We start from the raw sequence: 355831 nt of genomic DNA, 5'->3' as shown, positions 1-355831 counted from the left end.
GCCAGTGCGCGAGCTGGTTGGCACGCTTGTTGAACTCGGCGTAGGTCAGGCTCTCGTGCTCGCCGATCACCGCGATGCGGTCCGGGGTACGGGCGACCTGGGCCTCGAACGCGTCGGGCAGCGTGGTCGCCGCGACCGGGCGGGCGGTGTCGTTGACCCGCCGCACCAGCCGGTCGCGTTCGTCCTCGCCCAGCACGTCGATCGAACTGAGCGGGGCCCCAGGCGCTGCGGCCACCTGCTCCAGCACCCGCACGAACCGCGCGACGATGTCGGCCGCCGCGTCCTGATCCAGCAGGTCCTTCTGGTACTGCAGGACCAGTTGAAGCTGCGGATCGGCTGCGGCGGCCAGGATGACCGGGTAGTGCGAGCCCGCGAACGGGCGCAGCCCGGTGATGGCGACACCTGCTGAGGAGTTGGCCTCGCCGATGGCTTCCCGGTCGATGGGGTACGACTCGAACACGACCATCGTGTCGAACAGTGCGCTCAGCCCGGTCGCCTGCTGGATCTCCGCCAGGCTGTGCTGGTGATGGTCGAGCAGGGCCGCCTGCCGGTCCTGCAACGCGGTGAGCAGGTCGGCGAAGGTGTCCTGCCCCTCGCAACGCACCCGGACAGGGATGGTGTTGATGAACAGGCCGACCATGTCGTCGACGTGCTTCACGGCAGGCGGGCGCCCGGACACGGTGGCTCCGAAGACGATGTCGGAGTTCCCGGTGAGATGGGCGAGGAGAACGGCCCAGGCACCCTGCACCAGGGTGTTGAGCGTGACGCCGAGCTCCGCGGCCCGGCGGGACAGGTCCTGCTTGCGCTCGAATACCACTTCGATGTTGCCGATGCCCGCGGAATCGTGCCGGGTTCCCGCGTGCGGCACGAGCAGGGTCGGTTCCTGGACACCGTCGAGTTCGGCCGCCCAGACGCGCGCGGATTCCTCGTGGTCGTGGTGGGTGAGCCAGGTCAGGAAGTCGCCGTAGTCACGGGTGGCAGGCAGCGCGGAAGCGTCGTTGTCGGCCGCGTAGAGCAGCAGCAGGTCGCGCATGAGCAGAGGCGTGGACCAGCCGTCGAACAGCACGTGATGGGCGGTCAGTACGAGTTCGGCCCGGTCGGGTTCGAGGACGGCCAGGGCCAGCCGGATCAGGGGTGGGGTGTCCGTGTCGAAGTAGGTGGTCCGGTCCCGGTCGAGGAATCGCTCGAACTCCTCGGCGCGCTCCGGCTCTTCGGCCGCGGTCAGGTCGAGGTACTGCCACGGCAGAGCCACCGACTCCGGTAGGACCTGTACGAGATCGCCGTCCGCCCGGTCGACGAACGCGGCCCGCAGGGCGGGGTGACGGTCCAGGAGTGCCTGTCCGGCCCGGCGCATCCGTTCCGGGTCGACCTCGCCGGACAGGTGGAACACCAACTGCATGTGGTACGCGTCGAAGGAGGATCCGGCCAGCATCGCGTGGAACAGCAGCCCGGACTGTGCGGGGGTGGCCGGCCATACCTGGGCGAGCTTGCCGAAGCGGGCCTCCCAGGTGTCGATCTCGTGTTGGGCCACCGTGACCAGGGGTGCGTCGCCGGGGGTCAGGCCGCCGGCGCCGTCGGTGGTGGCGTGCCGGGCCAGGGCGGTCAGTGCCTGGACCCACAGTGCCGCCAGTTCACCGACCTCTTCGCGGGTGAGGACGCCGGTGGGGAAGCCGAAGTAGGCGGTCAGTTCGTCGCCGTCGCCGATGTCGGTGGCCACCGCGTTGATCTCCAGCGCCGACAGCACCTCCATGTCCGCGTCGGGCGCGGCGATCAGGTCGGTGTGCGTGGTGTCCGGGGCCCAGCCCAGGCCGCGCAGTTCCTCGGGGATGTCCGAACCGGAGCTCTTGCCGAGGTAGTTGAACCCGATCTGCGGTCGGCGTGCCGTGGCCAGTACGGCGGCGGTGTCGGGGTTGAGGTGGGCCAGGAGTCCGTGTCCCAGGCCGGCGTCCGGTATCGCCCGCAGTTGTTCCTTGACGGCCTTGACCGCTTTCCCGGCGGCCGCGCCGCCCGCGAACGCCTCCGCCAGGTCGATACCGGCGACGTCCAGACGGACCGGGTACATGGCGGTGAACCAGCCGAGCGTGCCGGACAGGTCCGCGCCGGGCGCCAGGTGCTCTTCACGGCCGTGCCCCTCCAACCGCACCAGCGCAGAGGACGCGGAGATGCCGCGTGCCTGACGCCAGCGCGCCAGGGCCAGGGCGAGTCCGGCCAGCAGACCGTCGTCGACTCCGCCGCGGAAGAGGGCGGGCACCGTGTCGAGCAGGGTCTTGGTGACATCGGCCGGGACACGGACGCGCACCGTGTCCACGGTGGCGGCCACATCGCGTGTGCCGTCCAACTCCCTTGCTCCCAGGGTCGGTTCGTCACCGTCCAGAATCCGCTGCCACACGGCCAGCTCGGCGACCCGCTCTGGGCGGGCGGCCTCCTCGGCCAGAGCGTGCGTCCAACGGCGCAGCGAGGTGCCCACGCCTGCCCGTTCGGGCCGGGGCTTGTCCTTGACCTCCTGCCAGGCGGCCACCAGGTCGGGCACCAGGATCCGCCACGACACCCCGTCGACGACCAGGTGGTGCAGCACGATCAGCAGCCGACCGGTATCCGTGCCCGTGTCGGGGGTAAGCCATACGAACTGGGCCATCACGCCCGCGTCCGGGTCGAGACGGCCGGCCGCCGCGTCCAGTTCGGCCTGCACATCAGCGCCGGACAAGGCGACCTCGCGCACCAGCACGGCGGCGTCCACGCTGCCCGCCTCCCGCATCCGCAGGCCCGGCCGTACCCGGTCGAGCCGGGAACGCAGCACGTCGTGCCGGTCCAGGACGGCTTGCAGCATGGCGGTCAGCCCCGCGCGGTCGATGCCCTCGGGCAGGGTCAGCAGCGCGGACATGCAGAACCGGCCGATGCCGCCGCCCAGGGCGAGGACGTGGGCCGCGGTCGGCGGCAGCGGGGCCCAGCCCACGCCGCCGCCCGGCAGCTCGGCCAGGGTCACCCGCTCCTCGTCGGCCCGGCCCTCGACCAGCTCGGCGAGCCGGGCGACGGTGCGGTGCTCGAAGATCTCCCGGGTGGTGACGACGACGCCGCGGGTCTTGGCGCGTGCCACCACCTGGATGGAGCGGATGCTGTCGCCGCCACCCGCGAAGAAGTCGTCGTCGACGCCCACCCGCCCGGCGCCCAGGACGTCGGCGTACACCTCCGCCAGCACCCGCTCCGTCCCGCTGCGCGGCGCCTGGTACTTGACGCCGGTGAACTGCGGCTCGGGCAGCGCGGCCCGGTCCAGTTTGCCGTTGGCGGTCAGCGGCAGCCGCTCGAGGACCACCAGCTGGGTGGGCACCATGTAGTCGGGCAGCCGCTTGGCCACGAACCGCCGCAGATCCGCCACCGAAACGCCGGCGTCCAGGTCGAAGTCGCCGTCCCCGGCACCGCCGTCCACCGGCACCACGTAACCGACGAGCCGCTTGCTGCCGGAGGTGTCCTCGCACACGGTGACGACGGCCTGGGCGACGGCGGGGTGCTGGGCCAGGACGGTCTCGATCTCGGTGGGTTCGACGCGGATGCCGTTGACCTTGACCTGGTCGTCGGCGCGTCCGGCGTACCTGAGCCGGCCCTCGGCGTCCCACCGAGCCAGGTCGCCGGTGCGGTACATGCGCGTGCCGGGCGGGCCGAAGGGGCAGGCCACGAAGCGTTCCGCGGTGGCGGCGCCGTTGCGGTGGTAGCCGCGGGCGACCGGGCCCGCCACGTACAGCTCGCCGATCACACCCGGTGCGACCGGGGCGAGTCCGGGTCCCAGGACGTGGACGCGCATGTTGGCCAGCGGAGTGCCGACGGGGATCGCACCGGTCCCGGCCCACTCCTGCGGGACCGTGAAGGCCGAGGCGTAGAAGCTCTCGGTCTGGCCGTAGGCGTTGACGACGCGGGTGCCGGGCAGGGCTTGCCGCACTCTGTGAACCAGGTCGCCGGCCAACGCCTCACCGGCGAACACGACGGTTTCGACGTCGAGCCGGAGGCTGTGGGCGTCGTCGGTGCCGAGCTGGTCGAGCAGTGCGGCGAAGACGGTCGGTACGGCGCTGATGGTGGTGCCCGACCAGGCGTCGCGTTCGGCGAGTTCGAGGACGTCGCGGACGATCTCCACGCTCGCTCCGCAGGTCAGTGCGGTGAAGATCTCGAACACGGAGACGTCGAAGTTCACCGAGGTCGCGGCGAGCATCCGTGAGCCGGCCCCGACGTGGGTGCGCCGGGCCAGGTCCCGTACGCCGTTGACCACGGCGGCGTGGGTGACGGCGACGCCCTTGGGGGTGCCGGTCGAGCCGGAGGTGAACATCACGTACGCCAGATGGTCGGGTCCGACGCCGGCCGTGGAGGCGTCGACGACGGGGCCGTCCAGATCCAGGTCGAGGTCCAGGTCGTCGAGGTGCAGCAGCGGGGCGCGGCAGCCGGCCACGGTGTGCGCGGTGTCATGGTCGGTGAGCACCAGGGCCGGGCGGGCGGTGTCCAGCAGGAGGCCGACGCGTGCGGAGGGGAAGGCGGGGTCGACCGGGAGGCAGGCGCCGCCGGCCTTGAGGACGGCGAGGAGCGCGACGGCCAGGTCGGCCGAGCGGGGCAGCGCCACGGCCACCAACACGTCGGGTCCCACGCCGTGCTCGCGCAGCACCGCGGCCAGCCGGCCCGCGCGGGCCTCCAGCAGCCCGTACGACAGTGATGTACGTCCGGACACGACGGCGGTGGTGTGCGGGGCCCGCGCCGACCGGGCGGCGACCAACTCCGGCACCGTCGCCGCCGGGACCGGTGCGCTCGTCTCGTTCAGCCGGGCGAGCCGGTCCCGCTCGGCCTCGGTGAGCACGTCCACCCCGCCGAGGCGTGTCCCGGGAGCGGCGACCACCTGCCGCAACACCCGCACATAGCGGTCCACAAGGCTCTCGGCCGTCGCGTGGTCGAACAGTTCCGTCGCGTACTCCAGGCGCCCGTACGCCTTCCCGGAGGGGTCCGGGACGATGTTGAGGAACAGGTCGAACTTCGCGGTCTCGGTGCCCGGCCAGACAAGGGTGCCCCGCAGCCCCGGCATCTCGATCTCCGGCCACACGAACTGCCAGGCCAGCATCACCTGGAACAGCGGCTGGTAGGCGGTGGTGCGCTCCGGGTCGAGGAGTTCCACCAGGTGCTCGAAGGGAACGTCCTGGTTGTCGTAGGCGCCGAGCGCCCGCTCCCGTACCTGGTCCAGCAGATCGCCGAACGACGGGTTGTGCGACAGGTCGACGCGCAGCACCCAGGTGTTGGCGAAGAACCCGATCAGGTCTTCCAGCTGCTCGTCGGGGCGCCCCTCGATCGGGCTGCCGATGGTGAGGTCGTTGCCGGCGCCGAGGTGGTGCAGCAGCACCGCGAGCGCGGCCTGGGCGACCATCGGTGCCGTGGCGCCGTGCTCCGCCGCCAGCTTCCGCACCCCGGACAACAGCTCGGGTTCCAGCTCGAACATGACCTCGGCGCCACGGTGACCGGCCGAACCGGGCCGCGGCCGGTCCAGCGGCAGCTGCATCGGCTGCGGTGCTCCGGCCAGTTCGCGGCGCCAGTGCTCCAGCTGCTCCGCGGCCACGCTGTCCGGGTCGTCCTCGTCGCCCAGCATCTGCCGCTGCCACACCGTGTAGTCCCGGTACTGCACCGGCAGCGGAGCCCAGTCCGGCGCGTCGCCCCGCCCGCGAGCCACGTACGCCGACAGCAGGTCCCGCACGAAGGGCGCCATCGACGCCCCGTCCGCCGCGACATGGTGGAACACGAACACCACCACGTGTTCCCGCGGAGAGACACGGAGCACGGTGGTCCGCAGGGGCAGATCCCTGTCCAGCTCGAACCCCGCGGCCACGACCTCGCGCATCGCGTCGTCCACCGCGTCCGCGGCCACGTCGGCCACCCGGAACGGCGGCACCGCCTCCTCGACCGGCAGGATCCGCTGCTCGGGGACACCGTCCTCGTTCTCGACGAGCAGGGTGCGCAGGCTCTCGTGCCGGGTGGCGACGTCCGTCACCGCCGCGGCCAGGGCCTTGGTGTCCAGCGGCCCGTCCAGGCGCAGCACGAACGGGATGTTGTACGTCGCGGACGGCCCCTCCAGACGGTGCAGGAACCACAGCCGGCGCTGAGCGAAGGACAACGGGATCATCGGCTACTCCTCAACGTTCATCTGTCGCGGCTGGAGTCGGTTCGACCTGGCCGATTCATCGATCCGTCGGACTCGTTGCGCATGCGGCCGACCAGCGGGGTGACCAACCGAGAATGCCCAGGGCGGGAGGGAAAACGAAGTCCGTACGGCTCTTTACCTGTCGGTCGACTCGGCGAACTGTCCGCAGCGGCAGGTGAATTGACTTACCGATCGATCCACTGCAACGGGAGAAGCCAGAGGCGCCGCAGGGAGTCCCGCGGCGCCGTGACGTGTCCCGTCGACGGGACAGCGATGGAACGATCCAGACGTCCCCGGAGCGGAGTTGCCTGCCTGCGACGACGACCGACCGCCGCAGACAGGCAGGCAGGCAGGCAGGCAGGCGACTCGACCCGGCCCGCGGCCCAACAGGTCTAACAGGTCTTGCGCACGTAACCGCTGCTGCCCGCCGGTTTGACGTCCACGTCTCGCTGGACGATGCTCAGCGTGCTGCCCCATCCGTTGCAGGCCTTCGACCTGCCGGAGTTGGTGTACTCGATCACTATCACGTTGTTTCCGAAGGCGCTGGTGTAGTCGCCGCACTCGTCGTACTGGCCGCACTCCTCGGCCACGGCGAAGTCCAGGCCGTTGGCGGTGTGGTTGCCTGCCAGCTCGGGAGTGTTCTTCTGGCCGATGGCCAGGTTGTCCGCGTGGGCGCGGGCGGAGAGCAGCTTGATGAACGCCTGCGCGTTGCCGGCCGTCAGGCGATTCCCGGACCGGGTGTAGCTGTCGTAGTTGTCGGGCTCGATCGCCTGGAAGCCCTTGGTCCCGCAGCTGTCGATCAGGCTTCCGATCTTGCCGGCGATCCGCTGCCGCTTGGCGCCGGTGCCGATGTCGAGGAAGGCCTCGCCCCAGTCCTCGTCGTAGACGACCTTGCCGGACGCGTCGCGCAGCAGCAGGTCGGAGTCCCACTCGTTCTCGGCACCCGGCTGCGCCTGGAAGGCGTTGACGTAGCAGATGTTGTACAGGCCTGCCGCCGGGGAGGCGGCGTTGTCCCGCGTGACGACCTTCACCCCGGCCGGCGGGGTGTAGGCACCGCCGATCTGATAGTCGAAGCCGACGTGTGTGGGCGGCAGGGGCACGGACGCGGCCTGCGCGGTGGCCGCCGGGGCGACCAGAGCGCCGACCAGCGCCGCCGCTCCGACGACGGTGCCCACGAGCTTGCGGGAAGGGGGGCTGAAACGGCTCATGTGGATGAGCTCCCGGAGGGAGAGGGCACGTCCCCGCCTCGGACGCGTGAGGACGTCCTGGCGACTTGGGCCGGGCTCGTGGCGCGAGGCCTGCATACCGGCTGGGCGTGTCTCTGAACCGGAGCACGGCTCCGGTGCTGTCCGGGAGTAAAGCGACCGCCTGTAAAGATGTCAACGCCGGGAGACCATCAGCCACTCGTACGGCCGGGGACGCACGGGGCGTCGCCCGGCCGTCCCGGATCACAGGGCGTCGGCGTCCAGGGAGACGTCGGGGGCGATGTGGGTGCCGAGGACCTCGCGGTAGAGGGCGACTTCGGCCAGCAGGGAGCGGCGGACACTGTCGGCGCGGCGGAAGCCGTGTCCCTCGCCGTCGAAGAGCAGGAAGCGGTGCCACACTCCGCGTTCGGCCAGGTTGTCCACGATGCACGTGGCCTGGTCGGGGCGGCAGATGAAATCGTCCGCGCCCTGCAACATCACCAGCGGCACGGTGATGCGGTCGGCGTTCGCCGCGGGTGAGATCTTGTCGAACAGAGCCCGGTCCTGCGGGAGTTCGCCGACGAGGGTGTCCACGTAGCGGGACTCGAAGTCGTGGGTCTGCTCGGCCCGCCATCGTGCCGGGTCGCTGATCGGGTAGAGGACCGTGCCCGCGCAGAAGACGTCGGTGTGGACCAGACAGGCCAGGGTGGTCCAGCCGCCGGCCGAGCCGCCACGTACCGCCGTACGGGCGGGATCCGCCAGGCCCTCGGCGGCCAGGGCGCGGGCGACGGTGACGCAGTCGTCGACGTCCACCGCTCCCCACTGGCCGCGCAGCCGGTCGCGGTAGGCCCTGCCGTAGCCGGTGGAGCCGCCGTAGTCGACGTCCGCGACGGTGAAGCCGCGGCTGGTGAAGAAGGAGTACTCCAGGTCGGCGGTGACGCCGGTGGAACTCGTCGGACCGCCGTGGACCTGTACCAGCAGGGGCGGCCGTTCGCCCTCGGGTGCGGTGGCGGTGGGGTGGGTGGGCCGGTGCAGCACGAAGTGCACGGGTCGGCCCTGCGCGTCGTGGACGGTACGGCGTTCGGGCCGGGGCTGCCAAGGGGCCAGCGGGTCCTCGGACTTGGGCCTGGTGCGTCGGGCCGGGCCGGAGCCGGGGGCCAGGGGCACCGACAGCAGGGCCGAGCCGAGGGCCGGGTCGGCGGCGCGGACCAGGATCCGTTCGCCGTCCGACCAGAGGTCGCCCGCGAAGCCGCTCCAGCCGTCGGCGAGTTCGGTCAGTTCGCCGCTCTCGGGTGACCAACGGGACAGCCGTTGCGGGCCGTTGCCGTGCGGCAGCACCACGCCGTACGGCGTCACGGCGAACCAGCTCGCGCCGACACGCCAGATGGGGCCGGCGCAATCCTCCTGGAGGGGAAGGACGTTGGTGACCGCGGTGGGCGTCGACCGGTCGGTGGCCAGGTCGACGCGGTGCAGGTTCCACCAGCCGTCCGGGTCCGCCAGGGCGTAGAGGGTGTCGGGGCCCGCCCATGCGGCCTGGGAGACGGAGACCTCGGTGCCGTCGTGGCTGCCGCCGAGTAGCCGGACGGGCTCGCCCGCGACGCCGTCGTGCAGCTCCGCGACCATCAACTCCGAGCTGTCCCACGGCATATGGGGGTGGTCCCAGCCGATCCAGGCGAGCCGCCCGCCGTCCGGGGAGAGCCGGTGCCCGCAGAGGAAGTGGTGCGAGCGGGCCACCACGCGCAGCGCGCCGGGGTCGTCGGCGGCGGCACCGGACAGCGGTACGGCGACGATCTCGCGCACGGTGCGGAGTGCCGGGTCGGCGTCGTGCGGTCCGGTGGCGGCGCGGGTGGTCTCCCGCACGCACCACACCTCGGTCCCGTCCGGGCCGGTCACCGGGTCGGCCCAGCAGGTCTCCCGGTCGGGCTGGTCGGCCGGGGTGAGCGGCACGGGCACCGGGAACGCGTTGTCCTCGGCGACCCCGAGGCGGGGCACCTCGGCGCGGTACAGGCGCTGGTCACGGTGGTCGGTGAAGACCAGCAGGTGGCCGCCTGTGGCCGGGTCCGCGGCGCGTACCCAGTACGGCTTGCCGCCGTAGCCGAGGGAGCGGTTGCGCACGGAGACGCCGGGGGCGAGCACCGGGACGGGCTCCTCGTGGCCGGGGGCGTTGCGCAGCAGCCGTACGGTCGCGGTGGCCGGGTCGGAGGCGCACCACCAGTTCTCCTCGCCGGCCCCGGAGGGCCAGGAGGTGGATCCGGAGGCGTCGGCGACCGCTTCGGCGGTGATCGGGGACGGCCAGGTGCCGTAGGGCAGGTGAGGCGCGGTGGACATGGGGTGACTCCGAGTACGGGAGGAGAGCGAGTTGGGCGGTGGGCTGCCGTGGGCTGGGCTGAGCTGTGTGGGTGCGGGGGCTGTGGGTGCGGGTCACCGGCCCCGGGGAGAAGCCCCCTTGGGGGAAGCCTGGGGAGCGACTGCCCCCGGGGGCAGTCCCCGAAGGCAGTCCCCGAAGGCAGTCCCCGAAGGCAGTCCCCGAAGGCAGTCCCCGAGGGCAGTCCCGGAAGGGGACAGTCCCTGGGAGCAGTCCCGGGGGCAGTCCCGGGGGGCAGTCCTTGGGGGCAGTCCCCGGGAGAAAGCCCCCTGGAGGGAAGCGCCCGGGGCCGGTGTGCCGGTTCGGCGGCGCCTGCGGGGAGCCGTGCACGCGTGCCGCGTGAGCGACAGGTGCGCACGGCTCCGGCCGGAGGGCGCCCGGGGCCGGAGAGCCCCGCCGGGGTCACCCGGCGGTCAGCCGCACCGGCTCGCCGTGGGCGTCGCGGCGGCGCAGGTCCTCCGGGGTCTCCCGGCGGACCATGAGGCGGGCCCGGCCGTCGCGTACGGCGACGACGGCGGGCCGGAGCTGGGCGTTGTAGTTGCTGGCCATGGCGTGGTGGTAGGCGCCGGTGGCGGGGACCGCGAGGAGGTCCCCGGCGGCGATGTCCTCCGGCAGGGCGATGTCGGGCACGACCACGTCCCCGCTCTCGCAGTGGCGGCCGACGACCACGGCGTGCACCGGCTCGCCCTCGGCGGGGCGGTTGGCGGTCCACGCGGTGTAACGGGCGAGGTAGAGGGAGGGGCGCAGGGCGTCGCTCATGCCGCCGTCGACGGAGACGAACCGGCGGCGCAGCCCGTCCTTGACGGCGCCGACGCGGTAGAGCGTCACCCCGGCGGTGCCGATCATCGACCGGCCGGGCTCGACGGCGAGCCGTACCGGTGAGCCGGGCAGCACCCGTTCCAGGCCGGCGCGCAGGGCGGCCGTGAACGCGGCCGGGTCCAGGCGGGGCTGGCCCGGCAGGTAGGGGATGCCGGCGCCGCCGCCGAGGTCGATCTCCGCGACCGTGATGCCGTGCCGCTCGGCGAGCAGGGCGACGAAGGCGGCGACCCGTTCGGCGGCGAGCGTCAGCCCCTCGGTGGCGGTGATCTGCGAGCCGATGTGGGAGTGCACGCCCGCGAGCCGCAGCGAGGGGCGCGCCGCGACGGCGAGCACGGCCCGCTCGGCGTGGCCGCCGCGCACCGGGAAGCCGAACTTGACGTCGTCGCCGCCGGTGGCCATGTAGTCGTGGGTCTCGGCGGCGACGCCGGGGGCGATCCGGACGTAGACGTCCTGGACCCGGCCGGCCGCCGCGGCGGCGCGCGCGAGCCGGTCGATCTCCTCCAGGCAGTCGACGACCACGACGCCGACGCCGTGGGCGACGGCGGCCTCCAGTTCGGGTACGGACTTGTTGTTGCCGTGGAAGACGATCCGGGCGGCGTCGAAGCCGGTGTCCACGGCGAGCCGGAGCTCGCCGCCGCTGCACACGTCCAGGTGCAGCCCCTCGGAGTCGACCCAGCGGACCATCTCCGCGCACAGGAACGCCTTGGAGGCGTAGTGCACCCGGTCCGCGCCGGACTCGCGCCACAGCCGGGCCCGGTGGCGGAAGTCGGCCTCGTCGACCACGTACAGCGCGGTGCCGCAGGCGTCGGCCAGGTCGTCCAGGGCGACCCCGCCCACGTGCAGCCGGCCCTCGACGGTGCGGGCGGTCAGCGGCCACACCTCGGGGGCCGTCTCGGGTGAGGCGGCCGCGGCCAGTCCGTCGGGCAGCGGGGTCCCCGCGCGGGGTGCGGGCAGGGAGGGAGCGGTGGACACGGGGCTACTCCTCGGTGAGGACGACCAGCATCAGCAGGTCGTCGCTGGGGTCGGTGAAGTGGTGTTCGTCGGTGGCGGCGAAGTGGCAGCTGTCGGCGCGGCGCAGCAGCCGTACGACGCCGCCCACCGACACCCGGCAGGAGCCGGCGAGGACGAGCGCGAACTCCTCGCCGGGGTGGGCTGTCGGGTGGTCGTGGTCGCCGAGGTCGGCGTGGAGCAGCCGGGCTCCGATCCGGCTCGCGCCGGGGGCCGTGAGGTCCCAGATGCCGTGGTGCCCGTCGGCCTGGGCGAGCAGCGGTGCCGGGGCGAAGCGCGGCGGGAAGGCCGGGGCGGCCGCGCCGGTGACCGGGCCGGTTCCGCCGAGGAGTTCGGCGGGGGTGGCTCCGAGGGCGTCGGCGATCTGGCCGAGGGTGCGGACCGTGGGGTTGGCGGCGCCGGACTCCATCTGCGAGACGTAGGCCGGTGAGACGCCGGCCCGGGTGGCCACCGCGCTCAGCGTGAGCCCTGCGGCGCGGCGGACACGGGCGACGGAGGCGGCGAGCACGTCGCCGGTGTCCGCGCTGTCGGGCGGCGCGCCCCGACCGGTGTCCGTGGGGTCGGTCCTTCCCGCCCTGCCGCCCGATTCGTCGTCGGGCTGTACGGAATCGTCCGTGGCGCGACGCGAGTTCTGCTGCGAGGTGGGGGGATCGGCCGAAAAGTTTTCCGCGCCGGTGGCTCTTGACGAGGTCATGCGGCGACAGTAAGACTCACGCATCGCTTAGATCAAGCAATCTGACGCCGCTGTTTAACTGTCAGCAGAGATGCCGTTCAGCAGCCGGACCCACGGGTGTGGGCCGCCCTGAACAGGAGGGGTGAGCAGTGACCGGACCGCTGGCGCCGACGCCGACCCTCGAGTTGTTGCGTGCGGCCGCCGTGCTGTGCGGCCCCGCCGCGCAGCGCCTGTTCGAAGTGCTGGCGGAGGACTACCCGGCCTCGCTGGAGCGGCGCCCCGGTCAGCTGCTGCGGGCGGCCGACGCGAGCGCCGCGGACCTCGACGGACTACTGGCGGCGGCCGGGGTCGCCTCCACCGACGACCTGCGTCTGCTGGCGGCCCGGGAGAGCGGCCTGCGCCTGGCCGAGCCGGATCTGCGGTTCACCAGCCGCGATCCGGAGTCCGAGCCGCGGGAGCGGTCGGCGCTGCGCCGGATGATCACCGCGGAGGAGGGCAACCTCCGTCGCACGCTGGCCGATCTCCAGGCCAACGGCGCTCTGGAGCTGGCGGCCGCGGCCCTGTTGCGGGCGCGGCGGCGGTGGGTGCTCGGCGACCTGAAGTCGGCCGGGTACGCGTCACTGCTGACCAGCGACCTCACCAGCAGCATGCGGGACGTGTTCCTCGTGCAGCCGGCGACGGGCGCGACGGTCAACGCGATCAGCGACGCGCACGCGGACGACGTCCTGGTCGTGTTCAGCTTCCGCAACTACAGCCGGCTGACGGTGGACGTGGCCCGGGAGTTCCACGCGCTGGGCGCCTCGGTGATCGCGTTGACCGACAGCTACACCAGTCCGGTGTGTTCCTTCGCCACGCACGTCCTGGCGGTGGACACCCGCAGCGAGTCTCCGCACCACTCGCCGACGGCGGTGGCGGCGGCGGCCCATGTGCTGGCGGCGCTGGCCGCCGCGGGTGCCAAGGGGGCGGCCCGGCGCAGCCGGCGCCGGGCGGAGCTCTTCCGCTCCCTGGGCAGCTACGGCCTGGGACAGACGCCGTCCGTCGCGGCCGCGGGCGAGGCGGAGGGCGCGCCGGATCTCCCGGGACCCGTCGCCGGACTTCCCGGCACCGGTCTTCCCGTCGCCGGCCTTCCCGGCGCCCGCGCCACGGACCCGTCCGGCTTACCCTCCGTACCCGAGGAAGAGCCCCCGCCCGCGCGGTGAATGCCTCCTCCCTCCCCCGTCCCGCCTGTTCCCCGTTTCCGCGAGTCCGTCTCGCTGAGCCATCGACGGCAGAGGCCCCGTCCTCGCGTCCTGCCGCCGGGAAAGCAAGTGGTTCCTCTTCATGAACGACCCCTCTCTCCGTCACGACGGCGGCACTCTCTCCCCCGCCGAGGACGCCGCACTGATCTCCGAAGTCACCGAGCTGTGCGCCCGGTTGATCCGTTTCGACACCAGCAACTACGGCGGCGGCGACTCCCGCGGTGAGCGGGAGGCGGCCGAGTGGACCGCCGGACTGCTCGCCGAGTCCGGCTACGAGCCGGTCGTGCTGGAATCGGCGCCGGGCCGGGCCAGCACCGTGGTCCGCATCCCCGGCGAGGACCGCGAGGCCCCGGCCCTGCTGGTCCACGGCCACCTCGACGTGGTTCCGGCCGAGCCCGCCGACTGGAGCTTCGACCCGTTCTGCGGGGAGATACGCGACGGCGTGATCCTCGGCCGCGGGGCGCTGGACATGAAGGACATGGACGCGATGATGCTCGCGGCCGCCCGGTCCTGGGCGCGCCGCGGGGTGAGGCCGGCGCGTGACATCGTGATGGCGTTCGTCGCGGACGAGGAGGACACCGGCGAGCTGGGGGCGGGCTTCCTCGTCGACCGGCACGCGGACCTCTTCGAGGGCGTGACCACCGCGATCGGCGAGTCCGGCGGCTACTCGGTCCATCTGCCGGACGCCTCCCGGCTCTACCCGATCGCCGTCGGCGAGCGCGGCAGCGCCTGGATGGACCTGACGGCGCGCGGCGCGGCGGGCCACGGCTCCCGGCCGGGCACGGACAACGCCGTCGCCACCCTGGCGGCCACCCTCGCAGCGCTGGCGGCGCACCGCTGGCCGGTGCGGATCGTGCCTCCGGTGGCCGCGCTGCTGGAGGGGCTCTCCGCCCGTCTGGGCGTCACGGTCGACCCGGCGGACCCCGCGTCGCTCGCGCAGCTGGGCGAGGCGGCCAAGCTGGTCGAGGCCACCGTCGCCAACACGCTCAACCCGACCATGATGAAGGCGGGTTACAAGCACAACGTCATTCCGAGCGAGGCGACGGCCGGCGTGGACGGCCGGATCCTGCCGAGCGCGGAGGAGGACTTCTTCGCGACCGTGGACGCCCTGCTCGGCGAGAAGGTCTCGCGGTCCTTCCACAGTTTCGCCGCGCCGGTCTCCGCGGACCACACCTCGGCCGAGTTCGAGGAGATGGCGGCGGCGCTGCGCCGCGCCGATCCCGAGGCGCTGGTGCTTCCGTTCATCATGTCGGGCGGCACCGACGCCAAGGCGTTCGCCCGACTGGGCATCCAGTGCTACGGGTTCGGTCCCGGCCTGACCCCGCCCGGCTTCGACGCGTGGCGGTATGTGCACGGCGTCGACGAGCAGGTCCTCGTCAGCAGCCTGGAGTTCGGCGTACGGGTGCTGGAGGACTTCCTGCGCACCGGCACCGGGTCCCGGAAGGCGGAGCGATGACCGCCTCGCACCTCCGCTGAACCCCGCGCGGGCCCGCCGCGGAGCCACGAACCAACCCCTCCCCCGCCCACCAGAGCCCCACCGTCCCGCCGTACGCATGCACCCATGCATGCATGGACCAATGCATGAACCAATGCACCCACCAATGCATGGACCAATAAGTGCAACATGCACCCACCGTCGCGCCGTACGGCCCGCCCCGGGTCCGCGGCGCAGCGGCCTCGTCCCACCTCCCGTCCCTTCGCGGCCCCGTGCCGCCGGCACCACAGGAGAAGTCCACGATGACCAAGCCCGCCCCCGCGCACAGAATCGGCCGCAAGGCCGCCGCGCTGGCCACGTCACTGCTGCTCGGTACCGCCGCAGGCCTCACCCTCGCGCCGGCCGCCGTGGCCGACGACGGCGGCAGCACGCTCCGGATGCCGATCACCGGCATCGGCATCGACTCCCTGAACCCGTTCCTGGCCTACTTCGCGGGCAGCCTGGACGTGTTCGCCGGCATCTACCCGGCGCTGGACACGGTGGAGCAGGACGGCACCGTCAAGCCGTACCTGGCGGACTCCTGGACGACCTCCAGCGACAAGCTCACCTGGACCTTCAAGATCCACAAGGGTCTGAAGTGGAGCGACGGCAAGCCGATCACGGCCGAGGACGCCGCCTGGACGTTCAACCTGATCATGAGCAACTCCACGGCGGCCACCGCCAACGGCTCCCTGGTGAGCAACTTCGCGTCGGTCACCGCGCCGGACGCCACCACGCTGATCGTGAAGACCAAGAAGCCGCAGGCCACCATGCTGTCGGTCAGCATCCCGGTGTCGGGCATCCCGATCGTGCCGAAGCACGTCTGGGAATCCCACGTGAAGGACCTGAAGAACTACAAGAACGACAGCTTCCCGATCGTCGGCTACGGCCCGTGGACGCTGACGGACTACAAGCCCGAGCAGTACGCCAAGTTCGACGCGAACAAGGACTTCGTGCTCGGCGCGCCCAAGTACGACCACATGATCGAGCAGTCGTTCAAGAACACGGACGCCGCGGTGGCGGCCCTGCGCTCGGGGCAGTTGGACTACGTCAGCGGTCTCAACCCCACCCAGTACCAGGCGCTCAAGGGTCAGTCCGGCATCAAGGCCTACGAGCAGGTCGGCAACCGCTGGAGCGGCATCGAGGTCAACGGCGGCGCCCGCACCCGCGACGGCAAGAAGATCGGCACCGGTCACCCGGCGCTCGGCGACGTCAAGGTGCGTGAGGCGCTGGCCCTCGCCATCGACCGGGCGACCATCGTGAAGAAGGTCCGCAACGGCCTGGCGGAGGTCGGTGGCAGCTATCTGCCGCAGTCCCTGCCGCAGTACGCGTGGCAGCCCTCCGACTCGGAGAAGTTCGGCTACGACCCGGCCAAGGCCAACTCCGTGCTGGACGAGGCGGGTTACAAGAAGGGCTCGGACGGTGTCCGGGTCGACCCGAAGTCGAAGCGCAAGCTGGAGTTCCGCCTGGGCATCCACTCCGACGACGACGGCGACGCCAAGGTGTCCACGTACCTCGCGGGCTGGTTCAAGGAGATCGGCGTCAAGGTCGGCATCCAGTCGATGAGTTCCTCCAAGCTCAACGCCGACCTGGCCAAGGGCGACTGGGACATCCTGATGGACTCCTGGTCGACCGGTCCCGACCCGACGTACCTGCTGGGCATCCAGACCTGCTCGGCGCTGCCCGACAGCAAGGGCGAGGGCGGCAGCACGGACTCGTTCTTCTGCGACAAGGACTACGACGACCTGTTCCTGCGTCAGCAGAGCGCCTTCGACGACGAGGAGCGGGCGGATCTGCTGCGGCAGATGCAGGCCATCCTGTACAAGGCCAACGAGAACATCATGATCTACAACGCCAGTGGTCTCGCCGCGTACCGCACCGACCGCGTGGGCGGCATCGTGGCCGGCAAGGCGAACTCCGCCGGCGCCTACCCCGCGCAGGTCTCCTTCGAGCAGTACCTGAACGCGACCCCCGCCAAGGCCTCGTCCTCCTCCTCGGGCGGCAGCTCCGGCACGCTGATCGGCGCTTCGGCGGCCGCGGTGGTCGTCCTGGCCGCGGGCGGCGTGTTCATGGCCCGCCGCCGCTCCTCCTCCGACGACCGCGAGTAGACCGTGGCCGACACCATCGACGCCACCGGCGTCACGGCCGCGCCCGCCGCATCGAGCGGCGGGCGCCGGCCCGGCTCCGGATTCGCGCGCTACCTGGTCACGAAGCTGGTGGCCGCGGCCGTCAGCTTCCTGGCCACCCTCGTCATCGGCTTCGTCCTGTTCAGCCTGATGCCGGCCGACCCGGTGCAGTCCATCACCCGCGGCCGGCCGACCAGCGACGCGCAGATGGCTCAGCTGCGCCATCAGCTCGGCCTGGACCAGTCGGTGCCCGAACGGTTCCTCCACTTCGTCACCGACACCCTGACCGGTCACCTCGGAGAATCCTGGGAGTTCCAGCAGCCGGTCAGCTCCCTCATCGGCGACCGGCTGTGGCCGACCCTGCTGCTGATGGGCACCGCCACCGTCATCTCGGTGGTGCTCGGCCTCTGGCTCGGCATCAGGTCCGGCTGGCGGCACGGGAGCTGGCTGGACCGCATCGCCACCGGCGCCTCCCTGACGCTGTGGTCGGTGCCGACCTTCTGGCTGGGCATGATCCTGCTGATCACCTTCAGCGTCGGCATCGGCCCGGTCCCCGGCTTCCTGCCCGCGGGCGGGATGAGCGACCCGGCGATCACCGGCGGCCTGGACCACGTCCTCGACGTGGCCGAACACCTCGTCCTGCCCTGTCTGACCATGGTCCTGGTGATCTTCGCCCAGTACGTCGCCGTCATGCGCTCGTCGATCATCGACGAGCTGGGCAGCCCGTACCTGCTCACCGCACGGGCCAAGGGGCTGCGTGACGACGACGTACGGCGCAGGCACGCGGTGCCCAACGCGCTGCTGCCCTCGGTCACGATGATCTTCATGCACCTGGGCACGGTGCTCGGCGGTGCCATCACCGTGGAGACCGTCTACTCCTGGCCAGGTCTCGGCCAGCTCAGCTACCAGGCCCTGAAGGTGCCCGATCTGCCGCTGCTCCAGGGCACGTTCATCGTCTTCAGCGCGTCGGTGATCCTCATGAACCTCCTCGCCGACGTGATCTACCGCTTCCTCGACCCCCGGGTGCGTGCCCAGTGACCCACCACGAACCCCTCACCGAGGCCGTCTCCCCGCCGCGGGCGGGAGCCGACCCCGCGCCGCCGGTCGCACCGGCCGCGCCGACACCGCGCCGCGACGGATTCGCCGGTTTCGTACGCTCCTTCGTCCGCATCCGCTCCGGCGTGGCCGGCCTCACCATCCTGGTCGTGTTCGGCCTGCTGGCCGTGTGCGCGCCGCTGTTCATCTCGGGTGACGACCTCGACGTCATCAAGGTGGACGGCCCCTCGCTGCACTCCCCCACCGACGGCTATCCGCTCGGCACCGACCAGGAGGGACGTTCCATCCTGCTGCTGGTCATCTGGGGAGCCCGCTCCTCGCTGTCCATCGGTCTGATGGCCACGGTCCTGACGGTGGTGCTCGGCAGCGCGGTCGGCCTGGTCGCCGGGCACTACGGCGGCTGGATCGGCAAGGCGCTGATGCACCTCACCGACTGGTTCATCGCGCTGCCCAGCCTGCCGCTGGCCATCTCGCTGTCGGCGGTGATCGGGCAGGGCACCGCGTCCATCACCATCGCCATCGCGGTGACCAGCTGGTCGTCCACGGCCCGGCTGGTACGGGCGCAGACCCTCGCGGTGGAGGCCAAGCCGTTCATCGAACGGGCCAGGGCGCTGGGCGCGGGCGGGCCGCAGGTGATGCTGCGGCACGTCCTGCCGAACGTCACCCCGCTGATCCTGGTCTCCTCCACGCTGACGGTGGCCTCGGCGATCCTGTCCGAGGCGACCCTGACCTTCCTCGGTCTGGGCGACCCGACCGGCATCTCCTGGGGCGCGATGCTCAACTCGGCGCTGAGCGGCGGCGCCGTCACCGCCGGCGCCTGGTGGTACCTGTACCCGCCGGGCATCGCCATCCTGATCGTCGTCCTCGGCTTCACCCTGACCGGCCGCGCCGTGGAGACCCTTCTCAACCCGAGGTCGGTGAAGACACGTTGAACGCGATGCTGGAGGTCAGGGACCTCAAGGTCACGTATCACAGTGGCGGGCGCACGGTGCCCGCCGTGCGCGGGGTGGACCTCACCCTGGACGCCGGGCAGACGCTCGGCCTGGCCGGCGAGTCCGGCTCGGGCAAGTCCACCCTGGCGATGAGCCTGCTGCGGCTGCTGCCGGCCGCCGCCGAGGTCACCGGACAGGTGCTGTACCAGGGCGAGGACCTGCTCACCGCGAACTGGAGCCGGATGCGCGCGGTGCGCTGGGCGGAGGCCTCCGTGGTCTTCCAGGGCGCGATGACCGCCCTCAACCCGGTGCACACCATCGGCGACCAGCTCGTCGAGCCGATCCTGCTGCACGGTCGCAGGGCCGGCGAGGAGGGCGGCCGGATCACCGAGAAGCAGGCCCGCGCCCGCGCGGCCGAGCTGCTGGAGTCGGTGGGCGTCCCGGCGCGGCGGATGCGCAGCTATCCGCACGAGTTCTCCGGCGGGCAGCGCCAGCGCGTCATGATCGCGATGGCGCTGGCCTGCCGCCCGAACCTGATCATCGCGGACGAGCCCACCACGGCGCTGGACGTGATGGTGCAGGCCCAGATCCTGGACCTGCTGTCGGACCTGGTGCGCGACGAGGGCATCGGCGTCATCATGATCAGCCACGATCTGTCCGTCCTCGGCCAGATGTGCGACCGGCTGGCGGTGATGTACGCCGGCGAGCTGGTGGAGTCCGGCCCCTCCCGGCAGCTCCTGGACGACCCGGAGCACCCCTACACCCGGGCGCTGTCCCGCGCCTTCCCCACCATCGGCGACCCCGCCTCCCGCAGGGCGCCGGCCGGCCTGCCCGGCGACCCGCCCGACCCGGCCGCCCTCGGCCCCGGCTGCCCGTTCGCGGCGCGCTGCCCCGACGTGCACGAGGTCTGCGACAGCACCCCCGTCGAGCTGTGGCCGTCCGGTCCCGGACGACAGTCGGCGTGCCTGCGGGTGCTGCCCGGTTTCCCGAACCTCTCCACGGCCCCGCCCGTGCCCGAACCGTCCGCGGAAGGAGCCCGCTCATGACCGTCACCACCACGGGCACGGTCACCGGACCCGACGCGGCCACGGCGCCCGCGCTGGAGGTCCGCGACCTGCACATCACCTATCCGCCCCGGGCGGGCCGCGGCCCCGCCCGCGCGGTGGACGGCGTCGACCTCCAGCTGGGCCGCGGCGAGATCCTCGCCCTGATCGGCGAGTCCGGATGCGGCAAGTCCACCCTGGCCCGCGCCCTGACCGGACTGGTCAAGCCCACATCGGGCGAGGTGCTGTGCGACGGCGCGCCGCTGCGCTACACCAGCGCCGCGCTCAAGGCGCACCGCCGCAAGGTCCAGTTCGTCCTCCAGGACCCCGGCGGCGCCCTGAACCCGCGGCAGAACGTGTTCGACGCGGTCGCCGAGGGTCCCCGGCTGCACCGGATGAAGGACGGCCTCGAACAGCGCGTGCACACCGCCCTGTCCAAGGCCGGGCTGCGCCCTCCGGAGCAGTTCCTGTCCCGCTTCCCGCACGAGATGTCCGGCGGGCAGCAGCAACGCGTGGTGATCGCGGGCGCGCTGGCGCTGGAGCCCTCGGTGATCGTGGCCGACGAACCGGTGGCCTCGCTGGACGCCTCCGTACGCGGCGAGATCCTCAAGCTCGTCCTCGACCTGCGCCGCGACCTCGGCCTGTCCTCCCTGGTGGTCAGTCACGACCTGGGTCTTGCCTGGAACATCGCCGACCGGGTGGCGGTGATGTACCTGGGCCGGATCGTCGAGGTGGGCACCGTGGAGGAGGTCCTGCTCGCGCCCAAGCACCCGTACACCAAGGCGCTGCTGTCGGTGGTGTCCGCGGAGGGCGGGCGCGGTGAGCGGCGGCCCCGGCTGCTCCAGGGCGAACCGCCGGACCCGACGGACGTGCCCGGGGGCTGCCGGTTCCATCCGCGCTGCCCTGCGTGGGCGGGCCTCGACCCCGCGGGCCGCGCGGAGGCGGGCTGTGACCGGCGGACCCTGCCGGTCCTTCCGGCGCAGGCGCCGGTCGGCGGCCGGGCCGCGTGTCACCTCGCGAGCGCCTCGTGAACGCGACGGCGACACCGAGGTGCGCGGCCGGTGCCCGGACGGCTCCGCCACTGGTCGTACGTGACGTGGACGGCCCGCTGGAGATGGCCGACTGCGTCGCGCTGTACGAGCGGGTCATGGGCCTGCGCCCCGGCGACGGCAGCCTCAACCCGCGCCTGCTGACCGCCCTTCAGGACAACAGCGGCCTGGTCGTCGGCGCCTATCTCGGCGAGGCGCTGGTGGGATTCACCTACAGCTTCCTCGCCCGCGAACGCGGCACCGACGGACAGGGACCGCGCCTGTACCAGTACTCGCAGCTGGCCGTGGTGGCGCACGAACGCCAGGGCCTCGGCATCGGACGGCTGCTCAAGCTCGGCCAGCGCGACCGCTGCCTCGCGGAGGGGACGACGCTGATCCGCTGGGCGTACGACCCGATGCAGACCCGCAACGCCCACTTCAACCTGGACGTACTCGGCGCGGGCGTGGACGCGTTCAAGCCCGCGATGTACGGCGCCTCGGGCTTCGGCGCCGCCACCGGCGAGTCCACCGACCGCTTCATCGTCTCCTGGCACCTGGACGCCCCGGCGCGGCCCGCCACGCCCGCTCCCGGTCCGCCGCCGGGCGGCTGGAGCGTCGGCCGGGTGTACGACGACGGCGACGACCGGATCGTGGTCCTGCCCGACGACTGGCACCGGCTGCGCGCCGAGGCCGGCCCGGAGCACGCCGCCCGGCTGCGCGGCCGCCTCACGCCCACCTTCGCCCGGCTGCTCGCCGACCGCACGGCCGTCTCCTGCGTACGGCTGCCGGGCGGGCTCGCCGCGTACCGCTTCATCCCCCGTGCCGCCGCACCCGGCACGCCCCCTCGCCCCTGACCGGGGCCCCGCACGGTAGGACGACCCCGCATGACCGTCACCCTTGCCGAGATCGAGCTGGCGCTGGTCCGGCTCGATCTCGTCCACTCCTTCGAGACCAGTTCGCACCGCAAGTCGTACCTGGAGCACATCGTCGTCCGCGCGACCGCCGAGGACGGCAGCGTCGGCTGGGGCGAGTGCGCCTCGCCGACCGACCCGTACTACTGCGACGAGTCCACCTGGAGCTGCTGGCAGGTGCTCGGCGAGTACCTCGCCCCGATGCTGCTCGGCCGGCCCTGGGACCGCCCCGAGGACGCGGCCCGGCTCACCGCCAAGGTGAGCGGCAACCACTTCGCCCGCGCCGGCCTCGACATGGCCTGCTGGGACCTGTACGGGAAGCGGCGCGGTGAGCCCCTGGCCGACCTGCTCGGCGCCGGCGCCGACGCGGTGCCCGCCGGGGTCAGCCTCGGCATCGAGCCGACCATCGACGCGCTGCTCGTGCAGGTCTCCCGGCACGTCGCCGACGGCTACCGCCGTATCAAGCTGAAGATCCGCCCAGGCTGGGACCTCGAACCGGTCCGCGCCGTCCAGGACGCCTTCCCCGGCGTCGCCCTCCAGGTGGACGCCAACACCGCCTACCGGCCCGAACAGGAGCCCGTACTGGCGGAGTTGGACGGCCGCGGCCTGCTGATGATCGAGCAGCCGTACGCCGCCTCCGACCTGCTCTCCCACGCCCGGCTCGCCGCCCGCCTGGACACCCCGGTGTGCCTGGACGAGTCGGTCACCACCCCGGACGTGCTGCGCACCGCGCTGCACCTGGGCGCGGCCGACGTCGTCAACATCAAGGTGTCCCGGCTCGGCGGGCTCGGCCCGTCGAAGACGGTGCACGACCTGTGTCTGGACGCCGGGGTGCCGGTGTGGTGCGGTGGCATGCACGAGTTCGGCATCGGCCGGGCCGCCAACCTGGCCCTCGCCGGGCTGCCCGGCTTCACCCTGCCCTCGGACGTCTCCGGCTCCGACAAGTACTACCGGCGGGACATCGTCACGCCGCCGATCCGCGCCGTGGACGGCATGGTCACCGTGCCCCGCTCCCGGCCCGGCATCGGCCTCGACGTGGACCTCGGCCAACTGGCCCGGCACACCATGCGCACCTGGACCATCCGTCCCCGCGCCCGTCTCACCACCCCTGAGGGGAAGGCAGCATGAAGGTCCTGATCTCCGCCGACATGGAAGGCGTCACCGGCGTCACCTTCCCCGACGACTGCGAGCCCGGCCACGCCCGCTGGGAGTACAACCGGCGGTTCCTCACCGCCGACGTCAACGCCGCGATCGCCGGTTTCGCCGCGGCCGGCGCCACCGAGATCCTCGTCAACGAGGCCCACGCCGACCAGCGCAACCTGCTCCTCGACCGGCTCGACACACGGGCCACGCTGCTGATCGGCACGCACAAGCCGCTCGGCATGATGGAGGGCGTCGACCGCTCCCCCGACGCGGTCGCCTTCGTCGGCTACCACACCGGCGCCGGTCAGCCGGGCGTGCTCGCCCACACCTATCTGCCCAACACCATCACCGCGGTGCGGATCAACGGCGAACCGGCCTCCGAGGGCCGGATGAACGCGCTGCTCGCCGACGAGTACGGCGTCCCGGTGGTCCTGGTCACCGGCGACGACCTGTGCTGCGAGGACGCCCGCGGCTGGGCACCGCACGCCGCCCACGCCGTGGTCAAGACCTGCGTGGACCGCTACTCCGCGATCTGCCTGCCGCCCGAGGTGAGCGCCGCCCGGATCACCGAGGCCGCCCGCGAAGGCCTCGCGGCCCTGCCCGCCCCCACCGGTCCGCTCGCCCCGCCCGCCGGGGGCTACACCTACGAGGTGTCCTTCGACGCCGCCCACCTGGCGCCCGCCGCCAGTTACATCCCCGGGGTCGTCCAGACCGACCCGCTGACCGTGCGGTTCACGCTGCCGACGATGTACGAGGCGATCCGCTGCTTCCGCGCGCTGACCCGGGTCGTCACCTCGGCCGTGGAGAACTGCTATGGCTGAGCCCGCCGAACTCCTCGCCCTGGCCCGCACGTTCGGCGACACGGTGCTGGAACGCTGGGAACGCCTGGTCGCGTTGGAGACCCCGTCCGGCGACGCGGACCGCGCGGCCGTGTTCGGCAGGGAACTGGCCACGGGCCTCGCCGCCACCGCCGACCGCGTCGAACAGCCGCCGGGACCGGGCGGCGACCACCTGGTGGCGTACTGGAACGGGCGCGGGACGGACGACGGCTCCCGCCCCGGACATACGCTGCTCGTGGCCCACAGCGACACCGTCTTCCCGGCCGGGACGGTCGCCCGGCGCCCCTTCACCCTCGCCGAGGACGGCGACACGGTCACCGGCCCCGGGGTCTTCGACATGAAGGGCTCCCTGGTGGCCGTCGAACTGGCCATGGACCTGCTGTCCCGTACGGGCACCACGCCCAGGCGTCCGGTACGACTCCTGGTGGTCAACGACGAGGAGATCGGCAGCCCCGACGGCAGCCGCCTCGTGGCCCGGCACGCCGAGGGCGCCCACGCGGTACTCGGTCTCGAACCGCCCCTGCCCGGCGGCGCGCTGAAGATCGGCCGACGCGGGGTGGCCCGGGTGCGGCTGAGCGTGCGCGGGGTCAGCGCCCACGCCGGCCTCGACGCCGCGCTCGGCGTCTCCGCGATCGACGAACTCGTGGACCAGCTGGCGGGGTTGCGGGCGACGGCCGCCGCCCTCCCCGACGCCGCGCTGAACGTCGGCACGATCACCGGCGGTACCCGCGCCAACGTGGTCGCCGACCACGCGGAGGCGGAGATCGGCCTGCGTTATGCCACCGCCGAGACCGAACGGGCCCTGCTGTCCGCCCTGTCGGAACCGACTCCGGTGCGGCAGCGGGCCGTCCTGTCCGCCGAGACGCTGTCCCACCGCCCGGCCTGGGCGATGGACCCGGCCAACCCCCTGGCGGCCGAACTGACCGCGCTCGCCTTCGCCTTGGGCCTGGACCTGCCCCTCGGCTCCTCCGGTGGCGCGGGTGACACCAACCTCACCGGCGCGCTCGGCATCCCGACGGTCGACGGTCTGGGCCCTGCGGGCGCCGGCGCCCACGGCGAGGACGAACACGCCTCGCTGTCCTCCCTGCTGGAGCGGGCGGCGCTCATCGCCGCGTTCCTGGAAACCCACTGACCCCTGCATCGGCCCGTCGCCCACCCTCACTCCCCAAGGATCCCCATGCCCACCCTGCCCTCCGAGGGGCTCGTCCGCCCCGCCGCACCCAAGCCCGGCGACCGTGTCGCCGTCATCGCCGCCAGCGGACCGACCGACCAGGAGAACCTGGAGACCGGCCTGGAGTCGCTGCGCGGACTCGGCCTCCAGCCCGAGGTGTTCGCCTCCGCGCGGGCGACCGGCGAATACCTCGCCGGAGACGACGCGCTGCGCGCCCGCGACCTGACCACCGCCCTCACCGACCCGGCGTTCACGGCCGTCTTCTGCGCGAACGGCGGCTACGGCGCCCAGCGCACCCTGGAACTGGTCGACTGGGACGCCATCGGCACGCCCACCCCGCGCACCGTCATCGGATTCTCCGACGTCACGGCGCTGCTTGAGGCGGTGGCGGTGAAGCTGGGCTGGACGGGCCTGTTCGGACCGATGCCCGCCATCCGCGGCTTCCACCCCGGCCGCGCCGACTTCGACGGGCTCGCCGCACTGCTCACCGACCCGGCGTCGGTCAAGGAACTGCGCTTCCCCGGCTCCCGCCCCCTGGTCGGCGGCACCGCGGAGGGCGTCACCCTGGGCGGCACGGTCACCCTGCTCGCCTGCTCCCTGGGCACCGACACCTCGCTGTCCGCGCGCGGCGGCATCGTCCTGCTGGAGGACGTGGACGAGGAGACCTTCCGGCTCGACCGGTTCCTCACCCAGCTGCGCCGCGCCGGATACTTCGACGGCGCGGCCGGCATCGTCTGCGGCACCTTCACCGACTGCGGCACACGCGAGCGCGTCGAGGAACTCCTGCACGACCGCCTCGGCGACCTCGGCATCCCGGTCCTCGTCGGCGCGGACATCGGCCACGGCGTGCCCCAGCAGACGTTCCCCATCGGCACCCGGGCCAGGCTCGACGCCGACGCGGGCGTCCTCACGTTCCTGGATCCCGTACTCACCTGAGCCGCGGTGAGAACCACCTCCGCGGGAACGCCGCGCGCCTGAGCGCAGACCTCGTCCCGGCGCGCGGCCCCTGCCGTTTCGGCGGTGCGCCTGGATGTCACGGTTGGCGGGAGGAACCGGCAGAAGTCAGGCGCAGGGCCAGTTCCGACTGTCTGTCACCTCGCGGGCGATGTGACGCCACTGCTTTTCCCCGCCGGGCAGGAGCCAGGCCCAAGTCGGCTGTTCCGTGGTGTTCAAGCCGTGAAGGAGGCGGACGAGTCGCGGGCCGGCGGTGGCGGAGCCGTCCGGGACGGCGGGGCCGTGGACAGCGCGGAGTTCGGCGAAGCGTGCCAGTTCGTCCTCGTAGACGCCCACGGCTTCCTGCGTGCGCGTGGCCAGGTCATCGCGCGGGACCGTGCGGTGCAGCTGCAGCAGTGGAGGCTCGACGGATTCGGCGACCGCCGCGGCGAACCGCGCGTGACCGTCCAGGATCAGATGGCAGTCCAGGCCACTGACCCACCACAACAGGACGGGCGGGAGTGTCCCTTCACGGGCCTGCTTGCGGTACGCCTTGACCCGGCTGTCGTCGGCATCGGGCATCGGCCGCAGTGGCAGGACCTCCCACGAATGAGCATGGAGGAACCAGTCGATGTAGCCGTCCGGATGGCCGTCGACGATCATCGAGCCCCAGTACTCGGCGTGCGAGACATCGGCGTGGCGCCAGCGCCGGAGCGGGCTCTCGCACGAGAGCAGCCACCGGCCCTCGTGCAACGGGCTGCCCGGCGAGTCGATGAGGTACTGCGCAAAGCGGTGGGCCCACCGTTGCGGGCTGCCCGCCAGGGCGCGGCCCTCATCGGCACGCAACGGCGGGACGAAGGAGCGGTACCCGTCGGCGCGCCAGAAGTCCACGCCCCCGTGGTGCTCTTCGACGACGGCGAGCAACACGGGCCGCGACAGCTGGGAGACCAGCAGTCGCGCACCGGCAGTGAACACGCACAGCCCCGGTCGGCTGCGGTCCTGTACGTCCAGGGAAAGACCCGCCCACGTACCGTCGCCCCCTGTGACATCGCTGCGCCGCATGCCGAGAGCGTAGACGGCCGCTGCCGGGACCCCGATGGCGTTGTGTCCGTCGGACACGGCCCGCACACTCCACGAACCAGTGATCCTGGCCGACGACACGCGCGGTACTCGTCGAAGCTCCTCACGCCGTCGGCACCGGACCGACTGAGGCGACGAGCGGCCCCGGCCGCTTTCAGGGCTCTGGCCGCGGTTCCGTGAACCCTCGGGATCAGCGCAAAGCGATCACGAACCGTTCCCCACGACGAGCTGGTGAAGCTCGGCAGCGGAGGCGGTGGTGAGGCGGTAGATGCCCTGGAGGCTGACCGAACGGACCAGCCTGCCGTCGTCGACGTACCTGAGCGTGCGTTCACCCCGGCGAGAAGTGAAGGTCAGGCGTTCCAGGAGATCCGCGGGGACGACGGTGCCGAATGTGAGCGGGGAGCCCGGCGGTCCGAGTATCACCTCGGTGACGCAGCCCGACTTCAGAGGCTTCCAGTCCAGAAGCTTCGCGTAGTCGTCATCGTGGAGTTCCGCCCCTGCATTCTCGTAGGGGATGATCCGTGCCACCTCCATGACGCCCAGCACATGGAGACGGGTGCGGAAGGCCCGGACGGGACAGATCCTGTCACCAGGTTGAACACCCGCTCGTTCGAAGCTCGGCAGCGACTGGTGCGGACCGCCGAACAGCATCGTGAGACGCCGGCCCGCGTAGCCGGATCGATCGAGTTCCCGGCACAGATCAGTGGTCCACAAGGTGGTGTAGGAGTTCGACACGGCAGAACTGTAGAGCGGCACACTGACAGTCACCGACCTGGACGACTTCCCGTATTCACAGACTCATGGGCGAGTCAGGATCCATGGCCCACTCCAAGCTCCAGCTCCATGCGCCATGTGCCATGTGCCATGAGGCGGTGAGCACTGCTGCAACTGCGGCAAACCCATGCGTTTCGCAGCCTGTCGAGGGTATATCGCCAGGGATGACGGCAGGCGGCGATTCACGTGGAGGGGGATTCCGGGTTCCGAGATCCTCCCGCCTCGGGGGGGCGATGAGGTGAGGAGACTTCTGCGCGGCTCACGGACATGGACGGCCAGGACCGTGGTTTGTACGGCTGCGCTCGGCGCCGCCGTTCCCGCCGTGCTCGCGGCAGCGGAGATCACCTGGTGGTGGCTCTTGGTCCCGGGCGCGATGACCGCGGCGATCGCAGGAGCTTTCATGCCCACACTTCTCACCGACTTCCAGCGGAGACGGGAGCGGGCCGAGGAACATGACCTCGCGCTGGTCCAGGGGTGCCTGGTGTTGCCCGGAGGGCACCTGCCCCTGGTACGAGAGGTGTCAGATCCGATCCTGCTCGGCGTACATCCGGCAAGGGACGCCGATGAGCCGGCTTCTCGTGCGGACCCGGCTGTCGGTCACCAAGTCCGCGTGAGCCGTCATCGCGTACCGCCCTACGTGCCGCGTGACGTACACACTCGTGTCGTGGAGTCGCTGGCGGCCGGCGGCTTCGTCCTCTTGATAGGAGAGTCCACCGCGGGCAAGTCGCGCCTGGCGTACGAGGCCATGCGTACCGCACTTCCCGACCACGTTCTCATCGCGCCCTTGCACCGACCGGCCTTGCCCGCCGCTGTCGCCCGGGCCTCCCGACTGCCTCGATGCGTTCTGTGGCTGGACGGCATGGAGCGCTTCCTCGGCCCTGACGGGTTGACGCGGTCAAGCATCAGTCGTTTGACCACCGGTGACGGCCATCACCGAGTCGTTGTCGGCACCCTCCGATCGGCGGAGATGACGCGGTACACCGATACGGGGACGGCGGATTCCGCGGAACTCTCCGAAGCGAGTGAAACCCTTGAACAAGCGGTGCAGCTTCGACTGGCGCGACTGTTCACGTCGAACGAGCTCCGGAGGGCACGGACCCGGGCATGGGACACCCGCATCGCCGATGCCCTCAACTGCGCTGGAAACTACGGGCTGGCCGAGTACCTGGCCGCGGGACCGGAACTGCTGGGCGACTGGCTCGACGCGTGGGACGTGGCCAATCATCCACGGGCGGCGGCGCTCGTCACAGCGGCGGTCGACTGCCGGCGCGCCGGTCTCACCCGCCCACTCCCCCGGTCGCTCCTGGAGAGTCTGCACGAGGCCTACCTGCGCGAACGAGGTGGCTCACGCCTGCGCCCGGAAACGCCCGAGGAGGCTTGGTCCTGGGCCACCCGGCAACGCCGCGCCACAACCGCCCTGCTCGTCCCCGCTGGTGGCCCGGGCGTGACCGACGGGCCCGTCGACGTTTTCGACTACCTGGTCGACGCCGGCCAGAAGCGTGCCACCCCGGAGACGCAGGTACCCGAACGCGTCTTCTCCGCGGCGTTGCCCCTGGCGGACGCGAGCGAAGCCGTACGCCTAGCCTCGACCGCCCACGAGTACGGGCTGTACGCCATAGGGGCACAGGCTTACGGCCGCGCCCTTCAGGAATACAGGGACCACCTCGGAGCACTGCACCCCAAGACCCTGACCAGCCAAAGCAGTCTCGCCGTCATGCTGCGCCAGCTGGGGCGCCTTTCGGAGGCCGAACAGTGTGCCCGAACGGCCGTTGAAGCCATGGCCGACGTCTTTGGCGCCGATCATCCCGAAACCCTGACAGCCGGCAACTACCACGCCGCGTGCCTCTTCGATCTGGGCCGGCTGGAGGAGGCCGAAGCCGGGCATCGAACGGTGCTCGCGACTCGGACGCTGGTACTGGGCCCCGAGCACCCGCACACTCTCTCCAGTCGCAATGATCTGGCTCTGGTCCTCTGCGAGATGGGTCGCCTGCGAGAAGCCGAGGCCCAGCATCGCGTCGCGCTCGACACCCGCACCCGCCTCTTGGGGCCGGAGCATCCCGACACCCTCAGCAGCCGCAGCAGCTTCGCCGGACTGCTGCGCCGGCTCGGGCGTTTCGTCGAAGCCGAGCAGGAACACGCTTCCGTCCTGGAGGCTCGTCGGCGCACTTTGGGTGACGAGCATCCGAAAACCCTGACGAGCCGGGCCAACCGCGCTTCCCTGCTGCGCAGACTCGGGAGTCCGGCCGAAGCCGAGCACGAGCACACTGCGGTCCTGGAAGTCCGCCGGCGCACACTCGGCGATGAACACCCCAGAACCCTGACGAGCAGGAACAATCTGGCTCTGGTCTTTCAGGACCTCGGACGCCTGGAAGCAGCGGAACGGGAGCACCGCGTCATCCTGCGGGCGCGCGTTCGCGTACTCGGACCCGATCACCCCAAGACGAAGGTCAGCCGGCGGAATCTGGCCAGGGTCCTGAGAGAGCTGGAACGTGAGGACGACTCCGACGACGTGTGAGACGCCCTTGCCCAGAGCAGCCGGAACTGCGCGGGCGAGCTACGTACGCCGCCGGGACCGCGTCGTCGGCGCCTGGACGGTCGGCTACTCGCCGGTGGCGCCGTCGATGCCCTCGCGGAGGAGATCCGCATGGCCGACGTGACGGGCGTACTCCTCGATCACGTGCTCAAGGACGAACCGCACATCGGTGTCTCCGAATTCCGGGTTAGGCACGATGCGCGCGATGTCGACGGTCACCTCCGCGAATATCCGCCGCGACTCCTCGCACGCCTTGAGGTAGTCCTCGTAGACGTCCCTGGCCGGCGTAGCGTCCGACTCGTCGTACCACTCTCCGCCATCAGCGGTGACGTAGGTCCGATAGGGAAAGAAGCGAGGCGTCGTGCCGGCCAGCGTCCGCTGGAACCAGGCACGCTCGACCCCCTGCAGATGACGCATGAGCCCCAGCAGGGTCAACGCCGACGACCGCACAGGACGCAGCCGCAGTTGTTCGTCCGAGAGGCCCTCGCACTTCCACAAGAAGGTCGCTCGGTGGTAGTCGAGATTCGAGGCGATCACCTCCAGCCACGGGCCCGATACCGCGCGCTCGGGCCGGATGATCCTCTGGACCACGATGTCGCTCACGCTGGAGTCTCCTCACCGGTCATCGAACTCGGTCGAGTTCGGTCGAGTTCGCACGTGCCCACGGCCCGAGAACGGGCGGCGCCTCGGCCGGCGCCTCACGAGCACGTCCGCCCGAGAAGACCTCTCTTCGTGTCGGAACTCATCGCTCGATGCGCCCCGGGAGCGGCCCTCCACGGCCGCGAGTCACAGGGTGGCCTGACGCGACCCGGCGAACCTGTGCGGTCACGGCACTAGCCGAGCTTTCGCAGCACCTCGGCGATGGTGGTCCGGTACGTCCGCAGCGCCCGCAGTCCGGCGTCGTAGCGGTCGCGGTGCCGTGCGATGTCCACGGCCTGCTTCTGCGCCCGTACGGTGTGCCAGAGTTCGGCCGTGTGGTGGCGGCGCTTGCAGGTGACGTCCGCGACGGCGGTGGAACGCTCCCGCCGCGTATGCCGGGTATTGCCGTCACCGTCCCGCTGCCAGTCGGTGTCCGTGTACGCCGCGACGGGGTCGGGATAGCGCGTGAATCCTTGTTCTGCCACGCAGTGGGACCACACGTCCCAGGCCGCGCGGAGGCGCGGGTCGCGCTTGACCGCCTTGTCGACCTCGATCGCCCGTGCAGTCGCGTAGAGCCAGTCCCGCTCGAGGTCGATGCCGCGCATCAGCCGCCGGTTCGCCTCGACGCCGCAGGCGGGGAAGTCCGCATACTCGGCGTCGGTCATCCGGCGGCCCTTCGGCCGGAGGGCCAGGGGCTTTGCCGGGTCCCAGCCGTAGCCCCAGCGGCGGGCGGTGGCGAGATCCAGGGCGCCGTAGTCGGTGCTGACCGCGGTGACGACGGCGGGGTCGCTGGGGTAGCGGGGGTCGAGCGGGAAGTCCGCGTAGCCGCGTTCCGCCATGCACTGACGGACCAGCAACGCCGATGCCCGCTGCGATCGTTGGTAGTCCTGCGGCGTGTAGTCGTAGCGGTCGGCGGGCAGGGGGCCGAGGTCCGACGCCGTACGGATGACCTTCGGCCCGCCCGGACCGGAGAAACAGACCGCCGCCAGCACCGCCACGGCACTCAGCCGCCACCCCCGCTTCGTCATGTGAAGAGATGCTAGCCAGCGGTGTGCGGCGGTCGGCCGTGCCCCCCACCCCCCGCCAACTCAGCTACGCACGCCAGGACTTCAAGCGACGGAAAGCCCGATCAGGCGACACCTGCCGCAGTGGGGCCGCCACGCGTCTCCACAGGTCATCCGGCACAAGGTCGGCAGGAGCATCGGATCCTGCCGACGCGGCTCCCGAGTGCCGGGCCCCACAGCATCAGGCGGTCACAGAGCGCGACTCAAGGACGTATGAACCGCCCTCCGAGGACAGGGCCACGGAGATCGGTTCCTCCAAGTCGAGGTCCGTCGCACAGCCTTGACTGCATTGGTCCGGTCCAATAGCGTCGCCCCCGCACAGAACTCCACACGGCTCAACACCCGCCGGCCGTCACCTGCGCTGACGGTGTCTCCGCCGGTCAAGGGACGAAAGCCCAACCGCCCGCTGCGGACTGCCTGTTCACGGCAGCCCAGGCGCCGGGCCTCGCCTGTTCGTCGCCATCCAGATCCTCAAGTGCGCCCGTCCTGCGCACCGTTGGCGGAAATCACGGGGCGGCGTAGCGGACAGACACCATCACGCCTTTTCCTCGGAGGTCCGACATATGCGATTATCCTCTGCGAGACCACGGCGCCGCGGATGGAAGAGAGCGCTGACCCTGATTCCCGTCGTCGTGGTGACGATGGCGGCCACCGTCACCGGGACGCCGAACGCCGAAGCGGCAGTGCCCCCGACGCCGTCGGGCTTCACCCTCACCTGGAGCGACGACTTCAACGGCGCGTCCGGCACCGGCATCGACCAGAGCCTGTGGAAGTACGACACCGGGCCGGGCAGCAATTTCGGCACCGGTGAGATCGAGACCATGACCAACAGCACCTCGAACGTCTATTACGACGGCCAGGGGCATCTGGTGCTCCAAGCGCTGCATTCCGGTTCCGACCCGCGGGGCGGATGGACCTCCGGTCGCGTGGAGACCCAGTCGGCGTCCTTCGGCGCCCCGGCCGGCGGAGTCGTACGTATCGAGTCCGTCCTCCAGCAGCCCAACGTCACCACCGCCAACGGGGCGGGCTACTGGCCGGCGTTCTGGATGCTCGGCGCGCCGCTGCGCGACGGTGTGACCTGGCCGAAGTCCGGCGAGATCGACATCATGGAGGACATCAACGGCCGCAGCTCCGTTTTCAGCACCCTCCACTGCGGCGTGAACCCGGGCGGACCGTGCAACGAGTCGACCGGCATCGGCTCGGGTGAACGCGCCTGTGCCGGCTGTCAGACCGGCTTCCACGACTACGCGGCGGAGATCGACCGCTCGGTGTCGCCGGAGCAGATCAGGTTCTACCTCGACGGGAACAACTTCTTCACCGTCAGCGCCAACCAGGTGGACGCGACGGCCTGGTCCGACGCGGTCGACCACCCCTTCTTCATCATCTACGACCTGGCGATCGGCGGCGGCTTCCCGGACGCCTTCGGCGGGGGCCCGAACGCGTCGACGGTCTCCGGCGGCAAGCTGGTCGTCGACTCCGTGGCCGTCTACAACAAGGGACCCGGCTCCGGGGGTGGCGGCGGCGGTTCGTCGACCGGCCAGACGATCACCGGACCGGGCGGCAAGTGTGTCGATGTGGCGGGTGACGACACCGGCGGCGACGGCACCGCGGTGCAACTGTGGGACTGCCAGCAGACGGCCAGGGACCAGCACTGGACCTGGAGCGGCCAGACCCTCCAGACCCTCGGCAAATGCCTGGACATCGCCGGCGGCAACAGCGCCGCGGGGACGAAGTTGCAGCTCGCCACGTGCAACAGCGGCGGCTACCAGGCATGGGTGCGGCAGACCGACGGTTCGCTGAGGAACCCGGCCAGCGGTCGGTGCATCGACTCGCCGTCGGGCGCCACCGCGAACGGCACACGCCTCCAGATCTGGGACTGCAACAGCTCCGGCGCCCAGAACTTCGCCATCGGTACCCCGATCTACGGACCGGGCGGCAAGTGCGTGGACGTGGCGGGTGACGACACCGGCGGCGACGGCACCGCGGTCCAGCTGTGGGACTGCCAGCAAGCGACCTCCCTCGACCAGAAGTGGACGTGGAGCGGTCAGACCCTGCGCACGCTGGGCAAGTGCCTGGACATCGCCGGTGGCGTCAACGCGGCAGGCACAAAGCTCCAGTTGGCCGGCTGCAACGGCGGTGCCTACCAGAACTGGGTCGCCAACTCCGACGGCTCGATGTCCAACCCGGCCACCGGCCGGTGCATCGACTCGCCGTCGGGCGCCACCGCGAACGGCACACGCCTCCAGATCTGGGACTGCAACAGCTCCGACGCCCAGAAGTTCACCCTGGCATGAGAGGGAGGAGGCTCACTGCCCCGGCAGAAGCCTCCTCCTTCCCGTCCCGGACGGTGCTGTCCGTCCGGGACGGGAGGACGTCGCGTCCCGCTCCGTCCGCGTGCCACCGCGACATCCTGGCCGTCGAACGCAAGGAACGCGCCCCCCTCGTAAGCGCAGCGTGGGCTGCCTGCCCGGTGTTCCGCGCGGTCGCTACATGCCGTAGCCCAGCTCCTCAGCCCCGATGTGCCAGAAGGAGTTCTCATCGGCAACAGCTGCGGCGTCAAGCACCCTGAAGCGTTCCAGCAACGCTTCAGTGAGCGCGTCACCGGCCTGCTCGACCAGGTCTACGGTCTCGTCCTCGCTCAGGCCGTCACCGGGCCACTCGTACGCGTCGGCCTCAGCAGTGGCCTCCTCATAGGCGCGGTTGAAGGCGACGAACGCCTCCACGCTGGAGTTCACCAGCCGGGGAACATCACCCTCCGGCAGAAACCACAGCGAGCCGTCGTCACGCTGCAGGACCAGCGCGCTCAACCCCGGGTCGACCGCGACCAGGGCATACCGCACACCGCCGACCGTACGTTCCGCAAAAGGGGAGGCCTGCCACACCCCGTGGTACGGACAGCAATCGCATCCGGCCAAGAGTGCGGCGACTTCGGCATCGTTCATCCCGAGAACATAGCCCGCACCGCCGACACTTCACCAAGCCGGTGAACCTGTGCGGTCACAGCCCTAGCCGGCCCGGCAGTTCAGCACCGGCGTACCGGCGCCACCCGGCGTCGCGCCGAACCCGAAGCCGGTGGAGGCGCCGGCCGCGATGGCGCCGTTGTGGCCGGCGTTGCTCGCGGTCACCGTCCTGCCCACCTGGCTGTAGGAGGCGTTCCACATCGCGGAGATGGTCTGGCCGCCCGGCCACTCCCACGTGACCTGCCACGACCTGGTCGCCGAGGAGCCCGTGTTGGTGACCGTGATGTCGGCGTTGAAGCCACTGCCCCAGTCGCTGCTCACCTTGTAGGTGGCGCTGCATCCGCTGGAGCCGCCCCCGGTGCCGGCGGTCGTCGCGGTGACCGGCGCGGACGCCGCGGAGGTGTTGCCGGCCGCGTCGCGAGCCCGCACGGTGTATTCGTAGCGGGTCCCCGCGGTGAGGCCCGTGTCGGTGAAGGACGTGCCGGTGGCCTCACCGGCCTTGGCGGTGCCACGGTAGACGTCGTAACCGGTCACCCCGGTGTCGTCGGCGGAGGCCTTCCACGACAGGGACACACTCGACGTGGTGGTGCCGGTCACGGCCAGTCCGGCCGGTGTCGAGGGCGCGGTCGTGTCTCCACCTCCCCCGCCTCCGGTGAAGCCCGGGGCCTTGATGGATGCCAGGTAGCCGTCCTTCACCGTGTCCACGGTCTGCCAGTCGTCCTTGAGGATGCCTCCCGTGTCGCCGGAGTTCGGATTCCACGACCAGAAGGTCCAGTTGAAGCTGTCGGCCCCGTACGTGTTCGTGGGGCGCAGGTAGTCGACGAGCGCCGCGAGCCACTTCTGGTCGACCGTCGACTGCAGGGTGGTGCCGAACTCGCCGAGCCAGACGGGGGCGATGTTCTGTTTGAAGATGTAGCCCCAGTACTTGTCCCAGACGGCCGGCATGTTCGCCGGGAACGACGGGTCGCTGAACCACGGTTGCTGCGCGACGCTGGTGGCGTAGTCGTGGGCCGAGTAGACCAGGCGGTCGGCGACACTCAGCCGCACCGGCGCGGTGGCGACCCCGGCGAGGTTGCCGCCCCACCAGGTGCTCTGACCGTTCACCGTCTGAACGCCCTCGACGAAGATCAGCAGGCTGGGGTTGACGGACAGGACCGCGTTCCCGGCCCGCTCTGCCGCGAGCCGCCAGTCGGTGCTCATGTCGCCACAGCCCCAACAGGCGGGATCGTGCGGCTCGTTGTGCAGGTCGATGCCGATCACGGCGGTGTTGCCCTGGTAGCGCCCCGCCAGGGCCTTGAGGTCGGCGATCCAGGTCGCCTCGGGGACGGCGGAGGTGTACCAGAGCGCCGACTGGGCCGAGGAGTCGGGCCGATGACGGTCGAGTACGACCTTGAGGCCGATGGCGCCCGCGTAGCCGACGATCTTGTCCATCACCTGGAGCGAGTTGAGACCTTGCAGGTCGGAGTTCAGACCGTTGGCGTACGTGATGCCGTTGGGCTGGGTGCCCTTGAAGATGTCGTCGCTGTAGGGCAGGCGGATGGTGTTGTAGCCCAGGGACTTCATCTGGTCGGCCATCGACTTGTAGTCGCGCGACCAGAGGCCGTGCGCGACGTAGTTGGACGTCTCGAACCCGAACCAGTTGACGCCCGCCATGCGCACCGGCTGGTTCTGCGCGTCGAGGATCCGGCGGCCCTCGGTGTGCCAGTATCCGGCGCCGGACGCGGCTGCCGCGGGCGACGGCGACGAGGGAGCGACGGCCGCTTGCGCGGGCACCACCACCGTGAACGGAACGAGAGCCGCGAGGGCCGCGGTGAGGAGTGCGACCAGGGTGCGCCGGACGCGAAATGAGGGTGGGTGACGCATGGTGGGGGGGGGTCCTCTCCGGGTGGGAGCGCTCCCATTCTTGGGCGCGCGTCTCCGGGCGGGCAGGCGGATGGGCGTCCGGCATGACGGCTCCCGCGGACCGACAGGAGTGTCCCGCTCCCGACGGCCGGCTCGTCGAAGCCGGACTGCGCACATGGAAGCCACTAAGCGTGTTCGCGTCAATACCCCACGCGCCGATCGTGTCCCTCGGCGGAGTCGCCGACCGCGGGCACGCTCCGTTCGGACCGCGCCCGCACACCCCTGCGGCCACGCGGGGCGCACCCCCGCTTTCCGGATTCCCCGCGGGCCGCTTCCCGGATCTCCCGCACCTTCGCGCCCGCCGCAACCCGGGCGTGCATCCGTGCAGCCCGCGAGCAACCCACCCCACGGAGCCGATAAGTGACGGAACGTCAGCAGGGGATCTTTCGCACGAGTGTTGACATCGACAGGCCGAACGCCGCACCTTGGGAGCGCTCCCACCTTCAGCCCCATGTCCCCGCCGTCACATCAGTGACCGGGCACCGTCCACGCGCACCGGCAAGACGCCGGGTCCACGTCCGGACGACGCCGCGGCGCGCTCATGTTCGGCGGCCCTCCGGCTCCAGCTTGCGCGACGCACGCGGTCGCACCTTCGTCATGCCTGAACGCAACGCCCGTCCGGCGGAGTTCCGTCCGGTGTGCCCGAGCCGCGGCACACCGGAGGCCGCCAGCGCACCCGCACGCCGACCGTACCCGCCTGCTCTCCCCAGGAGATGGCCGATGCCTTCCCGTAGACCCGACTCCACCGTGCGCCGAGGCGGACCGAAGCGGACCGCCGCTCTGGCCGTCGGTGCCCTTCTCGGAGCCCTGACCGTCGCCGCCCTTCCGACCACCGCGACCGCGGCCGCCAAACTCGACAATCCCTACGTCGGCGCGAAGGCCTACGTGAACCCCGACTGGTCTGCCAAGGCCGCGGCCGAGCCGGGCGGTTCGGCCATCTCCGACCAGCCCACCTTCGTCTGGCTGGACCGGATGGCCGCGATCCAGGGCACCGCCGACGCCCGTGGTCTGAAGGCACACCTCGACGCGGCCAAGGCGCAGGGCGCCAACCTCGTCCAGCTGGTCATCTACGACCTGCCGGGCCGGGACTGCGCGGCCCTCGCCTCCAACGGCGAACTCGGCCCCGACGACCTGGCCACGTACCAGAGTGATTACATCGACCCGATCGCGGCGATCCTCGCCGACCCGGCCTACGCGAGCCTGCGGATAGTCAACCTCATCGAGCCCGACTCGCTGCCCAACCTCGTGACCAACGCGGGCGGCACCGCCGGCTCCACGCCCCAGTGCGCCACCATGAAGGCGAACGGCAACTACGAGAAGGGCGTCGGTTACGCCCTCCACAAGCTCGGCGCTCTGCCCAACGCCTACAACTACATCGACGCCGGCCACCACGGCTGGCTCGGCTGGGACAGCAACCTCACGCCGTCGGCCCAGGAGTTCAAGAAGGCCGCCACCACCAACGGCGCCACCGTGAACGACGTGACGGGCTTCATCGTCAACACCGCCAACTACTCCGCCACCAAAGAGCCGTACGTGAAGGTGACGGACACGGTCAACGGGCAGACGGTGCGCCAGTCGAAGTGGATCGACTGGAACCAGTACAACGACGAGAGTTCGTACGCGCAGGGCCTGCGCACCGCGCTCGTCGCCCAGGGCTTCGACGCCGGCATCGGCATGCTCATCGACACCTCGCGCAACGGCTGGGGCGGTTCGGCCCGGCCGACCGGTCCCGGACCGACGACCAGCGTCGACGCCTACGTGGACGGCGGTCGCATCGACCGGCGCATCCACGCCGGAAACTGGTGCAACCAGAGCGGGGCGGGTCTCGGCGAGCGCCCGGCGACCGCACCCGACACAGGAATCGACGCCTACGTGTGGGCCAAGCCGCCGGGCGAGTCCGACGGGGCCAGCCAGGCCGTCGACAACGACGAGGGCAAGGGCTTCGACCGGATGTGCGACCCCACGTACACCGGGAACGGGCGCAACGGGAACAACCTCACCGGAGCACTGCCCAACTCCCCGCTCGCCGGGCACTGGTTCTCCACCCAGTTCCGTCAACTGCTCGCCAACGCCAACCCGCCCTTGAGCGGATCGGGTGGCGGCGGTGACACGCAGGCCCCGACCGTTCCCGGCGGTCTCGCGGTCAGCTCCACGACGAGCAACAGCGCCACCCTGAGCTGGAGCGCGTCCACGGACAACACCGCGGTCACCGGATACGACGTCTACCGCGACGGCACCAAGGTCGGCAGCGCCACCACCACGTCCTACACCGACAGCGGGCTCGCCGCCTCCACCACCTACACGTACACCGTCAAGGCCAAGGACGCGGCCGGAAACGTCTCGGCCTCGTCCACCGCGGTGTCCGCCACCACCAAGGCCTCGAGCGGAGGAGGAGGCACTCCGGGCCTCAAGGCGCAGTACAAGAACAACGACTCCTCCACCGGTGACAACGGGATCAGGCCCGGTCTCAAGCTCGTCAACGGCGGTTCCGGCGCCGTCGATCTGTCCAAGGTGACCATCCGCTACTGGTTCACCGGGGAGTCCTCCTCCGCCGGCTACCAGACGTTCTGCGACTGGGCGCAGCTCGGCTGCTCCACGGTGAAGACCTCGGTGAGCACCGTTTCCCCGAGCCGCACGGGCGCGGACCACTACCTGGAGGTGGGCTTCACCTCCGGTTCGCTGGCGGCCGGAGCGGACAGCGGTGATCTGCAGCTGCGCATGGCCAAGTCGGACTGGTCGAACTTCGACGAGTCGAACGACTACAGCCGGGGCGCCGGCACCTCCTACGCGGACGCGGCGAAGGTGACCGTGTACGTGTCGGGCACCCTCGTCTGGGGCACCGAGCCGTAGAGCGGGCGGAACGGACAAGGGCCGGGGCGGTGACGCTCCGGCCCCGCGCCGTCCGTGCAGAACGCCGCCGCTCTTCCGTCCGGGCGCAGCGCGGCGGTGCTGTCGCCGACGACCAGTTGCGCGACCTGCGCCTTCTCGGCTTGCCGAAGATCGTTCCCCGTGTACGTGGTGATCGCTCCCCGAGGCCGGGCCTCTCCCCCACCGCCAGACAGCGAGAGACGGCCGGCATGGTCTGCACTTCGTCGATCATGAGTGGCGTGCACCCCGGATCGCAACAAACCACCCACAGGCGACATCTCAATGCCCCTGTCCTCAGGGGCCGGCCAAAGCCTTGTTGACCGCGCCGAGGAAATCTTCGAGATCCTTGTGGGTAGAGCCCCGAACCGCCCTTCCGTGAGCCGGCATGGTGGCCGCACGCATAGCCACCCCTCGAACTATGTTGCCCCACCACATGCGCCCCCGAACTGCATCTTCCTACCGTGTGCCGACACGTACCCGTCCCCACCGCACACGAGGAAGTGGCGCACATGGCCTCCGCAGCATCCGCTCCCCCGACACCCGCCAACCTGAAGCGCATCGTCGCCGCCAGTCTCATCGGCACCACCATCGAGTGGTACGACAACTCATCCGATCGGAGCTAGGACCTGCGATTTTGTCTCGTCTGCGGCCTCGAAGTCAGCACCGAACCAGCACGGGTACGTGGCCTGCTCCCTGATGACGTGCGACCCAGCGCGCTCGTGAGCCAAGAGACCGTGTTTCAGGACCAAGCACCTTCTCGCTCTCCGTGGTCACCTTCATCTGCGTCATAGGGTTGAAGAGCAGGTAGCGGCGATCGTCGGGGCCGGCGGAGCGGAAGTAGTGGACAGCACGGTCGCTGAACGACTTCATGCCGACGAGCCTGACGTACGCGTCGGTCAGCTCGCGCCGCATGTGCGGGAAACCGGTGACGGAACGGCCGTAGAGGATGCGGTTGTGGGCGTGGGTGACGGCGTCGTACATCGCGTGCTCGCAGATACCGATCGAGGCGGTGCACAGGTTGAACTTCGAGGAGTCGACGACGTTCTTGACCAGGTGGTAGGCCGGGTGACGGCTGTCGGCGGCGAAGAAGACATAGCCGTCGGGCCCCTCGATGTCGGTGCGGTGGCCGAAGACGGAGACGAGTGCGACGGCGTTGTCGCTCTGCCAGACCGGACCGAGGCCGGGGATCGTGACCTGCCAGGCGTACCAGTGGTCCAGGCCGTAGAAGCCCAGGATCTCGTTGAGCGCGGCAATCCGGGCGGTGTCCCGCCGCTTGCCCGGTTTCCCCCTCCCCCGCAACGGACGACGGCGTCAGAAAGGTGGCGAACAGGTTCTCCTTCGCTGCGAAGGCGAGGAAGTCACCGAGCCACGCGCGGGTCCGGCAGTCCTCGATCAGCCGCTCCGGACGCGACACTGACACGCATGGTTCAACACCACCGGCACCCCAAAAGCGACGGCATTGGAGCGGATGACCCGGGGGTGGTGTCACCGGTCCCGAGAGGCGCCGTCGGAGACGCTGATGAGCCAGAGGTCCGGCTACCGCCCCGCCCGAGCGCAATGCCCGGCATCCCTCGGGCGGCAGGTCTGCATAACGTGGGGGCGGCCTGATCACGCTTCTCCTGTGCGCGCCTCTCCAGCGAACTCGGACCGGCCATCACCGTCGGCGCCGGCGCCCGGTGGTCCCGCGGCGGTCGTCGCATCCTGGCGGGCGTCCCCGGCAAGGTGGTGAGCACAGCCCCACGCGATGCGGCGTTCCCTCATGGTCAGCGTTCACCACGCGATCCACTGGTGTGGGCGAAGCGACCCCCGGTGTTATTCAATGAGGTGTGCGGTCAGGGATCTCGGTGCCCCGACGCACGGGTCCGAGTGCAGCCCCGGCGCTGCGCCGGGGATTGCTGAGGGAGCCGCATGGACTCCACACCCTCCCCCTCGTCCTCTTCGCCGTTTCACCAGGTCAGCAGTGCCCTCGGGCGCTACATCCCGCGCGGCGGAGCGGCAGCGGCGGCCGGTCCTGCGAACGCGCGGGGCGACCACGCCACCCGCCAACGCGTACCCGACAACCCGGCAGCCGACCGTCAGGATCAGATTCTCGGCGTGATCAGCCTGGACCGGGATCTGAGAATCACCGGCTGCAATCTGGACGCCCCCGTATTCGCGGGTCTGGACGCCGTGGCCGGGAGTCCCTTCGCCGATCTCCTGCCCGCCGGGGACGTACCGACGGTCACACGGCGGTTGCGGCAGGTCCTGGAGATCGGTGAGGCGCACGTCGCCCGGATCCAGCGCCTGCGGCGCGGCGACGGGTCGGAGCTGGTGGTCTCGCTGAGCATCCTGCCCGCCGCGGCGCCTCAGGAGGGCTTGACCGTCTCCGTGATCGCCATGGCCAGGAGGCTGCACCTGTACGCCGCCGAGACCGCGATCGGCACCTCGCTGGACATCGGCGAGACCGCGCAGTCGCTGGCGGAGTCCCTGCTGGCCTGGGGAGACGTGGCCGCCGTCGACCTCGACTTCGCCGTGTGGACGGGCGAGGGAGTCACCGAGCACGCGCAGGGGCGCATCCGGCTGCGGCGGGCAGCCCTGGTGCCGGACCGGGCGTGGCCCGAGGGTTACGTGACTCCGGGCGGCGATCTTCCGAGCGACGCGAGTCGCCTGCTGGCACAGGCGGTACGGCGGGACGATGCCCCGCAGCCCATCGTCATACCCGACCGGCAGGCGGTCGAGCGGCTGCTCGGCAGTCAGCGAGTGATCCGTGCCCTGGTGCCCGGTGACCGGTCGGCGAGTGTGGCGTGCGTACCGCTGGTCCTGGACGGCACGCCACCCGTCGTGCTGGGCCTGGCGGAGGTCTGGCGGCGGGCGGACCGCCCCTTCCAGGACAGCGAGTTGTTCGACCTGCAGGAACTGGTGGCCAGGACCGCCCATCACGTCGACCTGGCCCGTCAACACCAGCGCGAGCACACGCAGGTGCTGGCGTTGCAGCGCCGACTGCTGCCCCGGACCGGCGGCCACACCATTGAGATCGCCAGCGTCTACCAGCCCGCCACCCCCGACAGCGCGGGCGTCGGCGGCGACTGGGTGAACAGCTTTCCTCTCCCGGACGGCCGTACCGCGCTGGTGGTCGGTGACGTCGTCGGGCACGGCCTGGGAGCCGCGGCAACCATGGGCCAGCTGAGCATGGAGGCCCGCGCGCTGCTGTCCGCGGGGCTGGCACCCGACGAGGTGCTGGAGCACCTGGACGAGACCGTGACGCTGCTGGACGACGCGGAGTCCGGGCTGGCGGCCGGCTACAGCGCCCTCGGCTCCACCTGCTGCATCGCCCTTTACGACCCGGTCAGCCACCACGTGGCGCTCTCCAGCGCGGGCCACCTCCCTCCGGTCCTGGTGCTTCCGAACGGGGACGCGGGCCCGCTCGCGGTCCGCCCTCATCCCGGCCTGGGCGCCGAGTTCGCGCTGCGGGAGCCGTTCGACGTGCACACGTTCGGCGTGCCCCCGGGTTCCCTGCTCGCCTTCTACACCGACGGCCTGGTGGAGGATCCGGCCCTGTCGATCGACGAGGGCATCAGCAAGCTGGCGGATGCCGTGTCCACGGTGCACCCCTGGGACGCCCTGCAGCAGGCCGCACGGCACGTCGTCTCCGTACTGGCGCCCGTGCGCCGGCGCGACGACGTGACCCTGCTGCTCGCGCGCATGATCGGCTACCGCAAGGGGGACACCGCGACCTGGCGGCTACCCGCTCGCGACGACGCGCCCGCACGTGCCCGCGCGCACGTCTCCGCACTGCTGCGGCAATGGAACACCAGGAGCGACACCCAGGACGACGTGCCGCTGCTGGTCAGCGAGCTGGTCACGAACGCGGTGCGCTTTGCCACCGGTCCCGTCACGATACGACTGATCAGGGCCGGTGGTGGTCACGGCCTGCTGTGCGAGGTGGGCGACACCGGCAACGGCAGGCCGCGTCTGAGCAGGGGCGGCCTCCTCGACGACGGCGGGCGTGGCCTGCACATCGTGCACCGGCTCACCACCCGGTGGGGGGTGCGGTGGACGGACACCGGCAAGGTGGTCTGGGCGGAAGTCGCAAGATGACGCGGCTGCCGAGCGGGGCGCTGCCGGGCGTACGCGAGCGCGGCGAGGGCAGGGGCGGCGTGCGCGTCAGCCGGCGCCACCGACGGTACGGAAGGCGCCCTCAGCGGTACCGGTGGCGTGACCGGTGATGCGGGCGGCCCGTTCGCCGCTACGGGTGGCGCGGGCTCGCGCTACAGCCACTCCCCTTCCAGGGCGGTGGCGGTGAGGCCCGGTGCCGCCGCGTACAGGACGGCGCGACTGCCCGGCTTCTGTCCGGCGTCGTGCGCCCGCCTCAGGATGTCGAACACGGCGGCGCCTCCGCGGTTGCCGCTGGTGTAACTGTCCCGGCTGTAGTCCAGCAGCCCGGACGGCCACGCGTCGGGCATCGTCTGCTCCATGTACTCCAGCACCCGGGTCCCGCCGGGGTGCGCGAGCAGCACGTCGGGGTGCCAGGAGTCGGGGGCGTCCTGGTAACGGACGCGCAGCCACTCCCACATCGCGGTGACCGTCTCCTGTACGGCGCGCGGCCCGCGCCGGTCCATCACGAAGTGGGTGCCGTCCGCCCGTGTTTCCAGGCAGTGCAGGTCTTGGGTGTCGGGCACGGTGTGGTGCCAGGCCGCGTCCAGCCGCAGCACGGACTCGCGCCTCGGGCGGCCCGTGACCACCGCGGCGACCGCGGTGTCCGCGAACAGCAACCGGACGATCAGGGACTCGAGGGTGTCGTCCGCGGGCTGGTAGGTCGTGCTCAGCGCTTCCGCGATCACGACCAGGACCACTCGATCGGGGTCCGCGGCCACGAGATCGGCCGCCAGGGCCAGGGAGCGGGTCCCCGCGACACAGGCCCACTGCGTGGCCGGCAGCAGCATCACGTCGTTGCGGAGCGCAAGTCTGTTGGCCAGGGCGATGTCCAGACCGGGCAGCGCCGGGGTGGTGGAGTGACTGGTGATCAGGCAGTCGATGTCCGCGGCGTCCAGCCCGGCGATCTGCAGGGCCCCGCGCGCCGCACGCTCCCCGTAGGACTGCACGGCCTCCCAGGCCGGCGCGGTGCGCTCCTGGACGGTCTGCGGTGCGGGTATCGCCTCGAGGGCGGCGATCACGCGGTCCACGTCCTGCCGGGTGAACCCGTCGCGTGCCAGCGCCTCTTGGGCGGTCCCGATGCCGACAGCCTGCAGGCCGCTGCCGTCGCCGGGCGCGACGGCGGTCTCCAGCGGCAGCATCCACCCGCGGGTCTCGATGCCCGTACTGGCCGCGATGCCGTCGATCCGCGGGGCCCACGCCGCATGCGGGTGCCGGTCGCGCACCTCCGCCACGATCTGGCTGGTCTCCACGGCGTGCTCGCCGTGTATCACGGCAGGAGGGCAGAGGTAAGCGGCCATGATGGGCACCTTTCCAGGGGAACAAGGAGGAACGTCACGAGGGCTGCGTCATGGGCCGCTTCGGAACTTCGCGCCCATGCCGACGGGCTCCACTTCGGGAGTCGCTGTCCAGGTCGAGCATGGACACGAAAGGGACATTTACGCTGTGACTAAGGCAACTTGGGCGGCTTTGAAGGGCGTGATACGGCACACACCGCTGAAACAGAGGGGCCCTCAGAGCGGGTCCACAGGTCTTACCTGACTCACCGCCAGTCGGAGGGGCGCCTGGTCCGGGCGCGCACCGCCGGCGGGCTGGTGTCGGCGCCCGCCGTGACGGTCCCGCGGAGGCGGCCCTGCCGGAGACCACCCGGCCGATGACGCGACACGGCATCGAACGACTCCCGGTGGCCGACGAAAAGGACCGGCTCGTCGGCATCGTCACCCGCCGCGACCCGCTCCAGGTCTTCCTGCGCTCCGCCGAGGAGATCTGGCAGGCCGTGCGACGTGAGGTGTTCGCCGACGCGCTCCGGCTCAGCCCCCAGATCTCCGAAGTCGCCGTCCACGACGGTGCGGTCACGCTCACCGGGCAGCTGGAAAGCGGCACAGCGCCGCCGCCGCGTGGGTCCGACGCGCCCGCTGGACGGTGTCGTCGACGTCGTGAACGACCTCACCTGCCGCTTCGACGACAGGCACACACAAGCCACGGACCGACCGAGCACGGAATGGCCGACCGTCGCGTCGGCCGCGAATCGCCCCGCGCCGCGTCAAGTTGCCCGATCTCCCGGTACGGGTCACCGCCGAACCAGGCCCAGGTCCTCGGCACGGCCCGCATCAGCGACGTGGCCATCACCGTGGACCAGAGTCAACCGGCCCCGGTGGGTCGACGTGACCGGACGCTGCAGTTGACGCGGACCGACCCGGCACGTTCCTGGCGCGCCTGCGAGATCGCCCGGGGGATCGGCTTGGACGACGCACGCGGACTGCGTGCCGAACTCGGCCGGTGGGTCCACGAGGGCATCCTTCGCAGGATCGCCCGCGGCGTCTACGCGCTTGACGACGAGTGAAATCGTCCGGTTGCCTGCACGACCCCGTCTCCGGGGCGTAGACAACCGTGAACTCGCCTTGGCTACGCGGCCTTGGAAGTACCCCGACGAGTTGCGTGAGCGAGCCGTCCGCGAGGTGAGGACCCCAGGCCGCCCCGTCTCGCACGCCGTCCAGGACCTGGGCATCCACAAGAAGGCCCTGGGCAATGGGTCCGCCAGGCCGAGGCCGACCAGGGCGAACGGCCCGATCCGCTGACCACTGCAGAGAGTCAACTGCTGCGAGGCCGCTGCAGTGGCCTCGCCGACCCCCAAAGCGCGGCCCCGCTCCCGGCGGCCGTCATGCCAGCTCCAGGACGAGCTTGCCGACGTTCTCGCCACGGAAGAGCATCTGCAGCGTCTCGGGGAAGTCGTCCACGCTCCCTCTCACGACGTGTTCCTTGACCTTGATGCGGCCGTCGGCGATCCAGGCGGAGATGTCCTGCGCGGCCTGCGGGTAGCGCTTGGCATAGTCGAAGACGACGAATCCCTCCATCCGGGCGCGGCGCACCAGCAGTGTCAGGTAGTTCGAGGGACCCTTGACCGGGGTGGCGTTGTTGTACTGACTGATCGCACCGCAGACCACGACGCGCGCGTGCATCGCCAGCCGGGTCAGTGCAGCGTCGAGGACGTCGCCGCCCACGTTGTCGAAGTAGACGTCGATGCCGTCGGGGGCGTGCCGGCGCAGCGCCTTCCTGACGTCGTCGGCGCGGTAGTCGATCGCCGCGTCGAATCCCAGTTCGTCGGTGAGCAACGCGCACTTCTCCGGCCCACCGGCGATGCCGACCACCCGGCAGCCCTTGGCCTTCGCGATCTGACCCGCGATGGAACCGACCGCGCCGGCCGCCCCCGACACCACGACGGTCTCGCCGTCCTTCAACACCCCGACGTCCAGCAGGCCGAAATAGGCGGTCATGCCGGGCATGCCCAGCGCACCCAGATACGTCGAGGGCGGCGCGAGGGAGGTGTCGATCTTCATGGCGCCCTTGCCGTCGGAGACCACGTGCTCCTGGACGCCGAACATTCCGACCACGTGATCACCCGGCTGGAAGTCGGGGTGGTTGGAGGCGGTGACCTCGATGACCGATCCGGCGCGCATCACCTCACCGATGGCCACCGGCGGCAGGTAGGAGGGACGGTCGTCCAGCCAGCCCCGCATCGCCGGGTCCAGGGAGATGACGCGCGTGCGGCCCGCGAACCGGCCCGGGCCCGGTTCCTCGACGGGCCCCGCGCAGTGCTCCCAGCCATCGGGGTGCACCTCGCCCACGGGGCGGGCTGACAGACGGATCTGGCGGTTGGTCGCGGACATCGCGCCTCCTGTCGTTGCGGCTCCCCTTGACCATACCGACCAGTAGGTACGCCGGTGACCGTGACATGCGCCACAGACTTCCCCGCCCGGCGGGCACCTACGGTTCGCGAGCCGTCGACCGACAGCGCCGGCCGGATGTCACGTCGAGCCCAAAACGTGACGCCCCACGGACTGTCCGGCGTACCAACCAGTCGGTATCGTGCGCCGCCACGCCTCCCCCCAGCCCTCCACGGAACCGAGCCGAGCCGGAAGGCCACGCGATGACATATCCCCATGACCAGCGGTACCCGCAGCAGGAATGGCCGCAGCCGCGGACCGAGCCGTACGGCCGTGCCCCTGGGTACGAGTCGTACGGGCGGGATCCGGGGCAGGAGCCCTCCCCGTCCGGATACGCCGACGCCGCGTACGACTGGTACGGGCAAGCCGCCCGGCAGGAACCGCACGCGCACGAGACACATAGGCACAGCGCCGACCTCGCCGCCCTTCGCTCGGCCTACCGCGTGCTCCGCCGGGTCTCCACGATCACCGCACTCGGCTCCTTCGTGGTGTACGTGCTGCTGTCCTGCTACGCACCGGAACTGATGGGGGCCAGGATCACCGGCGAGCTGAGCCTGGGCATAGCCCTGGGGATCCTTCAGCTCGTCGTCACCTTCGCGGCGGTCTTCTCGTACGAGCGCAGCGCACAACGCTCGGTGGACCCGTTGGCCCGCGTCGTCAGGGAGCGGGCGGCCGACCGACCCGCGGGGGTGGCGAGATGACCGACTTCGACTCCGGGTCGCAGGCCACCGTCCTCGTCCTCTTCACCGCCCTGGTCACCGTCACGCTGCTGATGTGCGTGATGACGGGACCGGACCGCGACGACCTGACGAACTTCTACACCGGCTACCTTTCGCTCACCCCGTTCAAGAACGGCCTGGCCATCGCGGGCGACTACATCTCCGCGGCCACGGTGCTGAGTACCAGCGGCATCATCGCGCTCGCCGGATACGACGGCTATGTCCTCACGGTCAGCACCGCCTTGTCCCTGGTGCTGCTGATGTTCCTGCTGGCCGAACCTCTGCGCAACGCCGGCAGGTTCACCATGGGCGACGTCCTGGCCCGCACCATACCCGGGCGGGCCGTGCGCATCGCTTCCTGCGTCGTGACGCTTTCGGCGACCCTGCCCTTCCTTGTCGTCCAGCTCTCCGGGGCCGGGTCGCTGCTCACCTTCATCCTGGACATCCCGCACGGGGCGGGCGCCAGGACGGCGTGCATCGTCATCGTCGGCAGCCTGATGATCATTTACGCGGCGCTCGGCGGTATGCGGGGAACCGCGCTCCTTCAGATGATCAAGATCGTCATCCTGCTCGGCACCAGCGTCGTCGTCGCCGCCCTGGTCCTGAACCGCTTCGGCTGGAATCCCGGAGACCTGCTCAGGGCCGCCCAGCACGGCAGCGGCACGGGCCCAGCCTTCCTTCGACAGGGCCTTCAGTTGGGCACCTCGGCCGGCGACCGGCTGGACTTCGTCGGTCTCCAGATCACCGTGGTCCTCGGCGTGGCCTGCCTTCCCCACATCACCATGCGTCTGTTCTCCGCGCAGGACGTGCCGGCCGTGCGTCGCTCCATGTCGTGGGCCGTCGGCACGGTCACCACCTTCTGCCTGCTCGTGATCATCTTGGGTACGGGTGCGGCAGCCCTGGTGGGATCGCGGTCCATCATCGCGGCCGACCCGCACGGCAGGACGTCGGTGCTCATGCTGTCGCAGGTGCTCGGCGGGGCCCCCGCCTCCGCGGGCGCGACGATTCTCTACTCGGCCGTGGCGGGAATGGTGTTCATCACCCTGCTGTCCTCGGTCGCGGGGATGACCCTGGCCGCGGCCTCGTCGCTCGCCCACGACCTGTTCGCCCATGCGGCGCGGCAGGGACGGGCGGAGCCGCGTACGGAGATGACGGTGGCGGCGTGGACGAGCGTGGCCGTGGGAACCGTGGCCATCGGGCTCGCCACCCTGGTCCAGAGCTGGGACGTCGGCGTGCTGACCACTCTGGCCGTCTGCATCGGGGCATCCGCGGTGGCTCCCGCGCTGACCTACTCCCTGTTCTGGAGAGGATTCACGCGCACCGGCCTGCTAGCCACCCTCTATGGCGGCGCGGCCTGCGCGCTGGTGCTGATGGTCTTCTCCAAGGCCGTCTCGGGCACGCCGTCCGCCGTCTTCCCGAACGCCGACTTCCACTGGTTCCCGATGCAGTCCACCGGACTGGTCTCCATCCCGTTCGGTTACCTGGCGGGCTGGCTGGGCAGCCGTCTGGACCACCGGCGCCGCGCCGCCGACAGCCGGGAGAGCCGGCTGCTGTACGAGGAGAGCGAGGAACGTCTGCTCGCCGCAGCCGAATGACCGAGGTGGCGGGGGCGGACCGGGCAGGCGGCCTCGCTCCCGCCGCCGCAGTCCGCCCAGGGCCCCGCGCGGAGCCCCATGACAGCCGTATGCCTGCACGCGCGCCGATGTGTGAGTCGACAGCAACGGCCTGCGACGGTCAGGTGAGCGTGCCGGCCAGTGATTGCTCGGTCCACACCGTTTTGCCTTCGCGGGTGTAGCGAGTACCCCAGCGTTCGGCCATCTGGGCCACCAGGAACAGGCCGCGCCCGCCCTCGTCGGTGGTACGGGCGCGGCGCAGGTGTGGTGCGGTGTGGCTGGTGTCGCTGACCTCGCACACCAGGAACCGTTCACGGATCAGCCGCAGGGTCGCAGGACCACTGGCGTACCGGTAGGCGTTGGTGACCAGTTCGCTGGCGATCAACTCGGTGCTGAACGCCAAGTGCTCCAGGCCCCATTCGGTCAGCTTGGCCGAGGTCAACGCCCGGGCCCGGGCGGCGCCGGCAGGCTCCAGCGTCAGCTGCCAGGAGGCGACATCCTCCGGTGGCAGCATGCGGGTGCGCGCGATCAGCAACGCGATGTCGTCGCTGGGGTGTGCGGGCACGAGCGAGTCGACCACGGCTTGGCATGTCCGTTCCAGCTCGTCCGCAGGGCGGGTGAGCGCTGCGCACAGCTTGCTCAGGCCGATGTCCGCGTCGATGTCGCGTTCGCCGATGATTCCGTTGGTGTACAGGCACAGCAGGCTTCCCGCGGCCAGGTCGATCTCCCGGGCCTCGAACGGCAGGCCGCCCAGGCCGAGAGGTGGGCCTGCGGGCAGATCGAGCAGCGCCACGTGTCCATCCGGACCGGTCACCACCGGAGGCGGGTGGCCCGCGCGGGCCACGGAGCACCGCCGGGAGACAGGGTCGTACACGGCGTACAGGCAGGTGGCGCCGACGACCTGCTCGCCCACGGGCCGTTCGCCGAACGCTTCCTGTTCGGCCGCCAGCAAGGTGACCAGGTCGTCCAGGCGCGAGAGGACCTCGTCCGGTTCCAGGTCGAGGCTGGCGAGCGTGTGTACGGCGGTGCGCAGCCGGCCCATCGTGGCAGCGGCGTGGATGCCGCGTCCCACCACGTCGCCGACGACGAGCGCGACCCGAGCCCCGGACAGCGGAATGACGTCGAACCAGTCGCCGCCCAGGCCCGGGGCCGCGCTGGCCGGCAGGTACCGCAGGGCCACCTCGACGGCCGACTGGTCCGGGACCGTCCGGGGCAGAAGGCTGCTCTGCAGGGTGAAGGCGGTCTGTTGCTGCTGGGTGAAGCGCCGGGCGTTGTCGATGGCGACGGCGGCGCGCGAGCCGAGTTCCTGGGCGAGGGTGAGGTCGTCCGCCTCGAAGGGATCGGGGCGGACCGACCGCCACAGCGTCAGCACACCCAGCACCAGGCCACGTGCGGCGAGAGGTACCACGATCAGCGAGTGGGCGCCCGGGTCCGGGGCGTGGGCGTCCTGGCGGCTTTCGGTCGAGACGGAGTCGGACGACAGAACCGGTTCCAGGACGGGCCGCCCCTCGGCCAGGCATCTCGACTGCGGGGTGTCGGGTGCGAACTCCACCGGCACGCCCTGGCCGTGGGGCGGGCCGGGTTGCTGAGTTCCGATGCCGCAGACCCCCACTCGAACCACAGGTCCCGCCAGTGCCCGAGCCGGCTCCTCACCGCATGTGACCGACTCGAGCAGGTCCACCGACGCGTGGTCGGCGAGGTGCGGCACCATCACCTCGGCGAGTTCCCGGGCGGTCTCCGCCACGTCGAGCGTGGTTCCGATACGACTGCCGGCCTGGTCGAGGAGCGCGAGCCGACGCCGGGCCCGGTGGCGTCCGGTGATGTCCTCGATCATCTCGGCCACGCCCAGGACGCGGCCGGAGCGATCCTCCATCCGGAAGGCCGAGACCAAGGCGACCCGCTCTCGTACCGGATCCGATTCGAGGCGAGCGAACTGCTCGGAGTAGATCAACGGTCTGCCGGTCTCCATCACCTGACGCACACGGTCCACGGCCTTGCGCGCGTCGTCGGGAAGGAGCATGTAGCCGGTCGGCAGACCTCGAAAATCTGCCGCCGGGACGCCGGTGAAGCGTTCGACGGCCCGGTTGACCCGGAGAACTTTCAGGTCGGGGCCGTGGACGACCAGGCCGATCGGACACTGGCGGTACAACCCGTCGAGAATCGCGCGGTCCCTCTGCCAGGCCAGGACGTCGGCCGCAGGTGCCCCGGCGACAAGCCACTCACGGACCCGGTCGTCGCGGGAGAACGTCTGGGCCCTGAGCCCCATTTCCACAAGCCGGCCGTCGCGGTGCCGCACTTTGAGCAACCCGAACCAGCCGTCGGCTCTCCGGCAACTCGCCGCGGCCTCCCTCAGGGCCGGCAGATCACGCGGATCGACGAGGACCTCGAAGGCCTGACGACCGATCACGGCTGCGCCCGGATGGCCGAGCAGCTCCTCGGCCCGCCGGTTCCACCCGACCACGGCACCCCGGTCGTCGAGCACCGCCAGGGCGGCGAGGGGCGGGGCGAACGGATCGTCGTAGCTTCCGCTGAGCTCCGTCATCCGCATCTCCACAGTCGGCTGACCCGCTGATACGCCTAAGCCTAGTGAACCCGGTGGGGCCGCGCGCGCGCCGACCGCGGCCGGTGCGGGTCATCACGGCAGGCCCGCCGGTCCGCTGTCAGCGGCCCGCGGACACCCAGCCTGATGCGGCTCCTGCGCGTCCGCTGGACAGCGAGCCTCCTCCACGGCCGACGGCCCGATCCGGCGCCGCGTGCCCGGCGGGCATCGGGTCGTCCGCGTACCGGCAGGCACGCACGGCTCCGGGCCCCTGGGACGGGGCGGGGGCGGTCCCCGGGCGTCAGGGCATCGACGCGGACCGCCCCCGCCGGCTCACTTCGCCACCGGACCGAACTCCTTGCGGGTGTCGACCGGCTCGCCGAACAGCTGCCACCGCTCGCCCTTGAACCGCATCAGCTGCATCGTCTCCAGCGGGAAGGCGTCACCATGGCCGGTGGACATGGTGACCCCGGGCAGGAGCATGCCCACCTTCACGTCCTTCAGGCTGCGCACCGCGTCCCGCAGTCCTTCCCTGGTCGGACACTTCATCGCGTCCAGGGCCTGGTGCAGGCTGGAGGCGGCGGCCCAGCCGTAGGCGTTGAACTGGTTGGCCGGGTCGGCGTCGGGTGCGTACTTGTGGAGCGCGTCCTTGTACGCCTTCATCTCGGGGTCGGCGGCCCACTGCGGGTCGGCGGGGTCCTTGAAATAGGTGGCCGAGACCACGCCTTGGACGTTCTTGAACCCGACCGGCTTGAGCACGGCGGCGGACGAGGCCACGTTGTTCACGATGTGCAGCGGGTTCCACTTGGTGTTCTTGGCGTCGGCGGCGAGGGCCTGGCTGCCGAACTTGGGGGTGGTGACATCCAGCAGCACGTCCGCCTCGGAGCGTGCGAGGCTCGCCATCTGTGCCGACACGGAGGGGTCCGTGACCTCGTAGCTCTCCTCGGCGACCACCTTGACGCCGCTGCCGGCGACGGCCTTCTTGAACCCGCCGAGCAGGTCCTTGCCGAAGTCGTCGTTCTGGTAGAGGACCGCGACCTTGGCCTCGGGCCTCGCGTCCTCGAGGTACTTGGCGTACACGCGTGCCTCGGCCACGTAGTTGGGCTGCCAGCCGATGGTCCAGGGGTGCTGGTCGCCCGTGCCCCAGGCGGAGGCGCCCGTGGCGACGAAGGGCTGCGGCACCTTCTGCTTGTTGAGGTAGTCCCACACGGCTGCCGTGGACGGGGTGCCCAGGGTCTGGAACACCGCGAAGACCTTTTCCTGCTCGACGAGTCTGCGGGCCTCCTCGACCGCCTTGGGCGGCTGGTAGCCGTCGTCGCGGACGACGAACTCGACCTTGCGGCCGTCTATGCCGCCCTTGTCGTTGACGTGACTGAAGTAGGCGGCCACGCCCTTGCTGATCGTGCCGTACGCGGAGGCAGGTCCCGACAGCGGGTAGATCCCACCCAGCTTGATGGTCTTGTCGGTGATGCCGGTGGTCTGCTGGCCCTTGCACGCGCCACCGGCGGTGGTGTCCTGGGCGTCCTGACCTCGCTGGCTGCTGCAGGCGGTCGCGGTGAGCAGTGCGGCGGTCGCGGCCGCGGCCGCCCGCAGAACGGTCGTCTTGCGCATGTGGTTCATTCCTTTTCCGTGCGGGGCGGTGCGCCCACGGGTTCGGCGTCGACAACTGCGGGGTCCGCAGGAGCGTGGGTCTCGGAGGGTCCGGACAGGGCCTGGGACTCCGGCTCCGCATCGGGCGCGGATTCGGCCTCCGGCGTCCGGTCGAGGGCAGCGGTGGCGCGAGGCGGGCGACGGGCGACCGCGCCCAGGACACGGCCCGGCAGACCGGCCAGTCCCGTCGGGGCCACGAACATCACCGTGATGATCAGCAGGCCGAACACCACTCCTGGCGCCGCCTCGCTGACGTCCTGGGACACGCTCGGCACGTACATCACGAACGCCGCCCCCAACAGGGGTCCGTACAGCGAGCCGAGACCCCCGACCACCAGGCCGGCCAGCAGCGTGATGGACAGAACGAAGCTGAAGGAGTCGGGCGAGACGAACCCGATCACCCAGGTGTACAGACACCCGGCGACACCCGCGAACATCGCGCTCCACGCGAAGGCGAGGGTCTTGTGCAGCGACAACCGCACGCCCATGACCTCGGCGGCGCTCTCGTTGTCCCGCACGGCCAGCAGTGCCCGGCCGACCCGGGACCGCAGCAGGTTGCGGGCGAGCAGCAGGGCCACCGCGGTGACGGAGAGGACGACGAAGTACATCCACTGGTCCTCGGCCAGCCCGCTCCACGCCGGCGGCCGCAGCTTGTTCACGGTCAGCCCCATGGAGCCGCCCGTCACCGGTTCGAGCCGCTTGAGCAGGGGCGGCAGGAACACCGCGAACGAGAGGGTGACCAGGGCCAGGTACAGCCCGCGCAGTCGCAGCGCGGGCACGCCGAACCCGAGGCCCAGCAGGAAGCATCCGGCGGCCGCGGCCGGCAGCGTGGCCAGGTGGCCGGTGTCGTACCGGTCGAGCATGACCGCCGCCGTGTAGGCGCCCGCCGCGAAGAACGCGCCGTGTCCGAGCGAGATCTGCCCGCCGAAGCCGGTCAACAGGTTCAGGCCGGACAGCGCCACGGCGTACACGAGCACCATGGTGAGCTGGAAGACCTGGAAGGGGGCGAAGTAGAACGGTGCGCCGACGGTGACCGCCGCCGCGACGAGGACGGTGAGCGTGGGCCGCAGCCACCGGACCCGGTCGGTGCCGAGTGACGCTGTGATGGTGCTCATGCGCGCTCCACCGCCGCCCGTCCGAAGAGGCCCTGGGGCCGCACCAGCAGCACCGCCAGAATGATCACGAGGGGGACGCCCACCTTCAGATCGGCGCCGATCACGTCCACGTACGCCCCGGTCAAGGTCTCGGCGACACCCACGAACAGGCCGCCGACGACCGCGCCGACCGGGCTGTCGAAGCCCCCGAGGGTGGCCGCGGCGAACGCGTAGATCAGCACCCCGCCCATCATGTTGGGCTCCAGGAACAGCACCGGGGCGACGAGCACGCCCGACACCGCGCCGACCGTCGCGGCCAGGCCCCAGCCGAGCATCAGCACCCGGCCCACCCGGATGCCGGACAACCGGGCGGAGGCCGGATTACAGGCGACCGCCCGCATCACCAGACCGATGGATGTGTGCTGGAACAGCAGATACAGCAGGCCCATCACGACGGCCACCACACCGATGATCCCGAGCGTCGACCAGTCCATGCGCACACCGGTCAGGTCGAGTCCGCCGTCGGGGAAGGGCTGCGGGAAGTCCTTCACGGTGAACGACCAGATCAGGCCGGCCAGCGCGTTGACGAAGATGAACAGGCCGACCGTGACGATGACCACCGTCAGCTCGGGCGCGCCCTGTACGGGGCGGATGACGATCCGCTCGAGCAGCATGCCGCCGGCGAAGGACACCGCGAGGGTGGCCGGCAGTGCCAGCCAGTACGGCATCCCGGACGCCACCAGCTGCCAGGCGACGTACGTCGAGAGCATGGCCAGCTCGCCCTGCGCGAAGTTGACGATCCCCGTGAACCGGTGGATCAGTACCAGGGCCAGGGCCAGGCTGGCGTACACGGCGCCGGAGCCCAGTCCTTCCACCACTTGTTGAAGCAGATCGGTCACGGCGCTCACCCGGCCTTTTGGGAGAGGACGGAGACCCCGAGGTACACCTCGGCGACCTGCCCGTCCTCGCGGATCTGTGCGGCCGGTCCGGACAGCACCAGGCGGCCGGCCTCCAGTACGTGGGCCCTGTGCGCGATATCCAGCGCGAGCTGGGCGTTCTGCTCGACGACGACCACGGTGGTGCGTTCCTCCTCGTTGACGGCACGGACGATCTCGAACAGCTCGCGGGTGACCAGCGGCGCGAGCCCCAGGGACGGCTCGTCCAGGAGCAGCAGCGAGGGCCGCAGCATCAGCGCCCTGCCGACGGCGAGCATCTGCTGCTCGCCGCCGCTGAGGCTGCCGGCGGCCTGCCGCGACCGCTGGCGCAGCTTGGGGAAGTAGTCGTAGATCCGTTCCAGGTCGGCCACCACGGCCGCACGCTCGGTGCGGCCCCGCCGCCGCGGGCCGGTGCGCAGGTGGGCGCCGATGCGCAGGTTCTCCTCGACGGTCAGGTCGTTGAAGGTGCCCCGGCCCTCGGGCACATGCGCCACGCCGAGCCTGGCGGCCTGCTCGGGCGAGCGGCCCAGGAGTTCCGTGCCGTTCAGGGTGACCGAGCCGCGGCCGCGGACCATGCCGCACAGCGCCCGCAGCGTCGTGGTCTTGCCCGCGCCGTTGGGTCCGAGGATCGCGCACACCTCACCGCGGGCGACGGAGAAGTCGAGGCCCTGCAGCACGCGGGCCTGGCCGTATCCGGCGTGCAGGTCGGAGACCTTCAGGAAGTCCGGCTCCGCACCCGCCGCGGACTCGGTGCCGCCGGTGGTGGGCTCGCTCACGCGGCCACCCCCAGGTACGCCTCGACGACCGCCGGGTCGCGCTGGATCTCCTCCGGCGTGCCCTCGGCGATCTTGCGGCCGAAGTCGAGGCAGACCACCTTGTCGCACAGGCCCATCACGAAGGCCATGTGGTGTTCGACCACCACGAGCGTGAGGTCGAACTCCTGGCGCACCGAGCGGACCAGATCCGCGAATTGGTCCACCTCGCCGTGGCTGAGCCCGTTGACGGGTTCGTCGAGCAACAGCAGCCGGGGCCGTACCGCGAGCGCCCGGGCGAGTTCGACGCGTTTGAGCGTGCCGAACGGCAGTCCGGAGGCGGGATGGTCGGCGACGTCCGCCAGGCCGAGCCGCAGTAGCAGGTCGTCCGCCTGGTCACGTAGTGCCCTCTCCTCCCGCCGGACGCGGGGCAGCCGGAGCGCCGCGGCGAGGTGTCCGGTGCGCCCCCGGCTGTGGGCGCCGACCATGACGTTCTCCCGGACCGTGAGCTGCGGGAACAGGCCCAGGTTCTGGAAGGTGCGGGCGATGCCGCGCCCCGCCACGGCGTGCGGGGGGAGGGCGAGCAGGTCCTCGTCCTCGAACCGCACGTCTCCCCCGTCGGGAGTGCAGCGCCTGGTGAGGCAGTTGAACAAGGTGGTCTTGCCGGCTCCGTTCGGCCCGATGAGCCCTACGGCGGTACCCGGCTCGACGGTGAAAGCGACACCGTCCAATGCCGTGATCCCGCCGAAGCGCACGGTGATGTCTTCGACCGCGAGCATGAGTGACGCCCCTTCCGAGGTGCTGGGGGGTGGGCGAGCGTCACAGTAGGTGGGGGCGTTGCAGGCGCACATTGGGTGTGAGCACCCAACTTCTCGGTCGCCGAACTGTGCGCCGCGCACAGGTGCCGGGAGATGTCTCGCGCTGAGCCTGTTGACGAAGCACGAGGAGGGCAGCGACGATCGGCCCATGCCTCGCGGTCCTGCACTGGGCACTCCCCGACTCTCCGAACCGCTCCGCCTGGAGCGGCGGCGGATCCTGCACGCCGTCCACGACCGGGTCGAGGAGGTGGCGGAGACCGCCGTCGAGGTGATGCGCGCGGAGATCCCGTCGTACGCGCTGCAGGACGAACGGTTCTTCGGCGACGTACGGGACCAGGTGCTCGAGCACTACCGGATGCAGTTGGCGGCACTTGCCGGCGATCGCGACATCGCCCCCGAGGACCTGGTCTTCAGCCGCGCGGCAGCGATGCGCCGAGCACGCGCGGGGTTCGCCCTGGAGGACTGGATCAGTGCCTTCCGGGTCGGCCGGCAGGTGCTGTGGGACGCGCTGCTGGACTGCGCGGGCACGTCCGCCGGGGCCCAGCAGGCCGCGCTGTCCCTCGTCACCCCGCTGATGCGGTACGTCGACTACGCCAGCACCCATGCCGCGCAGGCCTACGTCGAGTACCAGCAGCACGTGGTGGCGGACGCGGACCGGGAGCGCCGCGATCTCCTGGACCAGCTCCTGGCCGGGGTGGCACCGACACGCGGTCCGCTGATGGCCGCGGCTCAGGCGTACGGCGTCGGACCGCGCTCGCCGATGATGGCGGTCGTGGCGGTGTGCGTCGGCGACACCCGCACCGGCGACCCGACCTCGGCCGAGAACGGGTATGCCGCCAGCGCGTCGATCAGCGTCGCCGGGCCCTGGGCCGGCAGAACGCTGGTCGTCGTGCGGCACGGCGAGGTGGTGGCCGTGCCCGTGGTCCGGGCCGGCATGGACGCGGAGGACATCTGCGCCCACTTCGAGACCGTGCAGCGGCGGCTCGCGCGGGCCGGGACCATGCTCTCCATGGGAATCAGTACGGTCGCCCAGGGCGCAGGTGAACTTCCGCGTGCCTACCAGGAGGCGCGGGCCGCCCTCGACCTGGTGCCGGACGGGGGCGGGGTGGCGGCGCTGCCACGGCTGTCCCCGTTCGACTACCTGGCGCTGCGCGCCGACGACCTCGCACGCCAACTGGTCGATCCCCGGGTGCGGTCGATGCTGGAGGAGGACCGCAGACGTGGCGACACGCTGGCCGCCACCATACGGGCCTTCGCGGAGGCGGACCTCAACCTGCGGCTGGCCGCCGAGCGCTTGCGGGTGCACCACAACACGGCGCACTACCGGTTGCGCCGGATCGAGGAACGCAGCGGCCGCAATCCGCGCCGGATCGCCGACCTCCTGGAACTACTGGTCGCCCTCGCCATCCGCGACGGGGCCGAGGAAAGCGGGGATTGCGAGTGAGCGGCATCGGGGAATCTGCCGGGCCCGAGACGGCACGTCAGCTGCCGGGCGGGCAGGGGGACACGGGCCTGCCCGAGGAAGCCGCCGGGCAGGACGGAAGCCTCCGGCGCACGCTGCTCGACGCCGCGCTGGAGGTGTTCGCCGAGCGCGGTTACACCGACGCCGGTCTCACCGAGATCGCGGCGCGCTGCGGCATCCCGGTCGGCAGCCTCTTCCAGCACTACGGCGGAAAGCGAGGGCTGTATCTCGCCCTGTGGGAAGAGTTCCGGGAGGAGCAGGAGCGTCGAACCGCGGCCACACTGACCGCCGAGCGCAACCGCGGCGTGGAGGACCCCGTCGCCCTCTTCGTGGCGGGAGCCAGGGCCTACCTGGAGGGTGCCTGGGACAACCGGAGGCTCGGCAGACTCCTCGTGGAGGACGACGGCCCCGCGGGCTTCGACGCGCTGCGCCGCCAGTGGGACCGCGCATGGGTACGGCGCAACGCCCGGCTCCTGGAGGTCGACGAGCGGCGACGCGCCGGCCGGGTCAGGGTCAGCGTGCTGACCACCGTCATCGGAGGAACGGCGCGCGAGCTGGGCGACTGCGGGGACGAGACGGAAGCCCGCGAGATCGTGGACGAGGTGTGCGGCATCCTGATCCATCTGTCGGCGCCGCCCGGCTGAAACGCCCGGCACCGGGCGGAGGCGACAGGACCGGCCCCGGCCCGACGACGCCTCACTCCCCGGACAACCCGCGCCGAGCGCCGCCATCGACCTCGCCCGCCGCCTCCACGCCGATGACCTCCTCACCGAGCTGCCTCGGGGCAACAGCGGTCACGAGGGTGCACGCCTCGGCGTCGATCGCGACGCCGTCCAGGCCAGGACCTGTCCGGCCGGTCAAGTTGCAGGAAAGGGACGGCGCCCGTCCAGTGCTGCGTCCGCGGCGTGATCGGCCGGCCAGGTCCTAGACACCGGTGTCGGCTCCCTGTCTGAACGGGAGCGCGTCACCGAGGAGTTGGCCGCCGTCGATCACCATCGTCTCGCCGGTGATCCAACTCGCGGCGTCCGAGACGAGAAAGGCGACCGCCGAGGCGATGTCGGCCGGCTCCCCTATGCGCCCGAGCGCCGTCGCGGCGGACAGGGCCTGCTCATGGTCCTTCCACAGAGCCTCGGCCAGCTTCGTGCGCACCACACCCGGCGCCACCGCGTTGACGCGGACCTTGGGCGAGAGTTCCAGGGCCAGTTGCTTCGTGAGGTGGATCAGTGCGGCCTTCGACGCGTTGTACAACCCGATGTTCGCCTCGAGGGTCATGCCGCCGACCGAGGCGGTGTTGACGACGGCGCCGCCGTGCTCGCCCATCCAGGCCCGCACGGCCAGCCCCGTCCACAGGACAGGAGCCCACACGTTCACGTCGAAGGTCTTGGCGAACCGGACGTGGTCCTGGTCGATGACGGGTCCGAAGGCCGGGTTGGTCCCCGCGTTGTTGACGAGGATGTCGAGGCTTCCGAAGCGCTCGAGCGTCAGATCGACGCAGCGCCGGGCCGCTTCTTCGTCGACCGCGTGCACACCGACGCCGATCGCCGTGCCCCCGACCTGGGCCGCGGCGGCGTCCGCCGCCTCCTGGGACCGGGAGGTGAGGACGACGTTTCCGCCGGCGGCGGCGATGGTCTGGGCGATCGCCAACCCGATACCGCGGGAGGCGCCCGTGATGACGGCGGTACGACCGCTGAGGTCCAGCCCTGCCATTTCAGTTCACCCCTGCCCTGTGGCCGCCGGGGATGTCCGTGCCGCTCGCCGCCATGGTGGCCCCGTCGCGGTACCGCCGCAGTTCCTGCCTGGCGATGGCCCGCTTGTGGACCTCGTCGGGACCGTCCGCCAGCCGCAGTGTCCGCAGCTGCGCGTACATCATCGCCAACGGGAAGTCCTCGGTGACTCCGGCTGCTCCATGCACCTGGATCGCACGGTCGATGATCTTCAAAGCGATGTTCGGGGCGGCCACCTTGATGGCCGCGATCTCGGTGCGCGCTTCCTTGTTCCCGACCGTGTCCATCAGATACGCGGCCTTGAGCGTGAGCAGCCGGATCATCTCGATGTCGATGCGCGCTTCCGCGATCCAGTCCTGGATGTTGGACCGTTCGGCGACCGGACTGCCGAAGGTCACCCGCGACTGCGCGCGCCGGCACATCAGCTCCAGCGCCCGCTCGGCCGCGCCGATGGCCCGCATGCAGTGGTGGATACGACCGGGCCCGAGCCGGGCCTGGCTGATCGCGAAACCCTCGCCCTCGCCCTTGAGGAGGTCCTTGGCCGGCACCCGTACGTCGGCGAAGTCGATTTCGGCGTGCCCCTCACGGTCCTGGTAGCCGAACACCGGCAGGCCGCGCATCACCGTGATCCCGGGGGCGTCGATGGGGACGACCATCATCGACTGCTGCCGGTGCGGAGCGGCGCCGGGGTCCGTCTTCCCCATGACGATGAGCACCTTGCAGTTACGGTGCAGGGCATTGGAGGCGAACCACTTGCGGCCGTTGAGCACGTACTCGTCGCCGTCGCGCTCCATCCGCAACTCGATGTTGGTGGCGTCGGAGCTGGCGACACGCGGCTCGGTCATCGCGAAGGCCGAGGCCATCGTGCCGTCGAGCAGGGGCTTGAGGTACTTCTCCTTGTGCTCGTCGCTGCCGAACAGCGTGAGCACCTCCATGTTCCCGGTGTCGGGAGCGTTGCAGTTGCACGCCTCGGGGGCGATGTGACTGCGCCCCATGATCTCCGCCAGCGGCGCGTACTCGAGGTTCGTCAGCCCGGGGCCCCACTCCGGGTGCGGGTGAAACAGGTTCCAGAGACCGCGCCTTCGCGCCTCCGCCTTGAGTTCCTCGATGATCGGCGGGTGGAAGTGCGGGTCACCCGACGCACGCATCTGCACGTGGTACACCGCCTCAGCGGGGTAGACGTGTGCATCCATGAACTCGAGCAGATCCGCCTGGTACTTCTTGGCGCGATCCCGTATCTCGAACAGGGACATCTGAGCTCCTGACGGGTTGGCGTGCGAAGCCGGGGCACGGCCGAGAGCCGGCGTGACCATGCTCTTGTCGAACTTTATAATTGAATCTGACGTCAAGTTCAACAGTGGAGCGCGGTGACGCGCGCAGAAGACCGCCCACCTCCCGCGGAGGGGACCACAAAGGGAGCCGAGAAATAAGAAGCACCCGGCAGTACCGGGTGCGGTGGGCCAAGCGGTCCAGGTTGCCGAGGTCAGCGGTGGCCGGGGAACCGCAGGGCGTTCGCCCAGAGACGGGTGACCGTGGACACGAGCTCCTCGAAGTCCACCGGTGCACCTTCTTCTTGCCGTTCGCCGACCACGAAGGCGTTGTAGGCCAGGACGCTGACCATGCCCGACAGGGCACGGGAGGCCATCATCGGATCGACCCCGCGGTCTGCGACATCCCGCGCCTGCAGGTCGGCGATGCCGCGGGCATTGCGGCGGATGAACGCGTCAGCGCGCCGGCTCCGGAACTCGCGGAACTCCGGCTCCACTTGTGCGACCTGCTCAAGAAGGGCCATCAGCTTCGCGTTCCGCTTGTACGCCTCGAGATACGCGCGGTTGCTCGCCTCGAGTACCGCATAGGGATCGTCGGCACCCTGCACCCGGCCCATGCCGGGGTGCATCATGTCCTCCTGCGCCTCCAGGAGGACGGCGGCGAGCACCTCCTCCTTGTTGGCGAAGTAGGTGTAAAAGGATCCCGCCGCACATTGAGCTTCTCTGGTGATGTCGGTCAGGCGAGTGTCGAGGTAGCCGTCCCGTTCGAACACCTTCCGCGCGGCCTTCACCAATGCGGCCCGTGTCCGCGCTCCGCGCTTCGTCGTCGGCGGCTCGCGAAGGTTCGAGAGGGGCGCCATGGGAGGTGCGTACTCGCCGTCGATCTCCTCGGGCGCAGTGGTGTCCATTCCAGAAACGGTACTTGAATCCGACGCCATAGTCACAAACGTGAGCCTGATCCCTGGCGCCGCGCAGCGCAATGCTGTCGACAGCGACGGCGCACGGCGGCACACAGGATCGACATCGCTGATCGTGGACGGTGCCTGCCGAGGATGCGAGCAGACGGCCGTGCGGGTCTCACCCCCGCCGAATCGGCGATCAGGCGGTGATCCCGAAGCGTTCGGCGAGTTGGCGGCGAGTGTCGGCGGCGCTGGTGTGCAGTACGCCCCCGATTCCGATCCGTGCCGCTCCGTCGAGGTTCTGCTGCAGATCGTCGATCATGACCGCCTCTTCGGGGTCGATGCCCAGCCGTTCACACGCGATCGCGTAGATCCGCCGGGAGGGCTTGCGGATCCCGACCTCCGCGGAGATCACGACCGCGTCGGCGACGGCGGAGAGGTCGACGCCGTCGTAGGTTCCGGTGCCGAACGAATTGGACACGAGCGCGACGGGACGGCCGGCGGCTCGAAGATCACCGAGCAGCGCGAGCATGTCCTGGTCGATCGACATGCCCGCCTGCATCCGGGCCGTGAGCCCCTCGGCCGGTACGTCCGCGCCGTGGACGCGGAGGCGTTCGGCGAATCCCCGCTCGAAGCCCCCGGCGTCGAGACGGCCGCACTCGTGATCGGCCAGGAGGGTGCGTGATCGCTGGTCCCGGGCGAGGAGGTCGAGCGGCAGGCGCGGGTCGCCGCCCAGCGAGGCGCCGAAGGCGGTGAATGCCCGCAGCACACTGGAGGTGATGACCCCACCGAAGTCCACCAGGACCGCGGTTCGGGGTTTTGCCGCCGACTTCGACACGGTATCCACGTCTCTCCTCACGATCGACCTGCTGCCGCGCGATCCGACGGCAGCCACGTTCTCCAGCGGGGACGGGGATCTCAGACGACCTCGAACAGTCCGGCTGCACCCATTCCGCCGCCGACACACATCGAGATCACCACATACCGAACACCCCTGCGCTTCCCCTCGACGAGGGCGTGCCCCACCAGCCGGGCACCGGTCATTCCGTACGGATGACCGACCGAGATGGCGCCGCCGTCGACGTTGAACCGCTCCGGATCGATGTGCAGCTCGTCCCGGCAGTACAACGCCTGGGAGGCGAACGCCTCGTTGAGTTCCCACAGACCGATGTCGTCGATGGTGAGGTTGTGCTGCTTCAGCAGTTTCGGAATGGCGAACACCGGGCCGATGCCCATCTCGTCCGGGCCGCATCCGGCAACGGTCATACCCCGGTAGACACCGAGCGGTTCCAGTCCGCGGCGTTCGGCCTCCCTCGACTCCATCAGCACCGAGGCCGAAGCCCCGTCCGACAACTGCGAGGAGTTGCCCGCCGTCACGCTGGAACGCGCGCTCACCCGACCGTCGGGCAGCACCGGGGCCAACCCGGCCAGGCCTTCGAGCGTCGTCGACGCGCGGTTGCCCTCGTCCCGGACCAGGGTGAACTCCTCGTCCCGCACCTCCCCGGACTGCTTGTCGAGAACCTTCTTGGTGCTGGTGAGCGCGACGATCTCCCGGTCGAACCGGCCGGCCTCCTGCGCCGCCGCGGTGCGCTGCTGTGACACCAGCGCGAACTCGTCCTGACGTTCCCGGCTCACGCCGTAGCGTTCGGCGACGATCTCCGCCGTCTGCAACATCGGCATGTAGATGCTCGGCTTGTGCTCGACCAGCCAGGGATCCGTCATGCGGTGGGTGTTCATGTGGTCGTTCTGCACCAGGGAGATCGACTCGACACCGCCGCCGACAGCGACCTGCATGCCGTCCGTGACAATCTGCTTGGCGGCCGTCGCCACGGCCATCAGGCCCGACGAGCACTGCCGGTCGATCGTCATCCCCGACACGGCGTCCGGAAGTCCGGCACGGAGAGCAGCCTGACGCGCGACATTGAAACCCGAGGCCCCCTGCTGCACGGCGCAACCGAAGATCACATCCTCGACCTCGCCTCCCTCGAGCCCGGCGCGTCGCACCGCGTGGGAAAGGGCATGAGCGGCAAGCTCCTGCGCCTGGGTGTCGTTGAACGCGCCGCGGTAGGCCTTTCCGATCGGCGTCCGTGCCGTCGAAACGATCACTGCTTCCCTCATGTCGCCTCCTGTTTCCTGTTGGTCCGGTTCATCCGGTTCATCCGTGGGCTTCGAGGCCGGGATTCCGAGCGCCGCGCTCCGGGCCCGAATGCCCGCCGGGGCACCGAACGCCAACTGCCGTGCGGAGATGGCTCATCGACCGTCTCCTCGAGCGGCCTTTGGCGTGAGCCATGGCCGCAGCAGCGACAGGGAGCCGACCTTCCGATCGTTATAGTTGAATTCGGCGTCATGTTCAACAGCAGGCAGGTCTTGACAGTCACCCCTCACCTGATGGTTACCGACCAGTCGGTATGAAGAGGTGGATCGTGCCCCGCCGAGCCTCTCCACGAGGGCGAGCGTGTTGGACGCGATCGTGGCCGCGCGCCCGAAGGCCGCCCAGTGCTGCTGCACGGCTCCCCGCAGACGGGGCTGTTCCGGCAACGACAGATCGCGGCTTCGGCCGCGCGGCTACCGGATGGTGGCACCCGACCTGCACATGGCCCTCGCCTCACCGCGACGCACCACCCGGGGAATGCCGCGCATCGCGGAGGCCGAGCACGGCGTCGGGCCGGGGCGACTTGAAGGCCGACCGCCCGTCACCTTCCCGCGCTCACGGTCTCGGTCGCCGAGATGCCCACTACGCTGCGGCAGGTGGCCGGCGGGGCCGTCGCCCGCCCGGTGACCGTTGCGCCCGACCCTGCCATCGAGGCCATCGTGGCCTCGTGACCCGCGGTCTTCGACAACGCACGCGCCGCCCTCGGTCCGGAGCCCGACCCGAGCTTCCTGTCGCCCGTACAGGACTGCCTCTCAGATCACCCCGACGCAGTGCCGGGGTGGACGGATCCGGGCAGAGCGGTCGACCAGCATCGGGCCCCGGCCGGCTCCCAACCGCACGCCGCGTCGGAAGAGGGCGTGACGGTCCGCATGATCGCCGAAACCGTCGGCCGCCGCCTGAACGTCCCGGCCGTGAGCATCCCGACCGAGCGGGCAGTGGGCCGGGATGAATACGGGGACCACTGTGCAAGCAGCGTGGTCAGTTCCTCGGTGGCGGAGACCTGCCACACGCGTACTGCGCAGCGGCTGCGGGCCGATCGGTCCCCGATGCCCGAGTCCACGGGAGCGTGGTCAGCACCGGAGCTTAACCGTGCCGGCTGGGAGCGGCGGAGGGAGCTCGGGGCAGAGAGGAAGGGGATCCGGAGGCCGCTGGAGGTCACCGTTCGTCGACCTCCCCGGCCCTGAACGGCAGCCCGCCCAGGCTGGGCGGCGGGCCGGCGGACAGGTCGACGGAGCCACCCGTGCATCCGGAGCGGTCACCACCGGCGGCGGGTGACCGACGCGGGCCCCTGGGTGCCCAGCGGGCCGGTGGGCGGCGGTGCCGGGCCCACTCGACCCGCGCGGCGGCGGGCGACCGAGGCAGCTCAGCCCAGCAGCTCAGCGCTGCCGGCGGGTTCGCGCCGCTCTTGCCCGTTGATGCGGTGCCGTTCGATGGACGAGCGCCGGTACACCTCCTGCCGCACCCGCTGAATCTCGCCGATGGGCCGGTGGTCCTCGCGTGAACGCCACGGCGTGATCGACGTGGCGTCGGCGGCCGCCAGGTTGTCGTCCCCGCCGATAGCCTGGCGCGGGAGATCCACCCGGGCGACCGTCACCCAGGGGGACAGGTCCTCGGGCCACTTGACGGACGTGTTGTCCACCGGCATACGGGTCAGATCGGTGTTGAGCTGGACCTGGAGCTCGAAGGAGTGGTCTCGCTCCGCGGCCTCGGCCACCAGGGTGCGGCGGAATGCCTCATTGTCCGCGCGCACGTCCACGATCTGCTGCGTGATGGAGGCCAGGGACGCGGCGGTCGGCACGGTACGGATCTTGGCGATATGGTCGCCGTACCGGAAGGCACCCATGCTGTTGTAGCTGTACGACAGCAGGTTCCTGCGCGGGACGCCGGTGAACGACAGCATGGCGAGCAGTTCGTCCCACAGCCAGCTGTCGGGATCGGTGAGCGTCCGCCGGCGGGTCAGGAACTCCGCCATCCAGGTCTTGCGGCGGGCCGGGTCCACGAGGGCCTCGGGCAATTCGGCGAACAAATCCTCGATCACCATGTAGTCGTAGGCCGTGTTCGCGAAGAAGACATCGTTGTTGATCAGGTTGAGGTCGAAGGTGCCGCTGTCTCGTTCGTCGTCCAGCAGCGAGGGGCCGGCGACTCCGAACAGCTTGATGCCCATTCCGCAAGCCGCGCCCAGCTGGTGGTCGGGACGGTCGTGGCCCAAGCCGTTCGAGTAGCGGACGACGGCGTCGTACGCGGTCGGCCGCGCGAAGATTCCCTGCCCGTAGAAGCCAGGATTGTCACCAACCGTGACCGTGGCCTTGAGGAGGCCGTAGGTCTTGCCGTGGGCCGTGCGGACAGCGCGGCCGACGGTCTCGCGCTCGACCGAGGCGCGAGTACGACGCGCCACCTGGGCGATGACTGCTTCCATCTCCTCTTGGTAGGAAGGGCGTTCGATGGGCCGGTAGTCCTCGTAGCGAACAGGATTCATTGTGCCGCCTCCCTCTCGTGGTGTACTGCGCACAGACGCTAGTGCGCAATTTAATTGTGCACAACATAACTGTGGGCGATCACACGTTCCCAGCACCGCATCGTCGGTGCCGGCTACTCGTCGGTGCCCAGTGCGTGGGATGCGGCTCAGAGGGACGACGGACAGAAATGAACGGCTCCCACAAGCAGTCCAGTCACTACCTGGTCTGTCCGGCCAAGGTCCGCCGGCGCATCGAGCACGACTACCGCGAACTCAACGCGGCCTGGGCCCGGACCACTTCGAAAGCCGGTCCTGGCCGGCCGGCGCCACCACGTCACCCTCGTGACCGCCGCCCACGTCTTCCTCACCGAACAGCGCCTCACCCCAAAAGCACCCGGACCGGTCTCACCCTCCACCAAGTCCTCGACACCCTCCGAGACGTTCCGAGCTGCTGGACCGGTGTCTGCGCCACCTGCCACCAAGCCGCCCTGCCGGCCTGGTGTGCCGCGCGCCGAGCGGCCGCCGCACCCCCATGACCGCTGGAAGCGCGAGACCCACCTCTTCACGGCGCACTGGGGGCAACCAATCACCGTTCAGAATTGCCGATGTTCGCGTCCTCGTCGCCGGCGTCCGGGCCGGTGAGGGTGACGCCATCGCCACCGTTGATCTCCTGGCCACAGTCCCAGTGCCGCACGTCGTTGACGGCAGACGGGTGCGTGGTTGTGGCCTCTGTCGGCGTCGGCGAGCCCTCTGCCGATCAGGCGGATGCCGTGCGCGGACCAGGTGGAGGTTTCTGTGCTGGGGAGCCCTGCCAGTGTTTCGGCCACCGGCTTCCCCTTTGCTGCTCGGTGAGCCACTAACTGGTAGAAGAGGCGCTGATGCTGATGGAAGGACTGACGGAAGGACTGGTGGAGGAACTGGCGGAGGGCCTCGCGGAAGGGGTTGCCGTCTGCGAGGGCGAGCTGGGGCGGCGGCCGCTGGAGGCTCGGGGGGTCGGCTTCGCCTTCACCGGTGGCGGCGCACTGGTGGTGGCGGGAGGCCGAGAGACCGGTGACGTGCTGCGAGTCGCCGTTGGCAGAGGACGCCGAATCCCGTCACCGTTTCGATCCCGGACGCCCTTTCGGGCCGGGTGCGTGGTCACACGCTCCGGTGAAGCCTGCGAATCGGGAACGCGGACCCCGGGCTCTTCGGGGGACGGCTGTTCTGGGATCGAGGCTGCTCGTGGGGCCGTCGACTGGGGAAACACCGATGCGGTGGCCAGGCCTCCGAGAAGGGTGAAGGCGGCTGCGGCAAGAGACCGGACGGCATACTTCTTCAGCCGTGCCGGACGGTCGTACCGGTCAGCCGACAGGTCTTGCGAGGCAGTCGGCGACCCGGGAAGGGGCGACCCGGAGGAGCTCGGTCCCCTACTCGAGCGGACCTCCGGCATCGCGGCCTCGACGGTCGGAGCACCGCCTCTCCGATCGCTCAGCTGTGCCATGCCGGGGTCGTATGCCCCACACTCTGGGCAGGTAACGGCGCCGTTGAGCGTGCGGCTGCACGGGATGCAGTAGTCCATGAAGCGACCGTCCTCAGTGCTTGAGTTGACGGGAGCAAAGGTGCACCCGACCCGGGCAGCAGTCAGCGGTGGGGAGACGCCGCTTGGTTTGTTTCGGACCGCTCTTTGACATGTACGAACCTCACTTACGGTCTACAGGTGGGTCACCGGTTACTGGGGTCAACGGGGCGCATCGAATGAGCGCTCACCCGTAGGCTGAAAAGTGGGATATGTAACTCTGCTGGAAGGGACGTTGATGACCGGGACGGCGCGGCAGCTTCCGCGTACGAGCCGAACGGTTGCGGCTCGGTCCGGGCCGAGTGCTGCTCACTTCCCACGGCTCGACGTTCCCTGGGCGCGTTTTCTTCGCTCCTGCGATGTCCTGGGGCAAAGTGGTCAGGCTGAGGAGAGTCCCACGGGCAGCAGCAACCGCACTGTGCCCACAGCCGGTCGTCTCGGCGGCCGCCGAGTCTGCTCCCACCTTCGAGACCTGCCAGGCCACGGGAGGGCAACCAGAATTGAGCACTTACCGGCATGGAGGTGAGGCGCGCCAGACTGCCGGGGCCGACGCGGCGACAGCGGTCGCATCAGCGCCGGCGCTGCGGAACACCACCCTGATCACGCAGCACACGGCCAGGTTGTGAGCACCCGGGTCAGGGGGTCGGACCGCGCAGCCGCACGGCCCGGCACCTTCCGGCCATCCAGCGGTGCCGGTCGAGGGGCAATTTTTCAGGGGCAGTTGACCGCCGGATCCCCTGCGCCACGGTTACAGGTGTCGAAGCCGAGGCCGCCGTCGAGGGTGTCGTTGCCGGCATTGCCGTTGATCGTGTAGTTGCCGGCCAGTCTGGAAATGGTGTCGTTGCCGGGTCCCTTGGAGTGCGGTCGCCGGACGGTGCGACGGTGTCCCTGATGCTTTGCCGGTCTGCCCAACGGTGATGCTGTTGCCCCGCCCCACTCCGGAAGTGACGGTGATGGTGGTGCCGGTCTTGTTCACCAGCGTGGCGAGAATCCCTGCCGGCCGTGCTGCGGCGGATGCGTCCGTGAGGTACAGAGTGAAACCGCACACCGTGGCCAGAAGCGCGACGGTGCGATGGACCCTCCTTCTCAAAACCTGCCCCCGCACTGGGAAGCCGCGTTGAAGGTGGGTCGACCATGCGCACCGGTTACGAGCACGGCTTCCGGGTGATCACTCTGACCGACTGCGTCGCCGCCACCCCGTAGGAGGAGCAGGACAACGCCATCGCCTACGACTTCTCGATGTTCTCGCTGTCGATGGCCTCTGCCGACGTCATCGCCGCCCTGTAGCCCCGCGGTCGCCCGCCCCAGCGGCTTGGCCGGCCAGAGGCACTCCTTCGGCTTCGATCGCCCCGCCGTCGGCCGCCCTGGTTGTATTGCCCTGTGAGGTTGGGGACGCGGCTGGCGGGTGGTTGGCCTTTCAGCGCGGTGTGTGCCGCGGTGGTGATTGCAGGTGTGCAGCCACTGCGGGTAGGCGCCGCGTCGTTCGGTCTCCGTGCGACAGGGGCGAGCGTAGGCCCATTCGTCCAGCAGGGTGCGGTTGAAGCGCTCGACCTTCCCGTTCGTCTGCGGCCGGTAGGGGCGGGTTCGCTTGTGGGTGATCCCGGCTGCGGCGAGGGCATCGCGCCAGTCGCGTGAGCGGTAGCAGGAGCCGTTGTCGGTCAGCACCCGCTGGACGGTGATCCCGACCTGGGCGAAGAACGTCTCGGCCCGGTCCCAGAAGGCGGTTGCGGTTTCCTTCTTCTCGTCGGTGAGGATCTCGCTGTAGGCGAGGCGGGAGTGATCGTCGACGGCGTTGTGCAGGTAGCTGTAGCCCATGCCGGAGCGGGTCTTGCGGCCGGCCTGGCGGCCCAGGGTCTTGTGGCCGCCGCCGTCGGGGATGTTGCCGAGCTTCTCGATGTCCACGTGCACCAACTCGCCCGGCGCGGACCGTTCGTAGCGTCGGATCACCCGTTCGGTGGCGCGGTCGACATGAGTGAGACGGGCCGGCTTGTAGCGGGCCAGGACCCGGTGCACGGTGAACGGGTTCAATCGCAGCAGGTAGGCGATGCGGGCCGGTCCCCAGCGGCGCAGGACACGGACCTTGATGATCCGCCGCTCGGTGCGGGTCGGGGTCCGGCTCGGGCTGCGATGCGGTCTGGACGAGCGGTCGCTCATGCCCGCCGCGCCGAGCTTGCGGTAGCGGGTCCGCCCATCGCTGGGCCGTGGTCGGCGAGACCTGGAAGCGTTCGGCGGCCCTGCGCAGGGTCCAGCCGTCCTCGACCACGCAGCGGGCCAGACGCAGACGGCCGGTCTCGGTCAGAGGTGCATTACGGTGGGGCACAAGGGCCTTTCTGTCGGTGTAGACGTCGCAATCCACACCGAACCGGAAGGCCCTCACCCGTCCACAACCTCCCGAGACGGAACACCTAGCACGCAACGACTCTGAGCCGATCAACCCCAGATGCCCGAGTTCAACGGAGCATAGTCAGCACCAAGTCAGCACGGGACAGGTGAAGACGGGTGATGACATGGGCTTTTAGTCAGCACCGAACCAGCACGGGAGTCAGCACCGCACCGCCAAATCGCCCCGAACTACGCGTCCCGGACGGCGCTCTTTTCGACCACCTTCGAGCCCCCGAACCGCCCGTCCGCGAACCGGCATGGTGGCCGCACGCATAGCCACCCCTCGAACTATGTTGCCCCACCACATGTGCCCCCGAACTGCATCTTCCTACCGTGTGCCGACACGTACCCGTCCCCACCGCACACGAGGAAGTGGCGCACATGGCCTCCGCAGCATCCGCTCCCCCGACACCCGCCAACCTGAAGCGCATCGTCGCCGCCAGTCTCATCGGCACCACCATCGAGTGGTACGACTTCTTCCTCTACGGCTCGGCCGCCGCCCTGGTCTTCAACAAGCTGTTCTTCCCCGACTCCGACCCGCTGGTCGGCACGCTGCTCTCCTTCCTGACGTACGCCGTCGGATTCGCGGCCCGGCCTCTGGGCGCGCTCGTCTTCGGACACTACGGCGACCGGCTCGGCCGCAAGCGGCTGCTGGTACTGAGTCTGCTGCTGATGGGCGGGGCGACCTTCACCATCGGTCTGCTGCCCACGCACGCGACCGTCGGTGCGGCGGCCCCCGTCCTGCTCACCGCACTGCGTCTGGTGCAGGGCTTCGCGCTGGGCGGCGAATGGGGCGGTGCGGTCCTGCTGGTGTCCGAGCACGGCGACGCGAAGCGGCGGGGGTTCTGGGCGTCGTGGCCGCAGACCGGAGCTCCCGCGGGCCAGCTCCTGGCGACGGGCGTCCTGTCACTGCTCACCGCCACGCAGTCGGACGCCACCTTCCTTTCCTGGGGCTGGCGCGTCCCGTTCCTCCTCTCCGGTGTGCTGGTCGTCGTCGGTTTGTGGATTCGTCTGTCTGTCGATGAATCGCCGGTGTTCAAGGAGGCGCTGGCGCGGTCCGAGGCCCGCAAGGCGGCCGGAGCGGACGAGCCGGAGAAGCCTCCGCTGGTCTCCGTCCTGCGCCACCACTGGCGTGACGTGCTCGTCGCGATGGGCGCCCGCATGGCCGAGAACATCAGCTACTACGTGATCACCGCCTTCATCCTCGTGTACGCCACCACCTCCGCCGGCGTCTCCCGGCAGACCGCGCTCAACGCCGTTCTCATCGCCTCGGCCGTGCACTTCGCCGTCATCCCGGCCTGGGGCGCCCTCTCCGACCGCATCGGCCGCCGCCCCGTCTATCTGCTCGGCGCCGCGGGTGTCGGCCTCTGGATGTTCCCGTTCTTCTCCCTCATCGACACCGGCGGCTTCGCGAACCTGATCCTCGCCGTCACCGTCGGCCTGGTCCTCCACGGCGCCATGTACGCGCCCCAGGCCGCGTTCTTCTCCGAGATGTTCGCGACCCGGATGCGCTACTCCGGTGCCTCCATCGGGGCTCAGTTCGCCTCCGTGGCGGCGGGCGCGCCCGCACCTCTCATCGCGACGGCCCTGCTCTCCTCGTACGACAGTTCCGCTCCCGTCTCCCTGTATGTGATCGGGGCGGTTCTGCTGACCCTGATCGCCGTGGGCTTCGCGAAGGAGACCCGCGACCGCGACCTGTCCGCCGTCGAGGACGTGACCGGCGATCAGCCGGCCCCGGTCGCGCCGGCGGACGCCCGTACGGTCTGACCGCTCGCCCGCGCTCCCCGATCCCCGTACGCGATGACGTGTGCGGGGATCAGCGCGGTCCGTGCGACGACAACCGGTGCAGTCGCAGAGCGAGCTGGATCTCCAATATGCGGGCCGGGCTCTGCCAGTCCTCCCCGAGCAGGCGCCCCACCCGCTCCAGCCGCTGCGCCACGGTGTTCACATGCACATGCAGAGCGTCCTTCGTGCGTGCCGGGCTCATACCGCTGGCGAAGTAGGCATCGAGGGTGCGCAGCAGGTCGGTACCGCGCCGTTCGTCGTAGTCGACCACTCCGCCGATCGTCCGGCCGACGAACCCGGAGATGTCCCGGTCCCCGGCGAGCAGCAGTCCGAGAAAGCCGAAGTCCTCGGCGGCCGCCCCGTCGCCGGCCCGGCCGAGCAGACGCAGCGCCTCCAGGCAGCGCTGCCCCTCGGTGTAAGCCGCGGCCACCGCTTCGGGGTACGTCGCGAGCCGGTCCAGGGGTGCGGAGGCACCCACGGTCACCGCCTCCTGAACGGCGGTGCCCAGCTCCTTGGCGGTGCGGCGGGCCAGAGTCGTCGCCGTGTCGCCCGGCCCGAGCGGGAGCAGCAGGACGGTGCCGCCGTCGCGGGCGGCGGCCAGTCCATGGCGGGTGGCGGCGAGATGGGACGCGGCCGACCACAGCCGTCTGCGCGCACCCGCCTCCTGGCCGGCGTCGGCGGCCACGACGTCGAGCCGGGCCGCCAGCACGACATGGGGACCGTCCAGATCGGCGTGCAGTCGCGCCGCCCGCTCCCGCAGCAGCCCCGGATCGCGGTCCCGGGTGTCCAGCAGGTCGTCCAGCAGCTCGCCGCGCACCCGCTGTTCGGCCTCGGAGGCCGAGCGTCTGGCGAGCAGGAGCAGTGACGTGACCATCGCGGCGCGCTCCAGGGTGCGCTGGTCGACGGGGTCGAGGCCAGGGTGCCCGCGCAGCACGAGCGCGCCGAGCAGTTCGCCTCCCGCCGCCACCGCGGCGACCCAGTCGTCGCCGTGCCGTACGGCGTGGCCGTCGGCGCGGGCCGCTTCCACCGCCATGGACGGTGTGCCGCCCGGCTCGGTGAACTCGACCGTGCCGTCCAGGACTTCGGACACCGCGGCGGCGACGTCGTGGACTCCCCCACCGCGCAGCACGAGTTCGGCCAGCCGGTCGTGCACGTCCGAGGCGCGTTCGATCACCGCGCTGCGGTCCCGGATGATCTCGTTGGCCCGGCCGAGGCGTTCCAGGGCGGAGCGTGTCTCCGTGAGCGCGTTCGCCGAGTCGATGGCCGCCGCGGCCAGGGCCGCGAAGGAGCCGAGCAGGGCGATCTGTTCCCGGTCGAAGACCCGTGCCCTGCGGTCCGCCGCGAACAGCACGCCGATGACCTGGGGCCCGATCATCAGCGGCACCCCGAGGATCGCGACGAGCCCCTCGTCCTGTACGCCCGCGTCGATGGTCCGGGTGTGCTGGAAACGATCGTCCTTGAAGTAGTCGTCGGTGACGTACGGGCGGGCGGTCTGTGCGACGAGTCCGCCGAGGCCCTCTCCCATGCCGAGCCGCAGCTGCTGGAAGCGCGCGGCGACCGAGCCCTCGGTGACCCGCATGTAGGTGTCGCCCCTGGCCGCGTCGTTCAGGCTGAGATACGCGATGTCCGTGCCCAGCAGCGACCGGGCCCGCTGCACGATCGCCCGCAGTACGGCGTCGAGGTCACGCAGGCCCGCGAGGTCGTGCGCGGTCTCGAAGAGCGCTGAGAGTTCGGCCTCGCGGCGGCGCCGTCCCTCTATCTCCGTGCGCACGCGCAGAGCGAGCAGTTTGGCCTGTTCGAGCGCGGCGACGCGCCCGTCGGGCAGACCCTCGGCGCGGGCGAGCAGCACGGGCTGCTCATAGGCGTCGGCGGTCGCTCCCCGGGCCAGGAGTTCCAGGAACGGCGCTTCCGCGCTGTCGGCGGAGCGCTCGGCTGATGACAGGTGATCGCGAGACATGGCAACAGGATCGCGCAGATGCGGGTCGGCGCCCCGGCCCTGTGGACAACTATCCGCAGGGCAACGCCTCGGCCCTGTGGACAACTCGTCCCCAGCGCGGGTGCGGCACGGTTCGGGCGGGGCCGGCCCGGGCTCAGTGCGCGGTCCAGCCCCCGTCCAGCGCCAGCGACGTTCCGGTCATGAAAGCCGCCTGCGGACCGCAGAGATAGGCCACCGCCTCAGCCACCTCCTCCGGCTCGATGAGCCGCTTGACCGCGCTGTCCCGCAACAGGACCTCGGTCAGGACGCGCTCTCGCGGGATGCCGTGCGTACGCGCCTGATCCGCCAGTTGTTTCTCGACGAGTGCGGTGCGCACATATGCGGGGTTCACACAGTTCGAGGTGACTCCGTGGGGGGCGCCTTCGAGGGCCGCGGTCTTCGAGAGCCCCTCGAGTCCGTGCTTCGCGGCGACGTACGCCGATTTGAACGCCGAGGCGCGCAGTCCGTGGACCGAGGAGACGTTGACGATGCGGCCCCAGCCCTGCCCGTACATGTGAGGCAGTGACCCGCGGATGAGCCGGAACGGCGCCTCCAGCATGACGGTCAGTACCGTGTGGAACACGTCGGGCGGGAATTCCTCGATGGGGCGGACCATTTGCAGACCGGCGTTGTTCACGAGGACATCGGTGCCGGCCGCGGCCTGCTCCGCCGCGTCGAGGTCGGTGAGGTCGAGGACGTGCGGCTCGATCGTGCCGGCCAGGCGGTGGGTCCGCCCGGCCAGGGTTTCCAGGCCTTCGGCGTCCCGGTCGACCGCTCTCACCTTGGCTCCGGCGGCGGCGAGCCGCAGCGCGCAGGCGCGGCCGATGCCGCTCGCGGCGCCGGTGACGAGGGCGGTGCGGCCACCGAGGTCGAGTGCGAAGGCGTGGGGGCCCGGGAGGGCGCTGGGCGCGGTCATGCCTCGACCCTAGGCAGCGCCCCGGCCCCCACCCATGTGGTCAGCACACACACTTCACCCTCAGGTCATGGACTCGAACCATGTGGGTTCGTCAAGCAGCGCCTGCTTGATCCGGATGAGGGCGTCGTCCTGCAGCTTCGGCAGGGCGTCCACCGCGAACCAGCCCACCTGGAGCGACTCGTCGTCGTTGACGCGGGCTTCCCCGCCGATGGCGCGGCACCGGAAGGTGGTGTCCATGAACTGGCAGACGTCGCCGTTGGTGTAGGTCACCCGCTCCCCGGCCGCGACCATGACGACGCGCTCGACCTCGACGCGCACCGCCGTCTCCTCGTACACCTCGCGCACCGCGCAGACCGCGGGCTGCTCCCCCGGCTCCGGAATGCCGGAGATGAGCGCCCACCTGTGGTTGTCGGAACGCTGGCCGAGCAGAACACGGCCTTCGTCGTCGAAGACCACGGTGGTGACCCCGGGGAGCCAGAGGAGCTGGTGGCCCGCGAAGGCCCGGATCTCGCGGATGAAGTCGGGAGTAGGCATGTCCCCGACCCTATCCGCGCGATTTCGCCCGCTTCCGCGCGGGCACGGGGACCCGCTCTAAAGGGTGTTCCGCCGCGATCGGACCACCGTCGTGGCGGCCCAGCCGAGGCCGCCCGCCGCGACGAGCACCAGGACCAGTTCCGGGACGATGCCGAGCTTCGTGGCGGGGGTCTCGGAGGAACGCAGCGGAACCTTCTGGACCAGCGAGTCGGCGACGAACATGCCGGTCCTCTGGGTGATCTTCCCGTCGGGCATGATCACGGCGCTGACACCGCTCGTCACGGGCACCGTGACGGTACGGCTGTGCTCGACGGCGCGGATGCGGGACATGGCGAGCTGCTGGTAGGTCATCTCGCTGCGGTCGAAGGTCGCGTTGTTGCTGGGCACCGAGATGATCTGCGCGCCGTCGGTGACGGTGCTGCGCACGGCCCAGTCGAACGCCGCCTCGTAACAGGTGACGAGTCCGATACCGGTGCCGTCCATCTTGAACACACCCGGCTCGGTGCCGCGGCTGAAGTCCTGGCGGACCATGCTCGTCCAGTCCTTGTTGATGGCCCCGAGCAGCGGACGCAGCGGAAGGTACTCGCCGAACGGCTGGACCTGCCGCTTGTCGTACGTGTCCACCGGACCCTTGTCCGGGTCCCACAGGATCTGCTCGTTGTAGAGCTTGCCGCTCCGCTCGACGACCGCGCCGACGGAGACGGGGGCGCCGATCGCCTTGGCCGCCTGGTCGATCACGTAGCGGGCGTCCGCGTTGGCGAACGGGTCGATGTCGGAGGAGTTCTCCGGCCACAGCACCAGGTCGGGCCTGGGCTTCTTGCCCGCCTTGACCTCGGCGGCCAGGCGTTCGGTCTCCCGCACGTGGTGGTCGAGGACGGCGCGCCGCTGTGCGTTGAAGTCGAGTCCCGCGCGCGGGACGTTGCCCTGGATGACCGCGACCGTCGCGGTGCCGTCCTCGGCCTTGTCGCTGACGAGCATCCGCGCGGCGAGCGCTCCGACGACGGGAACGGCGACGGCGAGCAGCGCCACCACGGCCGCGCCTCGGCGCAGAACGCCGGTGTCGCGCCGTTCGACGGCGAGACGGACGATCTCGTACAGCCCGAAGCCGCACAGGACGACGGCGAAGCCGAGCACCGGAGTGCCACCGACCGCGGCGAGCGGCAGGAACACGCCGTCGGCCTGGCCGAACGCGATCTTCCCCCAGGGGAAGCCGCCGAAGGGCGCACGCGCGCGTGCCGCCTCCCCGGCGATCCACAGGGCCGCCGCCCACAGCGGCCATCCGGGCAGCCGGGAGACGAAGGTGATCCCCGCGCCGACCAGTGCGACGTAGACCGCCTCCACGGCGACGAGCGCGAGCCAGGGACCGGAGCCGACCTCGACGCCGGTCCAGACCAGCAGCGGCAGCAGGAATCCGAGGCCGAACAGGTAGCCGAGGCCGAGTCCGGCCTTCCAGGAGCGACCGCGCAGGATCCAGCCGAAGACCGCGAAGGCCGGCAGGGCGAGCCACCACAGGGTCCGTGGCGGGAAGCTGACGTACAGCAGCACTCCGGAGAGCGCCGCGGCGGCGGCCGGGACGAGGCGACGCACCAGGGCTGACCCGCGCGGGGCGGGCACGGCCTGGGGTTCGAGCTGTTCCGGCTCGTCTACGGTGGTTGCGGTGGCGGTCACTCGGGGAGTGTACGGCGCCTGACCAGGGCGCGGACAGCTCGGCCCGCGCGGTCCCACCCCTCGCCGGGTCGCCCCGCACGGACCTGCCGCAACGTTCCTGCACAACCGGTCCCCAAACCGGCGCATCACCCGTTACGGTGTGGCCGAGCCTCTGACGTGCGGCCTGATGCGGTGACGGCGCCCGGGGCCGGGCAGAGTCGGGGGGCGACGGGAGTGGGTTCCGGGGGGACGACGTCCACGGCCGAAGCGGTGGCCACGGGCGAAAGACGCAACGCTTCGGACGTCGCCGGCATGATCGTGCTCGCGGCCTGCGCCGCCTGGTCGCTGATCACGGCGGCGGCTCACGAGGGCCGGCCCGAGGGCATGCTCCTCGCGGTGCTCGCCGTGGCGGCGGGCTATGCCGCGGGACGGATCTCCGGGGCGCTCCTGCCGGTGGCGGCCCCCGGTGCCGCGGCGGCGGCCGGACTCGGCCTCGCGATCGCCACGCCCGGCCCGCAGATCAGCCTCCAGCTCGGCCACACCGGTGCCACGGCCGCGCTGCTCACCCTCTCCTGCGGTGCCGCGTGCTGCGCGGCCTGGGCCGCGCGCCCGCCCGCCCTGCGGCTCGCGCTGCGTCTGTCGGCCGCCGGGACCGCGGTGACGGCGGCACTCCTCGGTTCCACCACCGCGGTCGTCATGTGCACCGGGGTCCTGCTGTGTTCGCTGGCCACCGCCCGGGTACGCCGCCGGGCCCTCGGCCTGACGGGGTTCGCGGCCGCCGCGGCCCTGGTGACCGGGGCGACCTGGGCGATCGGCGAGGACGCGCTGCCGGGCGGACTGACCGCCTCCCTGGAGGGCCAGCTCACCGAGCACCGCGTCCTGCTGTGGCACGACGCCCTGCGCATGGCCCGTGCCGATCCCGAGCTGGGGGTCGGGCCCGGCCGCTACGGAGAGCTCAGCCCCACGGTGGCCCAGTCCCTGCTGCCCGACGGCAAACCCCACTCCGCACCCCTCCAGCAGGCCGCCGAACAGGGTCTTACCGGAGTGGTCCTGCTCGCGGTGGCGTTCTGCTGGGTCCTGTACGCGCTTCTGCGTTCGCCGCGCACCACGCCGATCGCGCTGACGGCGGGCGCGGCCCTGACGGCGGTGGCCGCGATCGCGTCGATCGGCAACGCCCTGAGCTTCATGACGGTGACCGCGGGTGCGGGACTGCTGGCCGGGTTCGCGACCGCACGGCCGCTCACCCCCGGGGAGCCGGACACCGTCCGTGTCCCGGCCCGGCACCCCGGCGGTCACCTCGGTACGTGAACGGCATCCCGGCGGTCGCCTCGGTACGTGAGCGACGGCAGGGCCGCCGTCCGTCAGCGCGGGGCGCGGGTCGGGTCCGGGCGCAGACGGCCGCGGATGATCCGGACGGCCGCCTCGGCGTTGTCCACGGTGATCGTGAACGTATGGCCGTCGCCCAGGCGCAGCACCACGCCCTCGCCCCGCCGGACGACGACGGCGGTTCCCTGCTCGGGCCGCCAGCGATACCCCCAGCCGCCCCACTGACGCGGGGTGACCTGGGGTGCGAAGTCGGCGCCGACGACCGTGGAGAGCGGGATGCGACGGCGCGGCAGCCCCATGTGGCCGCAGCGCACCTCCAGACAGTCCTCGTCCACCCGCACGGCGACGTGCACGAAGGCGAGCGTGCCGAAGAGGATGAGCAGTCCGGCGGCGATGCATCCGACGACGGACATGACCAGCGGTGCGGCTCCCGACGTCCAGCCGGACGTCACGGCCAGCTCGATCCCGAGAGCCAGACAGGCCACGCCGCCCAGGGCGGGCAGCCACTGGACGCGGTTCCTCGCACGCCCGGTCCAGATCGCCGGGTGCGGGGAGGTTTCGCCGTGGGGGTGGTCCCTCATGCCCATGAGACTACTCAGATTCCGCTGCGCGGGCACCGGGTCGCGGAGCGTCACTCCGCCGGGTGGGCGAGAATCCCACCGAGGGTGTCCCCTCGGTCGCCTGACGTGCCCGTGGAGCGGATGCGAGCCCCGTCGCTCAGCGTGCGGAGCCGACCGCAGACAGGATGCGGCCTTCCTCGTAGGTGAGCGCCGTGGCGGGCAGCGCCCCCTCGCGTCCGCCCAGAAGCACCGTGACCGTGGAGTCGGCGGGGGCTCCGGGGTCCGGAAGCTCGCCGATCCGGCGCAGTGCCTGGGCGGCGACCGCTTCGGCGGAACCGTGCAGGACGAGCGGCGGGCGGCCGGGACGCTGCACGGCGGCGCGGATGCGCTCGGCGACGAGCTCGTAGTGGGTGCATCCCAGGACGACGGCCGTGACGTCCTCGGGAGTGTGCGCGGCGGCGGCCTCGATCGCCGCGTCGATGGCCGCCTGATCGGCGTACTCGACGGCGTCCGCGAGCCCGGGACAGGCCACCTCGGTGACCGCCACTCCGTCGGCGAACTCCTTGATCAGGCCCCGCTGGTACGGGCTGCCCGTGGTGGCCGGCGTGGCCCAGATCGCGACGGGTCCGCCGCCCGCGGCGGCCGGCTTGATGGCCGGGACGGTGCCGATGACGGGCACCTCCGGCTCGAGACGGGCGCGCAGGGCCGGCAGGGAACGTACGGAAGCGGTGTTGCAGGCGACGATCAGGGCGTCGGGCCGGTGCAGCGCGGCGGCCTCGGCCACGGCGAGGGCAAGCGCGGTGACGCCTTCCGGCGTGCGGGGTCCCCAGGGCATGCTGCCGGGGTCGGAGGAGAGGACGAGATCGGCGTCGGGCCGCAGTCGACGCACCGCGGCGGCAGCAGCGAGCAGTCCGATTCCGGAGTCCATGAGCGCGATCTTCACCCGGTCACCATAGACGATCCGTCTTTACGGGCGACCTCGGTGGGGCAGACTGCGGCGGGTGAGCGCCCTCGTGTGGATCGCCGTCGGATCACTGGCAGCGTGGCTGTGGCTGCTGCTCTGCCAGGGCTTCTTCTGGCGTACGGACGTACGACTGCCCGTCTGCCGTGAGCCGTCGGACTGGCCTGTCGTCTGCGTCGTGGTACCGGCCCGGGACGAGGCCGCCGTCCTGCCCGAGAGCCTTCCCTCGCTCCTGGCCCAGGACTATCCGGGGCGGGCCGAGATCTTCCTCGTCGACGACGGCAGTTCGGACGGCACGGGTGAGCTGGCCCGCGAACTGGCGCGCCGACACGGCGGGCTGCCGCTCACCGTCGGCTCACCGGGAGAACCTCCGGCGGGCTGGACGGGCAAGCTCTGGGCCGTACGCCACGGCATCGGCCTCGCCCGCGCGCGGGAACCCGAATTCCTCCTGCTGACCGACGCGGACATCGCGCACACCCCGGACAGCCTGCGGCTCCTGGTGGCGGCGGCCCGCACAGGCGGCTTCGATCTCGTCTCGCAGATGGCACGGCTGCGGGTGGAGAGCCTCTGGGAACGGCTCGTCGTGCCCGCCTTCGTCTACTTCTTCGCGCAGCTCTACCCGTTCCGCCGGATCGCCGTGGAGGGCTCACGAACGGCGGCCGCGGCGGGCGGATGCGTCCTGCTGCGCGCGGACACCGCCGAGCGGGCGCGGATCCCGGACGCGATCCGGGACGCCGTCATCGACGACGTGGCGCTCGCCCGCGCCGTCAAGCGGGGTGGCGGCCGCATCTGGCTGGGGCTGGCCGAGCGGGTGGACAGCGTGCGTCCCTATCCGCGACTGCGGGACCTGTGGCGCATGGTCTCGCGCAGCGCGTACGCGCAACTGCGGCACAGTCCGGCGCTGCTCGCCGGGACGGTCGCCGGGCTCGCCCTGGTGTACCTGGCGCCGCCGGTCGCCCTCGTGGCGGGCCTGGCCGCGGGAAGCGCGTGGGCGGCCTCCGCCGGGGGGCTGGCCTGGCTGGTGATGACGGCGACCTATGTACCGATGCTCCGCTACTACCGGCAGCCCTTGGCGCTCGCTCCCCTGCTGCCGGTCACCGCGTTCCTCTATCTCCTGATGACGGTCGACTCCGCGGTGCAGCACTACAGGGGACGCGGCGCGGCCTGGAAGGGCCGCACCTACGCACGTCCCGGCACCGCCCTCGACGAGAGCTGAGAGACGGAGCGTGCGGGTGGCCGTTGCTTCCGTTTCGGTCTCCCGCCGGGCGGGGGGAACACCTCCCGCCCGGCGTACACGTCATCTCCTGCCGGGCGGACGGGTCATTTCCTGCCGGGCGTCCAGTTCATGCCCCAGCCGTAGACCTGGTCGACGGTGCGCTGCGGACTCACCCCGCGCGCGGGGATCAGGTACCGGGCCTCGCGCTGGACGAGCAGGTCGGCGCCGTTGCCGGTGATGAGGGCGAGCGCGCAGACCGTGGAGGGCACCGTGCACTCGTCCAGCGAGAAGTCGATGGGCGCTCCGTTCTGCGGCTGCAGGGTGACCGTGGCATGCAGATCGGCGAAGGAACGCGCGCCTTCGTAGATGGTCACGAAGATGAGGATGCGCCGGAAACTCTGCTTGTGATCGAGGTTGATGGTGAGGTTCTCTCCACTGGCCACGGCCCCGGTGCGGTCGTCCCCGTCGAGATGGATGAACGGCGGCTGGTGCAGTGCCCCGAAGGCGTTGCCGAGTGCCTGTACGACTCCCTTGCGGCCGTCGGACAGTTCGTACAGCGCGCACAGGTCGAGGTCGAGGTCCGCGTGCATGGCGACGGCCCGGCCGCGTTTGCTGCCCCACCCCGAGAACTGCTTGCGCACTTCCCAGTTGAGGTTCACACGCATGGAACCGGTCGTACCCCCCTGTTTGGAGAGTGAGACGGAGGGCGCCTCCTTGGTCAGCGTCACCTTGGAGAGACGGACGGGCGCCGGAGGGGCCGCGGGCGGCTGCGGGGCTATGGGGGGCGGCACGGTGACCGGCGGGGCGACCGGCGGGGGCACGGTGACCGGCGGCGCCACGGGGGGCGGGGGCCCCTGCACAAGGGTGGCGGGCCCCTGCGGCGCGGCGGCGGGCGGCGCCGCCCGCTGCGGCTCGTCCACGGTGATCCCGTAGTCGGTGGCCAGCCCTTCGAGGCCGCTTCCGTAGCCCTGGCCGACGGCACGGAACTTCCAGGCGCCCTGGCGCCGGTAGAACTCGCCCAGCACGAAGGCGGTCTCCACGGTCGCGTCGGTGCTGTCGAAGCGGGCGATCTCGGTGCCCTGCGGTGCGTCGAGCACCCGGACGGACAGGCCGGGAACGCGTCCGAAGGAGCCGCCGTCCGCGGACGCGGCCAGGACCACCGTCTCGACGACGGGTTCCACGCGCGCGAGGTCGACGAGCAGCGCGTCGGTCACCTGGCCGCCGTCGTTCCGCTTGCCCTCGTGGCGCACGGCGCCGGAGGAGTGCGCCGGCTGGTTGTAGAAGACGAAGTCGCCGTCCGAACGAACCTTTCCGGCCACCAGCAGAAGGGCGGACGCATCGACGTCGGGCACCCCTTGTCCTGAACGCCACCCCAATTCCACCCTGAGTGCGCTCGTCGGGACAGGAACATTAGATCCCTTAGGCATTGACATGTACGCCCCCATCACGTGTCTCCGCGCCGGTGCGAGTCCCGAACGGACCGCCGGCTCCGTTCCCGCCAAACCTAATCCCCAGGTCCACCCGCACCCATGACTTGCGCAGGAAGATCCTGGTCAACCGCCGGTAACCCGTCCGAGGCTGGGCCTTTACACGATCTCAACCATCTTTGACGTCCTTTTTTGCCAAGTTCGCTCGCATTGGGGATCCCACGTCACCACGGACACCGAAAAACAACCCTCTTATCGGTCTCCCCAACCAGCACATCGTGGGCTTAACTTATGTGCCATGACCTCCCCCCGCTCCACCTATGGCGGCGGTTACTACTCCGCCTTCCCTGACACCCCGATCTACGACTCCCTCGTCGCCGAGCGGGGTACCCCTCAGATCGCCCCGATCCGGGTCCCTTCCGCCTACGACCCGGGCATGAGCAACAACCTCCCGGCACTGCCGTCCGCGCTCCCCGCGCTGCCGGCCGGCCCGTCCTCCTACGGCTACCAGCCCGCCCAGCAGCCCTCTCCGCTGCAGCAGGCTCCCGCGCCGTACATCCCGCAGCAGGCCGGCGCGCCTCGGGGCTATCCCAGCCCCCAGCCGCAGCAGCCCCGCCCGATGGCGGCCGGCACGGGCTTCGAGGCGATGCGCCCCGCGGCTCCCCGCCCCGCCCCCGCTCCGTACCAGGACCCGTACAACGGTCAGCAGTACCGCGGGTACTGACACCCTCGAACCGCATTGTCGGTACTCCCTGGCACCATGGCGGTCATGGGGAACGCGGTACTGCACTCGATTCACGTCCATCCGGTCAAAGCCTTCCGGAGCACATCGCTCCAGGAGGCCGAGGTCGAGCCCTGGGGGCTGGCCGGAGATCGACGCTGGATCCTGATCGACGACGGGGGAAAGGTCGTCACGCAACGCGAGCAGCCGCGTCTGGCGCTGGCCGCCGCCGAGATACTCTCCGGCGGCGGCCTGCGCCTGTCCGCCGAGAACCGCGAGCCCGTGACGGTTCCCGTGCCCGAACCCGTCGGTACGACCACGGTGGAGATCTTCGGCGACAAGGTGGAAGCCGTCCTCGCCGGCACGTCCGCGCACGACTGGTGCAGCGCGTATCTGGGCACCGACGTGCGCCTCGCCCACATGGACGATCCGGCCGCCCGCCGACCCGTCGACCCGGACTTCGCGCTGCCGGGCGAGACCGTCAGCTTCGCCGACGGCTATCCGCTGCTGGTCACCACCCTCGGATCGCTGGACGCGCTCAATTCCCTGATCGCACAGGGCGACCGGGCCGAGGAGGGCCCGTTGCCGATGAGCCGTTTCCGGCCGAACGTCGTCGTCTCCGGAACCGAGGCCTGGGCCGAGGACGACTGGTCGAGGATCGCCATCGGCGAGGTCACCTTCCGGGTCACCAAGATGTGCGGCCGTTGCGTCGTCACCACGACCGACCAGGACACCGCCCGACGCGGCAAGGAGCCCCTGCGCACCCTCGCCCGGCACCGGCGCTTCGCCGGAAAGCTGGTGTTCGGACAGAACCTGGTGCCCGAGAACCGCGGCTCGCTGCGGGTCGGCGACCCGGTCACGGTCCTCGCGTAGCCCGCCCGATGACATTCCGCCAGAGCCGGGCCGACGGGAACCCTACGGCCGGGCGGGATCGTTGAGTCCGCGTGAGATGTTCCTGAAGGGCCCTGGGGGAGGGTGATGTCGGCCTCTCTTCCGGGCATCGTGCGTGAACGGCTCCGCTGCTGGTGATGACGGAGGCGGAAGGGGGTGCGGGACGGTGCGCGCGATCATCGGTCTCTGGCGCTGGCGGCGCAATCCGCTGCGCCGTACGACAGATCTCGTGGAGGCCTGGCTGGCCCTGGCCGCGCTCCTGCTCGTCCTGTTCGCGGCACCCCTGGCAGGAGCGGCCGTCGGGGTCTCGGTGCAGGAGACACTGCAGAAGGCCGTACGGGACCAGCGCAAGGACCGGCACCATGTGGCGGCCGTCGTCGTCAGGAAGCTGTCCCGGGGCCCGCTGGCCCCCGACCCCGAGACCCCGTCGGGGCGGGACGCGCGCAGCCGGGTCGTGGCCGACTGGACCGCGCCCGACGGCACCCCGCGGCGCGGCACCGTGATCGCCGACCTCAAGTCACCGCTCCCAGGGGACCGGTTCGCGATCTGGACCGACCGGCACGGCCGAATAACGGGCCGCCCCCTGGACACCGCCACCGCGACCGCGCACTCGGCTCTGGCCGGCTTCGGCGCGGCGGTGCTGGCGGCCGGACTCCTCGAGGGCGGCAGACGGTTGATCCTGTGGCACATGATCCGCCGGCGTCACACCCGATGGGACCGGGCCTGGGCCAAGGCGGGTCCTGACTGGGGCAAGGCAGACACCGGCAGCTGACGGCCTTCCCTCTCCGGTCAACCGGGCACCCCCGCGCACGCTACGGTGGACCGGCCGAACCGATCGGCACCGTCGTGAGAGGCTGTCCGGCAGGGGCCGGGTCCCGACCGACGGGGCATCAGCACGACCTCGCAGGACCCGCGTACGACGAGGTGGGGGCACAACAGCGCCATGGCACAGGGCACGGTCCAGGTGACGCACACCGGAACCTCGCGGTGGCGGCGCCGCACGGGTGAGTACGCATCGCTGGCCGCCGCCCTGGAAGCCGCGGCCGACGGTGATGTGCTGACCGTCGCTCCCGGCACCTACCGGGAGAACCTCGTGGTGGAGCGCGCGGTGACGCTGCGCGGCCCCGAGGGTTCCCCCGGCTCCGTGCGCATCGCCCCGGTCGACGGCGTGGCCCTGACCGTACGCGCCTCGGCCGTCGTCCAGGACCTGCACGTCGAGGGCCAGGACTCGGCCTCGCCCGCGCTGCTCGTCGAGGACGGCACGCCGGAACTGCTGGACATACGGGTCGTCACGCGCTCCGCGGCCGGGATCGAGGTCCGCGGGGGCGCCAGGCCCACCGTGCGCCGTTGCACCGTCGACAACCCGGCGGGCGTCGGCATCGCCGTACTGGACGGCGGCGGCGGGGTGTTCGAGGAGTGCGAGGTCGTGGCGGCCGGTCAGTCGGGGGTCGTGGTCCGCGGGGGCGCGCGTCCCCGCCTCGAGCGCTGCCGGGTTCACCACACTTCCGGTCCTGGGCTGTCGGCGACCGGCGAGAACTCCTCGCTGGAGGCGGTGGGTTGCGAGGTGTACGAGGTCAAGGGCTCCGGTGTGCAGATCACCGCCCGGGCCACGGCCCACCTCACCGACTGCGATGTGCACCGGACGACCGCGGACGGCGTCACCCTGGACACCGACGCCGTGCTCACGCTCGCCGACTGCCGCATCCACGACATCCCGGAGAACGCGGTCGATCTGCGCTCGCGCTCGGTGCTCACCCTGACCCGTACGAGCGTGCGGCAGTTCGGGCGCAACGGCCTGTCGGTCTGGGACCCGGGCACCCGCGTGGACGCCAACCAGTGCGAGATCTTCGACAGCACGGGCGACTACCCCGCGGTGTGGGTGAGCGACGGGGCGACCGCCATACTGGACTCGTGCCGGGTGCACGACGTGCCGGACGCGCTGTTCGTCCTCGACCGGGGTTCACGCGCGGACGTCGTCGACTGCGACATCTCCCAGGTGCGCAACACCGCAGTGTCGGTGAGCGACGGAGCGACCGCGCAGCTCGACGACTGCCGCATCCGGGACGCCGCCACCGGAGCCTGGTTCCGCGACCACGGCAGCGGCGGCACGCTGTCCAGCTGCATCATCGACAGCACGCAGACCGGCGTGATCGTCACCAAGGGCGCCGATCCGGCCTTCGATCGCTGCACGGTCACCTCCCCCGCCGAGGCGGGCTTCTATGTCTCGGCGGACGGCCGGGGCAGCTTCACGAACTGCCGGGTGGCGGACAGCGGGGGCTACGGCTTCCACGTGATCGACGGCTGCCGGTCGACCCTGCGCAAGTGCCGGACGGAGCGATGCGCGCGCGGGGGCTACGAATTCGCCGACGCGGGCTCGGCTCCCGGCTCGGGTCCCGTCGTCGAGGACTGCGCGAGTGATGAGAGCGCGTCGCTGCGCACCCCGGCGCACGAGGCGGCGGTCGAGACCTCGGCCTCGTCCGTAAGTCTGCTGGGGACGATCCCCGGTCAGCGCAGCACCGAGCGGGAACCCGTCGTCACCGGCGCGGAACCCGCCCGGCCGGCCCGCGGACCGAAGATCGTCCTCGGTGAACTCGACACGCTGGTGGGCCTGGACAACGTCAAACGCGAGGTGCGGGCCCTCACCGACATGATCGAGGTGGGCCGCCGCCGGCAGCAGGCGGGTCTCAAGGCGGCGTCCGCGCGGCGCCATCTCGTCTTCACCGGCTCCCCCGGCACCGGCAAGACGACCGTCGCCCGGCTGTACGGCGAGATCCTGGCCTCGCTGGGTGTGCTGGAGAAGGGTCATCTCGTCGAGGTGTCCCGGGTGGACCTGGTCGGTGAGCACATCGGGTCGACCGCGATCCGCACCCAGGAGGCGTTCGACCGGGCGCGCGGCGGTGTGCTGTTCATCGACGAGGCGTACGCGCTGTCCCCGGAGGACTCGGGCCGCGACTTCGGGCGCGAGGCCATCGACACGCTGGTGAAGCTGATGGAGGACCACCGGGAGGCGGTGGTGGTGATCGTCGCCGGGTACACCGCGGAGATGGAGCGGTTCCTGTCGGTCAACCCCGGGGTGGCGTCCCGCTTCTCACGGACGATCACCTTCAACGACTACATCCCCACCGAACTGCTGCGAATCGTCGAGCAGCAGGCCGAGGAGCACGAGTACCGGCTGGGTCCGGGCGCGCCCGAGGCGGTCCTGAAGTACTTCACCTCCGTCCCGAGAGGGCCCGCCTTCGGCAACGGCCGCACGGCGCGGCAGACGTTCGAGGCGATGGTGGAACGGCATGCGGGCCGGGTCGCCAAGCTGACCGAGCCGAGCACGGACGACCTGACCCTGCTCTACGCGGAGGACCTGCCGGAGCTGCCCTGAGCGCCCGGGGCCTGCCCGGCACATCCCGTCCGCCAGGCGAACGGGGATTGTCAGACAGGCCCTAGCGCGGTCGCTGGCCCGGTACCTCGGGCAGCAGCCGCTCCAGCAGGAGTTCACGCTCGACGGCGAAGACCGGGTCCGCCTGGTAGTCGGAGTGGCCGAGAACCGGCGCGGGCAGCGGCTGGCGGTCGGTGCGCCCGTAGGCGAGCGGGTCCTTCAAGGGCTCGTGGTCGACTTCGGGACCGCAGTCGCCGGGCAGCCTGACGGGTCCGCCGATCGGATCGGTGCGACGGTACAGGTTGCGCCAGCAGGCGACCTCGCGGTGCAGCGACGCCAGCGCGGCGGGGCCGAAGTGGGCCGGGAACCAGCGTCCGTACAGGCGCTCCAGCGGTGAGCCGTAGGTGAGGAGCGCGACCTTCCCGCGCACCGAGGGCTTGAGCTGCCAGGCCGCTGCGGCCGCCAGCACACTGCCCTGGGAGTGTCCGGAGAGCACGAGCCGTCCGCCGGTCGCCCGGGTCCAGGTGGCCATCCGCCAGGTGAGGTCCGGCACCGCGCGCTCGGCGTAGCAGGGCGGCGCGAAGGGGTGGGCCGCGCGCGGCCAGAAGGTGCCGACGTCCCAGAGGATGCCGATGGTGCGGCGCGCGGCGGGGTCCTTGTAGGCACGGCGGCCCCAGGTGACGAACAGGATGAAGCCGAGGCCGATCAGCCAGGAGCCCAGGGCCTGCGCGGTCTCGGCCGCGCCGTGAACGAACGCGTTCGCCCCGCGCGCCGCCTCGCTGGGGGCGTCACCGGTGGCGAGGGCCCCGGCGAGGGCACAGGCTCCGAGCAGCAGGGTCACGGACGAGAGGACTCCGACGATGAGCGGCGCGCGGTCGGTGAGCGCGGCCATCGCGCGGGTGCTCGCGATACGACGGGTGCGGGCGGAGTCCTTGGGCTCGCCCGCGTACTCGCGCTCGACGGCGGTCATCTCATGGCGGCGCAGCTGCCAGGTGCGGCGGGCGAGCCAGCCGGTGAGGGCGAGCAGGACAAGGAGCAGCGGCGGGATCACGGAGGCCTGCCAGGTCAGCAGGACGGGCGGGCCGGGGATCGAGTGACGGGTGCCGTCGAGCCAGTCGGCGACCCGCTGGGACACTCCTCCGGACATCACGCCGCCGAGCGCGCAGCCGAGCATGGCGACGGCGGGTCCCGCGAAGCCGCGCATCGCGGTGCGCGGGCCGGGGGTGCCGTCCGCCGTCCCGGGCGCGTCGAGGACCTGAGGGGTCGTGCCGTACAGAATGCGGGCGACCACGCACAGTGCGATCACGAGCAGGCCCTGCAAGAGGGTGAGGCCGCCGAACGTGGCGTCGCCCGGCAGACGCCCCGCCGAGTGCCAGTGGGGCCGCGACCAGCCGGCGTACACCAGTGTGAGGGCGAGGAGGGCGACCGCGCCGAGCGGCAGCCGGCGCACGAGCGCCAGGTCGCGTCCGTGGTCGATCCGGTTCTCGCTGCGGCCGCGACGGCAGACCACCCACAGCACAACGACCCCGCCCGCGACGAGCGTTGCGTTCAGGAGCACGCCCAGCGTTTCCAGCAGGGGGGACCCGCCCGGCGCGTGGTCGTGACGGGCGGCCGGGGAGCCCACGGCGGCGGCGACGGTCAGGAATCCCGCGGCGGCGTGCGCGGCGCGCAGCCGGGCCACCAGGCGGCGCCCGTACCAGAAGCCGGGGCGGCCGAGTCCGGTGCCGTCGGTCTCCTCGTCGGTCTCGGCCGCGCGGGCCATCGGCTGCTGCGACTCGTACGCGCTCCAGGTGCGGTGGGACAGGTACCACAGGAGTGTGGTGAGCGCCGCGGGCACCAGTCCGGCCAGGGCGAGGCGGCGGCCCGGCAGGCTCCACCAGCCGGCGTCGGGCCCGTCCGGGGAGAGGAATCCGAGCCAGGAGTGGTTGCGCACACACGCACGGGTGCCCGCGCACTGCCAGGCGGCCAGGTCGAGGGCGACCTCGCAGGCGGCGGCGACCAGCAGGACCGTGAGCGTGAGACCGGCGAGACGGACGAGCAGCCCGTACAGGCGCGCCGTCCGCCCGTGACCGTGCGAGGCCGGGCGCATCCAGTGCGCGAGGTTGACCACCATGAAGGGCAGGAGGAGGAGCCACAGGGCGCGGGCTCCGTTGCCGGACGTGAGGTTGCACCATACGTACGCCTCGCGCACCGGCCCGCCGCGGTGGTCACCGGGGCGTTCCTCGGCGTCGGTGTCGTCGGCGCGCCGGAAGACGGCCGCGGTCGCGTCGCCGGTGATCCGGACCGTCCGCGGATCGTTCAGCATCTCCTCCGGCGTGGTGCCGCCGACTCCGTGGACCAGGAGTTCCAGGGCGCTGCCGGCCGCTTCGGGCCGTTGTGCGGGGCTTCCGGGCTCCCCGCCGACGGCATGTTCCCGTGCACGTTCCACTGTTCCGCACTTCCCCGTGCCACACGTGTCTCAGGTGTCATGTGCAGGCACAAGACTCTCGCGCTCCGGGCCTCCTGCGCACCCGAAGGCACGGAATCTCCCCGATACGTGTGAATACGGCGGCACAGGAGGGGCACAGCGGGCGCACGGGCAGTGGCGCGACCGAGGGTGTCCCGTGCGAGGATGGGTCGTCCTCCAGACCTCGGGCAAGGAGAATGTCCACGTGGGAGCGGGTTCGGGCGGAGTGTCGGGCAGGCAGCGACGAAAGGACCGGAGCGGTCGTGAGTGAGAATCAGAACCTCCTCGCGGAGCAGCGTCGCGCTCTGATCCTCGACGAGGTGCGCCGCCGCGGTGGCGTCCGCGTGAACGAGCTGACGCGAAGACTCGGTGTCTCCGACATGACGGTCCGCCGTGACCTCGACGCGCTGGCCCGTCAGGGTGTCGTCGAGAAGGTGCACGGCGGCGCGGTGCCGGTGGTCGAGGCGAGCACGCACGAACCGGGTTTCGAGGCCAAGTCGGGTCTGGAGCTGACCGCCAAGGAGGACATCGCGCGCACCGCGGCCGAGTTGGTCGCACCGGGCTCGGCGATCGCCCTCTCCGGTGGTACGACGACGTACGCCCTGGCTCATCACCTGGTGGACGTCCCGGACCTGACCGTGGTCACCAACTCGGTACGTGTGGCTGACGTGTTCCACTCGGCGCAGCGCACCTCGGGCCAGCGTCAGGGCGCCGCGACCGTCGTTCTCACCGGCGGGGTGCGCACGCCGTCCGACTCGCTCGTCGGACCGGTGGCCGATCAGGCCATCGCGGCCCTGCACTTCGACGTCCTCTTCCTCGGTGTGCACGGCATATCGGCCGAGGCCGGGCTGTCGACGCCGAACCTCGCGGAGGCGGAGACCAACCGGCGGCTCGTGCAGTCCGCGCGACGCGTCGTCGTGGTGGCGGACCACACCAAGTGGGGCACGGTGGGCCTCAGTTCGTTCGCCACGCTCGACCAGGTCGACACGCTGGTGACCGACGCCGGGATGCCCGCCGCGGCCCGCGCGGAGATCTCGGACCACCTGCGCCTGGTGGTGGCCGGTGAACCCGAGGACGATACAGACATCTGACGGCCCGCCAGCTATGGTGACGCTGCCCCGGGGGGCGGCCGAGCGGGCCGTGACAGGTGTTTTCCGCGCGCATGGAGACCGAGACCGGAACCCTGTTCCGGTGAGGGGGTTCGTTCATGGCACGTCGACTGCGCCCGGTGGGAACCGACTTCGTCGAGACCGCTCCGCTGCGTCTGGTGTTCGCGCGGGAGGTCGCCGCCCCTCCCGAGGCCGTCTTCTCCGCGCTCGCCGAGGACGTGTCCGGCTGGAGCGAGTGGTTCTCGGCGGTGACCCTCGTCCGGCCCACCGCCGACGGCGCCGGGCGCGAGGTACTGCTCCGCGGCGGAACGCGCTTCGAGGAGACCGTCCTGGCCAGCCGGGGTCCCGAGGTGTACACGTACCGGGCGGACGTCACGAACGCGCCGGGGCTGCGCGCTCTGGCCGAGGAGTGGCGGCTGACGCCCGCAGGCACGGGGACGCGCGTGCAATGGACCTTCGCCGCCGACGGAACGGTCTTGTTCCGGGCGGCACTCACCGTGGGGCGGAGCGGCCTGGGTCGTGCCTTCCGCGGCGCGGTGACGGCGCTGGACCGGCGACTGGCGTCGGCACCGGCCTGAGCAGGGCGAGAGCGGCGGCCGCGGTCTCGGCGGAGATCAGCGGGTCGATGCCGATGACCCCCGTGCCGCCCTCGACCGGCGTCATGTTCGACAGGTCCGGCCCGGAGCTCCCTCCGCGGACCGGCTGGAGCCGGTCACCGACGCGCGGTCGCCGCCGGGCAGGAGGTCACGCACGCGCTCGGGCCCCGGCGCCGCCGGCCGGGTGAACCGGGCCCGGACTACCGCCCGTCGAGGGCCTTGTCGAGGGTGAGGGTCGCGTCGATGAGGGCGAGATGGGTGAACGCCTGTGGGAAATTGCCGAGTTGGCGTCCCGTCGGGTCGACCTCCTCCGAGTACAGGCCCAGATGGTTGGCGTACCCCATCATCTTCTCGTACACCAGTCGCGCCTGGTCCGTCCGCCCCGCCCGGACGAGGGCGTCGACGTACATGAACGTGCACAGCGAGAAGGTGCCCTCCGAGCCGCGCAGGCCGTCGGGCGACGCCTCCGGGTCGTAGCGGTAGACGAGGCTGTCGCTGACCAGTTTCCGCTCGATGGCGTCCAGGCTCGAGGCCCAGATCGGGTCCTCGGGGCTGAGAAACCCGACCGTGGACATACGCAGCAGCGAGGAGTCCAGTACGTCGCTGCCGTAGTGCTGGACGAAGGCCTGCTGTTCCTCGCTCCATCCCTTGGCCATGACCTGGTCGTAGACGGCGTCCCGCTCGGTCTGCCACCGTCCGTACGCGGACGGCCAGCCCTTCGACTCGGCGAGGCGCAGGGCGCGGTCGAACGCCACCCATGACATGACCCGGCCGTAGGTGAAGTCCTGGCGGCCTCCGCGGGTCTCCCAGATCCCCTCCTCCGGCTGGTCCCAGTGGTCGGCCAGCCAGTCCAGGTTCTCCCGCATGGAGGTCCATCCCGCGTGCCCGATCTGGAATCCGCGCCGGTGCGCGAAGTACATGCTGTCCAGCGCCTCGCCGTAGATGTCCAGTTGGAGCTGTGTCGCGGCGCCGTTGCCGATCCGTACCGGCGCGGAGCCCGCGTAGCCCTCCCAGTGGCCGAGGACCTGCTCCTCCAGGTCGGACGATCCGTCGACCTTGTACATGACGTTGAGCGGGCCCGTGGTCCCGCTCTCGCCGGCCCGCTCCTTGACCCGGTCGCTCAGCCAGGCGATGAACGCCCGGGCCTCTTCGGTGAAGCCCAGCCCCAGCAGGGCGTACACGGAGAAGGAGGCGTCACGGATCCAGGTGAAGCGGTAGTCCCAGTTGCGTTCGCCGCCCAGTTGCTCCGGGAGCGCCGCGGTCGGCGCGGCCACCAGGGCGCCGCTGGGTGCGAAGGTCATGAGCTTGAGCGTGATCGCGGAACGCTCCACCGTCTCGCGCCAGCGCCCGGTGTAGCGGGACTGCGCCAGCCACGAGCGCCAGAACGCCACGGTCTGGTCGAAGAGCCGTTGGTACGCGTCCAGGCGGATCTCGGTCGGCGGATCCTCGGCGCCCATCTCCAGCACCAGCCCGCGCTGTTGACCTGCCCGCAGCGTCACCGACAGGCGCAGGGCGCCGTCCTGGTCCGTGAGAACGTCGAGAAGCCGCTCGTCCTCCGGTTCACGGATGGGGTGCATGGTGAGTTCGGTGCCGTCCTCCGCGGCGAAGACCGCTCCGTGCCCGGTGATCTGCGCCTCGTGCTTCGCGCGTCCGTAGTCGAACCGCGGGGCGATCTCCACCTCGAACGTCATGCTGCCGCGCACACAGCGGATCAGACGCACCAGACGGTGACGGGAGGTGACCGTCGTACCGGTCACCGGCATGAAGTCGACCACCTCGCCGGCGCCCGCCTCGGTCATGAACCGTGTCACCAGGATCGCCGTGCCGGGCAGGTACAACTGCTTGGTCGCATGGGTCGGATGCACCGGCCGGACCGTGCAGTGACCGCCCTTCTCCTTGTCCAGCAGCGCCCCGAAGACACTGGGCGAGTCGAACCGCGGGGAGCAGAACCAGTCGACCGTGCCCTCGGTGGTCACCAGCGCCGCGGTCTGCAGATCGCCGATGAGACCGTGGTTCTCGATCAGTGGATAGCCGTCCATCACAGCGCCCCTTCCGGTTGTCAAAGGTGTTCGTCGTCGTCGGTGGTCTTGCGGTTCCGGTTGGCCATTTCCTCCCAGAAGGCGTGCAACTCCCTGACGGGGACGCTGACCCATGGCGCGGTGTGCCGGCTGACGGCCGGCAGATGCCAGCGGAAGCGGCTGTGCAGGAGCGCCTGTTGCTGCCGGCAGAACAGCTCCGCCACCTCCGCCTGCGCGTTTCCGGCCTTGGGGGGATAGGGGCACAGGCGGAACTCGCACGGGGACGTGCAGGTGGTGCGGGATTCGCCCTTGTCGGCCCGGCCGATGCTGCGTTCGGGGTGGAGCAGGCTGCGGTCGTGGGTGAGGCAGTGCGGGAGGCCGGGCTTGTTCGAGAGCTTCAGACGTTCCTCGATGTCGTCCGGGCTCCCGTCGCCCTCGGTGAGGTTGCGCAGGACCATGACGTCGGCGAGAAGGCGCTGCGCCCGAGGGTGCAGGCTGCTCCAGCCGACGGACGGGGAGATCCACAGGTTGTGCTTGCGGTAGCGGTCCGGATCGGCAGGGGTGGATCCGACGTTGTCGCTGACCTCGTTCTCGTCGATCCAGATGAACCGCTCGGGGTGTCCCGTCTCCAGGGCCAGGGTCACCAGATCGCCGGCTTCGGCGATGAACGGGTGGAGGACCTTCTCGCCGTGGCGCTGGTACGCGGCGCCGATGTGAGCCGGGGTCTTCTCGTGTGCGCTGCCGGCCATCGCGAGCCACCGGGTGACCGACCTTATGGGCTCCACGGGGCCACTGGACGCCGCGTCGTCGTCCTTCGTGAGGCTGGTGGCCGGTGACGCGGAACGGCTCCGCCGGTTCGCCGCGCCGGACCCGGGGGTGCCTCCGATGGTGTCGGGAAGCTCCCACAGGCACAGTGCCTGAAGCAGGCTCAGTTGCGCGTACCAGTAGCGACTGCAGGTGAGCGTCTTCTCCGCCTGCTTCACCAGGTAGGCCCGGGTCTCCTCGTAGGCCTCCGGATGCCGTCTCCTGCGGTTCGCCGCGTTCTTGAAGCCCTGGGCCAGAGCGTTCTCCAGAGAGAGCGGCATGAGCGGACTCTGCTGCCCGGTCTGGGCGGTCAGGTTGCGCAACCAGATGTTCAGCCGCTCCTTGGCCTCGTCACGGTACTTCTCGGAGACGGACCCGACGGCCATGGGAACGAGCCAGGCCCGGAGGCTGAAGTGGCGCCACCACGTGGTCCGGCTCTGCTCGTACTCCCTCACCATCCAGTCGTGCTCCCGCTGCCGCTTTTCCGCCGCCTCCGGGCCGGCGGCGGGGTCCGGATCCTCTTCGTTGAGCCACGCGGTGTAGTCCCGGTCGAGTTTCTGCTTGGCGTCACGGATCTTTCCCAGGTACTGGGATATGGGATCGGATCCGAGAGGGAATTCCGTGCGCAGTTCCTGGAAGGCCGCGTCGCCACCGGCGGCGATCTGATGGGCGATCGCTATCCGGACGGCATGAGAGGGCTCGTGCGTGCCGATCCGGAAGAGGTGCTTGTAGGGAAGCGTCGGGCGCGCGGGATCCTGTCCTGGACATTCCGAGTGGGGACGACTCGGAATGTTGCGACGGTCCCGTTCACGCAGAGCGGATCCGAAGTTCCGTACCAGCCTCAGCTTCGCACTCTCGATGGTCCGCTGATCGCCTCTGATATCGAGGCCCGCCCATTGCTCATCGAGCTCATGGGCCAGCTTGTCCTGTATCGGCACCGGATCCACACAGTCTATTTCCAGGGCCGCGGCGTACAGGTCGAAGTACTTCGCGTCGTGCCGGGCCGCGGCGGCGTTGCTGAGCAGCTCGGCCGGTTTCGGCGACGTCGCGTGACGGTTCCTGGCACGAGCGGCTCGCTGCACGGCGGCCGACCGGGGAGTGAGCGGAGCTGCCCGGTGACGCGAGAGCAGCACCAGGGCGATGAGCAGTTCCCGCGACGGACCCGGGCTGTGAAGCGCCGGTTCGACGACCGCTGCGATCTTGTCGTCCGGTACTTCCCTCAGCAGGCGATAACCCATGTACGCCTGGAGGATGCTGTGCGGGAAACGAACCTTGTTCTTGCGGCCGTACACCAGTCCCAGGAGTTGTCCGTTGGCGGTGTGTCTCGCCAACTCGGTCCGGCACTCGTTGGGGTAGTCCAACGTGTTGAGCCAGTGTGCCGACCCGCCGATCTTCCGGCACATCACACTCCAGATCTCGTCGCGTTGCGCCGCGGAAATGGCGAGGCGGGTTCCATACTGCTGGGCGGTGTCCGGGGATTCCTGGTGATTCTCCTGAGATTGCGCGCGGCGCCGAAGGTCGTTCGCGTGCGCGCTGACGAAATCGTCGAACGTGACCTCGATGCTGTCCTGCAAAAGTCCCAGGCAGGCCATGGCCGAAACGACCCACATGGTCTCCCGGCGTTCCTCGCGGCCCATCACCAGATCGTCGAATATGCGACCGTCCTCGATGGCCTGCCGATAGGTGTTGAGGAATCCGAGCCTGAGAGTGGAGCAGTCGTTGCTCCGGGTGTCCAGGCGGTCCTTCTCGTCGCGGAGGGTGAGGTGGTCCAGCAGCCCGCACTGCTGCAGCAGGCGGGCGATCCGCAGATAGATCGGTGATTCCACGACCTTGGCGGTCTCCACCACCCAGTCGAGGCGGCGCTCGTCCAGCTCGCCCGGTTGCCGTACCAGGTATTCCAGGGCCGCTTCCTCGCTCAGCGGTTCCATGTCGGCGATCGCCGCCCGGGTGCCCTCCAGCGGGGTGTGCGGGCGCGAGGCGATGACCAGGGGCAGCTTCTGGCGGTCCGCTCGCTCTATCGCCCGTCGGATGATGTTGTCGCGGTCCTCCTGGTACTTCTCGTCGAGAAGGGCCTCTTCCAGGCCGTCGGCGATCACGACGACCTTGCCGTCGAGCCTGAGCTGCCGCCACGTCTTGTCGATGTTGCTGCCGGCGAGCACTCCCTGGTCCGCCTCTTCCGCGAAGCGGCGCCGTGCCATTTCCTCGAAGTCGAGCTCCCCGTCGCCTTTCATGTCGCGCAGACTGATCGGTACGGGAACGGCGGACTGCTGCGCGAGCATCCGAGTGAGTTCCACCAGAACGGCCGTTTTGCCGACGCCCACACCCCCGACGAGCAGATAAGGCTTTCGGGTCTTTCGGTTACGGAGTGTCTGGGCGATCACCTGGGACAGTTCACGGCGCCCGACGATCCGGTTGCCGAGGGTTCCGGCCGTGGAGACCAGCTCATGCGGACGCGTACGCGCCTTGTCGATGAGCGGCTTCTTGGTCTTGTGGTACCAGTAGAGAAGGAAGAACGTCAATATCAGGGAACCCGTGAGGACAGGGCCGGCGATGTGGTTGACGGCGTCGAACCACGGGGATTCCAGCACGTTACGGAACTGCGATTCGTTGTGCTCCTGGAAATCATAAACGGCCACTCCCACCCAAATGAAAAGCAGCGCCGTCCCGACGAGAGCGTACGCGCGCAGCAGGGGTCCGAGCGAAAACAACCCGGGGCGCCAACTGCGAGCCGCGGCGATACTCCTGTGCGCCTCCCTCTTCGTCCTGAAGGTGCGCCATTCCTTGCGCGTCGCCCCTGAGAACCGGGACCACCATCGCCTCGGGTACAGCGTGTACCAGGGGGCGTCGTGCGGCCGTTCCTTGCCTTCCGGACGGCGGATCACCTTGGTGGGCATGAGGCCGTTCCCTCCGCGCTGCACTTCACTGACGGGACGTCATACGAGCGCCGGGTGTGGACACAGGGAAACCAGCGAGCTGTACTCGTGGCACCACGCATCACAAGCGTGTTCTCCGCCCCGCACCGCCACAGCGCGATATCGCCGCCCCGCGTCGGGGTCGCCCGCCCCGCGAACGCCGGGGTCGTCTGTCCCGCGAACGCCGAGGCCGTCTGCCCCGCGAATATTCCGCTGGCACGCAGGCCTTCATTTCCATGAAAGCACTGGTGGGGAAGATCGCAACACGACCGCCGGTCGGCCGCGGGCGGCCTCCCGCGCAACCGGGGAGACAGGCGGGGACCGCCTCCGGACCGGAGTGCGGCCGACCCGTGAACCGGCGGTGCCCGGCTTTTGCCGTGATGCCGCGCGAGGAGGCCTTCTCCCAGGGCAGGGCGTGCAGTTGGGTCGCGAGAGCCGGCCGATCGGCCTTGACCGTCCGCCGGGTGGCGAACGCGGCGGACATCCACCAGGCGGGCGAAGCAGGCGTGTTGGGCGTGCCGGACGTGCGGCCGTCCATGGTGACCCACCGCGGCGTTCAGGAAATTGTGCGCGGAAAAGGTTTCCTGAGGCTCCTTCAGGTTTCTCTCGCCCGGGGCGCTACGCGAGGCAGGAGCCCCTGGCACATGCGGCGATCTTGAGGCTTCGCGCGTATCGTTGCTGACGCGACAGTGGCTTGTGCGCCCCGTCAGCAGCAGCGACACCAACGCGCAGCTCGACCATCGAAGTTGCCATGAACAATCTGCGCTCTCTTGCGCCGTTCATCGGCTCGCTCGCGCAGAGTCCCCACACCTACCCGTGGCGGCAGCCCATGGACGCACTCGGCGTCCACGGCGATCCTCGGTCGCCGACGACGTTTCCCAGGTGTCCCGCCACGCACGTTCGGGCCGAGGCTTTGTGACCGCGGCCGACCGACTCGAACCCCCGGCCGCCACACCGGTCCCGGCTGCGCCTGGCAGTGGAGGAGTGACTGTCCCATGTACGCGAAGTTTCCCAAGGGGGCGGCGAACCGCACCGACCCCGGGGCGGCGGCCGAGGTCCTCTACGACGCCGTCATCGTCGGCGGCGGGATTTCCGGCGCCCTTGTCGCCCTGCGGCTGAGCGAAGCCGGCAAGAAGGTGCTGCTGCTCGAAGCGGGCCCGGCCGAAGACCTCACCCTGAGGGGCTACGAGCGCTACCTCGACCGGTTCTACTCGGCCGTCAGCAAGGACAACCAGGCCCCCTACCCGGCCGTCGCCAACGCCCCGATGCCCCGCGGCACCGACGTACGGCGCATCACCCCGGGCGCGCCCGACGCCTCGGCCTACCTGGTCCAGAGCGGGCCCTTCGCCACCGACACCACCTACACGCGGGTCCTCGGCGGCACCACCATGCACTGGGAGGGCAAGGCGCTGCGGATGCTGCCCGAGGACTTCCGGATGCGGACGCTCTACGGCGAGGGGGCGGACTGGCCGCTCGCCTACGAGGACCTCGCCCCGTTCTACAACGAGGCCGAACGCGAGATCGGCGTCTCCGCCGACGTGGAGGACCAGGCCTACCTCGGGATCACCTTCGACAAGGACTACGTCTTCCCCATGAAAGGGCTGCCCCTGTCCTACCTGGACCGGACGGTCGCCAGGGACCTGGACGGGATGCCGGTCGAACTCGACGGGGAGCACAGAGAGCTGCGGGTCCGGCCGTTCCCCCAGGGCCGGAACGGGATACCGAACCCGGCCTACGACGGCGGGCAGGGCTATGTGCCGCGAGGGGCGGTGAGCGCGTACCAGGTCGAGGTCGGCGAGCGGTGCCAGGGCAACAACAACTGCGTGCCCATCTGCCCGGTGCAGGCCAAGTACAACGCCGGCAAGACCCTGGCTCTGGCCCTCCAGAGCGGGCGGGTCGACCTGGTGGCGCAGGCGGTGGCCCACAAGGTGCACGTCGACGAGCGCACGCACCGGGTGACCGAGATCGAGTACCGCCGCTACGACCGGCCCGACAGTCCCGGCTTCACGACGATGAGAGCCCGCGGCAGGCTGTTCGTCCTGGCCGCCAACGCGGTGGAGAACCCCCGGCTGATGCTGGCCTCCGGTCTGCGGGGTTCGAGCGGCCTGATGGGGCGGAACTTCATGGACCACGCCTATCTGCTCGCGTGGGCGCTGCTGCCGGAGGTGGCCGGCACCTTCCGCGGCACGATCTGCACGGGCGGCATCGCCGACCTGCGCGGGGGCAGCTTCCGCAGCCGCCAGGCGGCGTTCACCGTCGACATCCACAACGACGGCTGGGGCTGGGCGCGGGGTGCGCCGATGACGGACCTGATCGGCCTGGTGGACTCCGGTGGCCGCTACGGCGAATCCCTCCGCCAGGGCCTGGTGGACCGCGTGTCCCGTCAGCTGCAGCTCGCGTTCATGGTCGAGGTCCCCGCCGACCCGGGCAACCGGGTCACCGTGAGCCCGGACTTCACGGACAAGCTGGGAAACATGCGGCCCGTTCTCACGTACAACGTCCCCGAGTACACGATGCGGGGCGTGGCGTACGCCCGGCAGCTCTCGAAGCGGATCTTCGCCCGTCTGGGGGCCGAGGACCATACCGCGTACGACCCGAACTTCTGGGGCTACGCCGTCCACGACGGCGAGGGGTACGAGATCCGCGGGGGCAACCACCTCGCCGGCACCCACGTGATGGGCCGCGAGCCGTCGACCTCGGTGGTCGACGCGGATCAGCGGTGCTGGGATCACGAGAACCTCTACATGGTCGGCGGGGGAAGCATGCCCACCGTGGGCACCTCGAACGTGACGCTCACGCTCGCCGCCCTGTGCCTGCGCAGCGTCCGGGCCATGCTGGCCCAGCTCGACTCCGAGACCGCACCGGTCGACGTGGCCCTCGACCGGCGCCAGGCGGCACCGACCTCGGGGGAGGCGGCCTCATGATCGCGCCCACCATCGAGAACCGTGACGACCTGCTCAGCTATCTGAACGTGGCGATGTCGCTCGAGCACGCGACCATCCCGCCGTACCTGACCGCGTACTACTCCATACACTCCAGCACCAACTCCGACGCCGCCCACATCATCCGGGTGACCGCGGTGGAGGAGATGCTGCACCTGACCCTCGTCGCCAACGTCCTGAACGCCGTCGGCGGGGAGCCCGACCTGACCCGTCCCGGCTTCGTGCCGTCCTATCCGGCCCATCTGCCGGACGGGGAGGACGACTTCACCGTCGACCTGCGGCCCTTCTCCCCCGAGGCGGTGGAGACCTTCTGCATGATCGAGCGGCCGGGCAAGGCCCCCAGCGCCGACTCGCGGCTGGTGAGGACATCGAACAGCAGGGCCCGGTTCCTGGTCTCCAGCCCCACGGCCGAGGAGGTCCGCTTCTACAGCATCGGTGAGTTCTATGCGGAGATCATCGATGGGCTCGAAAAGGTGGCGGTCAACGATCCCGCGCTGTTCCGCGGGGATCCGGCCCGTCAGGTCGGGCCCGAGTACTTCTACTCCGGCGGCGGGGAGGTGACCGTCGTCTCCGACCTGGAATCGGCGCAGCAGGCGCTCCGCTTCATCTCCGGCCAGGGCGAGGGCCTCGACTCCGGCATCCACGACGAGGAGGGGGAGCTGGCCCACTACTACCGGTTCCGGCAACTGCAGCTCGGGCGCTACTACCAGGTGGGCGACCACCCCGACGCGCCTACGGGGCCTTCGCTGAGCATCTCCTGGGACGACGTGTACAAGGTGAAGGTGAGCGTCCGGCTGGCCGACTACCCGCCGGGATCGGAACTCGCCCGTGTCGCCCGGGACTTCAACGCCGACTACGCGGCCTTCCTCGCCCTGCTCACGGAGGCGTTCAACGGACGGCCGGCCCTCTTGCGGGAGGGCGTCTGCGAGATGTTCCGCCTGCGCGACGGGTTCAACCGGCTGGTGTGCAACCCCCTGCCGGGCAGCGGCGGCCTGCACGCCGGTCCCACCTTCGAGATTCCGGCCGCGGCCGGACCCGACCCGCAGGCCCTGCCCGGTGCCGGCGGGACAACCCGGACGGTGACGCGATGACCGCCCCGTCGTTCGAGAAGTTCCTCTTCCTGTCGGTCGACCTCACCGCCTTCGAGGAGACCGATCTGCTCGGCACCGGCATGGCCCACAAGTACCTGGCGAAAGTGCGGGCCGCTTGCGGCGACGAGGTCGTCACCGCCCTCCTGGAGGCCCACAGGGCGGCCCGGGACGACGCGGCCGGAGACGCCGGGAGCCATGCCCGGAGCCCGCTCGACCGGGACCTGTTCGACCGGGCGCTGCGCCACCGGATCTTCGGCGACGAACGGCTCGGCCCGGTGGCCCGCAACGTGATCAAGCTCTGGTACGCGGGGACGTGGTACGCGCTGCCCGCCGAGTGGACCGACCGCTACGGGGCCCGGCCGGCGGCGGAGACCTCCACGGTCACCGCCGCGGCGTACCAGGAGGGGCTGCTGTGGCGGGCCATCGGGGCCAATCCCCCAGGTGCCAAGGCACCCGGATACGGCTCCTGGGCTCAGCCGCCCCGCATCGCGGAGCGCTACCTGAAAGGGGCGACGAGATGACGGACACCCTTCACCGTCTCAGCCCGGACAGGGTGAAGCTCGGCGTCTGCTGCACCCTGTGGTGGAACGACGACTTCCCCGCCATCGACGCCGGCATCTCCTTCGGCCAGGCCGTGAGCGACATGGCGCTCGCCGGCTTCCAGGGCTGCAGCATCGGGCACAAGTACCCCTCGGACGCCGACGAGCTCAAGGCCGCCCTCGATCTCCGCGGTCTGAGTGTGTCCGAGCCCTGGACGAGCACGTACTTCACGATCGGCAGGATGCGGGAGAAGACGGTCGCCGCCTTCGAGGAGACACTGGCCCATATCAAGGCCCTGGACGGGACCGAGCTGGTCGTGGCCGAGTTCGGCTCCTCGTCGCACCTGCTTCCCGTGGACGTGTTCGCCAACCGCCCCGTCTTCACCGACTCCCAATGGGACTCCTTGACCTCGGGCCTGGACGAGCTCGGCAGGATCGCCGCCTCGGCCGGGCTGAAGCTCAGCTATCACCATCACATGGGCACCGGCGTCATGACCCGGGCCGACGTCGACCGGCTGATGGCCTCGACCGATCCGGAACTGGTCCATCTGCTGCTCGACACCGGCCACATGGCCTTCGCCGGCGACGATCCGCTGGACCTGGCCCGGACCTACGCCGACCGCATCGGCCACGTCCACCTGAAGAGCGTCCGGCCCGAGGTCGTGAGCCTGGTGCGGGAGGAGGGCCTGTCGTTCCAGGAGGCCATCCAGCGCGGCGTCTTCACCGTGCCCGGAGACGGCGGGATCGACTTCCGGCCCATCCTCGAAGCGCTGGCCGCCGCCCACTACCGGGGGTGGCTGGTCGTGGAGGCGGAGCAGGACCCGAACAAGGCCGTGCCGCTCGAGTACGCCAAGAAGGCCCGTGCCTACCTCGCCGACATCCTGGGCTGGTGACCATGAACACGAAACCCGGACGAGACGTCTTCTTCAGCTTCTTCATGTTCACGGCTGACCTGCGGCCGGAGGACACGGGATACAGCCGGGTACTGGTCGATCACCTGAAGGTCCTGACCGACATGGGCTACGACGGCTTCGACGTGCACATCGCCGCTCAGCCCACGAGTGTCGATCACAAGCTCGAGGTCGACCGTTACGCGGGCCTCAAGAAGGTGTTCGAGCGGGCAGGGCTCGGGGAGGCGAAGTTCACCACCAACGTCGGGACCACGCGCACCTTCGACCCGACCTCTCCCTATGAGGAACAGCGCGGGCAGGCCCTGTCCTACCTCAAGTCACGCGTCGACATCACACGCGTCCTGGGCGGCGACTCGATCATGTCCGGGCCGTTCATCTACCCCTACGGGGTCTTTCCGGTCACGGACACCGACGAGCCGATCTGGAGCGACGCCCTGCAGGACTGGATGAAGCCGCGTTATGACGCGGCGCGTTCCGTCTTCGAGGAGCTGCTGGAGTACGCCGCGGCGCGCGAGGTGCGGCTCGCCGTCGAGCCCGTCAAGAGCTGGGAGACGCCGCCGCCCAACATGGTCTCGGAGGTGCTGGACTTCCTCGAGGGTCTCGACCACCCGCAGGGCGGCGTGACGATCGACACGGCGCAGGTCGTGATGGAGAGCCAGGGTCCGTCGGTCCTCAAGGAGAACGTCGCGAGAGCGACACGGCAGGACCGGCTCTACTACGTCCACATCTCCGCACCCGACCGGGGAGCGGTGAAGGACAGCTGGGTCCCGTGGGACGTCCTCTCGCGCGAGATCGAGCCGGTGTACCGCGGGCCGTACCTGATCGAGGTGTTCAACGCGATTCCGCCCTTCGACAGTTCCATGCGCATGGCACGCCGGCGTTTCTGGCGGCCCGGCGAGGACGACCCGGTGCCCGGCAGGGACAGCGCCTACGACGTCGCGCGGGCCGCGCTGGAGGAGCTGCGAGAGAAGACCGCCTAACCGAGGAAAGGGGACTCCCGTGCCGGTTCAGGTGTCGGATCCCATCACCATGGTCGTGAAGCAGACGGGCGACGTCCGTATTCACACCTTCGTCGCGTCCTTCACGGGCAGCAACATCGCGAACGCCACGCATGTCATCGAAACCAAGAACCAGCTCGTTCTCGTCGACTCGCAGTTCCTCTCCCCCTACGCGAGAGCCTTCAGGGAGTACGCGGACAGCCTGGGCAAGCCGATCGAAAGGCTGTACATCTCCCACAGGCACCCCGACCACTGGTTCGGCCTCGGGACCGCGTTCGCCGACGTCACGGTCCACGCGCTGTCCGAGACCATGACGTTCATCCACGATCATGGTGAGGACTCGCGAAGCGACCACTGGAAACTCGGTGACCTCGCCCCGGAGCGCATCGTGGTTCCGGAACAAGTGGCCAGTGCCGGCGAAGACAAGATCGACGGGGTCAGGTACGTCTTCGACCGGGTGACGGACACCGAGATCGACTACCACCTCACCATCAGGCTTCCTGATCTGGGCGTGTACTTCACTCAGGACCTGGTCTACAGCGGCACCCATCTGTACCTGACGAAACACATGGACCACTGGATCCGGGTACTGCGCGAAATGCTGCTGTCGGACTACGAGTCGTTCCTGCCGGGCCACGGTCTCCCGGCCGACAAGAACGAAGTCGCCCGCAACATCGAGTACCTCTCCGCCGCTCGGCAGGCGATCGGTGACGGGCTGACAGGCGACGCCTTCAAGAGCTTCATGCTGCAGCGGTATCCGGAGCGCAGGTGCCCCGGGATCTTCGACATCTACATGCCCCGACTGTTCGGCGGCGCGAGCGACTACTGACCACGGAGGTGCCTCGACCATGACCGAGAGCTGCACTGTAGGACAGTACTTGGTGGACCGGCTCCGCCAGCTGGGGCTGGAGCACCTGTTCGCCATCGCGGGAGACTACTCGATCGAATGGCTGAACCGGTACGTCGCGCCGAGCGGCACGAAAATCATCGAGGAAGTCAATGAGGTGAACGCCGGTTACGCGGCGGACGGATACGCGAGACTGAGGGGAATCGGCGCACTCTGTGTCACCTACTCCGCGGGCGCGCTGTGCGCCGTGAACGCGGTCGCCGGCGCCTACGTCGAGAAGGTGCCCCTCGTCCTCATCAACGGAACACCGAGCGTCAAGAAGACCATCACCTTCGAACAGACCGGCTTCAGCGCGCATCACTTCATCAGCGGACGGGAAACGGACCTCCAGTCGTTCGAGCACCTGACGGTGGCAGCCGTACGGATCGACAATCCGGACCTCGCGCCGACGCTGATCGACTACGCGCTGACCCGGTGCATCAGCGAACGGCGCCCGATCTACATCGAACTGCTCCAGGACATGGTCGACTTGGAGTGCGAGCCGCCGGAAGGCGTTCTGAAGCCGGTCAGGGTCCTGTCGGACGAGACCAGCCTGGAACAGTCGGTCGCCCGGATCCGCGCACGGCTCGAAAGCGCCGAGAACCCTCTCGTCTGGCTCGGCGTGGAGATCGACCGTCTCGGCCTTCAGGACAAGGCCATGCGTCTGATCCAGCAGCTCAACGTCCCGTTCGTCACGGAACTTCTCAGCAAGGCCGTCCTCTCCGAGGACGACGCGCTGTTCGTCGGCGTGCTCGACGGCCAGGCGTCGTCGAAGGTCGTGACGGATCTGGCCGACACGTCCGACTTCGTCCTGGCGCTCGGGGTGTGGCTGACGGACATCAACTCCTTGGGCTGGGACCCGGACTACGCCAAGACCGCGTTCGCGTCGTTCGACGCGGTCAAGTTCGGAACCTATTTCGGCGGGCAGGTCGCGCTGGAGCACCTGATCGACGGCATCCTGGCGGAGGAGATCGCGCCCAAGGAACGGAAACTGCCGGAAATCCCGGCTCGCAGCGCGCCGACCGTGGAAAAGGCCGAGGTCATCACGTACCAGGGGTTCTACGACTACATCCAGCAGTACGTCGACAGGAACACCATCGTGGGTGCCGACGCGAGCATGAACTACTTCGGGAGCCTGCTGCTCGACGTGCCCGGCCCGGGAGGGTTCATCGTCCAGTCGTCCTACTCCTCGATCGGCTACAGCGCGCCGGCCGCGACGGGTATCTGCCTGGCGAAGGGTCCCGACCAAAGGGTCATGGTCTTCTCGGGTGACGGCGGCTTCCAGATGACGGCCCAATGCCTCTCGACCCAGACCCGGCTGGGACTCGATCCGATCATCTTCGTCATCGACAACGGCGTCTACGCCGTGGAGCAGTGGCTCGCCGACGCGGCGGTGTTCCACTCCGACGAACCGTTCTACAAGCCCTGCGAACTGCACCGGTGGAACTACAGCATGCTGGCACAGGTCTTCGGTTGCCGGGGCTGGGAAGTCGGCACGTACGGCGAGCTGGAGGACGCCGTGACGGATGCGCTGGGGAACTCGACCGGTCCGTCCATCGTCCAGGTCCGCGTGCCCGAGAAGACGATCCCCGACAATGCGAACTGGAAGGCCCGGTAGCGGGACGGGTGCTCCTTGCTCCGGAGCGCGACGAGGGCGCACTGGGCCTGTCCGGTCGATCACGGTGGACGCTGGCCGAGGAAGCCGGTCACGACCGGCCGGACCGTATCCAGCGGATGCTGAACCGGATCGAGTGGGACGCCGATGAAGTTCTCGATGACGTGCGTGGCTACGTGGTCGAGAGCCTCGGTGATCCCGAGGCGGTCCTGGTCGTGGACGACACCGGCTTCCTGAAGAGGGGCGTGCGTTCGGCCAGGGTGCAGCGCCAGTACTTCGGCACCGCCGGACGCACCGAGAACTGCCAGGTCGGTGTCTTCCTCGCCTATGCCACCGGCCGGGGCCAGACCCTTGATCGACCGCCGCTTGTATCTGCCCACATCCTGGACGGACGACCGGGAACGATGCCGTCGGGCCGGCATCGACGACACGGTCGCCTTCGAGACGAAAGTGGCCATGGCCAAGGCGATGGTCCGGAAGGCCATCGCTGAGAAGATCCCGTTCAAGTGGGTGACGACGGACGCCGCTCACAGCTTCAGCAAGGGCTGGCCGTTCGAACTCGAGCAGGCGGACGTCTTCCACGTCATGGCCACCACGAGGCACGACACCGTCGTCACCCGCTGGGCACTCGACCATCCCGTCCATGACCTGTTCCCCGGTCTGCGGCGGCAGAAGTGGAAACGCCGTTCCTGCGGCGCCGGCGCCCACGGTCGGCGGATCTACGACTGGGCCCGCGTCGAGGTCCGTCCCCGGCACCGTGAGAACCGTCGGCACTGGGTTCTCGCCCGCCGCAGCGTCAGCCGGCCCGAGGAGATCTCCTACTACATCGCCTACTGCCCCGCCGACACCACACTCGCCGAGTTGATCCGTATGGCGAGCAGCAGGTGGGCGGTCGAGGAGTGCTTCCAGAGCGCGAAGCAGGAATGCGGCCTGGACGACTACCAGGTCCGCCGCTACCCCGGCCGGCACCGCCACATGACCCTCGCCATGGCCGCCCACGCCTGCCTGACCGTCCTGCGCGCCCGCCAGCTGGACACCGACAAAGCAGAAACGGATCCTCCCCACTCATCCCCTACAGCCTCGCCGAGATCCGACGACTGCCCCCCGCCTCACCGACCGCCGCCCACCCCGGTCGACCCCATCATGCACTGGTCGACATGACGCCGCAGGTGGCAACACCAGGCCCGCCTCAGCCACTACAGACAACGGGGCCGCAGCCCGTGAAAGCTGCCCAGCAATCAGGACAAGAACCGTTGCAGTAGCTCTGATTGCCGGGCTGTCTTCAAGGGGTGAGCCGCATTCCCACGCGCCCGCGCAGCGGAATGCTCATCCGGCCCGCCGACGGCCCGCACGCCTGGCCGCCTGGGTTGGGAGGGGACACGCTCCGGAGCTGTCGGCCGCTCCGGTGCTGGGGCGGGCGGGCGCCCCGGGTCAGGGTGCCGGGAAGGCGAGGGGCACGCCGTAGCGCTTCTCGGCGTGGTGGAGGGCCGGGACGAGGGCGGAGCGCAGGTTACGGATCTCCTCGGCGTGGTCGGTGAGGAAGCGTTCCCGCAGCTGTCGGCGGGCCGGTTCGCGGATGGCCTCGACGGGGCGCATGCAGGTCGCGTAGGCGTGGCCGAGTCCGCTGTTCACGCGGGAGAGGTCGGCGGCGGGGGCGTTCATCAGGCGGCGGTCGGCGAGCGCGAAGAAGGCCTTCTGGTCAGCGACGGCGTAGCCCTGTTCGGTGAGGCAGCCGGGCAGGTCGCGCAGGGCCCGGGCTGCGGCGGAGTCCCGTTTCGCAGCGGTGGCCAGGGCACCGAACCACGCTTGCTGCAGGGGCTGGTAGACCTTCGTCACCTGTTCGGCGGCGGTCGTCCCCGCCGCGCGGCAGCGGCGGATCTCGGCGGGGCCGCCGGTCCGGGCCGGGGCGGGCTCTGTCGCGACGGCGGGGACCTCGGAGCTGCGCCCGAATCCGTGCCGGCCGAGGAAGTCGAGGTCGGGCATGTCACCGAACGGGATGTACGCGAGAGGGACCTCCTCGGTCAGGTGGAATCCGTTCTCGCGGGCGCACTCGGCGGCGGCGGTCCGGGCCACCTGTTGCCCGAAGACGTTCAGGCCCTGGGTCCACCGGGTCTCGGCACCGGTCGCGGGCAGGGCCATGCGTACCGGGTCCTCCGGCAGGGAGTGGGTGAGGCGTCCGGGTGCCTCCGGGGCGGGGTGCTGCCCGCCGGGCGCGCCGACGGCCGTGCTGCACGCGGCGGTGAGCAGCGCGGCGGCAGCGGCGGCTGTGCGCGCGAGGGTCCTGCGGGTCACGTCCGTCCTTCCTGGGACCGGCCCGGGGCGCCGCCGGCCGTCGTGCGCCGGCGGCACCCCGGGAACTCGGGGCGAGGTCAGTGGGTGATCGTGACGGTGTCGCCGCCGCCGTACCAACTCGCCACGGTGAACGGGGTGTTGTCGCCGACGTCGGTGCACAGCCAGTAGTCGTCGTCGTCGATGCTGTGGTAGCCGTCCTGGGCGTAGACGTACCCGGCGGAGCAGGTGAACCAGGTGCCGTTGGAGCGGCGCAGGCGGCCCGCGTAGTAGTCGAAGATGGCGGACGTGCTGTTGTAGGAGTAGGTCAGGTTGAGGTCGCCGCAGGTGCTGCTGGCGGACTTGTTGCGGATCGTGCCGACTCCATCGCGTGAGCCGGTGGTCAGCGACGAGCCGACGCAGGCCTGCGGGGCGGCGGACGCGACGGGGGCGAGGGCCACACCGGTCGCGGCGGTGACGAGCGCGAGTGCTCCGGCTGCGAAGGTCCGGTTGATGCCAGGCCTCTTCAGCATGTCTGTCTCCCCTGATTCGGTCGTGGTCGGGCTGTCGGCGTTCGCCGGCCCGAGTGGTGCCGCGGGAACAGTCGCATCGCGGGTCCCGCTTGCACCACGACCTTCGAGCACGGTCGAAAGTGGTGTGCCAGGCGGTGGAATGCCCTATTCCAGCGGTGCTGTGGCGACGGCTGGGGTCCCTGAGGCAGCGGATGCCGCCCTGGACTGTCGGGGAAGTGCTTGCCCTTGACCGGATGTCGCCGCGAAGGGCCCCGGCGCGGGCCTGCGGAGCATCGTCGCCCCGAGGGGAGTGAGGATGTGCAGGACGGTGTTCTGCACGCGTCGGCTCGTGATGAGTCCGGCGTCGCGCAGGACTGTCGTGTGGTGCGTGGCCGTGGCGGGAGACACGCCCAGGGTGCGGGCGAGCTCCGAGGTCGTCGCGCCGAGGGCGAGCGCGCGCAGCGCGGTGGCCCGGGTTCTGCCCAGCAGGGCACGCAGGGCGACATCTGGACGGGCGGGTTCGGGGACCCGGGCGCCGTGCACGGGGTAGGCCAGAACCGGCCGCAAGGTGTCGTCGGCCAGGGACATCGGTAACTGCCAGCAGAAATAGGAGGGCACCAAGCGCAGCCCGCGCCCGTCGAGGCGCAGATCGCGGTCCTCGATGTAGTCGACGTGCAGCACTGGTGGGAGCCAGCGCATGGCGGGCGAGAGGCCGGAGAGCAGCCTGCCGACGCCGCTGTCGAGGGTCGAGCGGGCGAGCAGGCCGCGCTCGCCGACGAGCGACTCGCACATGCGGTCGTAGTGGGGTGCGATGACGGCTTCGTGGTAGGCCCGCAGGACCCGGACCAGTTCGTCCCGGCTGTCGCGTTCCGCCAGCCTGGGCACCCAGTCGGGGGCGCCGCTGATCCGGGCCAGCAGGTCCATCTCGTGGGTGACGCGGGCGGGAGGGGTGTCGAGGATCGCGGTGAGCCCCCGCTCCAGTCCGTCCGCGGACTCGGGCGGGGTGAGGAAGTCGGGCAGGTAGGCGGCCCTGGGCAGCACCGGGGTGAGCAGCCGGCGCACGGCGGCGCCGAGCCGGGTCCCGGCGAGTGTGGCGCGGGTGCTCCGGTGCCAGTCGGCGTAGGCCCAGCGGCCCTGCGAGGTCTGGAGTCTCTGGAGGCTGAAGGTGATCTCCCACAGAGGGTCGGGTGTGCTCGCCACCTGGATGCGGGTCAGGTCTTCGGGCGTGAAGTGGATACGCAGCAAGAACGGTCTCCCCGATTCGGTAGTCGTCCTGCTCGAGCTGCCGGTCGGTCCTGTGGCTCCGCGTCCCAGGGCAGCAGGCGCAGGAGCAGCCCGGAGCCGCGCCGTCACGGGGACTGCGCGGGTACCGGCTGCCTCTTCCCTCTGTCACTGCGGACACGTCACTGTCGCCCAGGCGGAGACAGGAAGCCGGGGTCAAGGGCTGAGCGCGGCCCGCGCAGGGGCATGAACTTCGAGGAACCGACCTGTCCGACCCGGCTCCTCGGTTTCCCCCTCCGTATCAGAACCCCACGGGCTTGGATCCCTTCCGAGAGTCCCCGGATCCCGCCGAGAAGTTCTGACGCCAAGTAGGACCCGCTGGGCTGGAGAACGGTTGCGCGACAGCTCGAGATCCTTTCGCGATGTCGACGTGCCCGGTGACTCCATTCGGCCACGCGGCATCGCCACCAGGTACGACAAAACCGCCACCTCCTACGAGGCAGCGGTCAGTCTCGCGTCATTCCTGCTCTGGGCAAGATCAGTTTGAAGACGGACCCTAGGGACCCGTCCGGGGTCAGGCCGGCCAGACGCCCGTCTCCAGCAGGGAGTTGATCGCCGTCATGTACGGCGCGATGTCCAGGCCCTGTTCGGCCAGCCACGCGTCCGAGTAGTACTTGTCGAGATAGCGGTCGCCGGGGTCGCACAGCAGCGTGACCACGCTCCCCCTGCGCCCCTCGGCCACCATCTCGGCGACGATCTTCAGGGCGCTCCACAGGCCGGTGCCGGTCGAGCCGCCCGCCTTACGGCCGATGACCTGCTCCAGCGCGCGGACGGCGGCGACGCTCGCCGCGTCAGGCACCTTCATCATGCGGTCGATCGCCCCGGGCACGAAGCTCGGCTCGACGCGCGGTCTGCCGATGCCCTCGATGCGCGAGCCGCGGTCGCAGGTGACGTCCGCGTCGCCGGTGGTCCAGCCCTCGAAGAAACAGGAGTTGTCCGGGTCGGCGACACAGATGCGGGTGTCCGCCTGCATGTAGTGGACGTAGCGGGCGAGGGTCGCCGAGGTGCCGCCGGTGCCGGCCGTGGCGACGATCCACGCGGGTTCCGGGAACCGCTCAAGGGCCAGTTGGCGGAAAATGGATTCGGCGATGTTGTTGTTCCCGCGCCAGTCCGTGGCCCTTTCCGCATAGGTGAACTGGTCCATGTAATGACCGCCGGTCTCGGCCGCGAGGGCGAGGGACTCGGCGTAGATCTTGCGCGAGTCGTCCACGAAGTGGCACTGCCCGCCGTGGAACTCGATCAGCCGGCATTTCTCGGCACTCGTCGTGCGCGGCATGACCGCGATGAAGGGCACACCGACGAGGCCCGCGAAATAGGCCTCGGACACGGCCGTCGAGCCGCTGGACGCCTCGATCACCGGGCGGCCGGGGCGGATCCAGCCGTTGCACAGGCCGTACAGGAAGAGCGAGCGGGCCAGACGGTGCTTGAGGCTGCCCGTGGGGTGGGTCGACTCGTCCTTCAGGTACAGGTCGACACCCCACTCCTCGGGGAGCGGGAAGCGCAGCAGATGGGTGTCCGCCGAGCGGTTCGCATCCGCTTGGACTTTTCGCACGGCTTCTTTGAGCCAGCTCCGGTACTCCGGGTCGCTGCGGTCGACATCGAGGGTCTCACCGGTCCGGATCGGCTGGGGAGTGCTCACGGGAAGGCTCCTGACGTGTGGCGCCGACACCGCTTCAACTGGTCGGACACCTCGATCATAAGCACCTTCCGCACGCTCCTCACCTGCATAAACACACCTTTGAGCGGCCCAAAGCCGCCCCTGGGGGGACGCCGGGAATCCGGATCCGGGGATCAGGGAACCCGGCTCCAGGGGGCGCATCCCGGCCTTTGCTCCCGTCACCCCCACCACCTCGCCATACGCACTGGTGCTCGGCGCGACCTGCGGGCAGACTGCACCGCGCGGGGCGGTCGCCCCCGACGTGGATGCACACTGGGTCACGACAGGGCACAGCCGGAGCGCACAAGGGGGCGGAGCATCATGGCGGAGCCGGAGTTCACGGCCACGGGCGTGCGGATCGGGAAGAGGCTGCGTTCGCTCACCCGGGCCGGACAGGTCCGGATCAGCGGCGGCAGGCTGGAACTGCTCACCAGCTACGGCAGCGAGATCGACAGCGCGCCGGTGCAGGCGGTGCGCGCCTCCAAACCCTGGTTCGCTCACGAGGACCGGGCGTTGGCGGATGTCAACGGCACGCGTTACTCGCTCACGCTCGGCGAGCACGATCCGGCACCCGGCCGGCCGGGGCCCCCGTCGGCGCGCCGCTTCATCGAGGCGGTCCGCAAGGCGGCGGGACGCAGCCGCTGAGGTGCGCCGACCGTTCCGGCCCCTCGTCCTGAAGCACCGCGAGTTGCGGGACCGTGGCCCCTGAGTCACTCTGATGTCACATCACTCTGGGTTCACCGGCGATAACGCTGCGAACCAGCCCGCCGGTCGTCACAGCAGGCGGCCGTTCAACTCAGCCACTCTGCTGGATCCGATCTCCGCCTTCTTCCGGACCTCAATTCGGGGAGTCGCAGCCGTGATCAGCCAGCCAAGCAGGCATTGCACGGTGGAGCTCCAAGCCCTGCCGTCGCGGATCGGCCAGGTCCGCAGAATCGTCTCTGCACAGTTGCGTTACTGGCATCTGGACCCCTTGATAGACCGGGCCGCGCTCGGCGTGACCGAGCTGTTGTCGAATGTCCACCGGCACGCCCAGCCGGACAAACTCTGCACCGTGGAGATCGAGCTGCTGCTCGACCGGCTCACGGTCTCGGTGCACGACCACGACCCCCGGCTTCCCGTGATACGCGAAGCCGACCCCGGCTCCACCTGCGGACGCGGCCTCGCCATGGTCGCGGCGGTCAGCGAGAGCTGGGGTGTGCGCCCCGACGGCGAGTCGGGCAAGGTCGTGTGGTTCACACTTCCGGCGTCCACCCCCGTGGTGACGGCTTCGTTGCGTCCGCCGTACGAGACCACCGCCGAGGTCACGCTCCGGCACACCGTCGACGTGCTCAGGCCGGAACACGCTCCCGCCCGGTCGGCCGTTGCCGGCTGACCGGGCGGTGACCCCCCGCCCGTACGCCGCTTGTTCACCGGCGTCGTACGGCACCGGGTGGCTCACTCCGTGGCGATGGCCCGCAGCACGTCGAGGCGGGCCGCCCGCCGTGCCGGACGCAGTCCCGCGAGGGCCCCGGCCGCGAGACCCACCAGCGCCACCACCGCGAGACGCAACGGCGGGACCGCGAAGGCGAAGGCGCTGTCCGACGCTCCGTCGGAGGCCTCGACCAGCACCCAGCCGAGGAAGGCGCCGAGGGCGAGCCCGCCCGCCGTGCCGAAGGCGGCGACGAGGACCGACTCCCAGCGGACCATGGCGCGCAGCTGCGCCCGGGTCTGTCCGACGGCCCGCAGCAGACCGAGTTCCCGGGTGCGCTCGTGGACCGCGAGCGTGAGGGTGTTGGCGATGCCGAGCAGCGCGATGAGCACCGCGAGGGCGAGCAGGGCGTAGACCAGGGTCAGCATCATGTCGATGCCGGCCGCCGAGGACCGCGCGTACTCGTCCCGGGTCTGCACCTCGGGGTTGCCGTACCGCTCGGCGACCGTCTCCACCGCGGCCTTGCCCTCCGCCGGGCTCACGCCGTCCTCGAACGAGACGGCGACGACCGTGTCGGCGTCCTGGGTGCGGTGCGGGGCCCAGGCGGCGCGGGTGATGACGTAGTCGCCCGCCAGTTCCGACCGGCCGTAGACGGCACGGACGGTGAAGTCGGCCTTCTGCCCGTCGGTGAAGGCGAGCCGGGCCGTGTCGCCGGTCACCAGGTGCTGCTTGTCGGCCTCCGTACGGGTGATGGCGATGCCGTCGGTGCCGAGGCCGTTCAGGGAGCCCTGTATGCGGCCGAGGTCGAAGACCTTGCCGAGCGTGACCGGGTCGGTGACCGTCAGCGCACGGCCCTGCCCGTTGACCTCGGCGACCCCCTTGCCCAGTCCCACGGCGTACTCGACCGCCGGCTGACGCGCGAGGGCCGGGGCCAGTTTCGGGCTGAGACCGCTGCCGCCCGCTCCGAACGACGGTGTGCTGACGGCGACGTCACCGGCGAAGGAACGCGAGACCGTCTGGTCCATGGTGGCCTTGAGCGAGGCGCCGAAGACCGTGAACAGCGAGACGACGGCGACGCCGATCATCAGGGCGCCCGCGGTGGCGGCGGTCCGCCTGGGACTGCGCAGCGCGTTGCGCCGGGCGAGCCCGCCGGTGACGCCGCGCAGCCTGTCGAGGGGCGCGCCGAGGACCCGTACGGCGGCCGAGGACGCGACCGGACCGAGGACGACGAAGGCGGCGAGGGCCAGTACGGCGCCGAGTCCGGCGAGCCACAGCGACGGGGTCAGCAGGACACCGGTCAGGGTGACGCCCACCGCCAGGGCGACCAGTCCCCCGCCCGCCGTCGCCCGTACCCGCGAGGCACCGGACTCGTCGACCGCGGTCTCCCGCAGGGCGGCGAGCGGAGCGGTGCGTCCCGCACGGACGGCGGGCAGCAGGGCCGAGCCGAGACAGACGACGACGCCGACACCCAGGGGCAGCAGCATGGACAGGCCGCTGATCACCAGGCCCCCCTCGGGGAAGGGGAATCCGATGGCCGGGAAGAGGGCCTGGAGTCCGGCCGCGATCCCGATGCCACCGGCGATCCCCACCGCCGAGGCGGCCACGGCGACGACGCTCGCCTCGGCCAGGGTCGACGCCGTGACCTGCCTGCGCGAGGCGCCGAGGGCGCGCAGCAGCGCGTTCTCACGGGTGCGCTGGGCGACGACGATCGCGAAGGTGTTGTGGATGGAGAAGGTCGCCACCAGGAGCGCGATGCCGGAGAAGACGAGCAGGAGCGTGGTGAAGAGGGTGAGGAACTGACTGGAGATCATGTCGGTGTTCTCCCGCGCGGACTCCTGTCCCGTGATGGCCTCGACCCCCTTCGGGAGTACGGGAGCCAGAGCGGAGACGAGCTCGTCCTGACCGACCCCGGGACCGGCCCGCACCCGGATGCCGGCGGCCTCGCCGGGCCTCGCGGTCAGGTACTTCTCCGCGTCGGCCTGGGTCATCCCGGTGAAGGTCACCTGGGCCATGCCGTCCTCGCCGCCGAAGGTCGCGAGGCCCACGATCGTGACCCGGACGGGGTCGGGCGTGCGCAGGACCGTCGTGTCGCCGATCTTCAGGTGGCCCTTCTCGGCGGCCCCCCGGTTGACGACGACCTCACCGGACTCGGAGGGGGCGCGGCCTTCGGCGAGCCGGTACGCGTTGAGCTTCGGGTCGTCGATCCAGTTGCCCGCGAGGGTGGGCGGGCCCTGTCCGCCGACGGGTTTCCGGTCGGAGCCGACGAGCTGGCCCGCGCCCTGGATGTCGGGCGCCGCGGCCGCGACTCCCGGGACGTGCTCGATCGTCCTGACCAGATCGGTGCCGACGGGCGCGCGGACGCCCTGGCTCTCCCCCGGGGTGGTGATGACGCCGGCGCTGCGGACGACGGCGTCGGTGCCCTTGGTCGCGTCGCCGAACATCGTGTCGAACCCGGCGCGCAGGGTGTCGCCCATGACGAGGGTGCCGGCCAGGAAGGCGACGCCGAGGAACACGGCGAAGAACGTCCCGGCGAAGCGGCGTCCGTGGCCGCGCAGCGACGACAGGCTGAGGCGCAGTGCGGCGTTCATACGGCCGCGCCTTTGCTGTCGAAGGCCTTCATGCGGTCGAGGACCTTGTCGGCCGTCGGGTTCTCCATCCGGTCCACGAGGCGTCCGTCGGCGAGGAAGACCACCTCGTCGGCGTGCGCGGCGGCGACCGGGTCGTGGGTGACCATGACGACCGTACGGTCCATCCGGCGCACCGCCCGGCCGAGGAGGCCGAGGACTTCCTGGCCGGAGCGGGAGTCGAGGTTGCCGGTGGGTTCGTCGGCGAAGACGACGTCGGGTTCTCCGGCGAACGCCCGTGCCACGGCGACGCGTTGCTGCTGTCCGCCGGACAGTTCGCTCGGCCGGTGGTGGAGCCGGTCGCGCAGACCGACGACGTCGACGAGGGCGTCGGTCCAGGCGCGGGAGCCCTTGGTCCCGGCGAGGTCCATGGGCAGGGCGATGTTCTCGGCGACCGTGAGCGTCGGAATCAGGTTGAACGCCTGGAAGACGAAGCCGATGCGGTCCCGGCGCAGCAGGGTCAGACGGCGGTCGTCGAGGGTGCCGAGCTCGGTGCCGCCGATGTACGCGGCTCCCGAGGTGAGGGTGTCGAGACCGGCCGCGCAGTGCATGAGGGTGGACTTGCCCGAGCCAGAGGGTCCCATGATCGCGGTGAAGCGGCCGGCCGGAAAGCCCACACTCACCCCGTCGAGGGCCCGGACGGCGGTGTCGCCGCTGCCGTAGACCTTCACGGCGTCGACGACACGTGCCGCGTCCGGGCGGGCGGTCGCGGTGGTCATGCCGCACCGCCCTTGCCCGTACGTCCGAACTGCTCGTCCAGGACGGACAGCCGGCGCCAGTACTCGTCCTCGTCGATCTCTCCGGAGGCGAAGCGGCGGCCGAGCACGGCGATCGGCGAGTCACCCACCGGCAGGGACCCGCCGGGGCCGAAGCCGCCCGTCGCCCGCCAGGGGCCGCGGCGTCCGCGCCAGGCGGTGCGCCGCAGCACGGTCACGACGCCGATCACGACGGCCGCCCAGATCAGCGGGAAGAACAGGATCCACGGGCCGGGGCCGCCGTCCCAGTTCGCCAGGGTCTGCATCTCGAGTCATCTCCTCGGTGGAACCACGCGTCTGCGCGGGATCTCTTGGTGATGTCTCGAGACTCGCCCCGGCAGGGGGGTCAAGTCGTCGTACGGCCAGCGGCCGTGCGCCTACCTCCGCGGGAGTACGCCGGGCGCCCCGGGCTGCTTCCCGCAGCGGCTCGCTCGTTCGGCGGCGGCCCGGGGCTGCCGTACCGCCGGCCGCGGCCTCGCCGTCCCCCGGTGCTCCCGAGGGTCAGACGGGCAGCGCCTTCAGCGGATCGTCCAGGACCGGCTGCCAGGCCAACTCGGCCGCTCCGACCAGGCTGTTGTGGTCCAGGGTGCAGGCGAGGATCGGTACCCCGCCGCTGCGTCCCCACAGGCTGCGGTCGGCGACGACGGCGCGCAGCCGGTCCGGGTCGGCGTCCAGCAGGGCGCGGTGCAGTCCGCCGAGGATGATGCGGTCCGGGTTGAGGATGCTGATGAGACCCGCCAGGCCGAGGCCGAGGCGGTCGATCAGCGCCTCGATGGCCGTACGGACGGACGGATCGTGGCTCTCGTCGCGGATCAGCTCGTTGGACTGCTGGAGCAGCGACACCTCGGGGCCGGGGGCCCGGCCGGCCGCGGTGAGGAAGGCCAGCGGGTCGGCCTCGACGTCGAGACAGCCGCGGCTTCCGCAGTGGCAGGGGCGGCCCTCGGGATTGACGGTGAGGTGGCCGACTTCGAGGGCGAGCCCCGAACTGCCGGTGTGCAGACGCCCGTCGAGCACCAGGGCACCGCCGACGCCACGGTGTCCGGTGGCCACGCACAGCAGGTCGCGGGCGCCTCGCCCCGCTCCGTGCCGGTGCTCGGCGAGGGCGGCGAGGTTGACGTCGTTGGCGGCGAACGCCGGCCCCTCGATCCCGGCCGCGCGCACCCGCTCCGCGAAGATCTCCCGGACGGGGGCCCCGGCGGGCCAGGCCAGGTGCAGCGGATTGAGCGCGAGCCCTTCGGGTTCGGTGACGGCCGACGGTACGGCGAGCCCTGCGCCCACACAGCGGCGCCCGGTCTCGCGGAGCAGTTCGGCGCCCGCGTCGACGACCGAGCCGAGCACCTTCGCCGGATCGGCGTCGACGGTCTCGCAACCGGGCGCGGTCGCGACGATCCGGCCGCCGAGGCCGACCAGGGCGGCCCGGAACCCGTCGGCGTGCACCTGCGCGGCCAGCGCGACGGGCCCGTCGTCGGCGACCTCCAGCCGGTGCGAGGGCCGCCCCTGCGAACCCGCGGCGGCACCGGGCCGCGCGTCGACGCGGATGAGCCCCAACGCCTCCAGCTCCGCGGCCACCGCGCCCGCGGTCGCCCGGGTGACTCCCAGTTCGGCGGTGAGCACGGCACGCGTCGGCGCGCGCCCGGTGTGCACAAGTTCCAGCGCCGGTCCGAGCGCTCCGCGCCCCCGGTCGAGCCGTGTCCGCGTGCTGCCATCCCCCGCCGTCCGGGGGCCCGCCTTGCCGTTCATGAGGGCGAGTCTCCCATGATCCGCTCCCGCGGGGCCCGTCCGGTCGCGGCCGCCGCCGCGCGACCGTGACGGCGGCCGCCGCCCGTGGCCCCCGGACGATTCGCCCGTCGCCCGTCGCACGGCGGACGGGAATCGCCGGACAGGCCCTATCGCGTGGGCTCCGGCGGGAAGCCGCCGGCGCGGAGCGTGAGGTTCAACCGCCCGGTCAGTCCCAACTCGGGGGGCGCCGTGCCCGCGTGCACCTTCGGCACTCCGTGGTACGCGAGCCGTGACGGGCCGCCGAACACGAAGAGGTCGCCGCTGCGCAGCTCGATGTCGGTGTACGGCCGTGTCCGGGACTCCGTGTTGCCGAACCGGAAGACACAGGTGTCGCCCAGGCTCAGCGACACGACCGGGGCGTCGCACGATTCGTCGCTGTCGCGGTGCATGCCCATACGGGCTTCGGCGTCGTAGAAATTGATCAGCGCGATGTCGTACACGGCGGACGGATCCGAGCCGAGGGCGTCGACGCCCAGGGTGTCCGTGACCGCCTCGCGGGCCAGGTCGCCGAGCCGGTCGGGGAAGGGCTTCACCGGCGAACCGTCACCGTCGACCACCGTCCTCGCGTAGCCGTACGGGTACCAGTGCCGGCCCAGGCAGACCTGGCGTGCGGTCATCGTGCCTCCGCCGGGCGTACGGACCGTGCGCAGGCCCGCAGGGGGCCGGGCCCAGCCGCGGCAGGCCTCCACCATCAGGCGCTGGCTTCGGGCGTCCAGCCAGTCCGGAAGGTGCACGGCGCCCGGCGCGATCTCCGTCCTGCCGCGCGGGAACAGCTCCGCGTCCATCGACATGCCCCCATCCTCGCGCACCTCAGGCACCCCGGGTCGCATAGCCTTGACCCACGATGAACGACCGGATGACGACACCCTGGGGCGAGTACGAACTCGCCCGCTTCCCCGAGGACCCGCGCGACCGGCTGCGGGCCTGGGACGCCGCCGACACCTATCTGCTGCGGCACCTCGCGGAGAGCGGCACCCCGCTGACGGGTTCGGTCGTGATCGTCGGCGACCGCTGGGGCGCCCTCACCACGGCGCTGTCCGAGCGACGGCCGACGCAGATCACCGACTCCCACCTGGCGCGGGAGGCGACCCGCTCCAATCTGGCGCGGGCCGGTGCCGAGGAGTCCTCGGTCCGGCTCCTCACGACGCTGGACCCGCCTCCCGGGCGGATCGACGTGCTGCTCGTACGGGTGCCGAAGAGTCTCGCCCTGCTGGAGGACCAGCTGCACCGGCTGGCACCCGGCGTGCACGAGGGAACGGTGGTGATCGGCACGGGGATGGTCAAGGAGATCCACACCTCGACGCTGCACCTCTTCGAGCGGATCCTCGGTCCGACCCGCACGTCGCTGGCCGAGAAGAAGGCCCGCCTGATCTTCTGCACCCCGCTCCAGGGGATCGCCCGGAGGGCCAACCCCTGGCCGTACAGCTATCTGCTGCCCGACGACGTCGGCCCGGTCTCCGGCCGTACGGTCGTCAACCACGCGGGAGTCTTCTGCGCCGACCGCCTCGACATCGGCACCCGCTTCTTCCTCGGGCATCTGCCGCGCAGCCGGGGCGCCGAGCGGGTCGTGGACCTGGGCTGCGGCAACGGCGTGGTCGGTACGGCCATGGCGCTCGCCAATCCCGAGGCCGAGGTGCTGTTCGCCGACGAGTCGTTCCAGGCGGTGGCCTCGGCGGAGGCGACGTACCGGGCGAACGCTGACGGAAAGGCCGAGTTCCTCGTCGCTGACGGGCTGGAGGGAGTGCCTTCCGGGAGTGTCGACCTCGTCCTGAACAATCCCCCGTTCCACTCCCACCAGGCGATGACGGACACGACCGCCTGGCGGATGTTCTCGGACGCCCGGCGCGCGCTGCGGCCGGGTGGCGAGCTGTGGGTGATCGGGAATCGCCATCTCGGCTACCACCTGAAGCTGCGCCGCCTCTTCGGCAACAGTGAACTGGTCGCGGGTGACGCCAAGTTCGTGATTCTCCGGGCCGTGAAGAAGGACGCCGGGCGATAGGGCTCGTCCGAGGCCGTCCGACCAGGGCGGGGCTGTCCCGGGGGACGCCCGCGCTCGACCCCGCGGACAGAATCCGCTCACTTTTTGATCACCTCTGGACACCTGCGCCTACAACCGTAAAGTGATGCCGATCACCAATGACAACTGGGGGAATCATGTCGCGCCGCGCTGTCGTCATCGGCGGGAGCGTGGCCGGCATGCTCGCCGCCGCGGCCCTCTTCCGGTCCATGGACGAAGTGATCGTCCTGGAGCGCGAGGAACTGCCCGACAGACCGTCCCCGCGCAAGCGGATCCCCCAGGCACGGCACGCCCACGTCCTGCTGCCCAGCGGACGTGACGCCATCCAGGAACTGCTTCCGGTGGCGAACGTGCACCGGCGCCTGCTCGCCGCGGGAGCGCGCGAGCAGCCCATGACCGACATACTGGGTTTTGGCCCGCAGGGCTGGCAGCGACGCTGGCCGACCGTGACCGACGACCTCCTGCTCACCTGCTGCAGCCGTGACCTGCTCGACTGGACCCTGCGTGACGCGGTCCTGAGCACCACTCCCGTCGTCGTCCGCCGTGCCGAGGCACTGTCCCTGGTGGGAACGGCGGAACGCGTCACCGGTGTACGGGTCCTCTCCGAAGGCCTCGAGGAGGAACTGCGCGCCGATCTCGTCGTCGACGCGAGCGGACGGGGTTCACGTGTCGAGCACTGGCTCGAGGGGCTCGGCGTGACGGACATACCCACCGACGAGGTCGACTCGGGGCTCGTCTGCGCCAGCCGGGTCTTCCGCGTCCCGTGGGGCGCGGAGGACTTCCCGCTGACCCAGGTCGAGGCGGACCCGACGGATTCCCGGCCGGGGCGCTCGGGGACTCTGGTGCCGATCGAGGACGGCCGCTGGCTGGTCACGCTCGCGGGCACCCGCGGCGGCGAACCCACCGCCGACCCCGAGTACTTCACCGACTTCGCCCTCCGCCTGCGCCACTCTCTCATCGGCCGGCTCGTCTCCGTCGCCGAGCCGCTCGGCGAGGTGTTCCTCAGCCGCAGCACCCGCAACAGACGCCGTGACTTCGAGAAGGCCGTGATGCCCGAGGGCCTGATCGTGCTCGGGGACGCCGTCGCCACCTTCAACCCCGTGTACGCGCAGGGCATGTCCGTCGCGGCCCTGGGTGCCCAGGCGCTGAGCCGGCAGCTGCGGCAGACCGACGTCACCGCCCCGGGCTTCGCCCGCGACGTCCAGCGGGCGGCCGCCAAGTCCGTCTCGGCCGCCTACACGATGAGCACGTCCCAGGACCAGTGGTTCCCGGAGGTCGTCGGCAGGGCTCCGAGCCTCGCGGACCGGCTCCTCAGCCAGTACATGGGCCGGATGGCACGTGTGGCGACCACCTCGTACTCCGTGTCCGCGGCCAAGTGCAAGGTCGCGACGCTCCAGGCCGACACGAGCAGTCTGCTGCACACCGAGCTGCTGATGGCCACGTTGAAGGGCCCCGTCATGGAGCCGTTGACCGGGCCTCCGCTGACCGCCGAGGAGAGCGCCTTCCTCGACTCCGTGGGCCCGCTCGCCGTGTGACAGCGGGTGCCGTGCGGGCGCTGGTCCGACCGGACCCGCGCTCCCGGCCTCCGTCCTGCCGTCGTACGAGCACCCGGAGTGCCCGGAGTGCCCGCCGCGTCGGGCGTGGTCAGGACAGCTGTCGCACCGCGGTCCTCCGGGACTGGACCGCGGCGTCGACGATCGGCGTGCGCACCGCCTTGGACAGGCTCAGCAAGGACGGCTGACCCGTGTCCAGCGACCGCGAACCGCCCTCCGGCCGTCGTACGCGCGCGCTGACCGAGACCACCACGTCGACGTCGCCGACCGAGATGCCGATGGTGCCGGTCTCCGCCATGGGGGCCGGCGTCTCGGCCAGAGCGGCCACGGCGACCATCGCGGCCATCCCGATCACCTCGGCCTCCGCCGCCGAGAACCCGGCGGCCAGCGCGTCCCGGCAGGCACGGCTGCGCACCTGGTCGTCGAGCTGCCCGGCAAGCCGTTTGAGGCCGTCACGGATGGCGGTTTCCCGTGTGGTGAGCCGCAGTTCGACGTCGCCGATCATCCGCCACGACAGCGCGGTGACACAGCGCCGGCGGCTGGTCGGTCCCGCCAGCAGACGGAACAGCGGACGCAACCGCACGAACGCGACGGCCGAGTCGATGCGCGGGCCGACGAGGGGAAGGATGTAGCCGGCCGAGGCCAGACAGGAACCGACGGCCACCAGCGGTGCGACGCTGGTGCTGAGGCTGTCCCAGCGGTGCCCGAGCCAATGAGCGCTCAGCGCCACGGACTTGACGATGCCGTAGGCGCTGGTGAACAGCCAGCCCAGCACGAGCAGGGCGAGCGAGCCCCGGGTCCAGCGTTTCACCTTCCGTATCCAGCTCCAGCACAACAGGGTCGTCGTCACCGCGGCCACCATGTGCGCCACCAGATACAGCACGATCATCTCCCGGATGAACGGCGTCGAGGCGTAGTAGGTGTCGAAGTCGGCCCGGCGTTCGACCGGCGCGTCGCCCAGCGAGAACAGCACGCCCTCGGCGGCGATCACTCCCAGATAGCTGAACAGCCAGGCCCGGGCGGTGCGCCGGACCTGGGCGGGGTCGTTGCCCCGCCAGTGCACGATGAGGATGAGGGAGGCCGCGCCGAAGGCGGTCACCGCGCCGTACGTCAGCGGCGCCGCGATGTTCGGAATGCCCGTGAGGCTGTTGACGAGAATGACGGTGGGCGGCGCACCGAGCACGAAACAGAGTCCCGACAGCAGGATGACGGCGCAGAACGACCGCTTGAGCGGGTCTCTGCGATGGCGGCGCAGGTCGGGCAACTGGGCGGCGAGTCCCATCCAGAGGACGGCCGCGGCCAGGTAGTAGATCAGTCCGTTCACATCGGGCCCAGAGGTGCGCGTGGGCCGAGTTCCCGGTGCGCGCCGGGGGACGGGCACGGCCCCCGGCGCGAGCCGGAGTGCCGACCGGTTCCGGACAGCGACTCGTTCACCGGGGCGTACACCCCGTCGTCGCGCGCCGACACACGGATACCAGCCAGAAGTTGACCGCTCAAGGCCTTCTCCGTCCTGCGCCCGGCCCGGTGCCGGCCCTGCCCCGAAAACACCGCGAACCCCTGCTCCCCGCGTCCATGGGGCCTACGGACGCGTGCCCGAGTGACCTCCGGGGCGAAGCTTCACCCGCGAGCGTACCGTGCCCTTTCGGCCTCCTCATGGTGGTTCACCCTAGCCACCTTGTCACCCGCTCGAACTGCCGTCGGTGCAAAAGCACATACGTGGAAACCGGCTTCCACGCGACCCGGTACCCGCCGGGCGACCGCCTTGGGGCGCATATCCGGCCGTAGCGGCACCTGGACGGCTCACCCCCGCAGCACACCGATGAGCCCCGCCACCGTCCGCGCCATCGCCTCCCGTCCCACGCCCAGGTACTTCCGCGAGTCCACGGCGTCGGGGCTGGCCGTGAGGAACTCCCGGATGGCGCCCGTCATCGCGATGTTCAGCGCGGTACCGACGTTGACCTTGGCGATACCGCCTCGGACGGCCGCGCGGAGCTCCGCGTCGGGCACCCCGGAGGAACCGTGCAGGACGAGGGGGACGCCGAGCGAGGCCGCCAGGCGCTTGAGCAGGTCGTGGTCGAGTGCCGCGGTCCGGGTGGTCATCGCGTGCGAGCTGCCGATCGCCACGGCCAGCGCGTCCACACCGGAGTCGGCCACGAAGGCGCGGGCCTCCCCCGGGTCGGTACGGGCACCGGGCGCGTGCGCGTCCCGCGGGGACTCACCGTTCTTGCCGCCGATCTCTCCCAACTCCGCCTCGATCCACAGGCCTTGGGCGTGCGCCCAGTCGGCGGCGGCCCGGGTCGCGGCGAGGTTCTCCTCGTAGGACAGGCGCGAGGCGTCGTACATGACGGAGCTGAACCCGGCTTCGGGCGCCTGGCGCAGCAGTTCGTCGCTCCGCACGTGGTCGAGGTGCAACGCGACGGGCACGGAAGCCCGTTCGGCGGCGGCGGTAGCGGCACGGGCCAGCGGGAGCAGTCGTCCCTGACGGAACTTGACCGCGTTCTCGCTGACTTGGAGGACGACGGGCGCGCCGGCCGATTCCGCCCCCGCTATGACGGCTTCTACGTGTTCCAGTGTGATGACGTTGAACGCGGCGACGGCGGTCCGGGCCTCGGCGGTCCGGGCGACCAGCTCACCGGTTGCGGCGAGGGGCACAACTCCTCCTGCTCCATGGGGGATCGAGCCGGTTCCGCGGCTTCGGCGGCGTGAGCGGCGTCGGCGTCGGCGTCGGGTTCAGAGGTGCAGCGACCTCAGCGGCTTCAGCGACTCAGCGGCTTCAGCGACTCAGTGGCTTCAGTGGCTTCAGTGGCTTCAGTGGCTTCAGTGGCTTCAGTGGCTTCAGTGGCTTCAGTGGCTTCAGTGGCCGAGAATCACCGAGCGGGTGAGGTGGCGGGGCCGGTCGGGGTCGAGGCCGCGCGCCGCGGCGACGGCGACGGCGAGGCGTTGGGCGCGGACGAGTTCGGCGAGCGGGTCGAGGCCGCCGTCCACCCACAGCCCGCCGGTCTCCCGGACCTGTTCGGCCAGTCCCTCGGGTGCTTCGCCGAGCATCCAGGTGGCGGTGCCGTGGGTCGTGATGCTGATGGGGCCGTGCCGGTACTCCATCGCGGGGTAGGCCTCGGTCCAGGCGAGAGAGGCCTCCCGCATCTTGAGCCCGGCCTCGTTGGCGAGCCCGACGGTCCAGCCGCGGCCGAGGAAGGTGAACTGCGAGCAGTCGACGAGCCCTTCGGGCAGCGGGGTGCCGAGCGCGGTGCGCGCGTCCGCGACGACGGTCTCGCCGTGCAGGCCGAGATGGGCGCGGAGCAGGGTGAGCGCGGTCGTCGCGAAACGCGTCTGCACGACGGAGCGCTCGTCGGCGAAGTCGAGCACGACGACGTCGTCCGCGGACTTCATCACGGGCGTGTGCGGATCGGCGGTGACCGCGGTCGTACGCGTGTGTCCGCGCAGTCGCCCGAGAAGGTCGAGCACTTCGGTGGTCGTCCCGGAGCGTGTCAGGGCGACGACGCGATCGTACGAGCGGCCCGCGGGGAACTCCGAGGCGGCGAAGGCGTCCGTCTCCCCCTGCCCGGACTCCTCACGGAGCGCGGCCGCGGCCTGTGCCATGAAGAACGAGGTGCCGCACCCCACGATCGCGACGCGTTCCCCCGCCGTCGGCAGCGCGGCTTCGTGCGTTGCCGCCTCGTCGGCGGCGCGGATCCAGCACTCGGGCTGGCTGCTCAGCTCTTCCTCGACATGCGTCATGCCGTACCCCTCCCGCTGATGCTTGTTTCTGCAAGATATAGCGAGGTTTCGAGCACAATCAAGCATTTGAACGTGCTGGGGGTGCGTTAAGGTCGCGAAGGACCGAGGAATGGAGGGCGCTGATGTCGCGGGACGCCCGGTGGAAGGCACTGCTGGAACTGCTCGTGGAGCGGGGCCGCCTGGACGTCGAGGAGGCCGCGGCACGGCTGGAGGTCTCGGCGGCGACGATCCGGCGCGACTTCGACCAGCTCGCCGAGCAGCAGATGCTCGTGCGCACCCGGGGCGGAGCGGTCGTGCACGGCGTCTCCTACGAACTCCCCCTGCGCTACAAGACCGCCCGGCACGCCTCGGAGAAGCAGCGCATCGCGAAGGCGGTGGCGGACCTCGTCGCCCCCGGCGAGGCGGTGGGCCTCACCGGCGGCACCACGACGACCGAAGTGGCCCGCGCTCTCGCCGTACGCCCGGACCTGGCGTCGGGCTCCCCCGCGCTGACCGTGGTCACGAACGCGCTGAACATCGCGAACGAGCTCGCCGTGCGCCCCCAGTTCAAGATCGTGGTGACCGGCGGGGTCGCCCGGCCTCAGTCGTACGAGCTGATCGGGCCGTTGGCGGACGGCGTCCTCGAACAGATCACCCTGGACGTCGCCGTGCTCGGCGTGGTCGCGTTCGACGCCACGCACGGTGCCGCCGCCCACGACGAGGCGGAGGCGGCGATCAACCGACTCCTGTGCGAGCGGGCCGAACGCGTGATCGTCGCCGCCGACTCCAGCAAACTGGGGCAGCGCGCGTTCGCCCGTATCTGCGCGGCCGAGTCGGTGGACACACTCGTCACGGACGCGGCGGCCGGGCCCGAGATGATCGGACGGTTCGAGGACGCCGGGCTCGAGGTCAGGGCCGTATGACCCTCCGGCACCTCTTCCTGCCGGTCACCCGCGCCTGAACCGACGGCGCACGCGCCTCTGGAGGGCCGGAAGGGTCGGAACCCCCTGCCCTGGAGGCCTGGCGGACGCCCACCTCCCCACAAGTGGACACCGCATGAACATCAAAAGGAGGGTCCGGTTACCATATGAGCGCCACCTAGCTCGAAAGATGATTCCTGTGACTGTCAACGACGACGCGTTCACCAACTGGAAGACCCGCGAAGAGATCGCGGAGTCGATGATCCCCATCATCGGGAGGCTTCACCGGGAGCAGGACGTCACCGTCCTCCTGCACAGCCGCTCCCTGGTGAACAAGTCGGTGGTGAGCATCCTCAAGACCCACCGCTTCGCCCGGCAGATCGCCGGCGAGGAGCTCTCGGTCACCGACACGCTGCCGTTCCTCCAGACGCTCACCACGCTCGATCTCGGCCCGTCCCAGATCGACATCGGCATGCTGGCCGCGACGTACCGGGCCGACGACCGCGGCCTGTCCGTCGAGGAGTTCACCGCCGAGGCGGTCTCCGGCGCCACCGGCGAGAACAAGATCGAGCGCCGCGAGGGACGCGACGTCGTCCTCTACGGTTTCGGCCGCATCGGCCGCCTCATCGCCCGCCTGCTGATCGAGAAGACCGGCTCCGGCAACGGCCTTCGCCTGCGCGCCATCGTCGTGCGCCAGGGCGGCGACCAGGACATCGTCAAGCGCGCCTCGCTGCTGCGCCGCGACTCCATCCACGGCCAGTTCCAGGGCACGATCACCGTCGACGAGGCGAACAGCACGATCATCGCCAACGGCAACGAGATCAAGGTCATCTACGCCAACGCCCCGTCCGAGATCGACTACACGGCGTACGGCATCAAGGACGCCATCCTCGTCGACAACACCGGCAAGTGGCGTGACCGCGAGGGCCTCTCGAACCACCTGCGCCCCGGGATCGACAAGGTCGTCCTCACCGCTCCGGGCAAGGGCGACGTCCCCAACATCGTGCACGGCGTCAACCACGACACGATCAAGCCGGACGAGCAGATCCTGTCCTGCGCCTCCTGCACCACCAACGCGATCGTGCCGCCGCTGAAGGCGATGGCCGAGGAGTACGGCGTTCTGCGCGGCCACGTGGAGACCGTCCACTCGTTCACCAACGACCAGAACCTGCTGGACAATTACCACAGCTCCGACCGCCGGGGCCGCTCCGCGCCGCTGAACATGGTCATCACGGAGACGGGTGCCGCCTCCGCGGTCGCCAAGGCGCTGCCCGACCTCAAGGCGCCCATCACCGGAAGCTCGATCCGTGTCCCGGTGCCGGACGTCTCGATCGCGATCCTCAGCCTGCGCCTGGGCCGCGCGACCACCCGCGAGGAAGTCCTCGACTACCTCCGCAACGTCTCGCTGACCTCCCCGCTCAAGCGCCAGATCGACTTCATCAGCGCCCCCGACGCGGTGTCCAGCGACTTCATCGGCTCGCGCCACGCCTCGATCGTCGACGCCGGCGCCACCAAGGTCGAGGACGACAACGCGATCCTCTACCTCTGGTACGACAACGAGTTCGGCTACTCCTGCCAGGTCATCCGCGTCGTCCAGCACGTCTCCGGCGTGGAGTACCCGACGTTCCCGGCTCCGGCGGCCTGAGCCGCCGATCCGCCCAGAGGTTCCCGTCGGGTCGGCGAGGGACGCCCGGGCTTTCACGGCTCGCGCTCGACCAGCGCGGCCCATAGGGCCGCGACCCGCTGAGGGCCGCCATCCGTGTTCCGGGTGGCGGCCCTCAGCGGCGCGGCGACGGGGTCAGGGACAGATCCAGCAGTAGAGGCGGGCATCCCGCGGGACCGCTCGGCCGGCGAGCTCGGACAGCCGTTCCAGGAAGCCGGCGAGATCCCCTGGATCAGCCGGGTGGCGGAAGGTGCCCTCGGTGCTCGACCAGTCGGAGGCGACGTCGCGCAAGGAAGTGGCTTCACAGGTCGCGAGCGCGTCCCCCAACAGACCTAGACCATGGTCAAGAGGTGATCCGTGGGGCTGTAGTCGATCTTCCAGTCCGCACAGACCCCGCAGGATCCGTCCTCGACGCACCGCAAGCCCACAGTCACCCAGCGGACCGATCCGTCACCGCCGAGCGAGAACGCGACCGCGGCCTCGAACTCCTCGCTCCCGCAGGGGCAGCCGGCGGCACCGGGCTCGTCGTCCTCCCAGGACTCCTCGTTCCAGTACTCCTCGCTGTCCGCGATGAACGCACGACTGCCGCAGCCAGAACACTCCCGTTCCGCTCCGGAGGCATTCGCCGACACGGAGAACACCCGGCCGCCGCACCCCTGGCAGACGGAAGGAGCAATCCTCACCGGGCGGCCGTCAACAGCCTCCCGCAAGAACGCCGCGAGCTCGGCGGGGACACCTTCGCCAACCTGATCATCAGCATGCACAGTCGCATCGTTCCAGACGCCCCGAACGCACACCCGACCAGCCGACCAGCCGACCAAAGAGCGACGGGGAATCCCGTCCCACCGGACCCCGGTCGCCCCTCGTTCGCGTGACATCCATCCTGCGCGGCATCCCTCCTGCGCGACGCCGGCCACTGAGCACCGGCCGCCGCGGGGGCGCCCCACGCACCCCTCGCCCGACCCGCGCCCGCCGCACCGTTCCACGCCTGTCCGAACGGGGCTCGACCGGGGCCGGAGCGGGGCTCGGCGGAGGTCCGAGCGGGGCTCCACCCCGCTCCCACCAGCACCTTCGTACGGCGGCGCCTCTCGCGTCCCGCCCCCGACGCCCCCTTGCCCCGAGCGTGGCAGCCGTCTAACGTGAGTTTGTGCCACAAATAAACAAAATGGTTCCGCACAGCGTCGTGCCGGATCGCTCCCTCACCCGACTCCGCGTGATCATCACCGCCTTCTTCGCCCTCGACGGCTTCGTGTTCGCCGGCTGGGTCGTCCGGATCCCCGCCATCAAGCACCAGACCGGCGCTTCCGCCGGCGCTCTCGGCCTCGCGCTCCTCGGCGTCTCCGCCGGTGCCGTGATCACCATGATGCTCACGGGGCGGCTGTGCCGACGGTTCGGCAGTCACCAGGTGACCGTGGTCTGCGGGGTGCTGCTGTCCCTGAGCATCGTCCTGCCCCCGCTCGCCGGCTCGGTACCGGTTCTCGGACTGTTCCTGCTGGTCTTCGGCGTCGGCTACGGCGGCATCAACGTCGCCATGAACAGCGCGGCCGTCGATCTCGTGGCAGCGCTGCGACGCCCCGTGATGCCGAGTTTCCACGCGGCCTACAGCCTGGGCGGCATGCTCGGAGCGGGCCTCGGCGGGCTGGTCGCCGGATATCTGTCACCGACACGCCACCTGCTCGGCATCGCCGTCATCGGCCTCCTCGCGACCGGCGTCGCGGGACGCGCGCTGCTTCGTGAGGACGCCCCGGTGTCACCGGATCGCCCACGGGGTGACGCCCCCGAGGGCCGACGCCCCCTCGTCGGATCCCGCACCCGTGGCCTGGTGGTGGTCTTCGGGCTGATCGCCCTGTGCACCTCGTACGGCGAGGGCGCGCTCGCGGACTGGGGCGCGCTCCATCTCCAGCAGGACCTGGCCACACACCCGGGGACAGCCGCCGCCGGATACTCGTGCTTCGCCCTCGCCATGACGGTCGGCCGGCTGAGCGGGACGGCACTGCTCGAACGGCTGGGCCGGACCCGCACCTTGGTCATGGGCGGCACGACGGCCGCGCTCGGCATGCTGCTCGGTTCCCTCGCGCCTTCCGTCTGGCTGGCTCTCGTCGGCTTCGCCGTCACCGGGCTCGGCCTCGCCAACAACTTCCCCGTGGCGGTCGACAGGGCCGGCGCGCTCGCCGGAGCGAGCGGGGTCGCGGTCGCGTCCACCCTCGGGTACGGGGGCCTGCTGCTCGGGCCACCCGCGATCGGGTTCATGGCCGACTGGTACTCCCTGCCGACGGCACTCACGAGCGTGGCGGCGCTGGCGGCCGTGGCCGCCCTGATCGGATTCGCGACGCGCCGGGCCGCGGTGGGCTGACAGGGGACAGCGTGGGCTGACGGGGGGACAGCGGTGGGGGTGAGGAGCGGCCGGCCCGAACTCGGCCCCTCTCCCTCGCACTTCGACCTCACGCTTCGGCCTCGCACTCCGCGTGCCCGGCCCGCGTCGGGCACAATTCCCGGCATGGAGATTCGGGAGTTCGTGGAAACCCTGGACAGGGAGGGCCGGTCGCTGGCCGCGGCCGCGGAGAAGGCGGGCGTCGACGCCGAGGTCGCGACCTGCGCGGGCTGGCGGGTAAGGGATCTGGTGCGGCACACGGGCATGGTCCACCGCTGGGCCACCGCGTTCGTCGCCGAGGAGCACACCTCGTACCACCCCGACGGCGGTCTGCCGGATCTGGACCACGACGAACTGCTCACCTGGTTCCGCGACGGGCACGCCCGGCTCGTGGACACCCTGGCCGGCGCCTCGCCGGACGTGCGGTGCTGGAGCTTCCTGCCGGCACCCTCGCCGCTGGCCTTCTGGGCACGCCGTCAGGCGCACGAGACCACGGTGCACCGGGTCGACGCCGAGTCGGCGCTCGGCGTCGAACCCAGCGCCGTCCCGCCGGACTTCGCGGTCGACGGGATCGACGAGTTGCTGCTCGGATTCCACGCGCGGGACAGGAGCAAGGTCCGGACCGAGGAGCCCCGTGTCCTGCGCGTGCGCGCCACGGACCGCCCGGACGCCGTGTGGACCGTACGCCTGTCGTCCGGAGCGCCGCTCGGTGAACGCGGCGGTCACGCGGGTCCGGACACCGACGAGAACACGGACGTGGACTGCGAGTTGGCGGGACCGGCCGCGGGGCTCTACCTGGCCCTGTGGAACCGCGCGCCTTTCCCGGGCGTGACGGGCGACGCCTCGCTCGCCACCCTGTGGCGGGAGAAGTCCGCCATCACCTGGAGCTGAGGACACGACCGGCCGGCCGGTCCGTCAACCCGGTCGACCGCAGGACGGCGCCGGGCCGCCCGCCAGCATCCGGGACAGGACCGCACGCTGCAACGGCAGTACCTCGCCGTGCAGTTCGCGCCCCTTCGGCGTGAGGCACACGCGTACACCCCGCCGGTCCTCGGCGCACATCCCGCGCGTCACGAGACCGTCCTTCTCCAGGCGCCCGATCAGCCGGGACAGGGCGCTCTGGCTGAGGTGGACGCGCTCGGAGATCTCCTGGACCCGGAAGCTGGGGCCGCCGTCCGCCGCGGTGCCCGCCACCAGCAGGTCCAGGACCTCGAAGTCACTGGCTCCCAGGCCATGGGGATGCAGCTCGCGATCGAGCTCGCACAGGGTACGGGCGTGCACCGTCAGGATGTCGCGCCACTGGTCCACGAGCCCTCGCTCGGCATTCTCGGCCGCCATGCACGCACCGTAGCAAAGAATCAAATTTGTTGCATCAGAATTAAATGCGCTTGCAATCAATGCATGTGCATGTACTGTCGGCGGCATGACCTCTCCGCTCACCCACCCCGTGCCGGGACGCTGGACCCCCCGGCTGTGGGGCACCTTGCTCGTGCTCTGCGCCGCGATGTTCCTGGACGCGCTGGACGTGTCGATGGTCGGCGTGGCACTGCCGTCCATCGGCTCCGAACTCGACCTCTCCACCTCGACCCTCCAATGGGTCGTCAGCGGCTACATCCTGGGATACGGCGGGCTGCTCCTCCTCGGCGGACGCGCCGCCGACCTGCTGGGCCGCCGCCAGGTCTTCCTGGTGGCCCTCGCGGTGTTCGCGCTCGCCTCGGTGCTCGGCGGACTCGTCGACTCCGGCCCGCTGCTGATCGCCAGCCGTTTCATCAAGGGTCTGAGCGCCGCGTTCACCGCACCCGCGGGCCTGTCGATCATCACCACGACGTTCGCCGAGGGTCCGCTGCGCAACCGCGCGCTCTCGATCTACACCACCTGCGCGGCCACCGGATTCTCCATGGGCCTGGTCCTGTCCGGTCTGCTCACCGAGGCGAGCTGGCGTCTGACCATGCTGCTGCCCGCGCCCATCGCCGTCGCCGCCCTGTTCGCGGGCCTGAAGCTCATCCCGCGCAGTGAGCGCGAGAAGAACCACGGTGGTTACGACATCCCCGGCGCCGTCGTCGGTACCACCTCGATGCTCCTGCTCGTCTTCACCGTCGTCCAGGCGCCCGAAGCCGGCTGGGGATCGGCCCGGACCCTGCTGTCCTTCCTCGCCGTCGCCGTGCTGCTCAGCGTCTTCACCGCCATCGAGCGACGGAGCCCGAGCCCGCTGATCCGGCTCGGCGTGCTGCGCTCCGGCAGCCAGATCCGGGCCCAGCTCGGCGCGATGGCGTTCTTCGGCTCGTACGTCGGCTTCCAGTTCCTGGTCACGCTGTACATGCAGTCGCTGCTCGGCTGGTCGGCCCTGCACACCGCGCTCGCCTTCCTGCCGGCCGGCGCGCTGGTGGCGCTGTCCTCGACCAAGGTCGGGGCCGTCGTCGACCGGTTCGGCACACCGCGGCTCATCGCGGCGGGCTTCGCCCTGATGGTCACCGGGTACGCGCTCTTCCTGCGTGTCGATCTCGACCCGGTCTACGCGACGCTCATCCTGCCGACCATGCTGCTCATCGGCGCCGCGTGCGCCCTCGTCTTCCCGTCGCTCAACATCCAGGCCACCAACGGCGTCGACGACCACGAGCAGGGCATGGTCTCGGGCCTGCTCAACACCTCCGTACAGGTCGGCGGCGCGATCTTCCTCGCGGTCGTGACCGCCGTCGTCACCGCGAACTCCTCCGAGGGGTCCTCGCCCCAGGACGTCCTCGACAGCTACCGGACCGGCCTGATGGTGGTGACCGGCATCGCCCTGGCGGGACTGCTGATCACACTGCCCGGCCTGCGCGCCCGGCGGCCGCGGGAGTCCGTCGTCGTCGCCCGGTCCGAACGGGCCGACCAGGTCGGCCCGTCCGACCCGACGAGCCCGTCCAGCCAGCCCGTTCGCTCCGACCGGTCCGGCCGGACGGTGGGCGAGCCGGGGGCGGAGCGGGTCGGCGTCCACGATCGGTGAACACCTCCGACGTGTGCCCGGCGGGGCCTTGCCCCGCCGGGCACACGGCTGTCGACCCGATCGTTCCTCAGCCCAGCCAGCCGGGCCGCACCAGCCCCGACTCGTAGGCGAGCACCACCAGTTGGGCGCGGTCGCGTGCCCCGAGTTTCACCATCGTCCGGCTGACGTGGGTCTTGGCCGTGAGCGGGCTGACGACCAGGCGGCGGGCGATCTCGTCGTTCGAGAGCCCGATGCCGACCAGCGCCATCACCTCCCTTTCCCGCTCGGTGAGTTCGGCCAGGGTCGCGGCCGACTCCGGCTCCTTCGAGCGCGCCGCGAACTCGGAGATCAGCCGGCGCGTCACCCCGGGCGAGAGCAGGGCGTCGCCCTCGACCACCGCCCGTACCGCGCGCAGCAGTTCCTCGGGCTCGGTGTCCTTGACCAGAAAGCCGGAAGCACCGGAGCGGATGGCCTCGAAGACGTACTCGTCCAGCTCGAAGGTGGTGAGCATGACCACCTTCACGTCCCCGAGAGCCGCGTCGCCGGTGATCCTGCGCGTGGCGGCGAGGCCGTCCAGCACGGGCATCCGGATGTCCATCAGGACGACGTCCGGGCGCAGTTCACGCACCGCGCCCACCGCCGCCTCCCCGTCGGCGGCCTCCCCGGCCACCTCGATGTCCGGCTGCGCGTCGAGCAGCGCCCTGAAACCGGCTCTGACCAATGACTGATCGTCGGCGAGCAGTACGCGGATCACCGGTTCTCCTCCTTGGCCTTCCACGGCAGTACGGCCAGCACCCGGAACCCTCCGTCGTCACGCGGACCGGCCTCGATCGTGCCACCCAGCGCGGCCGCCCGCTCGCGCATGCCCGCGAGCCCGTTCCCGCTTCCGCCCGCGTCCGCGCCGGTGGCCGGACCGTCGTCGTCGATCCGCAGCCGCAGCACACCCCGCTCGTGATCGAACCGCACCCGTGCCCGGCGCGACCCCGAATGCCGTACGACATTGGTGAGTGCTTCCTGGACGATGCGGAACGCGGCGAGGTCCGTACCGGGCGCCGGGGCCGGAACCTCACCCTCGATCTCGACCGTGAGACCGGCGCTCGCGGCCTGCTCGACCAGTTCGGGAAGCCGGTCGAGCCCGGGAGCGGGCGCGCGCGGTGCCTCCCCCGGTGTCCTCAGGGTGTCGAGCACCTGCCGGACCTCGCCGAGTGCCTCCTTGCTGGCCGCCTTGATGGTGGTGAGCGCCGTGCGCGCCTGTTCGGGGTCGGAGTCGAGGAGTGCCAGGCCGACGCCCGCCTGGACGTTGATCACCGAGATGCTGTGCGCCAGCACGTCGTGCAGTTCGCGGGCGATCCGCAGCCGTTCCTCGTCGGCGCGCCGCCGGGCGGCCTGCGCGCGCTCGGCCCGCTCACGGCTCCACTGCTCACGGCGCACCCGCACCAGTTCCGACAGGGCCACCACCGCCACGACCCAGGTGGCGATGCCGATCTCCTGCATCCAGGACGGAGGGTGGTCGCCCGTCGGGGGCAGCCGGCGGTACAGCCAGTGGGCGACCAGGAGGTGCCCCGCCCACAGCAGGCCGAGCGCCGTCCAGGCCGCTCTGCGGTGCCCGGCGACCACGGCGCCGAAGCAGCCCACCGCGACGGGGAGGAAGACCGGCCCGTAGGGATAGCCCGCGGCCACATAGACCAGGGCCACCGCCGCCGTGCCGAACACGACGAACACGGGGTGGCGCTGTCGCCAGAGCAGCAGGCCGGAGCCCACCAGCAGGAGCGTCCGGGAGAAGGCGTCCAGCGCGAGCCGGTCGCCGTGCTGGGCGTGGGCCGCGAAGGTGGATCCGATGAGCACGAAGGCGGTCAGCAGCAGCGTGGAACGCCACGGCCATCGCGCGCGGCGCCCCTCGTCGTCCCAGCGGTCCCGCCCGTGCGGCCCGTGCCACCATCGCGACGGACCGCCCCACGCCGGTGCCGCGGGTGTGTGCTGCTCTTCCATGGCCGTCACGCTAGACGGCCGACCGCGGCGGCGGCGTCCACCGGGCGAGGTGATCACCCGTACTCCCCACGGAGTACGACGCCGTCGAGGCCCGGCTGCGCCGAGGGCGGCCTGCCACGCCGAAGGCGACGGCCCGGACCACAGCGAGGCCGACCCGGCCTCCGTCGAGGGCGGCCCGGCCGGCACCTACGGCGGCCCCGCAACGTCGAAGAAGGCCCCTCTACGCCGAAGGCGGCCCGGCGGCGGTCCCGCCCGGCTCCGGGTACACCAGCCCCACCTCGTGAGCGAGCCGTTCCACGGCGTGGCGGAAGAACGGCTCGCGGTCCTCCACGACCCGGTTGAACTGGCCGAACAGTTCGAACCCGATCAGCCCGTAGAGCTGCGCCCACGAGGCCACCAGCGCCACCACCACCTCGGCCGGCAGATCGGGCGCGAGGTCGGCGGCCATCCGCCGCGCCTCGGCCTTCAGTCCGACGGGCAGCGGCGTACGGGCCACACCCTTGCCCCGGTACGCGTCCCGGACGACCCCGATCAGGAGCAGGCCGACCCGGGAGGCGGACGGAACGGTCTCCTGCGGTGCGACGTACCCGGGGACGGGCGAGCCGTAGATGAGCGCGTACTCGTGCGGATGCTCCAGCGCCCAGCGTCGCGCCGCCGTGCACACGGCGATCCAGCGCTCCCGGGAGCCGGCGGCGGCCACCTCGGCGTGCGCCGACTCGGCCGCCTCGCCCAGGGAATCGTAGGCGTCGATGATGAGCGCGGTCAGCAGGTCGTCCCGGCTGGGGAAGTACCGGTAGAGCGCGGAGGAGACCATCCCCAGCTCGCGGGCGACGGCCCGCAGGGAGAGTTTGGCGGCGCCCTCGGCGGCGAGCTGTCTGCGCGCCTCGTCCTTGATGGCCGCCGTGACCTCGATCCTGGCTCGGGCACGTGCCCCTCGCGCGGTACTCATACGGTGCAGTGTCCCATGTTTTCAGAGCAGTGCACACAAACGAGAGCAGCGATCCGAAAGTGGATCGATGCTCCACTTCATGATCGGCAGCAACAAACGAGAGCAGCGAACAAAAACGAGAGCACTGCTCTTGCATTGGATCACCGATCCGATGCAGACTCTTCTCAAGCGAGAGCGGTGCTCACAAAACAGATCGGCGCTCTCAACACACGCCCCGAGAGGTAACCGTGTCCACACACGTCCAGAAGCCCGGCTGGTTCACCGTCAACGTCTTCAACCGTGCCGTGGCCTGGATCACCAGGCGCGGACTCAGTGTCTGGGGCTCACGCGTCCTGGCCGTCCGGGGCCGCAAGAGCGGCGAATGGCGGACGACCCCGGTCAATCTGCTCATCGTGGACGGTGAGCAGTACCTCGTCGCACCCCGCGGCCATGTCCAGTGGACGCACAACATGCGGGCGGCCGGCGGAGGCGAGCTGCGCCTCGGCAAGAAGGTCGACACCTTCACCGCCGTGGAGGTGACCGACGACGACAAGGTGTCGCTGCTGCGCGCCTACCTCAAGCGCTGGAAGGCCGAGGTCGGCGTCTTCTTCGGCGGCGTCGGCCCCGACTCGCCGGACGAGGAACTGCGGCGCATCGCCCCCGACCACCCGGTCTTCCGGATCACGGTCACGAGCTGACACCGCCACGCCCTCAGGACCTGTCCGACGATGCCCTTCGGCTTCGCGATGCCCTTCGGCTTCGCGATGCCCTTCGGGCGACGACGGGAATCGTCGGACGGGGCCTTGGGCTAGTGCCGCGGCAGGCAACGTTCGCCCCGTCGCGACGCCCGGCACGCTCCCCCAAGCTCTCCGAGCAGGGGGCACCCCCACTCGCCGCACCGGCCGAAAGCCCAAGTACGTCCAGTACGAGGACTTCCGGCCGGCACACCGAGAGCACGCACCGGACGTCGCTCCTTGACGGGCAAACGTTGCCTGCCGCGGCACTAGTCCCCGGCTCCTTCAGCCGCCTGGGGCCGGCGGTCGAGGGCCGTCAGGGCCCGCCCGACCGTCGGGTGGGTCCGGATGATCTCCCCGAGCGTGGTGGAGCCCCGGGTGATCCCGGTGAAGGCCTTCCACACCGGGCGCAGGCCGGTGAGCCCCGCGTGGAACATGCCGGGGCGGCGCTCGAAGGCGCCGAGCAGGCGCTTGCCGACGCTCATCTCGACACCGAGCCCCGCCTTGATCGCGAAGGCGTAGTTCAGTGCCTGCCGCCGCGCGTCCACGGCGTCGTGCGACTCGGCGATCCGTACCGCCCACTCGCCCGCGAGCCGACCGGAGCGCAGCGCGAACGAGATGCCCTCACGGGTCCAGGGTTCGAGCAGTCCCGCCGCGTCGCCGCAGACGAGCACCCGGCCCCGCGACAGCGGCGAGTCGTCGGCTCGGCACCGCGTCAAGTGGCCCGAGGAGATGGACGGTTCGAAGCCGGCCAGGCCGAGCCGGGCGATGAAGTCCTCCAAGTACCTCTTGGTGGCGGCGCCTTCACCGCGCGCGGAGATCACGCCGACGGTGAGCGTGTCCCCCTTGGGGAAGACCCATCCGTAACTCCCGGGCATGGGGCCCCAGTCGATCAGGACGCGCCCCCGCCAGTCCTCGGCGACCGTCTCCGGCACCGGGATCTCGGCCTCCAGGCCGAGATCGACCTGGTCGAGCTTCACGCCGACGTGCGCTCCTATCCGGCTGGCGCTGCCGTCGGCACCCACCACCGCCCGCGCCAGGACGGTCTCGCCGCCCTGAAGGACCACGGCCACGGTGCGCCGGTCCGGCACCGCCGAACCGTGCTGCTCGACGCGGGAGACCGTGGCACCCGTACGCAGCTCGGCACCCGCCTTCTGCGCGAACTCGACGAGCTGCTGGTCGAACTCCGGACGGTTGATCAGCCCGAACAGCATGTGCCGGGACCGCCTGGTGCGGGCGAACCGGCCGTCCATCGAGAAGGTGACCGCGTGCACCCGGTCCCTGAACGGCAGCTCGAAGCCGGGGGGCAGCGCGTCGCGCGAGGGGCCGATGATGCCGCCGCCGCATGTTTTGTAGCGGGGCAGTTCGGCTTTCTCCAGCAGCAGGACGCTGCGTCCCGCGACCGCTGCCGCGTAGGCGGCCGACGCACCCGCCGGCCCTCCACCGACGACCACGACGTCCCACACCCGCTGTTCGTCGTCCGCCGTACGCCGCTCGTCGTCCGCCGAAGAGTTCTCGCTGCTCACGTTGGTCTACTGCTCCCAGTCCAGCCGTTGCCGCACCTGTCCCCCGCATCCTACGGCGGGCGTCGCCGCAGGCCGCTGTGGGAGGATCGGCAACGGATGCGTCCTGTACACCAGTCCGCATCACTCGATCATCTGTACACAGAAGTACAACGTCGCACCTACAAGGAGCGTGCCCATGTCGTCGAATCCGGTCGCCGAGACCGTCGCCTCGCTCATGCCCCGGGCGAAGGCGGAACTCACCGAGCTGGTGGCTTTCAAGTCGGTGGCGGACTTCGACCAGTATCCGAGGAGCGAGAGCGAGGGCGCCGCGAACTGGATCGTCGAGGCGCTGCGCTCCGAGGGCTTCCAGGACGTGGCACTGCTCGACACCCCGGACGGCACGCAGTCGGTGTACGGCTACCTGCCGGGCCCCGAGGGCGCGAAGACGGTCCTGCTGTACGCGCACTACGACGTGCAGCCGCCGCTGGACGAAGCGGCCTGGACGACGCCTCCGTTCGAGCTGGTGGAGCGCGACGGCCGCTGGTACGGACGCGGCAGCGCCGACTGCAAGGGCGGTGTCGTCATGCATCTGCTGGCGCTGCGCGCCCTGAAGGCGAACGGCGGCGTCCCGGTGCACGTCAAGGTCATCGTCGAGGGTTCGGAGGAGCAGGGCACCGGCGGTCTGGAGCGGTACGCCGAGGAGCACCCGGAGCTGCTGACCGCCGACACCATCGTCATCGGCGACGCCGGCAACTTCCGGGCGGGCCTGCCGACGGTCACCGCGACCCTGCGCGGCATGACCCTCGTACGGGTGCAGGTGGACACCCTCGAGGGGAACCTGCACTCGGGCCAGTTCGGGGGTGCGGCGCCCGACGCGCTGGCCGCGCTGATCCGCGTCCTGGACTCGCTGCGGGCGAAGGACGGTTCGACGACCGTGGACGGTCTGGCGGGCGAGGCCGCGTGGGACGGGCTTCAGTACGAGGAGCAGGCGTTCCGTGAGGACGCCAAGGTGCTCGACGGGGTGGAACTCATCGGCTCCGGCACGGTCGCCGACCGCGTCTGGGCGCGTCCGGCCGTCACGGTGCTCGGGATCGACTGCCCGCCGGTCGTCGGCGCGACCCCGTCGGTGCAGGCGGGCGCCCGTGCGCTGATCAGCCTGCGGGTGCCGCCGGGCATGGACGCGGTCGAGGCGACGAAGCTGCTGGAGGCGCACATCGAGGCGCACACGCCGTGGGGCGCGCGGGTGAGCACCGAGCGGATCGGACAGGGCCAGGCGTTCCGCGCCGACACGTCCAGCCCCGCGTACGCGTCGATGGCCGAGGCCATGGCGGTCGCCTACCCGGGCCAGGAGATGCAGTCGGCGGGCATGGGCGGCTCGATCCCGCTGTGCAACACGCTGGCCTCGCTGTACCCGGAGACGGAGATCCTGCTCATCGGCCTGAGCGAGCCGGAGGCGCAGATCCACGCGGTGAACGAGAGCGTCTCGCCGGACGAGCTGGAGCGTCTGTCGGTCGCCGAGGCGCTGTTCCTGCGGAACTACGCGGCGAGCTGATCGTCCCCGGACGAGGCAAGGGCCCTCGTCGGCGTGCGAGGGCCCTTGCCCTGTCCGGTCGTTCACCGCGAGAGCTCCCATGAAGGACCCATGGGTCACCTCGGCGAAAATCGGCCCGGTGGAGGTCACCTCGGCGGAAGTCGGCTCGGCGTCCGTCGACGGGACCGACGGGACCGACGGGGTCATGCCGATGAAAGCCGCGGTACGGAAGCTACGGTGCGGGAAGCCGTCGCACCGGCGGTACGGGCCGGTGTCAGCCGAGCGGCACACCGGCCTCCAGGTACAGCGCCGCGCCGCGCTCACGGGCCCGCAGAGCCCAGCGGAGCCGTTCGTAGCGCACGGGCGGCAGCAGGTCGGCCGCCTCCTGCTCGGTGACGAAGCGCCAGCCACGGAGTTCCGGTCCCGGTAGCAGGAGCCCCCGGACGGCCTGTTCGTCGAGGTGTCCGCCGTCGAACAGGAGCCGCAGACCGCCGTAACCGGGCGGTGCGGGCGATTCCCAGTCGACGACGAGCAGCGTGGGCACCTCGTCGAGGGTGATGCCGGTCTCCTCGGTGACCTCGCGCATGCCCGCGCGGGCGGGGGCCTCCCCGGCCTCGACGACCCCGCCGGGGAACTCCCATCCCGCCTTGTAGGTGGGGTCGACGAGCAGGACCCGGTCGTTCTCGTCGAAGAGGAGCACTCCGGCGGCGACCGTCTCGGCGGTGGGTTCGGGAGTCTGCACGATGTCGCACACGGGTGCCTGCCCGGTGCGTACGGCCTCGGCGACGCGCAGGGCGGTGTCGTACGGGGTGAGCGTGCTGGTGTCGACGGGGTGGGCGTCGGCCGTCAGCCAGGGGAGCGCGGCCCGGTAGGGCTCGATGTGGTCGTAGGACCACTGGCGCACCCGCATCTCTCCGTCGGGCAGGTCCGGAGGCACCTCCCGCCCGGCTATTCGCTCCCGCAGGATCGTTTCCGCCGGGGCGAGAAGCACATGGCGTACGGGAATCCGGCGCGCGGCGAGCCCGCCGAAGATCTCGTCGCGGTACTCCTGGCGCAGCAGGGTCATGGGGACGACGAGGACGCCGCCGAGCTCGGAGAGCAGGGCGGCCGCGGTGTCGACCACGAGCCGGCGCCAGATCGGCAGGTCCTGGTAGTCGCCGACCTCGGCGAGGTGCTTGGCCGGGAGCAACTGCGTGAGTGTGCCCCCGATGACCTCGGGGTCGAAGAGCGTGCTGTTCGGGATCAGCTCGATCAGTTCCCGTGCGGTGGTGGTCTTCCCCGCACCGAACGCACCGTTGATCCAGACGATCACGATTCCCCCTCTTCTGCTGGACCCCTGAGGCTTGCCCGCTCCACCCTGCCACGGAAACCAGCCGCTGATGAGGGCGCCGGCAAGGCGACGCCGGTGCCCCCGTGACGGGGACACCGGCGTGACGCGGCGGTCCTTCAGCCGTTCTGGTCGCCGAGGGTGCCCTCGGCGACCGCCAGGCCGTCGGTACCGGCGGTGTGATCGACCGAGCTGAGCGTGTCGTTGGCGTTCAGATCGCTCAGGGTGTCCACGCTCAGGGCGTGGGACGGGGTGATCGCCGCGACGACGAACCCGGTGGCGAGGGAGGCGATGGCGAGCATGCTGCGCTTCTTCATGCCCGGTTCAACTACGAAGGCCGGACGGAGTCACGGTGCACCGGCCACGTTCATCCGGACATCTCCACCGCGAACCGTGCCCGGGCACCACCAGATCAGACCCGAGCCAAACCCGACACCTCCAGGTCGGATCCGAGCCCAACCCGACTCCTCCCGCTCACGCCCGAGCCCAACCCGACACCACCAGGTCACGCCCCACCCCACCGGATCAGACGCGGGCCGCAGCCCGAGGCCACCGCACCACACGCACGCGTGACAGGCCCGAGGCCGCCGCACCACAGGCGTGACGAGCTCAAGGCCACCGGATCAGACGCGTGACAGGCCCGACCCCACCGGATCAGACGCGGGCCGCAGCCGAGCGCGACCTGCGGGTGAGCGCGGCCGCGGCCGCGCCGACCAGCCCGGCGTCGGTGCCCATCAGCGCGGGCGTCACGGTCAGCCGCTGGACGAAGGACAGCGTCGCGTAGTCGGCCAGGGCCCGGCGCAGCGGTGCGAGGAGCACGTCGCCCGCCTTGCCCACTCCCCCGCCGATCACGGCGATGTCGATCTCGACCAGGGTCGCGGTCGCCGCGATGCCCGCGGCGAGAGCCTTCGCGGCCCGCTCGAAGGAGGCCACGGCGACCGGGTCACCGGCGCGGGCCGCTTCGGCGACCGCCGCGGCCGAGGTGTCGCCGTCGGGACCGGGCTGCCAGCCCGCCTCCAGCGCACGGCGGGCGATGTTCGGGCCGCTGGCGATGCGCTCGACGCAGCCCCTGGAGCCGCAGGGGCAGGGATCGCCGTCCAGGTCGACACTGATGTGCCCGATGTGGCCCGCGTTTCCGGTGGGGCCCGCGTGGAGCTGCCCGTTCAGGACGAGCCCGCCGCCCACGCCGGTGGACACCACCATGCACAGGGCGTTGTCGTGGCCGCGGGCGGCGCCCTGCCAGTGTTCGGCCGCGGTGATCGCGACGCCGTCGCCGATCAGCTCGACGGGCAGTCCGCCGGCGGCCTCGGAGGCCCGCTCGACCAGCGGGTAGCCCCTCCAGCCGGGGACGTTGACGGGGCTCACCGTGCCCGCGGAGGCGTCCACCGGCCCGGCGCTGCCGATGCCCAGGGCTCCGGCCCCGCTCCACAGCGGGGAGACCGCGAGCTCACCGATGACGTCCTCGACGGCGCGCATCACGGTGTCGCCGTCCTCCTTGGCCGGCGTCGGGCGCTGCGCGCGCAGGAGAATCCGGCCGTGGCCGTCCACCAGCGCTCCGGCGATCTTGGTGCCGCCGATGTCGAGCGCGGCCACGAGGTCGGTGTGCATCAGTTTCAGGTCTCCCATGGGGTGTCGTGACGGGCCCGCCGCGCCGCGGGTCCGGGGTCTCCGGCCGGGAAGGGTTCAGGATCGGGCCCCGTCGTACGCCGCGCGGGGTGCGCCGACGGACCACGGGGACCGTGCGCCCTGGGGAAGACGCAGGCCGGAGATTGCGGTGGACAGTGTCTCCCGCATCTGACAACGTTGTCCAGGCTCTATGCTCGACGCCACATCCTCATACAACCCCATGGACCTACGCATCCCCGTGGACGACAGGACAGGACAGCACATCGTGGCCGAGACCACCCGCCGATCCGAGAACCGCTACGGAAACCGTCCGACCATGAAGGACGTGGCGGCGCGTGCCGGAGTCGGCCTCAAGACGGTCTCCCGCGTGGTCAACAGCGAGCCCGGGGTCACCCCGGACACGGAGCGGCGCGTCCAGGAGGCCATCGAGGCGCTGGGCTTCCGCCGCAACGACAGCGCCCGGGTGCTGCGCAAGGGCCGTACCGCGAGCATCGGGCTGGTCCTGGAGGACCTCGCGGACCCGTTCTACGGGCCGCTGAGCCGCGCGGTCGAGGAGGTGGCCCGGGCGCACGGAGCCCTGCTGATCAACGGTTCCAGCGCGGAGGACCCGGACCGCGAGCAGGAGCTGGTCCTCGCGCTGTGCGCGCGCCGTGTGGACGGGCTGGTCGTGATCCCGGCGGGCGACGACCACCGCTATCTGGAGCCGGAGATAAAGGCGGGCGTGGCCACGGTCTTCGTGGACCGCCCGGCCGGGCGGATCGACGCCGACGTCGTCCTGTCGGACAGCTTCGGCGGCGCCCGGGACGGTGTCGCCCACCTGATCGCCCACGGCCACCGCCGGATCGGCTTCATCGGTGACATGCCCCGCATCCACACCGCCGCCGAGCGGCTGCGCGGTTACCGGGCCGCGATGGAGGACGCCGGGATACCGGTCGAGGACGACTGGATGTCCCTGGGTGTCACCGATCCGCAGCGGGTGCGCAAGGCGGCCGAGGACATGCTGTCCGGCCCCTCCCCCGTCACCGCGGTCTTCGCGGGCAACAACCGGGTCACCGTGACCGTCGTCCGGGTCATCGCCGAGCGCGGCCGCCCCGTCGCCCTCGTCGGATTCGACGACATCGAGCTCGCCGACCTCCTGGAGCCCGGGGTCACCGTCGTCGCCCAGGACGCCGCCGCCCTGGGCCGCACCGCCGCCGAGCGCCTGTTCCGCCAGCTCGACGGCGGCCTCATCGCCCCGGAACGCATCGAACTCCCGACCCGCCTGATCACCCGCGGCTCGGGGGAACTGCCGCCGGCGCGTTGAGCGACGGCTTCCGGCCGAACGGGGGACGGACCCGCCCGCTCGGGCCCGGGGAACCCCGCCCGCTCGGCCCGGGGAGTGCCTGAGCCCCACGCGCGTTTCCGGGAACCCCAACGGCGGGACGAGTCACCGGCCAGGGCGTGTCGTTACCGGCCCGGCGCGGTCGGATCCCCCCGACGCGGCCGGGCGAACCCCTCCAGCTCGTGTCGGGTCAGGCCCGACTCGCGGGTCACCTCCGTCGGCGTCAGGGCGCCGCAGTCCAGGCCGCGGAGGAGGTAGCCGCTGAGGGCCTTGGCCGTGGCGGGTTCGTCCATGACGTCGCCGGAGGCGTGGCCGGCGTAGCGGGAGAGGCGGGCCGCGGCCTGTTCGAAGCCTTCGCGGTAGAAGGCGAAGACGGCCGCGTAGCGGGTCGGGATGTGGGCGGGGTGCATGTCCCAGCCCTGGTAGTAGGCGCGGGCCAGGGCGCGGCGGGTGAGGCCGTAGTGCAGGCGCCAGGCGTCGTGGACCTTCTCGGTGGGGCCGACGGGCAGGACGTTGGTGGAGCCGTCCGAGAGGCGTACGCCGGTGCCGGCGGCCGCGACCTGCATGATCGCCTTGGCGTGGTCGGCGGCCGGGTGGTCGCTCGACTGGTAGGCGGCGGAGACGCCGAGGCAGGCGCTGTAGTCGAAGGTGCCGTAGTGCAGTCCGGTGGCGCGGCCCTCCGCGGCCTGGATCATGCGGGCGACGGTGGCCGTGCCGTCCGTGGCGAGGATGGCCTGGCTGGTCTCGATCTGGATCTCGAAGCCGATCCGGCCGGGTGCCAGACCGCGGGCCTTCTCGAACTCCTCCAGGAGCCTGACCATCGCGGTGACCTGCCGCGCGTACGTCACCTTGGGCAGGGTGAGGACGAGCCCCTCGGGCAGGCCGCCCGCCTCCATCAGGCCCGTCAGGAAGATGTCGAGGGTGCGGATGCCCCGGTCGCGGACCGGCGCCTCCATGCATTTCATGCGGATGCCCATGTACGGGGCCGCGGTGCCGTTCTCGTACGCCTCGGCGATCAGCCGGGCCGCGCGGGCCGCCGTCGCGTCCTCCTCGGCGTCCGGGCGCGGGCCGTAGCCGTCCTCGAAGTCGACGCGCAGGTCCTCGACGGGTTCGCGCTCCAGCTTGGCGCGTACGCGGTCGTACACGGGCCCGGCGAGTTCGCCGGTGAGGCCGAGGACGGCGGCGAAGGAGGCGGCGTCGGGGGCGTGTTCGTCGAGGGCGGCGAGGGCGCGGTCGCCCCAGGCTCGGACGGTGTCGGCGGCGAACGCGTCTCCGGGGACGTACACGGTATGGACGGGCTGACGGGTGCCGGGGTCTCCTGGATAGCGGCGCTCCAGCTCGGCGTCGACGGGGGCGAGGGAGGCGCCGACCGCTTCGGTGACGGCGCCCGGGAGGGTCGTCGCCACCTTCTCCTGCTGACCCTGACCCATCCGGCACCCTCCTGTTTTCCGCAGTACGGAATCAACAATCCGTTGAATGAAGTTATCCGGCGGGCTTCCCGCGGGTCAACACCTTCTTGGACCGCGGGACACGCCGCGGCCCCGCCACGTTCACTCCCGTCCCGGTCTCCCGGGACAGAATCCCGTCCCGGCCGCCCGGGACAGACGTTCCCGGTTCCTTCTTCCCCTCCCGTGGTGCGCGCCCCATCCTGACTCGCGAGCGAAGGAGCACACGTGCCCGACTCCAGCAGAGTGACCAGACGCACGGGGCTCAGAAACGCGGTGGCCGCCGCCGTCGCCCTGCCCCTGCTCACCACCGCACGGGCCTCCGCCACCCGACGCCCCCGTCCCCGTCTCGACGTCATGACCTACAACCTGCGCTTCGCGAGCGCCGTGGAGCCCAACAGCTGGGCGGTGCGCCGTCCGGTGATGCGTGAGCTGCTGCGCCGTACGCGGCCTCACGTCATCGGCACCCAGGAAGGCCTCTACCAGCAGCTGCTCGACATCGAGGCCGACCTCGCGCCGCACTACGAGTGGATCGGCACCGGCAGGGAGGGCGGCAGCGGCGACGAGTCCATGGCGCTCTTCTACGACACCCGGCGTCTGGCCCCGCTGGAGCACGACACGTTCTGGCTCTCCGACACTCCCCGGGTGATCGGCTCGAACACCTGGGGCGCCGCGCTCCCCCGCATCGCCACCTGGGTGCGCTTCCGCGACCTGGCGGACGGCGGACGGCGGTTCCACGTCCTCAACACCCACCTGGACCACGCGAGCCAGTACGCGCGGGTACGGGCCGCCGCTCTCGTCGCCGAGCGGATCGCGGAGTTCGATCCGTCCCTGCCGTGCCTGGTGACCGGCGACTTCAACGCGGCGGCGCACCGGAACGAGGTCTACGACATCCTGCTGGGCGCCGGGCTCACCGACACCTGGGACACGGCCGCCGGGCGGAGCAGGCTCTACGCGACCTTCCACGGCTACGCGCCGCTGACGCCGGACGGCGACCGCATCGACTGGATCCTCGCGGGCCCCGGCGTCGAGGTGCACCGGGCGTCGATCGACACCTTCTCGCTGCACGGCCAGTTCCCGAGCGACCATCTGCCGGTACGGGCCTCGCTGACCCTGGGATGAGATGAAGGGGGCCGGTGGCGGGACGCTCCCGGGATGCGCGAAGGCCCCCGCGACCGGTGCGGTCGCGGGGGCCTTCGTCAGCGCTGCGGGGATCAGCCCTTGCGGGTGTTGATCTCCTCGGTGAGCTGGGGGACGACGTCGAAGAGGTCGCCGACCACTCCGTAGTCGACCAGGTCGAAGATCGGCGCCTCGGCGTCCTTGTTGATCGCCACGATCGTCTTCGAGGTCTGCATGCCGGCGCGGTGCTGGATGGCGCCGGAGATGCCGGAGGCGATGTAGAGCTGCGGCGAGACGGACTTGCCGGTCTGGCCCACCTGGTTGGTGTGCGGGTACCAGCCGGCGTCGACCGCGGCACGCGAGGCACCCACGGCGGCACCGAGCGAGTCGGCGAGGTTCTCGATGACCGAGAAGTTCTCGGCGCCGTTGACGCCACGGCCGCCGGAGACGACGATCGCGGCCTCGGTCAGCTCGGGGCGGCCGGTCGAGGCGCGCGGGGTGCGGGCGGTGACCTTGGTGCCGGTGGCCTTGTCGGAGAAGGTGACCGCGAGGGCCTCGACGGCGCCGGCGGCCGGGGCGGCCTCCACGGCGGCCGAGTTCGGCTTGACCGTGATGACCGGGGTGCCCTTGGAGACACGGGACTTGGTGGTGAAGGAGGCGGCGAACGCGGACTGCGTGGCCACCGGACCCTCGTCACCGGCCTCCAGGTCGGTGGCGTCGGTGATGATGCCCGAGCCGATGCGGACCGCGAGGCGGGCCGCGATCTCCTTGCCCTCGGCGGAGGACGGGACGAGCACGGCGGCCGGGGAGACGGCGTCGTACGCGGCCTGGAGAGCGTCCACCTTCGGCACGACGAGGTAGTCGGCGTACTCGGCGGCGTCGTGCGTGAGGACCTTCACCGCGCCGTGCTCGGCGAGCGCGGCGGCGGTGTTCTCGGCACCGGAGCCGAGGGCGACGGCGACGGGCTCGCCGATACGGCGGGCCAGCGTCAGCAGTTCGAGGGTGGGCTTGCGGACGGCACCGTCCACGTGGTCGACGTAGACGAGAACTTCAGCCATGGGAATGCACTCCTGCGGATTGCGAAGTCTGAGGGGCGGTAAGCGGGGTGGCCGTGATCACTGCGCCGGGCCGGGGACAGAGCCCCGGACCCTCGGCGACTAGATGAACTTCTGGCCCGCGAGGAACTCAGCGAGCTGCTTGCCGCCCTCGCCCTCGTCCTTGACGATCGTTCCGGCGGTGCGCGCCGGACGCTCGGTGGCCGACTCGACCTTGGTCCAGGCACCCTCGAGACCGACCTCGTCCGCCTCGATCTCCAGGTCTTCCAGGTCCCAGGACTGAACCGGCTTCTTCTTGGCGGCCATGATGCCCTTGAAGGACGGGTAACGCGCCTCGCCCGACTGGTCGGTCACCGACACGACCGCGGGCAGGGAGGCCTCCAGCTGCTCGGAGGCGGTGTCGCCGTCACGGCGGCCCTTGACCACGCCGTCCTCGACCGAGACCTCGGAGAGCAGCGTGACCTGCGGGACACCCAGGCGCTCGGCCAGCAGCGCCGGGACGATGCCCGCGGTGCCGTCCGTGGACGCCATGCCCGAGATGACCAGGTCGAAGCCGGCCTTCTCGATCGCCTTGGCCAGCACCAGCGAGGTGCCCACGGCGTCGGTGCCGTGCAGGTCGTCGTCCTCGACGTGGATGGCCTTGTCGGCACCCATGGACAGCGCCTTGCGCAGCGCGTCCTTCGCGTCCTCGGGGCCGACGGTCAGCACGGTGATCTCCGCGTCGTCCGCGTCATCGGCGATCTGCAGCGCCTGCTCGACGGCGTACTCGTCGAGCTCGGACAGCAGGCCGTCCACGTCGTCACGGTCGACGGTCAGGTCATCGGCGAAGTGCCGGTCGCCGGTGGCGTCGGGCACGTACTTCACAGTGACAACGATCCTCAAGCTCACGCCGGCTCTCCTACTGCATCGTCATTTCTGGGCTGCCTTCTTTCAGGCAGCATAGGCGCCTGAAGCGGCCGATCCCGGTCGGGGCGGCCCGCGCTCCGAACGAAATATTACTCACCAGTACACCCACTGGGCGCACACTAAGCAAGCGCTTTGGACTGTGACCTTCGCAACGCTGTGTAACCGGCGAGTAGAACCGGCGAGTAGCAAATCCACTGCCCCCGGCCTGCGGGTTCAGTCGCGCAGGCCGTTGAACCGGCCCTGGTGGTACAGGAGAGGGCCGCCCGCGCCCGAGTGATCGCCCAGCACTACCTCCGCCAGGACGATGCGGTGGTCGCCCGCCGGTACCCGGGCCACGACACGGCACACCAGCCAGGCGAGGACGTCGTCGAGCACGGGAACTTCCTCGGGCCCCTTACGCCAACGGGTGGGCGCACCGAACCGGTCGGCGCCACTGCGGGCGAAGGTGGCGGCCAGCTCCCGCTGGTGTTCGCCGAGCACATGCACGCCGACATGGTCGGCCTCGGATATCGCGGGCCAGCTGGAGGCGCCGGTGCCGATGCCGAACGAGACGACCGGGGGCTCGGCCGAGACCGAGGTGAGCGAGGTGGCGGTGAAACCGACGGGACCGCGGGCGCCCGGGGCGGTGATCACGGCCACACCGGCCGCGTGCCGCCGGAACACGGAGCGCAGCAGATCCGGTGAGGCGGGCCGTGGGGTGCCGAGGCCGGGTGTGGCCGTCATGGAGCTGTCCTTCTGCGAGAGCCGACGTGAGGTTCCGGCCGCGCGGGCGGAACCGGGGGCGGGAGACGGTCCTTGACCGGTCAACAGCCCGGACCGCGCGCGCCCGCGGCGCGGGACGGGTCCATGCGGGCGAACTCGGGAAGAAGGTTGTGCGGTGACATACGGTCAGGCTGACGAGAGGCGGCGGGCGCAGTCAAGGGCGTACCGGCATGTGGGAGATGGCTCACCATGATCGCCGCCGGTCAGACGGCCTCGCCGAGCGCCGCGACGACGTCCGCCTTGCGCGGCTGTCCCGTCGCCCGCCGCACGATCCGCCCGCCGGCGTCGAGCACGAGCACGGTGGGTGTCTTGAGGATGCCGAGATCGCGTACGAGGTCCAGGTGGCCCTCGGCGTCGATCTCCACGTGCGACACGCCGGGGACCATGCCGGCCACCTCGCCCAGCACCCGCCGGGTGGCCCGGCAGGGGGCACAGAAGGCGCTGGAGAACTGCACGAGCGTGGCCCGTTCCCCGAGTGCCTGACCCAGCTCCGCCGCGCCGAGCCGCTTTCCGCCGTCGCGCCCGCTCACCCGCACCCTCCCGCTCCGCCACCGGTGCAGCACTCCGTAGACGCTCGCCGCCGCGAGCACGACCAGGCACACCACGAGTCCGCTCATCACATGCACAAGCATTCACGAGACCGCAAAGATTCCCGGGCCCGGGGGCGCCCTGCGTGCGGAATGCTTGATTCATGGACATCGATGCGAGAGGGCCGCGTTTCGGCGCGGCGGTGACAACCGTCGTACTGGCGGTCACGCTGATCACGGGGAGCGTCTGGCTGCTGGCCTGGCAGACGCTGGCGTTCGCCCTGGGCGCGGCGGGCGGCGTGACGCGCTCGCCGTACGGCTGGGTCTTCAGGAAGGCCGTGCGGCCGCGGCTCGGCCCGCCGACGGAGTTCGAGCCGCCGGAGCCCCCGCGGTTCGCGCAGGCGGTGGGCCTCGCCTTCGCGGTGGTGGGCCTGATCGGCTGGACCGCGGGGCCCGCCTGGCTGGGTTCGGCGGCAACCGCGTGCGCCCTCGGCGCGGCGTTTCTCAATGCCGCGTTCGGGTACTGCCTCGGGTGTGAGATGTACCTGGTCGTACGACGCGTGACGGTACGAGCAAAGTAAAGGTGAGTTAAAACCCCGAGGTGGATCAAGGGGCGACGTGACGAGGATCTCGCCGTTCCACGGCACCAGGGCTGGCCACCCGTCCGTTCTTCGGGCACGATCTGCGCATTGCCGTAAACCTACGGCAGCGTAACTTTCCCGCCGGGAGACCCCTTCCCAGGCAGAGAGAAGGGTCCACCCCGTCCATGGCAGAGCTTGTCTACCGTCCCGTCGTCGGCCTCGCCCAAACGCTCTTCAAGGCGTGGGACCTCAAGATCGACTGCAAGGGATCGGAGAACATTCCGCGCTCGGGCGGCGCCGTGCTGGTCAGCAACCACATCAGCTATCTGGACTTCATCTTCGACGGCCTGGCCGCCCTGCCGCAGAAGCGCCTGGTGCGTTTCATGGCGAAGGAGTCGGTCTTCCGGCACAAGATCTCCGGTCCGCTGATGCGGGGCATGAAGCACATTCCCGTGGACCGCGCCCAGGGCGAGACGGCGTACCAGCACGCGCTGGATTCGCTGCGTTCCGGTGAGATCGTCGGCGTCTTCCCCGAGGCGACCATCTCGCAGTCGTTCACGCTGAAGAGCTTCAAGTCCGGTGCCGCGCGCATGGCCCAGGAGGCCGGCGTCCCCCTCATCCCCGTGGCCCTGTGGGGCACGCAGCGACTGTGGACCAAGGGTCACCCGCGCAACTTCAAGCGCAGCCACACCCCGATCACCATCCGGGTCGGCGAGCCGGTGGAGGCCCCGAAGGACCAGTACGCGGGCGCCATCACCCGGCGGCTGCGCGAGCGGGTCCAGGAGCTGCTCGAATCGGCCCAGCGCGCCTATCCCGTACGCCCCAAGGGGCCGGACGACACCTGGTGGATGCCCGCCCACCTCGGCGGCACCGCGCCGACCCCGGAAGAGGTGCGCGCGGCCGAGGCCCGCTGACCCCTTCCCTTCACCGCGAGGGACGCTTCCCCCCGCCTCACAGCGCGAGGGGAAGCGTCCGGAGCAGTGCCTCCCTGTCCGGGGCGGCCTTCATGGCGCCGATGACGGCGGGGTGCGGTTCGGCGTACAACCCCGGGTAGTCCTGCTCGCCGAGGTCCGGGTCGGGCGTGAAGGCGAGCCGTTCGCCGTCGAGCGAGAACCGGGCGTCCACTCCGGGCTTGTTGCCCCGGGGGTCCTGCCGGTGCCAGGCGCCGTCGAGACGTACGGCGACGAGACCGTGCAGCACCTCGAACCTCTGGTAGCAGAACGCGGTGGGGATGTCCTCGGCCCGCAGGAGCGCGGCCAGCGCGTGCGCCTTGGCATGGCAGATGCCGGTGCGCTGCTCCAGGACGTCGGAGGCGCGCCAGGTGACCCTCGGGTCACCGGAATCGATCGAGTGCGGGATGGTGTCCCGCACGAACTCGAACGCCGACCGCGCATAGGCATACGAGTCGACGGATTCCTTGGCGAGCCGTGCGGCCGCCTCACGGACGAGTGGATGATGATGGTCGACCACCTCGTCGGCGGCCAGATAAGCGGACAGGTCGCTTGTCTCCTGGATCAGCTCCATGCCCGTAGAGCATAGGAATGCGACCACCCGAGAGTCAATGACTTTTCGGATGGCCGCATATCTATGCACTCTGTTCGGTGCCGGCCCCGCTACTGCTGGGCCATCTCCTCCTTGAGCGCCGCCACGAAACCGTCGACGTCGTCCTCGGTCGTGTCGAAGGCGCACATCCAGCGGACGTCGCCCGCGCTCTCGTCCCAGAAGTAGAAGCGGTAGCGCTTCTGGAGCCGCAGGCTGACGTCGCGCGGGAGCCGGGCGAAGACCGCGTTGGCCTGGACCGGGTAGAGGATCTCCACTCCGTGCACGGCGCGGACGCCCTCGGCGAGGCGCTGGGCCATCTCGTTGGCGTGCCGGGCGTTGCGCAGCCACAGGTCCTTGGCCAGCAGCGCCTCCAGCTGCACCGACACGAAGCGCATCTTCGAGGCGAGCTGCATGGACAGCTTGCGCAGGTGCTTCATGTGGCTGACGGCGTCCTGGTTGAGGACGACGACCGCCTCGCCGAACAGCGCGCCGTTCTTGGTGCCGCCCAGCGACAGGATGTCGACGCCGACCGCGTTGGTGAACGTCCGCATCGGGACGTCCAGGGAGGCGGCGGCGTTGGATATCCGGGACCCGTCCAGGTGCACCTTCATGCCGTGCGCGTGGGCGTGGTCGCAGATCGCGCGGATCTCGCCGGGCGTGTAGAGCGTGCCCAGTTCGGTGTTCTGGGTGATCGAGACGACCTGCGGCATCGCACGGTGCTCGTCGTCCCAGCCGAACGCCTGCCGGTCGATCAGTTCGGGCGTGAGCTTGCCGTCGGGCGTGGGCACCGTGAGCAGCTTGAGGCCGCCCATGCGCTCGGGGGCGCCGCCCTCGTCGACGTTGATGTGCGCGCTCTCGGCGCAGATCACCGCGCCCCAGCGGTCGGTGACCGCCTGGAGCGCGACGACGTTCGCGCCGGTGCCGTTGAAGACCGGGAAGGCCTCCGCTCCGGCACCGAAGTGACTGCGGATGATCCCCTGGAGGTTCTCCGTGTACGCGTCCTCGCCGTACGCGACCTGGTGCCCGCCGTTGGCCAGGGCCAGGGCGGCGAGCACCTCGGGGTGGGTCCCCGCGTAGTTGTCACTGGCGAAACCGCGGACGGCCGGGTCGTGATGACGGCGGGCGTCGGTCTTCGGAGGGTTCACGGCTTCTCGGTCAGCCACAGGCGCTTTCCGTTCACTTCGGCGGCGGGCTTGTCCCAGACGCCGACGATGGCCTCGGCCAGTTCCGTGACGTCCGTGAAGCCCGCGAACTTCGCGTTCGGCCGCTCGGCGCGCATCGCGTCGTGCACCAACGCCTTCACCACCAGGATGGCAGCGGCGGACGTCGCGCCCTGCGCGCCCTCGGCGATGCCGGCCTTGCGGAAGTAGTCCCCCATGGCCAGGGTCCACGCCTCGGCGGCGGCCTTGGCCGCGGAGTAGGCGGCGTTGCCCGCGGTGGGGTTGCTCGCGCCGGCGGCGCTGATCAGCACGTACCGGCCGCGGTCGCTGGCCTGCAGCGCCTCGTGGAAGGCGAGCGTGGTGTGCTGCACCGTGCGGATCAGCAGGAGTTCGAGCAGGTCCCAGTCGTCGAGAACCGTCTTGGTGAAGGTCTCGCTGCCGCGCCAGCCGCCGACGAGGTGGACGAGCCCGTCCACCCGGCCGAAGTCCTTCTGGATGCGCGCGGCCCAGTCGCGGGTCGACTGGAGGTCCAGCAGGTCGACGGTGTCACCGACGACGGTGGAGCCGCCGTGCGCGTAACGGGCCGCGTCCACGGCCTCCGCCAGCCGCTCCGGGTCGTTGTCCGCGCCGATCACGGTCGCGCCCGCCTCGGCGAGCCTGAGCAGCGCCGCACGGCCGGCGGGTCCACCCGCACCCGCCACCGCGATCACCGCACCGCTGAGAGCCCCGTTCCCCATGGTCTTCGCCTCCTGAGCAATGTTCTCGCTACCGCGGTCGGTCACGCGGCGACCCGCTCGGAGCCGGCCGCGGTGATGCCCTTGGTGGAGGCGATCACGTTCTTCAGCTTCTTGGAGAGCGCCTCATAGAACATGCTCAGGGGAAACTCGTCCGGAAGCACGTCGTCCACGAGCTTGCGCGGCGGCTGCGACAGGTCGAGCGCGTCCGGACCCTTGGCCCAGCGGGAGCCCGGGTGCGGGGCGAGGTAGGTGGAGACCAGCTCGTAGGCCTTGAACCAGTGGACGAGCTTGGGGCGGTCGATGCCGGCCCGGTAGAGGTCCTCGATCTCGGAGCACAGCTGGTTGGTGACCTGCGGGGCGCGCTGCCAGTCGATGTGCAGCTTGTTGTCGGTCCAGCGGACGACGTCGTGCTTGTGCAGGTAGGCGAAGAGGAGCTGGCCGCCGAGACCGTCGTAGTTGCGGACGCGGTCGCCGGTGAGCGGGAAGCGGAACATCCGGTCGAAGAGCACCGCGTACTGCACGTCGCGGCCGTGCTCGTTGCCCTCGGACTCCAGCTTCACGGCCTCCTTGAAGGCGGTGAGGTCACAGCGCAGCTCCTCCAGGCCGTACATCCAGAACGGCTGGCGCTGCTTGATCATGAAGGGGTCGAACGGCAGGTCGCCGTGGCTGTGGGTGCGGTCGTGGACCATGTCCCAGAGCACGAAGGCCTTCTCGCAGCGCTCCTGGTCGTGGACCATGGCGGCGATGTCCTCGGGCAGTTCGAGGCCCAGGGTGTCCACGGCGGCGTCGGTGACGGCACGGAAGCGGGCGGCCTCGCGGTCGCAGAAGATGCCGCCCCAGGTGAAGCGCTCGGGCGCCTCGCGCACGGCGATCGTCTCGGGGAAGAGGACGGCGGAGTTGGTGTCGTACCCCGCGGTGAAGTCCTCGAAGGTGATGCCGCAGAACAGCGGGTTGTCGTAGCGGGTGGCCTCCAGCTCGGCGAGCCACTCGGGCCACACCATGCGCAGCACGACCGCTTCGAAGTTGCGGTCCAGGTTGCCGTTCTGGGTGTACATCGGGAAGACGACCAGGTGCTGGAGGCCGTCCTCACGCTTCGCGGCGGGCTGGAAGGCCAGCAGCGAGTCGAGGAAGTCGGGCACCTGGAAGCCGCTGTCGGCCCAGCGGCGCAGGTCCTTCACGAGCGCCTCGTGGTAGGCGACGTCGTGGGGCACCAGCGGGGAGAGCTCGTCTATCGCCTCCGTCGCACGGCGCACGACGGTTTCGACGTCGGCGGCGGCGGGGGCGCCGTCCGCCTCGAAGTCGATGGAGCCGTCCTTGGACTGCCAGGGCCGGATCTGCTCCACGGCAGCCTTGAGCACGGGCCACGCCGGGTGCTCCACCACCCTGGCCACGGGAGGAACCCGCTCCTCCGAACCCACCTGCACAAGAACTTCCGTCATGTCCCATCCTCCACAGGAAAACCTCGCGTATGGACACCGTATGTATCCGAGGTTCCGTTACGCAAGTGGGAACCCGGGAGATTATCCTGCGCACCCCCCGCCTTCACCGCACTTTTTCCTGCCTGACACTCTCGATGCGAGACATGCACCACAGCGTCCCGTCGGCCGGCGGCTGTCGCCGCCCGGTCCTCCGCCTGCCCTCACCCCGGCGGCGCACGCGTGGCCCTCGTCACGAAGGGGACCGCGGGGTCGCTTCGCGCGTCCGCACCCCCGGTACGGCGCCCGGGGGCGGCACTCACCGCGCCGTGTGAATCCGACACTCCCATTGGACGGCGTAGGAACGGGTACACAGCACAGCCAGGCCATTAGGCTGCGGCCTGGCGCGTGGCCGCCCCGCCGGAACCACGCGCGCGCCGAGCCGCCGTCGACGGAAGCGAGTCGAATCTTGAACTTCCTCACCATCGGTCATCGCGGAGTGATGGGTGTCGAGCCCGAGAACACCCTCCGCTCCTTCACCGCCGCCCAGAACGCGGGCCTCGACCTCATCGAACTCGATCTCCATCTGAGCAAGGACGGCGCCCTCGTCGTCATGCACGACGCCGACGTGGACCGTACGACCGACGGCTCGGGGCCCATCGCCGACAAGACGCTCGCGGAGCTGCGCGCGCTGGACGCGGGACACGGCGAGCGCGTCCCCGTCTTCGAGGAGGTCCTGGAAGCGGTCAGGACGCCGTTGCAGGCCGAGATCAAGGACGTGGCGGCGGCCAGGGCTCTGGCCGAGGTGATGCACCGCAAGGACCTGGTCGGACGGGTCGAGGTGTCGTCCTTCCACGACGAGGCGATCGCCGAGACCGCCCGGCTGGTGCCGGGGGTCCGTACCGCGCTGATCGCCAGCCGCTACGGCACCGACGTGGTGGACCGCGCCGTCGAGGCCGGCGCCGCGACCGTCTGCCTCAACATCCGCAGGCTGAGCCTGGAGGTCGTCGAACACGCCCGCAAGGCCGACCTGAAGATCATCGGCTGGGTGGTGAACACCCAGGACCACCTCCGGCTGGTACGCGCTCTGGAGCTGGACGGCGCCACGACCGACTACCCCGAGATCAAGCGCACGGGCCGCTTCACGGCGTAGCCCGACGAAGCGCGCTGCGCCGTCCGCGGCGACACGCACGGGCCGTTCGGCGAGGACGCGCCGAACGGCCCGGCCGACGGCGGGTGCCTTCCCACCGAGGCCCGGGCCGGTCCGGACAGGTCCTAGACGAGCGGCTTGACCAGCAGTTCGAAGCGCAGGTCGTCGCGCTGGGGGACACCGAAGCGCTCGTCGCCGTACGGGAAGGGCGTCATCCGGCCCGTACGGCGGTAACCGCGCCGCTCGTACCAGGCGATGAGGTCCTCGCGTACGGAGATCACGGTCATGTGCATCTCCGTGGCGCCCCACACCTCGCGGACCGTCCGCTCCGCCTCGGCGATGATCACCTTGCCGAGCCCGCCGCCCTGGAACGCGGGGCTGACCGCGAACATGCCGAAGTAGGCGTGGTCACCGCGGTGCTCGAGCTGGCAGCAGGCGACGAGCGCGCCGTCCCGCTCCACGGCCAGGAGCCGGCTGTCGGGTGCCTCGACGATGGCGCGGACGGCGTCGGCGTCGGTCCGCTGGCCTTCGAGGATGTCCGCCTCCGTGGTCCAGCCGGCCCGGCTGGAGTCACCTCGGTACGCCGACTCGACCAGCGCGACCAGCGCGTCCACATCGCTGTCGACGGCGTCGCGGAAGGTCAGTCCGGTGGCGGCGGCGGTTTCCATGGCAGCGGTTCTCCGATCGGTGGCGCGGCGGGGCACGCCCGAGCGTAACGCTCCCCCGGGACCTGTCGGGCAGGCCCTAGGCTCCGTGCGCATGGTGCATGTACTGAGCAGCCGGACCCTTCTGCGTCCGACCGACCCGGAACGTTCGCGTGGCTTCTACGGTGAACAGCTCGGCCTCGCCGTCTACCGCGAGTTCGGCACGGGGCCCGAGCGCGGGACCGTGTACTTCCTCGGCGGCGGTTTCCTGGAAGTCGCCGGACGCTCCGAGGCGCCGCCCTCCCCGGCGCTCAAACTGTGGCTCCAGGTCGCGGACATGACGGCGGCCCACGAGGAGCTGACGGCCGCCGGAGTCGAGGTGGTGCGCGGGCCCGTACGGGAGCCGTGGGGGCTCATCGAGATGTGGATCGCGGACCCCGACGGGACCGAGATCGTGATCGTCGAGATCCCGGCCGACCATCCCCTGCGCTACCGGCCCTGAAGCCCCCGGGGCGGTGTGTCCGGATGGCCGGTGCTCCACCGCAGGCTTAGCGTGCTGAGGGGGCACGCTGCGGAAGGAACGTCATGAAGCTCGACAGGCCGGTGCCCGGCGGACCCTGCTGGACGGAGCTCGGTACCGACGACCTGGAGGGCGCCAAGCGCTTCTACGCCGATCTGTTCGGCTGGCGCCCGGAGACGGACCCGCGTCAGGAGGCGGGCGGGTACACCGTCGCGTACCTGGGGGACGCGGCCGTCGCGGCGATCACCCCGATCTACCAGGAGTCGCAGCCCGTCGCCTGGAACGTGTCGTTCGCCGCCACCGACGTGGACGCGACCGCGGCGGCCGTGCAGGCCGCCGGCGGAACCCTCGCCCTGACCCCGATGGACGTGCTGGACGTGGGCCGCTTCGCGGTCGCCTTCGACCCGGGCGGCGCCGTGTTCCAGATGCGGCAGGCGCGGGCCTTCCCCGGTGCGGGGCTGTTCAACGCGCCCGGCGCGCTCGGCTGGGTGGAACTCCTGACCCGGGCCCCGGACCGGGTGACCGAGTTCTACACGACGGTGTTCGGCTGGACCGTGAGGCCCTCGGAGCACTACCCGCAGTGGGGCGTCGACGGCGCCGACTTCGGCGGCATGGTCACGATGGACGAGAACTTCGCGCACGAGGTGCCCTCGCACTGGCTGCCCTACTTCGCCGTCGAGGACGTGGACGCCACGGCGAACGCGGTCCTCATGGCGGACGGCCACCTGCTGATGGAGCCCGTCTCCCAGCCGGGCGGCCACCGCCGCCTGGCCGTCGCCCGGGACAGACAGGGCGCGGCCTTCGGCATCTACTCGGAGGGCGCGAAGGGCTGACCCCGGCCGGGCCGACGATCCCCCCGGTCGGTGTCAGGCGCGCGGCAGTCTCAGCCGGCCCTCCAACTGCCCGAGCAACTCGCCCAGGAGAACCGCGAGTTCACGCTGGCGTTCCCGCTCGATGCCGGACAGGACCCCGGTCTCGTAGGCGAGTTGGTCGGGAAGGACGGAGTCGACCAGGTCCCGTCCGGCATCGGTCAGCCGGACGTGTGCGACACGGCGGTCACGGGTGTCGCCGCGCCGCTCGACGAGGCCGCGTTCGGTCAGCTGCTTGAGCCGCTTGGTGACGGCGGCACCCGAGGAGAAGGTCTCGCGGGCGATGTCGCTGGGGGTCAGCTCGTGCCCGGTGCGGCGCAGCGTCCCGAGCACGTCGAACTCGGGGCGGGTGAGCCCGGCCCGGCGCAGCGGCGCGTCCTCGGCCTGCTGGAGCAGCGCGGCACAGCGGTTGACCCGCCCGATCACCTCCATGGGCCCGGTGTCGAGATCGGGCCGCACGTTCCCCCATTGGCGGACGACGGCCGCCACCGTGTCGGCCACCACCTTGTCGCCGGGCGCCGGCGTCGGATCACCGTCCGGCGTCGGGTCGCCGTCCGCCGCTCTCCGCCCGTCCGCTGTCGTCATGCCTGTGCGCCCTCCCGGCAGTGCAGTCCCTGGCGTCGTACCGTCGCGGCGAGCGTACGGTGTCCGGCCTGTTCGGCCCGCATCACCCGCTCCTCCGGCAGGGCGCGCCTCCGCCATTCGCCCGACGCGGTGTCCGCGGCGGAGCGCAGGTGCACGACGGCGGCGGACAGACCGCGGCGGGCCGACTCCAGGGCGCCGGGTTCGGGCCGCTTCTCGGCGAGCAGTCCGGCGGCGTGTTCCTGGGCCCGCCCCACCGCGGCGAGCGCCTCCTCGATCCGGTCGACGGCCCGCCGGTCGGTCACGGCGACGGCCGCGAGGAAGCCGACGAGCGCTCCCACGAGGGTGTCCAGGACCCGGTCGGTCATCAGCTCCCCGGGTTGCTGGGCGTGCGCGAACTCGGTGATCAGCAGGGCCATGGGGGTCACGCAGACGCTGCCGAGCCAGTAGTTGCGGCCGATCAGCGCCTCGGCACCGAAGTTCAGGGCGAGGCAGCACAGGACGAGGGCCGCCCGGCCGGCGTGGGCGAGCGGGAGGAGGACGGCGAAGGCCGCGACGCCGACGAGGTTGCCGGTCACACGCTGGACGCCGCGGCTCCAGGTCAGGGTGACGTTGGCCTGGTAGAGGGAGGCGGCGGTGACCAGGGCCCAGTAGGGGCGGCCGACGCCGAGCGCGAGCGAGGCGTATCCGGCGAGGGCGCAGCCGAGCGCGGTGCGCAGGGCGACGGGGGCGAGCGGGCCGAGCCGGGCGAACAGGGGCGGTTCCCCGAAAGCGAGGGCGGCCTCGACGCCGAGGAGTTCGTCCGCGGCGTCGCCGAGTCCGTCGGGGCGCGGGACGGGTCCGGTGCCGGACAGTTCGCGGGCCCAGCCGCGCAGCCGTTCGGGGTCCGTGTCGGCGGGTGCGGCGAGCGCGACCTCGGCCCGTACGACGAGCCGTTCGAGAGCGCGCCGGGGCGCGGAACGGGCTCCCGTGGACAGCAGCGACTGCCAGGCGGTGTGCACGGCGGCGGCCGCGGCCGCGCGGGCACGGGCGTCGTCCGGGGTCCCGACGGACACGGCGGCGGCCTTCAGCGCGTGCGCGGTGGCACGCCGTTCCGGGCCGTGCGGGCGTACGAGCCCGGGGGCCATGCCGACGATCCAGGCCCAGACTCCCGCCGCCGCGCCCAGCGCGAGGTGGCCGGGCACCTGGCCGAGGCTCTGCGGCGCGAACAGGGACGCCGAGGAGATGAAGGCGAGGACGACATGCCCCGGCGGGCCGATGCGCGTGGCGTCGCACAGGGCCTTCTGAGCGGCGGCCAGCAGCGCGCCGACGGTGACCAGCACGACGGCGTTCGTGGTGAGCGAGGCCGTGACGAGCGCGACGCCGAGTCCGCCGAGCATTCCGGCGACCACCCGGGCGAGGGCTCCTGCCCGTGCGGCGTACGGGCGGCTGTGGGCGTAGAGCGCGCAGAGGGACCCCGCCATGGTGTACATCGCCAGGTCCAGCCGGCCGAGCGCCAGCAGCGTCAGATTCGGCGGGGCGACCGCGACGACGACGCTCAGGGCGGGCTTGAACCAGATGTCGGAGGGCCTGCCGAGGCGCAGCACGCCGGCCAGCGGAAGCCGCCGGGCGCGCGGGGGACGGAGGGGGGTCGCACTGCTCATGACGATAACCTTAACAGGTGTTTTATCTGTAAAATAGTTTCTCGAAGCGGCTCCCACCTGCGGTGCACTCCCGCACGCTCCCCCGTGTACAACCCTGCGCTCGTATGCGCACCGGCTGCCCGGGGCATGCCCTGACCGACTGTCCGATGTCCGGCACCGCTGCCCGGCACCCTCCGCCTCGGCATCGCGTGTCCCGCGTCGCGCGTCGCGCGTCCGACATCGTCTTGCGGGGAGGTACGCGGGTGCACGGACCGGCTTCACCCGGCTGGCTGCTCGTCGCGCTGTGCGCGGCGACGGGGGCCTACTGCCTGCTGCGCATGCGCAGCCCCGTCGAGGAACAGCGCCGCACCGCGGGCGGCGAGGCGCTCATGGGGTTCGGCATGGCCGCGATGGCCGTACCGGCGGCCGCGGTGACGCCGCCCCGCTGGGCCTGGCTCGCCTGCGCGGCCGTCTTCGGCGTCGCCGCGCTGCGCGCGCTGTGGACGGCCCGCGGCGGCGGACACCATCTGCACCATCTGATGGGCACCCTCGCGATGGTCTACATGGCCGCGGTGATGACCACCGCCCCGGCCCACCACGTCCACGGCGGCACCGGCGCCCCCGTCCTCACCGGAGTGCTCCTGCTGTACTTCACCGGCTACGTACTCCGCTCGGGCGTCCGTCTCCTGCCGGCGGCCGCCACGTCGGGCCCGACGGCACGCGTCGCCGGCTGGGGCGACCGCCCCGAACTCTCCCAGGCCTGCCGCCTGTCGATGGGGATCGCGATGCTGGCGATGCTGGTCACGCTCTGACGCCGGTCACGCTCCGGCTTCCGGAGGCCCGGGGCCGCGCCCCTGACGCGCGGCCACGCTCCGAGGCCGGGGGTGCCCGGGAGGGAGCCCGGGCGCGGTACGAACCCGTGGCGTACGTCACTTGGGGTCGCTGACCGTATCCAGCGGCGGGCCCCGCTCATAGGCTTCGGCCATGATGGTCCCCGCGGCACTGTTGCTGCTCGGCGCCCTTGCCTCCGTGGTCGCTCCGCGACTGCTCGCACGGGCCGACTGGCCGGACCGGGAACCCGTGGTCGCCCTGTGGGTGTGGCAGTGCGTGGTGGCGGCCGTCCTGCTGTGCTGCGCCCTGTCGATGACGCTGAGCGCGTCCGCCGCCTGGGTGGCCGTGCGCGGCCATGTCTTCGGCGGCGCACCGGCGTCGGTCGTCGACGCCTACGCCCCGGGCGCCGGAGGTCCCTGGGCCGCCGTCACGGCCGTGGCACTCGCGTGCGGCGGCGCCTGGACCGCGGCGATGCTGGCGCGCGAGATCGTACGGGCGCGGCTGCGCCGTCGGCAGAGCCGGTCCGAACTCCAGGTGCGGGCACCGCTGTTGCCCGGCGAGGAGTCCGGCGCGGATCGTCTGGTGGTACTGGAGGGAGAGCGCCCCGACGCCTGGTGGCTGCCCGGCACGGCTCCCCAACTGGTGATCACCACCGCCGCGTTGCGCCGCCTCAAGGGACGTCAGCTCGATGCCGTACTGGCCCATGAGCAGGGACACGCGCGGGCCCGGCACGACTGGCTGCTGCACTGTTCGGCCGCGCTGGCCAACGGGTTCCCGCAGGTTCCCGTGTTCGCCGCGTTCCGCGACGAGATGCACCGGCTGGTCGAACTCGCCGCCGACGACGTGGCGTCACGTCGCTTCGGCCGGCTCACGATCGCTCTCGCCCTGGTCGAACTCAACGAGGACCGGGGCGTGTTCGGACCCGGACAGGCCCCGGGCGCCCATGTCCCCCAGCGCGTGGACCGCCTCCTCACCCCCCGGGACCGCCTCACGGCAGCCCGTCGGCTGCGGCTGACGGCGGCAGCCGCGCTGGTGCCGGTGGTCCCGGTCCTCGTGGCGTTCGTACCGGGCCTGCGAGCACTGGGTTAGGCCGGCCCCGTCAGTCCCGCCAAGGCGTTGGCCCGGTCGGCGGCACCTCGGACTCCCGTGCGGGGTTCGCCGGACCGGGGCTCCTTGACCACCGCGGGATACCCCGCGAAAGATCTCCCGCATGACCTTCGACGGTGTGCTCTTCGACTTCTCCGGGACCCTCTTCCGCGTCGAGAACACGGAATCATGGCTGCGCGCGGTGCTCGCGGAGACCGGTCACCCGCTCCCGGAGCCGGAGTTGGCCGAGAAGGCGCGCGCCCTGGAGGCGACGGGCGCGCTCGCGGGCGGAGCCCGTCCGGCGCGGCCGGTGCCGGATCACCTCGTCGACCTGTGGAAGAACCGCGACCGCGGTGCCGAGCAGCACAGAGCGGCGTTCACCGGTCTGTCCCGGCAGGTGTCGCTGCCCGATCCCGCTCTGCACGACGCGCTGTACGAGCGCCAGATGCGGCCCGCCGCCTGGAAGCCCTACCCCGATGCCGCCGAGGTGCTCGGCGCGCTCCGCGAGCGGGGTCTCGCCGTCGGGGTGGTCAGCAACATCGGCTGGGACCTGCGGCCCGTCTTCCGCGAACACGGCCTCGACCCGTTCGTCGGAACCTATGTCCTGTCGTACGAGCACGGCGTCCAGAAACCGGACCCGCGGCTCTTCGCGACCGCCTGCGCCGAACTCGGCATCGCCCCGGAGGACACCCTGATGGTCGGCGACGACCGCACGGCGGACGGCGGTGCGGCGGCCCTGGGCTGCGCCTTGTACTTCGTCGACCACCTGCCGGCGACGGACCGCCCGGACGGACTGCGGCCGGTGCTCGACCTGGTGGACACGGACTGACGTGCCGGCGCCACGGGCTCCGGACACCCGCCGGCCCGGACGGGCTTCGCCAGGCTGATGGCTTCTGGTCCCAGGCGGGCCGATGTGGTCAAGTTTTGGCCAACACGGGCCAAACGCCTCGCAATTCGGGATCCATGGCTAGGTTGGCGCCCCCGTCATACAGTCCCGAGGTCCGTAATGAAGACAGCGCTCTGGATCCTCCTCGCCGGCTTCCTCACCTGTGTCACCGCCGCCGGTCTCCTCAACACGGTTCGCAGCGACGACAGGGAGACCCTCGTCGGCAATGTGCTGCTGAGCCTGTCGGTCGGCTGGTACATGGTCACCAACTGGCGACGCGCCTACCGCTCCGCGCACCGGCGCCCGCGTCAGGGCGTCTTGAGCGAGACGCCCGAGACCGGGAACCACGGTCCATGAAGCCCGCGGACGGCCGCGGAGCGGACAGCACTCCACCGGCGCCCGCTGCCGCACGTCCGACCTGAGGCGATCCCCCGCGTCGCCCCAGGTCGGCGGCAGCCCGGAACCGACCCGCGAAGGGCCTGGATCCGAACGCGTTGAGTATAGTTGGCTGGCAGCCAGTCAACGCAGGAGTTACAGCATGTCCCCGCGAAGCGCCTCGGTCAATGAAGAGTTGCGGCGGCGTTCCCGGGAACGTCTGCTGCAAGCCGCGGTCGAGCTGGTGAGCGAGCGTGGTTACGACGCCACGACGCTCGGGGACATCGCGGATCGCGCGGGATCGGCGCGCGGACTCGTCTCGTACTACTTTCCCGGCAAACGCCAGCTCCTCCAGTCCGCGGTGCACCGGCTGATGCATCGCACCCTGGAGGAAGCCCTCGAACGCGAACCGCGCAGCGAGGACGGCCGGGAGCGGATGGCGCGGGTCATCGACGCGATCCTGGGCCTGACCCGGGATCAGCCGGTGCTGATGCGGCAGCACATGGCCGGGCTGCTCCAGGCCGAGGGTTTCGTCCAGTGCCCCGAACAGGTGCGGCTGTCCGAACTGCTCGGGGACACCGTGGCACGCTACGGGTCGCAGCAGGTCTCGGCCGACTACCCGATGCTGCGCGCCCTGCTCATGGGCGCGGTCTACGCGGCGCTGGTGCCGGGTGTGCCGATGAGGGTCCCGGTGCTGCGGGCCGAACTCTTCAAGCGCTACCGGCTGGACTGGGAGATGGGGGTGCCGCCGGACGCCGAGGCGTCGGACGGCCCCCGCGAGACGGATCTGTCCCGCTTCTTCGCGACCGATCCGGAACCCGGGGCCGATCCGTCCAGGTAGCCGGCCGCGGGGCGCCGAGCGCGGTGCGCCGCCGGGTCCGGACGCCGGGCTCGCGCGAGGGAAGCACGAGCGGGCGTCCGGTCCGGGGTCAGCGGCGGGCGTGCCGAGGTGTCAGGAACCCCGCGTCCCGCGCCCCGGCGATCAGCCTGAGGGACTTGCGGCGGCTGTGGCCGGTGGCGTCCATGACGGCGAGCACGGGGTCCGCGCCCTCCTTCTGGGCCGCCCGGTACTCCTCCGCCACCAGCAGACGGCCCTCGGCGCCGCGCGGCCAGGCGGGGCGGGCGCGCCGGGCCTGGCTCTCCCGGTCCTGGTCGCGGCCGAAGCCGAGGCGGCTGCCGCACGCCTCGGACAGCGGTTCCTCGATCCACTCGGCGACCACGGCGAGGTCGTCCAGCGAGAGGGGCGGCTCGGCTCGTACGTCCTCGATCGACAGGGCCTCCTCCGACAGCACGGCGAGCAGATCGACCCGGGCACCGTCGGTGAAGGCCAGCCGGACGTTGAACCAGGACGTGACGCCCGACGCGGACTCCCGCACTTCCCAGGCGGGCCACACGGACACGTCGCCGTCCGCGCGGCAGCGGTCGGACAGATTGAGGAACGATGCGTCTAGCACGAACGGAACGTAACCGCATCATCACATTCGCTACGAACGGACACGCGCGCGACCGGCACGCTCCGCACCCTGTCAGCGGAGCACCGGGTGGTGCGATCCTGGGAGCACCAGCGATGTCCTGTCAGCGATCTTCCTGATCCCTCGGGTAAGGAGTTCCGCAGTGCTGCGTGTCGCCGTCGTCGGTTCGGGGCCCAGTGGGGTCTACAGCGCACAGGGTCTTGTCCAGCGGAGCGGACCTCCCGACGTCCGCGTCGATGTCCTGGACCGGTTGCCCTGCCCGTACGGGCTGGTGCGCTACGGCGTGGCGCCCGACCACGAGAAGATCAAGTCGCTCCAGAACAATCTGCGGACCGTCCTGGAGGACGAGCGGGTGCGCTTCCTCGGCGGCGTCGAGGTGGGACCCGGCGGAGTGCCGGTGGCGCGGCTGCGGGAGCTGTACCACGCGGTCGTGTACTGCGTCGGCGCCTCCACCGACCGGCGTCTCGGCGTGCCCGGCGAGGATCTGCCCGGCAGCTGGTCGGCGACCGAGTTCGTCTCCTGGTACAGCGCGCACCCCGACTCCGCGGCCGGAGCGTTCGTGGCCGGCGCACGCTCGGCCGTCGTCATCGGTGTCGGGAACGTCGCCGTCGACGTGACCCGGATCCTCGCCCGCACCGCGCCCGAGCTGAGCCCCACCGACATACCGCAGGCGGCGCTCGGCGCACTGGCCGCCAGCGAGGTCACCGAGATCAGCATGGTCGGGCGGCGCGGACCGTCGCAGGCCCGCTTCACCACGAAGGAACTGCGCGAGCTCGGCGGCCTGCCGGAGGCGGACATCAGCGTGGACGAGGCGGAGCTGGCGCTCGATCCGGCCTACCTCGATCCGTCGGGGCTGCCCGCCGCGCAGCGCCGCAACGTGGAGGTCCTCCGGGGCTGGGCGGCGGCCGCGCCGCGGGGCCGGCCGCGTCTCATCCGCCCGCGGTTCTTCCTGCGGCCCGTCGAACTCCTCCCTGACGGCGGCCGGGTGGGCGCGGTGCGTTTCGAGCGGACGGTGCCGGACGGGGCGGGCGGGGTGACGGGGACCGGCCGGTTCGAGGAGATCGAGGCCCAGTTGGTGCTGCGTTCGGTGGGTTATCGCGGGGTGCCGCTGGACGGACTGCCGTTCGACGCCGACCGCGGCACGGTCCCGCAGCGGGCGGGACGGGTCCTGCGGGACGGCGCCGTCTCGCCGGGCGAGTACGTGGCGGGCTGGATCAAGCGGGGCCCGACCGGTGTCATCGGGACCAATCGCCCGTGCGCCAAGGAGACGGTGACCTCCCTGCTGGAGGACGCCCCCGGCCTCGTGAAGCGAGAGGCCGTCGATGATCCGCTCGCGGCGCTGCGGGCCGAGGGGACACGGCCGGTCGAATGGGCCGGATGGCAGGCGATCGAGCGAGCCGAGGCGGAACTGGGAGCACGGCTGGGCCGCGAGGTGGTCAAGCTCCCCGACTGGGACGCACTCTGGACGGCGGCCCGGGCGGACGGGTTCTGACGCGGCCCGGGCGGACGGGTTCTGACGCGGCCCGGGCGGACGCCTCCCGGCGGCTCGCCGTGCGGCCGACTCCCGACAGCAGCGTGTACGGCCGACTCCCGACGACGACCGCACGGACGGCGGCGCCTCACGACCGCGGACGCACGCGCCTTCACGAGGACGGGAACGGCCGGGTTCCGACCGCCGTCGCGGGGCGTGACGCGCCCCGGCGACGGGCGGGGACCGCGGGGCACGGCCTCAGCCGCACCCCGCGCCTTCACCGTCCGCGCCGGCCCGAGGCCCGTCGGCGGCGTGTCCGTCGGCGGCGTGTCCGTCGGCAACGTGTCCGTCGGCCTCAGGTACTCGTGAGGATGACGAGTCGCTGCGTCGCCCGGGTCATCGCGACATAGCGGTCGACCGTGCCTTCCACGCCCGTGCCGAACTTCTCCGGGTCGACGAGGACGACCAGATCGAATTCGAGCCCCTTCGACAACTCCGGTGTCAGCGAACGGATCCGGGAGGTCGCCCGGAACGTGGGATCGCCGATGACGCAGGCGGTCCCCTCCGCATGTCCGAGCAGCCAGGTGTCGAGCACCGACTCCAGGTCCGCGACGGAGCCGTGGACCACGGGGATGCCGGAACTGCGCACGGAGGTGGGCACGTTGGCGTCCGGCAGCGCGGTCCGGATGACGGACTCGGCCTCCGTCATGACCTCTTCCGGCGTCCGGTAGTTGATGGTCAGCGAGGCCACGTCGATCCGGTCGAGTCCGACCCGCCCGAGCCGTTCCTGCCAGGACTCGGCGAAACCGTGCCTGGCCTGGGCGCGGTCCCCGACGATGGTGAAACTCCGGGAAGGGCAGCGCAGGAGCAGCATCTGCCATTCCGCGTCGGTCAGTTCCTGGGCCTCGTCGACGACGATGTGCGCGAACGGCCCGGCGAGCAGGTCCGGTTCGGCGACGGGCAGTCCGCCCTCGTCGACCAGACTGTCCCGCAGGTCCTGTCCGCGCAGCATCGTGACCGCGCCCTCGCCGTCGTCGTCGGCGGCGAGCACGTTGTCGATGACGCCTGACATGCGCTCGCGTTCCGCGGCCATGGAAGCCTCGTGGCGGCGCCTTCGCAGGGACGTCTCCGGGTCGCCGAGCCGCTGCCGTGCCGCGTCCAGGACGGGCAGGTCGGACACCGTCCAGGCCTGGGCGTCGGGACGCTGGAGTCTGCGGACGTCGTCGGGGCCGAGCCACGGGGCGCACAACCGCAGGTAGGCGGGTACGGACCACAGGTCCGCGACCAGGTCGGCCGCGTCGAGCAGTGGCCACGCGCGGTCGAGGGTGCCGACGAGTTCCTGGTCGTGCAGCAGCGACCTGCGCAGCAGTTCGGGCGGAACGCCGTCGTCGTGCTTGTCCGTCAGGATCGCGAGCAGCGCCTCCCGGACCTGGTCGCGCGCCTCGTTGTGCGGAGTGCCCGGTTCCGCCGCCTCGAACGCCTCGGCCCAGTCGTCGGCGCTCAGCCGGACGTCGGCCCACGGGGTCGTGACCGTCATCCCCCGGGCAGGCGGCTCCTCGTAGAACCTGACGGCCGTCTCGATCGCCTTCACCATGTCCGCGGACGACTTCAGGAGGGCCACGTCCGGGTCGGACTCGACCGTCGCTCCGGGCCCCTCGGCGACGAGGTCGCGCAGGGTGCAGGTCTGTACGCCCTCTTCTCCGAGGCTGGGCAGCACGTCGGCGACGTAGGCCAGATAGGGCTGGTGCGGACCGACGAACAGCACGCCGCCGCGTCGGTGGCCGAGCCGGGGGTCGGAGTAGAGGAGGTAGGCGGAACGGTGCAGTGCGACGACCGTCTTGCCCGTGCCCGGACCGCCGTCGACGACGAGAGCGCCGCGCGATCCCGCGCGGATGACGGCGTCCTGGTCGGCCTGGATGGTGGCGAGCACGTCCCTCATCCGCGCCGACCGGCTGCCGCCGAGGCCGGCGATGAAGGCGGACTGGTCGTCGAGCGCGGCGTGCCGCTCCAGCCCGTCGGCGGTGAACACCTCGTCCCAGTAGTCACTGATCCGGCCGCCGGTCCAGCGGTACCTGCGTCGGCTCGTCAGGCCCATCGGCCGGGCGTGGGTCGCGGCGAAGAACGGCTCGGCGGCGGGAGAGCGCCAGTCGGTGAGCAGCCGGCGGCCCTCGCTGTCGGTGAGGCCGAGACGTCCGATGTACAGGGGTCCGGAGCCGTCCGCGGCGACGATGTGGCCGAGGCACAGGTCGAGCCCGAAGCGGCGCAGCGCGCGGAGCCGGCCGGTCAGCCGGTGGATCTCCAGGTCTCGTTCCATCGCCTCGCGGCCGAGGCCGCCGGGCGCCCTGCGCTCGGCGTCGAGGCGGTCGGACAGTTCGGCGATCGCGCGGTCGAGACTTTCCGCGACGGCCGCGAAGTGCCGCTCGTCCGCGGCGATCAGTGCCGGGTCCGCCTTGGCGGAGAGCCGGTCGGGAAGGCGGAACGCGCCGGTGGTCAGAGGGCTCATGTCAACTTTCCGCAGGTCCTGGCTTCGGCCAGTGATTCTGCGGGACGACGGGGGCCTTGCCGCAAGCCCCCCGGTGCGCTATAAGTTGAGAGTGGCAAGGGATGGATTTCCCCCTTGCCCTTTCTTGTTGCCCGGAACCCGGAAGCCCCGGAAGCGGCTCCGTGAGGTGCCGGAAGCGGCGCCGCGAGGGCATCGGAGGCGGGCTCCGCGAGGCGTCACGGCGCCGGGCGCGCGGCCTGTCGTGCGGCGGCTTCCAGGACACGGCCGAGGAGTCCGGGGAAGAGTGCGTCGAGGTCGTCCGTCCGCAGGCCGTTGAGCTTCGCCGTCCCGCGGTAGACCTGACGGACGACCCCGCTCTCACGGAGCACCCGGAAGTGGTGCGTCGTCGTGGACTTGGTGACCGGCAGGACGAAGTCCGAGCAGGAGAGTTCACGGCCTTCGGCGGCGAGCTCACGGACGATCCGGAGCCGCATGGGGTCGGACAGCGCGTGCAGCACCGACTCCAGCCGGATCTCCTCACGTGCGGGATGCGGCAGATCACGGCCGCTCGGGGCGGTGGCGGCGGTCGTCACGGCGGCTCCACTTCGTCCGGGGACCTCGGTCTTCGCCCCGTCACCTTCGGCATCGTCCGGCGACTTCACCCGACACCGCCATTGTACGAGAGGCGTCGTAGTTTGACACTCGCCGTACTACGAGGCTTATCGTACGAGGCATACACCGGTCCCGCCACGAATGGAGTCGGTCGTGAGCGCTCTCTTCGAGCCCTGCGTCCTGCGCGAAGTCACCATCCCCAACCGGGTGTGGATGCCCCCGATGTGCCAGTACTCGGCCGCGCCCGAGGGCCCCTCGGCGGGCGCCCCGCACGACTGGCACTTCGCCCACTACGCGGCCCGCGCCACCGGAGGGACGGGGCTGGTCATCGTCGAGGCGACCGCCGTCTCGCCCGAGGGCCGGATCTCCCCGTACGACCTGGGCATCTGGAACGACACCCAGGTCGAGGCCTTCCGTCGCATCACGCGCTTCCTCTCCGCGCAGGGAACGGTGCCGGCCGTGCAGCTCGGCCACGGCGGCCGCAAGGCCTCGACCGACCGCCCCTGGAAGGGCGGCGCCCCCGTCGGCCCGGACGCCTACGGCTGGCGGGCGCTCGCCCCCAGCGCGGTCGCGTTCGACGAGAGGCACCCGGTTCCCGACGAGCTGACGGTCGACGGGATCCGGGAGATCGTGGGCCAGTTCGCCGAGGCGGCACGCCGCGCCCTGGCGGCCGGCTTCGAGATCGTCGAGATCCACGGCGCCCACGGCTACCTCATCAACGAGTTCCTCTCCCCGCACTCCAACCACCGCACCGACGCGTACGGCGGCTCGTACGAGAACCGCACCCGGTTCGCCCTCGAAGTCGTCGACGCCGTACGGGAGATCTGGCCGCAGGACAAGCCGCTCTTCTTCCGCGTCTCCGCGACCGACTGGCTGGAGGACGCGGGCTGGAGCGCGGACGACACCGTCCGCTTCGCCGCCGAACTGCACGAGCACGGTGTGGACCTGCTCGACGTCTCCACGGGAGGGAACGCCTCCGGCGTGCGCATTCCCGTCGGACCCGGCTATCAAGTCCCGTTCGCCGCACGGGTGAAGAGGGAGACCCCGCTGGCCGTCGCCGCCGTCGGTCTCATCACCGGGGTGGAGCAGGCCGAGAAGATCGTCGCCAACGGGGAGGCCGACGCGGTGCTGCTGGGAAGGGAGTTGCTGCGCAACCCGTCCTTCGCCCGGCTCGCGGCACGCGAACTCGGGGCCGAGGTCCACGTGCCCGATCAGTACCACCGGTCCGTGTAGGCGCCGTCCGGCACAAAAACGGCGGGGCGGGGTCCGGTGCGGAGACGGTGGGGGCGGGGTACGGCCTTCGTCGAGGGTGGTCGCCGTGCCGCGCCACCGCCCGTACCGAAGGCCGGACCCCTCCCCCGCCCGGTCAGGCGGCGCTCGGCACGGCCCTGCCGGCCGCCCCCTCGGCCGTCACCTCCGCCTCCGCTTCGGCGAGCAGCGCGATCAGGGTCGCGCGGGCACGTGCCACGCGGGAGCGGACCGTTCCCACAGGACAGCCGCTGACCAGGGCGGCGTCCGCGTAGGGCAGACCCATCATCTGGGTGAGGACGAACGCCTCGCGCCGCTCGCCCGGAAGCGCGGCCAGGAGTTCGAGCAGGGCGACGCCGTCGTCGAAGCCCGGCAGGCCGGTCGGCTGCGCGTGCTCCACCGCGGTCTGCCAGTCCGCGGCGCCGGTCGACCGCGGCCGGACGGCGGCATACCGCAGGCTGTCGATCACCGCCCGGCGGGCGATGGACAGCAGCCAGGTCCGCGCCGACGAGCGCCCCTCGAACCGGTGCAGACTGCCCAGCGCCCGCAGGAACGTGTCCTGGGCGAGGTCTTCGGCGGCCTGTGGATCGGCGGACAGATGGGCGACATAGCGCACGACATCGCGGTGCAGCGCGCGGACGAAGCGCTCGACGGCGACCGGGTCACCGGCGCGGGCGGCCAGTGCCCAGGCGGTCGCCGACTCGTCGGCCGACACCGCTCGGCCGACTTCGTTCCGCCTCTCGTGTCCGGGGCGGGAAACAGGCAGGGCAGGAGTGATCACCAGGTGTCCTTCTCGGGTCATCCGTGATCCGGACGGGCGCGAGGCCCATGGGTCCGGTGGTGGGGTGCGGCCGTACAGGAGGTACGACCGGTGCCCGAAGCGCACAGGTGGCGCTTCGGGGAGCGGGCTGTCTCAGGCGACAGCGGTCCCCACCGGCGGACCCCGGGAAGTGATCGCGTGAACGAGAAGGAGAAGGCGCGGGACGCGGTCCGACGAGCGTCGGCGCACCCGGAGCGTCGGCCTGTACGGCGGCACCGGAAGGGCGAGCAACAGCCGCAGGGGCGCGGCCAGTCGGCCGGCCACCGCCCGCAGGACACGGAACGCGGCGCGCTCACCGTGCGCGAGCCAGAGGCCGCACAGCAGCGCCGCGAGCAGGTGGGCGGCGAACATGCCGAACGACGAGGGCGAGCCCGCGTCGGCTCCCCAGGGGAACAGATGCGTCATGGCCCCTGAACCCATGGTCCCGGCATCCGTGTTCAGGGAACCCATGGAGCCCATGCCCATGGACCCGATACCCATGACGTCCATCGAGCTCATGTCCATCGAGCCCATGGCGTCCATCGACATGCCGTCCATGGCGTCCATGGCGCCCCTGCCGGATCGAGCCGGTCCGGCACCCGAGCCCGTACCCGCGTCCGCGGCGAACGCGAGGGACTGGGCCATCGAGAACGCGCCGTGGAGGGCGCCCTGGGCGAGCACCACGACGGACACGACGAACGGAAGCCCGCGCTCACGGCCGGCCAGGCACCAGCCCGCTCCGGCCGTCCCCGTTCCCGCGCCCGCCAGCGCCCACCAGGCCACCGGGGAGCCGGACATCATCACGTGACCGAGGGCGGCGAGCACCACACAGACGGCCGCGAACATCACGGCCCGCAGCACGCGCGTACACCACCCGGCAGTCATGACGGCCTCATCCTCGCATCCGGGGCCCGGACGTCATGAACGGGTACGGAAATCCGCGGGCGCGGGACGGGTGGCGCACCCGTGATCCGGATCACGCGGTCCCGGCGCCCCTGCCCCGCATGGCGGCCGTCGTCCGGGGTAGTCGCCGCAGCACCGTGGAAGCACGGCCAGGACAGCGAGACCCTACGTACTGTAGGGTCCCGGCGGTGAGCGTCGTACGGCAGGGGGAGCCCGTGAAGGACCGCGACACCGGGCGCGCGGCACGCGGGCCGGCGTCCGTGCTGGCACTGCTCGTGCCGAGCCTCGGGATCGCCGCGCTGGGCGTCTACCACCTGTGCGGCTTCGACGTGCACGCCCTGCACGGCCGCCCGCACCTCGGCGACGGACTGACCATGGCCGGGGTGATCGCGGCCCTGGTCTCGGCGGGCGCGGCGCTCGGTGACCTCCTGTGGCGGGCGACCACGCGCGACCGCCCGCACCGCGACGACGGAAAGCCGCGTCCGGACGGACCGTTCGGAACTTCCGGCGGCGACCGGGGCGTCTCGCACCACCGCTGAGGAAACCGCGACGGGCGCCGTCGAGAGGGACGAGCGCCATGGACACCCGGCTCACCCCTGCCCACGCCAGCTCACGCCCCGGCGCCGGCCCTCCTCCGCCGGCACCAGTTCTCCTCCGCCGAACCAACTCTCCCCGCCGAGACCGGTTCCCCTGCCGAGACCGAACTCTTCCCCGCCGACACCGGCTCGACCGCCGTCAAGACCGAGCCGCGGCCCGCCGGTGCCGTTCCTCGCCCACGGCCGGAGTCCGCCGTTCCGCGTCCACGGCCGACGGACGTCGTTCTGCGCCCACGGCCGGAGTCCGTCGTTCCGCGTCCGCGGCCGGACCGTGCCCGCCGTCGGCGCGGAACGACGTCCGCCGGGCAGGCCCGGCGCGAACCCGCTCCCCGCATTCTCAACACCTCCTTACCTCTTCACCCCGTCTCCGACTGGCCACGACCTCTCTCTTCCCTACAAGATGTAGTGTCCCGGCCTCTGTCCCCACCGGTTCTCCCGGCCTCTCCCCAAGGTGATGCTCCACGGTGTCCGTACAACAGTCAGCGCTCATCCCGGAACAGCGGAACGCGAGCCCGCGCCGCGGGGCCCGGCCCGGACGAGCAGGGGAAGGAATCCGGCCACGAGCCGCCGCGTTCACGGTCTGGTACCTGCGACTGCTCGCCGTCCTCAACATCGTCGCCGTGGTCTCACTGCCCTTCCGCGAAGAGGTGCACGAACACAACGGAGGCGAGTTCTTCACGCCCTATCTGGCCACCGCCGGGCTGATCTCGGCGGCGCTGGCCCTGTTTCTCGCGCTCGTGATGCGGCGCCGCAAACGAGCCGCCTGGATCTTCAACCTGCTGCTCGCCGGACCGCTCCTGGCGCTCTACGCCGTGGCGCTGACCCAGGAGCGCTACCGACAGCACGTCTTCAACTGGATCTCGGCCCTGCTCACCGCCCTGTTCGTCCTCGCCCTCCTCCTGGGGCGCAAGGAGTTCCAGGCCGTCGGGGACCGCTCGAATCCGCGTCTCGCGCTGGCCGTCGGCGCGGGCGGTCTGCTCGTCAGCGCCACCCTCGGCACCCTGCTCGTCAGCGCCACCAACCGCGTCACGGGAACACCGCTGGGCGACCGGATCGCGTACACCCTGCTGCGTGGCATCAGCGTCGGCCCGCTCGCCGACCGGTTCGACAGCGTCGTCGCCCCCCGCTGGGTCGACATCCTCGTCAACGCCTTGGTGGCCGCCACGTTCCTGCTGGTGCTCTACGCGTGCTTCCGTTCGCCGCGCGGTCTCGAACTCCTCGGCGAGGAGGACGAGACCAGGCTGCGAGCCCTGCTGGCCCGGCACGGGGAACGCGACTCGCTCGGCTACTTCGCGCTGCGCCGCGACAAGGCCGTCATCTGGTCCCCGAGCGGCAAGGCGGCCATCGCGTACGGCGTCGGCGGCGGCGTGACTCTCGCCTCCGGCGACCCCATCGGCGACCCGGAGGCCTGGCCCGGCGCGATCGAGGCGTGGCTGCGGGAGGCACGGCGGCACGCGTGGACACCCGCCGTGATGGGCGCCGGCGAGGAGGCCGGGACCGTCTACGCCCGGCACGGCCTGGACGCCCTGGAGCTCGGCGACGAAGCCATCGTGGACCGGTCCGACTTCACCCTGGAGGGACGCGCCATGCGGGGCGTCCGACAGGCGCACAAGCGGATCCGGCGCGCCGGTCACACGGTCCGCGTACGACGGCACGAGGACATCCCCGAAGCCGAGATGGCCGCTGTGACCGACAAGGCGGACCAGTGGCGTGACGGGTCCGCCGAACGCGGCTTCTCCATGGCGCTCGGCCGATTGGGAGACCCCGCCGACGGACGGTGCCTGATGCTGGAGTGCCAGGACAGCGAAGGCGAGCCCCGGGCCGTGCTGAGCTTCGTGCCGTGGGGCGAGCGGGGGCTCTCACTGGACCTGATGCGCCGCGACCGGAACTCCGACAACGGGCTCATGGAGTTCATGGTGATCGAACTGCTGCTACGTGCCGAGGAGTTCGGCGTCGAGCGGATCTCCCTGAACTTCGCGATGTTCCGGTCCGTCTTCGAACGCGGCACCCGGCTGGGCGCGGGACCCGTGCTGCGGCTGTGGTGTTCGGTGCTGACGTTCCTCTCGCGCTGGTGGCAGCTCGAATCGCTCTACCGGGCCAACGCCAAGTACCGGCCGGTCTGGGAGCCCCGCTATCTCCTGTTCGAGAAGAGTGCCGACCTTCCCCGTATCGGCATCGCGGCGGCCCGCGCGGAGGGCTTCCTCGCCCCGCCGGCCCTGCCCCGGTTCGCCTCCCGGCGCCCGGCGCACCCGGCCCCGCGGCCCCCCGAACCGCCCCTGGCGGCGTCCTCGGCCGGTTCCGGCCGCCCCCTGTAGTCCGCACCCAGTCCACACCGCGCGACCAGGCGACCGTCGGAAAACGGCCGTTCACTCCGTAGTTGGCCGGACCGACGCCATCGACGGGACGGCTCCCGGGCGTCACTGTCAGTGCCGTGGTGCACACTCACGATCAATGGCCGTACGCCTGGGGAGGACACCGTGTTCAGGGGGATCGACGAGGTCGACTGGGCCTCGATGGAGCATGCCTACGGAAGCGCCGCGGACGTGCCGGAGCTGCTGCGGGGACTCGCCTCGCCGCTCCCCCAGGACCGGGAGACCGCGCTCGACGGGATGTACGGAGCCGTGCACCACCAGGGCGATGTGTACGACTCGACGCTCGCGTCCATCCCCTTCCTCTTCGCGCTCGCCGGACACCCCGGGCTTCCCGACCGGGGCGGAATCGTGGAGCTGCTCGCCAGCATCGGGGGATCGGACGACGGGGAGGTCCCCGGGGACGCCTTCGGGGGCGGCGACGACGGGGCCGGAGGCGGACAGGACGCGGAGGACCCCGAGAACGACAATTACGCGATGGCGCAGGCGGCGGTCCGGGCGGGTGCCTCTGTCTTCCTCGGCCTCGTCACGGACGCGGACCCGGAGGTGCGCCGCGCCGCGCCGTCGGCGCTCGTACGCTTCCACGACGAACCGCCGCACGTCCTGGGCCTGTTGAGCGAGCGGCTGCGGGACGAACAGGAGGACGGTGTCCGGCTGGCACTGGTCGAGAGCCTGGGGCTCCTCGCCCGGCTGCACAGCGGTTCCACGGCCGCCGCGGTGGGCTGTCTGGTGTCGCTGTGCGGCTCGCCGCACGACCCGGGACTGCGGCTCGCGGCGCTCGGACAGCTCGCCTCGTGCGCCCCCGACCGGCTGCCCGCCGACCTCGTCCCCACCGTCGTCGCACTGCTCCACACCAGGTCACAGCGGATCCGGCCGACCGCGGAGCCCGTCCGGACGTCCACCGACACCCTCATCGGCAGTCTGCGCCGTATGCGCCCCGCGGACGAGGAGGGCGCTCAGCTCCTCCGGACGCTCCACAAGGCGCTCGGCGCCCGCACCACGGACCGGATCGCCCTCCTCGAGGGACAGTTGAGCAGCCGGAACACGGCCGACCGGTGCAACGCCGTGTGGATGTCGGCGGGGCTGTTCCGTGAATGGCGGGCCGCGTACGAGGAGCCGGTCGCGCTGATCGGAGAGCAACTCGGTTCGGACGAGGAGCGGTTGCGCTGCGCCGCGGTGTCCGTCCTGGAGTTCCTGTTCACTCTGGCGGCTCCGGCGGCCGACCGGCTCGCCGCCCTCGTGGAGTCGGGCACGGACTCCCGGACGCGAAGCACGGCGACGCTGGACCGCCCCCTGAAAGCCCTCGCCCGCTGCGGGGACGGGCGAGCGGTGCCGGCCCTCGCCGAGGTGCTGCGCCACCCGGTCGTGCCGAACGAGACAGGTGACACGATCGGACATCTGGGCCCGGCTGCGGCGCCCCTTGCTCCGCTGCTGCGCGAGCGGCTGGCCGAGGTCCCGCTCGACTCCCCGGACACCTACGACCGCGCCGCGCCGCTGCTCCACGGTCTCGGCACACTGCGGTACGCCGCGGCCGTACCGGAAGTGCTGCGGCTGCTGCACGGCACACCACGCGAACTGCGGCTCCGGGACGCTCTGGTGAAGGCGCTGGCCAGGACGCTCGGCGCGTTCGGTCCGCGGGCGCGTGAGGCCGTACCGGCGCTGCGGGACCTGCTGACGGGCGAGAACGCCGTGGCGGCGGCCGACGCGCTCCGGTCCGTGGAGGGGGACGCGGAGACCGTCCTTCCGGTGCTGCTCGGGGCGCTGGCCCCGGAGCGGGACCCGGGGAGCCGCCGGGCGGCGGCCGAGGCTCTCGGCCGTACGGGGGCGGCGGCCGCGCCCGCGCTCCCCGGACTGCGCCGTCTGACGGACTCCGCCGGAGTGTGGGAGCGGACGGCCGCCGCCTGCGCCCTGTGGGACATCGCCGGAGATCCGGAACCGGTCCTGCCGGTTTTCCGTGAAGCCTGGCGCCAAAACCCTTACACCCGGGGCAGCATCGCCGCGTGCCTCGTCCGGATGGGCGTCGCGGGCGTGCCCGTCCACGACCTTGTCCGTACGGAACTGGCCTCGCCCCGGCGGCACCGGGCCCGCTCCGGCGGTCACGGCAGCCACGACGTGCTCGATGACGAACTGCTCCTGCGGGCCTGCCGAACGGCGCTGGAGGCCGCGTGACGAGACCGCGGACCCGGAGATCCGCGGGCCCGGGGATCCGCGGGCCCGGGGATCCGCGGGGTGGTGTCGGCACGGGGTGCCGAGGGTGAAGCGGCCGACGCCGGGGATCCGTGGCAGCGGAGCCGGCACGGCCCGCCGAGGGCGACGAAGCCGCGGCCCGGGTGCCTGCGGCAGAGAGGCGGGGTCGCGCTCGGACCACAGTCGCCGGTCGCGGTCGCGGCCGAGGGGCAGGGGTGCCGGGGCGTGACGCGGGCGAGCGGCCCGAGCCGACGCCGGCTCAGCTCGTCATCCGGCCCCACAGCGGTCCGATCCGGTCCCACTCCTCGTCCCATCGGTCCATGCGCCGGCGTTCCAGGCGGCCGCCGAGAAGACGGCCGGCGGCGAAGGGGACGCCCGCCACGCCCGCGCCCGCGAAGACGCCGATCAGCCAGGCCCGCAGCCGGGCCACCTCCCCCGTGGTGGGCTGGTTGACGAGGCGCCCGTCGGGATCGGTCCACACCAGGACCGGGGTGTCCGCCGACGTGCCCGCCGCGACCCGTACCTGGCCGGAGCGAAGGGTGCCGTCCGGCGCCGTCCAGCGGACCTTCGTCCACACGACGCGACCGGTGAGCCCGTTCGTGCCCGCGTCCGGCGCGTCCTCGACGAGCCGAGCGGGGACGGTGCGCGACTCGGCGCGGTCCCGCGCGAGGCTGTTCTCCACGGCGTCGACGGTCACCAGGCCCGAGACCACACCGCCGAGCACCGTGAACACCCAGGCGGCGAGCATGATCCAGGCCTCCAGGACATCGCTTCGCCGCCGCAGCGGGTTGCGCCGCCACCGCCACAGCCAGACCCTCGGACCACGGAACGCCGCCATCAAGGGCATCCTCCTCACGACCGCACGGACACACCACATCCCCCTCCCATACGCGCGCGCTCCGCGCGATGCTCACTCCCCGTGCCCGCCGGCTCGTCGGGCACGGGAGCCCGCGGGCGACGGCACGGCGTGCCGGCGGCCGGGGGACTTCCCCGCGAGCGGCCCGGAGAGCAGCACCGCGCACCCTTGCCGTCCGCCGACACGGCACGTCCGACCTGCGAAAACGCCAGGCCGAAGGGTGACTGTCGGTGCCGGGGTGCAGACTGGCCGATAGCGCAGACACCGACGTCGCGGAGGTGGCCGGTCATGGCCGACGTACTGCTCACGGTAGGCACCCGCAAGGGTCTCTTCATCGGGCGACGGCGCGACGGCGCCTGGGAGTTCGACGAGAGTCCGTACTTCAACGCGCAGGCCGTGTACTCGGTCGCGATCGACTCGCGGGGCGGGAGGCCGCGGCTGCTGGTCGGCGGGGACAGCGCCCACTGGGGCCCGTCCGTGTTCCACTCCGACGACCTGGGCCGTACGTGGACCGAACCCGAGCGCCCCGCGGTCAAGTTCCCCAAGGAGACGGGCGCCTCGCTGGAGCGGGTGTGGCAGTTGCATCCGGCGGCCGCCGAACCGGGCGTCGTGTACGCGGGGACGGAACCGGCCGCGCTGTACCGCTCGGAGGACCGGGGCGAGTCCTTCGAACTCGTCCGCCCCCTGTGGGAGCACCCCACCCGCTCGAAGTGGGTCCCCGGAGGTGGCGGCGAGGGGCTGCACACCATCCTCACCGACGAACGCGACGCGCGGGCCGTGACGGTGGCCGTGTCCACGGCCGGGGTCTTCCGCACCGCCGACGGCGGCGCGAGCTGGGAACCCGCCAACTCCGGTGTCTCCGCCGTGTTCCTGCCGGATCCGAACCCCGAGTTCGGCCAGTGCGTGCACAAGGTCGCGCGCGACGCGGCGAACCCGGACCGGCTCTATCTCCAGAACCACTGGGGGGTGTACCGCAGCGACGACGGGGCCGGGCAGTGGACCGACATCGGCGCGGACCTGCCGTCCACCTTCGGATTCGCGGTGGCGGCGCATCCGCACCGCGGGGACACGGCCTACGTCTTCCCGATCAACGCCGACGCGGACCGGGTCCCGGCCGACCGTCGGTGCCGGGTCTTCCGTACGGACGACGCCGGCAGGACCTGGGAGCCGCTGACCGCGGGACTCCCTTCCGAGGACCACTACGGCACGGTGCTGCGCGACGCGCTGTGCACGGACGACGCGGACCCGGCGGGCGTGTACTTCGGCAACCGCAACGGCGAGGTGTACGCGTCCGCGGACGACGGCGACAGCTGGCGGCAGCTCGCCTCGCATCTCCCGGACGTCCTCTGCGTCCGCGCGGCGGTCATGGCCTGAGCGTGGTCGCCCGGGGACTCCAACGGCCTTCGGCGGCAGGCGTCTTGTGCCCGGGGATGACCGATTCGGCAACGAATCGGTCATCCCCGGACGCGGAACGGCCACCAGTTTGATCTCGGCCATGTGTACGGCAGTAGGGTGACGCCCGTGGCACCACGACCGTTGCATGAGATCGTCGAACCGGGCTGGGCGAAAGCCCTCGAACCCGTCGCCGGACGGATCGCCCAGATGGGCGACTTCCTGCGCGCGGAGATAGCCGCGGGACGCACCTACGTACCGTCCGGGGCGAATGTCCTCCGGGCCTTCCAGCAGCCCTTCGACGAGGTACGCGTCCTCATCGTCGGGCAGGACCCCTATCCGACCCCGGGACACGCGGTCGGCCTGTCGTTCTCGGTGGCCCCGGACGTACGTCCGCTGCCGCCCAGCCTGATCAACATCTTCACCGAGCTGAAGAACGACCTCGGGGCGCCCGAGCCGTCCACCGGTGACCTCACCCCCTGGACGAAGCAGGGCGTGCTGTTGCTCAACAAGACGCTCACCACGGCACCCCGCAGGTCCGCCGTGCACCAGGGCAAGGGCTGGGAGGACGTCACGGAACAGGCGATCCGGGCACTGGCCGCCCGCGGCCGGCCGCTGGTGTCGATCCTGTGGGGTCGCCCCGCGCGCAATCTGCGCCCCCTGCTCGGCAGTCTTCCGGCGGTCGAGTCCGCGCACCCCTCCCCCAGGTCGGCCGACGGCGGCTTCTTCGGTTCGCGCCCCTTCAGCCGCGCCAACGACCTGCTGGCGAGGCAAGGAGCGGAGCCGGTGGACTGGCGCCTGCCGTGACATCCGACGGAGTGCACGGCGGGCGGCGGGGCGGGCCGGGCCCTGCCGTGGTGCTGGCCGTGGACTCCGGAGGCTCGGGACTGCGCGTGGCTCTCGCCGCGCACGCGGTGCCGGGCGATGACCGCTCTCCGGTACGCCGAGGAGCCCCCGCGCACCCTCACCCGGCCCCGCTCGCCGCCCCGCTGACCTCGAGGGAGCCGGTCCGTACCGGGCCCCGCGGGATCTCGGCCGGCCATCTGCTGGAGCAACTGCTGCCGATGGCGCGGCGGTTGATGGCCGAAGCGGGCGCCGAACGGCTCGGGGCCGTCGCCGTCGGCGCGGCCGGCCTGGCCACGCTCGGCGACGAACTGCGGGACGAGCTCCCGGCCGCCCTGGCGCGTGAACTGGGAGTACGGCGGCTCGCCCTGGCCGCCGACGCCGTGACCGCGTACACGGGCGCCCTGGGCGTCCGGACGGGTGTCGTGATCGCGGCGGGCACCGGAATGATCGCGGTCGGCACCGATCTCACGTCGTGGCGCAGGGCAGACGGGTGGGGACATCTGCTCGGCGACTGCGGCGGCGGCGCGTGGATCGGCCGCGCGGGCCTGGAGGCGGCTCTGCGCGCCTTCGACGGCCGCCCGGACGGTTCGGCCCCGCTGCTGGCACGGGCCGAGGAGATGTTCGGGCCGATGCCGGAACTGCCCGGTCTGCTGTATCCGCGCACCGACCGGGCCGCCGTGCTCGCCTCCTTCGCCCCCGAGGTGGCCGACCTCTGCGGGCGCGATCCCGTGTCCTCGCGCATCCTGCAGACCGCCGCGCGGCACATGGCCGAGTCGGCCGCCGCGGTGTGCCCCGCCGACGGTGAGCCCCATCTCGCGCTCACCGGGGGCGTGTTCAACGCGGGTGCCGCGATCCTCGGCCCCCTGACCGAGGAATTGGGCGTACGGCTGCCGCACGCCTGGCGCGTACCGGCCATGGGCGACCCGCTCGACGGCGCGCTGCGGATCGCGGCCGACCTGGCGGACGACCGGCTCGCACTGCCCCCGGACGACCGCATGTTGTACGTGGTGACCGAAAAGCCGTACGGGGAAATCTATGGCTCGAACTCTCCATAGGACCGACAAGCCGACGCCTACCGATCACTTCCGACTCGTACGTAACTCATCAGACAAAAGCGGACGGATACCGCTCACCTGCACCCTCCCCGAACAGGGGAACCCGAGAAACCAGTAACATGCGGCGCCATGAGCTCCCCCACTGGGCCCGCGTCCGGCCTGCCAGTACGAATGCCGCGACCCCGCCAAGCCGGGCGGCACCGCCGTCCGGAACCCCTGGCGGCTCCTGAGGGCGCGCCCGCGCTCGTCCTCGCGGTGCCGGGCACCCCCAGCGCCGCCACGCGCAGCCTCGCCGAGGAGGTCGTGAGCATCGCCCGCTCCGAGCTCCCCGGCCTCGATGCCCGCATCGGTTACCTGGACGGGAACGACGAGTTCCCCACGCTGCAGTCCGTGCTGACCCACGCCGCCGAGGAGCGCACCGCGCGCTTCGAGCAGGCCCGCGCCGCCGGTTCCGACGTCTCCGCGCCCGACAGCCCCGTCGGCATCGTGGTGCCGCTGCTCGCCGGTCCTGACGGCGCCCTGCTGCGCCGGATCCGCCAGGCGGTCATGGAAAGCCGTGTCGCGGCCGAGCTGACCGATGTCCTCGGTCCGCACCCGCTGCTCGCCGAGGCGCTGCACGTGCGCCTCTCCGAGGCCGGTCTGGCCCGCGCCGACCGCGCCCGGCTGTTCACCGTGGCGACCGCCGCGGACGGCATCGTGCTCGCCACCGTCGGCGGCGAGGACGCGGTGCAGGCGGCCGGGATCACCGGCATGCTGCTCGCCGCGCGGCTCGCCGTGCCGGTCATGGCGGCGGCGCTCGACGAAGAGGGCTCCATCGCGGCCATCGCCGAGCAGCTGCGCGGCTCCGGTTCGCAGCAGCTCGCGCTCGCCCCGTACCTGATCGGTCCGGAGCTCGACGCGGGTCTGCTCGACGCGGCCGCCAAGGAGGCCGGCTGCAGCGCCGCCGAGGCCCTCGGCCCGTACCCGGCGATCGGCAAGCTCGCGCTCTCCCAGTACACCTCGGCGCTGGGCATCGCGCCGCCGCAGACCCAGGGAGCGCCGGCCTTCTAGTCGGCCGCCGCACACCCGCACCACCCGTACCGCCCGCACATCGAAAGGGCCCGCTCCTGAATCAGGAGGGGCCCTTTCCCGTTGGCGCGGGGCGTACCCGGCAGCCCCTCCGGGGCACGGGCCGGGCCGGCCGGGCGCGCCCCGGAGGGTGCCCGGGCCGGCAGCGGCCGGCCTGGTCAGCCGAAGATCACACAGGACGCGGCGGGGGCCCGGACGGAGCCACCGCGGCGCGGAACGCCGGTGTCCGGTTCGACGGTGAACCAGGTCACGTCGCCGGAGCGCTCGTTGGCCGCGTAGAGGAAGCGCCCCGAGGAGTCGAGGGCCAGCGCACGGGGCCAGACGCCGCCGCAGGGCACCTCGGCGACGAGCGTGAGCCCCTCGCCCCCCGCGTCGACGCCGAGCACGGAGACACTGTCCCGCCCGCGGACGGCGGCCCAGACGAAGCGGCCGTCGGGCGAGACGACGATGCCCGAGGGGTACGCGTCGCCGTCCGGAACGCCGGAGAGGAGCGGCGTCTCGCCGACGGGCCGCAGCGAGCCCTCCGCGGCGTCCCAGCGGCAGACGGTGACGGTCGGAGCGAGTTCGTTGAGGACGTACGCGTGCTCGCCCCGCGGATGGAAAGCGAGGTGGCGCGGCCCGGAGCCGGGGCGCAGGGAGATCTCGCGGTGCAGGGTGAGCGTTCCGCCGTCGAGGGCGCACACCCGGACCGAGTCCGTGCCGAGGTCCACGCTGACCGCCCAGCGGCCGGTGGGGTCGGGCTGCACGTGGTGGGCGTGCGCTCCCTGCTGTCGCTGCGTGTGCGGACCGGAACCGGTGTGCCGCAGCACGCTGGAAGCGGTGGGCGCCAGTCCGCCGCCGGAGCGGACGGGTACCGCGCTGACGCTGCCCGAGCCGTAGTCCGCGGTCAGGACGTGTCCGTCGAAGACACTGAGGTGGGTGGGGCCGCTGCCGCCGGTCCGGGTCGGCGGACCGGTCAGTTCCGGCTTGTCGCCGTGCGCCCGGAAGGCGGCCACCGCGCCCTCGGCGGTCTCGCTGACCGCGTACAGGACGTCGTGCGCGGGCGCGAACGCGAGATACGAAGGGTCGGGTACGTCGTCGACGGCGCTCAGCACGGTCAGCGCCCCGGTGTCCGGGTCCACGGCCGCCGTGAGGACACCGAGGCCTCCCGCCGACGTGAACGACCCGATGAACGCCCGCTGCCGCCGTCTGCCGCCGTACGCCACTTCTGTCCCCTCTCGGTCCCGCGTCGTCGGGGCGACGGTAGCAGTCACGGCGCTGCGGTCTAGACCAAAGCGGGCCGACCGGCCGACGGAGACGACGGGGGTGCGCGGAGCCCGCGAGACGGCCACCACGGGCGTCCTCGGCGCGCACCGGAGGTTCGGGTGCCGGAGACCGCCGCGAGGCCGTCCAGCGGGCACCCACGCCCTCTCTGTGGATCTTGAGGACGCCCGTGGCCCGCGGGGCTTCACGGCGTCGGTGCCCACAGAGGAAAAAACGGCCCCCTGGGACGCCGGAGGGCGTCCCAGGGGGCCGAGGAAGGGCCTGAAGGCGTCAGGCGCCGACGAGCCGCGAGCGTCGCGGTCCGCGCAGCGGTGTCGCCATCGCGACGAGCGCCCGCTCCAGTCCGTGCAGGTGCACGAGCGCCTGCTCGGCTCCGGGGTGGTGGCCGGGGACGCCGTGGTGGGCTGCCGAAGCGCCCCCCGGTACGGCGCCGACCAGGGACTCCATCGCGGTCTCGACCCGTCGGCAGGCCGCCGTGAGGCGGGCGTCGTGCGAGGCGTCCGGATCGGCGGCGACAGCGGCGAGACCTCGTACCTCGCGGGCGCAGTCGTCCAGCAGGGCGAGGATCGCGCGGGCCCGCTCCTTGCGCTGCCGCATCGGGTTGAGCGGGTGCACCAGGGGTGCGAGAGCCATCCGCACCCGCCCCAGGAGTGCTTCGAGCTCCCCCGCGAGCGGTGCGGGGTCGGCCCGGTCGTCACCCGCGAGCCGCCGGGCGGCCGCCGAGGTACAGCCGTGCACGGCGCGCAGGGCGCGCTCGATCCAGCGGTCGGTGACCGTGTGCGTGGTGATCGGCAGGACGAGTGCCACCGCGAGCGCGGCACCGAGCGCGCCGACACCGGTCTCGGCGAGCCGGAGGCCCAGCAGTCCCGGATGCAGGACGCCGAGCAACCCGTAGAGCAGGCCCGCCATGACGGTCACGAAGAACATCATCCAGCTGTACGAGGGCGCGGCCGTGTAGAAGATCCCGAAGACGCTCACCGCGACGAGGACGGCCGTGGGCGCGGGCGCGCCGTGCAGCGGTACGGCGACCAGGAGCCCGGCCCCGATTCCGACGAACGTACCGACCACGCGCCGGAAGCCGCGGACCAGCGTCTCACCGCGCGAGGCCGTGTTGACGAAGATCCACCACGCGGTGCCGACGGCCCAGTACCAGCGGTCGTGCGAGAGGAACTGGCCCGCGGCGAGCGCGAAGGCGCAGGCCGCGGTCGCCTGGAAGGCCTGACGGGTGGCGGGGCGCGCCAGCCCCCGCCCCTCCAGCGGCGGCGGCGCGGCCGGCGGGGGGCTGCGCCGTTCGATGCACCAGGCGCCGAACCGCACGGCCGAGGACGCCGCGAGCGACAGGGCGACGGCGGCGTACAGCTGCGGGAGCTGGCCGGGCACGGCGTGCAGGAACTGGGTCGTGAAGAACATCATGAACGCGAAGATGCCGAGCGCGTGCCCGCGCGGGCCGAAGCGGCGGGCGTACACCCCGGCGAAGACCACGGCGAGCCAGATCGTGTCCCGCAGCATCGGCGCCCCGTGCAGGGAGGTCGCCACCGCGAGGACCGGGAAACCGGCCACGGGGAGCAGCGCGGTGGTGCCGGCCTGGCCGCGTACGGTCGGGTCACCGACCGTGAACATCGCGAGGAGCGCCGCGAGCCCGCCGGCGATCGAGGCGGGGAGCGAGAGTCCGGCCGACTGGCACAGCGTGACCGCGAGGCCGATCCCGAGTACCGCCCGGATCGAGACCCGCAGCCGGAACAGTCCCGGATCCGGCGCCATGAACATCTTCTTCACCTTCGGCGTCCCGCCCCCACTTCTCAGTTCAACACAGGCTTCGGCATGCGCGGCGCACATGCGAAAGGCGCCGCGGGTCCGGTACGGCGTCCTTGCCGTCCGGCGCTGCGCAGCGCCATCGATACGGACAAGGTACGCGGCAGCCCGGAACTGGCTCAACCGGCTCGATTCGGACTGGGCCATTGGTACAGTCGAAGGAGAACATCGTCGGCCGCGAGGAGACCAACGGACCATGCCCGTGGACGAGCTCGACACCCGCATCCTGCGGCTGCTCCTGGAGCAGCCGCGCACCAGCGTCCGTGAATACGCCCGCGTCCTCGGTGTCGCCCGCGGCACGCTCCAGGCCCGCCTCGACCGGCTGGAGCGGGACGGGGTGATCACCGGGACCGGCCCCTCGCTGTCCCCCGCGGCCCTCGGCCATCCCGTGCTCGCGTTCGTGCACATCGAGGTCACGCAGGGCCATCTGGACGACGTGGGCGACGCGCTCGCCGCCGTACCGGAGATCATCGAGGCGTTCTCGATCACCGGCGGCGGCGATCTGATCACCCGGGTCGCGGCGCGCGACAACGCCCACCTGGAGGATGTGATCCAGGCCCTGATCAGCCTCCCGGGCGTGGTCCGCACCCGGACCGAGGTGGCACTGCGCGAACGGGTCCCGCACCGGCTGCTGCCACTGGTGGAGTCGATCGGCCGGGCGGCACAGGGCTGACCGCGCCGCGGCTGGATCACCGCCGGTCCCGCCGAGGGCGGACCGCTCCCGGTCGTCATCGCGGGCGGATCACTCCGGCACCTCACCCCGGGCCGATCACGCCCGCGCATCACCGCGGTGGGATCGCTCCCGGGCATCCTTGGCCTCATGAGCACCCTCGAGGGCACTTCGGTCATCTTCGATCTTGACGGAACGCTCGTGGACAGCGAGCCGAACTACTTCGAGGCCGGGCGCCGGACCCTCGCCGGACAGGGTGTCACCGACTTCACCTGGGCCGAGCACGAGAAGTACATCGGCATCAGCACCCAGGAGACGCTCGCGCTCTGGAAGGAGCGCTACGGTCTGACGGCCCCGCTCGAAAGCCTGCTCGCCGAGAAGAACCGCCGCTACCTGGAACTGGCCCGCGCCTCCACCCGTGTGTACCCGGAGATGCGGGCGTTCGTGGAACTGCTGGCCGCGGCCGGCGTCCCGATGGCGGTCGCCTCCGGCTCCTCGCCCGAGGCCATCGAGGCGATCCTGGCCGGCACGGGCCTGGACTCCCGGCTCACGACCGTCGTGTCGGCGGACGAGGTGCCGCACGGCAAGCCCGCCCCGGACGTGTTCCTCGAAGCGGCGCGCCGACTGGGTGCCGCCCCGGCGGACTGTGTGGTGCTGGAGGACGCCGTGCCGGGCGCCGTCGCCGCGCACGCGGCCGGTATGCGCTGCATCGCCGTCCCCTGTCTCCCGGCGCAGGCCGGCGATCCCGCCTTCGCGCGGGCCGATCTGCTCGTGCGCGGCGGCCAGGCCGAGTTCACGGCGCGGGCCGCGTACGACTGGCTGGCGAGCGGGGCCCCGCGTTCCTGAACCGGAACCCGTCGTCGGCCATTTCGGAAGTCTCCGGCCGGAATTCCGCCGGGTGCGCCAGAATGCCGGTCGGCGAGAGGTTCCGGACACCGCGCGGAGCGCTTCGGCCACCGCGGGGGCGGGCCGGCCGCTTCGACAGGCGCTGGGCACACGGTTGTCCGCGATCGCCCGCCTCGTGCCGGCCGTCCCCTCGCCGGGGGCGGTCCGGCCGTGTCACCGGGAGAGATCCGGCCGTCGTTCCGGAAGGAGTAGGCGTGCACCCCGACAAGGACGCACCCGCGGGCTCGGGGGCGCCGGAAGATCAGGGCGGACCGCTGCGTTCGGACGCGCGACGCAATCGCGAGCGCATCCTGGCCGTGGCCCTGGCGGAGCTGACCCGCTCCGCCGACACGCCGCTGAGCGCGATAGCCAGGAAGGCGGGGGTCGGTCAGGGGACCTTCTACCGCAACTTCCACCATCGCGAGGCCCTCATCCTGGAGATCCACCGCCACGAGGTGCGGCAGGTGACCGACGCGGCGGCACACCTGCTCGCCACCCGGCCGCCGGACCGGGCACTGCGGGAGTGGACGGACCGTCTCGCACGGTTCGCCATGGCCAAGGCGGGCCTGGCCGAAGCACTGCGGACGACCACCGGCACACCTCGGGGCGTCCTCACGAGGCTCGACCACAAGCCCCTGAGCTCGGCCGTGGCACTCCTGCTGCGGACCAACGAGGAAGCGGGCACCATCCGGCCCGGTGTGACCGCCGACGACTTCCTGCTCGCCGTCGCCGGACTCTGGCAGCTCGACCGGCACGGGGACTGGCAGGCGCACGCCCGCCGGCTGCTGGACCTGGTGACGGACGGCCTGCGCGTCGGCGCGCCCGGACCGGGCGGGCCCGCGCGGAAGGACTGAACCCACCGCTCGCCCACGGAGGCCGGCCGTACCGCCCGTCACCGCACCCGGGCCCGACCCCGGCGCCGGCCCCGGCGGGCCTGGAAGGCGACCAGGTCAGCGGCGGACCAGCCGGACGTGCGTCGCGGCCGGCGATCCGGCCAGCTCGGCCACCCGGTACCCGTCGATCCCGTCCCCGAGGTCGTCGAACAGGCGCTCTCCCCGGCCCAGGAGCCGTGGGACGACGGCTTTCCGGAAAGTCCCCCGCCCGTGCTCGACGCGCCCCCTCCGTCAACGAGCCGCCGAAGGGGGCGGCAGGCGCAGTTCGGCGAGGTCCGGGGGGATCGGGGTGTCGGGGCGGAAGAACGGGGCGGGTTCACCGTCGGCGGCCGTGGCCGGTGCGTCGGTGAGGCGGAAGCGGTCGCGCAGCCGGCCGTAGAAGTCGGTGGGGTGCAGACGGATCAGACGCACCCGCTGCGGAGCCCGGAAGACCCCGATCCAGTCACCGGGGTCGAGCACCCCGCGCAGCTGGCCGTCGATGCTGACGGCGGCCTGGCCCGAGTGGGGCAGCACCCGCAGGGCGACGGGCTCGTCCGGCGCGGCGACGACGCTGCGGTTGAAGGTCATGTGGGGTGCGATGGGAGTGAAGACGACCGCGTCCATGTGCGGGGAGAGCACGGGACCGCCGGCGGCGAAGCTGTAGGCGGTCGATCCGGTGGGGGTGGCGACGGCGAAGGCGTCCGCCGAGTAGGAGGCCAGCCGCTGTCCGGCGAGATAGACGCCGACGCTGACCTGACGGTCCCGGGCCAGCTTCTCCAGGACGACGTCGTTCAGGGCCGCGACGTCCAGTGCCACCCCCCAGCCGTCGCCCTCCGTCGTATCGGCTCTGACCTGCGGCGGCGGCAGGGCGGGCCCCCGCCCGTAGCAGAGCACGGACTCCATCGATCCGGGGACCTCCAGGACCCGGGAGGCACGCAGGGTCAGCGTCATCCGTTCCTCGACGATGGCCTTCCCCTCGTGGACCGCTTGCAGCGCCCGCGTGACGTCGGCCGCCGGCACCTCGGTGAGGAACCCGACCTTGCCGAGGTCGACCCCCAGCACGTTCGCACCGCTCTTGACGGCGATCCGGGCGCCGCGCAGGAAGGTGCCGTCGCCACCGAGCGTGACGACGAGGTCCGGGTTGCCGGCCGCCTCCGCTTCCTCACGTCCGCCGCGACGCCGCTGGTCCTTGGCCCAGACGTCGATCTCGGTGCACCGGATTCCTCGCGCGTCGCACCAGTCGTGCACGGCGCGGGCGGCATCTCGGGCCGCCGTCCGCCCCTGGTGGACGACCAGGCCGACACGGTGCACGGACACAGCGACCTCCAGGTCCACGTGGGGCATGACTCGATCCTTCCACGAATACGATATTTCGGTACGGACAAACAAACAGCCGGACAGACAGGAAGACGGCGGGCAGACGGACCGTCCGGCCGCACCGGGCACCCCCGCGGAGTCGCCGGACCGAGGGGAGCCGCCGTGCGGGCGCCACTTCGCGAGCGGGAGGAGCGAGGGGACACCGGTCCCCGCCGCCCGCGCCACGGCCGCACGATCCGGCACCGAAGAGCGGGACGCGCGCATGCCTCAGAGCCTCAACTCCGCGCAGAGAACGCCGACTTCGCCATGTCACGTACTACAGGCAGGAGTTGGCGCCAGAAGCCGCATCGGGTTCACCCGTTTCCTCCGGACGGATTCCAGCCGTATCGACGTCATCGGGTGCGGCGACTCGCTTCCGTTCGCGGCGCGTTCGGGCGCTGTCAGCGGCGGAGCAGAGGGCAGGGGGACGGTTCCGCGGGCCGAACATTTTTGGACACTTGGGCATCCCGCCGAACACTGAACGACTATCGTCTCGAATTGACGTCTCCTGAGCGACCTACATGGCTCGGAGACCCCGTCATGGCCGTTTTCATCCGCATCACGGACCACTTCGACAGCCCCCCATGAAAGGTTCCTTTCGTGATCAACAGCAATCCCGGGACTGATTACGAGAGCATCCTGCTCGACCGCGAGGGCCAGGCCGAAGCGTTCGACGCCATCGGTGACCGCTACGACGAGGCCTTTCCGCACAAGGAAGGCCAGGTCACCGCGGGCGAGTGGCTGATCGGATCACTGGGCGAGGGGGCGCGGGTCCTGGATCTCGGCTGCGGCACGGGCGTACCGACCGCGCGCCAGCTGACGGACGCCGGGTTCGAGGTCGTGGGGGTCGACCTGTCCGGCACCATGGTGAAGCTCGCGAGCGCCTACGTCCCCGACGCGACGTTCCACCAGCTGGACCTGGCCGACCTGCGCCCGGGCGGACCGCGCGACCTCGGCCGCTTCGACGCCGTCGCCGCCTTCTTCTCGCTGCTGATGCTGCCGCGCGCGGAGATTCCCCTCGCTCTGCAGACCGTCCGTCATCTGCTGGTGCCCGGCGGCCGGTTCGTCCTGTCCATGGTCGAGGCCGATGTGGACGACTTCGCGATCCCGTTCCTCGGGAACACGATCAGGGTCTCCGGCTATCTGCGGGAGGACCTGCACAGGGTCATCGAGGAAGCGGGCTTCGAGATCGTCAAGGAGACCTCGTACACGTACGCCCCCGCGGTGACCGATGTCCCGCCCGAGGAACAGGTCTTCCTGTGCTGCCGGCGGTGCGACTGAGGAGGCGGAGCCCGAGCCGCGGACCCGCGTCACCCACCGGACGGGACAGAACGCGTGACCGAGCATCACACCCACCACGAGGGCACCGCCCCGGCACAGGGCCTGCTCCCACCTGCCGTGGCGGCGGACGGCGGCCCGCCGCAGACCGACCGCCTCCGGTATCTCGACGTGGCGACGCGGCGGATCGCCCGCGGGATGGACCTCGACGAGACGCTGCGGGAACTGCGGCAGGCGGCCGTACCGGCGTTCGCGGACGCGGTCTTCATCCACCTCGACGATCCGCTGCCGGTGGGCAGGGAGCGGTCGACGGCTCCCGTCGTACTCCGCCTGCACAGCGCCGAACGGGCGCTGCCGGCGCCGCCGCACGCCGACACGGCCCCGCAGGCCGGTTCGGCCCCGCCTCCCCCGCCGTTCCCCGAGGTCGCCGAGCGCGTGGATCCGGCCGGCGGTGGCCGGCTCGCGGAGCTGCTGCGGGACGGGCGTCCCGCGTTCGGTGACGCGCCGGGCAACGCGCCCGCCGTCGCCGAACTGCTCGCCGCGGGGACCGACCCACGGTGCACCCTGCCGCCGGGCCACCGTCTGATCATCGCGCCGCTGCGCGGCAGCCATCACGTCATGGGCACGGTCGTCCTGTTCCGGGGCGCCGGACGCCCGGACTTCACCAGCGACGATCTGCTCGTCGCCTCGCAGCTGGCCACGCACACCGCACTCGGGGTCCAGAAGGCGGTGATGTACGGCCACGAGGCCGCCGTGGCGGACACCCTCCAGCACACCATGCTCCCGTCGTCGCTGCCCGAACCCACCGGGATCCGGCTGGCCAGCCGCTACCTGCCCGCCTCGAAGACCGCCCAGGTGGGCGGCGACTGGTACGACGCGATCCCGCTTCCCGGCAACCGCGTCGCACTGATCGTCGGCGACGTCATGGGCCACTCCATGACCTCCGCCGCGATCATGGGTCAGCTGCGCACCATCGTGCAGACCCTGGCCGGTCTCGACCTGCCGCCCGACGAGGTCCTGCACCATCTCGACGAGCAGGCCCAACGGCTGGGCAGCGACCACATCGCGACCTGCCTCTACGCGATCTACGACCCGATCTCGCACCGCCTGCTGATGGCGAACGCCGGCCACCCGCCCGCGGTACTGCTCCACGAGGACGGCCGGGCCGAGGTGCTGGGCGTTCCTCCCGGTGCCCCGATCGGCGTCGGCGGTGTCGTCTTCGAGTCGGTGGAGATGGCCGCGCCCACCGGGGCGACCCTGGTGCTGTACACCGACGGACTCGTCGAGTCCCGCGACACGGACATCGGAAGCGGCGTCGAGGCACTGCGGATCCGTCTCCAGAGCACCGCCCAGGGACTCGCCTCGCTGGAAGTGCTCTGCGACCACGTGCTGGGAACCCTGGGCCCGGGGTCCCGCGACGACGACATCGCCCTGCTCGCCGCCCGGTTCGACGGCTTCCCGCCGGACAGCGTCGGTTACTGGTACCTGGCTCCCCACCCGATGACCGCGGGCCAGGCACGCCGGCTGACCCGCAGGGCCCTGCGCCGCTGGGGTCTCGAGTCCCTGGTCGACCCGACGGAACTCATGGTCAGCGAGATCGTGACGAACGCCGTGCGGTTCGCCTCGCGGCCCCTCTCGCTGCGGCTGCTGCGCACCGACGTGCTCCGCTGCGAGGTGACCGACGACTCGCCCCAGGTGCCCAGGATGCGGCAGGCCGGCTTCGGGGACGAGAGCGGTCGCGGCCTGTTCCTGGTCAATCAACTCGCCCTGCGCTGGGGCGCGACACGCCTGAGCAGCGGCAAGGTCGTCTGGTTCGAGCAGAAGATCCCGGCGAAGTAGCGGCCGCTCCGGTCCCATTCGGCCGATTCCTGATCGACGGTTCCGGGGCATGCATACCCGGCCAGGGTATCGTGGCGGTCCTAGGGCCTGCCGTCTGGATCATGCCGCGGGACGCGGGGCCTGATCCAGACGGCAGGCCCTAGCTCGCAGGAAGTGCGGACGCCCCTGATGACGGTACGAAGGTTGCCCTGGGCCGGGTTCGACGGCGCCGCCCGCCGGGTTCGCGGCCCGGCCGTCACACCGTGCCCCGTGGCCGCCGTACCGCTCCGTCACGACATCCCCGGCACGACCGCCGGCGCGATGCGGCCGACTCCACCGCACCCCCTGCCGGGACCGGTCGCCCGGTTTGCCGTTCCTCTCCCCGTAGCGCACATAGGCCACGTCCCCACGGCCCTCCGCGTCGCCTGACGCCGTCCGTCCAGCCGTGTGGACCGTCCCGAAACGCCTGTCGCGCATCGAGAAGAGGTCTCTTCGTGAACAGCATCAACCGTCGCACCGTCCTCGCGGGCCTGGGAGCGGCAGGTACCGGCCTGCTCGCCGCCTGCGGCAAGGACGCCCCCGACACGCCCTCCCTCCTCAGTCCCACCGGATCCCAGGTCGCCCGCGCGGAGAAGAAGCGCGGCGCCACGGGCCGGGTCGTGAGCGTCAACGTGACCTCCGCGCCCTCCACGCTCGACCTGGGCGGCGGCGTGCTGGCCAAGTCCTGGGCCTTCAGCGGCCAGGTTCCCGGCAAGGAGATCCGCATCTCCGCCGGCGACACGCTCTCCGCCGAGCTGTCCAACCAGCTGCCCGGTGCCACCACGACGTCCCTCCACTGGCACGGCATCTCGCTGCGCAGCGACATGGACGGCGTTCCGCCGGTCACGCAGGACCCGGTGCGGGCGGGCTCCAACTTCACGTACCGCTTCGTCGCCGACAAACCCGGCACGTACTTCTTCCACCCGCACGTGGGTGTCCAGGTCGACCGCGCCCTGTACGCGCCGCTGATCATCGAGGATCCCAGGGAGCCGCTGTCGTACGACGACGAGTGGGTCGTCGTCCTCGACGACTGGCTTGACGGCGTGACCGGGACGCCCGACGACGTCTTCGCCGAGCTCAGCCATCACATGTCCGGCATGGACATGAACAGCACGGAATCGAGCCGGGCGACGTCCTCACGGCCCCCGTCCATGTCCACGCCCACGTCCCCGTCCATGTCCATGTCCGCGTCCACCCCCGGGCTCCCGTCCGCGTCCTCCGGCGACGGCCCGTCGACACGGTTCAGGCTCACCGGCACCGCCAGTCCGCTGCTCGGCCGTGACGCCGGGGACGTGAGTTACCCGTACCACCTGATCAACGGACGCGTGTCGACCGACCCGGCCGTCTACAACGGCGCCCCCGGCAGGCGGGTCCGCCTCAGGATCGTCAACGCGGGCGCGGACACCGCGTACCGTGTGGCGCTCGGCGGCCACAAACTGACCGTCACCCACACCGACGGCTTCCCCGTCGAGCACGAGGAGGTCGACACCCTGCTGGTCGCCATGGGCGAGCGGTACGACGTACTGGTCACCCTCGACGACGGCGTCTTCCCGCTCGTCGCACTCGCCGAGGGCAAGGACGTCACCGGCATGGCCCTCGTGCGGACCGGATCGGGAGGCCTGCCGGATCCGGCCGTGCGACCGAAGGAACTGGACGGCCGCACGGTGGCCGCCGGGCAGCTGCGCGCGAGCGACGGCGTACGGCTGGAGGCGAAGGATCCCGACCAGGTTGTGCGCGTCAAGCTCACCGGCAGCATGGGCGCGTACGACTGGGCCATCAACGGCAAGCGGTTCGACATGGCCGACCCGACCGCGAACCCGCTGCTGGTCCAGGAGGGCCAACGGGTCCGGCTCGACTTCGTCAACGCCACGAACATGTGGCACCCGATGCACCTGCACGGCCACACGTACCAGATCGGTGACACCGGACCGCGCAAGGACACCACCATCGTGCTGCCCAGGTCGAAGGTGTCCGTCCTCTTCGACGCCGACAACCCCGGGCAGTGGATGCTGCACTGCCACAACGCCTACCACAGTGAGGCCGGGATGATGGCGCTCGTGGCCTACGGGGCCTGAATCCACGGAGCCGTCGGCATGTGGCCGTTGCCGGGACGCGACGCCGACGGCATTCGCTCTCCTGGTCCCACGGGTCACCGGGCACTCCCCGGTGACTTGTACACCGTGGCTCCGGCAACAGCCCCGCCCAGGCGTCAGGCGTCAGGTGTCAGGTGTCAGCGAATTCCGCGGGCTTCAACAAAGCTGCCGGATCCTGTCGAAATCACCTGCGGCCGCGGACGTTTCTGGCAAGATCCGTCCATGCACACCAAGGGGGACGGATTTCGCGCCTGGGTGACCGGACTGGACGACCGCACTCTCCGAGAACTGCTCATGATTCCGGGCATGTTGGCGCACATTCCGGGGATCGCGACCGCCTTGAACGGGCAGCCGCCACGTCTGAGGCGCCGCGAGATCCTGGCCGCTCGTACCTGGCTGAGCCGCACCAGCGCAGGCGGCCTCGCGGCGATCGTGCAGCACGCGACGGACTGGACGCTGTTCCGCCTGGAGCGGTGTTACGGACATCCGGCGAAAGAGCTGTCGGCACCCGCCGCGGAGCATCTGCGAGAGGTGCTGCGCGAGGTCGATTCCGTGCTCGCGCAGATAACGCTGTACGGCCTCTCCGACAGTCCCGTCGCCGACGGCGGCTCGGTCGGGGACCACTGGGACGACCTGTGGGCGGCCGCGTCGACCGCCGGGGCACCTTGCAGGTGCGAGCGGGGCGAAGGAGCGTGCCGCCCGGCTGCCGGGACCGAGGACGGATCCGGCGCCGCCGAGGAGACCACCGAGCCGGATGCCACACCCGCGGGAAGGGGCGAGTCGTTGACCCTGGAGATCACCGACGAGCAACTGCTCGCGTCGCGCCAGGCACTGAGCGAGCGGTCCGCGGAACTGGGCGGGGTGCTGGAGGAGACACTGCGACGGGTCCGGGCGGGGCAGGGCGTTCCCGGCCCGCTGGCCGTGCGGTTGGAGGAATGGCGGCGGGTTCGGTCCAGGATCGCGGACAGGCTCGCCGTCAACGGCCGGGAGTGGTCCGGGGAAGCGGGTTTCGCCGAACTCGACGAGATCGCGCAGGAGTTGCGGGACGCCGCGACAGAACGTGCCGAGGAACTGCGCGGGCTGAACGAGGACCGCGAGAACCTTCTGGCCCTGCTGGAGAGGACCGCGTCCGACGCACCTCACCGCATACCGCTGCAACAGTCGCTGACCGCGCTGGAGACGCGCATCGGCGAACTCGCTGCGGCAGGGACCCGTGCCGCCCTTCCGCCGGACCCCGCTCTGCCCGCCGCGATACCCGAACAGGCAAGGGCCACCGATCCGGGCGAGGGACCCAGGCCGACGACGGAACCGGCTGCGGATCCCACAGCGGAGCGGGACCACACTCCTGACGCGGTACCGGAACCCACGGTCGAGAGCACCCAGATCGTGCTGCCGACCGACCCCTCGGACGCGGACTCGGACGCGGAGGCGCACTCGGACTCGCGGCCGGAGCCCGGAGCGGTCCCGGATACGGTGCCGGCCGCCGCCCGATCGCCGCAGACCGACCCGGCCACGGCATCCGCGCCGGTGCGGCCCGCGGAGGAATCCGTCCCGGCCCCGGAGGTGAAGGCCGGCCCCGTGTCCGGGGCGGCGAACGTTCCCGAGCCGGTTGTCACGAACCGAACCAGCCCGCTCGCGGCAGGGGCGCAGGCCCCGCTGCCGGAACGGACCGGCCCCGAAGCCTCCGGCGCCCCGGTGACCGCGGACGGCCCCGACCTCGATCCGGCGGCCACGGCAAGGTCGTCCTTCCTGCCCTGGAAGCCGCTGACGACACCCGGCGACGGCGAAGCCGCGGTGGCCCGGCTGATCGGCCAGGGCCGTTTCCAGGAGGCCTACTGGACGACGCTGGGCTCGGCCGAGCTCCCGCACCGCACCGCCTGCCTCGCCTTCGCCGAGGCCGCCTTCGCCTGTGGTGACGAGGGGGAAGCCGTGGCCGTGATGACCGGTTTCGACCCGGAGATCCGTCTGCTCCAGGCCGACCGGCCCGCTCTGGTGCTCGCCGCCGTGGCCTCGCTGCGAGCCGGTCTGCTGGCCGGCTGGCCCAACGACCTCCTGATCCAGACGGACCTCGCTTCCACCGTGCCCGGAAACTGGGGCAAGCTCCTCGAGCGGGCCGTCCACGCACTGCGCCGCTACCACCGCCTCGACCTGACCGCGACCCGCCTGACCACCGACAACATGGTGGGACTCACCGCGGACCAGCTCGCCTCCGAGGCCGCCGCGCTGCGTGACGCGCTACGGCGCCAGCGCATCGGCTACACCCGCGCGACCCAGGTCAGAACCCGGCTGATCGGCTCGGACCAGCCCTTGGGGAAGGCCCTGGACGGAATCAGCGACTGGGCGAACGGCACTGCCGGAGCGGCCGCCCTCGACCAGATCTGGGAGCTCTTCCGCAAGCGTGGCTCCGCGGAACGCATGATCGAGGAGGCCGACGCCGAGATCCGCACGCCCAAGCAGGCCAAGGAACCGATCGAGGCCGCCGCCAAACGGGCTCTCCTGCGCAGCATCGAGCAGGTGTCCGACCTGTTGTCCCGCGCCCGGGCGCTGGCCGCCCCGGCCGTCGACGAACGGGTGGACAGCACGACCGGCCTCCGCCACGCCTTGGACCAGGTACGTCACGAAGCGCCCCCGCCGGGCGTCGAAGGAGCGGCTCTGCTGCGGCTGCGCACCTGGCTGCTCGAGGGCGACCGGTCACCCGGCACCGCGGTCCCGGCACGTGACCCCGACGCCGTGCGGGTGACGGACCAGCCTCGGACGGAGGCCCTCCTGGCGGCGCCGGAACTCCCGCGGTCGGCCGAAGGGACTCCCCTGCCCGACGAGGAGGGCTTCGGGAAGGCGATGCTCACGCTGCTGGAGCCGGTCGACGTGCGCGCGGTCCTGCGGAACTACCTCGAACGGGGCGACCTGCATCTCGCCGACGCCCTGGTCTCGTCGCTGGAACAGGACCTCGTCCCCGCCGTCCCGGAGGGCCTCGAGGCCGTTCCTCGCGACTGGCGGCAGTTGCGCGACCCCGAGTGGACGCGCTGGAGCGCCGTTCACCGCAAGGCGCACGCCACAGCGAGCGCGCTCCTGGCCGAACTGCGCACCCAGCAGCTCGACATGCAGACGGAGCGAGAACTCGTCGGCCGCCTCGAAGAACTGCGCCGGCCCGCCCCCGAGGGCGCGTTCGGCCGCGCCTGCGTCGGCATCGGCGTCCTCGAGGGCGAGATGCGGGCGATGGTCCAGCAGTACGTGGAGCGCCTCCGCGAAAGCCTCACGGCGTTGAACCCCCCGGCCGAGGAACTGCAGCGCCTCACCTCGCGGCTCGACGCCGGGGACACGGTCACCGCCGAGGAGTGCCTGGCCCTGCTGCGGGAGGGCAAACCCCTCCCCGACTGGAGCACCACGGACTCGGGGGCGGAGCTGGAACGCTTCACCGCCGGCATCGAGCTGACCGTCGGGCGCAAAGCCGGCTCCCAGGGCTACTCCGCCCGGCCCTGGGCCGACCACTACCTGGACGGGGAGCCCCTCACCGAGGGCGCTCGGAGCGGACTGGACTCCTGGGAAGCGCTGTGCCGCCCCGCCACCCGGGGCTCGGAGTGGCAGCGTCACATCCCGTCGGTCCTTCGCGTGCTCGGGCTGGAATGCCCCCAGACACCTGTCCGGGACCAGCGGCACGAGGTGCGCGGTGTCCTGCGGCTCAGCGCCCGAGCGCGGGCGAGCGAAACGGCTCCCGGTTACGTGGCCGCCCTGGGGTCGGCCGCGTCCTCGTACACGATCCTCGTGGTCTCCGACGAACAGCGCGGCCGCAGCCCGTTGGAACTGCTGGACAGCAGTGACTCCGGGGCGTGCCTGATCCTCTACCTGTACCCGCTCGGGCTGAACGGGCGCCGGGAGATGGCGGCACGCGCGCGCACCGCCTCCTCCCAGCAGGCGCTCGTCGTGGATCCCGCCGTGTTCGGCTGGGTCGCGGCGCGCTCCCCGAGATCCTTCAGGGCCACCCAGCGGGTGACCCTGCCCTGGACGGCGTACAACCCGTACACGCCCTTCGTGGCCGGGCTCGTCCCGCCGGAGATCTTCTACGGCCGGCAGGAGGAGATCGCCGCCGTCACCGACCCGCTCGGCGCTCTGTTCCTCTACGGCGGACGCCAGTTGGGCAAGTCCGCTCTCCTGCGCAAGGTGCAGGCGTCGTTTCCCGGCACCCCCGGCCACAAGGCCATCTACGTCGACCTCAAAGCGCGTGGAGTGGGTGAGGCCGAGCCGGCGGAACGCATCTGGGCCGTGCTCGAGGACGAGTTGAAGCGCGTGGGTGTGCTGAGCGGGTCCGTGGATTCCGGCCACACCCCGGACGCGATGCTCGACAGGGTGGAGCGCTGGCTGGAGGAGAGCCACGACAGGCGGGTGCTGGTGCTCGCCGACGAGGCCGACGCCTTTCTGACCGCGGACTCCAAGGCCGTACGCGGGCGGGGCGGGGACGCCACCTTCTCCAACGTGCTCCGGCTCAAGGGGCTGATGGACCGCACCGACCGTCGCTTCAAGATCGTCTTTGCGGGTCTGCACCAGGTCCAGCGCTTCAGCCATCTCTCCAATGTGCCCCTGACACACGGTGGCCCCGATGTACTGATCAGCACACTGAAACCGGCCGAGGCGCAGCGCTTGGTCGTCGAGCCGATGGCGGCCTTCGGGTACCGCTTCGAACGGCCCGAGCTGGTCTGGCGGGTGCTCGCGGCGACGAACTACCAGGCGTGCCTGGTCCAGATCTTCTGCGAGCGCCTCGTCGCCACCCTCCGCGGGAAGTCCCTGGCCTCGGCGAAGTGGCCGATCACGGTCACGGACGAGGACGTCCGGTCCGTGACCGGATCCGCGCAGGTCCACCGGCACATCGCCGAACGGCTGCGCATCACCATCAACCTCGAGGACCGCTACCGGGTCCTCGCCCTGGTGATCGCGTTGCGCAGTCAGGAGGACCGCTATCGCGGCGGCTACGACGCCGACGAGCTGCTGAGGGCGGCCAAGGAGCGCTGGCGGGAAGGGTTCAGTTCGCTCACCGCGAGCGACGTACGGATCTACCTGGACGAGATGGTCGGCCTGGGCCTGCTCATCCAGCTGGCCGACGCGCGCCTGTACGCCGTCCGCAGCCCGAACGTCGTCAGCATGCTGGGGACCAGAGAGGACCTCGAACTCGAGCTGCGCCAAACCGAGTTCGACCTCCCTTACGACTACAACCCGCGCTTCTCGAGGCGCTTCGTCGGGCCGGACCGCGAGGGCATCGCCCGCTACAGCCCCCTGACGGAACATCAGCTTCACCAGGTGACGGCGCCCGGGGTGGCCGCGGTGTGCCTGACCCGGGCCCACGGTCCCGCGCTCGTGAAGGGCGCGGTGAAGTCGTACTCCACCGCGCGCGGACTGGAGTTCCGGGAGGCGGCGCCCGGAGCCGTGCCCCAGTCCCTGACGAAGGACGCGGAGGGACGACCGTTCCTGATCCTGGCCGACGTCCGGGGGCGCGGGGCCGCCGAGGCCGCCGACTGGGCACAGGCCCTGCACGCCCACACCTCCTTGCCGGAGGGGGGAGTGCCCCATCGGACAGCCGTCCTGCTGGTGGACCCGGCCGAACTCGGCGAGAAGGACGACCTCATCACCTGCGTGGTACGTCCCGAACGCTGGACCGCGGACAGTCTCCGCGCCTGGCCCGAGTGTCCGTTCGACACCCCGGACAAACGGCGGCGGGTCATCGAACTCACCGGTGGCTGGCCCCACCTGCTGGAACGGACGGTGCACCGCATCACCCGGGAGGGCTCCACGCTGGAAGCGGCCTTGGAGGACGCCCGGTACTTCATCGGGCAGCGTGACTTCGCCCGTGGGCACCTGGAGCGGGTGGGAATCGAGACCCCCCTGACAGAGATGCTGACCGAGTGGAGCCAGTACGTGGAACCGGGCGAGGGGTGCGCCTATGCCGACATCGCGGCGGTCACCGGGATGCGGATCGAGGAGGTCGGATCGCTCGTCGGCCGGCTGCTCGAACACGGCGTGCTGGACGACGGTCCGGAGGGCTGCTCGCTGGACAGGATCACTTTCCGGGCGCTCCAGGTCCTGTCGGAGTCGTCGTGACCCTCGTGTCGCACGCTCCTTCCCGGGACCTGGTGACCACCCTGCCCGGGGTGCGGTTGTGGATGCGACGGCTGCTGGGCGACCTCCGGTCGGGAAGGAGCTGCCTCTGCCTGTTCCCCCAGGCCCGGTCGACCGGTGTACCGCCTGTCGCCGAAGCCCTGCTGGACGAACTGCTCCACGAACTGGCGGACTTCGTCCTCGTCCCCGGACCCGGCGACGGGGTGGCACCCGTCGGTCTCGGCCCGGCCCCACCGCCTCCCGTGCCCGCGGAACCCTGGGGCGGGACGGACCCGATCCTGGACTACGACGACGGGCTGTCCGCCTTCTCGGCCGTAACGACGAAGAACTCGACGGTCGCACAGGCTCGCCCGGCCTCGGCGCAGGACAGCCTGCGGGAGGAACCCGGCCTCCACACCCTGGCGGACCGGATCGTCAAAGAACTCGGCGACTCGGCCTCCGGCACGGGCCCGGAGCACACGGGAATCGACGGACTCCTCGAACGCCTCACCACCGCTCCGGGCCACCCCGACGGGACCCGGGTGATCGTGGTGCGTGGTTGGCAGGAACCGGCTCCGACCGCGGCGACCGACCTGCTGCGGCGGCTGTCCGCCACGGTCAAGGCGGCCGGCCTGCCTCCGGGAAGCCGCCCGCGGTTGCTGGTGCTGGCCACGTCGCACGGGCTGCCCGTGGAACTGCCGGAGCAGACAGCACGCGAGGACATCGGCGTGCACTGGTGGTGGGGTGCCCTCGGCCGGCTGGACACCGCCACAGTGGTCGCCATGGCCCGGCCCCGCCCGTCCGGTCCGGCCGCCCGGCACCAACTCCTCGAAGCGGTGGCGCAGGCCACCGTGGTCGAAGTGTGCGGGCCTTTCCTCGATCTGGCCGAGCGGCTGGCGGTGGAGTGGGACGGACTCCCCGACGGCCTCCCCTCGCAGTTGCTGCGGCTCACGGCCGGACCAGCACCTGACCGGGTCCCCGTACCCGGCCCTCGGGGGACGGAGCCGACCACGGCCCTGCTCCATCCGAACGCCGCACTGCGCCCCGAATGGAACCTGGGCACGCTCGACAGGTGGGACGGGCGGCTGCGCCGCCGTCCCGACGGCGGGAGCGATCACGAGCACAGCGTGCGCACCCGTATCTGGCTGGCGCAGAATCACGCCCTGCTGCCCCTGCTGGACGAGGCCCGTGAGCAGTTCGCCGAGGTGATCGGGATCCGGTCACGCGTCTCCGGGAGCGAACTCGCCGCTCTCTACGGCCGGCCGGCCGAAATGGAACTCGGTGCGATGTGGCGGGCGCATCTTCAGGGTCACGTGCGGCTCACCCAGCCGGAGGCCAACCGGCTGCGGACCCTGTGGCTGTCCCGCAACAAGCTCGCCCACCGCGACGTGCTCGACGACACAGCCCTGAACGCGCTCGTGCGCGTCCTGTGCTCCTGAGGTCGCGGCAACCTGCCGACCCGCCCGGGTGACGAGCGCCGCGGCCACAGCCGTCGGGGACGGCCGCTCAGCCCAGGAAACTCAGCCGCACCTGGCGATTCGGGTTGTCCCGGTTGGTGTCCACCAGGCACACCGACTGCCATGTCCCCAGCTCCAGAGCCCCGTCCACCACCGGCAGGGTGGCGTGCGGCGGGACGATGGCGGGGAGGACGTGGTCGCGGCCGTGCCCGGGACTGCCGTGACGGTGCTGCCAGCGGTCGTCCGCGGGAAGCAGGGAGTGCAGCACGGTGAGGAGGTCGTCGTCACTGCCCGCGCCGGTCTCGATGATGGCGATTCCGGCGGTGGCGTGCGGGACGAAGACGTTCAGGAGGCCGTCACGGCCCGCCGCGACCTCGCGGAGGAAGGCCTCGCAGTCGCGGGTGAGGTCGACGACCGTCTCCGACGAACCGGAGGAGATGTTCAGGACCTGCGTGGTGAAGGCATCGGACATGCCTCAATCCTCTCCCATACGGGGGCTCCCGGCTTGCGGCTACGGCGCTCGGCGCGGGGCGTGGACGATCGACCGCCGACCGCAGACCGCAGACCGCAGACCGCCAGCGGCTCACGGCGCGCGGCACGAAGCACGAAGCACGCGGTGCGGTTCGTTCGTCAGCACGCGGTGCGGTTCGTTCGTCAGGTGGCTCACAGCGAGGTGCCCGACGGGAAGATCCCGGACCCCGGTCCGGTTCGTAGAAGCGTGGACAACACCGGGGTGAGCACGCGTGAGGTCGAAGTGGTCGTCGTCGGGGCCGGTCAGGCCGGTCTGGCGGCCGCCTACCACCTGCGGCGCACGGGCTTCGAGCCCGGGCGTGACTTCGTCGTGCTCGACCACGCGCCCCACCCGGGCGGAGCCTGGCAGTTCCGCTGGCCGTCGCTGACGTACGGCAAGGTGCACGGGATGCACTCCCTGCCCGGCATGGACCTGACGGACGCGGACCCGGACCGCCCCTCCTCCGAGGTCATCTCGACGTACTTCGCCGCCTACGAGCGCGCCTTCGACCTGCGGGTGCAAAGGCCGGTCGACGTCAGGACCGTCAGGGAGGGGACCAGCGGCCGGCTGCTCGTGGAAGCCGGCGACCGTACGTGGTCGACGCGGGCGCTGATCAACGCGACGGGTACCTGGGACCGCCCGTTCTGGCCTCGCTATCCGGGCCAGGAGACCTTCCGCGGGCGGCAGTTGCACACGGCGCGGTATCCGGGCCCCGAGTGGTTCGCCGGGCGGCGCGTGGTCGTCGTGGGCGGTGGCGCCTCCGGGACCCAGCATCTGATGGAGATCGCCGCCCACGCGGCCGGGACCACCTGGGTCACCCGGCGTCCCCCGGTCTTCCGCGAGGGCCCCTTCACCGAGGAGTTCGGGCGGGCCGCCGTCGCTCTCGTCGAGGAGCGGGTCCGGCAGGGGCTGCCGCCACGGAGCGTGGTCTCGGTCACCGGGCTGCCGCTGAACGACGCGATCCGCCAAGCGCTGGCCGAGGGCGTGCTGGACCGGCGGCCGATGTTCGACCGGATCACCCCGGACGGTGTGGAGTGGGCGGACGGTACGCGCGTGGACGCGGACGTGATCCTTTGGGCGACCGGTTTCCGGGCGGCCATCGATCATCTGGCGCCGCTGCGGCTGCGCGAGCGGGGTGGCGGCATCCGGATCGAGGGAACGCGCGCGGTCGCCGACCCGCGCATCCACCTGGTCGGCTACGGGCCCTCCGCGAGCACCATCGGCGCCAACCGGGCCGGCCGGGCGGCCGTACGGGACATCAGGCAGTTGCTGGCGAACGCGCCGGTCGCCGTGTGATGCCCCGTACGCCTGTCAGTTGGTGGGAATGGCCGTGGGAGTCACCGTGGGGGTACCCGCGGAGGTGCCCGCGGGTGTGACCGAGGACGTGACCGCGGGAGAAGCCACGGGAGGGACTGCGGCAGAGGTCTCGGGCGTGACCGCCGGAGAAGCCGGGGACGTGACCGCGGGAGAGGCCGCCTGAGGGAGCCGGGACGAGGCGGGCGCGGTGGGCGAGGCGGGCGCGGTGGGCGAGGCGGCCGTGGGGGACGCGCTCTTGTGGTGCCGTCGGTTGAACTCGGCCACGTTGCGCTGGTGTTCCTCGTAGTCGGCCGTGAAACGCGTGTCGCCCGGCTTGACCGTGACGAAGTACAGCCAGTCGCCCGGCGGCGGGTTGACCGCGGCGCGCATCGCCTCCTCGCCGGGGTTGGCGATCGGCGTGGGCGGCAGGCCCATGCGCCGGTACGAGTTGTACGGGCTGTTGAGCCTGGTGTCCGCCTCACTGGTGTTCAGCGTGGAACGGTTCAGCGCGTAGTTGATGGTCGAGTCCATCTGCAACGGCATACCGCGCTGCAGACGGTTGTAGATGACCCTGGCCACCTTGCCCATGTCCGTCGCGGTCGCCGCCTCCGCCTGCACGATGCTCGCGACGGTGACCGCCTGATAGACGTTCATCGTGTTGCGCTGCGCGCCGGCGGCGATCGGCGCCCCGTTGAACCTCTTGTTCGCGGTGTCGACCATGAACGTCAGCAGGGACTCCGGAGTCGCCTTGTCGCCGATCGGATAGGTCGCCGGGAAGAGATAGCCCTCGGGGTTGCCCCTGGCGTCGTTCGGAAGTTTGAGGCGGGCTTTCGCCAGGGACTTCTTGGTGGTTCCCGCGGGAACCCGGAGAGCCTTGTCGACGGCCGCGTAGACCTGTCCGGAGCGCCAGCCCTCCGGAACGACGAACGACGTCGGGCGGGCGTCGTCGTCTCCCATGCTCAGCAGCGGCACCGCCACGGCGGTGGCCGCCACGACGGCGCCGGTCGCGATGAGGGCGACCCGGCCCCGGCGCGTCAGTCGAATCGTGCTCCGTGGCGGAGTGTTCATCTGCATAACGGGCACGGTAACGCGCTATCGCCAACAAACCCGGCATATCGTCATCTTGTCGGCGTCAGTTGGGCGTCCCGGTGGACGAGAGCGGCATAGTGCCCCTCCCCCGCCAGCAACTCCTCGTGCGTGCCCCGCTCGACCGCGCGGCCCGAGTCGAGGACGACGATCTGGTCGGCGCCGCGGATCGTGGACAGCCGGTGCGCGATGGTGAGCGTGGTGCGGTTGGCCGACAGGGCGTCGATGGCCTCCTGGACGGCATGCTCCGTGCGGGTGTCCAGGGCGCTGGTCGCCTCGTCGAGGACGAGCACGGGCGGATCACGCAGGATCGTGCGGGCGATGGCGAGGCGCTGCTTCTCGCCTCCGGAGAACCGGTGACCGCGTTCACCGACGACCGTGTCGTACCCGTCGGGCAGCGACGCTATGTGGTCGTGGATCTGGGCCGCCCGCGCCGCCGCGTGCAGTTCCTCGTCGGTGGCGTCCGGCTTGGCGAAGCGCAGGTTCTCGGCGACCGAGGCGTGGAAGAGGTACGTCTCCTGGGAGACGACGCCGACCGCGCGCGCGAGGGTGTCGAAGTCCAGGTCCCGGACGTCGATCCCGTCGAGGGTGACCCGCCCGCCCGTGACGTCGTACAGCCGGGGCACCAGATAGCTGAGCGTCGACTTTCCGGAACCGGTCGGACCGACGACGGCGAGGCTGCCGCCGGCCGGGACGGTGATGTCGATGCCGTCGAGGACCGGGGTGCCCTTGTCGTCGTAGCGGAACTCGACGTCCTCGAAGCGGATCTCGCCCTTGACCTGGTCGAGGTGGACGGGGTTCTCGGGCTCGGTGATGTCGATGGGCAGGTCGAGGTACTCGAAGATGCGCTGGAACAGCGCGAGCGAGGTCTGGATCTGCACACCGGTGGAGAGCAGGCTGACCGTCGGCCGGAACAGGCCCTGCTGGAGCGAGACGAAGGCGACGAGCGTGCCGATCGATATCGAGGGGCCGCCGAGTTGGAGGGCGACGCCCGCGGTCCAGTAGATGACGGCGGGCATGGCGGCCATGACGATGCCGATGACGGACATGCGCCAGCGTCCCGCCATGTTCGACCTCACCTCGAGGTCGACGAGGCCCTCGGACTCCTCCGCGAACGACTTCGTCAGCGAGTCGGCCCGGCCCATGGTGCGCCCGAGCAGGATGCCGCTGACGGAGAGCGATTCGGTGACGGTGGCGGCCATCGCCGCCATCTGCTTCTGACGCTGGGTGGTGATCTTCTTGCGTTCGTCGCCGACGCGGCGGCTGATCCACACGAACGCCGGCAGCAGGAGCAGGGAGACGAGGGTCAGGCGCCAGTCCAGGGCCACCATCGCGACGATCGTGGCGACCACACTGGTGAGATTGGAGACCAGCGAGGTGGCGGTGGACGTGACGGTCGCCTGCATGCCGCCGATGTCGTTGGCGATGCGTGACTGGACCTCGCCCGTGCGCGTCCTGGTGAAGAAGGCGAGCGACATGCGCTGGAGGCGGCCGTAGACCGCCGTGCGCAGGTCGTGCATCACGCGCTGGCCGACGGTCGTGGAGATCAGCGTCTGCAGGACGCCGAAGACACCGCCCAGGACGGCGCTCGCGATCATGCCGAGCGCGAGCAGGGTCAGCAGACCCGTACGCCCTTGAGGGATCGCGGTGTCCAGGATCGCCTTCAGCAGGAAGGGCGTGGCGACGCCCACGAGGGACGCGGCGCCGACCAGCAGGCCGACGATCGCGAGGCGGCCCCGGTAGGGCCGGAAGAGACTCAGGATGCGGCGCACCTGCCGTGGCTGTTGGCTGTCGGCGGGTGGCGGGCTCCAGGCGGACAGTTCGGGGCGCAATGGACTCCTAGGAAAACGGGACGACAGGGACATCGATGAGGATCCGACGACTGACGGACCCTAGCTCATTGTTACCTATACTCACAATGAACGGCATCCTGATATTGTTCCCGCATGACCACCCCCGATGCCGACGGCCTGCTCGCCGAGCAGCTGCTGCGTCTGACGCGCCGCGTGCACCGCATCCAGAAGCGCCATCTGGAGCAGCGCGAGCTGGGCATCACCCCCGCCCAGTCCCGGCTCCTGCGCACCCTCGCGCACTACGCCTCACCTCCCCGCATGGCCGATCTCGCGGAGCGCCTCGAAGTGGTGCCGCGTGCCGTGACCACGCTGGTCGACGGCCTGGAGGCGAGCGGCAAGGTGCGCCGGGCACCCGATCCCACCAATCGCCGGGTGATCCGTATCGAGGTCACGGACGAGGGGCGCAAGGCGCTGCGCGAGCTGCGCGCCGCGCGCCGCGGCGCCGCGGAGGAGATCCTGGCTCCATTGACGGACGAGCAGCGCGAGGTGCTCGGCGGGTTGCTGGACACGCTGGTGGACGGCATGCCGAGGGTGAACCAGGTGGAACACCGGTGCTGAGCCGGCTCGGGGCGGCGCGTCACCACTGAGGCGACCCGGCATACCGCCTGCGGCCGCCGCGAGCGTGTGAGGAGTGGTCCGCTGTGCCTCTGCTGGAGCCCGACCCCGACACACTGCGTCCCGGAGCGCGCCCCGACGCACCGGCGGCCGACCGGGTCCCGGAGGACCGGGCCGGCGGGACTCCCGAGCCGCTGCGCGGCGACCTGACCGCCCTGCTCGGCGCGGACAAGGTACTGACCGGGATCTCCGACCTCGTGCGCTACGCGTCCGACGCCAGCCCCTACCGCTTCGTACCGCGGGTCGTCGTGGTCCCCGAGGACGTCGACGACGTCTCGGCGGTGCTCTCGTACGCCCACGGCAAGGGCCGCGAGGTGGTGTTCCGCGCGGCCGGGACCTCGCTCAACGGACAGGCGCAGGGCGAGGACATCCTCGTCGACGTCCGTCGGCACTGGACGGGCGTCGAGGTCCTCGACGGCGGAGCGCGGGTCCGGATCGCTCCGGGCACGACCGTCGCCCGCGTCAACGCCGCGCTCGCCCGGCACGGGCGCGTGCTCGGCCCCGATCCGGCGAGCGCGGTCGCCTGCACGGTCGGTGGCGTGGTCGCGAACAACGCCTCCGGCATGACGGCGGGAACCACCCGCAACTCCTACGTCACCCTCGCCTCGCTCACGTTCGTCCTGCCGTCCGGCACGGTCGTGGACACGGCCGAACCGGACGCCGACGAGCGGCTGGCGCGGGCGGAACCGGGCCTGTGCGCCGGACTCATGGAGCTCAAGGCGGAGATCGAGGCGGACGCCGGGCTGGTCGACCGGATCCGCGCCAAGTACACGATCAAGAACACCAACGGCTACCGTCTGGACGCCTTCCTGGACGGCTCGACACCCGTCGGGATCCTGCGCGGTCTGATGGTCGGATCGCAGGGCACCTTCGGCTTCATCTCGGAGGTCGTCTTCGACACCCTGCCGCTGGACCGCAGGGTGTCCGCCGCGCTGCTCTTCTTCGGCTCGCTGCCCGCCGCGGCCGCCGCCGTGCCCCTGTTCACCGCGGCGGGCGCCTCGGCCGTCGAGCTGATGGACGGCAACACCCTGCGTGCCTCGGTGGCCGTCGAGGGGGTGCCCGGGGACTGGGCCGGTCTTCCGGGTCCGACGACCGCTCTGCTCGTCGAGTTCCGCGCCCCGGACGAGGCCACGCAGGAGGAGTACGAGGAGCGGGCCCGCGCGGTGCTGGAGGGGATTCCCCTGGTGTCGCCCGTTCCCTCGGTGACGAACGCCCTCACCCGGGACCAGCGGACCGTCGCCGGGTACTGGAAGGCCCGCAAGGCGTTCGTGACGGCGGTCGGCGGAGCGCGTCCCTCCGGTACGACGCTGATCACGGAGGACTTCGCGGTACCGCCCGAACGGCTCGCCGAGGCCTGCGACGCGCTGCTGGAACTCCAGACCCGGCACGGCTTCGACGCCGCCGTCGCGGGCCATGCCGCCCACGGCAATCTGCATTTCCTGCTGGCTTTCGACGCGTCCAGGCCCGCCGACGTGGAGCGGTACGCCGCGTTCATGGACGCGTTCTGCCGGCTCACGGTGGAACGCTTCGACGGCTCGCTCAAGGCCGAACACGCCACGGGGCGCAACATCGCGCCCTTCCTGGAGCTCGAATGGGGCCCCGGGGCGACGGAGCTGATGTGGCGCACCAAACGGCTGGTCGATCCGGACGGCGTGCTCGCACCGCGCGTCGTGCTCGACCGGGATCCGCGTGCGCACGTACGGGGCCTGAAGACGATCCCGCGCATCGAGGCGATCGCCGACCCGTGCATCGAGTGCGGCTTCTGCGAACCGACCTGCCCCAGCCAGGACGTGACGACGACACCGCGCCAACGGATCGTGCTGCGCCGCGAGATGACGCGCCAGCCCGACGGCTCCCCGGTCGAGAACGCACTCCTGGAGGCGTACGGGTACGACGCCGTGGACACCTGCGCGGGCGACTCGACCTGCAAGCTGGCCTGCCCGGTCGGCATCGACACGGGCGCGCTGATGAAGACGTTCCGGCACGCCCGGCACACTCCGCGCGAGGAGAAGGCGGCCGCGCTGGCCGCGCGGCACTTCCGTGTGCTCGAAGCCTCCGCGCGGCTGGCGGTCGCCGTCGCGGACCGGATCGGCGACCGGCGGGTGAACACCGTGACGCGAGCGGTCCGCAGGGCCGTACGCCCCGATCTCGTGCCCGAGTGGCTGCCGCGGATGCCCGGAGCCGCCCCCTCCGCCATGCCCCGCACCACGCGCGTGGGGGCCGTCGCCGTCTACTACCCGGCCTGTGTCAACCGCGTCTTCGGCGGGCCGGGGGACATGTCGCTCGCGCGGGCCGTCGTCGCGGTCTCCGCGCGCGCGGGAAAGCCGGTGTGGATTCCGGACGACGTCCGGGGAACGTGCTGCGCGACGATCTGGCACTCCAAGGGGTACGACGCGGGCAACGCCGTGATGGCCAACCGTGTCGTCGAGGCGGCCTGGGGCTGGACCGCCGGCGGCAGACTGCCGCTCGTCGTGGACGCCTCGTCGTGCACGCTCGGCATCGCGCGCGAGGTCGTACCGTATCTGACTCCCGACAACCGGGAGCTGCACGCCGAGCTGCTGGTCGTCGACTCACCGGTGTGGGCGGCGGAGGAACTCCTCCCCCACCTCACCGTACGGCGCACCCTGGGCTCCGCGGTCCTCCACCCGACCTGCTCCATGCGGCACTTGGGCGACGAGGCGCAACTGCGCGCCGTGGCCGAGGCGTGTGCGGACGAGGTGGTGGTGCCCGACGACGCCGGGTGCTGCGCCTTCGCGGGCGACCGCGGCATGCTCCACAGGGAACTGACCGAGTCGGCCACCCGGGACGAGGCGGCGTTCGTGACCTCCCGCGACTTCGACGCGCATCTGTCGGCCAATCGCATGTGCGAGGTGGGCATGGACCACGCGACGGGACGCGGCTACCACTCCGCGCTCCTGGCGCTGGAGCACGCGACCCGCCCCGGCACCGGACGGGCCGACCGGTCCGCATGACCCGGCCGACCCGCGTCCGTTCCTCGCCCTGGACGGCCGGGCTCGCCACCCCCGCCGTCGGGCCCGTCGCCCGTTCTCAGCAGCGGGCGCGGTCCTGCGTGAGCGTCCCTTGCACGGTGACCAGGGAGCGGTCGTAGCAGCCGGCCGAACCGTGGCGCCGGTAGCGCTCGTTCGTCGTGGCGACCGCGTGACGCCGGTCGCGCGGCACGCCGACCGTGTACGTGGCGTCGCCCGTGTAGGTGTCGTCGAGCCGTGACCACGTGGTGGGCCGGCCGCCCGACTCCTCGGCCACGAAGGCCCGGTCGCCGAGCGTCAGCACGGTCCGCAGCCGGTCGTCCGCGCCGAGGGTCGTCGTGCCGTCCATCGTGTACGCGCGCCGGGTGCGCGTCGTCGTGGCGGGTCCGCGTCCGTCGACGGTCACCACCTCGTCGTCGGTCCACGTCGCCTCGAGGCCGTCCGTGTTCTCGCCCTCGGTCCAGCGGTGCGTGGAGTTGTTCGCGAGGGTGCGGCTGACCGTCGTCACCACTCTGCCGTGCGAGGTGTCGAGGTACCCGGCGACCGTCAGCCGGTGCCGTCCCGCGGTGTCCACGCGGTGCTCCGGACCGGGTGTGTACGTCGAGGAGTCGGCGAGACCGCCCGCCTCGGCCCGCAGGAGCGCACCGCTCACATGGTCGCGCCGGGCGTCCTGCCGGACCAGCACGTTGACGGGCAGGCTCCAGCCCGGCCGCCCCTCGGGAACGCCTACGACGGAGACGTCGATCCGGTGCGGACGCCCGTCGTTGAGCAGTCCGGCGAACGGGGTCAGGTCGTACTCGATGGGCTTGACGGCGAAGGCGCGGGGCGCCGGAATCACGTACCAGAGGAAGGGATTGGACCAGCCGCCGGTCCACACGGTCGGGAACGGTTCGGCGATACCGGCGAGTCGGCCGTCGACCTCGATCCGCACCTCGCGGTAGGGGCCGTTGCCCGCCTTGCAGGAATACGGCGCCGTGTCCGGGACCGTCAGATACCAGACCTCCTCACAGCCGCCGCCGGACCCGGTCGCGTACACCTCGGCGATCACGCGCTCGCTGTTGCGCGGGGTCGTCAGGGTGCCGTCCTGGAGAGTCAGGACACGGTCGGGGGTCACGGCGGGCCTGCCCGCGTAGAACGTCAGCGTGGCCTTGACGTCGAGAACCCCGGTGTACGTGTCGTCGACGACGTTCCCGATCAGCATCTCGACGTCGTGGCTCCGCCGGAACGTGTCGCTGTAGCGCGTCACATCCGTCTCGACGGACCACTCGATCCCGTCGGGCGACGGCTCCGGGGTGGACGTACGGAGAATCTCGACCCCGCCGACGTGCAGATAGCCGAGACGGTCGAACTGACGCCCCTCGACCTTGCCTTCGAGCTGGAGCACGACCTCGCTCCAGCGGTCGCCGCAGCCCGACGGCGGGGTGTACGTGCCCGTGTAGGGCGTGAAGTCACGGAACTTCGCCTCGGCGAGCGTCACTTCGCAGGACGGCCCGGACGGCCTGGCGACGGGCGGGGCGGCGGTGACGGGGTCGTGCCAGTCGCTGCCGAACTCGGCGGGCACGTCGGACGATCGGGCGACGGGCACGGTGGAGGCCGCGGACGCGCGAGCCGCGACGGACGCGGTGGCCGCCGGAGCCGGGCCCGCCCCGAGGAGGGCGCTCGCCACGAGGATCGCTCCGGCGAACATGGACATGATGACCGGTCTACTCATGTGCGGTGTTCTACGGGGCGGCCGAGCCGGCCGCAATGGCGCACCGGCGCCCCTCGGCCACCCCGCCCGGGGCCCCAGCGGCACGGCCGGGGGCGTGCCGGACCGCTAAGCCTTCAGGTTCGCTTTGTCCCCCATCACCACCACGGGGTGTTCTTCCGGGTCGAGTGTGCGCAGGAGGTACTCCATGCCCTCCTTGGGCAGACTCACGCACGCCGACGTGCCGCCGCCGTGGTCCATGTGCAGCCAGATGCCGCCGCCCTTGTCATCGCCCCAGGGCCGGGTCGGATCGTCCGGAGGATTGCCCTCGACGCGGTTGTAGTCGATGGCGATGACGTAGTCGAAGTCGTGCCAGTACGACTCGGGCCAGTCGTGGGGAGCCTGGTACGTCTCCGACTGCGTGTACGGCAACCGGGCACCCGGGTCGTCGAGCACGCCACCGGCGTCGCTGAGCGTGAACACACCGACGGGGCTGCGCTTGTCGTCCTCGTGATGGTCGGTGGTCCAGCCCTTCGTCCCGTTGTGCGCCGCCCAGCTACGCGTCTTCTCCCAGGCCGTACCGGACTTCGCGTACAGCACGGCCGTGGAGTCCGCGGAGTCCTCGCCCTCGCCGTACACCGCCAGCACCTGGCCCGAGTCGGAGGGGATCCGCCGCTGGAGCCGGTCGCCCACGCCGGGGATGCGTGTCGGGTCGACCGCGGGCGCACTCGTACGAGCGACCGCGCCGGGGGCTCCCGCGTGGCCCTTCGCCCCGCTGCCGCTGCCGCTTCCGCCCTCCACTCCGCCGCAGGCCGTGAGAGTGACCGCGACGGCTCCGCAGACCATGGCCGCGAGCCCCGTGCGCATCGCGCCGTTCTTTCGCATGCCGCCCATCCTCGCACCACTTATCGGGCGAATCGCCCTTCCCTCCCGTTCCGGCCAGTCGCGGTCGCCGCGGTCCGGTTCCTTGCTGCGAGGCGGAAAACCGTTTGCTTTCGACCACGCTCCGACGCGAACCTTTCACGGTTTGCTGTCGGCCCCGGCCGGACGGCTGCCGAAATCCGGAGCACTCCCCATCGCCTGACACGAGCCACTGGGACGTCATGCAGATCCAAGACCTTCCGTATCCCGACCCGGGTGTGCCCGACGCGCGCTCAGGTCCCCGATTCCTGTGGTGGCTCGGGCGTAATCAGCTCGGCGGACAGTTCAAGGCCCTGGCCTGGGGTCTGCTGCACTTTCTGGCCGTCTCCACGCTGCCGTTCTGCGTCGGTCTGGCCGTCCAGTCCGTCGTCGACCACTCCGGCACCCGGCTCGCTCTGACCGGCGCGCTGATGGCGGCGTGCGGCGCGTGCATCGCCCTCGGCGAACTCATGCTCCACCGCACCGCGGTCACCAACTGGATCACCGCGGCCGCGCGCGTCCAGCAACTGCTGGCCCGCAGAACCGCACTGCTGGGCTCCGCGCTCACGCGGCGCGTCGCGGCCGGCGAGGTGGTCGCGGTCTCCACCGGCGACGTCGAGAAGATCGGCTGGTTCGTGGAGAGCGTGTCGCGGTTCTCGGCCGCCGCCCTGACGGTCGTGGTGGTCTGTGTGTCCCTGGTCGTCTACCAGCCGGCCCTGGGTGTGATCGTCGCCGTGGGCGTGCCCGTGCTGGCGGTGGCCGTGCTGCCGCTGCTGCCCCGCGCCACCCGGCGCGCCGACTTCCAGCGGGAGAAGGCGGGCCGCGCGACCGAACTGGCCTCCGACACCGTGGCGGGCCTGCGGGTACTGCGCGGCATCGGCGGCGAGGAGCTCTTCCTCGACCGCTACCGCCGCGCCTCCCAGGAGGTCCGCCGGGCGGCCGTGCGCAGCGCGCGCATGTGGTCGGCGATCTCGGCGATCCAGGTGCTGCTGCCCGGCCTGCTGATGATCGCCGTCGTCTGGCGCGGTGTGCAGTTGGCCCGGGACGGCCGGATCGAGGTCGGTGAACTGGTCACCGTGTACAGCGCCGTCATGCTTCTCACGTACCCGTTGCGACATTTCGAGGAGATCGCGATGGCCTACTCCTTCTCGCGTCCGTCGGCCCGGCGAGCCGCCCGGGTGCTGTCTCTGGAACGGGCCATGGACAGCGGCGGCTCACGCGCCGCCGAGGTGCCGGGCGGCGATCTGTACGACCCGGTGACCGGTCTGCTCGCTCCCGAGGGCAGGTTCACGGCCGTGGTGTGCGGGGACCCGGACGCGGCGGGACTGCTGGCCGAGCGGCTCGGCGGCCACGCTTCCCAGCAAGGTGAGACGGCTCGCGCCGAGGGCGGGCCGAGAAACGCCTCGGTGGTCCTCGGGGGCGTTCCGCTGGACGAGTTGCCCCTGGAGTGCGCCCGCACCGCCGTCCTCGTCCAGGACAAGGATCCTGTGCTGCTGTCGGGCTCCCTGCGCGAGCTGCTCGATGTGCCCGCCTCGGGTCTCGTGAGCGCCGAGGCAGCCCTGTCCGCGGCCCAGTGCGGAGACGTGCTGGACGCGCTCGCCCAGGGATCGCTCGACACCGAGGATCCGATGGACGCCCGCGTCACGGAACGCGGCCGCTCCCTGTCCGGGGGCCAGCGCCAGCGGCTCGCACTGGCCCGGTCCCTGATCACGGACCCGGAGGTACTCGTCCTGGACGAGCCGACGTCCGCGGTCGACTCACACACCGAGGCCCGGATCGCCGACGGAGTGCGCTCCCTGCGCGCCGGGCGCACGACCGTGGTCTTCACCTCCTCACCGCTGCTCCTGGACCACGCGCACCGGGTCGTTCTCATCCACGAGGGCGAGGTCGTCGCGGTCGGCGTGCACCGCGAACTGGTGCACAGCGAGCCGCGATACCGGGCCGTGGTGACTCGCGAGACCGAGGAGGAGGCCGCCGCGGAAGCCGCGGACCGGACCGCTCTCGGCGCGGTGACCGTGGACGACGAGGCCGTTCTCGACGGCGTACTGGAAGAGATCGAGGAGACCGCATGATCGGCGTGGCGCCACCCGCGTACGACCCGGCCGCCCCGACGACGGCGAACACGTTGCCCGTCGGCGCGCCCGCGACCGTACGGGCCTACGTGACCGAGCTGTTCCGACGGCACCGCAGGGCCTTCCTGCTCCTGGTCGCCGTCAACACCGTGGCCGTCGTGGCCTCGATGGCCGGGCCCTATCTGCTGGGCTCGGTCGTCGAACGCGTCTCGGAGCACGCGGACGACCTCCATCTGGAGACCACCTCCGCCTTCTTCGTCGTCGCGCTCGTCGTCCAGGCCGTGTTCGTCCGGCAGGTGCGGCTGCGGGGTGCCATGCTCGGCGAGCGGATGCTGGCAGACCTGCGCGAGGACTTCCTCGTACGGTCGGTCGGTCTGCCGCCCGGCGTCCTGGAACGGGCCGGGACGGGCGACCTGCTGTCCCGCATCACCACCGACATCGACCGGCTCGCCAACGCGATGCGCGAGGCCGTCCCACAGCTGGCCATCGGTGTCGTGTGGGCGGCACTGCTGCTCGGCGGACTCGCCGTGACCGCCCCCGTACTCGCTCCCGCCGTCCTGGTCGCCGTTCCGGTGCTGGTGATGGGCTGCCGCTGGTACTTCAAGCGGGCGCCCGCCGGCTACCGCTCGGAGGCGGCCGGCTACGCCGCCGTCGCCGCCGTCCTCGCCGAGACCGTGGACGCCGGGCGCACGATCGAGGTGCACCGCCTGGACAGGAGCCGCATCGAGCTGTCGGACCGCCGGGTCCGGGAATGGACGGCGTGGGAGCGCTACACGCTCTGGCTGCGGTCGGTTCTCTTCCCGGTCGTCAACATCACGCATGTCACGGTGCTCTGCTCGGTCCTGATGATCGGCGGGTGGCTCGCCCTCCAGGGCTGGATCGGGGTGGGGCAGCTGACGACGGGTGCGCTGATCGCCCAGATGCTCGTCGACCCGGTGGGACTGATCCTGCGCTGGTACGACGAGCTCCAGGTCGCCCAGGTCTCGCTGGCGCGGCTGGTCGGTGTCCGGGACATCGAGCCGGACGCGGGCGACCCGGCCGTGAGGCCGGAGGGACGCGACGTGCACGCGGACCGGGTGCACTTCGGCTACCGCGAGGGCGTGGACGTACTGCGGGAGGTCTCCCTGGCGGTCGCGCCCGGCACCCGGCTCGCCCTGGTCGGTCCGTCCGGCGCGGGGAAGTCCACCCTGGGCAGGCTGCTCGCCGGGATCTACGCACCCCGGGACGGCCGCGTCACCCTCGGCGGCGCCGAGCTGTCCCGGATGCCCGCGGAGGAGGTCCGCGCGCACGTGGCCCTGGTCAACCAGGAGCACCATGTGTTCGTGGGCTCCCTGCGCGACAACCTGCTGCTCGCCGTTCCCCCCTCCCGGCAGCATCAGGACGACGAGCAGGAACAGGGGCAGGGGCAGGGGCAGGCTCCGGCTGCTGCGAGCGCCGGTCCTGGCGCTGGCGCTGGTCCTGGTCTTGGCGCTGGCGCTGGCGCTGGCGCTGAGGCTGGGGCTGGCGCTGGTGCCGAGGCTCCGGGCGATGGCGCCGCTTCCGTGGACGCCCGGCTGTGGGCGGCTCTCGGCGCGGTCGACGCGACCGGCTGGGCGCGGGCGCTGGACGACGGTCTGGACACCGAGGTCGGCTCGGGCGGGTTCGCGCTCACGCCGGCCCAGGCCCAGCAGATCGCGCTGGCCCGGCTGGTCCTGGCCGACCCGCACACCCTGGTCCTGGACGAAGCGACCTCGCTCCTGGACCCGCGGGCGGCCCGCCATCTGGAACGCTCGCTGGCCCGTGTCCTCGACGGCCGTACCGTCGTCGCCATCGCCCACCGCCTCCACACCGCTCACGACGCGGACGTCATCGCCGTGGTCGAGAACGGCCGCATCAGCGAACTCGGCAGCCACGAACAACTGGTCGCGGCGGACGGCGCGTACGCGGCGCTGTGGAGGTCCTGGCACGGGTGAGCGGGATGCCCGGCCGGGGCCACCGGCCCGCGAGCCGGGTGCGGGACGGGACCACCTGCCCGCGACGCGTGGGGCGGGTGCCGGCCAGGGCTGCCAGGGCTGCCGGGCCAAGCGACCGGCGTCGCACCGGTCCGTTCCCACCTTCACCGTGTACGGGCCCGCTCCGGCGCGGGGCCCGGCCGTGCCTCCGTTTCCCCCGCTCGCCGGGAGCGGGGGCACGACCGTCCCCCGCGTGCCCCGCGAGGGGCCCGGCGGGCGGGCGTCGGCCCTCGCGACGGTGCTGGTCGGCCCCTGTGGCGTTGCGCGGTGCCGAAGGGGGGTGGAAGGCTGGACGTGGGCACCCGCTCGGGGGACTCCCGCGGACCAACCGGTTCGCGGGGAGCGACGACTGTGTCCTCGGGTCCGCGCGCCCGCCGTCGAACACGGCGGCTCCGGTCCCGTCCGCACCCCCTGGAGGTACCCGTGGACAGCGCCGACGGATGGGGAGACGACGTCTACCAGCCCGACGGATCCGAGGTACAGGACGACGCGGGGCTGCTCGACGCCGAGGACACACTGGTGACGGACGGCGTGAGCGACCCCCTGGACCGCGGCTGGTCCCCGCCGGAGCGGCCGTGGGCCGTGGAGCACCGTGGGGTGACCGCCTCGGAACGCCGGGCGGGCGAGACCCTGGACGAGCGCCTCGCCGACGAGCTGCCCGACATCGCCGGATCCGACGGAGACGGCATCGGCGACTGCGAGGGCACCGACGGAGAGCCCCTCGACAACGAGGTGGGTGCCCTGCGCTCCGGCCGGCTGGTGGCCCCGAACGAAGGCGCGCACGAGGACGAGGAGAGCGGGCTCATCGCCACGGACATCGGCATCGACGGCGCCGCGGCCTCGGCGGAGGAAGCCGCGATGCACATCGTCGACGAGGACGCCGTGTCCGGCTGACCGGCACGCGTCCCGCTTCTCCCAGAAGGAGTCGCCATGCAGCAGGACAAGCAGCCCGACTACCGCCCCGTGGTGTTCCGTGACCGCGTCGCCGGATACGCGTTCCTCACGCGCTCCACCGCCACGAGCGACCGGACCATCGACTGGGACGACGGCGAGACCTACCCGGTCGTGGACGTCGAGATCTCCTCGGAGAGTCATCCCTTCTACACGGGCAAGGCCCGCACGGTGGACTCCGAGGGCCGCGTCGCCCAGTTCGAGCGGCGTTTCGGAGGCGGGGACCAGGGGTCCGGCACAGGGGACGACGGCTGACCGCGACGGGCGCCCCGCGTCGAGCCATGGGCGCCGGTACGGCCACGAAGGAGTCGCGCGACGGTGGTGCGATCCGGGAGGCTCCGGACTCAGATGTAGTTCAGCGCGGCCGCGCAGCCCACGGCGCCCAGCACCATGAACACCGGCGTCAGCACCTTGAGCTCGACCCAGCTGCCCGCGCGGAAGCGCATCGCCTTGGGCGGGCCTATCGGGTACCAGCGCTTGCGGCCGATCGGGATGGGCCAGAGGACCGGGCAGCCGGACACCGTCAGCGCGTCCCCGATGTCGTGCACCAGGGCACCGAGAACGACCGGCAGTCCGAGCCAGAGGTACTCCTGGCCCGGCGCCGTGAACAGCCAGTCCGAGCCGTTGCCCGACTTGTCCAGAGTCTGCGCGAGGATCCACGAGCTCGTCGCGGCGAGCAGCCAGACCAGGACGTTGCTGCTCGAACCGCGGGCGGCCCGCCACAGCAGACCCTCGATGGCGAGCACCATGTGCACGAAGAGGATGCCGAGGACAGCCCAGCGACCGCAGGTGATCGCCAGCACCGCCGTGCCCGATCCGATCGCCACCGCCCACACCCAGGTGTGCGTCAGCGTGCGGTGACCGCCGCTGCGCCGGGGGTCGCCCGGCTTTCGGGTCCCCTTGTAGGCGGCGTAGGAGAGCTTGTCGACGATCTCGCACAGCCTTCGTGACACCGGTCCGAAGGCATTGGAGATCGTGGCGGCCTTGTGGTCCAGGTCCGGGGCGAGAGCGGCGCCCGCGCAGATCAGGGCGCCGACAAGCAGGACCGGCCAGGGCATGGCATGGCCGGCCGCGGCTGCCGCCGCTCCGACGCCGAGCCAGGCCGCTGCCCCCGACAGTGAGTGTGCTGGTCCCATCATGGCCGTTCCCCGCCCCATTCCTCTTGCAACGCTGTCCAGTTGCCCGTGCACGCTGACGCGTCACCGGCGCCACAGCGTAGCGGTCGTGATCTTTGCCCGAACATCCGATTCCCCCATCACGTGCATCGACAGGCAAGATGGGGGCGTGACCCTTATCGATCAGCTGCCGCAGACCGCAGACCCCGACGCCCTCTACGAAGCCTTCGAGTCGTGGGCCGGGGAACGCGGTCTCACCCTCTACCCCCATCAGGAGGAGGCGTTGATCGAGGTTGTCTCGGGTGCGAACGTGATCGTCTCGACGCCTACCGGCTCCGGCAAGAGCATGATCGCCGCGGGCGCGCACTTCGCCGCGCTCGCCCGGGACGAGGTCACCTTCTACACGGCGCCGATCAAGGCGCTCGTCTCGGAGAAGTTCTTCGAGCTCTGCAAGATGTTCGGCACCGAGAACGTCGGCATGCTCACCGGCGACGCCTCCGTGAACGCCGACGCTCCGGTCATCTGCTGCACCGCCGAGGTCCTCGCGTCCATCGCGCTGAGGGACGGCAAAAACGCCGATGTCGGTCAGGTCGTCATGGACGAGTTCCACTTCTACGCCGAGGGCGACCGGGGCTGGGCCTGGCAGATCCCGATCCTGGAACTTCCGCAGGCGCAGTTCATCCTGATGTCGGCGACCCTCGGCGACGTCTCGATGTTCGAGAAGGACCTCACGCGCCGCACCGGCCGGCCCACGGCCGTGGTCCGCTCGGCGACCCGGCCCGTCCCGCTCTCCTACGAGTACGTGCTCACTCCGCTGACGGAGACCCTCACCGAACTGCTCGCCACCAAGCAGGCCCCGGTCTACATCGTGCACTTCACCCAGGCCCAGGCCGTGGAACGGGCGCAGGCGCTGATGAGCATCAACATGTGCACGCGTGAGGAGAAGGACCGGATCGCCGAGCTCATCGGCAACTTCCGGTTCACCACCAAGTTCGGCCAGAACCTCTCCCGCTACGTACGCCACGGCATCGGTGTGCACCACGCCGGCATGCTGCCCAAGTACCGGCGGCTGGTGGAGAAGCTGGCCCAGGCCGGTCTCCTGAAGGTCATCTGCGGCACGGACACGCTCGGTGTCGGCGTCAACGTCCCCATCCGTACGGTGCTGTTCACCGCGCTCACGAAGTACGACGGCACTCGGGTGCGCACGCTGCGCGCCCGCGAGTTCCACCAGATCGCGGGCCGGGCCGGACGCGCCGGCTTCGACACGGCGGGCTACGTCGTCGCTCAGGCGCCGGAGCACGTCATCGAGAACGAGAAGTCGCTCGCCAAGGCGGGCGACGACCCGAAGAAGCGCCGCAAGGTGGTGCGCAAGAAGGCTCCCGAGGGCTTCGTGGGCTGGACGGACAACACCTTCGAGAAGCTGATCGCCTCCGATCCCGAGCCGCTGACCTCGCGCTTCCGCGTGACGCACACGATGCTGCTCTCGGTGATCGCACGGCCCGGCAACGCCTTCGAGGCGATGCGGCATCTGCTGGAGGACAACCACGAGCCGCGCAAGCAGCAGCTGCGGCACATCCGCCGGGCCATCGCGATCTACCGCTCGCTGCTCGACGGCGGCGTCGTGGAGAAGCTCGACGAGCCCGACCCGACGGGCCGCGTCGTGCGGCTCACCGTCGATCTCCAGCAGGACTTCGCGCTGAACCAGCCCCTGTCGACGTTCGCGCTCGCGGCCTTCGACCTGCTGGACCCCGACTCCCCGTCGTACGCCCTCGACATGGTGTCCGTCGTGGAGTCCACGCTGGACGAACCGCGGCAGATCCTCGCGGCCCAGCAGAACAAGGCCCGTGGCGAGGCCGTGGCCGCGATGAAGTCCGACGGCGTGGAGTACGAGGAGCGCATGGAGCGGCTCCAGGACGTGACGTACCCCAAGCCGCTGGAGGAGCTGCTCTTCCACGCGTACAACACCTACCGCAAGAGCCATCCGTGGGTCGGCGACCACCCGCTGTCGCCGAAGTCCGTCATCCGTGACATGTACGAACGGGCCATGTCCTTCACGGAGTTCGTCTCCTTCTACGAGCTCGCCCGCACCGAGGGCATCGTCCTGCGCTACCTGGCCAGCGCCTACAAGGCCCTCGAGCACACCATCCCGGACGACCTCAAGTCCGAGGACCTGGAGGACCTGATCGCCTGGCTGGGCGAGATGGTGCGACAGGTCGACTCCAGCCTGCTCGACGAGTGGGAACAGCTCGCCAACCCCGAGGTGATGACGGCCGAGGAGGCTCAGGAGAAGGCCGACCAGGTCAAGCCGGTCACCTCGAACGCCCGAGCCTTCCGTGTCCTCGTCCGCAACGCGATGTTCCGCAGGGTCGAGCTGGCCGCTCTGGACAACGTCGACGAACTCGGCGAGATGGACGGCGACTCCGGATGGGACGCCGACGCGTGGGGCGAGGCCATGGACAAGTACTGGGACGAGTACGAGGACCTCGGTACCGGTCCCGACGCGCGTGGCCCCAAGCTGCTCTCGATCGTGGAGGAGCCGCAGAACGGTCTGTGGCGTGTCCGTCAGACCTTCGCGGACCCGAACGGCGACCACGACTGGGGCATCAGCGCGGAGGTCGACCTCACGGCCTCGGACGCCGAGGGCCGTGCCATCGTCAAGGTCACCGATGTCGGACAGCTGTGAGCACAGGAGAATCCCACCGATGACGAACCCGGCCGAGAGGCTCGTCGACCTGCTCGACCTGGAGCAGATCGAGGTCAACATCTTCCGCGGCCGCAGCCCGCAGGAGTCGCTGCAGCGGGTCTTCGGCGGCCAGGTCGCGGGCCAGGCGCTGGTCGCCGCCGGCCGGACCACGGAGGGCGACCGGCCGGTGCACTCGCTGCACGCGTACTTCCTGCGTCCGGGCCGGCCCGGCGTCCCGATCGTGTACCAGGTCGAACGGGTGCGGGACGGACGGTCGTTCACCACACGGCGCGTCACCGCCGTGCAGCAGGGCCGCACGATCTTCAATCTGACCGCCTCCTTTCACAAGCCCGAGGAAGGGAGCTTCGAGCACCAGCTGCCGCCGGCCCGCGAGGTGCCGGATCCCGAGTCCCTGCCGACGGTGACGCAGGAGATCAAGGAGCATCTGGGTGCTCTGCCCGAAGCGCTGGAACGCATGGCGCGGCGCCAGCCGTTCGACATCCGCTATGTGGACCGGCTGCGCTGGACTCCCGAGGAGACCAAGGACGCCGAGCCGCGCAGCGCCGTATGGATGCGTGCTGTCGGGCCACTGGGTGACGACCCGCTCGTGCACACCTGTGCTCTCACCTACGCGAGCGACATGACTCTGCTGGACGCCGTCCGCATCCCGGTGGAGCCGCTGTGGGGACCGCGCGGTTTCGACATGGCGTCGCTGGACCACGCCATGTGGTTCCACCGGCCGTTCCGCGCGGACGAGTGGTTCCTGTACGACCAGGAGTCACCGATCGCGACGGGCGGCCGTGGTCTGGCCCGCGGGCGCATCTACGACCTCGAAGGACGCCTGCTCGTCTCGGTCGTGCAGGAGGGACTGTTCAGGGCGCTGTAGGCGGACTCGTCCGGGCTCCTTCGGCGCAGCCAGGCGAGCAGCCTCCGCGACCGCGCGGACTCCGGCGGCGTCAGTGAGGCGTCCGTTGCCCTGAGACGCTCTCGCACGGCGCGCGGAGCACCGGTCGCGGTCGGTGAGGGCCGGGCGGCGATCGGTGGAACTCCGGCTGGCCGGCTTGGCGACGACGCGCGCGCCGGAGCCGGCGCCGGGACGGTCGAGGGGCCCGGTGTCGGGCGGGGAACGAGGCGGTCTTCCCTGGCCTCCAGAACGCTCTGCCCCAGGTCGGCCCTCAGCCAGCCGATCTCGTCCGGGTCGTCCGCCGTCGTGATGCGTTCGGTGATCAGCGCTCCGGGCGAGTCCGGTGCGGCCTGTGAAACAGGCGCGGGCCGAAGGCGGTTGAGATGGGCGCGCTCGTAGGGATCCTTGACGACCTCGGCCACGTGGACGGGGTCGAGCAGGGACGCCACCACCGCGGCACGGGCCCAGGGGTTCTGTGTCTGCCTCAGCAGGAACCCCAGGTGGCGGCCACGCCAGTTGCGGGGACGAAGGTCCAGCCCTTCGCTCAGCTGGTCCCGAAGGGCTTCCGGTGTCCGGCCGCTCAGGAGCGGCGCGTTGTGCTCGTCGGTCGCGAACCGCCCCAGTTCCTCGGCGAGGTAGAGCCAGACGACCACCCTGTAGCGGTTGAGGTAGAACTTGACCGGCACCACCAGTCCCAGGCGTGCGAGGCGGGTGAAGCGGGCGTTCGTCACGCCCACGAGGGCGGCGCCCTCCGTGGTGCCGACGGCCTTGACCCGCTCGCGCAGCGCCTCCGGGAACCCGGATTCGGCTCGCACTCGGTCGATCTCCGCGCGTGTGATCCGGCGTCCCCCGCCTCCCTCGTCGGGAACCGAGCGCACACAGCCGAGGTTCAGGGCCAGGTCGAACTCGCCTCGCCTGAGCTCCAGTTCCCGTGCGGCCCGGCTGAGCGAGAGGGTGGCGGACTGTGTGACGGTGGTCCCGGACATGACGGTCTCCCCTGAGGTGTGGGAGGCTCGCGCCGGTGTGCGCTCGCCTCGGGAAAAACCGTATCCGGCTTGTCGGACATCGTGGCGAGCCTGTGGAAAACCTCAGCCACGGCGCGGTATCCGCAGGTCAGAGGTCCGAAACGGGCTTGTCTTCCGGCTGTCGAGCGTCCACGCGAAGGTGTTCGCCGACGCGGTTCACCAGCAACGTCATCTCGTAGGCGACCTGGCCGATGTCCGCCTCCGCCCCGCTGAGGACGGACAGACAGCTCCCCGTGCCGGCCGCGGTGACGAAGAGCACCGCGTCGTCGAACTCGACCATCGTCTGCCGTACCCGCCCGGCGCCGAAATGGCGGCCGGAGCCCTTGGCCAGGCTGTGCAGTCCCGACGAGACCGCGGCGAGGTGTTCGGCGTCCTCGCGTCGGAGTCCTGTGCTCGCGCCCGTCACCAGCCCGTCGTTGGACAGCACCAGCGCATGCCGAACGTGCTCGACGCGCTCGGTGAGGTCGTCCAGCAACCAGCCGAGTCCCGTGTTCTGTTCCATGGTCCGGTCTCCCCGTGTGGTGTTCCCCCCTGGCCGGAGGATTCGACCAGCAAGCCTTCCCCACTGCCGCCGTCCGGGCAAGGCGGATGGGTGGCATGGCAGAGAAGATGGCCGACGAGCGGACGTGAGCGGTGGCGCCGCACGGCGGCCGCGCGATGGTTCAGCGGGCAGCCGCGCGGTGGTGTCGTGGCGCCGGGCGGGGCCGACCCGGCCGGCGGGCAGCCTCAGCTGACGGACTCGAGCAGGCGGGCGGTGTGCACTCTCCCCGCGTATTCGACGAGCCGGATCAGCACCTCCTTCCCGGATTCCCGGTCGCGGGCGTCGCAGAGGACGACCGGCGTACCTCGGTCGAGGTCGAGGGCACGGGAGACGTCCTCGGTGCCGTACGTGCGGGCCTCCGGGAAGCAGTTGACCGCCACCACGAAGGGAATCCGGCGGTGCTCGAAGTAGTCCACCGCCGGGAAACAGTCCTCGAGCCGTCGGGTGTCGGCGAGGACGACAGCACCCAGAGCGCCCGTCGACAGTTCGTCCCACAGGAACCAGAAGCGGTCCTGGCCGGGTGTTCCGAAGAGATAGAGCGAGAGACCGGACCGGATGGTGATGCGTCCGAAGTCCATGGCCACGGTCGTGGTGATCTTCTGGCCCACGCCGCCGGTGTCGTCGACGGACCGGCCGGCCTCGCTCAGCAGTTCCTCGGTACGCAGCGGCCGGATCTCACTGACCGCGCCCACCAGGGTGGTCTTCCCGACGCCGAACCCGCCGGCGACCAGTATCTTCAGCGCCATGGCGGTCGGGTCGCCACCCGTGGCGTCGGAGTGCTCGGAGACCATGGATCACTTCTCTCGGGAGTGCCGGCGACCGCCGGCATCGGTGCGTGTGGTATGGGTGGACGAAGCCAGCATCATGACAACTACGACTCCATCGGGCAGGCTTGGACCGCACATTGCCCCTTGCGACCGGAACACGTCCGTTCCGTGCCCAGGAGTGAGCGCGAAGGGCCGTTGTACCGACCGATGTTCATCGTCTAAAGCGCTCTCAGCCCCTCGATCACCTCGCGGAGGATTCGTTCGTCGGGCAGGTGCGCGGGCGGCACCGGCCGACTGACGATGACGCAGCCGCGTTCCAGGAGGTCGCCCAGAAGTACCCTGACGACGCCCACGGGAAGACCGGTGCCCGCGGCCAGTTCGGCGACCGACAGGGTCTCCGTACGGCACAGTTCGACCAGGGTCCGGTGTTCCGGGCCGAGAGAGCCGTCCCCATCGGCTCCCGGCGCTTCCCTGTCGAGCGTGACCAGGGCGATCAGATCGAAATGCGTCCCGGCGGGACCGGCTTTGGTGCGCCCGCCCGTCACGGCGTAGGGGCGGACGAGTGGGCCCGCCTCCTGGTCGTACCACTGGCTGCCCGGCAACGGCGGGGTGCCCGGTGCGTCCTCGGTCATCTGTACAGGCCGTCCTCGGTCATCCTGCCGCGGGCGGCTGTGCGCCGACCCGGGGCGGGGCGTGGAGATGCTCGCCGACACGCTTGACCAGAAGCGCCATCTCGTACGCCACGAGTCCGATGTCGGCGGTGGCGGTGGTCAGGACGGCGAGACACGAACCGTCCCCGGCCGCGGCCACGAACAGGAAGCCCTCGTCCATCTCCACCATCGTCTGGCGCACCCCGCCCGCGCCGAAGTGGCGGCCGGCTCCCTTGGCCAGGCTGTGGAATCCGGAGGCGACGGCCGCGAGGTGTTCGGCGTCCTCGCGCCGCAGGGCGGTGGACGCGCCCACCGCCAGTCCGTCGTTCGACAGCACGACGGCGTGCCGTACTTCGGTCACACGCAGCGCCATGTCGTCCAGCAGCCAGTCGAGTTCGCCGGACCGCTGGGCGCCGCCCGTGCTCGGGTTCTGGATCATGAGGGGTCTCCTTCGCTGCTGTCGCCGCCCGCTTCGGGGCCGGCGGTTGCTCCGACGCCGGGGGACCGGCCGCCGCCGCGTGCCCATCCGGCCCGGTACGCGGCCATGCGGGCCCGTACGAGTTCGGGTGTGCGCTCGTCGTCCTCCGGGGACACCGGGGGTTCCGCCGGCTCGTCGGAACGCTGTCCGCGCAGTTGGGGGGCGAGGTTCTCCTGGCGCACCCGGCGTGGAAGTGCGCCGGAGTCCGCGGAGTCCGCCTCGGGGCGGTGCAGGCGCAGCGGCGCCACTCCCGAAAGCGCGGTCTCCTTCGTACCGTTCGCCTGGGGCGGAGCTCCCCGTGATCCGTTCGCCGGCTCCTCGGAAGCCCTCGGTCGCGGTGGGACCAGCGCGGGGCGATCGGTGACGGCCTGGACGGCGTCGCGCACCGGGGCGACCGGCACGCGCGCGTACTCCCTCTTCGGCGGCCCGTCCGTGTCGTGCTCCTGGAGGGAACGTTCCATCGGACCGTCCTGCAGCAGCGCGGTGGGCAGCAGCACGACCGCGGTCGTACCCCCGTAGGGCGAGGTCTGCAGGTGCACCTTGATGCCGTGCCGGGCCGAGAGCCGGCTGACCACGAAGAGGCCCAGCCGGTCGCTGTCGTACAGGTCGAGGGACTCGGACCGCTCGATACGCAGATTGGCCTCGGCGATCCTCTCCTTGCCCATGCCCAGTCCCCGGTCCTCGACCTCGATCGCGTAGCCGTTCGCGACCGGTTCGCCGGTGATCCGCACCCGCGTGTGCGGAGGCGAGAACTGGGCGGCGTTCTCGACGAGTTCCGCCAGGAGATGGGTGAGGTCGGCGACCGCTCCGCCGGCCACGGCCGCCTCGGGGAGTTGCCGTACCTCCACGCGCGCGTAGTCCTCGACTTCGGAGACCGCCGCCCGGACCACGTTCGTGAGCGAGACGGGCCTTCGCCATGCCCGTCCGGGCGCGGCTCCGGAAAGGATGATGAGGCTCTCCGCATGACGGCGCATCCGCGTGGTGAGGTGGTCGAGGCGGAACAGGTCGCTCAGCTCGTCCGGGTCGTCGGACCTGCGCTCCATGGCGTCCAGGAGATTCAGCTGGCGGTGCACGAGTACCTGGCTGCGCCGGGCCAGGTTGACGAAGACTCCGGAGATGCCGCCGGCCAGCTCCGCGCGCTCGACCGCGGCGCGCAGGGCGGCCCGGTGCACGGTGTTCAGCGCCTGGGCGACCTGTCCGGTCTCGTCCTCCGAGGGCCGTCCCGGCGGGGCCTCGTCGTCGACGTCCACCGGCTCTCCCGCGCGCAGCCTGCGCATGGCTTCGGGGAGTTTCCGGCGGGCGATGTCGAGGGCGCCGTCGCGCAGTCCCACGAGTTCGACGACGAGGTCGCGTCCGATGCGTACGGAGATGATCAGCGAGGCGACGACGGCGGCGAGACCGAAGAGGACCGCGGCGCCGGCCGGGGTGAGCAGGGCGTGCCCGAGCGGGTCGGTCGCGTCCGCGGCACGACGGCCCGCGTCGGCCTCGACCGTACGCATTCCGTCGCTCACCCGCTCGTGAGCGATGCTCCAGGCGGCCTCCGGCGCGGCGTCGAGGGCCTTGGGGCCGGGGCGCGAGAGAAGCACCCTGTCCTCGACGGCGCGCACGTCGTCGTAGGCGCTCCCCTGCACGAGGTCGTTCCAGGCGGTTCGTTCGGGCCCGCCGAGGTCCGGCGTCGCGGCGTCCGTCAGGGTGCGGCGCGTGTCCACGGCCCCCGTGAACAGCCGCAGCCGTTCACCGTCGAGGGTCCCTGCGAGCCGGGCCCCGCCGAGCACGGCGTCCTCCTGGGCGAGCGCCTCTCGCGCCCGGGAGAATTCGAGGAGGACACGTGCGTCCGTGCGCAGGCCCGTTCCGGAGATGCCGGTGAGCGCTCCGTCGACTCCGAATGCCGTCGAAATGGCCCTGGTGTACTCGCCGTACGCCTCTTCCCATCCGGTACGGCGCTCCAGCACACCGGTGCGCAGCGACCGCAGTCGCTCCGTGTCGGCGACGAAGGCGGCGAGGCGCCCGGTGACTCCGGCCGGCAGGTCCGCGCCGTCGGCGACGGTGTTGTGGTCTCCCAGGCGGAGCCTCGCCACGGCGCGGTCGGTGAGTCGTGAGAGGTCCTTGAAGTCGCTCGGCGACAGCGCGGCGGGGTCGGTCGCGTAGCGGACGGCTTCCGCCCGTTCGGCCTGAAGCGCGGCGACCGCGGCGTCCACGGGGGCGCGGACCGTCGAGTCCACGCGCTGCGACTGCCGCAGCCGCGCGACGTCCTGCGCCGTGCTCACGGTGGCGTAGGCCCACAGGGCGAGCAAGGAGACGATGGGCACCATCAGCAGGCTGACGATCTTGGCCCGGACGGTGCGGGGCCTGACATGCCACCGTCCCGCGCGCGTGAGTGCTTCGGGCGAGGGTCCGGCGAGGAGGTCGCCGAGGTCCCCCTCGTCCGCCGGCGGACCGGCGTGCGCGCGCCGGCCGCGCCGCGGGGGCGGCTGGGCGCCTGCTGTGATGGTCCTGCGGGGTGTACGCATGGCCTCCTCGATCGGAGAGGTTCGGGGCGTGCCGTCCGGGCCGCGCGGCTCCGGTACCGGCGTCAGCGGGCGGCGCCCTCGACCGGACGCCGGGGCGGCGGGGACGCTTCGGTTCGGCCGGACATCGGGGACAGTGCGACGAAGGCCGCTGTCAGGAAGAGGTAGGAGCCGAGGCCGACGGCGAGGGGAAAGATGAACTGCATCGCCGTTGCACCGGACAGCGGTACGCCGGAAGGGGTGACCCGTACGCTCACGGCCGTCATTCCGGTGTAGTGCATGCTGCTCACCGCGCCGCCCATGACGAGGGAGGCGGCGGCGACCGCCGCGGGGGACCTGATGGAGAGCGCGGCCCACAGTGCGGCGGTCGCCGCCACCACGGCGATCACGACGGAGAGGACGACGAGTGCGGGGTCGTAGCGCACCTGGCCGTGCAGCCGCAGCGCCGCCATTCCCAGGTAGTGCATGCTCGCCACGCCGACCCCGGTGGTGAGCCCGCCGAAAGCGAGTGCGCGGTGCCGGTCGCGACCGTAGCCGACGGCGAAGAGGCCCGCGCCGACGACGGCCATGGCGACCAGCAGACTGAGGATCGTCAGTGGCACGTTGTAGCGGATCCGCGTGCCCGTGACGCCGAAGCCCAGCATCGCCACGAAGTGCATCGTCCAGATGCCGGTGCCGATCGCGGAAGCGGCCGCGAGCAGCCAGTTGCGGCGCGATCTTCCGGTGGCGTCGAGTCCACGGACCGTGCAGCGCAGGCCCAGTGCGGAGCCTGTGCACGCCATCGCGTACGACAGTACGGGGGTCAGCCAGCCGAAGGCGGCGTGGTCCAGGTGTCCCATGGCCCCGGGACGCTAGTGCGCGCTGGGGCGCACAACTGGGGCGCGTTTCGAAAGCTGTTGCAAAGTGACGAAGGTGTGCGCCCGAGCGATCGCGGCAGGCTCGAACGTGTGCACCGCGTCATCCTTCGTGTCGGTGAGAGATCATGCGGCACATGAGCGACGACCACACCCACGTCCAGGAGTTCTTCGGCGCGCGCGCCGCCGGCTGGGACAGCCGTTTCCCCGACGACGGGCCCGCCTACGCGGCAGCGGTGGCCCGTATGCGGTTGCGCGCAGGTGACCGCGTGCTCGACGCGGGCTGCGGCACCGGGCGCGCCCTGCCCCCGCTGCGAGCGGCCGTCGGCGGCACCGGAGTGGTCGTGGGAGCCGATCTGACCCCGGCCATGCTGGAAGCCGCGGTCAGGGCCGGACGGAACCGCGACGGGAGGCTGCTGCAGGCCGATGTCACCGCACTGCCGCTGCGCGACGAGTCGCTGGACGCGGTGTTCGCGGCCGGGCTCGTCGCGCACCTGCCGAACCCCGCCGAGAATCTGGTGGAGTTGGCCCGGGTGGTGCGGCCCGGCGGCACACTGGCCCTCTTCCACCCCATCGGCCGGGCTGCGCTCGCGGCCCGCCAGGGTCGGCAGATCACTCCGGACGACCTGCGCGCCGAACACAACCTGGGCCCCTTGCTGGCCGCTTCGGGCTGGGACATGACCTCGTACGTGGATGAGGACACCCGCTTCCTCGCGCTGGCCGCACGCCGGGGATGACCGCCGGCCCTTCGCCGGAGGCCGCGGGCCCTCCACCGGGGACGACCGCCTGCCGAATCCGGTGATCAGCCGTCAGGCCGTGCCGGCGACGACCGCCGCGAACGCGTCGGGGTTGTCGAACATGATGTTGTGTCCGGCACCCGGCACGGTCACGACACGCACCCCCGCCGCTTCCAGACCATCGGCCCCCGGCAGTTCGCCGCTGAGCTCACCCTGGAGGAAGACGCGCTCGGCCGTCAGCCCCACGAGCATCCGACGCATCGTCGGGGTGCTGCCCTGGGCGAGTCCTGTCGCCGAGCGGTGCAGGGCGCGTGGATCGGCGAGTCGCATGGTCGCGGCCCAGAGGGGGCCGACCTTTTCGAGCACGCGCGCGTGACCGCCGTTGTCGACGTAGTCGTCCTCCTCGTAGGAGGCGATGCCGCTGCTCCCCGCGGTGACCGGGGGACGCGGATCGAGGTTGGCCTCCACCAGGACGAGACGTGAGACGAGCTCGGGGCGGCGATGGGCGAGCACGACCGCGACGGAGCCGCCCATGCTGTGCGCGACGAGTTCGGCCCCGGCGACATGGGCCGCGTCCAGGACTGCCGCCAGAGCCGTGGCATGGTCCTCCAGGGTGTAGCCGAAGTCGGCGGGCCGGTCGCTGATGCCGTGGCCGGGCAGGTCGACGAACAAGGTGCGCCGCCCCGCCAGTTCGGGCCGGGCCGCGATGTGGGCGTTGTAGACCGTCGAGGCCGACCCCAGGCCGTGCACGTACACGCGCGCGGGTCCACCGCCCGCCACCTCCGTCCAGCGGATCATGCCGCCCCTGCCGTCGAACTCCGCCTGCCGCATAGCGCTCTCCCCTGTCGCAGTTCCTTCGTTTTCCACAGCCCGAAGAGCATACATCGGTTCCGATGTATTACTGGAGCGATGTACAGCGTTGGTGCTGCAGAATGTGGTCATGCTGGAGCTGGCCATCCTCGGATTCCTGTACGACGCCCCGCTGCACGGCTATGAGCTGCGAAAGCGCATCACCGCGCTGACGGGGCACGTGAAGCCGGTGGCGGAGAGCACGCTGTATCCCGCGATCAAGCGGCTGGAGAACGCGCGGCTGCTGGAACGCGCCACACAGCCCGGTTCCGTCGCCGCCCCCCGTCACGTCCTGACGCTCACCGAGGAGGGCCGGCGCGAGCTGCGCCGCAGGCTCGCGGAACCGTCGCGGCGGGACATCACGGACGAGAACCGCTGGTTCGCGGTGCTCGCCTTCCTCCGACATCTGCAGGACCCCGAGGCACAGGCCGCCGTGCTGCGCCGCAGACTGGCCTTCCTGGAGGAGCCCGCGAGCTTCTTCTACGACGACGACCGACCATTGCGGGCCGAGGAGCTGGACGACCCCTTCCGGCGCGGCATCCTCACCATCGCGCGGGCCACCAGCCAGGCCGAACTGGCCTGGCTGCGGACCACCCTCGACTCCCTCGACGCGGCCGGCCACTGACACCGGATCCCGGTTCACCGGGCCGCCCCTCTTCTGCCGCCGCAGCTCCATCTCTACGTTGAGTAGCAGCAACCGCACGATCGGCGATCACGCAGGGGACGGTGACCGGATGTCCGGCATATTCGGCAGGCTCCGCTCCATCGGGCGCAGGACGGCGGCCGAGCGGCCCGAGGGGTCCGCGCGGGAGTCGGCCCGGAAAGAGAGAAAGCGCACATACAACCTGTTCGAGGCGGCCGCGGTGTATGTGGCCGCGTGCGCGGAGGACGACCAGGAGCAGATCGACGAGGCAGCCGCCTGGGTGTCGCCGGAGGCTCTGTCCTTCGGGGTCAACGAGCTGGCCTGCCGGGCCGTTGTCGCCCTCGCCCGCGAACGCGACGAGTCGCCGCAAGCGGTCGCCCGTACCCTGCTGGGACTGCCCGCGGCCTGACCGGGCGGTTCCGCGAGGGCGTTTCGCCCCCGTCCAGCCGGATAGCTGCAGCTCCGCACGGGTTTCGGGCCCGTGACAAGCGCCTCCCCGTCGCTTAGGGTGCGCCGACAGATGGAGCGATCGGGAGGCTGGAATGGCCGGGACGGACGAAGACGCCGTCGCCACCGGGGACGACGACGCGCTGTATGTGCTGACCGCGGTGTTGCTGACGCCGGCGAAGTTCCCCAGCGTGCTCGGTGACGACTACCCGGAGGCCTGCGCGACGCTCGACCTCGCACCTCTCGCGGAGGGGTACGGGCTGGTGCTCGGCCAGGACGGGGAGGGCGCGCGCTGGACCGTCGTCATCGACGACGTCTCCCTGGTCGCCGTCGCCATCGCGTCCTGGGACTGCGGGATGGAGCACGAGCTGTCGCCGGACGAGCGGACGGTCGTGGCCGCGCTGCCCGGCTGGCCCCTCGATGTCGCCGTCTCGGCCCCCGGGGTGCCGGCTCCGCACGACCCCTCGGCCGAGCTCGCGGAGCGGCCTCCGCTCAGCCCGCCGGACACCACCTCCTGGGGGCCGGCCCAGCGACGCCTCGGCGCCGACGAGATCGCGCTCCAGTGGGCCATGTGGCGCGACCAGATCGACGACAGCGAGTTCGCGCCCTCGGAGGGCGCCGAGACCGCTTCCGGCGACGCCCAGGACTCTCAGGACGGAGACGGGAAGGAGGGCGAGGACAAGAAGGGCGTGAACCGTGCCGGGATCCGCCGCGTTCTCGCCGAGGCCCGCGCGTACGTGGACACACCGCCCCCGCTGGGCCGTGTCCGCTCGTCCTTCGCCACGGGCGACGCTCGTACCCTGCGCGCCGACGGCCCCGGCTGGTCACTGGTCGCCAGGACCGACGACATCGCCTTCGTCCTGCTCGACGAGGAACCCGGCGAGGTTCTGCCCGTCGGACGCGGGCCGGAGCTGCCCGGCCTCCTGGAGGCCCTGGACAAGATGGCGGTGCGCCCCAGCTGAATGGCCGCGTCACACGGAATCCCGGTGACGCGGCCTTACCCGTTCCCCTGCGTCAGTCGCGTCGGCCCCTCCGGCTCTCACCGGCCACGGTGAGCGGAGGGACCGCCGGCGGATGACCTGGCGCCGGGCGGCCACTCCTCAGCGGCCGAGCTCCTTGCGGGTGACACGGCGCAGCCTGCGCCGCTGCGAGGGATCCAGCGCCAGATACGCGGCCGCCGGAACTCCCAGCACGATCAGGAAGGCGGCCCACCAGGGCAGCCAGATCCACAGAATCAGGCCGACCGCCACACCTCCTGCGGCGATCTTCGCGTTCTTCGACATGTGTCGCCTCCTCCGCGGCTGCTGCCGCTCTCTGTCCTGAGAACGGGTCCCCGCGTCCCACGGTTCCGGACCGCGACCCTGATACGTCCCTGACGCGTGCCCCCTACTCAACCCTGAGAGGACCCCGCGTGGCCCCCGCGCACCGGGGCATCGGGCCCGGTGCGCAGGATCACGACTGGACGCACGGCGTTCGAGGGAGACCCGATCATTGGTTGACGCGCGGCGTTCACCCTCACGTCGCAATCCGTTCGGCATCGAGGCCAACTCTGTCCGCTGTCAACGAAGTTGTGGCTCAGGAGGCCTGATGTCCCCGCATGTCGCCGGCAAGCACCGCATCCACCGATCCGTCACCCTGGGCGTGCCGCTCGCCGTGCTGGCCGCCTTCGTGATGGCCGGCACCGCGGACGCCACGTCCGGACCGGCGCAGCCGCGCGTGATACACACCGCGACGCTCGGGAACATCCCGCTCGGCACGTTCAGCAACGCGCTGCTGCCCGGTACCGTGGGCGACGACCGTGGTGTCGACCTCGGCGGCATCGGCAGCGACATCTACCCGGCCGGACGCAGGGGCGAGTTCTGGACGGTCACCGACCGGGGGCCCAACGGCCAGATCAAGGTGGCCGGCACGAAGCGGCGGACGTTCCCGGTTCCGGGCTTCGACCCGGCGATCGTGAAGATCCGGGTGTGCGGTGACACCGTGAAGGTCATCGACTCAATCCCGATCACCACATCGTCGGGGAAGCCGGTCACCGGGCTGTCCAACCAGGCGGCACGCGACGAGGCGCCGTACTCCTACGACGCCCAGACCTCCCTCGCGTACAACCCGAACGGTCTGGACACCGAGGGCATCGTGCGGGCGAAGGACGGCTCGTTCTGGCTGATCGACGAATACAGCCCGTCGCTGGTGCATGTCTCCGCGCGCGGGAAGGTCCTCACGCGCTATGTGCCCAAGGGTCTCAAGCTGACCGGCACGGACTATCCGGTCGTGGAGGCGCTGCCGGCCGTGCTGCTCCACCGCAAGACCAACCGCGGTCTCGAAGGGCTCGCCCAGCTCCCCGACGGTGATCTCGTGATGGCACTGCAGAGCCCGCTCTCGCTGCCCGACGCGGCGGCGGGCGAGGCGTCGCGCACGACGAGGCTGCTGCGCTTCTCCCCCAGGAAGCGCGCCGTGACCGCCGAGTACGCGTACCGCTTCGACCCGGTGAACGTGGTCGACCCGAGCGAGGACGACACGTCCGAGCTGAAGATCTCCTCCGTGGTGGCCATCGGCGGCGACCGACTGCTCGTGGAGGAGCGCACCGACAAGGCGGCCCGTCTGCAGTCGGTGCGGCTCACCCGGGACGCGAACATCCTCGGCGGCCCGTACGACAGCGACACCACGTCGCCGTCGCTGGAGCAGCTGGACGACCCGGCGTCGGCCGGCGTTCCGGTGCCGGCGAAGCGTCTGGTCGTCGACCTGGGGACCGTCGCCGGGGTGCCCGGCAAGATCGAGGGCGTCGCGCGCGTGGACCACGACACCCTCGCCCTCATCAACGACAACGACTTCGGGATGACCGACGGGACGGGCGCCTTCGACGCACAGGGGCGGCTCGTGGACAGTGGTATCGAGACGACCGTCACCTACGTGCGGCTGCCGCGCGGGATCTGATCCCGAAACCCTTCGGGGCGGCACGCGTGTGTGGACGATGGACGGGCACACGCGCGTGCCGCTCACTTCAGCGGTCCGGTGAGCTTGTGGGTGCCCTTGCCGACGCCCGCGGCCAGGCTGCACGCGACTTTGTCGATGCCGGTCTCGTAGCTCCCGGTGTCCGGGTACTGCACGAGTGTCTCGCGCACCGTACCGGCCGCTTGATACGACGCCTTTTGCTCCAAGGGGGCCTTGCACAGGGCGGACGCCGCCTTCTTGAGGGCCGCCTCCGTCGTGTAGGTGCCGTTGAGCTCGGAGACCTTCACGACCTCGGCGTCGTGCGGCCGGGTGCACTCGCGTCTGGCGGCCTGTCCGGGCAGGGCGTCGTCCGTGTCGAAACAATCGCCTTTCCGGAGCAGGTAATAGGGCACCTCGTCGTCCGCGAGGGACGGGAAGAGGGACCTCAGGTCGCTGGGCACCAGCCCGGTCGGCAGGTCCGAGGGAAGCGACGGCACGACACTGGGCAGGCTCGAGGGAAGCGACGGAAATCCGGACGGGAGACTCAGCGAGGGGCTGGGAGACCGCTCGGTGCTCTCGGTGGGGGACTTCTTGCCTTTGCCGCCGCCACCCGTGGCCGCAACGGCCACGGCCACGATGACGCCGACGCCGACGATCACCGCGATGACGAGGAGCAGGCTGTTGCGCCGCCGCCCTCCGCGGTGACCACCCGGCCCGGGCGGCGGTCCGGGCGGCGGAGGTGGCGGCCATCCGCCGCCGCTCCGCCCGGGAGGCAGGCCGCCGCCTTGATCCGGCGAACCGTGGTCCCCGGACGGAGGACCGTAACCTCCCGGAGGAGGGCCGAAGCCACTCGGTGGAGGTCCGTACCCCCCAGAGGACGGAGGGTCATAGCCACCCGACGACGGAGGACCGTAACCCCCGGACTCCGGAGGACCGTAACCCCCTGATGACGGAGGCCCGTAGCTCCCTGAACGCGGGCCTTGGACATCACTCCCAAAAGGGTCCGTGTCTCGCTGCGACCGTGGAGACTGAGGCGGTTCGGGCGGTATGGCCATACCGCCAAGAGTCGTCTCGAATCCGGTCATCGCGCGACCCCTGTGCGGAAGTTGATACGGACTCATGCCCTGGATCGCATGATTCCGGGAATCTCCGTACGAGGATCGGACACCGAGGCGTGCGGGCCGGACCCGCCGGAGAGCGGGTCCGGCCCGACGGGAGCGGTCCGGTCAGCCGCGCGCGCCCAGGAGGTGGTCCATCGCCAGCTGGTCCAGCTGCTCGAAGGCCATGCCCCGCGCGGCCGCGGCCTCGACGTCGAAGTCCTCGAACGCGGCACGGTCGGCGAGCAGCCCCGCGAGGCCGTCCTCGGCGGTCGGCTGCGCCAGCTCGTGCAGACGCGAGGCGCGCAGCGCCGCCTGGACCTCGGGGTCGGCACGGAACGCCGCCGCGCGCTCGCGCAGGATCAGGTAGTTGCGCATGCAGCCCGCGGCCGACGCCCACACGCCGTCGAAGTCCTCGGTCCGCGGCGGCTTGAAGTCGAAGTGCTTCGGGCCCGCGTAACCGGCGGTCTCCAGGAGGTCGACCAGCCAGAAGGCGGACCGCAGATCGCCCGCGCCGAACCGCAGGTCCTGGTCGTACTTGATGCCCGACTGACCGTTGAGGTCGATGTGGAACAGCTTGCCCGCCCACAGCGCCTGCGCGATGCCGTGCGGGAAGTTCAGTCCGGCCATCTGCTCGTGGCCGACCTCGGGGTTGACGCCGTACAGCTCCGGACGCTCCAGGCGCTCGATGAAGGCGAGGGCGTGGCCGACGGTGGGGAGCAGGATGTCGCCGCGGGGCTCGTTCGGCTTGGGCTCGATCGCGAACTTCAGGTCGTAGCCCTGCGAGGTCACGTACTCACCGAGGAGGTCGAAGGCCTCCTTCATGCGGTCGAGGGCGACCCGTACGTCCTTGGCCGCGCCGGACTCGGCTCCCTCGCGGCCGCCCCAGGCGACGTACGTCTCGGCGCCGAGCTCGACCGCCAGGTCGATGTTGCGGACGGTCTTGCGCAGCGCGTAGCGGCGCACGTCACGGTCGTTCGAGGTGAACGCGCCGTCCTTGAAGACGGGGTGCGTGAACAGATTGGTGGTGGCCATCGGCACCTTGAGGCCGGTGGCGTCCAGGGTCTGCCTGAACCGCTTGATGTGCGACTCGCGCTCGCTGTCCGAGGATCCGAAGGGGATCAGGTCGTCGTCGTGGAAGGTCACTCCGTAGGCGCCGAGCTCGGCCAGTCGCTGTACGGACTCGACCGGGTCCAGGGCGCGCCGGGTGGCGTCGCCGAACGGGTCCCTTCCCTGCCAGCCGACGGTCCACAGGCCGAAGGTGAACCTGTCATCGGGGGTGGGCTGGTAGTTCATGCCGCGGCTCCTTGCTAGCTCCGACTATTTCGTCATGGCAGTTTACAAATTAGTATGCGGACGCATCTCTGGGAAGAGACGAAGTAGGAAACCTGGTCACATCGGTCCGGGGACGAACCGCGGGATCCGGGCCGTGGCGGGTCCGGACACCCCTGTGACCAGCAGAGATCCCATGACCAGCACAGATCCCGCGGAGCCGCGGAAGAGGGAGAGTCCGATGTCAGCAGCCGAGGGTCCGCTCGTCATCGGGGTGGACTCGTCCACCCAGTCCACCAAGGTCCTGGTCGTCGACGCGTCGACCGGACAGGTGGTGGCGAGCGGCCAGGCGCCGCACACCGTCTCCACCGGGGCGGGCCGCGAGAGCGACCCCCGCCAGTGGTGGGACGCGCTCTGCGAAGCGCTGCGCCAGTGCGGTGACGCCGCCCGTGAAGCGGCGGCCGTGTCGATCGGCGGGCAGCAGCACGGGCTCGTGACGCTCGACGCCCGGGGCGAGCCCGTACGCCCCGCCCTGCTGTGGAACGACGTGCGCTCGGCGCCCCAAGCCCGTCGGCTGGTCGAAGACCTCGGCGGCCCGAAATCCTGGGCCGAGCGGACCGGCAGCGTGCCGGCCGCGTCCTTCACGGCCACGAAGTGGGCCTGGCTGGCCGAGCACGAGCCCGACGCCGTCCGGGCGACGGCAGCGGTGCGGCTGCCCCACGACTACCTCACCGAACGGCTCACCGGACAGGCCACGACCGACCGCGGGGACGCCTCGGGCACCGGGTGGTGGGCCTCCGGGAACGAGGCGTACGACGAGGAGGTCCTCGCCCACATCGGGCTCGACCCCGCCCTGCTCCCCCGCGTCGTCCGGCCGGGCGAGGTGGCCGGGACAGTGCACGCCCTTGGAGAACTGCCGTTCTCCAAGGGCACCCTGGTCGCGGCCGGAACCGGGGACAACGCGGCCGCCGCACTCGGCCTCGGGCTGCGCCCCGGCACCCCGGTGGTCAGCCTCGGTACTTCGGGGACCGTGTACGCCGTCTCGACACACCGCCCGGCCGACCCGACCGGCACGGTGGCCGGGTTCGCGGACGCGCGCGGCGACTGGCTCCCGCTGGCCTGCACGCTGAACTGCACGCTGGCCGTCGACCGGTTCGCCGCGCTGCTCGGCCTCGACCGCGAGGCCGTCGAGCCCGGCTCCTCGGTGACGTTTCTCCCGTTCCTGGACGGCGAGCGCACACCGAACCTGCCGCACTCCTCGGGGCTGCTGCACGGGCTCAGGCACGACACGACGGGTGGGCAGCTGCTCCAAGCCGCGTACGACGGCGCCGTGCACTCCCTGCTGGGCGCCCTCGACCTGGTACTGGACGCGGACGCCGACCGTTCGGCGCCCTTGCTCCTGATCGGCGGAGGGGCGCGGGGCAAGGCCTGGCAGCAGACCGTACGCCGGCTCTCGGGTCGGCCCGTGCAGGTGCCCGAGGCCAGGGAACTGGTCGCACTCGGCGCCGCCGCGCAGGCGGCCGGTCTGCTGACGGGCGAGGACCCGGCGGCGGTGGCCCGGCGCTGGGACACCGCCCGGGGGCCGGTGCTCGCCGCCGTGGAACGGGACGAGAAGACGCTGGCGCGGATCACCGGGGTACTCTCCGACGCGGCCCCACTGCTCGAACGGGAGCCGAACAGGAACTGACCAGGACCAGGCGCGCCGCCCCGGCGTGACCGGCTCTCGCGAGTGGCGTCCCCTCGCGCGTGAGCGGTACCGGCCCGGGGCGGCCCGGTGGCCCCGCCCGACGCGGGACCACCCGGTGGGAACCCGCACCGAGACAGGCCGACGGGACGGCCGGACGAGGATCGACGGAAGCATGACCGCACCGCTGCACGAGCCCCATCCGACCGGTTCCGGCCGACGACTGCCCGACACCCAGCAGGGCATGCGCCGCCGCAACCTCTCGCGCGTCATGCACACCGTCAGCGACGAGGGACCGCTGTCGCGTGCCGCCGTCGCCTCCCACATCGGTCTGACCCGGGCTGCCATATCCACTCTGGTGGACGAACTGATCCGCACAGGGCTCCTCGAAGAACTGGGGCCCGAGCGGCCGGGCAGAGTGGGACGTCCGGGCTCGGCGCTCGCCGTCAGCGGGCACGGTCCCGCCGGGATCGGCGCAGAGGTGGGCGTCGACCATCTCGCGGTGTGCGCGGTCGATCTCCGGGGCGCCGTGCGGGCCCGTGCCGTACGGCACGGCACGAACCGCGGAAGGCCTGCCGGGCCGGTGATCCAGGAACTGACGGCGCTGGTACGGCAGGTCGTCACCGAGGCCGACCGGGAAGGGCTGTGGCCCGCCGGCCTCGCCGTCGCCGTCCCCGGGCTCGTCGCCCGTGACGCCCGGACGGTGGTCCAAGCCCCGAACCTCGGGTGGCACGACACGGACCTCGGTGAGCTGCTGCCCGCCGAGTGGCCCTTGACCGTGGACAACGAAGCGAACTTCGGCGGCCTCGCGGAACTCTGGCTCGGCGACACGGCCCCGCGTGACTTCCTGCACGTGTCCGCCGAGATCGGCATCGGTGCCGCGGTGCTCGTGGACGGGCAGCTCCTGCGCGGGACCCGTGGTTTCGCGGGCGAGTTGGGGCACGTTCCGGTGCGTCCGGAGGGACCGGAGTGCCCGTGCGGCGGCCGCGGCTGCCTCGAACAGTACGCGGGCGAGGAGGCCGTTCTGCGTGCCGCCGGTCTCGAACCCGGCGAGGACCGGGTCGGGCTGCTGTCCCGGCGTGCGGCCGACGGCGATCCGGACGTGCGCCGTGCCCTGCGCGACGCCGGCACCGCGCTCGGCATCGCTCTGACCGGGGCGGTCAACCTGCTGGACCCGGAGACGGTCGTGCTGGGCGGGGCCCTGGCCGGGCTCGCGCCCTGGCTGCTTCCTTCGCTGGAGGACGAGTTGACGCGGCGTACGGCGGGTCCCGCCTGCCCCGTGTCCGTATCCCGTCTGGGATCCGAGGGGCCGCTGCTCGGTGCGGCGCACTCGGTGGTGCGCGCGGTGCTCGACGACCCGGCGGCGGTGGCGGGCCGGTCGTAGGCGGAACACCGGCCGGTCGCGGTCGGGACCCCGGCCGGTCGCGGTCGGGACCCCGGCCGGTCGCGGTCGGGACCCCGGCCGGTCGTCGGAGAACCCCTACCAGTCGCAAGCGGCACGTCGGCCGACCGTGCACGGGACGCCGGAGAGGCGTTGTCCGGAACGGCCGGATGGACACGGAACACCGGCCGGGGCCGTTCCCCCTTGCGGGTGATCGTGTTGTCCACAATCCGCGGGCCGTCCACGGACTCGCGCCCGCCTCTTCCTGCCCAACCGGCAAGCGCCGTACCGTAATTCACGCGAGGCGCAGCCGTCCTGCCGGGGGCTGTGTTCCGGTCGGATCGGGGGGTCAGATGTCGGAGGAGGCAGTTCCGGGTCTGCGGCGTGAGGCGATCGGCCTGCGCGAGGTCCTGTTCCAGAGCGTCACGGCGATGGCGCCGGCCGCGGCCGTCGCCGCGTCCATCCCGTCGGGAGCCGCGTTCGCGGGCGGCAGTCTGCCGCTGTCCGTGCTGATCGCCCTGGTGGCCTGTCTGTTCACCGCGTCGTGCGTGGCCGAACTGGCGCGGGAGATGCCCGCCGCGGGGTCGGTGGCCACCTACACCGCGCAGGGGCTGCACCCGTCCGCGGGATTCCTCGTGGGCTGGGGCTATGTGTTCGTCGAGGCCCTGGTGCCGCCGTTGCTCCTTCTCCAGCTCGGGTTCACCACCGCGGGCACACTGCACCAGGAATGGTCCTCGTACCCGGGCGACCTCTGGTGGCCCTGGTCGCTCGCGGGCGCGGCGGTCATCGCGCTCGCGGGCTACTGGGGCGTGCGCGCCTCGGCCCGCTTCGGTACCGTCCTCGGCGTCTTCGAGGTGCTGGTCTTCCTCGTCTTCGCGGTGTGGCTGATCGCCAAGGCCGGCGGTGACAACACGCTGTCGGTGTTCGGCACGTCCCACACCGCCACGGGCTACGACGGAATCAGCGGCGTGTTCGCGGGATCGGTGTACACCGTGCTGGCCTTCGCCGGGTTCGAGGCGGCGGCCCCGCTCGCGGAGGAGACCAAGGACCCGCGCCGCACGATGCACCGGGCCGTCCTCGGCGCGGCGCTCGCCATAGGTCTCGTCTACGTCCTGACGACGTACGCCATGTCGGTGTACTTCGGTCCCGACCGGCTCGCGGGATTCGGGGCCTCCGGTGCCGCCTCCTGGGAAGGAGTCGCCCGCGCCTCGTTCGGGCTGTTCTGGGTGCTCGTGTTCCTCGCTGTGGTCAACTCGACGATCGCCAACGCCAACGCGTGTGCCACCGTCTCCACGCGAACGGCCTTCGCCTTGGCTCGGATCCGGGTCTTTCCCGCGCTCTTCGCGCGCGTGCACCCCAGACACCGCTCCCCCGCGGCCGGGGTGGCCGTACAGACCGCCGTGACCGTGGCGGCGATGCTGGGTCTCGGCCTCGCGTACGACCCCGTGACCGCGTTCCTGCTCCTCGCGACCGTGATCGTCACCGTGGTGATCGGCGTGTACATCGTGGTCGATCTCGCCTGTGCGGGCTACTTCCTGCGCCGCAGACGCGAGTTGCTCAAGCCGGTGCGGCACCTGGTGTTCCCGCTGCTCGGCATCATCGCCTTCGTTCCCGCCCTGCTGACGGCCGCGGGTCTGCCGGTCTTCGACTTCGTGACCGAGCTGACCCCGCCCGTGTCGTACGCCGGACCGGTCGTGGGTGTCTGGATGTCGGCCGGTGTCGTGATATTGATCTTCCTGCTGCGCCGCCACCCCGGGCGCATAGCCGAGACCGCCCGTGTCCACCTCGACGAGACCTCGACCCCCGCCCCTTCGCAGAGCGGAGTTGTGCAGTCATGAGCGACCCCCGGATCCTGACCGTGCGCCCCACGCCGGACGAGTTCGCCTGGACGTTCGGCGGGGCACCTCCCGTGGCACGCATCGCACCGGGCACGGTCCTCGATCTCTACACCGAGGACTGCTTCGCGGGACGGGTGCGTTCCGAGAAGGACTTGGTCTCCGAGGTGTGCGAGTTCCCGTTCCTGAATCCGCAGACGGGTCCCTTCCATGTCGAGGGAGCGGAGCCCGGTGACACGGTCGCGGTCCACTTCGTCTCGATCGAGCCGGCCCGTGACTGGGCGGCGTCGACGACGGTCCCGCTCTTCGGCGCCCTGACCTCCACGCACACCACCGCGTCCCTCCAGCCACCGCTGCCGGAGACCGTGTGGATCTGGCAGCTCGACCGGGAGCGGCGGACCGCGCTGTTCAGCGCGCGGGACAGCGACATCCAGGTCGAACTGCCGATGGATCCGATGCACGGCACCGTGGGCGTGGCGCCCGCGAACCTGGAGGTGCGCTCCGCCCTGGTGCCCGACGCGCACGGGGGAAACATGGACACGCCGGAGATGCGGGCCGGAGTGACCTGCTACCTCGGGGTGAACGTCGAAGGCGCCCTGCTCAGCCTGGGCGACGGGCACGCGCGCCAGGGGGAGGGCGAGACCTGTGGAGTCGCGGTCGAATGCGCGATGAACACGGTGGTGATCGTCGAGCTCCTCAAGGGAATCGCCACCCCCTGGCCGCGGATCGAGTCCGACACCCACATCGTCTCGACCGGCTCGGCACGCCCGCTGGAGGACGCCTTCCGGATATCCCAGCTCGACCTCGTGCAGTGGCTGGTGCGCGACTACGGGTTCAGCGAGCTGGACGCGTACCAGTTCGCGACACAGACGGTCGAGTCTCCCCTCGCGAACGTCTGCGACACCAACTACACGTGCGTCGCCAAGCTCCGCAAGGAATGGCTGCCCGCGCGTGAGACCCATCGCGGACTGCACGCCCGGCTGCGGGAGACAGCCGCGGCACTCCGGCACTGATCGCGCGGTCCACGCGGTCCGGAACCTGAACCGGCACTCCGCCGCGTCCGGTATCCGCGCCGACCCGCCCGACTCCGGGCCGCGGATTCACGGCCCCGACCCCCCACCGACGAAAGGCCAACTCTCCATGGAACGAGCACGGCCGTTCCCGAGCCGGCGGCGGCTGCTCAAGGGCGCGGCCCTCGCGGCCCTCCCCTACGCGTTGCTACCCGATGCCAAGGCGGCCGCGCAGCCGGCGGCCGTCGACTATCCGGGCGCCGACTGGAATCCGGCGACCAGCTCCAACTACACGGAGTCGGACCGCCCCTACAGCTACGAACTCGACTATGTGGTCATCCACGTCACCCAGGCCACGTATGCCACGACCCTGTCCATCTTCCAGAATCCGCAGAAGAAGGTGTCCGCGCACTATCTCGTACGCTCGGCCGACGGCCATGTCACCCAGTGCGTGAGAGAGCGCGACGTCGCCTGGCACGCGGGCAACTGGGACTACAACACCAGAAGCATCGGTATCGAGCACGAGGGCTGGGTGGACCGGCCCGCCTACTTCACCAACGCGCTCTACGAGGAGTCGGCCAGACTCACCGCCACGATCTGCGACCAGTACGGGATCCCCAAGGACCGCGCCCACATCCTCGGTCACTACGAGGTGCCGGGCACCGATCACACCGATCCCGGGCCGAACTGGGACTGGACGCGCTACATCAGGCTCGTCAACTTCGCCTGACCAGGGGCGGCCTCGCGGTGATCCGGACGGACGAGCCGCGAAGCACCGGGTGGAAGGGGAGCGTCACACGGGTTGTCCAGGCCCGCACCGGGAGTGACGATGGGACCCAGTCGCATCGCCTTCCGGGAGGCCGAGTTGACCGATCCTTGGGTGGCCCTGGAACCGGGCGCCGATCCCGCCGAGCGGGTTCGGCTGATGCGCCGCGCGTACGAGTCGTTCACCGAGGCCGGCACGGTGCCGCGGCCGGTGCGTGCCGTGGTCGCCGAGTCGTGGCGGCGTTCGGCGCGGGCGGGCGTCGTTCCGGAGGGCACCGCGAGGGTGGAGCTCACGGACGGGGAACTCGGTTCCTACCGGGCGGAGCATCCGCTCGCGCGGGTGATGCCGCTGTTCCGGGAGCTCATGGGGACGTTCGCGGCGGACGGGGAGCACCTGCTGGCCGTATGCGACGCGCAGGGCAGGCTCCTGTGGGTCGAGGGCCACCCCGGAACACGACGGCAGGCCGGACGGATGAACTTCGTGCCGGGCGCGCGGTGGTCGGAGTCGGCGGTCGGAACGAACGCGCCGGGCACGGCGGTCGCCGTCGACCGGCCGGTGCAGGTGTTCGCGGCCGAGCATTTCTTCCGGCGGGTGCAACCCTGGACCTGCGCGGCGGCCCCTGTCCACGATCCCCGCACCGGACGGGTGCTCGGCGCGGTGGACATCACCGGCGGGGACGGGCTCGCGCATCCGCACAGCCTCGGCTTCGTACAGGCGGTGGCGCGAGCCGCCGAGGCCCATCTGGCGCTGCTCGCACCGCCGCAGGCCCTGGCCGACTCCCTCGAACTGACCGCGCTGGGACGCGACGAGGCTCAACTGGTGTCGGACGGGCGGAAGATCAGGCTCAGCCGCAGGCACAGCGAGATCCTGGTGCTGCTGGCCCGGCACCCGGAAGGCATGACGGGCGACGAGTTGCAGTGCGCGCTCTACGAGGACGAGTCGGTGACGCCGGTGACTCTGCGGGCCGAGCTGGCGCGGCTGCGCAGAATCCTCGGTCCCGGGCTGCTGGGCTCACGTCCCTACCGGCTCACCCGGCCGGTCGAGTCCGATGTGGCGGTGGTGGAACGGCGGCTCGGCAGCGGCTCGGTGACGGCGGCCGCGGCGGTGTACGCCGGACCACTGCTGCCGGGCTCGACGGCACCGGCGGTGATCCGGTTGCGGCGACGGCTCACCGACGGGCTGCGCACGGCGATCATCGCCCGGCGGGACCCCGACCTGCTGGCCGACTGGGCCCGTGCGCCCTGGGGCGAGGACGATCTCGACGTCTGGCGGGCGCTGTCCGCGCTGCGCCCGGCAGCGGCCGTACACGCGCGGGTGGCGGAACTGGAGTCCGAGCAGGCCGCACCGGCCGGATGGGCACACGCCGCGCGCGGCGGCCGGACGCGACCGCAACCGCGCTGACGGAGCGGGACGGGCCACTCGCGGGGCGGAGCGGCATGCCTGGGCCCAAGTCCGAGACCGGGTCCAGGGCCGAAGCCAGGGCGCCGGAGCCGGGCTTGAGTTCGGGCTCTGTCCCAGGTCCGGCCTGACTCCAAGTCCCGGGTCCGAGTCGGGGGCGGCTCAGTGCCGGGCCTGATTCCAAGTCCCGGGTCCGAGTCGGGGGGCAGCTCGGTGCCGGGCCTGGTGCCAAGTCCCGGGTCCGGGTCCGGGTCCGGGTCCGGTCGCAGATCCCGGGACCGGGCCCCGGCCCCGGTCCTGGCCCCGGTTCTGGTTCTGACCCCGGCCCCGGCCCCGGTCCCGGCCCGCGCAACGTCCTTGCAACGTCCGGGTTTCTAGCCTCGGGGCGAGAGCTGCCCAACGGCGGGCAGCGCTTCTCCGGGAGGCAACCAGCATGACCCGTTACGCGGCACCCGGCACCGAGGGCGCGATCGTCTCCTACCAGGCGCGGTACGACCACTTCATCGGCGGGGAGTACGTGGCGCCGGCTCGCGGACAGTACTTCGAGAACCCGAGCCCGTTGAACGGGCAGCCGTTCACCGAGGTCGCGCGAGGCACGGCCGAGGACGTGGAACGCGCACTGGACGCGGCCCACGCGGCGGCGCCCGCGTGGGGGCGCACCTCCGTGACCGCGCGCGCCGACATCCTGCTCAAGATCGCCGACCGGATGGAGGCGAACCTGGAGAAGCTGGCGGTCGCGGAGACCTGGGAGAACGGCAAGCCGGTCCGCGAGACACTGGCGGCGGACATCCCGCTCGCCATCGACCACTTCCGCTACTTCGCGGGGGCGATCCGCGCTCAGGAGGGTTCGCTCGGCGAGGTCGACGACGACACCGTCGCGTATCACTTCCACGAGCCGCTCGGCGTGGTCGCGCAGATCATCCCGTGGAACTTCCCCATTCTGATGGCGGTGTGGAAGCTCGCTCCGGCACTCGCGGCCGGCAACGCGGTCGTCATCAAGCCGGCCGAGCAGACACCGGCGTCCATCCACTACTGGATGAGCCTGATCGCGGACCTGATCCCGCCGGGTGTGGTGAACATCGTCAACGGCTTCGGCGTGGAGGCGGGCAAGCCCCTGGCCTCCAGCCCGCGGGTGGCGAAGGTCGCGTTCACGGGTGAGACCACCACGGGGCGGCTGATCATGCAGTACGCCTCGGAGAACATCAAGCCGGTCACGCTGGAGCTGGGCGGCAAGTCACCGAACATCTTCTTCGACGACGTGTGGGCGCAGGACGACGACTTCCGCGACAAGGCGCTCGAAGGCTTCACGATGTTCGCGCTCAACCAGGGCGAGGTCTGCACCTGCCCCTCGCGCGCCCTCGTCCAGCGAGGCCACTACCGCGAGTTCATGGAGGCGGCGGTCGCCCGCACCGAGCTCATCAAGCCCGGCAACCCGCTCGACACGGACACGATGATCGGCGCCCAGGCGTCCAACGACCAGTTGGAGAAGATCCTCTCCTACCTGGACATCGGCCGCCAGGAGGGCGCCAAGGTGCTCACCGGCGGTGAACGCATCGAGCACGACGGCGAGTTGAAGGGCGGTTACTACGTCCAGCCGACGATCTTCGAGGGCGACAACCGGATGCGGATCTTCCAGGAGGAGATCTTCGGCCCGGTCGTCTCGGTGACGTCGTTCGACGACTTCGACGACGCCATCAAGATCGCGAACGACACGCTGTACGGGCTCGGCGCCGGCGTGTGGACGCGGGACATCAACACCGCCTACCGGGCGGGCCGTTCCATCCAGGCCGGCCGCGTCTGGACGAACTGCTACCACGCGTACCCGGCACATGCCGCGTTCGGTGGCTACAAGCAGTCCGGCATCGGCCGCGAGAACCACAAGATGATGCTGGAGCACTACCAGCAGACGAAGAATCTGCTGGTGAGCTACTCGCCGAAGAAGCTGGGCTTCTTCTAGGCACGGAGGAAGGGCGCCTGACAGGTGCTTCACCTGTCAGGCGCCCGCTCCGGGGCGAGGGTTGACACGGCCACCAGGAACCTCGACGAAGGCCGGGGCGACGACTGCCGGTGCGGGCAGGTAGGGGGTGATGTTGCGCCAGGCGCGCTCGACGTACTCCTCCTTCTCGCCGACCGGGGCGACGTAGCGCAGCGCGCTTTCGGCGGCGTCGTGGCCGTCGAGGCGGGCGATGATCCAGGCGGCGAGGTAGTGCGAGGCCAGGCAGCCGCCGGCGGTGGCGATGTTGCCCTTGGCGTAGAAGGGCTGGTCGAGGACCTCGACGCCGGCGGCGACGACCCAGGGCTTGGTGATCAGGTCGGTGCACGCGGGGACGTCGCCCAGCAGGCCGAGCTTGGCCAGCACGAGCGCGCCGGAGCACTGGGCCGCGATGAGCTGGCGCGAGGGGTCCAGGCGGCGCAGGATGTCCATGATCGCCGGGTCTTCGACGACCTCGCGGGTGGCGATACCGCTCCCGACGATGACGGCGTCAGCCGCGCACGCCTCCTCAAGGGTGGACATCCGCTCGATGACCACCCCGTTCATCGATGTCACCCTGGGGCTGGGGGTGGCGATGGTGACGCGCCGGCCGTCGGTCTTGACGCGGTTGAGCACACCGAGCGCGATCAGGGAGTCGAGTTCGTTGTAGCCCTCGAAGGTGAGGATGGCGATGTGCGGCACGGCGGCTGTCCTTCCGGGTCGGCGGGTGGTCCTGACGGTAAGGACCCGCGAACAGGACAGTCAAAGAATTGTCATGCATACAATTCGGTGCATGGCAGCCCCGCGGTACAAAGCGCTGGTCGACGCGCTCGCATCCGACATCCGGACCGGGCGGCTCGCCGCGGGAGTGCGGCTGCCGACGCACCGTGGGCTCGCCGCCCGTGAGGGCATCGCCGTGGTGACCGCGACCCGGGTGTACGCCGAGCTGGAGACGATGGGCCTGGTCAGCCGGGAACAAGGCCGCGGCACGTTCGTGCGTGACATCGCGGTTCCCGCCGGTCACGGCATCGATCAGCAGGTCGTCGCCACGGACGCGGTCGACCTCAACTTCAACTACCCGTCGCTGCCCGGGCAGGCCGATCTCCTCCGGCAGGCCCTGCGGGAGGTGGCCACCTCTGGTGATCTCGACACGCTGCTGCACTACCAACCGCATCGAGGGCGCCCCCAGGACAGAGCCTCGATCGCACGGCACCTGAGGCGTCGAGGCATCACCACGGACGCGGATCGGATCCTCATCACCAACGGCGCGCAGCACGGCCTGGCCGTCACCGTCATGGCCACGCTCAACGCCGGCGACGTCGTCGCGGTCGACGCACTCACCTACCCGGGCTTCAAGGTGCTCGCGCATGCCTTCCATCTCGACCTGGCGCCCATCCCCGCGACCCCGGGCGGGCCGGATCTTGACGCCCTGGAGAAGCTGTGCGCGACCCGCCCGGTGCGCGCGATCTACACCATGCCCACCCTGCACAACCCGCTGGGCTGGGTCATGCCGGCAACCGACAGAACCCGCTTGGCCGAGATCGCCCGACAGCACGGTGCGCTCATCATCGAAGACGCCTCCTACGCCTACCTGGTCGAGGACCCGCCACCGCCTCTGGCGACAACCGCGCCGGACATCACCGTCTACGTCTCGGGCCTGTCCAAGAGCGTCGCCACCGGCCTCCGGGTCGGCTTCGTCGCCGCCCCGCCGTCCGCGGTGCCCTCGCTCGAACGCGCGATCAGGGCGACCACCTGGAACACCCCCGCCCTCACCACCGCCATCGCCTGCCGCTGGCTCGACGACGGCACGGTGGACCGCCTGGAAGCGCAGAAACGGGACGACGCCAAGGCCCGCCAGGCAATCGCCGGACAGGAGTTGGCAGGCCTGCCACTCGTCAGCCACCCCTCGTCCTACTTCACCTGGCTGCCGCTGCCCGACGACGCACGCGCCGACCGCCTGACCGCCGCCCTCGCACGTCGGCACATCTCGGTGGCCACAGCCGAGCCGTTCAGCACCTCGACGCACACGCCCCAGGCGATCCGCCTCGCTCTGGGCTCGACCGATCCGGACAGTCTCCGGTCGACCCTGCGGACAGTTCGCCGCGTCGCTGTCGAGGACGCCCACGCGTGACGTCGCAGGACGCCCTGCCCGGCTGTGATCACCTGGGGCCGCGCTCATGAACGCCCGTCCGGTGAACGCCCGTCCGGGCAGTCCGAGGACGACCGGATACAGTGCGCGAGACGCAGCCTGGTCAAGGAGGGGAAGCGTGACCGACACCAGCAACACCCGACCCGCCGACAGCGAAGCGCGAGCGCCGCGGCCGAGCCGACTGCACCGCCTGATGCGCTACATCCCCCTGATCGCCCCCGTCCTGCTCTGGACCGTGCCCTGCTGGGTGCTCCTGTACACCGGCCAGCACTGGTCGCTGCCCGTCGCCCTGGTCGGCACCGCCCTGTTCGCCCTCGGCCTCGTCGGGATGCCGCTCGCGATGACGCGCGGCCACGGCCGGCGTCAGCAGGACCGGGCGGCGATCGTCGGTGACACCCTGCTGGGGGCCAGCTGGGTTCTGTTCACCTGGTCCGTCCTGCTCGGCGTCCTCTTGCGGCTCGCCCTGACCCTGGCCGGCGTCGGCGAGAGCCAGGACCGGGCCCGAATCGTCACGTGGGCCGTCCTCGGCGTAACCGCCGTCCTGCTCGTCTGGGGGTACGCCGAGGCCCGCCGCGTGCCGCGCGTGCGCCGACTCGACGTTCGACTCCCGCGGCTGGGTGCCGGGTTGGACGGCCTCCGTGTCGCCCTGATCACCGACACCCACTACGGCCCGCTCGACCGCGCCCGCTGGTCGGCACGGGTGTGCGAGACGGTGAACACCCTGGAAGCCGACCTGGTCTGCCACACCGGCGACATCGCGGACGGCACGGCCGAACGCCGCCGCGCCCAGGCCGCCCCGCTCGGTACGGTGCGGGCCACCCGGGCCCGTGTCTACGTCACCGGCAACCACGAGTACTACAGCGAGGCCCAGGGCTGGGTCGACCTGATGGACGAGCTGGGCTGGGAGCCGCTGCGCAACCGCCATCTGCTGCTCGAACGCGGAGGCGACACCCTCGTGGTCGCCGGCGTGGACGACGTCACCGCCGAGTCCTCCGGCCTGGCGGGCCACCGGGCCCACCTCGCCGGAGCCCTGGACGGCGCCGACCCCGACCTGCCCGTCCTGCTCCTGGCGCACCAGCCCAAGTTCGTCGGCCGGGCGGCAGCCGAAGGCATCGACCTCCAGCTCTCCGGCCACACCCACGGCGGCCAGATCTGGCCCTTCCACCACCTGGTCCGCATCGACCAGCCCTCCGTCGCCGGTCTCAGCCACCACGGCGCCCGGACCCTCCTCTACACCAGCCGCGGCACCGGCTTCTGGGGCCCGCCGTTCCGCGTCTTCGCCCCCAGCGAGATCACCCTGCTCGTGCTTCGCTCCCCGCATCCGCCCACCTCGCCGTAGTACCGGGCGGGACGGCACCCCTACTCCGGGAGGATGAAGCGGTCGAGCAGCGCGTCGAGGCCTGCCGCCAGGCCCTCCGGTCCACCCCGGTCGGCGAGCGAGGGCGCGATCTGCCGGAGGGTCGGCAACTCCCGCGGCGACAGGTGGTGCAGACCGAGCCGGAAGGCGGGATCGGATTCGTCCGGGTTGTCGACCATGGGTTGCAGCTCGACGGACACATAACCGAGCAGCCAGGCGGAGTAGGCACGGAAGACGGCCGCCGTGCGGGTCGGGTCGAACCCCGCCGCCCGCAGCAGGGCGAGCACCCGCTCGTGCTCCCGCAGCACGGCGCCCGGCCGTCGGGCCAGCGGAACCGCCAGCATGCGCGTGGCGAGCAGGGGAACCGCCTGGGGGTGGGCGAGACACACCTCGTAGGTCGCCCGTGCTGCCCGGTGCAGTCGGGCACGCCAGTCCGGCTCCTCGGCCGCGGCCTCCGGCACGGCCCCCAGCTTCTCCTCCAACTCGAGGTACAGCGCCTCCACCAGCCCGTCGAGGAGTGCGTCCTTGCCGGCCGCGTACCGGTAGAGCGCCATGGCCTCAACGCCGAGTTCGGATCCGAGCCGCCGCATACTGAGCGCCGACAGGCCCTCCTGGTCCACCAGTTCCAGCGCGGTGGCGAGCACCCGTTCGCGGCTCAGCCGGCCGTAGTGTCCACGGTCGCTGGCGCGGCGCGCCGGCCGTTCCCCCTCGTTCATCGCCTCGTCCTCCACGCCGGTGACCCTCGCATACGTAGCGAACTCGACCATAAGCCATCGGCTCCGGGCGGATACGCGAGGCGGACCCGCGACGGGAGGCGAGGACCGCGCCCCACCTGAACGAAAGGGTCAACAGCGCCTATTCATGCGGCGTTTCCCGGATCACGGCGAAGAACGCCCGGTCCGTGGGGAGGCCGTCGGCGTCGAAGGCGCGGTGCCGGCCGAGGTGTTCGACCCGCCCGCCGCTGCAGTTCTTCCGCAGGTACTCCGTGAGCCAGACATCAGGCGTCGGCACCATGCGCGGCAGTCCGAACGACTCGGGCATCTCGTCCTCGCCGCTGTCGAAGAACATCACCTTGCCGGTCCGGGCCCAGAGCCCTCGCAGCAGGTCGGTGGCGGTGTCGAAACCCAGCTCCCGCACCAGGTGATGCCAGAGGGACAGCAGGAGGGTGCAGTCGGTCGCCGGCAGAAGAGCGAGCGTGTCGGGGCGGAACTCGAGGCTCATCACCGCCACGTTGTCCAGCTGGTTCCGCCGCACGGCCGTCGTCGCCGTCCGGACACATTTCGGATCCGACTCCAGGGCGACGGAGGCTACTCCGCGCCGGGCGAGCATGATCGGGAAGTAGCCGACGTTCGCGCCCACGTCCAGCGCGCTCCCGACTCCGAGCCGCTCGACAACCGGTTCCATCGCCGCCCATCGCGACCCGGTACCGACGGACCGCTTGGCCCTGCGCACGCGTACGCCCGGGACCGGCTGGTAGACGCCGTCGGGCAGCGCGTCGAGTTTGAGGCGGAGCAGATCGATACCGTCGTCGAGTTTACGACGAGCGTCGCGCATCAAACGAGTCGAGGGGAATCGCTGATGGACGCGCACCATGCGCGTGGAGGTCTGAGTTCCGGCCAACTGGTCCACGGATACCTCTGTCGACTGGCGATATTCGGGCACTCGCATTGCCCCATCGAGCGCATTGCCACATCGAGTCAATAATACCTTTTGCCCTACTGATCCACAATTTGGCTCCTCGGAGTCGACAGTCCCCGAACATCCCCGGGATGCGGCCTGGTCAGCAGCAGAGCACCCTTGACGGGGGAAGGTTCAGAACGCCTACGTCCGCGACGCGTGAGGAACTGACGCCATGCGCTTTTCGGGCTCTCGAACCTCGTCGAGCCGGGATTTCCTCGACGTGACGACTCCGGCGCCCCGGGACAATTGGCAGCGCTTGGTCGACAACAGCGACAAAGCACTGATCACCCAGACCCCGGGCTGGCTGGACTGCATTTGCGCGACGGATTCCTATGACGACGCCAGCCGCTTTTACGAATGCGGAAATTCCGGTGGGATCGTCGTGCCGCTGGCCCGCCGACGCGGCTGGCCCGGCCGTCTGATCGCCCAGGACGCCTGGCCCTCCGAGTGGGGCATCGGAGCTCCTGTCACCGCCGAGGCGCCCGACCCGCGGCACGTACGCGCCGTCTTCGAGGATCTGGCCCGGCTTCCCTCGAATCGCGTGTCCGTGCGGTTCGGGCCGGACACGGACCCCGTGTGGCTGTCGTCGGTGCCGCCCCGCTTCACCACCTCGCGCCACACGACGTACGTCCTGGACCTCGACGGCGGCTTCGACGATGTCTGGGGGCGCTTCAAAGGACCGGTCAGAACCGCCGTACGCAAGGGCGAGAAGGCAGGGGTCGACGTGGAGGTCGACCGCACCGGGCGCCTGGTGCCGGTCTTCTACGCGCTCTACCAGCACTCGGTCGCCCGTTGGGCGCAGCAGGCTAACGAGCCGCCGGCGCTCGCTCACTGGCGCAGGCATCGGATCGACCCGCTGCGCAAGTTCCAGAACGTCGCGGAGACGTTCGCGGATTCCTGCGCCGTGTGGCTGGCCTCGTACCAGGGCCAGCCCGTGGCGGCCATCATGGTGCTCCGCCACGGGCCTCACGCCAAGTACTGGCGGAGTGGCATGGTGAAAGAACTGGCTCATCCGATTCGCGCCACCACGCTGCTGCACAAGCTCGCCATCGAGGACGCCTGTGCGACCGGTTGCCGCTTCTACCACTTCGGCGACTCCGTCCCCGACTCCTCCGTCAGCGTTTTCAAGGAACGGCTCGGCGCTCACGGCCACCCGTCGTTCGGCTGTCGCAGGGAGGTGCTTCCCCTGACAGCGGGCGATCAGCTGCTGCGGAGCGCGGTGAAGCGCCTCATCGGTTTCAAGGACGAGTGACACCCGGTCCCACCGAGATGCCCGGCCCGGATGCCCCGCCTAGCATCGATGGTGGGCACGTGGGTCCTCGGTCCGCGAGCGTCGTCCTCGCGGGGCCCTTGCGCCGGGCGGGAGAGGCCCGTGAACGCACCTGCTGAGCTCCTGATCGACCCTCCGGCCGGTCTCGCGCACGTCACCACACCGGCTCCACGTGCCGTCTGGTGGGAGCTGGCGGGCAAGGATCCGGACACCAACCCCAGTCAGACCCCGCTCTGGCTGGACTGCCTGTGCGCCACAGGACCGTACCGGGACGCGAGCCGCCTCTACGAGTTCGAGCGAGGCCGGAGGCTCGTACTCCCCCTGGTCGCCAGAAGGCACCGCCCGCGGATCCTGGGCACCGAGGAGTCCTGGCCCGCCCAATGGGGCATAGGAGGGCCGGTGTGCCCGGAAAGCGTGAGTCCGGCGGAGGCACGCGCGGTCTTCGCCGACCTCGCGCGGCTGCGCGCGCTCCGGGTCGGCGTGCGGCTGCGGCCGGCGGACCAGGCCGTATGGGCGAGCGCCGCGACCGGCTTCGGCCTCGATCCCCACATGACGCAGATGGTGAACCTCGACGGCGGCTTCGGCACCGTCTGGGAGCAGCGCTTCGGGCGTCGTGTGCGACGGGAGATCCGCCGGGCCGAGCGCTCGGACGTCGACGTCGAGGTGGACCGTAGCGGCCGGCTCGTTCCCGCCTTCTACCACCTGTACCGGAAATCGATCGCGCGCTGGGCCGAACAGCAGCACGAGCCGCTGGCGTTGGCCCGCTGGCGCAGAACGCGGGAGTTCCCCCTGGGCCGGCTGGAAGAGGTGGCCGCCCGGCTCGGTGACGGGTGCGCGATCTGGATGGCCTGGCGCGCCGGTGAGCCCGCCGGGGCGTGCGTCGTCCTGCGTCACGGCGGTCACGCCAAGATGTGGCGCAGCGCCATGGACCGGGAACTGGCCCATCCGGTGCGCGCCGTCCCCCTGCTCTACCGGCTGGCGATCGAGGACGCGTGCGAGGCGGCCTGCCGGACGTTCGACATGGGTGAGTCCGCCCCGGGGTCCTCCCTCGCCGAGTTCAAGGCGGGGTTCGGAGCGGAGAGCTTCCCCTCCCCGCGCCTCCTCCGGGAACGGCTTCCCGTCTCGGCGGCCGATCGCCGGCTGCGCGCGGCCGTCAAACGCCTGATCCGCTTTCAGGACCCCTGAGGTCTCCTCCCCGTGGTCACCCCACGTCGACGGGTTCCACGTCGTCGCTGTGGTGGAGGGGTTTGAGGCCGTACGCGTCCAGCATCATGCGCAGCAGTCCGAACTGATTGTTCGGCTGGGCGTGGTCGCCCGGCCGGACATGCTCACCCACCAGGACGGTGGGGACATGGTTGGGTCCCTTCGAATCGTCCTCGTCCCAGGTGACGACCAGCAGGCTGTTGTGGGTCATCGCCCAGTCCGCGTAGCCGCCGAGATTGTCCCGCAGCCAGGTGTCCGCCCGCCGTACATCGCCGTCGTGCATGTTGTGTTCGAGGTCCGGGACGACGAACGAGACCGTCGGCAGATCCGTGAAGTCGCGAGGGAAGTCGGTCCACGGGCGGTTGACCGACGCGGGAAGGTTGGTGAAGTTCACCCACGGGTTGTGCCGGCGCACGTAGGCGCCGGCGGCGCAGCCGGTGAACCCGACGCGCGGCATGCTCTGTGCGTAGCCGACGAAGGTCATGCCGGACTGGAGGAGTTGAGTGCCGAGATTCCGCGACGTGAGCCTGTGCGGGCAGGAGTCGTCGTCGACCCCCAGGAAGGAGCCCGCGAAGAGCGCCAGGTAATTGGGCTGACCGGGGTGGGTGAGGGCGTAGAACTCGGTGAGCGAGGCGCCCTGCCGGGCCAGTTGGTTGAGGTACGGGGCCTCCGGGTTTCCGATGACGGCGTCGTACGACTGGTCCGCCTCGATCACCACGACGATGTGGTCCGGCCGGGGAAGCCCGGTTCGAGCCGGTGAACCGTCACAGCCCGTTGTCGTCAGGAGCGTCGCCATCACGGCCGCCCACGCGAGGAGCCGTCTCGCCGGACGGCGTCCCGGCCCCGGTCGTACGCCTCTCACTTGTGGCTTCTCCGCTCTCTGTCCGGGGACCGTTTCGACGCGCGCCGCGCGTGACCGCCGCGAACCGCCACTTGCAGCAATCGGAATTACCGTCACAATCGGTATTGATACCTCTTTCCGGTCGGCATCCAGCGCTGATGTGGACCGACCGGCGGGAGTCGACGGCCGTGTCGCCCACGGCCGTCGTGCCGGGGCAGGAGACCGACAGGCCGGATCCGGAAGGTGCCACATGCGTCGAGTCAACGCCCCTGCCCGCCGCGATGGGAGGACGGCCGGCCCCTTCGAGGAGCCGGCGTTCCGCGTCTTGAGAGCCGTCGCGGGAACACGGGTTCCCCGGGAGACCCCTTCATGGGCAAGCTCCAGACGCTGACAAGCGGGCGCGTGGCGTCCTTCACCAACGCCGTGGCCCGGCGGCCCGGTGCCGCCGCCGGGGAACGGCGCCCCTCCGACCGGACCACGGCGCTCCAGTGGGCGACACGCCTGATCCTTCCCTCGGCCCTGGCCCTCTGGCTGCTGTCCCTGCGCCATGTGGATCTCGCCGGAATGCGCGACTACGGTCTGCTGCAGGTGCTGCCCGTGCTCTTCTGGGTCGCCGTCGTCCTGCTCACCCTCGGCTTCTGCCTGGCACTGACCGGCCGGCGAACCGGCGGTGGATGGTTCGCGGGATACGTCCTGGGGCTGATCGCGGTCATCCACGCGACCCCCACACTGCTCTACCCGACACTGCGCTACAGCTGGGCGTGGAAACACGTGGCGGTCGTCGACGCGGTGATCCGCCACCACGGCGAGGTGCCCCACGCGGACAAGCTCGCCATCTACAACCAGTGGCCCGGATTCTTCGACCTCAACGCGTTCTTCCTGCAGGCCACCGGTCTGCATTCGGCGCTCGGCTACGCGACGTGGACCCCGCCCGTGTTCAACGCCGTGCTGCTCGCTCCTCTGCTGCTGTTCTTCCGGACGGTGACGCGTGACCGCCGGCTGATCTGGGGGGCGGCATGGGTCTACTACTCGTGCTCCTGGGTGGGGCAGGACTACTTCGCCCCCCAGGCCTTCGTGTTCCTGCTCTTCGTGACGATGATCGCCCTGGTCATGGGGCAGTTGCCCACCTCGACGCTGTACCGGACGGGCGACACACGCGCGGGCCGATGGCCCGTCGGCCGCTTCGTGGCGGTCATGGTGATCGCGGCCGTCATCATCTCCTCACACCCGCTGACACCGCTCATGCTGATCAGCGCGCTGGTGGCGCTGTCGCTCCCGCGGCGCAACCGGCGGGTCGTCCTGCCCGTCCTGGCCGGCACCGTGGTGCTGGCCGTGGTCTGGGACGCCACCGTCGCCCGCCCCTACCTCTCGGAGAACCTGGGCGACTTCCTGAACTCCCTGCTGAAACCCGACACCAACGTCGTCTCCGGGCTGGCCGCCCTCGGCGCCGCGGCCCCGGGTCAGATCGTGGTGTCCTGGGTCGACCGGGGCCTGTCCGCCGCGGTCTTCGTTCTGGCGGCCGTCGCCTTCGTGACCCATCGCTGGGTCCGCCGTACCGGCCTGCCGCTGCTCGTCGTGGCTCCGCTGCCGCTGCTGGTGGCGAACGCCTACGGCGGAGAGATGATCTTTCGCGCCTACCTCTTCGCCCTGCCCGCGGCCTCGCTCCTGATCGCCGTCCTCCTTCTCGAGCGGAGCAGACGCCCGCGCGTTCAGATGCTGGCCGCCTGTCCGCTGATGCTCGCCCTGCTCGGGGGACTCATGTTCGGCTACTACGGCAAGGAGTCGGCGAACTACTTCACGAAGGACGAGGTGGCGGCCGGCCGCTTCGTCGCGGCCACCGCCCCGCCCGGGTCCACCGTCGTCTCCCTGACGTCGGCCGTGCCCGGCCTGTACCTGCGGTACGACGAGAACCCCCAGGTGCAGTTGGACGAGCAGGACATCAGCGACCGGCGGCGCCTGGTGAACGATCCGGTGAACGGCCTGGAGGGATTCATCCAGCGGGCCAGCCCGCAACAGCCCGCCTACATCATCCTGAGCCGGGCTCAGGCCGCCGACCTCTACCAGAGGGGCATCCTGCCCGGCGGTACGGTGCAGCGCCTGGACTCCGCTCTGTCGAAGACCCCGGACTACATCCCCGTCTACCGGAGCAAGGACGCGGTGGTCTACCGGTATCAGGGCGCGAGGAACCGAGCCGGGCCATGACCCCCCCGCGCTGGGGGCTCGCGCTGTCCGGCTGGGTGACCCTGGCCGTGGTCACCTTCCTGCCGGACGTCCTGGTCCTGCGTGCCACGGTGACGACGGCGTTCCTGCTCGTCTGTCCCGGCCTGGCGGCCTCGCGGTGGGCCCGGTCGGGCGTCCGGCGCCTCACGGACCGCACCGCGGTTCTGGAGACGGGCGTCCTGGCCCTGGTCCTCAGCCTGTCGATGGCGGTGCTCGTCGCGGAGCCCCTGTTCCTCGGTGGCGCGTTCACCGTCACCCGGGCGCTGCTCGCACTCGCCGCCGTCACCTCCGTCCTGGCCCTGCTGCCACGGCCCGGCGGAGCCCGGCGCCGGAGGCCGCGGGGCGCCCCGGCCCCGGACCCGCCGACGGCCGACAGCGGCCGATCCGGGCCGCCGGCCCCCGGGTGAGAAGCCGCGGCCGCCTCGCCGAGGTGCCGCCGCGGTCCAGGTGAGGGCTTCGCGGCGGCCCCGCCCGCCCGGAACACCGTCTCCGCCCCGGCCCGCCCGGCCTGGGTCGATCCGAGTCGCCCGGAGAACTCCTCCGCTCGCTTGACGTCGCTCACAAATCGGGTGAAGGTGTAGATATACGTCGTAAACATATGCCGTATGGGCGCACTCGGAGATGCATGATCATGTACAACGACACGATCACCGGTAACGAGCGTGAAGCCGGGGCACAGGCCACCGTCAGCCTGGTCGTCCCCGCCCTCAACGAGGCGCGCAACATCGCATGGGTCTTCGAACAGATCCCGGCGTGTGTGGACGAGGTCATCCTCGTCGACGGCAACTCCACCGACGCCACCGTCCCGATGGCACAGCACTGCCTGCCGACCGTCCGCAACGTGCGGCAGAACGGCCCCGGCAAGGGAAACGCGCTGCGCACCGGCTTCCTCGAGGCCAAGGGGGACTACGTGGTGATGATGGACGCCGACGGCAGCATGTCACCGGCGGAGATCCCCCACTTCGTGCACTTCCTCGACCACGGCTACGACTTCGTCAAGGGCTCGAGGTTCGTCGCCGGCGGTGGTTCGCTCGACATCACCCCCATCCGCAAGATGGGCAACCAGGTGCTCCTGCTCGCCGCCAACCGGCTGTACGACGCCTGCCTGACCGATCTGTGCTACGGCTTCTGCGCCTTCCGGCGCAGCTTCCTCGACCAGCTGGACCTGCACGCCGCCGGTTTCGAGATCGAGGCCGAGATGATCGTGCACGCGCTGCGCTCCGGCCTGCGCATCGCCGAGGTCCCGAGCCTGGAACTGCCCCGGCGCAGCGGCTGCTCGAACCTCCACGCCATATCCGACGGGCGCCGGGTGCTGCGCACCCTGTTCTCGGAACGGCCGGGCGCCCGGTCCTCCGCCGCGCGACCCGCGCGGAGCGCATCGTGAGTTCCGCCCCGGTCCGCTCCCCTCTCGTCCGCTCCCCTCTCATCCGGCCCCCGATGCCGGTGGTCGACATCGACCTGGCCCGTCCGGGCGAGTTCCGGCTGCCCGGTGACCGGGGGCCCGCCCGACCACGAGGAGCGGCCCGGGCGCTCGTACGCCTGCACGGCCGTCCCCTGGGCATGGTCAGCGCCGCGGACGCCTCGGGGCCCGAGAGCCTGTGGCGGGCGCTGGCCGACACCGCCCGCCTGGAACTGGCCGGGCAGCTCGCCCGGCACCGCGCCATGGACCGGACCGGACCCGCGGACGGCGGCGTCCGGCACCACGCACTCCGGCAGACACCGGTCATCAGCGTCGTCGTGGCCACGCGTGACCGTCCGGAGAAGCTGCGGCACTGCCTGCACTCGCTGCTGCGCTCGGCCTATCCCGAGTTCGAGATCATCGTGGTCGACAACGCCCCGGCGGACGACACGACCGAAGTCCTGGTCCGCTCGGAGTTCGCCGGACGGGTCCACTACGTCCGCGAACCCGTCGCCGGGCTGGCCCGCGCCCACAACCTCGGGCTCGGCCGGGCGCGCGGATCCGTCGTCGCCTTCACCGACGACGACACGCTCGTCGACCCCGGATGGCTTTCGGCGCTGGCCGAGACGTTCGCACACGACACACGGATCGGCTGTGTCACCGGACTGATCGTGCCCGCCGAACTGGAGACCCGGGCCCAGACCGCCCTCGAACGGCAGGGCGGATTCGCGAAAGGGTACGTGCCGCGCACCTGGTCCCTGTCCGATCCGCCGGCGGACCCGCTGTTCCCGTTCACCGCCGGACGCTTCGGCTCGGGCGCGAACATGGCGTTCCGCACCACCGCGCTCCGCGCCCTGGGCGGCTTCGACACGGCGACCGGTGCCGGGACCCCCGGCCGGGGCGGTGACGACCTGCTCGCCTTCTTCGAGGTCCTGACGGCCGGTCACACACTCGCCTACCAGCCGAACGCCGTCGTCTGGCACTGTCATCGCCGCACGATGGACGCCGTGGCCGCACAGGCCTTCGGTTACGGCGCCGGCCTCGGCGCCTATCTCACCGGCGCGCTGCTGAGCGACCCGCGCCGGCTGCCCGCCCTGCTCCGACGGCTGCCCCGCGGCATCCGCCACGCCGTGACCCGATCACGCGACCGCGGCGCCGACCCCGAGGCCGGCTGGTCCCGGCACCTGGCGCTTCTCGAGGTGCGGGGGATGCTCTACGGCCCCTGCGGCTATCTCCACGGACGCCTCACCGGCGCCGGCGCCGGAACCCGATGACGAGGTGAGCGGCTTGGACACCAGCCGGGTGACCGACTCGGCAGCAGGAGGCGCCGGTACGCGACGACGGCCCCTGGACATGCTGCGCGCCGGTGTCGCCGCCGTGCTCCCGGGTGAGCCCGTCCTGCGCACGGGGCACGTCCTCGCGGTCAGTTCCCTCGTCAACGCGGGCCTCGGCTTCTTCTTCTGGACCTTCGCGACACACTGGTACGACGAGCGGACCGTGGGCCTGGGCTACTCGGCACTCATGGCGTCCCTCCTGCTCACGGGCATCGGCCAGCTCAACCTGAACGACTTCCTGGTGCGGTTCGTGCCGACCGCCGGCCGCCGTTCCCGCCGTCTGGTCCTCACCTGCTACGCGGCGAGCACGTCCTTCAGCGTGGTGGTGGCCGTGGTGTTCCTCGCGCTGGTGCCGGTGGTCGAACCGGAGCTCGGCTTCCTGCTGACGCCGGTCACCGCGACCTGTTTCGTGGTGGCGACCGCCGGCTACGCCGTATTCGTCCTGCAGGACGGCGCGCTGACCGCGGTCCGCATGCCGGGCTGGGTCGTGGGCGAGAACCTGATATTCGCCGTCGTGAAGATACTGCTGCTCGCTCTGGCCGCCGCTCTGGGCCTCTTCTCCGGGATACTGCTGTCCTGGGCGGGAGCTCTCGTGGTGTCGCTGGTCGTGGCCAACTACGTCCTGATGCGCAGAGGCATTCCCCGGCACGAGCGGGCGACGACGACCGCGCCGCCACCGCCGCGCATGCTCGGGTACGCCGCGGCCGACTGGGCCGGCTCCCTGTTCCGGGTCGCCGGCTACACCCTGGTCCCGCTCATCGTGCTGAACACCTGCGGTGCCGAGGCGAGCGCCTTCTACTCGGTCGCCTGGGGCGTCGCGTACGTGCCCTACCTGATCGCCCGCAACATGGGAACGTCACTGCTCGCGGAGTCCGTGCGCGGGCCCGAACGACTCGTGAGGCACTCCCTGCGCGTCCTGCGTCACTCGGGTCTGCTGCTGGGCGGCGTCACGGTCGTCCTGGTCGCCGCGGCCCCGCAGATCCTGTCGGTCTTCGGTGCCTCGTACGCCGCCGAAGGAACCACGCTGCTGCGGCTGCTGGCCCTGTCCGCGCTGCCGAACCTGGTGCTGAGCGTGGCCATCGACGTGGCCCGGGCGCGACGGCGTCTGCACTGGGCGGTGTGGCTGCAGGTGGCGATGTGCGTCCTGGTGCTCGGGCTCACCCGGCTGCTGCTGCCGGAGTTCGGCGTCGCGGGCGCGGGTCTCGCCTGGCTCGTCGCGCAATGCGTGATCGCCGCGTTCCTGCTCGTGTCCTGGTCCCGCTGGCTCGTCCCCGTCACTGAAGGATCATCATGAACAGCGCACTCTCCACCGAGCGCACCGTCCCCACCCTGTCGGTCGTCATCTGCGCCTACACCCTCGACCGTTGGGAGGATCTGCGGGCCGCGATCGGGTCGGTGCTGGTCCAGGACCCGCCCGCCGACGAGGTCGTGCTGGTGGTCGACCACAACCAGGCCCTCCTGGAGCGCGCCGAACGCGAACTGTCCGGCGTCCATGTGGTGCCCAACCAGCGGCGCCGCGGTCTGTCGGGGGGCCGCAACACCGGAGTGTCGGTGTCGCGGACCGACGTGGTCGCCTTCCTCGACGACGACGCCACCGCGGAACCGGGATGGACGGGCCGGCTGCTGGCGCCCTACCGCGACCCCCGCGTGGTGGGCGTCGGCGGGTTCGTCCGGCCGTGGTGGGCGACCGCGCGCCCCGTGTGGTTCCCCCCTGAATTCGACTGGGTGGTGGGCTGCTCCTACCGGGGACAGCCCCGGCAGGCCGCCCGCGTCCGCAACTTCATCGGCGCCAACATGTCCTTCCGCAGAGGCGAACTGCTCGCCGTCGGCGGCTTTCTCGACGCCCTCGGACGCGTGGGCAGCCATCCGGCGGCGAGCTGCGACGAGACGGACCTGTGTCTGCGGCTCGCCGCCCGCGACCCGGAGGCCGTCCTGCTGTACGAGCCGGCCGCCGAGATACGGCACCGGGTCCCCGAGTCCCGTACCAGCTGGTCCTACTTCCGCAACCGCTGCTACGTCGAAGGACTGTCCAAGGCGCTGGTGGCACGGCGCTGCGGCCGCGGGCCGGCCCTGGCCAACGAGCGCGTGTACGTGCGGTCGACCATCTCGCGGGCCCTCGCCCGCAACGTGACCCGGATCCGGCGACCCGGCGCGCTGCGCACGATCGGGGCGCTGTCCGGGGGTGTGTGCGCGACCGTCGCCGGTTACCTCGTCGGATCGGTCCGGCCGTTGGGCTCCCCGGCCCTCTCCCGACGGCGCAGCGGAGTGGCGAGGCCGCCGACGACGGCCCCGTCATGAGCGTCGTACCCGTCTTCCTCTATCACGCGGTGTCGGACGACTCACCGCCATGGCTGGCCCCGTTCACGGTGAGTCCCCGCACGTTCGCGGAGCACCTGGACATGATCGCCGACAGCGGCCTGCGCGTCGTCCCGTTGCGGCGGCTGGTCGCCGCCCTGCTCGGCGGTCCTCCGGTGCCACCTCGGTCCGCGGTACTGACCTTCGACGACGGATACGCGGACTTCGCCTCCACGGTGGCTCCACTGCTCGCCGCACGGGGACTTCCCTCGACCCTGTACGTGACCACGGGCGCCCTGGGCGCCGACGGCCGGCCGTCGGGCGGCGGGCCGTTTCCGTCCGTGGCGACGCTCGACTGGACCCGGGTCAGGGAGCTGGACGCGGCCGGGGTCGAGATCGGCGGACACTCCGTGACGCATCCGCAACTGGACACGCTGCCCCGGACATCGGTGCGGGAGGAGGTGACCGGGTGCAAGCAGCGGATCGAGGACACGCTCGGGCACCGTGTCGACGCCTTCGCCTACCCACACGGCTATTCCAGCCGCGCCGTTCGCGCGGTGGTGCGGGAGGCCGGCTGGACCTCGGCCGCCGCCATCCGCGCGGACTCCGCCTTCAGTTCGGAAGGGGACGACCCGCTGCGGTTCGCCCGGCTCATGGTCCGGGCCGACACCGGCCGCAACCGCTTCGCGCTCTGGACCGGCGGCGAGGGGGCACCCGTGGCACCGTTCGCCGAGGGACTGCGGACCAGGGGCTGGCGCGCCTACCGCCGGGCGAGAGCGATGACCGGGCTGCCCTACCGGGCGATACCCGCCTGACCCGGCCGTCGGCCGAAGACCACGAACGCGGGGACCACTGACGGCCCGTCAACGCTGCCAGACCCGAACCCAGTCCACGAGCATGCGCGCCGAGTCGGTGCCCGGCGGCGGGGTGTAGGGGAGGCCGACGGCCAGGTTCAGGATGACTTCCATGGGCACGTGGGGAATGCGCTCGGGGGCTGTCACCCGGAACCGTTCGACCCCGTCGACGTACCAGACGAGTCTGTCCTTCTCCCAGAGCAGCCCGAAGAGGTGGTAGCCGTCGGGGAAACCGGACGCGGTGAAGGTCCCCCGTTCCTTCCTCTCGGCGCCCTCGGCGTTCCTCCAGTGCACGAACATCGACAGCCTGCGCGTGGTGCCGAGGAACTCCATGATGTCGACCTCGGGCGGGGTGTAGCGGTTCGCGGGCATCATCCAGAACTCCGGTGCCATCCCGCCCTGTTCCGGGATACGGACCGCCGCCTCGAAGTAGCCGTAGGTGAAGGTCTTCCGCGGCTGGGCGTACCAGTCGTCCCGGCCGGTGGAAATCATGCCGGACACCCAGGGGTAGACCTTTCCGTCGCTGCCTCGGACGGCCCGGCGCTGGGCGCTGAGGGTCAGTTTCCCTCCGCTCACGGTGGCCTGACCGGGCTGGTACCACTCCAGTTCGTTGTTGGTGCTGATGGTGCAGCCGCGCTCGTTCCAGTCGTAGCACGTGGTCCAGCGGCCCTTGTCGAGACGCGGTCCGTCGAAGTCGTCGTGGAAGACCAGTCGCCAGTCACCGGGCACCACGGGCCGGGGGACCGCCGTTCCGGGCGGGGAACCGCAGGCACCGCATGCCACCAGCAGCAGCATGAGCACACCGAGCACCGCGCCCCGCGATGTCATGGGCGGGCACGGGCCCAACGCGCGCATTCGTCGAGCACGGGTGCGACCGTGTGGGTGAGCCACCCGTAGCTGTGGCCGAACCTCGGCGACTTGCAGACGTTGTTCACCACATGCCACAGCCAGCTCAGCAGGGGAATCGCCACCGGATCGGCGACACCGTCGTCCGGGTCCAGCCCGGCCAGCGCGAGCAGGGCCCGGTCGGCGTCCGGGATCCGGCCGGAGCGCAGCGTCTCGGCGACCAGGCCACCCAGCGGGCGGCCGGTGAGGGTGCCGCGCAGGGCCAGGACGAAGGAGTAGGCGTCGATCTCGCACGGCCCGTCGGCACGGCCGCTGCTCCAGTCGAAGACACCGGTCACCTGGAGGGGGACACGGCCGAGCAGCACGTTGCCGGGGTGGTAGTCGCCGTGGGTCCAGCCCTCTGTCAGCACGGCACCGGTCAGGGCCGCGTCCAGCCGGTGGCGCAGGGCCTCGAATTCGGCCGCTCGCCGGCCGGACCGGTAGCGGGGCATTCCGGCGGACAGAGCCGTCAGCTGCGATGCGCACCAATCGGAGGCCCGGTCGGCCGCCTCGCGGGGACGCCCGGTGGCGGACCGTATGTCCGCCAGCAGCCGCATGGCGGGCGCCATGGCGGCGTACGGGTCCCCGCAGGTGTCCAGGATCAGCCGCTCCGCCGGGACGCCCGGGAGCGCGGTCTGGGCAAAGGTCCCCTCGGGCCCGGGCGAGCCGACGACCTGGGGCAGGAGAGCGCGCCATGGGGCGAGCCGGCCGTCGGCGGCGAGTTCCAGCAGGACCTCCCGCTCCCGCGCCGTGACGGCGGCGGCGGCCTCGTCCCTGGGGTGTTTGATCACCAGGCTCTCCGCGCCGTGCCGCAGCTCGAACATCAGCAGGCCCGCCTTGGGCAGCGAGGGGCGCCGGACCACGGTGATGTCCCTGGGACCGGCGCCGCGTACGAGCCAGTGAGCCCGGAGGCGGTCGTCGAGACCGGCCAGAGCGCGCGGGAAATAGAGGGGCAGCAAACCGGAGAGCGAGGACATCTTGGCGGGTGTCTTCATACCAGACCTTGCCGGGCTGTCAGCGGCACGACCCCTGCTTGTCGGGGATACCGAATGCGGGCGATCCACCACTGTCGAGTCGATCCGCGAACTTCGTCCATGTTAGTTCCTTTCAGGAGAAGCGTCCCGGAGCGGTGCGGGTGGCCGCCCTGCTGGACACCGAGGCACCCGTGCCCCTCGCCGGAATCGGCAACTGTCCGTTGCGCCACGGCAGTCCGGACGTGATGCGCACGGTCGGACGGCCGGGCGTCCCGGTCCACGCCGCCGCCGAGGACCGCTTCACCCCGGCCGCCCTCGGCGATGACGCGGCCACGCCATGAGCGCCGACCGCCGTCCGATCCGCCGCACGTGCGGACCGTCGAGCGGGCCCGGCTCTCCTGGGACGATCCCGGGCTCACGGATCCGCCCTCGGCACGCGTTGACCTCGGACCGTCCTGGGGCGACCATGTACGTATACGTCGTAAATGTACGGATGGTCCCGGCGTCGGGAGCTCGACCCCGCCCTCGCCACAGTGGTGCGCGGCTCGGCACTCGGGGCCGGCGGTCGAGTGCTCCGGGCCGTCCGCGGCCCGGCCGGGCGGAAGGACGAATCTCATGCGTGTGGCGGTGTCGGGTGGCAGCGGCTTTCTGGGGTCCCATCTGTGCGAGGAACTGCTCCGCAGGGGTGACACCGTCTACTGCCTCGACAACTTCTCCTCGGGCCGAAAGGCCAACATCGCCCGCCTGCTGGATCGGCCGGGCTTCCACTGCGTCCCGTGCGACGTCACGGAGCGGTTCCGCTTCCCCGGGACCGTCGACGCCGTCGCACACCTCGCGTCTCCCGCGTCCCCGGCCGACTACCATCGCCATCCGCTCGAGACGCTGGCGGTGGGCAGCCGGGGGACGGAGAACATGCTGCGGCTGGCCGAGAGCCAGGAAGCGCGGTTCGTCCTCGCGTCCACCAGCGAGGTCTACGGGGATCCGGCGGTGCACCCGCAGGCCGAGGACTACTGGGGACACGTCAATCCCATCGGCCCCCGCAGCGTCTACGACGAGGCCAAGCGCTTCGCGGAGGCCCTCTCCATGGCGTACCGGCGCAGCCACGGGGTCGACGTGGGGATCGTCCGGATCTTCAATACGTACGGCCCTCGCATGCGCCCGTACGACGGCCGCGTGATCTCCAGCTTCATCCGGCAGGCACTCGACGAGGAGCCTTTGACGATCTTCGGCGACGGCTCCCAGACGCGGAGTTTCTGCTATGTCGACGACCTGGTCCGCGGCCTGGTGGCCATGCTCGGCTCCGCCGAACCGGGACCGATCAATCTCGGCAGTCCGGAGGAGCACACGGTGCGGGAACTGGCGGAACTGGTGACGGGGATCATCGGTTCCAGCGGCGAACTGCGCCATCTTCCGCTGCCTGTCGACGACCCGGTCCGCCGGCGCCCTGTCATCACCAGGGCCCGCGAGACGCTCGGCTGGCAGCCGCGGGTGCCTCTGGAGGAGGGGCTTCGGCACACCGTCGACTGGTTCGTGGCGGAGGCGCGGGCCTGCGCGCGACCGCCGGAGCGGGCCGTCGCCGCCGGGCCGTCATGACGCAGGACAACCCACCTCGAAAGCCGCGCTGTCACAGGGGAGTCGGCTGCCCGGGGGCCGACAGCCCGAAGGGCGCCGGCCGCATGATGCGGCCGGCGCCCCGGCACGTCGGTGGGGTCAGTGCTGCCAGACCCTCACGTAGTCGACCATCATGTCCGCGGGAACCACGTTGGTTCCGCTGTGACTGGGGTTGACGGCGTTGTTGAGGATCAGATACATCGGGGCGGAGGTGATCCCGGAGGTGATCTGACCGACCTGCTTGCCGTCGTAGTAGTAGGTGACGGAACCCTGCTTCCATTCGGCGCCGAACGTGTGCCAGCCGCCGGAGTAGGTGCCGGAAGCGCAGCCTCCCGGACCGCCCGCCGTGGAATGGAAGTGATAGCAGGCGGAGCCACCCAGGCCTTCGAGGACGTCCAGCTCGCCATCCGTCGGCCAGTTCTGCCCGTCCAGCCAGAAGGAGGGCCAGTTGGCCATCCGCGTCCCGGACGAGGGTGTGTGGATGCGGGCCTCGAAAGCCCCGTAGGTGAACTGGGCCTTTCCGTTGCTGGTCACCAGGCCGGAAACGTTGGGATACGTCTTGCCGCCGACGGTGGTCGGCTGCTGGATGAGCTTGAGGTGGAGCGATCCGTCGCCGACCGTGACCTGCGACGGCGAATAGGCGGACCCCTCGGCGGAGTTCACCGGTTTGGTGACACACCCGGAACAACCGAACCAGTTCGAGTTCCACTTGGAACCGTCGAGGCTGGTGCCGTTGAATTCGTCGCTGAACGCCTGGTGCCAGGTGCCGGGAATACCGACCGGCACGGTGGCGGCCGTGGGCGGCGCGGAGGGCGTCGACGTCGAAGTCGAAGTCTGCGTCGGCGTCGGCGTCGGCGCCGAAGCCGAAGCCGAAGCCGACGGTGGCGTTGCCGTCGGTGTGGGGGATGCGGGCGGTGCGGTCGTGCCCGCGGGAGTCGAGGCCGTCGGTGTCACGGTGGGCGTCGGTGTCGCGGTGGGCGTCGGTGTCGCGGTGGCGCCGGTATCGGATCCGGTGGTGAGGGATTTCACCGGAGCGAGGCTGTGCCAGCGGTCGTGGAACTTGTACGCCACGAAATACGTATAGGTGCCGGCCGGGAATGCGCGGGAGCCCGAGGTGTACGAGGTGGACCGGGTTCCCAGCGTGGTCGCGACGGCTCCGGGGAAGTCGTAGTTGCCACCGTCGGCGGATCGCACGGCGACAGTCAGCGCCTGCAGTTTGATCGTCTTGGCGCTGTGGACGGCAGCAGTGGCTTTGGACTGTCCGTTCGGGGCCGCCGACACGGACAGGGAATCGACCACGACACCGGGGGTGGCGGCCTCCGCCTGATCGGTTTGCGTAAGGACGCCTCCGGCGAGCGCGGCGGTGGCGACCGCCAGCACACCCAATTTTGTTCGCATGGCGCGAGGACGACGGTGTTTCCGATTATCAGTTGTGCAATTCATTGGCATGTACGCGCGACCTTTCGCCCCCATGCGACAGCTGGACCATTCGTAGAACACGTGAGCAATGGCGGACCGAACGGTCATGGACTCTGCGCGAGGCGAACTCGATCCGCAAGTGCCTCACCGGCGCCGAAACGCGCACATATCCCCTGGAAATTCTTGTCCCGCAACCGAGTTGGCCACGTCGGGCCGAGCCCAGTGACGTCCGGCACACACGGAGACAATTCGGTCATATGCATGGAATCGCACGTCACTGGTGGTATCTGACACCCAGTGAGCACCTTCCGGAGCCGCCGTCCCGGGGCGAGGGTGGCCTCCGCGCGTGACACGCACCCCTCACGGGACGCCGGAAACACCTGAGCCACCCCTCGGACGTGGCGCCATCTCCCTTCGCCCGTAAGGAAGTCGGCGGCTCGGATCGAAGCCGCGGCATACCCGCGGGCGCCTCGACCCCTCCGTTACGTCCGGAGTATTGACGCCCGATGAAACAACTCAATAGTTTCAGTATCATCGACTCACCCTGGGGGTACTCGCTTCGTCGCCCCGACCCGCACGTCAGCAGTCCGCAGATCCGACCGCTCACGCCGCGATTCCGGCAGGAGGGATCCCCCATGGGCCGCTACAGCCGGCTGCGCCGCATACGGCAGATGGATCCGCAGCAGGACTTCGAGCAGATCTACCGGTGGGTCATCCACTACGAGTTCCCCCGCGACTATCTCCACGGGACATCGATCGCGTTCCTGCGCGACTACGGCATCCCGCGCATCTCACGGCTCCTGGACCGGACCCAGGAATTCGAACGCGCCGGTCAGAAGCGGTACGACGACACGGTCCTGATCACGTACGAGATGGTCCGCGAGGGGATGGACTCCGAGCACGGCCGGGCGGCCGCCCGCCATCTGAACCGCATACACGGCCGCTACCGGATCGCCAACGAGGACTTCCTGTACGTCCTGGCCACCACCGTGGTGGGGCCCAAGCGATGGATCGACCGGTTCGGCTGGCGGCGCCTGTCCGAGCAGGAGACCGAGAGTCTGGCACTGGTGGGCCGGCGGATGGGCGAGATGATGGGCATCTCCGGCGTGCCCGACACCTACGCCGCGTTCGAGCGGCTCCACGACGACTACGAGCGGGAGATGTTCGCCTACGACCCCGCCAACCGCAGGGTCGCCGCCGCCACCCTGCGGATCATGGCCTCGTGGTACCCGGCACCGGCACGGCGCCTGGCGTCCCGGGTCGCCCTCGCCGTCCTCGACGAACCGCTGCTCGAGGCACTCGGATTCCCCCGGGAGCCGCGCCTGGTGCGGGCCGCCGTCCACCGCGTCTTCCGCGTCCGGGCCGTGCTGATCAGGCTGCTGCCCGGGCGTCCGGAGCGGTTCCCGCGCAAGCCCAGGGCGCGCACCTACCCCTTCGGCTGGACCCTGGACGACCTGGGTCCCCACTGGGCGCACCCCCGTCCGCCGGCCCCGCATCCGGACGAGGCGCCGCCCGGACAGGCCTCCGCTCCGGCGCGGCCGTCCGCTCCCCCTGCTCCCCGTCAGGAGACCCGATGACCGACACCGCCCCGGCCGCCGCACCACGCGCCGCGACCTTCACCACGCACTCCCCCGCGACCGGTGAACCGATCGCCTCGCACCCGGTGAACGGGCCGGAGGAGGTCTCCCGCGCCGTGGCACGGGCCCGGAGCGCCCAGGCCGCCTGGGCGGCGCTGCCCGCCTCCCGGCGCCGTGACCACCTGCTGCGCTGGAAGAAGGCGCTCGCCTCCGACCTGGACGTCGTGGCCCGGGTCATCGCCGAGGAGACCGGCAAGCCGGCCGGCGACGCCGCGCTGGAGGTCGTCCTCACGCTGGAGCACCTGGGCTGGGCCGCCCGCAACGCCGATCGCGTGCTGCGCCGGCGGAAGGTCGGCACCGGGCTGTTCGCCGTCCACCAGCGGGCCTCGCTGGTGCACCGGCCGCTGGGCGTGGTCGGCGTGATCGGCCCCTGGAACTACCCCCTGTACACCCCGATGGGTTCCATCGGTTACGCCCTGGCCGCGGGGAACGCCGTGGTCTTCAAGCCGTCCGAGCTGACCCCCGGCACCGGCGTCCTGCTGGCGGAACTCTTCGGCTCCGCCGTGCCCGGGCATGCGGGGCTGCTCACCACGGTCACCGGCGCGGCCTCCACCGGGGACGCCCTGGCCCGGTCCGGGGTCGACAAGCTGGCGTTCACCGGATCACCGGGGACGGCCCGCAAGGTGATGGCGGTGTGCGCCGAGACGCTGACACCGTTCCTCGCCGAGTGCGGCGGAAAGGACGCGGTGATCGTCACCGCGGACGCGGACCTGGAAGCGGCCGCCGACGCGATCGTGTGGGGAGCGCTGAGCAACGCGGGACAGACCTGCGCGGGGGTGGAGCGCGTCTACGCGGTGCGTGAGATCCACGGGGCGCTGTGCGAGCGGGTGGTCGAGCGGGCCAGGGCCCTGCGCCCGGGCGCCGAGGCGGACGCCCCCTACGGCCCGATGACCCTGCCGGGCCAGGTTTCGGTCGTCGAGCGCCATGTGACCGACGCGGTCTCGGCGGGCGCGCGGGCCCTGCTCGGCGGGCCCGAGTCGGTTCGCGCCCCGTATGTCGCGCCGGTCGTGCTGACCGGGGTCCCGGAGGACGCGGCGGCGATGGCGGAGGAGACCTTCGGTCCCGTCGTGTCGATCAACCAGGTGGCCGACGTGGACGAGGCGGTGGAGCGGGCCAACTCCTCGCGCTACGCCCTGGGAGCGGCGGTGTTCTGCCGCAACGGGCGCGCCGGTGCGGCGATCGCGGCGCGGCTCCGCGCGGGGGCGGTGTCCGTGAACTCGGTGCTGGGCTTCGCCGCGGTGCCGGCGCTGCCGTTCGGCGGTTCGCAGGACTCCGGTTTCGGGCGGATCCACGGCGCGGAAGGGCTGCGCGCCTTCGCCTCCGTGCAGTCGACCACGGTGCAGCGGTTCGCCCCGCCGGTCGTGCTGACGTCCTTCACGGTTCCGGCCGCCACGCGGGAGCGCGCGGTGCGGCTGGTCCAGGCACTGCACAAGCGCCGCTGAACGGCCGCTCGCACGCTCCGCCGGGGGCCGGTCAGGCGTCCAGCAGCGGGGCCAGATAGCGGCGGGCGAAGGCCCGGGCCTGGTCCTCGTCCTCCATCTCGATACAGCTGGCGGGGTTGAGCAGGAAGGACACGGCGACCCGGACCATCAGCTCGGCGACCGGACGCGGGTCGTCGTCGGGACGGCCCTCGACCTGTTGCGCGCGGCGCAGATGGACCGTCAGATACTCGACGGTGGCGGAGAGCGAGGAACTGCCCTGCACCGTCAGATAGGGCAGCACCACCTCGGGTTCGAGGCGCAGCAGGCCGCCGAAGAGCGGATGGGCGCGGGTGTGGCGCAGGGCGACCACGAAGCCCTCGACGACCCTCTCCTTCATGGTCGGCAGTGCCGCCACCGCCGAGTCCAGCCGCTGGAAGAACCGGCTGAGCTCGCGCAGCAAAGTGTCCTCGACCAGCTTGTCCTTGGTCTGGAAGCGCCGGTAGACGGTGACCCGGGAGACGCCGGCCCGCTTGGCCACGTCGTCCACGGAGGAGCGGCGCAGCCCCAGGAGGGTGAACTGTTCCAGTGCCGCGTCGAGGATCCGGCGCTCCGTACGGTCCTCCGGCTCCGGCTGGGCGAGGGCCCGGGCGAGCCACGAGTCGTTCGTGTCAGCTCTCATGGTGCTCCACACGATACCGGCAGAGGATTCCCCGAGAGTCTCTGATACGCCCTACATATCTTTGTAACTCACCAGGAGCGGGGGTACGGAGGGAACGTGGCCGGGTCAGTCCTCGTAGAGCCCGGACAGCTCGTCGGCGTACTTGTCCCGGATGACCCGGCGCCGCATCTTCAGTGACGGTGTCAGCTCGCCGGTCGCCGGACCCCACTCCCGCGACAGCAACTCGTAGCGCTTGACCTGCTCGGTGCGGTTGAGGCGGGTGTTGGCGGCGGCCACCGCGCGGTCCACCTCCGCCCGGACGGCGGGGTGTTCCGCCAGCCCGGCCGGTCCCCCGTGCGCCTCGACGCCGTTGGCCGCGGCCCAGGCGGGGGCGGCTTCCGCGTCGAGCACCAAAAGGGCCACCAGGTAGGAGCGGTTGTCCCCGTGCACCATCGCCTGGCCGATCAGCGGGTGTTCCTTGAGCGCGTTCTCCACCAGGGCCGGTGACACGTTCTTGCCGGTGGAGGTGATGATCATCTCCTTCTTCCGGTCGGTGAGCCAGAGGTAACCGTCCTCGTCGATCCGGCCGATGTCGCCGGTGGCCAGCCAGCCGTCGGCGTCCAGGGCCGGCCGCACCGAGCCGTCCGGCCGGAGGTAGCCGGAGAAGACGGTCGAGCCCCGCACCAGGATCTCGCCGTCCCCGGCGACGCGGATCTCCACGGACTCCACCGGGCGGCCCACGGAGCCGAGCCGGAAGCCGGTCCTCGGGCTGTTGGCGGTGGCCACGCCCGTGGTCTCGGTCAGCCCCCAGGCGTCCATGATCACGATGCCGAAACCGGCCCAGAACCGCACCACGTCCAGCGGCATCGGCGCCGAGGCGCTGGCCGACCAGGTCACCCGGTCCAGACCGCCCGCGGCCAGCATGGGCAGCAGCACGTCCTCGCGGGCACGGAGATAACGCTCCTCGAGCCCGGCGGGCGGTGTCTCGCCTCGCTCGCGGTACGCGACGTGCTCGCGGGCGATCTCGAAGGCCCGGTCGATGGCCGCCCGCTGCTCGGCGGGCATCGACGAGAGGACGGCCCGTACGGCGGCGGACAGTTTCTCCCAGATCCTCGGCACGCCGAAGAACTGGGCGGGGCGCACCGCGCGGACCACCTCGCCGACGCGCGCCGGGTCGGCGCAGAGCCGTACGTGCGAGGCGCGGTGGCAGGGCAGATAGATGCCCAGCATCCGTTCGGCGATGTGGGCGAAGGGCAGGTAGCAGATGTGGTCGACGTGCGGGGGCAGTTCCACCACGGCGTCCAGCGCCAGGGCGTTGGACATCACCTGGCGGTGGGTCAGGACGACGCCCTTGGGCTCGCCGGTGGTGCCCGAGGTGTAGACGACGGTCAGCGGGTCCTCGGGGCGGGCGGTGTCCAGTTCCTTGGCGAACTGCTCCGGCACCGGTTCGCGGAGCAGGGCCTCGTACGGGAAGTGGCCGTCCTGTGCGTCCGGCTCGACCACCACGAGACGCTCCAGCGGGGTTCCGGCGTCTGCCAGCAACGGCTCCCACACCGCCACCTGGGCCGCCCCCTCCACCACGGCGAGGCGGGCCCGGCAGTTGCGGGCGATGTGGGTGATCTGTTCCGGGGCCGCGGTGCCGTAGACACTGACCGGGACCGCGCCGAGGCGGACCAACGCCAGGTCCGAGAGCCAGTGTTCGGGCCGGTTGGCCATCATCATCAGCACATGGTCACCGCGGCCGACGCCGAGGGCCCGGTAGCCGGCGGCGAGGCTGCGGGTGCGCTCGTGGATCTCCGCCCAGCTCAGTGTCGTCCACGCACCGTCCGGGGCCGCCGACCGCCAGGACAGACCCGGGAGTCGGGGGTGGTCCCCCGCGTTGCGGGCCAGCAGCTGCGGCAGGGTCCGGTCGGCCGGGTCGTCGGGCAGGTCGCCGGTGGTGCGGGGTGCCGATGTCATCGGGGCCTCCTTGCGGGCCGGAAGGGAAACGTCCGGGTTCCTTGTCTCGGCACAGGACGAACTCACTGCCGTCGATCGGTGGCTTACCGATCGTTCGCTAAAGAACGTAGGAGTGCCGAACCGGTCGGTCAACTCCGCCTGCAGCAATAGTTTTTGAGGATCCACACCAGGGAAGGGACATCACGTCGGACGCCGGATGCCGGATTTTCCTGATCGATCGCTAAGCAGCTGGAAGAACGCGTTCCGAACGCACGGCCGTACGATGTCGCCGATCGCCGCCCGTCCCGAGGAGAGTCGTTGAACACCGCGCCGAGCCAGGACACCACGCCCCCGGCGGAGCACTGGCGCTCGTACGGACCGCTCGGACTGCACCCGATCCTGACGCACGCCATGGAAGCCTTCAACGAGCACGGCTACCACGGCACTTCGGTCCGCGACATCGCCGGCCGGGTCGGGGTCACCGTGCCCGCGCTGTACTACCACTACGAGAACAAGCAGGCCCTGCTGGCCACGCTGCTGGAGACGTCCATCAAGGACGTCCTGGACCGCTGCCGGGCCGCCGCCGGGGAGGCCGGGAACGATCCGCTGGAGCGGTTCTGCGGCATGGTCGAGTCGATCGTGCTCTCCATGGCCCACCGTCGGCAACTGGCGTTCCTGGACACGGAGATCCGCAGCCTGGAGCCCTCGAACCGGGCGCGCTACGTCGCCCTGCGCGACTATCTCGAGCACATGCTGCTGGACACGGTCCAGGCGGGCCGCTCCCAGGGCGTGTTCACCACGCCGATCCCGGCGGACGCGGTCCGTTCGGTGCTCGTCATGTGCCAGGGGGTCGCCAACTGGTTCCGTGACGACGGCCCGCTCACCGCGGAGGAGGTCGCCGAGCGCCACGTGCTGCTGAGCCTCGGCACCGTGGGCCACCCCGGCACGGTCACCGGCGACTCTCCGCCGCCGTTCCCCCGGCGCTTCCCCGCCGCCCGGACCTCCGTCCCCCGGGGGTCCGCACCGCGCACCTCGGGGTGAAGCGGCAGGGCGCCGCGCTCCCGCCGGGCTCCGCCGGTCGGCAGCAGCCGGGCCAGCCGTCTCCGGCATATCCCGAGCCGACGACATCCTGACGTTCCGCTTCCACGGTGCTGGCACCGACGAGAGGACACCCGCGTGACTCCTCCCCGCCCTGAGGGACGGGGCTTCTCGCTATGCCGGGTCGGCCTGGCGATGGACCAGCCCGGCCCGTAGAACATTGAGTGCTCCCACCGTGTCGGCGTGGGCGGTGTGTCCGCAGGCGACGCAGTGGAATGTTTCCTGTGTGGGCCGGTTCTCCTTGGCGGTGTGCCCGCATGCAGGGCAGGCGCGGGAGGTGTTGCGGGGGTCCACTGCGATCACTTCCCGTCCGGCACTCTCAGCCTTGGCGTGCAGGATCGTCAGGAACACCCCCCAACCGGCATCGGTGATCGACTTGTTGAGCCCGGCCTTCGCGGCGGACCCGTTGGGCAGGAACGTGCCCGCCCGTTCGGGGTCGGGCTTCGGCGCGGGGGCCTTGCTCATGTTTCGGATCTGGAGGTCTTCGTGCGCGATGACATCGTGCGCACGGACCAGGTGAAGGGCGGTCTTGTGCGCGTGGTCCAGCCGCTGACGGCGTACCTTGCCGTGCAGTTGGCCAACCTTCTCCACCGCCCGCCGGTGTTTGGCGGTGCGGTCCTTGGCCCTACAGCGAGGGAACCGGGACCGGGCCTGCTCCGCGACCTGGAGTTTGGCGGCGGCCCGGCGGCCGTGGCGCGGGTTGGGGACGAAGACGCCGTTCGACTCGGCGAGCAAGTTCGCGATGCCCAGGTCGATCCCGACCACGCTGCCGGTCGCGGGCAGCGGTTCGGGCTGGTCTTGCTCGGCGGTGAGCACGACGAACCACTTGCGGCCCTCGCGCTTGACCGAGACCGTCTTGATCCTGCCGGACACGGGCCGGTGCTGGTGGACCTTGACGTGCCCGACGCCCTGGAGGCGGACGCGGGTAACCGGGTCGTGCGGGGTTGAATCCCACCGACAGCCGTCCCCGTCCTTCGGGAAATCCACCGTGTCGAACCAGCCCACCCCGCGAAAACGCGGACAACCCGGGGTGTCACCGGACCTGACCCGCCGGAAGAAGGCCTGCATGGCTTTGTCCAGGCGGCGCAAGGTGGCTTGCTGCGAGGAGAAGGACCAGCGGCCCTGCCGCTCCGGGTCGAACGCCCGGATCTCCTTCAATTGCGCGGACTACTCGCCATACCTGACGCTGGTCTTTGACGGGTGCCGGTAGGCGTCGCGACGTTCCTGCAGGGCCCCGTTGTAGAGGGAGCAGTGGTCCCGCAGCACTTCGGAAAGCGCCTGGGCCTGACGGACGGTGGGACGCAGGAGGAACTTGTACGCACGGATCATCCCACCCATCCCCTCGGCCGATTTCACTCGATCCTAACGAATTCGATCCATGCCACTCATAGTGGACTAGATCCTCATACAAGATGAGGAGGCATCATCGGTCACCCGTACAAACATTGGGCATTCCACGCGGGACAGCGGTGTGGTCAAGCCAGTCCTCACCTTCGTCTGACCGGCCGTCCGTTCGGTACCGGGAACGGGTGGTGCCGGACGGCCGGTCCCCCCGGAACGCCGTCGGCCGGTGCGGCAGCCAGCGGCACAAGCCGTTCACATCACCGGGGAAGTGATCACACAGTCGCGCCCTGTACGGTCGACTCCCGAGGGGCCGGGCCTTGTGACGGCGTGTGATTGACTGATCCGTATGGCTCCCGCCTCCCCGTCCGCCCGTTCGGCAGCGACCGCGAGACCGGCCGCGGCGACCCGGCCCCGCAACCGCAAGCAGCTCATCCTCGACGCGGCCGGGCGGGTCTTCAGCGAGCGTGGCTACCACAACGCGTCGATGGAGGAGGTCGCCGCAGGCGTGGGCATCACGGCGGCCGCTCTGTACCGGCACTTCCCCAACAAGTACGCGCTGTTCGCCGCGTGCGCCCACGTCATGGCGGACGGACTGGTCGCCGCGCTCGACGAGGTGCCGGCCGAGGCGTCCTTGACGGAGGTGCTCACCGCCGTCACCCGGATCACCGTCGTCCATCGCGCGTCGGGCGGCGTGTACCGATGGGAGGCCCGGTACCTCGACCGCGAGGACCGCCGACGTCTCGCGGTGAAGTTCGGTCGCCTGGTCGAGCGGGTCGAGGAGGCCGTGCAGCGCGAACACCCGCTGCCCGACCGGCGCCTGCGGGCCATGGCGGCCCTCGGTGCGATCGGGTCCATCACGATGCATCGCACCTCCATCGCCGGGCGCCGGGCCGAGGACCTGCTGCTGGCGTCCGCGCTGCGCGTGGCCGCGACGGATCCGGCGGCGGGCCCGCCCGGGGCGCGCCCCGTCGAGCTGCCCGCCCGGCCGGTGCCGCGCACGCGACCCGCGGAGATACTCGCGGCCTCCGTCCCACTGTTCGCCCGGGACGGATTCGCCAACGTCACGAACGGACAGATCGCCGAGGCCGTGGGACTGACCCCGTCCGCGCTCTACCGTCATTACCCCGGCAAGATCGACATTCTGGCGGCCGCCTGCCTCCAGGCGGCGGGGCTGCTGGCCCAGGGGGTGGAGCGGAGTCTGCACGAGGTGACCGGCCCGCACGAGGCCGTCGTGGCGCTGGCCTCGACGTATGTGGCCTACAGCTTCGAGTGCACGGAGCTCAACAGCGTCGCCGAGGCGGAACTCGCCGGCTTGCCGACGGACCTGCGGCGACCCCTGGTCCTCGCGCAGCGGGAGCACATCGCCGTCTGGGAGCAGCAGTTGCGACTGGCCCGTCCGGAACTGGATCCGCGCCAGACCCGGGTACTGGTGCACGCGGGGTTCGGCGTGGTGGTCGAGGCGGGACGCAGACTGCGGTGGCAGGACAGCCCCGCCCGTCGTGAGGCCGTCACCGCTCTGGTCGTGGGGGCCCTGGGCCTCTGAACGGCCTTCGGGACCCGTACGAGTGTTCCTCCGGTACCCGCCCCTCCGGGCGTCTGCCGCGGGGCGGGTACCGGGCGGGACCCGATCGACGGCTCAGGCCGCCCTGTTCGCGGTGGGGATCGTGATGGGGGTGGTGCTCCCGGAGGCTCCCTTGTTGAGGAACAGCATCGCCAGGGCGCGTATGAACTGGTCGAACACGTAGAAGCTGCCGGGCATGACGGGCGACAGCCCCTCACGGAACAGGACGTACGCCGGCCACGCGGTGCGGACCAGGGCCGCCGACGCGTAGTCGCGCGCCAGTCCCAGCCAGTCGCCGACCTCGTCACTGAGGACGTACCGCACGAACTCGTTCAGGAACCCGCGCGTGACGCCGAGGTCGATCTGCGCGGTCAGGCCGAGGAGGTCCTCGGCCAGGGCGATGCCCTCGGTCGTCGGGGTGAGGATCGGGGTGAGCACCTGCGCCGACTGCTTCTCGGCGGCGGCCCACGTCCGGGGGATGTGCTCGTCCGGCACACCGAGCAGATGGACGGCGACCTGCCACGAGTGCAGGAACGCCTCCTGGTCCGCGGCCGGGAACGGGATCTTCCAGTCGAGCAGCTTCCGGTGCACGTAGGTGCCCAGACTGTGGAAGGTGACCAGGATGTCGGCGGCGCTGATCGGAGTGGTCTCGTCGGTGACCGCCCTCCAGTGCGGCGACTGCGGCAGCAGGTGACGCACCGCCGCGTGCACCACGCGTGTCTTGTTGGCGGTGACGACGAACTGTCCCGTCGGCTCGAAGGCTCCCAGCTGGGAGAGGTCGTAGCCGAACGTGAACGTCTTGGCGGCGCGGTCCTGCATGTCGGCGCCGCCGGCGGACCAGTAGACGCTCCTCGCCTCGCGCGGGATCACGGTGCTCATGATTCCGCTGCCGAGGCCGTACAGCATGAACAGGTACGTGTCCCTGCGCCGGTTGAAGTCGGCGGCACGGGCCAGCTTGGCGGGGTCGGCCCAGGAGGGCAGCACGTTGACCTGCTGGAGGTAGGCCGCGAATTCGGCCGGTACACCGCTGGGCAGCGGGTCGTTGTTGTTCACCCATGACGCCCATGCCGAGTTGATCGCCGGCACGTGCCCGTTGTCGAGCATCGAAGCCATCAGGGGGTCCGCCGAGCTGTCCCAGATCCACTCGGGACCGGTCGCCGCGGCGGCTCCGGTCGCCGAACCCGTCGACGCCCACGCCTGGGCCGGGCTCGTCACGCCCACGAGGCCGAGTGCGACACCGAGCGACAGAGCCTTTCGCCTGCTGAGGTTCTCCATTGACTTACCTGCTTCCCTGAAGGGCCAGACAGTTCCAAGTGCCTTGACAGCCTTGCCAGTTGCATGATCAATGTGTGATGAACCATGTCACACGGATGTGATTTTCGATTAACATAGCGAGGCACGATGCGGTCGGCAACGGTGGTGACCGAAGGCTCGTCGCCGATGTCGGCCCGGGGCCCGCAGGTTCTCCGCGGCGAGCGGAGGGAAGCCGACTCGGTGACCGGGTAGGGGCACGCGGGAGCGGCGGGCCGGGAACCGGCCGACGAACACTCGGGAGCGGCGGGCCGGTGACCGGCCGGCGAGCAGCAGGGAGCGGCGGACCCGGGACCGGTCGGAGAGCTGTCGGGAGCGGCGGACCCGGGGGCGATGGACGAGCTGCCGGGAGCGGCGGACTCGGGGGCGGTCGGCGAGCGGCCGGGCCGGCGGCTCCGGCCGGTGTGCGGGGCCCCGTCCGCCAGGACGGGACCCCGCGCTCGGCGATCGCTCACGCGGTGCGGCAGGCGGTGCCCGGCACCGCCGGGCGGACGTCGCCCGCCACGGCGCTAGCGTCCGGCGGAGCCGCGGTGAGGAGTGGCGAGCGGGTCGCCGGCCTTCTTGACCACCTCGGCGATCCAGGCCATGGCCTCCGGCACGTCGTAGTTGCCGGCGTGCGGCTGGTTCCAGGCGAGCCGGTAGTCGACGTTCTTGACCTGCTTGTCCGCCTCCAGCGCCCGGTCCAGGTTGACCGAGATGACGAACGCGGTGTCCCGGTCGCGCGTGCCGTTGCGCACGTACCAGTTGGGCGCGGTGTCGGCGCTCGTGCCGACGAAGTCCATCGGGTCGATCAGGTGGATCTGGTCGTCGAGGTCCGTGCTCTTCTCCGCGGTGTACTGGTCCCAGGTCAGCCCGGTGTCGTCGAGGCCGCTGCCGTCACCGGCCACGTCGTTGTGGTTCCAGCTCCACTCGGTGTAGTTCATGTACCTCTGGGTGTACGGGCCGAAGAGGTTGGTCTCCGTCCGGCTGGTGGTGTTCCCGTGCACGCCCACGGCGTCGAAGGCGGGCGTCGTCTTCAGCGTGGCCTGGGTGGCCACGAACTTCAGGTACTTCGCCATGTCGACCGACAGCACCTTGTCCGCCGCGTTGTCGACGTCGATCCAGTCGTTCACGTACGACTTCGTGGTGGACCCGCCGGGACCGCCGGAGGTGATGTCGAAGGTGGCTCCGAGCGCGGGCACGGTGTTGGCCGGGTCGGCCTTCATGTAGGTCTCGGCGGAGCGGACGACCTCCTTCTTGATGGTGTCCAGCATGGCGTCGGCGGTGAGCTTGGATCCGTCGGGATTGCGGAGCCTGAGGCTCTTCTCGTACGCCGGGAACCGTGCCGCGATCTCGGCGGCGTCCTCGGGCGTGGCGTTCGAGCCGGTCGCGTCGCGGGTGCCGAGGACGTTGTAGAGCCATTCGTAGGCCGCGTCGGCGTTGCCGAGGTCGGTGATCGGGCAGTACGCGTCGACCGCGAACACGTCGTCGCGCAGGGTGCTGCGGCCCTTGGGGTCGACGCCCGCCGCGCCGATCGCGGCGAGGTAGGAGTCGTACTCGGCGCTGTTGCCCGAGGCGCCCAGGATCGAGGACAGCGCGCCGCCGCCGCTGGTGCCGTTGACGACGATCCGCTCCGCGCTGCCGGGCATGGTGGCGTCGTTGAGGCGGAGGTAGCGGACCGCGGCCTTGGCGTCGACCACCGCGGCGGGGGCCTTGCCCGGCGAGGAGCCGTCGGCGCCGATCAGCCCGCGGCTGCGGTTGGCGACGTCCACGAAGACGAAGCCGGCCTTCAGCGCCGCGCCGACGTTGCTCGTCGCGCTGTTGTAGGACGAGCCGTCGGTGACGCTCGCTTTGATGTAGCTGGCCATCCAGCCCGCGTTGTTCACCGCGAAGTAGACCGGCGCACGCTGGTCGTCGAAGGCGCTCTCGGGCACGAAGACGTTCATGCTCTGGTAGCCGCAGCGGGTGTTGCCGATCGTGGTGGTACCGGACATGCCGGACTGCTGCGCGGCGGCGGCGACCGGGGCGGCGACGTAGCAGAGTTCCTTGTAGGAGCGAACCTCGACCGGTTGGCCGTCGACCGTGACGGTGAGCGTCGTGTAGGTGCCGGCGTCGAAGGCCAGGGCGGCGTCCTCCGGGTCCACGACGTGAGCGTGCGACGCGGACCGTCCCTGGGCCGCGACCGCGGACGAGGGCACCGCGAGCGCCGTCAGGGCGAGGGAGCCCGCTATCGCCATGCCCCTCACCCGGCGCCCGCGGCCGGGGACGCGTCCTGCCCGTTCACCCGCCGGACGGGCGGAAGCCGCTCGATCGGAGGATTCCGAGAGCCACTGCATGGGGTCTCCTCTTGTTGCGTATCGAGTGATGTGTGTATCGAGTGATCCACTGGCACCTCGGGCCCAAGGCGTCACGCACGCTACAAGATTGTTAACAAAATACCCAGCAATTTTGCGAACATTTCGCGCCATCCAGCGGCCGCGACACGGGTGCGGGGTGGCGATAGGGCCCGTTCGCACTTACCGCCGGCGCTCCCGGGCGGTCACCATGGGAGAGGCTGTTTGGCCAGCTATGACCTGAATGAGCTGACTCCAGGAGGGCTCATGGACGCCCCGACCGCGACGACGGCGGGCCCGGCCGCGCAGGACGACGCGCAGGAGGACCCGACCGTCCACATTCTCTGGATCAACGCCGGGCTGAGCTGCGACGGGGATTCGGTCTCGCTGACCGCCGCGACCCAGCCGAGCATCGAGGAACTGGCGCTCGGTGCCCTGCCGGGGCTGCCCAAGGTGGCGGTGCACTGGCCCCTGATCGACTTCGAGTGCGGGCCCGTGGAGGGCGCCGACAATTTCGTGGAATGGTTCTTCAAGGCCGACCGGGGCGAGCTGGAGCCCTTCGTGCTGGTCGTCGAGGGGTCCATTCCGAACGAGCGGGTCAAGCCCGAGGGCTACTGGTGCGGCTTCGGGGACGATCCGGAGACGGGTCAGCCCATCACGACCAGTGAGTGGCTGGACCGGCTCACCCCCAAGGCGCTCGCCGTCGTCGCCATCGGTACCTGTGCGACGTACGGCGGTATCCACGCGATGGCGGGCAACCCGACCGGCGCCATGGGAGTGCCGGACTATCTGGGCTGGGAGTGGAAGTCCAAGGCGGGCATCCCGATCGTCTGCATCCCGGGCTGCCCCGTGCACCCGGACAACGCCTCCGAGACCCTGCTCTACCTGCTGTACCAGGCGGCGGGCGCGGCGCCCATGATCCCGCTGGACGAGGAGCTGCGGCCCACCTGGCTGTTCGGCGCCACGGTCCACGAGGGCTGCGACCGCGCCGGCTACTACGAGCAGGGGCAGTTCGCGAGCGAGTACGGATCACCGGAGTGCCTGGTCAAGCTCGGCTGCTGGGGCCCGGTGGTCAAGTGCAACGTGCCCAAGCGCGGCTGGATCAACGGCGTGGGCGGCTGCCCGAACGTCGGCGGGATCTGCATCGCCTGCACCATGCCGGGCTTCCCCGACAAGTTCATGCCGTTCATGGACGAGCCGCCGGGCGGGCACGTGTCCGCGACGGCGAGCGGGATCTACGGATCCGTCATCCGGCGACTGCGGAGCATCACCGCGAAGACCGTCGACAAGGAACCGAAGTGGCGCGGCAGGAGCGAGGAGCTCACGACCGGCTACAAGGCCCCGTGGTGACCACGGTTACCCGCTGAGCAGGACACTCGACAGGAAGGTGGCGCGGCACCATGGCGACGGCGACGAGCAAGCCGGCCGGTGACGGCCTCACGGAGATGTCGTGGGACCCGATCACCCGCATCGTGGGCAGTCTCGGCATCCACACCAAGATCGACTTCAAGACGAAGCGGGTCGCGGAGTGCTACAGCACCTCGTCCGTCTTCCGCGGGTACAGCGTGTTCATGCGCGGCAAGGACCCGCGCGACGCGCACTTCATCACCAGCAGGATCTGCGGAATCTGCGGCGACAACCACGCCACGTGCTCGGTCTACGCCCAGAACATGGCGTACGGCGTGGCACCCCCGCACCTCGGCGAGTGGATCATCAACCTCGGCGAGGCCGCGGAGTACATGTTCGACCACAACATCTTCCAGGAGAACCTGGTCGGTGTGGACTACTGCGAGCGGATGGTCCGCGAGACCAACCCGGGCGTCCTCGAACAGGCCGAGCGCACCGAGGCCCCGCACGCGGCCGACCACGGTTACCGCACCATCGCCGACATCATGCGCTCGCTCAACCCGCTGGAGGGCGAGTTCTACCGTGAGGCGCTCCAGGTGAGCCGCTACACCCGGGAGATGTTCTGTCTGATGGAGGGCCGCCATGTGCACCCCTCCACGCTCTACCCGGGCGGGGTCGGCACGGTCGCGACCATCCAGCTCTTCACCGACTACCTGACCCGGCTCACCCGCTACGTGGAGTTCATGAAGCGGGTCGTCCCGCTCCACGACGACCTCTTCGACTTCTTCTACGAGGCGCTGCCCGGCTACGAGGAAGTGGGCAGGCGCCGGGTGCTGCTGGGGTGCTGGGGCGCGCTGAACGACCCGGAGTACTGCGACTTCCAGTACGCCAACATGGAGAACTGGGGCCGGCGGATGTTCGTCACCCCCGGTGTCATCGTGGACGGCAAGCTGATCACCAACAGCCTCGTCGACATCAACCTCGGCATCCGCATCCTGCTCGGCAGCTCGTACTACGAGGACTGGTCGGGCATGGAGAAGTTCGTCGAGCAGGACCCGCTCGGGAACCCGGTCGACGAACGGCACCCGTGGAACCAGCACACCATCCCGGCCCCGCAGAAGCGGGACTTCGACGACAAGTACAGCTGGGTCATGTCGCCGCGCTGGTTCGACGGCACCGATCATCTGGCCCTGGACACCGGAGGCGGCCCGATCGCCCGGCTGTGGTCCACGGCCCTGTCCGGACTCGTCGACATCGGCTACGTCAAGGCCACCGGGCACAGCGTGCAGATCAACCTGCCGCGCACGATGACCAAGCCGGAGATGGCGCTGGAGTGGAAGATCCCGCAGTGGAGCAACGCCCTCGAACGCAACCGGGCCCGCACCTACTTCCAGGCCTACGCCGCCGCGGCCGCCCTCCACTTCGCCGAGCAGGCGATGGAGGAGGTACGCGCCGGACGCACCCAGACCTGGGAGAAGTTCGACGTGCCGGACGAGTCGATCGGCTGCGGCTTCACCGAGGCGGTCCGGGGTGTGCTCTCCCACCACATGGTGATCAGGGACGGCAAGATCGCCAACTACCACCCGTACCCGCCGACCCCGTGGAACGGCAGCGTGCGCGACTCCTACGGCACACCGGGCCCGTACGAGGACGCGGTGCAGAACACCCCCATCTTCGAGGAGAACCCGCCCGAGAACTTCAAGGGCATCGACATCATGCGGGCCGTCCGCAGCTTCGACCCGTGTCTGCCGTGCGGCGTGCACATGTACGTCGGCGGCGGGAAGACCGTCGAGCAGACGCACATGCCGACGGGGCTGAGCGGACTGGCCGGCTGACCTTCCCGGGATCCGACGTTCATCGCGACCGACCTTCCTCGCGATCGACCTTCCTCAGGAGAGGGGCCTGCCGATGGCCGGACAGGAGACGGGTGAGCGGATAGGCGCACTGCTCGACGAGCTGGCGCGGCAGGCGGGACCGGAGGCGCGCGACGTCGCGGACGAACTGGTGCGCTGCCTCATGGAGTTCTACGGCGAGGGCCTGGCCCGGACCGTACGCCTGCTGCGCTCCGCCCCGAAGGGCGCGGATCCCCTCGCCGTCCTCACCGCCGACGAACTGGTCAGCGATCTGCTGATCCTGCACGACCTGCACCCCGAGGACACCGCGACCCGGGTGGGCCGGGCCCTGGACAAGGTCCGCCCCTACCTCGGCTCGCACGCGGGCGACGTCGAGGTGGCCGGGCTCGACATGGAGGCCGCCGACGGCCCGACGCTGCGCCTCAGGCTGCGCGGCAGCTGCGACGGCTGTCCGTCCTCCACCCAGACCGTGCGCTGGACCATCGAGGAGGCGGTCGCCCGGATCGCCCCCGAGGTCGCGCACATCGAGGTCGAGGGCATGGCCGCCGAGAGCCCGCAGCCCGCACTGCTCCAGATCCTGCCGCACCGCCCGGACGACGCTCCGGGCGAGGCGGTGCCGTCCGGGGAACCGGGCGAGGCGGCGCGCTGGTACGAACTCGGCCCGCGCTCGCTGCCGGTGGGCGACGGCGCCACCGGGGTCACCGAGGTCGCGGGCCGCGCCCTGCTGCTGGTCCGTCTGCCCGGCCAGTTGTACGCCTACCGCGACCGCTGCCCCCTGTGCGCCGCGGGCCTCGCGCCCGCGGTCCTGGACGGCGAACTGCTGGTCTGCGCGGACTGCGGCGCCGCGTTCGACGTCCGCCGGGCCGGCCGTGGGGACCGGGGCCACCTGGATCCCGTACCGCTGCTGGAGGAGAACGGGTCGGTGCGGGTGGCACTGCCCGGCGAGCTGCTGGGGGCGGGGCCATGACCGCCGACGTCCTCAGGCAGTTCACCCGAAGGCCGCCGCCCGAGGGCGAGCGCTGCGACCTGTGCGGGGAGCCGCTGCCCGCCGAGCACCGGCATCTCGTCGACACCTCCCGGCGGTCCCTCAAGTGCTCCTGCCCGCCCTGCCACCTGCTCTTCACCCGGCCGGGCGCGGGACAGGGCCGCTTCCGGGCGGTCCCGGACCGGTATCTCGCCGATCCCGGGTTCGTCCTGGAGGAGGCCGACTGGAACCGGCTCCAGATCCCCGTCGCGCTCGCCTTCTTCTTCCGCAACTCCGAGCTCGGCCGGCTCGCGGCCTTCTATCCGAGCCCGGCGGGCGCCACCGAGAGCGAACTCGACCCGGCGACCTGGGACTCGGTGCTCGGCCGCAGCCGGCTGGCGGAGCTGCTGGAACCCGACGTGGAGGCGCTGCTGCTGCACCGCGGCCGGGACGGCTCGGTGACCTGCACGCTCGTCCCGGTCGACGTCTGCTACGAACTGGTCGGCCGGATGCGGCTGCACTGGAAGGGCTTCGACGGCGGTGCCGAGGCACGCGCGGACATCGCGGAGTTCCTGGAACGGATCACGGCGGCCGCCCGGCCGCCGGAGAACTCCGGGGGCGCCCCGTGACCGATCTCCGGTTCACCTGCACCGGCGTACGCCCCGAACCGTACGGAGCCGGGCCCACGCTGCTGTTCGGGCTGCGTATCGAGGAGGCGGACCACCGGCCGGTCCACGCCCTTGCGCTGCGCTGCCAGATCCGTATCGAGCCCGCCGGACGTTCGTACGAGCCGGAGGAGGTCGGCATGCTGGGCGACCTGTTCGGCGAGCCGAGCCGCTGGAACAGCACGCTCAAGCCGCTGCAGTTCGCCCACACCTCCATCACGGTCCCGGGGTTCACCGGTTCGACGGAGGTCGACCTCCCGGTGCCCTGCACCTACGACACCGAGGTCGCGTCCGCCTCGTACTTCCGGGCGCTGTCCCGCGGCGAGGTCCCGCTGCTCCTGCTCTTCTCCGGCACGGTGTTCACCGGCCACGACGGCTTCCGGGCCGAGCCCGTGCCCTGGCACAAGGAGACGTCGTACCGGATGCCGGTGGACGTGTGGCGGAACATGATCGAGGAGTACTTCCCCAACTCGGGCTGGCTGCGCGTCCGGCTGGACGTCCTGGACGAGCTGCGCCGCTACCGGTCCGCGCACGCCCTGCCGTCCTGGGAGCGGGTCTTCGACGAACTCCTCGCCACCGCCGACGCGAAGGGGGCCGACTGAGATGAGCAATCCCCTGGAGGACCGCTTCGAGCAGGCCCGCACGGTGGCGGACGCCGTCCTGTTCGAGGGATACGTCCTCTACCCCTACCGGGCCTCCGCCGCGAAGAACCAGCTCCGCTGGCAGTTCGGCGTCCTGGTGCCGCCCGCCTGGACCGCCACCACGGGGGAACACTCCGTCCAGCGCACCGAGTGTCTGCTGGAGCCCCGCAAGGGCGACCGCCTCCACGCCGAACTGCGCTTCCTGCACGTCCGGCGGCGCACGGTCGAACGGCTCGACGCCGACGGCGGATACACGGAGGTTCCGGAACTCGACCTTCCCGACCGGGTGTTGGTGCCCTGGGACGAAGGGCACGAGGAACGCGTCCTGATCCATGAGTCGCTCGAAGAACTGACGGGCGATCAGGCGACGCTCCACGCCGTACGGTTCGACCTCCCCGACGCCGTCGAGTACGAGCCGGTGACCGACGCCGAGGGCCGGACGCTGGGCCGGCTCGTGCGGCGCAGACTGCGACTGACCGGCGAACTACGTCCGCGCGTCGAGGAGTTGCCGGGGCCCTACCGGGTGCTGCGGCTCACGGTGAGTGTGCACAACACCACCGTCGTCCCGGAGGACGCCGACGCCGACCGCGAGACCGCCCTCGCCCACAGCCTGATCGGAACCCATCTGCTGTTCGGCGTCCCCGGGGGACGGTTCCTGTCGCTGACGGACCCGCCGGAGTGGGCCCGCCCGGCCGCCGCGAGCTGCCGGAACGACCGCACCTGGCCCGTGCTCGCGGGCCCGCCCGGCACCGACGACGTCATGCTGTCCTCGCCGATCATCCTGGAGGACCATCCCGCCGTCGCCGAGGAGAGCCCGGGGCTCCTCTACGACGCCACCGAGATCGACGAGATCCTCTCGCTGCGCACGGCCGCGCTCACCGACCGGGAGAAGCGGGAGGCCCGCGGCACGGACGCCCGGGCCGCCGGGGTCATCGACCTGGTCGACGACATGCCGGAAGCGGTCCGCGAGCGGCTGCACGGGGCGATCCGGGGGCTGCGCGAGATCACCGGCGAGGACGGCGCCGACGAGCCGCTCCCCGCCGCCCCCGACACCGGCCTGAGTCTGCCCCGGGGCCCGGGGCATCCCTGGTGGGACCCGGCACAGGACGCCGGGGCCGCCGAGGTGCCCGCCGCCGTCGTCATCGACGGCGAGACGGTACGGGCCGGCAGCAGGGTCAGGCTCACCCCCGGCGCCCGGCGCTCCGACGCCCAGGACTCCTTCCTCCACGGCCGGCACGCCACGGTCGAGGCCGTGGTCGGTGACCTCGACGGCGAGACGCACCTCGCCGTCGTCGTGGACGACGACCCCGGCACCGACGTACGCCGGGCCCAGGGACGCTTCCTCTACTTCAAGCCCGACGAGGTGGCACCGCTGAACGAGCGGGAGGAGGAGACGACATGACCGGACCCGTCCGCACCGGCGCGTCCCGTCCGGCCGAGGAACGCGGGACCGGCCGGATTCTCGTCGCCGGGGTCGGCAACGTGTTCCTCCAGGACGACGGGTTCGGGGTGGAGACCGTACGACGGCTCGCCGCCCGCACGCCCGAACTGCCGCCCGGCGTCGAGCTGATGGACGCAGGCATCCGCGGGGTGCACCTCGCCTACCGGCTGCTGGAGGGCTACCGGACGCTCGTGCTGGTGGACCTCGTCAGCCGCGAAGGCCCGCCGGGCACGCTCTACACGATCGACGTCGGCCCCGGACCCCCCACGGCACGGTCCGCACCGGGCCCGCTGGACACGCACGCCATGGACCCGGCCAGTGTGCTGGCCCTGCTGCACGATCTGCACGCCGGCGCGGGCGGCACCCTCCCCGAGGAGGTGTACGTCGTCGGCTGCGAACCCCGCGACACCGGCGAGGGAATGGGCCTGACTCCCCCGGTGGCCGGTGCCGTGGACGCCGCCGCCGACCTGGTGCTCGACCTGGTACGCCGCGCTCCCTCCGTGGCCCGGAGGAGCTGACACCGATGGAGGCAAGGATGGAATGGCAATGGGTTGGCCTGGCCGCGGGCCTCGTACTGGCCTACGGAGTCGCGAGGAACCTGTCGGACATGCGCCGCTACTTGCGCATGCGGCGCATGTGATCCGGTGGACGCCCGTGATCCGGTGGACGCCCGCCGGCGCGTGGACTCCCGCCGTCGCGCCCCGCGCGGCCGCCGACGTCCTCGAGCTGCACGTACCGCTCCAGGAAGAGATGCAGGGCGCCGTGGAGTTCACCCAGGCGCACGAACCACAGGGCGAGGTTCATGGCGCCCTGCTGGGTGATCGCGTAGACACGGCGCGCGGGACCGCTCTCCGAGGCGCGCCAGTGCGAGGTGACCTCACCGCTGCTCTCCATGCCCCGCAGCAGCCGGTAGACATGCGCCTGATCCGCGTCGCCGCAGCCGAAAGCGCCCAGGCGCTGCACCAGTTCATAGCCATGACCTTGGCGTTCGGCCAGCAACAGGAGCAGCACCGGGGTGAGCAGAGCGCGTCGCTCGACCTCTTGCCCGGTCATCGTGCTCTCAGGGTAACCAGCCATGCGCGGGCCTCACATCCGGGCGCGACGGCGCCGGGCGACGGGCCGGCGGCGGGAGGTGAGGGCCGTGCATGAGCTGTCGATCGCCGTGGCGGTCGTCGAACAGGTCGAGGAGGCCGTGCGGGAACAGGGCCGCGCGGTCGCGTCGCTGACCCTTCGGATCGGCGAGCTGGCGGGGGTGGTGCCCGAGGCGCTGGACTTCTCGTTCGGGCTGGCCACGGAGGGCACCGCGCTGGCGGGGTCACGCCTGCTGATCGAGACTGTCGAGGCACGGGGCCGCTGCGAGGGCTGCGGCCGCGAGGTGCCGACCGGGATGCCCCCGGTGCTGTGGTGCGCCGGGTGCGGGACGCCGCTGACCCTGCTCAGCGGCCGGGAGCTGGAGATCGTCCGGGTGACGCTGGCCGACGAACCCCTGGCCGCGCCGGGGACCGTGGACGCGAGGGGTGACGGACCCCCGGGCGGGAAGGGCGCGGACGACGGGCCGCGGCCCGCGCCGTCCGGGCTGCCGCTACGCGACGAGGAGGCGAGCCATGTGCCGCACCGTTGACCTGCATCAGGCCGTGCTCGCCAAGAACGACGAGAACGCGCTCGCGCTGAGGGGCTATCTGGGTGACCGCGGCACGGTGGCGGTGAACCTGCTGTCCAGTCCGGGCAGCGGCAAGACGGCCCTGCTCGAACAACTGCTCGCACGCGCCGTGGCGGGCGGCACCCCGGCCGCCGCCGTCACCGCCGACCTGGCGACCGAGAACGACGCGACCCGGCTGGCCCGCTCCGGCGCGCCGGTGCGGCAGATCCTCACCGACGGACTGTGCCATCTGGAGGCGGGCATGCTCCAGCGGCGGCTGGAGGGCTGGCTGCCCGAGGGCACCCGGCTGCTGTTCGTCGAGAACGTCGGCAATCTCGTCTGTCCGGCCTCCTACGACCTCGGGGAGACCCTGCGCATCGCGCTCGCCTCGGTGACCGAGGGCGAGGACAAGCCGGTCAAGTACCCGACCGCCTTCGGGCTCGCGCACCTGGTCGTGGTCACCAAGACCGACATCGCGGACGCCGTCGGCTTCGACCGGGAGGCGTTCCTGGGAGGTGTCCGGCAGGTCAACCCCGGGGTGCCGGTCCTGGAGACCTCGGCCCGCACCGGCCAGGGGGTCGACGCCCTGCTCGCGCACGTCCTGCGCTGCGCGGCCGGCGAGGAGGCGCACGTACCGGTCCTGGCCCGGCAGCACGAGCGCTACCTGCACAGCCACGGGAACGGCCACGAACACCCGGATGCCGACGTCCACCCGCACCCCGGCGCTCGACAGGCCGGGGCCGGGCCGGGCGGGGAGCAGGAGCGGGCGCGGGGGCGGGAGCGGTGAAGCGGGCCCCGGGGCGCGAGCGCCGGCACATCACCGTCACGGGCGTCGTCCAGGGAGTGGGGTTCCGGCCCTTCGTCTACACCCTCGCGCAGGAACTCGGGCTGACCGGCTGGGTCACCAACAACGCGCGGGGCGTCGAGGCCGAGGTGGAGGGTCCGGCCGCCGGCGTGGCCGAGTTCTGCGCGCGGATCGGGACGCGTCCGCCGCCGCTCGCGGTCGTCGAGTCGGTCGAGCACCGGACCGTGCCCCTGGAGAACGACGGCTCGGTGTTCACCATCCGCCCCTCCTCCGGCGGGCCGGGCCGCACCCTGGTCTCCCCGGACACCGCGACCTGCGACGACTGTCTGCGCGAGCTCGCGGACCCCGCCGACCGGCGGTACCGGCACCCGTTCATCACCTGCACGCACTGCGGTCCGCGGTTCACGATCGTGACCTCGCTGCCGTACGACCGGGACAGCACCACCATGGCGGGCTTCCCGATGTGCGCGGACTGCGCCCGTGAGTACGCGGACCCGGCCGACCGGCGCTTCCACGCCCAGCCGATCGCCTGCCCGGCGTGCGGTCCCCGGCTCACGCTGCGCACGGGGGCGGACGACCCGGGCGAGCTGAGCGACGGCGAGGCGCTCGCGGAGGCCCGTCGCCTGCTGGCCGAGGGCGCCGTGGTCGCGGTCAAGGGGATCGGCGGCTACCACCTGGCGTGCGACGCGGGCGATCCCGCGGCCGTGCGCACCCTGCGCAAGCGCAAGAACCGCGGCGGCAAGCCCTTCGCGGTACTGGCGGATTCGCCGGAGACCGTCGAACGGCTGGCCCATGCCGGTCCGGCGGAGCGGGAGCTGCTGCTCGGGCCGCGCAAGCCGGTGGTCCTGCTGCGGCGGCGGGCGGGGGCGGGCGAGGAGATCGCGGCGGGGGTCGCGCCGGGCAGCCCCGACCTCGGCTTCATGCTCCCGTACACGCCGGTGCACCGGCTGCTGCTCGGTCTGCCCGGTGATCCGCCGGGTCCCGCCGTCCTCGTCATGACCAGCGGGAACCGCTCGGGCGAGCCCATCGTCACCGACGACGCCGAGGCGCTGACCCGGCTGGCGGGGCTCGCCGACGCCTGGCTCGCCCACGACCGGCCGATCCACGTGCCCTGCGACGACTCGGTGGTCCGGGTGTGCGCGGGAGCCGAGCTGCCGGTGCGCCGGTCGCGCGGCTACGCCCCCTTCCCGATCGCGCTGCCGGTGCCGGTGGTCCCGGCGCTGGCCGTGGGCGGCGACCTGAAGAACACCTTCTGCGCCGGGGACGGCCGCTACGCCTGGCTGTCCGCGCACGTCGGGGACATGGACGACCTGGCCACCCTGAACGCCTTCGAGCGGGCCACCGGCCATCTGACGGACCTCACCGCCGTCGCGCCGCGCCTGCTCGTCGCCGACCGGCATCCCGGCTACCGCGCCACCCTGTGGGCACGGCGCACCGCCGAGGCCCGCGGCCTGCCCCTGCGCCAGGTGCAGCACCACCACGCCCATGTCGCCTCGGCGATGGCCGAGCACGGTCTGGACGGTTCGGAGCCGGTGATCGGCGTCGCCTTCGACGGGACCGGTTACGGCGACGACGGGGCCGTGTGGGGCGGTGAGGTGCTGCTCGCCGACTACGACGGATACCGGCGGTTCGCCCATCTGGGCTATGTCCCGCTGCCGGGGGGTGACGCGGCCGTACGCAACCCCTACCGGATGGCGCTGTCGCACCTGCGGGCCGCGGGACTGCCCTGGCGGGACGAGCTGCCGTGCGCGGCGGCGGCCACCCCGGAGGAACGGCGGCTGCTGGAACGGCAGCTGGAACGGGGGTTCAACTGCGTTCCCACGTCCAGCATGGGACGCCTCTTCGACGCGGTGTCCTCCCTCGCGGGCGTCTGCCACCGGGTGGAGTACGAGGCGCAGGCGGCCATGGAACTGGAGAACGCGGCCCTGGCGGACCTGGCGGGGCCGCTCGCCGACGACGAGCGGAACGACGCGTACCGGTTCATGCTGAGAGCGGTCCGTCAGGACCCCGGGGCGCCGCTGATCGCCGACCCGGCACCGGTCCTGGCCGCCGCCGTGGCGGACATCGGGGCCGGCGTCACGGCCGGGCCGGTGGCCCGCCGGTTCCATCGGGCCGTGACCGGCCTGGTCCTGGAGGTGTGCACGGTGGCACGAGAGAGGACCGGCATCGGCACGGTCGCCCTCAGCGGCGGGGTGTTCTGCAACGCCCTGCTCACCGAGGGCTGCGGCGCCGTCCTGGAACGGGACGGCTTCACCGTGCTGAGGCACCACAGGGTTCCCCCCAACGACGGCGGTCTGGCCCTCGGCCAGCTGGTCGTCGCCGCCCGGTCGCGGCACTAGCGCGACCGGGAGCGCACGAGCGAGGCAGGAGCGAGTCATGTGTCTGGCCGTACCCGGCCGAGTGCTGGAGATCGAGGAACGCGACGCCACACGGATGGCCAAGGTGGACTTCGGCGGTGTCGTCAAGAACGTGTGTCTGGAGTACGTGCCGGACATGAAGGTCGGTGACTACGCCATCGTCCACGTGGGATTCGCGCTGCAGCGACTGGACGAGGAGTCGGCGAAGCAGACCCTGGAGCTCTTCGAGAACCTCGGAGTGCTGGAGGAGGAGTTCGGCGACGCCTGGGGCAAGGCCGCCCGGGACGCGGGTACCGAGCGCCCCGCCGGAACCGGGCTCCCGCCCGTGGACGGCTTCGAGAAGGAGGCCCGGTCATGAAGTACCTGGACGAGTTCAGCGACCCTGTCCTTGCCAAGCGGCTCTTCGACGACATCAGGGCGAACACCACCCGGCCCTGGTCCCTCATGGAGGTCTGCGGCGGCCAGACGCACTCGATCATCCGCCACGGCATCGACCAGCTCCTGCCCGAGGAGATCCAGTTGATCCACGGGCCGGGCTGCCCGGTCTGCGTGACCCCGCTGGAGATCATCGACAAGGCGCTGGAGATCGCCTCCCGCCCGGACGTGATCTTCTGCTCCTTCGGCGACATGCTGCGCGTGCCCGGCAGCGGGCGCGACCTGTTCAAGGTCAAGAGCGAGGGCGCGGACGTACGCGTCGTGTACTCGCCGCTGGACGCGCTGAAGATCGCGCAGGAGAACCCCGACCGGCAGGTCGTGTTCTTCGGCATCGGCTTCGAGACCACGGCCCCGCCCAACGCGATGACCGTCTACCAGGCCAAGAAGCTGGGCATCCCCAACTTCAGCCTGCTGGTCTCGCACGTCAAGGTGCCCCCGGCCATCGACGCGATCATGAACTCGCCCGACTGCCGGGTGCAGGCGTTCCTCGCCGCCGGGCACGTCTGCACGGTGATGGGCATGGCCGAGTATCCCGAACTCGCCGAGCGGCACCGGGTGCCGATCGTCGTGACGGGCTTCGAGCCGCTCGACATCCTGGAGGGCATCCGCCGTGCGGTACGCCAGCTGGAGGCCGGACAGCACACCGTGGAGAACGCCTACCCGCGCGCGGTGCAGCCCGAGGGGAGCCCCGCGGCCCGCGCCATGCTCTCCGACGTCTTCGAGGTGACCGACCGGGCCTGGCGCGGGATCGGCGTGATCCCGGGGAGCGGCTGGCGGCTGTCGCCCAAGTACCGCGAGTTCGACGCCGAGCACCGCTTCTCGGTGACCGGTATCGAGACCCAGGAGTCGACCGTCTGCCGCAGCGGCGAGGTGCTCCAGGGCCTCATCAAGCCGCACGAGTGCGCCGCGTTCGGCAAGGAGTGCACCCCGCGCAACCCGCTGGGCGCGACGATGGTCTCCAGCGAGGGCGCGTGCGCCGCCTACTACCTCTACCGGCGTCTCGGGACCCCGGACAAGGAGGCGAGCTCCGTTGGCTGACTCCGCACACGCTCCGGTCGACTTCTCCTCCTGGACCTGCCCGGCGCCGCTGCGCGACCACGACAGGATCGTGATGGGGCACGGTGGCGGCGGCACGCTCTCCGCCGAACTGGTGGAGCACCTGTTCGCGCCCGCCTTCGGCAGTGACGTGCTCGCCGAGCTCGGCGACTCCGCCCATCTGCTGCTGGGCGGCGCCCGGCTCGCCTTCTCCACCGACTCCTTCGTCGTACGCCCGCTGTTCTTCCCCGGCGGCAGCATCGGGGACCTCGCCGTCAACGGCACGGTCAACGACCTGGCCATGGCGGGGGCCGTACCGGCCTACCTCTCCTGCGGGTTCATCCTGGAGGAGGGCGTCGAGCTCTCCGTCGTGGGGCGGGTGGCCGAGGCGCTGGGCGAGGCGGCCCGGACCGCCGGGGTGGTGGTCGCGACCGGTGACACCAAGGTCGTCGACGCGGGCCACGGCGACGGCATCTTCATCAACACCGCCGGGATCGGCCTGATCCCGGACGGCGTCGACATCCGCCCGCAGCGCGCGGCCCCCGGTGACGTGGTGCTGGTCAGCGGACCGATCGGCGTGCACGGGGTGGCGATCATGAGCGTGCGGGAGGGGCTCGAGTTCGGCGTCGAGATCCAGAGCGACACCGCGTCGCTGGCCGGTCTGGTCGCGGACATGCTGGCGGTCTGTCCCGACCTGCATGTGCTGCGCGATCCGACCCGCGGCGGCCTGGCCACCTCGCTGAACGAGATCGCCGCGGCGGCGCGGGTCGGCATCACGCTGGACGAGCGGTCCCTGCCCGTCCCGGAGACGGTCGCCAACGCCTGCGCCTTCCTCGGTCTGGACCCGCTGTACGTGGCCAACGAGGGCAAGCTGGTGGCGTTCGTGGCGGCCGAGCACGCCGACGCCGTGCTCGCGGCGATGCGCGCCCACCCGCTGGGCAAGGAGTCCGTGGCGATCGGCCACTGCGTTCCCGACCATCCCGGCATGGTGGTCGCGGCCACCGGCCTGGGCGGCACCCGGGTGGTGGACATGCCGCTCGGCGAGCAGCTTCCGCGCATCTGCTGACCCACCGCGCCCACGGCTGACACCTCGTCGGCCGGCACGAACGCTCCCGAGGCCGGCCCTCGGTGACGACCCGCGTCACGCGGGCGTCACCGAGGGCCGGCCCTTTTCCGTGCCCGGGGCGTGTGCAACCCTCTCGCAACGTCCGGTCTGGTCGGCTGGTCCGCGACAGCCGTGAGACCCGAGGGGGAGAGCCGATGGACGTCGTCCCGCGCGTGGAGCTGACGCCTGTGGCCGCCGAACTGCTGCGGCGACTGCGCGGCCGGCACGGACCGCTGATGTTCCATCAGTCGGGCGGCTGCTGCGACGGCAGCGCGCCCATGTGCTTTCCGGAGGGCGAGTTCCGCACCGGCGGTTCCGACGTGCTGCTGGCCGAGCTGGAGGTCGAGGGCGTCGAGGAGCCGGTGACGTTCTGGATCTCGAAGAGCCAGTACGCGCTGTGGAGCCACACGCGTCTGATCGTCGACGTCGTGCCGGGCCGGGGCAGCGGCTTCTCCCTCGAAGCACCCGAAGGAGTGCGTTTTCTGATCCGTTCCCGCGTGGTCGGCGCCTAGCCACCGGCACGGGCCCCTGTCTCTGGTGCAATTCCCCTGAGTCCTGGCACAGTTGACGAGGCATCAGGGGGCACCGTGACGCGTCTTGGCAGACGGTTCAGAACGGCACTGACGGTCTTCACGGCAACCGGAGCGCTGGCCGGTGCGGCCCTGACGGGGGCGGCTCCGGCCGGCGGCGCGGAGAGCGCGACGGACATCGCGCCCGGCGTCGAGTACACACAGCTGGACATCCCGGCGGCCAGGGGAGTGGCGCACGCGCATGTGCTGAACGTCGATCTGCGCAATCCCCATGTGCGCGTCGATCTCCTCCACCCCGGCACCGTGGCGTCCCGGAAGCCCGTGTCCGAGCTGGCCGGCTCCCGGGGCGCGGTCGCCGGCGTCAACGGCGACTTCTTCAACATCACGGAGACCCAGCATCCGGGCGTCGAGGCGACGGGCGCGACCGTGGGTCCGGCGATCGCGAGCGGCCGCGGGCTCAAGGCCGCGGTCCCGAACGGCCAGCGGTTCGGACCCGCGCTGCCGCCCGGCACGACCACCGAGGACGTGTTCGGTGTGGGCGTCGACCGCCGGGCCCGGCTGGACAGCGTGGCCCTCGACGGGTCCGTCCGCGGCCCCGACGGCACCTGGCCGCTCGGCGGGTTCAACCAGTACGCGCTGCCGGTCGGTTCCGTCGGCGCGTTCACCGCGGACTGGGGCGGCGTCTCGCGGGTGCGCGCGACCTGCGGTACGGACACGGACCGGGCCGCGCCGTGCAGCACCGACACCTACGAGGTGACGGTCCGCCGCGGGCGGGTCGTGGCCGCCGCCGGCACTCCGGGCGGCGGAGCCATCGCGCCCGGCACCACCGTGCTGGTCGGCCGCGAGGCGGGCGCCCAGCGGCTGCGGAAGCTGTCCGTGGGCGAACGGGTCGGGGTGCGGCACCGGCTGGTGGCGCGGTCCTCCCGGGTGCCGTACCGCTTCGCGGTCGGGGGCTATCCGATGATGACCGGCGGCGTGCCGCTGCCCGGTCTGGACGACAGGACCTCCGCCGTACGGACCGCGGTGGGCTTCTCCGACCACGGGCACCGGATGCAGCTCCTCGCCCTGGACGGCGCCCCGGAGTTCCGCGGCGGTCTCACCATCGCCGAAGTGACGGCGGCGATGCGGCGGTTGGGGTCGCAGGACGCCTTCAGTCTGGACGGCGGCGGATCCACCACGATGGTCGCGCGGCAGGCGGGGGCGGACACCGTCAGCGTCCTCAACCACCCGAGCGGCGGCACCGAGCGTCCCGTCCCGAACGGTATCGGGGTGTTCACGCGCCCGTGAGACGGCGGCACGTCATGGCGTCAGGCTGCCCACGATGTCCGCGGTCGCGGTGAGACCGCTGTGGATGGTCGGCGCCATGCTCGTGCTGGCCAGCAGGAACCCGAGCAGCGCGCAGACCAGCGCGTGGGACATCTTCAGCCCTCCGTTGCGCAGGAAGATCACCGCCAGCAGCAGGAGCAGCAGCACCGCAGAGATGGAAATGGCCATCGTCAACCTCCTCCGCCACGTCCGCTTCGCGGCGTTCGGCCGCAAGTGTGGCGTAGCGGAGGGATCGCCCGGGCGGCTGACGTGTCCCCCGAACGGGTGGTCTTCTACCGTCGGTCGTGGGCGTCCAGGAACTCTTCGAGACCGCCCAGGTCATCGGTGTTGAGGTAGTCGACGTCGGCGGCGAGGAGTTCACGCCAGAGCGCCTCGCGTGTCGGACCCGCGAGGTCGGGGGTGGCCCAGAACCGGACCTTCTGCCGGCGCGCGTGCGCGGCCGCCATGATGCCCCGCAGTTTCTCGCGCTCGGCGCCCGGGAACGGGCCCTCACCCAGCCAGCTGAAGTTGAGTGTCCAGTTGTCGCTGATCAACGGGATGAAGGAGGCGGGGGCGGCGCTGCCGAGGTCGGCGAGCCGGCCGTCGTAGAAGGCGAGCCGCTCGGTCTGCGCCTCCATGGGCACGCGCGCGGCGCGGTCCCCGGAGATCACGGCCGTGACCGGGCCGCGGTGCACCCGGCCGTGCGCGTACCTCGTGAACAGGTGCCGGTAGCGGCGCAGATGACGGTCGAGTTCGAGGTATGTCGAGGAGCCCTCGGTCTTGATGTCGACGAGCAGTTGCAGCGGCTCGTGATGTCCCCGGTACACCGAGCCGTGGTTGGCCCTGACGCGGGCGGCCAGCGGTTCGAGGTAGAGGGATTCGAGTGTGCGGGTGGGGTCGAGGTCCACCGGGTCGTGGGCGACCAGGAGTTGGCCGCCCACGAGGTAGATGTCGGCCTCGACGCTGCCGAAGCGGTGGTCGAGCGCGTCGAGGAGAGGGCGCGGGTGCTCGTAGTCGTTGTGCGCGTGGGCGCGCCACTGAGGGCGCGTTCGGGGCTTCGCCTCGCCTGCCAGGGCCCGCGACGCGGGCAGGGCGATCGAGCCCGCGAGGGCGGCGCCGAAGGTGGTGAGGGCTCTGCGACGGGTGGTGAGGGCCATGTTCCGCCTCCCTTGAGGGGTGCCGTACGGGACCTCAGGGAGTATGCGGCCGGTGGGGCTCAAGAAACCCTGCCCTCAGGGGAGTTGGCCGGACCGACGCTGCGCGTTCACTTCACCGGATCCGGGCGGGTCCGGGCGTTCCCCCTCCCCTCCCCGCTGTCGCGGGCGCACGAAAAAAGCCCGCCCCGGGTGGGGCGGGCTTCGCTCGGAAGGGTGTCAGGGTGCCTGGAGATCGACCAGTTCGGCCAGCGCCGCGCGATGCGCGCCCGCCGTGCCGTAGGCGATCGAGTCGGCCTTGGCGCGCTTCAGATACAGGTGGGCCGGGTGCTCCCACGTCATGCCGATGCCGCCGTGCAGCTGGAGCGCCTCCTCCGCGGCGTGTACGGCGACGGGTGCCGCGTACGCCTGGGCGACGGCGACGGCCACGTCGCTGTCCGCGCTGCCGGTGGCCAGCGCGTCGGCGGCGTTCCGCGCGGCGGCACGGGTGTTGACGACCTCCAGCCACACCTGGGCCAGCCGGTGCTTGAGCGCCTGGAATCCGCCGACCGGCCGGTTGAACTGCTTGCGCTCCTTGAGGTAGCGGACCGTCTCCGTCAACGACCAGTCGGCGAGCCCGAGCTGCTCGGACGCGAGCAGTCCGGCGCCGGCCCGCAGCGCACGCCGTACGGCCGCGGGCGCGTCCGCGGTGAGCTGCCGCGCGGGCGCGGAGTCGAAGGTGACGCGGGCGAGCGGCCGGGTCTGGTCGAGGCTGACCTGCGGGACGATCGTGACGGCGTCCGCGTCGACGGCGTACAGCCCGCCGTCCTCGGCCGGGACGAGCAGGACATCGGCGGCCGCCGCGTCCGCGATGCCCGTCAACTCCCCGTGCAGGGAACCGTTCTCCAGCCGTACGGCTTGGTGGGCGCCGCCCGGTCCGACGTTCAGCGGGACGGCGAGGGCGCCCACCCTCCGGCCGGAGGCGAGTGCGGCGAGCAGTTCGGCCGCGACCGGTCCCTCGCAGGCCAGCAGCGCCTCGGTCGCGACCACGGCGCTCGTCAGATAGGGCACGGGGGCGACCGCGCGGCCCAACTCCTCCAGGACCACGGCGGCTTCGCGGTGCGTGGCACCCTGGCCGCCCTGCTCCTCGGGCACCAGCAGGCCCGCGAGGCCCATGCTCTCCGCGAGGGCCTTCCACAGCTCGGGGTCGTGCGGAGTGCCGGACTCGCCGCGGGTGATCACGTCCGCCGCGGCGCAGCGGTCGGTGAGGAGGTCGCGGACGGCGGCGCGCAGCGCCTCTTCCTCCTCGGTGTAGAGCAGATCCGGCTCGGTGCTCACCTGGCTCATCGGGCGAGGTCCTTCCATGCGACGTCCTTGTCGGTGCGCGGCTCGGACGGCAGGCCGAGGACGCGTTCGGCGACGATGTTCAGCAGGACCTCGCTGGTCCCGCCCTCGATGCTGTTGCCCTTGGAGCGCAGGTAGCGGTATCCGGCGTCCCGGCCGGTGAAGTCGACCAGTTCGGGCCGGCGCATCGTCCAGTCCTCGTACAACAGGCCTTCCTCGCCGAGGAGTTCGACCTCCAGTCCGCTGATCTCCTGGTTCAGCCGGGCGAAGCCGAGCTTCATGCCGGAGCCCTCGTGACCGGGCTGGCCCTGGGCGAGCTGCTGGCGCAGCCGTTCGCCGGAGAGCCGGGCGACCTCGGCCTCGACCCACAGCCTCAGCAGCCGCTGGTGCGTGTCGTGGGTGCGCAGTTCGGGCCGCTCGCGCCAGGTCTTCGCGACCGGGCCGATCATGCCGCCCTCGCGCGGGATGCGCATGCCGCCGATGGACACGCGCTCGTTCATCAGGGTGGTCTGCGCGACCCGCCAGCCGTCGCCGACCTCGCCGAGGCGGTGTGCGTCGGGGATGCGGACGCCGGTGAGGAAGACCTCGTTGAACTCGGCCTCGCCGGTGATCTGGCGCAGCGGCCGCACCTCGACGCCCGGGTCGGTCATGTCGCAGATGAAGTAGGTGATGCCCCGGTGCTTGGGCACGTCCGGGTCGGTGCGGGCGATGAGGATGGCCCAGCGGGCGAGGTGGGCGCTGGAGGTCCACACCTTCTGTCCGTTGATCACCCACTCTCCCCCGCTCCCGGCCTCGGCGGTGTCCGAGTGGACCGCGCGGGTGCCGAGCGCGGCCAGGTCCGAGCCCGCGCCGGGCTCGCTGAAGAGCTGGCACCACACCTCCTCGCCGACCCACAGGGGCCGCAGGAAGCGCCGCTTCTGCTCCTCGGTGCCGAAGCCGAGGATGGTCGGGGCGGCCATGCCGAGGCCGATGCCGATCCGCCGGGGGTCGTTGTCGGGTGCGCCCGCGGCCGCCAGTTCGGCGTCCACGACGGCCTGGAGGCGGCGCGGGGCTCCGAGTCCGCCGAGGCCCTCGGGGTAGTGCACCCAGGCGAGCCCGGCGTCGAAGCGGGCCCCCAGGAAGTCGAGCCGGTCCGTTTCCCCGGGCGGGTACGCGGCCAGCAGCTCCTGGGTGCGGCGGCGCAGTTCGGCTGCGTCGGTCATGCGGCGGCTCCGTTCTCCAGTGTGGGCACCACGGCGATCCGTCCGGTGGTGACTCCGTCGGCGACGCGCTGCACGGCGGCGGCGGCTCCGCCCAGCGGCACCCGCTCGCTCACCAGCGGCTTGATCGCGCCCCGTGCGGCCAGTTCGGTGAGCTGCTCGTGGCAGTGCAGGACGAGCTTCGGGTTCTTGGTGTTGTACAGGCCCCAGTGCAGGCCGACGATCGCGTAGTTCTTGACGAGGGCGTGGTTCAGCGCGGGGCTCGGGATCGAGCCGCTCGCGAACCCGACGACCACGATCCGGCCCTCGAAGGCGACGACCTTGGTGGACTGGGTGTAGGCCTCGCCGCCCACGGGGTCGTAGATCACGTCCGCGCCGCGTCCGCCGGTCGCCTCCTTGACGGCGGCGATGACGTCCTCGGCGCGCCGGTCGACGACGACGTCGCAGCCCAGCTCGCGCGCCACGGCGGCCTTGTCGGCGCCGCCCACGACACCGATGACCCGCGCTCCCGCGGCCTTTCCGAGCTGCACGGCCGCGCTGCCGACCCCTCCGGCGGCCGCGTGGACGAGCAGCGTCTCGCCGGCCTCCAGGCGGGCCCGGCGGTGCAGGCCGAACCAGCCCGTCTGGTAGCCGATGTGCAGGGCCGCGGCCTCGGCGTCGTCGAGGGCGTCGGGGGCCGGCAGCAGGGCGGCGGCGTCCGCGACCGCGTACTCGGCGAAGCCGCCGTGCGGCAGGGCGGGATTGGCGATCACCCGGCGGCCGTCCTCGGTCTCGCCGCAGATCTCCACTCCCGGCGTGAACGGCAGCGGGGGCCTGACCTGGTACTGACCGCGGCACATCAGCGCGTCCGGGAAGTTGATGTTCGCGGCGCGTACCTTGAGCAGGACCTGGCCGTCACCGGGCGTCGGCCGATCCACCTCCAGGAGGCGCATCGCCTCTGCGGGCTCGCCGTTCTGGTGCACTTGCCATGCCTGCATGCGGGCCTCCAGGGGACTGTGTCGGCTGACCGGGGTCCATCGCATACTAAGCGGTCGCTTGCCACCCTGGGAACAGCGGACGCCCCACGTCTTCGCCCAGCCCCGGCGCCGGCGCCCGCCGCCGCGCCGCCGCCCGCTCTCACGGCTCCGTGGACCGGGCCTTGGGACGCGCCCGTACGTGCATCCGTTCCCCCTGCGGGCCGAAGAGGCTCAGGAACTCCGCGGGCCCCTCCCCCGTCGACCCGAACCAGTGCGGCACACGGGTGTCGAACTCCGCCGCCTCCCCGGCCTCCAGCACGACGTCGTGCTCGCCGAGGACCACCCGCAGCCGCCCGGAGAGCACGTACAGCCATTCGTAGCCCTCGTGCGTGCGCGGATCGGGTTCCGTCGTCCGCTTCGGTTCGAGCACCTTGTAGGCCTGGAGTCCGCCGGGCTGGCGGGTCAGCGGCCAGTACGTGCGGCCATGGCGCACGATCGGCTCGGCACGCACCCGGGGATCGCCGACCGGCGGGGCACCGACCAGTTCGTCCAGCGGAACCTGATGGGCCCGCGCGATGGGCAGCAACAGCTCCAGGCTGGGCTTGCGCAGCCCCGACTCCAGGCGCGAGAGCGTACTCACCGAGATGCCGGTCGCCTCGGACAGCCCGGCCAGGGTCGCCCCGCGCTCCTTCCTGATCCGGCGCAGCCGCGGACCCACCTCGGCGAGGACCTCGTCCGTCGCCGCGTCGCCGGTCATCCCGCGCCCGCCGCCGTCGCTCTCGCCCGCACGGGCCGCGTCACTCATCCCTCTATTGCAGAATCGGCAAAGGCGTTTGTCAATCCGGCGGGTTCGGGGCGACCTTCTCCATGGAGGTGGTCACCATGACCGAGGCAAGGACAGGGACGGCGACAGGGACATCGGCCGGTACGTACGAGGTGGTCGTCGTGGGCGGCGGCACGGCGGGGCTCTCCGCGGCCCTCGTCCTCGGCCGGGCTCGGCGCCGGACACTCGTCGTCGACGAGGGCGCGCCCCGCAACGCGCCCGCCGCGCACATGCAGGGCTATCTGACCCGCGACGGCATGCCGCCCGCCGAGTTCCTCGCCGAGGGCCGGCGGGAGGTCGAGGGGTACGGCGTGGAGATCGTCCGGGGCCGGGCGGTGGACGTCGTCCGGGACGGTGCCGGCGAGTTCGACGTCACGCTCGGGTCCGGCGACACCGTCCACGCGCGCCGGCTGATCGTCACGACGGGTCTGGCCGACGAGTTGCCGTCGGTGCCCGGAGTCGCCGAACGCTTCGGGCGCGATGTGCTGCACTGCCCGTACTGCCACGGCTGGGAGGTCCGCGACGAGGCCTTCGGCGTGCTGGCCACGACGCCGATGAGCGTGCACCAGGCGCTGATGGTCGGCCAGTGGTCGAACGACGTCACGCTGTTCCTGCACACGGTGGCCGAGGACGAGCTCGCGGACGAGGACCTGCGCCGGCTCGCCGCCGCCGGGGTCGCCGTGGTGCCCGGCGAGGTGGCGGAGCTGGTGGTCGCCGGGGACCGGCTCACCGGTGTGCGGCTCGCGGACGGGACCGCGCACGACCGCTCGGTGCTGTTCGTGGCGCCGCGCCCGGTACCGCGGACCGGCCTGCTCGAACGGCTGGGCGCGGAACTGCGGGAGACGCCGTTCGGCAGCTACCCGGTCGTCGACCCGACCGGGCTCACGAGCGTGCCCGGCGTCTGGGCCGCCGGCAACGCCGCCGGTTTCGCGGAGCAGGTGGTGAACGCGGCGAGCGGCGGATACCGCGCGGCGGCCACGCTCAACGGCGAACTCCTGTTCGCGGACCTCGACGCGGCGATCGCGCGCGGGCAGGGCTGAGACCCCCGGCCCGGGGCACACACGGACCGGCCTCAGACCCGTCGGCCGGCGAAACGCCCGGACAGGACCGAGAGCCCGCCACCCGGCGACACACCCGGACAGGGTTGAGAGCCCGCCCCCGAAGGGGCCTGCGGGGACACGACCGGAACACGCCGCCCGGGGGCACGTTCCGCGTCCCGTACGGGTGTGAACCGGGCGCCCGCGTTGCACGATGGCTGCATGCTGCTGAGCAGGCTCGCCCATGTGTCCCACGAGGTCGCCGCCACCTCGGCACGGTCCCGGAAGACCGCTCTGCTCGCGGAGCTGTTCCGGGACGCCGAGGCGGACGACGCGCCGGTCGTGATCCCGTATCTGGCGGGCCGGCTGCCGCAGGGCCGCATCGGCGTCGGCTGGAAGGTGCTGAGCACACCGGTCGCCCCCGCCGCCGAACCCACCCTCACCGTGCGCGAGGTGGACGCCCGGCTCACCGCGCTCGGCAAGGTCTCCGGCACCGGCTCGCAAGCCGAACGGGCCCGCCTGGTGGGCGAGTTGATGGCGGCGGCCACGGAGGAGGAACAGCGTTTCCTGTTCGGGCTGCTCACCGGCGAGGTGCGCCAGGGCGCGCTGGACGCGCTCGCGGTGGAGGGGCTCGCGGAGGCGACCGGCGCGCCCGCGGGGGACGTACGCCGGGCGGTGATGCTGGCGGGTTCCCTGCGGGCGGTGGCGCGGGCCCTGCTCGCGGACGGTCCGGGAGCGCTGGACGGATTCCGGCTCACCGTCGGCCGCCCGGTGCTGCCGATGCTGGCGCACTCCGCCTCCTCCGCCTCCGAAGCGGTCGGCAAGCTCGGCGCCTGCGCGGTCGAGGAGAAGCTCGACGGCATCCGGGTGCAGCTGCACCGGAACGGCGAGGACGTCCGCGTCTACACCCGCACCCTCGACGACATCACCGACCGACTGCCCGAACTCACCGCAGCGGCCATGGAGTTGCGGGGCGAGCGGTTCATCCTGGACGGCGAGGTGATCGCACTGGACGACCGGGGGCGGCCGCGTTCCTTCCAGGAGACGGCCGCGCGGGTGGGCTCCCGCGTGGATGTGGCGGCGGCCGCGCGGACCGCGCCCGTCTCCCCCGTCTTCTTCGACGCCCTGTCCGTGGACGGGCGGGATCTGCTGGATCTGCCGTTCACCGACCGGCACGCGGAGCTGGCACGGCTGGTGCCCGAGCCGATGCGGGTCCGGCGGACGCTCGTGCCGGGGCCGGGCGATGCCGCGCGGGCCGAGACGTTTCTCGCCGACACGCTGGCCCGGGGACACGAGGGCGTCGTGGTGAAGGCCCTCGACGCCCCCTACAGCGCGGGCCGGCGCGGTGCCGCCTGGCTCAAGGTCAAACCCGTACACACCCTCGACCTGGTGGTCCTGGCCGCCGAATGGGGTCACGGGCGGCGCACCGGCAAGCTCTCGAACCTGCACCTGGGCGCCCGTACCGCCGACGGCTCGTTCGCGATGCTCGGCAAGACGTTCAAGGGCATGACCGACGCGATGCTCACCTGGCAGACCGACCGGTTCCGGGAGCTGGCCGTCTCGGACGACGGCCACGTGGTGACCGTACGGCCCGAGCTCGTCGTCGAGATCGCGTACGACGGGCTGCAGCGGTCCACCCGTTACCCGGCCGGCGTCACCCTCCGCTTCGCCCGGGTCGTGCGCTATCGCGAGGACAAGCGGGCGGCCGAGGCCGACACCGTGGACACCCTGCTGGCCGCCCACCCGGAGGTGACGCGATGAGCGCCGGACAGCACGGACGCAGGAGCGCGGGGCTCCTGTTGTTCCGGCACACCGACCACGGCGTGGAGGTATTGGTCGGCCATATGGGCGGCCCGTACTTCGCGCGGCGCGACGCCGGCGCCTGGACCCTTCCCAAGGGAGAGTACGAGCCCGACGAGACAGCCTGGGACGCCGCCCGCCGTGAGTTCCGCGAGGAGCTCGGGCTGCCGCCGCCCGACGGCGAGGCGCTCGCGCTCGGCGAGGTCACCCAGACGAACGGCAAGGTGGTCACGGCCTGGGCTATCGAGGCGGATCTCGATCCGGCGGCCGTGGTCCCCGGCACGTTCACGATGGAGTGGCCGCCGAAATCGGGGCGGCGGCAGGAGTTCCCCGAACTCGACCGGGTGGAGTGGATGACCCCGGAGCGAGCCCGCCCCCTGCTCATCAAGGGGCAGACCGTGTTTCTCGACCGGCTGGCCGAGCACTCGGCCTGAGAGCCGGTGTTCGGCCTGCAGCGTCGGCTCACCTCGGGGACCCGCCCGCGTTGCGCCGCGCGGCACCGCGCGGGAGGGTCGGGGAACAGCCAGCTTTCAGGAGGTCGGCCATGCCCATCGCGACGGTGAACCCGGCGAACGGCGAGACGCTCAAGACGTACGACGCCCTCGGTGCCGAGGAGATCGAGCGCAGGCTCGCTGCCGCCGAGGCCACGTTCCGCACGTATCGCACCACCCCGTTCGCCGAACGGGCCCGGCTCATGCACCGCGCGGCCGCCCTCCTGGACGAGGACCTCGACGACATCGGCCGGGTGATGACCACCGAGATGGGCAAGCCGGTCAAGCAGGCCCGGGCGGAGGCCGCCAAGTGCGCCAAGGCCATGCGCTGGTACGCCGACCACGCCGAGGACCTGCTCGCCGACGAACTGGCCGCCCCCGCCGACGCCGCGGACTCCGGGGCCTCCCGGGTCCTCGCGCGCTACCGGCCGCTCGGCCCCGTACTCGCCGTGATGCCCTGGAACTTCCCGCTCTGGCAGGTGGTGCGTTTCGCCGCGCCCGCGCTGATGGCGGGCAACGTGGGACTGCTCAAACACGCCTCGAACGTTCCGCAGACGGCCCTGTACCTGGAGGACCTGTTCCGTCGCGCGGGCTTCCCCGAGGGCTGCTTCCAGACGCTGCTGATCGGGTCGGGGGCGGTCGAGGGCGTCCTGCGCGACCCGCGGGTCAAGGCGGCCACCCTCACCGGCAGCGAACCGGCCGGCCGGGCGGTCGCCTCGGTCGCCGGGGACGAGGTGAAGAAGACGGTGCTGGAGCTGGGCGGCAGCGACCCGTACGTCGTGATGCCGTCCGCCGATGTCGAGCGCGCCGCGACGATCGCCGTCACCGCGCGTGCGCAGAACAACGGACAGTCGTGCATCGCCGCCAAGCGGTTCATCGTGCACACCGACGTGTTCGACGCCTTCGCGGAGCGGTTCACGGCGGGCATGCGGGCCCTCACGGTCGGCGACCCGCTGGAGGAGGACACCGATATCGGGCCGCTCTCCACCGAACAGGGCCGTGCCGACCTGGAGGAACTGGTCGACGACGCGGTCGAGAACGGGGCGACGGTGCTGTGCGGCGGCGAACGCCCCGACGGTTTCGGCGGCGGCTGGTACTACGCGCCCACCGTGCTCACCGACATCACGCCCGCGATGCGCATCCACCAGGAGGAGACGTTCGGGCCGGTCGCCACGCTGTACCGGGCCGCCGGTCTGGACGAAGCGGTGGCCCTCGCCAACGACACCCCGTTCGGGCTCAGCTCGAACCTGTGGACCCGTGACGAGGCCGAGGTGGAGCGGTTCGTACGTGATTCCGAGGCGGGCGGGGTGTTCGTCAACGGGATGACGGCCTCGCACCCGGCGTTCCCCTTCGGCGGGGAGAAGCGGTCCGGCTACGGGCGCGAACTGTCGGGGCACGGAATCCGCGAGTTCTGCAACATCACCACCGTATGGCACGGAGCGTGAGCGTTCCGCAGCTACGATCCCTCGTGTGAACCGCGAAGTGACCCTCCCCCTGATCGTCGACGACCGCGGCACGTTGCAGGTGGCGGCCGCCGACGTCAGCAAGCTGCTGCGCACGGTGGGCGGCCGGTGGCTGCATCTGGTGGAGGCCGGCCAGGACGGCCTCGACGAGGACACGGTGGCCGCGCTCACGATCGAACTGGCCAAACTGGCCGATCGGATCGACGTGGCCTGCATCGCGCACAGCAGCGGCCGCTGAACCGCGACGGCAGTACCGAACGGAGCAACGGACGGCGTCCCGCCACGGGACGCCGTTCCGGCTGCCTCAGGCGACTCGCTGGTCCTGTTCCCACAGGGCGTGCCAGAACTTCGCCTCGTAGGCCATGAGCAGCCGCCCGTGGCGCAGGGCGTCGTCCAGGGAGATCCGTTCGGCGTCGAGACCGGCCTGCACCGCGGCCAGCGCCTTGCTCTCCAGTTCGGGCGCGGGCGCCGCGAAGAGGTCGAAGAAGCCGCAGGCCTCGTCGTCGAAGCCGTAGTGATGGCGCAGCGCCTCGGTGATGGTCTCGCAGTAGCCGCCCCACGCCGCGAAGTCGGCGCCGAGCGCGAGGACCACGTCGGTCGGCTCCCCGTTCAGGGCGAGCCAGGCGACGTACGCGGGATAGGCCTGGCAGTCGGTGAGCGGTTCGTACTCCGCGGCCCGTGCCTCGCCGGCTCCCACCGCGGCGGCGAACGCGGCGAGCCGTTCCCCGGCCTGCGCCTCCCCCTCGGCGAGCATCTCGAAGAAGGCGGCGCTCGCCGGGTCGGCCGGAGACGTCCGCGTGCCGGCCGCCGAGCGTTCGGCCAGATGAAGGAACGCGCGGTGATCCGAGGCGACCACATGGCGCTGTTCCAGGGCCAGCGCGGCGAGCGTGTCGAGCTGGGCGGCACCGCGGGCGATCAACGGCAGCAGCCGGTTGGCATGCGGGTCCGGGGCGAGTTTCCCGGTGACGCCCTCCAGCAGTTCCCTGGCCGTCCGCGTCATCACGCGCTCCTTCGGTCCGGCTGACTCCGAGCCCCCGCGACCAGAGTGCACGCTCACCCCCGGATCCCCGCGCTCCGACGCGAAATCCCAGGTCCGGTGGGGTGACGACAGCCCCCGAGGACGAGCCGAACACACCCGCCCTCGCGCCGCGTCTCGTTCCCGGCCCTGCGGAGACGTCAGCGGATCGGCATCCCCGACAGGGTGCGGGCGATCACCAGGCGCTGGATCTCGCTGGTGCCCTCGAAGATCGTGTAGATGGCCGCGTCGCGGTGCATGCGCTCCACCGGGTACTCCCGCGTGTAGCCGTTGCCGCCCAGGATCTGGATCGCCTGGCCCGTGACCTTCTTCGCCGTCTCGCTGGCGAACAGCTTCGACATCGAGCCCTCGGCCGCCGTGAACTGCTTGCCGTTGACCGCCATCCAGGACGCCCGCCAGACCAGCAGCCGCGCCGCGTCGATCGAGGTGCGCATGTCGGCGAGCTGGAAGGCGACGCCCTGGTTGTCGATGATCGGGCGGCCGAACTGCTCACGCGTCTTCGCGTAGTCGAGGGCGACCTCGTACGCGGCCCGCGCGGTGCCCACCGCCATGGCGCCGACGGCCGGACGGGAGGCCTCGAACGTGGCCATGGCGGCGTTCTTCACGCGCTCGCCGCCCCCGGCCCTGACGCGCTCACGGGCACGGGCGAGGCGCTCGTCGAGCTTCTCCTTGCCGCCGAGCAGGCAGGAGCCGGGGATACGGACGTTCTCCAGGACGACCTCGGCGGTGTGCGAGGCGCGGATGCCGTGCTTCTTGAACTTCTGGCCCTGGGACAGGCCGGGCGTGTTCGGCGGCACGATGAAGGAGGCGTGGCCCTTGGATCCGAGCTCGGCGTCGACGACCGCGACGACGACGTGGACGTTGGCGATGCCGCCGTTGGTCGCCCAGGTCTTCGTGCCGTTCAGGACCCACTCGTCCTTGGCCTCGTCGTAGACGGCGCGCGTGCGCATCGAGGCGACGTCGGAGCCGGCGTCGGGCTCGGAGGAGCAGAAGGCGGCGACCTTGACATCGTTGGCATCGCCGTACATCTGGGGGATCCAGGTGCCGATCTGCTCCTCGGTGCCGTTGGCGAGGACGCCCACGGCGGCGAGGCCGGTGCCGACGATGGACAGCGCGATGCCCGCGTCGCCCCAGAACAGCTCCTCCATCGCCATGGGGATGCCGAGCCCGGTGGCGTCGAAGTACTGCTGCGCGTAGAAGTCCAGGGAATAGATGCCGACCTTGGCGGCTTCCTGGATGACCGGCCAGGGAGTCTCCTCACGCTCGTCCCATTCGGCGGCCGCGGGGCGGATGACATCGGCGGCGAAGCCGTGCAGCCAGTCCCGGACCTCCTTCTGTTCGTCGTTGAGCTCCATGGTGAACTCGGCCATGTCCCCTCCAGCGCTGCACTAAACTGTTACTTGCGGTAACTGGAGTGTGTTACCGGCTAGTAGGAAAAGTCAACTCCCGAGTTCGGCTCGGGATCCCGTTCGATACCCATACGACGATCAGTGTTAGTTTGCGCAGGCGTCACCGAATCACCACGGGTGGGGAGAGCACATGGACACCACACAGCGGACCGATCAGCAGAGGTCCGCCGACCGCCGCCGGCGCGAACTGCTGGAAGCCGCCGACAGAGTGGTGCTCCGCGACGGCCCCGGGGCCTCCATGAACGCCATCGCCGCCGAGGCCGGCATCACGAAGCCCATCCTGTACCGCCACTTCGGCGACAAGGGCGGCCTCTACGCCGCTCTCGCCAAGCGGCACACCGACGCTCTCCTCGAAGCGCTGCGGGCGGCACTGGACGCCCCGGCCGAACGACGCGAGCGCGTGGAGGCGACGCTCGACACGTACTTGGCGGCCATCGAGGCCCGCCCGCAGGTCTACCGGTTCCTGATGCATCCGGCGGAGGGCGGCCAGCCCGGCGACGCCGGCTTCGACGTGGGCAGGAACTCCGCGCCCGTACTGCGCCGCATGGGCGAGGAACTGGCCGAGGTCATCGAGGAGCGGGTGGACCTCGGGCCGGGCAGCCAGCAGCTGGCGCGGGTGTGGGGCCACGGCATCGTCGGCATGATGCACGCCGCCGGGGACTGGTGGCTCGGCGAACGGCCGTGCACGCGCGCCGAGTTGGTGCGAAGCCTGGCCGACCTGCTGTGGGGCCGCCTCGCGGCGGCGGGTGACCGCGTCGGCGGCCCGGGTTTCTGACCGGGGCTCACACCGACACCCCGTCAGCAGGTGCGCCTCCCGTCGCGGGAGGCGGCCGGCGACACCGGACGACCCTCAGCCGCTCCAGGAAGCCCGCGCCACCTTGCGCAGAAGACGGCGCCGTCGCCACCCGGTGAGCCGGTCCGCGTACACCCCGCCCTCGAGGTGGTCGCACTCGTGCTGGAGACACCGCGCGAACCAGCCGGTGCCGTGCACCGTGACCGGCTCACCGGTGACCGTGCGGCCCTCGACGACCGCATGGTCGAAGCGCTCGGTGCCGGCCTCCAGACCGGGCAGCGAGAGACAGCCCTCCGGTCCGCGCAGGACCACACCGTCCGCCTCGACGAGACGGGGGTTCACCACATGTCCGACATGACGGACATCATCGTCGTCCGGGCAGTCGTACACGAAGACCCTCAGACCGACGCCGATCTGGTTCGCGGCGAGGCCGACGCCCTCGGCGGCGTACATCGTCGCGAACATGTCCTCGACGAGCTCCGCGAGTTGAGGGCCGAAATCCGTGACGTCCTCGCAGGCTGTACGCAGGACGGGGTCACCTAGCAGGATGAGGGGTCGGACGCGCCCGTGGGTGCCGGGGATGGAACCGTGTCGCATGGCGGCAAGGGTACGGTCCTGGCAGGCGCGCGCATGTCGCGCCGGCACCGAGGTGGTGCCGCGATTCGGGCCCGTGAGCGGATCTCGATAGGCTGACCCCCACATGTGCCGGGGGCAGGGGCGCGGCGCGTACGCAAGGAGGATCGAGAAACGATGTCAGGCAACTCGGACCCGCTGTCGCCGCGGGCCAAGCTGGCCGTGACGGCGGGCAAGGCGGCGGCAGCCGTCTCGCGAGCCGCCGGACGCGGCAGCGGATCGGTGATCGGCGGCCGGGTGGCGCTCAAGCTCGACCCCGACCTGCTGGCCAGGCTCGCCACGCACCTGGACGTGATCCTGGTGTCGGCGACCAACGGCAAGACCACGACGACCCGGCTGATCGCGGAGGCGCTGCGCGCCGCGGGCCCGGTCGTGTCCAACGCGCTCGGCGCCAACATGCCCGCGGGCATCACCTCGGCGCTGGCCGGCGGCTCGGACGCCAAGTTCGCGGTCATCGAGGTCGACGAGAAGTACCTCGCCGGTGTGGCACGTGACACCGACCCGAAGTGCATCGCGCTGCTGAACCTGTCGCGCGACCAGCTCGACCGGGCCGCCGAGACCCGGATGATGGCCGAGCACTGGCGTGAGGGGCTGGCCGGCTCCAAGGCCGTCGTGGTCGCCAACGCGGACGACCCGCTGGTCGTCTGGGCCGCGTCCTCGTCACCGAACGTCATGTGGGTGGCGGCCGGCCAGATGTGGAAGGAAGACGCCTGGTCCTGCCCGTCGTGCGGTGGCGTGATGCAGCGCCCCGGCGACGACTGGTTCTGCGGCGAGTGCGGCTTCCGCCGTCCCACGCCGACCTGGGCGCTGTCCGGGGACCACGTCCTCGACCCGCACGGTTCCGCGTGGCCGATCCACCTCCAGCTGCCGGGCCGCGCCAACAAGGCGAACGCCGCCTCGTCGGCCGCCGTGGCCGCCGTCTTCGGAGTGCCGCCGCAGGTCGCCCTGGAGCGCATGTACCAGGTGCAGGCGGTGGCCGGACGCTACGACGTGGTCCAGTTCATGGAGCGCGATCTGCGTCTGCTGCTCGCCAAGAACCCCGCGGGCTGGCTGGAGACCTTCTCCCTGATCGACCCGCCGCCGACCCCGGTCATCCTGTCGGTGAACGCGCGCGGCGCCGACGGCACCGACACCTCCTGGCTGTGGGACGTCGACTACACCCGTCTGACCGGACACCCGATCTTCGTCCTCGGCGACCGCAAGCTCGACCTCGCCGTCCGCCTCGAAGTGGCCAACCAGCAGTTCCAGGTCTGCGACACCCTCGACCAGGCCGTGCAGATGGCACCGCCCGGACGGATCGAGGTCATCGCGAACTACACCGCATTCCAGGACTTGAGGCGTCGTGTCGGCAACTGAGCCACGGAGGACGAAGAGAATGACTGACAACAGCCTGCGCCTGGTGTGGATCTACCCGGACCTGCTGAGCACCTACGGCGACCAGGGCAACGCCCTCGTCGTGGAGCGCCGGGCGCGTCAGCGCGGCCTCGACGTGGCCCGTGTCGACGTGCGCAGCGACCAGCCGGTCCCGACCTCCGGTGACATCTACCTCATCGGCGGCGGAGAGGACCGGCCGCAGCGGCTCGCCGCGGAGCGGCTGCGCCGCGACGGCGGTCTGGAGCGCGCGGTCGGCAACGGCGCGATCGTGTTCTCCGTCTGCGCCGGCTACCAGATCCTCGGGCACGAGTTCATCAACGACCTCGGCGAGCGCGAGCCCGGCCTCGGCCTGCTCGACGTGGTCTCGGTGCGCGGTGAGGGCGAGCGGTGCGTCGGCGACGTCCTCGCGGACATCGACCCGCGGCTCGGCCTGCCCCAGCTCACCGGCTTCGAGAACCACCAGGGCGTCACCCACCTCGGACCCACCGCCCGCCCGTTCGCGAACGTGCGGCTCGGCAAGGGCAACGGCACGGGTGACGGCACCGAGGGCGCGTACAACGACACCGTGTTCGGCACGTACATGCACGGGCCCGTCCTCGCCCGCAACCCGCAGATCGCGGACCTGCTGCTGAAGCTGGCCCTCGACGTCAACGCGCTGCCGCCGACCGACGACCGCTGGTACGAGGCGCTGCGCTCCGAGCGCATCGCGTCCGCCCAGCAGCCCGCGTAGGACCGGCCCGCCCCGGCGGGTGAGAGGAACCGTTTCTCGAGGAGGAACGGTTCCTCTTTGCGTTTCCCGGGGAAGAACGGTTTCCGTCGTCTCGGGAAACTCCAAGGGGAACCGTTTCCGCTGCGTGAGACGGACCCGTCGGACCTCCCCCGGAGCCCGTCTGAAACGGCATCCGCACAGGTGAGCGGGTACGTCCAGCAGGCGGACGCACGGTAGGGCGCGGGCCCTTCCCGCCGGTAGGGTGGCGGGGATCCTTGCCGGACAACGTGGTCCGGTCCCCGGACCACGTTGAGAAGGTATTTCGGGCTATGCGCATTGGTGTCCTCACGTCCGGCGGCGACTGCCCCGGCCTGAACGCCGTCATCCGGTCGGTCGTACACCGCGCCGTCGTCGACCACGGCGACGAGGTCATCGGCTTCCGGGACGGCTGGAAGGGCCTCCTGGAGTGCGACTACCTCAAGCTCGACCTCGACGCGGTGAGCGGAATCCTGGCTCGCGGCGGCACCATGCTCGGCTCCTCCCGGGTCCAGCCCGCGCATCTGCGTGACGGCGTGGAGCGGGCCAAGGGGCACGTCGCGGACCTCGGGCTCGACGCGATCATCCCGATCGGCGGCGAGGGCACGCTGAAGGCGGCCCGCCTGCTGTCGGACGGCGGCCTGCCGATCGTCGGCGTGCCGAAGACCATCGACAACGACATCGCGGTCACGGACGTCACCTTCGGCTTCGACACGGCCGTCGGTGTCGCGACCGAGGCCCTCGACCGGCTGAAGACCACCGCGGAGTCCCACCAGCGGGTCCTGATCGTGGAGGTCATGGGCCGCCACACCGGCTGGATCGCGCTGCACTCCGGCATGGCCGCGGGCGCCCACGCCATCGTCGTACCGGAGCGGCCCTTCGACATCGAGGAGCTGGCCGCGCGGGTCGGCGAACGGTTCGAGGCGGGCAAGCGGTTCGCCATCGTCGTCGCCGCCGAGGGCGCCAAGCCCCGCGAGGGCTCCATGCGGTACGACGAGGGCGGCAAGGACATCTACGGCCACGAGCGCTTCGCGGGCATCGCCCGGCAGCTCTCCATCGAGCTGGAGGAACGGCTCGGCAAGGAGGCCCGCCCGGTCATCCTCGGCCACGTGCAGCGGGGCGGCACCCCGACGGCGTACGACCGCGTGCTCGCGACCCGGTTCGGGTGGCACGCGGTGGAGGCCGTGCACCGGGGCGAGTTCGGGAAGATGACCGCGCTGCGCGGGACCGACATCGTGATGGTGCCGCTCGCCGAGGCGGTCGAGACCCTGAAGACGGTTCCGGACGAGCGCTACGCCGAGGCGGAATGCGTGCTCTGAGCCGTACGCCGTCGGAACCGCCCCCGGTCGCAGTCGCGGCCGGGGGCGGTTCTACTCTGGTGCGGACAGACAGCGCACAACCTCCCCCAGTGCCGTAAAAGGGCCGGGGAGGCACCCCAGAAACAGGAGCCGGCGGATGGATCACAGCGGGCACGGCATGACCATGGATCTGCCGCCGTTCACGCTGGGGCGGGGGCTCGAGTGGTCCGCGGACCCGTTCTTCCTCGTCGCGTGCCTGCTCGGGCTCGGCCTGTACGGCTGGGGGGCCGTCCGGCTCGCCCGGCGCGGCGACGCCTGGTCGTGGGGCCGTACGGCCGCCTTCGTCACCGGCGTGCTGACCGTGATGCTCGTCATGTGCACCAGGCTGAACGACTACGGCATGGTCATGTTCAGCGTGCACATGGTCCAGCACATGGTGATCAGCATGCTGTCCCCGATCCTGATCCTGCTCGGGGCACCCGTCACGCTGGCGCTGCGCGCGCTGCCGGTGGCCGCGAAGCGGGGCAGCAAGGGGCCGCGTGAACTGCTGCTGATGTTCCTGCACAGCCGGTACATGCGGATCGTCACGCACCCGGCGTTCACCATCCCGATGTTCATCGCGAGCCTGTACGCGCTGTACTTCTCCCCCGTCTTCGACTTCCTGATGGGCTCCACCGCGGGCCACATCGTGATGATGTGCCACTTCCTCGCCGTCGGGCTGGTCTTCTTCTGGCCGATCATGGGCGTGGACCCGGGCCCGCACCGCCCGGGCTATCTGATGCGGATGCTGGAGCTGTTCGCGGGGATGCCGTTCCACGCGTTCTTCGGCATCGCGCTGATGATGGCCTCGGGACCGATGGTGGAGTCGTACAAGAATCCGCCGGCCTCCCTCGGCGTCGACGCGCTCGCCGACCAGACCGCCGCCGGCGGGATCGCCTGGGCGTTCAGCGAGATCCCCTCCGTCCTCGTCCTGCTCGCGCTGCTCTTCCAGTGGTACAACTCCGAGCAGCGGCAGGCCAAGCGCATGGACCGCGCCGCCGACCGGGACGGCGACAAGGAACTCGAGGCCTACAACGCCTACCTGGCCTCGCTCGACGCACGCAGCCGCTGAATTCCGGCTCCGCCGGGGGACCGGGAGTCCGGCACGGCCCTGGCGAAGCGCGTCCCTCCGGGTGAAAATGGCCCCAAAGGCCACGGCCCGCGCCGCGGACCCGCCTGGAGGAGGGTGCTGCGATGCCCGGTTCGACGAAGACGATGGGGGTGCTCACCGTGGGCGGGCTCGTCGTGGTGACGGCCTACACGGTGGCGCTGGGCAGCAACGGCTGGCTGTGGTTCGGCTGGGTCGTGCTCGGCCTGATCACGCTGGGGATGGTGGTCACCCGCAGCACCTGACCGCGAGCCCGTCGCACCGACCGGGCCTCTCCCCCGGTCCGCCGGGTCCGTCCGCCGGGTCCACCCGTCACTGCCGGGGGCGGCCGGCCGCCGAGTGCACGCCGGGCTGGTACTTGGGGAGCCGGGCGGTGATCTTCATTCCCGCTCCCACCGCGGTCTCGATGACCAGGCCGTGATCGTCGCCGTACACCTGACGCAGCCGTTCGTCGACGTTGGAGAGGCCGATCCCCCCGGAGGGGCTGGCCTCGCCGGACAGGATGCGGCGCAGCCGTTCGGGGTCCATGCCCACGCCGTTGTCCTCGATGACCACGAGCGCCTCCGCTCCCGCGTCCTGCGCCGTGATGCTGATGTGGCTCTTGTCGGTCTTGCCCTCGAGTCCGTGCTTGACGGCGTTCTCCACCAGGGGCTGGAGGCAGAGGAAGGGCAGCGCGACCGGCAGCACCTCCGGTGCGATCTGGAGGGTGACGGACAGCCGCTCGCCGAAGCGGGCCCGGACGAGTGCCAGATAGTGGTCGATGGCGTGCAGCTCGTCGGCGAGCGTGGTGAAGTCTCCGTGCCTGCGGAACGAGTAGCGGGTGAAGTCGGCGAACTCCAGGAGGAGCTCGCGGGCGCGCTCCGGGTCGGTGCGGACGAACGAGGCGATCACGGCGAGCGAGTTGAAGACGAAGTGCGGGGATATCTGGGCGCGCAGCGCCTTGATCTCCGCCTCGATCAGCCGTGTCCGGGACCGGTCGAGGTCGGCCAGTTCCAGTTGGACGGATACCCAGCGCGCGACCTCGCCGGCGGCGCGTACGAGAACCGCGGACTCGCGGGGCGCGCAGGCGACGAGTGCTCCGTGCACCCGTTCGTCGACGGTGAGCGGTGCGACGACGGCCCAGCGCAGCGGGCAGTCGGGCTCGTCGCAGGTCAGCCTGAAGGCCTCGCCCCGGCCGGTCTCCAGCGGGCCGCCGAGACGTTCCATGACCTCGGCGCGGTGGTGGGCGCCGACGCCGTCCCAGGCGAGGACCGTCTCCTGGTCGGTGAGGCACAGGGCGTCCGTGCCGAGCAGGGTCCGCAGCCGGCGGGCGGACCGGCGGGCCGTCTCCCCGGTGAGTCCGGCGCGGAGCGGGGGCGCGGCGAGCGAGGCGGTGTGCAGGGTCTCGAAGGTGGCGTGCTCGACCGGGGTGCCGAGTCCTCCGAGGTTCTCGGGCCGCGCGGTACGCCTGCCGAGCCAGAATCCGGCCGCCAGCAAGGGGAGCACGGCCACACACAGCCCGGCGACGAATCCGCTCACCGGCTCACCGTCCCGCCGGTCTCCTTCGTGCCCGCCGGGGCGCCGACCGCCGCGCGGACCTGGCCGTCCGTGAGTTCCTCCGGGAGGTGGAAGCGGGCGAGGATCGCGGCCGTGCCGGGCGGTACGCGGGCGGCGGTGGCCAGGGAGACCAGCACCATGGTCACGAAGCCGAGCGGCACCGACCAGAGCGCCGGCCAGGCGAGCAGGGCGCGCAGGGAGCCCGTCGTCCCCGGATAGCCGGCCATGGTGGCGCCGACGGCGACGAGGGCCGCGCCGCCGCCGCCGATCATCCCGGCCGCCGCCCCGGGCGGGGTGAGCCGCCGCCACCAGATGCCGAGGACCAGCAGCGGGCAGAAGGAGGACGCGGACACGGCGAACGCGAGCCCCACCGCGTCGGCGACGGGCAGCCCTCCCACCAGCACGCTCGCGGCGAGCGGTACGGCCATCGCCAGGACGGTGCCGAGCCGGAAGTGCCGTACCCCGCGGGAGGGCAGGACGTCCTGGGTGAGCACCCCGGCGACCGCCATGGTGAGCCCGGACGCCGTCGAGAGGAACGCGGCGAAGGCGCCACCCGCGACCAGCGCCCCGAGCAGGTCCGCGCCGACTCCGCCGATCATCCTGTCGGGCAGCAGGAGGACGGCGGCGTCCGCGTCGCCGGTGAGGCTGAGTTCGGGGGCGTACAGCCGGCCCAGCGCTCCGTAGACGGGCGGCAGGAGATAGAAGGCGCCGATCAGGCCGAGTACGGCGACGGTGGTGCGGCGGGCGGCGACACCGTGCGGGCTGGTGTAGAAGCGGACGACGACGTGCGGGAGGCCCATCGTGCCGAGGAAGGTGGCGAGGATCAGGCCGTAGGTGGCGTAGAGCGGGCGTTCCTCGCGGCCGGCGGCCGGGGAGGTCGCCAGGGCGTCGTCGCTGCCCCGTTCGGCCGCCGGGACCGGCGTGCCCCGGTCGAAGGTCAGCCGGGTGCCGCCGTCGACGCGGTGGGTGCCCCGCGGGAGCCGGACGCGCGTGCCCTCGTACCGCCGGCCGTCGACGGTGCCCGTGGCGGTGACGGTCAGTGGCCGGGTGAGCTTCAGGTCGAGTGTGGAATCGATCCGGACGAGGCGCTGTTCGCGGAAGGCCGGCGGTTCCTCGAAGGCGTCGCGGGGGGCGCCGTGGGACTGCCAGGCGAGGATCAGGAAGAGCGCGGGGACGAGCAGGGCGGTGAGCTTGAGCCAGTACTGGAAGGCCTGGACGAAGGTGATGCTGCGCATGCCGCCGGCCGCGACCGTGGCCACCACGACGACGGCGACCAGTACCCCGCCGAACCAGTCGGGGGCGTCGGTCAGCACCGCGAGCGTCAGTCCCGCTCCCTGCAGTTGGGGCAGCAGGTAGAGCCAGCCGACGCCGACGACGAACGCCCCGGCGAGCCGTCTGACGGCCTGGGAGCCGAGCCGGGCCTCCGCGAAGTCGGGCAGGGTGTAGGCGCCGGAGCGGCGCAGGGGTGCCGCGACGAAGAGGAGCAGCACGAGATAGCCGGCGGTGTAGCCGACCGGGTACCAGAGCATGTCGGGTCCCTGGACGAGCACGAGGCCGGCGATGCCCAGGAAGGAGGCGGCGGAGAGGTATTCGCCGCTGATCGCGGCCGCGTTGAGCCGGGGGCCGACGGTGCGCGAGGCGACGTAGAAGTCGGAGGTGGTCCGGGAGATGCGCAGCCCGAACGCGCCGACCAGGACGGTCGCGAGGACGACGAGGGCGACGGCGGGAACGGAGTAGTTCTCGTCCACGGTTCAGCGGTCCTCGACCAGGCGCACGAGGTCCCTCTCGTTGCGTTCCGCGCGCCGCACGTACCAGCGGGCGAGCAGCACGAGCGGCGGGTAGAGGCAGAAGCCGAGGACGGCCCATTCCAGGGTGGCCCCGTCCGGCATCGCGGCGAAGACCAGCGGCAGTGGTCCGACGAGCAGGACCAGGACGGCGAACGTGACGCACGCGGCCCGGAATTGACTGCGCATCAGGGACCGCACATAGGTGTGGCCGAGGGTGGTCTGCTCGTCGATCTCGGTCCTCGGCCGGTAGTAGCCGGACGTCCGGCGGGCGCGCCGGGGCACGCCGGTGACGACCACGCGGCGTTCGGTGGGGTCCTGCGGCACGCGGTGCTCCTCAGCTCGTGGTCCGGCGCAGCAGCAGATCGCGCAGTTGGCGGGCGTGGCGGCGGCTGACCTGGAGTTCGACGGAGTCGACGAGGACACTCACCGTGCCCGCGTCCAGGCGGAGTTCGCCGATGTGACGCAGGGCGACGAGGTGGCGCCGGTGGATGCGGACGAAGCCGCGGGGGCGCCAGCGTTCTTCGAGGGTGGACAGCGGGATGCGGACCAGGTGGCTGCCCTGTGCGGTGTGCAGCCGGGCGTAGTCGCCGTGGGCCTCGACGTGGGTGATGTCCTCGACGGCCACGAAGCGTGTCACTCCGCCGAGTTCGACGGATATCTGGTCGGGGTCGGGCTCGTGGACGGGGATCAGGGGTGTGGTGTCGCGCAGTTGGGCGGCCCTGCGGACCGCCTCGGCGAGCCGTTCGCGGCGTACGGGCTTCAGGACGTAGTCGACGGCCTTGAGTTCGAAGGCCTGCACGGCGAACCCCTCGTGGGCGGTCACGAACACGACGAGCGGCGGCTGGGCGAACCCGCCGAGCAGCCGGGCCAGGTCGAGCCCGTCCAGGCCGGGCATGTGGATGTCGAGGAAGACGACGTCGATCGCCTCGGGGCCGCCGGGGCCCGACTGGAGGGCCCGGTTGATGCGGCGCAGCGCCTCGGTCGCGTCGCTCGCGCCCTCGGCGCTGGAGACCCGGGGATCGGCGTTGAGCAGATACAGCAGCTCCTCGAGGGAGGGTTGTTCGTCGTCGACGGCGAGCGCGCGCAGCATGAGAGTGGAGTGTAGGAGCGATTCGCGTGGCTGGACACGTGCGGGACACGGCCGTCGCCGCCGACCGGGTGGTGGTCACCGCTGGATACAGTGCGCCCATGAGCAGCAAGCCCGCGATGTTCGACGAGCTCGACCGCAAGATCATCACCGCTCTGATGGCCAATGCCCGGACGAGCTTCGCGGAGATCGGCGCGGCGATCGGGCTGTCCGCGACGGCGGTCAAGCGCCGTGTCGACCGGCTGCGCGAGACCGGCGTGATCACCGGGTTCACGGCCACGGTGAAACCCGCGGCGCTCGGCTGGCGCACGGAGGCGTACGTGGAGGTGTACTGCGAGGGCGCGGCCCCGCCCAGGCGGCTCGCGGAGGTGGTGCGCAACCATCCGGAGATCACCGCGGCGATGACGGTGACCGGGGGCGCGGACGCGCTGCTGCATGTACGGGCCGTCGACGTGGAGCACTTCGAGGAGGTCCTGGAGCGTATCCGGGTGGAGCCGTTCATCCGGAAGACGATCAGCTACATGGTGCTGTCCCATCTGCTGCCCGAGGCCCCGGAGGCCGGGGCGACCCACGCGGCTCCCGATGACGCAGGAAACGTGCGCTGAACCTGCCGTTCACGCAGCGGTCCTGCGTATATGCGCAGCTCTCGTCGCTTGTCGTGCCTGGCCCTCACTTCTTACCGTGGAGGTATCCCACCAGCCGACACCGCAGGAAGCGGAGGAACCTCTCTGTGTCCGAAAGCCGTGTGCCGCGCCCCCGGCGCTTCCTCGTCTGCGACCCCAGACACTTCGCCGTGCAGTACGCGATCAACCCCTGGATGCGTCCCGACACCCCCGTGGACGTCGATCTCGCGCGAGATCAGTGGCAGGCGCTGATCAGCGCCTATCGCGCGCACGGCCACACCGTCGACTCCGTCGAACCGGTCCCCGGGCTTCCCGACATGGTCTTCGCCGCGAACTGCGCGCTCGTCCTGGAGGGCCGTGTCTTCGGCTCGTCCTTCCACGCGCCCGAGCGCCGCCCCGAGTCCACCGCGTACGAGACCTGGTTCAAGACGGCCGGCTTCGACGTCTACCGCCCGGAGTCGGTGTGCGAGGGCGAGGGCGACCTCGTCCCGACGAGCCGCTACATCCTCGCCGGTACGGGATTTCGCACCACGCCCGAGGCCCATCGCGAGGTCCAGGAGTTCTTCGGCGTCCCGGTGATCAGCCTGCGCCTGGTGGACCCGCACTTCTACCACCTGGACACCGCGCTCTTCGTCCTCGACGAGGACAACATCGCGTACTACCCGGAGGCGTTCTCGCCGGGCAGCCGCGAGGTGCTGAGCCGGCTGTTCCCCGACGCGGTGCTCGCCACCCGTGAGGACGCCCTCGCCTTCGGCCTCAACTCCGTCTCGGACGGCCGCCACGTCTTCATCGCGCCGCGCGCCGAGGCACTCGCCGACCGGCTGGTCCACCATGGCTACGTCCCCGTCCCCGTCGACCTGTCGGAGTTCCACAAGGCCGGCGGCGGCATCAAGTGCTGCACACAGGAGATCCGTTCATGACCGCTCCCGCCCGTGCGACCGAGCCCGCCGGCGCAGGCACCCGCAGCTCCGAGGAACTGATCCGGGCCGAGGGCCCCGTCCTGGCGCACAACTACCACCCGCTGCCCGTGGTCGTCGCGCACGCCGAGGGCACCTGGGTCGAGGACGTGGAGGGGCGGCGCTATCTCGACATGCTGGCGGGCTACTCCGCGCTCAACTTCGGCCACCGCAACCCGGTGCTGATCGAGGCGGCGCACCGCCAGCTCGACCGGCTCACCCTGACCTCACGGGCCTTCCACAACGACCAGCTGGCCGGATTCGCCGAGTCCCTGGCCGCGTTGACGGGCCTGGACATGGTCCTGCCGATGAACACGGGCGCCGAGGCGGTGGAGAGCGCCATCAAGGTGGCCCGCAAGTGGGCGTACGAGGTGAAGGGCGTCGAGCCGGGCCGGGCCACCATCGTGGTGGCGGCCGACAACTTCCACGGCCGTACGACCACGATCGTCAGCTTCTCCACCGACGAGACGGCCCGCGCGGGCTTCGGGCCCTTCACGCCCGGCTTCCGGGTCGTGCCGTACAACGACCTGGCCGCGCTCGAGGCGGCGGTCGACGAGACGACGGCCGCGGTGCTGCTCGAACCCATCCAGGGCGAGGCGGGCGTGATCATCCCGGACGACGGCTATCTCGCCGGCGTCCGCGAGCTCACCCGCCGCACCGGCTGCCTCTTCGTCGCGGACGAGATCCAGTCCGGGCTCGGCCGCACCGGCACCACCCTGGCGGTGGAGCACGAGTCGGTCGTCCCCGACCTGCTGCTGCTCGGCAAGGCACTGGGCGGCGGCATCGTGCCGGTCTCCGCGGTCGTCGGCCGCCGGGACGTGCTGAGTGTGCTGCGTCCGGGTGAGCACGGCTCCACCTTCGGCGGCAATCCGCTGGCCGCGGCGGTCGGATCGGCGGTCGTGGGCCTGCTGGAGACCGGCGAGTACCAGCGCACGGCGGCCGAGCTGGGCGCCCTGCTGCGGGACGGACTGACGGCCCTGGTGGGCCGGGGCGTCGAGGGCTTCCGGTCACGGGGGCTGTGGGCGGGCGTCGACATCGATCCCTCCATCGGCACGGGCCGCGAGATCAGCCAGGGCCTGATGAACGAGGGAATTCTGGTCAAGGACACCCACGGCTCGACCATCCGGCTGGCGCCGCCGCTGACCATCACGGCCGCGGAACTCCGGTCGGCTCTCGGGTCTCTCGAGAAAGTCCTGACGCAAGGAGTCTGATACCGGCCAAGAGGCCACAGAGAGTGACACCACGCTGGTTACGCCCGGCGACGGCCGCGCCTACACTGATCGCTCCCGGGGAAAACGAGGAGTGCCCCAGTGTTCTATTACGTGCTCAAGTACGTGCTTCTGGGTCCGTTGTTGCGACTGGTCTTCCGGCCCCGGATCGAGGGCCTTGAGCACGTACCGTCGTCGGGCCGGGCCATCGTGGCCGGCAATCACCTGTCCTTCGCGGACCACTTCCTGATGCCGGCGATCCTGAAGCGCCGGATCACCTTCCTGGCGAAAGCCGAGTACTTCACCGGACCCGGCATCAAGGGACGGCTGACGGCGGCGTTCTTCCGCAGCGTCGGCCAGATTCCGGTGGACCGGTCGGGCAAGGAAGCGGGACAGGCCGCCATCCGCGAGGGCCTCGGCGTGCTGAACAAGGACGAGCTGCTCGGGATCTACCCCGAGGGCACCCGCTCGCACGACGGACGCCTCTACAAGGGCAAGGTGGGTGTCGCGGTGATGGCCCTGCGGGCTCAGGCCCCGGTCGTCCCCTGCGCCATGATCGGCACCTTCGAGGCCCAGCCCCCGGGCAGGAAGCTCCCGCGGATCCACCCCGTGGTGATCCGCTTCGGCAAGCCGCTCGACTTCTCGCGCTATGCCGGGATGGAGGGCGAGAAGGCCGTCCTGCGCGCCATCACCGACGAGATCATGTACGCCGTCCTGGCGCTCTCCGAGCAGGAGTACGTCGACCGGTACGCGGCCGACGTCAAGGCCGAGGAAGCGGCGGAGAGGGCCGAGGCGAGCCGCAGGTTCCCCCGAATGCCGATGAGTTGACCCGTCCGGGAACCCACATGTACGTCCTGTACGTTTCTTACGTATGAGACGTGCTGTGGTGATCGGAGCGACAGGACAGATCGGACGCGCGGCCGTGACGGCGCTCGCCCGGGACGGCTGGGAGGTGACGGCCGCTTCGCGGGGCGGCCGTCGCGACGACGGCTGGCCCGCCGGGGTGCGCACGGCGGCGTTCGACCGGGAGGACGACACCGCGTTGGCCGCGGCGGTCGGCGACGGATGCGACGTACTCGTGGACATCGTCGCGTACGGAGCGGACCACGCGCGGCAGTTGACGGGGCTCGCCGGCCGGGTGGGCTCGGCCGTCGTCATCTCCAGCGTGTCGGTGTACGAGGACGACAAGGGGCGCGGTTTCGACACGCAGTCCGAGCCGGACGGCTTCCCCGCGTATCCGGTGCCGATCCCGGAGAGCCAGGGGACCGTGCGCCCCGGTGAGGCCACGTACAGCACGCGCAAGGCGGCCCTGGAGCGTGAACTCCTCGCCGCGGGCGACCGGTTGCCGACGACGCTGTTGCGGGCGGGAGCCGTCCACGGCCCGTACGGCCGCACGCCCCGCGAGCTGTATGTCGTCAAGCGCAATCTGGACGGACGCCGCAGGCGGATCCTCGCGTACGGCGGCGCGAGCCGTTTCCATCCGGTGAGCGTCCACACCCTCGCCGAGCTGATCCGGCTGGCCGCCGCACGACCGGGCTCGCGCGTCCTGAACGCCTGCGACCCCGACGCGCCGACCGTGGCCGAGATCGTCCGTGCCGTCGACGCGGTGATGGGCGCCCGGACGGAGGACGTTCTCGTCGACGGGCCTCCCCCGTCCCCGACGGTCGGCGACACCCCCTGGTCGGTCCCCCTGCCCGTGGTCTGCGACATGAGCGCCGCCGAGAGGGAGCTGGGCTACCGCCCCGTGACCCGGTACGCCGACCGGCTCCCGGAGACGGTCGCCTCGATCGAGCGGCACCTCGCGGGGAAGGACTGGCGTGCGGCGTATCCCGCGATGGCCAGGAACTACGGGGACCTCTTCGACTACGCGGCGGAGGACGCCTGGCTCTCCTCCTGAGGCGGTGCCGTCACGGCGCACGCCGGAGGGGGCGGCCGGTCGGACCGGCCGCCCCCTCGTGGGCGAGTACTACGGCTGCGGAGTGGCGTGCGGCGCGCACGTCACGTCGGCGGCGTCCGTCTTGCCGGTGAGCAGGTAGGAGTCCACCCGCCCGTTGACGCACGGGTTGACCAGTCCGGTCACACCGTGCGAGCCCGCGCCCTGCTCGGTGATCAGGCGGGAGCCCTTGAGCCGCTTGTGCAGTTCGACGGCGCCGGTGTACGGGGTGGCGGCGTCATTGGTGGACTGCACGATCAGGACGGCCGGCAGACCCTTGCCGGTCTTCACGTTCACCGGGGTCTGCTGCTTGACCGGCCAGGTGGCGCACGGCAGGTTCATCCAGGCGTTCGCCCAGGTCATGAAGGGATACTGCGCGTGGAGCCGCGTGTTGTCCCGGTCCCACTTCTTCCAACTGGTGGGCCACTGCGCGTCGGTGCACTCGACGGCCGTGTACACGGCGTTGCCGTTCTCCGAGGAGATGTTGCCCGCCGTGTCCGTGAGGTCGGGGGACGCGGCGTCGACGAGCGCCTGGGTGTCACCGGCGACGTACTTGCTGAACACCGAGGCGGTCGGCACCCACGAGGAGTCGTAGTACGGGGCGCTCTGGAAGAAGGAGATCAGCTCGGCGGGGCCGACGACGCCGCCCAGCGGGGCCTTCTTCGCGGTGGCACGCAGCTTCAGCCACTGGTCCTGCACCTTGGCGCGGGTGTCACCGAGGTGGAAGGTCGCGTCGTTCTTGGCGACCCAGTCCTCCCAGTCCTTCCAGCGGCCCTCGAAGGCGATGTCCTGCTCCAGGTTGGCCTGGTACCAGATGTTCTCGCGCGACGGGTTGACGACGCTGTCGACGACCATGCGGCGCACGTGGCCCGGGAAGAGCGTGCCGTAGACGGCCCCGAGGTAGGTGCCGTAGGAGACGCCCAGGTAGTTGAGCTTCTTCTCGCCGAGCGCGGCCCGGATGACGTCGAGGTCGCGTGCCGTGTTGGGCGTGGTCATCTGCGCCAGCACGGCCTTGCCGCTGCGCTTGGCGCAGCCGTCGGCGTACTCCGCGGCCAGCTTGCGCTGGGCCCGCTTGTCGGCCTCGGAGTCCGGGACCGGGTCCGCCTTGGGCGCCTTGACGAACTCCTGCGGGTCGATGCAGGAGATGGGCGCCGAGTGGCCGACTCCGCGCGGGTCGAAGCCCACGAAGTCGTACGCCTTGGCGGTGTTCGCCCACAGCGGGGCCTTGGTGGTGACACGGCGCGGGAAGCGCATGCCGGAGCCACCGGGGCCGCCCGGGTTGTAGACGAGCGCGCCCTGGCGCTCCTCCTTGGTACCGGTGTTCCCGATGCGGTCCACGGCCAGCTTGAGCTGCTTGCCGTAAGGGTGCGCGTAGTCCAGCGGCACGCTCACCCAGCCGCACTGGATCGGCTTCTCGAAGCCCCAGTCGGCCGGGCAGTCCTGCCAGTCGATCCCGGCCTTGGCGGCCCGCTCGGCGGCGACGGCCGCTCCGCGCTGCTCGCGGCTCTGCCCGTGGCCGTGCCGCGAGTCCGCGGTGGCCGACGGGGCCGCGACGGCGCCGGCTATCAGGGTCGCGGTGACGAGCACTCCGGCCGAACCGAGCGCTGTCACCTGTTTCGTGGGTCGCTTGGACCTCAAGTGTGACCTCCCCGTACATCATTGCGATTGGTACGGGGATCCTTTCGGCTGTGAGGCCCCTGGGAACAGACGTGACCGGTGTTCTTTACCAATCCGATAGCCGGTACGACGTGTTCCGGTGAGCGGTGAACCTGATGTGAAAGGCCATCCTCCGCAACACAGTTGACGTCACGTCAGTTCGCACAGCGCTTCGTCCAGCACCCGTCGCAGCAGCAGCGCGTCGGGGGCGAGTGCCGTCACGAGCACGGCGGGTCCGGCGAGCGGGGTGAGCGCGGCGTACTCCCCGAGCGGCCGCGCCGCCGGCGCGGCCCTCTCGAACTCCGGCCGTACGACGACGAGTTGTCCGAGTGCCCGATGCCCGGCGAGGACAGCGGGCCCGTCCCAGCCGCCGGGCGCACCCGGACCGCACGCCACCTCCTGGTCGAGCAGGACCCGTCCGTCGCGTCGCACGGTGAGACGGCTGGTGAGCCGCCCGGGTTCCTCACCGACGCGCCCGAGCACCTGTTCCTCCCGGAAGACGAGCCGGGCGCCGGGTTCGAGGTCGATGCGCGAGGCGACGGAGAGATCGCTGCCGCCCGCGGAGATCAACTGTTCGGGCAGCCAGCACAGTTCACCTCCGTCGGCCACGTTCAGGCGCACGTCGTAGCGGGCCTCCCCTTTGGCCTGGCCGGGCAGCGCGATGGTGGCGGCGGCCGAGCCGACCCGCAGACGCGCGCCCGGACCGACCCGGGCCTCGACGGCGAGGTGATCACCGCCGAGCGGTCCGCTCATCGCCCCGACCAGCATCACGCGCGCCTCGGACCCGCCGCTCCGGATCCGGCGCAGGGCGAGCGGCCCCTCTCCGTCCAGCACCGGCAGCGAGGTCCCGCCCCGGCCGTCGTCCCTGGCCTCGATCCGCGCCGTGGCACGCACTCCCGCCGTCGTCATGCCGTCCACGCCGCGAGTCGTTCCCGCACCCAGCCGGCGACCGCCGTGACGCCGGCCTCGGTCCGCAACGACTGGAAGACCACGGGCAGTCCGTCCCGCTGCGCCTTGGCGTCGGTGGCCATCCGCCCCAGGTCGGAGCCCACGTACGGCGCCAGGTCGGTCTTGTTCACGACGAGCAGGTCGGCCGTCGTGACACCGGGCCCGCCCTTGCGCGGGATGTCGTCCCCGCCCGCGACGTCGATCACGAAGATCTGCGCGTCGACGAGTCCCCTGGAGAAGGTCGCGGTGAGGTTGTCGCCGCCGGACTCCACGAGGATCAGGTCCAGCGGCCCGATCTCGTCCTCCAGGTCCTCCACCGCTTCGAGGTTGGCGGAGATGTCGTCCCGGATGGCGGTGTGCGGGCAGGCGCCCGTCTCGACGGCGGTGATCCTCTCGGGGGGCAGTACCGCCTCCCGCAGCAGGAATTCCGCGTCCTCGCGGGTGTAGATGTCGTTGGTGACGACGGCGAGGGACAGTTCGTCGCGCAGCGCCCGGCAGAGCGCGGCGACGGTCGCGGTCTTCCCGGAGCCGACGGGACCGCCGAGCCCGATGCGCAGGGCACGGCGCCTTCCGTCGGGCCTCCGGGCGTCGGCGCTGAGAGCGGACGGTCCGTGGTGAGGGTGATCGAGATGCACGATACGGCTCCAACTTCGTTCGGCCGGGTGGGGGGAAGGGGGATCGAGTTCGGGTAGCGGGCCGGCAACGGGTGCTCCGAAAGCCAGGAGCCGGGGCGAACGGGCCCCCGGTTACTCAGGTCGCCCGGGTGACCTGGGCAACCCGGGTGCCCGGGTGACCAGGTGACCAGGTGCCCAGGCTGTCCGGGTAACCGGGTAACCAGGCTGTCCGGGTGCCCGGGTAACCGGGTAACCGGGCTGTCCAGGTGCCCAGGCTGTCCGGGTAACCGGGTAACCGGGCTGTCCGGGTGCCCGGGTAACCGGGTAACCGGGTAACCGGGTAACCAGGCTGTCCGGGTGCCCGGGTAACCGGGCTGTCCAGGTGTCCGGGGGGGGCCGGGCTGGCGGCTGGCCGGGGGCCGCCGGGCCACGGCGAGGTCCGCTTGGCTTCCGGCGGTCCGGGAGCGTGCGGCCGTCAGGACGCGAACAACCGCACCGGCCAGGCCGCGTGCGCCTCCGCACCGATCTCCAGCAGCGGTGCGGACGCCGCGGGAAGCGCCTCGACCCCGTCGTCGAGGACCCGCCGCGCCGCACCCGCCGCCGCGTGGGCGACGACGTCCAGTTCCGGCGCGAGCCGGGCCAGCGCGGCCGTCGCGTCGAACGGGTCGAGGCTCAGCAGCCGCACCGTCGCCGACGCCGGCCCGCTGACGCACTCGTACGCGGAGCAGTACGCGGCGTCCTCGGGCCCGAGACCGGCGGCCCGCGCGGCCACGCCCAGCACCACCGGCTGATGCGCCCCCTTGGGGAACTCCCGTGCCAGCGCGTCGAGTTCGGCAGAGGGCCAGGTCGCCCTGGCCGCCCGCGCGAGCTGCCGTCCCAGCCGCCGCGCGGTGACCCGCAGGGCGAGCGAGGGCGTACGGGCGTCGGCGGCCGCGTCCAGGGCCACCGGATCGACCCCGAGTGCGGCCGCCGCGGCCAGCGAGGCCGAGACGAGTCCGCTCGTGTGCAGCCGGCCCCGGCAGAAGTCCTCCAGGTCGGCCGCTCCGGTGATCCGTCCGGCCCTGACCGCGGCCTCGGCCCCGCCGGAGTGCGCGTGCCCTCCGGCGGGGAAGCGGCCGTCGGCCAGGACGAGAAGTGCCGCCCGGGACATCAGAAGAGGAAGTAACGCTGGGCCATGGGCAGTTCGGCGGCGGGAGTCGCCTCGACGAGCTCCCCGTCGATGTGCACGGCGAAGCTGTCGGGGTCGATCCGCACCTCGGGCCGTGCGTCGTTCTCCCGCATGTCGGCCTTGGTCACCGCCCGCGTCGACTCGATGGCGACGAACCGCTTGCCGAGCGAGAGCCGCTCCGGCAGCCCGTCCTCGATGGCCAGCGGTGCCACGAAGTTGAAGGAGTTCGCGGCCGGGGCCCGCCCGATCGCCCCGAACATCGGCCGGGGCAGGACCGGTTGCGGTGTCGGGATGGACGCGTTGGCGTCGCCCATCTGCGCGTACGCGATCATCCCGCCCTTGATGACGAGGTGCGGCTTGACCCCGAAGAACGCGGGCTCCCACAGCACCAGGTCGGCGAGCTTGCCGGTCTCCACCGAGCCGATCTCGCGGGCGAGTCCCTGCGCGAGCGCCGGGTTGATCGTGTATTTGGCGACATAGCGACGTACGCGGTGGTTGTCGGCGCGGCCGTCACCCGGCAGGGGGCCCCGGCGCCGCTTCATCACATGGGCCGTCTGCCAGGTCCGCATGACGACCTCGCCGACGCGGCCCATGGCCTGGGAGTCCGAGGAGATGATCGAGATGGCGCCGAGGTCGTGGAGTATGTCCTCGGCCCCGATGGTCGAGGGCCGGATGCGGGACTCGGCGAAGGCCAGGTCCTCGGGCACCGCCGGGTTCAGGTGGTGGCAGACCATCAGCATGTCGAGGTGTTCCTCGGCGGTGTTGACGGTGTAGGGCCGGGTCGGGTTGGTCGAACTGGGCAGGACGTACGGCTCGGAGACCACGGTCATGATGTCCGGCGCGTGCCCGCCGCCCGCGCCCTCCGTGTGGTACGCGTGGATACCGCGTCCGGCGATGGCGGCGAGGGTGTCGGCGACGAACCCGGACTCATTCAGGGTGTCGGTGTGGATGGCGACCTGGATGCCGGTGCGGTCGGCGACGGTGAGGGCGGCGTCGATCGCGGCGGGCGTCGAGCCCCAGTCCTCGTGGATCTTCAGGCCGAGGGCGCCGCCCCGGATCTGCGAGAGCATCGCCTCGTGCGAGACGGTGTTGCCCTTGCCGAGCAGACCGAAGTTGAGCGGGTACCCCTCCATCGCCTCCAGCATCCGGGCCAGGTGCCAGGGGCCGGGGGTCACGGTGGTCGCCTTGGAGCCCTCGGCGGGCCCCGTGCCGCCGCCGACGAGCGTCGTGATGCCGGAGGCGAGGGCCTCGTCGGCGATCCCCGGACAGATCAGATGGACGTGGGCGTCGATGGCGCCCGCGGTCATGATCCGTCCGTTGCCCGAGATGATCTCGGTCTCGGGGCCGATCACCAGGTCGGGATGGACGCCGTCCATGGTGTCCGGGTTGCCGGCCTTGCCGATGCCGGCGATCCGGCCGTCGCGGATGCCGACGTCCGCCTTGACGATCCCCCAGTGGTCGACGATCACGACGCCGGTGACGACCGTGTCCGGGGTGCCGTCCGCGCGCGTGGCGCGTGCCTGGCCCATGGATTCGCGGATGACCTTGCCCCCGCCGAACACCGCCTCGTCACCGGCGAGTCCGGGCCCGCCGCTTCGGTCCTCCTCGATCTCGATCAGCAGGTCCGTGTCGGCGAGGCGGATACGGTCCCCGGTCGTCGGACCGAACAGATCGGCGTACGCGGCACGCGAGATCTCAGGCATCGAGGGCACCTCCGGTCTCCCCGCGCAGTCCGGGCACCACACGGGCGCCGGCGAGCGGGACGAGTTCGACCTCGACGGGAATCCCGGGCTCGAAGCGCACGGCGGTCCCGGCGGCGACGTTGAGCCGCTTGCCGTGCGCGGCGGCGCGGTCGAAGTCCAGACCGGGATTGGCCTCGGCGAAGTGGTAGTGGGAGCCGACCTGGACGGGGCGGTCGGCGGCGTTGAGAACGGTCAGCCGGGTGGCCTCACGACCCTCGTTGAACACGACGGGTTCGTCGGCGAAGAGGAACTCTCCGGGAATCACGGCGCTCGCCCTCCGTCAGACGATCGGGTCGTGGACGGTGACCAGCTTGGTTCCGTCCGGGAAGGTCGCCTCGACCTGGACGTCGTGGATCATCTCGGGGATGCCCGTCATGACGTCGTCCCGGGTGAGGATCTTGCGCCCGGAGGACATCAGCTCGGCGACGGTACGGCCGTCACGGGCGCCCTCGAGGATGTGCGACGTGATCAGGGCGACGGCCTCGGGGTGATTCAGTCTCAGTCCGCGGGCCCGGCGCTTCTCGGCGACATCGGCCGCCACATGGATCAGCAGCCTCTCCTGCTCGTGCGGGGTCAGTTGCACGGCGTCCCACCTCACATCCTCGCTCCGGACCGTGCGGGGCCCGGTGGCCGTGGCCACCAAAACCCCTGGTGGCGTGGATGCGCACGCTAGTTGGCCGGAGTTTCGAGGACGTTAACCGGCCGGTGATCCCTTTCGGACCGGGCCGGGTGACCCCTTCGGGCCCGCGATGCCGCCCCGCTTGCCCCGTTCCGCCCGACCGGGCCGCGGCGGCACCCCTGGATGCCGTGAGGCCGTCGGGGACAGGACCGTATACGGCGTACCGGGCGACTCGCGGGGAGCCTCCCCGCCGACCGGTGACGGCACGGCCGCGGTCGCGTCGGCGACCCGTGCCCGACAGACGGCGTTCGCCCCGTCACGACGCCCGGCACACTCCTCCACGGGCGGATGTCCGCCGGGGGGCTAGGAAGCGCCTGGGCGGATACCCACCGAAGCGCTAGGAAGCGCTGGGCCCCCGGTGCTCCGCCGCGATGCCGAACCGCTGGCGCTCGCGGGGCGCCGACGCCACCTCCCGGACGCTGGACAGAGAGCTGACCACCTGGCCGTCCGCGGGTTCCGGGAGTTCTTCGAGGCGCTCCAGGTCGGCGGCCGAGACCAGGGCGACGAGCGGCTTGCCGTGCCGCGTCACGACGACGCGCTCGCCGCCGTACACGACGCGGTTGATCAGTTCGGCGAGCTCAGCCCTGGCTTGCGTCACCGGAATCTCGTAGGCCATGACGTCCAGCTTAGACCGGGCCTCCGGCACACCGCGGGGCCCGGGACCCCCCGTCCGGCGGCGTACGGCACCGCTCGGACGGTCCCCGGACAGGGGCAGGGCCGATTTCGCTCTCAGCATGCCCCTCTCCCCCGGAGACGTACGTCCTGTACATTTTTTACAGACGTCGATCTGAGGAGGCGTGCCATGCGCAGCCCGTCCGCCCGCCATGTCCTACCGGAGTTCACCGAACGCACGAGCTCGGGGCACCGGACCCTGGATCCGTACGCGAAGCTGCTCGGCGAGCGGATCGTGTTCCTCGGGACACCGATCGACGACACGTCGGCGAACGACGTGACGGCGCAGTTCATGCACCTCGAACACCAGGCGCCCGAGCAGGACATCTCGCTGTACATCAACTCCCCGGGCGGCTCCTTCGGCGCGATGACCGCGATCTACGACACGATGCGGTTCGTCACCTGCGACGTGGAGACGGTCTGCCTCGGCCAGGCGGCGTCGGCCGCGGCCGTCCTGCTGGCCGGCGGCACCCCGGGCAAGCGGCTCGCCCTGCCGGGAGCGCGCGTCCTCCTGCACCAGCCGTCGGTCCCGGAGCCGGTCCAGGGGCGGACGAGCGACCTCGTCGTCCAGGCCGGGGAGCTGCTGCGCACCCGCGAGATCCTCGAGGACATGCTCGTACGGCACACGGGGCAGAGCCCGGAGCGGGTCGCCGTGGACATCGAGCGGGACAAGATCTTCGACGCTCCGGCGGCGCTGGCCTACAGGCTGATCGACCGGATCGTCCCGAGCCGCAGGACCACGCGCGAGACGCCCGGCGCGAGGTGAGCGGCCGATGATCCCGGACCTCCCCCCGCTGCCCGCGCTGACCCGCGCCGAGGCCGAGCTGATCGACCGCTACCTCGACGTGGTCGACCTGATCGGCCGTATCAACCCGTCCCGTCCCGGAGACACCTATCGCGGCCTGAGGGCGGCTCAGGCACTGGTCGGCAAGGCGGCGGCCCTGCGGGACGCCCTCACGCTGATGCACCAGCGGGGCGAGAGCGAGGTGCACGCCCCGACGCTGGCCCAGGCCCTGCGGGTGCTCGACGGGGAGCGGCGGGCGAACCGGGTCACCGTGCCGCCCGGATCCGGCAGTTGACGGACCCGCACCGGAAGGCCGGTACGCGCCGTGGCCGCCGACGCCCGAACCACGACTCAAACGGACCGGATGGGGTACCCCCCGTTGGCGTATTCGCCCAACCTTTCTACGACCCTTCCGAGTTGCGCAACACGCGGCGTCCGAAGGCCGGATGAGGCCCGTCGTCGCAGGTGCGGGCCCCACCGGTGCCCCCAACACGTGCTCGAACGGAGGGGTGTTCACTCGAACGGCTGAGTGGTGAGTAAGCCCACAAAACACCGGTTCCGCTCGGATTTTCCGACTCTGATGAGTGAAGATCCCTTCCGACGACAAGCCCCCGCCACAGCGGCGGGGCGGTCCGGGCGGACGCCGAGTCCTGCCGCCTCCCGGATGCCCGGTCGACAGAAGTGCATCGGCAGGAGTGGAGGACCCAGCTAGACGGGCCGCCGGAACAGTTCCGGGCGGTCCTTGGGGTGAAGCCGCAGCAGCGGCCGGGCAACTTCGCCAGCCCGAATCCGACAGGTCATCCTTCACAGGCGGCTGACGAAGGGTTGCGCATGACTGCGCTCAATCGTGTCCCGTCGCTGTGGACCCGGGCCGGTACGGCCTCGGCCCTCACCCTTGCCGCGGTGGGCGGCAGCCTCGTGGTGCCCGGCGTCGCGCCGGACGCCGAAGCGGCCACTCTTGCGACGAGGGCACTCCAGGTCGCGGCGTCGAAGCACGGCTCCCCCTACCAGTGGGGCGCCACCGGACCGCACCGCTTCGACTGCTCCGGGCTCACGCTCTACTCGTACAAGAAGGCGGGCAAGAAGCTGCCTCGTACGGCCGCGGCCCAGTACAACAAGACGCACCACGTCTCGGCCTCGCACCGCAAGGCCGGTGACCTGGTGTTCTTCCACTCGGGCCGGAACGTGTACCACGTCGGCATCTACGCCGGTAAGGGAAAGATCTGGCACTCCCCGAAGACCGGGGAAGTGGTGAAGCTGCAGAAGATCTGGACGAGAAGCGTCTGGTACGGCAGGGTCGGCTGACCTTTCGCCCGGGGCGGCGGCACGCGCCGCCGCCCCGGAGCGGGCCCTCCACGGGCCGCCCGACGCCCTCTCAGCTCCTCAGCGGCTCCAGCACCAGGACGACGCCCAGAACGGTGAGAGCGCCGCCGGTGGCCCCCGCCACGGCGCGCGCGGCACGCGGCGCGCGCAGCCACCGTCCGAGCCGGTCGACCAGGAGCGCGACCGCCGGGAACCACACCAGGGCCAGGACGACCACGATCAGCGCGAGCAGCAGCGTCCGCGGCACCACCGCGCTGCCCGCGGGCACGAACTGCGGCAGCAGGCTCAGGAAGGTGACGGGCGCCTTCGGGTTGAGCACGTTGGTGACGAACCCCTGCCGCAGCGGACGCGGGCCCGCGCCCTCGGTCACCGCCCCTTCGCCCGCCGATCCGTCGGCCGCAGCGCCTCGCGGACGGTACAGCGAGTGGAGCGTGCGCAGACCCAGGTACAGCACATAGCCGCCGCCGAGCAGCTGGAGCGTCCGGAACAGCGTGGGCACGGCGGTGAGGACCGCGGCGACCCCGGCCACGGCGAGCGCGGTGTGGACGAGCAGGCCGCCCGCGATGCCGAGGGCGCAGGCGACTCCGGCACGGCGCGAGACGAGGGCGTTGCGTACGACGACGGTGAAGTCCGCGCCCGGCATGGCGACCATCCCCGCGGCGACGCCCGTGAAGGCGATGAGCTGTGCGTCCATGCGTCCATGCTGCCCGGAGCGGGCCTTCAGCAGGTATGTCGAATATCCTGGGCGAGCCTTAAGCAATCGTTTAGACCGGGCGGGGTGCCACCGGTCCCGGGAGGCCGCCATGTACGACCCGACACGGCTGGCGGCGCTGGTGGCGGTCGCCGAGGCGGGGTCGATCACCCGGGCCGCCGAGCGCCTCGGATACACCCCGCCGGCGCTGTCCCAGCAGGTGGCGAAGCTGGAGCGGGAGGCGGGGGCGACGCTGCTGGTGCGCTCCCATCGCGGGACGCGGCTCACCGACGCGGGTGAACTGCTGGTCGTACGGGCCCGCCGGGTCCTCGACGAGATGGAGCTGGCCCGGCACGAACTGGCCGGTCTGACGGGGCTGTCGGGCGGCACACTTCGGCTCGGCACCTTCCAGACGGCGGGAACCCATCTGCTCCCGCCGGTACTCAGCGCCTTCCGCCGGGCCCACCCGGACGTGGCGCTCGCGGTCGCCGACTACGAGCCCCCGCTCGGGATCGCGGCGGTCGCGGCCGGCGAGGTGGACCTGGCTCTCACGCACACCTACCGGCCCGCCGCGCCGGTGCCGGTTCCGTCGTCCGTGGGCGTCGAGCCGCTCCTCGTCGAGGAGTTGGTGCTGGTGACCGCTCCCGGTCACCTCCTCGCGGACGGTACGGAACGGCTGCCGCTCACCGAGCTCGCCGGGCAGCCGCTGATCAGCATGGCCCCGCACCACCCTCCCCGGCAGGGCGTGGAGGCCGCGCTCGCCCGGGCGGGGGCCACACCGGCGGTGCTCGTCGAGACACCGGTGTACGCCCTGGTGTGCGCGCTGGTCAGTGCCGGGCTCGGGGTCGCGGTCGTGCCCGAGATGGTGGCGGCGACCGCGGCGACGCCGGTGAGCGCCCGGCTGCTGGAGCCGGGAGACCTGCGCCGCACGATCTCGGTCGCCCACCGGGCGGATGTCACGGTCCCCGCGGCCGACGCGTTCCGCGCCCTGCTGCGCGGGGCGTTCGGGCGAGCCGGACGGCACCGGCTCTCCGGCCGTCCGGAGAACCAGGGGCGTCGCGACGGCATCCTCTAGTCCGCCTCCCGGTACGACTCCGCCAGGCCTGCCTCGCTCCCGGGGGTCCGGGGTCCCGCTGGGGTCTGTCGTTCGGATCAGGACCTAGGGCTCTTCCGGACACCCCGCCGGCACCGGCTGGACGGGGACCGTCCACGGGAGTTCGATGGAGACCGTCTTGCCGCCCTCCCGGGTCGGCACGACGGTGAGCCCGCCGCCGCACTCGGCGGCCAGCCAGCGGATGATCACCATGCCGCGGCCGTTGTCCTGCTGGACGGCCGCGGGGAGCCGCTTCGGAAAGCGCGGATGACTGTCGGTGACACCGATACGCAGACGCTCCTCCCGGTCGAGACGCACGCCGACCGTGAAGGTGGGTGACTGCCCGAACGTGTGCTGGACGGCGTTGGTGGCCAGTTCGGACACGATCAGACGGACGGTCTCGGCGACTTCGCAGTCGCCCGGCAGGCCCCATTCGGACAGCACTTCGGCGACGAATTTACGGGCCACGGAAACCGAGACCGGTTCGCTCGGCAGGGTGACGGATGCTTCCTGATGGTCTGCCATGGCGACGTTCGTCCCTTTCCCACGGGACCGGAGCCCGACACCGAGCGGATGGTTCGAGTACGGTCCCGGACTGGTGCTTGCGCCAGACTGCCATTACCGGGCCGGTCGCGGGTGCGATCCACCGACTAATGCATATATCTGTCGCTCGATGCGGTGAACTCTGCGTCGGCAGAGCATATTCGGGCGACTTGGAAGGAGTAAGGAGAACAGTCATGCAGCACGGTCCCGCGGTGCGCCGCCGCAAGCTCGGTGCCGAACTGCGCGCGCTCCGCGCGGGTACGGGCCTCACGAGTGGTGAGGCGGCCCGCCTGCTCGGCTGGCACCAGTCGAAGGTGAGCCGCATCGAAACCGGCACCAGCGGGGTGAAACCGGCCGATGTGGAGCGCCTGTTGCGCGCGTACGGCGTAGATGATCCCGAACTGCGTGAACTTCTCGTCGTGTTGGCCGGATCCGAGGGCAACGGGCGCCACCACTGGTGGCACGCGTACCGCGGCGTGCTTCCGCCCGCCTACCGCGACTTCATCAGCCTGGAGTCGGGCGCCAGCGCCATGCGCACCCTGGAGACCTCTGTCGTACCCGGGCTGCTGCAGACGCCGGAGTACGCCCGCGCGGTCACGCGGGCCGCCGTGGACGGTCTGGAGGAGAGCAAGCTCGACGCCCTGGTCGAGGTGCGCCTGGCCCGGCAGGACGTCCTGCGGTCGAACCCGCCGCTGGAGCTGTCCGCCGTCCTGGACGAGGCGGTGCTGCGGCGGGAGGTCGGCGGCCCCGACGTCATGGCGAGCCAGCTGCAGCGGCTGCGGGAGGCCGCCGTCCTGCCCCAAGTGCGGCTTCAGGTACTGCCGTTCGCCGCCGGGGCACACATCGGAGTTACCGGGCCTTTCGTTATTTTCTCATTTCCGAACACAACCGATCTGGATGTGGTTGTTCTCGACCACTTGACGAGTAGCCTCTATCTCGAACGGAAAGAAGACCTCCAGGCCTACACCGAGGCCTTCAACACCCTTCAGTTCCACGCCCTTTCGCCCGAGGACTCGTTGGACTACATCGCCGTGATAGGTGACGGCGCGTAAGGAGGCACGTCATGTCAGCAATGCCTCGGTACGTACCTTCCAGCACTTCACTGCACCCTGTGCGATGGCTGCGCAGCAGCCGCAGTACCGGGATGAACAACTGCGTCGAGACAGCACGCCCGACCACCGGACCCTGGTCCGGAATGGTCGCGGTGCGCGATTCCAAGAACACGGCGGGACCCGCCCTGCTGTTCACCCCGGACGTCTGGGAGGGGTTCATCACCGGGCTGGACTGACCCCGCACGGTTCACCGCTCCGACAGATCACCGGCCGGCCGCTCCGGCGGATCACCAGCCGATCGCTCCACCGGTTCACCGGTTCCGGCTGATCACGTCCACCGCGTGCTCGATCTGCTCCTCGGTGAGGTCCGCGCGGGCCGTCAGCCGCAGCCGCGAAACGCCGTCGGGCACCGACGGGGGACGGAAACAGCCGACGGCGAGGCCCGCCTCGCGGCAGTCGGCCGCCCATCGCACCGCCCGTTCGGGGGACGGTGCCCGCACGGAGACGACCGCGGCGTCCGGTCGCACCGCGGAGAGGCCCTCCGCCGTCAGCCGCGTGTGCAATGCCCTGGCCACCTCGCGCGCCCGCGCCGCCCGCTCCGGTTCGCGGCGCAGCAGCCGCAGCGCCGCCAGTGCCGCGCCCGCCGCCGCGGGCGCCAGGCCCGTGTCGAAGATGAAGGTGCGCGCCGCGTTGATCAGATGGTCGATGACGGCCGCCGGGCCCAGGACGGCGCCGCCCTGGCTCCCGAGCGACTTGGAGAGCGTGACGGTCACGACGACGTCCGGGTCCCCCGCGAGCCCCGCGGCATGCGGAGCGCCCCTGCCGCCGCGGCCCAGGACACCGAGCCCGTGCGCGTCGTCGACGATGAGTCCGGCGCCGTACTCCCGGCAGGCCAGGGCGAGTTCGGCGAGCGGGGCCGCGTCGCCGTCCACCGAGAAGACCGTGTCGGAGACCGTGACCGCGGGTCCGTCGTGGGTACCGAGCGCCTTGCGCACGGCGTCGGGGTCCACGTGGGAGACCACCTGTGTGGTGCCGCGGGCGAGCCGGCAGCCGTCGATCAGGGAGGCGTGGTTGCCGGCGTCGGAGACGACCAGCGAGCCGTGCGGCGCGAGCGCGGTGACGGCGGCGAGGTTGGCCGCGTAGCCCGAGGACAGGACGAGCGCGGACTCGAAGCCGCAGAAGTCGGCCAGTTCGCGTTCCAGCTCGCCGTGGAGTTCGGTGGTGCCGGTGACGAGCCGGGAGCCCGTCGCGCCGCCGCCCCACCGGCGCGCGGCCGCGGCCGCGCCCTCGGTGACCTCCGGGTGGCGGGCGAGTCCGAGGTAGTCGTTGCTCGCGAGGTCGAGGAGCGGCGAGTCCGCGGGACGCGCACGCAGCGTTCGTACGAGTCCGGCCCTGCGGCGCGCCTCGGCCTGCTCGTCGATCCAGCCGAACGCCATGTGTCCTCCGGGTCTCGCCGCATGCGCGGTGGCGGTGATTTGTAGGCAGTGCACAGACCCTAGCGGTCGCTCCGCGGGCCCATGATGTGGCAATACCCACACGTCGAACCATCTCTGTTGTGCAAACTCTCCTTGGCCGGGAGCGGTCGCATAGGCCAGGATCGGACCTCATGGACCTGCTGAACACGCTGGTGGACAAGGGGCTTCGGCGCGAGCTGCCGACCCGCGACGAGGCGCTGGCCGTACTGGCCACCTCCGACGACGACGTACTCGACGTGGTGGCCGCGGCCGGCAAGGTGCGCCGTCACTGGTTCGGGCGACGGGTGAAACTGAACTATCTCGTCAACCTGAAGTCGGGCCTGTGCCCGGAGGACTGCTCGTACTGCTCGCAGCGTCTGGGCTCCACGGCCGGCATCCTCAAGTACAGCTGGCTCAAGCCCGACGAGGCCTCCAAGGCCGCGGCGGCCGGGCTGGCCGGTGGCGCCAAGCGGGTCTGCCTGGTGGCCAGCGGGCGCGGCCCGACGGACCGCGACGTGGACCGGGTCTCCGACACGATCAAGGCGATCAAGGACCAGAACGAGAACGTCGAGGTGTGCGCGTGCCTCGGCCTGCTCTCCGACGGCCAGGCCGAGCGGCTGCGCGCGGCGGGCGCGGACGCCTACAACCACAACCTGAACACGTCCGAGGGAACGTACGGGGAGATCACGACCACCCACACGTACGCCGACCGGGTGGACACCGTCCAGAAGGCGCACGCGGCGGGGCTGTCCGCCTGCTCGGGTCTGATCGCGGGCATGGGTGAGTCGGACGAGGACCTCGTCGACGTCGTGTACGCGCTGCGCGAGCTCGACCCCGACTCCGTTCCGGTGAATTTCCTGATCCCGTTCGAGGGAACCCCGCTCGCCAAGGAGTGGAACCTCACCCCGCAGCGCTGTCTGCGGATCCTCGCGATGGTCCGCTTCGTGTGCCCGGACGTCGAGGTCCGGATCGCGGGCGGCCGCGAGGTGCATCTGCGCACGCTCCAGCCGCTGGCCCTGCACCTCGCCAACTCGATCTTCCTCGGTGACTACCTCACCAGCGAGGGCCAGGCGGGCAAGGCCGACCTGGAGATGATCGCGGACGCCGGCTTCGAGGTGGAGAACGCGGGCGAGGTGACGCTGCCCGAGCACCGTGCGCCGTCGGGCGGCGGCTGCGGATCGCACGCGGAAGCCGGGTGCGGACCGCACGACGACGCCGGGTGCGGATCGCACGCGGAGGCCGGATGCGGGTCCCACGCGGGCGGCGGCGTCTGCGGCTCGGCGCCCGCGGCTCCGGCCGAGGCGCCCGCGGCCGTGGCCGAGGCGCCCGCCGACGCCCGTACGGACCTGGTCTCCGTGCGCCGCCGCGGTGCCGGAACGGACCTCGCGCCCAATGCCTGAGCTGTCCGTGCGGGAACTGCTCGACCTCGACCGGCGGCACGTCTGGCATCCGTACGGGCCGATGCCCGGCCGCCAGGAGCCGCTGGTCGTGGAGTCGGCGAGCGGGGTCCGGCTGCGGCTGGCCGACGGCACGGGCGAGCTGGTCGACGGCATGTCGTCCTGGTGGTCGGCCATCCACGGCTACAACCACCCGGTCCTGAACGACGCGGCACGCGGCCAGCTGGAGCGGATGAGCCACGTGATGTTCGGCGGGCTCACCCACGAGCCCGCCGTCCGGCTGGCGAAGCTGCTGGTCAACATCTCGCCGGAGGGTCTGGAACACGTCTTCCTCGCCGACTCCGGCTCGGTCGCGGTCGAGGTCGCCGTCAAGATGTGCCTCCAGCACTGGCGCTCGCTCGGCCGTCCGGGCAAGCAGCGGCTGCTGACCTGGCGGGGCGGCTATCACGGGGACACCTGGCAGCCCATGTCGGTGTGCGACCCCGAGGGCGGGATGCACGAGCTGTGGCAGGGCGTGCTCCAGCGTCAGGTCTTCGCCGACGCGCCGCCTGCCGGGTACGAGGAGTCGTACGCGGACCAGCTGCGTGAGCTGATCGGGCGGCACGCCGACGAGCTCGCCGCCGTCATCGTGGAGCCGGTGGTGCAGGGCGCGGGCGGCATGCGCTTCCACTCCCCCGCGTATCTGCGGGTGCTGCGCGAGGCCTGCGACGAGCACGACGTCCTGCTGGTCTTCGACGAGATCGCGACGGGTTTCGGCCGTACGGGTGAGCTGTTCGCCGCGGACCACGCGGGGGTGACCCCGGACGTGATGTGTGTCGGCAAGGCGCTGACCGGCGGTTATCTGACGATGGCGGCGACGCTGTGCACCTCGCGGGTGGCCGACGGCATCTCGCGCGGTGAGGTCCCGGTGCTCGCGCACGGCCCGACCTTCATGGGCAATCCGCTCGCCGCCGCGGTGGCGTGCGCCTCGGTCGACCTGCTGCTGGGCCAGGACTGGCGGACCGAGGTGAAGCGGATCGAGGCCGGTCTGCGGGAGGGCCTCGCGGAGGCCGCCTCGCTGCCGGGCGTCCGGGACGTACGCGTGCTCGGCGCGATCGGAGTCGTCCAGCTCGACCACGAGGTGGACATGAAGGCGGCGACGGCGGCCGCGGTGCGCGAGGGCGTGTGGCTGCGGCCGTTCCGCGACCTCGTCTACACGATGCCGCCGTACGTCACCGGCGACACGGATCTGGCACGGATCGCCCGCGCGGTGTGCGCGGCGGCGCGGGAGGGCTGAGATGACGGTACTGGTGATCACGGGTACGGGCACGGAGGTGGGCAAGACGGTCGTCACGGCCGCCGTCGCCGCCACGGCTCTCGCGGCCGGGCGGTCCGTGGCCGTCCTGAAGCCCGCGCAGACGGGTGTACGACCGGACGAGCGCGGCGACGCGGACGAGGTGGCCCGGCTCGCCGGTGCCGTCACGACGCTCGAACTGGGCCGCTATCCCGAGCCGTTGGCGCCCGCGACGGCCGCCCGGCGGGCCGGACTGACGGCCGTGTCCCCGCAGTCGGCGGCGGAGGCCGCGGCGAAGCTCGCCACCGAGCACGATCTGGTCCTGGTCGAGGGCGCGGGCGGTCTGCTCGTCCGGCTGGACCACGAGGACGGGACGCTCGCGGACGTGGCCCGGCTGCTGGACGCGCCCGTGCTGGTCGTCGCTTCCGCGGGGCTGGGCACGCTCAACACGACGGAACTGACGGCTCGTGAACTGCGGCTGCGGGAGCTGGAGTTCGCGGGGGTCGTGATCGGGAGCTGGCCGGACTCCCCCGATCTGGCGATGCGGTGCAATCTCGCGGACCTCCCGGCCGTGTCCGGGGCGCCCCTTCTGGGCGCGGTCCCGGCGGGCGCGGGTGGCCTCTCGCCCGCGGACTTCCGTGCCGGAGCGCCGAGCTGGCTGGATCACCGGCTGGGCGGACGCTGGAACGCCGGGGTCTTCACGGCGGCGCACACGGCCTGACGCCGGCCGCGGACGCGCCGCTCACGGCGTCCGCCCGTCACTGACCGGGCCGCCGGTCGAGCGTCCCTCGACCGTCGCGGTACTCGGACTCGGCCAACCGCAGGGCGGTGCTGGACAGCCGCGCCGGGCGTGCGGTGGACCTCCCGGGGGGACAATCCCGGTGAACCCTGTCTCCCGGGAGGTCCGAAATGCCGTTCAAGCCGCTCCGGCCGGCCGGCCCCGGCAAGGTCTCCGCGCACGCCGTGCACCATCCGGTGTTCGCCCGCTACTACGCCCGCTTCAGCACCGGCGCCGAGACCCGGATGGGGATCGGCCGGCTGCGTGAACGGCTGCTCGCCGGACTGTCCGGGCGGGTGATCGAGATCGGCGCGGGCAACGGTCTGAACTTCGCCCACTATCCGGGCACCGTCTCGGAGGTCGTCGCCATCGAACCCGAGCGGCTGCTGCGGCAGTTGGCGGTGGAGGCGGCGATGCGCTGCGAGGTGCCCGTCGATGTGGCGCCGGGTGCCGCGGAGGCCCTGCCGGTCAAGAGCGAGGCGTACGACGCCGCCGTGCTCTCGCTGGTGCTGTGCAGCGTGCGGGACGTACCGAAGGCGCTCGCCGAGGTGCGGCGGGTGCTGCGCCCCGGCGGCACGGTGCGGTTCTTCGAGCACGGCCGGGGCGGCGGACGGGTCATGGGGTCCGTCCAGCGGGGCCTGGACGCCACGGTGTGGCCGCGGTTGTGCGGCGGCTGCCACGTGGCCCGCGACCCGATCGCCGCACTGCGTGAGGCGGGGTTCGAACTGGGCCCGTACCGGCGGCTGTTGCTGCCGGAGAAGGGACCACGCCTGCCCACGTCGTACTGCGTCCTGGGCACCGCCCGTCGGCCGCTCGACTGACGAGCGCGCCCCCGGCGCCCAGGACACCGGGTGTCACAGACTCCAGCGGCGCAGTTCGTGGGCGATGTCGTGCACGGTGGCCTCGCCGCTCTTCACCAGGCGGGCCAGTTCCCGCACCTGTTCGGGCGAGGTGACGACCTTCAGGCCGCTGGCGACGAGATAGGCGTAGGCGACGGCCGAGGCGAACATCGCGTTGGAGCGTTCGAGCGCCGGGACGTGCAGCAGGAGCTGGAGCAGCGCGGCGGCGCGGGCGTGCGGGCTGTCGTAGACGGGAATGCCGAGGATCTCCGCCTCGTGCCGGCTGACCGCGGCGACGAGGGATCCCCAATCGGTGACCTGGGGGTCTCCGGGTGTCTTCTGTTCGGCGATCATGAGGAGCCAGGCAAGATCGACTCTGAGACTGCTCAAGGGATCAACGACGACCTTCGCTGGTGCCTTCGCGGTCCGCGCCGAACTCCTCGACGAAGACGGACTCGTACTGCTTCATGAAATCGGCGGCGGCTTCCACGAAGGTGTGGCCCACTTCCCCGGTGTCCTGCCGGACCAGTTCCTCGATATAGCGGTTCACGCTCATCCCCCGTTCCAGGGCGCGCTCCCGAGCGGCCCTCGCGGTGCCTTCGTCCACCCGGACGTTCAGCTGAGTCTTCGCCATGCTTCGAAGCTAGCGCGATATCGCTAGCACCGGCAAGGGGGCCTGGTACAGGGCGGAGAGCCAAGGGTGCGGGGCCAGGGCGTGAAGCCGGGTGGAGAACCTCGGTGGACCGCGATGGAGAGCCTCGGTGGAGACCCTCGGTGGAGATTGCCCCTTACATCGATATCAGGGGCACACCCTGGGACGGAGAGGGTGCGGCACCTAGGGGGGATACCGGGTGTGCCTCCGATCACACTACGCTCGGGCCGGACGAGGAGTCCGGACCATCCATCACAGAGGAGGCGGTCTTGTCCACAGCTGCTGCGGAGCAGATCCCGGGCCGCGCGGAGGGGGACGGGATCGCCGCCCGCGCCCGCGGCCTGACCAAGGCGTACGGTTCCGGCGAGACCGCCGTACTGGCCCTCGACTCGGTCGACGTGGACATCGCGCGCGGCCGGTTCACCGCCGTCATGGGCCCCTCGGGCTCCGGGAAGTCCACCCTGATGCACTGTCTGGCGGGCCTGGACACCGTCTCGGCCGGGCAGGTGTGGCTGGGCGACACGGAGATCACCGGGCTGAAGGACCGCGAGCTGACCCGGCTGCGGCGGGACCGGATCGGCTTCATGTTCCAGTCGTTCAACCTGATCCCCACCCTGAACGCGGCCGAGAACATCACGCTGCCCATGGACATCGCGGGCCAGAAGCCCGACCAGAAGTGGCTCGACCAGGTCATCGACACCCTCGGACTGCGCGAGCGGCTGAAGCACCGGCCCGCCCAGCTCTCCGGAGGACAGCAGCAGCGCGTCGCCTGCGCGCGGGCGCTCGCCTCCCGGCCCGAGCTGATCTTCGCCGACGAGCCGACCGGCAACCTGGACTCACGGGCGGGCCTCGAAGTCCTCGGATTCCTGCGCGAGGCCGTGGACGAGCTGGGCCAGACCGTCGTCATGGTCACGCACGACCCCGGCGCCGCCGCCCACTCCGACCTGGTGCTCTTCCTCGCGGACGGGCGGATCGTGGACGAGATGGAGCGGCCCTCGGCGGACGCCGTGCTGGAGCGGATGAAGCGTTTCGACACGGTTCGGGTGACCTTCGACGGCGGGCGCGGCAGGCCCGGTGGAACGGCGTCCGAGGGCGCCGCGGGTCTCGCGGCCGGTGTCCACGGCGCGGACGACACGGCTCCCGCCGCCGGAGACATCGCCCACGGCAGCCCCGGCGGCACCGCTCCCGGCGGCGGCTCCGGTGACGTAACCCCCGACAAGGACTGAGGCGGTCGTGCTCAAGGCGACACTGCGAAGCTTTCTCGCGCACAAAGGGCGGCTGCTGCTCTCGGCCCTGGCCATCGTGCTGTCCGTGGCCTTCGTCGCGGGCAGCCTCATCTTCTCGGACACGGTGACCCGTACGTTCGACCGGCTCTTCGCCTCGACCGCGGCCGATGTGACCGTGGAGCCGAAGAACGACCTGAAGTCCCAGCTGCCGACCGGGGCCACCGAGACCGTTCCGGCCTCGCTCGCGGACCGGCTCGCCGGGGTCGACGGAGTCGCCGCCACCCATGTGGACGCGTCGGTGGAGAACGCCCCGGTCGTCGACAGCGCGAACAAGTCGGTCGGACCGACGACCGGCGCCCCCACCATCGTCACCAACTGGGAGATCACCGAGCGCAGTCCGGTGAAGCTGACCTCCGGACACGAACCGCACGGCGGCGAAGAGGCACTGCTCGACGCGGACACCGCCGACAAGAAGCACCTCGGCATCGGCGACACCCTCACGGTGCAGGCGCAGCCCGGCTCCTTCGAGGTGCGGATCGTCGGGATCGCCACCTTCACCACCACCAACCCCGGTGCGGCGCTGGTCTTCCTCGACACCCCGACCGCGCAGTCGAAGCTCCTCGGCCGCTCCGACGCCGCCACGAGCATCTCCGTCGACGCCGCGCCGGGTGTCGGCGACGCGACGCTCAAGCGGCGCGTCTCCGCCGAACTCGGCAGCGGGCCCTACGACGTGAAGACGGCCGAGGAGCAGGCGAAGTCCTCCGCCGAGGCCCTCGGCGGATTCCTCGACGTGATCAAGTACGTGATGCTCGGCTTCGCCGGGATCGCGGTGCTCGTCGGCATATTCCTCATCGTCAACACCTTCTCCATGCTGATCGCCCAGCGCACCCGGGAACTCGGGCTGCTGCGGGCACTGGGCGCCGACCGGCGCCAGGTCCGCCGGTCGGTGCTCACCGAGGCGCTGCTCCTCGGCCTGGTCGGTTCGACGCTCGGCCTCGCGGCCGGGATCGGGCTGGCGGTCGGGCTGATCAAACTGATGTCCGCCTTCGGCATGAACCTCAAGTCCACGGAGATGGTGATCGGTTGGCCGACCCCCGTGGCGGCGTACGTCGTCGGGGTCGGCGTCACGTACGTCGCGGCCTATCTGCCGGCCAGGCGTGCGGCGGGCGTCTCCCCCATGGCTGCCCTCTCGGACGCCGAGATCGCGGGCGTGGGACGGCCGTTGCGGGTACGGGCCGTGGTGGGCGGGGTCGTCGGTGCGGCCGGGGCCGCGGCCCTCGCGGGATGCGCGGCCTCGTCCAGGACCTCGACCGCGGCCTCACTGCTGGGACTCGGTGTCGTCCTGACACTGATCGCCACCGTGATCGCCGGACCGCTGCTCGTCCGCCCGGTGATCCGCGTCCTCGGCGGCGCGTTCCCGGCGATCTTCGGTCCGGTGGGCCGGATGAGCCAGCGCAACGCGCTGCGCAATCCACGACGCACCGGTGCCACCGCCGCCGCCCTGATGGTCGGTCTCGCCCTGGTCGGCGGTATGTCCGTGGCCAGCGCCTCCATGAGCAAGTCCTTCGACCAGCAGATCGACAAAACCCTCGGCGCCGACTTCGTGCTCCAGAACGCCAATTTCGTGCCGTTCTCGCACGAGGTCACGGACAAGGTGCGCGCCACCGACGGGGTCGGACTGGTCGTCAGGCAGCGGTTCACCCCGATCGCGGTCGAACTGCCCGACGGCAAGCGGGTGGAGACGACCGCCGCGGCCTACGATCCGCGGCTCGACGACGTCGCCCACATCACGTACGCACGGGGTGACACGGCGGCGGCGCTCGGCGAGGGCCGCATCGCCATGGACGTGCAGTTCGCGAAGGACCACGACGTGCGGGTCGGCAGCACGATTCCCGTCGAGTTCCCCGCCGGCCGCACCACCGAGCTGACGGTGGGCGCGCTCACCGACCAGGGCGGCGGAGGGTTCGGGACGCAGGGCGGACTCGTCTTCGGCTTCGGCACGATCGAGAAGTACGTGCCCGGCGGACAGGACTCGGCGCTGTACGTGAACGCGGCCCCGGGCACCTCGCCGGAGGCGCTGCGCCCCCGTCTGGAGAAGACCCTGGAGCCGTATCCCCAGGTCCAGGTCCGCGACCAGGCCGACTACAAGAAGCTCGTCCACGACCAGATCGCCGTCCTGCTGTACCTCGTGTACGCGCTGCTCGGGCTCGCGATCGTGATCGCCGTGCTCGGCGTGGTCAACACCCTCGCCCTGTCCGTCGTGGAGCGCACCCGTGAGATCGGACTGCTGCGCGCCATCGGTCTCGGCCGGCGCCAACTGCGCCGGATGATCCGTCTGGAGTCCGTGGTGATCGCCGTGTTCGGCGCGATCCTCGGGCTGGCGCTGGGGATCGTCTGGGGCGTCTGCGTGCAGCAGGTGCTCGCGCTCCAGGGCATGGAGGCGCTCGCCATCCCCTGGACGACGATCGTCGCGGTCGTGGTCGGCTCGGCCGTCGTCGGAATCGTCGCGGCGCTGCTTCCGGCCCTGCGCGCGTCGCGCATGAACGTGCTCGCGGCCATCGCCCACGAGTGACCACGGGCTCGCCCCGGTCCACCAGGGCCGGGGCGTTCCCATCGGCTCACCCCGCCGCCCGGTCCGCCGGGGCCCGGGACCGGCCACCGCTCGCCTCAGCCCGCCCGGCCGGGGCGAGTCCCCCCGAGGAAGGGATGGTTCATGTCACGCCCGTTCCGTTTCGGTGTCAGCCTCATCGCCCCGGCGACCGCCACCGAGTGGGCCGCCAAGTGCCGCCGAGCCGAGGAACTCGGCTACGACGTGATCACCGTGGCGGACCATCTGGGCATGCCCGCCCCCTTCCCCTCGCTGGTCGCCGCCGCAGCGGCGACCAGGAGGCCGCGGCTCGGCACGTTCGTGCTCAACGCGGCCTTCTGGAACCCCGCGTTGCTGGCCCGTGAGGTGGCCACCGCAGACGCGCTGACGGACGGCCGTCTCGAACTCGGCCTCGGCACCGGGTACGTACCGGCCGAACACGAGACGGCGGGTCTGCCCTTCGGCACCCCCCGCGAGCGGGTCGACCATCTCCTGCGCACGGTGGAGGAGTTGAAGCGCCTGCTCGGCCCGGACGGACTCTCCTCCGGCACGCCGTGGCCGGGCGGGAAGGCGCCCGAGCGGCCGGGCGGCGGCCCGCCGCGGGTGCCCCTGCTGATCGGGGCCAACGGCGACCGGATGCTCGGCATCGCCGCGGAACACGCGGACATCGCGTCGTTCACGGGAGCGCGCACCGGGCGGAACGGCACGCTGGAACCGCTCACGGCCACCGAGCTCGACCAGCGTGCCGCGCTCTACCGGAAGGCGTCCGCCGCCCGCGAGGAGCCCGCCGAGCTCAACCTGCTGATCCAGATCGTCACCGTCACCGACGACCGCGACGCCGCGGTCCGGCCGTGGCTGCCCCGGCTCCCGCAGCTGGCCGAGCGGGAGGTGCTGGAGCTGCCCATCGTCCTGATCGGCACTGTGGAACAGCTCGTCGGCCAGGTCCGGGACCTGCGGGAGCGCTACGGATTCTCGTATCTGACGGTGCTGGAGCCGAACCTGGAGGCCTTCGCTCCCGTGGTCCGCGAACTGAGCGGCCGGTGATCGTCCGCATGACGGAAATGCCGTTCCGGCACCCGGCGGGCGTGATGGGATCGGATCATGACCGACTTGCGGATACGGGCCGCCCGGCCCGAGGACCTCGACGCCGTGCTCGCCTTCTGGAAGGCGGCCGCCGAGGGCACCAGCATCAGTGACGACCTCAGCGGCACGGAACGGCTCGTCACCCGGGATCCCGGGGCACTCCTGCTCGCGGAGCGCGCCGGGGAGCTCGTGGGCACGGTGATCGCGGGCTTCGACGGCTGGCGCTGCCATCTGTACCGGCTGGCGGTCCGTCCGGACCGGCGGCGCCTCGGCATCGGCTCCGCGCTGCTCGCCGCCGCGGAGGAGCGCTTCGTGCGGCTCGGGGGGCGGCGCGGGGACGCCATGGTCCTGGAACGGAACGAGACCGCCCACCATGTCTGGCGGGCCGCCGGGTATACGCCGGAGGAACAGTGGCGGCGCTGGGTGAAGCCGCTCACCGACTAGGGCCTGTCCGGTCGTCGGCGGTGGGCGGTCGTCCGCGGGGACGGTGATCACTCCCCCGGGCCCGGCGGGGCGGCCGGCACCGGCCGCGGGGCCACCACCCGGAAAGGTCACTTTGCCGATCCTTTACCCTTGTCTGACCATCGTTCCTCCGACGAAAGGCGTGAGCGTCCATCCATGGGCGAGCCTCCCAGTACCCGCGGCCGTGATGCGCACGGCGGCCCGGGACATCGCGCGATCCCCCGGTCCCTGGCCGATCATGGGACGGAGGTGACCCGATGACCGAAGTGTTCCTCCTGCTGGTCGCAGTTCTGCTGTCGCTGGCCTGCGGCGGCTTCGTGGCGGCCGAGTTCTCCCTGACCACCGTCGAGCGCAGCGAGCTGGAACGTGCCGTGGAGCGCGGCGAGCGGGGCGCCTCCGGGGCCCTCAAGGCCGTACGGAACCTCACCTTCCAGCTCTCCGGCGCCCAGCTCGGCATCACCGTGACGAACCTGGTCGTCGGCATGCTCTCCGAGGCGTCGATCGCCAAGCTCATCGCGGGCCCCCTGGAATCACTGGGCGTCCCGCCCTCCGCGTCGAACTCGGTGGCGCTGATCATCGGTACGGGGCTCTCGACCGTCTTCCTGATGGTCGTCGGCGAGCTGGTGCCCAAGAACTGGGCGATCTCCTCGCCGCTGGCCGTGGCCAAGCGGGTGGCGACGCCGCAGCGCTGGTTCAGCGCGGCGTTCCGCCCGTTCATCGCCCATCTCAACAACAGCGCGAACCACGTCGTACGCCGCTTCGGCCTCGAACCGGCCGAGGAGCTGGCCTCCGCCCGCGGGCCCCAGGAGCTGGCGGCGCTCGCCCGGCACTCCGCCAAGGAGGGCGCCTTGGAGGCGGACACCGCCGAGCTGTTCGTGCGCACCCTGAACCTCGCCGACCTGACCGCGGAGAACGTGATGACACCGCGCGTCCAGGTCATCGCGCTGGACGTCCAGGCGACCTGCGAGGACGTGGCGAACGCGACCCGGGCGACCGGCCTGTCCCGGTTCCCGGTCTACCACGGGAGCCTCGACGAGGTCGTCGGCGTCGCGCACATCAGGGACGTGCTGACCGTGCACGCCTCCAGCCGGACCCAGACACCCGTCTCGCAGATCATGCGCGAGCCGCTGCTCGTACCGGAGTCGCTGACCGTCGACAGGCTCCTGGACCGGCTGGCCGGCAAACGCACGATGGCCGTGGTCATCGATGAATACGGCGGTACGGCCGGTGTCGCCACCCTGGAGGACATCGTGGAGGAGGTCGTCGGCGAGGTACGCGACGAGCACGACCCGCACGAGACGCCCGACCTCGCCCCGGTCGGCACGGACACCGAGGGCCGGACGCTGTACTCGGCCGACGGGTTCGCCCGTACCGACCAGCTCGCCCGGGTCGGACTGCGGGTGCCCGACGGACCGTACGAGACCCTGGCCGGTTTCATCGCGACCGAGCTCGGCCGGATCCCCGCCGAGGGGGACAGCGTCGAGGCCGACGCCTGGCGGCTCGACGTCGTGGACGCCTCGGGACGGCGGGCCGCACGGGTGCTGCTGCACGCCCCGCACAACGGCGAGGAGAACACGCGATGACCGTCGTACAACTGCTGGTCGGACTCGCGACACTCGTCGTGAACGCCTTCTTCGTCGGCGCCGAGTTCGGCCTGATCTCGGTGCGCCGCAGCCAGATCGAAC

295 protein-coding genes, 8 pseudogenes and 1 riboswitch (1 of these 304 only partly in view) are annotated in these 355831 nt (G+C 71.3%); of the genes and pseudogenes, 166 read left to right on the top strand and 137 right to left on the bottom strand.

Features of this window, described 5'->3' with window-relative positions; translation table 11 throughout:
* From ACFYW9_RS09105 to ACFYW9_RS09085, 5 genes are all read right to left on the bottom strand, one after another.
* A partial coding sequence (locus ACFYW9_RS09105; RefSeq protein ID WP_389146712.1) for an amino acid adenylation domain-containing protein occupies positions 1 to 6139 on the bottom strand: 6139 nt, incomplete at its 3' end.
* A gap of 410 nt (positions 6140 to 6549) precedes the next feature.
* The gene (locus ACFYW9_RS09100; RefSeq protein ID WP_389146709.1) at positions 6550 to 7365 is read right to left on the bottom strand and encodes an endo alpha-1,4 polygalactosaminidase; all 816 of its coding nucleotides are present in this window, start codon (positions 7363 to 7365) and stop codon (positions 6550 to 6552) included.
* A gap of 240 nt (positions 7366 to 7605) precedes the next feature.
* Complete coding sequence (locus ACFYW9_RS09095; protein WP_389146706.1) at positions 7606 to 9669, bottom strand: S9 family peptidase; 2064 nt, start codon at positions 9667 to 9669, stop codon at positions 7606 to 7608.
* 439 nt (positions 9670 to 10108) lie between these two features.
* Entirely contained in the window at positions 10109 to 11497 is a 1389-nt protein-coding gene (lysA, locus tag ACFYW9_RS09090) for a diaminopimelate decarboxylase (protein ID WP_389146703.1), read from the bottom strand.
* Positions 11498 to 11501: 4 nt separating this feature from the next.
* Positions 11502 to 12227, bottom strand: a complete 726-nt coding sequence (locus ACFYW9_RS09085; protein WP_389146700.1) for a helix-turn-helix domain-containing protein — start codon at positions 12225 to 12227, stop codon at positions 11502 to 11504.
* A 128-nt stretch (positions 12228 to 12355) separates the two neighbouring features.
* Here ACFYW9_RS09085 and ACFYW9_RS09080 point away from each other — a divergent pair, with 128 nt between their 5' ends.
* The 12 genes from ACFYW9_RS09080 (at position 12356) to ACFYW9_RS09025 (ending at position 26103) form a co-directional block, all read left to right on the top strand.
* Positions 12356 to 13405 carry a MurR/RpiR family transcriptional regulator gene (locus tag ACFYW9_RS09080; RefSeq protein ID WP_389146697.1) on the top strand — a complete coding sequence of 350 codons (1050 nt, stop codon included), beginning with the start codon at positions 12356 to 12358 and terminating at the stop codon, positions 13403 to 13405.
* Between the two features lie 121 nt (positions 13406 to 13526).
* The gene (locus ACFYW9_RS09075; RefSeq protein WP_389146694.1) at positions 13527 to 14900 is read left to right on the top strand and encodes a M20/M25/M40 family metallo-hydrolase; all 1374 of its coding nucleotides are present in this window, start codon (positions 13527 to 13529) and stop codon (positions 14898 to 14900) included.
* 281 nt (positions 14901 to 15181) lie between these two features.
* The gene (locus ACFYW9_RS09070) at positions 15182 to 17026 is read left to right on the top strand and encodes an ABC transporter substrate-binding protein (protein WP_389146691.1); all 1845 of its coding nucleotides are present in this window, start codon (positions 15182 to 15184) and stop codon (positions 17024 to 17026) included.
* A 3-nt stretch (positions 17027 to 17029) separates the two neighbouring features.
* Positions 17030 to 18082 (top strand): ABC transporter permease, encoded by a 1053-nt coding sequence (locus ACFYW9_RS09065; protein ID WP_389146688.1) that lies wholly within the window; start codon positions 17030 to 17032, stop codon positions 18080 to 18082.
* Positions 18079 to 19032: an ABC transporter permease gene (locus ACFYW9_RS09060; RefSeq protein ID WP_389146685.1), complete on the top strand. Its 954-nt coding sequence runs from the start codon at positions 18079 to 18081 to the stop codon at positions 19030 to 19032. Before ACFYW9_RS09065 ends, ACFYW9_RS09060 begins: the two co-directional genes overlap by 4 nt.
* Positions 19033 to 19037: 5 nt before the next feature.
* Positions 19038 to 20078 carry an ABC transporter ATP-binding protein gene (locus tag ACFYW9_RS09055; RefSeq protein WP_389146682.1) on the top strand — a complete coding sequence of 347 codons (1041 nt, stop codon included), beginning with the start codon at positions 19038 to 19040 and terminating at the stop codon, positions 20076 to 20078.
* Positions 20075 to 21106, top strand: a complete 1032-nt coding sequence (locus tag ACFYW9_RS09050) for an ABC transporter ATP-binding protein (protein ID WP_389146679.1) — start codon at positions 20075 to 20077, stop codon at positions 21104 to 21106. The genes ACFYW9_RS09055 and ACFYW9_RS09050 overlap by 4 nt, the downstream gene beginning before the upstream one ends.
* On the top strand, positions 21103 to 21957 hold the full coding sequence (locus tag ACFYW9_RS09045) for a hypothetical protein (RefSeq protein WP_389146676.1): 855 nt from the start codon (positions 21103 to 21105) through the stop codon (positions 21955 to 21957). The genes ACFYW9_RS09050 and ACFYW9_RS09045 overlap by 4 nt, the downstream gene beginning before the upstream one ends.
* Before the next feature lie 30 nt (positions 21958 to 21987).
* Positions 21988 to 23142 (top strand): o-succinylbenzoate synthase, encoded by a 1155-nt coding sequence (menC, locus tag ACFYW9_RS09040; RefSeq protein WP_389146673.1) that lies wholly within the window; start codon positions 21988 to 21990, stop codon positions 23140 to 23142.
* On the top strand, positions 23139 to 23978 hold the full coding sequence (locus ACFYW9_RS09035; protein ID WP_351862799.1) for a M55 family metallopeptidase: 840 nt from the start codon (positions 23139 to 23141) through the stop codon (positions 23976 to 23978). Before menC ends, ACFYW9_RS09035 begins: the two co-directional genes overlap by 4 nt.
* Positions 23971 to 25128 carry a M20/M25/M40 family metallo-hydrolase gene (locus ACFYW9_RS09030; RefSeq protein ID WP_389146670.1) on the top strand — a complete coding sequence of 386 codons (1158 nt, stop codon included), beginning with the start codon at positions 23971 to 23973 and terminating at the stop codon, positions 25126 to 25128. Before ACFYW9_RS09035 ends, ACFYW9_RS09030 begins: the two co-directional genes overlap by 8 nt.
* A gap of 45 nt (positions 25129 to 25173) precedes the next feature.
* Positions 25174 to 26103, top strand: a complete 930-nt coding sequence (locus ACFYW9_RS09025; RefSeq protein WP_389146667.1) for an LD-carboxypeptidase — start codon at positions 25174 to 25176, stop codon at positions 26101 to 26103.
* A gap of 126 nt (positions 26104 to 26229) precedes the next feature.
* Here ACFYW9_RS09025 and ACFYW9_RS09020 read toward each other — a convergent pair whose 3' ends face one another.
* On the bottom strand, positions 26230 to 27219 hold the full coding sequence (locus ACFYW9_RS09020) for a hypothetical protein (RefSeq protein ID WP_389146664.1): 990 nt from the start codon (positions 27217 to 27219) through the stop codon (positions 26230 to 26232).
* Between the two features lie 165 nt (positions 27220 to 27384).
* Complete coding sequence (locus ACFYW9_RS09015; protein WP_389146661.1) at positions 27385 to 27915, bottom strand: hypothetical protein; 531 nt, start codon at positions 27913 to 27915, stop codon at positions 27385 to 27387.
* A gap of 439 nt (positions 27916 to 28354) precedes the next feature.
* Between ACFYW9_RS09015 and ACFYW9_RS09010 the strand changes: the two genes are divergently transcribed.
* Positions 28355 to 30469, top strand: a complete 2115-nt coding sequence (locus ACFYW9_RS09010; protein ID WP_389146658.1) for a tetratricopeptide repeat protein — start codon at positions 28355 to 28357, stop codon at positions 30467 to 30469.
* Positions 30470 to 30553: 84 nt separating this feature from the next.
* On the opposite strand, the gene ACFYW9_RS09005 is transcribed toward ACFYW9_RS09010, so the two are convergent.
* A complete protein-coding gene (locus tag ACFYW9_RS09005; protein ID WP_389146655.1) occupies positions 30554 to 31090 on the bottom strand; it encodes a DinB family protein in 537 nt (178 codons plus the stop codon).
* 230 nt (positions 31091 to 31320) lie between these two features.
* Positions 31321 to 32154, bottom strand: coding sequence for a hypothetical protein (locus tag ACFYW9_RS09000; protein WP_389146652.1), 834 nt, complete (start codon positions 32152 to 32154; stop codon positions 31321 to 31323).
* A 599-nt stretch (positions 32155 to 32753) separates the two neighbouring features.
* On the opposite strand from ACFYW9_RS09000, the gene ACFYW9_RS08995 reads away from it, so the two are divergent.
* Complete coding sequence (locus tag ACFYW9_RS08995) at positions 32754 to 34484, top strand: ricin-type beta-trefoil lectin domain protein (RefSeq protein ID WP_389146649.1); 1731 nt, start codon at positions 32754 to 32756, stop codon at positions 34482 to 34484.
* Positions 34485 to 34676: 192 nt separating this feature from the next.
* Here the strand turns inward: ACFYW9_RS08995 and ACFYW9_RS08990 are convergent, their stop codons facing one another.
* Together ACFYW9_RS08990 and ACFYW9_RS08985 are read right to left on the bottom strand one after the other, a co-directional pair.
* The gene (locus ACFYW9_RS08990) at positions 34677 to 35132 is read right to left on the bottom strand and encodes an SUKH-4 family immunity protein (protein WP_389146646.1); all 456 of its coding nucleotides are present in this window, start codon (positions 35130 to 35132) and stop codon (positions 34677 to 34679) included.
* Between the two features lie 63 nt (positions 35133 to 35195).
* Positions 35196 to 37013 carry a cellulase family glycosylhydrolase gene (locus ACFYW9_RS08985; protein WP_389146643.1) on the bottom strand — a complete coding sequence of 606 codons (1818 nt, stop codon included), beginning with the start codon at positions 37011 to 37013 and terminating at the stop codon, positions 35196 to 35198.
* Positions 37014 to 37772: 759 nt separating this feature from the next.
* Here ACFYW9_RS08985 and ACFYW9_RS08980 point away from each other — a divergent pair.
* The gene (locus tag ACFYW9_RS08980) at positions 37773 to 39902 is read left to right on the top strand and encodes a glycoside hydrolase family 6 protein (RefSeq protein WP_389146640.1); all 2130 of its coding nucleotides are present in this window, start codon (positions 37773 to 37775) and stop codon (positions 39900 to 39902) included.
* Positions 39903 to 40667: 765 nt separating this feature from the next.
* On the opposite strand, the pseudogene ACFYW9_RS08975 reads toward ACFYW9_RS08980, so the two are convergent.
* A pseudogene (locus ACFYW9_RS08975) lies at positions 40668 to 41319 on the bottom strand (acyl-CoA dehydrogenase family protein); the annotation flags it as partial.
* A 509-nt stretch (positions 41320 to 41828) separates the two neighbouring features.
* Here ACFYW9_RS08975 and ACFYW9_RS08970 point away from each other — a divergent pair.
* Complete coding sequence (locus ACFYW9_RS08970; protein ID WP_389146637.1) at positions 41829 to 43997, top strand: SpoIIE family protein phosphatase; 2169 nt, start codon at positions 41829 to 41831, stop codon at positions 43995 to 43997.
* Between the two features lie 170 nt (positions 43998 to 44167).
* Here ACFYW9_RS08970 and ACFYW9_RS08965 read toward each other — a convergent pair whose 3' ends face one another.
* A complete protein-coding gene (locus tag ACFYW9_RS08965; protein ID WP_389146635.1) occupies positions 44168 to 45352 on the bottom strand; it encodes a type III polyketide synthase in 1185 nt (394 codons plus the stop codon).
* A gap of 353 nt (positions 45353 to 45705) precedes the next feature.
* On the opposite strand from ACFYW9_RS08965, the pseudogene ACFYW9_RS08960 reads away from it, so the two are divergent.
* Positions 45706 to 45780 (top strand): annotated as a pseudogene (locus ACFYW9_RS08960) (CBS domain-containing protein); the annotation flags it as partial.
* A 281-nt stretch (positions 45781 to 46061) separates the two neighbouring features.
* Positions 46062 to 46392: pseudogene (locus ACFYW9_RS08955) on the top strand (IS4 family transposase); the annotation flags it as partial.
* A 319-nt stretch (positions 46393 to 46711) separates the two neighbouring features.
* Here ACFYW9_RS08955 and ACFYW9_RS08950 read toward each other — a convergent pair.
* Complete coding sequence (locus tag ACFYW9_RS08950; RefSeq protein ID WP_389146632.1) at positions 46712 to 47719, bottom strand: NADP-dependent oxidoreductase; 1008 nt, start codon at positions 47717 to 47719, stop codon at positions 46712 to 46714.
* A 260-nt stretch (positions 47720 to 47979) separates the two neighbouring features.
* Between ACFYW9_RS08950 and ACFYW9_RS08945 the strand changes: the two genes are divergently transcribed.
* Positions 47980 to 48477 carry a DUF485 domain-containing protein gene (locus ACFYW9_RS08945; protein WP_389146629.1) on the top strand — a complete coding sequence of 166 codons (498 nt, stop codon included), beginning with the start codon at positions 47980 to 47982 and terminating at the stop codon, positions 48475 to 48477.
* On the top strand, positions 48474 to 50090 hold the full coding sequence (locus ACFYW9_RS08940) for a cation acetate symporter (protein WP_389146626.1): 1617 nt from the start codon (positions 48474 to 48476) through the stop codon (positions 50088 to 50090). Before ACFYW9_RS08945 ends, ACFYW9_RS08940 begins: the two co-directional genes overlap by 4 nt.
* A gap of 139 nt (positions 50091 to 50229) precedes the next feature.
* On the opposite strand, the gene ACFYW9_RS08935 is transcribed toward ACFYW9_RS08940, so the two are convergent.
* From ACFYW9_RS08935 to ACFYW9_RS08910, 6 genes are all read right to left on the bottom strand, one after another.
* The gene (locus ACFYW9_RS08935) at positions 50230 to 52650 is read right to left on the bottom strand and encodes a SpoIIE family protein phosphatase (protein WP_351862781.1); all 2421 of its coding nucleotides are present in this window, start codon (positions 52648 to 52650) and stop codon (positions 50230 to 50232) included.
* A 330-nt stretch (positions 52651 to 52980) separates the two neighbouring features.
* On the bottom strand, positions 52981 to 54258 hold the full coding sequence (locus ACFYW9_RS08930; protein WP_351862780.1) for an ABC transporter substrate-binding protein: 1278 nt from the start codon (positions 54256 to 54258) through the stop codon (positions 52981 to 52983).
* 5 nt (positions 54259 to 54263) lie between these two features.
* Positions 54264 to 55412 carry a branched-chain amino acid ABC transporter permease gene (locus ACFYW9_RS08925; protein ID WP_389146621.1) on the bottom strand — a complete coding sequence of 383 codons (1149 nt, stop codon included), beginning with the start codon at positions 55410 to 55412 and terminating at the stop codon, positions 54264 to 54266.
* Positions 55409 to 56290, bottom strand: coding sequence for a branched-chain amino acid ABC transporter permease (locus ACFYW9_RS08920; protein WP_351134784.1), 882 nt, complete (start codon positions 56288 to 56290; stop codon positions 55409 to 55411). Before ACFYW9_RS08920 ends, ACFYW9_RS08925 begins: the two co-directional genes overlap by 4 nt.
* Before the next feature lie 5 nt (positions 56291 to 56295).
* Positions 56296 to 57102, bottom strand: a complete 807-nt coding sequence (locus tag ACFYW9_RS08915) for an ABC transporter ATP-binding protein (RefSeq protein ID WP_389146617.1) — start codon at positions 57100 to 57102, stop codon at positions 56296 to 56298.
* A complete protein-coding gene (locus tag ACFYW9_RS08910) occupies positions 57099 to 57857 on the bottom strand; it encodes an ABC transporter ATP-binding protein (protein WP_389146614.1) in 759 nt (252 codons plus the stop codon). The genes ACFYW9_RS08915 and ACFYW9_RS08910 overlap by 4 nt, the downstream gene beginning before the upstream one ends.
* A 187-nt stretch (positions 57858 to 58044) precedes the next feature.
* Between ACFYW9_RS08910 and ACFYW9_RS08905 the strand changes: the two genes are divergently transcribed.
* Both ACFYW9_RS08905 and ACFYW9_RS08900 read left to right on the top strand, forming a co-directional pair.
* Positions 58045 to 59340, top strand: coding sequence for a PucR family transcriptional regulator (locus ACFYW9_RS08905; protein WP_389146611.1), 1296 nt, complete (start codon positions 58045 to 58047; stop codon positions 59338 to 59340).
* Positions 59337 to 60002 (top strand): TetR/AcrR family transcriptional regulator, encoded by a 666-nt coding sequence (locus tag ACFYW9_RS08900; protein ID WP_389146608.1) that lies wholly within the window; start codon positions 59337 to 59339, stop codon positions 60000 to 60002. Before ACFYW9_RS08905 ends, ACFYW9_RS08900 begins: the two co-directional genes overlap by 4 nt.
* A gap of 280 nt (positions 60003 to 60282) precedes the next feature.
* On the opposite strand, the gene ACFYW9_RS08895 is transcribed toward ACFYW9_RS08900, so the two are convergent.
* The 6 genes from ACFYW9_RS08895 to ACFYW9_RS08870 form a co-directional block, all read right to left on the bottom strand.
* On the bottom strand, positions 60283 to 61065 hold the full coding sequence (locus ACFYW9_RS08895) for an SDR family oxidoreductase (RefSeq protein ID WP_389146605.1): 783 nt from the start codon (positions 61063 to 61065) through the stop codon (positions 60283 to 60285).
* Between the two features lies 1 nt (position 61066).
* Complete coding sequence (locus tag ACFYW9_RS08890; RefSeq protein ID WP_389146602.1) at positions 61067 to 62335, bottom strand: acyl-CoA dehydrogenase family protein; 1269 nt, start codon at positions 62333 to 62335, stop codon at positions 61067 to 61069.
* A 230-nt stretch (positions 62336 to 62565) separates the two neighbouring features.
* The gene (locus ACFYW9_RS08885; RefSeq protein ID WP_351862771.1) at positions 62566 to 63258 is read right to left on the bottom strand and encodes a TetR/AcrR family transcriptional regulator; all 693 of its coding nucleotides are present in this window, start codon (positions 63256 to 63258) and stop codon (positions 62566 to 62568) included.
* Between the two features lie 190 nt (positions 63259 to 63448).
* Entirely contained in the window at positions 63449 to 64096 is a 648-nt protein-coding gene (locus tag ACFYW9_RS08880; RefSeq protein WP_384233043.1) for an HAD family hydrolase, read from the bottom strand.
* A 71-nt stretch (positions 64097 to 64167) separates the two neighbouring features.
* Positions 64168 to 65367: an acetyl-CoA C-acyltransferase gene (locus ACFYW9_RS08875; RefSeq protein ID WP_389146597.1), complete on the bottom strand. Its 1200-nt coding sequence runs from the start codon at positions 65365 to 65367 to the stop codon at positions 64168 to 64170.
* A 1397-nt stretch (positions 65368 to 66764) separates the two neighbouring features.
* Positions 66765 to 67877, bottom strand: coding sequence for a catalase family protein (locus ACFYW9_RS08870; RefSeq protein WP_351862768.1), 1113 nt, complete (start codon positions 67875 to 67877; stop codon positions 66765 to 66767).
* A 200-nt stretch (positions 67878 to 68077) separates the two neighbouring features.
* Between ACFYW9_RS08870 and ACFYW9_RS08865 the strand changes: the two are divergent.
* Positions 68078 to 68297: pseudogene (locus ACFYW9_RS08865) on the top strand (IS701 family transposase); the annotation flags it as partial.
* A gap of 1825 nt (positions 68298 to 70122) precedes the next feature.
* Here the strand turns inward: ACFYW9_RS08865 and ACFYW9_RS08860 are convergent.
* Both ACFYW9_RS08860 and ACFYW9_RS08855 read right to left on the bottom strand, forming a co-directional pair.
* Positions 70123 to 70323, bottom strand: a complete 201-nt coding sequence (locus ACFYW9_RS08860) for a hypothetical protein (RefSeq protein ID WP_351862767.1) — start codon at positions 70321 to 70323, stop codon at positions 70123 to 70125.
* Positions 70324 to 70778: 455 nt separating this feature from the next.
* Positions 70779 to 71731 (bottom strand): annotated as a pseudogene (locus ACFYW9_RS08855) (IS481 family transposase); the annotation flags it as partial.
* Positions 71732 to 72174: 443 nt separating this feature from the next.
* On the opposite strand from ACFYW9_RS08855, the gene ACFYW9_RS08850 reads away from it, so the two are divergent.
* Complete coding sequence (locus ACFYW9_RS08850) at positions 72175 to 73560, top strand: MFS transporter (RefSeq protein ID WP_389146594.1); 1386 nt, start codon at positions 72175 to 72177, stop codon at positions 73558 to 73560.
* A gap of 49 nt (positions 73561 to 73609) precedes the next feature.
* On the opposite strand, the gene ACFYW9_RS08845 is transcribed toward ACFYW9_RS08850, so the two are convergent.
* The 4 genes from ACFYW9_RS08845 to lnt all read right to left on the bottom strand — a co-directional run bounded on the left by ACFYW9_RS08845 (position 73610) and on the right by lnt (position 78671).
* Complete coding sequence (locus ACFYW9_RS08845) at positions 73610 to 75535, bottom strand: helix-turn-helix domain-containing protein (protein WP_389146591.1); 1926 nt, start codon at positions 75533 to 75535, stop codon at positions 73610 to 73612.
* 133 nt (positions 75536 to 75668) lie between these two features.
* A complete protein-coding gene (locus ACFYW9_RS08840; RefSeq protein ID WP_389146588.1) occupies positions 75669 to 76469 on the bottom strand; it encodes a 3-hydroxybutyrate dehydrogenase in 801 nt (266 codons plus the stop codon).
* 60 nt (positions 76470 to 76529) lie between these two features.
* Positions 76530 to 77003 (bottom strand): NUDIX domain-containing protein, encoded by a 474-nt coding sequence (locus ACFYW9_RS08835; RefSeq protein WP_389146585.1) that lies wholly within the window; start codon positions 77001 to 77003, stop codon positions 76530 to 76532.
* A gap of 57 nt (positions 77004 to 77060) precedes the next feature.
* Complete coding sequence (lnt, locus tag ACFYW9_RS08830) at positions 77061 to 78671, bottom strand: apolipoprotein N-acyltransferase (protein WP_389146582.1); 1611 nt, start codon at positions 78669 to 78671, stop codon at positions 77061 to 77063.
* A 291-nt stretch (positions 78672 to 78962) separates the two neighbouring features.
* Between lnt and ACFYW9_RS08825 the strand changes: the two genes are divergently transcribed.
* On the top strand, positions 78963 to 79958 hold the full coding sequence (locus ACFYW9_RS08825; RefSeq protein ID WP_389146763.1) for an O-antigen ligase family protein: 996 nt from the start codon (positions 78963 to 78965) through the stop codon (positions 79956 to 79958).
* A gap of 53 nt (positions 79959 to 80011) precedes the next feature.
* Here ACFYW9_RS08825 and ACFYW9_RS08820 read toward each other — a convergent pair whose 3' ends face one another.
* Positions 80012 to 80557, bottom strand: a complete 546-nt coding sequence (locus ACFYW9_RS08820; protein ID WP_389146579.1) for a hypothetical protein — start codon at positions 80555 to 80557, stop codon at positions 80012 to 80014.
* Between the two features lie 136 nt (positions 80558 to 80693).
* Positions 80694 to 81479, bottom strand: a complete 786-nt coding sequence (locus tag ACFYW9_RS08815) for a glutamate racemase (protein ID WP_389146576.1) — start codon at positions 81477 to 81479, stop codon at positions 80694 to 80696.
* A gap of 58 nt (positions 81480 to 81537) precedes the next feature.
* Between ACFYW9_RS08815 and ACFYW9_RS08810 the strand changes: the two genes are divergently transcribed.
* A complete protein-coding gene (locus tag ACFYW9_RS08810) occupies positions 81538 to 82713 on the top strand; it encodes a glycosyltransferase (RefSeq protein ID WP_389146573.1) in 1176 nt (391 codons plus the stop codon).
* A gap of 104 nt (positions 82714 to 82817) precedes the next feature.
* Here ACFYW9_RS08810 and ACFYW9_RS08805 read toward each other — a convergent pair whose 3' ends face one another.
* Positions 82818 to 84146, bottom strand: coding sequence for a TerD family protein (locus tag ACFYW9_RS08805; protein WP_389146570.1), 1329 nt, complete (start codon positions 84144 to 84146; stop codon positions 82818 to 82820).
* Positions 84147 to 84438: 292 nt separating this feature from the next.
* Here ACFYW9_RS08805 and ACFYW9_RS08800 point away from each other — a divergent pair, with 292 nt between their 5' ends.
* The 4 genes from ACFYW9_RS08800 (at position 84439) to ACFYW9_RS08785 (ending at position 89125) form a co-directional block, all read left to right on the top strand.
* Positions 84439 to 84864: a DUF6643 family protein gene (locus ACFYW9_RS08800; RefSeq protein WP_351862757.1), complete on the top strand. Its 426-nt coding sequence runs from the start codon at positions 84439 to 84441 to the stop codon at positions 84862 to 84864.
* A gap of 45 nt (positions 84865 to 84909) precedes the next feature.
* Positions 84910 to 85734: an MOSC N-terminal beta barrel domain-containing protein gene (locus ACFYW9_RS08795; RefSeq protein ID WP_351862756.1), complete on the top strand. Its 825-nt coding sequence runs from the start codon at positions 84910 to 84912 to the stop codon at positions 85732 to 85734.
* Between the two features lie 184 nt (positions 85735 to 85918).
* Positions 85919 to 86524 (top strand): hypothetical protein, encoded by a 606-nt coding sequence (locus ACFYW9_RS08790; protein WP_389146565.1) that lies wholly within the window; start codon positions 85919 to 85921, stop codon positions 86522 to 86524.
* A gap of 171 nt (positions 86525 to 86695) precedes the next feature.
* Positions 86696 to 89125, top strand: coding sequence for a right-handed parallel beta-helix repeat-containing protein (locus ACFYW9_RS08785; RefSeq protein WP_351862754.1), 2430 nt, complete (start codon positions 86696 to 86698; stop codon positions 89123 to 89125).
* A 61-nt stretch (positions 89126 to 89186) separates the two neighbouring features.
* Here the strand turns inward: ACFYW9_RS08785 and ACFYW9_RS08780 are convergent, their stop codons facing one another.
* Entirely contained in the window at positions 89187 to 91550 is a 2364-nt protein-coding gene (locus ACFYW9_RS08780) for a hypothetical protein (protein WP_389146562.1), read from the bottom strand.
* 281 nt (positions 91551 to 91831) lie between these two features.
* Here ACFYW9_RS08780 and ACFYW9_RS08775 point away from each other — a divergent pair, with 281 nt between their 5' ends.
* On the top strand, positions 91832 to 92659 hold the full coding sequence (locus ACFYW9_RS08775) for a DeoR/GlpR family DNA-binding transcription regulator (protein ID WP_326789360.1): 828 nt from the start codon (positions 91832 to 91834) through the stop codon (positions 92657 to 92659).
* A 116-nt stretch (positions 92660 to 92775) separates the two neighbouring features.
* The gene (locus ACFYW9_RS08770; protein WP_389146559.1) at positions 92776 to 93255 is read left to right on the top strand and encodes an SRPBCC family protein; all 480 of its coding nucleotides are present in this window, start codon (positions 92776 to 92778) and stop codon (positions 93253 to 93255) included.
* Between the two features lie 218 nt (positions 93256 to 93473).
* On the opposite strand, the gene ACFYW9_RS08765 is transcribed toward ACFYW9_RS08770, so the two are convergent.
* Positions 93474 to 95312 (bottom strand): glycoside hydrolase family 15 protein, encoded by a 1839-nt coding sequence (locus ACFYW9_RS08765; RefSeq protein ID WP_389146556.1) that lies wholly within the window; start codon positions 95310 to 95312, stop codon positions 93474 to 93476.
* Positions 95313 to 95332: 20 nt separating this feature from the next.
* Positions 95333 to 98731, bottom strand: a complete 3399-nt coding sequence (locus tag ACFYW9_RS08760; protein ID WP_389146553.1) for an ATP-binding protein — start codon at positions 98729 to 98731, stop codon at positions 95333 to 95335.
* Between the two features lie 1271 nt (positions 98732 to 100002).
* On the opposite strand from ACFYW9_RS08760, the gene ACFYW9_RS08755 reads away from it, so the two are divergent.
* From ACFYW9_RS08755 to ACFYW9_RS08720, 8 genes and pseudogenes are all read left to right on the top strand, one after another.
* Entirely contained in the window at positions 100003 to 101931 is a 1929-nt protein-coding gene (locus ACFYW9_RS08755) for a GMC family oxidoreductase (protein ID WP_389146550.1), read from the top strand.
* A complete protein-coding gene (locus ACFYW9_RS08750; RefSeq protein ID WP_389146547.1) occupies positions 101928 to 103040 on the top strand; it encodes a ferritin-like protein in 1113 nt (370 codons plus the stop codon). The genes ACFYW9_RS08755 and ACFYW9_RS08750 overlap by 4 nt, the downstream gene beginning before the upstream one ends.
* The gene (locus ACFYW9_RS08745) at positions 103037 to 103561 is read left to right on the top strand and encodes a hypothetical protein (RefSeq protein WP_351862747.1); all 525 of its coding nucleotides are present in this window, start codon (positions 103037 to 103039) and stop codon (positions 103559 to 103561) included. The genes ACFYW9_RS08750 and ACFYW9_RS08745 overlap by 4 nt, the downstream gene beginning before the upstream one ends.
* The gene (gene iolE / locus ACFYW9_RS08740) at positions 103558 to 104472 is read left to right on the top strand and encodes a myo-inosose-2 dehydratase (RefSeq protein WP_389146544.1); all 915 of its coding nucleotides are present in this window, start codon (positions 103558 to 103560) and stop codon (positions 104470 to 104472) included. Before ACFYW9_RS08745 ends, iolE begins: the two co-directional genes overlap by 4 nt.
* Positions 104473 to 104474: 2 nt before the next feature.
* Positions 104475 to 105470, top strand: coding sequence for a sugar phosphate isomerase/epimerase family protein (locus ACFYW9_RS08735; protein ID WP_389146760.1), 996 nt, complete (start codon positions 104475 to 104477; stop codon positions 105468 to 105470).
* 19 nt (positions 105471 to 105489) lie between these two features.
* Positions 105490 to 106317, top strand: a complete 828-nt coding sequence (locus tag ACFYW9_RS08730) for an MBL fold metallo-hydrolase (RefSeq protein ID WP_351862745.1) — start codon at positions 105490 to 105492, stop codon at positions 106315 to 106317.
* A 19-nt stretch (positions 106318 to 106336) separates the two neighbouring features.
* A complete protein-coding gene (locus ACFYW9_RS08725; RefSeq protein ID WP_389146539.1) occupies positions 106337 to 107992 on the top strand; it encodes an alpha-keto acid decarboxylase family protein in 1656 nt (551 codons plus the stop codon).
* Positions 107905 to 109087, top strand: a pseudogene (locus ACFYW9_RS08720) (IS701 family transposase); the annotation flags it as partial. The gene ACFYW9_RS08725 and the pseudogene ACFYW9_RS08720, both read left to right, overlap by 88 nt.
* A gap of 333 nt (positions 109088 to 109420) precedes the next feature.
* On the opposite strand, the gene ACFYW9_RS08715 reads toward ACFYW9_RS08720, so the two are convergent.
* The 4 genes from ACFYW9_RS08715 to ACFYW9_RS08700 all read right to left on the bottom strand — a co-directional run bounded on the left by ACFYW9_RS08715 (position 109421) and on the right by ACFYW9_RS08700 (position 113689).
* Positions 109421 to 110281 (bottom strand): hypothetical protein, encoded by an 861-nt coding sequence (locus tag ACFYW9_RS08715; protein ID WP_389146536.1) that lies wholly within the window; start codon positions 110279 to 110281, stop codon positions 109421 to 109423.
* Between the two features lie 77 nt (positions 110282 to 110358).
* Positions 110359 to 110790, bottom strand: a complete 432-nt coding sequence (locus tag ACFYW9_RS08710; RefSeq protein ID WP_351862742.1) for a hypothetical protein — start codon at positions 110788 to 110790, stop codon at positions 110359 to 110361.
* A 144-nt stretch (positions 110791 to 110934) separates the two neighbouring features.
* Positions 110935 to 112014, bottom strand: a complete 1080-nt coding sequence (locus ACFYW9_RS08705) for a winged helix-turn-helix domain-containing protein (protein ID WP_351862741.1) — start codon at positions 112012 to 112014, stop codon at positions 110935 to 110937.
* Positions 112015 to 112564: 550 nt separating this feature from the next.
* Positions 112565 to 113689, bottom strand: a complete 1125-nt coding sequence (locus tag ACFYW9_RS08700; RefSeq protein ID WP_351862737.1) for a PLP-dependent cysteine synthase family protein — start codon at positions 113687 to 113689, stop codon at positions 112565 to 112567.
* Between the two features lie 339 nt (positions 113690 to 114028).
* On the opposite strand from ACFYW9_RS08700, the gene ACFYW9_RS08695 reads away from it, so the two are divergent.
* Together ACFYW9_RS08695 and ACFYW9_RS08690 are read left to right on the top strand one after the other, a co-directional pair.
* A complete protein-coding gene (locus tag ACFYW9_RS08695; RefSeq protein ID WP_389146531.1) occupies positions 114029 to 114352 on the top strand; it encodes a hypothetical protein in 324 nt (107 codons plus the stop codon).
* A gap of 214 nt (positions 114353 to 114566) precedes the next feature.
* Entirely contained in the window at positions 114567 to 115082 is a 516-nt protein-coding gene (locus tag ACFYW9_RS08690; protein ID WP_351862736.1) for an ATP-binding protein, read from the top strand.
* Positions 115083 to 115144: 62 nt separating this feature from the next.
* Here the strand turns inward: ACFYW9_RS08690 and ACFYW9_RS08685 are convergent, their stop codons facing one another.
* The 5 genes from ACFYW9_RS08685 to ACFYW9_RS08665 all read right to left on the bottom strand — a co-directional run bounded on the left by ACFYW9_RS08685 (position 115145) and on the right by ACFYW9_RS08665 (position 121061).
* Positions 115145 to 117706 (bottom strand): ABC transporter permease, encoded by a 2562-nt coding sequence (locus ACFYW9_RS08685; RefSeq protein ID WP_389146528.1) that lies wholly within the window; start codon positions 117704 to 117706, stop codon positions 115145 to 115147.
* Positions 117703 to 118461, bottom strand: coding sequence for an ABC transporter ATP-binding protein (locus tag ACFYW9_RS08680; protein ID WP_389146525.1), 759 nt, complete (start codon positions 118459 to 118461; stop codon positions 117703 to 117705). The genes ACFYW9_RS08685 and ACFYW9_RS08680 overlap by 4 nt, the downstream gene beginning before the upstream one ends.
* Positions 118458 to 118763, bottom strand: a complete 306-nt coding sequence (locus ACFYW9_RS08675) for an SHOCT domain-containing protein (protein WP_326789344.1) — start codon at positions 118761 to 118763, stop codon at positions 118458 to 118460. The genes ACFYW9_RS08680 and ACFYW9_RS08675 overlap by 4 nt, the downstream gene beginning before the upstream one ends.
* Before the next feature lie 235 nt (positions 118764 to 118998).
* Positions 118999 to 120237: an ROK family protein gene (locus ACFYW9_RS08670; protein ID WP_326789343.1), complete on the bottom strand. Its 1239-nt coding sequence runs from the start codon at positions 120235 to 120237 to the stop codon at positions 118999 to 119001.
* Between the two features lie 146 nt (positions 120238 to 120383).
* Positions 120384 to 121061: an alpha-ketoglutarate-dependent dioxygenase AlkB family protein gene (locus ACFYW9_RS08665; RefSeq protein ID WP_389146757.1), complete on the bottom strand. Its 678-nt coding sequence runs from the start codon at positions 121059 to 121061 to the stop codon at positions 120384 to 120386.
* A 71-nt stretch (positions 121062 to 121132) separates the two neighbouring features.
* Here ACFYW9_RS08665 and ACFYW9_RS08660 point away from each other — a divergent pair, with 71 nt between their 5' ends.
* Both ACFYW9_RS08660 and ACFYW9_RS08655 read left to right on the top strand, forming a co-directional pair.
* Complete coding sequence (locus ACFYW9_RS08660; RefSeq protein WP_389146520.1) at positions 121133 to 122275, top strand: methyltransferase; 1143 nt, start codon at positions 121133 to 121135, stop codon at positions 122273 to 122275.
* Positions 122276 to 122430: 155 nt separating this feature from the next.
* On the top strand, positions 122431 to 123828 hold the full coding sequence (locus tag ACFYW9_RS08655; protein WP_351862732.1) for an FAD-dependent monooxygenase: 1398 nt from the start codon (positions 122431 to 122433) through the stop codon (positions 123826 to 123828).
* A 109-nt stretch (positions 123829 to 123937) separates the two neighbouring features.
* On the opposite strand, the gene ACFYW9_RS08650 is transcribed toward ACFYW9_RS08655, so the two are convergent.
* The 3 genes from ACFYW9_RS08650 to ACFYW9_RS08640 form a co-directional block, all read right to left on the bottom strand.
* Entirely contained in the window at positions 123938 to 125170 is a 1233-nt protein-coding gene (locus ACFYW9_RS08650) for an MAB_1171c family putative transporter (protein WP_351862731.1), read from the bottom strand.
* A 476-nt stretch (positions 125171 to 125646) separates the two neighbouring features.
* Positions 125647 to 126498: a ketose-bisphosphate aldolase gene (locus tag ACFYW9_RS08645; protein WP_389146515.1), complete on the bottom strand. Its 852-nt coding sequence runs from the start codon at positions 126496 to 126498 to the stop codon at positions 125647 to 125649.
* Between the two features lie 201 nt (positions 126499 to 126699).
* Positions 126700 to 127581 (bottom strand): SIS domain-containing protein, encoded by an 882-nt coding sequence (locus ACFYW9_RS08640; protein WP_389146511.1) that lies wholly within the window; start codon positions 127579 to 127581, stop codon positions 126700 to 126702.
* A 122-nt stretch (positions 127582 to 127703) separates the two neighbouring features.
* On the opposite strand from ACFYW9_RS08640, the gene ACFYW9_RS08635 reads away from it, so the two are divergent.
* Positions 127704 to 128483, top strand: a complete 780-nt coding sequence (locus ACFYW9_RS08635) for a DeoR/GlpR family DNA-binding transcription regulator (RefSeq protein ID WP_389146508.1) — start codon at positions 127704 to 127706, stop codon at positions 128481 to 128483.
* Positions 128484 to 128679: 196 nt separating this feature from the next.
* Positions 128680 to 130125 carry a glyceraldehyde-3-phosphate dehydrogenase gene (locus ACFYW9_RS08630; protein WP_351862727.1) on the top strand — a complete coding sequence of 482 codons (1446 nt, stop codon included), beginning with the start codon at positions 128680 to 128682 and terminating at the stop codon, positions 130123 to 130125.
* A 153-nt stretch (positions 130126 to 130278) separates the two neighbouring features.
* Here ACFYW9_RS08630 and ACFYW9_RS08625 read toward each other — a convergent pair whose 3' ends face one another.
* Both ACFYW9_RS08625 and ACFYW9_RS08620 read right to left on the bottom strand, forming a co-directional pair.
* Positions 130279 to 130434, bottom strand: a complete 156-nt coding sequence (locus tag ACFYW9_RS08625; RefSeq protein WP_351862726.1) for a hypothetical protein — start codon at positions 130432 to 130434, stop codon at positions 130279 to 130281.
* Between the two features lie 41 nt (positions 130435 to 130475).
* A complete protein-coding gene (locus ACFYW9_RS08620; protein WP_389146504.1) occupies positions 130476 to 130775 on the bottom strand; it encodes a hypothetical protein in 300 nt (99 codons plus the stop codon).
* Between the two features lie 551 nt (positions 130776 to 131326).
* Here ACFYW9_RS08620 and ACFYW9_RS08615 point away from each other — a divergent pair.
* Together ACFYW9_RS08615 and ACFYW9_RS08610 are read left to right on the top strand one after the other, a co-directional pair.
* Positions 131327 to 132496: an MFS transporter gene (locus ACFYW9_RS08615; protein ID WP_389146754.1), complete on the top strand. Its 1170-nt coding sequence runs from the start codon at positions 131327 to 131329 to the stop codon at positions 132494 to 132496.
* Positions 132497 to 132640: 144 nt separating this feature from the next.
* Positions 132641 to 133405, top strand: a complete 765-nt coding sequence (locus ACFYW9_RS08610; protein ID WP_389146501.1) for a maleylpyruvate isomerase family mycothiol-dependent enzyme — start codon at positions 132641 to 132643, stop codon at positions 133403 to 133405.
* Between the two features lie 24 nt (positions 133406 to 133429).
* Here the strand turns inward: ACFYW9_RS08610 and ACFYW9_RS08605 are convergent, their stop codons facing one another.
* Positions 133430 to 133852, bottom strand: a complete 423-nt coding sequence (locus ACFYW9_RS08605) for a MarR family winged helix-turn-helix transcriptional regulator (RefSeq protein WP_389146498.1) — start codon at positions 133850 to 133852, stop codon at positions 133430 to 133432.
* Between the two features lie 85 nt (positions 133853 to 133937).
* Between ACFYW9_RS08605 and ACFYW9_RS08600 the strand changes: the two genes are divergently transcribed.
* A complete protein-coding gene (locus ACFYW9_RS08600) occupies positions 133938 to 135497 on the top strand; it encodes an MFS transporter (RefSeq protein ID WP_389146495.1) in 1560 nt (519 codons plus the stop codon).
* A gap of 67 nt (positions 135498 to 135564) precedes the next feature.
* Here the strand turns inward: ACFYW9_RS08600 and ACFYW9_RS08595 are convergent, their stop codons facing one another.
* From ACFYW9_RS08595 to ACFYW9_RS08585, 3 genes are all read right to left on the bottom strand, one after another.
* Positions 135565 to 136230, bottom strand: a complete 666-nt coding sequence (locus ACFYW9_RS08595; RefSeq protein WP_351862721.1) for a response regulator transcription factor — start codon at positions 136228 to 136230, stop codon at positions 135565 to 135567.
* Positions 136227 to 137465 carry a sensor histidine kinase gene (locus ACFYW9_RS08590; RefSeq protein ID WP_389146491.1) on the bottom strand — a complete coding sequence of 413 codons (1239 nt, stop codon included), beginning with the start codon at positions 137463 to 137465 and terminating at the stop codon, positions 136227 to 136229. Before ACFYW9_RS08590 ends, ACFYW9_RS08595 begins: the two co-directional genes overlap by 4 nt.
* 220 nt (positions 137466 to 137685) lie before the next feature.
* Positions 137686 to 138414 (bottom strand): TetR/AcrR family transcriptional regulator, encoded by a 729-nt coding sequence (locus ACFYW9_RS08585; protein ID WP_389146488.1) that lies wholly within the window; start codon positions 138412 to 138414, stop codon positions 137686 to 137688.
* Between the two features lie 227 nt (positions 138415 to 138641).
* Between ACFYW9_RS08585 and ACFYW9_RS08580 the strand changes: the two genes are divergently transcribed.
* Positions 138642 to 139091, top strand: coding sequence for a nitroreductase family deazaflavin-dependent oxidoreductase (locus tag ACFYW9_RS08580; protein WP_389146485.1), 450 nt, complete (start codon positions 138642 to 138644; stop codon positions 139089 to 139091).
* Between the two features lie 305 nt (positions 139092 to 139396).
* Here ACFYW9_RS08580 and ACFYW9_RS08575 read toward each other — a convergent pair whose 3' ends face one another.
* On the bottom strand, positions 139397 to 140653 hold the full coding sequence (locus tag ACFYW9_RS08575) for a geranylgeranyl reductase family protein (RefSeq protein WP_351862717.1): 1257 nt from the start codon (positions 140651 to 140653) through the stop codon (positions 139397 to 139399).
* A 175-nt stretch (positions 140654 to 140828) separates the two neighbouring features.
* Between ACFYW9_RS08575 and ACFYW9_RS08570 the strand changes: the two genes are divergently transcribed.
* The gene (locus ACFYW9_RS08570; RefSeq protein WP_351862716.1) at positions 140829 to 142184 is read left to right on the top strand and encodes a dipeptidase; all 1356 of its coding nucleotides are present in this window, start codon (positions 140829 to 140831) and stop codon (positions 142182 to 142184) included.
* A 253-nt stretch (positions 142185 to 142437) separates the two neighbouring features.
* On the opposite strand, the gene ACFYW9_RS08565 is transcribed toward ACFYW9_RS08570, so the two are convergent.
* The 3 genes from ACFYW9_RS08565 to ACFYW9_RS08555 all read right to left on the bottom strand — a co-directional run bounded on the left by ACFYW9_RS08565 (position 142438) and on the right by ACFYW9_RS08555 (position 145098).
* Complete coding sequence (locus ACFYW9_RS08565; RefSeq protein ID WP_351862827.1) at positions 142438 to 143478, bottom strand: NUDIX domain-containing protein; 1041 nt, start codon at positions 143476 to 143478, stop codon at positions 142438 to 142440.
* 131 nt (positions 143479 to 143609) lie between these two features.
* Positions 143610 to 143807 carry a hypothetical protein gene (locus tag ACFYW9_RS08560; RefSeq protein WP_389146479.1) on the bottom strand — a complete coding sequence of 66 codons (198 nt, stop codon included), beginning with the start codon at positions 143805 to 143807 and terminating at the stop codon, positions 143610 to 143612.
* 337 nt (positions 143808 to 144144) lie between these two features.
* Complete coding sequence (locus ACFYW9_RS08555; protein ID WP_389146751.1) at positions 144145 to 145098, bottom strand: ROK family protein; 954 nt, start codon at positions 145096 to 145098, stop codon at positions 144145 to 144147.
* A gap of 238 nt (positions 145099 to 145336) precedes the next feature.
* Here ACFYW9_RS08555 and ACFYW9_RS08550 point away from each other — a divergent pair, with 238 nt between their 5' ends.
* Positions 145337 to 146419 carry a LacI family DNA-binding transcriptional regulator gene (locus ACFYW9_RS08550; RefSeq protein ID WP_351862714.1) on the top strand — a complete coding sequence of 361 codons (1083 nt, stop codon included), beginning with the start codon at positions 145337 to 145339 and terminating at the stop codon, positions 146417 to 146419.
* A gap of 143 nt (positions 146420 to 146562) precedes the next feature.
* On the opposite strand, the gene ACFYW9_RS08545 is transcribed toward ACFYW9_RS08550, so the two are convergent.
* Complete coding sequence (locus ACFYW9_RS08545; protein ID WP_389146474.1) at positions 146563 to 147867, bottom strand: DUF6986 family protein; 1305 nt, start codon at positions 147865 to 147867, stop codon at positions 146563 to 146565.
* Positions 147868 to 148110: 243 nt separating this feature from the next.
* Between ACFYW9_RS08545 and ACFYW9_RS08540 the strand changes: the two genes are divergently transcribed.
* A complete protein-coding gene (locus ACFYW9_RS08540; RefSeq protein ID WP_389146471.1) occupies positions 148111 to 149004 on the top strand; it encodes an endonuclease/exonuclease/phosphatase family protein in 894 nt (297 codons plus the stop codon).
* A gap of 92 nt (positions 149005 to 149096) precedes the next feature.
* Here the strand turns inward: ACFYW9_RS08540 and ACFYW9_RS08535 are convergent, their stop codons facing one another.
* The 4 genes from ACFYW9_RS08535 to ACFYW9_RS08520 all read right to left on the bottom strand — a co-directional run bounded on the left by ACFYW9_RS08535 (position 149097) and on the right by ACFYW9_RS08520 (position 152341).
* On the bottom strand, positions 149097 to 150059 hold the full coding sequence (locus ACFYW9_RS08535) for an electron transfer flavoprotein subunit alpha/FixB family protein (RefSeq protein WP_389146468.1): 963 nt from the start codon (positions 150057 to 150059) through the stop codon (positions 149097 to 149099).
* 99 nt (positions 150060 to 150158) lie between these two features.
* The gene (locus tag ACFYW9_RS08530) at positions 150159 to 150944 is read right to left on the bottom strand and encodes an electron transfer flavoprotein subunit beta/FixA family protein (protein WP_389146465.1); all 786 of its coding nucleotides are present in this window, start codon (positions 150942 to 150944) and stop codon (positions 150159 to 150161) included.
* Positions 150945 to 151175: 231 nt separating this feature from the next.
* A complete protein-coding gene (locus tag ACFYW9_RS08525; protein WP_389146462.1) occupies positions 151176 to 151685 on the bottom strand; it encodes a flavin reductase family protein in 510 nt (169 codons plus the stop codon).
* 242 nt (positions 151686 to 151927) lie between these two features.
* Positions 151928 to 152341 carry a thioredoxin family protein gene (locus ACFYW9_RS08520; RefSeq protein WP_351862709.1) on the bottom strand — a complete coding sequence of 138 codons (414 nt, stop codon included), beginning with the start codon at positions 152339 to 152341 and terminating at the stop codon, positions 151928 to 151930.
* Between the two features lie 74 nt (positions 152342 to 152415).
* Here ACFYW9_RS08520 and ACFYW9_RS08515 point away from each other — a divergent pair, with 74 nt between their 5' ends.
* Both ACFYW9_RS08515 and ACFYW9_RS08510 read left to right on the top strand, forming a co-directional pair.
* Positions 152416 to 152832, top strand: coding sequence for a DUF4395 domain-containing protein (locus ACFYW9_RS08515; RefSeq protein ID WP_351862708.1), 417 nt, complete (start codon positions 152416 to 152418; stop codon positions 152830 to 152832).
* Between the two features lie 185 nt (positions 152833 to 153017).
* The gene (locus ACFYW9_RS08510) at positions 153018 to 153746 is read left to right on the top strand and encodes a lysophospholipid acyltransferase family protein (protein ID WP_389146458.1); all 729 of its coding nucleotides are present in this window, start codon (positions 153018 to 153020) and stop codon (positions 153744 to 153746) included.
* Positions 153747 to 153783: 37 nt separating this feature from the next.
* Here the strand turns inward: ACFYW9_RS08510 and ACFYW9_RS08505 are convergent, their stop codons facing one another.
* From ACFYW9_RS08505 to ACFYW9_RS08490, 4 genes are all read right to left on the bottom strand, one after another.
* On the bottom strand, positions 153784 to 154356 hold the full coding sequence (locus ACFYW9_RS08505) for a transglutaminase domain-containing protein (protein ID WP_389146455.1): 573 nt from the start codon (positions 154354 to 154356) through the stop codon (positions 153784 to 153786).
* A gap of 89 nt (positions 154357 to 154445) precedes the next feature.
* The gene (locus tag ACFYW9_RS08500) at positions 154446 to 155519 is read right to left on the bottom strand and encodes a threonine aldolase family protein (protein ID WP_389146452.1); all 1074 of its coding nucleotides are present in this window, start codon (positions 155517 to 155519) and stop codon (positions 154446 to 154448) included.
* Complete coding sequence (locus tag ACFYW9_RS08495; RefSeq protein ID WP_351862704.1) at positions 155516 to 156271, bottom strand: SDR family NAD(P)-dependent oxidoreductase; 756 nt, start codon at positions 156269 to 156271, stop codon at positions 155516 to 155518. Before ACFYW9_RS08495 ends, ACFYW9_RS08500 begins: the two co-directional genes overlap by 4 nt.
* Positions 156272 to 156312: 41 nt before the next feature.
* A complete protein-coding gene (locus ACFYW9_RS08490) occupies positions 156313 to 157710 on the bottom strand; it encodes a DUF6421 family protein (protein ID WP_351862703.1) in 1398 nt (465 codons plus the stop codon).
* Positions 157711 to 158155: 445 nt separating this feature from the next.
* Between ACFYW9_RS08490 and ACFYW9_RS08485 the strand changes: the two genes are divergently transcribed.
* The gene (locus ACFYW9_RS08485) at positions 158156 to 158839 is read left to right on the top strand and encodes a glycerophosphodiester phosphodiesterase family protein (RefSeq protein WP_351862702.1); all 684 of its coding nucleotides are present in this window, start codon (positions 158156 to 158158) and stop codon (positions 158837 to 158839) included.
* A gap of 122 nt (positions 158840 to 158961) precedes the next feature.
* On the opposite strand, the gene ACFYW9_RS08480 is transcribed toward ACFYW9_RS08485, so the two are convergent.
* Positions 158962 to 159504 carry a GNAT family N-acetyltransferase gene (locus tag ACFYW9_RS08480; protein WP_389146447.1) on the bottom strand — a complete coding sequence of 181 codons (543 nt, stop codon included), beginning with the start codon at positions 159502 to 159504 and terminating at the stop codon, positions 158962 to 158964.
* Positions 159505 to 159595: 91 nt separating this feature from the next.
* Here ACFYW9_RS08480 and ACFYW9_RS08475 point away from each other — a divergent pair, with 91 nt between their 5' ends.
* Together ACFYW9_RS08475 and ACFYW9_RS08470 are read left to right on the top strand one after the other, a co-directional pair.
* The gene (locus ACFYW9_RS08475; RefSeq protein WP_389146444.1) at positions 159596 to 159982 is read left to right on the top strand and encodes a VOC family protein; all 387 of its coding nucleotides are present in this window, start codon (positions 159596 to 159598) and stop codon (positions 159980 to 159982) included.
* Between the two features lie 83 nt (positions 159983 to 160065).
* Entirely contained in the window at positions 160066 to 160833 is a 768-nt protein-coding gene (locus ACFYW9_RS08470) for a VOC family protein (RefSeq protein WP_389146441.1), read from the top strand.
* Positions 160834 to 160866: 33 nt separating this feature from the next.
* Here the strand turns inward: ACFYW9_RS08470 and ACFYW9_RS08465 are convergent, their stop codons facing one another.
* On the bottom strand, positions 160867 to 161454 hold the full coding sequence (locus ACFYW9_RS08465) for a MarR family winged helix-turn-helix transcriptional regulator (protein WP_389146438.1): 588 nt from the start codon (positions 161452 to 161454) through the stop codon (positions 160867 to 160869).
* Positions 161451 to 163094 (bottom strand): FUSC family protein, encoded by a 1644-nt coding sequence (locus tag ACFYW9_RS08460; protein WP_389146435.1) that lies wholly within the window; start codon positions 163092 to 163094, stop codon positions 161451 to 161453. The genes ACFYW9_RS08465 and ACFYW9_RS08460 overlap by 4 nt, the downstream gene beginning before the upstream one ends.
* 242 nt (positions 163095 to 163336) lie before the next feature.
* On the opposite strand from ACFYW9_RS08460, the gene ACFYW9_RS08455 reads away from it, so the two are divergent.
* The 5 genes from ACFYW9_RS08455 (at position 163337) to ACFYW9_RS08435 (ending at position 167092) form a co-directional block, all read left to right on the top strand.
* A complete protein-coding gene (locus tag ACFYW9_RS08455; protein WP_389146432.1) occupies positions 163337 to 163885 on the top strand; it encodes a DUF5134 domain-containing protein in 549 nt (182 codons plus the stop codon).
* Between the two features lie 172 nt (positions 163886 to 164057).
* Positions 164058 to 164993, top strand: coding sequence for a M56 family metallopeptidase (locus tag ACFYW9_RS08450; protein WP_351862695.1), 936 nt, complete (start codon positions 164058 to 164060; stop codon positions 164991 to 164993).
* Between the two features lie 121 nt (positions 164994 to 165114).
* Entirely contained in the window at positions 165115 to 165819 is a 705-nt protein-coding gene (locus tag ACFYW9_RS08445; RefSeq protein WP_389146428.1) for an HAD family hydrolase, read from the top strand.
* 177 nt (positions 165820 to 165996) lie between these two features.
* Positions 165997 to 166233: a hypothetical protein gene (locus ACFYW9_RS08440; protein ID WP_389146425.1), complete on the top strand. Its 237-nt coding sequence runs from the start codon at positions 165997 to 165999 to the stop codon at positions 166231 to 166233.
* A 181-nt stretch (positions 166234 to 166414) separates the two neighbouring features.
* Positions 166415 to 167092 (top strand): TetR/AcrR family transcriptional regulator, encoded by a 678-nt coding sequence (locus ACFYW9_RS08435; RefSeq protein ID WP_389146422.1) that lies wholly within the window; start codon positions 166415 to 166417, stop codon positions 167090 to 167092.
* Positions 167093 to 167180: 88 nt separating this feature from the next.
* Here the strand turns inward: ACFYW9_RS08435 and ACFYW9_RS08430 are convergent, their stop codons facing one another.
* Complete coding sequence (locus tag ACFYW9_RS08430) at positions 167181 to 167651, bottom strand: DUF6214 family protein (RefSeq protein WP_389146747.1); 471 nt, start codon at positions 167649 to 167651, stop codon at positions 167181 to 167183.
* A 214-nt stretch (positions 167652 to 167865) separates the two neighbouring features.
* On the opposite strand from ACFYW9_RS08430, the gene ACFYW9_RS08425 reads away from it, so the two are divergent.
* On the top strand, positions 167866 to 169215 hold the full coding sequence (locus ACFYW9_RS08425; protein ID WP_389146419.1) for an FAD-dependent oxidoreductase: 1350 nt from the start codon (positions 167866 to 167868) through the stop codon (positions 169213 to 169215).
* Positions 169216 to 169549: 334 nt separating this feature from the next.
* Here the strand turns inward: ACFYW9_RS08425 and helR are convergent, their stop codons facing one another.
* Together helR and ACFYW9_RS08415 are read right to left on the bottom strand one after the other, a co-directional pair.
* Positions 169550 to 171697 (bottom strand): RNA polymerase recycling motor ATPase HelR, encoded by a 2148-nt coding sequence (gene helR, locus ACFYW9_RS08420; protein ID WP_389146416.1) that lies wholly within the window; start codon positions 171695 to 171697, stop codon positions 169550 to 169552.
* A gap of 215 nt (positions 171698 to 171912) precedes the next feature.
* A complete protein-coding gene (locus tag ACFYW9_RS08415; protein ID WP_351862689.1) occupies positions 171913 to 172269 on the bottom strand; it encodes a helix-turn-helix domain-containing protein in 357 nt (118 codons plus the stop codon).
* A 172-nt stretch (positions 172270 to 172441) separates the two neighbouring features.
* Between ACFYW9_RS08415 and ACFYW9_RS08410 the strand changes: the two genes are divergently transcribed.
* On the top strand, positions 172442 to 173521 hold the full coding sequence (locus tag ACFYW9_RS08410) for an NADH:flavin oxidoreductase/NADH oxidase (RefSeq protein WP_351862688.1): 1080 nt from the start codon (positions 172442 to 172444) through the stop codon (positions 173519 to 173521).
* A gap of 133 nt (positions 173522 to 173654) precedes the next feature.
* Here the strand turns inward: ACFYW9_RS08410 and ACFYW9_RS08405 are convergent, their stop codons facing one another.
* Together ACFYW9_RS08405 and ACFYW9_RS08400 are read right to left on the bottom strand one after the other, a co-directional pair.
* On the bottom strand, positions 173655 to 174317 hold the full coding sequence (locus tag ACFYW9_RS08405; protein ID WP_389146412.1) for a sigma-70 family RNA polymerase sigma factor: 663 nt from the start codon (positions 174315 to 174317) through the stop codon (positions 173655 to 173657).
* A gap of 132 nt (positions 174318 to 174449) precedes the next feature.
* Entirely contained in the window at positions 174450 to 175220 is a 771-nt protein-coding gene (locus ACFYW9_RS08400) for a hypothetical protein (protein ID WP_389146409.1), read from the bottom strand.
* A 206-nt stretch (positions 175221 to 175426) separates the two neighbouring features.
* Here ACFYW9_RS08400 and ACFYW9_RS08395 point away from each other — a divergent pair, with 206 nt between their 5' ends.
* The 3 genes from ACFYW9_RS08395 (at position 175427) to ACFYW9_RS08385 (ending at position 180372) form a co-directional block, all read left to right on the top strand.
* Positions 175427 to 175777: a hypothetical protein gene (locus ACFYW9_RS08395; protein ID WP_389146406.1), complete on the top strand. Its 351-nt coding sequence runs from the start codon at positions 175427 to 175429 to the stop codon at positions 175775 to 175777.
* A gap of 521 nt (positions 175778 to 176298) precedes the next feature.
* The gene (locus tag ACFYW9_RS08390) at positions 176299 to 178149 is read left to right on the top strand and encodes a phosphatidylglycerol lysyltransferase domain-containing protein (RefSeq protein ID WP_389146403.1); all 1851 of its coding nucleotides are present in this window, start codon (positions 176299 to 176301) and stop codon (positions 178147 to 178149) included.
* 162 nt (positions 178150 to 178311) lie between these two features.
* On the top strand, positions 178312 to 180372 hold the full coding sequence (locus ACFYW9_RS08385) for a HEAT repeat domain-containing protein (protein ID WP_389146400.1): 2061 nt from the start codon (positions 178312 to 178314) through the stop codon (positions 180370 to 180372).
* A gap of 277 nt (positions 180373 to 180649) precedes the next feature.
* On the opposite strand, the gene ACFYW9_RS08380 is transcribed toward ACFYW9_RS08385, so the two are convergent.
* Complete coding sequence (locus ACFYW9_RS08380) at positions 180650 to 181228, bottom strand: hypothetical protein (protein ID WP_389146397.1); 579 nt, start codon at positions 181226 to 181228, stop codon at positions 180650 to 180652.
* A gap of 306 nt (positions 181229 to 181534) precedes the next feature.
* Here ACFYW9_RS08380 and ACFYW9_RS08375 point away from each other — a divergent pair, with 306 nt between their 5' ends.
* From ACFYW9_RS08375 to ACFYW9_RS08360, 4 genes are all read left to right on the top strand, one after another.
* Positions 181535 to 182620, top strand: a complete 1086-nt coding sequence (locus ACFYW9_RS08375; RefSeq protein WP_389146394.1) for a WD40/YVTN/BNR-like repeat-containing protein — start codon at positions 181535 to 181537, stop codon at positions 182618 to 182620.
* A 147-nt stretch (positions 182621 to 182767) separates the two neighbouring features.
* The gene (locus tag ACFYW9_RS08370; RefSeq protein WP_389146390.1) at positions 182768 to 183445 is read left to right on the top strand and encodes a uracil-DNA glycosylase; all 678 of its coding nucleotides are present in this window, start codon (positions 182768 to 182770) and stop codon (positions 183443 to 183445) included.
* Positions 183442 to 184539 (top strand): N-acetylglucosamine kinase, encoded by a 1098-nt coding sequence (locus ACFYW9_RS08365; RefSeq protein ID WP_389146387.1) that lies wholly within the window; start codon positions 183442 to 183444, stop codon positions 184537 to 184539. Before ACFYW9_RS08370 ends, ACFYW9_RS08365 begins: the two co-directional genes overlap by 4 nt.
* A 129-nt stretch (positions 184540 to 184668) precedes the next feature.
* Positions 184669 to 185589 (top strand): sirohydrochlorin chelatase, encoded by a 921-nt coding sequence (locus tag ACFYW9_RS08360; RefSeq protein WP_389146384.1) that lies wholly within the window; start codon positions 184669 to 184671, stop codon positions 185587 to 185589.
* A gap of 176 nt (positions 185590 to 185765) precedes the next feature.
* On the opposite strand, the gene ACFYW9_RS08355 is transcribed toward ACFYW9_RS08360, so the two are convergent.
* Both ACFYW9_RS08355 and ACFYW9_RS08350 read right to left on the bottom strand, forming a co-directional pair.
* Positions 185766 to 186812 (bottom strand): lactonase family protein, encoded by a 1047-nt coding sequence (locus ACFYW9_RS08355; protein ID WP_389146743.1) that lies wholly within the window; start codon positions 186810 to 186812, stop codon positions 185766 to 185768.
* Between the two features lie 328 nt (positions 186813 to 187140).
* Positions 187141 to 188637, bottom strand: coding sequence for an FUSC family protein (locus ACFYW9_RS08350; RefSeq protein WP_389146381.1), 1497 nt, complete (start codon positions 188635 to 188637; stop codon positions 187141 to 187143).
* A gap of 241 nt (positions 188638 to 188878) precedes the next feature.
* Here ACFYW9_RS08350 and ACFYW9_RS08345 point away from each other — a divergent pair, with 241 nt between their 5' ends.
* The 3 genes from ACFYW9_RS08345 (at position 188879) to ACFYW9_RS08335 (ending at position 191091) form a co-directional block, all read left to right on the top strand.
* Complete coding sequence (locus ACFYW9_RS08345; protein ID WP_328455179.1) at positions 188879 to 189355, top strand: Lrp/AsnC family transcriptional regulator; 477 nt, start codon at positions 188879 to 188881, stop codon at positions 189353 to 189355.
* Positions 189356 to 189502: 147 nt separating this feature from the next.
* A complete protein-coding gene (locus ACFYW9_RS08340) occupies positions 189503 to 190198 on the top strand; it encodes an HAD family hydrolase (protein ID WP_389146377.1) in 696 nt (231 codons plus the stop codon).
* 254 nt (positions 190199 to 190452) lie between these two features.
* The gene (locus tag ACFYW9_RS08335; RefSeq protein ID WP_389146374.1) at positions 190453 to 191091 is read left to right on the top strand and encodes a TetR/AcrR family transcriptional regulator; all 639 of its coding nucleotides are present in this window, start codon (positions 190453 to 190455) and stop codon (positions 191089 to 191091) included.
* Between the two features lie 270 nt (positions 191092 to 191361).
* Here ACFYW9_RS08335 and ACFYW9_RS08330 read toward each other — a convergent pair whose 3' ends face one another.
* Positions 191362 to 192426, bottom strand: a complete 1065-nt coding sequence (locus ACFYW9_RS08330; RefSeq protein ID WP_389146740.1) for an NAD(+)/NADH kinase — start codon at positions 192424 to 192426, stop codon at positions 191362 to 191364.
* A gap of 639 nt (positions 192427 to 193065) precedes the next feature.
* Here ACFYW9_RS08330 and ACFYW9_RS08325 point away from each other — a divergent pair.
* The 5 genes from ACFYW9_RS08325 to ACFYW9_RS08305 all read left to right on the top strand — a co-directional run bounded on the left by ACFYW9_RS08325 (position 193066) and on the right by ACFYW9_RS08305 (position 205216).
* Complete coding sequence (locus ACFYW9_RS08325) at positions 193066 to 193746, top strand: class I SAM-dependent DNA methyltransferase (RefSeq protein ID WP_389146371.1); 681 nt, start codon at positions 193066 to 193068, stop codon at positions 193744 to 193746.
* A gap of 54 nt (positions 193747 to 193800) precedes the next feature.
* Positions 193801 to 195582, top strand: coding sequence for a SpoIIE family protein phosphatase (locus ACFYW9_RS08320; RefSeq protein ID WP_389146369.1), 1782 nt, complete (start codon positions 193801 to 193803; stop codon positions 195580 to 195582).
* A gap of 473 nt (positions 195583 to 196055) precedes the next feature.
* Positions 196056 to 197675, top strand: a complete 1620-nt coding sequence (locus ACFYW9_RS08315) for a multicopper oxidase family protein (protein ID WP_389146366.1) — start codon at positions 196056 to 196058, stop codon at positions 197673 to 197675.
* A 240-nt stretch (positions 197676 to 197915) separates the two neighbouring features.
* Positions 197916 to 203780, top strand: coding sequence for a hypothetical protein (locus ACFYW9_RS08310; protein WP_389146363.1), 5865 nt, complete (start codon positions 197916 to 197918; stop codon positions 203778 to 203780).
* On the top strand, positions 203777 to 205216 hold the full coding sequence (locus ACFYW9_RS08305) for a hypothetical protein (RefSeq protein ID WP_389146360.1): 1440 nt from the start codon (positions 203777 to 203779) through the stop codon (positions 205214 to 205216). Before ACFYW9_RS08310 ends, ACFYW9_RS08305 begins: the two co-directional genes overlap by 4 nt.
* Positions 205217 to 205283: 67 nt before the next feature.
* Here the strand turns inward: ACFYW9_RS08305 and ACFYW9_RS08300 are convergent, their stop codons facing one another.
* Positions 205284 to 205706, bottom strand: a complete 423-nt coding sequence (locus tag ACFYW9_RS08300; protein WP_389146357.1) for a secondary thiamine-phosphate synthase enzyme YjbQ — start codon at positions 205704 to 205706, stop codon at positions 205284 to 205286.
* 246 nt (positions 205707 to 205952) lie between these two features.
* Between ACFYW9_RS08300 and ACFYW9_RS08295 the strand changes: the two genes are divergently transcribed.
* Positions 205953 to 207041 carry an NAD(P)-binding domain-containing protein gene (locus ACFYW9_RS08295; protein ID WP_389146737.1) on the top strand — a complete coding sequence of 363 codons (1089 nt, stop codon included), beginning with the start codon at positions 205953 to 205955 and terminating at the stop codon, positions 207039 to 207041.
* Between the two features lie 234 nt (positions 207042 to 207275).
* On the opposite strand, the pseudogene mltG reads toward ACFYW9_RS08295, so the two are convergent.
* Both mltG and ACFYW9_RS08285 read right to left on the bottom strand, forming a co-directional pair.
* A pseudogene (gene mltG, locus ACFYW9_RS08290) lies at positions 207276 to 208115 on the bottom strand (endolytic transglycosylase MltG); the annotation flags it as partial.
* A gap of 44 nt (positions 208116 to 208159) precedes the next feature.
* The gene (locus tag ACFYW9_RS08285; RefSeq protein WP_389146353.1) at positions 208160 to 209992 is read right to left on the bottom strand and encodes an ABC transporter ATP-binding protein; all 1833 of its coding nucleotides are present in this window, start codon (positions 209990 to 209992) and stop codon (positions 208160 to 208162) included.
* Between the two features lie 81 nt (positions 209993 to 210073).
* On the opposite strand from ACFYW9_RS08285, the gene ACFYW9_RS08280 reads away from it, so the two are divergent.
* A complete protein-coding gene (locus tag ACFYW9_RS08280) occupies positions 210074 to 210538 on the top strand; it encodes a MarR family winged helix-turn-helix transcriptional regulator (RefSeq protein ID WP_389146350.1) in 465 nt (154 codons plus the stop codon).
* Positions 210539 to 210621: 83 nt separating this feature from the next.
* Entirely contained in the window at positions 210622 to 213567 is a 2946-nt protein-coding gene (locus ACFYW9_RS08275; protein WP_389146347.1) for an FAD-binding and (Fe-S)-binding domain-containing protein, read from the top strand.
* A 76-nt stretch (positions 213568 to 213643) separates the two neighbouring features.
* On the opposite strand, the gene ACFYW9_RS08270 is transcribed toward ACFYW9_RS08275, so the two are convergent.
* Positions 213644 to 215293 carry a peptide-N4-asparagine amidase gene (locus ACFYW9_RS08270; RefSeq protein WP_389146344.1) on the bottom strand — a complete coding sequence of 550 codons (1650 nt, stop codon included), beginning with the start codon at positions 215291 to 215293 and terminating at the stop codon, positions 213644 to 213646.
* Positions 215294 to 215398: 105 nt separating this feature from the next.
* Complete coding sequence (locus ACFYW9_RS08265) at positions 215399 to 216154, bottom strand: L,D-transpeptidase family protein (protein WP_389146342.1); 756 nt, start codon at positions 216152 to 216154, stop codon at positions 215399 to 215401.
* Positions 216155 to 216372: 218 nt separating this feature from the next.
* Between ACFYW9_RS08265 and ACFYW9_RS08260 the strand changes: the two genes are divergently transcribed.
* The 4 genes from ACFYW9_RS08260 to ACFYW9_RS08245 all read left to right on the top strand — a co-directional run bounded on the left by ACFYW9_RS08260 (position 216373) and on the right by ACFYW9_RS08245 (position 221438).
* Positions 216373 to 218241 (top strand): ABC transporter transmembrane domain-containing protein, encoded by a 1869-nt coding sequence (locus tag ACFYW9_RS08260; protein ID WP_389146340.1) that lies wholly within the window; start codon positions 216373 to 216375, stop codon positions 218239 to 218241.
* Positions 218238 to 220193 (top strand): ABC transporter ATP-binding protein, encoded by a 1956-nt coding sequence (locus ACFYW9_RS08255; RefSeq protein WP_389146338.1) that lies wholly within the window; start codon positions 218238 to 218240, stop codon positions 220191 to 220193. The genes ACFYW9_RS08260 and ACFYW9_RS08255 overlap by 4 nt, the downstream gene beginning before the upstream one ends.
* A 462-nt stretch (positions 220194 to 220655) precedes the next feature.
* Entirely contained in the window at positions 220656 to 221126 is a 471-nt protein-coding gene (locus tag ACFYW9_RS08250; RefSeq protein WP_326789264.1) for a DUF5709 domain-containing protein, read from the top strand.
* A 36-nt stretch (positions 221127 to 221162) separates the two neighbouring features.
* Positions 221163 to 221438 (top strand): type B 50S ribosomal protein L31, encoded by a 276-nt coding sequence (locus ACFYW9_RS08245; protein ID WP_351862664.1) that lies wholly within the window; start codon positions 221163 to 221165, stop codon positions 221436 to 221438.
* Between the two features lie 89 nt (positions 221439 to 221527).
* Here ACFYW9_RS08245 and ACFYW9_RS08240 read toward each other — a convergent pair whose 3' ends face one another.
* Entirely contained in the window at positions 221528 to 222322 is a 795-nt protein-coding gene (locus ACFYW9_RS08240) for a metal-dependent hydrolase (RefSeq protein ID WP_351862663.1), read from the bottom strand.
* A gap of 145 nt (positions 222323 to 222467) precedes the next feature.
* Between ACFYW9_RS08240 and ACFYW9_RS08235 the strand changes: the two genes are divergently transcribed.
* Positions 222468 to 224981: a DUF3516 domain-containing protein gene (locus tag ACFYW9_RS08235; protein ID WP_351862662.1), complete on the top strand. Its 2514-nt coding sequence runs from the start codon at positions 222468 to 222470 to the stop codon at positions 224979 to 224981.
* Between the two features lie 19 nt (positions 224982 to 225000).
* On the top strand, positions 225001 to 225867 hold the full coding sequence (locus ACFYW9_RS08230) for an acyl-CoA thioesterase II (protein WP_351862661.1): 867 nt from the start codon (positions 225001 to 225003) through the stop codon (positions 225865 to 225867).
* Here ACFYW9_RS08230 and ACFYW9_RS08225 read toward each other — a convergent pair.
* From ACFYW9_RS08225 to ACFYW9_RS08195, 7 genes are all read right to left on the bottom strand, one after another.
* Entirely contained in the window at positions 225804 to 226871 is a 1068-nt protein-coding gene (locus ACFYW9_RS08225) for a DUF6397 family protein (protein ID WP_389146331.1), read from the bottom strand. The genes ACFYW9_RS08230 and ACFYW9_RS08225 overlap by 64 nt on opposite strands.
* Positions 226872 to 226998: 127 nt before the next feature.
* The gene (locus ACFYW9_RS08220; protein WP_351862659.1) at positions 226999 to 227412 is read right to left on the bottom strand and encodes a roadblock/LC7 domain-containing protein; all 414 of its coding nucleotides are present in this window, start codon (positions 227410 to 227412) and stop codon (positions 226999 to 227001) included.
* 224 nt (positions 227413 to 227636) lie between these two features.
* The gene (locus tag ACFYW9_RS08215) at positions 227637 to 228242 is read right to left on the bottom strand and encodes an ATP/GTP-binding protein (protein WP_389146328.1); all 606 of its coding nucleotides are present in this window, start codon (positions 228240 to 228242) and stop codon (positions 227637 to 227639) included.
* Between the two features lie 194 nt (positions 228243 to 228436).
* Positions 228437 to 228850 carry a DUF742 domain-containing protein gene (locus tag ACFYW9_RS08210; RefSeq protein WP_389146325.1) on the bottom strand — a complete coding sequence of 138 codons (414 nt, stop codon included), beginning with the start codon at positions 228848 to 228850 and terminating at the stop codon, positions 228437 to 228439.
* A gap of 19 nt (positions 228851 to 228869) precedes the next feature.
* The gene (locus ACFYW9_RS08205) at positions 228870 to 229307 is read right to left on the bottom strand and encodes a roadblock/LC7 domain-containing protein (protein ID WP_351862656.1); all 438 of its coding nucleotides are present in this window, start codon (positions 229305 to 229307) and stop codon (positions 228870 to 228872) included.
* The gene (locus tag ACFYW9_RS08200) at positions 229304 to 231856 is read right to left on the bottom strand and encodes a nitrate- and nitrite sensing domain-containing protein (protein ID WP_389146322.1); all 2553 of its coding nucleotides are present in this window, start codon (positions 231854 to 231856) and stop codon (positions 229304 to 229306) included. The genes ACFYW9_RS08205 and ACFYW9_RS08200 overlap by 4 nt, the downstream gene beginning before the upstream one ends.
* A 62-nt stretch (positions 231857 to 231918) precedes the next feature.
* Positions 231919 to 232692 carry an MHYT domain-containing protein gene (locus tag ACFYW9_RS08195; protein WP_389146319.1) on the bottom strand — a complete coding sequence of 258 codons (774 nt, stop codon included), beginning with the start codon at positions 232690 to 232692 and terminating at the stop codon, positions 231919 to 231921.
* A 143-nt stretch (positions 232693 to 232835) separates the two neighbouring features.
* Here ACFYW9_RS08195 and ACFYW9_RS08190 point away from each other — a divergent pair, with 143 nt between their 5' ends.
* On the top strand, positions 232836 to 233444 hold the full coding sequence (locus ACFYW9_RS08190; protein WP_389146316.1) for a class I SAM-dependent methyltransferase: 609 nt from the start codon (positions 232836 to 232838) through the stop codon (positions 233442 to 233444).
* 72 nt (positions 233445 to 233516) lie between these two features.
* Here the strand turns inward: ACFYW9_RS08190 and ACFYW9_RS08185 are convergent, their stop codons facing one another.
* Positions 233517 to 234275 (bottom strand): alpha/beta hydrolase, encoded by a 759-nt coding sequence (locus ACFYW9_RS08185; RefSeq protein ID WP_351862652.1) that lies wholly within the window; start codon positions 234273 to 234275, stop codon positions 233517 to 233519.
* 109 nt (positions 234276 to 234384) lie between these two features.
* Between ACFYW9_RS08185 and ACFYW9_RS08180 the strand changes: the two genes are divergently transcribed.
* The 3 genes from ACFYW9_RS08180 (at position 234385) to ACFYW9_RS08170 (ending at position 236345) form a co-directional block, all read left to right on the top strand.
* Entirely contained in the window at positions 234385 to 234918 is a 534-nt protein-coding gene (locus tag ACFYW9_RS08180; protein WP_351862651.1) for a PadR family transcriptional regulator, read from the top strand.
* 109 nt (positions 234919 to 235027) lie between these two features.
* Entirely contained in the window at positions 235028 to 235345 is a 318-nt protein-coding gene (locus ACFYW9_RS08175; protein ID WP_351862650.1) for a hypothetical protein, read from the top strand.
* Positions 235346 to 235478: 133 nt separating this feature from the next.
* Positions 235479 to 236345, top strand: a complete 867-nt coding sequence (locus ACFYW9_RS08170; RefSeq protein ID WP_389146311.1) for a hypothetical protein — start codon at positions 235479 to 235481, stop codon at positions 236343 to 236345.
* A gap of 138 nt (positions 236346 to 236483) precedes the next feature.
* Here ACFYW9_RS08170 and ACFYW9_RS08165 read toward each other — a convergent pair whose 3' ends face one another.
* Positions 236484 to 236666 carry a hypothetical protein gene (locus ACFYW9_RS08165; protein WP_103553378.1) on the bottom strand — a complete coding sequence of 61 codons (183 nt, stop codon included), beginning with the start codon at positions 236664 to 236666 and terminating at the stop codon, positions 236484 to 236486.
* A 304-nt stretch (positions 236667 to 236970) separates the two neighbouring features.
* Here ACFYW9_RS08165 and ACFYW9_RS08160 point away from each other — a divergent pair, with 304 nt between their 5' ends.
* Complete coding sequence (locus ACFYW9_RS08160) at positions 236971 to 238314, top strand: esterase-like activity of phytase family protein (RefSeq protein WP_389146307.1); 1344 nt, start codon at positions 236971 to 236973, stop codon at positions 238312 to 238314.
* A 62-nt stretch (positions 238315 to 238376) separates the two neighbouring features.
* On the opposite strand, the gene ACFYW9_RS08155 is transcribed toward ACFYW9_RS08160, so the two are convergent.
* Both ACFYW9_RS08155 and xylA read right to left on the bottom strand, forming a co-directional pair.
* Complete coding sequence (locus ACFYW9_RS08155) at positions 238377 to 238970, bottom strand: hypothetical protein (protein WP_389146304.1); 594 nt, start codon at positions 238968 to 238970, stop codon at positions 238377 to 238379.
* 567 nt (positions 238971 to 239537) lie between these two features.
* Positions 239538 to 240704 carry a xylose isomerase gene (gene xylA, locus ACFYW9_RS08150; RefSeq protein ID WP_351862646.1) on the bottom strand — a complete coding sequence of 389 codons (1167 nt, stop codon included), beginning with the start codon at positions 240702 to 240704 and terminating at the stop codon, positions 239538 to 239540.
* Positions 240705 to 240921: 217 nt separating this feature from the next.
* On the opposite strand from xylA, the gene xylB reads away from it, so the two are divergent.
* From xylB to adh, 7 genes are all read left to right on the top strand, one after another.
* The gene (gene xylB, locus ACFYW9_RS08145) at positions 240922 to 242367 is read left to right on the top strand and encodes a xylulokinase (RefSeq protein ID WP_389146299.1); all 1446 of its coding nucleotides are present in this window, start codon (positions 240922 to 240924) and stop codon (positions 242365 to 242367) included.
* A 172-nt stretch (positions 242368 to 242539) separates the two neighbouring features.
* Positions 242540 to 243748, top strand: a complete 1209-nt coding sequence (locus tag ACFYW9_RS08140; protein ID WP_389146296.1) for an ROK family protein — start codon at positions 242540 to 242542, stop codon at positions 243746 to 243748.
* A 350-nt stretch (positions 243749 to 244098) separates the two neighbouring features.
* Positions 244099 to 245583: an APC family permease gene (locus ACFYW9_RS08135; protein ID WP_389146293.1), complete on the top strand. Its 1485-nt coding sequence runs from the start codon at positions 244099 to 244101 to the stop codon at positions 245581 to 245583.
* Positions 245580 to 246593 (top strand): acetamidase/formamidase family protein, encoded by a 1014-nt coding sequence (locus ACFYW9_RS08130; RefSeq protein ID WP_351862642.1) that lies wholly within the window; start codon positions 245580 to 245582, stop codon positions 246591 to 246593. The genes ACFYW9_RS08135 and ACFYW9_RS08130 overlap by 4 nt, the downstream gene beginning before the upstream one ends.
* Before the next feature lie 127 nt (positions 246594 to 246720).
* Positions 246721 to 247320, top strand: coding sequence for an N-acetylmuramoyl-L-alanine amidase (locus tag ACFYW9_RS08125; protein ID WP_389146288.1), 600 nt, complete (start codon positions 246721 to 246723; stop codon positions 247318 to 247320).
* 99 nt (positions 247321 to 247419) lie between these two features.
* On the top strand, positions 247420 to 248757 hold the full coding sequence (locus ACFYW9_RS08120) for a GAF domain-containing protein (RefSeq protein ID WP_389146285.1): 1338 nt from the start codon (positions 247420 to 247422) through the stop codon (positions 248755 to 248757).
* 430 nt (positions 248758 to 249187) lie between these two features.
* A complete protein-coding gene (adh, locus tag ACFYW9_RS08115) occupies positions 249188 to 250711 on the top strand; it encodes an aldehyde dehydrogenase (RefSeq protein WP_351862639.1) in 1524 nt (507 codons plus the stop codon).
* Between the two features lie 36 nt (positions 250712 to 250747).
* Here adh and ACFYW9_RS08110 read toward each other — a convergent pair whose 3' ends face one another.
* Positions 250748 to 251428: a DJ-1/PfpI family protein gene (locus ACFYW9_RS08110; protein ID WP_389146280.1), complete on the bottom strand. Its 681-nt coding sequence runs from the start codon at positions 251426 to 251428 to the stop codon at positions 250748 to 250750.
* A 91-nt stretch (positions 251429 to 251519) separates the two neighbouring features.
* Between ACFYW9_RS08110 and ACFYW9_RS08105 the strand changes: the two genes are divergently transcribed.
* A complete protein-coding gene (locus ACFYW9_RS08105) occupies positions 251520 to 252857 on the top strand; it encodes a PLP-dependent aminotransferase family protein (protein WP_389146277.1) in 1338 nt (445 codons plus the stop codon).
* 136 nt (positions 252858 to 252993) lie between these two features.
* Positions 252994 to 254214, top strand: coding sequence for a metallophosphoesterase (locus ACFYW9_RS08100; protein WP_389146275.1), 1221 nt, complete (start codon positions 252994 to 252996; stop codon positions 254212 to 254214).
* A gap of 20 nt (positions 254215 to 254234) precedes the next feature.
* Here the strand turns inward: ACFYW9_RS08100 and ACFYW9_RS08095 are convergent, their stop codons facing one another.
* Complete coding sequence (locus ACFYW9_RS08095) at positions 254235 to 254948, bottom strand: TetR/AcrR family transcriptional regulator (protein WP_389146734.1); 714 nt, start codon at positions 254946 to 254948, stop codon at positions 254235 to 254237.
* A 139-nt stretch (positions 254949 to 255087) separates the two neighbouring features.
* Positions 255088 to 255786 (bottom strand): hypothetical protein, encoded by a 699-nt coding sequence (locus ACFYW9_RS08090; protein WP_389146273.1) that lies wholly within the window; start codon positions 255784 to 255786, stop codon positions 255088 to 255090.
* Positions 255787 to 256168: 382 nt separating this feature from the next.
* Between ACFYW9_RS08090 and ACFYW9_RS08085 the strand changes: the two genes are divergently transcribed.
* Positions 256169 to 257164: a GNAT family N-acetyltransferase gene (locus ACFYW9_RS08085; RefSeq protein WP_389146270.1), complete on the top strand. Its 996-nt coding sequence runs from the start codon at positions 256169 to 256171 to the stop codon at positions 257162 to 257164.
* Between the two features lie 120 nt (positions 257165 to 257284).
* Positions 257285 to 258367 (top strand): GNAT family N-acetyltransferase, encoded by a 1083-nt coding sequence (locus tag ACFYW9_RS08080; RefSeq protein WP_389146267.1) that lies wholly within the window; start codon positions 257285 to 257287, stop codon positions 258365 to 258367.
* A gap of 16 nt (positions 258368 to 258383) precedes the next feature.
* Here ACFYW9_RS08080 and ACFYW9_RS08075 read toward each other — a convergent pair whose 3' ends face one another.
* Positions 258384 to 259103, bottom strand: a complete 720-nt coding sequence (locus ACFYW9_RS08075; RefSeq protein ID WP_389146264.1) for an alkaline phosphatase family protein — start codon at positions 259101 to 259103, stop codon at positions 258384 to 258386.
* Positions 259104 to 259595: 492 nt separating this feature from the next.
* On the opposite strand from ACFYW9_RS08075, the gene ACFYW9_RS08070 reads away from it, so the two are divergent.
* From ACFYW9_RS08070 to ACFYW9_RS08040, 7 genes are all read left to right on the top strand, one after another.
* A complete protein-coding gene (locus ACFYW9_RS08070; RefSeq protein ID WP_389146261.1) occupies positions 259596 to 261428 on the top strand; it encodes a glycosyltransferase in 1833 nt (610 codons plus the stop codon).
* Positions 261425 to 261853, top strand: a complete 429-nt coding sequence (locus ACFYW9_RS08065; RefSeq protein ID WP_389146258.1) for a hypothetical protein — start codon at positions 261425 to 261427, stop codon at positions 261851 to 261853. The genes ACFYW9_RS08070 and ACFYW9_RS08065 overlap by 4 nt, the downstream gene beginning before the upstream one ends.
* 218 nt (positions 261854 to 262071) lie before the next feature.
* A complete protein-coding gene (locus ACFYW9_RS08060; protein ID WP_326789208.1) occupies positions 262072 to 262830 on the top strand; it encodes a glycosyltransferase family 2 protein in 759 nt (252 codons plus the stop codon).
* On the top strand, positions 262827 to 264119 hold the full coding sequence (locus ACFYW9_RS08055) for a glycosyltransferase (RefSeq protein WP_389146254.1): 1293 nt from the start codon (positions 262827 to 262829) through the stop codon (positions 264117 to 264119). The genes ACFYW9_RS08060 and ACFYW9_RS08055 overlap by 4 nt, the downstream gene beginning before the upstream one ends.
* A 13-nt stretch (positions 264120 to 264132) precedes the next feature.
* Entirely contained in the window at positions 264133 to 265473 is a 1341-nt protein-coding gene (locus ACFYW9_RS08050) for a lipopolysaccharide biosynthesis protein (RefSeq protein ID WP_389146251.1), read from the top strand.
* Entirely contained in the window at positions 265470 to 266477 is a 1008-nt protein-coding gene (locus ACFYW9_RS08045) for a glycosyltransferase family 2 protein (RefSeq protein ID WP_389146248.1), read from the top strand. The genes ACFYW9_RS08050 and ACFYW9_RS08045 overlap by 4 nt, the downstream gene beginning before the upstream one ends.
* Positions 266474 to 267289, top strand: coding sequence for a polysaccharide deacetylase family protein (locus tag ACFYW9_RS08040; RefSeq protein ID WP_389146245.1), 816 nt, complete (start codon positions 266474 to 266476; stop codon positions 267287 to 267289). The genes ACFYW9_RS08045 and ACFYW9_RS08040 overlap by 4 nt, the downstream gene beginning before the upstream one ends.
* A 48-nt stretch (positions 267290 to 267337) precedes the next feature.
* On the opposite strand, the gene ACFYW9_RS08035 is transcribed toward ACFYW9_RS08040, so the two are convergent.
* Both ACFYW9_RS08035 and ACFYW9_RS08030 read right to left on the bottom strand, forming a co-directional pair.
* Positions 267338 to 268156 (bottom strand): family 16 glycosylhydrolase, encoded by an 819-nt coding sequence (locus ACFYW9_RS08035; RefSeq protein WP_389146242.1) that lies wholly within the window; start codon positions 268154 to 268156, stop codon positions 267338 to 267340.
* Positions 268153 to 269208, bottom strand: coding sequence for an aminoglycoside phosphotransferase family protein (locus ACFYW9_RS08030; protein WP_389146239.1), 1056 nt, complete (start codon positions 269206 to 269208; stop codon positions 268153 to 268155). Before ACFYW9_RS08030 ends, ACFYW9_RS08035 begins: the two co-directional genes overlap by 4 nt.
* 140 nt (positions 269209 to 269348) lie before the next feature.
* On the opposite strand from ACFYW9_RS08030, the gene ACFYW9_RS08025 reads away from it, so the two are divergent.
* Positions 269349 to 269528 (top strand): hypothetical protein, encoded by a 180-nt coding sequence (locus tag ACFYW9_RS08025; RefSeq protein ID WP_389146236.1) that lies wholly within the window; start codon positions 269349 to 269351, stop codon positions 269526 to 269528.
* A 274-nt stretch (positions 269529 to 269802) separates the two neighbouring features.
* On the top strand, positions 269803 to 270780 hold the full coding sequence (locus ACFYW9_RS08020; RefSeq protein ID WP_389146233.1) for a UDP-glucuronic acid decarboxylase family protein: 978 nt from the start codon (positions 269803 to 269805) through the stop codon (positions 270778 to 270780).
* Positions 270781 to 270897: 117 nt separating this feature from the next.
* Here ACFYW9_RS08020 and ACFYW9_RS08015 read toward each other — a convergent pair whose 3' ends face one another.
* Positions 270898 to 272196 (bottom strand): family 16 glycosylhydrolase, encoded by a 1299-nt coding sequence (locus tag ACFYW9_RS08015; RefSeq protein ID WP_389146230.1) that lies wholly within the window; start codon positions 272194 to 272196, stop codon positions 270898 to 270900.
* 656 nt (positions 272197 to 272852) lie between these two features.
* On the opposite strand from ACFYW9_RS08015, the gene ACFYW9_RS08010 reads away from it, so the two are divergent.
* Together ACFYW9_RS08010 and ACFYW9_RS08005 are read left to right on the top strand one after the other, a co-directional pair.
* Positions 272853 to 273794, top strand: a complete 942-nt coding sequence (locus ACFYW9_RS08010) for an oxygenase MpaB family protein (protein WP_389146226.1) — start codon at positions 272853 to 272855, stop codon at positions 273792 to 273794.
* A complete protein-coding gene (locus tag ACFYW9_RS08005) occupies positions 273791 to 275296 on the top strand; it encodes an aldehyde dehydrogenase family protein (RefSeq protein ID WP_389146223.1) in 1506 nt (501 codons plus the stop codon). The genes ACFYW9_RS08010 and ACFYW9_RS08005 overlap by 4 nt, the downstream gene beginning before the upstream one ends.
* 31 nt (positions 275297 to 275327) lie before the next feature.
* Here the strand turns inward: ACFYW9_RS08005 and ACFYW9_RS08000 are convergent, their stop codons facing one another.
* Entirely contained in the window at positions 275328 to 275954 is a 627-nt protein-coding gene (locus ACFYW9_RS08000) for a TetR/AcrR family transcriptional regulator (RefSeq protein WP_351865655.1), read from the bottom strand.
* 105 nt (positions 275955 to 276059) lie between these two features.
* Positions 276060 to 277892, bottom strand: a complete 1833-nt coding sequence (locus tag ACFYW9_RS07995) for an AMP-dependent synthetase/ligase (protein ID WP_389146220.1) — start codon at positions 277890 to 277892, stop codon at positions 276060 to 276062.
* A 297-nt stretch (positions 277893 to 278189) separates the two neighbouring features.
* On the opposite strand from ACFYW9_RS07995, the gene ACFYW9_RS07990 reads away from it, so the two are divergent.
* Positions 278190 to 278912 carry a TetR/AcrR family transcriptional regulator gene (locus tag ACFYW9_RS07990; RefSeq protein WP_389146217.1) on the top strand — a complete coding sequence of 241 codons (723 nt, stop codon included), beginning with the start codon at positions 278190 to 278192 and terminating at the stop codon, positions 278910 to 278912.
* 171 nt (positions 278913 to 279083) lie between these two features.
* Here the strand turns inward: ACFYW9_RS07990 and ACFYW9_RS07985 are convergent.
* Positions 279084 to 280298: pseudogene (locus tag ACFYW9_RS07985) on the bottom strand (RNA-guided endonuclease InsQ/TnpB family protein).
* 361 nt (positions 280299 to 280659) lie between these two features.
* Here ACFYW9_RS07985 and ACFYW9_RS07980 point away from each other — a divergent pair.
* Positions 280660 to 281856 (top strand): TetR/AcrR family transcriptional regulator, encoded by a 1197-nt coding sequence (locus ACFYW9_RS07980; RefSeq protein ID WP_389146214.1) that lies wholly within the window; start codon positions 280660 to 280662, stop codon positions 281854 to 281856.
* 93 nt (positions 281857 to 281949) lie between these two features.
* Here ACFYW9_RS07980 and ACFYW9_RS07975 read toward each other — a convergent pair whose 3' ends face one another.
* Positions 281950 to 283149 carry an oxygenase MpaB family protein gene (locus ACFYW9_RS07975; protein WP_389146211.1) on the bottom strand — a complete coding sequence of 400 codons (1200 nt, stop codon included), beginning with the start codon at positions 283147 to 283149 and terminating at the stop codon, positions 281950 to 281952.
* 545 nt (positions 283150 to 283694) lie between these two features.
* Positions 283695 to 285401, bottom strand: a complete 1707-nt coding sequence (locus ACFYW9_RS07970) for a subtype B tannase (RefSeq protein ID WP_389146207.1) — start codon at positions 285399 to 285401, stop codon at positions 283695 to 283697.
* 363 nt (positions 285402 to 285764) lie between these two features.
* On the opposite strand from ACFYW9_RS07970, the gene ACFYW9_RS07965 reads away from it, so the two are divergent.
* The 8 genes from ACFYW9_RS07965 to ACFYW9_RS07930 all read left to right on the top strand — a co-directional run bounded on the left by ACFYW9_RS07965 (position 285765) and on the right by ACFYW9_RS07930 (position 293048).
* Positions 285765 to 286847, top strand: coding sequence for a hydrogenase expression protein HypE (locus tag ACFYW9_RS07965; RefSeq protein ID WP_389146204.1), 1083 nt, complete (start codon positions 285765 to 285767; stop codon positions 286845 to 286847).
* Positions 286848 to 286897: 50 nt separating this feature from the next.
* Positions 286898 to 288679 carry a nickel-dependent hydrogenase large subunit gene (locus ACFYW9_RS07960; protein WP_389146201.1) on the top strand — a complete coding sequence of 594 codons (1782 nt, stop codon included), beginning with the start codon at positions 286898 to 286900 and terminating at the stop codon, positions 288677 to 288679.
* Between the two features lie 73 nt (positions 288680 to 288752).
* Positions 288753 to 289664, top strand: a complete 912-nt coding sequence (locus tag ACFYW9_RS07955) for a NifU family protein (RefSeq protein ID WP_389146198.1) — start codon at positions 288753 to 288755, stop codon at positions 289662 to 289664.
* Positions 289661 to 290290, top strand: coding sequence for a DUF5947 family protein (locus ACFYW9_RS07950; protein WP_389146195.1), 630 nt, complete (start codon positions 289661 to 289663; stop codon positions 290288 to 290290). The genes ACFYW9_RS07955 and ACFYW9_RS07950 overlap by 4 nt, the downstream gene beginning before the upstream one ends.
* Positions 290287 to 290928: a DUF6084 family protein gene (locus ACFYW9_RS07945; RefSeq protein ID WP_351865686.1), complete on the top strand. Its 642-nt coding sequence runs from the start codon at positions 290287 to 290289 to the stop codon at positions 290926 to 290928. Before ACFYW9_RS07950 ends, ACFYW9_RS07945 begins: the two co-directional genes overlap by 4 nt.
* A gap of 1 nt (position 290929) precedes the next feature.
* Positions 290930 to 292369: a hypothetical protein gene (locus ACFYW9_RS07940; protein ID WP_389146192.1), complete on the top strand. Its 1440-nt coding sequence runs from the start codon at positions 290930 to 290932 to the stop codon at positions 292367 to 292369.
* Entirely contained in the window at positions 292366 to 292926 is a 561-nt protein-coding gene (locus tag ACFYW9_RS07935) for a hydrogenase maturation protease (protein ID WP_389146189.1), read from the top strand. Before ACFYW9_RS07940 ends, ACFYW9_RS07935 begins: the two co-directional genes overlap by 4 nt.
* A 5-nt stretch (positions 292927 to 292931) precedes the next feature.
* Entirely contained in the window at positions 292932 to 293048 is a 117-nt protein-coding gene (locus tag ACFYW9_RS07930; protein ID WP_389146186.1) for a DUF6893 family small protein, read from the top strand.
* Here ACFYW9_RS07930 and ACFYW9_RS07925 read toward each other — a convergent pair.
* A complete protein-coding gene (locus ACFYW9_RS07925) occupies positions 293024 to 293461 on the bottom strand; it encodes a helix-turn-helix transcriptional regulator (RefSeq protein WP_389146183.1) in 438 nt (145 codons plus the stop codon). The genes ACFYW9_RS07930 and ACFYW9_RS07925 overlap by 25 nt on opposite strands.
* An 88-nt stretch (positions 293462 to 293549) precedes the next feature.
* On the opposite strand from ACFYW9_RS07925, the gene ACFYW9_RS07920 reads away from it, so the two are divergent.
* The 8 genes from ACFYW9_RS07920 (at position 293550) to ACFYW9_RS07885 (ending at position 301601) form a co-directional block, all read left to right on the top strand.
* Entirely contained in the window at positions 293550 to 294029 is a 480-nt protein-coding gene (locus ACFYW9_RS07920; protein ID WP_351865695.1) for a hydrogenase maturation nickel metallochaperone HypA, read from the top strand.
* Complete coding sequence (hypB, locus tag ACFYW9_RS07915; protein WP_389146179.1) at positions 294013 to 294834, top strand: hydrogenase nickel incorporation protein HypB; 822 nt, start codon at positions 294013 to 294015, stop codon at positions 294832 to 294834. Before ACFYW9_RS07920 ends, hypB begins: the two co-directional genes overlap by 17 nt.
* Positions 294831 to 297191, top strand: coding sequence for a carbamoyltransferase HypF (hypF, locus tag ACFYW9_RS07910; protein ID WP_389146176.1), 2361 nt, complete (start codon positions 294831 to 294833; stop codon positions 297189 to 297191). Before hypB ends, hypF begins: the two co-directional genes overlap by 4 nt.
* 37 nt (positions 297192 to 297228) lie before the next feature.
* Positions 297229 to 297567 (top strand): HypC/HybG/HupF family hydrogenase formation chaperone, encoded by a 339-nt coding sequence (locus ACFYW9_RS07905; protein ID WP_389146173.1) that lies wholly within the window; start codon positions 297229 to 297231, stop codon positions 297565 to 297567.
* A complete protein-coding gene (gene hypD / locus ACFYW9_RS07900; RefSeq protein ID WP_389146170.1) occupies positions 297564 to 298682 on the top strand; it encodes a hydrogenase formation protein HypD in 1119 nt (372 codons plus the stop codon). Before ACFYW9_RS07905 ends, hypD begins: the two co-directional genes overlap by 4 nt.
* 73 nt (positions 298683 to 298755) lie before the next feature.
* Positions 298756 to 299745, top strand: a complete 990-nt coding sequence (gene hypE / locus ACFYW9_RS07895) for a hydrogenase expression/formation protein HypE (protein WP_351866087.1) — start codon at positions 298756 to 298758, stop codon at positions 299743 to 299745.
* A gap of 194 nt (positions 299746 to 299939) precedes the next feature.
* Entirely contained in the window at positions 299940 to 300296 is a 357-nt protein-coding gene (locus tag ACFYW9_RS07890; RefSeq protein WP_389146167.1) for a DUF779 domain-containing protein, read from the top strand.
* A gap of 75 nt (positions 300297 to 300371) precedes the next feature.
* Positions 300372 to 301601, top strand: coding sequence for a phosphodiester glycosidase family protein (locus ACFYW9_RS07885; protein ID WP_389146164.1), 1230 nt, complete (start codon positions 300372 to 300374; stop codon positions 301599 to 301601).
* 12 nt (positions 301602 to 301613) lie between these two features.
* On the opposite strand, the gene ACFYW9_RS07880 is transcribed toward ACFYW9_RS07885, so the two are convergent.
* From ACFYW9_RS07880 to ACFYW9_RS07855, 6 genes are all read right to left on the bottom strand, one after another.
* Positions 301614 to 301808 carry a hypothetical protein gene (locus tag ACFYW9_RS07880; protein ID WP_351865708.1) on the bottom strand — a complete coding sequence of 65 codons (195 nt, stop codon included), beginning with the start codon at positions 301806 to 301808 and terminating at the stop codon, positions 301614 to 301616.
* Between the two features lie 104 nt (positions 301809 to 301912).
* A complete protein-coding gene (locus ACFYW9_RS07875) occupies positions 301913 to 302776 on the bottom strand; it encodes a phosphatidylinositol-specific phospholipase C/glycerophosphodiester phosphodiesterase family protein (protein WP_389146160.1) in 864 nt (287 codons plus the stop codon).
* A gap of 216 nt (positions 302777 to 302992) precedes the next feature.
* Positions 302993 to 304099: an acyl-CoA dehydrogenase family protein gene (locus tag ACFYW9_RS07870; protein ID WP_389146157.1), complete on the bottom strand. Its 1107-nt coding sequence runs from the start codon at positions 304097 to 304099 to the stop codon at positions 302993 to 302995.
* Positions 304096 to 305298: an acyl-CoA dehydrogenase family protein gene (locus tag ACFYW9_RS07865; protein WP_389146154.1), complete on the bottom strand. Its 1203-nt coding sequence runs from the start codon at positions 305296 to 305298 to the stop codon at positions 304096 to 304098. The genes ACFYW9_RS07870 and ACFYW9_RS07865 overlap by 4 nt, the downstream gene beginning before the upstream one ends.
* On the bottom strand, positions 305295 to 306272 hold the full coding sequence (locus ACFYW9_RS07860; RefSeq protein WP_389146151.1) for an NADPH:quinone oxidoreductase family protein: 978 nt from the start codon (positions 306270 to 306272) through the stop codon (positions 305295 to 305297). The genes ACFYW9_RS07865 and ACFYW9_RS07860 overlap by 4 nt, the downstream gene beginning before the upstream one ends.
* Before the next feature lie 139 nt (positions 306273 to 306411).
* A complete protein-coding gene (locus tag ACFYW9_RS07855) occupies positions 306412 to 307008 on the bottom strand; it encodes a helix-turn-helix domain-containing protein (RefSeq protein ID WP_389146730.1) in 597 nt (198 codons plus the stop codon).
* Between the two features lie 110 nt (positions 307009 to 307118).
* Between ACFYW9_RS07855 and ACFYW9_RS07850 the strand changes: the two genes are divergently transcribed.
* The 5 genes from ACFYW9_RS07850 (at position 307119) to ACFYW9_RS07830 (ending at position 312103) form a co-directional block, all read left to right on the top strand.
* Entirely contained in the window at positions 307119 to 308114 is a 996-nt protein-coding gene (locus ACFYW9_RS07850; protein WP_389146148.1) for an NAD(P)/FAD-dependent oxidoreductase, read from the top strand.
* 219 nt (positions 308115 to 308333) lie between these two features.
* Positions 308334 to 309872, top strand: coding sequence for an ATP-dependent DNA ligase (locus ACFYW9_RS07845; protein WP_389146145.1), 1539 nt, complete (start codon positions 308334 to 308336; stop codon positions 309870 to 309872).
* Positions 309869 to 310345 (top strand): NUDIX domain-containing protein, encoded by a 477-nt coding sequence (locus ACFYW9_RS07840; protein ID WP_328455006.1) that lies wholly within the window; start codon positions 309869 to 309871, stop codon positions 310343 to 310345. Before ACFYW9_RS07845 ends, ACFYW9_RS07840 begins: the two co-directional genes overlap by 4 nt.
* A 110-nt stretch (positions 310346 to 310455) precedes the next feature.
* On the top strand, positions 310456 to 311847 hold the full coding sequence (locus tag ACFYW9_RS07835; RefSeq protein ID WP_389146142.1) for an NADP-dependent succinic semialdehyde dehydrogenase: 1392 nt from the start codon (positions 310456 to 310458) through the stop codon (positions 311845 to 311847).
* 25 nt (positions 311848 to 311872) lie between these two features.
* The gene (locus ACFYW9_RS07830; protein WP_351865729.1) at positions 311873 to 312103 is read left to right on the top strand and encodes a DUF6213 family protein; all 231 of its coding nucleotides are present in this window, start codon (positions 311873 to 311875) and stop codon (positions 312101 to 312103) included.
* A 66-nt stretch (positions 312104 to 312169) separates the two neighbouring features.
* Here the strand turns inward: ACFYW9_RS07830 and ACFYW9_RS07825 are convergent, their stop codons facing one another.
* Complete coding sequence (locus ACFYW9_RS07825; RefSeq protein WP_389146138.1) at positions 312170 to 312865, bottom strand: transcriptional regulator; 696 nt, start codon at positions 312863 to 312865, stop codon at positions 312170 to 312172.
* Positions 312866 to 313041: 176 nt separating this feature from the next.
* Complete coding sequence (locus ACFYW9_RS07820; RefSeq protein ID WP_389146135.1) at positions 313042 to 314271, bottom strand: acyl-CoA dehydrogenase family protein; 1230 nt, start codon at positions 314269 to 314271, stop codon at positions 313042 to 313044.
* Positions 314272 to 314440: 169 nt separating this feature from the next.
* Here ACFYW9_RS07820 and ACFYW9_RS07815 point away from each other — a divergent pair, with 169 nt between their 5' ends.
* Positions 314441 to 315085: a TetR family transcriptional regulator gene (locus ACFYW9_RS07815; protein WP_351865738.1), complete on the top strand. Its 645-nt coding sequence runs from the start codon at positions 314441 to 314443 to the stop codon at positions 315083 to 315085.
* A 75-nt stretch (positions 315086 to 315160) separates the two neighbouring features.
* On the opposite strand, the gene def is transcribed toward ACFYW9_RS07815, so the two are convergent.
* Positions 315161 to 315700: a peptide deformylase gene (gene def, locus ACFYW9_RS07810; protein ID WP_389146132.1), complete on the bottom strand. Its 540-nt coding sequence runs from the start codon at positions 315698 to 315700 to the stop codon at positions 315161 to 315163.
* 153 nt (positions 315701 to 315853) lie between these two features.
* Between def and ACFYW9_RS07805 the strand changes: the two genes are divergently transcribed.
* From ACFYW9_RS07805 to ACFYW9_RS07785, 5 genes are all read left to right on the top strand, one after another.
* Positions 315854 to 317092 carry a MurT ligase domain-containing protein gene (locus tag ACFYW9_RS07805; protein ID WP_339127947.1) on the top strand — a complete coding sequence of 413 codons (1239 nt, stop codon included), beginning with the start codon at positions 315854 to 315856 and terminating at the stop codon, positions 317090 to 317092.
* Positions 317093 to 317111: 19 nt separating this feature from the next.
* On the top strand, positions 317112 to 317840 hold the full coding sequence (locus tag ACFYW9_RS07800) for a glutamine amidotransferase (protein WP_351865744.1): 729 nt from the start codon (positions 317112 to 317114) through the stop codon (positions 317838 to 317840).
* 308 nt (positions 317841 to 318148) lie between these two features.
* A complete protein-coding gene (locus ACFYW9_RS07795; RefSeq protein ID WP_351865746.1) occupies positions 318149 to 319174 on the top strand; it encodes a 6-phosphofructokinase in 1026 nt (341 codons plus the stop codon).
* A 136-nt stretch (positions 319175 to 319310) separates the two neighbouring features.
* A complete protein-coding gene (locus ACFYW9_RS07790) occupies positions 319311 to 320264 on the top strand; it encodes a cytochrome c oxidase assembly protein (RefSeq protein ID WP_389146127.1) in 954 nt (317 codons plus the stop codon).
* Positions 320265 to 320386: 122 nt separating this feature from the next.
* Positions 320387 to 320545, top strand: coding sequence for a hypothetical protein (locus ACFYW9_RS07785; protein ID WP_351865750.1), 159 nt, complete (start codon positions 320387 to 320389; stop codon positions 320543 to 320545).
* A gap of 67 nt (positions 320546 to 320612) precedes the next feature.
* On the opposite strand, the gene ACFYW9_RS07780 is transcribed toward ACFYW9_RS07785, so the two are convergent.
* From ACFYW9_RS07780 to ACFYW9_RS07765, 4 genes are read right to left on the bottom strand one after another with little or no spacing between them, the layout of a single operon-like run.
* On the bottom strand, positions 320613 to 321818 hold the full coding sequence (locus tag ACFYW9_RS07780) for a histidine kinase (RefSeq protein ID WP_351865752.1): 1206 nt from the start codon (positions 321816 to 321818) through the stop codon (positions 320613 to 320615).
* Positions 321815 to 323584 (bottom strand): cation acetate symporter, encoded by a 1770-nt coding sequence (locus ACFYW9_RS07775; RefSeq protein WP_389146123.1) that lies wholly within the window; start codon positions 323582 to 323584, stop codon positions 321815 to 321817. The genes ACFYW9_RS07780 and ACFYW9_RS07775 overlap by 4 nt, the downstream gene beginning before the upstream one ends.
* A 3-nt stretch (positions 323585 to 323587) precedes the next feature.
* Positions 323588 to 323947, bottom strand: a complete 360-nt coding sequence (locus ACFYW9_RS07770; RefSeq protein WP_351865756.1) for a hypothetical protein — start codon at positions 323945 to 323947, stop codon at positions 323588 to 323590.
* Positions 323948 to 323957: 10 nt separating this feature from the next.
* The gene (locus tag ACFYW9_RS07765; RefSeq protein ID WP_351865759.1) at positions 323958 to 324713 is read right to left on the bottom strand and encodes a LytTR family transcriptional regulator DNA-binding domain-containing protein; all 756 of its coding nucleotides are present in this window, start codon (positions 324711 to 324713) and stop codon (positions 323958 to 323960) included.
* A gap of 98 nt (positions 324714 to 324811) precedes the next feature.
* On the opposite strand from ACFYW9_RS07765, the gene ACFYW9_RS07760 reads away from it, so the two are divergent.
* From ACFYW9_RS07760 to ACFYW9_RS07740, 5 genes are all read left to right on the top strand, one after another.
* Positions 324812 to 325315, top strand: a complete 504-nt coding sequence (locus ACFYW9_RS07760; RefSeq protein ID WP_351865762.1) for an Lrp/AsnC family transcriptional regulator — start codon at positions 324812 to 324814, stop codon at positions 325313 to 325315.
* Positions 325316 to 325440: 125 nt separating this feature from the next.
* Positions 325441 to 326253, top strand: a complete 813-nt coding sequence (gene ddaH, locus ACFYW9_RS07755) for a dimethylargininase (RefSeq protein ID WP_389146118.1) — start codon at positions 325441 to 325443, stop codon at positions 326251 to 326253.
* Positions 326250 to 327500 (top strand): ornithine--oxo-acid transaminase, encoded by a 1251-nt coding sequence (gene rocD / locus ACFYW9_RS07750; RefSeq protein ID WP_351865765.1) that lies wholly within the window; start codon positions 326250 to 326252, stop codon positions 327498 to 327500. Before ddaH ends, rocD begins: the two co-directional genes overlap by 4 nt.
* 99 nt (positions 327501 to 327599) lie before the next feature.
* Positions 327600 to 328325: a lysophospholipid acyltransferase family protein gene (locus ACFYW9_RS07745; RefSeq protein ID WP_389146113.1), complete on the top strand. Its 726-nt coding sequence runs from the start codon at positions 327600 to 327602 to the stop codon at positions 328323 to 328325.
* Positions 328326 to 328380: 55 nt separating this feature from the next.
* Positions 328381 to 329394, top strand: coding sequence for an NAD-dependent epimerase/dehydratase family protein (locus ACFYW9_RS07740; RefSeq protein WP_389146727.1), 1014 nt, complete (start codon positions 328381 to 328383; stop codon positions 329392 to 329394).
* Positions 329395 to 329463: 69 nt separating this feature from the next.
* On the opposite strand, the gene ACFYW9_RS07735 is transcribed toward ACFYW9_RS07740, so the two are convergent.
* From ACFYW9_RS07735 to ACFYW9_RS07700, 8 genes are all read right to left on the bottom strand, one after another.
* Positions 329464 to 331068 carry an alpha/beta hydrolase gene (locus ACFYW9_RS07735; protein ID WP_389146110.1) on the bottom strand — a complete coding sequence of 535 codons (1605 nt, stop codon included), beginning with the start codon at positions 331066 to 331068 and terminating at the stop codon, positions 329464 to 329466.
* A gap of 168 nt (positions 331069 to 331236) precedes the next feature.
* Entirely contained in the window at positions 331237 to 331995 is a 759-nt protein-coding gene (locus ACFYW9_RS07730) for an urease accessory protein UreD (protein ID WP_389146724.1), read from the bottom strand.
* The gene (gene ureG / locus ACFYW9_RS07725) at positions 331992 to 332669 is read right to left on the bottom strand and encodes an urease accessory protein UreG (protein WP_351865775.1); all 678 of its coding nucleotides are present in this window, start codon (positions 332667 to 332669) and stop codon (positions 331992 to 331994) included. The genes ACFYW9_RS07730 and ureG overlap by 4 nt, the downstream gene beginning before the upstream one ends.
* 454 nt (positions 332670 to 333123) lie before the next feature.
* Complete coding sequence (locus tag ACFYW9_RS07720) at positions 333124 to 333798, bottom strand: urease accessory protein UreF (RefSeq protein WP_389146107.1); 675 nt, start codon at positions 333796 to 333798, stop codon at positions 333124 to 333126.
* Entirely contained in the window at positions 333798 to 335519 is a 1722-nt protein-coding gene (locus tag ACFYW9_RS07715) for an urease subunit alpha (protein ID WP_389146104.1), read from the bottom strand. Before ACFYW9_RS07715 ends, ACFYW9_RS07720 begins: the two co-directional genes overlap by 1 nt.
* Positions 335512 to 335823, bottom strand: a complete 312-nt coding sequence (locus ACFYW9_RS07710; protein WP_329298424.1) for an urease subunit beta — start codon at positions 335821 to 335823, stop codon at positions 335512 to 335514. The genes ACFYW9_RS07715 and ACFYW9_RS07710 overlap by 8 nt, the downstream gene beginning before the upstream one ends.
* 15 nt (positions 335824 to 335838) lie before the next feature.
* Positions 335839 to 336141, bottom strand: coding sequence for an urease subunit gamma (locus ACFYW9_RS07705; protein WP_103550668.1), 303 nt, complete (start codon positions 336139 to 336141; stop codon positions 335839 to 335841).
* A 433-nt stretch (positions 336142 to 336574) separates the two neighbouring features.
* Complete coding sequence (locus ACFYW9_RS07700; RefSeq protein ID WP_351865784.1) at positions 336575 to 336853, bottom strand: type II toxin-antitoxin system Phd/YefM family antitoxin; 279 nt, start codon at positions 336851 to 336853, stop codon at positions 336575 to 336577.
* 186 nt (positions 336854 to 337039) lie between these two features.
* Between ACFYW9_RS07700 and ACFYW9_RS07695 the strand changes: the two genes are divergently transcribed.
* From ACFYW9_RS07695 to ACFYW9_RS07685, 3 genes are all read left to right on the top strand, one after another.
* Positions 337040 to 337675: an ATP-dependent Clp protease proteolytic subunit gene (locus ACFYW9_RS07695; protein WP_389146097.1), complete on the top strand. Its 636-nt coding sequence runs from the start codon at positions 337040 to 337042 to the stop codon at positions 337673 to 337675.
* Positions 337676 to 337682: 7 nt separating this feature from the next.
* Positions 337683 to 337988, top strand: coding sequence for a hypothetical protein (locus ACFYW9_RS07690; protein WP_328454960.1), 306 nt, complete (start codon positions 337683 to 337685; stop codon positions 337986 to 337988).
* Between the two features lie 346 nt (positions 337989 to 338334).
* Positions 338335 to 338521: riboswitch (cyclic di-AMP (ydaO/yuaA leader) on the top strand.
* A gap of 3 nt (positions 338522 to 338524) precedes the next feature.
* Positions 338525 to 338998, top strand: coding sequence for a C40 family peptidase (locus ACFYW9_RS07685; RefSeq protein WP_389146093.1), 474 nt, complete (start codon positions 338525 to 338527; stop codon positions 338996 to 338998).
* 70 nt (positions 338999 to 339068) lie between these two features.
* Here ACFYW9_RS07685 and ACFYW9_RS07680 read toward each other — a convergent pair whose 3' ends face one another.
* Positions 339069 to 339710: a LysE family translocator gene (locus ACFYW9_RS07680; protein ID WP_389146090.1), complete on the bottom strand. Its 642-nt coding sequence runs from the start codon at positions 339708 to 339710 to the stop codon at positions 339069 to 339071.
* A 109-nt stretch (positions 339711 to 339819) separates the two neighbouring features.
* Here ACFYW9_RS07680 and ACFYW9_RS07675 point away from each other — a divergent pair, with 109 nt between their 5' ends.
* Positions 339820 to 340782: a LysR family transcriptional regulator gene (locus tag ACFYW9_RS07675; RefSeq protein ID WP_389146087.1), complete on the top strand. Its 963-nt coding sequence runs from the start codon at positions 339820 to 339822 to the stop codon at positions 340780 to 340782.
* Positions 340783 to 340866: 84 nt separating this feature from the next.
* On the opposite strand, the gene ACFYW9_RS07670 is transcribed toward ACFYW9_RS07675, so the two are convergent.
* Positions 340867 to 341325, bottom strand: coding sequence for an ATP-binding protein (locus ACFYW9_RS07670; protein ID WP_389146084.1), 459 nt, complete (start codon positions 341323 to 341325; stop codon positions 340867 to 340869).
* A gap of 212 nt (positions 341326 to 341537) precedes the next feature.
* Between ACFYW9_RS07670 and ACFYW9_RS07665 the strand changes: the two genes are divergently transcribed.
* Together ACFYW9_RS07665 and ACFYW9_RS07660 are read left to right on the top strand one after the other, a co-directional pair.
* A complete protein-coding gene (locus tag ACFYW9_RS07665; protein WP_389146081.1) occupies positions 341538 to 342395 on the top strand; it encodes a helix-turn-helix domain-containing protein in 858 nt (285 codons plus the stop codon).
* An 11-nt stretch (positions 342396 to 342406) separates the two neighbouring features.
* Positions 342407 to 342631: a DUF397 domain-containing protein gene (locus ACFYW9_RS07660; RefSeq protein ID WP_328454948.1), complete on the top strand. Its 225-nt coding sequence runs from the start codon at positions 342407 to 342409 to the stop codon at positions 342629 to 342631.
* A 75-nt stretch (positions 342632 to 342706) separates the two neighbouring features.
* Here the strand turns inward: ACFYW9_RS07660 and ACFYW9_RS07655 are convergent, their stop codons facing one another.
* Positions 342707 to 343831: an 8-amino-7-oxononanoate synthase gene (locus ACFYW9_RS07655; RefSeq protein ID WP_389146078.1), complete on the bottom strand. Its 1125-nt coding sequence runs from the start codon at positions 343829 to 343831 to the stop codon at positions 342707 to 342709.
* Between the two features lie 170 nt (positions 343832 to 344001).
* Between ACFYW9_RS07655 and bioB the strand changes: the two genes are divergently transcribed.
* The 4 genes from bioB (at position 344002) to ACFYW9_RS07635 (ending at position 348118) form a co-directional block, all read left to right on the top strand.
* A complete protein-coding gene (gene bioB, locus ACFYW9_RS07650) occupies positions 344002 to 345249 on the top strand; it encodes a biotin synthase BioB (RefSeq protein ID WP_389146076.1) in 1248 nt (415 codons plus the stop codon).
* On the top strand, positions 345242 to 346522 hold the full coding sequence (locus tag ACFYW9_RS07645) for an adenosylmethionine--8-amino-7-oxononanoate transaminase (RefSeq protein ID WP_389146073.1): 1281 nt from the start codon (positions 345242 to 345244) through the stop codon (positions 346520 to 346522). The genes bioB and ACFYW9_RS07645 overlap by 8 nt, the downstream gene beginning before the upstream one ends.
* A 1-nt stretch (position 346523) precedes the next feature.
* Positions 346524 to 347240 carry a dethiobiotin synthase gene (bioD, locus tag ACFYW9_RS07640; protein ID WP_328454943.1) on the top strand — a complete coding sequence of 239 codons (717 nt, stop codon included), beginning with the start codon at positions 346524 to 346526 and terminating at the stop codon, positions 347238 to 347240.
* A gap of 188 nt (positions 347241 to 347428) precedes the next feature.
* Positions 347429 to 348118: a class I SAM-dependent methyltransferase gene (locus ACFYW9_RS07635; protein ID WP_351865814.1), complete on the top strand. Its 690-nt coding sequence runs from the start codon at positions 347429 to 347431 to the stop codon at positions 348116 to 348118.
* A 33-nt stretch (positions 348119 to 348151) separates the two neighbouring features.
* On the opposite strand, the gene ACFYW9_RS07630 is transcribed toward ACFYW9_RS07635, so the two are convergent.
* Entirely contained in the window at positions 348152 to 348526 is a 375-nt protein-coding gene (locus ACFYW9_RS07630; RefSeq protein WP_351865816.1) for a fic family toxin-antitoxin system, toxin component, read from the bottom strand.
* A 4-nt stretch (positions 348527 to 348530) separates the two neighbouring features.
* A complete protein-coding gene (locus ACFYW9_RS07625) occupies positions 348531 to 348770 on the bottom strand; it encodes a toxin-antitoxin system HicB family antitoxin (protein WP_326789120.1) in 240 nt (79 codons plus the stop codon).
* A 287-nt stretch (positions 348771 to 349057) separates the two neighbouring features.
* Here ACFYW9_RS07625 and ACFYW9_RS07620 point away from each other — a divergent pair, with 287 nt between their 5' ends.
* The 6 genes from ACFYW9_RS07620 to ACFYW9_RS07595 form a co-directional block, all read left to right on the top strand.
* A complete protein-coding gene (locus ACFYW9_RS07620; RefSeq protein ID WP_389146067.1) occupies positions 349058 to 350014 on the top strand; it encodes an ABC transporter ATP-binding protein in 957 nt (318 codons plus the stop codon).
* Positions 350015 to 350021: 7 nt separating this feature from the next.
* Positions 350022 to 352586 carry an ABC transporter permease gene (locus tag ACFYW9_RS07615; protein WP_389146064.1) on the top strand — a complete coding sequence of 855 codons (2565 nt, stop codon included), beginning with the start codon at positions 350022 to 350024 and terminating at the stop codon, positions 352584 to 352586.
* Between the two features lie 141 nt (positions 352587 to 352727).
* Complete coding sequence (locus ACFYW9_RS07610) at positions 352728 to 353645, top strand: TIGR03621 family F420-dependent LLM class oxidoreductase (protein ID WP_389146061.1); 918 nt, start codon at positions 352728 to 352730, stop codon at positions 353643 to 353645.
* Positions 353646 to 353702: 57 nt separating this feature from the next.
* Positions 353703 to 354128 (top strand): GNAT family N-acetyltransferase, encoded by a 426-nt coding sequence (locus tag ACFYW9_RS07605; RefSeq protein WP_389146059.1) that lies wholly within the window; start codon positions 353703 to 353705, stop codon positions 354126 to 354128.
* A 275-nt stretch (positions 354129 to 354403) separates the two neighbouring features.
* The gene (locus ACFYW9_RS07600) at positions 354404 to 355729 is read left to right on the top strand and encodes a hemolysin family protein (protein ID WP_389146056.1); all 1326 of its coding nucleotides are present in this window, start codon (positions 354404 to 354406) and stop codon (positions 355727 to 355729) included.
* On the top strand, positions 355726 to 355831 hold the 5' end (the start) of the coding sequence (locus ACFYW9_RS07595) for a hemolysin family protein (RefSeq protein WP_389146053.1). It continues 908 nt past the right edge of the window; only the first 106 of its 1014 coding nucleotides appear in the window; the start codon lies at positions 355726 to 355728; its stop codon lies off the right edge, out of view. Before ACFYW9_RS07600 ends, ACFYW9_RS07595 begins: the two co-directional genes overlap by 4 nt.

The organism is Streptomyces sp. NPDC002698 (assembly GCF_042888945.1).
GTDB lineage: Bacteria > Actinomycetota > Actinomycetes > Streptomycetales > Streptomycetaceae > Streptomyces.
The sequence above is the reverse complement of the archived record's forward strand: the minus strand, read 5'-3'. Positions and strand labels throughout refer to the sequence as shown.

What these genes read in the sequence shown, in the direction of transcription:
- ACFYW9_RS09100 (WP_389146709.1), bottom strand. Translation starts at nt 7,365, where the DNA reads ATGAGCCGTTTCAGCCCCCCTTCCCGCAAGCTCGTGGGCACCGTCGTC.
- ACFYW9_RS09095 (WP_389146706.1), bottom strand. Translation starts at nt 9,669, where the DNA reads ATGTCCACCGCGCCTCACCTGCCCTACGGCACCTGGCCGTCCCCGATC.
- ACFYW9_RS09085 (WP_389146700.1), bottom strand. Translation starts at nt 12,227, where the DNA reads ATGACCTCGTCAAGAGCCACCGGCGCGGAAAACTTTTCGGCCGATCCC.
- ACFYW9_RS09075 (WP_389146694.1), top strand. Translation starts at nt 13,527, where the DNA reads ATGAACGACCCCTCTCTCCGTCACGACGGCGGCACTCTCTCCCCCGCC.
- ACFYW9_RS09070 (WP_389146691.1), top strand. Translation starts at nt 15,182, where the DNA reads ATGACCAAGCCCGCCCCCGCGCACAGAATCGGCCGCAAGGCCGCCGCG.
- ACFYW9_RS09055 (WP_389146682.1), top strand. Translation starts at nt 19,038, where the DNA reads ATGCTGGAGGTCAGGGACCTCAAGGTCACGTATCACAGTGGCGGGCGC.
- ACFYW9_RS09050 (WP_389146679.1), top strand. Translation starts at nt 20,075, where the DNA reads ATGACCGTCACCACCACGGGCACGGTCACCGGACCCGACGCGGCCACG.
- menC (WP_389146673.1), top strand. Translation starts at nt 21,988, where the DNA reads ATGACCGTCACCCTTGCCGAGATCGAGCTGGCGCTGGTCCGGCTCGAT.
- ACFYW9_RS09035 (WP_351862799.1), top strand. Translation starts at nt 23,139, where the DNA reads ATGAAGGTCCTGATCTCCGCCGACATGGAAGGCGTCACCGGCGTCACC.
- ACFYW9_RS09030 (WP_389146670.1), top strand. Translation starts at nt 23,971, where the DNA reads ATGGCTGAGCCCGCCGAACTCCTCGCCCTGGCCCGCACGTTCGGCGAC.
- ACFYW9_RS09025 (WP_389146667.1), top strand. Translation starts at nt 25,174, where the DNA reads ATGCCCACCCTGCCCTCCGAGGGGCTCGTCCGCCCCGCCGCACCCAAG.
- ACFYW9_RS09010 (WP_389146658.1), top strand. Translation starts at nt 28,355, where the DNA reads ATGCCCACACTTCTCACCGACTTCCAGCGGAGACGGGAGCGGGCCGAG.
- ACFYW9_RS09000 (WP_389146652.1), bottom strand. Translation starts at nt 32,154, where the DNA reads ATGACGAAGCGGGGGTGGCGGCTGAGTGCCGTGGCGGTGCTGGCGGCG.
- ACFYW9_RS08995 (WP_389146649.1), top strand. Translation starts at nt 32,754, where the DNA reads ATGCGATTATCCTCTGCGAGACCACGGCGCCGCGGATGGAAGAGAGCG.
- ACFYW9_RS08990 (WP_389146646.1), bottom strand. Translation starts at nt 35,132, where the DNA reads ATGAACGATGCCGAAGTCGCCGCACTCTTGGCCGGATGCGATTGCTGT.
- ACFYW9_RS08985 (WP_389146643.1), bottom strand. Translation starts at nt 37,013, where the DNA reads ATGCGTCACCCACCCTCATTTCGCGTCCGGCGCACCCTGGTCGCACTC.
- ACFYW9_RS08980 (WP_389146640.1), top strand. Translation starts at nt 37,773, where the DNA reads ATGCCTTCCCGTAGACCCGACTCCACCGTGCGCCGAGGCGGACCGAAG.
- ACFYW9_RS08970 (WP_389146637.1), top strand. Translation starts at nt 41,829, where the DNA reads ATGGACTCCACACCCTCCCCCTCGTCCTCTTCGCCGTTTCACCAGGTC.
- ACFYW9_RS08965 (WP_389146635.1), bottom strand. Translation starts at nt 45,352, where the DNA reads ATGGCCGCTTACCTCTGCCCTCCTGCCGTGATACACGGCGAGCACGCC.
- ACFYW9_RS08950 (WP_389146632.1), bottom strand. Translation starts at nt 47,719, where the DNA reads ATGTCCGCGACCAACCGCCAGATCCGTCTGTCAGCCCGCCCCGTGGGC.
- ACFYW9_RS08945 (WP_389146629.1), top strand. Translation starts at nt 47,980, where the DNA reads ATGACATATCCCCATGACCAGCGGTACCCGCAGCAGGAATGGCCGCAG.
- ACFYW9_RS08940 (WP_389146626.1), top strand. Translation starts at nt 48,474, where the DNA reads ATGACCGACTTCGACTCCGGGTCGCAGGCCACCGTCCTCGTCCTCTTC.
- ACFYW9_RS08935 (WP_351862781.1), bottom strand. Translation starts at nt 52,650, where the DNA reads ATGACGGAGCTCAGCGGAAGCTACGACGATCCGTTCGCCCCGCCCCTC.
- ACFYW9_RS08930 (WP_351862780.1), bottom strand. Translation starts at nt 54,258, where the DNA reads ATGCGCAAGACGACCGTTCTGCGGGCGGCCGCGGCCGCGACCGCCGCA.
- ACFYW9_RS08925 (WP_389146621.1), bottom strand. Translation starts at nt 55,412, where the DNA reads ATGAGCACCATCACAGCGTCACTCGGCACCGACCGGGTCCGGTGGCTG.
- ACFYW9_RS08910 (WP_389146614.1), bottom strand. Translation starts at nt 57,857, where the DNA reads ATGCTCGCGGTCGAAGACATCACCGTGCGCTTCGGCGGGATCACGGCA.
- ACFYW9_RS08905 (WP_389146611.1), top strand. Translation starts at nt 58,045, where the DNA reads ATGCCTCGCGGTCCTGCACTGGGCACTCCCCGACTCTCCGAACCGCTC.
- ACFYW9_RS08895 (WP_389146605.1), bottom strand. Translation starts at nt 61,065, where the DNA reads ATGGCAGGGCTGGACCTCAGCGGTCGTACCGCCGTCATCACGGGCGCC.
- ACFYW9_RS08890 (WP_389146602.1), bottom strand. Translation starts at nt 62,335, where the DNA reads ATGTCCCTGTTCGAGATACGGGATCGCGCCAAGAAGTACCAGGCGGAT.
- ACFYW9_RS08885 (WP_351862771.1), bottom strand. Translation starts at nt 63,258, where the DNA reads ATGGACACCACTGCGCCCGAGGAGATCGACGGCGAGTACGCACCTCCC.
- ACFYW9_RS08875 (WP_389146597.1), bottom strand. Translation starts at nt 65,367, where the DNA reads ATGAGGGAAGCAGTGATCGTTTCGACGGCACGGACGCCGATCGGAAAG.
- ACFYW9_RS08870 (WP_351862768.1), bottom strand. Translation starts at nt 67,877, where the DNA reads ATGAATCCTGTTCGCTACGAGGACTACCGGCCCATCGAACGCCCTTCC.
- ACFYW9_RS08850 (WP_389146594.1), top strand. Translation starts at nt 72,175, where the DNA reads ATGGCCTCCGCAGCATCCGCTCCCCCGACACCCGCCAACCTGAAGCGC.
- ACFYW9_RS08845 (WP_389146591.1), bottom strand. Translation starts at nt 75,535, where the DNA reads ATGTCTCGCGATCACCTGTCATCAGCCGAGCGCTCCGCCGACAGCGCG.
- ACFYW9_RS08840 (WP_389146588.1), bottom strand. Translation starts at nt 76,469, where the DNA reads ATGACCGCGCCCAGCGCCCTCCCGGGCCCCCACGCCTTCGCACTCGAC.
- ACFYW9_RS08835 (WP_389146585.1), bottom strand. Translation starts at nt 77,003, where the DNA reads ATGCCTACTCCCGACTTCATCCGCGAGATCCGGGCCTTCGCGGGCCAC.
- ACFYW9_RS08825 (WP_389146763.1), top strand. Translation starts at nt 78,963, where the DNA reads ATGATCGTGCTCGCGGCCTGCGCCGCCTGGTCGCTGATCACGGCGGCG.
- ACFYW9_RS08820 (WP_389146579.1), bottom strand. Translation starts at nt 80,557, where the DNA reads ATGAGGGACCACCCCCACGGCGAAACCTCCCCGCACCCGGCGATCTGG.
- ACFYW9_RS08805 (WP_389146570.1), bottom strand. Translation starts at nt 84,146, where the DNA reads ATGTCAATGCCTAAGGGATCTAATGTTCCTGTCCCGACGAGCGCACTC.
- ACFYW9_RS08800 (WP_351862757.1), top strand. Translation starts at nt 84,439, where the DNA reads ATGACCTCCCCCCGCTCCACCTATGGCGGCGGTTACTACTCCGCCTTC.
- ACFYW9_RS08795 (WP_351862756.1), top strand. Translation starts at nt 84,910, where the DNA reads ATGGGGAACGCGGTACTGCACTCGATTCACGTCCATCCGGTCAAAGCC.
- ACFYW9_RS08785 (WP_351862754.1), top strand. Translation starts at nt 86,696, where the DNA reads ATGGCACAGGGCACGGTCCAGGTGACGCACACCGGAACCTCGCGGTGG.
- ACFYW9_RS08770 (WP_389146559.1), top strand. Translation starts at nt 92,776, where the DNA reads ATGGCACGTCGACTGCGCCCGGTGGGAACCGACTTCGTCGAGACCGCT.
- ACFYW9_RS08765 (WP_389146556.1), bottom strand. Translation starts at nt 95,312, where the DNA reads ATGGACGGCTATCCACTGATCGAGAACCACGGTCTCATCGGCGATCTG.
- ACFYW9_RS08755 (WP_389146550.1), top strand. Translation starts at nt 100,003, where the DNA reads ATGTACGCGAAGTTTCCCAAGGGGGCGGCGAACCGCACCGACCCCGGG.
- ACFYW9_RS08750 (WP_389146547.1), top strand. Translation starts at nt 101,928, where the DNA reads ATGATCGCGCCCACCATCGAGAACCGTGACGACCTGCTCAGCTATCTG.
- ACFYW9_RS08745 (WP_351862747.1), top strand. Translation starts at nt 103,037, where the DNA reads ATGACCGCCCCGTCGTTCGAGAAGTTCCTCTTCCTGTCGGTCGACCTC.
- iolE (WP_389146544.1), top strand. Translation starts at nt 103,558, where the DNA reads ATGACGGACACCCTTCACCGTCTCAGCCCGGACAGGGTGAAGCTCGGC.
- ACFYW9_RS08735 (WP_389146760.1), top strand. Translation starts at nt 104,475, where the DNA reads ATGAACACGAAACCCGGACGAGACGTCTTCTTCAGCTTCTTCATGTTC.
- ACFYW9_RS08725 (WP_389146539.1), top strand. Translation starts at nt 106,337, where the DNA reads ATGACCGAGAGCTGCACTGTAGGACAGTACTTGGTGGACCGGCTCCGC.
- ACFYW9_RS08710 (WP_351862742.1), bottom strand. Translation starts at nt 110,790, where the DNA reads ATGCTGAAGAGGCCTGGCATCAACCGGACCTTCGCAGCCGGAGCACTC.
- ACFYW9_RS08695 (WP_389146531.1), top strand. Translation starts at nt 114,029, where the DNA reads ATGGCGGAGCCGGAGTTCACGGCCACGGGCGTGCGGATCGGGAAGAGG.
- ACFYW9_RS08685 (WP_389146528.1), bottom strand. Translation starts at nt 117,706, where the DNA reads ATGAACGCCGCACTGCGCCTCAGCCTGTCGTCGCTGCGCGGCCACGGA.
- ACFYW9_RS08680 (WP_389146525.1), bottom strand. Translation starts at nt 118,461, where the DNA reads ATGACCACCGCGACCGCCCGCCCGGACGCGGCACGTGTCGTCGACGCC.
- ACFYW9_RS08675 (WP_326789344.1), bottom strand. Translation starts at nt 118,763, where the DNA reads ATGCAGACCCTGGCGAACTGGGACGGCGGCCCCGGCCCGTGGATCCTG.
- ACFYW9_RS08670 (WP_326789343.1), bottom strand. Translation starts at nt 120,237, where the DNA reads ATGAACGGCAAGGCGGGCCCCCGGACGGCGGGGGATGGCAGCACGCGG.
- ACFYW9_RS08665 (WP_389146757.1), bottom strand. Translation starts at nt 121,061, where the DNA reads ATGGACGCGGAGCTGTTCCCGCGCGGCAGGACGGAGATCGCGCCGGGC.
- ACFYW9_RS08660 (WP_389146520.1), top strand. Translation starts at nt 121,133, where the DNA reads ATGACGACACCCTGGGGCGAGTACGAACTCGCCCGCTTCCCCGAGGAC.
- ACFYW9_RS08655 (WP_351862732.1), top strand. Translation starts at nt 122,431, where the DNA reads ATGTCGCGCCGCGCTGTCGTCATCGGCGGGAGCGTGGCCGGCATGCTC.
- ACFYW9_RS08640 (WP_389146511.1), bottom strand. Translation starts at nt 127,581, where the DNA reads ATGACGCATGTCGAGGAAGAGCTGAGCAGCCAGCCCGAGTGCTGGATC.
- ACFYW9_RS08635 (WP_389146508.1), top strand. Translation starts at nt 127,704, where the DNA reads ATGTCGCGGGACGCCCGGTGGAAGGCACTGCTGGAACTGCTCGTGGAG.
- ACFYW9_RS08610 (WP_389146501.1), top strand. Translation starts at nt 132,641, where the DNA reads ATGGAGATTCGGGAGTTCGTGGAAACCCTGGACAGGGAGGGCCGGTCG.
- ACFYW9_RS08605 (WP_389146498.1), bottom strand. Translation starts at nt 133,852, where the DNA reads ATGGCGGCCGAGAATGCCGAGCGAGGGCTCGTGGACCAGTGGCGCGAC.
- ACFYW9_RS08600 (WP_389146495.1), top strand. Translation starts at nt 133,938, where the DNA reads ATGACCTCTCCGCTCACCCACCCCGTGCCGGGACGCTGGACCCCCCGG.
- ACFYW9_RS08590 (WP_389146491.1), bottom strand. Translation starts at nt 137,465, where the DNA reads ATGGAAGAGCAGCACACACCCGCGGCACCGGCGTGGGGCGGTCCGTCG.
- ACFYW9_RS08585 (WP_389146488.1), bottom strand. Translation starts at nt 138,414, where the DNA reads ATGAGTACCGCGCGAGGGGCACGTGCCCGAGCCAGGATCGAGGTCACG.
- ACFYW9_RS08570 (WP_351862716.1), top strand. Translation starts at nt 140,829, where the DNA reads ATGTCGTCGAATCCGGTCGCCGAGACCGTCGCCTCGCTCATGCCCCGG.
- ACFYW9_RS08560 (WP_389146479.1), bottom strand. Translation starts at nt 143,807, where the DNA reads ATGAAGAAGCGCAGCATGCTCGCCATCGCCTCCCTCGCCACCGGGTTC.
- ACFYW9_RS08555 (WP_389146751.1), bottom strand. Translation starts at nt 145,098, where the DNA reads ATGCACACCGACCTCGTGGCCGCGCTCGACATCGGCGGCACCAAGATC.
- ACFYW9_RS08550 (WP_351862714.1), top strand. Translation starts at nt 145,337, where the DNA reads ATGGACCTACGCATCCCCGTGGACGACAGGACAGGACAGCACATCGTG.
- ACFYW9_RS08545 (WP_389146474.1), bottom strand. Translation starts at nt 147,867, where the DNA reads ATGGGTCAGGGTCAGCAGGAGAAGGTGGCGACGACCCTCCCGGGCGCC.
- ACFYW9_RS08535 (WP_389146468.1), bottom strand. Translation starts at nt 150,059, where the DNA reads ATGGCTGAAGTTCTCGTCTACGTCGACCACGTGGACGGTGCCGTCCGC.
- ACFYW9_RS08525 (WP_389146462.1), bottom strand. Translation starts at nt 151,685, where the DNA reads ATGACGGCCACACCCGGCCTCGGCACCCCACGGCCCGCCTCACCGGAT.
- ACFYW9_RS08520 (WP_351862709.1), bottom strand. Translation starts at nt 152,341, where the DNA reads ATGAGCGGACTCGTGGTGTGCCTGGTCGTGCTCGCGGCGGCGAGCGTC.
- ACFYW9_RS08515 (WP_351862708.1), top strand. Translation starts at nt 152,416, where the DNA reads ATGGACATCGATGCGAGAGGGCCGCGTTTCGGCGCGGCGGTGACAACC.
- ACFYW9_RS08510 (WP_389146458.1), top strand. Translation starts at nt 153,018, where the DNA reads ATGGCAGAGCTTGTCTACCGTCCCGTCGTCGGCCTCGCCCAAACGCTC.
- ACFYW9_RS08505 (WP_389146455.1), bottom strand. Translation starts at nt 154,356, where the DNA reads ATGGAGCTGATCCAGGAGACAAGCGACCTGTCCGCTTATCTGGCCGCC.
- ACFYW9_RS08495 (WP_351862704.1), bottom strand. Translation starts at nt 156,271, where the DNA reads ATGGGGAACGGGGCTCTCAGCGGTGCGGTGATCGCGGTGGCGGGTGCG.
- ACFYW9_RS08490 (WP_351862703.1), bottom strand. Translation starts at nt 157,710, where the DNA reads ATGACGGAAGTTCTTGTGCAGGTGGGTTCGGAGGAGCGGGTTCCTCCC.
- ACFYW9_RS08480 (WP_389146447.1), bottom strand. Translation starts at nt 159,504, where the DNA reads ATGGAAACCGCCGCCGCCACCGGACTGACCTTCCGCGACGCCGTCGAC.
- ACFYW9_RS08475 (WP_389146444.1), top strand. Translation starts at nt 159,596, where the DNA reads ATGGTGCATGTACTGAGCAGCCGGACCCTTCTGCGTCCGACCGACCCG.
- ACFYW9_RS08470 (WP_389146441.1), top strand. Translation starts at nt 160,066, where the DNA reads ATGAAGCTCGACAGGCCGGTGCCCGGCGGACCCTGCTGGACGGAGCTC.
- ACFYW9_RS08465 (WP_389146438.1), bottom strand. Translation starts at nt 161,454, where the DNA reads ATGACGACAGCGGACGGGCGGAGAGCGGCGGACGGCGACCCGACGCCG.
- ACFYW9_RS08460 (WP_389146435.1), bottom strand. Translation starts at nt 163,094, where the DNA reads ATGAGCAGTGCGACCCCCCTCCGTCCCCCGCGCGCCCGGCGGCTTCCG.
- ACFYW9_RS08450 (WP_351862695.1), top strand. Translation starts at nt 164,058, where the DNA reads ATGATGGTCCCCGCGGCACTGTTGCTGCTCGGCGCCCTTGCCTCCGTG.
- ACFYW9_RS08445 (WP_389146428.1), top strand. Translation starts at nt 165,115, where the DNA reads ATGACCTTCGACGGTGTGCTCTTCGACTTCTCCGGGACCCTCTTCCGC.
- ACFYW9_RS08440 (WP_389146425.1), top strand. Translation starts at nt 165,997, where the DNA reads ATGAAGACAGCGCTCTGGATCCTCCTCGCCGGCTTCCTCACCTGTGTC.
- ACFYW9_RS08435 (WP_389146422.1), top strand. Translation starts at nt 166,415, where the DNA reads ATGTCCCCGCGAAGCGCCTCGGTCAATGAAGAGTTGCGGCGGCGTTCC.
- helR (WP_389146416.1), bottom strand. Translation starts at nt 171,697, where the DNA reads ATGAGCCCTCTGACCACCGGCGCGTTCCGCCTTCCCGACCGGCTCTCC.
- ACFYW9_RS08400 (WP_389146409.1), bottom strand. Translation starts at nt 175,220, where the DNA reads ATGACTGCCGGGTGGTGTACGCGCGTGCTGCGGGCCGTGATGTTCGCG.
- ACFYW9_RS08380 (WP_389146397.1), bottom strand. Translation starts at nt 181,228, where the DNA reads ATGGCGGCGTTCCGTGGTCCGAGGGTCTGGCTGTGGCGGTGGCGGCGC.
- ACFYW9_RS08375 (WP_389146394.1), top strand. Translation starts at nt 181,535, where the DNA reads ATGGCCGACGTACTGCTCACGGTAGGCACCCGCAAGGGTCTCTTCATC.
- ACFYW9_RS08360 (WP_389146384.1), top strand. Translation starts at nt 184,669, where the DNA reads ATGAGCTCCCCCACTGGGCCCGCGTCCGGCCTGCCAGTACGAATGCCG.
- ACFYW9_RS08350 (WP_389146381.1), bottom strand. Translation starts at nt 188,637, where the DNA reads ATGTTCATGGCGCCGGATCCGGGACTGTTCCGGCTGCGGGTCTCGATC.
- ACFYW9_RS08345 (WP_328455179.1), top strand. Translation starts at nt 188,879, where the DNA reads ATGCCCGTGGACGAGCTCGACACCCGCATCCTGCGGCTGCTCCTGGAG.
- ACFYW9_RS08340 (WP_389146377.1), top strand. Translation starts at nt 189,503, where the DNA reads ATGAGCACCCTCGAGGGCACTTCGGTCATCTTCGATCTTGACGGAACG.
- ACFYW9_RS08310 (WP_389146363.1), top strand. Translation starts at nt 197,916, where the DNA reads ATGCACACCAAGGGGGACGGATTTCGCGCCTGGGTGACCGGACTGGAC.
- ACFYW9_RS08300 (WP_389146357.1), bottom strand. Translation starts at nt 205,706, where the DNA reads ATGTCCGATGCCTTCACCACGCAGGTCCTGAACATCTCCTCCGGTTCG.
- ACFYW9_RS08285 (WP_389146353.1), bottom strand. Translation starts at nt 209,992, where the DNA reads ATGTCCCTGTCGTCCCGTTTTCCTAGGAGTCCATTGCGCCCCGAACTG.
- ACFYW9_RS08280 (WP_389146350.1), top strand. Translation starts at nt 210,074, where the DNA reads ATGACCACCCCCGATGCCGACGGCCTGCTCGCCGAGCAGCTGCTGCGT.
- ACFYW9_RS08270 (WP_389146344.1), bottom strand. Translation starts at nt 215,293, where the DNA reads ATGAGTAGACCGGTCATCATGTCCATGTTCGCCGGAGCGATCCTCGTG.
- ACFYW9_RS08265 (WP_389146342.1), bottom strand. Translation starts at nt 216,154, where the DNA reads ATGCGAAAGAACGGCGCGATGCGCACGGGGCTCGCGGCCATGGTCTGC.
- ACFYW9_RS08260 (WP_389146340.1), top strand. Translation starts at nt 216,373, where the DNA reads ATGCAGATCCAAGACCTTCCGTATCCCGACCCGGGTGTGCCCGACGCG.
- ACFYW9_RS08255 (WP_389146338.1), top strand. Translation starts at nt 218,238, where the DNA reads ATGATCGGCGTGGCGCCACCCGCGTACGACCCGGCCGCCCCGACGACG.
- ACFYW9_RS08245 (WP_351862664.1), top strand. Translation starts at nt 221,163, where the DNA reads ATGCAGCAGGACAAGCAGCCCGACTACCGCCCCGTGGTGTTCCGTGAC.
- ACFYW9_RS08240 (WP_351862663.1), bottom strand. Translation starts at nt 222,322, where the DNA reads ATGATGGGACCAGCACACTCACTGTCGGGGGCAGCGGCCTGGCTCGGC.
- ACFYW9_RS08230 (WP_351862661.1), top strand. Translation starts at nt 225,001, where the DNA reads ATGACGAACCCGGCCGAGAGGCTCGTCGACCTGCTCGACCTGGAGCAG.
- ACFYW9_RS08225 (WP_389146331.1), bottom strand. Translation starts at nt 226,871, where the DNA reads ATGTCCGGGACCACCGTCACACAGTCCGCCACCCTCTCGCTCAGCCGG.
- ACFYW9_RS08220 (WP_351862659.1), bottom strand. Translation starts at nt 227,412, where the DNA reads ATGGAACAGAACACGGGACTCGGCTGGTTGCTGGACGACCTCACCGAG.
- ACFYW9_RS08215 (WP_389146328.1), bottom strand. Translation starts at nt 228,242, where the DNA reads ATGGTCTCCGAGCACTCCGACGCCACGGGTGGCGACCCGACCGCCATG.
- ACFYW9_RS08210 (WP_389146325.1), bottom strand. Translation starts at nt 228,850, where the DNA reads ATGACCGAGGACGCACCGGGCACCCCGCCGTTGCCGGGCAGCCAGTGG.
- ACFYW9_RS08205 (WP_351862656.1), bottom strand. Translation starts at nt 229,307, where the DNA reads ATGATCCAGAACCCGAGCACGGGCGGCGCCCAGCGGTCCGGCGAACTC.
- ACFYW9_RS08200 (WP_389146322.1), bottom strand. Translation starts at nt 231,856, where the DNA reads ATGCGTACACCCCGCAGGACCATCACAGCAGGCGCCCAGCCGCCCCCG.
- ACFYW9_RS08195 (WP_389146319.1), bottom strand. Translation starts at nt 232,692, where the DNA reads ATGGGACACCTGGACCACGCCGCCTTCGGCTGGCTGACCCCCGTACTG.
- ACFYW9_RS08190 (WP_389146316.1), top strand. Translation starts at nt 232,836, where the DNA reads ATGCGGCACATGAGCGACGACCACACCCACGTCCAGGAGTTCTTCGGC.
- ACFYW9_RS08185 (WP_351862652.1), bottom strand. Translation starts at nt 234,275, where the DNA reads ATGCGGCAGGCGGAGTTCGACGGCAGGGGCGGCATGATCCGCTGGACG.
- ACFYW9_RS08180 (WP_351862651.1), top strand. Translation starts at nt 234,385, where the DNA reads ATGCTGGAGCTGGCCATCCTCGGATTCCTGTACGACGCCCCGCTGCAC.
- ACFYW9_RS08175 (WP_351862650.1), top strand. Translation starts at nt 235,028, where the DNA reads ATGTCCGGCATATTCGGCAGGCTCCGCTCCATCGGGCGCAGGACGGCG.
- ACFYW9_RS08170 (WP_389146311.1), top strand. Translation starts at nt 235,479, where the DNA reads ATGGCCGGGACGGACGAAGACGCCGTCGCCACCGGGGACGACGACGCG.
- ACFYW9_RS08165 (WP_103553378.1), bottom strand. Translation starts at nt 236,666, where the DNA reads ATGTCGAAGAACGCGAAGATCGCCGCAGGAGGTGTGGCGGTCGGCCTG.
- ACFYW9_RS08160 (WP_389146307.1), top strand. Translation starts at nt 236,971, where the DNA reads ATGTCCCCGCATGTCGCCGGCAAGCACCGCATCCACCGATCCGTCACC.
- xylA (WP_351862646.1), bottom strand. Translation starts at nt 240,704, where the DNA reads ATGAACTACCAGCCCACCCCCGATGACAGGTTCACCTTCGGCCTGTGG.
- xylB (WP_389146299.1), top strand. Translation starts at nt 240,922, where the DNA reads ATGTCAGCAGCCGAGGGTCCGCTCGTCATCGGGGTGGACTCGTCCACC.
- ACFYW9_RS08140 (WP_389146296.1), top strand. Translation starts at nt 242,540, where the DNA reads ATGACCGCACCGCTGCACGAGCCCCATCCGACCGGTTCCGGCCGACGA.
- ACFYW9_RS08135 (WP_389146293.1), top strand. Translation starts at nt 244,099, where the DNA reads ATGTCGGAGGAGGCAGTTCCGGGTCTGCGGCGTGAGGCGATCGGCCTG.
- ACFYW9_RS08130 (WP_351862642.1), top strand. Translation starts at nt 245,580, where the DNA reads ATGAGCGACCCCCGGATCCTGACCGTGCGCCCCACGCCGGACGAGTTC.
- ACFYW9_RS08125 (WP_389146288.1), top strand. Translation starts at nt 246,721, where the DNA reads ATGGAACGAGCACGGCCGTTCCCGAGCCGGCGGCGGCTGCTCAAGGGC.
- ACFYW9_RS08120 (WP_389146285.1), top strand. Translation starts at nt 247,420, where the DNA reads ATGGGACCCAGTCGCATCGCCTTCCGGGAGGCCGAGTTGACCGATCCT.
- adh (WP_351862639.1), top strand. Translation starts at nt 249,188, where the DNA reads ATGACCCGTTACGCGGCACCCGGCACCGAGGGCGCGATCGTCTCCTAC.
- ACFYW9_RS08105 (WP_389146277.1), top strand. Translation starts at nt 251,520, where the DNA reads ATGGCAGCCCCGCGGTACAAAGCGCTGGTCGACGCGCTCGCATCCGAC.
- ACFYW9_RS08095 (WP_389146734.1), bottom strand. Translation starts at nt 254,948, where the DNA reads ATGAACGAGGGGGAACGGCCGGCGCGCCGCGCCAGCGACCGTGGACAC.
- ACFYW9_RS08090 (WP_389146273.1), bottom strand. Translation starts at nt 255,786, where the DNA reads ATGCGCGACGCTCGTCGTAAACTCGACGACGGTATCGATCTGCTCCGC.
- ACFYW9_RS08070 (WP_389146261.1), top strand. Translation starts at nt 259,596, where the DNA reads ATGGGCAAGCTCCAGACGCTGACAAGCGGGCGCGTGGCGTCCTTCACC.
- ACFYW9_RS08065 (WP_389146258.1), top strand. Translation starts at nt 261,425, where the DNA reads ATGACCCCCCCGCGCTGGGGGCTCGCGCTGTCCGGCTGGGTGACCCTG.
- ACFYW9_RS08060 (WP_326789208.1), top strand. Translation starts at nt 262,072, where the DNA reads ATGATCATGTACAACGACACGATCACCGGTAACGAGCGTGAAGCCGGG.
- ACFYW9_RS08045 (WP_389146248.1), top strand. Translation starts at nt 265,470, where the DNA reads ATGAACAGCGCACTCTCCACCGAGCGCACCGTCCCCACCCTGTCGGTC.
- ACFYW9_RS08040 (WP_389146245.1), top strand. Translation starts at nt 266,474, where the DNA reads ATGAGCGTCGTACCCGTCTTCCTCTATCACGCGGTGTCGGACGACTCA.
- ACFYW9_RS08035 (WP_389146242.1), bottom strand. Translation starts at nt 268,156, where the DNA reads ATGACATCGCGGGGCGCGGTGCTCGGTGTGCTCATGCTGCTGCTGGTG.
- ACFYW9_RS08030 (WP_389146239.1), bottom strand. Translation starts at nt 269,208, where the DNA reads ATGAAGACACCCGCCAAGATGTCCTCGCTCTCCGGTTTGCTGCCCCTC.
- ACFYW9_RS08020 (WP_389146233.1), top strand. Translation starts at nt 269,803, where the DNA reads ATGCGTGTGGCGGTGTCGGGTGGCAGCGGCTTTCTGGGGTCCCATCTG.
- ACFYW9_RS08015 (WP_389146230.1), bottom strand. Translation starts at nt 272,196, where the DNA reads ATGCGAACAAAATTGGGTGTGCTGGCGGTCGCCACCGCCGCGCTCGCC.
- ACFYW9_RS08010 (WP_389146226.1), top strand. Translation starts at nt 272,853, where the DNA reads ATGGGCCGCTACAGCCGGCTGCGCCGCATACGGCAGATGGATCCGCAG.
- ACFYW9_RS08005 (WP_389146223.1), top strand. Translation starts at nt 273,791, where the DNA reads ATGACCGACACCGCCCCGGCCGCCGCACCACGCGCCGCGACCTTCACC.
- ACFYW9_RS08000 (WP_351865655.1), bottom strand. Translation starts at nt 275,954, where the DNA reads ATGAGAGCTGACACGAACGACTCGTGGCTCGCCCGGGCCCTCGCCCAG.
- ACFYW9_RS07995 (WP_389146220.1), bottom strand. Translation starts at nt 277,892, where the DNA reads ATGACATCGGCACCCCGCACCACCGGCGACCTGCCCGACGACCCGGCC.
- ACFYW9_RS07980 (WP_389146214.1), top strand. Translation starts at nt 280,660, where the DNA reads ATGGCTCCCGCCTCCCCGTCCGCCCGTTCGGCAGCGACCGCGAGACCG.
- ACFYW9_RS07975 (WP_389146211.1), bottom strand. Translation starts at nt 283,149, where the DNA reads ATGGAGAACCTCAGCAGGCGAAAGGCTCTGTCGCTCGGTGTCGCACTC.
- ACFYW9_RS07970 (WP_389146207.1), bottom strand. Translation starts at nt 285,401, where the DNA reads ATGGCGATAGCGGGCTCCCTCGCCCTGACGGCGCTCGCGGTGCCCTCG.
- ACFYW9_RS07965 (WP_389146204.1), top strand. Translation starts at nt 285,765, where the DNA reads ATGGACGCCCCGACCGCGACGACGGCGGGCCCGGCCGCGCAGGACGAC.
- ACFYW9_RS07960 (WP_389146201.1), top strand. Translation starts at nt 286,898, where the DNA reads ATGGCGACGGCGACGAGCAAGCCGGCCGGTGACGGCCTCACGGAGATG.
- ACFYW9_RS07955 (WP_389146198.1), top strand. Translation starts at nt 288,753, where the DNA reads ATGGCCGGACAGGAGACGGGTGAGCGGATAGGCGCACTGCTCGACGAG.
- ACFYW9_RS07950 (WP_389146195.1), top strand. Translation starts at nt 289,661, where the DNA reads ATGACCGCCGACGTCCTCAGGCAGTTCACCCGAAGGCCGCCGCCCGAG.
- ACFYW9_RS07940 (WP_389146192.1), top strand. Translation starts at nt 290,930, where the DNA reads ATGAGCAATCCCCTGGAGGACCGCTTCGAGCAGGCCCGCACGGTGGCG.
- ACFYW9_RS07935 (WP_389146189.1), top strand. Translation starts at nt 292,366, where the DNA reads ATGACCGGACCCGTCCGCACCGGCGCGTCCCGTCCGGCCGAGGAACGC.
- ACFYW9_RS07930 (WP_389146186.1), top strand. Translation starts at nt 292,932, where the DNA reads ATGGAGGCAAGGATGGAATGGCAATGGGTTGGCCTGGCCGCGGGCCTC.
- ACFYW9_RS07925 (WP_389146183.1), bottom strand. Translation starts at nt 293,461, where the DNA reads ATGACCGGGCAAGAGGTCGAGCGACGCGCTCTGCTCACCCCGGTGCTG.
- hypB (WP_389146179.1), top strand. Translation starts at nt 294,013, where the DNA reads ATGTGCCGCACCGTTGACCTGCATCAGGCCGTGCTCGCCAAGAACGAC.
- ACFYW9_RS07905 (WP_389146173.1), top strand. Translation starts at nt 297,229, where the DNA reads ATGTGTCTGGCCGTACCCGGCCGAGTGCTGGAGATCGAGGAACGCGAC.
- hypD (WP_389146170.1), top strand. Translation starts at nt 297,564, where the DNA reads ATGAAGTACCTGGACGAGTTCAGCGACCCTGTCCTTGCCAAGCGGCTC.
- hypE (WP_351866087.1), top strand. Translation starts at nt 298,756, where the DNA reads ATGGGGCACGGTGGCGGCGGCACGCTCTCCGCCGAACTGGTGGAGCAC.
- ACFYW9_RS07890 (WP_389146167.1), top strand. Translation starts at nt 299,940, where the DNA reads ATGGACGTCGTCCCGCGCGTGGAGCTGACGCCTGTGGCCGCCGAACTG.
- ACFYW9_RS07880 (WP_351865708.1), bottom strand. Translation starts at nt 301,808, where the DNA reads ATGGCCATTTCCATCTCTGCGGTGCTGCTGCTCCTGCTGCTGGCGGTG.
- ACFYW9_RS07875 (WP_389146160.1), bottom strand. Translation starts at nt 302,776, where the DNA reads ATGGCCCTCACCACCCGTCGCAGAGCCCTCACCACCTTCGGCGCCGCC.
- ACFYW9_RS07870 (WP_389146157.1), bottom strand. Translation starts at nt 304,099, where the DNA reads ATGAGCCAGGTGAGCACCGAGCCGGATCTGCTCTACACCGAGGAGGAA.
- ACFYW9_RS07865 (WP_389146154.1), bottom strand. Translation starts at nt 305,298, where the DNA reads ATGACCGACGCAGCCGAACTGCGCCGCCGCACCCAGGAGCTGCTGGCC.
- ACFYW9_RS07860 (WP_389146151.1), bottom strand. Translation starts at nt 306,272, where the DNA reads ATGCAGGCATGGCAAGTGCACCAGAACGGCGAGCCCGCAGAGGCGATG.
- ACFYW9_RS07855 (WP_389146730.1), bottom strand. Translation starts at nt 307,008, where the DNA reads ATGACCGGCGACGCGGCGACGGACGAGGTCCTCGCCGAGGTGGGTCCG.
- ACFYW9_RS07850 (WP_389146148.1), top strand. Translation starts at nt 307,119, where the DNA reads ATGGAGGTGGTCACCATGACCGAGGCAAGGACAGGGACGGCGACAGGG.
- ACFYW9_RS07845 (WP_389146145.1), top strand. Translation starts at nt 308,334, where the DNA reads ATGCTGCTGAGCAGGCTCGCCCATGTGTCCCACGAGGTCGCCGCCACC.
- ACFYW9_RS07840 (WP_328455006.1), top strand. Translation starts at nt 309,869, where the DNA reads ATGAGCGCCGGACAGCACGGACGCAGGAGCGCGGGGCTCCTGTTGTTC.
- ACFYW9_RS07835 (WP_389146142.1), top strand. Translation starts at nt 310,456, where the DNA reads ATGCCCATCGCGACGGTGAACCCGGCGAACGGCGAGACGCTCAAGACG.
- ACFYW9_RS07825 (WP_389146138.1), bottom strand. Translation starts at nt 312,865, where the DNA reads ATGACGCGGACGGCCAGGGAACTGCTGGAGGGCGTCACCGGGAAACTC.
- ACFYW9_RS07820 (WP_389146135.1), bottom strand. Translation starts at nt 314,271, where the DNA reads ATGGCCGAGTTCACCATGGAGCTCAACGACGAACAGAAGGAGGTCCGG.
- ACFYW9_RS07815 (WP_351865738.1), top strand. Translation starts at nt 314,441, where the DNA reads ATGGACACCACACAGCGGACCGATCAGCAGAGGTCCGCCGACCGCCGC.
- def (WP_389146132.1), bottom strand. Translation starts at nt 315,700, where the DNA reads ATGCGACACGGTTCCATCCCCGGCACCCACGGGCGCGTCCGACCCCTC.
- ACFYW9_RS07805 (WP_339127947.1), top strand. Translation starts at nt 315,854, where the DNA reads ATGTCAGGCAACTCGGACCCGCTGTCGCCGCGGGCCAAGCTGGCCGTG.
- ACFYW9_RS07800 (WP_351865744.1), top strand. Translation starts at nt 317,112, where the DNA reads ATGACTGACAACAGCCTGCGCCTGGTGTGGATCTACCCGGACCTGCTG.
- ACFYW9_RS07795 (WP_351865746.1), top strand. Translation starts at nt 318,149, where the DNA reads ATGCGCATTGGTGTCCTCACGTCCGGCGGCGACTGCCCCGGCCTGAAC.
- ACFYW9_RS07790 (WP_389146127.1), top strand. Translation starts at nt 319,311, where the DNA reads ATGGATCACAGCGGGCACGGCATGACCATGGATCTGCCGCCGTTCACG.
- ACFYW9_RS07785 (WP_351865750.1), top strand. Translation starts at nt 320,387, where the DNA reads ATGCCCGGTTCGACGAAGACGATGGGGGTGCTCACCGTGGGCGGGCTC.
- ACFYW9_RS07765 (WP_351865759.1), bottom strand. Translation starts at nt 324,713, where the DNA reads ATGCTGCGCGCGCTCGCCGTCGACGACGAACAACCCTCCCTCGAGGAG.
- ACFYW9_RS07760 (WP_351865762.1), top strand. Translation starts at nt 324,812, where the DNA reads ATGAGCAGCAAGCCCGCGATGTTCGACGAGCTCGACCGCAAGATCATC.
- rocD (WP_351865765.1), top strand. Translation starts at nt 326,250, where the DNA reads ATGACCGCTCCCGCCCGTGCGACCGAGCCCGCCGGCGCAGGCACCCGC.
- ACFYW9_RS07730 (WP_389146724.1), bottom strand. Translation starts at nt 331,995, where the DNA reads ATGACGACGGCGGGAGTGCGTGCCACGGCGCGGATCGAGGCCAGGGAC.
- ACFYW9_RS07720 (WP_389146107.1), bottom strand. Translation starts at nt 333,798, where the DNA reads ATGTCCCGGGCGGCACTTCTCGTCCTGGCCGACGGCCGCTTCCCCGCC.
- ACFYW9_RS07715 (WP_389146104.1), bottom strand. Translation starts at nt 335,519, where the DNA reads ATGCCTGAGATCTCGCGTGCCGCGTACGCCGATCTGTTCGGTCCGACG.
- ACFYW9_RS07700 (WP_351865784.1), bottom strand. Translation starts at nt 336,853, where the DNA reads ATGGCCTACGAGATTCCGGTGACGCAAGCCAGGGCTGAGCTCGCCGAA.
- ACFYW9_RS07695 (WP_389146097.1), top strand. Translation starts at nt 337,040, where the DNA reads ATGCGCAGCCCGTCCGCCCGCCATGTCCTACCGGAGTTCACCGAACGC.
- ACFYW9_RS07690 (WP_328454960.1), top strand. Translation starts at nt 337,683, where the DNA reads ATGATCCCGGACCTCCCCCCGCTGCCCGCGCTGACCCGCGCCGAGGCC.
- ACFYW9_RS07685 (WP_389146093.1), top strand. Translation starts at nt 338,525, where the DNA reads ATGACTGCGCTCAATCGTGTCCCGTCGCTGTGGACCCGGGCCGGTACG.
- ACFYW9_RS07680 (WP_389146090.1), bottom strand. Translation starts at nt 339,710, where the DNA reads ATGGACGCACAGCTCATCGCCTTCACGGGCGTCGCCGCGGGGATGGTC.
- ACFYW9_RS07675 (WP_389146087.1), top strand. Translation starts at nt 339,820, where the DNA reads ATGTACGACCCGACACGGCTGGCGGCGCTGGTGGCGGTCGCCGAGGCG.
- ACFYW9_RS07670 (WP_389146084.1), bottom strand. Translation starts at nt 341,325, where the DNA reads ATGGCAGACCATCAGGAAGCATCCGTCACCCTGCCGAGCGAACCGGTC.
- ACFYW9_RS07665 (WP_389146081.1), top strand. Translation starts at nt 341,538, where the DNA reads ATGCAGCACGGTCCCGCGGTGCGCCGCCGCAAGCTCGGTGCCGAACTG.
- ACFYW9_RS07660 (WP_328454948.1), top strand. Translation starts at nt 342,407, where the DNA reads ATGTCAGCAATGCCTCGGTACGTACCTTCCAGCACTTCACTGCACCCT.
- ACFYW9_RS07655 (WP_389146078.1), bottom strand. Translation starts at nt 343,831, where the DNA reads ATGGCGTTCGGCTGGATCGACGAGCAGGCCGAGGCGCGCCGCAGGGCC.
- bioB (WP_389146076.1), top strand. Translation starts at nt 344,002, where the DNA reads ATGGACCTGCTGAACACGCTGGTGGACAAGGGGCTTCGGCGCGAGCTG.
- ACFYW9_RS07645 (WP_389146073.1), top strand. Translation starts at nt 345,242, where the DNA reads ATGCCTGAGCTGTCCGTGCGGGAACTGCTCGACCTCGACCGGCGGCAC.
- bioD (WP_328454943.1), top strand. Translation starts at nt 346,524, where the DNA reads ATGACGGTACTGGTGATCACGGGTACGGGCACGGAGGTGGGCAAGACG.
- ACFYW9_RS07635 (WP_351865814.1), top strand. Translation starts at nt 347,429, where the DNA reads ATGCCGTTCAAGCCGCTCCGGCCGGCCGGCCCCGGCAAGGTCTCCGCG.
- ACFYW9_RS07625 (WP_326789120.1), bottom strand. Translation starts at nt 348,770, where the DNA reads ATGGCGAAGACTCAGCTGAACGTCCGGGTGGACGAAGGCACCGCGAGG.
- ACFYW9_RS07610 (WP_389146061.1), top strand. Translation starts at nt 352,728, where the DNA reads ATGTCACGCCCGTTCCGTTTCGGTGTCAGCCTCATCGCCCCGGCGACC.
- ACFYW9_RS07605 (WP_389146059.1), top strand. Translation starts at nt 353,703, where the DNA reads ATGACCGACTTGCGGATACGGGCCGCCCGGCCCGAGGACCTCGACGCC.
- ACFYW9_RS07600 (WP_389146056.1), top strand. Translation starts at nt 354,404, where the DNA reads ATGACCGAAGTGTTCCTCCTGCTGGTCGCAGTTCTGCTGTCGCTGGCC.